The sequence below is a fragment of the Rhizobium sp. BK456 genome, assembly GCF_014194045.1.
GTDB classification, from domain to species: domain Bacteria; phylum Pseudomonadota; class Alphaproteobacteria; order Rhizobiales; family Rhizobiaceae; genus Rhizobium; species Rhizobium redzepovicii.
In genome coordinates this window covers 1-458,018 of the sequence record NZ_JACIAO010000002.1, presented here as the reverse complement: position 1 = coordinate 458,018, position 458,018 = coordinate 1, and the positions used below count along the sequence as shown (strand labels likewise).

The 458,018-nt window shown below is 60.9% G+C and carries 431 protein-coding genes, 2 tRNA genes and 8 pseudogenes (1 of these 441 running past the window's edge); 221 read left to right on the top strand and 220 right to left on the bottom strand.

The genetic code is table 11. From position 1 onward, the window contains the following. Positions 1-880 carry the 3' portion of a glycosyltransferase family 4 protein gene (locus tag FHX03_RS08485; protein WP_097626784.1) on the top strand. It extends 176 nt beyond the left edge of the window, so only the last 880 of its 1,056 coding nucleotides appear in the window; the start codon falls outside the window, past its left edge; its stop codon occupies positions 878-880. Between the two features lie 64 nt (positions 881-944). Here FHX03_RS08485 and FHX03_RS08480 read toward each other — a convergent pair whose 3' ends face one another. Continuing rightward, positions 945-2,279 carry a dicarboxylate/amino acid:cation symporter gene (locus FHX03_RS08480; RefSeq protein ID WP_097626782.1) on the bottom strand — a complete coding sequence of 445 codons (1,335 nt, stop codon included), beginning with the start codon at positions 2,277-2,279 and terminating at the stop codon, positions 945-947. Between the two features lie 224 nt (positions 2,280-2,503). Between FHX03_RS08480 and FHX03_RS08475 the strand changes: the two genes are divergently transcribed. Together FHX03_RS08475 and FHX03_RS08470 are read left to right on the top strand one after the other, a co-directional pair. Then, positions 2,504-4,375 (top strand): ATP-binding protein, encoded by a 1,872-nt coding sequence (locus tag FHX03_RS08475; RefSeq protein ID WP_097626780.1) that lies wholly within the window; start codon positions 2,504-2,506, stop codon positions 4,373-4,375. Positions 4,376-4,379: 4 nt separating this feature from the next. Beyond that, the gene (locus FHX03_RS08470; RefSeq protein WP_097626778.1) at positions 4,380-5,729 is read left to right on the top strand and encodes a sigma-54-dependent transcriptional regulator; all 1,350 of its coding nucleotides are present in this window, start codon (positions 4,380-4,382) and stop codon (positions 5,727-5,729) included. 6 nt (positions 5,730-5,735) lie between these two features. On the opposite strand, the gene FHX03_RS08465 is transcribed toward FHX03_RS08470, so the two are convergent. Next, positions 5,736-6,203 carry an Lrp/AsnC family transcriptional regulator gene (locus FHX03_RS08465; RefSeq protein WP_003593144.1) on the bottom strand — a complete coding sequence of 156 codons (468 nt, stop codon included), beginning with the start codon at positions 6,201-6,203 and terminating at the stop codon, positions 5,736-5,738. A 231-nt stretch (positions 6,204-6,434) separates the two neighbouring features. Between FHX03_RS08465 and trxB the strand changes: the two genes are divergently transcribed. The 6 genes from trxB to FHX03_RS08435 all read left to right on the top strand — a co-directional run bounded on the left by trxB (position 6,435) and on the right by FHX03_RS08435 (position 12,479). Further along, positions 6,435-7,409 (top strand): thioredoxin-disulfide reductase, encoded by a 975-nt coding sequence (gene trxB, locus FHX03_RS08460; protein WP_183777607.1) that lies wholly within the window; start codon positions 6,435-6,437, stop codon positions 7,407-7,409. Between the two features lie 22 nt (positions 7,410-7,431). Continuing rightward, positions 7,432-8,328, top strand: a complete 897-nt coding sequence (locus tag FHX03_RS08455) for a LysR family transcriptional regulator VtlR (protein WP_003593139.1) — start codon at positions 7,432-7,434, stop codon at positions 8,326-8,328. 662 nt (positions 8,329-8,990) lie between these two features. Further along, entirely contained in the window at positions 8,991-9,284 is a 294-nt protein-coding gene (locus tag FHX03_RS08450) for an ArsR/SmtB family transcription factor (protein ID WP_097626774.1), read from the top strand. Position 9,285: 1 nt separating this feature from the next. Continuing rightward, complete coding sequence (locus tag FHX03_RS08445; protein ID WP_183853280.1) at positions 9,286-10,452, top strand: MFS transporter; 1,167 nt, start codon at positions 9,286-9,288, stop codon at positions 10,450-10,452. 25 nt (positions 10,453-10,477) lie between these two features. Further along, positions 10,478-11,602 carry an alkene reductase gene (locus FHX03_RS08440; protein ID WP_097626770.1) on the top strand — a complete coding sequence of 375 codons (1,125 nt, stop codon included), beginning with the start codon at positions 10,478-10,480 and terminating at the stop codon, positions 11,600-11,602. Positions 11,603-11,678: 76 nt separating this feature from the next. Continuing rightward, on the top strand, positions 11,679-12,479 hold the full coding sequence (locus FHX03_RS08435; RefSeq protein ID WP_097626768.1) for an aminoglycoside phosphotransferase family protein: 801 nt from the start codon (positions 11,679-11,681) through the stop codon (positions 12,477-12,479). Here the strand turns inward: FHX03_RS08435 and FHX03_RS08430 are convergent. Continuing rightward, positions 12,476-13,498: an NAD-dependent epimerase/dehydratase family protein gene (locus FHX03_RS08430; protein ID WP_183777606.1), complete on the bottom strand. Its 1,023-nt coding sequence runs from the start codon at positions 13,496-13,498 to the stop codon at positions 12,476-12,478. The two genes, FHX03_RS08435 and FHX03_RS08430, sit on opposite strands and share 4 nt — an antisense overlap. Before the next feature lie 94 nt (positions 13,499-13,592). On the opposite strand from FHX03_RS08430, the gene FHX03_RS08425 reads away from it, so the two are divergent. After that, a complete protein-coding gene (locus FHX03_RS08425) occupies positions 13,593-14,492 on the top strand; it encodes a LysR family transcriptional regulator (protein WP_183777605.1) in 900 nt (299 codons plus the stop codon). Between the two features lie 107 nt (positions 14,493-14,599). Next, positions 14,600-15,115: a GrpB family protein gene (locus FHX03_RS08420; protein WP_183777604.1), complete on the top strand. Its 516-nt coding sequence runs from the start codon at positions 14,600-14,602 to the stop codon at positions 15,113-15,115. Positions 15,116-15,117: 2 nt separating this feature from the next. Here the strand turns inward: FHX03_RS08420 and FHX03_RS08415 are convergent, their stop codons facing one another. Further along, positions 15,118-15,399 (bottom strand): DUF2188 domain-containing protein, encoded by a 282-nt coding sequence (locus FHX03_RS08415; protein ID WP_097626760.1) that lies wholly within the window; start codon positions 15,397-15,399, stop codon positions 15,118-15,120. A gap of 231 nt (positions 15,400-15,630) precedes the next feature. Here FHX03_RS08415 and FHX03_RS08410 point away from each other — a divergent pair, with 231 nt between their 5' ends. Next, positions 15,631-16,728 carry a calcium:proton antiporter gene (locus FHX03_RS08410; protein ID WP_183777603.1) on the top strand — a complete coding sequence of 366 codons (1,098 nt, stop codon included), beginning with the start codon at positions 15,631-15,633 and terminating at the stop codon, positions 16,726-16,728. Between the two features lie 53 nt (positions 16,729-16,781). On the opposite strand, the gene FHX03_RS08405 is transcribed toward FHX03_RS08410, so the two are convergent. From FHX03_RS08405 to FHX03_RS08385, 5 genes are all read right to left on the bottom strand, one after another. Continuing rightward, a complete protein-coding gene (locus tag FHX03_RS08405) occupies positions 16,782-17,651 on the bottom strand; it encodes a 3-deoxy-manno-octulosonate cytidylyltransferase (RefSeq protein ID WP_183853278.1) in 870 nt (289 codons plus the stop codon). Positions 17,652-17,686: 35 nt separating this feature from the next. After that, on the bottom strand, positions 17,687-18,592 hold the full coding sequence (locus tag FHX03_RS08400) for a glycosyltransferase family 8 protein (RefSeq protein WP_183853275.1): 906 nt from the start codon (positions 18,590-18,592) through the stop codon (positions 17,687-17,689). 182 nt (positions 18,593-18,774) lie between these two features. Continuing rightward, the gene (locus tag FHX03_RS08395) at positions 18,775-19,161 is read right to left on the bottom strand and encodes a type II toxin-antitoxin system VapC family toxin (RefSeq protein WP_183853273.1); all 387 of its coding nucleotides are present in this window, start codon (positions 19,159-19,161) and stop codon (positions 18,775-18,777) included. Positions 19,162-19,163: 2 nt separating this feature from the next. Then, positions 19,164-19,424 (bottom strand): type II toxin-antitoxin system Phd/YefM family antitoxin, encoded by a 261-nt coding sequence (locus FHX03_RS08390; RefSeq protein ID WP_183853271.1) that lies wholly within the window; start codon positions 19,422-19,424, stop codon positions 19,164-19,166. Between the two features lie 96 nt (positions 19,425-19,520). Continuing rightward, entirely contained in the window at positions 19,521-20,723 is a 1,203-nt protein-coding gene (locus FHX03_RS08385) for a pyridoxal phosphate-dependent aminotransferase (protein ID WP_183853269.1), read from the bottom strand. A 326-nt stretch (positions 20,724-21,049) separates the two neighbouring features. Here FHX03_RS08385 and FHX03_RS08380 point away from each other — a divergent pair, with 326 nt between their 5' ends. Genes FHX03_RS08380 through FHX03_RS08365 form a run of 4 tightly spaced genes read left to right on the top strand, consistent with a single transcriptional unit; the run spans position 21,050 to position 25,641 of the window. Next, positions 21,050-21,280, top strand: coding sequence for a hypothetical protein (locus FHX03_RS08380; protein WP_183853267.1), 231 nt, complete (start codon positions 21,050-21,052; stop codon positions 21,278-21,280). Between the two features lie 10 nt (positions 21,281-21,290). Next, positions 21,291-23,675, top strand: coding sequence for a marine proteobacterial sortase target protein (locus tag FHX03_RS08375; RefSeq protein WP_183853265.1), 2,385 nt, complete (start codon positions 21,291-21,293; stop codon positions 23,673-23,675). After that, on the top strand, positions 23,665-24,438 hold the full coding sequence (locus tag FHX03_RS08370) for a class GN sortase (protein WP_183853263.1): 774 nt from the start codon (positions 23,665-23,667) through the stop codon (positions 24,436-24,438). The genes FHX03_RS08375 and FHX03_RS08370 overlap by 11 nt, the downstream gene beginning before the upstream one ends. 60 nt (positions 24,439-24,498) lie before the next feature. Further along, positions 24,499-25,641, top strand: coding sequence for a PQQ-dependent sugar dehydrogenase (locus FHX03_RS08365; protein ID WP_183853262.1), 1,143 nt, complete (start codon positions 24,499-24,501; stop codon positions 25,639-25,641). A gap of 4 nt (positions 25,642-25,645) precedes the next feature. Here FHX03_RS08365 and FHX03_RS08360 read toward each other — a convergent pair whose 3' ends face one another. Continuing rightward, positions 25,646-26,119 (bottom strand): DUF3052 domain-containing protein, encoded by a 474-nt coding sequence (locus tag FHX03_RS08360; RefSeq protein WP_097626742.1) that lies wholly within the window; start codon positions 26,117-26,119, stop codon positions 25,646-25,648. A gap of 92 nt (positions 26,120-26,211) precedes the next feature. Here FHX03_RS08360 and FHX03_RS08355 point away from each other — a divergent pair, with 92 nt between their 5' ends. The 3 genes from FHX03_RS08355 to FHX03_RS08345 all read left to right on the top strand — a co-directional run bounded on the left by FHX03_RS08355 (position 26,212) and on the right by FHX03_RS08345 (position 28,415). After that, the gene (locus FHX03_RS08355; protein ID WP_097626740.1) at positions 26,212-27,102 is read left to right on the top strand and encodes a DMT family transporter; all 891 of its coding nucleotides are present in this window, start codon (positions 26,212-26,214) and stop codon (positions 27,100-27,102) included. 487 nt (positions 27,103-27,589) lie between these two features. Then, positions 27,590-27,805: a cold-shock protein gene (locus FHX03_RS08350; RefSeq protein ID WP_003561293.1), complete on the top strand. Its 216-nt coding sequence runs from the start codon at positions 27,590-27,592 to the stop codon at positions 27,803-27,805. Positions 27,806-27,953: 148 nt separating this feature from the next. Further along, positions 27,954-28,415, top strand: coding sequence for a BA14K family protein (locus FHX03_RS08345; RefSeq protein ID WP_183853260.1), 462 nt, complete (start codon positions 27,954-27,956; stop codon positions 28,413-28,415). A 74-nt stretch (positions 28,416-28,489) separates the two neighbouring features. Here the strand turns inward: FHX03_RS08345 and FHX03_RS08340 are convergent, their stop codons facing one another. After that, positions 28,490-29,335, bottom strand: coding sequence for an oxidoreductase (locus FHX03_RS08340; RefSeq protein WP_183853258.1), 846 nt, complete (start codon positions 29,333-29,335; stop codon positions 28,490-28,492). A gap of 36 nt (positions 29,336-29,371) precedes the next feature. Here FHX03_RS08340 and FHX03_RS08335 point away from each other — a divergent pair, with 36 nt between their 5' ends. Then, a complete protein-coding gene (locus FHX03_RS08335) occupies positions 29,372-29,830 on the top strand; it encodes a winged helix-turn-helix transcriptional regulator (protein ID WP_183853256.1) in 459 nt (152 codons plus the stop codon). Here the strand turns inward: FHX03_RS08335 and FHX03_RS08330 are convergent. From FHX03_RS08330 to FHX03_RS08320, 3 genes are all read right to left on the bottom strand, one after another. Continuing rightward, the gene (locus FHX03_RS08330) at positions 29,827-31,203 is read right to left on the bottom strand and encodes an ATP-binding protein (RefSeq protein ID WP_097626734.1); all 1,377 of its coding nucleotides are present in this window, start codon (positions 31,201-31,203) and stop codon (positions 29,827-29,829) included. The genes FHX03_RS08335 and FHX03_RS08330 overlap by 4 nt on opposite strands. A 132-nt stretch (positions 31,204-31,335) precedes the next feature. Continuing rightward, entirely contained in the window at positions 31,336-32,037 is a 702-nt protein-coding gene (locus FHX03_RS08325; protein WP_003581129.1) for a response regulator, read from the bottom strand. Beyond that, complete coding sequence (locus FHX03_RS08320) at positions 32,038-32,529, bottom strand: MarR family winged helix-turn-helix transcriptional regulator (protein ID WP_097626732.1); 492 nt, start codon at positions 32,527-32,529, stop codon at positions 32,038-32,040. A gap of 307 nt (positions 32,530-32,836) precedes the next feature. Here FHX03_RS08320 and FHX03_RS35055 point away from each other — a divergent pair. After that, positions 32,837-32,949, top strand: a pseudogene (locus FHX03_RS35055) (branched-chain amino acid aminotransferase); the annotation flags it as partial. A gap of 133 nt (positions 32,950-33,082) precedes the next feature. Here FHX03_RS35055 and FHX03_RS08310 read toward each other — a convergent pair. From FHX03_RS08310 to FHX03_RS08300, 3 genes are all read right to left on the bottom strand, one after another. After that, on the bottom strand, positions 33,083-33,352 hold the full coding sequence (locus FHX03_RS08310) for a hypothetical protein (protein WP_183853254.1): 270 nt from the start codon (positions 33,350-33,352) through the stop codon (positions 33,083-33,085). Between the two features lie 190 nt (positions 33,353-33,542). After that, positions 33,543-34,160 carry a DUF1236 domain-containing protein gene (locus tag FHX03_RS08305; protein WP_012558489.1) on the bottom strand — a complete coding sequence of 206 codons (618 nt, stop codon included), beginning with the start codon at positions 34,158-34,160 and terminating at the stop codon, positions 33,543-33,545. Further along, positions 34,157-34,375, bottom strand: coding sequence for a hypothetical protein (locus FHX03_RS08300; RefSeq protein WP_131711514.1), 219 nt, complete (start codon positions 34,373-34,375; stop codon positions 34,157-34,159). The genes FHX03_RS08305 and FHX03_RS08300 overlap by 4 nt, the downstream gene beginning before the upstream one ends. A 72-nt stretch (positions 34,376-34,447) precedes the next feature. On the opposite strand from FHX03_RS08300, the gene FHX03_RS08295 reads away from it, so the two are divergent. Next, positions 34,448-35,101, top strand: coding sequence for an MBL fold metallo-hydrolase (locus FHX03_RS08295; protein ID WP_183853252.1), 654 nt, complete (start codon positions 34,448-34,450; stop codon positions 35,099-35,101). A 15-nt stretch (positions 35,102-35,116) separates the two neighbouring features. Here the strand turns inward: FHX03_RS08295 and FHX03_RS08290 are convergent, their stop codons facing one another. The 4 genes from FHX03_RS08290 to FHX03_RS08275 form a co-directional block, all read right to left on the bottom strand. Then, a complete protein-coding gene (locus tag FHX03_RS08290; RefSeq protein WP_097626724.1) occupies positions 35,117-35,458 on the bottom strand; it encodes a tRNA-binding protein in 342 nt (113 codons plus the stop codon). A gap of 119 nt (positions 35,459-35,577) precedes the next feature. Then, positions 35,578-36,405 (bottom strand): pyrroline-5-carboxylate reductase, encoded by an 828-nt coding sequence (gene proC / locus FHX03_RS08285; RefSeq protein ID WP_097626722.1) that lies wholly within the window; start codon positions 36,403-36,405, stop codon positions 35,578-35,580. 1 nt (position 36,406) lies between these two features. After that, positions 36,407-36,907: a YbjN domain-containing protein gene (locus FHX03_RS08280; RefSeq protein WP_003541709.1), complete on the bottom strand. Its 501-nt coding sequence runs from the start codon at positions 36,905-36,907 to the stop codon at positions 36,407-36,409. Between the two features lie 492 nt (positions 36,908-37,399). Beyond that, positions 37,400-37,660: an accessory factor UbiK family protein gene (locus tag FHX03_RS08275; RefSeq protein ID WP_097626720.1), complete on the bottom strand. Its 261-nt coding sequence runs from the start codon at positions 37,658-37,660 to the stop codon at positions 37,400-37,402. 202 nt (positions 37,661-37,862) lie between these two features. Between FHX03_RS08275 and lgt the strand changes: the two genes are divergently transcribed. The 6 genes from lgt (at position 37,863) to FHX03_RS08245 (ending at position 43,844) form a co-directional block, all read left to right on the top strand. Beyond that, positions 37,863-38,711 (top strand): prolipoprotein diacylglyceryl transferase, encoded by an 849-nt coding sequence (gene lgt, locus FHX03_RS08270; protein WP_183853250.1) that lies wholly within the window; start codon positions 37,863-37,865, stop codon positions 38,709-38,711. A gap of 19 nt (positions 38,712-38,730) precedes the next feature. After that, positions 38,731-39,831: a class I SAM-dependent methyltransferase gene (locus FHX03_RS08265; protein ID WP_183853248.1), complete on the top strand. Its 1,101-nt coding sequence runs from the start codon at positions 38,731-38,733 to the stop codon at positions 39,829-39,831. A 111-nt stretch (positions 39,832-39,942) separates the two neighbouring features. Further along, on the top strand, positions 39,943-40,737 hold the full coding sequence (pgeF, locus tag FHX03_RS08260) for a peptidoglycan editing factor PgeF (RefSeq protein ID WP_097626714.1): 795 nt from the start codon (positions 39,943-39,945) through the stop codon (positions 40,735-40,737). Positions 40,738-40,742: 5 nt separating this feature from the next. Next, positions 40,743-41,894: a M24 family metallopeptidase gene (locus tag FHX03_RS08255; RefSeq protein ID WP_097626712.1), complete on the top strand. Its 1,152-nt coding sequence runs from the start codon at positions 40,743-40,745 to the stop codon at positions 41,892-41,894. 90 nt (positions 41,895-41,984) lie between these two features. Further along, positions 41,985-42,806, top strand: a complete 822-nt coding sequence (locus tag FHX03_RS08250) for a hypothetical protein (RefSeq protein ID WP_097626710.1) — start codon at positions 41,985-41,987, stop codon at positions 42,804-42,806. Positions 42,807-42,911: 105 nt separating this feature from the next. Then, a complete protein-coding gene (locus FHX03_RS08245; RefSeq protein ID WP_049736196.1) occupies positions 42,912-43,844 on the top strand; it encodes a ribose-phosphate pyrophosphokinase in 933 nt (310 codons plus the stop codon). Positions 43,845-44,035: 191 nt separating this feature from the next. Here the strand turns inward: FHX03_RS08245 and FHX03_RS08240 are convergent, their stop codons facing one another. Then, positions 44,036-45,574 (bottom strand): hypothetical protein, encoded by a 1,539-nt coding sequence (locus FHX03_RS08240; protein ID WP_183853246.1) that lies wholly within the window; start codon positions 45,572-45,574, stop codon positions 44,036-44,038. 343 nt (positions 45,575-45,917) lie between these two features. On the opposite strand from FHX03_RS08240, the gene FHX03_RS08235 reads away from it, so the two are divergent. From FHX03_RS08235 to FHX03_RS08215, 5 genes are all read left to right on the top strand, one after another. Further along, the gene (locus tag FHX03_RS08235; RefSeq protein ID WP_097626706.1) at positions 45,918-46,526 is read left to right on the top strand and encodes a 50S ribosomal protein L25/general stress protein Ctc; all 609 of its coding nucleotides are present in this window, start codon (positions 45,918-45,920) and stop codon (positions 46,524-46,526) included. Between the two features lie 191 nt (positions 46,527-46,717). Beyond that, a complete protein-coding gene (locus FHX03_RS08230) occupies positions 46,718-49,069 on the top strand; it encodes an EAL domain-containing protein (RefSeq protein ID WP_097626704.1) in 2,352 nt (783 codons plus the stop codon). Positions 49,070-49,085: 16 nt separating this feature from the next. Then, on the top strand, positions 49,086-49,799 hold the full coding sequence (locus tag FHX03_RS08225; protein WP_097626827.1) for a substrate-binding periplasmic protein: 714 nt from the start codon (positions 49,086-49,088) through the stop codon (positions 49,797-49,799). Positions 49,800-49,888: 89 nt separating this feature from the next. Then, on the top strand, positions 49,889-50,620 hold the full coding sequence (pth, locus tag FHX03_RS08220; RefSeq protein WP_097626701.1) for an aminoacyl-tRNA hydrolase: 732 nt from the start codon (positions 49,889-49,891) through the stop codon (positions 50,618-50,620). After that, complete coding sequence (locus FHX03_RS08215; RefSeq protein WP_097626699.1) at positions 50,617-51,108, top strand: GNAT family N-acetyltransferase; 492 nt, start codon at positions 50,617-50,619, stop codon at positions 51,106-51,108. The genes pth and FHX03_RS08215 overlap by 4 nt, the downstream gene beginning before the upstream one ends. On the opposite strand, the gene clpS is transcribed toward FHX03_RS08215, so the two are convergent. Beyond that, positions 51,086-51,397 (bottom strand): ATP-dependent Clp protease adapter ClpS, encoded by a 312-nt coding sequence (clpS, locus tag FHX03_RS08210; protein ID WP_003593075.1) that lies wholly within the window; start codon positions 51,395-51,397, stop codon positions 51,086-51,088. The genes FHX03_RS08215 and clpS overlap by 23 nt on opposite strands. A 330-nt stretch (positions 51,398-51,727) precedes the next feature. On the opposite strand from clpS, the gene ychF reads away from it, so the two are divergent. Next, the gene (ychF, locus tag FHX03_RS08205; protein WP_097626697.1) at positions 51,728-52,831 is read left to right on the top strand and encodes a redox-regulated ATPase YchF; all 1,104 of its coding nucleotides are present in this window, start codon (positions 51,728-51,730) and stop codon (positions 52,829-52,831) included. A gap of 19 nt (positions 52,832-52,850) precedes the next feature. Here ychF and FHX03_RS08200 read toward each other — a convergent pair. Beyond that, a pseudogene (locus FHX03_RS08200) lies at positions 52,851-53,924 on the bottom strand (hypothetical protein). A gap of 80 nt (positions 53,925-54,004) precedes the next feature. Here FHX03_RS08200 and FHX03_RS08195 point away from each other — a divergent pair. Then, positions 54,005-54,469, top strand: a complete 465-nt coding sequence (locus FHX03_RS08195) for a MaoC family dehydratase (RefSeq protein WP_097626693.1) — start codon at positions 54,005-54,007, stop codon at positions 54,467-54,469. Continuing rightward, positions 54,466-54,933: a MaoC family dehydratase gene (locus tag FHX03_RS08190; RefSeq protein WP_097626691.1), complete on the top strand. Its 468-nt coding sequence runs from the start codon at positions 54,466-54,468 to the stop codon at positions 54,931-54,933. Before FHX03_RS08195 ends, FHX03_RS08190 begins: the two co-directional genes overlap by 4 nt. Positions 54,934-54,954: 21 nt before the next feature. Here FHX03_RS08190 and FHX03_RS08185 read toward each other — a convergent pair whose 3' ends face one another. The 4 genes from FHX03_RS08185 to petA form a co-directional block, all read right to left on the bottom strand. Continuing rightward, positions 54,955-55,500: an adenine phosphoribosyltransferase gene (locus FHX03_RS08185; RefSeq protein WP_049736186.1), complete on the bottom strand. Its 546-nt coding sequence runs from the start codon at positions 55,498-55,500 to the stop codon at positions 54,955-54,957. A gap of 112 nt (positions 55,501-55,612) precedes the next feature. After that, positions 55,613-56,497, bottom strand: a complete 885-nt coding sequence (locus FHX03_RS08180) for a cytochrome c1 (protein WP_003593065.1) — start codon at positions 56,495-56,497, stop codon at positions 55,613-55,615. Between the two features lie 25 nt (positions 56,498-56,522). Beyond that, the gene (locus tag FHX03_RS08175; RefSeq protein ID WP_183853244.1) at positions 56,523-57,803 is read right to left on the bottom strand and encodes a cytochrome b; all 1,281 of its coding nucleotides are present in this window, start codon (positions 57,801-57,803) and stop codon (positions 56,523-56,525) included. 14 nt (positions 57,804-57,817) lie between these two features. Further along, a complete protein-coding gene (petA, locus tag FHX03_RS08170; RefSeq protein ID WP_082935677.1) occupies positions 57,818-58,396 on the bottom strand; it encodes a ubiquinol-cytochrome c reductase iron-sulfur subunit in 579 nt (192 codons plus the stop codon). Positions 58,397-58,681: 285 nt separating this feature from the next. On the opposite strand from petA, the gene FHX03_RS08165 reads away from it, so the two are divergent. Next, the gene (locus FHX03_RS08165; RefSeq protein WP_183853242.1) at positions 58,682-59,614 is read left to right on the top strand and encodes an endonuclease/exonuclease/phosphatase family protein; all 933 of its coding nucleotides are present in this window, start codon (positions 58,682-58,684) and stop codon (positions 59,612-59,614) included. Here the strand turns inward: FHX03_RS08165 and FHX03_RS08160 are convergent. Then, positions 59,570-61,483, bottom strand: coding sequence for an ABC transporter ATP-binding protein (locus FHX03_RS08160; RefSeq protein ID WP_183853241.1), 1,914 nt, complete (start codon positions 61,481-61,483; stop codon positions 59,570-59,572). The two genes, FHX03_RS08165 and FHX03_RS08160, sit on opposite strands and share 45 nt — an antisense overlap. Positions 61,484-61,645: 162 nt before the next feature. On the opposite strand from FHX03_RS08160, the gene FHX03_RS08155 reads away from it, so the two are divergent. Continuing rightward, entirely contained in the window at positions 61,646-61,876 is a 231-nt protein-coding gene (locus FHX03_RS08155) for a CopG family transcriptional regulator (protein WP_183853239.1), read from the top strand. Between the two features lie 105 nt (positions 61,877-61,981). On the opposite strand, the gene FHX03_RS08150 is transcribed toward FHX03_RS08155, so the two are convergent. After that, complete coding sequence (locus FHX03_RS08150) at positions 61,982-63,838, bottom strand: ABC transporter ATP-binding protein (protein WP_097626679.1); 1,857 nt, start codon at positions 63,836-63,838, stop codon at positions 61,982-61,984. A gap of 383 nt (positions 63,839-64,221) precedes the next feature. Here FHX03_RS08150 and FHX03_RS08145 point away from each other — a divergent pair, with 383 nt between their 5' ends. Further along, entirely contained in the window at positions 64,222-64,683 is a 462-nt protein-coding gene (locus FHX03_RS08145) for a tRNA (cytidine(34)-2'-O)-methyltransferase (protein ID WP_183853237.1), read from the top strand. Between the two features lie 192 nt (positions 64,684-64,875). After that, positions 64,876-66,522: a Na/Pi cotransporter family protein gene (locus tag FHX03_RS08140; protein WP_131711510.1), complete on the top strand. Its 1,647-nt coding sequence runs from the start codon at positions 64,876-64,878 to the stop codon at positions 66,520-66,522. A gap of 3 nt (positions 66,523-66,525) precedes the next feature. Here FHX03_RS08140 and FHX03_RS08135 read toward each other — a convergent pair whose 3' ends face one another. Continuing rightward, positions 66,526-66,786, bottom strand: coding sequence for a hypothetical protein (locus tag FHX03_RS08135; RefSeq protein ID WP_003565536.1), 261 nt, complete (start codon positions 66,784-66,786; stop codon positions 66,526-66,528). A gap of 178 nt (positions 66,787-66,964) precedes the next feature. On the opposite strand from FHX03_RS08135, the gene hemF reads away from it, so the two are divergent. The 3 genes from hemF to FHX03_RS08120 all read left to right on the top strand — a co-directional run bounded on the left by hemF (position 66,965) and on the right by FHX03_RS08120 (position 68,550). Then, entirely contained in the window at positions 66,965-67,876 is a 912-nt protein-coding gene (gene hemF / locus FHX03_RS08130; RefSeq protein WP_097626673.1) for an oxygen-dependent coproporphyrinogen oxidase, read from the top strand. A gap of 103 nt (positions 67,877-67,979) precedes the next feature. After that, positions 67,980-68,249 carry a hypothetical protein gene (locus FHX03_RS08125; protein ID WP_064840017.1) on the top strand — a complete coding sequence of 90 codons (270 nt, stop codon included), beginning with the start codon at positions 67,980-67,982 and terminating at the stop codon, positions 68,247-68,249. A 115-nt stretch (positions 68,250-68,364) separates the two neighbouring features. Continuing rightward, positions 68,365-68,550 (top strand): DUF1059 domain-containing protein, encoded by a 186-nt coding sequence (locus FHX03_RS08120; RefSeq protein ID WP_003593041.1) that lies wholly within the window; start codon positions 68,365-68,367, stop codon positions 68,548-68,550. Here the strand turns inward: FHX03_RS08120 and FHX03_RS08115 are convergent, their stop codons facing one another. From FHX03_RS08115 to FHX03_RS08105, 3 genes are read right to left on the bottom strand one after another with little or no spacing between them, the layout of a single operon-like run. Then, complete coding sequence (locus tag FHX03_RS08115; RefSeq protein ID WP_183853235.1) at positions 68,551-69,816, bottom strand: CCA tRNA nucleotidyltransferase; 1,266 nt, start codon at positions 69,814-69,816, stop codon at positions 68,551-68,553. It abuts the gene before it with no gap. Then, positions 69,813-70,463, bottom strand: a complete 651-nt coding sequence (locus FHX03_RS08110) for a CoA pyrophosphatase (protein ID WP_097626670.1) — start codon at positions 70,461-70,463, stop codon at positions 69,813-69,815. Before FHX03_RS08110 ends, FHX03_RS08115 begins: the two co-directional genes overlap by 4 nt. Further along, the gene (locus FHX03_RS08105) at positions 70,460-71,083 is read right to left on the bottom strand and encodes a DUF1285 domain-containing protein (protein ID WP_183853233.1); all 624 of its coding nucleotides are present in this window, start codon (positions 71,081-71,083) and stop codon (positions 70,460-70,462) included. The genes FHX03_RS08110 and FHX03_RS08105 overlap by 4 nt, the downstream gene beginning before the upstream one ends. Positions 71,084-71,241: 158 nt before the next feature. On the opposite strand from FHX03_RS08105, the gene FHX03_RS08100 reads away from it, so the two are divergent. The 5 genes from FHX03_RS08100 to FHX03_RS08080 are packed head-to-tail and all read left to right on the top strand — an operon-like array spanning position 71,242 to position 78,488. Next, on the top strand, positions 71,242-72,252 hold the full coding sequence (locus tag FHX03_RS08100) for an AAA family ATPase (RefSeq protein WP_003593035.1): 1,011 nt from the start codon (positions 71,242-71,244) through the stop codon (positions 72,250-72,252). Between the two features lie 13 nt (positions 72,253-72,265). After that, positions 72,266-73,186 carry a DUF58 domain-containing protein gene (locus FHX03_RS08095; protein WP_183853231.1) on the top strand — a complete coding sequence of 307 codons (921 nt, stop codon included), beginning with the start codon at positions 72,266-72,268 and terminating at the stop codon, positions 73,184-73,186. Then, positions 73,183-75,996, top strand: a complete 2,814-nt coding sequence (locus FHX03_RS08090) for a DUF4159 domain-containing protein (RefSeq protein WP_183853229.1) — start codon at positions 73,183-73,185, stop codon at positions 75,994-75,996. The genes FHX03_RS08095 and FHX03_RS08090 overlap by 4 nt, the downstream gene beginning before the upstream one ends. Before the next feature lies 1 nt (position 75,997). Further along, on the top strand, positions 75,998-78,067 hold the full coding sequence (locus FHX03_RS08085) for a hypothetical protein (protein ID WP_183853227.1): 2,070 nt from the start codon (positions 75,998-76,000) through the stop codon (positions 78,065-78,067). Between the two features lie 4 nt (positions 78,068-78,071). Continuing rightward, positions 78,072-78,488, top strand: a complete 417-nt coding sequence (locus tag FHX03_RS08080; protein WP_097626660.1) for a GNAT family N-acetyltransferase — start codon at positions 78,072-78,074, stop codon at positions 78,486-78,488. Position 78,489: 1 nt separating this feature from the next. Here FHX03_RS08080 and FHX03_RS08075 read toward each other — a convergent pair whose 3' ends face one another. Then, a complete protein-coding gene (locus FHX03_RS08075; RefSeq protein ID WP_097626825.1) occupies positions 78,490-79,053 on the bottom strand; it encodes a GNAT family N-acetyltransferase in 564 nt (187 codons plus the stop codon). Between the two features lie 227 nt (positions 79,054-79,280). Here FHX03_RS08075 and FHX03_RS08070 point away from each other — a divergent pair, with 227 nt between their 5' ends. Beyond that, positions 79,281-80,267 carry a glutathione S-transferase family protein gene (locus tag FHX03_RS08070; RefSeq protein WP_097626658.1) on the top strand — a complete coding sequence of 329 codons (987 nt, stop codon included), beginning with the start codon at positions 79,281-79,283 and terminating at the stop codon, positions 80,265-80,267. Between the two features lie 14 nt (positions 80,268-80,281). Here FHX03_RS08070 and FHX03_RS08065 read toward each other — a convergent pair whose 3' ends face one another. Then, complete coding sequence (locus tag FHX03_RS08065; protein ID WP_097626656.1) at positions 80,282-80,761, bottom strand: NUDIX domain-containing protein; 480 nt, start codon at positions 80,759-80,761, stop codon at positions 80,282-80,284. A 70-nt stretch (positions 80,762-80,831) separates the two neighbouring features. Here FHX03_RS08065 and FHX03_RS08060 point away from each other — a divergent pair, with 70 nt between their 5' ends. The 4 genes from FHX03_RS08060 to FHX03_RS08045 all read left to right on the top strand — a co-directional run bounded on the left by FHX03_RS08060 (position 80,832) and on the right by FHX03_RS08045 (position 83,993). Next, positions 80,832-81,740, top strand: coding sequence for a metallophosphoesterase family protein (locus FHX03_RS08060; protein ID WP_054182557.1), 909 nt, complete (start codon positions 80,832-80,834; stop codon positions 81,738-81,740). Positions 81,741-81,898: 158 nt separating this feature from the next. Next, complete coding sequence (locus FHX03_RS08055) at positions 81,899-82,459, top strand: tetratricopeptide repeat protein (protein ID WP_183853225.1); 561 nt, start codon at positions 81,899-81,901, stop codon at positions 82,457-82,459. 180 nt (positions 82,460-82,639) lie between these two features. After that, the gene (locus FHX03_RS08050) at positions 82,640-83,149 is read left to right on the top strand and encodes an RNA polymerase sigma factor (protein WP_097626652.1); all 510 of its coding nucleotides are present in this window, start codon (positions 82,640-82,642) and stop codon (positions 83,147-83,149) included. A 1-nt stretch (position 83,150) separates the two neighbouring features. After that, entirely contained in the window at positions 83,151-83,993 is an 843-nt protein-coding gene (locus FHX03_RS08045; RefSeq protein ID WP_183853223.1) for an anti-sigma factor family protein, read from the top strand. Positions 83,994-84,327: 334 nt separating this feature from the next. Here the strand turns inward: FHX03_RS08045 and leuA are convergent, their stop codons facing one another. The 3 genes from leuA to FHX03_RS08030 form a co-directional block, all read right to left on the bottom strand. Beyond that, positions 84,328-86,061, bottom strand: a complete 1,734-nt coding sequence (gene leuA, locus FHX03_RS08040) for a 2-isopropylmalate synthase (protein WP_183853221.1) — start codon at positions 86,059-86,061, stop codon at positions 84,328-84,330. A gap of 362 nt (positions 86,062-86,423) precedes the next feature. Next, a complete protein-coding gene (locus tag FHX03_RS08035; protein WP_183853219.1) occupies positions 86,424-87,653 on the bottom strand; it encodes a benzoate/H(+) symporter BenE family transporter in 1,230 nt (409 codons plus the stop codon). Between the two features lie 134 nt (positions 87,654-87,787). Continuing rightward, positions 87,788-88,372 carry an ATP-dependent Clp protease proteolytic subunit gene (locus FHX03_RS08030; protein WP_097626644.1) on the bottom strand — a complete coding sequence of 195 codons (585 nt, stop codon included), beginning with the start codon at positions 88,370-88,372 and terminating at the stop codon, positions 87,788-87,790. 278 nt (positions 88,373-88,650) lie between these two features. Here FHX03_RS08030 and FHX03_RS08025 point away from each other — a divergent pair, with 278 nt between their 5' ends. After that, entirely contained in the window at positions 88,651-89,427 is a 777-nt protein-coding gene (locus tag FHX03_RS08025) for a DUF2076 domain-containing protein (protein WP_183777591.1), read from the top strand. Positions 89,428-89,562: 135 nt separating this feature from the next. Here the strand turns inward: FHX03_RS08025 and queF are convergent, their stop codons facing one another. From queF to FHX03_RS07990, 7 genes are all read right to left on the bottom strand, one after another. Further along, complete coding sequence (gene queF / locus FHX03_RS08020) at positions 89,563-90,027, bottom strand: preQ(1) synthase (RefSeq protein ID WP_003581211.1); 465 nt, start codon at positions 90,025-90,027, stop codon at positions 89,563-89,565. Next, entirely contained in the window at positions 90,027-90,941 is a 915-nt protein-coding gene (gene emfA, locus FHX03_RS08015; protein ID WP_097626642.1) for a CDF family cation efflux transporter EmfA, read from the bottom strand. Before emfA ends, queF begins: the two co-directional genes overlap by 1 nt. 190 nt (positions 90,942-91,131) lie before the next feature. Further along, complete coding sequence (locus tag FHX03_RS08010; RefSeq protein WP_183853217.1) at positions 91,132-91,803, bottom strand: DUF2161 domain-containing phosphodiesterase; 672 nt, start codon at positions 91,801-91,803, stop codon at positions 91,132-91,134. A gap of 15 nt (positions 91,804-91,818) precedes the next feature. Continuing rightward, the gene (locus tag FHX03_RS08005) at positions 91,819-92,058 is read right to left on the bottom strand and encodes a hypothetical protein (RefSeq protein WP_003561395.1); all 240 of its coding nucleotides are present in this window, start codon (positions 92,056-92,058) and stop codon (positions 91,819-91,821) included. A gap of 112 nt (positions 92,059-92,170) precedes the next feature. Beyond that, a complete protein-coding gene (locus FHX03_RS08000) occupies positions 92,171-94,360 on the bottom strand; it encodes an anthranilate synthase (RefSeq protein ID WP_097626638.1) in 2,190 nt (729 codons plus the stop codon). Between the two features lie 267 nt (positions 94,361-94,627). After that, the gene (locus FHX03_RS07995) at positions 94,628-96,877 is read right to left on the bottom strand and encodes a TonB-dependent hemoglobin/transferrin/lactoferrin family receptor (RefSeq protein ID WP_183853215.1); all 2,250 of its coding nucleotides are present in this window, start codon (positions 96,875-96,877) and stop codon (positions 94,628-94,630) included. Positions 96,878-96,887: 10 nt separating this feature from the next. Then, positions 96,888-97,106: a hypothetical protein gene (locus FHX03_RS07990; RefSeq protein ID WP_183853213.1), complete on the bottom strand. Its 219-nt coding sequence runs from the start codon at positions 97,104-97,106 to the stop codon at positions 96,888-96,890. A gap of 25 nt (positions 97,107-97,131) precedes the next feature. Between FHX03_RS07990 and FHX03_RS07985 the strand changes: the two genes are divergently transcribed. Then, a complete protein-coding gene (locus FHX03_RS07985) occupies positions 97,132-98,109 on the top strand; it encodes an extensin family protein (protein ID WP_183777657.1) in 978 nt (325 codons plus the stop codon). Here the strand turns inward: FHX03_RS07985 and FHX03_RS07980 are convergent, their stop codons facing one another. Both FHX03_RS07980 and FHX03_RS07975 read right to left on the bottom strand, forming a co-directional pair. Next, positions 98,110-98,271: a hypothetical protein gene (locus FHX03_RS07980; RefSeq protein WP_183777585.1), complete on the bottom strand. Its 162-nt coding sequence runs from the start codon at positions 98,269-98,271 to the stop codon at positions 98,110-98,112. It lies immediately after the preceding gene. Between the two features lie 129 nt (positions 98,272-98,400). Beyond that, positions 98,401-100,080 carry a formate--tetrahydrofolate ligase gene (locus tag FHX03_RS07975; protein ID WP_097626635.1) on the bottom strand — a complete coding sequence of 560 codons (1,680 nt, stop codon included), beginning with the start codon at positions 100,078-100,080 and terminating at the stop codon, positions 98,401-98,403. 158 nt (positions 100,081-100,238) lie between these two features. Here FHX03_RS07975 and FHX03_RS07970 point away from each other — a divergent pair, with 158 nt between their 5' ends. Beyond that, entirely contained in the window at positions 100,239-100,769 is a 531-nt protein-coding gene (locus tag FHX03_RS07970; protein ID WP_183777584.1) for a TIGR00645 family protein, read from the top strand. 94 nt (positions 100,770-100,863) lie between these two features. Here the strand turns inward: FHX03_RS07970 and FHX03_RS07965 are convergent, their stop codons facing one another. Continuing rightward, entirely contained in the window at positions 100,864-102,546 is a 1,683-nt protein-coding gene (locus FHX03_RS07965) for a hypothetical protein (protein ID WP_183853211.1), read from the bottom strand. A 327-nt stretch (positions 102,547-102,873) separates the two neighbouring features. On the opposite strand from FHX03_RS07965, the gene FHX03_RS07960 reads away from it, so the two are divergent. Next, the gene (locus tag FHX03_RS07960; protein ID WP_097626630.1) at positions 102,874-103,599 is read left to right on the top strand and encodes a helix-turn-helix transcriptional regulator; all 726 of its coding nucleotides are present in this window, start codon (positions 102,874-102,876) and stop codon (positions 103,597-103,599) included. 61 nt (positions 103,600-103,660) lie between these two features. Beyond that, positions 103,661-104,122, top strand: a complete 462-nt coding sequence (locus FHX03_RS07955) for a PAS domain-containing protein (protein ID WP_183853209.1) — start codon at positions 103,661-103,663, stop codon at positions 104,120-104,122. 11 nt (positions 104,123-104,133) lie between these two features. Here FHX03_RS07955 and FHX03_RS07950 read toward each other — a convergent pair whose 3' ends face one another. From FHX03_RS07950 to FHX03_RS07940, 3 genes are all read right to left on the bottom strand, one after another. Beyond that, on the bottom strand, positions 104,134-105,264 hold the full coding sequence (locus FHX03_RS07950) for a DUF2333 family protein (protein WP_183853207.1): 1,131 nt from the start codon (positions 105,262-105,264) through the stop codon (positions 104,134-104,136). A 234-nt stretch (positions 105,265-105,498) separates the two neighbouring features. Then, positions 105,499-106,572 carry a hypothetical protein gene (locus FHX03_RS07945; RefSeq protein WP_183853205.1) on the bottom strand — a complete coding sequence of 358 codons (1,074 nt, stop codon included), beginning with the start codon at positions 106,570-106,572 and terminating at the stop codon, positions 105,499-105,501. Positions 106,573-106,709: 137 nt separating this feature from the next. Next, positions 106,710-107,312: a thymidine kinase gene (locus FHX03_RS07940; protein ID WP_183853203.1), complete on the bottom strand. Its 603-nt coding sequence runs from the start codon at positions 107,310-107,312 to the stop codon at positions 106,710-106,712. A 235-nt stretch (positions 107,313-107,547) separates the two neighbouring features. Here FHX03_RS07940 and FHX03_RS07935 point away from each other — a divergent pair, with 235 nt between their 5' ends. The 6 genes from FHX03_RS07935 to FHX03_RS07910 all read left to right on the top strand — a co-directional run bounded on the left by FHX03_RS07935 (position 107,548) and on the right by FHX03_RS07910 (position 113,317). After that, positions 107,548-108,504, top strand: a complete 957-nt coding sequence (locus FHX03_RS07935; protein ID WP_097626620.1) for a choline ABC transporter substrate-binding protein — start codon at positions 107,548-107,550, stop codon at positions 108,502-108,504. A gap of 74 nt (positions 108,505-108,578) precedes the next feature. Beyond that, positions 108,579-109,424, top strand: coding sequence for a choline ABC transporter permease subunit (gene choW, locus FHX03_RS07930; protein ID WP_003592987.1), 846 nt, complete (start codon positions 108,579-108,581; stop codon positions 109,422-109,424). Then, on the top strand, positions 109,421-110,473 hold the full coding sequence (gene choV / locus FHX03_RS07925; RefSeq protein ID WP_097626618.1) for a choline ABC transporter ATP-binding protein: 1,053 nt from the start codon (positions 109,421-109,423) through the stop codon (positions 110,471-110,473). The genes choW and choV overlap by 4 nt, the downstream gene beginning before the upstream one ends. 31 nt (positions 110,474-110,504) lie before the next feature. Beyond that, complete coding sequence (locus tag FHX03_RS07920; protein WP_183853201.1) at positions 110,505-111,254, top strand: HugZ family protein; 750 nt, start codon at positions 110,505-110,507, stop codon at positions 111,252-111,254. Positions 111,255-111,370: 116 nt separating this feature from the next. Further along, positions 111,371-111,688, top strand: coding sequence for an ArsR/SmtB family transcription factor (locus tag FHX03_RS07915; RefSeq protein ID WP_183853200.1), 318 nt, complete (start codon positions 111,371-111,373; stop codon positions 111,686-111,688). A gap of 303 nt (positions 111,689-111,991) precedes the next feature. Beyond that, positions 111,992-113,317 (top strand): aspartate aminotransferase family protein, encoded by a 1,326-nt coding sequence (locus tag FHX03_RS07910; RefSeq protein ID WP_097626819.1) that lies wholly within the window; start codon positions 111,992-111,994, stop codon positions 113,315-113,317. A 77-nt stretch (positions 113,318-113,394) separates the two neighbouring features. Here FHX03_RS07910 and FHX03_RS07905 read toward each other — a convergent pair whose 3' ends face one another. Next, entirely contained in the window at positions 113,395-114,309 is a 915-nt protein-coding gene (locus FHX03_RS07905; protein WP_097626614.1) for an HD-GYP domain-containing protein, read from the bottom strand. Between the two features lie 463 nt (positions 114,310-114,772). On the opposite strand from FHX03_RS07905, the gene FHX03_RS07900 reads away from it, so the two are divergent. The 3 genes from FHX03_RS07900 to FHX03_RS07890 all read left to right on the top strand — a co-directional run bounded on the left by FHX03_RS07900 (position 114,773) and on the right by FHX03_RS07890 (position 117,953). Continuing rightward, the gene (locus FHX03_RS07900; RefSeq protein WP_183853198.1) at positions 114,773-115,876 is read left to right on the top strand and encodes a branched-chain amino acid ABC transporter substrate-binding protein; all 1,104 of its coding nucleotides are present in this window, start codon (positions 114,773-114,775) and stop codon (positions 115,874-115,876) included. A 120-nt stretch (positions 115,877-115,996) separates the two neighbouring features. Then, positions 115,997-117,694, top strand: a complete 1,698-nt coding sequence (gene ade, locus FHX03_RS07895; RefSeq protein WP_183853196.1) for an adenine deaminase — start codon at positions 115,997-115,999, stop codon at positions 117,692-117,694. Positions 117,695-117,752: 58 nt separating this feature from the next. Next, positions 117,753-117,953, top strand: a complete 201-nt coding sequence (locus FHX03_RS07890) for a hypothetical protein (protein ID WP_183853194.1) — start codon at positions 117,753-117,755, stop codon at positions 117,951-117,953. Positions 117,954-118,205: 252 nt separating this feature from the next. Here the strand turns inward: FHX03_RS07890 and FHX03_RS07885 are convergent, their stop codons facing one another. Further along, complete coding sequence (locus FHX03_RS07885; RefSeq protein WP_183853193.1) at positions 118,206-119,852, bottom strand: alpha-glucosidase family protein; 1,647 nt, start codon at positions 119,850-119,852, stop codon at positions 118,206-118,208. A 285-nt stretch (positions 119,853-120,137) separates the two neighbouring features. Between FHX03_RS07885 and FHX03_RS07880 the strand changes: the two genes are divergently transcribed. The 7 genes from FHX03_RS07880 to FHX03_RS07850 all read left to right on the top strand — a co-directional run bounded on the left by FHX03_RS07880 (position 120,138) and on the right by FHX03_RS07850 (position 127,132). Continuing rightward, positions 120,138-121,718, top strand: a complete 1,581-nt coding sequence (locus FHX03_RS07880; RefSeq protein ID WP_183853191.1) for a peptide ABC transporter substrate-binding protein — start codon at positions 120,138-120,140, stop codon at positions 121,716-121,718. Between the two features lie 48 nt (positions 121,719-121,766). Further along, the gene (locus FHX03_RS07875; RefSeq protein ID WP_071087984.1) at positions 121,767-122,690 is read left to right on the top strand and encodes an ABC transporter permease subunit; all 924 of its coding nucleotides are present in this window, start codon (positions 121,767-121,769) and stop codon (positions 122,688-122,690) included. Further along, positions 122,687-123,604, top strand: a complete 918-nt coding sequence (locus FHX03_RS07870; protein WP_097626606.1) for an ABC transporter permease — start codon at positions 122,687-122,689, stop codon at positions 123,602-123,604. The genes FHX03_RS07875 and FHX03_RS07870 overlap by 4 nt, the downstream gene beginning before the upstream one ends. A 2-nt stretch (positions 123,605-123,606) precedes the next feature. After that, positions 123,607-124,614 (top strand): ABC transporter ATP-binding protein, encoded by a 1,008-nt coding sequence (locus FHX03_RS07865; protein WP_097626604.1) that lies wholly within the window; start codon positions 123,607-123,609, stop codon positions 124,612-124,614. Further along, positions 124,607-125,617: an ABC transporter ATP-binding protein gene (locus tag FHX03_RS07860; protein WP_097626602.1), complete on the top strand. Its 1,011-nt coding sequence runs from the start codon at positions 124,607-124,609 to the stop codon at positions 125,615-125,617. The genes FHX03_RS07865 and FHX03_RS07860 overlap by 8 nt, the downstream gene beginning before the upstream one ends. A 111-nt stretch (positions 125,618-125,728) precedes the next feature. Beyond that, positions 125,729-126,070 carry a hypothetical protein gene (locus FHX03_RS07855; protein ID WP_097626600.1) on the top strand — a complete coding sequence of 114 codons (342 nt, stop codon included), beginning with the start codon at positions 125,729-125,731 and terminating at the stop codon, positions 126,068-126,070. A gap of 141 nt (positions 126,071-126,211) precedes the next feature. Further along, entirely contained in the window at positions 126,212-127,132 is a 921-nt protein-coding gene (locus FHX03_RS07850; RefSeq protein WP_097626598.1) for a sugar kinase, read from the top strand. An 84-nt stretch (positions 127,133-127,216) separates the two neighbouring features. On the opposite strand, the gene gstI is transcribed toward FHX03_RS07850, so the two are convergent. Beyond that, entirely contained in the window at positions 127,217-127,408 is a 192-nt protein-coding gene (gstI, locus tag FHX03_RS07845; protein ID WP_097626596.1) for a glutamine synthetase translation inhibitor GstI, read from the bottom strand. A gap of 429 nt (positions 127,409-127,837) precedes the next feature. Between gstI and FHX03_RS07840 the strand changes: the two genes are divergently transcribed. Together FHX03_RS07840 and FHX03_RS07835 are read left to right on the top strand one after the other, a co-directional pair. Then, positions 127,838-128,878 (top strand): glutamine synthetase beta-grasp domain-containing protein, encoded by a 1,041-nt coding sequence (locus FHX03_RS07840; RefSeq protein ID WP_088936412.1) that lies wholly within the window; start codon positions 127,838-127,840, stop codon positions 128,876-128,878. 239 nt (positions 128,879-129,117) lie between these two features. Then, positions 129,118-130,299 (top strand): glycosyltransferase family 4 protein, encoded by a 1,182-nt coding sequence (locus FHX03_RS07835; RefSeq protein ID WP_183853189.1) that lies wholly within the window; start codon positions 129,118-129,120, stop codon positions 130,297-130,299. A gap of 5 nt (positions 130,300-130,304) precedes the next feature. Here the strand turns inward: FHX03_RS07835 and FHX03_RS07830 are convergent. The 4 genes and pseudogenes from FHX03_RS07830 to FHX03_RS07815 all read right to left on the bottom strand — a co-directional run. Further along, positions 130,305-130,436, bottom strand: a pseudogene (locus FHX03_RS07830) (lipase); the annotation flags it as partial. 290 nt (positions 130,437-130,726) lie between these two features. Next, positions 130,727-132,148 (bottom strand): ribosome biogenesis GTPase Der, encoded by a 1,422-nt coding sequence (der, locus tag FHX03_RS07825; protein ID WP_097626592.1) that lies wholly within the window; start codon positions 132,146-132,148, stop codon positions 130,727-130,729. A 16-nt stretch (positions 132,149-132,164) separates the two neighbouring features. Further along, on the bottom strand, positions 132,165-132,848 hold the full coding sequence (locus FHX03_RS07820) for a tetratricopeptide repeat protein (RefSeq protein WP_097626590.1): 684 nt from the start codon (positions 132,846-132,848) through the stop codon (positions 132,165-132,167). Between the two features lie 102 nt (positions 132,849-132,950). Then, on the bottom strand, positions 132,951-133,535 hold the full coding sequence (locus FHX03_RS07815) for an NnrU family protein (RefSeq protein ID WP_097626588.1): 585 nt from the start codon (positions 133,533-133,535) through the stop codon (positions 132,951-132,953). 122 nt (positions 133,536-133,657) lie between these two features. On the opposite strand from FHX03_RS07815, the gene FHX03_RS07810 reads away from it, so the two are divergent. Then, positions 133,658-134,647 carry a polysaccharide deacetylase gene (locus tag FHX03_RS07810; protein ID WP_183853187.1) on the top strand — a complete coding sequence of 330 codons (990 nt, stop codon included), beginning with the start codon at positions 133,658-133,660 and terminating at the stop codon, positions 134,645-134,647. Between the two features lie 221 nt (positions 134,648-134,868). Here FHX03_RS07810 and sbmA read toward each other — a convergent pair whose 3' ends face one another. Next, on the bottom strand, positions 134,869-136,134 hold the full coding sequence (gene sbmA / locus FHX03_RS07805) for a peptide antibiotic transporter SbmA (RefSeq protein WP_183777578.1): 1,266 nt from the start codon (positions 136,132-136,134) through the stop codon (positions 134,869-134,871). Positions 136,135-136,259: 125 nt separating this feature from the next. Continuing rightward, positions 136,260-137,444: a YbfB/YjiJ family MFS transporter gene (locus tag FHX03_RS07800; RefSeq protein ID WP_183853185.1), complete on the bottom strand. Its 1,185-nt coding sequence runs from the start codon at positions 137,442-137,444 to the stop codon at positions 136,260-136,262. A gap of 166 nt (positions 137,445-137,610) precedes the next feature. Here FHX03_RS07800 and FHX03_RS07795 point away from each other — a divergent pair, with 166 nt between their 5' ends. Next, entirely contained in the window at positions 137,611-138,186 is a 576-nt protein-coding gene (locus tag FHX03_RS07795; RefSeq protein WP_183853183.1) for a PadR family transcriptional regulator, read from the top strand. A 472-nt stretch (positions 138,187-138,658) separates the two neighbouring features. Here FHX03_RS07795 and map read toward each other — a convergent pair whose 3' ends face one another. The 7 genes from map to glpK form a co-directional block, all read right to left on the bottom strand. Next, positions 138,659-139,417: a type I methionyl aminopeptidase gene (gene map / locus FHX03_RS07790; protein ID WP_012558559.1), complete on the bottom strand. Its 759-nt coding sequence runs from the start codon at positions 139,415-139,417 to the stop codon at positions 138,659-138,661. Positions 139,418-139,461: 44 nt separating this feature from the next. Then, complete coding sequence (locus FHX03_RS07785) at positions 139,462-140,523, bottom strand: LLM class flavin-dependent oxidoreductase (protein WP_183777576.1); 1,062 nt, start codon at positions 140,521-140,523, stop codon at positions 139,462-139,464. 294 nt (positions 140,524-140,817) lie between these two features. Further along, positions 140,818-141,108 (bottom strand): GIY-YIG nuclease family protein, encoded by a 291-nt coding sequence (locus FHX03_RS07780; RefSeq protein ID WP_183853439.1) that lies wholly within the window; start codon positions 141,106-141,108, stop codon positions 140,818-140,820. 137 nt (positions 141,109-141,245) lie between these two features. Then, positions 141,246-141,719, bottom strand: a complete 474-nt coding sequence (locus tag FHX03_RS07775; protein WP_183853182.1) for an SRPBCC family protein — start codon at positions 141,717-141,719, stop codon at positions 141,246-141,248. 97 nt (positions 141,720-141,816) lie between these two features. Continuing rightward, positions 141,817-143,076 carry an RNA polymerase sigma factor gene (locus FHX03_RS07770; RefSeq protein WP_183853180.1) on the bottom strand — a complete coding sequence of 420 codons (1,260 nt, stop codon included), beginning with the start codon at positions 143,074-143,076 and terminating at the stop codon, positions 141,817-141,819. Further along, positions 143,073-143,447 (bottom strand): YciI family protein, encoded by a 375-nt coding sequence (locus tag FHX03_RS07765; protein ID WP_064840153.1) that lies wholly within the window; start codon positions 143,445-143,447, stop codon positions 143,073-143,075. Before FHX03_RS07765 ends, FHX03_RS07770 begins: the two co-directional genes overlap by 4 nt. 162 nt (positions 143,448-143,609) lie before the next feature. After that, the gene (glpK, locus tag FHX03_RS07760) at positions 143,610-145,103 is read right to left on the bottom strand and encodes a glycerol kinase GlpK (protein ID WP_183853178.1); all 1,494 of its coding nucleotides are present in this window, start codon (positions 145,101-145,103) and stop codon (positions 143,610-143,612) included. Between the two features lie 157 nt (positions 145,104-145,260). Between glpK and FHX03_RS07755 the strand changes: the two genes are divergently transcribed. From FHX03_RS07755 to xdhC, 4 genes are all read left to right on the top strand, one after another. Next, complete coding sequence (locus FHX03_RS07755) at positions 145,261-146,037, top strand: 3-hydroxybutyrate dehydrogenase (protein WP_097626569.1); 777 nt, start codon at positions 145,261-145,263, stop codon at positions 146,035-146,037. 28 nt (positions 146,038-146,065) lie between these two features. Further along, complete coding sequence (xdhA, locus tag FHX03_RS07750; protein ID WP_183853175.1) at positions 146,066-147,532, top strand: xanthine dehydrogenase small subunit; 1,467 nt, start codon at positions 146,066-146,068, stop codon at positions 147,530-147,532. Positions 147,533-147,737: 205 nt separating this feature from the next. Then, on the top strand, positions 147,738-150,077 hold the full coding sequence (xdhB, locus tag FHX03_RS07745) for a xanthine dehydrogenase molybdopterin binding subunit (protein WP_183853173.1): 2,340 nt from the start codon (positions 147,738-147,740) through the stop codon (positions 150,075-150,077). Positions 150,078-150,359: 282 nt separating this feature from the next. Then, positions 150,360-151,175, top strand: a complete 816-nt coding sequence (gene xdhC, locus FHX03_RS07740) for a xanthine dehydrogenase accessory protein XdhC (protein WP_183853171.1) — start codon at positions 150,360-150,362, stop codon at positions 151,173-151,175. Here the strand turns inward: xdhC and FHX03_RS07735 are convergent. Then, entirely contained in the window at positions 151,151-151,354 is a 204-nt protein-coding gene (locus tag FHX03_RS07735) for a hypothetical protein (RefSeq protein WP_097626561.1), read from the bottom strand. The genes xdhC and FHX03_RS07735 overlap by 25 nt on opposite strands. A gap of 101 nt (positions 151,355-151,455) precedes the next feature. Between FHX03_RS07735 and gcvA the strand changes: the two genes are divergently transcribed. After that, the gene (gene gcvA / locus FHX03_RS07730; protein ID WP_097626558.1) at positions 151,456-152,352 is read left to right on the top strand and encodes a transcriptional regulator GcvA; all 897 of its coding nucleotides are present in this window, start codon (positions 151,456-151,458) and stop codon (positions 152,350-152,352) included. A 124-nt stretch (positions 152,353-152,476) separates the two neighbouring features. Here the strand turns inward: gcvA and FHX03_RS07725 are convergent, their stop codons facing one another. Both FHX03_RS07725 and FHX03_RS07720 read right to left on the bottom strand, forming a co-directional pair. Then, positions 152,477-152,809, bottom strand: a complete 333-nt coding sequence (locus FHX03_RS07725; protein ID WP_097626556.1) for a hypothetical protein — start codon at positions 152,807-152,809, stop codon at positions 152,477-152,479. 162 nt (positions 152,810-152,971) lie between these two features. After that, entirely contained in the window at positions 152,972-153,658 is a 687-nt protein-coding gene (locus FHX03_RS07720) for a Type 1 glutamine amidotransferase-like domain-containing protein (protein WP_183853169.1), read from the bottom strand. Positions 153,659-153,784: 126 nt separating this feature from the next. Between FHX03_RS07720 and FHX03_RS07715 the strand changes: the two genes are divergently transcribed. From FHX03_RS07715 to FHX03_RS07705, 3 genes are all read left to right on the top strand, one after another. Continuing rightward, complete coding sequence (locus tag FHX03_RS07715; protein WP_097626552.1) at positions 153,785-155,023, top strand: urate hydroxylase PuuD; 1,239 nt, start codon at positions 153,785-153,787, stop codon at positions 155,021-155,023. Next, a complete protein-coding gene (guaD, locus tag FHX03_RS07710; protein WP_097626550.1) occupies positions 155,020-156,330 on the top strand; it encodes a guanine deaminase in 1,311 nt (436 codons plus the stop codon). The genes FHX03_RS07715 and guaD overlap by 4 nt, the downstream gene beginning before the upstream one ends. Before the next feature lie 87 nt (positions 156,331-156,417). Continuing rightward, positions 156,418-157,560 carry an alpha-hydroxy acid oxidase gene (locus FHX03_RS07705; protein ID WP_097626548.1) on the top strand — a complete coding sequence of 381 codons (1,143 nt, stop codon included), beginning with the start codon at positions 156,418-156,420 and terminating at the stop codon, positions 157,558-157,560. Between the two features lie 18 nt (positions 157,561-157,578). On the opposite strand, the gene FHX03_RS07700 is transcribed toward FHX03_RS07705, so the two are convergent. Genes FHX03_RS07700 through FHX03_RS07690 form a run of 3 tightly spaced genes read right to left on the bottom strand, consistent with a single transcriptional unit; the run spans position 157,579 to position 161,139 of the window. Beyond that, the gene (locus tag FHX03_RS07700) at positions 157,579-158,019 is read right to left on the bottom strand and encodes a hypothetical protein (RefSeq protein ID WP_097626546.1); all 441 of its coding nucleotides are present in this window, start codon (positions 158,017-158,019) and stop codon (positions 157,579-157,581) included. Beyond that, positions 158,016-159,344, bottom strand: a complete 1,329-nt coding sequence (locus FHX03_RS07695) for a phosphatase PAP2/dual specificity phosphatase family protein (RefSeq protein ID WP_183853166.1) — start codon at positions 159,342-159,344, stop codon at positions 158,016-158,018. The genes FHX03_RS07700 and FHX03_RS07695 overlap by 4 nt, the downstream gene beginning before the upstream one ends. 10 nt (positions 159,345-159,354) lie before the next feature. After that, on the bottom strand, positions 159,355-161,139 hold the full coding sequence (locus FHX03_RS07690) for a bifunctional alpha/beta hydrolase/class I SAM-dependent methyltransferase (protein ID WP_183853165.1): 1,785 nt from the start codon (positions 161,137-161,139) through the stop codon (positions 159,355-159,357). Positions 161,140-161,336: 197 nt separating this feature from the next. Between FHX03_RS07690 and FHX03_RS07685 the strand changes: the two genes are divergently transcribed. From FHX03_RS07685 to FHX03_RS07670, 4 genes are all read left to right on the top strand, one after another. Further along, a complete protein-coding gene (locus FHX03_RS07685) occupies positions 161,337-161,948 on the top strand; it encodes a CDP-alcohol phosphatidyltransferase family protein (protein ID WP_097626540.1) in 612 nt (203 codons plus the stop codon). Between the two features lie 191 nt (positions 161,949-162,139). After that, the gene (locus FHX03_RS07680) at positions 162,140-163,279 is read left to right on the top strand and encodes a PspA/IM30 family protein (protein ID WP_097626538.1); all 1,140 of its coding nucleotides are present in this window, start codon (positions 162,140-162,142) and stop codon (positions 163,277-163,279) included. A gap of 5 nt (positions 163,280-163,284) precedes the next feature. Further along, positions 163,285-163,932, top strand: a complete 648-nt coding sequence (locus FHX03_RS07675; RefSeq protein WP_097626536.1) for an OB-fold-containig protein — start codon at positions 163,285-163,287, stop codon at positions 163,930-163,932. Beyond that, complete coding sequence (locus FHX03_RS07670; protein WP_183853163.1) at positions 163,929-165,716, top strand: flotillin family protein; 1,788 nt, start codon at positions 163,929-163,931, stop codon at positions 165,714-165,716. The genes FHX03_RS07675 and FHX03_RS07670 overlap by 4 nt, the downstream gene beginning before the upstream one ends. 22 nt (positions 165,717-165,738) lie before the next feature. Here FHX03_RS07670 and FHX03_RS07665 read toward each other — a convergent pair whose 3' ends face one another. The 8 genes from FHX03_RS07665 to FHX03_RS07630 all read right to left on the bottom strand — a co-directional run bounded on the left by FHX03_RS07665 (position 165,739) and on the right by FHX03_RS07630 (position 171,236). Continuing rightward, entirely contained in the window at positions 165,739-166,479 is a 741-nt protein-coding gene (locus FHX03_RS07665; protein ID WP_097626533.1) for a metallophosphoesterase family protein, read from the bottom strand. Positions 166,480-166,481: 2 nt separating this feature from the next. Further along, a complete protein-coding gene (gene uraH, locus FHX03_RS07660) occupies positions 166,482-166,838 on the bottom strand; it encodes a hydroxyisourate hydrolase (protein ID WP_097626531.1) in 357 nt (118 codons plus the stop codon). Continuing rightward, entirely contained in the window at positions 166,835-167,335 is a 501-nt protein-coding gene (locus FHX03_RS07655) for an ureidoglycolate lyase (protein WP_097626529.1), read from the bottom strand. The genes uraH and FHX03_RS07655 overlap by 4 nt, the downstream gene beginning before the upstream one ends. A 4-nt stretch (positions 167,336-167,339) precedes the next feature. Beyond that, positions 167,340-167,702 (bottom strand): DUF86 domain-containing protein, encoded by a 363-nt coding sequence (locus FHX03_RS07650; protein ID WP_003592892.1) that lies wholly within the window; start codon positions 167,700-167,702, stop codon positions 167,340-167,342. Next, complete coding sequence (gene uraD, locus FHX03_RS07645) at positions 167,699-168,199, bottom strand: 2-oxo-4-hydroxy-4-carboxy-5-ureidoimidazoline decarboxylase (protein ID WP_097626528.1); 501 nt, start codon at positions 168,197-168,199, stop codon at positions 167,699-167,701. The genes FHX03_RS07650 and uraD overlap by 4 nt, the downstream gene beginning before the upstream one ends. Then, the gene (puuE, locus tag FHX03_RS07640) at positions 168,199-169,122 is read right to left on the bottom strand and encodes an allantoinase PuuE (protein WP_088938353.1); all 924 of its coding nucleotides are present in this window, start codon (positions 169,120-169,122) and stop codon (positions 168,199-168,201) included. Before puuE ends, uraD begins: the two co-directional genes overlap by 1 nt. Positions 169,123-169,235: 113 nt before the next feature. After that, complete coding sequence (locus FHX03_RS07635; RefSeq protein ID WP_183853161.1) at positions 169,236-169,943, bottom strand: DUF1045 domain-containing protein; 708 nt, start codon at positions 169,941-169,943, stop codon at positions 169,236-169,238. A gap of 114 nt (positions 169,944-170,057) precedes the next feature. Next, positions 170,058-171,236, bottom strand: a complete 1,179-nt coding sequence (locus tag FHX03_RS07630; RefSeq protein ID WP_183853160.1) for an NAD(P)/FAD-dependent oxidoreductase — start codon at positions 171,234-171,236, stop codon at positions 170,058-170,060. Here FHX03_RS07630 and mnmD point away from each other — a divergent pair. Continuing rightward, a complete protein-coding gene (gene mnmD / locus FHX03_RS07625) occupies positions 171,235-171,963 on the top strand; it encodes a tRNA (5-methylaminomethyl-2-thiouridine)(34)-methyltransferase MnmD (protein WP_097626520.1) in 729 nt (242 codons plus the stop codon). The genes FHX03_RS07630 and mnmD overlap by 2 nt on opposite strands. A gap of 5 nt (positions 171,964-171,968) precedes the next feature. Here the strand turns inward: mnmD and FHX03_RS07620 are convergent, their stop codons facing one another. Further along, the gene (locus FHX03_RS07620; protein WP_183853158.1) at positions 171,969-175,352 is read right to left on the bottom strand and encodes a response regulator; all 3,384 of its coding nucleotides are present in this window, start codon (positions 175,350-175,352) and stop codon (positions 171,969-171,971) included. A gap of 309 nt (positions 175,353-175,661) precedes the next feature. Between FHX03_RS07620 and FHX03_RS07615 the strand changes: the two genes are divergently transcribed. Further along, positions 175,662-175,961 (top strand): hypothetical protein, encoded by a 300-nt coding sequence (locus FHX03_RS07615; RefSeq protein ID WP_183853156.1) that lies wholly within the window; start codon positions 175,662-175,664, stop codon positions 175,959-175,961. Positions 175,962-176,025: 64 nt separating this feature from the next. On the opposite strand, the gene FHX03_RS07610 is transcribed toward FHX03_RS07615, so the two are convergent. After that, positions 176,026-177,411: an MFS transporter gene (locus tag FHX03_RS07610; protein WP_183853154.1), complete on the bottom strand. Its 1,386-nt coding sequence runs from the start codon at positions 177,409-177,411 to the stop codon at positions 176,026-176,028. Positions 177,412-177,613: 202 nt separating this feature from the next. After that, positions 177,614-178,561 (bottom strand): dihydrodipicolinate synthase family protein, encoded by a 948-nt coding sequence (locus tag FHX03_RS07605; RefSeq protein ID WP_165503944.1) that lies wholly within the window; start codon positions 178,559-178,561, stop codon positions 177,614-177,616. Between the two features lie 162 nt (positions 178,562-178,723). Between FHX03_RS07605 and FHX03_RS07600 the strand changes: the two genes are divergently transcribed. From FHX03_RS07600 to FHX03_RS07580, 5 genes are all read left to right on the top strand, one after another. Next, positions 178,724-179,752 carry a LacI family DNA-binding transcriptional regulator gene (locus FHX03_RS07600; protein WP_097626510.1) on the top strand — a complete coding sequence of 343 codons (1,029 nt, stop codon included), beginning with the start codon at positions 178,724-178,726 and terminating at the stop codon, positions 179,750-179,752. Between the two features lie 20 nt (positions 179,753-179,772). Next, on the top strand, positions 179,773-180,876 hold the full coding sequence (locus FHX03_RS07595; protein ID WP_183853152.1) for a DNA alkylation repair protein: 1,104 nt from the start codon (positions 179,773-179,775) through the stop codon (positions 180,874-180,876). Between the two features lie 257 nt (positions 180,877-181,133). Further along, positions 181,134-182,822 carry a DEAD/DEAH box helicase gene (locus FHX03_RS07590; RefSeq protein ID WP_097626508.1) on the top strand — a complete coding sequence of 563 codons (1,689 nt, stop codon included), beginning with the start codon at positions 181,134-181,136 and terminating at the stop codon, positions 182,820-182,822. 202 nt (positions 182,823-183,024) lie between these two features. Then, a complete protein-coding gene (locus FHX03_RS07585) occupies positions 183,025-184,014 on the top strand; it encodes an AraC family transcriptional regulator (protein ID WP_165503945.1) in 990 nt (329 codons plus the stop codon). A 58-nt stretch (positions 184,015-184,072) separates the two neighbouring features. Then, on the top strand, positions 184,073-185,281 hold the full coding sequence (locus FHX03_RS07580; protein ID WP_097626506.1) for an MFS transporter: 1,209 nt from the start codon (positions 184,073-184,075) through the stop codon (positions 185,279-185,281). Between the two features lie 346 nt (positions 185,282-185,627). Here FHX03_RS07580 and FHX03_RS07575 read toward each other — a convergent pair whose 3' ends face one another. Beyond that, entirely contained in the window at positions 185,628-186,527 is a 900-nt protein-coding gene (locus FHX03_RS07575) for a DMT family transporter (RefSeq protein ID WP_131711389.1), read from the bottom strand. Between the two features lie 559 nt (positions 186,528-187,086). Between FHX03_RS07575 and FHX03_RS07570 the strand changes: the two genes are divergently transcribed. The 4 genes from FHX03_RS07570 (at position 187,087) to FHX03_RS07555 (ending at position 192,024) form a co-directional block, all read left to right on the top strand. After that, positions 187,087-188,496 carry a circularly permuted type 2 ATP-grasp protein gene (locus FHX03_RS07570; RefSeq protein ID WP_097626502.1) on the top strand — a complete coding sequence of 470 codons (1,410 nt, stop codon included), beginning with the start codon at positions 187,087-187,089 and terminating at the stop codon, positions 188,494-188,496. Continuing rightward, the gene (locus FHX03_RS07565; RefSeq protein WP_097626500.1) at positions 188,496-189,437 is read left to right on the top strand and encodes an alpha-E domain-containing protein; all 942 of its coding nucleotides are present in this window, start codon (positions 188,496-188,498) and stop codon (positions 189,435-189,437) included. Before FHX03_RS07570 ends, FHX03_RS07565 begins: the two co-directional genes overlap by 1 nt. A gap of 12 nt (positions 189,438-189,449) precedes the next feature. Further along, positions 189,450-190,274 carry a transglutaminase domain-containing protein gene (locus tag FHX03_RS07560; protein ID WP_097626498.1) on the top strand — a complete coding sequence of 275 codons (825 nt, stop codon included), beginning with the start codon at positions 189,450-189,452 and terminating at the stop codon, positions 190,272-190,274. Positions 190,275-190,761: 487 nt separating this feature from the next. Then, positions 190,762-192,024, top strand: coding sequence for an MgtC/SapB family protein (locus FHX03_RS07555; RefSeq protein ID WP_183853150.1), 1,263 nt, complete (start codon positions 190,762-190,764; stop codon positions 192,022-192,024). A 124-nt stretch (positions 192,025-192,148) separates the two neighbouring features. Here FHX03_RS07555 and FHX03_RS07550 read toward each other — a convergent pair whose 3' ends face one another. Beyond that, positions 192,149-192,898 carry an SDR family NAD(P)-dependent oxidoreductase gene (locus FHX03_RS07550; RefSeq protein ID WP_097626494.1) on the bottom strand — a complete coding sequence of 250 codons (750 nt, stop codon included), beginning with the start codon at positions 192,896-192,898 and terminating at the stop codon, positions 192,149-192,151. A 96-nt stretch (positions 192,899-192,994) separates the two neighbouring features. Between FHX03_RS07550 and FHX03_RS07545 the strand changes: the two genes are divergently transcribed. After that, complete coding sequence (locus FHX03_RS07545) at positions 192,995-193,612, top strand: TetR/AcrR family transcriptional regulator (RefSeq protein WP_183853149.1); 618 nt, start codon at positions 192,995-192,997, stop codon at positions 193,610-193,612. Positions 193,613-193,631: 19 nt separating this feature from the next. Here FHX03_RS07545 and FHX03_RS07540 read toward each other — a convergent pair whose 3' ends face one another. Then, on the bottom strand, positions 193,632-194,501 hold the full coding sequence (locus FHX03_RS07540) for a helix-turn-helix domain-containing protein (RefSeq protein ID WP_097626490.1): 870 nt from the start codon (positions 194,499-194,501) through the stop codon (positions 193,632-193,634). Between the two features lie 167 nt (positions 194,502-194,668). Here FHX03_RS07540 and FHX03_RS07535 point away from each other — a divergent pair, with 167 nt between their 5' ends. Continuing rightward, positions 194,669-195,571: a DMT family transporter gene (locus FHX03_RS07535; RefSeq protein WP_183853147.1), complete on the top strand. Its 903-nt coding sequence runs from the start codon at positions 194,669-194,671 to the stop codon at positions 195,569-195,571. Between the two features lie 156 nt (positions 195,572-195,727). Next, positions 195,728-195,952: pseudogene (locus FHX03_RS34325) on the top strand (HD-GYP domain-containing protein); the annotation flags it as partial. Positions 195,953-196,034: 82 nt separating this feature from the next. Here FHX03_RS34325 and araD read toward each other — a convergent pair. From araD to chvE, 6 genes are all read right to left on the bottom strand, one after another. Continuing rightward, on the bottom strand, positions 196,035-197,774 hold the full coding sequence (araD, locus tag FHX03_RS07530) for an L-arabinonate dehydratase (RefSeq protein ID WP_097626486.1): 1,740 nt from the start codon (positions 197,772-197,774) through the stop codon (positions 196,035-196,037). Between the two features lie 62 nt (positions 197,775-197,836). Then, complete coding sequence (locus tag FHX03_RS07525; protein WP_183853145.1) at positions 197,837-199,270, bottom strand: aldehyde dehydrogenase family protein; 1,434 nt, start codon at positions 199,268-199,270, stop codon at positions 197,837-197,839. Positions 199,271-199,305: 35 nt separating this feature from the next. Further along, positions 199,306-200,301 (bottom strand): AraD1 family protein, encoded by a 996-nt coding sequence (gene araD1 / locus FHX03_RS07520; RefSeq protein ID WP_183853144.1) that lies wholly within the window; start codon positions 200,299-200,301, stop codon positions 199,306-199,308. A 115-nt stretch (positions 200,302-200,416) separates the two neighbouring features. Then, entirely contained in the window at positions 200,417-201,628 is a 1,212-nt protein-coding gene (mmsB, locus tag FHX03_RS07515; protein WP_097626481.1) for a multiple monosaccharide ABC transporter permease, read from the bottom strand. Then, positions 201,625-203,163: a multiple monosaccharide ABC transporter ATP-binding protein gene (gene mmsA / locus FHX03_RS07510; protein WP_064840274.1), complete on the bottom strand. Its 1,539-nt coding sequence runs from the start codon at positions 203,161-203,163 to the stop codon at positions 201,625-201,627. Before mmsA ends, mmsB begins: the two co-directional genes overlap by 4 nt. 99 nt (positions 203,164-203,262) lie before the next feature. Then, positions 203,263-204,327, bottom strand: coding sequence for a multiple monosaccharide ABC transporter substrate-binding protein (gene chvE / locus FHX03_RS07505; RefSeq protein WP_003565744.1), 1,065 nt, complete (start codon positions 204,325-204,327; stop codon positions 203,263-203,265). Between the two features lie 271 nt (positions 204,328-204,598). On the opposite strand from chvE, the gene FHX03_RS07500 reads away from it, so the two are divergent. Further along, on the top strand, positions 204,599-205,606 hold the full coding sequence (locus tag FHX03_RS07500) for a LysR family transcriptional regulator (protein WP_131711390.1): 1,008 nt from the start codon (positions 204,599-204,601) through the stop codon (positions 205,604-205,606). 155 nt (positions 205,607-205,761) lie between these two features. After that, positions 205,762-206,232 carry a hypothetical protein gene (locus FHX03_RS07495; protein ID WP_183853142.1) on the top strand — a complete coding sequence of 157 codons (471 nt, stop codon included), beginning with the start codon at positions 205,762-205,764 and terminating at the stop codon, positions 206,230-206,232. Between the two features lie 6 nt (positions 206,233-206,238). Here the strand turns inward: FHX03_RS07495 and FHX03_RS07490 are convergent, their stop codons facing one another. Both FHX03_RS07490 and FHX03_RS35050 read right to left on the bottom strand, forming a co-directional pair. Further along, positions 206,239-206,529, bottom strand: a complete 291-nt coding sequence (locus FHX03_RS07490; RefSeq protein ID WP_183777556.1) for a hypothetical protein — start codon at positions 206,527-206,529, stop codon at positions 206,239-206,241. Continuing rightward, positions 206,520-206,585, bottom strand: coding sequence for a hypothetical protein (locus FHX03_RS35050; RefSeq protein WP_375166088.1), 66 nt, complete (start codon positions 206,583-206,585; stop codon positions 206,520-206,522). Before FHX03_RS35050 ends, FHX03_RS07490 begins: the two co-directional genes overlap by 10 nt. A gap of 141 nt (positions 206,586-206,726) precedes the next feature. On the opposite strand from FHX03_RS35050, the gene iolG reads away from it, so the two are divergent. Together iolG and aac(6') are read left to right on the top strand one after the other, a co-directional pair. Further along, positions 206,727-207,719, top strand: coding sequence for an inositol 2-dehydrogenase (gene iolG / locus FHX03_RS07480; protein ID WP_097626475.1), 993 nt, complete (start codon positions 206,727-206,729; stop codon positions 207,717-207,719). Between the two features lie 901 nt (positions 207,720-208,620). Next, positions 208,621-209,073, top strand: coding sequence for an aminoglycoside 6'-N-acetyltransferase (gene aac(6'), locus FHX03_RS07475; RefSeq protein WP_097626473.1), 453 nt, complete (start codon positions 208,621-208,623; stop codon positions 209,071-209,073). A gap of 15 nt (positions 209,074-209,088) precedes the next feature. Here the strand turns inward: aac(6') and FHX03_RS07470 are convergent, their stop codons facing one another. Continuing rightward, positions 209,089-210,312, bottom strand: coding sequence for an ROK family protein (locus FHX03_RS07470; RefSeq protein ID WP_183853140.1), 1,224 nt, complete (start codon positions 210,310-210,312; stop codon positions 209,089-209,091). A gap of 291 nt (positions 210,313-210,603) precedes the next feature. Here FHX03_RS07470 and xylF point away from each other — a divergent pair, with 291 nt between their 5' ends. The 4 genes from xylF to FHX03_RS07450 all read left to right on the top strand — a co-directional run bounded on the left by xylF (position 210,604) and on the right by FHX03_RS07450 (position 214,291). Beyond that, a complete protein-coding gene (gene xylF / locus FHX03_RS07465; protein ID WP_097626468.1) occupies positions 210,604-211,644 on the top strand; it encodes a D-xylose ABC transporter substrate-binding protein in 1,041 nt (346 codons plus the stop codon). A gap of 255 nt (positions 211,645-211,899) precedes the next feature. Then, positions 211,900-213,213: a sugar ABC transporter permease gene (locus FHX03_RS07460; protein WP_183853138.1), complete on the top strand. Its 1,314-nt coding sequence runs from the start codon at positions 211,900-211,902 to the stop codon at positions 213,211-213,213. 14 nt (positions 213,214-213,227) lie between these two features. Beyond that, positions 213,228-214,010 carry an ATP-binding cassette domain-containing protein gene (locus FHX03_RS07455; protein WP_007630865.1) on the top strand — a complete coding sequence of 261 codons (783 nt, stop codon included), beginning with the start codon at positions 213,228-213,230 and terminating at the stop codon, positions 214,008-214,010. A gap of 204 nt (positions 214,011-214,214) precedes the next feature. Then, positions 214,215-214,291 (top strand) — tRNA-Arg (locus FHX03_RS07450). 595 nt (positions 214,292-214,886) lie between these two features. Here FHX03_RS07450 and FHX03_RS07445 read toward each other — a convergent pair. From FHX03_RS07445 to FHX03_RS07430, 4 genes are read right to left on the bottom strand one after another with little or no spacing between them, the layout of a single operon-like run. Then, positions 214,887-215,762, bottom strand: a complete 876-nt coding sequence (locus FHX03_RS07445; RefSeq protein ID WP_183853136.1) for an FAD:protein FMN transferase — start codon at positions 215,760-215,762, stop codon at positions 214,887-214,889. A 20-nt stretch (positions 215,763-215,782) separates the two neighbouring features. After that, positions 215,783-216,640: an aldo/keto reductase gene (locus FHX03_RS07440; protein WP_183853134.1), complete on the bottom strand. Its 858-nt coding sequence runs from the start codon at positions 216,638-216,640 to the stop codon at positions 215,783-215,785. Between the two features lie 43 nt (positions 216,641-216,683). Then, complete coding sequence (locus tag FHX03_RS07435) at positions 216,684-217,667, bottom strand: aldo/keto reductase (protein ID WP_183853132.1); 984 nt, start codon at positions 217,665-217,667, stop codon at positions 216,684-216,686. A 15-nt stretch (positions 217,668-217,682) separates the two neighbouring features. After that, positions 217,683-219,122: an MFS transporter gene (locus FHX03_RS07430; RefSeq protein ID WP_183853131.1), complete on the bottom strand. Its 1,440-nt coding sequence runs from the start codon at positions 219,120-219,122 to the stop codon at positions 217,683-217,685. A gap of 131 nt (positions 219,123-219,253) precedes the next feature. Between FHX03_RS07430 and FHX03_RS07425 the strand changes: the two genes are divergently transcribed. The 9 genes from FHX03_RS07425 to FHX03_RS07385 all read left to right on the top strand — a co-directional run bounded on the left by FHX03_RS07425 (position 219,254) and on the right by FHX03_RS07385 (position 226,649). Continuing rightward, positions 219,254-220,147, top strand: coding sequence for a LysR family transcriptional regulator (locus FHX03_RS07425; protein WP_183853129.1), 894 nt, complete (start codon positions 219,254-219,256; stop codon positions 220,145-220,147). A gap of 147 nt (positions 220,148-220,294) precedes the next feature. Further along, positions 220,295-221,335: an alpha/beta fold hydrolase gene (locus tag FHX03_RS07420; RefSeq protein WP_375166325.1), complete on the top strand. Its 1,041-nt coding sequence runs from the start codon at positions 220,295-220,297 to the stop codon at positions 221,333-221,335. Positions 221,336-221,445: 110 nt separating this feature from the next. Next, a complete protein-coding gene (locus tag FHX03_RS07415; protein ID WP_246699204.1) occupies positions 221,446-221,997 on the top strand; it encodes a GNAT family N-acetyltransferase in 552 nt (183 codons plus the stop codon). Positions 221,998-222,351: 354 nt separating this feature from the next. Continuing rightward, positions 222,352-223,362, top strand: coding sequence for an alpha/beta hydrolase (locus FHX03_RS07410; protein ID WP_246699212.1), 1,011 nt, complete (start codon positions 222,352-222,354; stop codon positions 223,360-223,362). Between the two features lie 10 nt (positions 223,363-223,372). Next, the gene (locus tag FHX03_RS07405) at positions 223,373-223,789 is read left to right on the top strand and encodes a carboxymuconolactone decarboxylase family protein (RefSeq protein ID WP_183853123.1); all 417 of its coding nucleotides are present in this window, start codon (positions 223,373-223,375) and stop codon (positions 223,787-223,789) included. Further along, entirely contained in the window at positions 223,786-224,286 is a 501-nt protein-coding gene (locus FHX03_RS07400) for a cupin domain-containing protein (RefSeq protein WP_183853121.1), read from the top strand. The genes FHX03_RS07405 and FHX03_RS07400 overlap by 4 nt, the downstream gene beginning before the upstream one ends. Beyond that, positions 224,283-224,756 carry a cytochrome P460 family protein gene (locus tag FHX03_RS07395; protein WP_183853119.1) on the top strand — a complete coding sequence of 158 codons (474 nt, stop codon included), beginning with the start codon at positions 224,283-224,285 and terminating at the stop codon, positions 224,754-224,756. Before FHX03_RS07400 ends, FHX03_RS07395 begins: the two co-directional genes overlap by 4 nt. A gap of 1 nt (position 224,757) precedes the next feature. After that, the gene (locus tag FHX03_RS07390) at positions 224,758-225,501 is read left to right on the top strand and encodes a DUF4405 domain-containing protein (protein ID WP_183853117.1); all 744 of its coding nucleotides are present in this window, start codon (positions 224,758-224,760) and stop codon (positions 225,499-225,501) included. Then, positions 225,498-226,649 (top strand): aldo/keto reductase, encoded by a 1,152-nt coding sequence (locus tag FHX03_RS07385; protein WP_183853115.1) that lies wholly within the window; start codon positions 225,498-225,500, stop codon positions 226,647-226,649. Before FHX03_RS07390 ends, FHX03_RS07385 begins: the two co-directional genes overlap by 4 nt. 587 nt (positions 226,650-227,236) lie before the next feature. Here the strand turns inward: FHX03_RS07385 and FHX03_RS07380 are convergent. The 4 genes and pseudogenes from FHX03_RS07380 to FHX03_RS35045 all read right to left on the bottom strand — a co-directional run. Next, positions 227,237-227,446, bottom strand: a pseudogene (locus tag FHX03_RS07380) (integrase core domain-containing protein); the annotation flags it as partial. Positions 227,447-227,738: 292 nt separating this feature from the next. Then, positions 227,739-227,873 (bottom strand): annotated as a pseudogene (locus FHX03_RS07375) (transposase domain-containing protein); the annotation flags it as partial. A 53-nt stretch (positions 227,874-227,926) separates the two neighbouring features. Beyond that, positions 227,927-228,376, bottom strand: a complete 450-nt coding sequence (locus FHX03_RS07370) for a hypothetical protein (protein ID WP_183853113.1) — start codon at positions 228,374-228,376, stop codon at positions 227,927-227,929. A 177-nt stretch (positions 228,377-228,553) separates the two neighbouring features. After that, positions 228,554-228,766: pseudogene (locus FHX03_RS35045) on the bottom strand (IS481 family transposase); the annotation flags it as partial. Between the two features lie 139 nt (positions 228,767-228,905). Here FHX03_RS35045 and FHX03_RS07360 point away from each other — a divergent pair. After that, on the top strand, positions 228,906-230,345 hold the full coding sequence (locus FHX03_RS07360; RefSeq protein WP_246699203.1) for a DUF882 domain-containing protein: 1,440 nt from the start codon (positions 228,906-228,908) through the stop codon (positions 230,343-230,345). A gap of 38 nt (positions 230,346-230,383) precedes the next feature. On the opposite strand, the gene FHX03_RS34320 is transcribed toward FHX03_RS07360, so the two are convergent. Next, positions 230,384-230,650 (bottom strand): DUF2314 domain-containing protein, encoded by a 267-nt coding sequence (locus tag FHX03_RS34320; protein ID WP_246699202.1) that lies wholly within the window; start codon positions 230,648-230,650, stop codon positions 230,384-230,386. Positions 230,651-230,661: 11 nt separating this feature from the next. Further along, on the bottom strand, positions 230,662-230,907 hold the full coding sequence (locus FHX03_RS34315; protein WP_246699201.1) for a DUF2314 domain-containing protein: 246 nt from the start codon (positions 230,905-230,907) through the stop codon (positions 230,662-230,664). 229 nt (positions 230,908-231,136) lie between these two features. Here FHX03_RS34315 and FHX03_RS07350 point away from each other — a divergent pair, with 229 nt between their 5' ends. Continuing rightward, positions 231,137-231,460, top strand: a complete 324-nt coding sequence (locus FHX03_RS07350; protein ID WP_183853109.1) for a hypothetical protein — start codon at positions 231,137-231,139, stop codon at positions 231,458-231,460. Between the two features lie 66 nt (positions 231,461-231,526). Here FHX03_RS07350 and FHX03_RS07345 read toward each other — a convergent pair whose 3' ends face one another. Next, entirely contained in the window at positions 231,527-232,525 is a 999-nt protein-coding gene (locus tag FHX03_RS07345; RefSeq protein WP_097626447.1) for an ABC transporter permease, read from the bottom strand. A gap of 69 nt (positions 232,526-232,594) precedes the next feature. Then, positions 232,595-233,485: an ATP-binding cassette domain-containing protein gene (locus FHX03_RS07340; RefSeq protein ID WP_097626445.1), complete on the bottom strand. Its 891-nt coding sequence runs from the start codon at positions 233,483-233,485 to the stop codon at positions 232,595-232,597. 103 nt (positions 233,486-233,588) lie between these two features. Here FHX03_RS07340 and FHX03_RS07335 point away from each other — a divergent pair, with 103 nt between their 5' ends. Both FHX03_RS07335 and FHX03_RS07330 read left to right on the top strand, forming a co-directional pair. Further along, positions 233,589-234,569 carry an NAD-dependent epimerase/dehydratase family protein gene (locus tag FHX03_RS07335; protein ID WP_183777544.1) on the top strand — a complete coding sequence of 327 codons (981 nt, stop codon included), beginning with the start codon at positions 233,589-233,591 and terminating at the stop codon, positions 234,567-234,569. A gap of 48 nt (positions 234,570-234,617) precedes the next feature. Continuing rightward, complete coding sequence (locus tag FHX03_RS07330) at positions 234,618-235,607, top strand: substrate-binding domain-containing protein (RefSeq protein WP_097626441.1); 990 nt, start codon at positions 234,618-234,620, stop codon at positions 235,605-235,607. Between the two features lie 59 nt (positions 235,608-235,666). Here the strand turns inward: FHX03_RS07330 and FHX03_RS07325 are convergent, their stop codons facing one another. Next, entirely contained in the window at positions 235,667-236,545 is an 879-nt protein-coding gene (locus tag FHX03_RS07325; RefSeq protein ID WP_097626439.1) for a LysR family transcriptional regulator, read from the bottom strand. Between the two features lie 131 nt (positions 236,546-236,676). Between FHX03_RS07325 and ampC the strand changes: the two genes are divergently transcribed. Together ampC and FHX03_RS07315 are read left to right on the top strand one after the other, a co-directional pair. Next, a complete protein-coding gene (ampC, locus tag FHX03_RS07320) occupies positions 236,677-237,831 on the top strand; it encodes a class C beta-lactamase (RefSeq protein WP_097626437.1) in 1,155 nt (384 codons plus the stop codon). Positions 237,832-238,147: 316 nt separating this feature from the next. Next, positions 238,148-239,104, top strand: a complete 957-nt coding sequence (locus tag FHX03_RS07315; protein WP_097626434.1) for an NAD-dependent epimerase/dehydratase family protein — start codon at positions 238,148-238,150, stop codon at positions 239,102-239,104. A 381-nt stretch (positions 239,105-239,485) separates the two neighbouring features. Here FHX03_RS07315 and FHX03_RS07310 read toward each other — a convergent pair whose 3' ends face one another. The 4 genes from FHX03_RS07310 to FHX03_RS07295 are packed head-to-tail and all read right to left on the bottom strand — an operon-like array spanning position 239,486 to position 244,182. Then, positions 239,486-240,853 carry a glycosyltransferase family 2 protein gene (locus tag FHX03_RS07310; protein WP_097626432.1) on the bottom strand — a complete coding sequence of 456 codons (1,368 nt, stop codon included), beginning with the start codon at positions 240,851-240,853 and terminating at the stop codon, positions 239,486-239,488. Next, a complete protein-coding gene (locus FHX03_RS07305) occupies positions 240,846-242,036 on the bottom strand; it encodes a glycosyltransferase family 2 protein (protein ID WP_097626430.1) in 1,191 nt (396 codons plus the stop codon). Before FHX03_RS07305 ends, FHX03_RS07310 begins: the two co-directional genes overlap by 8 nt. After that, entirely contained in the window at positions 242,036-243,337 is a 1,302-nt protein-coding gene (locus tag FHX03_RS07300) for an ABC transporter ATP-binding protein (RefSeq protein WP_097626428.1), read from the bottom strand. Before FHX03_RS07300 ends, FHX03_RS07305 begins: the two co-directional genes overlap by 1 nt. Beyond that, complete coding sequence (locus tag FHX03_RS07295; RefSeq protein ID WP_097626426.1) at positions 243,334-244,182, bottom strand: ABC transporter permease; 849 nt, start codon at positions 244,180-244,182, stop codon at positions 243,334-243,336. Before FHX03_RS07295 ends, FHX03_RS07300 begins: the two co-directional genes overlap by 4 nt. Before the next feature lie 115 nt (positions 244,183-244,297). Here FHX03_RS07295 and FHX03_RS07290 point away from each other — a divergent pair, with 115 nt between their 5' ends. Further along, positions 244,298-247,336: a trifunctional glycosyltransferase/class I SAM-dependent methyltransferase/polysaccharide deacetylase gene (locus tag FHX03_RS07290; protein ID WP_183853107.1), complete on the top strand. Its 3,039-nt coding sequence runs from the start codon at positions 244,298-244,300 to the stop codon at positions 247,334-247,336. Here FHX03_RS07290 and FHX03_RS07285 read toward each other — a convergent pair. Then, positions 247,325-248,374, bottom strand: a complete 1,050-nt coding sequence (locus FHX03_RS07285; RefSeq protein WP_183853105.1) for a glycosyltransferase family 2 protein — start codon at positions 248,372-248,374, stop codon at positions 247,325-247,327. The two genes, FHX03_RS07290 and FHX03_RS07285, sit on opposite strands and share 12 nt — an antisense overlap. 1,632 nt (positions 248,375-250,006) lie before the next feature. On the opposite strand from FHX03_RS07285, the gene FHX03_RS07280 reads away from it, so the two are divergent. Continuing rightward, complete coding sequence (locus FHX03_RS07280; RefSeq protein ID WP_012558648.1) at positions 250,007-250,213, top strand: hypothetical protein; 207 nt, start codon at positions 250,007-250,009, stop codon at positions 250,211-250,213. A 481-nt stretch (positions 250,214-250,694) separates the two neighbouring features. On the opposite strand, the gene FHX03_RS07275 is transcribed toward FHX03_RS07280, so the two are convergent. From FHX03_RS07275 to FHX03_RS07255, 5 genes are all read right to left on the bottom strand, one after another. After that, entirely contained in the window at positions 250,695-250,943 is a 249-nt protein-coding gene (locus FHX03_RS07275) for a hypothetical protein (RefSeq protein ID WP_003590747.1), read from the bottom strand. A 102-nt stretch (positions 250,944-251,045) separates the two neighbouring features. Then, positions 251,046-251,753, bottom strand: a complete 708-nt coding sequence (locus tag FHX03_RS07270) for a TfuA-like protein (RefSeq protein ID WP_097626420.1) — start codon at positions 251,751-251,753, stop codon at positions 251,046-251,048. Then, entirely contained in the window at positions 251,750-252,940 is a 1,191-nt protein-coding gene (locus FHX03_RS07265; protein ID WP_179867134.1) for a YcaO-like family protein, read from the bottom strand. The genes FHX03_RS07270 and FHX03_RS07265 overlap by 4 nt, the downstream gene beginning before the upstream one ends. Before the next feature lie 163 nt (positions 252,941-253,103). Next, positions 253,104-253,529, bottom strand: coding sequence for a helix-turn-helix domain-containing protein (locus tag FHX03_RS07260; protein WP_003590742.1), 426 nt, complete (start codon positions 253,527-253,529; stop codon positions 253,104-253,106). Positions 253,530-253,699: 170 nt separating this feature from the next. After that, the gene (locus tag FHX03_RS07255; RefSeq protein ID WP_097626416.1) at positions 253,700-254,332 is read right to left on the bottom strand and encodes a class I SAM-dependent methyltransferase; all 633 of its coding nucleotides are present in this window, start codon (positions 254,330-254,332) and stop codon (positions 253,700-253,702) included. 471 nt (positions 254,333-254,803) lie between these two features. On the opposite strand from FHX03_RS07255, the gene FHX03_RS07250 reads away from it, so the two are divergent. Beyond that, positions 254,804-255,691: a DUF6030 family protein gene (locus tag FHX03_RS07250; RefSeq protein WP_097626414.1), complete on the top strand. Its 888-nt coding sequence runs from the start codon at positions 254,804-254,806 to the stop codon at positions 255,689-255,691. A 27-nt stretch (positions 255,692-255,718) separates the two neighbouring features. Here the strand turns inward: FHX03_RS07250 and FHX03_RS07245 are convergent, their stop codons facing one another. Then, positions 255,719-256,054: a hypothetical protein gene (locus tag FHX03_RS07245; protein WP_245426845.1), complete on the bottom strand. Its 336-nt coding sequence runs from the start codon at positions 256,052-256,054 to the stop codon at positions 255,719-255,721. 243 nt (positions 256,055-256,297) lie between these two features. On the opposite strand from FHX03_RS07245, the gene FHX03_RS07240 reads away from it, so the two are divergent. The 12 genes from FHX03_RS07240 (at position 256,298) to FHX03_RS07185 (ending at position 267,567) form a co-directional block, all read left to right on the top strand. Continuing rightward, the gene (locus FHX03_RS07240; RefSeq protein ID WP_097626410.1) at positions 256,298-257,371 is read left to right on the top strand and encodes an endo-1,4-beta-xylanase; all 1,074 of its coding nucleotides are present in this window, start codon (positions 256,298-256,300) and stop codon (positions 257,369-257,371) included. Positions 257,372-257,402: 31 nt separating this feature from the next. After that, a complete protein-coding gene (locus FHX03_RS07235; protein WP_003590733.1) occupies positions 257,403-258,554 on the top strand; it encodes a glycosyltransferase in 1,152 nt (383 codons plus the stop codon). Continuing rightward, positions 258,554-259,060 carry an acyltransferase gene (locus tag FHX03_RS07230; RefSeq protein WP_003590730.1) on the top strand — a complete coding sequence of 169 codons (507 nt, stop codon included), beginning with the start codon at positions 258,554-258,556 and terminating at the stop codon, positions 259,058-259,060. Before FHX03_RS07235 ends, FHX03_RS07230 begins: the two co-directional genes overlap by 1 nt. Next, on the top strand, positions 259,057-259,959 hold the full coding sequence (gene pssM / locus FHX03_RS07225) for an exopolysaccharide glucosyl ketal-pyruvate-transferase (RefSeq protein ID WP_097626408.1): 903 nt from the start codon (positions 259,057-259,059) through the stop codon (positions 259,957-259,959). Before FHX03_RS07230 ends, pssM begins: the two co-directional genes overlap by 4 nt. Positions 259,960-260,109: 150 nt before the next feature. After that, positions 260,110-261,612: a lipopolysaccharide biosynthesis protein gene (locus tag FHX03_RS07220; protein WP_003590726.1), complete on the top strand. Its 1,503-nt coding sequence runs from the start codon at positions 260,110-260,112 to the stop codon at positions 261,610-261,612. 31 nt (positions 261,613-261,643) lie between these two features. After that, the gene (locus FHX03_RS07215) at positions 261,644-262,675 is read left to right on the top strand and encodes a polysaccharide pyruvyl transferase family protein (protein ID WP_097626406.1); all 1,032 of its coding nucleotides are present in this window, start codon (positions 261,644-261,646) and stop codon (positions 262,673-262,675) included. A 12-nt stretch (positions 262,676-262,687) separates the two neighbouring features. Next, positions 262,688-263,509: a galactosyl transferase gene (locus tag FHX03_RS07210; RefSeq protein WP_097626404.1), complete on the top strand. Its 822-nt coding sequence runs from the start codon at positions 262,688-262,690 to the stop codon at positions 263,507-263,509. Positions 263,510-263,592: 83 nt separating this feature from the next. Continuing rightward, the gene (locus FHX03_RS07205) at positions 263,593-264,537 is read left to right on the top strand and encodes a glycosyltransferase (protein ID WP_097626402.1); all 945 of its coding nucleotides are present in this window, start codon (positions 263,593-263,595) and stop codon (positions 264,535-264,537) included. A 24-nt stretch (positions 264,538-264,561) separates the two neighbouring features. Next, positions 264,562-265,446 carry a glycosyltransferase family 2 protein gene (locus FHX03_RS07200; protein ID WP_183777538.1) on the top strand — a complete coding sequence of 295 codons (885 nt, stop codon included), beginning with the start codon at positions 264,562-264,564 and terminating at the stop codon, positions 265,444-265,446. After that, positions 265,443-266,426: a glycosyltransferase family 2 protein gene (locus FHX03_RS07195; RefSeq protein ID WP_183853103.1), complete on the top strand. Its 984-nt coding sequence runs from the start codon at positions 265,443-265,445 to the stop codon at positions 266,424-266,426. Before FHX03_RS07200 ends, FHX03_RS07195 begins: the two co-directional genes overlap by 4 nt. 209 nt (positions 266,427-266,635) lie before the next feature. After that, positions 266,636-267,094, top strand: coding sequence for a glucuronosyltransferase (locus tag FHX03_RS07190; protein WP_097626396.1), 459 nt, complete (start codon positions 266,636-266,638; stop codon positions 267,092-267,094). Beyond that, positions 267,091-267,567 (top strand): glycosyltransferase, encoded by a 477-nt coding sequence (locus FHX03_RS07185; RefSeq protein WP_183853101.1) that lies wholly within the window; start codon positions 267,091-267,093, stop codon positions 267,565-267,567. The genes FHX03_RS07190 and FHX03_RS07185 overlap by 4 nt, the downstream gene beginning before the upstream one ends. A 93-nt stretch (positions 267,568-267,660) precedes the next feature. Here FHX03_RS07185 and FHX03_RS07180 read toward each other — a convergent pair whose 3' ends face one another. The 4 genes from FHX03_RS07180 to FHX03_RS07165 form a co-directional block, all read right to left on the bottom strand. Beyond that, on the bottom strand, positions 267,661-268,356 hold the full coding sequence (locus FHX03_RS07180; protein ID WP_183853099.1) for an SGNH/GDSL hydrolase family protein: 696 nt from the start codon (positions 268,354-268,356) through the stop codon (positions 267,661-267,663). 154 nt (positions 268,357-268,510) lie between these two features. After that, on the bottom strand, positions 268,511-269,818 hold the full coding sequence (locus tag FHX03_RS07175) for an HlyD family type I secretion periplasmic adaptor subunit (protein WP_097626390.1): 1,308 nt from the start codon (positions 269,816-269,818) through the stop codon (positions 268,511-268,513). 15 nt (positions 269,819-269,833) lie between these two features. Then, positions 269,834-271,603: a type I secretion system permease/ATPase gene (locus FHX03_RS07170; protein ID WP_097626388.1), complete on the bottom strand. Its 1,770-nt coding sequence runs from the start codon at positions 271,601-271,603 to the stop codon at positions 269,834-269,836. Positions 271,604-272,095: 492 nt separating this feature from the next. Beyond that, complete coding sequence (locus tag FHX03_RS07165; protein WP_131711328.1) at positions 272,096-273,715, bottom strand: right-handed parallel beta-helix repeat-containing protein; 1,620 nt, start codon at positions 273,713-273,715, stop codon at positions 272,096-272,098. A 686-nt stretch (positions 273,716-274,401) separates the two neighbouring features. Between FHX03_RS07165 and FHX03_RS07160 the strand changes: the two genes are divergently transcribed. Next, positions 274,402-275,112, top strand: a complete 711-nt coding sequence (locus FHX03_RS07160; RefSeq protein WP_097626384.1) for an Ig-like domain-containing protein — start codon at positions 274,402-274,404, stop codon at positions 275,110-275,112. 120 nt (positions 275,113-275,232) lie between these two features. Here the strand turns inward: FHX03_RS07160 and FHX03_RS07155 are convergent, their stop codons facing one another. The 5 genes from FHX03_RS07155 to FHX03_RS07135 form a co-directional block, all read right to left on the bottom strand. Continuing rightward, on the bottom strand, positions 275,233-275,937 hold the full coding sequence (locus tag FHX03_RS07155) for a hypothetical protein (protein ID WP_183777537.1): 705 nt from the start codon (positions 275,935-275,937) through the stop codon (positions 275,233-275,235). Beyond that, a complete protein-coding gene (locus FHX03_RS07150; protein ID WP_097626380.1) occupies positions 275,937-278,213 on the bottom strand; it encodes a polysaccharide biosynthesis tyrosine autokinase in 2,277 nt (758 codons plus the stop codon). Before FHX03_RS07150 ends, FHX03_RS07155 begins: the two co-directional genes overlap by 1 nt. 47 nt (positions 278,214-278,260) lie before the next feature. After that, positions 278,261-278,962, bottom strand: coding sequence for a sugar transporter (locus tag FHX03_RS07145; protein WP_097626378.1), 702 nt, complete (start codon positions 278,960-278,962; stop codon positions 278,261-278,263). An 82-nt stretch (positions 278,963-279,044) separates the two neighbouring features. Next, the gene (locus tag FHX03_RS07140; protein WP_097626376.1) at positions 279,045-280,256 is read right to left on the bottom strand and encodes a polysaccharide biosynthesis/export family protein; all 1,212 of its coding nucleotides are present in this window, start codon (positions 280,254-280,256) and stop codon (positions 279,045-279,047) included. A 286-nt stretch (positions 280,257-280,542) separates the two neighbouring features. Then, positions 280,543-281,967 (bottom strand): O-antigen ligase family protein, encoded by a 1,425-nt coding sequence (locus FHX03_RS07135; RefSeq protein WP_183853097.1) that lies wholly within the window; start codon positions 281,965-281,967, stop codon positions 280,543-280,545. A gap of 302 nt (positions 281,968-282,269) precedes the next feature. On the opposite strand from FHX03_RS07135, the gene FHX03_RS07130 reads away from it, so the two are divergent. Beyond that, entirely contained in the window at positions 282,270-282,869 is a 600-nt protein-coding gene (locus FHX03_RS07130) for a transglutaminase-like cysteine peptidase (protein ID WP_097626372.1), read from the top strand. A 268-nt stretch (positions 282,870-283,137) separates the two neighbouring features. Beyond that, complete coding sequence (locus FHX03_RS07125) at positions 283,138-284,463, top strand: UDP-glucose dehydrogenase family protein (protein ID WP_003590689.1); 1,326 nt, start codon at positions 283,138-283,140, stop codon at positions 284,461-284,463. Between the two features lie 96 nt (positions 284,464-284,559). On the opposite strand, the gene FHX03_RS07120 is transcribed toward FHX03_RS07125, so the two are convergent. Continuing rightward, entirely contained in the window at positions 284,560-285,354 is a 795-nt protein-coding gene (locus FHX03_RS07120) for a metallophosphoesterase (RefSeq protein WP_183853095.1), read from the bottom strand. A 647-nt stretch (positions 285,355-286,001) separates the two neighbouring features. On the opposite strand from FHX03_RS07120, the gene FHX03_RS07115 reads away from it, so the two are divergent. Then, the gene (locus tag FHX03_RS07115; protein ID WP_003590684.1) at positions 286,002-286,253 is read left to right on the top strand and encodes a KTSC domain-containing protein; all 252 of its coding nucleotides are present in this window, start codon (positions 286,002-286,004) and stop codon (positions 286,251-286,253) included. A gap of 80 nt (positions 286,254-286,333) precedes the next feature. On the opposite strand, the gene FHX03_RS07110 is transcribed toward FHX03_RS07115, so the two are convergent. The 3 genes from FHX03_RS07110 to ung form a co-directional block, all read right to left on the bottom strand. After that, positions 286,334-286,939 (bottom strand): alpha/beta hydrolase, encoded by a 606-nt coding sequence (locus FHX03_RS07110; RefSeq protein WP_183777533.1) that lies wholly within the window; start codon positions 286,937-286,939, stop codon positions 286,334-286,336. A gap of 11 nt (positions 286,940-286,950) precedes the next feature. After that, the gene (locus tag FHX03_RS07105) at positions 286,951-287,883 is read right to left on the bottom strand and encodes a VOC family protein (RefSeq protein WP_183777532.1); all 933 of its coding nucleotides are present in this window, start codon (positions 287,881-287,883) and stop codon (positions 286,951-286,953) included. A 130-nt stretch (positions 287,884-288,013) separates the two neighbouring features. Continuing rightward, positions 288,014-288,721 carry a uracil-DNA glycosylase gene (ung, locus tag FHX03_RS07100; protein ID WP_183853093.1) on the bottom strand — a complete coding sequence of 236 codons (708 nt, stop codon included), beginning with the start codon at positions 288,719-288,721 and terminating at the stop codon, positions 288,014-288,016. A gap of 234 nt (positions 288,722-288,955) precedes the next feature. On the opposite strand from ung, the gene FHX03_RS07095 reads away from it, so the two are divergent. The 3 genes from FHX03_RS07095 (at position 288,956) to FHX03_RS07085 (ending at position 292,279) form a co-directional block, all read left to right on the top strand. Next, complete coding sequence (locus FHX03_RS07095; RefSeq protein WP_183777530.1) at positions 288,956-290,380, top strand: phosphomannomutase; 1,425 nt, start codon at positions 288,956-288,958, stop codon at positions 290,378-290,380. Between the two features lie 37 nt (positions 290,381-290,417). Beyond that, complete coding sequence (locus tag FHX03_RS07090) at positions 290,418-291,845, top strand: mannose-1-phosphate guanylyltransferase/mannose-6-phosphate isomerase (RefSeq protein ID WP_183777529.1); 1,428 nt, start codon at positions 290,418-290,420, stop codon at positions 291,843-291,845. Positions 291,846-291,973: 128 nt separating this feature from the next. Beyond that, the gene (locus FHX03_RS07085; protein ID WP_003590675.1) at positions 291,974-292,279 is read left to right on the top strand and encodes a hypothetical protein; all 306 of its coding nucleotides are present in this window, start codon (positions 291,974-291,976) and stop codon (positions 292,277-292,279) included. A 14-nt stretch (positions 292,280-292,293) separates the two neighbouring features. Here FHX03_RS07085 and FHX03_RS07080 read toward each other — a convergent pair whose 3' ends face one another. Further along, on the bottom strand, positions 292,294-293,250 hold the full coding sequence (locus FHX03_RS07080; protein ID WP_183777528.1) for an endonuclease/exonuclease/phosphatase family protein: 957 nt from the start codon (positions 293,248-293,250) through the stop codon (positions 292,294-292,296). 280 nt (positions 293,251-293,530) lie between these two features. Here FHX03_RS07080 and FHX03_RS07075 point away from each other — a divergent pair, with 280 nt between their 5' ends. Continuing rightward, positions 293,531-294,547, top strand: coding sequence for an NAD-dependent epimerase/dehydratase family protein (locus FHX03_RS07075; protein ID WP_097626356.1), 1,017 nt, complete (start codon positions 293,531-293,533; stop codon positions 294,545-294,547). A 47-nt stretch (positions 294,548-294,594) separates the two neighbouring features. Here the strand turns inward: FHX03_RS07075 and FHX03_RS07070 are convergent, their stop codons facing one another. Both FHX03_RS07070 and FHX03_RS07065 read right to left on the bottom strand, forming a co-directional pair. Further along, on the bottom strand, positions 294,595-294,906 hold the full coding sequence (locus FHX03_RS07070; RefSeq protein WP_183777527.1) for a hypothetical protein: 312 nt from the start codon (positions 294,904-294,906) through the stop codon (positions 294,595-294,597). A 240-nt stretch (positions 294,907-295,146) separates the two neighbouring features. Next, the gene (locus FHX03_RS07065) at positions 295,147-295,299 is read right to left on the bottom strand and encodes a hypothetical protein (protein ID WP_003581757.1); all 153 of its coding nucleotides are present in this window, start codon (positions 295,297-295,299) and stop codon (positions 295,147-295,149) included. A gap of 301 nt (positions 295,300-295,600) precedes the next feature. Here FHX03_RS07065 and FHX03_RS07060 point away from each other — a divergent pair, with 301 nt between their 5' ends. The 6 genes from FHX03_RS07060 (at position 295,601) to FHX03_RS07035 (ending at position 301,835) form a co-directional block, all read left to right on the top strand. Then, a complete protein-coding gene (locus FHX03_RS07060) occupies positions 295,601-296,308 on the top strand; it encodes a CerR family C-terminal domain-containing protein (RefSeq protein ID WP_183777526.1) in 708 nt (235 codons plus the stop codon). Next, a complete protein-coding gene (gene hlyD / locus FHX03_RS07055) occupies positions 296,305-297,318 on the top strand; it encodes a secretion protein HlyD (protein ID WP_183853091.1) in 1,014 nt (337 codons plus the stop codon). The genes FHX03_RS07060 and hlyD overlap by 4 nt, the downstream gene beginning before the upstream one ends. After that, the gene (locus FHX03_RS07050; protein WP_183853089.1) at positions 297,315-299,072 is read left to right on the top strand and encodes an ATP-binding cassette domain-containing protein; all 1,758 of its coding nucleotides are present in this window, start codon (positions 297,315-297,317) and stop codon (positions 299,070-299,072) included. Before hlyD ends, FHX03_RS07050 begins: the two co-directional genes overlap by 4 nt. Then, positions 299,069-300,196 (top strand): ABC transporter permease, encoded by a 1,128-nt coding sequence (locus FHX03_RS07045; protein ID WP_097626346.1) that lies wholly within the window; start codon positions 299,069-299,071, stop codon positions 300,194-300,196. The genes FHX03_RS07050 and FHX03_RS07045 overlap by 4 nt, the downstream gene beginning before the upstream one ends. Before the next feature lies 1 nt (position 300,197). Beyond that, entirely contained in the window at positions 300,198-301,310 is a 1,113-nt protein-coding gene (locus FHX03_RS07040) for an ABC transporter permease (protein ID WP_183853087.1), read from the top strand. 129 nt (positions 301,311-301,439) lie between these two features. Further along, positions 301,440-301,835 carry a DUF1236 domain-containing protein gene (locus FHX03_RS07035; protein ID WP_183853085.1) on the top strand — a complete coding sequence of 132 codons (396 nt, stop codon included), beginning with the start codon at positions 301,440-301,442 and terminating at the stop codon, positions 301,833-301,835. 103 nt (positions 301,836-301,938) lie between these two features. Here FHX03_RS07035 and FHX03_RS07030 read toward each other — a convergent pair whose 3' ends face one another. From FHX03_RS07030 to FHX03_RS07010, 5 genes are all read right to left on the bottom strand, one after another. Then, positions 301,939-302,376: an EamA family transporter gene (locus FHX03_RS07030; protein ID WP_183853083.1), complete on the bottom strand. Its 438-nt coding sequence runs from the start codon at positions 302,374-302,376 to the stop codon at positions 301,939-301,941. Positions 302,377-302,416: 40 nt separating this feature from the next. Continuing rightward, positions 302,417-303,460 (bottom strand): Gfo/Idh/MocA family protein, encoded by a 1,044-nt coding sequence (locus FHX03_RS07025; protein WP_183853081.1) that lies wholly within the window; start codon positions 303,458-303,460, stop codon positions 302,417-302,419. 9 nt (positions 303,461-303,469) lie between these two features. Beyond that, positions 303,470-304,255 (bottom strand): ThuA domain-containing protein, encoded by a 786-nt coding sequence (locus FHX03_RS07020; protein ID WP_183853079.1) that lies wholly within the window; start codon positions 304,253-304,255, stop codon positions 303,470-303,472. A gap of 190 nt (positions 304,256-304,445) precedes the next feature. After that, on the bottom strand, positions 304,446-304,787 hold the full coding sequence (locus FHX03_RS07015) for a DMT family transporter (RefSeq protein WP_183853077.1): 342 nt from the start codon (positions 304,785-304,787) through the stop codon (positions 304,446-304,448). A 17-nt stretch (positions 304,788-304,804) separates the two neighbouring features. Beyond that, positions 304,805-305,368: a TetR/AcrR family transcriptional regulator gene (locus FHX03_RS07010; protein ID WP_097629079.1), complete on the bottom strand. Its 564-nt coding sequence runs from the start codon at positions 305,366-305,368 to the stop codon at positions 304,805-304,807. Between the two features lie 166 nt (positions 305,369-305,534). On the opposite strand from FHX03_RS07010, the gene FHX03_RS07005 reads away from it, so the two are divergent. Continuing rightward, the gene (locus tag FHX03_RS07005; RefSeq protein WP_183853075.1) at positions 305,535-305,924 is read left to right on the top strand and encodes a group II truncated hemoglobin; all 390 of its coding nucleotides are present in this window, start codon (positions 305,535-305,537) and stop codon (positions 305,922-305,924) included. 2 nt (positions 305,925-305,926) lie between these two features. Further along, a complete protein-coding gene (locus FHX03_RS07000) occupies positions 305,927-306,298 on the top strand; it encodes a DUF423 domain-containing protein (protein WP_183853073.1) in 372 nt (123 codons plus the stop codon). A 281-nt stretch (positions 306,299-306,579) separates the two neighbouring features. Here the strand turns inward: FHX03_RS07000 and FHX03_RS06995 are convergent, their stop codons facing one another. From FHX03_RS06995 to FHX03_RS06975, 5 genes are all read right to left on the bottom strand, one after another. Then, positions 306,580-306,894 (bottom strand): antibiotic biosynthesis monooxygenase family protein, encoded by a 315-nt coding sequence (locus tag FHX03_RS06995; RefSeq protein ID WP_183853071.1) that lies wholly within the window; start codon positions 306,892-306,894, stop codon positions 306,580-306,582. 9 nt (positions 306,895-306,903) lie between these two features. Next, a complete protein-coding gene (locus FHX03_RS06990; RefSeq protein ID WP_097629081.1) occupies positions 306,904-307,176 on the bottom strand; it encodes a hypothetical protein in 273 nt (90 codons plus the stop codon). Further along, a complete protein-coding gene (locus tag FHX03_RS06985; RefSeq protein ID WP_003590644.1) occupies positions 307,173-307,580 on the bottom strand; it encodes a DUF2325 domain-containing protein in 408 nt (135 codons plus the stop codon). The genes FHX03_RS06990 and FHX03_RS06985 overlap by 4 nt, the downstream gene beginning before the upstream one ends. A 108-nt stretch (positions 307,581-307,688) precedes the next feature. Continuing rightward, complete coding sequence (locus FHX03_RS06980) at positions 307,689-309,038, bottom strand: cell envelope integrity protein TolA (RefSeq protein ID WP_183853069.1); 1,350 nt, start codon at positions 309,036-309,038, stop codon at positions 307,689-307,691. Positions 309,039-309,095: 57 nt separating this feature from the next. Then, on the bottom strand, positions 309,096-309,521 hold the full coding sequence (locus tag FHX03_RS06975; protein ID WP_183853067.1) for a hypothetical protein: 426 nt from the start codon (positions 309,519-309,521) through the stop codon (positions 309,096-309,098). 177 nt (positions 309,522-309,698) lie between these two features. On the opposite strand from FHX03_RS06975, the gene hemP reads away from it, so the two are divergent. From hemP to FHX03_RS06940, 7 genes are all read left to right on the top strand, one after another. Continuing rightward, a complete protein-coding gene (gene hemP, locus FHX03_RS06970; protein WP_183853434.1) occupies positions 309,699-309,881 on the top strand; it encodes a hemin uptake protein HemP in 183 nt (60 codons plus the stop codon). A 19-nt stretch (positions 309,882-309,900) separates the two neighbouring features. Further along, positions 309,901-310,950 (top strand): hemin-degrading factor, encoded by a 1,050-nt coding sequence (locus tag FHX03_RS06965; RefSeq protein WP_183853065.1) that lies wholly within the window; start codon positions 309,901-309,903, stop codon positions 310,948-310,950. Between the two features lie 11 nt (positions 310,951-310,961). After that, positions 310,962-311,891 (top strand): hemin ABC transporter substrate-binding protein, encoded by a 930-nt coding sequence (locus FHX03_RS06960; protein WP_183853063.1) that lies wholly within the window; start codon positions 310,962-310,964, stop codon positions 311,889-311,891. Between the two features lie 2 nt (positions 311,892-311,893). Further along, on the top strand, positions 311,894-313,006 hold the full coding sequence (locus tag FHX03_RS06955) for a FecCD family ABC transporter permease (RefSeq protein ID WP_183853061.1): 1,113 nt from the start codon (positions 311,894-311,896) through the stop codon (positions 313,004-313,006). A 20-nt stretch (positions 313,007-313,026) separates the two neighbouring features. Continuing rightward, on the top strand, positions 313,027-313,821 hold the full coding sequence (locus FHX03_RS06950; protein WP_183853433.1) for a heme ABC transporter ATP-binding protein: 795 nt from the start codon (positions 313,027-313,029) through the stop codon (positions 313,819-313,821). Positions 313,822-313,969: 148 nt separating this feature from the next. Next, on the top strand, positions 313,970-314,314 hold the full coding sequence (locus FHX03_RS06945; protein WP_003590628.1) for a DUF883 family protein: 345 nt from the start codon (positions 313,970-313,972) through the stop codon (positions 314,312-314,314). Positions 314,315-314,323: 9 nt separating this feature from the next. Further along, on the top strand, positions 314,324-314,722 hold the full coding sequence (locus tag FHX03_RS06940) for a hypothetical protein (protein ID WP_097629088.1): 399 nt from the start codon (positions 314,324-314,326) through the stop codon (positions 314,720-314,722). A 606-nt stretch (positions 314,723-315,328) separates the two neighbouring features. Here FHX03_RS06940 and FHX03_RS06935 read toward each other — a convergent pair. Together FHX03_RS06935 and FHX03_RS06930 are read right to left on the bottom strand one after the other, a co-directional pair. After that, positions 315,329-315,886 carry an RNA polymerase sigma factor gene (locus tag FHX03_RS06935; protein ID WP_003565924.1) on the bottom strand — a complete coding sequence of 186 codons (558 nt, stop codon included), beginning with the start codon at positions 315,884-315,886 and terminating at the stop codon, positions 315,329-315,331. A gap of 10 nt (positions 315,887-315,896) precedes the next feature. Continuing rightward, entirely contained in the window at positions 315,897-316,103 is a 207-nt protein-coding gene (locus FHX03_RS06930) for a NepR family anti-sigma factor (protein WP_097629193.1), read from the bottom strand. A gap of 251 nt (positions 316,104-316,354) precedes the next feature. On the opposite strand from FHX03_RS06930, the gene FHX03_RS06925 reads away from it, so the two are divergent. The 5 genes from FHX03_RS06925 (at position 316,355) to FHX03_RS34895 (ending at position 321,867) form a co-directional block, all read left to right on the top strand. After that, positions 316,355-317,149 (top strand): response regulator, encoded by a 795-nt coding sequence (locus FHX03_RS06925; RefSeq protein WP_183853059.1) that lies wholly within the window; start codon positions 316,355-316,357, stop codon positions 317,147-317,149. Between the two features lie 191 nt (positions 317,150-317,340). Further along, positions 317,341-318,336: a sensor histidine kinase gene (locus FHX03_RS06920; protein ID WP_183853432.1), complete on the top strand. Its 996-nt coding sequence runs from the start codon at positions 317,341-317,343 to the stop codon at positions 318,334-318,336. A 520-nt stretch (positions 318,337-318,856) separates the two neighbouring features. Beyond that, positions 318,857-320,218: an NAD(P)-dependent oxidoreductase gene (locus FHX03_RS06915; protein ID WP_183853057.1), complete on the top strand. Its 1,362-nt coding sequence runs from the start codon at positions 318,857-318,859 to the stop codon at positions 320,216-320,218. 15 nt (positions 320,219-320,233) lie between these two features. After that, positions 320,234-321,547, top strand: a complete 1,314-nt coding sequence (preA, locus tag FHX03_RS06910; protein ID WP_097629090.1) for an NAD-dependent dihydropyrimidine dehydrogenase subunit PreA — start codon at positions 320,234-320,236, stop codon at positions 321,545-321,547. Between the two features lie 209 nt (positions 321,548-321,756). Next, positions 321,757-321,867, top strand: coding sequence for an SEC-C metal-binding domain-containing protein (locus FHX03_RS34895; protein WP_312865334.1), 111 nt, complete (start codon positions 321,757-321,759; stop codon positions 321,865-321,867). 127 nt (positions 321,868-321,994) lie between these two features. On the opposite strand, the gene ftrA is transcribed toward FHX03_RS34895, so the two are convergent. Further along, entirely contained in the window at positions 321,995-322,996 is a 1,002-nt protein-coding gene (gene ftrA, locus FHX03_RS06900; RefSeq protein ID WP_097629091.1) for a transcriptional regulator FtrA, read from the bottom strand. 71 nt (positions 322,997-323,067) lie between these two features. Between ftrA and FHX03_RS06895 the strand changes: the two genes are divergently transcribed. Next, on the top strand, positions 323,068-323,478 hold the full coding sequence (locus FHX03_RS06895; RefSeq protein ID WP_097629092.1) for a rhodanese-like domain-containing protein: 411 nt from the start codon (positions 323,068-323,070) through the stop codon (positions 323,476-323,478). A gap of 35 nt (positions 323,479-323,513) precedes the next feature. On the opposite strand, the gene FHX03_RS06890 is transcribed toward FHX03_RS06895, so the two are convergent. Continuing rightward, positions 323,514-324,536: a zinc-dependent alcohol dehydrogenase family protein gene (locus tag FHX03_RS06890; protein ID WP_183853055.1), complete on the bottom strand. Its 1,023-nt coding sequence runs from the start codon at positions 324,534-324,536 to the stop codon at positions 323,514-323,516. A gap of 103 nt (positions 324,537-324,639) precedes the next feature. Here FHX03_RS06890 and FHX03_RS06885 point away from each other — a divergent pair, with 103 nt between their 5' ends. The 3 genes from FHX03_RS06885 to FHX03_RS06875 all read left to right on the top strand — a co-directional run bounded on the left by FHX03_RS06885 (position 324,640) and on the right by FHX03_RS06875 (position 328,819). Next, a complete protein-coding gene (locus tag FHX03_RS06885) occupies positions 324,640-325,539 on the top strand; it encodes a LysR family transcriptional regulator (protein ID WP_097629094.1) in 900 nt (299 codons plus the stop codon). Between the two features lie 176 nt (positions 325,540-325,715). Continuing rightward, positions 325,716-326,252 carry a biliverdin-producing heme oxygenase gene (locus FHX03_RS06880; RefSeq protein WP_097629095.1) on the top strand — a complete coding sequence of 179 codons (537 nt, stop codon included), beginning with the start codon at positions 325,716-325,718 and terminating at the stop codon, positions 326,250-326,252. Further along, a complete protein-coding gene (locus FHX03_RS06875) occupies positions 326,249-328,819 on the top strand; it encodes an HWE histidine kinase domain-containing protein (RefSeq protein ID WP_183853053.1) in 2,571 nt (856 codons plus the stop codon). Before FHX03_RS06880 ends, FHX03_RS06875 begins: the two co-directional genes overlap by 4 nt. 3 nt (positions 328,820-328,822) lie before the next feature. Here the strand turns inward: FHX03_RS06875 and FHX03_RS06870 are convergent, their stop codons facing one another. Then, the gene (locus tag FHX03_RS06870) at positions 328,823-329,500 is read right to left on the bottom strand and encodes a TetR family transcriptional regulator C-terminal domain-containing protein (protein ID WP_003590606.1); all 678 of its coding nucleotides are present in this window, start codon (positions 329,498-329,500) and stop codon (positions 328,823-328,825) included. A gap of 274 nt (positions 329,501-329,774) precedes the next feature. Here FHX03_RS06870 and FHX03_RS06865 point away from each other — a divergent pair, with 274 nt between their 5' ends. The 3 genes from FHX03_RS06865 to hydA are packed head-to-tail and all read left to right on the top strand — an operon-like array spanning position 329,775 to position 333,070. After that, positions 329,775-331,028 carry a Zn-dependent hydrolase gene (locus FHX03_RS06865; protein ID WP_097629097.1) on the top strand — a complete coding sequence of 418 codons (1,254 nt, stop codon included), beginning with the start codon at positions 329,775-329,777 and terminating at the stop codon, positions 331,026-331,028. Continuing rightward, the gene (locus FHX03_RS06860) at positions 331,028-331,606 is read left to right on the top strand and encodes an endonuclease domain-containing protein (protein ID WP_183853052.1); all 579 of its coding nucleotides are present in this window, start codon (positions 331,028-331,030) and stop codon (positions 331,604-331,606) included. The genes FHX03_RS06865 and FHX03_RS06860 overlap by 1 nt, the downstream gene beginning before the upstream one ends. Positions 331,607-331,615: 9 nt before the next feature. Continuing rightward, entirely contained in the window at positions 331,616-333,070 is a 1,455-nt protein-coding gene (gene hydA / locus FHX03_RS06855; RefSeq protein ID WP_097629099.1) for a dihydropyrimidinase, read from the top strand. Between the two features lie 58 nt (positions 333,071-333,128). Here hydA and FHX03_RS06850 read toward each other — a convergent pair whose 3' ends face one another. Next, positions 333,129-333,542, bottom strand: a complete 414-nt coding sequence (locus FHX03_RS06850; RefSeq protein ID WP_012558715.1) for a cupin domain-containing protein — start codon at positions 333,540-333,542, stop codon at positions 333,129-333,131. Positions 333,543-333,636: 94 nt separating this feature from the next. Here FHX03_RS06850 and FHX03_RS06845 point away from each other — a divergent pair, with 94 nt between their 5' ends. The 6 genes from FHX03_RS06845 (at position 333,637) to FHX03_RS06820 (ending at position 342,652) form a co-directional block, all read left to right on the top strand. Next, positions 333,637-334,422: an ABC transporter ATP-binding protein gene (locus FHX03_RS06845; RefSeq protein ID WP_097629100.1), complete on the top strand. Its 786-nt coding sequence runs from the start codon at positions 333,637-333,639 to the stop codon at positions 334,420-334,422. Positions 334,423-334,653: 231 nt separating this feature from the next. Further along, entirely contained in the window at positions 334,654-335,583 is a 930-nt protein-coding gene (locus FHX03_RS06840; RefSeq protein WP_183853050.1) for an ABC transporter permease, read from the top strand. Then, positions 335,580-336,707, top strand: a complete 1,128-nt coding sequence (locus tag FHX03_RS06835; RefSeq protein WP_183853048.1) for an ABC transporter permease — start codon at positions 335,580-335,582, stop codon at positions 336,705-336,707. The genes FHX03_RS06840 and FHX03_RS06835 overlap by 4 nt, the downstream gene beginning before the upstream one ends. A gap of 59 nt (positions 336,708-336,766) precedes the next feature. Continuing rightward, the gene (locus FHX03_RS06830) at positions 336,767-337,738 is read left to right on the top strand and encodes an ABC transporter substrate-binding protein (RefSeq protein WP_097629104.1); all 972 of its coding nucleotides are present in this window, start codon (positions 336,767-336,769) and stop codon (positions 337,736-337,738) included. Positions 337,739-338,128: 390 nt separating this feature from the next. Beyond that, complete coding sequence (locus tag FHX03_RS06825) at positions 338,129-339,319, top strand: efflux RND transporter periplasmic adaptor subunit (RefSeq protein ID WP_097629105.1); 1,191 nt, start codon at positions 338,129-338,131, stop codon at positions 339,317-339,319. A 12-nt stretch (positions 339,320-339,331) separates the two neighbouring features. Continuing rightward, entirely contained in the window at positions 339,332-342,652 is a 3,321-nt protein-coding gene (locus FHX03_RS06820; RefSeq protein ID WP_183853045.1) for an efflux RND transporter permease subunit, read from the top strand. A 105-nt stretch (positions 342,653-342,757) separates the two neighbouring features. On the opposite strand, the gene ureG is transcribed toward FHX03_RS06820, so the two are convergent. The 19 genes from ureG to FHX03_RS06725 form a co-directional block, all read right to left on the bottom strand. Beyond that, a complete protein-coding gene (gene ureG, locus FHX03_RS06815; RefSeq protein ID WP_097629107.1) occupies positions 342,758-343,369 on the bottom strand; it encodes an urease accessory protein UreG in 612 nt (203 codons plus the stop codon). 88 nt (positions 343,370-343,457) lie between these two features. Continuing rightward, entirely contained in the window at positions 343,458-344,129 is a 672-nt protein-coding gene (locus tag FHX03_RS06810) for an urease accessory protein UreF (RefSeq protein WP_183853043.1), read from the bottom strand. 6 nt (positions 344,130-344,135) lie between these two features. Next, positions 344,136-344,717 (bottom strand): urease accessory protein UreE, encoded by a 582-nt coding sequence (locus FHX03_RS06805; protein ID WP_183777507.1) that lies wholly within the window; start codon positions 344,715-344,717, stop codon positions 344,136-344,138. 84 nt (positions 344,718-344,801) lie between these two features. Continuing rightward, complete coding sequence (locus FHX03_RS06800) at positions 344,802-345,665, bottom strand: GGDEF domain-containing protein (RefSeq protein ID WP_183777506.1); 864 nt, start codon at positions 345,663-345,665, stop codon at positions 344,802-344,804. Between the two features lie 330 nt (positions 345,666-345,995). Then, the gene (locus FHX03_RS06795; protein WP_183853041.1) at positions 345,996-346,667 is read right to left on the bottom strand and encodes a TIGR02117 family protein; all 672 of its coding nucleotides are present in this window, start codon (positions 346,665-346,667) and stop codon (positions 345,996-345,998) included. A 33-nt stretch (positions 346,668-346,700) separates the two neighbouring features. Beyond that, positions 346,701-348,413: an urease subunit alpha gene (ureC, locus tag FHX03_RS06790; protein ID WP_183777504.1), complete on the bottom strand. Its 1,713-nt coding sequence runs from the start codon at positions 348,411-348,413 to the stop codon at positions 346,701-346,703. A 3-nt stretch (positions 348,414-348,416) separates the two neighbouring features. Then, positions 348,417-349,055 (bottom strand): Urease operon accessory protein, encoded by a 639-nt coding sequence (locus FHX03_RS06785; RefSeq protein WP_183853039.1) that lies wholly within the window; start codon positions 349,053-349,055, stop codon positions 348,417-348,419. Between the two features lies 1 nt (position 349,056). Continuing rightward, the gene (locus tag FHX03_RS06780; protein WP_097629113.1) at positions 349,057-349,464 is read right to left on the bottom strand and encodes a lysozyme inhibitor LprI family protein; all 408 of its coding nucleotides are present in this window, start codon (positions 349,462-349,464) and stop codon (positions 349,057-349,059) included. A 12-nt stretch (positions 349,465-349,476) separates the two neighbouring features. After that, positions 349,477-349,782, bottom strand: coding sequence for an urease subunit beta (locus FHX03_RS06775; protein ID WP_097629114.1), 306 nt, complete (start codon positions 349,780-349,782; stop codon positions 349,477-349,479). A 9-nt stretch (positions 349,783-349,791) separates the two neighbouring features. Then, positions 349,792-350,043 carry a DUF1272 domain-containing protein gene (locus tag FHX03_RS06770; RefSeq protein WP_097629115.1) on the bottom strand — a complete coding sequence of 84 codons (252 nt, stop codon included), beginning with the start codon at positions 350,041-350,043 and terminating at the stop codon, positions 349,792-349,794. A 10-nt stretch (positions 350,044-350,053) separates the two neighbouring features. Next, a complete protein-coding gene (locus tag FHX03_RS06765) occupies positions 350,054-350,356 on the bottom strand; it encodes an urease subunit gamma (RefSeq protein WP_097621314.1) in 303 nt (100 codons plus the stop codon). Positions 350,357-350,376: 20 nt separating this feature from the next. Beyond that, a complete protein-coding gene (locus FHX03_RS06760; protein ID WP_097629116.1) occupies positions 350,377-351,198 on the bottom strand; it encodes an urease accessory protein UreD in 822 nt (273 codons plus the stop codon). A gap of 148 nt (positions 351,199-351,346) precedes the next feature. Next, positions 351,347-352,042 carry an urea ABC transporter ATP-binding subunit UrtE gene (urtE, locus tag FHX03_RS06755; RefSeq protein ID WP_097629196.1) on the bottom strand — a complete coding sequence of 232 codons (696 nt, stop codon included), beginning with the start codon at positions 352,040-352,042 and terminating at the stop codon, positions 351,347-351,349. An 18-nt stretch (positions 352,043-352,060) separates the two neighbouring features. After that, a complete protein-coding gene (locus tag FHX03_RS06750) occupies positions 352,061-352,579 on the bottom strand; it encodes a hypothetical protein (RefSeq protein ID WP_183853037.1) in 519 nt (172 codons plus the stop codon). A gap of 76 nt (positions 352,580-352,655) precedes the next feature. After that, complete coding sequence (gene urtD, locus FHX03_RS06745) at positions 352,656-353,411, bottom strand: urea ABC transporter ATP-binding protein UrtD (protein ID WP_183853035.1); 756 nt, start codon at positions 353,409-353,411, stop codon at positions 352,656-352,658. Positions 353,412-353,416: 5 nt separating this feature from the next. Then, positions 353,417-354,580, bottom strand: coding sequence for an urea ABC transporter permease subunit UrtC (urtC, locus tag FHX03_RS06740; protein WP_183853034.1), 1,164 nt, complete (start codon positions 354,578-354,580; stop codon positions 353,417-353,419). Next, the gene (gene urtB, locus FHX03_RS06735) at positions 354,577-356,229 is read right to left on the bottom strand and encodes an urea ABC transporter permease subunit UrtB (RefSeq protein WP_183853032.1); all 1,653 of its coding nucleotides are present in this window, start codon (positions 356,227-356,229) and stop codon (positions 354,577-354,579) included. The genes urtC and urtB overlap by 4 nt, the downstream gene beginning before the upstream one ends. A 114-nt stretch (positions 356,230-356,343) precedes the next feature. After that, the gene (urtA, locus tag FHX03_RS06730; protein ID WP_054182904.1) at positions 356,344-357,636 is read right to left on the bottom strand and encodes an urea ABC transporter substrate-binding protein; all 1,293 of its coding nucleotides are present in this window, start codon (positions 357,634-357,636) and stop codon (positions 356,344-356,346) included. 189 nt (positions 357,637-357,825) lie between these two features. After that, the gene (locus FHX03_RS06725; RefSeq protein WP_097629120.1) at positions 357,826-359,730 is read right to left on the bottom strand and encodes a phosphatase PAP2 family protein; all 1,905 of its coding nucleotides are present in this window, start codon (positions 359,728-359,730) and stop codon (positions 357,826-357,828) included. 177 nt (positions 359,731-359,907) lie between these two features. Between FHX03_RS06725 and FHX03_RS06720 the strand changes: the two genes are divergently transcribed. Beyond that, a complete protein-coding gene (locus FHX03_RS06720; RefSeq protein ID WP_183853030.1) occupies positions 359,908-363,294 on the top strand; it encodes an ATP-binding protein in 3,387 nt (1,128 codons plus the stop codon). Then, positions 363,287-364,204 carry a DNA-binding response regulator gene (locus FHX03_RS06715; RefSeq protein WP_097629122.1) on the top strand — a complete coding sequence of 306 codons (918 nt, stop codon included), beginning with the start codon at positions 363,287-363,289 and terminating at the stop codon, positions 364,202-364,204. The genes FHX03_RS06720 and FHX03_RS06715 overlap by 8 nt, the downstream gene beginning before the upstream one ends. Positions 364,205-364,322: 118 nt before the next feature. Here FHX03_RS06715 and FHX03_RS06710 read toward each other — a convergent pair whose 3' ends face one another. The 6 genes from FHX03_RS06710 to FHX03_RS06685 form a co-directional block, all read right to left on the bottom strand. After that, positions 364,323-365,444 (bottom strand): branched-chain amino acid ABC transporter substrate-binding protein, encoded by a 1,122-nt coding sequence (locus tag FHX03_RS06710; protein ID WP_183853028.1) that lies wholly within the window; start codon positions 365,442-365,444, stop codon positions 364,323-364,325. A 120-nt stretch (positions 365,445-365,564) separates the two neighbouring features. Then, the gene (locus tag FHX03_RS06705) at positions 365,565-365,918 is read right to left on the bottom strand and encodes a DUF6867 family protein (RefSeq protein ID WP_097629124.1); all 354 of its coding nucleotides are present in this window, start codon (positions 365,916-365,918) and stop codon (positions 365,565-365,567) included. 17 nt (positions 365,919-365,935) lie between these two features. Beyond that, positions 365,936-366,679: an ABC transporter ATP-binding protein gene (locus FHX03_RS06700; protein ID WP_179867178.1), complete on the bottom strand. Its 744-nt coding sequence runs from the start codon at positions 366,677-366,679 to the stop codon at positions 365,936-365,938. Further along, positions 366,679-367,554: an ABC transporter ATP-binding protein gene (locus FHX03_RS06695; RefSeq protein ID WP_003581862.1), complete on the bottom strand. Its 876-nt coding sequence runs from the start codon at positions 367,552-367,554 to the stop codon at positions 366,679-366,681. Before FHX03_RS06695 ends, FHX03_RS06700 begins: the two co-directional genes overlap by 1 nt. After that, positions 367,554-368,945 (bottom strand): high-affinity branched-chain amino acid ABC transporter permease LivM, encoded by a 1,392-nt coding sequence (livM, locus tag FHX03_RS06690; RefSeq protein WP_097629125.1) that lies wholly within the window; start codon positions 368,943-368,945, stop codon positions 367,554-367,556. The genes FHX03_RS06695 and livM overlap by 1 nt, the downstream gene beginning before the upstream one ends. A 4-nt stretch (positions 368,946-368,949) precedes the next feature. Continuing rightward, on the bottom strand, positions 368,950-369,852 hold the full coding sequence (locus FHX03_RS06685) for a branched-chain amino acid ABC transporter permease (protein WP_049731672.1): 903 nt from the start codon (positions 369,850-369,852) through the stop codon (positions 368,950-368,952). 537 nt (positions 369,853-370,389) lie between these two features. Between FHX03_RS06685 and cysQ the strand changes: the two genes are divergently transcribed. Both cysQ and FHX03_RS06675 read left to right on the top strand, forming a co-directional pair. Then, a complete protein-coding gene (gene cysQ / locus FHX03_RS06680) occupies positions 370,390-371,187 on the top strand; it encodes a 3'(2'),5'-bisphosphate nucleotidase CysQ (protein ID WP_097629127.1) in 798 nt (265 codons plus the stop codon). Positions 371,188-371,718: 531 nt separating this feature from the next. Next, a complete protein-coding gene (locus tag FHX03_RS06675) occupies positions 371,719-372,444 on the top strand; it encodes a sugar transferase (RefSeq protein WP_003590533.1) in 726 nt (241 codons plus the stop codon). 4 nt (positions 372,445-372,448) lie between these two features. Here FHX03_RS06675 and FHX03_RS35040 read toward each other — a convergent pair. After that, positions 372,449-373,091 (bottom strand): annotated as a pseudogene (locus tag FHX03_RS35040) (DNA-binding protein). A 412-nt stretch (positions 373,092-373,503) separates the two neighbouring features. On the opposite strand from FHX03_RS35040, the gene FHX03_RS06670 reads away from it, so the two are divergent. After that, positions 373,504-373,779: a DUF1153 domain-containing protein gene (locus FHX03_RS06670; protein WP_007533628.1), complete on the top strand. Its 276-nt coding sequence runs from the start codon at positions 373,504-373,506 to the stop codon at positions 373,777-373,779. Between the two features lie 20 nt (positions 373,780-373,799). Here the strand turns inward: FHX03_RS06670 and FHX03_RS06665 are convergent, their stop codons facing one another. Further along, positions 373,800-374,267: a paraquat-inducible protein A gene (locus tag FHX03_RS06665; RefSeq protein WP_183853026.1), complete on the bottom strand. Its 468-nt coding sequence runs from the start codon at positions 374,265-374,267 to the stop codon at positions 373,800-373,802. A 140-nt stretch (positions 374,268-374,407) separates the two neighbouring features. On the opposite strand from FHX03_RS06665, the gene FHX03_RS06660 reads away from it, so the two are divergent. After that, positions 374,408-374,686 (top strand): GNAT family N-acetyltransferase, encoded by a 279-nt coding sequence (locus FHX03_RS06660; RefSeq protein WP_183853024.1) that lies wholly within the window; start codon positions 374,408-374,410, stop codon positions 374,684-374,686. 150 nt (positions 374,687-374,836) lie between these two features. Here FHX03_RS06660 and FHX03_RS06655 read toward each other — a convergent pair whose 3' ends face one another. Beyond that, positions 374,837-375,187, bottom strand: coding sequence for a hypothetical protein (locus FHX03_RS06655; RefSeq protein WP_003566024.1), 351 nt, complete (start codon positions 375,185-375,187; stop codon positions 374,837-374,839). Between the two features lie 435 nt (positions 375,188-375,622). On the opposite strand from FHX03_RS06655, the gene ctrA reads away from it, so the two are divergent. Continuing rightward, positions 375,623-376,324 carry a response regulator transcription factor CtrA gene (gene ctrA / locus FHX03_RS06650; protein WP_003542362.1) on the top strand — a complete coding sequence of 234 codons (702 nt, stop codon included), beginning with the start codon at positions 375,623-375,625 and terminating at the stop codon, positions 376,322-376,324. Between the two features lie 208 nt (positions 376,325-376,532). Here the strand turns inward: ctrA and FHX03_RS06645 are convergent, their stop codons facing one another. Further along, positions 376,533-376,895: a response regulator gene (locus tag FHX03_RS06645; RefSeq protein ID WP_183853022.1), complete on the bottom strand. Its 363-nt coding sequence runs from the start codon at positions 376,893-376,895 to the stop codon at positions 376,533-376,535. 120 nt (positions 376,896-377,015) lie between these two features. Then, positions 377,016-377,666, bottom strand: coding sequence for a histidine phosphotransferase ChpT (gene chpT, locus FHX03_RS06640; protein ID WP_183853021.1), 651 nt, complete (start codon positions 377,664-377,666; stop codon positions 377,016-377,018). A 195-nt stretch (positions 377,667-377,861) separates the two neighbouring features. Here chpT and FHX03_RS06635 point away from each other — a divergent pair, with 195 nt between their 5' ends. Together FHX03_RS06635 and FHX03_RS06630 are read left to right on the top strand one after the other, a co-directional pair. Continuing rightward, the gene (locus FHX03_RS06635; protein WP_131711334.1) at positions 377,862-378,449 is read left to right on the top strand and encodes a DUF1134 domain-containing protein; all 588 of its coding nucleotides are present in this window, start codon (positions 377,862-377,864) and stop codon (positions 378,447-378,449) included. Positions 378,450-378,566: 117 nt separating this feature from the next. Beyond that, positions 378,567-379,727: a hypothetical protein gene (locus FHX03_RS06630; RefSeq protein WP_097629132.1), complete on the top strand. Its 1,161-nt coding sequence runs from the start codon at positions 378,567-378,569 to the stop codon at positions 379,725-379,727. Between the two features lie 104 nt (positions 379,728-379,831). On the opposite strand, the gene FHX03_RS06625 is transcribed toward FHX03_RS06630, so the two are convergent. After that, on the bottom strand, positions 379,832-380,656 hold the full coding sequence (locus tag FHX03_RS06625; RefSeq protein WP_097629133.1) for a TrmH family RNA methyltransferase: 825 nt from the start codon (positions 380,654-380,656) through the stop codon (positions 379,832-379,834). A gap of 7 nt (positions 380,657-380,663) precedes the next feature. After that, positions 380,664-381,050, bottom strand: a complete 387-nt coding sequence (locus FHX03_RS06620; RefSeq protein ID WP_097629134.1) for a hypothetical protein — start codon at positions 381,048-381,050, stop codon at positions 380,664-380,666. 43 nt (positions 381,051-381,093) lie between these two features. On the opposite strand from FHX03_RS06620, the gene FHX03_RS06615 reads away from it, so the two are divergent. Beyond that, positions 381,094-382,119, top strand: coding sequence for an RluA family pseudouridine synthase (locus FHX03_RS06615; RefSeq protein WP_097629135.1), 1,026 nt, complete (start codon positions 381,094-381,096; stop codon positions 382,117-382,119). A gap of 181 nt (positions 382,120-382,300) precedes the next feature. After that, the gene (rpoH, locus tag FHX03_RS06610; RefSeq protein WP_003566040.1) at positions 382,301-383,209 is read left to right on the top strand and encodes an RNA polymerase sigma factor RpoH; all 909 of its coding nucleotides are present in this window, start codon (positions 382,301-382,303) and stop codon (positions 383,207-383,209) included. Positions 383,210-383,324: 115 nt separating this feature from the next. On the opposite strand, the gene FHX03_RS06605 is transcribed toward rpoH, so the two are convergent. Beyond that, on the bottom strand, positions 383,325-385,850 hold the full coding sequence (locus FHX03_RS06605) for a hypothetical protein (protein WP_183853019.1): 2,526 nt from the start codon (positions 385,848-385,850) through the stop codon (positions 383,325-383,327). Between the two features lie 60 nt (positions 385,851-385,910). Next, the gene (locus tag FHX03_RS06600; protein WP_003590514.1) at positions 385,911-387,209 is read right to left on the bottom strand and encodes an adenylosuccinate synthase; all 1,299 of its coding nucleotides are present in this window, start codon (positions 387,207-387,209) and stop codon (positions 385,911-385,913) included. A gap of 191 nt (positions 387,210-387,400) precedes the next feature. Here FHX03_RS06600 and FHX03_RS06595 point away from each other — a divergent pair, with 191 nt between their 5' ends. Then, complete coding sequence (locus FHX03_RS06595) at positions 387,401-388,318, top strand: DMT family transporter (RefSeq protein ID WP_097629137.1); 918 nt, start codon at positions 387,401-387,403, stop codon at positions 388,316-388,318. A 349-nt stretch (positions 388,319-388,667) separates the two neighbouring features. On the opposite strand, the gene FHX03_RS06590 is transcribed toward FHX03_RS06595, so the two are convergent. The 7 genes from FHX03_RS06590 to FHX03_RS06560 all read right to left on the bottom strand — a co-directional run bounded on the left by FHX03_RS06590 (position 388,668) and on the right by FHX03_RS06560 (position 399,943). Further along, complete coding sequence (locus FHX03_RS06590; protein WP_097629138.1) at positions 388,668-389,516, bottom strand: GNAT family N-acetyltransferase; 849 nt, start codon at positions 389,514-389,516, stop codon at positions 388,668-388,670. A 265-nt stretch (positions 389,517-389,781) separates the two neighbouring features. Continuing rightward, positions 389,782-391,608, bottom strand: a complete 1,827-nt coding sequence (locus tag FHX03_RS06585; protein WP_183853018.1) for a putative bifunctional diguanylate cyclase/phosphodiesterase — start codon at positions 391,606-391,608, stop codon at positions 389,782-389,784. 131 nt (positions 391,609-391,739) lie between these two features. Continuing rightward, positions 391,740-393,524: an IlvD/Edd family dehydratase gene (locus FHX03_RS06580; protein ID WP_183853016.1), complete on the bottom strand. Its 1,785-nt coding sequence runs from the start codon at positions 393,522-393,524 to the stop codon at positions 391,740-391,742. Beyond that, complete coding sequence (locus tag FHX03_RS06575; RefSeq protein ID WP_097629141.1) at positions 393,521-394,432, bottom strand: NAD(P)-dependent oxidoreductase; 912 nt, start codon at positions 394,430-394,432, stop codon at positions 393,521-393,523. Before FHX03_RS06575 ends, FHX03_RS06580 begins: the two co-directional genes overlap by 4 nt. 143 nt (positions 394,433-394,575) lie before the next feature. Beyond that, entirely contained in the window at positions 394,576-397,776 is a 3,201-nt protein-coding gene (locus tag FHX03_RS06570; RefSeq protein ID WP_183777500.1) for an efflux RND transporter permease subunit, read from the bottom strand. A 114-nt stretch (positions 397,777-397,890) separates the two neighbouring features. Then, positions 397,891-399,081, bottom strand: coding sequence for an efflux RND transporter periplasmic adaptor subunit (locus tag FHX03_RS06565; protein WP_012558749.1), 1,191 nt, complete (start codon positions 399,079-399,081; stop codon positions 397,891-397,893). A 46-nt stretch (positions 399,082-399,127) separates the two neighbouring features. Then, positions 399,128-399,943: an alpha/beta hydrolase fold domain-containing protein gene (locus FHX03_RS06560; protein ID WP_097629143.1), complete on the bottom strand. Its 816-nt coding sequence runs from the start codon at positions 399,941-399,943 to the stop codon at positions 399,128-399,130. Positions 399,944-400,106: 163 nt separating this feature from the next. Between FHX03_RS06560 and FHX03_RS06555 the strand changes: the two genes are divergently transcribed. After that, complete coding sequence (locus FHX03_RS06555) at positions 400,107-401,018, top strand: LysR family transcriptional regulator (protein ID WP_097629144.1); 912 nt, start codon at positions 400,107-400,109, stop codon at positions 401,016-401,018. Positions 401,019-401,283: 265 nt separating this feature from the next. Here the strand turns inward: FHX03_RS06555 and FHX03_RS06550 are convergent, their stop codons facing one another. After that, entirely contained in the window at positions 401,284-402,186 is a 903-nt protein-coding gene (locus FHX03_RS06550) for an SDR family oxidoreductase (protein WP_097629145.1), read from the bottom strand. Positions 402,187-402,270: 84 nt separating this feature from the next. Next, positions 402,271-403,014 carry an SDR family oxidoreductase gene (locus tag FHX03_RS06545; RefSeq protein ID WP_018243332.1) on the bottom strand — a complete coding sequence of 248 codons (744 nt, stop codon included), beginning with the start codon at positions 403,012-403,014 and terminating at the stop codon, positions 402,271-402,273. Between the two features lie 119 nt (positions 403,015-403,133). On the opposite strand from FHX03_RS06545, the gene FHX03_RS06540 reads away from it, so the two are divergent. The 3 genes from FHX03_RS06540 to FHX03_RS06530 are packed head-to-tail and all read left to right on the top strand — an operon-like array spanning position 403,134 to position 405,067. Next, positions 403,134-404,042: a LysR family transcriptional regulator gene (locus tag FHX03_RS06540; RefSeq protein WP_097629146.1), complete on the top strand. Its 909-nt coding sequence runs from the start codon at positions 403,134-403,136 to the stop codon at positions 404,040-404,042. A gap of 39 nt (positions 404,043-404,081) precedes the next feature. Next, positions 404,082-404,396, top strand: a complete 315-nt coding sequence (locus FHX03_RS06535) for a hypothetical protein (RefSeq protein ID WP_097629147.1) — start codon at positions 404,082-404,084, stop codon at positions 404,394-404,396. A gap of 53 nt (positions 404,397-404,449) precedes the next feature. Then, complete coding sequence (locus FHX03_RS06530; RefSeq protein WP_097629148.1) at positions 404,450-405,067, top strand: DNA-3-methyladenine glycosylase; 618 nt, start codon at positions 404,450-404,452, stop codon at positions 405,065-405,067. Between the two features lie 60 nt (positions 405,068-405,127). Here the strand turns inward: FHX03_RS06530 and FHX03_RS06525 are convergent, their stop codons facing one another. Genes FHX03_RS06525 through FHX03_RS06515 form a run of 3 tightly spaced genes read right to left on the bottom strand, consistent with a single transcriptional unit; the run spans position 405,128 to position 408,342 of the window. Further along, positions 405,128-406,669, bottom strand: coding sequence for a DHA2 family efflux MFS transporter permease subunit (locus FHX03_RS06525; protein ID WP_183853014.1), 1,542 nt, complete (start codon positions 406,667-406,669; stop codon positions 405,128-405,130). Further along, on the bottom strand, positions 406,662-407,885 hold the full coding sequence (locus FHX03_RS06520) for an HlyD family secretion protein (RefSeq protein WP_097629150.1): 1,224 nt from the start codon (positions 407,883-407,885) through the stop codon (positions 406,662-406,664). Before FHX03_RS06520 ends, FHX03_RS06525 begins: the two co-directional genes overlap by 8 nt. Beyond that, a complete protein-coding gene (locus tag FHX03_RS06515) occupies positions 407,878-408,342 on the bottom strand; it encodes a MarR family winged helix-turn-helix transcriptional regulator (RefSeq protein WP_003590495.1) in 465 nt (154 codons plus the stop codon). The genes FHX03_RS06520 and FHX03_RS06515 overlap by 8 nt, the downstream gene beginning before the upstream one ends. 244 nt (positions 408,343-408,586) lie before the next feature. Here FHX03_RS06515 and FHX03_RS06510 point away from each other — a divergent pair, with 244 nt between their 5' ends. The 3 genes from FHX03_RS06510 (at position 408,587) to FHX03_RS06500 (ending at position 414,752) form a co-directional block, all read left to right on the top strand. After that, entirely contained in the window at positions 408,587-410,131 is a 1,545-nt protein-coding gene (locus FHX03_RS06510) for a cation:proton antiporter (protein WP_183853012.1), read from the top strand. A gap of 260 nt (positions 410,132-410,391) precedes the next feature. Beyond that, positions 410,392-411,570 (top strand): efflux RND transporter periplasmic adaptor subunit, encoded by a 1,179-nt coding sequence (locus FHX03_RS06505; protein WP_097629152.1) that lies wholly within the window; start codon positions 410,392-410,394, stop codon positions 411,568-411,570. Next, positions 411,567-414,752, top strand: coding sequence for an efflux RND transporter permease subunit (locus tag FHX03_RS06500; RefSeq protein WP_183853010.1), 3,186 nt, complete (start codon positions 411,567-411,569; stop codon positions 414,750-414,752). Before FHX03_RS06505 ends, FHX03_RS06500 begins: the two co-directional genes overlap by 4 nt. A 32-nt stretch (positions 414,753-414,784) precedes the next feature. Here the strand turns inward: FHX03_RS06500 and FHX03_RS06495 are convergent, their stop codons facing one another. Then, positions 414,785-415,561 carry a metallophosphoesterase family protein gene (locus tag FHX03_RS06495; RefSeq protein WP_183853008.1) on the bottom strand — a complete coding sequence of 259 codons (777 nt, stop codon included), beginning with the start codon at positions 415,559-415,561 and terminating at the stop codon, positions 414,785-414,787. Positions 415,562-415,822: 261 nt separating this feature from the next. Between FHX03_RS06495 and FHX03_RS06490 the strand changes: the two genes are divergently transcribed. After that, a complete protein-coding gene (locus FHX03_RS06490) occupies positions 415,823-416,950 on the top strand; it encodes an acyl-CoA dehydrogenase family protein (RefSeq protein ID WP_183853006.1) in 1,128 nt (375 codons plus the stop codon). Positions 416,951-417,018: 68 nt separating this feature from the next. Here FHX03_RS06490 and FHX03_RS06485 read toward each other — a convergent pair whose 3' ends face one another. Continuing rightward, the gene (locus FHX03_RS06485) at positions 417,019-417,483 is read right to left on the bottom strand and encodes an RrF2 family transcriptional regulator (protein ID WP_003590486.1); all 465 of its coding nucleotides are present in this window, start codon (positions 417,481-417,483) and stop codon (positions 417,019-417,021) included. A gap of 201 nt (positions 417,484-417,684) precedes the next feature. Further along, positions 417,685-418,473: an SDR family NAD(P)-dependent oxidoreductase gene (locus FHX03_RS06480; RefSeq protein ID WP_183853004.1), complete on the bottom strand. Its 789-nt coding sequence runs from the start codon at positions 418,471-418,473 to the stop codon at positions 417,685-417,687. 143 nt (positions 418,474-418,616) lie between these two features. Between FHX03_RS06480 and FHX03_RS06475 the strand changes: the two genes are divergently transcribed. Next, positions 418,617-419,387, top strand: a complete 771-nt coding sequence (locus tag FHX03_RS06475) for a TIM barrel protein (RefSeq protein WP_183853002.1) — start codon at positions 418,617-418,619, stop codon at positions 419,385-419,387. Here FHX03_RS06475 and FHX03_RS06470 read toward each other — a convergent pair. Continuing rightward, positions 419,384-419,920, bottom strand: coding sequence for a hypothetical protein (locus FHX03_RS06470; RefSeq protein ID WP_097629157.1), 537 nt, complete (start codon positions 419,918-419,920; stop codon positions 419,384-419,386). The two genes, FHX03_RS06475 and FHX03_RS06470, sit on opposite strands and share 4 nt — an antisense overlap. Positions 419,921-420,010: 90 nt before the next feature. Between FHX03_RS06470 and FHX03_RS06465 the strand changes: the two genes are divergently transcribed. Beyond that, complete coding sequence (locus tag FHX03_RS06465; protein ID WP_097629158.1) at positions 420,011-420,484, top strand: cupin domain-containing protein; 474 nt, start codon at positions 420,011-420,013, stop codon at positions 420,482-420,484. Between the two features lie 16 nt (positions 420,485-420,500). Here the strand turns inward: FHX03_RS06465 and FHX03_RS06460 are convergent, their stop codons facing one another. The 5 genes from FHX03_RS06460 to FHX03_RS06440 all read right to left on the bottom strand — a co-directional run bounded on the left by FHX03_RS06460 (position 420,501) and on the right by FHX03_RS06440 (position 426,486). Beyond that, a complete protein-coding gene (locus FHX03_RS06460) occupies positions 420,501-421,610 on the bottom strand; it encodes a sn-glycerol-3-phosphate import ATP-binding protein UgpC (RefSeq protein WP_183853001.1) in 1,110 nt (369 codons plus the stop codon). A gap of 12 nt (positions 421,611-421,622) precedes the next feature. After that, positions 421,623-422,537: an ABC transporter permease subunit gene (locus FHX03_RS06455; RefSeq protein ID WP_183852999.1), complete on the bottom strand. Its 915-nt coding sequence runs from the start codon at positions 422,535-422,537 to the stop codon at positions 421,623-421,625. A 10-nt stretch (positions 422,538-422,547) separates the two neighbouring features. Then, positions 422,548-423,432, bottom strand: a complete 885-nt coding sequence (locus FHX03_RS06450) for a carbohydrate ABC transporter permease (protein ID WP_012485023.1) — start codon at positions 423,430-423,432, stop codon at positions 422,548-422,550. Between the two features lie 128 nt (positions 423,433-423,560). Then, positions 423,561-424,916 carry an extracellular solute-binding protein gene (locus FHX03_RS06445; RefSeq protein ID WP_097629161.1) on the bottom strand — a complete coding sequence of 452 codons (1,356 nt, stop codon included), beginning with the start codon at positions 424,914-424,916 and terminating at the stop codon, positions 423,561-423,563. Between the two features lie 364 nt (positions 424,917-425,280). After that, positions 425,281-426,486 (bottom strand): ROK family transcriptional regulator, encoded by a 1,206-nt coding sequence (locus FHX03_RS06440; protein WP_097629162.1) that lies wholly within the window; start codon positions 426,484-426,486, stop codon positions 425,281-425,283. Positions 426,487-426,683: 197 nt separating this feature from the next. Here FHX03_RS06440 and FHX03_RS06435 point away from each other — a divergent pair, with 197 nt between their 5' ends. The 6 genes from FHX03_RS06435 (at position 426,684) to FHX03_RS06410 (ending at position 432,751) form a co-directional block, all read left to right on the top strand. Beyond that, entirely contained in the window at positions 426,684-427,922 is a 1,239-nt protein-coding gene (locus FHX03_RS06435) for an extracellular solute-binding protein (RefSeq protein ID WP_183852997.1), read from the top strand. A gap of 74 nt (positions 427,923-427,996) precedes the next feature. Further along, on the top strand, positions 427,997-428,881 hold the full coding sequence (locus FHX03_RS06430; protein ID WP_097629164.1) for a carbohydrate ABC transporter permease: 885 nt from the start codon (positions 427,997-427,999) through the stop codon (positions 428,879-428,881). Further along, positions 428,881-429,726 (top strand): carbohydrate ABC transporter permease, encoded by an 846-nt coding sequence (locus FHX03_RS06425; protein ID WP_097629165.1) that lies wholly within the window; start codon positions 428,881-428,883, stop codon positions 429,724-429,726. The genes FHX03_RS06430 and FHX03_RS06425 overlap by 1 nt, the downstream gene beginning before the upstream one ends. Next, positions 429,723-430,745, top strand: a complete 1,023-nt coding sequence (locus FHX03_RS06420; RefSeq protein ID WP_183852995.1) for an SIS domain-containing protein — start codon at positions 429,723-429,725, stop codon at positions 430,743-430,745. Before FHX03_RS06425 ends, FHX03_RS06420 begins: the two co-directional genes overlap by 4 nt. Continuing rightward, positions 430,746-431,675, top strand: coding sequence for a PfkB family carbohydrate kinase (locus tag FHX03_RS06415; RefSeq protein WP_183852993.1), 930 nt, complete (start codon positions 430,746-430,748; stop codon positions 431,673-431,675). It begins immediately after the preceding gene. Further along, positions 431,672-432,751: an ABC transporter ATP-binding protein gene (locus FHX03_RS06410; protein WP_183852990.1), complete on the top strand. Its 1,080-nt coding sequence runs from the start codon at positions 431,672-431,674 to the stop codon at positions 432,749-432,751. Before FHX03_RS06415 ends, FHX03_RS06410 begins: the two co-directional genes overlap by 4 nt. Before the next feature lie 27 nt (positions 432,752-432,778). Here FHX03_RS06410 and FHX03_RS06405 read toward each other — a convergent pair whose 3' ends face one another. From FHX03_RS06405 to FHX03_RS06385, 5 genes are all read right to left on the bottom strand, one after another. Next, positions 432,779-433,606 (bottom strand): glycoside hydrolase family 16 protein, encoded by an 828-nt coding sequence (locus FHX03_RS06405; RefSeq protein WP_183852989.1) that lies wholly within the window; start codon positions 433,604-433,606, stop codon positions 432,779-432,781. A gap of 53 nt (positions 433,607-433,659) precedes the next feature. After that, positions 433,660-435,141: a lipopolysaccharide biosynthesis protein gene (locus tag FHX03_RS06400; protein ID WP_183852987.1), complete on the bottom strand. Its 1,482-nt coding sequence runs from the start codon at positions 435,139-435,141 to the stop codon at positions 433,660-433,662. Positions 435,142-435,219: 78 nt separating this feature from the next. Next, positions 435,220-436,464 (bottom strand): glycosyltransferase family 4 protein, encoded by a 1,245-nt coding sequence (locus tag FHX03_RS06395; RefSeq protein ID WP_183852985.1) that lies wholly within the window; start codon positions 436,462-436,464, stop codon positions 435,220-435,222. Beyond that, positions 436,461-437,807: a glycosyltransferase family 4 protein gene (locus FHX03_RS06390; RefSeq protein ID WP_183852983.1), complete on the bottom strand. Its 1,347-nt coding sequence runs from the start codon at positions 437,805-437,807 to the stop codon at positions 436,461-436,463. The genes FHX03_RS06395 and FHX03_RS06390 overlap by 4 nt, the downstream gene beginning before the upstream one ends. After that, the gene (locus FHX03_RS06385; protein WP_097629173.1) at positions 437,807-438,544 is read right to left on the bottom strand and encodes a Crp/Fnr family transcriptional regulator; all 738 of its coding nucleotides are present in this window, start codon (positions 438,542-438,544) and stop codon (positions 437,807-437,809) included. The genes FHX03_RS06390 and FHX03_RS06385 overlap by 1 nt, the downstream gene beginning before the upstream one ends. 469 nt (positions 438,545-439,013) lie before the next feature. Between FHX03_RS06385 and FHX03_RS06380 the strand changes: the two genes are divergently transcribed. The 5 genes from FHX03_RS06380 to FHX03_RS06360 all read left to right on the top strand — a co-directional run bounded on the left by FHX03_RS06380 (position 439,014) and on the right by FHX03_RS06360 (position 445,537). Then, entirely contained in the window at positions 439,014-439,715 is a 702-nt protein-coding gene (locus tag FHX03_RS06380; RefSeq protein ID WP_183852981.1) for a sugar transferase, read from the top strand. Positions 439,716-439,831: 116 nt separating this feature from the next. Beyond that, on the top strand, positions 439,832-441,598 hold the full coding sequence (locus FHX03_RS06375; protein WP_097629175.1) for a GumC family protein: 1,767 nt from the start codon (positions 439,832-439,834) through the stop codon (positions 441,596-441,598). Next, the gene (locus FHX03_RS06370; RefSeq protein ID WP_183852979.1) at positions 441,595-442,557 is read left to right on the top strand and encodes a glycosyltransferase family 2 protein; all 963 of its coding nucleotides are present in this window, start codon (positions 441,595-441,597) and stop codon (positions 442,555-442,557) included. Before FHX03_RS06375 ends, FHX03_RS06370 begins: the two co-directional genes overlap by 4 nt. Positions 442,558-442,561: 4 nt before the next feature. Beyond that, positions 442,562-443,941, top strand: coding sequence for a polysaccharide biosynthesis/export family protein (locus FHX03_RS06365; protein ID WP_097629177.1), 1,380 nt, complete (start codon positions 442,562-442,564; stop codon positions 443,939-443,941). A 126-nt stretch (positions 443,942-444,067) separates the two neighbouring features. Then, on the top strand, positions 444,068-445,537 hold the full coding sequence (locus FHX03_RS06360; protein ID WP_097629178.1) for a hypothetical protein: 1,470 nt from the start codon (positions 444,068-444,070) through the stop codon (positions 445,535-445,537). 188 nt (positions 445,538-445,725) lie between these two features. On the opposite strand, the gene FHX03_RS06355 is transcribed toward FHX03_RS06360, so the two are convergent. Then, complete coding sequence (locus tag FHX03_RS06355; protein ID WP_183852977.1) at positions 445,726-446,022, bottom strand: hypothetical protein; 297 nt, start codon at positions 446,020-446,022, stop codon at positions 445,726-445,728. Then, complete coding sequence (locus tag FHX03_RS06350) at positions 446,016-446,261, bottom strand: hypothetical protein (RefSeq protein ID WP_165503929.1); 246 nt, start codon at positions 446,259-446,261, stop codon at positions 446,016-446,018. The genes FHX03_RS06355 and FHX03_RS06350 overlap by 7 nt, the downstream gene beginning before the upstream one ends. A 69-nt stretch (positions 446,262-446,330) precedes the next feature. On the opposite strand from FHX03_RS06350, the gene FHX03_RS06345 reads away from it, so the two are divergent. Together FHX03_RS06345 and FHX03_RS06340 are read left to right on the top strand one after the other, a co-directional pair. Then, the gene (locus FHX03_RS06345) at positions 446,331-447,242 is read left to right on the top strand and encodes a glycosyltransferase family 8 protein (protein ID WP_097629181.1); all 912 of its coding nucleotides are present in this window, start codon (positions 446,331-446,333) and stop codon (positions 447,240-447,242) included. Between the two features lie 129 nt (positions 447,243-447,371). Further along, positions 447,372-448,394, top strand: a complete 1,023-nt coding sequence (locus FHX03_RS06340; protein WP_097629182.1) for a glycosyltransferase family 2 protein — start codon at positions 447,372-447,374, stop codon at positions 448,392-448,394. A gap of 79 nt (positions 448,395-448,473) precedes the next feature. Here the strand turns inward: FHX03_RS06340 and FHX03_RS06335 are convergent, their stop codons facing one another. Continuing rightward, a complete protein-coding gene (locus FHX03_RS06335; protein WP_183852975.1) occupies positions 448,474-449,226 on the bottom strand; it encodes a Crp/Fnr family transcriptional regulator in 753 nt (250 codons plus the stop codon). A 454-nt stretch (positions 449,227-449,680) separates the two neighbouring features. Here FHX03_RS06335 and FHX03_RS06330 point away from each other — a divergent pair, with 454 nt between their 5' ends. Further along, entirely contained in the window at positions 449,681-450,331 is a 651-nt protein-coding gene (locus FHX03_RS06330) for a sugar transferase (RefSeq protein ID WP_097629184.1), read from the top strand. A 31-nt stretch (positions 450,332-450,362) separates the two neighbouring features. Here the strand turns inward: FHX03_RS06330 and FHX03_RS06325 are convergent, their stop codons facing one another. Together FHX03_RS06325 and FHX03_RS06320 are read right to left on the bottom strand one after the other, a co-directional pair. Continuing rightward, the gene (locus FHX03_RS06325) at positions 450,363-450,662 is read right to left on the bottom strand and encodes a hypothetical protein (RefSeq protein ID WP_097629185.1); all 300 of its coding nucleotides are present in this window, start codon (positions 450,660-450,662) and stop codon (positions 450,363-450,365) included. A gap of 372 nt (positions 450,663-451,034) precedes the next feature. Then, entirely contained in the window at positions 451,035-452,144 is a 1,110-nt protein-coding gene (locus tag FHX03_RS06320; RefSeq protein ID WP_183853431.1) for an acyltransferase family protein, read from the bottom strand. Between the two features lie 252 nt (positions 452,145-452,396). Between FHX03_RS06320 and FHX03_RS06315 the strand changes: the two genes are divergently transcribed. Further along, a complete protein-coding gene (locus FHX03_RS06315; RefSeq protein WP_183852973.1) occupies positions 452,397-454,715 on the top strand; it encodes a membrane-bound PQQ-dependent dehydrogenase, glucose/quinate/shikimate family in 2,319 nt (772 codons plus the stop codon). A gap of 57 nt (positions 454,716-454,772) precedes the next feature. Further along, positions 454,773-456,569 (top strand): adenylate/guanylate cyclase domain-containing protein, encoded by a 1,797-nt coding sequence (locus FHX03_RS06310; RefSeq protein WP_183852971.1) that lies wholly within the window; start codon positions 454,773-454,775, stop codon positions 456,567-456,569. A gap of 55 nt (positions 456,570-456,624) precedes the next feature. Here FHX03_RS06310 and FHX03_RS06305 read toward each other — a convergent pair whose 3' ends face one another. Together FHX03_RS06305 and FHX03_RS06300 are read right to left on the bottom strand one after the other, a co-directional pair. Continuing rightward, entirely contained in the window at positions 456,625-457,650 is a 1,026-nt protein-coding gene (locus FHX03_RS06305) for a DUF808 domain-containing protein (RefSeq protein WP_097629188.1), read from the bottom strand. A gap of 274 nt (positions 457,651-457,924) precedes the next feature. Then, positions 457,925-458,001: transfer RNA gene (locus tag FHX03_RS06300), tRNA-Met, on the bottom strand. Between the last annotated feature and the right edge of the window lie 17 nt (positions 458,002-458,018).

Here is a 458,018-nt window from a genome sequence, read left to right as displayed (position 1 = left end):
TGGCCTTTGGCGCCCGCCGCCGCGCCGGCGGCGGCGTGTCTGGCACGCCCGCCGCAACAATGAGATGGCCGTCGGCATCCTGCTTCGCCATCTCCTGCGCATGCCGCTGAAACTCATCTTCACCTCGGCCGCGCAGCGCCGCCATACCGCCTATACGAAATGGCTGATCCGCCGCATGGACGCGGTGATCGCGACCAGCGACCGCTCCGGCTCGTTCCTCGAGGTGCCGCACACGGTCATCCAACACGGCGTCGACCTTTCGCTGTTCCATCCGCCGGCAACGGCAGAAGACGGCATTGCCGCCACCGGTCTGCCGGGCCGTTATCTGGTCGGCTGTTTTGGCCGCGTGCGCCATCAGAAGGGCACCGATCTTTTCGTCCGTGCAATGATCGAACTCTTGCCACAGCACCCGGAATGGACGGCCGTCGTCTCCGGCCGGGTGACGGCGGAGCACATCGCCTTCGCAGACAAGCTCAAGGCGGATGTCGCCGCCGCGGGCCTTAGCGACCGAATCCTCTTCCTCGGCGAAGTGCCCGATATCAAGGTCTGGTATCGCCGCCTGACGCTTTATGTCGCCCCCTCCCGCAACGAGGGTTTCGGGCTGACCCCGCTCGAAGCCATGGCTTCGCGAACGGCGGTGGTGGCATCGGACGCCGGCGCCTATGCCGAGCTCATAGCCGAAGGTGAGACCGGATCGGTGGTGGCGGCCGGCGACAGTGAAGCGCTGACACGGGCGATCGCGCCTTATATCGCCGATCCCGGTCTGGCGGTCGCGCATGGCGAGAATGCACTGCGCCATGTCAGAGCGAATTTTGCGCTGGAGAAGGAAGCAAACGCGATCGGCGCCATTTACGACCGTCTTCTCGGCGGCAACCGCTGAAGCAGAAAGCGAAACGGCCCGTCGGATAACGGGCCGCTGCAAAGATTGCCAACAATCGTGCTGATTATTCCGCCGGCTGCAGTCCGGCGGCCGGAGCGCTTTCTTCTGTCTGGCCGCCCAGGGCCCTGGCGAGCTGCGCGGTATCCAGTTCGTTTTCCCAGCGTGCCACGACGATCGTCGCCACGGCATTGCCGACGAGGTTGGTCAGCGCCCGGCATTCCGACATGAAGCGGTCGATGCCGAGGATGAGCGCCATGCCGGCGACCGGCACGGAGGGCACGACGGAGAGCGTGGCGGCAAGCGTGATGAAGCCGGCACCGGTGATGCCTGCGGCACCCTTGGAGCTCAGCATCGCTACCAAGAGCAGCAGGATCTGGTCACCCCAGGAGAGGTTGATGCCGGTTGCCTGGGCGATGAACAGCGCCGCCAGCGTCATGTAGATGTTGGTGCCGTCGAGATTGAAGGAATAGCCGGTAGGGATGACGAGGCCGACGACCGAGCGCTTGCAGCCGGCCTTTTCCATCTTGTTCATCAGGCCCGGAAGTGCGGCCTCCGACGACGAGGTGCCGAGAACCAGCAGCAGCTCTTCCTTGATGTAGCGCAGCAGCGCCAGGATCGAGAAGCCATTATAGCGCGCAACGGCGCCGAGAACGACGAGAACGAAGAGCAGCGACGTGAGGTAGAAAGTGCCGATCAGCATGGCGAGATTGGCGATCGATCCGATGCCGTACTTGCCGATGGTGAAGGCCATGGCGCCGAAAGCGCCGATCGGGGCAGCTTTCATCAGGATGGCGACGAGCTTGAAGACCGGCGCCGTCAGAGCATTGAGGAAATTGACGACCTGCTCGCCCTTTTCGCCGACCATGGCAAGCGCGATGCCGAAGAGCACCGAGAAGAACAGCACCTGCAGAATGTCGCCATCGGCAAAGGCGCCGACGATCGTCGTCGGAATGATATTGGTCAGGAAGCCGACGATGCTCTGCTCATGCGCCTTCGAGGCGTAGGTGGCGACGGCGGTGGGATCCAGCGACGCCGGGTCGATATTCATGCCGGCGCCGGGCTGGACGACATTGGCGACGACCATGCCGATGACCAGCGCCAAGGTCGAGAAGGTCAGGAAGTACAGCATCGCCTTGCCGGCGACGCGGCCGACCTTCTTCAGGTCGCTCATACCGGCAATGCCGGTCGCCACCGTCAGGAAAATGACCGGCGCGATAATCATCTTGACGAGTTTGATAAAGGCATCGCCGAGCGGCTTCAGCTGCGCGCCGAGTTCGGGATAGAAATGGCCGAGAAGGATACCCGCGGCGATAGCGGCGAGAACCTGAACGTAAAGATGGGAATAAAAGGGCTTCTTGCCCTTGCTGTCTGCGACTGCATCAAATGGTGCTGCGATCATGATGTCCTCCTTAAGGCTCGTCCGGAACGAACTCCGGCCTCCCGAGCCGTTCGCTTCAATCCAACAGCTCAGCCGTTGTTGCCATCTCCTTCGCAATCACTGTGCCAGTTTTGACGTACCTGACTAGAGCGTTGATTTTATTTAATAAAAATTTCCACGACCGATGAAAGCCCATCAAGAAACGCGGAAATCCGCACAAATCCATTTGCAACTAGTGCAGAAAAATGCACAAATTCGCCATGTCCCTGTCCCTGTCATCGCTGTGGCCTTCCCTGCCCCTGCGGCACCGCATCCGCCGGATGTGGTGGGCTTATGCAGTGATCGCGCTTGTTGCCGCCGCCCTCGGTCTGTGGGCAAGCGGCGAGATCGGCCGGCGCCATGCCGAGGCGGCCCTCGAAGAACAGGCCCGCACCGATGCCAGGCTGAATGCGGCATTGCTGCGCACGGTTCTCGAAAAATACCGGGCGCTGCCTTTCGTGCTGTCGCAGGATACGGCACTCGCCGCAGCCCTTGCGGGAAACGATGCCGGCACCTTCGAGCGGCTCAGCCAGAAGCTGGAGACGCTGGCGGCGGGAACCAAGGCTGCGGTCATCTATGTCATCGACAAGGACGGCATGGCGGTTGCGGCTAGCAACTGGCGCGAACCGACGAGCTTCGTCGGCAACGACTATCGTTTTCGGGAATATTTTCAGGGTGCGGTCGCTGAAGGACAGGCCGAGCACTTCGCGCTCGGCACAGTCAGCAAGAAACCCGGCCTTTATATCTCCGAGCGGATATCAGGCAGCAGCGGGCTGCTCGGTGTCGTCGTGGTCAAGGTCGAGTTCGACGACGTCGAAGCGGATTGGAGCGCCACGGACGCCCCCTCCTATGTCATCGACGATCGCGGCATCGTCCTCATCACCAGCGTTCCCTCCTGGCGGTTCATGACGATCGGCCGGATCCCCGGGGACCGGCTGACGACGATCCGCGAAAGTCTGCAATTCGGCGATGCGCCGCTGCAGCCGCTGCCGCTCGATACTGTGCGAAGTCTCGGCGAGAACCTCGACATCGTCGAAGTCGTCATGCCGGGAAGCGCAGGAAAAACCAGCTTTCTCGATGTCGGGATGCCGGTTCCCGCGACCGCCTGGCATTTGCAGCATCTCGTGGCGCTGGGGCCGTCCGTCGATGCGGGCATTCGCGAGGCCCGTATGTTGGCGCTGCTCACGCTCTTGCCGCTGCTGGCGGGCGCCGCCTTCCTGTTGCGCCGCCGCCAGGCGGTCACCCTCAGGATTTTGAGCGAACAGCAGGCGCGGGAGGAATTGGAACGGCGCGTGGCCGAACGGACACAGGATCTCAGCCAGGCGCGGGATCGGCTGCAGGCCGAGATCGTCGGCCACAGGAGCACCGAGCAGAAGCTGCAGGCGGTGCAGCAGGATCTGGTGCAGGCCAACCGGCTGGCGATCCTGGGCCAAGTGGCGGCCGGCGTCGCCCATGAGATCAATCAGCCGGTGGCGACCATCCGTGCCTATGCCGACAACGCCCGCACCTTTCTCTACCGCGGCCAGACCGCGCCGGCCGGTGAAAATCTCGATAGCATCGCGGCGCTGACGGAACGTATCGGCTCGATCACCGAGGACCTGAAGAGTTTTGCCCGCAAAGGCCGCGGCAGCGCCGAACCAACCGGCTTGAAGGATGTCATCGAGGGGGCCGTGATGCTGTTGCGCAGCCGCTTTGCCGGCCGCATGGACACGCTCGACATCGACCTGCCGCCGCCCGACCTGCAGGTCATGGGCAACAGGATCCGCCTCGAACAGGTGCTGATCAACCTGCTTCAGAACGCGCTTGAAGCGGTGGCGCCGAAGGCCGACGAGGCGCGCGTCGAGGTCAGGACGTCAAGCGAAGGGGAGATGGTGACGCTGACGGTTGCCGACAACGGCCCCGGCATTTCGCCTGAGATCCGCAAGGGCCTGTTCACGCCGTTCAACACCTCGAAGGAAAGCGGCCTCGGCCTCGGGCTGGTCATCTCCAAGGATATCGTCGGCGATTACGGCGGCCGGATGGAAGTTGACAGCAACGGCGGCGGGACTCGGTTCGTCGTTCATCTGAGGAAGGCTTGAGATCATGGCCGCACCGATGCCCGTTGCGCTGATCGACGATGACAAGGACCTGCGCCGCGCCACCGCCCAGACGCTGGAACTCGCCGGATTTTCCGTCTCGGCCTATGAGGGAGCGAAGGCCGCGCTGGCCGAGCTGTCCGCGGATTTTGCCGGCCCGGTCGTCACCGATATCCGCATGCCTGAGATCGACGGATTGCAGTTGTTCGCCATGCTCAAGGGCATCGACGCCGACCTGCCGGTGATCCTGATGACCGGTCATGGCGATATTCCAATGGCCGTTCAGGCGATCCAGGACGGCGCCTATGATTTCATCGCCAAGCCGTTTGCGGCCGACCGCCTCGTCCAGAGCGTGCGTCGCGCCGGCGAGAAGCGGCGGCTCATCCTGGAGAACCGCATGCTGCGCAAGGCGGCCGAAGATGCGCAGGAGAATTCGCCGCTGATCGGCCAGACGCCCGTCATGGAAAATCTGCGGAAGATCCTTCGCCACATCGCCGATACCGATGTCGACGTGCTCGTTGCCGGCGAGACCGGCAGCGGCAAGGAAGTCGTCGCCCAAATCCTGCATCAGTGGAGCCACCGCCGGAAGGGCAATTTCGTGGCGCTGAACTGCGGCGCGCTCCCCGAAACCGTCATCGAAAGCGAGCTGTTCGGCCACGAGGCCGGCGCCTTTACCGGCGCCCAGAAACGCCGCACCGGCCGCATCGAACATGCAAGCGGCGGCACGCTTTTCCTCGACGAGATCGAGAGCATGCCGGTCGCCACCCAGGTCAAGATGCTGCGGGTGCTGGAGATGCGCGAAATCACTCCGCTCGGCACCAATGAAGTACGCTCGGTCGATCTGCGCGTCGTCGCAGCCGCCAAGATCGATCTCGGCGATCCCGATCTGCGCGGCGATTTTCGCGAGGACCTCTATTACAGGCTGAATGTGGTGACGATCTCCATTCCGCCGCTGAGGGAGCGCCGCGACGATATTCCGCTGCTGTTTTCTCATTTCGCCGCGCGCGCCGCCGAGCGCTTCCGCAGAGAGGTGCCGGAGCTGTCGCCCGAGATGCGCCGCCACTTTGCCTCGCACGCATGGCCGGGCAATGTCCGCGAGCTCTCGCATTATGCTGAGCGTGTGGTGCTGGGCGTCGAAGGCGGCGCAGCCGCACCGGTCCCTGCTCAGCCGACCGGCGGCGGCACCCTGCCCGAACGGCTGGAACGCTACGAGGCGGAGATTATCCGCGACGCGCTCACGGCCAATGACGGCGACGTACGCAGCACCATCGAGGCGCTCGGCATACCGAGAAAGACGTTTTACGACAAGCTCCAGCGCCACGGGATCAACCGCGGTGGCTATACTGCGCGCAAATAGACTGTTTCAGACTTCCACCAGTCCCAGCTTCTTCACCTGTCGGATCGTCAGCATGGTGCGCACGGTATCGACATGTTCGTTCGCCGTCAGCACCTCGATGACGAAATCCTGGAAGTGGGTGAGATTCTCCGCCACGCAATGCAGCAGGAAATCGCTGTCGCCGGAGACCATCCAGGCCTGGCGCACCAGCGGCCATTCGGCGGTGGCGGCGGCGAAGGACTTGAGATTGCCTTCCGACTGATGCTTGAGGCCGACCATGCAGAAAGCGACGAGGTCGAAGCCGAGCCTCGGGCTGTTCAACATTGCATGGTAGCCCTCGATGATGCCCGCTTCCTCGAGCTTGCGCACCCGGCGCAGGCATGGCGGTGCCGAGATGCCGACGCGATCGGCCAGCTCCACATTGGTCATGCGGCCGTCGGCCTGCAATTCCCGGAGGATCTTAATATCGATGACGTCGAGCTCGGCGCGACCCACATCATGGCCTTTCTTTAATTCTCCGCGGGGAGCTTCTATATAAAGCCGCGGAATACGCAAGAATGTTTCACGCCGATGACGGATTCTTGCACATCCGCCCGATTTGCCTTGTTGGTAACGCAAGGCTGCCCTTGAATAAAAGCATTGGACGTTCATAAATGGCGCAGGGACCGCGAAACGGCCGCAATCGCCACTTAGCCGCCGCCCTCCTGCCAGTCGAAAGGAAATGACATGCCCGCCCGCCACACCAAGGTGCTCATCATCGGTTCCGGACCCGCAGGCTATACTGCCGCGGTCTATGCCGCGCGCGCCATGCTGAAGCCGGTCTTGATCGCCGGTCTCGAACAGGGCGGCCAGCTGATGATCACCACCGATGTGGAGAATTATCCGGGCTTTGCCGATCCGATCCAAGGTCCCTGGCTGATGGAACAGATGCTGCAGCAGGCAAAACATGTCGGCGCCGAGATCGTCAACGATCTGGTCACCGAAGTCGACATGAACCAGCGCCCCTTCGTCGCCCGCACCGACAGCGGGCAGGTCTGGACCGCCGATACACTGATCATCGCCACCGGCGCCAAGGCCAAGTGGCTCGGCATCGAGAGCGAGCAGCATTTCCAGGGCTTCGGCGTTTCGGCCTGCGCCACCTGCGACGGATTCTTCTATCGCAACAAGGATGTGATTGTGGTCGGCGGCGGCAACAGCGCCGTCGAGGAAGCACTCTATCTCTCCAACATCGCCAAGTCGGTGACACTGGTCCACCGCCGCGACTTCTTCCGGGCCGAGAAGATCCTGCAGGAACGCTTGTTCTCCAAGGAGAACGTCAAGGTGCTGTGGAACACCGAAGTGGCCGAAATCACCGGCACGCCGGCCAAGCCGCCGATGCCGCAATCCGTCTCCGGCGCACGCCTGCGTGACGTCAAAACCGGCGCGATCACCGAGATGGCAGTCGACGGCGTCTTCGTCGCCATCGGCCATGCGCCGGCCACCGAGCTCTTCAAGGACAAATTGAAGCTGAAGGACAACGGCTATCTCTGGACGGCGCCGGACTCGACCGCGACCAGCCTGGAGGGGGTCTATGCCGCCGGCGACGTGACCGACGACACCTTCCGTCAGGCAATCACTGCCGCCGGTCTTGGATGCATGGCAGCGCTTGAAGCCGAGCGCTATCTGACGGGTCACATGCCCGTCGCCGTAGCCGCGGAGTAAGATCGGCATGAGGGGTGGGGGAATGCCATTGGATTGGGATAAGCTGCGTATTTTTCACGCAGCTGCCGAAGCGGGTTCGTTCACCCATGCGGCGGATAAACTCCATTTGTCCCAGTCCGCCATCAGCCGCCAGGTGAGCGCGCTGGAGCAGGATGTCGGCACCAAGCTGTTTCACCGCCATGCGCGCGGCCTGATCCTGACGGAACAAGGCGAGCTGCTTTATCGCACAGCCCATGACGTGCTGCTGAAGCTCGAAACCGTGAAGATGCAGCTGACGGAAACCAACGAAACCCCGTCCGGCAAGCTGCGCGTCACCACCACGGTCGGCCTCGGCCAAGGCTGGCTGACCGACAAGATCCAGGAATTCCTGCAGCTTTATCCCGATGTGCAGATCCAGCTGATCCTCGACAACGAGGAAGTGGATGTGAACATGCGCCATGCCGACTGCGCGATCCGCCTGCGTCAGCCGCAGCAATCCGACCTCATCCAGCGCAAGCTCTTCACCGTGCACATGCACGTCTATGCCGCTCCCTCCTACATCAACCGCCATGGCGAGCCGCAGAAGATCGAGGATCTCGACAATCACCGCATCATCACCTTCGGCGAGCCGGCGCCGAGCTACCTGCTCGATGTCAACTGGCTTGAGGTCGCCGGCCGCTCGTCGGACAACAAGCGCATCCCGCATCTGCAGATCAACAGCCAGACCTCGATCAAGCGCGCCGCCCTGCTCGGCATCGGCGTCGCCTGCCTGCCGGACTACATCGTCGGCCGCGATCCTGGCCTCATTCAGCTGGCGATCAATGCCGACGTTCCCTCCTTCGACACCTATTTCTGCTATCCCGATGAGATCAAGAACGCCGCCAAGCTGAAGGCTTTCCGCGACTTCATCGTCAGCAAGGCCAGAAACTGGAATTTCTAGAATATCATGGCGAAAAGTGAGAGTGGCATTCAGACGAGATCATGCTCACCTTCTTTGATTTAGATCCGGATGATTTTGGGCCGGATCGGCTTTGTAACATCGGATCTAAGCCAGATTTATGGAATGTTTTCCATACTATGCATTGAACGCATGACTGGCATGCACAAATAAGGGTTGCCGTTTGCCCATTAAACCACCATATCGCACATAGCTGATGCACATGGTGGCTTTTCCTCCCAGTTCCACCGCATTAGCTGTTCCCCTCTGGAGGTTTTTGACCTTCACACTTATAAGGGCCCTGGTTTTCCAGTGGCCCTCTTTTTTTGCCCTTGCCCGCCCAGGAAATGCTGCGTCGCAAAAAAATTGTGCGACGCATAGCAGGCATGCACAAAAAAGCATTGAAACCTGCCCAAGGAAGCACCATATTTCTCTCAGCTGATGCATCTTGTGGTTTCTCTCCCAGTACCACCGCATTAGCTGTTCCCCTCTGGAGGTTTTTGACCTTCACAATTACAAGGGCCCTGGTTTTCCGGTGGCCCTCTTTTTTTGCCCAAATTTTGCTCACTCAATAAAACGCACGGCCTCACGCCTCCGTGATTTGCATATCGACGCCTGACGATCAATGTATCGAACAAAGACGATTTATAGTTCGGCGAACGACGATGGACAAAGACGAGATTATCAAGGCACTCGCCCATCCCACCCGGATGGACATTCTGAGCTGGCTGAAAAATCCCGAGCAGCATTTCCCTTCGCAGGAGCATCCTTTCGAAATGGGTGTCTGTGCCAGCCAGTTCGAACGCTGCGGCCTGTCGCAGTCGACGGTCTCGGCCCATTTGGGAACGCTGCATCGCGCCGGCCTCGTCACCACCAAACGCGTGGGACAGTGGATCTTCTACAAGCGCAACGAAGAAACGATCGCTGCATTCCTCAAGCAGCTGACGCAGGACCTATAAAATGCCCCTCGCCCTTCTCGTCCTTGCCTTGAGCTCGTTTGCTATAGGCACCACCGAATTCGTCATCATGGGTCTTCTGCCCGAGGTCGCCACCGATCTCTCGGTGACGATCCCGCAGGCCGGGTGGCTGGTAACCGGTTATGCACTGGCGGTCGCAATCGGCGCCCCGGTGATGGCTATTGCGACGGCCAAGCTGAAGCGCCGCACCGCCCTGATCGCGCTGATGGCCTTCTTCATCGCCGGCAACCTGCTTTGCGCGCTGGCAAGCGACTACTGGGTGCTGATGATTGCCCGTGTCGTGACCGCGCTTCGCCATGGCGCCTTCTTCGGCATCGGTTCGGTCGTCGCCGCCAGCCTGGTCGCCGAAGACCGCAAGGCCCGCGCCGTCGCCCTGATGTTTACCGGCCTGACGCTCGCCAATGTTCTTGGCGTGCCGCTCGGCACCGCCATCGGCCAGGCTTATGGCTGGCGCGCCACGTTCGGTATCGTCACCGTCATCGGCGTCGTCACCATATCAGGCCTGATCGCCATCCTGCCCAGGGATAAGCAGCAAGAGAACGGCAGTATCCTGCGCGAGATCGCCGCACTCCGGAATGGTGGCCTGTGGCTGGCGCTGTCCACCACCGTCTTCTTCGCCGCCTCGATGTTCGCGCTCTTCACCTATATCGCGCCGCTGCTGCGTGACGTTACCGGCATTTCCCCGGAAGGCGTCACCTGGACACTGTTCCTGATCGGCCTCGGGCTGACCATCGGCAATCTCGTCGGCGGCAAACTGGCCGACTGGCGGCTTGGCGCGACGCTTGCCGGTGTCTTCGCCGCCATCGCCGTTACGTCGATCGCCTTCAGCTATACCAGCCGCTTCTTCATCCCGGCTGAAATCACGCTTTTCCTCTGGGCCTTGGCAAGCTTTGCCGCTGTGCCGGCGCTCCAGGTCGGCGTCGTCGGTTTCGGTAAGGACGCCCCGAACCTGGTTTCAACCATCAATATCGGCGCCTTCAACACCGGTAACGCGCTCGGCGCCTGGGTTGGCGGCCTGGTCATCGATGCCGGCTTCGATCTTACCCGCGTCCCGCTCGCCGCAGCCTTGATGGCCCTGATCGGCCTCGGCGCGACTGGACTCACCTATCTCTCCGCCAGGGGCCGAGCCGCCCTCGCCCCTGCCGAGTGATCCTCCCGCAAAAGAAAGGACCATCATGGCCAAGCTTTTCGAACCCACCAAGGTTGGCGACATTACAGTCAAGAACCGCATCGTCATGGCGCCGCTCACCCGCAACCGCTCGCCGGGCGCCATCCCCAACGACCTCAATGTCGAATATTACCGCCAGCGCGCCACGGCAGGCCTGATCATTACCGAAGCGACCGCGATCACCCATCAGGGCCAGGGCTACGCCGACGTGCCCGGCCTTTACAGCAAAGAGGCTCTCGACGGCTGGAAGCGCGTCACCGACGCCGTTCACGCGGCCGGCGGCAAGATCGTCGTCCAGATGTGGCATGTCGGCCGCATCTCGCACACTACGCTGCAGCCGAATGGCGGCAAACCGGTCTCCTCTACCGACCGGATCGCCAAGGCCAAGACCTACCTGGTCAATGGCGACGGCACCGGCAGCTTTGCCGACACCTCCGAGCCGCGCGCCCTCGATACCGCTGAAATCCCGGGTATCATCGAAGATTACCGCAAGGCCGCGCGTGCGGCGATCAATGCCGGCTTCGACGGCGTCGAGATCCATGGCGCCAACGGCTACCTGCTCGACCAGTTCATCCGCGACGGCGTCAACGACCGCACCGATCAATATGGCGGCTCGATCGAAAACCGCGCCCGTTTGACCTTCGACGTCGTCGATGCCGTCGTCAGTGAAATCGGCGCAGGCCGAACCGCGATCCGCATATCGCCGGTGACACCGTCGGGCGAAAGCTACGATTCCAATCCGCAGGCGACTTTCACCCGTGTCGTCGAGGGGCTGGCCAAATATGATCTGGCCTATATCCATGTGATCGAAGGCCAGACCGGCGGTGATCGCGACTACCGCCAGGGCGACAATCCTTCCTTCGATTACAAGGCGTTGCGCCAGGCTTATGAAACCGCCGGCGGCAAGGCCGACTGGATGGTCAATAACGGTTATGACCGCGATCTAGCGATCGATGCTGTCGAAAGCGGCCGCGTCGACCTCGTCGCCTTCGGCAAGCCCTTCATCGCCAATCCCGATCTCGTCGAACGCTTGGCGAAGAACCTGCCGCTCAACACGCCCGACCAGTCGACCTTCTATGGCGGCACCGCCAGGGGCTATGTCGACTATCCCGCTCTCGAAAAGGTCGCCTGAACCTTTGGAACACACATTGCGAATCCCGCCGAAAGGCGGGATTTTCATTTCCCACGGATCTTTGTAGGGTGTGCCTATGTTCGCTCCCCATCTTGATCGCTGGTCGCTGATATCAGACGGCGAGCCCATCATCACCCATTCAAGCCGTCTGCTGCCGGTCCTCTGGCAGGAGAAGCCTGCCATGCTGAAAGTGGCCGCCGATGTCGACGAACGATACGGCGCGCTGTTGATGCAATGGTGGGATGGCGACGGCGCAGCCCATGTCTACGCTCATGAGGGCGACGCGGTACTCCTGGAACGGGCGATGGGGGAACGCTCGCTGCTTGCCATGGCGATGAACGGCGAGGACGACGAGGCAAGCCGCATCCTCTGCCGAACGGCCGCAAGGCTGCATGCGCCGCGCGAAAAACCGCTTCCCGATCCCATCCCCCTCAGCCGCTGGTTCCGCGATCTCGAGCCGGCGGCAGGCAAACATGGCGGCACGCTGGCCGAATGCTCGGCGATTGCCAATGCGCTGCTTGCCGATCCGCGCGACCTCACCGTCCTCCACGGCGACATTCACCACGACAATATCCTCGATTTCGAGGCGCGCGGCTGGCTGGCGATCGATCCGAAGCGACTGCATGGCGAGCGCGGCTTCGATTTCGCCAACATCTTCGCCAACGAGGAACTGCCGACCATTACCGATCCGGCTCGCTTCCGCCGCCAGCTCGCCATCGTCTCGGCGGAGGCTCGGATCGAGCCGAAGCGGCTGCTGCAGTGGATCGCCGCCTATTCCGGCCTTTCCGCCGCCTGGTTCCTCGGCGATCCGAACATTGAGCAGGCCGAGACGGCGTTGAAGGTCGCCCGGATTGCGCTGGCAGAACTCGAGGCTTAACCCGCACTCTCGGACGAAGGTGCGATCAAGGCCGCCGCCATCTCACGATGCGGTTCAGGCAGGCAGCCGAGCGCCACGAGCGAAGCTCTGACGGCCTCGTCGATCGGCGTCTGCGGTTCCTTGCCGAGTTCGGCAGTGAGCTTGGTGTTGCTCATCCTCAGCGGCACCTTCCAGAGATACCGCATCTCCTTGATCTCCCGCAGCATCGGAGCGAACGGCGCGGCGAGCGGCACGATCCACCAGGGAAAACGGGCGATCCTGGCTTTGCCGCCTGCGACACGCTTGATCGCTTCGGCCATCTGCATACCGTCTGCATCCCAGAACCCCTCCATATGATAGACGGCAAAGGGGGGCAACCGATCGGCGCGCTCGATGAGCAGGGCCATGGTTTCCGCCATATCGGGCAGATAGGCCCACTGATGGCCGATGCCGCGCTGCCCCGGATTCTTGATCGTGCCGACGGGTTTACCCGGCGTGACCAGGCCCGATGAAAACCAGCTGTTTCCAGTCGTGCCCGGGCCGAAGAAATCCCCTGCCCTGACGATGATCGCTCCAACACCAGCTTCACATGCCGCTTCCAGCCGCTTCTCCATCTCGACGCGGATTGCCCCCTTCTTCGTCAGCGGATGCTGCGGGCTTTCCTCTGTCGGCGCCGGCAGGGCGTCCGGCCCGAAATTGTAGACGTTTCCAGGCAGTACAATGCGGGCGCCGACGGTGCGGGCAGCAGCGATGGTATTGTCCATCATCGGCAGCACCAGCGTTCCCCAATTGCGATAGCCGGGCGGATTGACGGCGTGGACAATCATGCTGACGCCTTCGGCCGCCCTCAGGACGTCACCAGCATTGATCGCATCGCCCTGCACCCATTCGAAAGCCGGCTCGCGCCTCGACACCTTGGCGGCGTCACGGTTAAGCGCCCGGATGCGCCAGCCGCGCGCAAGCAGCTTGCGGGCAACCGCGCTGCCGATACCGCCGGTGGCGCCGAGAACGAGGGCCGTCTTCTTCATTTCGCTGCTCATGACAATCATCTCCTTCGCTTGAATGGAGGGATTATGCCATCGGCCCCAAGTAAACAAAATTGACGAAATAAATGCAGCTGCTATACAAAAATATATGAACATAGAACCGAGCTGGGATTTCTACCGCACCTTCCTGACCGTGCTCCAGCAAGGGTCGCTTTCGGCCGCCGCCCGCGAGTTGGGGCTGACGCAGCCGACCATAGGCCGCCATATTGACGCATTGGAAACGGAAATCGGCGCCGAACTCTTCACCCGATCCCCGAACGGGCTGCTGCCGACCGACGCCGCATTGGCGCTGAAGCCCTATGCCGAGACGCTGGCGGCAACCACTGCCGCGCTTTTGCGCACAGCATCCGGTGAGCGCGAGCGCGTCGCCGGAACCGTCAGGGTCAGCGCCAGCGAGGTCATCGCCGTCGAAGTACTGCCTGGGATTCTCGGCCCGCTGCAGGACGCTTATCCCGAACTCCAGATCGAGCTGTCGGCTTCCGATGCGATTGAGGATCTGGTGAGCCGCGAGGCCGATATTGCCGTGCGCATGGCCGAGCCGCAGCAGGGTGCGCTCGTCGTGCGTCGCATCGGCGATATCCCGCTCGGTTTCCACGCCCATCGCCGCTACCTCGAACGACACGGCATTCCGCAAACCCTGGCCGACCTCGCAAACCACCGGCTCATCGGCTTCGACCGCCAGACGGCCTATGTCCGCCTGGTAACAAAACGCTATGAGGTGCCGGGCATCGACTTCTCCTACAGGACCGACAGCAATCTTGCCCAGCTTTCGGCGATCCGCGCCGGCGTCGGCATCGGTCTCTGCCAGATTGGGCTCGTACGTGACAATCCCGATCTGGTGCACCTCCTGCCCGATGCGTTCAAGATCCCGCTCGGCACCTGGGTGGCGATGCATGAGAGCCTGAAGACCTCGCCGCGCTGCCGCGCCACCTTCGACGCACTGGTCAAGGGGCTTCAGGATTATCACCGATATTCGACCGGCACATAACCTGGAAATCCGGAATCGATTTTTGGAGAGAATCATGCGCACATTTCAACGCAAGAGAGCACCCGAAATCTGCCTTGTCGGACGCGCGGCGCTGTAAGCGGAAGAAAATGATGAGCCACGATCCGGTTGAACTCGTGCCCTACGATCCGCAATGGCCGCAGGCGTTCCGGCGCATCCGTGACAGGTTGCTAGTCTTGCTGCCGCAGGCGCTCTCCATCGATCACATCGGCAGCACCTCCATATCGGGCATGACCGCCAAGCCGCTGATCGATATCGACATCGTTCTTCCCAGCCTCGGGCATATCGAGGCTGCCACCGATGTGCTTCTGGCCGAAGGTTACGAACCGCGCGGCAATCGTTATGACGACGAGGTCTGGGCGTTTTTATCGAAAGGTTTGGTGCCGCGGGAGCGGGTCTACCTTTGTCCAGCCGGCAATGGCACGCATCGAAACAGGCTAGCTTTCCGGGATCATCTCATTGCGCATCCCGAGGCTGCGGCCGAATATGCCGCGCTCAAACGCAGGCTGGCGGGCGAATTCAGGATGGATGGGGACGGCTATACCGCGCATAAGCGCGAATTCGTCGACGCAATCGTCGCGCGGGCATTGGCGGACGATCGCTGACTTCAAAAGCCTTGCGAGGCCCCGGCCCCGCGGTCCTTCCACTGACCGTCTACCACCTCGGTTTCCGGCCGGTCACCGCCTTCGGCATATTCCTCATGCCACTTGCCATTCTCGTCCTGCCAACTGATCTCGGCGGAATCGCCGCCGACCTGCTGTTCGGCCGCGACGATGCGCGCAGCTTCGAGCGCCTCGGCATGAGTCGGGAATGCCTCGGAATAAACGCCTCCGAGCCTGTAAGCCCAACCGCCGTCATGCGGCACGACTTCGTAGACCACCTTGATCATGCATCCGTCTCCTCATCTTCTTGTTGCGCATTCGCACGCTTCCGGACAGGATCCGGATCATCGCGGCCGCTTGACAAGAATTCGAGGACGCCGCGATCTGCTTTCCGGCCCCGATGACGTTCAGTATTCCATTAAACGCCGAAGACTGCAAATGGCCCCAGACTGCGGCTTTCTTGATATGCGAAATCAGTGACTTAGATAAAACGCGTGAATCGGGACAGGAGCTGAGACTTGGCGATTGCGTCACGCTTAAAAGAAGAGAAGTTTCTGGTCGCCGCAATTGCCGTTGCAGCGATCGCCTATCTCTTGGAACACGCGGTGATCGAGATGGGACGCGGCGTCGCGTTGATTGCCGCCGCCGCCCTAGTCGGCACCATCGTTCTCGCCTCGATCCGCGTTGCCCATCATGCCGAACTGCTCGCCATCAAGGTCGGCGACCCCTATGGCACGATGATCCTGACACTGTCGGCTGTTGCCGTGGAGGTCATCATCCTCGCCATCATGATGAGCGGAGAGAGTTCGCCGACACTGGTGCGCGACACGATCTATTCCGCCCTGATGCTCGATATCAACGGCATTCTGGGTCTCGCCGCCCTGCTCGGCGGCCTAAAGCACGGAGAACAGCCCTACAACGACAATTCGGGCAAGACCTACGGCGTGATGATCCTCACCGCCATGGGCATCTCGATGATAGTGCCGGAATTCGTGCCCCGCGACAAATGGCACTATTATTCCGCCTTCACCATCGTCGCGATGATTGCGCTCTACGGCCTCTTCCTGCGCATGCAGGTCGGCCAGCACAGCTATTTCTTCAGCTACAGCTACCCGCGCTCCGAACGGAAGAAAGGGGCTTCGGATGCGCACGGCGCTGACGAACCGGCCGCGATATCGATCGCCACCATTCTCGTCGGCGTCGTCATCATCGGCCTGCTGGCCGAGTTCATGTCGGCCTTGATGACCGAGGGTTTGCGCGACAGCGGCGCGCCGATCGCCGTCACCGCCGTCGTCGTCGCCGCGATTTCAGCGGCCCCCGAGATCCTGACCGCCTTGAGGGCGGCGCTCAGAAACCGCATGCAGGCGACGGTCAACATCGCCATGGGCGCCTCGCTTTCGACCGTGATCCTGACGGTGCCGGTCATGGAGGCGATCGCGCTCTATACCGGCCAGCCCTTCATCATGGCGATGACCCCGGTGCAGACGGTGATGGTGACGATCACGCTGATTGCCGCAGCGATCAACCTCAATGACGGCGAGACCAACGCCATCGAAGGCATGACGCACTTCATCCTCTTTGCCACCTTCGTCATGCTGACGGCACTGGGGCTTTGAGACAGCGGTCACGCGCTCGGCAGGTCACGCCCGTCGGCGAGGTCCTGTGTCGGTCAATCCTTAGATTTTTCCAGGAAGCGCTCTTTACGGGTTTTCGGTTTGAAGCGCCGGAAGAAGTTTTCGACGGCGCGGATGGATTTGGTGACGGACATCAGCCTGTCGATCTGGCTGTTCGCATTGTGGAGCCGCTCGGACAGGACTTCGGCCGCCGTCATCGCGATTTCGACCGGCGGCACCTGCGGAAAACGTTTGGCGAGCGCCGCATAGGGGCTGGCATCGACGCCGTCCATCATCGAGATCGTGCCCATCCTGGCAAAGAGACGCAGGAAGATTTGCTCGAACGTCCAATCGTGTACGTCGAAGACCTTCCACTTCTCGCTTCTCTTTGCCGAAAAGCCGGCAAGCAGGATCTTGCCCGGCAGCTGCAGATCGGCGAGCCAGAGCGCCATCGCAAAGCCGCTCGTCGCGATCTTGCCTGCCGGATAGAGATCTCCAATCATTTGCGTCAGATCGAGGTGGCGGGCGCGAGTGCCGTTGAAGCGGCTCTCCTCGCTGAAGTTCTCCTCGGGGGAAACGCGGATGTTGACCACACCCAGAAAATCATCGCCGGCAAAGAAGCGCAAGACATCCGCCACCTCGCGCCGGTGAACGATATTGGCGCCCATCACACCGCTGCGGGCGACCAGCACCGCATGTCCGGCGAAGGGTTCGTCGAGCACCTTGTAGACGTTGTTGAAGAAGACGTAGAGCGTCGTCTCCGGCAGCTCGCTTCGCAGCCGCTCCAAATCGACAGCCTCGCTGTTTGCCACCAGCACGATGTGGGAATAGCGCGACAGCAGCGCCTTCCACGCGTCCGGCGTCAGGAAATTGAAGCCGCTATCGGCGGCGGCTAGCCTCTGCGTATCACTGGGGATCGATTCCATATCGGCTCACATGCACTTTCCAAGGACGCGCCTTGCTAGCTGTTGCTGAAATAGGCGCGCATCCGTGCAAGCCGCGCCAGCCCGCCGATCTGCTTTCCCATATGCGAGACGAATCCGCCGATCCGGCCCGCAGCCGACGGCTGCCTGCAGAAGGACGCCCAGGGCGTGTTGCGGAGATCCTCGACATACTGCCTGGCCATCCGCCGATGCACCCAGGGAACGGTCGCCTGCCACGGTTTCTTGCGGCCGGTAAAGTGAAAGATGGCCGGCCGATCGACGAAAGGCAAAAGCCCCGTCTGCGTGTTCCAGCGCGGATCGAGCACCAGCCAGTCGCCGTCGAAACTGACGTTCAGCGCATCCTGGTCGTTGTTTTCGAACAGATGCGACCGCTCCTCGAAGATCTCCCGGGTTCTGGCGAAAAGCCCCTTCGCGCGGCAGGCCGACCAGTCAAACAGCAATACGCCGGCATTGAAATAGCGTCCGCCCTCGCCCATACCGATCTTGCGCTGCCGTGCGCCGGCTTTCTCTGGGAAGGCCATGACATAATCGTCGACCGCGGCAAGCGCCTTGCCTCGGAGATCCCTGGTAAAGAGTTCGTCGACGGGCGCCACCGCGAGCACGTCGGCATCAAGGTAAAGCAGGCGCTCGATATGATCGGGAATATGCAGATCCATGTAGAGCCGCGCCAGTGTCGCGCCCGACCAGCGGCCCCGGGCCTGCTTTGCCGTATCCGGGGTATTATAGGGCAGCACAGTGATCGCCATGTCGTGCAACTGCGCGAAATTACCGACCTCGGCGATCTCGTTCGGATTGAGGTCGATACCGAGAAGCAGGAACTCCACGCCAGGAGCGTCGAGATTGCGCTTGACCGAAAGCAGCGTGCAGCAGGCAGCCGGCAGCATGTTGACATCCGAACAGACGATCACCGCACTCTGCTGCAAAATCCCGGCCCCCCGAAGCGGCAACTTAAACTTGATGCCGGATATCTAGTGGGTTTGGCGGCCGCCCGCAACCGCAGATCACCGGCCGAACCGTCGCTCCTCGTCACGTTTTGAATCGGAATTCAACGACTTGCGAGGCAAAGCGGAATCAACGCCCTACGGCCTTGAATCGGGACATGAGCCTAAAGTCGCAGCGCCAGCGGATGATCGACGAGCAGGCGGTCGACTGTCGCAAGTTGCAGGCCCTCGACCTTGCATTGCGCCAGCAGCAATCGGTCGAAGGGATCGCGCGTGTCCGGCTCTGGGTCGGCGGCGTTGATGACGTGCTGAATTTCGATCCGCAATAATATCAGCCCTATTTCTTCAAGAGACCGCGCGATGTCTTCAAGCGGCATGCCAGTATCCAGCTTTCCCAGACGAGCCTTGATCGCCGTTTCCCAGAGACTTGCGACGCTGACGAAGCCCTCGGTCTTGCTATCACCAAGCAGCGCCGCGATCTCTGGGAACCGTTGTCCCACGTCCTTGCGCAGGATCGCGAGAACGATATGGGTATCGAGGAGAAGCCTCATCGCTACGGCAAAGGTTTCAGGAGAAAATCCTCCGGCAGCGGATCATCAAAATCATCCGCGATGAACGGTACAGGATTGATGATGCCCCGCGCACGAAGATAAGCCTGACCGGCTTCCAGGTCCAAGCCGCCGCGCTTCTGATGCGGTACAAGATCGAAGACCGGGCGGCCGTTGCGCGTCACGACGATGGTCTCGCCTTCCTCGACCTCGCGGGCAAGCTCGGTCAGGCGGTTCTTCGCGTCGCGGATCGAAACGGTCTTCATGCCACAAATGTAGCTACATGCAGCCACATCGTCAACGTCGCCACAAGCAAAAGGCCCGCCGTCGGCAGGCCTTCGATCGATACTATCGCAGTCCGCTTACTTGCAGGCGGCGCAAAAACGCTGGATGCGGCGGCAGGCTTCCTCGAGAAGATCTTCCGACGTCGCATAGGAGATGCGGAAATTAGGGCCGAGGCCGAAGGCCGAGCCATGAACGACGGCGACGCCTTCCGATTCCAGAAGCTCGGAAACGAAATCCTCATCCGTCTCGATGACCTTGCCGGAGGGTGCGGTTTTGCCGATCAAGCCCTTGCAGGAGGGATAGACGTAGAAGGCGCCTTCCGGCACCGGGCAAACGATGCCCTTGGCCTGGTTCAGCATGGAAACGACGAGATCGCGGCGGCCTTCGAAGATCTTCTTGTTCTCAGGAATGAAGTCCTGCGTGCCGTTCAGCGCTTCGACGGCGGCCCACTGGGCAATCGACGTCGCGCCTGAGGTCTGCTGGCCCTGGATCATGTCCATCGCCTTGATGAGCTGGATCGGGCCTGCGGCATAGCCGATACGCCAACCGGTCATCGCATAGGCCTTGGAAACGCCGTTCATCGTCAGTGTGCGGTCATAGAGCTTCGGCTCGACTTCGACGGGCGTAACGAACTTGAAGTCGCCATAGGTCAGGTGCTCGTACATATCGTCGGTCAGCACCCAGACATGCGGATGCTTCATCAGCACGTCTGTCAATGCCTTCAGCTCGGCATTCGTATAGGCCGCACCCGTCGGGTTGGACGGCGAGTTGAAGATGAACCACTTGGTTTTCGGCGTGATCGCCTTTTCCAAATCGGCGGCCTGGAGCTTGAAATTATGCTCCTGGGTCGCGGAAACGAAAACCGGCGTGCCGCCGCACAGCGCCACCATCTCAGGGTAGGAAACCCAGTAGGGTGCGGGGACGACGACTTCATCGCCGGGGTTCAGCGTCGCCATGAAGGCGTTGAACAGGATCTGCTTGCCGCCGGTGCCGACGATTGTCTGCTCCCAGGAATACTCCAGGCCGTTCTCGCGCTTGAACTTGGCGGCGATCGCCTTGCGCAGTTCGGGAATGCCGGAAACCGGCGTGTACTTGGTCTCGCCGCGGTTGATCGCCTCGATGGCGGCCGTCTTGATATTCTCCGGCGTATCGAAATCCGGCTCGCCTGCGCCGAGGCCAATGACGTCACGTCCTTTTGCTTTCAGCTCACGCGCTTTCTGGGAAACGGCGATGGTGGCTGAAGGCTTCACACGGGAAAGAGCATCGGCAAGGAAGGCCATGATATCGGTCCTAATGGTTGATACGGGCAGAAAGCCGCGACCGGAGTTCTGCGGTTAGCTCTATGTCCAATGTATGACGGCATTTCAAGCGTAAAGGCGTGATGGGGGCAATGATTCTTATTGATCCTTTTGCCGCACCGACCCCCCAGTTTGCCGGCGCTTCGGACAGCAGTCGAAGTGCGCGGCGCAACTCTTGCACTGAGATCTGAGACCATTGTGGTTCTCCGTTTCCTCGAAGTCATTCGCGGGCATGTCGAGAAGATCAGGATTATCGCCGGCAACTGGCGCGACCTGACCTTCGTCATTATGCCGATCAGCGAGGGTTGTTGTCACAAAGACAGCGGCGGACGGTCGGCGACATCTCCACAGCGTCCGGCACCTTCGCGGTTGCGATGATCGCGTTTTTCCTCACCTATGTCTTTTTGAAATCAGAGAGATCGCAGGATTTCATCGCCGCCACGAATAAGCCGCAACAAATGCCGGGCCGCGCCGTAATTCGGTCGCGAGCGCGCCGAGATCGAAGCCGCATCATTGACTTATCCAAAATTGGTTATTGAGGGTATGCCAATGTTTCTGGAAGACGAATATGCCATAGGGCGCATACGTGCGCGCCGGATTTCCATTTCATTTCTTGTCGCCGCCACCGCCTTTGTCGCCTGTGTCACGGCAATGCTGGGGCTTGTCTCCGCCGCTCGCGCCGAGACGCAGCAGGCGCCCAGCCAGCTTGCAGCACTGGTGCGGCCGAACGACGTCAACAGCGGTTCGCTGCTGTTTCCTTCGAAGGAGCCGGGCTTCTACGTCGAAGCGCCGCGGCTGAAGAGCGACGTCGCGATCGATGTCTCCGGCCCGATCGCGAGGGTGAAGGTGACGCAGCGTTTCCAGAACCCGAGCAAGGGCTGGGTCGAGGGCACCTACGTCTTCCCACTGCCGGACAATTCCGCCGTCGATGCGCTGAAGATGCAGATCGGCGAACGCTTCATCGAAGGCCAGATCAAGCCGCGCCAGGAAGCCCGCGAGATCTACGAGCAGGCCAAGGCGGAGGGCAAGAAGACGGCGCTGCTCGAACAGCAGCGGCCGAACATCTTCACCAACCAGGTCGCCAATATCGGGCCCGGGGAAGAGATCGTCGTGCAGATCGAATATCAGCAAACCGTCCACCAGTCGGGCGGCGAGTTCTCGCTGCGCTTCCCGATGGTCGTCGCCCCGCGCTACAATCCTGCGCCGATCGTCCAGACCGTCGAGTTCAACAACGGCGCCGGTTTCGCCACGCCGCGCGACCCGGTGGGAAACCGGGATAAGATCGAAGCCCCGGTGCTTGATCCGCGCGACAATGCCAAGATCAACCCGGTTTCGCTGACCGTCGACCTCAAGGCCGGTTTTCGGCTCGGCGAGGTCAAATCCTCCTTCCACGAGGTCGATATCCACCAGGACGGCGACCAGACGAGAACGATCAGCCTGAAGGGGGACGCCGTCCCCGCCGACAAGGATTTCGAACTGACCTGGCAGGCCGCGCCCGGCAAACTGCCGAGCGCCGGACTCTTCCGCGAAGTGATTGATGGTAAGACCTATCTGCTCGCCTTCGTCACCCCGCCGACGGCGCCGGATGCGGCAGCGCCGCCAGCCAAACGTGAAGTGGTCTTCGTCATCGACAATTCCGGCTCCATGTCCGGGCCGTCGATCGAGCAGGCAAGGCAGAGCCTGGCGCTTGCCATTTCCAGGCTGAACCCCGACGACCGCTTCAACGTCGTCCGTTTCGACGACACGATGACCGACTATTTCAAGGGCCTGGTCGCCGCCACCCCGGATAACCGCGAAAAGGCGATCGCCTACGTCAGGGGCCTGACCGCCGACGGCGGCACCGAAATGCTGCCCGCACTCGAGGATGCGCTGCGCAATCAGGGACCGGTTGCAACCGGAGCGCTGCGGCAGGTCGTGTTCCTGACCGATGGTGCGATTGGCAACGAACAGCAGCTCTTCCAGGAAATCACCGCAAGCCGCGGCGATGCCCGCGTCTTCACCGTCGGGATCGGCTCGGCCCCGAACACCTATTTCATGTCCAAGGCCGCCGAAATCGGCCGTGGCACCTTCACTCAGATCGGCTCGACCGATCAGGTGGCAAGCCGCATGGGCGAGCTTTTCGCCAAGCTGCAGAACCCCGCCATGATCGATATCGCCGCAAATTTCGAAGGCATCGCGGCCGAGGATATCACGCCGAACCCGATGCCGGACCTTTATAGCAGCGAGCCTGTCGTTCTCACAGCGGAACTGCCGGGGGATAAGCCCGCCGGCAAGCTTGAAATCATCGGCAAGACGGGCGACCAGCCCTGGCGCGTCCAAATGGATATCGCCAATGCCGCCGACGGCAACGGCGTCTCCAAGCTCTGGGCGCGGCGTAAGATCGATGATTTCGAAGCCCGCGCCTATGAGCGTCAGAATCCGGCCGCGCTCGACAAGGATATCGAGACGGTGGCGCTCGCCCACCATCTCGTCTCCCGCCTCACCAGCCTGGTCGCCGTCGACGTCACGCCGTCGCGACCGGCAAGCGAACCGCTCGGCTCAGCAAAGCTGCCGCTGAACCTGCCTGAGGGTTGGGATTTCGATAAGGTCTTCGGCGAAAACGTTGTTCCTTCCGGTGGCGGAGAACGTCATGGCGCAGCCACCCCTGCAGCAAACGCCGGACCGCAACAGGCCGTGGTCGAAACACCGGATCTCGCCGCATCGCCTGAGCTCGCCAACATGATGGCCGCGGCCCCGACCGCTAAGGCCGCCACCCTGATCGCGCAGAAGAGCTCGACCGTGAACCTGCCGCAGACGGCGACGCGCGCCGACGAGCAGATCATCCGCGGGCTTACCATGCTGCTCCTGGCGCTGACGGCGGCAAGCGGGCTGGCCGTCTGGCGCCGGCGCATCAAGCGGTTGATCGCGGTGGGAGCCAAGCCAAATGGTCTCTAGGCTAGCAGCAAGCCGGAACGAGGAAGCGGCCGAATTCGAGCCGCTTCCGACCTATCTGGAACTCGCCATGGCGGCCGCCACGGCCCACGACAGGCCCAAGGTGCGCCAGAGGAAAGGCTTCTTCCTCTGGCGTCTTTCCCCGATCGAAAAAGCGATCGCCGTCGGTATCGCCGGCCTTGCCCTTTACGGCTTGGCGCTGATCGGCGACGGTTTCCTGCTGAAGGCGAAGGCGGAGCTTTCCCAGGTTCTGCTGAAACGCGCCTTCGCTGCCGAACTCAGGGGCGAAGCGACGAAACCCTGGCCTTGGGCTGATTTCACTACGGAAGCCAAGGTGCGCGCACCGCGCCTCGGCAAGGAGGCGATCGTGCTTTCCGGCGCTTCCGGCGAAGCTCTCGCCTTTGGTCCTGCCTGGCTCGCCAACACGCCGCAGCCAGGCGATGAAGGCACCGCGGTTATCGCCGCCCATCGCGACACGCATTTTCGCTGGCTGCAATATATAAAGCCCGGCGACACCATCGAGGTCACCCGTCGTGACGGCAAGGTCCTGACCTTCAAGGCCGGCGAAGGCCGTATCGCCGCCTGGGATGCCAGCGGCATCGATCCCGCCTCCAACGGCCGCCATCTGGTGCTGACCACCTGCTGGCCCTTCGATGCGACCGAACGCGGGCCGTTGCGCTATATCCTCGAAGCCGAACTGGTCGATGGGCAAGTGACAGGTTCCGTTCAACCGGTAAACACAAAGCCGTTATATCGGATCGAATGAGGGTTGAAGCTCTCCCCTGCCCGCTCCACGTTCCAGCGTGACAGACGACGGGGAAGCAAGATGACCAGAATATCCGCCTTTCAAATCGCCGCAGCGCTGCTTCTGATCGGCGCCTTATCAGCCGGTGCGGCCGACACCGTCAACACGCAGGATCTGGCGGTCCGTGTCGACAAGCTTGCCGACGGCCTCGAACATCCCTGGGCGGTCGAGGTGTTGCCCGACGGCGCCTACCTCGTCACCGAGCGGCCGGGTCGGATGCGCATCGTCCGCGACGGCAAAGTCTCCGGCCCGATCGGCGGTGTGCCCAAGGTCAGCGCCCGCGGCCAGGGCGGCCTGATGGATGTGGCGCTGGCTCCGGACTTTGCGACGTCCAGAAAGCTCTATTTCACCGCTGCCATCGCCAATAAACAGGGCTCAGGCACCGAGGCCTTCACCGCCACGCTTTCCGCCGACGAGAAGGCACTCGATGCGGTGACGCCTGTTTTCACCATGCAGCGCTTCACCACGGGCAATATCCAGTACGGCTCGCGCATCGCCATTGCCCGTGACGGTTCGCTGTTCATCAGCGTCGGCGACCGCGGCGACCGCGACCGCTCGCAGGACTGGCGGGACGATGCCGGCTCGATCATCCACATCAATGCCGATGGCAGCATCCCGGCCGACAATCCGTTCAAGGACGGCGGCAAAGCGCTGCCGGAAATCTGGTCGAAAGGCCACCGCAACCCGCAGGGTATCACCTTCGATAGCAAGGACGGCAAGCTTTATACCGTCGAACACGGCGCCCGCGGCGGCGACGAGATCAATGAGCCCGAGGCGGGCAAGAATTACGGCTGGCCGATCATCACCTACGGCCGCGACTATTCCGGCGCCGAGATCGGAGAAGGTACAGCGAAGAAGGGACTGGAACAGCCGCTGCATTACTGGGATCCGTCGATCGCGCCCGGTGCGCTCGCTGTCTATCGCGGCGCCATGTTTCCGGAATGGGACGGCAATTTCATCGTCGCGGCGCTGAAGTTCCAGCTGCTATCGCGCATGCAGCGCGACGAAAGCGGCGCCTTCGTCGCCGAGGAGCGGCTGTTCGAGGGCGAATACGGCCGCATTCGCGATGTCATCGTCGCGCCCGACGGCGCGCTGCTGATGGTGACGGACGAGGATAACGGCGCGCTGCTCAGAGTTTCGCGCGCTGAGGCCAACAACGGCTGAAAGATCACAAGGTCCCGCGAAGTTCCTTGCGGATAACGAATTTCAGCCCGGACCAGATTTCGTCGACGGCGCAGACCTTGACGTCGACAAGACCGGTCGGAAGGAGGATCTTCCGGAGCACGTCCTCGGTGACATCGGTCGGCACCCGCGAACTCTTTTTTGGCCAGGAGATCCAGAGCATGCCATCCGGTTTGAGAACGCCGAAGAGCCTAACCGCGACAGCCTCCAGCGCTGCCCGTTCGGTCACAAACAGATGCACGTAGTCGAAAGCCCGCCGAGGCGTCTCCGGCAGCGCAAGGGCGACCGAGGCAAAACCATCGAAGCCATGGATATCGCCAATCGTTTCGGGAACGCCGAGAAGAGCAGCCGCCTGCCCGCGCCCAAGGCCGAGCTTGCTGGCGAGCGGCCTGCCTGAATAGCCAGCCGTCCCGGACGTTGCAGCCGTATCGCCGGCCGGCCGGCTTTCTTCCTGTCCCATCCTGTCATCTCCGCCGATAGAAGTCTTTGCCCTTGCCTGGAGGAAATGCAACTGCTAACCGCTCCGGCCTACCCTTCCCCATAGAGGACGACATGACGCGCGCTCAGGCGAACCTCCTGCTATTGTTCGCAGCCGCCATCTGGGGCGGCGGCTTCGTTGCCCAGTCGACGGCGATGAAGGCGATCGGCCCCTTCTGGTTCATCGCTCTGCGTTTTACCGTCGCCACATTGGCCGTGCTGCCCTTCGTCGTTTTCGAAGCGCGCAAAGCCAAGGCGAAGACAAGCGCCCGCCATGCGAAACTCTATATCCTCACCGGCCTTGCCCTTTTCAGCGGCGCAGCCACACAGCAGGTCGGGCTGCAGACGACCACGGTGACGAATTCCAGCTTCATCACCGGTCTCTATGTGGTCTTCGTGCCGCTGATCGCCGTGTTCTTCCTGCGCCGTGCCCCGCATTGGATCATCTGGCCGGGCGCGCTGATGGCCGTCGCCGGCATCTATCTCCTCTCCGGCGGTCATCTCTCGGCCCTCACCTCAGGCGATCTCCTGACAGTCGCCTGCGCCGTCTTCTGGGCAATCCAGATCACCCTTGCCGGCACGACCGTTTCTGCGACCGGAAGGCCGCTTGCACTCTCGGCCACGCAATTCGCCGTCACCGCGGTCTGCGCGCTCGCCATTGCCGCAGCCTTTGAACCGATCACGCTGTCGGCAATATGGGCCGCAGGACCTCAGATTCTCTATGTCGGCATTTTCTCCTCGGGCCTGGCCTTCGTGCTGCAGGTGATCGCCCAGCGTTACACGACGCCCTCGCAGGCCGCGATCTTCCTCTCCTCCGAAGCGCTTTTCGGCTCGTCGCTTGCGGCCCTTGTGCTCGGCGAGACGATGCCGGCGACGGGTTATGCAGGTTGCGCGCTCCTGTTTATCGCTATGCTTGTGGTCGAACTCGTGCCCGGATTTGCCCGGCGACGCTTGCCAGCCGTCTGAACACGCGTCCAAATATGGGCGATTGGCGAATCCGAAAAAAAATTAACGAGAGCGGCAAGACGCGTTCACGTTGCATTTTTGGGAAAATCTGCTCGAAACTTATATTGCAGACGATGTAAAACGTTAATCATTCCCTATCGGCGAAGGAAATTTTGCGTTTTTGCGCAAATTGGATATCCGGGCAGGTGTGCCTCGAACGACACGGCAAAAAACTTTTACTTGCCAAAATTCGTTTAACGCAGCACTCTCAGCGCGTTCGGGCATTTTGCGAGCATGGGAAGTCCTAAAGTATTTGCGCGCCGGGAACGCCAATTATCCCGGTCAGCCGGTTCCGATTATGGCGGGCGAAAGTCCTGTCTGGAGCAGGCCGAGGTAGAGGGGACCTTTTTCTCACATTTCAAGAATTGCCTGCCAACGCCTCCCGCAAGGAGGCAATGCTATGATGCTGCCCGTGTGGATGGCGGGCGGAGAGAAAAGGACCTGACGCATGGCAGAGACTGGCACTGTAAAATTCTTCAATACCGACAAAGGCTTCGGCTTCATCAAGCCGGACCGGGGCGGCGCCGATATCTTCGTTCACATTTCTGCCGTTCAAGCCTCCGGGCTGGCCGGCCTGACGGAAAATCAGAAGGTAAGCTTCGACACGGAGCCGGATCGCCGCGGCAAGGGCCCAAAGGCCGTCAATCTGCAGATTGCGGGCTGAACCCTTAACAAGGCTGTCGAATTTCGAGTTGAAGCCCGGCAGCAATGCCGGGTTTTGTCGTTCAGCCTTCGTTCAGCTACTGATCTCTACTACCATCATCATCGAGAGAGGAACCGGCGTTCGGTTCCCGGGATTGGGATTTATGCTTATGAACAGGCTCGCCAAAACTCTTCTGCTGACGGCAACGGCTGCTGCGCTTACCCTTTCTGTTATCGGCGAGGCATCGGCCGGCGACCGCCATTGGCGGCATCATGGCAATAACGACGCGCTCGTCGGAGGCGCAGTCGGCCTTGCCACCGGCCTGATCGTCGGCTCGGCCATCGCCAATGCCAATAACGGCCCTGTTTACGACGAGCCTCGCTACATCGACCCGCCCTACGAACCCGGATATTACGAACCGGCTCCGGTCTATCGCGCCCCGCGCCGCGTATATATCGAGCAGCCGCAATATGTCGAACAGCCGCGCTATTATGCGCCGGTCCGCACGGCAGTGGAGCCCTGGTCGCCGCAATGGGAGCGTTACTGCTCTTATCGCTACCGCTCCTTCGATCCGCGTAGCGGCACCTATATCGGCAATGACGGCCGCAGCCATTTCTGCACCGCCGGCTGATCTCTCTTCATCGCTGATGCCGAGCGCCGCTTTTTCGCGGCGCTTTCTTTTTGCCCATCCGTCAGCCGATTTTCTTAAAGGGTCTCGGCATCGGGCTCAAAATCGGTCGAGACGCTGACGGCGCGCCATTCCCGATCAGCCTCAATACGCGCGGCATCGGCTTTTTCGACATTGCTGACCGCATCGCTGCCGAGCAGCAGCCGGAACGGGGGCTGGTCGAGACCGGCGATATGGATAATGACCGCAGCCGCCTTGGCGGGATCGCCGGGCTGGCGGCCATTATACTCACGCTGGAAGCGCACGGTAGCGCCGACCGTCTCCTGATAGTCCTGCCGCCCTTCGGCAAGCACCGTCGAGGCGCCGGCGAAATCGGTTCTGAAGCCGCCGGGCTCGATCACTGTCACCTTGATGCCGAATGGCGCAACCTCTTTCGACAGCACCTCAGAAAAGCCCTCGACAGCAAATTTCGCCGCCGAATAGGCGCCGCGCCCGGCAGGGCCGATACGGCCGCCGACCGATGAGAACTGGATGATGTGCCCCGCCCCCTGCCCGCGCATTAAGGCGATGACCGCCTTGGTCATGATGATCGTGCCGAACAGGTTGGCCTCGACCTGTGCCCGGAAATCGGCGAGACTGGTATCTTCGATCGAGGAGACATTGCCGTAGCCGGCATTGTTGACGAGCACATCGATACGCCCGAACCTCTTCACGCCAGCCTCGACCGCCACTGCTGCCGCCGTCTCGTCGGTCACATCGAGCGCTATCGTCAACACCTGGCCGCCATACCGCTCGGAGAGATCGGCAAGGCGGGCGGGATCGCGCGCCGTCGCCACCAGATTGTCGCCGGAGGCCAAAACCGCCTCCGCCAGCGCCCGGCCGAGACCGCGCGAACTTCCTGTGATCAACCAGACCCTGGACATCGGAAACCTTTCCCTTCTTTGGTTCCCGGCTGATGTATGGTCTGTTGTATCCAATCGAAAGAAGGTACCCAGACGATCTATACACACCTTGAGGTAACTGACATGACCAGTGACATGTTCGACTTCTGCTGCTCCATGACGGACGAACAGGATGCGCGCGCCCGCGAACTGATCGAGCGGGCGGCGGCGAAATGGCCGCTGCGCATCCTGCACGTGCTCGCCGATGCCGGTGCACCCTTGCGCTTCTCGCGCCTCATGGAAAGGGTCGAGGGCATCAGCCAGAAAGTGCTGACGCAGACGCTACGCACCCTCGAAAGAGACGGTCTCATCATCCGCACCCTCTATCCGCAAGTGCCGCCGCGCGTCGAATATGAGTTGACGCCGCTCGGACGCGACCTCCTCACGCAGGTTGCCGCCCTCTGGCGTTGGATCGTCGAACGTTTGGGCGATTTCGATGCGCGCAAGGCCGTGAAGCTGACCGTGACAGGCGTTTAGGCCGGGATGCGGATCGTTGCCCTCAGTCCGCCGAGCGGGCTGTCGCCAAGGGTGACGTTGCCGCCGTGACTGCGGGCGATGTCGCGGGCGATCGCAAGGCCGAGGCCGGTGCCCGAGGCATCGAGATTGCGCGCCGCGTCCAGCCGGAAGAACGGCTTGAACACGTCCTCGCGATTCTTTTCCGGAATGCCCGGCCCGTCGTCGTCGAAGATGACGGTCAACCATTTGGCACTGTGCTTGGCCTCAATGTCGAGCCTGCCCGCGTAACGCCGCGCATTCGATGCAAGGTTGGTGACGAGACGCATGAAGGCGTTCGGCCTGACCGATATGTCGTCATCGCCTTCGATCGTATAGCTGAATGTCTTGCCGTGCAGGGCGAAATCGGATTCCAGCTTTGCGAAGACCTCGCTGAGTCTTAACTCGCCGACATCTTCTTCGACCTCGCCGCGTGCGAAAGCCGTATAGGCCTCCAGCATGGCCTGCATATCGTCGACGTCGTCGTTCAGCCCATGCAGATCGGGATTGTCGCCGGCGAGCGCCAGTTGCAGTTTGAAGCGGGTCAGGATGGTGCGCAGATCATGGCTGACGCCCGACAGCATCGCAGTGCGCTGCTCGATCTGCCGCTCGATTCGCTCGCGCATCAGGATAAAGGCAAGGCCGGCGCGCCGGACCTCGTCGGCCCCGCGCGGATAGAAATTGTCGGGTTTCTGCCCCTTGCCGAAGCTTTCGGCCGCGCGCGCCAAGGTCAGGATCGGACGGATTTGTCCGCGCAGGAAGAGGATCGAGATGCCGATCAACACCAGCGAGGTGCCGACCATCCAGACGATGAAGATATGGGTGTTCGAGGCATAGGTCTGGCTGCGCTTGGTCAGCACCCTGAGGATCTTGTTGTCAAGCTTGATGCGGATCTCGACGAGGTTCGAGTTGCCGACCGTGTCGATCCAGAAAGGCCGGTGGATCTCGTCGGTGATCTCGTCGCTGAGGATGCCATCGAGGATCGAGAAGAAGGGCTTGACGCGCGGCGGCGGCAGATCACCGTCCGGCTCGATCGAGATCTGCAGGCTGAGCTGATCGCGGGCGATGCGGACGATCTCGCTATAGTCCGAATTCTGCGGGTAGGTCTCGATGATCTCTATGATCGCGGCAATGTCGCGGGTGACGGCAAGCGACAGCCGCTCCGTCACCATCTGCCAGTGGCGCTCCATGAAGACGGCCGCGACAACGGATTGCAGTAGCACCATCGGAATGATGATAATCAGCAGCGAGCGCGCGTAAAGCCCGGTCGGCAGCCGCCGGCGCAGCCAGCGGACAACCGAGCGCCAGCCTGGCGCAGAATTGCGGTCTTCCCGCCGCAAGCTGTCGATCGTCACCATCAGCGCCGGTCCTGGCCTCTATCCTTAGACCTAAAGCGCGTCGCGACTTTCAGATTCGCTCCTTGCGCTTTAGGTCTTTGTTTTCAGCATGTCGTTGCCGCAAAACCGCTGCACAGTTTTGCGCGACATGCATTAGTCGATGCTCAGCCTGTATCCGATGCCGCGCACGGTCTGCAGCCAGACGGGATTGGCCGGATCATCCTCGATCTTACGCCGCAGCCGGTTGATCTGCACGTCGATCGTCCGTTCGCCCACCTCGGTGTCGTTGCCGATCAGCTCATGGCGGGGGATCGTATCGCCGGCACGCCGCGCAAAGAGCAGCATGATCTCCTGCTCGCGGTCGGTCAGCCGGATCACCTCGCTGGCCTTCTTCAGCTCCTTGCGGGTCAGCGAGAATGTGTAGGGGCCGAACATCACTTGTTCGATCTTCGGTCCCTCCCCGCCGGCATTGCGACGCAGGATATTGTTGATGCGCAGCACCAGTTCCCGCGGATCGAAGGGCTTGGAAAGATAGTCGTCGGCGCCTGCCTCGAGGCCTTCGATGCGGTTGCCGGACTCTGCCAACGCCGTCAGCATGATGATCGGCACATTCTTGATGGCGCGAAGCCCGCGGGTGACGTCGATGCCGGATTCGCCCGGCATCATCACATCCATGATGATCAGGTCGAAATCGAGACCCGCGAGCTTGCGCTGCGCCTCGGCGCCGTCGGCGGCGACGGTCACGCGGAAGCCGTTCTCGGCGAGATAGCGATTGAGCAGCGCGCGGATGCGCGAGTCGTCGTCGACCACCAGCAGATGCGCCGCATCGTCGGAAATACCTGTCTTGACCGCCATTCAATCCGCCTTCTGTCTGTCCCGCATGCCTCTAAGGAAAGCTTTTACGCCCTCCCGCACCTCCGCAGAAGCCCCTTCGAATGCCCGCTCAATGCGGCGCGATTGCGGCTCGGCAAGAGCAAGCGCCAGCTCTCGTCCCGATTTCGTTGGATAAAGCTTGCGCTGCCGCCGGTCCTCAGGCCCCGCCACCTGGCGAATATAGCCTGAATCGATCAGCTGTTTCAGCACCCTTGCAAGGCTCTGCTTGGTGATCTTCAGCGTATCGAGAAGATCGGCCACCGTCATGCCGGGGTTACGGTTGACGAAATGCACGACGCGGTGATGCGCCCGCCCGAAGCCGCTTGTTTCGAGGATGGCGTCAGGATCGGAAACGAAGTCGCGATAGGCGAAGAAGAACAGCTCGATGATCTCGAAATCGATGATGTCGGTATCTTCCATCGGCGTGGCCAGCGGCTCTGACTTGCCTACTTTCGGGCCGGTCTGTCGTGACACGCGGCATTTCCTTTCTCTTCCCGCCCCCGCGGGAAATTTCGCCAAAATATGCCAGCTTTATTGACATAAATTGCGTCACTGTGAGTTTTCCGACCTCTACGGGAGACTCGCACGGACTTTTTTCCTCAGCATTTCCATGAAAACCAAGACCCGCCCGGCACTCCGACGCAATACGCGATTTCCCCTTGCGTCTGTGGATAAAACGTAATGGGGACAACAATCAACAGGCTTGGCGCTTGAAGCGCCGGCTTTAAGGGCGAGCGCGCTGGCCGGATGTTCAAGCTCACCTATATAACCAAACGGTTTCGCCAAGCGCTGCGGCATCGAGGTCATCGAGCGCGCAACCCCGCGGAAGAATTCCCCGGCTTCAGCGAATGCTTCCTCACCGGCTCGGCTGCTGAGGTGACGACGATTTCCGAAAGGCCGATGAACGGCTACCAGCCGCAGTCGCGGCCGGGTAAAATGCGTCATGCGGTCGACACAGTGATTCAAAGCGTTACGGCGCCGCACGGCTGAAAAGACGCGCGGCGCTAGGCTGAACGCCCGCGGGCATTTACCGATGTTCCCGTGCCATGACCAGACCGGCGAGCGTCGAGAGAATGCCGCCGCCGATCAGGCCGCCGATGCCGGCAGCGATCAGGCCGGTCATAGCCGCTTCCCCACCGACCATGCCGAGCAGCATGCCGCCGGCGACACCGCCGATCGCGCCTGCGATCGTTCGAGCGACGACATTGATCGCATGCTGCTTCAAGGCGGCGCTCGCGGCATTGCCGCCAATGGCACCGGCAATCAATTGTATGACGAGCGGAAGTAGCGCTTCCATGACTTTCCTCCTCTGGCGATCTCCCCGATCGCCGCTTTATATGCCGAACCTTCAGCATATTAGCATTTTATCATATTACGAAGGAAAGCGTTAAGAAAAAATCAACCCATGCGGGAGGCAAGGGAAGAAGTTGACAGACGTGAAACGAGGCGGCCAGTTCGACCGCCTCGTTGTATTTTTCCCGGTTCGATTATTGATAAACGTAGACGATCCGGCGTGTACCGGGATCAACCAGAACCGGTCGGTCGTTGATCCTGGTATAGCGGTACTCGTAATCCGGGATCGACTGGAAGGTAACATCGGCGGGCACCTCTGCACCGACGACGACATCGCCGCCGAGCTGCACCGTCTGGCCGGGATTGGTGTCGATATAGGTGCGGACCGTCTCCGGCGGCGTGATGGTCTCGACAGCCCCGACCGGGCCGAGCAACTCGTCGCCCGGGGCCGGCTGCGGGTCAACGGGAACGACGCTGGCGGTCGACTCGTAGGTTACGACAGGAACGCCGATCTCGTCGCGGTGCTGTTCGACGATGACCTGGCTGCCGCCGCGGTCGACCTGCAGATAGTCGGCGTAGACCCAGCCGCGCATCCCGTTGACGTCGACGCGGCACCAGCGGCTGCCTTCGATGCAGCCGTCGAGCACCGCGGTCGAGCCGCGGGTGGCAAGACCGACCGCCGGATATTGCGGGCCGGGGCCGGCACGGACATTGAGATCGTTGACGGTCGTCGCCATCATCTCCGCCTGCGCCAGACCGCCGCTCGCCAGGAGCACGGCTCCGGCCAATAGAATGTTTCTCTTCAAGGTCATCTGAGCGTCTCCTTGGTTTCGATGGGCTGACAACGCGCGGCGTTCCACGATGTTCCCATCGACTGCCTAGCATCAAAGACCGCTTGCAGAATGCACTTCATAAGCAATTGAAAAAATTCAATAAAACAAGGTTTTTCGGCATCTGACGACACCATCGGAAGGCATAAATTCTTGTTGCAGCCCGTCTTCTTGCCGTGAGGCAAGGCAGCAAACACGGAAAATTCCGGCTGTCCTTGACGCGGTTTCGGACTATACCCTGAGCATCCCAGACACCAAGCGAGGCACTTATGGGCATGCTCCAGGCCGGCATCATTCCGGTGACACCCTTCCAGCAGAACTGCACGATCTTCTTCGATCCCGAGACCAAGGAAGGCGTCGTCGTCGATCCGGGCGGCGACGTGCCGCTGATCCTTCAGGCGATCGCGCAAAACGGCTTGATCATCAAGGAGATCTGGCTGACGCACGGCCATCTCGACCATGCCGGCGGTGCCAGCGAGCTAAAGGAAGCCCTGGGCATCGAGGTGGTTGGCCCGCATCAGGACGACCTGCCGCTGCTGCAACGGATCGAGACCCAGGCCGAAAAATACGGCATATCGGGATTGCGCAACGTCCTACCCGACCGCTGGCTGAAGGATGGCGACAAGATCTCTTTCGGCGATCACGAATTCGAGGTCTATCATGCGCCCGGTCATGCGCCGGGCCACGTCATCTATTTCAACCGTGCGCAGAATTTCGCCCATCTCGGCGACGTGCTCTTCAACGGCTCGATCGGCCGCACCGACTTGCCGGGCGGCAATCATCAGCAGCTTCTCGACTCGATCCGCGACAAGGTGCTGCCGCTTGGCGACGACGTCGGCTTCATCTGCGGCCACGGCTCCGGCAGCCGCATCGGCGATGAGCGGCGCAGCAATCCATTTTTGCAGGAAATCAGAACCGGCTGAGCGTTCGGCGCGGGCTCACATCATCTTCCGGCCATTCGGCACGGGCTGCTCGACATCAGCAAGCACGATCGCGCCGTTCTCGTCCTCGAATCCAAGCGTCAGCACTTCCGAGCGGAACGGCCCGATCTGGCGCGGCGGGAAGTTGACGACACCGAGCACCTGCCGGCCAATCAGGCTTTCCGGCGTGTAATGCACGGTAATCTGGGCCGAGGATTTCTTCGTGCCGATCTCGGGACCGAAATCGATGACCAGCTTGATCGCCGGCTTGCGCGCTTCCGGAAACGGACTGGCTTCGATAATCGTGCCGACGCGAATGTCGACGCGCTCGAAATCGGCGTAGGCAATTTCCTCGGACATATCGTCTCCGCTAGCGCATTAATCCTTTGCGAAAATCGCGATCGGTTTTCGCAAAGGATTAATGCGCAAATTCATAATGTCAGAGCGTCCTTAGCGCGTCTTTATAGACGCGCGGCGCTCTAGCCGGCCAGTTCTTCGGCCCGCTTGCGCGCCGCTGCCAGTGCTGCGTCGAACAGAGGCTGCATGCCGTTTTCGGCCATCAGCACGGCGAGCGCAGCCGCCGTCGTGCCGCCAGGAGAGGTCACATTCTGCCGCAGCCGCGAAGCGTCGTCGGGGGACTGGTGCAAAAGTTCACCAGCCCCCGCGACTGTTTCCCGCGCAAGACGCATGGCGAGGTCCGCCTGCAGGCCGAGTTTACGGCCTGCCTCCGCCATGCATTCGACGAGATAGAACACATAGGCAGGACCGCTGCCCGAAAGCGCCGTCACGGCATCGATATCGGCCTCTGCAGGCACCCATTCCACAGGACCCGAGACGCTGAGAAGAGAATGGACACGTTCGCGCTGCTGATGACTGACCCCTGAATTGGCAAAGGCGCCGGTGACGCCGCGCCCGACCATGGCCGGCGTGTTCGGCATGGCCCGCACCATGGCGGCTTTGCCCAGATGTTTCTCGAGGAAAGCGAGCGTCTTGCCGGCGGCCACAGAGACGACGACCGTTTCCGGCCCGACGGCGCTCTTCACCGCCGGCAGCACCGTCTCCATCACCTGCGGCTTGACCGCGAGAAACAGCACGCTTGCCTTCAAATCCGCCGGAGCCGCGGTAACATGGGTCGCGCCGGCCTCGCTGATCGTCGCCAGCATCGCCGGCGACGGGCCAGGATCGACGACAAGAACGGCCGAGCCCGGCACGCCGCTTTTCAGCCAGCCGGAGAGCATCGCCCCGCCCATGTTGCCGGCACCGATCAGGACGACGGGATTTGTCGAGGAGAAAGCGTTCGCGGGCATCTTATGCCTCGCCGACTGTTTCGAACAATACGGCTTCCATCGCCTTCGTCGCTTCCATGCCGGACCAGACGACGAACTGGAATGCCTGGAAATAGGCTTCGCAGGTATCGAGCGCGCTGGAAAGCAGCACTTCCACCTGGCGGTTGGTGGGCTCCGCGCCGCCGGCGAGCAGCAGCGACTGGCGAAAGATGACGACATCTTCCTGGCGCCAAAGGTCGAAATGCCCCATCAGCACCTGCCCGTTGATCGCCGAAAGCAGCTTGACCACCTCGTTGACCCTGATGTCGGGAACTTTGATATCGAAGGCGCAGCCAAGGTGCAGCGCCTCGAATTCCTCCATCCAGGAGAAGGAGACGTGATAGTCCGTCCAGCGACCCTCGACCGTCATCGCGATCTCGTCCTCGCCGGAGCGTTCGAACGACCAGTCGTTGTTGGAGGCAACGTACTCGATCATATCGACCGGGTTCGACTGACGCTCGACTTCCAATTCCATCAGGTTCATGCAGCACCTTCTTGACCGGAACGAATGCGACCTAACTTTGTGTACGCACACAAGAAAGACACACGCAAATACCGGAACCACCACTCGGATGATCGTTGAACCGCTGCCAGACTTAACGCAGATAACCTGCCCGGAGCTTACCAAGTCGCTTCGAATCATCATTTAAAATCAGTGTATAATGCGCCTTGCCCCCTGCCAGCCCCCTGAGGGGAAAATAGGCCGGACCACTGTGGAAAGGCTCTTCGAAATTCAATTCAGAAGGGAGAATAAGCGACTCTGCGAATTGGCTTTTTTGGCAGTGTCCACAGGTGGAAAAACTCACCTGATTTTTTTGTGACGGATGCGGCGTGTGGCATGAAGGCAACGCCGCGTCTGCGTCATATCGGGACTTTCAGCCATGTCGCGCAAAAGTGTTCAGCGGCTTTTGCGCGACATGCGGGAAAACGAAGACCTGCAGCGCAAGGGGCGAATCTAAAAAGACCGCGGCTCGCTTTAGTGCCCTTCGCCGGCAAGCCTCGCCTCGAGCGCCGCGATGCGGGCGGCAAGCGCCTCGTTCTCGTCGCGCGCCTTGATCGCCATCTCGCGCACGGCCTCAAACTCCTCGCGCTTGACGATATCCATGCTGTTCAGCCAACGCTCGGCCTGGGCGTTGAAGGCGGTCTCGATCTCCTTGCGGACGCCCTGGGCAGCACCTGCCGCATCGGTCATCAGCTTGGCGAATTCGTCCATGATGCGGTTCGTTCCGGTCGCCATGGCGTTTTTCTCCCTTCGCATGAGGTGAATTTCAGCCCTTTGGGCCCCAAGGATTGAGGTAGGGCTTCGCCACCCGCGATGCAAGCGCTTTGCATCGGATCGGCTTGCCGTACCCGGCCGGGAAAGAGCCATCACGAACAATGGACTTGACCGTCCGGGATCGCAGCGGCATGTTCCGCGCGACCAAACAGGTGGGAAAACCTTGCCGACAGCAGCCAATCTCCTTGCTATCATGCCTTTTCCGGACATCGATCCGATCGCCTTTTCGATCGGCCCGCTGGCGATTCATTGGTACGGTCTCGCTTATGTCGCCGGCATCCTGCTCGGCTGGGCCTATGCGCGCCGCCTCGCCGCCAATGACAGTCTCTGGCCCGGCAACGTCTCGCCGATGTCTAAGACGCAGCTCGACGATTTCATCGTCTGGGCGGCCCTCGGCGTCGTCCTCGGCGGCCGTCTCGGCTATATTTTCTTCTATGATCTCCCCGCCGTCCTTCGCAGTCCCATCCGTGCGCTCGAGATCTGGAACGGCGGCATGTCCTTCCATGGCGGCCTGACGGGTACGACGATCGCCATGATCGTCTTTGCCCGCCGCAACGGCATCCCGATCTGGAGCCTGTTCGACATCGTCGCCACCGTCGTTCCCTTCGGCCTCTTCTTCGGCCGCATCGCCAATTTCATCAACGGCGAGCTCTGGGGCCGGCTGACCGACGTGCCCTGGGCGGTGGTCTTCCCGACCGGCGGCCCGTTCGCCCGCCACCCGAGCCAGCTTTACGAAGCCGGCCTCGAAGGCATCGTTCTTCTGCTGGTGCTGGCCGCCTTGGTGTATGGCATGCGCGCTCTGAAAAGCCCCGGCTTCATCACCGGCGTCTTCGTCTGCGGTTATGCCCTGTCGCGCATCTTCGTCGAATTCTTCCGCGAGCCTGACGCCCAGCTCGGTTACCTCCTCGGCACAAACTGGCTGACCATGGGCATGGTGCTCTCCTCCCCAATGATCCTGCTCGGCATCTGGGCAATGCTCAGGGCCCGCCGCCAGGCTGCGCTGCAGCTCTGAAAACGGCAGGACGCGCGATATGACCACCGCTCTAGGCGAAAAGATCAAGGCGATCATCCAGGCCAACGGCCCGATCAGCGTCACCGATTATTTCTCGCTCTGCCTGGCCGATCCTGAACACGGCTACTACCGCACCCGCGAGCCCTTCGGCCGTGCGGGCGATTTCGTGACCGCGCCCGAGGTCAGCCAGATTTTCGGCGAAATGATCGGCGTCTTCATCGTTCATGCCTGGCAGCGCCACGGCACGCCGGCGGGCGTCCGTCTCGTCGAGATCGGACCCGGCCGCGGCACGATGATGGCCGATATGCTGCGCGTCATCTCGCGCATCGCCCCGCGGCTGCTGGATGCTATGACCGTGCATCTCGTCGAAACCAGCGAGCGCCTGCGCGACGTCCAGAGCCAGACGCTCGAAGCTTACGATGATAAGATTGCCTGGCACGACGGCTTCGACGAAGTCCCGCCGGGCTTCACGCTGATCGCCGCCAACGAATTGTTCGACGCCATCCCGATCCGCCAGTTCGTCCGCATGCCGACGGGTTTCCGCGAGCGCATGATCGGAATTGATGCCGATGGCGAGCTGACCTTCTCCGCCGGCGTCGCCGGCCTCGATCCGGCGCTTCTGCCCGAACCGGTGCAGAACCTGCCGCTCGGCACGCTCTTCGAGATCTCGCCTGCCCGCCAGGCTGTCATGATTGCGATCTGCGAGCGGCTGCGCGCTTTCGGCGGCACGGCGCTCGCGATCGATTATGGCCATCTCGTCACCGGCTTCGGCGATACGTTGCAGGCCGTGCGCATGCATGAATTCGATCCGCCGCTCGCCCATCCCGGTGAAGCCGATCTGACGAGCCATGTCGACTTCCAGCAGCTCGCCGAAACTGCACTTGCGGCCGGCGTCCATCTGAACGGCGCCCTGCATCAGGGTGATTTTCTGACCGGTCTCGGCATCCTCGAACGTGCCGCCGCCCTCGGCCACGACCGCGAGCCTCAAACCCAGCAGGTTATCCAGGCGGCGGTCGACCGGCTCGCCGGCGCCGGTGAAGGCCGGATGGGCGAACTCTTCAAGGTGATGGCGGTCTCTCATCCCGCGGTCGACCTCATGCCCTTTCGCCCGGTGGATTGACAGGGCGCACGCGGCTGGTTCAACATCCGCGCGAACAAGAACTTGAAGCGCGCCGCCTGTGCGATGCGCTTGGGATAATAACAAACCCCTTAAAAAACCCCGGAATCACAGATGCAGGAAGCGGCCTCTCCCGCACCGATCGAAAGCGCGCTGCTGAATGAAGCGGCAGGCGGCACTATCCGCCACGGTTATTTCACCCGCGCCGGCGGCGTGTCCGAAGGGCTGTATCGCGGCCTCAATGTCGGCCTTGGCTCCAACGACGAACGCGACAAGGTCCTGGAAAACCGTCGCCGCGTCGCCGCGTGGTTCGACCTGCCGGTCGAGCGGCTGGCGACTGTGCATCAGGTCCATTCCCCTGACGTCGTGACCATCGATGCCGATTACGACGGCGCCCGCCCCGAGGCGGATGCGATGGTAACGCGCACCCCCGGCATTGTGCTTGGCGTGCTTGCCGCCGATTGCGGCCCGATCCTGTTCGCCGACCCGGACAATCGCGTCGTCGGCGCCGCCCATGCCGGCTGGAAAGGCGCGCTGACGGGTGTGCTCGAAAATACCATCGCCGCCATGGAAGCGCTGGGGGCGGATCGCACACGCATTATCGCCTGCCTCGGCCCCTCGATCAGCCAGGCAAGCTATGAGGTCGGTCCTGAATTCGTCGAGCGTTTCGTCGCCGGGAACCCGGAAGATGCGCGTTTTTTCGTGCCTTCCGCAACCTCCGGCCACGCCATGTTCGACCTGCCGGCGCTGACTGTCGACCGGCTGACGAAAGCCGGAGTGCGGGCCGAAAGCCTCGGCCTCTGCACCTATCCGGACAGCGAGCGCTTCTTTTCCTACCGCAGGACGACGCATCGCAAGGAGCCGGACTACGGCCGGCAGATTTCCGCGATATCAATCAGGGAGACGTGAGCAGAATGGCACTGCACTTCGAAAAGGCCGAATTCGCAAGCCGGCTTGCGCGCCTCACCGAGAAGATGAAGGAAGAAAAGCTCGACGCCCTGCTGCTCTTCGCCCAGGAAAGCATGTACTGGCTGACCGGCTACGACACCTTTGGCTACTGCTTCTTCCAGACGCTGGTCGTCAAGAGCGACGGCACCATGGCGCTGCTGACCCGCTCGGCCGATCTTCGCCAGGCCAGGCATACCTCGATCCTCGACGACATCCATATCTGGGTCGACCGGGTCAACGCCGATCCGACGCTTGACCTGAAGAACCTGCTGGTCGAGATGGATCTGCTCGGTGCCCGCATCGGCGTCGAATATGACACGCACGGCATGACCGGCCGTATCGCCCGCCTGCTCGACGCACAGCTGACCACCTTCGGCCAGATCACCGACGCGTCCTATCTCGTCAGTCGCCTGCGCCTTGTCAAAAGCCCGACCGAGGTTGCCTATGTCGAGCGCGCCGCCGTTCTCGCCGACGATGCACTCGACGCCGCGATCCGGCTGACGAAGCCCGGTGCCGACGAGGCCGATATCCTCGCCGCCATGCAGGGCGCGATCTTTTCCGGCGGCGGCGATTATCCCGCCAACGAGTTCATCATCGGCTCCGGCGCCGATGCCCTGCTTTGCCGCTACAAGGCCGGCCGCCGCAAACTCGACGCCAGCGACCAGCTGACGCTCGAATGGGCCGGCGCTTACGCGCATTACCATGCCGCCATGATGCGCACGATCGTCATCGGCGAGCCGATGCAACGCCACCGCGAGCTCTACAATGCCTGCCGCGAAACCATCGAGGCGATCGAGACGGTGCTGAAGCCGGGCAACAGCTTCGGCGACGTCTTCGACATGCATGCCAGGATCATGGACGAGCGCGGCCTCGCCCGCCACCGGCTGAATGCCTGCGGTTATTCGCTCGGCGCCCGCTTCTCGCCCTCCTGGATGGAGCATCAGATGTTCCATGTCGGCAATCCGCAGCCGATCGAGCCGAACATGTCGCTCTTCGTGCACATGATCATCGCCGATTCCGACACGGGCACGGCGATGACGCTCGGCCAGACCTATCTGACGACGGCGGATGCGCCGCGCGCGCTATCCCGCCATCCGCTCGATTTCATCGGTCTTTGACCGATGAGAATCCGGAATTGACAGACGCCCGCCGCCGCCCGCATAAATTCGGGCGGGGCTGATGCGATTGTGGGAAGGACGGATCAAGGGATGACGCGAGCTGCGATTGTGCCCACGCTCCTGGTCTTCACGGCCCTGCTGACCGCCTGCAACACAACCGATGCACTGACACCGCAGGTCGATATCGGCGATTCCTCCGCGCGCGCGTCGTCGAGCCCGGTGACACAGAACGAGGCCGAGCGTCTGGCTGGTTCTCGCCAGCGGGCCTTCGCCCAAAGCTCCCAGCCGGGCGGCTACCATCCAGCTTACGATCAGTCGCAGCAGGCCTACAGGCCCGGCACCGGCGCGCCGCCGACGACAATGCAGCAGCAGGCAGACGCCCTGTCGAGGAGCAGTTCCTCGCCGGCCGCCTCCGCCCCGATCGAGGAACAATCGCTGCCACCGCCGGCTTCCAGCGGTGAGCTTCCCGCACAACCGGCTCAGCCGCCCGCCGTACAACAGCCGCAACGGACCGCCGCCCTCAACACCGGCGCCTCCTCTGTGCGCGGCAACACCGTGCGCTTCTTGCCGATCATCGGCGCGCCGGTTCAGGCGGTGACCCCGCTGTCGCGTCAGCTTGGCGCCGAGGCGCGCGCGCACGGGCTTTCCATCAAGAGCTCGACCGATGCGAGCAGCGATTACATCCTCAAAGGCTACCTCTCAGCCTTCAGCGACGACGGCAAGGTCACCGTGGTCTATGTCTGGGACATTCTCGACAGCGCCGGCGGCCGCCTGCACCGCATCCAGGGGCAGGAAAGCGTGCCGACGGCGGCGGCCGATCCCTGGGCTGGCGTTCCTGCCTCGGTGATGCAGCAGATCGGCTCGAAAACCATCGCGGAATTCTCCTCCTGGCGGCAGACGCGGGGTGGTTAGTCACAAACTTTTCGCAAATATGAAAGCCTGTGGCGCCTTTGCCCTTGCATTCACGGGGAAGCTGGCTAAAAAGCGCGGCTATCAGCGCATAACGGGCGGACCAAAATGAAGGTTTTCGCAGGCAATTCGAACCGGCAACTCGCCGAAGCGATCTGCACCTATCTCAACGTTCCCTTGGGGAGAGCCAGTGTTCGAAGGTTTGCCGATCAGGAAATCTTCGTGGAAATCCAGGAAAATGTGCGCGGCGAGGACGTTTTCCTCGTGCAGCCCACCGCCTTCCCTGCCAACGACCACCTGATGGAACTGTTGATCATGATCGACGCGATGCGTCGTTCTTCAGCCCGCCGCATCACCGCGGTGCTTCCCTATTTCGGCTATGCGCGCCAGGATCGGCGCGCCTCAGGCCGCACACCGATCTCCGCGAAGCTGGTCGCGAACCTCATCACCGAAGCCGGCGCCGACCGGGTGATGACGCTCGATCTCCATGCCGGGCAGATCCAGGGCTTCTTCGATATACCCACGGACAATCTCTTCGCCCTGCCTGTGCTGACGCGCGACATCAAGAGCCATTACGACCTCAGCAACGTTGTGGTCGTTTCGCCCGATGTCGGCGGCGTGGTTCGCGCCCGCGCGCTTGCCAAGCGGCTGGACTGTCTTCTGGCCATCGTTGACAAGCGTCGCGATCGGCCGGGTGAATCCGAAGTCATGAACATCATCGGCGATATCGCCGGCAAGGACTGCCTGCTGATCGACGACATCGTCGATTCCGGCGGCACGCTCTGCAACGCGGCCGACGCGATGCTCGCCAAGGGCGCAGCCAGCGTCACCGCCTATATCACCCATGGCGTCCTTTCCGGCGGCGCGGTCACCCGCGTCACCTCCTCGAAGCTGCGCGAACTCGTCATCACGGATTCGATCCAGCCGACGACGGCCGTGCTCTCGGCGCACAATATCCGCATCGTGACGACGGCGCCGCTGATCGGCGAAGCCATCAGCCGAACGGCCCAGGAAGAGTCCGTCTCCAGCCTCTTCGATTGAAAAGAGCCGGCATTCGACCGGCTCTTTCAATTTCTACATCGGATGGACCTGGCTATTACCGGGCATGCTCGCTGAACAGTATGAATTACCCAGAATAAACCGCCCCGATCATTCGGCGAAGCTTGTCACATAAGGCGTAAAAAGCCGGCACAAGGCCGGCTTCATTAGTTTGTTATCATGACAGACAACGCTCAAGGCTGCTGCGGCGACGCAGGTGCCGCATCCTGGCCCTGATCCTGCTCCTGGTCCTGCTCCAGCCCCTGATCCTGATCCGGAGCGTCCGGCCCCTTGACCACCTGTCCGTTAACGGCAACCGCGCCGTCGCGGCTGACGCTGATATCCCAGCGCGAGCGGCCGTCCGCATCGGTCTTGGCGAAGCCCTTCACCATCATGATGCCGAAGGAAACCTGGTTGAGGTCGGGATCCGTCTTGGCAAGTTCCTGAACCGCGGCAATCGTCTTGTCGAGATCGCGGGCAAGGATGGTCGCCTCCATCGAATAGTCCTTCTCGGTGTCGACCCGTCCCTCGATCTTGCCGGTCATGTCGATGTCGTAGACATTCGACTTGGCGCTGATCATCGGAAATTCGACCGTGACCCGGCCGTCGCGGAAGAGCTTCTTGCCCATCTCCTCGCCGCTCGCCTCCGGCGCATTTTCCTTGAAATCCATCGCCATCAAGGCATCGCCAAAGCTGGCAAAGTCCAGATTCGGCACGGCAAGCTGCAGATCGAAGCTGGTCGGCATGAATGTCGAATAGCTTGGCGGCATCAGCGGACTGTCGAGGCTGATGTCATGCGCATTCATGCCGAAGCCGAAACGCATCGCGTCGCTCGGCCCGTCCATGGCCACGTTATAGCCGAACTGCTTGACGCCGCCATTGCCCATCTGAGTGCTGACGGTCAGATTGTTGACGCCAATCGTCTCGCTGAAGGAGGCGAGAAGCGGAAAGGCGTCCTTGAGTATCCCCTTCACCTTGGCGCTGTTTTCGGGGGTCAGTTCCTTCTCGTCGGCATGATCGAGAATGAATAAGACCATCTCGCGAATCTGCTTGGCCGGCAGAGCGTTTATCTTGGCTTCGACATCGATCGAGTCGGCGCGGATTTCGACGGGCGGCATTTGCGCGCCGGAGACCTGCTCGACGAAAGTCGATGCCGAGCCGCTGCCTACGATATCGATACGCCCGTTGCCGCCGGCACTGTCGGTCGAACTCAGCTTCTGATCCATGCTGGCGATGCTGGCGCTGACTTCTTCGGTCTCGGACTTGCTGGTGAGCTTGATGTCCTTGGCCGTGGCGGTGCTGGAGCGCAGATAGCTGATCGCCGGATCGAAGACTCCGGCATAGACAAGCGAAGCGATGGAGTAGGAGAAATCCGTCGGCTTTTCGTCGGGTCCTTTGAAATGGCCGGAGACATCGAACTTATTGTCGCCTTCGATGTTCCAGAGGCCGCTGTCGAGCGGTGTGGCAAAGGTCGAGAACGGCGTCAAACCGTTGATAGTGAATTTCGAAGGGTCAGCTTTGGAAAGCAGCTTTGCCAGATCGTAGATGATTTCGTAGCGCGTGCCCGCCGGATTGACGGTGATTAGGCCGCTCTTTGCCAGATCCTCGGGAAGCAGCTTCGTCAGGTTGCCCTTGAGCGCATCGGCGCCGTTCTGGTTGATCTCGACACCCTGGGCGGTGGTGACAAGGCAAAGTGCCAGCAAGCTCGTTGCCGTGACAAGTTTAAGACGCATAGTCCGATTTCTCCTCAGCCGCTTTTTTGATTGCGGCATCCAAAGAGGGGAAGCGCGCCGATGTCAACCTCAGCTATAGCGGGACTGCTGATTTCGCCGCTTTGCGGGGCTGCGGAATTCGCAGCAGGCGCAAACATCGCCTTCCCGAACGCGGCATTCGGCTTGCCGCAAACATGCCTGATCCGCAACTTGCGTTTCCGAGCGACTTATAATATAGGCCACCGGTCCGTGTAGACACCCTTGGAGGCAACGCGGATGAGGATGGGGAAACCCGCCTCCGGTTCGACGGAACAAGGCTTTTGCCCGCCGACGAACTCTCCAAATAACCTCGAAAGGAATAGCCATGAGCCAGGAAACTTACGAGCTCAAGGCCGAGGCGCGCGAACGGGTTGGTAAGGGGTCCGCCCGTGAACTTCGCCGCAACGGTTTGATTCCCGCTGTCATCTATGGTGACAAGCAGGCCCCCATTGCCATCGCTCTCAACACCAATGAGGTGACGAAGCGCATTCATGCCGGTGGTTTCATGACCACCGTGGCGACGATCGAAGTCGACGGCAAGAAGTACAAGGTTCTGCCGAAAGACTACCAGCTCGATCCGGTCCGTGACTTCACGATGCATGTCGATTTTCTGCGCGTCTCCGGCAACACCCAGGTGACCGTTGAAATCCCGGTTCACTTCATCAACGAAGAGAAGTCCCAGGGCCTCAAGGTCGGCGGCGTTCTGAACATCGTTCGCCATGAAGTCGAAGTTCACTGCCCGGCCGATGCGATCCCGGAATTCTTCAACGTTGACCTCAGCGGTAAGAAGATCGGCGACAGCATCCATATTTCGGAAGTCACTCTTCCGAAGGGCGTCACCACCGTGATCGACCGCGACTTCACGATCGCGACCATCATCGCTCCGGCTGCCGGCATCGACGAGAGCGCCGCGGAAGGCGAAGCCGAAGCCTGATAGCTTCGACAACTTGCAAAGCATACGGCCCGCTTTCCCGTGAACTGGGAAGGCGGGCTTTTCATTGCCCGGCAAGCCCCTGTTTCAGCAACATTTAACGTATTCATGAAAGCATGCTTCGTCAGCTGCAAAGAAGCCCGCCTTAGCGCGCGACAGCAGATAAGGGTCGGCCTGGGGGAGTAGACGGAACCATGAACAATTCCGTTGAGAACAGATTTTTTGGAATTGTTTGCGGAGCGCTGCTCGTCTTTGTCGCTCCCCTCTTTGTTCTCTTCCTTTTTCTTTCCTCGGAACGGGCCGACAAGGAAATCCGCGATCACATTTCCGTTCTCCTTGTCGCCAATGCCCAGGCGCTGGCAAAGCCGCTCTGGGATCTTGATGAGGAGAGCGTCACCCAGATCAGCGCGACGGTCGTCTCCCAGGGCGCCATCGTCAAGGTCGAGGTGCGTGACCAGTCGGGTCAGCTCGACATCAGCCAGTCCACCATTCCGCGCTCCTTCGACGGCAAGCTCGTCCAGGTATCGCGCGCCATTATCTACAACACTGTCGACGGCCCGAAGAATCTCGGCAGCATCAGCGTCTACTATCCCGCGCTCGGCTTGTTTTCCGGCCTGAAGCAGGAAGAGGTCGTCTTCATCTCGATCTTCATCTTCGCCGTGCTGACCGTTTTCGGCACCGCGCTGATCGGCAACCGGTTCTTCGTCATCCAGCCGCTGATGCGGTTGACGGCAGCGATCGAGGCCACCCGGCAGCTCGGCTCCCGCCACCATGTCGACTGGCAGTCGAACGACGAGATGGGACGGCTTGCCCGCAGCTTCAACGAGATGCAGACCAAGCTCGAAAGCGAGGAGAAGGAGCTGAAATTCGCCCATCGCCGCGCCACCGACATCTATAATCTGACGCCTGCCATGCTCTTCTCGCTCGACGAGGAAGACCGCATCACCGCCGTCAGCGATTACTGGCTGCTTGCCACGGGTTATAACCGCGCCGCCGTCATCGGCCGCAACTTCGCCGATCTCGTGACATCGACGACCCGCGACAAGTTCGTCAAGCGCCGCCAGGCCGAAAGCGGCATCGCCGTCACCGTCAAGTTCGTCTGCCTGGACGGCCGCACCATGGACGTCCTCATCATGGAGTCGGAGGCGGAAGCCGGCGCTCACGACCGCCTCTCGCTGTCGGTCATGACCGATGTGACCGAACTTAAGGCCTCCGAGGACCGCAACCACCGCCAGGCGATTACCGATCATTTGACCGGGCTGCTCAACCGCCAGGGCTTCGAAGCCGTGCTCGACAGCAAGATCGCCGCTGCCGACGCCGCCGGCCAGGAACTCGCCTGCCTCTTCGTCGATCTCGATCGCTTCAAGTGGATCAATGACAATATGGGTCATGCCGCCGGCGACATGGCGCTGATCGAACTCGTCGAGCGCCTGAAGACCTATCTCGCTCCCTCCGATGAGGCGGCCCGTCTCGGCGGCGACGAATTTGCCATCCTGCTGCCGGCGAAGGACGCCGAAAAACGCGCCAGGATAATGTGCGAGCAGATCGCCTCGATCTTCGAAACGCCGTTTACGCCCGACATGCATCTGAGTGCTTCCGTCGGCATCGCCATTTATCCGCATCATGCCGCAACCGCCGCCGAACTGCTGCAGAAATCCGACCTGGCAATGTATGCCAAGAAACGCGACGGCAAGAACGGCGCCCAGCTTTTCGACAACGCCATGCTCGACCGTGCCCGCAGCCGCGCCGAGATCGAGGCCAATATTGAATCCGGCCTCGTCGACAACTGGTTCGAGGCCTTCCTGCAGCCGATCGTCAATCTGAACGGCCGTGGCATTGCCGGTTTCGAAGCGCTAATGCGCCTCAACCATCCGCAGAAAGGCCTGATGCCGCCGGCCGAGATCATCAGCGTCGCCGAAGAGACGGCAAAAATCGTCCGCGTCGGCAATGTCATCATGGAAAAGGCGATCTGCAATCTCGCCAAAATCTCCCGCATATCAGGCATGCAGGATACCTATCTCGCTATCAACTTCTCGCCCCTGCAGTTCGAGCCGGCGCTGCCGGCCCGGCTTGCAGCCATCGTCGGTCGCCATGGCATCCGGCCGGAGCGCATCGTCGTCGAGATCACCGAAGCCGTGCTGATGCACGACAACCCGCAGATCCGCATGATCGTCACCGAGCTTCGCCACTTCGGCTGCCGTATCGCGCTCGACGATTTCGGCACCGGCTATTCGTCGTTGAGCTACCTCAACCGCTTCCCTGTCGACATCATCAAGATCGACCAGTCCTTCACCCGCGCGATCAACGATGGCGACGACGACGTGCGCCAGAAGAGCCGCATGCTGATCGAAGGCATTACCACGCTCTCTCACAAGATGAACTGCACCGTCATCGCCGAGGGTATCGAGACCGAAGAGGAATGCCGCACGCTCCATCAGATGGGTCTCGATTATGGCCAGGGCTACCTCTTCCATCGTCCGCAACACGCAGCCGTACTCATCGAAGAACTGATGGCCTCGGAATCGGCCGTCGCCCGCGCCTCATAACGAAGGAGACGAGATGATGAAAAAGCTCCTGCTTCTCGCATGCCTGGCGATGCCCTGCGCCGCGCATGCACAAACGGTGACCTTCACCACCGAGGATTATGCCCCCTTCAACTATCGCGACGGCAAGGAGATCAAAGGCGCGACCGTCGAGCAGGTCGAAAAGGTAATGGCCGCGATCGGCGTCGACTACACCATCGAGATCATGCCCTGGGCGCGCGCCTTCGGCCTCGCCCGCACCGCACCGATGACCTGCGTCTTCGCGACCGCTCACAACAGCGCCCGCGACCCCCTGTTCAAATGGGTGGAGCCGCTGCTCATCGACCGCAACATCCTGATTACCCGCAAAGGCTCGGGCGTCATCGCCAGCAATCTGGACGAGGCGAAGAAATATACGATCGGCACGCAGCGCGAGGATTATACCGAGACGATCTTGAAGGAAAAGGGCTTCACCAAGCTGGATGTCGCCAGCGATTTCAACGCGACGCTGCGCAAGCTGCTCGGCGGGCGCATCGACATGATGCCGATTTCCGAACTTTATTTCGAAAAGCTCAAGGCCGACCAGCCGGTGGAAATGGTGACCGTGCTCTCCGCCCAGCCGATGAGCATTGCCTGCGAGAAGAGTTTTCCGGACGATCTGCGCGCCAGGATGCAGGCAGCCCTTAACAAGCTGATCGCCGATGGCGACCAGAAGCAGATCTTCCAGAAATACGGCATGAACCTCTCGGAGTAACGCTGCCGGCGGGCTTGCCCTTTCCGCTTGACTTTGGTCTCGTTTCCGGGTGGTGAACGTGGGCAAAAGTTAAGCGAGGACGACAGGCCATGCTGATCATCGCGGGTCTCGGCAATCCCGGCGGCAAATACGCCGGCAACCGCCACAATATCGGCTTCATGGCCGTCGACGCCATTCATCGGCGTCACAGCTTCTCGCCCTGGTCGAGGAAATTCAGGGCCGAGATCGCCGAGGGCGAACTCGGCGGCGAGAAGGTTCTGCTGATCAAGCCGCAAACTTTCATGAACCTCTCCGGCGAGGCCGTCGGCGAAGCGATGCGCTTCTACAAGCTCCAGCCCGCCGATCTTGTCGCGATCTATGACGAACTCGACCTTCCCGCGGGCAAGGCACGGCTGAAAACCGGCGGCGGCCATGGCGGCCACAACGGCATCAAGTCGCTGGATGCTCATTGCGGCAAGGAGTACCGGCGGCTGCGCCTCGGCATCGGCCACCCCGGCATCAAGGAAATGGTGCAGAACCACGTGCTCGGCGATTTCGCCAAGGCCGACAAGGCTTGGCTGGAGCCGCTTCTCGATACGCTCGCCGACAATGCCGACATGCTGGTGCGAAACGAGGATTCGCAGCTGATGAACAAGATCGCGCTGGCACTCGGCGGCAAGGCCGAGGAGGAGAAGCAGCGCAAGGACAACAAGACTACCGAAAAGAAGCCGGTCGACCAGTCGCATATACACCAGGCGCGCAATCACAATCAGCCGAAGGTGCTGGCCACCGGCCCGATGGCCGATATTCTGAAGAAGATGTTCGGCAACAAGGGGGAATGAGGCCGGTGCCGGATCAGAATTTCGCCATCCGTCCGGCCGCCGCCAGCGACCTTCCCGGGCTGACCACCCTCTACCAGCATTTGAACCCGGCCGATCCGGTTCTCGACAAGGCCATGGCCGAAGAGCTGTTCTCCACCATCCTCGCGCAGCCCGGCATGATCGTATTCATTGGCTTTGCCGGCGATATCGCCGCCGCAACCGCCACCTTGATCGTCGTGCCGAACCTTACGCGCAACGGCGCCTCCTATGCGTTGGTTGAAAACGTCGTCACCCACGCCGATCACCGCCAGCGCGGTTATGCCGGCGCCGTCATCGGTCATGCAGTGACCGAGGCCTGGAAGGCCGGCTGTTACAAGGTAATGCTGCTGACCGGCTCGAAGAACCCGGCAACGCTGCGCTTCTACGAAAATTGCGGTTTCGTGCGGGATAAGACCGGTTTACAGATCCGCCGGCCTGAAGCAGAGCTTATTCCTCCGGCTCCGTCGTAAACATTAGCGGAAAGCCCATCTCCTTGGCGAGATCGATGCCCTCCTTGGCCTTGGTCTCGGCAATGTCCCTGGCGCAGACCACGACCACGCAGGAGCCGAGCTTGTGGGCGGTCATCATCACCCGATAGCCGGTCTCCTCGCTCATGCGGAAGACGGCCTTCAGGATCACGATGACGAACTCACGCGGGGTATAGTCGTCATTGACGAGGATGACCTTGTAGAGCTTCGGCTTGTCCAGCTTCGGCTTCACCTTGGTCTTCGGTTTCAGGGCAACGTCATTGTCACTCATCGGAAAATCCACCCGTCGATGACATGGTCAAGAATCTTCAAAACAACTAATCATTGTCGATGACGAATTTTCGACGGTCCCCGGTCGCTGCTTCCACCAATCAGGAGGAAAGGCCCGCTGGCTTGAGACCCTACCGTTATTGCGGCCAGGCAAGAGCAACCTTGCATCTGACGAAATCCGCAATGCATCGAAACCGAAATCGCCCTCCAAAATAGGGCGCCACTGTTCCGTGAGCAAGTGAGCAACGCTAAAAGCTCGCGAAGACTTGACCACATTGCTCCTTTATCCCATAGGCACCAGCAAGAAATTCAAGAACAGCAGGTTTTAGCCATGGGCTTCAAATGCGGCATCGTCGGACTGCCGAACGTCGGCAAATCGACCCTCTTCAACGCGCTCACCAAGACGGCGGCCGCACAGGCGGCGAACTATCCCTTCTGCACCATCGAGCCGAACACCGGCGAAGTCGCCGTGCCCGATCCGCGCATGCGCAAGCTCGCCGACATCGCCAAGTCGAAAGAACTGATCCCGACCCGCATCTCCTTCGTCGACATCGCCGGCCTCGTGCGCGGCGCCTCGAAGGGTGAAGGTCTCGGCAATCAGTTCCTTGCCAATATCCGTGAAGTCGACGCCATCGTGCATGTGCTGCGTTGCTTCGAAGACAGCGACATCACCCATGTCGAGGGTCGTATCAATCCCGTCGCCGATGCCGAGACCATCGAGACCGAGCTGATGCTCGCCGACCTCGAAAGCCTCGAGCGCCGCACCGAGCAGACGCGCAAGCGCGCCACCAGCAAGGACAAGGAATCGATGGCGATGCTGCCGATCATGGAAGCGTCGCTGAAATTGCTCAACGAAGGCAAGCCGGTGCGCACGCTGCTGTCGACGCTGGATGCCGAGGAAATCGCCATCCTCAAGGGCCTCAATCTCCTGACCTCGCATCCGGTCCTCTACGTCTGCAACGTCGCCGAGGCCGAGGCCTCCACAGGCAATGAATTCACCGAGGCCGTCGCCGCCATGGCTCGGGAACAAGGTGCCGAAACCGTCGTCATCTCGGCGGCGATCGAGGCTGAAGTCGCTCAGCTTCCCGAAGATGAGGCCAAGGAATTCCTCTCCGCGCTCGACCTTGACGAAGCGGGCCTCGACCGGCTGATCCGTGCCGGCTACAAGCTGCTCCACCTCATCACCTATTTCACCGTCGGCCCGAAGGAAACACGCGCATGGACGATCGAGCGCGGCACCAAGGCGCCGCAGGCCGCCGGTGTCATCCATTCGGATTTCGAGCGCGGCTTCATCCGCGCCAACACCATCGCCTATGACGATTACATCAAATACAACGGCGAAGTCGGCGCCAAGGATGCCGGCAAGGCGCGTGACGAAGGCAAGGAATACGTCGTCCAGGACGGCGACGTCATCCACTTCCGCTTCAACACTTAAATAAAAGAGCGCTGCCGCCTTAACCCGGCGGCAGCCTGTTTGCGATGGCCGGCGGTAGTGCGCGCAACACCAGCCGGCGAAGCGGCATCCAGCCGGTGCCGATGATCAAGACGATCGCGCCGACGACAATCAGCGTCGTGAAGATGTAGGTGTTGACCGTGGCGCTTCCCTACCGGAAGACGCTGAAGATCGCAACGCCGAGCGACAGCAGTCCCGAAGTGACAAAGGCCCGCCGGTCGATGACCAAGCCGATCAGCATCAGCACCGCCACCGTCGCGACGACCACCGGCGTCCGGGCCGACATGTTCGCCAGGTCGAAGATACGGCCGCCTTCTCCGAAAGACATGAGGGAAACAGTGCTATAGAGCAGCGCCGGCGCCGCGCCGAGATGCAGCCAGAACGCAATATCCGAACGCGTAGTCCGGCGCAGCCGGTCGCCGAAATCGAAATAGAGCGCCGTGGCGAAGAGGCCGAGCGAGCAAAGAAGAGAGATCGCCGCCAGCAGGGCAACATGATCGACGAAAAATTCCGGATTGCCGCTTATCCATTGTACGAGACGCAACAACAGGGTGAGTGCCAAGGCAAGCGCCGACATAATGGCAAGCGCCAGCGACAAGGGCACGCGATAGCGGGCATAGTAGACGCCGAGAAGGATCGGAAAGCCGGCAACGAATTGCGTCAGCCCCGCGCCGATTTCGGAGGTCCACGGCGTGAAAACGCGGGACATCAGCAAGAATGTCCAGCAGAATAGGGCGATCGTCAGGCCGACGGCCGGCAAAGCGAGCCGCTGGCGGCGCACCAGGATTTCCGAAAGCACCAGGATCGCGGGCGGCACGGCATAAAGCGGCGCAAGGCCCCAGAGGCCGACGAGCGCCACGACGACGCCGATGGTGATCAGCACGTCGTGAAACCCGCGCACGAAGCGCGGTGTCTCCGTATCAGACCAAGCCTGCTCTTCGGCTGCCTGTGCAGGCTGTGGCTCAATGACAGCCACGCCACGCTCGGTCAGAAACGGCAGAAGCCGCCCGCCCGCCTCCGGCGAAATCAGCCCCTGGCGCGCTGCCTCGTCGAGTATCGACCTCAGATCAGTCATGCCGGTTTATCTCCCCGGAATCATTGAGCCCACGCGGATGCTATTGTAAGCATTGTGCGCTTGATATGGCGGAGGAGCGAATGTCGGCAGAAAAGCTAGCCTTCGAGGATTTCGAACCCGGTCGCCGCTTTCCCCTCGGCCCGAAACCGGTGAGCGCCGAGGAAATCGTCGAATTCGCGCGGGAATTCGACCCGCAGCCGATGCATCTCGACGAGGCTGCTGGCCGCGCCAGCATTCTCGGCGGCCTCGCCGCCTCCGGCTGGCATACGTCCGCGATGCTGATGCGGATGATGGCCGACAGCTACATCCTACATGCGCTTTGCGAGGGTGCGCCGGGCATCGACCTGATGGAATGGCGAAAGCCGGTGCTGTCAGGCGATACGCTGCAGGGTCAATCGACCGTGCTCGAAGCCCGGCCGATGCGCTCGCGCCCCGGCATGGGCATCGTCAAGTTCCGCCACGAGGTGGAAAACCAGCGCGGCGAACTCGTCTGCCTCTCGGAAAATTCGGTCATGATCCGCATGCGCCCGGAGATTGCAACATGAGAATGTCCGAACTTTACCCCATCGGTGAAAAGGCCGAGATCGGCAGCTACACCTTCACCGAGGAAAACATCATCAGTTTCGCCGAGCGCTACGATCCGCAGCGTTTCCACGTCGACAAGGCAGCAGCCAAGGATACCATGTTCGGCGGCCTTTGCGCGTCGGGCTGGCACACCACCGCCGGCTGGATGCGAACCTTCCTCGCCTTCTGGAAAAGCCAGAGCGTCGCGCTTACGCAAAGGGGCCTGAAGGCGCCGAATCTCGGCCCTTCGCCGGGCTTCCAGAAACTGCAATGGCTGCGGCCGATCTTTCCGGGCGACGTCGTGACCTATTCCGTCGCCCTCCTCTCCAGCCGGCCGCTCGCATCCCGGCCGGGCTGGCACCTCAACACCATTCTCTGCGAGGGCGTCAATCAGAACGGCGAAGCCGTCATGCGCTTCGAAAGCGGCGTCTTGGAATTCGACTGACGCCGCAAGAGCAATGCCGGGTCAGTGGCCGGAGAATTCGACCAGCGTGTGCACGACGACGCCGAGCTCTTCCAGCTTCTTGCGGCCGCCAAGGTCCGGCAGATCGATAACGAAGCAGGCGCCGACCACCTCGGCGCCGATCTGCCGCAACAGCTTGGTAGCACCCACCGCAGTACCGCCGGTGGCGATCAGGTCATCGACGAGGATCACCTTCTCACCAGGCTGCACCGCATCGCGATGCATCTCCATTTCGTCGACGCCATATTCCAGGCTGTAGGCGATGCGCACTGTATCGTGCGGCAACTTGCCCTTTTTGCGGATCGGTACGAAGCCGGAGGAAAGCTGGTGCGCCACCGCGCCGCCGAGGATGAAGCCGCGCGCCTCCATGCCGGCAATCTTGTCGATCTTCGTGCCGGCATAGGGCTGCACGAGTTCATCGACCGCTCGGCGGAAAGCGCGGGGATTGCCGAGCAGCGTGGTGATGTCGCGAAAGATGATGCCCGGCTTGGGATAGTCGGGAATGGAGCGGATGCTTGCAGCAAGCTCCGAAGTCATATTCTTGTCCATGGAAAGTCCATATCTGCGAGCGCTTTAAATCGGCCGCACCCTATCAATTGCCAGGGGCGGAACCAACAAAAAAGGCGGCCGAGGCCGCCTTTTGAATGTTGATCGGGATCGATCAGTGTTCCTTGTTGGCATAGACCGAGCGCTTCGTCAGGTAGATCAGCACAGTGAAGATCGCCAGGAAGACCATGACCATGAAACCGGTGCGCTTGCGCTCCTCGAGATGCGGCTCGGCAGCCCACATCAGGAAGGAAGAGACGTCCTTGGAATACTGGTCGACGGTCTGCGGCGCGCCGTCGTCATAGGTCACCTGGCCGTCCGAGAGCGGCTTCGGCATGGCGAGGACGGCGGCAGCATGGAAATACGGGTTGTAGTGTCCGCCCTGAGGCACCTGGAAACCGGCCGGCGGCTCTTCGTAGCCGGTCAGCAGCGCGTGGATGTAATCCGGGCCGTTCTCCTGATACTGCGTGAAGATGTCGAAGACGAATTGCGGGAAGCCGCGCTCGACTTCGCGGGCCTTGGCGATCAGCGAAAAGTCAGGCGGAGCCGCGCCGTTGTTGGAAGCGGCAGCCGCCTCCGCATTGGCGAAAGGCGCCGGGAAGTGGTCGGAAGGGACCGCCTTGCGGGTAAACATCTCGCCGGCCGCGTTCGGCCCGTCCTGGACTTCGTAGTTCGCGGCGAAAGCCTTCACCTGCGCCTCGTTATAGCCGAGCTCGTCGAGCATGCGGAAAGGCACGAGGTTCATCGAATGGCAGGCGGAACAGACTTCGGTGTAAACCTTGAGGCCGCGCTGAAGCTGAGCCTTGTCGTAATGGCCGAACGGACCGGCAAAAGTCCATTCCTCCTCCTTCGGCTCCTTCAGCGGATAGTGCGGCGTCGCACCTTCCTCGTGATGGGCAGGTGCTGCTCCATTGGCGGGCGTCGCTTCCTGGGCCAAGGCTGCGCTGCCGAGAACGGCAGCGACTGCGAGCGAAAGAATGCTTGCAACAAGCGTTTTCATATTTCTGTTTCCTTCCGCCGCTCGCTTACGCATTGGCCGCTGCACTGGCAGCAACTGTCTTGTTGCGCTTTTCGAGCACCGCTTCGGTGATCGAGTTCGGGATGCGGCGCGGTGTTTCCACCAGGCCGAGAACTGGCATCGCGACCAGGAAGAAAGCAAAGTAGAGAAGCGTGCAGATCTGTGAAATCGTCGTGAACAGGCCTTCCGCCGGCTGCGAGCCGAGCCAGCCGAGGATGATCGCGTTGATCACGAACAGCCAGTAGAACAGCTTGTACCAGGGACGGTAGACGGCCGAGCGGACCTTCGAGGTATCGAGCCAGGGCAGGAAGAACAGCACGATGATCGCGCCGAACATCACGAGCACGCCGCCGAGCTTGGAGTCGATCGGGCCGACGTTGAAGGTGATCGAGCGCAGCATCGCGTAGAACGGCAGGAAATACCATTCCGGAACGATGTGGGCCGGCGTCTTCAACGGGTCTGCCGGGATATAGTTGTCGGCATGGCCGAGGAAGTTCGGCAGGTAAAAGACGAAATAGGCATAGACCAGCAGGAAGACGGAGACGCCGAGCGCATCTTTCATCGTCGCATAAGGCGTGAAGCGCACCGTGTCCGTCTTCGTCTTGACCTCGATGCCGGTCGGGTTCGTCTGGCCGGTGACGTGCAGCGCCCAGATGTGCAGGACGACGACGCCAGCGATCATGAAGGGCAGCAGGTAGTGCAGCGAGAAGAAGCGGTTCAGCGTCGGCTGATCGACGGCGAAGCCGCCAAGCAGGAACTGCTGGATCCATTCGCCGACCAATGGGAAGGCCGAGAAGAAGCCGGTGATGACGGTCGCGCCCCAGAAGGACATCTGGCCCCAGGGCAGAACATAGCCCATGAAGCCGGTCGCCATCATCAGGAGGTAGATGACGACGCCGAGAATCCAGAGGATTTCGCGCGGCGCTTTATAAGAACCGTAATAGAGGCCGCGGGCAATGTGCAGGTAAACGGCGACGAAGAAGAAGGAAGCGCCGTTGGCATGCATATAGCGCAGCAGCCAGCCGTGGTTGACGTCACGCATGATCTTTTCAACAGAGTTGAAAGCAAGCGACGTGTCGGCGGCATAATGCATGGCGAGCGTAACGCCTGTCAGGATCTGTACGATCAGCATGACGGCGAGCATGGCACCGAAGGTATAGGCATAGTTCAGGTTTCTGGGAACCGGATATGCAATGAAGCTGTCATAGACCATGCGCGGCAAAGGCAGGCGCGCATCGACCCATTTCTCAAGGCCGGTTGATGGCTCGTAGCTGGAATGGCCACTCATTAATCAGTCTCCCCTCAACCGATCTTGATCTTGGTATCGGATATAAATGAAAAGGTCGGAATCGCCAGATTCTGCGGCGCAGGCCCCTTACGGATGCGGCCGGCCGTATCGTAGACCGAGCCATGGCAGGGACAGAACCAACCATTATATTCGCCGGCCTGGCCGAGCGGAACGCAGCCGAGATGGGTGCAGGTGCCGATCATGACGATCCAGTTTTCTTTGTCCTTCCCGCCTGAACGGTCAACACCCGTTGCCTGGGCCTCGGGCGGCAGGTTGGCATTGCGGGCGACCGGATCCTTGAGATCCGCCAGCGGAACATCGGCGGCGGCCTTCACTTCTTCAGGCGTACGGTTACGAATGAAGATCGGCTTGCCGCGCCACTTGACCGTCAATGACATGCCGGGCTCGAGGCTCGCGACATCGACTTCGATGGAGGCCAGTGCCAGCGTCGACGCATCCGGTCGCATCTGGTCGACGAACGGCCAGGCAACCGCGACGGCGCCGACAGCGCCCGCCATACCAGTGGTGAGATAAAGGAAATCACGGCGAGTAGGCTCTGTCGAAGCCTCGCTTGTCGTTACGTGTTCGCTCACGGCCTAACCATCCTCTGCGCAAATATTGCGGAATTCCGCCCTGCCCCCTCTGCCGGCGAATCGATCTGGACACAATTCGGCCATAGATTCCCCGGCAATCCGGCGCGTTCTAAGCTTGATCGCAAATTATGTCCAGCCTTGGCAAGGGGACGAGGGCACAATGTCGCGGGAATTTCCGATGAATTTTTTAAGGCAAACACGAGCTTGCCCTCATGTTGCATTGCAACAAAAAAGCCACCGTGATAGGCGCAGTCGCAGCCAAGCCAGCGAGCCGGACCGGAGCGGATGAGAGACACGATTTTTTGCGTATTCAGCGTTCTCACCACCCTCGTCCTCGCTATCGTCTCGCTGCGGTATGTCACCGATTTTTATCTGCTCTCCTTCTTTTACAGCTTCCAGGTCCACTTGGCCGTTGCCGCGGCAGCCGCCTCCGTTGCGGCCCTTCTCGTCAAACGGCACTGGTATGCGCTGCTGACGCTCGGCGTATCCGTCGTCCTTGCCGTCCATGGCGTCGCGATGATGCGCGAGTTCGTCGAGCCGGCTGTCGATCAAAACCGTCCGGCCCTCTTCAAGCTGATGTCCTTCAATATCGAGAATGATAATTTCGCCAATGGCGCCGATATCGCCGACATGGCGATCACCTCAGGCGCCGACGTCGTCAGCATCCTGGAGGCCGAGCCGCTGCTGCCGGAACTGCCTCGGCTCTTGAAGACTTATCCCTATTATATCGGCTGCGGAGTCAGCATGCAGGAATGCGACACGCTGGTGCTGTCGAAGCGCCCGCTCATCGAACCCCGCATCCGCAATCTCGGACTGCTCTGGCGCAACCGGCTGACGATCTCGACGATCGATTTCGACGGTCAGAAGGTCAATTTCCTCGCCGCGCACCTGACCAAGCCCTATTACGACGAATTCCACGGCCTGGAAATCGAAGATCTCGCGGAAGTTATTCCGTCCCTGCCGGGGCCGCTCGTCCTTGCCGGCGATTTCAACACGTCGATTCTGGCGCCCGACGTGCAGTATCTGATGCGCAGCCAAGGGCTGGGCACGGTCTCGCTGGAGCCGGCGACATGGCCGATCGCGGCAGGCGCCTTCGGCATTCCGATTGATCACGTTTTCAGCCGGGCGCCTCTGCGGCTGAAGTCGGTCCGCCGCATCGAGAACAGCTTCGGTTCAAATCATTTTGGCCTCATGGCGGAATTCGCCGTCGACCCTTGAGACCGCATCGCCGTCCGCCGCGAGGAACCCGCCAGACTGGCGCGCCCAGAGCTCGGCATAGAGCCCGCCGCGGCGAAGCAGCTGATCATGGCTGCCCTCCTCGATGATGCGGCCGAGATCGACGACGATCAACCGGTCGAGTGCTGCAATCGTCGATAGCCGATGGGCGATCGCAAGCACGGTCTTGCCCTCCATGATCCGGTGGAGATTGGACTGGATCGCTTCCTCCACTTCCGAATCGAGCGCCGACGTCGCTTCGTCGAGGACGAGGATCGGCGCGTCCTTCAGCATGACGCGGGCAATGGCGATGCGCTGCCGCTGGCCACCTGACAGTTTGACACCGCGTTCGCCGACATGCGCATCGAAGCCTCTGCGCCCCTGCTGATCCTGCAGACGCTCGATGAAGTCGATGGCTTCGGCGCGTATGGCTGCTTCGACCAACCGCTCCTCACCGGCATCTGGCCGTCCGAACAGGATATTGTCGCGCACCGAACGATGCAGCAGCGAGGTGTCCTGGCTGACGACGCCGATCTGCATTCTGAGCGATTCCTGCGTCACGGCTGCAATATCCTGGCCGTCGATGAGAATGCGCCCGTCCTGAATGTCGTAGAGGCGCAGCAGCAGGTTCATCAGTGTGGACTTGCCCGCGCCCGAACGACCGACGATCCCGACCTTTTCGCCGGGATGGATTGTCAGGGAGAAATTCTCGACGACCGGCAGGTGACCCTTGCCGTAGCGGAAGGAAACATTGTCGAAACGGATGCCGGGCTGCCGGATCACCAGGCTCTTCGCATCCGGCCGATCGACGAGCGCCAGCGGTTGAGAGATCAGCTCGGCGGCGTTCTGGATGGTGCCGAGATTGCGCATGATGCCATTGAACTGCGTCATCAGCCGCCCGAGCAGAAAATTCAGCCTGAGCACCAGCGCCAGCGAGAAGGCCACGGCTCCGGAGCTCACCATGCCGCGCAGCCAGAGATCGACGCTCAGCCCCGCCATCGTCACGATCATCAGGCCGGAGAGCAGCGCCATCGAGGCCCTGACCCCGGTGATGAACCGCGTGAAGCGCAGCACCGTATCCTGATAGATATCGAAGCCCTGCCGCATATAGCGGTCGCTTTCCTCGTCGCGGGCAAACAGCTTCAGCGTCTGCATGTTGCTGTAGGAATCGACCATCCGCCCGTTCAGCATCGATCCGGCCTCCGCCGTTTCGCGGGAATGCTGGCGGATCCTCGGAACGAAATGGCGGGCAAGCAGGCTGAAGGCGCCAAGCCAGAACAACACGACGGCGGCAAGGGAAAAGTCCAGCCGGGCGACGAGCACGAGCGTCGTCACGGCATAAATGCCGACGAACCAGACGCTTTCCATCAGCGAAGTGACGAGATCTCCGGTCGCCTGCCCGGCCGACCAGACCTTGGTAACGATGCGCCCGGAGAAATCGCTCTGGAAGAACGATAAAGACTGCCTGGAGACATGGAGATAGGATTGCCAACGTGCTAGATTATAGAAGCCCGGCGTGATCACCTGCTGATCCACGAGCGCGATCAGGAAGGCGACGACGAAACGCACGAGCCCGATGAGAGCGAGCATGCCGAACAGCTCGCCGCCATGGGCCGCCAGAAGACCGCTCCAGCCGGCGCCGGGCGTGATACTGCCGAGGATATCGACCAGCCGGCCGACGAACCAGAAAAGTGCCGCCTCGATTGCCGCCGATGTGCCGCCGAGAACGAGCATGGCGACGAAGGGCATCTTCGCCTGGCCGATATAGAACCGGATGAATCCGAGCGTCGAGCCCGGCGGCTGAAGGTTGGCGCGCGGACGGAACGGATCGATCCAGGTTTCGAACAGGCGAAGGATGGGGCGCAGGAACATGGAAGCGATATAGGCGGATTGGGAGGAGCGGCAAAGGGAATGAAAAGCGGACTCAACCTTATATTTTGGTAATAATCGATAACATCGGCGGCATCGCCATTGATTACCCCCGAACCGGTCACAATCTGACGATACGATCGCGCTTCACCGGAGAGAAGGCCCATGGAAACGAAAATGCTCGATGCGCATATTCCGCTTCCGCTCGCGGAAAGGCTCGACGCCCTCGCGCTCGACCTGGCATTGCCGCGCGACGTAATTGTTACCGAGGCCGTTACCGCCTGGCTCGACCAGGAAGAGCGCCGCCGCATCGCCACGCTGCGCACACTCGCCGCCGCCAACACCATCATCCTCGTCGAACATGACCGCGTGATCGACTGGGCCGACAGTCTGTGAATAGATAGCGCGGCCGCCAGCAGTCCGCAGCACCGCTGGCAGCCACACTGTAAAGCCAGGATAGGAATTACCGGCCCTCCCCGCCTCCGCCGGGAGGGCCCTTTATCATTCCGCCGCCACTTCCGCTTCCTCGGCGTGATCGGAGAGGAAGCCGCCGGACTGGCGGTTCCAGAGGTCGGCGTAGATGCCGCCGCTCTCGATCAGTTCGCTGTGTGAGCCGGCCTCGATGATCCGGCCCTTGTCGAGCACGATCAGCCGGTCCATCTCCGTCAGTGTCGACAGCCGGTGGGCAATCGCGATCACCGTCTTGCCCTCCATCAGGGCGAAGAGGTTTTCCTGGATAGCCGCTTCGACTTCGGAATCGAGCGCCGAGGTTGCCTCGTCGAGCACCAGGATCGGCGCGTCCTTCAGGAAGACGCGGGCGATCGCGATGCGCTGCCGCTGACCGCCGGAGAGCTTGACGCCGCGTTCGCCGACCTGCGCATCAAGCCCTTGGCGGCCCTGCATGTCGACGAGCCCTTCGACGAACTCCCAGGCATTGGCACGCTTGGCAGCCTCGATGATCTCGGCATCCGAGGCGTCGGGTCGGCCATAGGCGATGTTGTCGCGAATTGAGCGATGCAGCAGCGAAGTATCCTGCGTCACCACGCCGATCAGCGAGCGCAGGCTTTCCTGCGAGACGCCGGCGATATCCTGCCCGTCGATGGTGATGCGGCCGCCCTCCAAGTCGTAGAAGCGCAGCAGCAGGTTCATCAGCGTCGTCTTGCCGGCGCCGGAGCGCCCGACGAGACCCACCTTCTCGCCTGCCTTGATATCGAGCGACAGGTTGTCGATCACACCCTTGCTCTTGCCATAGTGGAAGCGGATGCGGTCGTAGTGGATCGCGCCCTTCTTTGCCGTCATGGGAGGCGCGTCCGGCTTGTCGACGATGTCGTGCTGTTTGCTCATCATCTCCATGCCGTCATAGACTGTGCCGATATTCTCGAACAGCGCCGAGACTTCCCACATGATCCATTGCGACATGCCGTTGACGCGCATGGCAAGACCGATGGCGATGGCGATGGCGCCGACCGAGATCGCCCCGTTCAACCAGAACCAGATCGACATGCCCGAGACGACGAACAGCGCAACGCAGTTGTTCAGGTAGACGCTGATATGGAAGAGCGTCACCTTGCGCATCTGCTTGTGCACGGTCTGCAGGAACTCGTCCATGCCTTCCTTGGCATAGACCTCCTCGCGGCCGGCATGTGAAAACAGCTTGACGGTGGCGATATTCGTATAGCTGTCGACCACGCGCCCCGTCATCATCGAGCGGGCATCCGCCTGCGCCGCAGCGATCTTGCGAAGCCGGGGCACGAAATAGGAGACGATGCCGATATAGACGGAGAGCCAGACGAGGATCGGGATCATCAGCCGCCAATCGGCAGCCGCGATGACGATGATCATCGTCAGGAAGTACGTCACGACATAGACGAAGACGTCAAGAATCTTCATCACCGTCTCACGCACGGCGAGCGAGGTCTGCATCACCTTGGTCGCCACACGCCCGGCAAACTCGTTGGCGAAGAAGGTCATGCTGTGGCGCAGCAGGAAGCGATGCATCTGCCAGCGGGCGCTCATCGGATAATTGCCGAGCAGCATCTGGTGCATGATGAGGGAATCGAGGCCCGCCGTCAGAGGCAGGCCGATCAGCACCAGCGCCGCCATCCAGAAAAGCTTGTGGCCTTCCGTCTGCAGGAAGGTGGCGCGGTCGGCATTCGTCAGCCAGTCGACGATATCGCCGAGGAACTGGAAGAGCGCCACTTCGCCGACGGCGATCAGCGCCGTCAGCACGGCCATCAGGCAGAGCCAGGGCGCTGCCGGCTTGCTGTAGTGCCAGCAAAAGGCAAAAAGACCCTTTGGCGGAGCGACGGGCTCCTCGCTCGGAAAGGGATTGAGTCGCTGTTCGAACCAGCCAAACATGAAATTGCTCCGAAACGTCAGCGTTTCGGCTCCCGGCTTCGCGCCATCCCGGCGTTACGCAAGCACATATGGGAACCGAACGTTCAAGGGGCGAGGCTGAAGCAGCCGCACAATGGATCAAAAAGGGGGATTCAAGAAGAAAAGCGCTCTAGCGGCGCCATGTCGCCCTAATCGGCATCACGGCGGGAAAGCGCATATCGAGCAAAATATTCATGACGGCCCTCCCTGCTGGCGATTAAAGATGTGCATGGATAACGCGAAAATGGCGAAATTTCCAGCCCTATAATGGCGTAAATTGAACGTTTCTCGGCCAAAACGCGCAGTTGCGGCGAAATGGCAGTTGCTTTAGGTCTTGCCCGTTCTAGCGAAATAAGCAGCGTGTGATGACCGACCTCAGATTGGCACTCTACCAGCCGGATATAGCAGGCAATACCGGCACGATCCTGCGTCTTGCCGCCTGCCTCGGCTTTGCGGTCGATCTGATCGAGCCCGCCGGCTTCGACGTTTCCGATCGCAACCTGAAACGATCCGGCATGGATTATATCGCCGCCGCCGCGCTGACCCGCCATGTCGACTGGGACCGCTTCGAGGCGTGGCGCGCCACGACCGGCCGCCGCCTGATCCTCGCCTCGACCAAGGCGGCCGATCGCTACACCGATCTGGTCTTCCGTTCGGACGACATCCTGCTTTTCGGGCGCGAAAGCGCCGGGGTGCCGGATCATGTGCACGATAGAGCCAATGCCCGCATCCTGATCCCGATGGTCGGCGGACAGCGCTCCATCAACGTCGCCGTCTCGGCTGCCATGATCGTCGGCGAAGCGATGCGCCAGACGGTCTGGGCATAACTGTATCGGTTCGACGCCACGACTATCAGCTCCCGAATATGTCGCAAAACGACGTTGCCAATCCGCCAAAGCGGCGTATATTTATTAGCCGGGCAATCAAAAAGATCGCATTGCTCCTACGATTCCAAGCGGTTGGAACAGCCCAAATCTCGTTAGCTTCGCCTCTTTGGAAGGAAGAATAAAAACAAGAAAATGGATTCCACAATTATCATGATCAACCTGTTCGGTGCCGTGGCATTGCTGCTGTTCGGACTTGCGCAGGTGAAGGACGGTGTGTCCAGGGCCTTCGGCGCACGGCTGAGAACGGGGTTGGCGACCGGCACGCGTGGCGGTTTCCGTTCCTTCCTGTCCGGTCTCGTCGCGACTATTGCACTGCAGAGCTCCACGGCGACGGCGCTGATGACCGCGTCCTTCGTCGAGCGCGATCTGATCAGGCCGCGCATGGCGCAGATCGTCCTGCTCGGCGCCAATGTCGGCACTGCGATCACCGCCTGGATCGTCGCCACCGGCATCGAATGGCTCTCGCCCCTCCTGATCCTGGCCGGCATCGTGCTTTACCGCGGCCGCTCCAGCACCCGCCAGGGCGGCGGCGCAGCGCTGATCGGCATCGGGCTGATGCTGCTGTCGCTGCATCTGCTCGGCCTCGCGACGGAACCGATGCGCGCCTCCCCCGCTCTCGCCGCCTTTATCGGCCTGCTGGACGGCGCGCTGCCCGTAGCGCTGCTCTTCTCGGCGGCCCTTGCCTTTCTCTCCTCATCGAGCCTGGCAGTGGTGGTGCTTATCCTGTCGCTCGCCTCAGCGGGCCTCGTCTCGGCTGAACTCGTCATCGTGCTCGTGCTCGGCGCCAACCTCGGCGGTGCGATCCCGCCCGTTATCGCGACATTGTCCGGCCCGGTTTCGGCGCGGCGCGTCACCCTCGGCAATCTCGCAGTGCGCGCGTTCGGATGCTTCATCGCCCTACCGCTGGCGGGTTATGGCGCCGAACTCATCCAGATGCTGCCCTTTGGTCCGGCCAAGCTTCCGGTCGACGCGCATCTCGCCTTCAACCTTCTGCTCGCAGCACTCGCCTGGCCTTTTTCCCGGCCGCTGGCCACCCTGATGGCTCGGCTGGTGCCGGATCAGCCGGAGCCTGACAACGCCCCGAAATATCTCGATGCGCAGGAGCTTTCGACACCCGTCATCGCGCTCACCAGCGCGACCCGCGAAGTGCTCGGCGTCGGCGACCTCATCGAGCGCATGCTGGTCAGGGTCTCAGAAGCCTTCGAACAGAACGATTCCGGCAAACTTGCTGAAATCCCCGCGCTCGAGGAGCGCGTCGACCGGCTGCAGCAGGCGGTGAAGATCTATCTCTCGAAGCTCGGCCGCGAAGGTCTCAGCGACGAAAACGCCCGCCGCTCAATCGTCGTAATCGACTACGCGATCAATCTCGAACATATGGGCGACATTATCGAGAAAGGCTTGCGGGAAGAGGTGGCGAAGAAGATCTCGCTCGGCCTGAAATTTTCCGACGACGGCCATCAGGAACTGCGCAAGCTGTTCGATCTGACGATCGACAATCTGCGCGTCGCCCAGACGATCTTCGTCACTCGCGATTTCAATCTGGCGCGGCAGATGATGGAGGTAAAGGTCGAAGTGCGCCGGATGGAGAAGCAGTCGGCCGAGCGCCATCTCGAACGCTTGCGCGACGGCCGCGCCGACAGCCTGCAGACGAGCTCGCTGCATCTCGACATGCTGCGCGACCTGAAGCGCATCAATGCCCACATCGTCTCGGTGGCGCATCCGATCATGGATGAGAGCGGCCTCTTGATCGAAAGTCGCGTGCGGCCGGCGGCTGAGTGACGATCAATCGGCCGAAGGCAGGCGGCGCATGGTGAATTCGATCTGGTCGCCGTCGAGCTGACGCCAGCTTTCCACCTCGGTCCAGTAGGCGGCTTTCGGATATTCGTCGAACCATTCGCGCGCCTTGGCGCGTGCATCGAGAAGGCCGAGGCAATATGTCTCACGCACGAAATGGTCTTTCCGCCGGGAGGACGTTTCCGCCCGATGTCTCGCTATCCTGCGCTTCAGGCCGTCGAAGGACGGAGGCCCTGGAACTTTTTTCATCAAACCTACCTCTTCGGAAAAGGTAGTATCGAAATTCGGGATTTGCGAGTCGAATCTTGGAAGCGCGTGGGCGTGCCGCCTTGGCTTGGCGAGACGCGGGGCCACCTGCTAAACGGGGCGGGTAATCGAGAATGAGCGAGTCGCTTCCTATGCAGATGCCGACCGCCGGAGGCGCGACATGGAAAGACCGGAACTGCCGATCGGCTTGCCTGAGGATATCGAAGAGAAGAAGGCCGCCGCCCGCAACTGGTTCGAAGGACTGCGCGATACGATCTGCGCCTCCTTTGAAGCCCTCGAAGACGAGCTGGAAGGCCCGCTCTCCGATCAGGAGCCCGGCCGCTTCACCGCCAAGGACTGGTCGCGCGAAAACGGCGCCGGCGGCGGTGGCCGCATGTCGATGATGGAAGGCCGGGTCTTCGAGAAGGTCGGCGTCCACACCTCCACCGTTCACGGCGAATTCTCCCCGGACTTCCGGGCGCAGATACCCGGCGCCAAGGACGATCCGCGTTTCTGGGCCTCGGGCATTTCGCTCATCGCCCATCCCGTCAATCCCAACGTTCCGGCCGTGCATATGAACACCCGTATGGTGGTCACCACCAGCCGCTGGTTCGGCGGTGGCGCCGACCTGACGCCGGTTCTGTCGCGCCGCCGCACCCAGGAGGACGAGGACAGCCAGCTCTTCCACAAGGCGATGGAGATCGCATGCCGCAATCATGCCGTCGCCGATTACGATGCCTACAAAGCCTGGTGCGACGAATATTTTTTCCTGAAGCATCGCAACGAGGCCCGCGGCATTGGCGGCATTTTCTATGACTGGCTGTATTCGAGCGAGGATGCCGGCGGCTGGGACGCCGATTTCGCCTTCACCCGCGATGTCGGCCGGGCGTTCGCCATGGTCTATCCGAAAATCGTCCGGTCCAACTTCAATAAGCTGTGGACAGAGGCCGATCGCGACGAACAATTGATCCGCCGGGGCCGCTACGTCGAATTCAATCTGCTGTATGATCGCGGTACGATCTTCGGCCTGAAGACCGGCGGCAACGTTGAATCCATTCTCTCGTCCTTGCCCCCCGTCGTCCGCTGGCCATGAGACTGTGATATCTCGTCGATAAATTCGAGTTGATTGACCTTCAAGAAAATTAAGCGCGTCCTAACTTTATATGTATGTGCGTAACAATCGGAGGAGGATTGTCATGACGATACAAAGTGGTTCGCCTGCGTCCACGGATGTCCAGGAAACATCCCGCACAATCGACACATCCGAGTTTCTGACACGCATCGCCGAGAAACTGCGGGCCAAGAGCGGCTCGGATCTGCCGCTGTCCTGCTTCATCGAGCAGGTCAAGCTGCAACTGGCCGGCGGAAAGTCCCCGGAACAGCTGCAGAACGAAGCAGCGGCCGCCAATAGCAACATGCCCGGCCAGCTTTCGGATACCTACAAAGCCTGGGCGATGCCCGACTGACACGGCCTCTACTGGCCGGCATATCGATGCCGGCCGGAACCTTCCCTCCCCCCGCACATTCATAAATCGCGTGAGAAGCGCGATCGTCTTTGTGTTTTAAACAGAGGAGAAGACCATGCGACTTTTCGAATGCGGCACTCTCGTCCCGGGCTGCGCCTGGCATACACGGGCGGATAGCGACGCCGAGGTGGTCCGCCGCGCCGTCGAGCACCTGAAAAATGCTCACGGCGAAACCACGATCCGCGAGAACATGGTGGATAATATCAAGTCTCGCATCCGAGACGAGGTCAACGCAGCCTGATTATTGCACTCGTTCCTGCAGCCGGGCGAGCAGCGCCGCCCGGTCGGAAACGAAATTTTCTTCCACCCACTGGTTTTCCAGGCCGGCAAGCAGCTCACCGACGCGCGGGCCGGACGGAATTCCCGCAGACATCACGTCGCCGCCGTTCAGCGGAAATTGCGGCTTCTTCCAGTTCGCGGCCTGATCCAGGAGCTTGGTGAGCCGGGCCGACCGCGCCATTTCGTCGAAATCCCCTTCAGCCTTGCCCCGCGCAACGCCGAGCGCCAGCTTCAGCCGCGTCGTGATGCCGTCGGCACCGTTGCGGTAGAGCAACCGTTCGAAGGCGGCCGACGACATGTCGTCATTGACAGGAGCTGCCATTGCCCAGGCCTTGAGGAAAGCCGCTTCCGCGTTCGCAAGCTTGAGCCGGGCTGCCAGTGCCTCCAGCCGCGCCGCATCGGGCGGCACGATCGCCGCAAGCCGCAGCAGCGGATCCGGCGTCCAGCCGAGCGCCTTTTCAGTGGCGACCAGCGAAGGGATCGCATCGATCCCCCATTTTTCCGATTCCGGCAGGATTTCCGTCAGCACTGCCACCTGCCGCATCCAGAGCAGCGCCCGGCCGGGATCGGCAGCACCGAGCAGCTTGCGCAGCTCCGACCAGACCCGCTCCGCCGACAGCGTCTTCAGCTTCGAACGCGCCGCCGAACACGCCTTCAGTCCCTCGGCATCCGGGCGTCCGGAGCCGTAATAGGCAAAGAAGCGGAAGAAGCGCAGGATGCGCAGATGATCTTCCGCAATACGCTTTGCCGCGTCACCGATGAAGCGGATGTTACGTCTCTCGATATCGGCAAGCCCGCCGACCAGATCCACCACCTCGCCTTTGGCATCGGCATAAAGCGCATTGATGGTCAGATCCCGCCGCTCGGCATCGGCCTTCCAATCGGTGCTGAAAGCAACCTTGGCATGGCGGCCGTCGGTCTCGACGTCAGTGCGAAGCGTCGTTACTTCGAAAGGCTTGCCATCGATGACGAGCGTCACTGTGCCGTGCTGCAGGCCCGTCGGCACCGCCTTGATGCCGGCCGCGCCCGCCCGCTCCATCACCGCCTCCGGCCTGAGTGTGGTGGCGATGTCGATATCGCTGACCGGCAGGTCCATCAGGCTGTTGCGCACCGAGCCGCCGACCACCCGCGCTTCTCCGCCCTCGGCCCCATCATTGGCATTGAGGAGTTCCAGGATGCGGCCGAGCGCCGGGTCGCGGAACCATGCTTGGTCGGCAACACCGGTCATGCATAAAGTCTTTCGTAAAGCGTGCGGACGATGCCGGCGGTGATGCCCCAGATCATTCTGGTTTCATAGGGCATCCGGTAGAAATGCCGGTCGACGCCGTCGACGACACGCCTGTCGCGGGCATGGTTGGCAGGGTCCATCAGGAAAGAAAGCGGCACCTCGAACACGTCGGCCACCTCGGCCGGGTTCAGCGTCAGTGCGAAGCCCGGCGAGACGACGCCGAGGACCGGTGTGATGCGAAAGCCGGTCGAGGCAAGATAATTCGGCAGCCGCCCGACGGTCTCGACGAAGGAACCGGAAAGACCGATCTCCTCTTCCGTCTCGCGGATTGCCGCCATCTCAGGTGAGATATCGGCCGGATCGATCGAACCGCCGGGAAAAGCGATCTGCCCGGAATGTTTGCGCAGCGTCGCCGTTCGCTTGGTAAAGATCACGTGCGCCTCGTCACCGGCATCGACGACGGGCACGAGCACGGCCGCGTCGCGCAGCTTGAAGGTCTCAACCTCGGCGACGATATCCGGATTGAGGACATGATCACCGTGATCGCGCCAGGCATGGTCGACCGGCCCGCCATTCTGGTTGAGCGCGCGGCGGCGGAATTCGGCTGCGGAAAACAGGGGGTAACGGTGGGTGATCGCATCATTCATCGGCAAAGAGCATCCAGTTCGTCGGCCGGCATGACAGGAAAAACCTCGCCAGCGGAGCGGATCGCAAACATCGCCCGTCCCTGCACGTCGAGAATCTCGCCAAGCGCGACCAGTTCATACATTACCGCACGCGACACCAGCGCCTCCAGCCGCCCGCGTACATGCAGATAGGGTTTAAGTTCGGCGTTGCCGTCCGCAATGGCAAAGCGCAGCCGATGCTGTCCTCCCGCCTCCACGACATCGCCGACATTGGTTCGCAATGTCAGCACCTGTTTACCCTCCCGCTCCGTCACACTCATCTCCACGGCAATGAAGGGAGCGTCGGCGACCCTGATCCCGACCTTTTCCACAGGAGTTACAAGATAGGTCTTCTCATCTTCGTCCTTGCGCAAAACCGTCGAAAACAGCCGCACCAGCGCCGGCCGGCCGATCGGCGTGCCCATGTAGAACCAAGTGCCGTCGGCTCTGATCTCCATATCGATATCGCCGCAGAAAGGCGGATTCCACCGCTCAACCGGCGGTAAGCCGCGTTTTTTTCCGCCGCTTTCGTCAGAGGCGCGCGAAATCATGGCGGCAAGTCCTGCCGCATCCGCCTGTCCGCTGATTTCCTCGGCTGCCATTCTTCCGTCCCGGTTTGTCCTTAACGAAGTGATGTCACGAGATAGTCATTCGCAACGAACTTGTCAGCCCGTCACATCTCCATAACTCTATCGGGTATGAGGCACATGTATAAGTCCGCCGATTCGCTGCCGAATGATTTCAGCCGTTGGAGATGCCTATGGGTATGATGAAGACCGAAGCCAGCCTCGATGAAAAGGCAATCGTCGCCGCCGCCGAAAAGGCGCTCTCCGATATCGCCGCCATCCGCGGAGAGGTCTCGAAGGTGATCTTCGGTCAGGAAAGCGTCGTCGAGAACACCATTCTCGCCGTGCTCTCCGGTGGTCATGCCCTGCTCGTCGGCGTTCCCGGCCTTGCCAAGACCAGACTAGTGACGACACTCGGCGAAGTCCTCGGCCTCGCCGCCAACCGCATCCAGTTCACGCCCGACCTGATGCCCTCGGATATTCTCGGGTCCGAGGTGATGGATCAGGACGACAGTGGACGCCGGTCTTTCCGCTTCGTCAAGGGTCCTGTCTTCGCTCAGCTACTGATGGCCGACGAGATCAACCGCGCCTCGCCGCGGACCCAGTCGGCGCTTCTGCAAGCCATGCAGGAATATCACATCACGATCGCCGGCCAGCGTTATGACCTGCCGGCGCCCTTCCATGTGCTCGCCACCCAGAACCCGCTCGAGCAGGAAGGCACCTATCCCCTGCCCGAAGCCCAGCTCGACCGTTTTCTGCTGCAGGTCGACGTCAACTATCCCGAGCTCGCCGCCGAACGCCAAATCCTGCTCGAGACGACGGGTCTGGGGGAAACCCGGCCGGCAGCCGTCATCGACGCGCAGCGGCTGATCGAGATCCAGACGCTGGTGCGTCAGATGCCGGTGAGCGACACGGTCGTCGACGCCATCCTGGCGCTGGTGCGGTCCGCCCGCCCCGGCCAGGGCAATGCATCGACCGACAAGAACGTCGCCTGGGGTCCGGGTCCTCGCGCCGGCCAGGCGATGATGCTTTGCGCCCGTGCCCGGGCGCTCTATGAAGGCCGCCTGGCGCCCTCGCTCGACGATATTTTTGCGCTGGCCGAACCCATTCTCCAGCACCGTATGGCGCTGACATTCGCCGCCCGCGCCGAAGGCATGTCGGTGCGCGACGTCATCGCCGGACTGGTCAAGCAGGCAAAGGGATAAGGAAGCCGGACGCGTGGCATCTATCGGACAGATCGTCAATCCGACGTCAGGCAGCGATGCCCTTTCCCGCGCCAGGCAGCGGGCCGCCCTGGTGCCGGACTGCCTGGTGGAAGCCAAGCGCATCGCCAATACGGTGATCGCCGGCTGGCATGGCCGCCGCAAGCGCGGCATCGGCGAAAATTTCTGGCAGTTCCGTCCCTATGCCGAGGGCGAAAGCCTGTCGCGCATCGATTGGCGCCGCTCCGCCCGCGACGATCATACCTATGTGCGCGAGCGCGAATGGGAAGCGGCCCACACGATCTGGCTCTGGTGCGACATGTCGCCCTCGATGATGTACAAGTCGAGCTATGGCAGCGTCTCCAAGGAAAGTCGCGCGCTGGTCGTCATGCTGGCGCTGGCCGAGATACTCGCCCGCTCCGGCGAGCGTATCGGCTGCCCCGGCGTCATGGATCCCGCCTCCACCCGCAATGCCGCCGAGCGTCTTGCGGCCGCGCTCATGCACACGCCGCTGACCGGCGGTCTGCCTGAAACGGCAATGATTCGCGGCTGGAGCGACCTCGTCCTCATCGGCGATTTCCTCGATGATGCACCGGCGATCATGGAACGCCTCGGCCCGCTTGCCCGCCGCGGCCTGCGCGGCCACGTGGTCGAGATATCGGATCCCGCCGAGGAAATATTCCCCTATAGCGGCCGCACCGAATTCACCGATCCGGAGAGCGGCGCCAAGCTCATCTCCGGCCGCGCCGAACACATCCGCGAAGCCTATCGCAATGCCTACCTCGCCCGCAGGGACAGCCTCGGCCAGTCGCTGCGCCATCTCGGCTGGACCTTTGCGACGCACCGCACCGATCATCTTGCCTCGGAGGCGCTGGTCGCGGTGCACATGTACCTTTCCGGCATGCCGGCCAAGGCAACGCATGGAGGGCAGCTGTGAACGCCCTTCCTTTCGCTTTCGCCTTTCCCGCCATTCTGGGCGCACTCGTCGCCTTGCCGGTCATCTGGTGGCTGCTGCGGCTGACGCCGCCGCGGCCGAAGACCGAGGTCTTCCCGCCGCTGAAAATCCTCGCCTCCGTTTTGAAGCGCGAGGAGACGCCGGCGCAGAGCCCGTGGTGGCTGACGCTGCTGCGCATGCTGCTCGCCGCCACCGTCATTCTTGCGATCGCCGATCCGGTCTTCAATCCGCGCACCAGTTCGCTCGCCTCAGGCGGCCCGCTCGTCCTCTTCGTCGACAACAGCTGGGCGGCGGCCCCAGACTGGGAGCGCCGCATCCAGACGGCCGACGCGTTGATAGACGACGCCGAATCCGCCGGCACGCCGGTGTCGATCGCCTTCACCGCCGATCCGACCAACAACGCCGTTCCAGGCACCGCCGCGGCCGCCCGCGACAAGCTGCGCGCCGCCGAGCCGCGACCGCTGGTGCCGGACCGCGAGCGCGCCTTCCAGGCGCTGCGCGCGGCGTTGAACGGCGTCAAACCCGGGACCCTCGCCTTCCTGACCGACGGCGCCGCTGTCAAGGCCAACGACGCGACGGTGCAAAGGCTCGCGGAACTCCAGCCCGCCGATCTCCGCCTGATCGAGGGCGATGCCGAACGGACGGTCGCGATCACCGCGGCCAACAATGCGGCCGATGCCATGACCGTCAAGGTCACACGGCTTAACAGTTCGCGCGCCGCATCCGTGGCGCTGAATGCGGTCGATACCCAGGGGCGCTCGATTGCCAACGGCAGGGTGGATTTCCGCCCCGGCCAGAGCGTGGCGACAAGTTCGATCACGGCCCCCTTCGAAATGCGCAACGATTTCGCCCGCGTCAGCGTCGACAACGGCGCAACGGCCGGCGCCGTTCACCTGCTCGACGATGCATTCAAGCGCCGCCGTGTTGTCTTGCTGTCTGGTGAAGGCGGGGATGAGTTCCAGCCGCTGCTCTCGCCGCTCTATTATATCCAGCGGGCGCTGCAGCCCTATGCGGATCTGATCCAGCCCAGCGATTCCGACCTTTCGGTCGCCATACCGAAACTTCTCGCCAGCAATCCCTCCATCATCATCATGGCCGATATCGGCCGTCTGCCTGAAGAAACCTACGAACCGCTGACGCGCTGGATATCGAATGGTGGCATGCTGCTGCGTTTTGCCGGTCCGCGCATGGCCGCAGCCCCTGCCGACGATCCGCTGATCCCCGTCATCCTGCGCCAGGGAGAGCGGGCGCTGGGCGGCACATTGTCCTGGAGCGAGCCGCAGTCGCTCGCCGAATTTCCGAGTTTCGGGCCTTTCGCCGGCATAGCGCGTCCCGCCGATGTCGTCGTCAAGCGGCAGGTGCTTGCCGAACCGACGCCCGATCTTGCCGAACGCACCTGGGCGAGCCTGGCTGACGGCACGCCGCTGGTGACGATGAAGCAGCTCGCATCTGGACAGATCGTCCTGTTTCATGTGACCGCGGAAGCGACCTGGTCCGATCTGCCGATCTCGGGCACTTTCGTCGACATGCTGCGCCACCTCCTGCAAATATCGCGCTCGGGCGGCGTCACGTCGGAGGCGCGCGGCAATGCGCGTGTCTCCGAAACCCTGCCGCCATTCCGGATGCTGACGGCCAAGGGCACGCTCGTCTCCGAGACGGGCGCGGCGCGACCCCTCATTCCACAGGCCGGAGCCGAACCGACGGCGAATTTCGACAACCCGCCCGGGCTCTACGGTTCGGAAGACGGTTTCACCTCCCTGAACGTATTGCCTGAGGACGCCGAACTGACGCCGCTCGGCACAATCGGGACCAATGCCGTGCGCGAAGGCCTGATTGGCGGCGAGAGCTGGTCGGCAAAGCCCGTGCTTTTTCTCGCAGCCTTTCTGCTGCTGCTGGCCGACAGTCTGGTCGTCCTTTTCATGAACGGCGCGTTCTCACGATTGCGCCCGGCTGCCCGCACAGCGGCGATGATCGCCATTGCGGTCAGTGTCGGCTTCCTTGTGCAACCCGGCATGCTTCATGCCGATGACTCGCAGCCCGGCGACGACCTCATTCTCCAGAGGCTCGACAATACGCATCTCGCCTATGTCGTCACCGGCGAACGGGATGTGGACGAGATATCCGAGCGCGGACTCGAGGGCCTTACCCAGTTCCTGACGTTCCGCACGACGCTGGAGCCGGCGCCGCCCGTCGGCATCGACCCCACCAAAGATGAACTCGCCTTCTATCCGATCATCTACTGGCCGGTTTCGGCAACGGCGCCGATGCCGCCGTCGGCGGCGATCAGCCGCATCGACGCCTATATGCGCAATGGCGGCACCGTGCTTTTCGATACGCGCGATCAGATTAGCGCCCTGGACAATGGCGGCAATATCAGCGCCAACGGCCAGAGGCTGCAGGCAATCCTCGCCAATCTCGACATTCCGCCGCTGGAACCGGTGCCATCGGACCACGTGCTGACGAAATCCTTCTATCTCCTGTCGAGCTTTCCCGGCCGTTACACCGGCAGCCCGCTTTGGATCGAGGCTCGGCAGGGTGGCCGCGAAGCGACCGAAAAATCGGCTGCGACGGCCGACGGCGTTTCGCCGATCCTGATCACCGGCAATGATTTCGCCGGCGCCTGGGCAGTCGACGATAACGGCGTGCCGATGCTGCCGACCGTGCCGTCCGATGAAGCGCAGCGCGAATATGCCTACCGTGCCGGTGTCAACATCATGATGTATATGCTGACCGGCAACTACAAGACCGACCAGGTCCATGTTCCCGACCTTCTCGAACGGTTAGGACAGTGAGATGACCTTCGACTTTTCGCCTTTCCTGCCCTGGCCGGTTCTGGCCGCACTGGCCGCCGTCAGCGTCATCATCGCCGCCTTCGCGATCTGGCGCGGCATTCGCGGCGCCTGGATCAGAACGCTGGCGGCGCTCGCCATGCTGACCGCCCTTGCCAATCCGGTGCTGCTGCAGGAGGATAGGGATCAGCTGTCGACGATCGTCCCGGTTCTCGTCGACCGAAGCCAGAGCCAGCAGACGCCCGATCGCGTTAAGATGACCGACGATGCGCTGGCGGCGTTGAAGGGGCAGCTCGCCCGCTTCCCCCAGATCGAGCCCCGCTTCGTCGATGTCGAAGGCGACGTCAATTCCGATGTGCCGTCGACGCGCCTGTTCGACGCGCTGTCGGCCAACATCGCCGATGTTCCGCCTGCCCGCATCGGCGGCGCCATCATGCTGACCGATGGTGAAGTTCACGATGTTCCGGCCGCCAATCAGGCGCTCGGTTTCGATGCGCCGATCCATGGCCTCATCACCGGCAAAGCCAACGAATTCGATCGCCGCATCGAAGTCATCAAGGGGCCGCGCTTCGGCATCGTCAATGAGGAGCAGCAGGTCGTTCTGCGCGTCTTCGACGACGGCCCGAGCCCCGGCAGCACGGCCAATGTCACGGTAAAGCTGAACGGTGACGAGATCGCCACCCTTCAGGCGACGCCCGGTCAGGATACGCCCTTCTCCTTCAAGGTGCCGGCCGGCGGCAGCAACGTGCTCGAATTTTCCGTTGCCGCACTTCCGGGCGAGGTCACCACTGCCAACAATCGCGCCGTTCACGTCATCGACGGCATCCGCCAGAATCTCCGCGTCCTTCTCGTCTCCGGCGAGCCGCATGCCGGCGAACGCGCCTGGCGCAACCTGCTGAAATCCGATGCCTCGGTCGATCTTGTCCATTTCACCATCCTGCGGCCGCCGGAAAAGCAGGACGGCACACCGATCAACGAGCTGTCGCTGATCGCCTTCCCGACGCGCGAACTCTTCGTCGACAAGATCAAGGATTTCGACCTGATCATCTTCGACCGCTACCAGCACCGCGGCGTGCTGCCGCTGCTTTATTACGATTACATCGCCCAATATGTCGACAATGGCGGCGCGCTGCTGATCGCCGCCGGTCCCGAGCATGCCGGCCCCGACTCCATCGCACTGACGCCGCTTTCCTCGGTCCTGCCGGCAACGCCCACCGGAGAGATGATCGAAAAGGCCTTCTACCCGCGCCTCTCCGAGGAAGGCCGCAAGCATCCCGTCACCCGCGGCCTGGACGGTTCGGGCGAGGATCCGCCGCATTGGGGCCGCTGGTTCCGCAGCGTCGATGTCGATCGGCCGCAGGGCGAGACGATCATGCTCGGTGCAGACAACCACCCGCTGCTGGTGCTGAACCGCGCCGGCCAGGGCCGGGTCGCCATGCTGCTTTCCGATCAGGGCTGGCTCTGGGCGCGCGGCTTCGAAGGCGGCGGACCGAACGTTTCGCTCTATCGCCGTATCGCCCATTGGCTGATGAAGGAGCCGGCGCTGGAGGAAGAAGCGCTGACGGCGCGCGCCGCCGGCCGAACGCTTGAAGTCACGCGCCAGACGATCGGCGACAATCCGGGCAACGCCACCGTGCGTTACCCCTCGGGCAAGACCGAAACCCTGCCGCTCACCCAGGCCGAACCGGGGCTCTACAAGGCCGAGAAGCGGATGGATGAAATCGGCCTCTTCGAAATCCGCAACGGCAAGCTGTCGACGCTTGTCCATATCGGCGCCGTCGACGCACCGGAATTCAAGGCGATGATCTCGACGACCGATGTGCTGAAGCCGGTCACCGAGAGAAGCAAGGGTCTCGTCACCCGCGTCGCCAACGAAAACGGCAGGATCAGCGTGCCGCCGATCCTGCCGGTACGCGGCCAGGTCCGCGTCGCCGACAATGATCGCATGATGATTCGCATGACCAGCGAGACGGTCTTGAAGGGCATCAACACGCTGCCGCTCTTTGCCGGTTTTGCCGGCGTCGGCATCCTGCTGTTGGCCTTCGGAACCATGTGGTGGCGCGAGGGGCGGTAATCTGATGTCGGAATTCGAGCTGACCGCCTCACCCTCGCCGGAGGAACTGGCGGCGATCACCGATGCGCTCTCCGCCTTCAACGCGAGTGATGTCGGCCCCTCCGATCGCCGGCCGCTTGCCGTTCTCATCCGCGATACCGACGGCAAGCTGACCGGCGGCCTGTCGGGCTTTACCGCCTGGGGCTGGCTCTTCACCCAGATGCTCTATATTCCCGACACGTTGCGCGGCACCGGTCTCGCCGGCAAGCTCCTCGCAAAAGCCGAAGAAGAAGCGAAAGCACGGGGATGCCGCGGCGCCTGGATCGACACCTTCAGCCCGCAGGCTCTCAGCGCTTATCTGCGCCAGGGCTATGAAGTTTTCGGCGAGCTTGAGGATTTCCCGGAAGGCCGCACGCGCAGCTTCCTCCGCAAACGTCTGTAAATCATCCGTGCCAGGCGATGATGCCCTTCAGCCGCTCGTGTGCATCCTCGGCGATCGGCACGACGAGCACGCGGCCGGGATCGACGGGGCCTGGAAAGGAAAGCGCGTTGTAGGCAACCTTCTGGAAGCCGAGCGGGCCGTAATAGGGCGGATCGCCGACGAGGATCACGGCTTCCGAGCCCTTGCGTCTGGCCGCCTCCACCGCGATCCGCACCAGTTCGCGGCCGATGCCCTGATTCTTGTGCGAGGGACGGACGGCGAGCGGGCCGAGAAGATGGCCCTTCACCGTGCCGGCCAGCACCGGCGTCATGCGCACGGAAGCGATCGTCTCGCCATTATCGGTGCAGATGAAGGAGAGCGACAGATCGTGCGGCCCCTGCTCGCGAATGCGCGCTGCCGCCCGCGTGAAGCGGCCCGGCCCAAAAGCTTCTTCGTTGATATGTTCGATGGCGGCGTCATGAGACGCGTCTTCGGTGAGGTAGACGAGATCGTGCTTGTACATGATGGCAGAAACCGGATGGACAGATTGATGGGTCTCGAACACGCCTTGGGCGTTCGGGAGCATCAGCGTCGTCGCGGGTTTCTGGCAATGAACATCAGGCAGGAATCCTAAAACCGTGAAAGGCCGATAGCAGGAAAAATTTCCGCCGTCCAACGCAAAATGCACACGACAGCACTGGAAATTATGCAGCGCCAAAACAACGTGACACACTGTTCAACCTTTACCGCCTGCAAAGCCCCGCTATCTCAGCTAACTTCGATCTCGACACGCAACCAAAGGAAATGAAGATCATGGGAATGCTGGTGGACGGCGTCTGGCATGATGTCTGGTACGACACGAAGGAGAGCAAGGGCCAGTTCAAGCGGCAGCCCTCGCAGTTCCGCAACTGGGTGACATCGGACGGTGAGGCCGGCCCTTCCGGCAGCGGCGGCTTCAAGGCCGAGGCCGGGCGTTATCATCTCTATGTCTCGCTTGCCTGCCCATGGGCGCACCGCACGCTGATCTTCCGCAAGCTGAAGAAGCTGGAGGAACTGATCTCAGTCTCGGTCGTCGACCCGCTGATGCTCGACAATGGCTGGGAATTCAAAGTCGGCGACGGCGCCACCGGCGACCAGCTCTTCGGTTCAGCCACGCTCTGGCAGATCTATGTCAAGGCCGATCCGCATTATTCCGGCCGCGTCACCGTTCCCGTTCTGTGGGACAAAAAGACCGGCACGATCGTCAGCAACGAATCCGCCGAGATCATCCGCATGTTCAACAGCGCCTTCGACGGGCTGACCGGCTCGAAGACCGATTTTTATCCCGAGGATCTCCGCGCCGAAATCGACACGCTGAACGCCACCGTCTACGACACCGTCAACAACGGCGTCTACAAGGCGGGCTTTGCCACCACGCAGGAAGCCTATGAGGAAAATGTCGGCAAGCTGTTCGAAACGCTCGACATGCTCGACGAACGTCTTGGCAAAGGCCGCTATCTCCTAGGCAACCGTCAGACCGAAGCCGACTGGCGCCTGTTCACGACGCTGGTGCGCTTCGACCCGGTCTATGTCGGCCATTTCAAATGCAACATCCGCCGGATCGCCGACTACCGCAACCTGCCCGGCTACTTAAGAGATCTCTATCAGACGCCAGGCATTGCCGAGACGGTGAACCTGACGCATATCAAGCAGCACTATTACCGCAGCCACAAGACCATCAATCCGACCGGCATCATTCCCGTCGGCCCGGCGCTCGATCTCGACAGCCCGCATGGACGTGCGAAGCTTGCCGCGGCTTAAAAAATGTGGAGCCCTCACCAGCGGTGGTCGGGCTCCTGCTCGCCTCGAAGCTCGGCAAGGCGGCGATGCGTCGCCTTGGTCGTACCCTCAGGCAGGCTGTCGAGCCGGAAGAAGCCGCTGTCGGAGATCTCCCAGTCAGGCGGGCGCGGCGCCGTCTGCTCGACATTCGCCCGGTAGAACACGACATGGTCGCGGCGAGTATTCGTGGTGTTGAAATAGACCTGGACCAGTTGCGGTTTGCCGATGATCCTGAGGTTGCCCTCTTCGCGCAATTCCTTGGCCAGCGCTTCTTCGACCGTCTCGTTGCGTTCCAGCCCGCCGCCCGGCATGTGCCAGCCGCCGATATAGCTGTGGCGCACCAGAAAAATCCGCCCCTCCGCATCGAAGCAGGCGGCCCTGACGCCCATCGTCATGCCGCGGGCGAAGGAGAAATAGACATGCAGAAGGCGCAGGGCCGTTCTGATATGAAGAGGCCGCTTTTCTTTATCCACCATCGTTCCGTTTCAGCCCTTCATCGCGCCGGATGTGTTTGATTTGTCAATAAGCTGGTCTATGTCTCGTAGCATGTTCAAGCTCGCGCATATTTCCGACGTCCACCTCGGGCCGTTACCCCGTCTTTCCATCCAGGAGCTGTTTTCAAAACGCATAACGGGCTTTGTGAACTGGCATCGAAATCGACGCAAGCACCTTTTCGGCAGCACGCTGGATCTGTTGCTCGACGACATCCGCGCCCACGAGGCGGATCATCTGGCAGTCACCGGCGACCTCGTCAATCTCGCGAGCGGTATCGAGATCCGCGCCGCCGCCGCCTGGCTGCGCGCGCTTGGCGATCCGGCCGACACCTCGGTGGTTCCCGGTAATCACGACGCCTATGTGCCCGGGGCCTACGAGAAGTCGATGCGCGCCTGGTACGAGTATGTCCGCGGCGATCTCTCCCCGCCGCAATGGCAGGAAGACCGCCATATTTTTCCCTATCTGCGCATCCGCGACAAAGTCGCGATCGTCGGCTGCTCGACGGCGGTCGCCACCCCTCCCTTTGCCGCCTCCGGCTTTTTCGGTGCGCGCCAGGCCCGCGATACCGTCAACATGCTGCGAGCGGCCGGCGAAGCCGGTCTCTTCCGGGTCGTGATGATCCATCATCCGCCGATCCGCGGCGCCACGACCTTCTACAAGCGGATGATCGGCATCCGCCGCTTCGCCGCGGTGATTTCGACCGGCGGCGCCGAACTTGTGTTGCATGGACACACGCACCTGAACACGCTGCACTGGCTGCGCGGCCAGGTGCAGCCGGTGCCCGTCGTCGGCATCGCCTCCGCCTCGCAAGGACCGGGCAGCATCAAGCCACCCGCCGCCTACAACCTCTTCTCCATCGACGGATCTCCCGGCGCCTGGGAACTCAGCGGCGAACGCTTCAGCGTCAACCGGTCCGGCGATGCCGTGATGGCGGAAAGCGCAGATATTTTCGCGCGTTAGCGCCGGCTCCGGACTCTTTTCCTCCAACACTTGAACCGATATCAGAGGAGGCCCGGCCATCGCCGCAGCAATTGCCATGGCGGCCGCTTACCCTCTTGGTATTTTTAGCGGTAAGCGTACAATCCGGCCAACGCATCGCCTCAGAACGGAGCCCGCCAATGACTTCTTCCTTCCGTCACCTGTCCAGACTTTCGCTCGCCGCCGGCTTTGCCTTCGGCATCGCCACAGCTGCTTTCGCGGTGGGCGACAACAACGATGACACCAATCCGCCGCCGAAGACCCAGACGACCAAGACCTGCACCGGCGGCAAGGTCTGGGACAAAGCCAAGAAGGAATGCGTCAACCCGAAGAAGAGCAGCTTCAACGACGACGATCTCTATAAGTTCGGCCGCGAATTTGCCTATGCCGGCCAGTATGACAATGCCATTGCCGTGCTCAATCTCGCCCGCAACCAGAACGACCCGCGCATCCTGAACTATCTTGGCTACGCCAATCGCAAGGCTGGCCGCATGGAACTCGGCATGTCCTACTACCGCAAGGCGCTGCAGGCGGATGAGAACTACATCCTTGCCCGCTCCTACATGGGCATGGCGCTGGTGGAACAGGGAGACATCCAGGGCGCCCGTGTCCAGCTCGTCGAAATCCGCGATCGCGGCGGCGAAGGGACATGGGCCTATCGCGCTCTGCTGCAAAGCTTGAACGGCTACAAGACATATTGACGCAAGTTTTGTGGGCCACAATACGAAAATCCCTTGAGAAAAGGGGATGAAGACAGCCGGATGCTTGCGAAGTGCAGGAGACTTGCTTCATAAAGCACATGCGGCGTCGATAAGGCCGGCTTCGCGGCCGAGGCGAACCCATCGTCCGCGAAACCATTGTGAATGCTTCTTGGATAGACAATGCGTCAACCCGCAACGACCATCGATCTCCGGCGTGATCTCGTCGGCCTTCTGCCCCGCCTTCGCCGCTTCGCGATCACGCTCGCGGGTGAGGCCGCCGTGGCCGACGAACTCGTCCAGGCCGTCTGTCAGCGCGCCATCGCAAAGGGCCATCAATGGAGTGGTGAAGGCCGCCTGGAAAGCTGGATCTACACGCTCGCTCGCCAGCAATGGACCGACGATAGCCGCAAGCGCAAGCCGAAGGCTTCCGTCCGCGGCAACGTCACGGATATTCGCGACGCCGCGCGCGAGCGCTCGGCTGCAGTCGATCCCGACGCCATTCATCGCATGATCGCCGATATGCCGGACGGCCTTTGCAGCATGTTCCTGCTCGTCGACGTCGAAGGCCACAGCTACCAGCAGGCGGCCGACATCATGGGCACGCCAGTGGCAAATGTCGTCTCACAGCTCGCGACGGCAAGGCTGCATTTTGCCGGACTTTCCGGCACCCACCCGATCCACAGGTACTGAATTGCTCGATCTTAGGAAATTGCCGCTCGAAGCCCAGCTTACCGCCCTTCTCGATGGCGAGGTCTCGCCCGAACAGCGCCACGAACTGGAGCAGCGCCTGGCAACCGACGAGAATGCGCGACGGCTGCACGAGAAACTGCGCCACGGCGCCGATTTCGGCCGCCGCCGTCTCGACGACATCCTGAAGGAGCCTGTGCCTCTCGCCCTCGTCCGCTCGATCAAGAGCACGCAGCCGCCGAAGACACCGATCGCGCAGCGCGCCACGCGCCCGCCGGTGAAACTGGCGCCGAGCGGCCCGCAGGCGCTGGCCGCCGCGCTTATTCTCTTCGCCGTCGGTTGCGGTATCGGCTATTTCGTCGGCACTAGCCCGGATGCCGACGAAATCGCCACCACGAACTCCGCGACGGCGCCGGCCAATACCAGCGACTGGCTGGGCGACGTCACCGCCTATCAGCGCCTGCTGATCCGCCAGCCTCGCCATCTCGTCGAAGTGCCCGCCTCGCAGGCCGAGGAAATCTCCAGCTGGCTGACGACCGCGATCGGCGTGCCCTTCCGCGTGCCTGATCTCAGCGCCGAAGCCTGGACCTTCCAGGGCGCGCGCGTCATCCTCGGCGACAGCCGCCCTGTCGGCCAGCTCGTCTATTCCAACGCCGACGGCGACGTCATCTCCATCTGCTTCCGCAAGGACGCGCAGCCACCGGAGACCGACGACTTCAAAGAAACCATCAAGGACGAGATCGGTCTGGTGACATGGCACAATGCCGGCACCTCCTACGTGCTTGCCGGCCCCTCCGCCGAGGCGGCCCTCGGCCAGCTCGCCATGAAGATCGCTACGGCGATATGATGCCGGCTGTCGTCCGTGGCGAATAATTACCGCCTGCGGAGCTGAGGTGGCACCATGGCAAATCAGCATCCCCTCATCCGCCTGCCGGCACCTTCTCCCCAAGGGAGAAGAGACATGCGGCAACCTCTCGCTCTTAAGACGTCTGCAGTGGGAAGGCAGGGCAGAAAGCTTGCTGCTCCCTCTTCTCCCCTCGGGGAGAAGGTGCCCGTAGGGCGGATGAGGGGGCCGCATGGCACGCCTTTCATTGGCTAGCGCTCACCGAAGACTCAACGAAGCCAATCTCCTCATCAGACCGCGCCGCACCGAAGCGATCGCGGCCTGATTCCGTCGAAGATCAACCCTTGCCGGCCTTCACATCGAGCACGCGGTTGGCCGCCGAGACGATCGCTTCCAGCGATGCCGCGACGATGTTGGTATTGATGCCGGCGCCGAAGAGTTTGCCGCCGGGATAGGAGGTCTCGACGTAGGAGATCGCCGCCGCGTTCGAGCCGTGCTGCAGAGAATGCTCGGAATAATCCTCTACCGACATCTCGGTGCCGAGATAATGCGACAGTGCATTGATGAAGCCGTCGATCGGACCGTTGCCGCGCCCTTCGATGCGCTTGATCTCGCCATTGTCGGTGATCTCGGCCGCCACGATCCGCTGGCCCTTGTGCTCGGTATCGGGATAGGTGTGGTGGTCGACGAATTTGAGGCGTCCATCGGGCTGCGTCACGTAGCGCTCGATGAAACGGTCGTAGATCCGCTTTGAAGGAAGCTCCTTGCCCTCGACGTCGGTAATGCGCTGGATATCCTCGCGGAACTCCACCTGCAGGTTGCGCGGCAGGTTCAGCCCGTAATCCTGCTGCAGAATATAGGCGATGCCGCCCTTGCCGGACTGCGAGTTGATGCGGATGATCGCCTCGTAGGAACGGCCGACGTCACGCGGATCGATCGGCAGGTACGGCACTTCCCAGACGGGGTGGTTGGCGACCTGCGCCGCCTTCATACCCTTGTTGATCGCATCCTGATGCGAGCCCGAGAAGGCCGTATAGACCAGCTCGCCGACGTAAGGATGACGCTCGCCGATCGCCATCTGATTGGAATATTCGAACACTTCCTTGATACGCTCAATGTTCGAGCAGTCGATCTCGGGATCGACCCCTTGCGTGAACATGTTCAACGCCATCGTCACCATGTCGACATTGCCGGTGCGCTCACCATTGCCGAAGAGCGTGCCTTCGACACGGTCGGCGCCTGCCAGCAATGCCAGTTCGGCAGCGGCGATGCCGGTGCCGCGGTCGTTATGCGGGTGCAGCGAGATGATCAGATTCTCGCGATTGTCGAGATTGCGGCACATCCACTCGATCTGGTCGGCATAGACGTTCGGCGTCGCCATCTCGACGGTGGACGGCAGGTTGATGATCAGCTTGTTATCGGGCGTCGGCTTGACCACCTCGATGACGCCATTGCAGATTTCCAGCGCCACTTCGAGTTCTGTGCCGGTAAAGCTCTCGGGCGAATATTCGAAACGGTAGCCGCCGCCTGCCTTGACGGCCATGTCGGTAATCATCTTGGCAGCATCGACGGCGATCTGCTTGATGCCCTGCACATCCTTGGCGAAGACGACGCGGCGCTGCAGCTCGCTGGTCGAGTTGTAAAAATGTACGATTGGCCGGTTTGCGCCTTCCAGTGCTTCGAAGGTGCGGGTGATGAGTTCCGGCCGGCATTGGACCAGCACCTGCAGGGAGACGTCGGCGGGCACGTTGCCTTCTTCCACGCACCAGCGGGCGAAATCGAAATCGGTCTGCGAAGCGGAGGGGAAACCGATCTCGATTTCCTTGAAGCCCATCTCCAGCAGCAGTTGGAACATCCGGGCCTTGCGGTCGTGGCCCATCGGGTCGACCAGCGCCTGGTTGCCGTCGCGCAGGTCGACCGAGCACCAGACCGGCGCCTTGGTGATGGTCTTCGTCGGCCAGGTGCGGTCGGGAATGTTTACCTGCGGATAGGCCCGGTATTTCACCGCAGCGTCCGGCATGCCTTTTGCGGAGGCCGTTTTCCCCTCGGAGAATTGCGTCTTTGCATTCATCGTATCGTCTCCTCGTCCCGGCATTTGCCCGCTCTTAGCCGATCATGTCAGGCTTGGCGATAAACAAATGCGGACCTTTGTCGGTCGTTAGGTCAATTTTGAAAATGAATCGCGAGGAGCAATCGCCGGGCGGGCTTTCGGCCGCCGGGCGCTCCTCAAAGGACCCGGCAACCGCGCGTAAGGCCGAGGAGAAGAAGCGAGGTCAAGGCGCGCGTATTGTCACGCAGGGCGATGCGGCCGCGTGCAATCGTGTCTGAAATTCTGGCGCCAGTGGTCTTCATGGCCGCGCTTATAACCTTGGGCCGGGAAACTGGCAAGCCCTTGCTCGGGCTTTTGGCCGCCGAAGGCGCAGCGCCATTCCGCTACCGCGGCTGGCGTCGGTCTTTCCAAACGCTCACCAGCCGCGACAGCGCCAGCATCAGCCCGCCGGCGATCAGGCCCCAGAAAGCGCCGGAAATGCCGCCGAAGGAAACGCCTGAGGCGGTGACGAGGAAGGTGATCGCCGCCGCCTCGCGCGACTCCGGCGCCTGGAAGGCCGACATCGCCGAGGAGGAGAAAGCCCCGACCAGCGCCAGCCCGGCCACCGCCTCGATCAGGATCGGAGGCGCAAGCGCGACGAAAGCCGTCACCGCGCCGGCAAGCAGCCCGAGGATGACATACCCGACGCCGGCGGTCAGCGACGCCCAATAGCGCCGCTTCGGATCCGCGTGGGCATCCTGTCCGGCGCACATTGCCGCGGTGATCGCCGCCAGATTGACGGCGTGGCCGCCGAACGGCGCCGACAGCAGCGAGAAAAAGCCGGTGACGGCAAAGAGCGGACCGGGCTTCGGATCGTAGTGGTTGACCTTCAAGACGGCGATACCCGGAATGTTCTGCGAGGCCATGGTGACGATGAACAGCGGCAGCGCGAACGAAACAAGGCCGGCGAGACTGAACACCGGCCGGACGATTTCAGCCGCCGGCACCAGCGATTGTTCGAGCGAACTGAGAGAGCCGTCCGGAATATCGACGCCGAAGGTGAGCACCAGCACGAAGGCCGCGAGTGCCGCCGGCACCGCCCAGAGCCGTTTGAAGGCGCCGACGACGATCCAGGCGACGACGATCGGCAGGCCGAGGACGGGATTGAAGCTGATCGCCTTCACCGGCGCGAAGCAGAGGCCGATCAGCACGCCGGAGAGCATCGCATTGGCAAGCGGCGCCGGAATGGCGGCGACCGCCCGGCCGAGCGGCTTGAACAGCCCGGCGACGACGATCAGCGCGCCGCATATCAGGAATGCGCCGACCGCCGCATTGAAGCCACCCTCGATCGCCCCGGTGCTTGCGAGCAGTGCGGCACCCGGCGTCGACCACGCGATGCTGATCGGCAATCGGGTCACCCCACTGAGCACGATCGCACAGATGCCCATGGAGATAGACAACGCCATCAGCCCCGAAGCCGCCTGCGCATCCGTGGCGCCGACCGCCTCGAGCCCGTGCAGCACGACGGCAAAGGAGCTGGCGGAGCCGACGAAGGCGGTCAGCAGCCCCATGAACAAGGCCTGGACGGAAAAATCTTTGAGCATGGCGGAACTCGAACTGCGGGAATGACGCATGGAGCATGACGGTTGCCGCCCGCGCAAGTCCGAATTCAGCTCCTTCCGTTCAGCACCTGTGTCTTCCGGCAGAAACAAAACGCCCTCGCCTGCTGCTGCAGGCGAGGGCGTTCAATAACACTACATGAGAAAACTCAGATATCGGCCTGCGACGTCACGATCCGCGAGACGAGACCATAGTCCTTCGCCTCTTCGGCCGACAGCCAGTAATCGCGATCGGTATCCTTGGCGATCTTTTCGAGCGGCTGGCCGGTGGCTGCCGCCATGATCTTGTTCAGGCGCTCGTTCATCTTGATGATCTCCCGTGCCTGGATCTCGATGTCGGATGCCATGCCGCGCGTGCCGCCCGAGGGTTGGTGCAGCAGGAAGCGGGTGTTCGGCAGGCACAGGCGCTGCTCCTTCGGAGCGGCGACATATATCAGCGCGCCGGCGGAGGCGACCCACCCCGTGCCGATCATCCAGACCTTCGGCTTGATGAACTTGATCATGTCATGAATGGAATCGCCGGATTCGACGTGACCGCCGGGCGAATTCACATAGATGCGGATGTCTTCGTCGCTGGCCGCGGCAAGCGCCACAAGCTGCGAGCAGACCTTCTGCGCCAATTCCTGATTGATCGGTCCGTAGATGAAGATCGAACGCGACTTGAAAAGATTCGCCTCCGTTTCCTTGCCGAGCGGCAGTTCCTTCGTCTTGTCGTCCTGGTCTTCGTCGTTCATTCGAACCTCTTGGAGATGAATTCGGCTTCCCCGCACATAGTGCGACTCAATGCCTAAAACAATGTGGGAAAAACACAAGGCACCGAAGCGATGGAGATATCCTTAAGAAGCCGCGGGCCGTTCTGCAAGCCTTACTGAAATGTAACGGTGAAAGGCTTTGAAAAGCCTGAATCGGTTCCTACCTCAACCTCACGCAGCGATAGCTGCACCGAAAAACCATGGAGCGCTTTACGCGTCCGGTCGGATACGAGAGCGCTTCGGACCAACAGGAGGCAGACATGTCACCCGAAGAACGCCAATTGCTGACCGCCCTCTTCGACCGTGTGCGCACAGCAGCGGCCCAGCCGCGCGACCGCGACGCCGAGGCCCTGATCGACCAGGCAACGCGCGAACAGCCCTCCGCCACCTATTATCTCGCCCAGGCCGTCATCGTTCAGGAAAAGGGACTGGAAGCGGCCGCCAATCATATCAAGGAACTCGAAGAGCATGTCCGCCAGCTGGAAGCCGGCGCGAGTGAGCACCGCCAGGCCGAACAGGGCGGCGGCTTCCTGAGCTCGATCTTCGGCAACACCCAGACGCAGCAGCCGGCACCCGTCCCTTCCAATCACGGTCCCTGGGGTCAGCAGTCCCGCGCCTACGACGATTCCCGCGGCTACGACCGCGATGGTCGCCAGCCGCAGCAGCAACAACCAACCGGCCCCTGGAGCCAGCAGGCCTATGCGCCGTCCGCCGGCGGCAGCTTCCTGCGCGGCGCGCTCGGCACGGCAGCCGGCGTTGCCGGCGGCATGCTGCTTGCCAATTCGCTGAGCGGCATCTTCGGCAATCACATGTCCTCGCTCGGCTGGGGCTCGCCCTTCGGCGCCAACCCTTTCGGCAATGCCAGCGCGCCTACCGAGGAAACCGTCATCAACAATTATTATGGCAATGACGACACTGGCCAGGCGTCCGACAATGCGGCCGATAATAACGACAACGACAATGTGCAGCAGGCCGATTATGACGACGGCGACGATTACAGCGATGACTCGTCTAGTGACGACGTTACGGATGTTTGAGGTTCAACCGACAAGGATGGGTGGCAATTGGTATTCGATTGCCGCACCGTATCCCGGCCCTTCGCTTGGGCTCAGGGCGTTCGCCGCTGCAATCGATTCACTGGATCGATTGCTCGGGCTGCGCCCGACCGCGGCTCACCCACGTCCGCGATAGGTGGCGACGCCCTGCTCCGGCAGCCACACACCTTCCGGCGGCTTGCCGGTCTGCCAGAAGACGTCGATCGGAATGCCGCCGCGCGGATACCAGTAGGCGCCGATCCTCAGCCACTTGGGATCAAGCAGCTCGACGATGCGCTTGGCGATGTAGATCGAGCAATCCTCGTGGAAAGCGCCGTGATTGCGGAAGGAATGCAGGAAGAGCTTCAGCGACTTCGATTCCACCAGCCATTCGCCCGGAATGTAATCGATGACGATATGGGCGAAATCCGGCTGTCCGGTCATCGGGCAGAGCGAAGTGAATTCCGGCGCGGTGAAGCGCACGACGTAATCGGTGCCGGCATGGTTGGACGGCACTTTTTCAAGCACTGCCTGCTCCGGCGATTGTGCGGTTTCGGTTTGCTGGCCCAGCATCGAAAGGCTGGAAACATCGGTATTCGGCATCATGCCTCCTTGACGACTTTGACGCGGATTCCATGGGCCTTTTCGCCCTCCGGCTCCACGTGAATGGCTATTTTGGCGCCCTCGTGCACCGCACTGATGGCATCCTCAAGGCGGTCGCATATATCATGCGCCTGCCGCACCGACATAGTGCCGGGAACCACCATGTGAAAATCGATGAAGGTGACGGCGCCGGCCCGCCTGGTCTTCAGGTCGTGTACGCCGATCGAGCCTGACGCATGGGTGGCGATCGCCTGCTTGATCGCCTCCTCCTCGCGCGGCTCAACGGCCTGGTCCATCAGCCCTCCGATCGATTGCGAGATCACCTTCCAGCCCTGGTAGATGATGTTGACGGCAACCAGAATGGCAAGCACCGGATCGAAGATCGCATAACCGGTCGCCAGCGCCAGCAGCAGGCCGGCGAGCACGCCGACGGAGGTCACCACATCCGACAAGATATGCTGCCCGTCCGCGGCAAGTGCGGCCGAGCGATGTTTGCGCCCGGTCCGGATCAGCAGCCGCGCCCAGACCGCATTGATGACACCGGCCGCGAAATTGATCGCAAGCCCGAGCACCGGCGCATCGAGCATGCGGGGCTCGGCGAGGTAGCCGATCGCCTCGTTGACGATCAGGAGTGCGGCGACCACGATCAGTACGCCCTCGGTGACCGCCGACAGATATTCCGCCTTGTGATGGCCGAAGGGATGGTCGTGATCGGCCGGCTTCTGCGCATAGCGAATGACGAAAAAGGCGATGAAGGCGGCAACGACGTTGACCGTCGATTCGAGCCCGTCCGACAGCAGCGCCACCGATCCGGTGACCCACCAAGCCACCATCTTCAGGCCCATGACGCCGAGCGACAGCGGAATGCCCCACATCGCCAGCGTCCTAACCGTAAGATCGCCGTTGTCACTCATATCGTCCTCCTGCGGTTGCGAATGAATTGCAGGGTCCAAGCCATTGAAACGCAAAACCGCCCACGCGAATGTCGCGCAGGCGGCCCAGTTGAGGGTGATATGGGCGATGATGATGGATTTGTCAAAGGAGAATGCCACTCCGTTCACAGGCGTTGCCGCCCCTCGCCGGAAAGCTGCCTTGCGGCGCGACTCAGCCGATCGGGTAGGAAAGGTCAGCCTGCGGCCAGCGCAGGAGAGCGGCCTGCCCTGGCGGCGTCAGCGCGTAGACGCCCTTTTCCTGGCGCTCGAACCATCCATAGACGTTGTCGCGCAGGATCGGACCGGCCTTTGACGTCAGCGCCTTCATATCTCGAGGCCTTACGATTCCCCGATCGAGTGCCGAAGCGCAAAGCAGCGCCTGCTGACGGTAGGCGGTCATGATCGGCGCCCGCGAGCCGCCGCCAACGGCAGGATCGCCGCGGCGGCGCTGATGCTCCTTGACGAGGCGCGTGCGCCGCTTCGGATTGGTGCGCGGCATCGGCGAGACGGAACTGACGATGACGCTGACCTCACCGCCGTCGGAGACGCCGAGCATGCCGATGCCGAGCCGTCGACAGAGGTCGCGGTAACGTTTATCGGCCTCCCGCCCACGCCCCTTGGCCGAAACGCGGGCCGCGATCCAGACTTCATCGCTGATGGCGGCGCGGTCGACTGCCTGGAGAAGCAGTTCGAGGTTGAAGGAAAGTTTCAGTTCGCAGACCACCACGACCGGCGGCTCGCCCTCGCTCAAGCCGACGAGATCGCATCCGGCGACCTCGCCCTTCACGACATAACCGGCCGCTTCGAGGAAAGTTTTGACCGGCAGGTAGAGCGACGTTTCCACAGCGAAAACGGCGACTCAGGCGGCGTTGAGATCAGCAATCTCGCCATATCGGGCGAGCAGTCGCGGTGAGGACATGTCGCCGGTTTCTTCGTCGACGATCACGGCATAGGCCGCCACGCCGACGAACCGCTCAGCCATCGCCGAGGCGATCTTTTCAGCGCTGACGGAGTTCGACGCCTGGCGCATTTCGCCGGGCACAAGATTGCCGCGGTTCTTGCGGTAAGGGAGCACGATGAACTTTTCAGCATTGGCCACGGCGATAATTCCCGGTTAATCGTTCCTGAAATGTTCTGATTTGCACGATAAAGTCAACCGCTGAATGGCCGCCCGCCCTTCCCGTGACAAGGAAGGGCGGGGCGGATAGCCATCAAGCAGCCTTCGTCTTCGCCTTGCGGGCCAGATGCGCCACGACATTTTCGATCATCCGCATACCGGCATCGCCGCCGAGCGTCATGATCGATTCCGGATGGAACTGCACTGCGGCGATCGGCTCCTTCTCATGTTCGATGCCCATGATCGTACCGTCTTCGCTTTCCGCCGTGATGATGAACTCGCGCGGCAGCGTCGAAGGATCGGCGAAGATCGAGTGATAACGGCCGACCGTCACTTCCTTCGACAGGCCGGAGAAGACGATGCCCGGCTCCAGCACGCGGATGCGCGACGGCTTGCCGTGCATCGGCAGGGCCAGATGGCGCAGTTCCCCGCCATAGGCTTCGGCGAGCGCCTGCAGGCCGAGGCAGACGCCGAAGATCGGCAGGTTGCGCGCCCGCGCCTTCTTGATCGTCGCCTTGCAGTCGAAATCCTTGGGCGTTCCGGGTCCCGGCGACAGCACGACGAGGTCAGGATTCAGCCGGTCGAAGATCTCGTCCGGCACCGGCGTGCGCACGGTCGAAACCGTCGCCCCGGTCTGGCGGAAATAATTGGCGAGCGTGTGAACGAAGCTGTCCTCATGATCGATCAACAGGATGCTGACACCCTTGCCGACGCTTGCGACGTCGCGCTGGATCTTGCCGGAATTGCCCGTTTTGGCATCGCGGATGGCGGAAAGCATGGCGGAGGCCTTCAATTCTGTTTCGGCTTCTTCTTCCTCTGGAATGGAATCGTTGAGCAGCGTCGCGCCGGCGCGCACCTCGGCGATGCCGTCCTTGATGCGCACGGTGCGTAGCGTCAAACCGGTATTCATATCGCCGTTGAAGCCGACCATGCCGATCGCCCCACCATACCATGCGCGCGGGCTCTTTTCATGGCTCTCGATGAAGCGCATCGCCCAGAGCTTCGGCGCGCCAGTGACGGTGACGGCCCAGGCGTGGCTGAGGAAACCGTCGAAGGCATCCATATCGTCGCGCAGCCGCCCTTCGATGTGGTCGACCGTATGGATCAGGCGCGAATACATCTCGATCTGCCGGCGGCCAATCACCTTGACCGAGCCGGGTTCGCAGACGCGGCTCTTGTCGTTGCGATCGACGTCGGAGCACATGGTCAGCTCGGATTCGTCCTTCTTGGAATTCAAAAGCTTCAGGATCTGCTCGCTGTCGGCGATCGGATCGTCGCCGCGTTTGATCGTGCCCGAAATCGGGCAGGTCTCGATGCGGCGGCCGGACACGCGCACGAACATTTCGGGCGATGCGCCGACCAGATATTCCTGGCTGCCGAGATTGATGAAGAAGGAATAGGGCGACGGGTTGATCGCCTTCAGCCGCCTGGAAATGTCGGAAGGCTTGCTGTCGCAGCGCTCCATGAATTTCTGCCCCGGCACGACTTCGAAGAGGTCGCCCTTGCGGAAACTTTCCTTCGCCTTGGTGACGAGCTCGGCATATTCGCCCGGCCGGTGATCGCTCTTCGGCGGAATGGCATCCGTGTGCTTGAAAGGCTCCGGCGCAATATCCTGCGCCTTGCCCTCGGTCGTCACGCCGCCCTTTTCGAAATCGTAACGGTCGATCCAGGCCTTGGCGGCGTAATTGTCGACGACGAGGATCTCGTCGGGCAGGTAAAGCACCATGTCGCGCTGGTCGGAGGGCCGCGTCAACTTCAGATCGATTGCGTCGAACTGGAAGGCGATGTCGTAGCCGAAGGCGCCGTAGAGCCCGAGGCTCGCATCCGCGTGCGAATAGAAGAGGTCGGTAACGGCGCGCAGCACGGTGAAGACCGTCGGCATCTTCGAGCGCTCTTCCTCGGTGAACACCCGGTCCGGCGTCTTGACGGAAAGGTCGAGGCGCCGGGCGGAGGAAGCGCCGAGCACGAGGTCGGAGACCGTCTTCAGCCGCTCGGTCACGAAGCCGAGAAGCACCTCGCCGCGCTCGTTATAGGCCTCGATCCAGACATCGCGCCCGAAGGAGGAGATGCCGAGCGGCGGATCGACGACGGCGGTATCCCAGCGCGTATAACGGCCCGGATATTCGTAGTTCGACGAGAACACCGCACCGCGGCGCTCATCGAGCTTGTCGATATAGGAAGAGACCGCGTCGCCGTAGGGGATCGCACGCCGCTGCCGCGTGACCGATATCCCGCCCTTGGTCTCGTAGATTTCCGCACCATCATCCCGCAGGATCGTTACCATTGTTCCACTCCGTTATCGGGGCCCGGACGACAGGCGGCGATAAATAAAAAAGCCGCCTCGAAGTTTCGGGCGGCTCACTCGTCGTCGTCTTTGGACACGATTGGTCGAGGCCGCCTTAGCGAGCCCACCACCAAACAGCAATGTTCAAGGACTTGATCATGGAAAAATTGTTAGCCTGAGATCAGCCGCCGCGCAAGAGGCGATTGCGCGAATGAAAGAGGCGGCCCGAAAGCCGCCCTCTCCCCAGCCTCGAAGGCGTATCGACAATCAGAAGGTCTTGGTGAGCGAGACCTTGAAGGTACGGCCAGGCTCGGAATACCAATCGCGCGGCTGCGATGCCGTCGAGACAAGATTGACGTCCCGCACGGCGAGCGCATTGAAATATTCCTGGTCGAAGATGTTGTAGACGCCGGCTTGAACGCGCAGGTCCGGCACCTGTTCCGGCGTCCACCAGCCGGTCAGGTCGACGATTGCATAGCCGGGCGCATCGAAGGTCGTATCGGCGGTCGAGCCGACAGTCTTGAGATGATCGGTGAGCATGCCCGCCGCAAGCGTCGAGGAAAGGTCGAAGCCGAAAGTCTCGTTGCTCCAGCCACCGCCGACGATCGCCTTGAAGGGCGCCACCGAGCGCAGGCGCTGGGCGGTTTCCTCGTTCCTGCCGTAAGCATAGGCAAGTGCGGCGTGCAGGTTGATGCCGTTATTGAACGTCTTGTCGGCGCTCGCTTCGACACCCGAGATCGTCACACTGCTGATGTTGGTATAGTTGAACTCGGTGATACCGGTGGAGGCGTTGACGCTCGTCACCGTTTCAATGAAGTTGTGGTACCGGTTGTGGAAGAGCGCCAGACGACCGTTGAAATCGCCTGTGTCGAAATTGGCGCCCATTTCGACACCGTAGCCGGTCTCGGGCTTCAGGTCGGGATTGCCGAGCTGGGCATAATTGCCGCCCGCATTGTAGAAGCGGCTATAGAGTTCGTCGACAGTCGGGGCGCGGAAGGCCGACGACAACTGGGTGTAGAGTTGCACATCGGGTGTCAGCTCGTAGGTGGCAAGCACCTTCGGCGAAGCATGCTGATCGCTGCGATCGGACAGCGCACCGAATTTTGCAAGCGCGGGGTTGCTGGCGAAACCGCCACCCGTCGACGGATCATAGCTGAACCAGTCGAAACGAATGCCCGGCGTCAGCGCAAAATTCGTATCGCCGAACTCGATTTTGTCCTCGATCGACAGGCCCATCGTCTTGCTGTCAACATCCGGCACTTCCGACTGGTTGTTGAGCGAGGGGCACGTGGTCGGCGTCGGGCAAAGCGCGGAGCTGTACTGGCTCCAGGCCGACGTCGTCGCGTCGAGCGTTGCCTTTACCGAATGGCGGACGTTCGAATATTCGAAATCTTTGGTGACCGTGCCGTGGAAGCCCCAGGTCTTATTTTCGATCTCGTTGTTGCGGCCGTAGGCGACATTGGCCGCTGTGCGTCCCTTGCTGCCCGACTCCTTTTTCAGATCCTGCCAGTAAAGGACGGCCCGTGCGCTGGTGAAGAATGCATCCGAGGACTGTGCTTCATAGTCATAGTCGAGCGATACACGATCGCGGTCGCGCAGTTCGCGGCCGTCATAGTTGTCGATCATGTAGGTGCGTCCGGTTCCCTGCAGATCTCTCAGGTCTGTCTGGAGATCCCGGCGGAACCGTTCCGCCGTCAGGCCGATGCGATGACCGCCTTCCAGGTCCTGGCGGAGCTTGAAGAGCAGGTTGTGCTGGTCGAAATCGGCGGGATCGGCCTCGGTGCGATACCGGCCATAGACGTCGGTGTTGCCCATGTTCGCCCGCTCATGGCCCTTGCGGTAGCCGCCCTGAAACAGGATTGACGTGCCGCCGATCTTCTTCGCCGCGGCCGCCGAGCCGGAAAGGCTGCTATCTTCGCTGTCATAGGTAGACTTGACGATCGCACCCCAGTCACGGCCTTCCGGAATGATATCCTCCGGCTCCAGCGTGTTGACGACGATCGCACCACCGAGCATGCCCGAGCCGCCCTTGCTGGAATCCGCGCCGCGCACGATATCGAGCGACGACAGAGAGTTGAAATCGAACGTGTCACCGCCGCCGTTGGCGTTGGCCGGCGCAAATGCACCCTGGCGTGCGCTGTTCGAGAGATAGGGGATTGGAATGCCATCCACCACGGTCAGGATGCGTGCGCCGGAGAGGCCGCGCAGATTGACGCCGGCATCGCCGCGGGAGAAGTTCACGCCGGGATCGACCCTGCGTCCGAGGTCTTCGAGATTGGTGACCTGTTTCTCGTCGAGTTGCTTGTCGGTGATCTCCGTTGCAAGCGGCGTGTCGGCGACGCTGCCCGGCGCCACGCGTTTGCCTTTGACGACGATCTTCTGCAGGACGGTGCTGTCATCCGTCGTCGCTTGCGGCGTGGTTGCCGCGGCGCTTTGCGCGAAAGACTGCGAAACTGGAAGAACATATGCGGCTGCCGTGCAGACCAATAGCACCGAGCGCCAATACCGGACGATCATAACCTACCCTCTAAATGATGATTACCGGGCTGGCTGGTCGTGGCGCGTCGAACGCTCGAGGGGCTGGCTGGGCTTTTGCGGATGAAGGCGATGCAGAATTCCGCCCTCTTTTTGCCGCATAAAAAACATGACAAGTTCTGTCAACATAAACCGGCAAAATATGTTGAATAAATTGATCAAGTTTTAACGATGTTTCCTGACGTTGCGCAATTGCAACGAAAATCGCCATAATGCGTTACCCCTACGCAATCGACATGACGGAAACGGATGCGTTGAGAAAACTTTCGATACTGGCGATCCTTCTCGCCGCAGCCACCTTTCTTGCCGGTGCCCGCCTGCCCCCGCACGGTCCCCTACCCCAGCCTCGACCGGATGCTGCCGGTTCGACCAGCCCTTCTCCACTCCCTGATAAGGCTGAACCGCCGGCACCGAATGATGTGCCGGCACCTCAGCCAAAACCTGATGTGAAGGAACCGGAGACCCCTGCACCAGACCAGCCGGCGGCGCCGTCCACCGAACCGAAAAAACCCGAATCGGCAAAACCCGAACCGGCGGAACCAATGCAGGGCCCGCCGCTCCCGCCGGGCCAAGGCCCGCAAACGCCGGAGGAAGACAACAAGCCGCCCGCCGAGCAGACGCTCGAAGAGCAGCATCTGACGATCGAACCGGAAAGCGATGCCGAGCACGCCGAATGCACCGCTGCGCTTAAGGCCTTGGGCGTCGTCTTCAAGGATGTCCCACGCATCGACGACGGCAACGGCTGCGGTATCGACAAGCCGATCATCGTTTCCGAAGCCCTGCCCGGCATCACGCTGAAGCCGGAGGCGACGGTCCGCTGCCCGGCCGCACTCGCCCTTGCCCGCTGGATGAAAGAGAATGTTATTCCGGCAGCCTCTGCCGCTCTGCCGGAGCAGGGCCGCCTCACGACAGTCAACCAGGCAACCTCCTATATGTGCCGCCTGCGCAACAGCGCCGGCACCGGCAAGATCTCCGAACATGCCCGTGGCAATGCCATCGACATTGCCAGCTTCCATTTCGAGAAAGGCGAAGACGTCGCCGTCCGCTCCCGCCGCGAGGACGCGACGCTGACCGGCGCCTTCCAACGCACCGTCAGCGCCGCCGGCTGCCTCTATTTCACCACCGTCCTCGATCCCGAAAGCGACGCCGCCCACGAAACCCATTTCCACCTCGACGTGATCGAAAGAAAAGGCGGCTATCGCTACTGCCACTGATCATTCAATGGCCGCGATCCTCGCTTGAATCGTGCAGCGAAAATAACCAAATGGAAGCTGCGACTTGGGGAATGGGGTCAGCGGCCAATGAAAATCATAGCGAGTATCATTTCGGTTCTCCTGATCGTCGCCGTCGGCTTCATTTTTACGGGTCGATTGCATTGGCTTCCTGCTATAGGAATGCTGTTCCTCGGCGCGCTGCAAAGCCTTTTCATCTGGCTGTTCATCGACCCAGACTTTGAAAAGCGTCGCGAGCGGTGTCTGCTCGAGCGCTGGAAAGCCATCCCTGGATCAGAACAACCCCTCGATATAACCCTGCTCATTCAGGAAAATCCGTTCCGCCGACGGTGACTTCGGCAGCCCGGGCATGGTCATGATCTCGCCGGTAATGGCGACGACGAAGCCAGCTCCCGCTGAAAGCCGCACCTCGCGCACGGTAACGATGTGGCCTTCCGGCGCGCCGCGCAGGCTCGGATCGGTGGAGAAGGAATATTGCGTCTTGGCCATGCAGACCGGCAGCTTGCCGTAACCCTGCTCCTCCCATATCTGCAACTGGTCGCGCACCGCCTTGTCGGCCGTCACCTCGCCGGCATGGTAGATCTTCGACGCGACGATCTCGATTTTCTCGAACAGCGAAACATCGTCGCCATAGAGCGGCTGGAATTTCGCCTGGCCGGATTCGGCGAGCTCCACCACCTTGTGCGCCAGTTCCTCGATGCCGGCCGAACCCAGCGCCCAGTGGCGGCAAAGGATCGCCTCGGCGCCGAGCCTCGAAACAAATTCCTTCACTGCCGCGATTTCGGCGTCGGTATCGGAGATGAAATGGTTGATCGCCACGACCACCGGCACACCGAACCGGCGGACATTGGCGACGTGGCGGCCAAGATTGGCGCAGCCCTTTTTCAGCGCCGCGACATCCTCGGTGCCGAGCTCCTCCTTCTTCACCCCGCCATTCATCTTCAGCGCCCTCACGGTTGCGACGATGACCGCCGCATCCGGCTTCAACCCGGCCTTACGGCATTTGATGTCGAAAAATTTCTCGGCGCCGAGATCGGCCCCGAAGCCCGCTTCCGTCACCACATAGTCGCCGAGCTTCAGCGCCGTCTTCGTCGCCGTCACCGAATTGCAGCCATGGGCTATGTTGGCAAACGGCCCGCCATGCACGAAGGCCGGATTGTTCTCCAGCGTCTGCACGAGGTTCGGCTGCATCGCATCCTTCAGCAGCACCGCCATGGCGCCATCTGCCTTGAGATCGCGCGCATGCACCGGCGTCCTGTCGAAGCGGTAGCCGATGATGATGTCGCCGAGACGCCGTTCCAGATCCTTGAGGTCGGTGGCGAGGCAGAGGATGGCCATCACCTCGGAGGCGACGGTGATGTCGAACCCGCCCTGGCGCGGGAAGCCGTTGGCGACACCGCCGAGCGAGGAGACCATGCTCCTGAGCGCTCGGTCGTTCATATCCATCACCCGCCGCCAGGTGATGCGGCGGATGTCGATATTTTCCTCGTTGCCCCAGTAGATGTGATTATCGACCATCGCCGCCAGCAGATTGTGCGCCGAGGTGATCGCGTGGAAATCGCCGGTAAAATGCAGGTTGATGTCTTCCATCGGCACGACCTGGGCATAACCGCCGCCGGCCGCGCCGCCCTTGACACCAAAGCAGGGGCCGAGCGAAGCCTCGCGGATGCAGACGATGGCCTTCTTGCCGATCCGGTTCAGCCCGTCGCCGAGACCCACGGTCGTCGTCGTCTTGCCCTCGCCCGCCGGCGTCGGATTGATCGCGGTGACGAGGATCAGCTTGCCGTCCTTCTTGTCCGCTTGCCCGGCGATGAATTCGGCGCTGACCTTTGCCTTGTCGTGACCGTAGGGGACGAGCTGCCCGACCGGAATGCCGAGCTTCGCGCCGATTTCGAAGATCGGCTTCTTGGCCGCAGCGCGCGCGATTTCGATATCGGATTTGATTGATGGCATGGATGTTCCCCGTCCCGGCCTACCGCGGGGCGCGGAGGCGTTTTCCCTCTCATCGGGATAGCGAAATATCGGCGAGGTGTGAATAGCACTGCGCCTTGCGGCGGCCACGCCGGATGTTTATGTGGCGGTCAACGATCGCGGTTTTATAGGGTGAAGACATGAAGGCACTGGAACTGATCATCGAGCGCATCATCCTGTCGAGCCGCTGGATACTCGTCGCCTTCTATATCGGCCTGGTTGGGGCACTCGCCGTCTATGCCGTTTCCTTCGGCTACAAGCTGCTGAAGATCGCTTCCGGCGTCTTCGCCCTCGACGAGGCGGAGATGATCCTTGCCATGCTCAGCCTGATCGATGCGGCTCTCGTCGCGAGCCTGATCGTCATGGTGATGATTTCGGGCTATGAAAATTTCGTCAGCCGCTTCGATGAAGCGAGCGAAGCCGACAACGAAGTCTCCTTTCTCGGCAAGCTTGATTCAGGCAGCCTGAAGATCAAGGTCGCCTCCTCGATCGTCGCCATCTCCTCCATCCACCTGCTGCAGGTCTTCCTCAACGCCGACAAATACGCCGACGGCAAGATCATGTGGCTGACGCTCATGCACCTCGCCTTCGTCGCCTCCGCCGTCATGCTCGGCTTCCTGGAGAAGCTGATGAGCGTGACGTCGAAGAATGATTTGAAGGATAAGGAGTAGCCGGCGGAAGAAAAACAATTTCAGACCGGCAACAAGCAGTCGCCCACGGGCAACAGCGATGGGCCATCAGGAAATGTTCTTCCGCAGTCCGATATCAATTTGCCAACGCTGTGGCAGGAACGATCCCGGCCTTCTGATTTCCGAGGCATCGGAGACTTTCCTTCGCGTCTGGCCCACAGAAATGCAGGCCGGGCTCTTCACCGTAAGGAATGATACCATTGATGATGCCGAGATCGAATGCCTGCGAACGCAGTATCTTGTCTCGCTCGATCGACGTCGCGAACATCATCGTCTCATATGTCTGGGGACCGACGCCCATCTCTTCGAAATAGGCGAAGAATTTCGTATATTCAGCTGTCGTGGGCCGGACGAGGCCGATATCGGAATATCCGACAAGCCGCGGCATTCCGCTCATCAGGACAAGAGTACAGCTCGAAAGGCAGTATGCACCGCCGGCAGAGACCTCGCCTCCAGTCGGTCCGCTTTTGACCATGCTCGCCTTGCAACGCGGGTCCAGCGTCGGGCAGTGGGGCAACCGCGTTCTGCCAATCGAAGTCTCTAGACCAGCAGCCCGGATTGCACGCCCCATCGCAAAAGCCGCGTCCATGTCTCCGCCATAGGATTGCAGGACGACCGGCAGCTTTCGTTCACCAAGCGTTTTCAAGATCGCCTGCAGCCGAGCCGGTGTCTCCGGCGTAATCTCTCCTTCGGCAGAAATCCATTGGGTGCACTCGTCCTGGCAATTGCCGTTGTACATCAGCAGAAAATCCATCGGCCGGTTTTCCGGTGGAGTCTCGCTTGTGACCGCGGCCACATCCTGCGCCGGCGCCTTGGATACAGGCGTCGCAGCCACCACGGGCGCTTGGGCGACCGGGTGGCCGTGACAGACTGCCTCGGCCGCTGCATCCCTCGCGCAGAGCGGCATGCCGGGCCACTCATTGTAGGAGAGCATATCGGTGATGAGACCCGTCCGAAGTGCCTCCGCGGGCAGTACGATGTTGATATTCTCAGGCGTGGCGCTCATCATCAGGCCGATCACATCCTGGCTGACGCCCATTTCCTTCAAATAGGCTGTCAACGCAGCACCGGCCTTCTTGCCGAGCTTGGTGGAACTGCTCTGCCCTGCTGATTTGCGTCCAACCTCCTTGCGGGAGATTTCCTTCTTCTTGCCGTTCACGATCTTGTATTCGATGCGGTAGGAGACACGCACCTTGTTATAAACTGTCGTGATCTGGTGAACGCCGATCAAAGCCCATTGCGACGCGACACGCGACGTACCGCCGGCCAATACAAGCGGACAGGCGGAAAAACAATATGCACCTTCCGAATAGGCGTAGCCAAGCGCGGTCCCATCCTTTGTGATAGCGGCATCGCAACGCAGATCGTCGGCCGGGCAATCCTTCAGCCGTGCGCCACCGACCGCCGTCTCAAGACCGGCTTTGCGGATCATCCGGCCCATCGCATAAGCGGCCTCGACATCACCGCCCTCGGACCGGAACACGATCGGCAGTTTCCGGCCGCCGACCTTCTTCAGCATTTTTCGGAGTTGGGCCGGTGTATCAGAAGTTATGCGACCCTCTGCCGACACCCATCCCGGGCAGTCTTCCGTGCAGAGGGGATGGTGCACGAGGATGAAGCGCATTGGCGGCTGCCCTGCCTGCTTCTTCTCTCCGGCAGCCTGCGAGGTTGCAGCTCCGATCGGCAGAGTCAAAAATATTAAAACAAGTAGTATCGGGGAAAGCAGGGACTGCACGAAAAAAGAAATCGCAGAGCGCACGATTAAATTGCCTCAATTATACATGGCAAGATGCTTAGCAATTGCCTTGATCGCCAGCAAGCCGGATTTCAGCACCTGTTGCCGCCGCCTCCCCCAAGTGATTCTCTCAGTGCATCACTGCGCAAGACCCATGGCTATGCGGCGTGAAGGAGATCGAAGATACCGTAACGGTATATCTGCAAGTCAAAACTCAACTAAAGCGCGATCGCCCCTCAATAATTTTACACAATTCGAGTAAATCAGCTTGCGCTAAGTCAATTGGGACTAGCATCCCGCCGGCTTTCTGTGTTTGATAGCGTTAACATTGGGTCAGCCGGGGGCGTACAGATGTCTTATATGACTACCTCTGAAAGACAATCATCGCTTTCGGCAGAGCTTGCCACTGCACGGACGCGCAGCCTGTTTGCGCAAGCGCTCGGCAGGGTCTCCGCCGCCTTCGGACTGTCGCATGCGACCCTGATGCACGCGCCCTCCCCGGAAGACCTCCTACTGAAACCCCTGCTGATCGAGAGCTCGCTTCCGGCCGCCTATATCAAGGAGTTCGACCGCGCCCACATGATGCGCGGTTGTCCTTTCGGCTTACGGCTGAGGGAATCCGCCGTCCCCCCGGCATGGCATCTGAACGACGCCGCCAATGGTCAAGCCTTCCCCGCCGAACTGCGCGCACTGATGCTGCGCCATGCCATACCGGCGGGCGTTGCCATGCCGACCATTGCTGCCAATGGCCAGCGCCTGGTCTTCTGGTTCTGTGGCGAGCGCGCCGCACTCGGCCAGAGCGAGGTCAACGAGCTGGCAATGATCATTCTGCATGCGCTCGATGCATATAATGCAGTCAAGCGGAATGAGGAATGCGCGCATAACGCGCTGTCGACCAGAGAACTGGAAGTTGTGCGCTGGACTGCCCAGGGCAAGACCTCGATCGAAATCGGCCAGATCCTGGCGCTCTCGGATCATACGGTGAACGCCTACATGACCAACGCGATCAAAAAACTCGATTGCGTCAACCGCACCCAGTTGGTCGCTAAGGCAATTCGATTGAAGCTGATCAACTGAGGTATCGGAAGAGAGTCTGGATGTCGTCCCGTGATCTGGGGACCCGTGATCTGGGGGAAACGTGTCTCTTCGCTTCGAACAGCCCGTCAGCGACAAGACTGAGCAATCCCGCGCCCACATCGGCATCACTGATGCGGAAATCGTCCAGATGCTTGCTGCCTATCGCCTTTTCGGCTTCTGGCGCATCGACATCGAGGCGGGACATTTCTTTGCAAGCGAGGACGTGCACGCGATTTTCGACCTCCCCTACAGCGACGGCCCCGTCAATCTGGCCGAGCTGATGTCGCGCATCCATGAGGACGACCGCAGCCTGATCGCCCAGACCTTCGAAGAAGCGAGCCTTCACGGCGTCGGGTTCCATTTCGTATACCGCGTCTGCAATCGGCTTGGCGGCCACAAGCTGGTGCGCAGCGTCGGCCGCTTCCGGGACGGTCAAAGCGGCGGCGGCATCGTCGGCGTCACCTATGAGTTCGTCGAGAGGCTGCGCGTCGTCGGCTTCGAGGACGATACGAGACCGCGCTGACCCCCGAAAATTTAGCGGTCGAGCACCGAGCGGATCTCGACGAGGTTCGAGCGCACCCTCAGAATATAGAAACCCATGGTGGCGAGATGGCTCGGCATGATCCAGCCGTCTTCGCGCCCGTTCGAGATGATCGCCGGCTGAATGCGCAGCGCTGCCTGGAACTGCCGCATCGTGCTGCCCCACACCGCTCCGAGATTGCGCTCCTGCACCACCTGCGAGAAATCCGCCTGCGCGGCGGCAAGGATGGCGTAGTAGGCGTAGAGCTGGCCATAGGCAAACCAGAACCGGTCGTCGGCGCGCGTATCGAACCAACCGCGGTTGTGATTTTCCGAACGTTCGGCGAGCATGTCGGACGTACCGCCGAGATCGTTGGCGATGCGGTCGATGAACTGCATGAGGTTGTCGGCGCGGCCGTCGAAAATGACGCTGCAGGCGGAAAGATCGGTGTTGAACTTGCGCAGGCTGCCGATCGCCGAGCGGTAGTAAGAGGGCGTCGGCGTCTTCGGCCCGAAGGGATTGAGCCCGAAATACCAGCTGTATTCGTCGAACTGCAAGTTACCGCGGGCGCTCTGCAGATCGTTGTTGATGCCCGACGTGCCGCGCACCCGCCCCAGCGTATCGACAAGCTCCGCCGACGTCCGGCGGACCGCCTGATTGATGCCGCGCTGGAACGACGCCTTATTATCAAGGAAAGGCGTGTGATCCCAGTCGATGCCGAAAAAGCCCATTTTATAGAGCAGCATCGAGGAGATCCATGCGTTCTGATTGACGTTGAAGTCGGTCAGGTCGGCCGTGACGTCAACGATGGCGGAACGCTGGCAGGTCTTGGCGGCTGAGCTGTTGCTTCCCTCCGCGACCGGCACGTCCTGTCCTGCGGCAACCTTGCGCTCGGAAAGCCGGTATTGGTCGACGAAGGCGGTGTTGAAATTCGACCAGACCTGCGTCTGCCAGAAGAAATAGCCGTAGAGCACGACGAAGAGCGCCACGAGCGCGATGACCGGCAGCCGGATCATCCAGCTCCGGCGCTGATACCAGCCATGCGCGGCAAGAAAGGGCCAGAAGGCCCAGGCGGAAAACAGGCGGGCCCGGCGACCGATCGTCTGGCCGATCAGCCTGAAAAAACCGGCTATCCGATCAAGCATCGTCGTCTCCTGTCAGGCGAGGCAAACGCCACAGCGCCGCGCGTCTTTTCAGACGCGCTAAGGACGCTGTAACACTTTCAATTACTGCAGAATTCCTTAAATCGATTCCGATTTAAGGAATTCTGCAGCGGGACATTGCCATCCCCACATATGCGCTCGACGGGCCGAGCACAACACGAGCCCTCGATTTTTCGGATGAATGCATCGCGACAGCGGCGCGAACGGCCTCGCGGGTCAGGAACGCAGGAAAGGCAGGCTGAAACGGAAGGACCTGCGTGCCGTGTCGATCAGAGGCGCTCCCGATGTCTCCGGCAGCGGTTCGGCATAGGCGGGAAACCTGCCGGCGAATTCCAGATCGGCGCGGCTCTTGCGCCGCTCCAGATCCTGGGCGACCAGCATGCCCTTCTCGAACAGCCCGATCGGCGCGGCGATATCGGGAAAGAGTTCCGGCTTGATCCGCATCTTCATGCCCGGCCTGTCGGTATCGACCTGCGCCTGGTAGATGATCAACAGCTCCTCGACGTCGATCATCAATTTGCGCAGCAGCACGTTGCAGGCGGCGATCCGGCCGTTCAGCGAATCCACAAAGCTCTGGAACAGACCGATGAACCGCTCGCGCCGCTGGCTGTCGTCGCGCATCTCGTGCTCTCCGGCGGAAATCTGCTCGGCCTCCGCCTTCAGCGCCCGCCGCTCCGCCTCCATCTGCTCCCAATGCGCCCTGTTGCCGTAGACGCCGATACGGCCCTGCGTCGTCAGCGCCTTGGCGTTGAGCTCCTTCATCTTGAGACGGGCGATATCGATGGAATCGACCAGCCGGCGCCGTTGCTCGACGATGTCGACGAGACCGCGTTCGGCGACCCTATGCCGCCCTATGATCGCAGCGCGCTGGCCGGCGATCAGCCTAGCGAGCGCATCCGATTTCGTCAGAAGCTCGAGCAGTCGTTCGATGACCGGAGCCTCGCGCACGCGTTCGGTGTACATGCGCCACATCCGCTGGCGCGACGTCCAGCCGGCCATCTTCTCGCGCAGCGTCAGCCCCCGAAAGCTGTCGAGATCGGCGGAAACCTCGGCCGTCAGCCGGTCGAGGGAAAAGACCAGCTCGGCCTGCAGCGCGTCGAGTGCTTCAGCATCGGCGATATGCGCCTGGAACCGAGCGTTCTGCTCGAGGAAAACCTCGTCGGCCGACCGTGCTTCATCGCCGCTATACGCGCTGATCGCGCCCACACAATAGGCTCCGTCGACCGCAACCCTCTCGGCAAGGCTGCCGGCAGCTTCGTATTGGCTTTGGAATGTCGGAGGTTTGCGCACAGGCGTCTCCAGGGAATCTCATATCGCCCAAGCTAGAGCATGATGCCGAAAAGTGTGAAGCGGTTTTCCGCCCGGAATTGCGTAAAATGGAAAGCAGGTCGCTTGCGGCACCAAAGAAACAGGCGGCAGCCGCGTCTTCAGACCGGCTCGGCAATCCAGGCCCCGTTCATCGCTTCATCCCAATGCCTGCGGCAGAGCGAGACATATTTCTCATTGCCGCCGACATCGATCTGCGCGCCTTCGTGCAGCACTTTCCCCTCCGCGTCGAGCCGCACCACCATCGTCGCCTTGCGCCCGCAATGGCAGATCGTCCGCACCTCACGCATTTCGTCGGCGATCGCCAATAGTTCCTGCGAGGCCGGAAACAATTTGCCCTGGAAATCGGTTCGGAGCCCATAGACCATCACAGGAATGCCGAGCCTGTCGACGACGCGGGCAAGCTGCCAGACATGGACGGGCGTCATGAAATGCGCCTCGTCGACGAAAACACAGGCAATCGGCGCCCCCTCTCCGCTCAGCGTCGCGATCAGCCGGAACAGGTCCTCATGCGCCTCGAAGGGGATGGCGCTTGCCTCCAGCCCGATCCGCGAGCCGATGACGCCCCGGCCGGTGCGCTCGTCGAAGGCGGCGATCAGCTGCACCGTGCGCATGCCGCGCTCCTGGTAATTATAGGAGGCCTGCAGCAGCATCGTCGACTTGCCGGCGTTCATCGTCGAGTAGTTGAAATAGAGTTTTGCCATCCGATCTCTCCTTGATCGGTTTATTGAAGCTCATAATGGCAAAGAAAAGCCCCCTGGCGGCGATAATCACAGGAATCCCAGCCCGAAAATCGCCGAGCCGCCTGAAAACCAGGTGCCGCGAAAAATCCGCCGACGTCGCAATCGCATGGGTCGATACGACGCAAACGCACTGAGGTCGCTTGTCAAACTCGGCTATTGGTGGTTGGCTTGGGAACTTAAAGACTGGGAGTCTAAAATGAAAACAACAAGCACGTTCAAACTGGTTACTGCAACTGCCGTCGCCGCCCTCTCCGTTGCGACCGCCGCCTTCGCCGCCGATCCTGACAGCTGCTCCACGGTCCACTTCTCGGATGTCGGCTGGACGGATATTACCGCCACCACCGCCACCGCAGCCGTCGTCCTGAAGAGCATCGGCTATCAGACCGACGTCAAGGTTCTCTCGGTGCCGGTCACCTACACCTCGCTGAAGAACAAGGACATCGACATCTTCCTCGGCAACTGGATGCCGACGCAGGAAAAGGACGTCCGCCCTTATCTCGATGACAAGTCAGTCGAATCCTTCGGCCCCAACCTCGTCGGCGCCAAGTACACACTCGCCACCAACGCCAAGGGCGCCGAACTCGGCATCAAGGACTTCAAGGACATCGCCGCCCACAAGGACGATCTCGACGGCAAGATCTATGGCATCGAGCCCGGCAATGACGGCAACCGTCTGGTCATGGACCTGATCGAAAAGAACACCTTCGGCATGAAGGAGATGGAAGTCGTCGAATCCTCGGAACAGGGCATGCTCGCTCAGGTCGCCCGTGCAGAGAAAGCAGGCAAGCCCGTCGTCTTCCTCGGATGGGAGCCCCATCCGATGAACACCAACTTCAAGCTGACCTACCTCACCGGCGGTGACGACGTCTTCGGTCCCGACTTCGGCGGTGCCAAGGTCTATACCAATGTCCGCGCCGGTTATCTCGATGAATGCCCGAATGTCGGCACGATGCTGAAGAACCTGAAGTTCTCCCTCGACATGGAGAACCAGATCATGGGCAAGATCCTCGATGACGGCAAGGAGCCGGAAGCTGCCGCTTCCGAATGGCTGAAGGCGAACCCTTCTGCGCTCGAGCCCTGGCTCGCAGGGGTCAAGACCCGCGACGGCAAGGGCGACGCGCTGGCGGCCGCCAAGACCGGTCTCGGCCTTTGATGTTATGAACGGGGCGGCGAGCCGCCCCGTTACATTTTGTCCATTGTTGATTTTTTCTGGATAGGCGCGCGCTCTTGAATTGGATCACCGACTTTAAGATTCCCATCGGCCCCTGGGCAAAATCCTTTGTGGACTGGCTCACCTCGAACGGCGCATGGTTCTTCGACCAACTCGCCTCCGTGCTGTCGCACGTTATCGACGGGCTGCTTTTCGTGTTGCAGAAGCCTCACCCGCTGATCGTCATCGCCGTCATCGCCGCCATCGCCTTCTGGCTGCGCCGATCGATTGCGGTGACCCTCTTCACCTGTCTTGGTCTGTTGCTGATCATGAACCAGGGCTACTGGAAGGAAACGACGGAGACGCTCGCTCTTGTGCTGGCCTCCACTTTCGTCAGCATGGTGATCGGCATTCCGCTCGGGATTGCAGCCGCCCGCCGCGCCTGGATATATGCCGCCATGCGCCCAGCGCTCGATCTCATGCAGACCATTCCGACATTCGTCTATCTCATTCCGGCGCTCATCCTGTTCGGCCTCGGCATGGTGCCGGGGCTAATCGCCACCGTCATCTTCGCAATCCCCGCCCCTATCCGGCTGACGCGCCTCGGCATCATCTCGACGCCGCCTTCGCTTGTGGAAGCCGCCGTCGCCTTCGGCGCGCGGCCGATGCAGGTGCTGCGCAAGGTAGAACTTCCCTTCGCCGCGCCGCAGATCATGGCGGGCCTCACCCAAACCATCATGCTGTCCTTGTCGATGGTGGTCATCGCCGCCCTCGTCGGCGCCGATGGTCTCGGCGTGCCTGTCGTGCGGGCGCTGAACACCGTCAATGTTGCGAAAGGCTTCGAAGCCGGTCTCTGCATTGTCATCCTGGCCATTATTCTCGACCGCATGTTCCGCGCGGCAGGTGAAGGAGACGGAGCATGACCGCGGTAAACTTCAAGGATGTCAGCATCATCTTCGGCGACCGGCCGGAAACAGCGCTTGCCATGGCCGATCAGGGCAAGACACGTGACGAAATCGGCGCTGCTACCGGCCTCGTGCTCGGCGTCGCCAATGCCTCGCTGACGATCGAGGAAGGCGAGATTCTGGTGCTGATGGGCCTTTCCGGCTCGGGCAAGTCGACGCTGCTGCGCGCCGTCAACGGGCTCGCCCCGGTGGTGCGCGGCGATGTCGCGGTCTCCACGGCCACCGGCTCCGTCAATCCCTACAAATGCAATGCCAAGGCCCTGCGGGAGCTGCGCACCCACACCGTCTCCATGGTGTTCCAGCAATTCGCTCTTCTGCCCTGGCGCACGGTCGCCGAGAATGTCGGCTTCGGCCTCGAACTCGCCGGCATGCCGGAGGCCGAACGCAAACAGCGCGTCGGCGAGCAGCTCGAACTTGTCAACCTGGCGAAATGGGCCGACCGCAAGGTCAACGAGCTCTCGGGCGGCATGCAGCAGCGCGTTGGACTGGCCCGTGCCTTTGCCACCGGCGCCCCGATCCTGCTGATGGACGAACCGTTCTCGGCGCTCGATCCGTTGATCCGCACCCGCCTGCAGGACGAACTTCTGGAGTTCCAGCGGCGGCTGAAGAAGACCATCCTGTTCGTCAGCCATGATCTCGACGAGGCCTTCCGCATCGGCAACCGCATCGCCATCATGGAGGGCGGCCGCATCATCCAGTGCGGAACGCCGCACGACATCGTCAAGAACCCCGCCGACCAGTATGTCGCCGATTTCGTGCAGCATCTCAATCCGATCAGCATGCTGACGGCGGCCGACGTGATGCAGTCCGGACTCGGTCAGACAGCCGCCGGCATGAGTGTCAGCGCCACGGCCCGCGCCGAGACCCCGCTCGTCGATATCCTCGATGCCCTTGCCCGCCAGCCGGGCAGCATCGGCATCGTCGAGAACGGCACGATCGTCGGTACCATCTCGGCCCAGGATATCGTCGCCGGCCTTACCCGCCATCGCCGCAAGCAGGACGCTTGATGTTTTCAATCCGCTTTGCCACAAAGCGGATATGAAAGATCAGCCCTCGCCCATACGCGAAACCGACGACGATGCCCGCAAACTCGCCCGCGTGCTTCTGCGCTCCGCGCGGCACGCGGCGATTGCCGTTCTCGACCCCGAGACCGGCTTTCCCTTCGCCAGCCGCGTGCTCGTCGCGACCGATATTGACGGCACCCCCGTCATTCTCGTTTCGAAACTCTCGGCCCATACCAAAGCGCTCGGCCATGACGCGCGCGCCTCGCTCCTGACCGGCGAGGCCGGCAAGGGCGATCCGCTTGCCCACCCTCGCCTGACGACCCAATGCCTGGCGGAACCCGTCGAGCGCGACAACGCCTTCCACGAGCGTCTGCGCACGCGTTTTCTCGCTCGCCACGCCAAGGCAAAGCTTTATATCGACTTTCCCGATTTCCTCTTCTTCCGCCTCAAGCCGGAGCAGGCCAGCCTCAATGGCGGCTTCGGCCGCGCCTACCAGCTCAATGGGAACGACCTCATCATCCAGTCGGCTGCCAATGAGGAGATTGCCGCCGGCGCGGCAGAAACAGTGCGAGATTTAGTAGAACGGCACCCCGATGTGGCCGAGGCCCTTGCTGCCAGGCTGAAAGCGCCGGAATCGGCTTCCTGGCGCATTTGTGGTATCGATCCCTCAGGTTTCGATATGATTTCCGGCGATTTTCTGCTGCGGTATGAATTCGAAACCCTCGCTCGGGATGCCGATCACATTTGTTCAAACATGTCTAAAATAGCATACTCGATACCTTAAATTTAGGTATATACAATCTTCGACCCCAATTGCTAGTTTTTGGGCGTCGGTCAAAATCCGACTGACGGCCAGTGCCAACAAGCATGATGTACGTTTCGCATTAGGAAGATAACAATATGGAAACCACAGATTTGGCCGATCACACCAATGTGGCGGCAGCTCTATTGTCGGCTATGGCAAATCCCAAGAGATTGCTGATCCTGTGCAGCCTGGTGAAGGGCGAAGTGGCCGTCGGCGTGCTTGCAACGCAGGTCGGCCTCAGCCAGTCGGCACTCTCCCAGCACCTGTCGAAGCTGCGCGCACAGAAGCTGGTGAAGACCCGGCGTGACGCACAGACCATTTATTATTCCAGCACCTCCGAGCCGGTCATGAAGATCCTGGCAACGCTCGAAGACATCTACCTGGTGGCAAACAGGAATAGATCCGCCGCTTGATGATAGCGCTGACATGAATGTCGGCCGATGCCATGCCGCAAGGGGATGTTCCCGGAGGCGCGGCAACGATATTTCAGCACCTGAACCTTATGGCACGACCGGTAAATCTTGCGATTTGCCGGTCGTGCCCTTTTTTTCTGCACCTGCCGGTCCCGGGATATGCTCAAACTCAAGGCTTCCTGTCCCGAGTGGCTCTCGGGCGTTTTACCGTTGACGCTTCAAGAAGCCCTGATAATTTGACCGGGCAGTCAAAATATGGGCGTGAAGCCCCGGGAACGGGCCGTCAGCGGCCAGGAGAACAGCATGTCCAATCGCCTCAACGCACCGAACGATCTTCGCGCCTTCTGGATGCCGTTCACGGCCAATCGCCAATTCAAGAAGGAGCCGCGTATGTTCGTCGGCGCCAAGGACATGTATTATACGACCCATGACGGCCGCCAGGTGCTGGACGGCACGGCCGGCCTCTGGTGTGTCAATGCCGGCCACTGCCGCCCGAAGATCACCGAGGCGATCCGCGAGCAGGCCGGCGAGCTCGATTACGCCCCCGCCTTTCAGCTCGGCCACCCCAAGGCCTTCGAGCTGGCGAACCGGCTGGTTGACATTGCGCCGGAAGGCCTGAACCACGTTCTCTACACCAATTCCGGATCCGAATCCGTCGAGACGGCGCTCAAGGTGGCGCTCGCCTATCACCGCGTGAAGGGCAATGGTTCACGCTTCCGCCTGATCGGCCGCGAGCGCGGCTATCATGGCGTCAATTTCGGCGGCATCTCCGTCGGCGGCATCGTCACCAACCGCAAAATGTTCGGCACGCTGCTGACCGGCGTCGATCACATGCCGCACACCCATCAGCCCGGCAAGAACAACTTCACCCGCGGCGAACCCGAGCATGGCGGCGACATTGCCACCGAACTGGAGCGCATCGTCGCCCTGCATGACGCCTCGACGGTCGCGGCCGTCATTGTCGAGCCGGTGGCCGGCTCCACCGGCGTTCTGATTCCGCCGAAGGGCTATCTGCAGAAGCTGCGCGAGATCTGCACCAAGCACGGCATCCTGCTGATCTTCGACGAGGTCATCACCGGTTTCGGCCGCCTCGGCGCCCCCTTCGCCGCGCAATATTACGACGTCAAGCCCGACATGATCACCGCCGCCAAGGGCCTGACCAATGGCGTCATTCCGATGGGCGCCGTCTTCGTCACCTCCGAGATCCATGATGCCTTCATGAACGGCCCGGAGCACATGATCGAGTTCTTCCACGGCTACACCTATTCCGGCAATCCGATTGCTTCCGCCGCCGCCCTCGCCACGCTCGATACCTACAAGGAAGAAGGGCTGCTGACGCGTGCCGCCGAGCTTTCCGGCTATTGGGCCGACGCGTTGCATTCACTCAAGGACTGCCCCAACGTCATCGACATCAGGAACACCGGCCTGATCGGCGCGATCGAGCTCGATCCGATCGCCGGCGAGCCGACCAAGCGCGCCTTCACCGCTTTCCTGAAAGCCTATGAAAGCGGCCTGCTGATCCGCACCACCGGCGATATCATCGCGCTCTCCCCGCCGCTGATCATCGAGAAACACCATATCGACGAACTCTTCGGCAAGCTGCGGACGATCCTGCAGAACAACATCTGAAGACGCGTTCATAAGCGCTTCGGGCCCGCGGCGGACAAAATCCCCGCGGGTCTTTTCGTTTCGGCGCAGAAAAAACCTCAGGTCACGGAGGCGACGGAAAGGCAGAGGGCGAATTTCTTCAGGAGCCGGCGATCGAAGTGCCCTTCATTGCCGAACATCCACTTCAGTGCCTCGCTCGCGTTCCACGCCGCCTTGTATGACCGCACCGAGGTGATGGCGTCATAGACATCGCAGATCGTGGCAATTCGCGCATGGAGGCTCAACTCTCTGCCGGACAGCCGATGCGGGTAGCCCTTGCCGTCGATGCGCTCATGATGATTGAGGCAGACATCGAGAACGATCTCCGACATGCCCTCCTGCCGCGACAGGAAAGCGTGTCCCTTCTCCGGATGGCCGCGGATCAGGGTGATCTCGTCCTTTTCCAGAGGCCCGGCCTTGTTGAGCACCTCAAGCGGAATTTCAAGCTTGCCGACATCATGCAGCAACCCCGCGGTGCCGAGCAGTTGGACCGTCTGCTCGTCGAGTCCGAGATGGCGGCTGAACAGGATCATCAGCGCGCTCACCGAAATGGAATGGAGGAAGGTCACTTCGTCTTTCGATTTCAAACGCGTGACGTTCAGGAAAACCGAGGGGTTTTCCTCCATCGACTTGGAGACCGAAGAAATCACCGGCGCCACATGCGCGACACTGATCGCATCGCCATTCCGCAGCCTGGCGAAAGCCTCGTCCAGCACCTGCACGGATTTCTGGACGGTCTCGCGCGCGGCTTGGATATCGATCTCGATGTCACGTCCCGGCAGGCCGTTGGTATCGAGCCCCTTGCTGGTGTTGATGACGACGCTGGCAGTGCCGCATTTGCGAATTTTCGCGGCATCAACCTCGCGCCGCAGCGAAAACCTGCGCTTGGACAAAAGCGGATCCTGCCACAGGCCCTCGACGGCCTCCACAAACATTCCGATACGCACCTGGCTGGCGTCGATACGCTTGAGCATCCAGTCTCTGTTTCCCGATGTGTCTATCTAATTATCTGTCTGGGTCTCTTTTTCAATACTGCGGTATTTCGGGTATCGGGGGATACTACTGCCATCAGCCAAACTAACGGTTAATGGGAAAGATAAAGACAACCCTACGAGGTGGTTTCGCTTAGGCGGAGGCGCTTCCCTTTGCAGCTTTGCCGATGAGAAATCACCGAAAAGCAGAGAAAGTAACCGCCTTCGAACGAGTTTCCGGCCGCATCGATCGCATTTCGCTTCCCATTTGTTATAAACTTGCGCAATCCCGTCAAAATTCCTAGAAATCTCGTCATGAGCCTTCCCGAGTCAAATATGGCCGGCAGCTCACTGATCGCGCCCGTGTCGATCGTCCTTGGCACCGCCCAAAGGGCCGTGGAATGATCGGAAAAACCGGCGCGGCACCTCATCGCGGGTCGAAGGACCCCACCCAAGGAGACAGACAATGACCCTCAAGACATTGACGGCGACACTCGTCGCGTCGCTTGCCTTCGCGCCGCTTGCCCATGCCGATATCACCATCGGCCTGATTGCGCCGCTGACGGGCCCCGTCGCCGCCTATGGCGACCAGGTGAAGAACGGCGCTCAGACCGCCATCGACGAGATCAACAAGAAAGGCGGCATTCTCGGCGAGAAGGTCGTCCTCGAGCTGGCCGACGATGCCGGCGAACCGAAGCAGGGCGTTTCCGCCGCCAACAAGGTCGTTGGCGACGGCATTCGCTTCGTCGTCGGCCCGGTGACCTCGGGTGTTGCGATCCCCGTTTCGGACGTTTTGGCTGAAAATGGCGTCCTGATGATCACCCCGACCGCGACCGCCCCCGACCTCACCAAGCGCGGCCTCACCAATGTGCTGCGCACCTGCGGCCGCGACGACCAGCAGGCCGAAGTCGCCGCCAAATACGTGCTGAAGAATTTCAAGGACAAGCGGATCGCCATCGTCAACGACAAGGGCGCGTATGGCAAAGGGCTTGCCGACGCCTTCAAGGCGACGCTGAACGCCGGTGGGATGACCGAAGTTGTCAATGACGCGATCACTCCCGGTGACAAGGATTTCAGCGCGCTCACCACCCGCGTCAAATCGGAAAAGGTCGACCTGGTCTATTTCGGCGGCTATCACCCGGAAGGCGGCCTGCTCGCCCGCCAGCTGCATGACCTCGCCGCCAACGCGACGATCATCGGCGGCGATGGCCTCTCCAACACCGAGTTCTGGGCGATCGGCACGGATGCGGCGGCAGGCACGCTGTTCACCAATGCCTCCGACGCCACCAAGAACCCGGATTCCAAAGCTGCCGCCGATGCGCTCGCTGCCAAGAACATCCCGGCCGAGGCCTTCACGCTCAACGCCTATGCCGCCGTCGAAGTGCTGAAAGCCGGCATCGAGAAGGCCGGCAGCGCCGAGGATGCCGAAGCCGTCGCGGCCGCGCTGAAAGACGGCAAGGAAATCCAGACCGCTATCGGCAAGGTCACCTACGGCGAAACCGGCGACCTCACCTCGCAGAGCTTCTCGCTCTACAAATGGGAAGGCGGCAAGATCGTCGCCGCTGAATAAACTATCGCTGATCGCCATCGACCGGGCGCCCCCTGTGGCGCCCGGTTTCGTTTGTGGCACTCGCTTGTGGCGGCAGATCGGCTATAAAGTTTAGGAATCGGTTGCAATGTGAGCAAGGCCATGACCAGCAAACTCGAACGCCTCATCGACCAAGGGGTCGGCCGCGTGCCGGCCGATATCGTGCTGAAGGGCGGCCGTTTCTTCGACCTCGTCACCGGCGAACTCGTCCGCTCCGATATCGCCATGGGAGCCGATCGCATCGTCGGCACCTCAGGCAATTATCAGGGCGAAACTGAGATCGACATATCGGGAAAAACAGTCGTTCCCGGCTTCATCGACACGCATCTGCACATCGAATCCTCGCTCGTCACGCCGCACGAATTCGACCGCTGCGTTCTGCCCTATGGCGTCACCACCGCGATCTGCGATCCGCACGAAATCGCCAATGTGCTCGGCGCCGCCGGCATCGAATTCTTTCTCCAGTCCGCGCTCGAGACGATCATGGACATCCGCGTCCAGCTCTCCTCCTGCGTGCCGGCAACACATCTTGAAACCTCTGGCGCCGATCTGCCGATCGAGCGCCTCCTGCCCTTCCGCCATCACCCGAAGGTCATCGGCCTTGCCGAATTCATGAATTTCCCCGGCGTGATCCACAAGGATCCCGTCTGCATGGCTAAGCTCGACGCCTTCCAAGGCGGCCATATCGACGGTCATGCACCGCTTCTGTGCGGCAACGACCTCAACGGTTATCTCGCAACCGGCATCGGCACCGAGCATGAATGTACGACCGCCACCGAGGCGCTGGAAAAGATCCGCAAGGGCATGCATATCCTCGTGCGCGAGGGGTCCGTGTCGAAGGATCTCGCTGCACTGATCCCCATCATCACCGAGCGGCTATCGCCTTATCTCGCGCTCTGCACCGACGACCGCAATCCGCTCGATATCGCCGAACAGGGCCATCTCGATCACATGATCCGCACGGCGATCGCTAACGGCGTCGAGCCGCTGGCGATCTATCGCGCCGCCTCGATCTCGGCCGCCCGTGCCTTCGGCCTCCGAGACCGCGGCCTGGTGGCGCCGGGCTGGCGCGCCGATCTCGTGGTTCTCGACAGTCTGGAAAACTGCCGTGCCGACATGGTCTTCTCCGCTGGCCGCCGCGTCACCGACGCGCTCTTTTCCACGCGCAAGCCGGTCGCTCCGATCGGCCTCGACAGCGTCAAGGCCAGACCGGTCAACGCGGCCCATTTCGGCGTGCCGGCCAGGGAGGGCGAGACATCGGTCATCGGCGTCATGCCGGGCAAGATCATCACCGAGCATCGCCGTTACCGGCTGCCCGTCAAAGGCAACGAAACGGCGGTCGATCTTGCCAACGACATCATCAAGGTCGCCGTCATCGAGCGCCACGGCAAGAACGGCAATCACGCCAACGGCTTTGTCCAGGGCTTCGGCCTGAAGAAGGGCGCGATCGCCTCCACCGTCGGCCATGACAGCCACAATATCTGCGTCGTCGGCGTCGACGAGGACGACATGGCGCGCGCCGTAAACCGCCTCACCGAAATCAAGGGCGGCTTCGTCGTCGTGGAGGGCGGCAAGGTCACGGGCGAAATCGCCCTGCCCATCGCCGGCCTGATGAGCCTTGAGCCTTACGAGACAGTCCGGGACACCCTGCACCATCTGCGCAAGGCCGCCTTCGCGCTCGGCGCCACGCTGGAAGAACCCTTCCTCCAGCTCGCCTTCCTGCCGCTGCCGGTCATCCCACACCTGAAAATATCCGACCGCGGCATGGTCGATGTGGACAAGTTCGCGCTGATCGGGTGATGGAATCCATAGCAAATTCCGCGCCAGCACCTATTTTGCGATATCGCTGGAGCAAATCATGACCAAGCTGGAACAGATTGAAAAATCCGTGACCGAACTCGACAAGCAGGAGTTCCAGGCCTTTTCAGCGTGGTTTGAAGCCCTTAAGGCCGAACGCTGGGATCGACGGATGGAAGCGGACGCCGCGAGCGGCAAGCTCGATCGTTTCGCGGAGAAGGCCTTGGCAGATTCTCGCGCCGAAAAAACAAGGCCGCTCTGAAACACCATGCAACTCCCTCCTTCTGAGTGGCCTATGACGGCTTGCGTAAGCAGATCCGGAAGCTGCCGACGAAAATTTCGATCGGCGCAAACAAGATCCCAGACATCCATCCCTGCATTTCAAGCGCGTCGGCCGCTTTTGGTTGGCACGCGTTGGCGCGTCCTGGAGAGCTTTAGCCGTCCGCGATAGCGACGACCTCATCTGGTTTTGGATCCGCTCCCATGGGGATTACGACAAACTGCTGATTGATCCTCAAAGCCGCGCACAGAACCCGTCCAGCGCCGCAAGCTTCACCAGCCCCGAAACCGACACCGCCTCGAACCCGGGCATCTCGAGCGGTTCGCCCAACACCATGCCTTCAGGCAGACGGAATTCCGCCGGTTTGCGCGTCAGGTTGAAAACGAAGAGTAGTTTTTCGCCGTCCTTTTGCCGGATAAAGACGAGCAGATCCTGATTGGTGCCGATGAAGGTCATTTCGCCGTCGATCAGTGCCGGATGGCTCTTCCGGAATGCGAGCGTCTTGCGATAGTGATGCAGCACCGAGCTGTCGCTCCCCTCCTGTGTATCCACGGAAAGTGCCGCCTGCTCGTAAGGCACCGGCAGCCAGCTCTTCTCGGCGGAGGTAAAGCCCGCATGCGCCTTGCCCGCCTCCCAGGGCATCGGCGTGCGGCATCCGTCGCGGCCTTTGAAGGCCGGCCAGAAGCGGATGCCGTAGGGGTCACGCAGATCTTCGAAGGCAAGCTCCGCCTCCGGCAGGCCGAGCTCCTCGCCTTGATAGAGGCAGATTGAACCGCGCAGCGCCGAAAGCACCGAGATTGCCAGTTTGGCGATGACGGGTCGCTCTTCCTCCGTCACCGCAAAACGGCTGACATGGCGCATGACGTCGTGATTTGAGAAAGCCCAGCAGACCCAGCCGTCTGTCACGGATTTTTGGAAAGCTTCGACGCAGCCGCGAATATGCTCGGCGGTAAAATCCGGTCCCAGCAGGTCGAAGGTGTAGCACATGTGCAGCTTGTCGCCGCCGCTCGTATAGGCCGCCACCGTCTTCAGCGAACGCGCGCCGTCGCCAACCTCGCCGACGGTGGTACGATCCTCATATTGGTCGAGCAGCACTCGGAAGCGTTTGAGGAAATCGACGTTTTCCGGCTGCGTCTTGTCATAGAGATGGTTCTGCATGCCATAGGGATTGCTGTCGGGCGCATCGAGGCCTGCATCATCCTCATCGGGCTCGTGCGGCGGATTGCTTTTGAGCTGCTTGTCGCAGAAATAATAGTTGACGGTATCCAACCGGAAGCCGTCGACGCCGCGGTCGAGCCAGAACTTCACCGTCTCCAGCACCGCATTCTGCACTTCCCTGCTATGGAAATTGAGGTCCGGCTGCGAGGTCAGGAAATTGTGCTGGTAATATTGCCGGCGCACGCCGTCCCACTCCCAGCCCGGCCCGCCGAAGATCGACAGCCAATTGTTCGGCGCGGTGCCATCCGGCTTCGGATCGGCCCAGACATACCAGTCCGCCTTCGCATTGGTCCGGCTCGTCCGGCTCTCGACGAACCAGGGATGCCGGTCCGATGTGTGCGAGATCACCTGGTCGATGACGACCTTGATGCCGAGCCTGTGCGCCTCCGCCATCATCTCGTCGAAATCGGCGAGCGTCCCGAAGATCGGGTCGACGTCGCAATAATCGGAAACATCATAGCCCATGTCGGCCATCGGCGACCTGAAGAAGGGCGAAAGCCAGATCGCGTCGACACCGAGACTGGCGATATGCGGCAGCCGGCGGGTGATCCCCTTGAGGTCGCCGAGCCCGTCGCTGTTGGTGTCCTGAAACGAGCGCGGATAGACCTGATAGATTACCGCGCCGCGCCACCAGTCCGCATTCCTGCCTGCCTGCAATGCCATCGGCTACATCTCCTGCCTCGTTAGCGCCCGCCACACTAAAGCGGACGAAACAAAAGACAACATGTGAGACCGTCATGGAGGTGCTGGAGATGTCGCAATGTGTCGTCGCGATCCAACAAAGGGGAGACGTATATAGGCTTGTCCACAACCCGTTTCCAGCCTCCGGATTTGGGGTTGCAACGCGATTCCTTTGCGATAAGGTGCGCACTGACCTGCACGTAAGAGGTCAAAATCTCGGGAACAGATGTCTAATAAAGGCGCAAAGCCTAGAAAGGTGGACCCACCATGAACCAGTTCACGAAAAAATTTCTCGCCTCCGCAATGTTTGGCACATTGCTGGCGTTTTCAGCGCATGCGGCCACGCTGAATATTCACAATGGCGGCGACCCGCAATCGCTCGATCCGCAGAAGCTGTCCGGCGACTGGGAGAATCGTATCGCCGGCGACATTTTCGAAGGCTTGGTCACGGAAGACGCCAAGGACAATCCGGTCCCCGGCCAGGCCGAAAGCTGGACGATTTCGCCTGACGGCAAAGTCTACACCTTCAAGCTTCGCGACGGCATCAAGTGGTCCGATGGCCAGCCGGTAACGGCAGGAGACTTCGTCTTCGCCTTCCAGCGCCTCGTCGACCCGAAGAACGCCGCCGATTATGCCTATCTGCAGTTCACCATCAAGAATGCCGAAAAGATCAACAAGGGTGAGATCACTGACCTCAACCAGCTCGGCGTCAAGGCGATCGACGACAAGACGCTGGAAATCACCCTCGAAAACCCGACGCCCTATTTCCTCAACGCTCTGATGCACTACACCGCCTATCCGCTGCCGAAGCACGTCGTCGAGGCGAAGGGCCAGGATTGGGTCAAGATCGGCAATATCGTCACCAACGGACCTTACAAGCCGGTCGAATGGGTTCCGGGCTCGCATGTCACCACGGTCAAGAACGACCAGTGGTACGGCACCAAGGACCTGAAGATTGACGGCGCCAAGTTCTTCGTGCTCGAGGATCAGGAAGCCGCACTGAAACGTTACCGCGCCGGCGAATTCGATATCCTGACCGATTTCCCCACCGACCAATACGAGTGGATGAAGAAGAACCTTCCGGGCCAGGCGCATGTCGCTCCCTTCTCCGGCCTCTATTACTATGTCATCAATTCGACCAAGCCGCCCTTCGCCGACAAGCGCGTTCGCCAGGCTCTCTCCATGGCGATTAACCGCGAAGTCATCGGCCCGCAGATTCTCGGCACCGGCGAACTGCCGGCCTATTCCTGGGTCCCGCCGGGCACGGCAAATTACGGCGAACCGGCCTACGTCTCCTGGAAGGATCTTCCCTATAGGGACAAGGTCGAAGAAGCCAAGAAGCTGCTGAAGGAAGCCGGTTTCGGTCCGGATCATCCGCTGACCGCCGAGCTCAAGTACAACACCAACGACAACCACAAGCGCATCGCCGTGGCGATCGCCTCGATGTGGAAGCCGCTCGGCGTTAATGTCGAACTCGTCAACGCCGAGACTAAAGTCCATTATGACCAGTTGCAGCGCGGCGAAGTGCAGATCGGCCGCGCCGGCTGGCTGGCCGACTACAACGACCCAGACAACTTCCTGAACCTCCTGGTCACAGGCGTTCAGATGAATTACGGCCGCTGGTCCAATCCTGATTACGACAAGATGATCAAGGACGGCAACGCCGAGACCGATCTCGCCAAGCGCGCCGCAATCTTCAAGAAAGCCGAACAGCTGGCGCTGGACGATTCCGCCGCCCTTCCGATCTACTATTATGTTTCGAAGAACGTCGTCTCACCGAAGATCGAAGGTTTCGTCGATAACATTCAGGACATCCACCGCACCCGCTGGCTGTCGATGAAAGAGTAAGGGAAAACGGTCCTTGCCGCGCTCTGCGGCAAGGACCGGCCCACGACCATGATCAAATACGCCCTCCGTCGCCTGCTATCGACGATCCCGGTTCTGTGGATCGCCGTCACAGCCTGTTTTTTCGTTTTGCGCCTTGCCCCCGGCGGCCCCTTCGATGGCGAAAGGCCATTGCCGCCGGTGATCCTGAAAAATCTCGCGGTTCATTACAATCTCGATAAGCCGCTGATTCAGCAGTACCTGATCTATGTCGGTGACCTGCTGCGGGGCGATCTCGGCCCCTCCTTCGCCAGCGAGGATTTTTCCGTGGCCCAGCAGATCATGATCGGTCTGCCCTATACCTTCACCATCGGTACCGCCGCCTTCCTGATCGCCATCATCGTCGGCATCGCCGTCGGCTGCCTTGGGGCGCTCTACCAGAATAAGACGCCGGACTATATTCTCGGCGCCCTTATCCTGGTCGGTGTCGTGCTGCCGAACTTCCTGATCGCGCCCATCCTGCAATTGATCTTCGGCATCCACCTCGCCTGGTTTCCGGTCGGCGGTTGGGGTGACGGCTCAATCAAATACTTGATCCTGCCGATTGTCGTTCTGGCCCTGCCGCATGCAGGCCGCATCTCGCGCATCACCCGCGGTTCGATGATCGAAGTGATGAACCAGAACTTCATCCGCACGGCCAAGGCCAAGGGCATCGGCCCGCGGCTGACGGTGATGCGCCATGCGCTGAAGCCCGCGCTCATGCCTGTCGTTTCCTATCTCGGTCCGGCGGCAAGCTACCTTCTCACCGGCTCGCTGGTTGTCGAGAGCATCTTCGGATTGCCCGGCATCGGCCGCTATTTCGTCAACGCAGCGCTGAACCGCGACTACGGCATGGTTCTCGGTACGGTCATCTTCTACATGGTGTTGATCGTGTTTCTGAACCTTCTAGTCGACATCGCCTATGCCTGGCTGGACCCGAAAGTGAGAAACCGATGATCCTCAACCCCGCAAAACGCGAATTGCTTGCTGAGGAGCTTCTGGAGGCGGAAGGCCTCGCACCTGAAGGCCGCTCGCTCACCAGGGATGCGCTCCGCCGCCTCGGGCGTAACAAGGCGGCCGTTCTGTCAATCGCCGTCCTGGCGCTGTTGGTCCTCGCCGCCTTCCTCGGCCCCTGGTTCATTCCCTTCAATTACGAGGATCCGGACTGGGCCGCCTTCCGCATCCCGCCGTCGATCGAGACCGGCCATTATTTCGGCACCGACCCGAACGGGCGCGACCTGCTTGCCCGCGTGCTCTACGGCACTCGCGTTTCGCTGGCCGTAGCGCTGACGGCAACCGTCGTCTCGGTCGTCATCGGCGTGCTCTACGGCGCCATATCCGGCTATATCGGCGGCAGACTCGACGCGATCATGATGCGCTTCGTCGATATCATGTATGCGCTTCCCTATATCCTCTTCGTCATCCTGCTGATGGTGATCTTCGGCCGCAACGTCTATCTGCTCTTTGCCGCCATCGGCGCGCTGGAGTGGCTGACCATGGCCCGCATCGTGCGCGGCCAGACACTGTCGATCAAGCATCGAGAATTCATCGAGGCGGCCCGTGCCTCCGGCCAGCGGCCATTCAAGATCATCGTCAAGCACATCATTCCGAACCTCGTCGGACCGGTAGTCATTTTCGCGGCGCTGACCGTGCCTGAAATCATCGCCACCGAAAGCTTCCTGTCCTATCTCGGCTTCGGCGTGCAGGAACCGCTGACCTCGCTCGGCACCCTGATCGCCGAGGGCACCGACGCCATGGAAAGCATGCCCTGGCTGCTGATCTTTCCGGCAAGCTTCCTCGTGGCCCTGCTGCTCAGTCTGCTCTTCATCGGCGACGGCCTGCGCGACGCGTTCGACCCGAAGGATCGCTAAGAATGCCCTACGAAACACAAAAAGACATCCTCCTCGAACTCAAGAATTATTCGATCACCTTCAAAACGCCGGATGGAGAGGTGAAGGCGGTCTCGAACATGAACCTCACCGTCCGGCCCGGCGAACGCGTTGCCATTGTCGGCGAATCCGGTTCGGGTAAGAGCCAGACCTTCCTGGGCATCATGGGCCTTCTCGCCAAGAACGGGAGAACGACTGGACAGGCGCTGCTCGAAGGCAGGGATGTACTGTCGTTGAAACCGCGCGAGCTCGACCAGATCCGCGGCAAGGACATGGCGATGGTCTTCCAAGACCCGATGACCGCCTTGAATCCCTCGCTCAAGATTTCACGGCAGCTGACCGAACAGCTTGAGGTTCACCGCGGCCTGACGGCTCGCGCCGCATCGGACGCTGCCCTCGACATGCTGAAACGCGTCGGCATCCCCGACCCGACGCGGCGCTTTCACCTCTATCCGCATGAACTCTCAGGCGGCATGCGCCAGCGCATCGTCATTGCCATGGCGCTGCTCACCAAACCGAAGCTGCTCATCGCCGACGAGCCGACGACGGCGCTCGACGTCACCATCCAGGCGCAGATCCTCGATCTCTTCAACGACCTGACGGCGGAGATGAACACGGCCCTGATCATGATCACCCACGATCTCGGCGTCGTCGCCGGCCTCGCCGACCGCGTCGCCGTCATGTATGCCGGCCGCATCGTCGAGGAGGCGCCCGTCGACGAGCTCTTCGACAATCCCGCCCATCCCTATACGGCGGCGCTGCACGCCTCGATCCCACGCCCGGATCAGGATGTCGACGAGCTCGTCGTCATCCCCGGGCGCCCGCCGAACCTGCAGCACCTGCCGAAAGGCTGCAATTTCTCGCCGCGCTGTTCGCAGGTCCAGGACGATTGCATCGACCGTCCGCCGCCGCTCGAAACCCTGGCACCGCGCCACTGCGCCGCCTGCTACCACCCGTTCCCGCGTCGTGAGGAGTTGCTGAACCATGGCTGACCGATCGCTGCTAAGGGTCGAGAACCTGACGACCCAGTTCGAATTGCCGGCAAAGGGCTTGTTCAAGCCGCCGATTTTCCTCACCGCCGTCAACAATGTCAGCTTCGATCTCGCCGAAGGCCGCACCCTCGGCGTCGTCGGTGAATCCGGCTGCGGCAAGTCGACGCTCGGCCGCTCCATCCTACGGCTGTTGAAATCGCAAAAGGGCCGCATCCTATGGCAGGGCCGCAATCTTCTCGACCTCTCGGAGGAGGAAATGCGCGCCGCCCGCCGCGACATGCAGATCATATTCCAGGATCCGATCGCCTCGCTCGACCCGCGCATGACCGTTGGAGACATCATCGCCGAACCGCTCACCGTTTTCGAGCCGAAGCTTTCCAAGGCCGAGCGCACCGAACGTGTCCGCGAGATCATGACCGCCGTCGGGCTGGTGCCGGAGATGATCAACCGCTATCCCCACGAATTCTCCGGCGGCCAGGCGCAACGCATCGGCATTGCCCGCGCCGTCGTCACCAAACCGAAGCTGATCATCTGCGACGAGCCGGTTTCGGCCCTCGACGTCTCGATCCAGGGCCAGGTGATTACGCTTCTGCGTAAACTGCGCAAGGAGTTCGGCCTGACGCTGATCTTCATCAGCCACGACCTTTCCGTCGTCCGCCTGATCTCCGACGATGTGCTGGTGCTCTATCTCGGCCGAGTGGTAGAGGCAGGCGACTGCGCCACCGTCTTCGACCATCCCGCCCATCCCTATACGCAGGCGCTCTTTTCCGCAGCACCGATCCCGGATCCGAAGCTTGCGCGCCTGCGCACCCGCATCCGCCTGCAGGGCGATCCGCCCTCGCCGCTCAACCCACCGAAAGGCTGTGTCTTCTCGCCGCGCTGCTGGAAGGCGACCGATATCTGTCGCACCGAAATGCCGCCGACCGAGGAGGTCCGTCCCGGCCAGAAGGCAGCCTGCTATCATATGGACAGGCCAATGAGCGGCGACGCAATCTCAGGATGAAGCGCTTGGAAAAGCGGACTTATTTTGGGTTCTAAAGTCCCCGATAAGAAAGATTTATCTGAGCACGTGCTAACTGTTTCCCGCCCAATCATGGGTTAGGGGAACGCATATATGAAATCGAGACTATCGGGATTGATCGCAGTTGCATCTGCGATCATCGCTGCCTCCGCCATTTCGGCACAGGCCGAAGATCTGAAGTTCAAGCTCACTAACGGCACCGACTCCGTCCTGACGCGCTTCTACAGCTCGCCGACCGGCGTCGCCGACTGGGAGGAAGACGTCTTCGGCGAAGACGTTCTCGATCCGGGCGAAAGCATCGATATCACCATCGCCGATGGCCGCACCGTCTGCAAATACGATATGCGCTTCGAGTTCGAGGAAGGCTCAAACCTCGCGACCACCGAAGATACGCAGGATCTTTGCCAGATGGGCAGCTACACCATCCACGAATAAGCAGCCCCCGCCGCCGCCCGCCTTCGCCATGTTCGCGAAGGCGGGCTTTTACCTCCTGCGATATCGGCATCCATATATCAACGCTTGTCACTCCGCCTGGCTCCGCGTATCAGCGATAAAGAGCAGTGCCGGGAGGACAAGGTGAGCAGACGGTTTCTATCGATCGGTGAATGCATGGTGGAACTCTCGCAGGCAGGCGACGGCCTGCTGCGCAAAGGTTTCGCCGGCGATACTTTCAACACCGCCTGGTATGCCCGCGCCTGCCTTGGCCCCGACTGGTCGGTCGATTATTTTACGGCGCTTGGCGACGACGCCATGTCGGATGAAATGGTGGCCTTCATCGACAAGGCGGGCATCGGCACAAGCCTCATCCGCCGCATCAGGGGTAAAACGCCCGGCCTTTACATGATCAATCTGAAGAACGGCGAACGCTCCTTCAGCTACTGGCGCGACAGTTCGGCCGCCCGCAGCCTGGCCGCCGATCCCGACAGCCTGCGCGAGGCGGTGGAGAGCGCTGACCTCGTCTATTTCTCCGGCATCACCCTTGCCATCCTGCCGCAGGAGGACGCGGCAACGCTGCTCGCCGAAATCCGCCGCGCCAAGGCCGCCGGCAAGCTTGTGGTGTTCGACCCGAACATCCGGCCCCGCCTGTGGTCGAGCTATGACATCATGCACGCGACGATCAGCGAGGGCGCACGCTCCTCCGTCCTCATCATGCCGAGCTTCGACGACGAAGCCGCCCATTTCGGTGACGATTCCATTGAAGCGACGGTCCACCGCTATCGCGCGCTGGGCGCTGTCCATATCGTCGTCAAGAATGGCGCGGACGGGGTCAGGCTGAATTTCGCCGGCGAGGAGAGCTTCGTTCCGGCCGAGAAGGTCGAGCAAGTGGTCGATACCACCAGTGCCGGCGACAGCTTCAACGGCGCCTTCCTTGCGCACTATCTGGAAACAGCGGATGCGACCGCCGCCGCCCGCTTCGCCGCAGGCGTCGCAGCCCGTGTCGTCAGCGAACACGGCGCATTGGTGGCAAAGGAAAAACTCGGATTGGATGGCGGCTAAGCCCGCGCATAGAAATTCGGTACGAATGCCATGTACGAGGCGCTCCCCCGCCTCCTCGGCTGACCCGTTAAAATGGGTAGGACCTCAGGACTTCGTCGGCCGATCGGTCTCGCGAACCGCCTCGTCATGGTACCAGCAACTGTCAAGCGCCGCGTCGCAAATATCGGCGGCCTCGCGCTCCATCAGCTTGGCGCGTTCGAACCGGCTGGCGGCCCGCGGCGGCTTGACAGGAAACTGATAGATCGTTGCGGATTCACGATGGAAACCGGTGGGCATGAGATCGCCTCCATTCAGTTCGGCGCATCGACATTTAACGCCAGGACCATAACACGATGCACATAGTTTATGCAAATTGCACAAATTATATGCATATCCATATTATGATTGATCGATATGCTGTCTCCAGCGAAAGCGCCCGCCTATTTGTTCAACACTTCATCACGCCAGGCTAACGCCGAAATTTTCATCCGGTTCCAAGCGGAAAACTCAGTTTCCTGCTGATGATACGGCCTTCAGCCGTCAAAACGGGGTGGTTTTTGCAAAAGCAAAATTCATCCCGACCGGCTGACCTGCGATTTTTCTTGTCCCGGCGGCCGAACTGGCACGCTACGTGCTTTTGAAGGTGCATCCCCTGGCGGTTGGGTGCGCTTGCGCGCCGAGATCGTCTCCGGATTTGCTCACCTTCGTAGCATTGAGAGAGTCACGATGACAAAATATAAGCTCGAGTATATTTGGCTCGATGGGTACACTCCGGTACCGAACCTGCGTGGCAAGACGCAGATCAAGGAATTCGACGTATTCCCGACGCTGGAACAGCTTCCGCTCTGGGGCTTCGACGGTTCGTCGACCATGCAGGCCGAAGGCCGCAGCTCCGATTGCGTGCTGAAGCCGGTCGCCATCTATCCCGACCCGGCTCGCACCAACGGCGCGCTCGTCATGTGCGAAGTCATGATGCCTGATGGCGTCACGCCGCACCCGAGCAACGCTCGCGCGACCATTCTCGACGATGAAGATGCATGGTTCGGCTTCGAACAGGAATACTTCTTCTACCAGAACGGCCGTCCGCTCGGCTTCCCCGAGCAGGGCTACCCGGCTCCGCAGGGCCCCTACTACACCGGCGTCGGCTATTCGAACGTCGGCGACGTCGCCCGCGAAATCGTCGAAGAACATCTCGACCTCTGCCTGGCTGCCGGCATCAACCACGAAGGCATCAATGCCGAAGTGGCCAAGGGCCAGTGGGAATTCCAGATTTTCGGCAAGGGCTCCAAGAAGGCCGCCGACCAGATCTGGATGGCACGCTACCTGCTGCAGCGCCTGACCGAAAAATACGGCATCGACATCGAGTATCACTGCAAGCCGCTCGGCGACACCGACTGGAACGGTTCGGGCATGCATTGCAACTTCTCGACCAAGTACATGCGCGAAGTCGGCGGCAAGGCCTATTTCGAAGCACTGATGGCGCAGTTCGAAAAGAACCTGATGGACCACATCGACGTTTACGGTCCTGACAACGACAAGCGCCTGACCGGCAAGCACGAAACGGCTCCGTGGAACAAGTTCTCCTACGGCGTTGCCGACCGTGGCGCCTCGATCCGCGTCCCGCATTCCTTCGTCAAGAACGACTACAAGGGCTATCTGGAAGATCGCCGCCCGAACTCGCAGGGCTGCCCCTACCAGATCGCTTCCCAGGTTCTGAAGACGATTTCGGAAGTTCCGACTGCAAGCTCGGCTTCCGCTGCCGCTTAACCTCCCAAACGGCGCCGGTCCACGACCGGCGCCGTCCTTCTTTCCGCATGAAAACCGCGATCGGCCGCTGACATATTCGCGAGGATCGAGCCGCTGAAAGGCCTGCAAGCGCGGGCATGCGGCTGTAATATTTCCATCATGGTCATGCCTCAAAATAGGCAAGCGGGAATCGCCGTTCCGGAACCCCGCTTTGGGGTTGAGCGTTGGCATATCGATGCAACGCGGATGGAAATCGTGACATGCTGCAACGTCCGGCAAACACTCATCACAGCGAGAGCTGGGCCAATGCCACAGCCGCCGGCAACCTGCCCGAACGGTTGGTGATCATCACCGATGCCTGGCATCCGCAAGTCAACGGCGTTGTGCGCTCGATCGAGAACACCAATCGCGAGCTGGCCAAGATGGGCGTGGCTGTTTCCATGGTGACGCCGGAGCGCTTCAACAGCATCCCGTGCCCGACTTATCCCGAGATCCGCCTGTCGATCGCCAATTACCGCCGCATCGCCCGTGAGATCGAAAAACACAATCCCTCCTACGTGCATATCGCCACGGAAGGGCCGCTGGGGCTGACTGCCCGCCGCTGGTGCCTGCGCAAGGGCATGCCCTTCTCCACCAGCTACCACACGCGCTTTCCCGAATATGTTTCCGCCCGCCTGCCGATTCCGCAAAGCTGGCTTTATGCCTTCGTGCGCTGGTTCCATAATGGCGGCGCCGGCTGCATGGTCGCCACCCCGAGTCTTGCTCGCGAGCTTTCGTCACGCGGCATCAAGAACCTGATGCCCTGGACCCGGGGTATCGACGCCACGCAATTCCATCCCATGCCGCTTGAGGAACAGCCATTCGGCCTTCCGCGCCCGATCTTCATGACAGTCGGGCGCGTGGCGCTGGAGAAGAACCTACCGGCCTTTCTCGATCTCGACCTGCCCGGTTCGAAGGTAGTGGTCGGCGACGGCCCGGCACGAGCCGAACTGGAGCAGCGCTATCCCGATGTGCACTTTACCGGTGTGAAGTTCGGCGAGGATCTGGCCAAAGCCTATGCCCAGGCCGATGTCTTCGTCTTTCCCTCGCTCACCGACACGTTCGGCAACACGATCCTTGAAGCGCTGGCATCGGGTGTCCCGGTCGCCGCCTATCCGGTCACCGGCCCGCTCGATATCATCGGCGAAGACAGCGAGGTCGGCGCGCTCGACCAGAACCTGCAAGCCGCCTGCCTTGCCGCCCTCTCCGCCTCGCGCATCAAGGCGCGCGAGCTTGCCATGCAATATTCCTGGGAAGCGGCGACGCTGCAGTTCATCAACAATATCCGCGCCGCCAACGGCGTCATTACGCCGAAATGGAAAAAGGCCTGGCAGTTTGCCAAATCGCTGCCTAGAACCAGAAAGCCTGGCGAAACCGCCGGGCCTCTCCCCTCCGCAGACTGATCTCCCCTGCTCGTGCCGTTCCCGACGGCAATCGCGCTGCGCGCAGCAGATATTTCGGCGATGGCGTTCAAAGGCACAAAATCGTGGATCGTGCCGTTGTAGCGCATCGACGTGACGCGAACGCCGGCGAGCGACCACGACGCGGCGGATCTCACCCCGCTACAGGCCGATATCGTGGCGCTGCGCGAAGCGCAGGATAAGAGCGCGGCTTAGGTTCAGGACGACCGACATAGGGTGCGCATGAGGCGCCCCCTCTGCCTTGACGGGCATTTCCTCACAAGTGGGGAGATCGGCTGGGGTACCCGCTTGCTCCAACATCGATTGTTCGGGGAGATACTATCCGCCGGCGATCTCCACCCTTGTGGGGGAGATGCCCGGCAGGGCAGAGGGGGGTGCCCCTGGCCCCGGCAACGCCCCCAAAATAACCCTATGTCCGTCTCTTCTTGCCTTCGAACGGATTCTCAGCTGAACGGAAATGAATACGGATCGGCACGCTCGGCATGTCGAAATCGGCGCGCAAGCCGTTGATCAGATAGCGCGTATAGGATTCCGGCAGTGCGTCCGAACGGGTGCAGGAGATCATGAAGGCCGGCGGGCGGGCCTTGACCTGCGTCATGTATTTCAGCTTGATCCGGCGGCCGGACACGGCCGGTGGCGGATGCTGGATCTGCTGCGTTTCCAGCCAGCGATTAAGCTTCGCCGTCGAAATGCGCTTGTTCCAGACCCTGTCCGTGTCGATGATCGACTGCATCAGCTTGTCGAGCCCCCAGCCGGTTTGGCCGGAGATCGGCACGGCGCGGATGCCGCGCGCCTGCGGCAGCAGCCGGTCGGTCTTTTCGCGGAGATCCGCAAGCACTGCCTGCCGGTCTTCGATCATGTCCCACTTGTTGAAGGCGAGCACGGCCGCGCGGCCTTCGCGCAGCACGAGATCGACGATCTGCAGATCCTGCTTCTCGAAAGGGATCGTCGCGTCGAAGACGATGACGACGGTTTCGGCAAAACGGATGGCGCGCAGCGCGTCGGCGACGGAAAGCTTCTCCAGCTTCTCGGTCACCCGCGCCTTGCGGCGCATGCCTGCGGTATCGAACATTTTGATGGTGCGGCCGCGCCAATCCCATTCGACTGAAATGGAATCGCGGGTGATGCCTGCCTCCGGCCCGGTCAAAAGCCGGTCCTCGCCGAGGAAACGGTTGATCAGCGTCGACTTTCCGGCATTCGGCCGGCCGACGATCGCCACCCGGAGCGGCTTGGTGTCGTCATAGACGGGCTCTTCGTCCTCGTCGTCGCCTTCACCCGCGGCCTCGGAAATATCGACGTTGGTGACGGCGACATCCTCCTTGGCATAGGCGCGATCCTTGCCGATCGCCTCGACGATCGCGTCCCGCAGATCGAGCATGCCCTCGCCGTGTTCGGCCGAAATCGGTGTCGGCTCGCCGAGCCCGAGCGTATAAGCGTCATAGAAGCCGCTGTCGGAGCCGCGCGCTTCGGATTTATTGGCGACCAGCACCACCGGCTTGCCGCGCCGGCGCAGCATTTCGGCAAGCGCGGTGTCGACGGGCGTCAGTCCGTTCTTGGCATCGACGACGAAAAGCGAAAGATCGGCCTCGTCGATTGCCGCTTCCGTCTGGGCGCGCATCCGGCCCTGCAGGCTTTCTTCGTCGGCCTCTTCCAGACCGGCCGTGTCGATAATGGTAAAGGTCAGGCCCATCAGCCGCGCATCGCCCGGCCGGCGGTCGCGGGTCACGCCTGGCGTGTCGTCGACAAGCGCCAGCTTCTTTCCCACCAGGCGGTTGAAAAGCGTCGACTTGCCGACATTCGGACGACCGACGATCGCGACCGTGAAACTCATTCTTTTTCCTTAAAACTCAGCCCTGCGCGGCGGGCGCCTTGCCGGATGCGGTAATGAGATCAAGCATCATATGAGCGCGATTGGTAACATTGCGCGGGCTGTCGGTATCGTCGACGATTGACTGGAACCATTGCCGCGCCTGCGCCATGTTGCCGGCCTTATAAGAAGCAAGGCCGAGCGCTTCGCGTGCCGAATGACGGAAGGCGTTGCCCGGCACGGCCATTTCCTCGATCGCGGCCGAAACCTGTTCGTAGGAGCCGTTTTCGATCAGCAGCCAGCCGGCCCGCATTTTTGCGGCATCGCGCACGGCGGCCGGAACGCCATTATCCTTGCCGATCTCGTTGAAGGCGGCGATCGCCGTGGCAGCGTCGCCCTTCTGCGCCTGAACGGTCGCCGCCCGCATGCGCGCCAGCACCGGATAGGCGCCATGGCCTTCCTTTTCCAGCTTATCGAGCGCGGCCAGCGCTTCGTCGTTCTTGTTCTCGTCGGCAAGCTTCATCGCCGCCAGGAACTGGTCGCCGGCACCGGAGGAGCGGGTATCGTCCCAATATTCATAGAGAACCTTGCCGGCGGTGCCGACGACGATCAGGATGGCGACGACGATGATATAGCGGCCAAAGCGGCGCCAGACACCCTTCATCTGGTCGGACCGCAATTCCTCATTGACTTCACGGATGAAGCTGTCGTCGTTGAATGCCATTCTCGTCTCCGGCCGCGGAAATACCCAATACTATGCAAGATGCATATTGCCGGGCCTTCTACCCCATTTTGCCGCAGTTGTAAGGGGGATATGAAAGATTCGTTACATCACAAGCGGCGAAACGCCGATCAGCCATTCGTGCAGCTTCCAGATGATCAGCGCCCAGACGACGATGCCGATGACGATCGCATAGAGATCGTATTTGGCTGACACGAACGGCCGGAGCACGATCTCGCCCGCCCGCTGCCGCCGTTTCAGCGAAATGCGCAGGATGACGCCCCAGGCGAGAAAGGCTGCAAACAGCAGCACCGACGACGTCTCGCCATTGGCGAGCAGATGCGCCAGCGCCCAGATCTTCACCGACAGCACCATCGGATGTTTGGTCTTGGTCGCAATGTGCCCCGCCGGCAGCAGCGAGGCGACCAGACAGATCATCGCGATCAGCATCAAGGTAATGGTGATATGCGCCATCCAGACCGGCGGATTGTAAAGCACGCCGGTCACCTGCCGGGCCTGGCCGAATCCGTAGATCAACAGGATCAGCGTGGCGAGACTCGCGACGGAATAAGCCGCTCGCCAGCCCTTCTCGCCAAGGCTTGCGATCATCGAGGCGCGGAAGCCGGGGGCGACCACCCGCAAAAGATGCACCCCGAGGAAAAGTATGATGCCGACGATAAGCAATGCCATGGCGGATCCCTTCCGTGCCGTTTGTCATGGCTTAGCGGCTAGCGGGAAAAAATACCAGTTGAGACCGCAGCTTCGCCGCAATTCTATCGGAGGGAAACCGCGAACAAATTGTCGCGGTGCCCATGTCTCGTCCTCTCCTCTCCGCCTGTCTGGCTGCCTCCTTCATTCTGCCTGTCACGGCAGAGGCGGCCGACCGGCCGAAACAGCTGGTCATCATCTCTTTCGACGGCGCCCACGACAATGCGCTCTGGCTGAAAAGCCGCGAGATGGCGGCAAAGAACGGCGCCCATTTCACCTATTTCCTCTCCTGCACCTTCCTGATGAACGAGGCGGCGAAGAAGGCCTACCAGGCGCCGCACCAGAGACGCGGAAAGTCCAATGTCGGCTTCGCCCAGAGCGACGACGAAATCCGCGAACGCCTCGGCAATATCTGGCATGCCCATCTCGAAGGTCACGACATATCGAGCCACGCCTGCGGCCATTTCGATGGCCGCGAATGGAGCGAGGCCGACTGGTCGGCCGAATACGCCACCTTCCACACAACCCTGAAGAATGCCTGGAAAGGCGTCGGTCTGGACGAGCCGGCCGGCTGGCGGGATCTGGTCGATCATGGCATCAAGGGTTTCCGCGCCCCCTACCTCTCCGCGACCGCGGGCGACGACATGATCGCCGCCGAAAAGAAGGCGGGCTTCAGCTATGACGCGAGCCTCGTCACCAAAGGCCCGGCTATGCCTGTCGAGGAGGACGGCATTATCCGCTTCGGCCTGCCGCTGATCCCTGAAGGCCCAAGCGAAAAACCGATCATCGGCATGGACTACAATCTCTTCGTGCGCCACTCCAAGGGCGAGGAAGACAGCGCGGATTCGAAAGAATTCGAGGACCGCGCCTATGCCGCCTTCTCCCAAGCCTTCGACCGCCAGTACAACGGCAACCGCATCCCGCTCCAGCTTGGCTTCCACTTCGTCGAGATGAACGGCGGCGCCTACTGGCGCGCCCTCGACCGGCTGGTCGGCGACGTCTGCCACCGAGAGGACGTCGCCTGTGTCAGCTATTCCGAAGCGATCCCGATGATCGAGGCGCGGGGGAGATTGCAGCAGACGTCGGGGCTGTGACAGTACTTTTCGAGACTGAGACGAGGTGCCGTGCGGCCCCGTCATCCGCTTGCCGGCACCTTCTCCGCGCTCGGCGCGCTAGGGAAAAGGGATAAGCCGCAGAATTTCGACTCCCTCTTCTCCCCTCGGGGAGAAGGCGCCCGTAGGGCGGATGACGGGGCGACACGGCAGGTGAGGTATTTCCCGTTGCCGCCTGCCTCCCCATCGGACAATCTCACCCATCAGCCATCCGCGTGTACGGCGCCGGCTTCACGCTCCAGATAGCGCTGATCGATCTCCGGCAACGGCTCATCATCGATTGCCGCCTCGAAGGCCTTCAGGCGTTTGTGGATGGAAAGTAGCTCGATAATCGTCGTCCAGGCGTTGACGAGATACTGGAATGAGTTGCTGACCTGACCGAAGGCGGTCGAAATCTGCTGGAAGATGCCATAGGTGATGGCGCCGGCCACGATCGTCGGCACCAGCATGAAGATGACGAAGAGCGCGTCCGCCTGACTGTAGAAATTGCGGGCGACGTTAAAATACATGTAGTGAAAATACATCCGGTAATAGTTGCGACGAACATTGTCGAAGAGTTCGCGCACCGTCAGTGGCTGGGCCCTTTCCGCATGGTCTTCGCCGTAGACGAGTTCCTTGCGATAGGCCGCTTCAACGCGCTGATTGCGGAAGTTCAGACCCGGCAGCTTGATGCCGACAACCGCCAGCAGCACGGTGCCGAAAGCCGACCAAAAGAGCGCTAGCCAGAAGAGCGAATTCGCCACCGGTCCGATGACCGGCAGCGCGGTCACGTAATGCGAGAGCGCCAGCAGGATCGGGAGGAAGACGACAAGCGTCATCACCGAGTTGATGAGGCTGATGCCGAGCACTTCGAGCGTGCTTGCAAAACGCATCGTATCTTCCTGAACGCGCTGTGAGGCGCCCTCGATATGGCGCAGCTTTTCCCACTTCGACATGTAGAAATTGTTCATCGCCGTGCGCCAGCGGAAGATGTAGTGGCTGGTGAAGAAGTCGGTCATGATCGACACGAACATGCTGAGAAATGCGATCTGACAGAAGACCCACATCAGGTCGTAGAAATTATCGACGCTAATGCCCGGCTGCTTCGACAATGCGTTCTGCAAAAGATCGCCGAACGGCCGGCGCCAGTTGTTGATCACGACGGTAATCTGGACGCCGAAATAGGTCACGAAGATGATGAGTGCCGAACCCCAGATCGACCACAGCTTCCAGGGATGGTGCAGCGCCTTCAGATGCCATGCGCCGCAGAAGATCACCGCCGAAAGAAAGAAATAGCTATAGAACCAGAGGTTTTCGGGCAGCAGGAAGAACGAAAGATCGATCGGCTGCTGGTCTTCCGGAACAGGTCCATAACCGAGCGATACACCGAGATGAGCGGCGAACAGATACCAGCCGGCGATGCAAATCAGGGTCCAAATGACGAGCGAAGTAAAAAACGCCTTCGGCTGGGGAAAAAAGGAATGAAACACGGGGAGCTTTGCTTTCCTGAACTGTGAGTCTCGGGAGTGTCGTCGAACACTGATTGTGCCGGAAACTAAGGCAGTTCGAAGGAAGCAGCAATGGGTTTAGCCGATTGTTACGCAGATGTAACGGGTTAAGCGATTTTCTTGATCACCGGCATCACCAGTCCCGCGCAGGCAACGAGTGCCGCCGCAGCAATCACCGTCGGAACGGTGAAACTGCCCGAGCGTTCGGCGATCCAGCCGGCAACGACAGGCCCGACGATCTGGCCGACACCGAAGGCGGCCGTCATCATCGCCAGGATCCGCCGCGGGCTTTCGGGGGAAAGCTTGCGGCCGATCTGCAGCCCGTAAGCGGTGATCGCCAGGAAGGTCGCCCCGAACAGCGCCCCGCCGATCAGCGGTGCGGCAGAGTGCGGCAGCATGACGGTTGCGAGTACGCCGGCCGCTTCAACCAGAACTGATGCGACATAGACGCCCCCGAGCCCGAGCGGCCTGACCAGCGGCTTCCAGGCAAACAGCGCCACCGCCGACGTCAGGCCGGCGATGAACCAGCAGAGAAATTCGACAAAGGCACCCGTGGCGGACAGACGGGCGATGGTGACGAGGAAGGTCGCGGTGATCACATAGCCGAAGCCGAACAGGCCGTAGGACAGCGTGATCAGCACCATCGGCCGGCTCCAGACGAGGGCCGGCTCTTTGCCCGCGCGCCCCGATTGCGCCGGCGCCGACGGCAAGAGCAGGAAGACTATGACGAGGCTTGCCGCGCAGTAGAGCGCGCCGCCGATCCAGTCGGCGCGCCAGCTGTCCGGGCGGCCGTGAAAGCCGAGGCCGATGAGAAACACCATGATCGAGGACAGCGCGATCCCCGCTCCCGGCCCGCCGAAATGCGCTGCCTGCACATGGTCGTTGCCGGCGGAAGCCCCGTGGCTGAGCACGATCGATGAGGTGAAGACCATCGCAAAGGCGCTGGCGAGGCCGGCCAGGAACCGGATGACGGCAAAGACTGCGACGGAATTTGTGGCGGCCATGGCGGCGAGCAGGATTGCGGTCGCAAGCAGTGCCGAGAGCGCCACCAGCCGTTCGCGCCCCGCCGCCCAGCCATAGGCGGCAAGCACGGCGCCGACGAGATAACCGACGAAATTCGCCGAAGCGATAAAACCGGCATCCGCCGCCGAAAGCGGCACGCCACTCATCATGCCGGGCAGGATCGGCGTGTAGGAGAAACGCCCGAAGCCCATGGCCGCCGCCATCGCAACGGCGCCGGCAGCGGCAGTGGAAACAAGGTTCGGCGGGGAATGACGGATGCGCTCAAGCATGCAGCGCTTATCGCGCCGCAGCACCTGCGCGACAATCAAGTAATTCTGATCGGTCGATCAATTTCCGGAAACATGAAAAATTCCTCGCCTCCCTTGAAAGCAATTATCTTACGATATATGTTTTAAGACATAGCCAACGATACATCCAACGATGAAAGGAAAAGTCATGAGAGGTTTTAAAGGCGGCATGTTCGGCGACGCTTTCCGCATGGGCCGCAAATTTGCGGCCGGCGATCTGCAGCTCGTCATTCTGGCGCTGCTCGCTGAGCAACCCCGCCACGGCTATGAATTGATAAAGTTGCTGGAGGAACGCTCCGGCGGCTTCTACGTGCCGAGCCCCGGCGTTATCTACCCGGCGCTCACCTATCTCGAGGAAACCGGTCTTGCCGAGGTGGAGAACGAGGGCACCAAGAAACTCTACAGCATCACCGACGCCGGCCGCCGCCGCGTCGAGGAAAACCGCGACATGATCCTGCACACACTCGCCAAGCTGGAACGCATCGGTGAGAAGATGGCCTATGTGAAGCGCGTCTTCGAAACCGACCGCCACGGCGCCGACGAGGGTGACGACGGCGATTTCATGCAGGACGGCGGCGATATCCGCGCCGCTCGCATGCTGCTGCGCTCGGCACTGCGCATGCGTTATCCCTGGTCAAAGCCCGAGGCCGCCCGCATTGCCGACATACTGGAACGTGCGGCGACGGAAATCCTGCAGGGCGGCAGGCCGCAAACGCGGGGGTGAAGACGGGTGATGCCAAGGTACAAGGATGAGGCGCTCGAGGATACCGCACTGGTGCCCAAGAGGGCCTCATCCTGAAGCGCCCCGCAGGAGCCTCGAAGGACGGGACGGGTGCACCGATGCCGGATGAATGCAAGAAGCGACGTTGTGGCGTACTTCGAGGCTCCGCCCTACGGGCTGCGCACCTCAGCATGAGGAACGTTGGTGGATGCCGCGCTTGTAGTAGCGGGCGTTGCAGGATGCCGTGCCGACACTCAAGCCCCCTGAGATGCCGCCGCCTACACTCAAGAGAGCCTCATCCCGAGGTGCCCCGCAGGGGCCTCGAAGGACGGGGCGGGCGCACTGATGCCGGATGAATGCAAGAAGCGAAGTTGCAGTATGATCATTCGAGGCTCCGCCCCACGGGCTGCGCACCTCGGCGTAAGGAGCGTCGGAGGATGCCGCACGTAAGGGAGCTCCGCCTCTGCGCGTTTCCCTACGCCCGCCCGTCCGGCAAAGTCAGAATCACCGGCCCGTTGCGCGTTGCCACAACCGTATGTTCATATTGAACGGTCGGCGCCTTCGGATCGGCATAAAGCGTCCATGCATCGTCGCCGCCTTCCGCCCAGGTCGCGCCGAGCGACAGGAAAGGCTCGACGGTAAAGACGAGCCCATCCGTCATGACGCGTTTTTCCGAAGGGTCCGGCCAGGTCGAGAGTTCGGCCGGCTCCTCGTGAAGCGAGCGGCCGACACCATGGCTCGCCAGATTGGCGACCAGCGTATAGCGGTTCTTCTGCGCGAAGGCGCCGACGGCGGTGCCGATCTTTGCCAACGGCTCGCCCGATTTCACCTGATTGAGCCCGACCCAGAGCGCACGCTTGCCATCACGGCAGAGCTTGTCGATCTTCGGCTTAACCGGCGGCATCGCGAAGGAAGCGCCGGTATCGGCAAAGAAGCCGTCCTTCTCAGCCGAGACGTCGATGTTGACGAGGTCGCCGGCGCGGATGACGCGCGGCCCGGGAATGCCGTGGGCGATTTCCTCATTGACGCTGATGCATGTCGCACCCGGAAACTGGTAGCAGAACTCCGGCGCCGAGCGCGCGCCCGAATCCTCGAGCACCTTACGGCCGATCCGGTCGAGCTCCAGCGTCGTCATGCCGGGCTCCATCGCCGCCGCCATCACCTGGATGGCGTTGGCGCAGATCCGGCCGATCTCCTTGAGCTTTGTCAGTTCGTCGTCGTTTGCGATAACCATTCGTCTGTTCCGGCTTTGCGCAGGGGCGACCGCAGCCGCCTTGGTTAGGCGGTGGCTTTCGCCCCTTCGCCGCTTTCAGTCAATGCCTTTCTGACGATCGGCGCGACTTTCGTCCCGTAGAGCTCGATGCCGCGCATGATCTCGGCATGCGGCATCAGGCCGATCGCCATCTGCAGCAGGAAGCGGTCGTTCTTGAAGAGTGCGTGATGGGCGATAATCTTTTCGGCGACCACCTCGGGATCCCCAACGAAGAGCGCACCGTTCGGTCCGCGCGACATGTCGAACTGTGCCCGGCTCGTCGGCCCCCAGCCGCGCTCGCGGCCGATGCGGTTCATAACTTCGGCCTGCGGCCCGTAAAACTGCTCCGCTGCCGCCGTCGTCGTATCGGCGATGAACCCGTGGACATTGATGCTGGTCTTCAGCTTGGCCTGATCCTGCCCGGCTCGGCGCGCGGCCTCCCGGTAGAGATCGAAGAGTGGCGCGAAACGGCGCGGCTCGCCACCGATGATCGCCAGCGCCACCGGCAGACCGAGCGCACCCGCCCGCGCCACCGACTGCGGCGTGCCGCCAACGGCGATCCACAGCGGCAGCGGATCCTGCAACGGCCTGGGATAGACGCCGCGCCCCCGGATCGACGCGCGGAGCTCGCCGCTCCAGTCGACCGTCTCGCCGTCACGCAGCGCCAAAAGCAGATCGAGCTTCTCTTCGAAAAGCTGGTCGTAATCCTCGAGATTGTAGCCGAACAGCGGGAAGGACTCGATGAAGGAGCCGCGCCCCGCCATGATCTCGGCCCGGCCGTTCGAAATCAAATCCAGCGTCGAAAACTGCTGGAAGACGCGCACCGGATCATCGGAGGAAAGCACAGTGACGGCGCTGGTCAGCCGGATGTTTTTCGTCTTGACGGCCGCCGCCGCCAGCGCGACGGCAGGCGCCGACGCCGCATAATCCGGCCGATGATGTTCGCCGAGCCCGAAGACATCGAGCCCAACTTGATCGGCAAGCTCGATCTCCTCGATCAGATGCTTCAGCCGTTCAGCCCCTTCCGCACCCTTGCTGCGGGAGGGATTGGGATTGACATCCGCAAACGTATAAAGACCCAGTTCCATCGTCGGCATCCTGTTGAATTCCGCCCGGAGATAAGGATCGCCGAGACCGAGCGCAAATACAAACTCTGGAACGGAATGTTCGAGAATTTCGATAGTGGCGTGATGTTTTCTGCAGCGTGGTAAGAGTCTTTGCGCCGTAGACACGGCGCTGCTGGACTGTGACGAGCACAGGAATGAGGGAGCAAGGGGTGCACGCCGTGCTCCCATATCGCCTATCATACAAAGCGCAACTCCCTCATTCCTGTGCCCGTCACAGGAATCCAGCAGTCGCGCGTCCGCGCGACGAGAGACTCGTCACAGACCGAGAAGATGAAACGAAATATCCTCCCACGCAGGATTATCCCGCTCGATCAGATTAAGCTTCCACTGCCGCGGCCATTTCTTGATCGTCTTCTCCCGTGTGATCGCTGTCGTCAGCAGATCATGCTCCTCAAGCCACACCAGCGTCTTGACGCCATATTTCGATGTGAAGCCCGGCGTCAGCTCATTCTGATGCTCGTATAACCGCCCGGCTAGGTCCCGCGTCACGCCGGTATAGAGCATGCCGTTGCGTCCAGATGCGAGGATGTAGACGTATCCTTTTATCTCCGCAGATTGGCACAGGACACATCCGACGTCGACAGAGACACGGCCACGCTCAGCCCCCAATTCGACTCTCAATTCAACGACTTGAAGGCGCCGGCGGAATCATCTTTCGAGCCACCTCAACTCGCACTGAAGCGTCAGGACGGCGCCTTCGCCAGCAATTCCGCCAGCTGATCTGCGGCCTTGCCCCATCCTTCATGGAAGCCCATCTTCTCGTGCGTTTCCTTGTCCTCCGCGCGCCAGTGCAACGCCTTGGCGGTATATTTCGTGCGGCCATTGCCGAGGTCTTCGAGCAGGATGACGCCGGTGAAGAAAGGTTTTTCGGCAGGCACCCAGGCGCTGGTATAGGCATCGGTGAAGACGATCTTCTCGTTCTCGATGATCTCGAGATAGACGCCGCGGTTCGGGTACCGATTGCCCTCGGGATCCTGCATGACGATCACGCTGGAACCGCCGGGGCGAACGTCGAGCGTTGCTTCCGCAACACCCCAGGGGCGTGGAACGAACCACTGCTTCATGAGATCGGGATCGGTCCACGCCTTGTAGATTTTCTCGCGCGGGGCGTCGAATTCGCGAACGAGGACGAGTTCATGTTGGGTGATGGCGGTCATTTCAACATCTCTCCATTTGAATAAACCTGTTTCTGTCAGGTTGTTACAAGGACGTGCCGAAGTTCGCCGTTCCGACAAAGCGCCGATTTTTTCTTGATTATTTCGCGACCGGCTGCGTCGCCTCTTCCTGCATCTTGTCGATCTGCCGGCGGATATGGGCGGCCTCCGCCGCCGAATGGGCAAGCGCGATGGCGCGGTCGAAGGCTTCGCGCGCCTGGCCGGTCAAGCCAAGCTGCTTCAGCAGCCCGCCCCGCAGGCCGTGATAGTAGAAATAGCCGCCGAGCTTTTCGCCCAGCGGATCGATCAGATCGAGCGCCTGCTGCGGCCCGTGCAGTTTGGAAACAACGACCGCGCGATTGAGTGTCACCACAGGAGAAGGCTGCACACGTTCCAGCGCGCGGTAGAGCAGATCGATTTCCATCCAGTCGGTGTCTTCGGCGCGTTTTGCCCGGGAATGGATGGCGGCGATCGCCGCTTGCAGCTGATAGGGGCCTGGCCGGCGGTGTCGCAGCGCTTTGTCGAGCAGCGCCAGGGCCTCGTTGATGAAAGGCTGGTTCCAGAGCGAGCGGTCCTGATCTTCGAGCAGCACGATTTCATCTTCCGCGCTGAAGCGCGCCGGCCGGCGCGAGATCTGCAGAAGCATCAGCGCCAGCAGCCCCATCAGCTCCGGTTCGGACGGAAAGAGATGCAGCATCAACCGTGCCAGCCGGATCGCCTCGTCGCTGAAGGCGGCCGCTTCATGCCTGGGATCGGCCTGGCTGTAGCCCTCGTTGAAGACGAGATAGATCATCGTGCTGACGATCGTAAGACGCTCGGCCCTTTCCTCAGGGCTCGGCGTTTCGAACGGCACGCCGGCCTTGGCGACGCGTGCCTTGGCGCGGGTGATGCGTTGCTCCATGGCGCTTTCCGACACCAGGAAGGCGCGGGCGATCTGCGTCACCGAAAGACCGGAAACGATGCGCAGCGCCAGCGCGATCTGCTGGGTCGCCGGCAGATCGGGATGGCAGCAGATGAAGAGAAGCCGCAGGATATCGTCGCGATAGTGGGAATCGTCCAGCCGCTCGGCAATATCGCTTTCGGCATCCTCGGTATCGGAGATCGTATCCTCGTCCGGCAGGGCCTGGAGCTTTGACCGCTTGCGCACCGCGTCGATCCCGCTGTTTCGGCCGACGAAGATCAGCCAGGCTGTGGGATCGCGTGGCGGCCCTTTTTCCGGCCATGTCCGGATCGCCCTCAGGCATGCCTCCTGAAAAGCCTCTTCCGCGGTATCAAGATTGCGGAAATAGCGCAGCAGCGCACCGAGCGCCTTCGGGCGGGCCGAGGCAAGGGCAAGGTCGATCCAGGCAATGTCTGTCATGATGAAGCATCTCCCGGCCTGAAGACGTAGAACGGCCGAATTTCGTAAGAGGTGGAACCCGGATTGACGGAGGAAAGCTGTTTCGAGAAGGCGACCGCCTCGTCGAGCGTTTCGAAGTCGACCACGTAGAAGCCGAGAAGCGCCTCTTTCGTTTCCGCAAAAGGCCCGTCGATGACCAAAGGCTCGTCCTTGCCCTTGCGCACGGTGGTCGCAGCCGTCGTCGGCATCAGCCGGCCGACGGGGCCGAGCTTGCCGGATGCGGCAAGCGGCTCCTGCACGGCATAGAGCTTCTCCATGACGGCGGCCTCTTCCTCCTTCGTCCAGGCGAAGACGGTTTCCTCATGGGCGTAACAAAGGATTGCATAAAGCATTGCTCACTCCTCTTTCCGAATGACGAAGGAGTAGCCGCTTAGCCGACAGGCCGCATCAAAAAATTCTGGATAGGATTCGTGATCTTCCGGAGCACGGCAACGCTCCGGCGGAAGAAATAGCCGGATGCTGCGTGGAGACACCCTAGGCCTACATCGCGTTCCTCACCCCTCGCTCAGCGTCCGCCTGACCGCGCTCTTCCAGCCCTTGAGCTTTGCCGCCCGCACCTTCTCATCCATGTCGGGCTCGAACCGCCGGTCCCGCTTCCATGTCGCTGAAAAACCGTCCCTGTCCGGCCAGACCCCTGCCCGGCTGCCAGCAAGCCAGGCAGCACCCAGCGCCGTCGTCTCCAGGATCACCGGGCGGTCGACCGGGGCGTCGAGCAGATCGGCCAGGCGCTGCATCGTCCAGTCGGAGGCGACCATGCCGCCATCGACGCGCAGCACCGTGTCGTCGCCACCGTTCTTCCAGTCCTTCTGCATGGCGTCGAGCAGATCGCGGGTCTGGTAGCAGACAGCTTCGAGTGCCGCCCTGGACAGTTCCGCCGGGCCGCTGTTGCGTGTCAGCCCGAAGATCGCGCCGCGCGCCTTGGCATCCCAATGCGGTGCGCCAAGCCCGGTGAAGGCGGGCACGAGATAGACCTCCTGCGTCGGATCGGCCTTTTCGGCAAGCGCATTGGTCTCGGCGGCGCTGCCGATGATCCCGAGCCCGTCCCGCAGCCATTGCACCGCCGCGCCAGCGATGAAGATCGACCCCTCAAGCGCATAGGTCGTCTCGCCGTTCAGGCGATAGGCGATGGTGGTCAGCAGCCGGTTTTTCGAACGGACCATATCGGCTCCGGTGTTGAGCAAAGCGAAACAGCCGGTGCCGTAGGTCGATTTCAGCATGCCCGGTGCAAAACAGGCCTGACCGATGGTCGCCGCCTGCTGGTCGCCGGCAACCCCGAGAATCGGGATCGCGGCGCCGAAGATATCAGGATCGACCGTGCCGAAATCGGCGGCGCAATCCTTCACCTCAGGCAGCATGGCGGCCGGCACGCGCAAAATATCGAGCAGATCCTCATCCCAGGCGTTTTCGGCGATATTGTACATCAGCGTGCGCGAGGCGTTGGTGGCGTCGGTGACGAAGCTCTTGCCGCCGGTCAGCCGCCAGATCAGGAAGGTATCGATCGTACCGAAGCAGAGATCGCCCCTGGCGGCGCGCGCCCGGGCGCCCTTGACGTTGGCGAGCATCCAGGAAAGCTTGGTGCCGGAAAAATACGGGTCGAGGATCAGGCCGGTCTTCTTGGTGAACAACCGCTCCAGATCCTGCCGTTTCAGATTGTCGCAATAGCTTGACGTGCGCCGGTCCTGCCAGACGATGGCGTTCTGGATCGGCCGGCCGGTCTCGCGTTCCCAGACGACCACCGTCTCGCGCTGGTTGGTGATGCCGAGCGCGGCAATATCCTTGGCTGTGATCCCGGCGTCGCGCAGCGCCATGTTGACGGTGGAGACGACCGAGTCCCAGATTTCCTCGGGATCGTGCTCGACCCAGCCGGATCGCGGATAGATCTGAGTGAATTCCTTCTGGCCCTTGCCGGCGACATGCATTTCGCCGTCGAAGACGATCGCCCGCGTCGATGTCGTTCCCTGATCGATCGCCAGAACATATCCACTCATGCAATTCCCTCCTCTAGCATGTCGATTATCGTGACAAATCAATAAGACACGGATGCGGGTGAGAAAAGCGAATAAAGCGGAATTGCCAGCCTGCCGGCTTTGGGCATAACCTCGCCACTAACGTTGCAACGCAGCATCGGCCTGTCAGGAGAAAAATATGAGCAGATCAGTCGTCGTCACCGGTTCCACCAGCGGCATCGGCCTTGCGATCGCCACCGCCTTTGCCGAAACCGGCGACAACGTCGTCATCAACGGTTTCGGAAATGCCGATGAAATCAAGGCGATCGTCGCACGGCTTGAATCAGTATCCAAGGCCCGGGCGATCTACCATCCGGCCGATATGACCAAGCCCGCCGAGATCGCCGACCTGATCGAAACGGCGGCAAAGACCTTCGGCACCGTCGATGTCCTGGTCAACAATGCCGGCATCCAGCATGTCGAAAAGATCGAGGACTTCCCGATCGAGAAATGGGATCAGATCATCGCCATCAATCTGTCGAGCTCCTTTCACACGATGCGCGCCGCCATCCCGCTGATGAAGGCGAAGAAGCACGGCCGCATCATCAACATCGCCTCGGCGCACGGGCTCGTCGCCTCTCCCTTCAAATGCGCCTATGTCGCAGCAAAACATGGTATATTAGGTCTGACGAAGACGGCCGCCCTGGAGCTTGCCGAATTCGGCGTGACGGTCAACGCCATCTGCCCCGGCTATGTGCTGACGCCGCTGGTCGAGAAGCAGATACCCGATACCGCCAAGGCCCGCGGCATGACCGAGGAACAGGTGAAGAGCGAGGTCATCCTCAAGGCGCAGCCAACGCGTGAATTCGTCAAGGCCGAGGAGATCGGCGCGCTGTCGCTTTACCTTGCCAGCGACGCCGCCCGGCAGGTGACGGGAACGCATATCTCGATTGACGGTGGCTGGACTGCGGCTTAACCATTTGGAAAAAACAACCGGGAATATCATGAACGACAGCATCCGCTTCATCCTGAATGGCGAGGACATCGCGCTCGCCGATGTCGGCCCGACCGAGACGTTGCTCGATTTCCTGCGGTTGAAGCGACGCCTGACGGGCACCAAGGAAGGATGCGCGGAAGGCGATTGCGGCGCCTGCACCGTGCTCGTCGGCCGGCTCGCCGACGGCAAGCTCACCTATGAATCCGTCAATGCCTGCATCCGTTTCATCGGCTCGCTGCATGCGACCCATGTGGTGACGGTCGAGCACTTGGCCGGCCGGGACGGCGCATTGCATCCGGTGCAGCAGGCATTGGTCGATTGTCATGGCTCGCAGTGCGGCTTCTGCACCCCGGGCTTCGTCATGTCGCTCTATGGCCTATGGCTGACGAAGGAAAATCCCGGCCGCCGCGAGATCGAAAAGGCGCTGCAAGGCAATCTCTGTCGCTGCACCGGCTACGAGCCGATCGTCAAGGCCGCCGAGCAGGTGAGCCTGATGCGGCCGAGCGCGCTCTTCGACCCGCTGGAGCGGACACGTTCGGAAATCGTCGCTCGGCTCTGGGCAATACAGACAAGCAGCACGATCAGAATTGCCAAGGACGAAGACCGGCTAATCATTCCGGTTTCGCTTCAAGCGCTGACCGAAGTCCTCTCGCAGGAGCCCGACGCGATCGTCGTCGCCGGTTCGACCGATGTCGGTCTCTGGGTGACGAAGCAGATGCGGCGGCTGAGCCCCGTCGTCTTCATCAATCACTTGAGCGAACTGCAGTCGGTCACCGAAAGCGAGCACGGCGTCACCATCGGCGCCGGGGTCAGCTATAGCGGCGCCTTCGCCGCAATCTCGAAAAAGATCCCGGCGCTTGGGCGGTTGATCGATCGCATCGGCGGCGAGCAGGTGCGCAACATGGGCACGATCGGCGGCAATATCGCCAACGGCTCGCCGATCGGCGACAGCCCTCCGCCGCTGATCGCGCTGGGCGCAACGCTGACGCTGCGCTCCCTGGAAGGCCAGCGCAAAATGCCGCTCGAAGATTTTTTCATTGCCTACGGCAAGCAGGATCGGAAGCCCGGCGAATTCGTCGAGAGCGTCTTCGTGCCCTATCCCAAGACAACCAGCCGCTTTGCCGCCTACAAGATCACCAAGCGCCGCGACGAGGATATCACCGCCGTGCTCGGCGCCTTCCTGCTGACGCTCGATGAAGCGGAAGTGGTCACGGACATCCGCATCGCCTTCGGCGGCATGGCCGCAACGCCGAAACGCGCCCGCACGGTCGAAGCCGAACTGATGGGCAAACCATGGACGGAAGCGACGATCGAAGCCGCCCGCCCCGCGTTTGACGCCGACTACCAGCCGCTGGCCGACTGGCGCGCCACGGCGGAATACCGGCAGCTGACGGCAAAGAACCTGCTGACGCGGTTTTATCTGGAGACCGTTGGAGCGCCGGCGGAACTGAAGCGGTTCGAGGAGGTGGCGTGATGGTTTGTTTCACCAATCGGCCTTCTGCCGCCACCATTTTGCCCCTCACCCTAACCCCCTCTCCGCTTGCGGGGAGAGGGGGCGTGCCCTGCGCGATGGTTGAGAGAGGGAAATACGGTGCGGCATATCCTTTCTCCCCGTCAGAACGGGGAGAAGGTGGCGGCAGCCGGATGAGGGGCAGCACCGGCTGCGGAGGGCTCATCTAATGGACAAGTCCACCTTCGAAAACCCCAAGGTCGTCATATCGGGCCCCATGCACGGCTCGCTGCGGCATGATTCAGCGCATAAACATGTCACCGGAAGTGCCGATTATATCGACGATATTCCCGAACCCGCCGGCCTGCTGCACGGCGCACTCGGCCTTTCCGATCGGGCGCATGCCGAAATCATCAGCATCGATCTTTCCGCTGTCGCCGCCTATCCCGGCGTCGTCTGGGTTTTCACCGGCAAGGACGTGCCCGGCGTCAACGACACCAGTTCTAACGGCAGCCATGACGAGCCGCTGCTTGCTGAAACCTTAGTTCAGTTCCACGGCCAGCCGATCTTTGCCGTCATCGCCGAGACACGCGACGCGGCGCGACGCGCCGCCCGGCTGGCGAAGATCGACTATCGCGAACTGCCGCACTGGCACGATATCGACGGCGCGCTCGCCAATGGGGGCCCGCTGGTCATCACCCCGATGACGCTCCAGCGCGGCGAGCCGGAAACGGAAATGCCGAATGCTCCAATGCGTCTGAAAGGGCAGATGCGCATCGGCGGACAGGAGCATTTCTACCTCGAAGGCCATATCGCCGTGGCGATCCCCGGCGAGGACGACGAGGTCACCGTCTGGTCCTCGACCCAGCATCCGAGCGAGATCCAGCACATTGTCGGCCACGTGCTCGATATCCCGTCGAACGCGGTCACCGTCAACGTGCGCCGCATGGGCGGCGGCTTCGGCGGCAAGGAGACGCAGGGCAACCAGTTCGCAGCCCTTGCGGCGATCGCCGCCAAGAAGCTCGGCCGCGCCATCAAATTCCGCCCCGACCGCGACGAGGATATGAGCGCCACCGGCAAGCGCCATGATTTCCTGGTCGACTACGAAATAGGCTTCGATGCCGAAGGCCGCATCCACGCGGTTAATGCGACCTACGCGGCGCGCTGCGGCTTCTCCTCCGATCTCTCGGGGCCGGTGACCGACCGCGCCCTGTTCCACGCCGACTCCAGCTATTTCTACCCGCATGTACATCTGCAGTCGAAACCGTTGAAGACGCACACCGTCTCCAACACCGCCTTCCGCGGCTTCGGCGGACCCCAGGGCATGCTCGGCGCTGAACGCTTCATCGAGGAAATCGCTTACGCCCTCGGCAAGGACCCGCTCGATATCCGCAAGCTGAATTTCTACGGCCAGCCGGGCTCCGGGCGCACGCTGACGCCCTACCACCAGGAGGTCGAGGACAATATCATCGCCCGCATCGTCGAGGAGTTGGAGGAAACTGCCGAATACCGCGCGCGGCGCAATGCCGTCATCGGTTTCAACCGCGATAGCCGCTATATCAGAAAAGGCATCTCCCTGACGCCGGTCAAATTCGGCATCTCCTTCACCATGACCGCCTTCAACCAGGCGGGCGCCCTCGTCCACATCTATCAGGACGGGTCGATCCATCTGAACCATGGCGGCACCGAAATGGGCCAGGGCCTTTATACCAAGGTGGCGCAGGTGCTGGCCGACAGTTTTCAGGTCGATATCGATCGGGTGAAGATCACCGCGACGACAACGGCCAAGGTGCCGAACACCTCGGCCACCGCCGCCTCCTCCGGCTCGGACCTGAACGGCATGGCAGCTTATGACGCCGCCCGCCAGATCAAGGAACGACTGGTGGCCTTTGCCGCCGAAAAATGGGATGTGGCGCCCTCCGACGTCGTCTTCCTGCCGAACCGTGTGCGCGTCGGCGAAATCGAGATCCCCTTCCCTGATTTCATCAAGCAGGCCTATTTCGCCCGCGTCCAGCTGTCCGCCACCGGCTTCTACAAAACGCCGAAGATCCACTGGGACCGCAAGGCCGGCCGCGGCACGCCCTTCTATTATTTCGCCTATGGCGCCGCCTGCACCGAGGTTTCGATCGATACGCTGACCGGCGAGTACCTGATCGACCGCACCGACATCCTCCACGATGTCGGCCGCTCGCTGAACCCGGCAATCGACCTCGGCCAGGTCGAGGGCGCTTTCGTCCAGGGCATGGGATGGCTGACAACGGAAGAACTCTGGTGGGATGACAAGGGACGGCTGCGCACCCATGCGCCCTCAACATACAAGATCCCGCTCGCCTCCGACCGCCCGAAGATCTTCAACGTCCGCCTTGCCGAATGGTCGGAGAGCGCAGAGGCCACCATCGGCCGCTCCAAGGCCGTCGGAGAGCCGCCCTTCATGCTGGCGATCTCGGTGCTGGAAGCGTTATCGATGGCAGTTGCCAGCGTGGCGGACTACAAGGTCTGCCCAGGGCTCGACGCGCCGGCGACGCCGGAGCGGGTGCTGATGGCGGTGGAGCGGATGAAGCGGGTTTAGGATGAGAAGGCGTTCGGCTGGTTTATTGCGTCAGCGGGACCGGCGGCGCGGGTGGCACCCCCCTCTGTCCTGCCGGACATCTCCCCCACAAGGGGGGAGATCGACAAGACCGCAGCCCTTCGCCCATATTGCCTTGGCATCGGATTATCAAAATCCGCTTTTACGCTGTCGTTTCGGTGTCTTGGGAGGCCAGCGCCTGATGCGGATCTCCCCCCTTGTGGGGGAGATGTCCGGCAGGACAGAGGGGGGTAACACAGCCGCTTACCTATCGGCCATCTTTCCATGACCGACCTCCCCACCTTCCTCACCGCCAACCCCGACAGCATCCTCGTCGACATCACCGGGGCGCAAGGCTCCACCCCGCGCGAGGCCGGCGCCTACATGCTCGTCTCGCCGACCGCGCTGTGGGGCACGATCGGCGGCGGGCAATTTGAATTCATGGCGATCGCGAATGCACGGGAGATGCTCGCAGGAACCGGCGGAACCGCCGCGATGGACATCCCGCTCGGCCCCGAAATCGGCCAGTGCTGCGGCGGGCGCACACAGTTGCGGTTTCGCCGGCTGACGCAGGCGGTAAAAGACGAACTCGAAGCCAGGATTGCCGGCGAGATCGAGCGCCTGCCCGAGGTCTATCTTTTCGGTGCCGGCCATGTCGGCCGGGCGCTTGCCGCAGCCCTTGCGCCGCTGCCGCTGTCGGTCACGATCGTCGAAACGCGACAGGAAGAATTGACCAATCTGCCGGCTGAGACGAAAACCCGGCTCGTGCCGATGCCGGAGGCGCTGGTGAAGGATATTCGCGGCGGCGGCGCTGTCGTCATCCTGACGCACGACCACGCGCTGGATTTCCTCATCGCCCGCGAGGCGCTTGATAGGAGTGACCTTGCCTATACCGGCATGATCGGCTCGGCGACCAAGCGCGCCACCTTCGCAAGCTGGCTTTCCCGCGAAGGCGGCGGAGAGCGTGGCTGGATGGAGCGGCTGACGCTGCCGATCGGCGGCTCGGCGGTCAGGGACAAGCGCCCCGAAGTGATCGCCGCCATGAGCGCCGCCGAAATCCTGACGGCGCTTTCAGCCTACCGCATGCGGTCGTCTTCGTAGTAAGGGTCCCGCCCGTCGAGAAAGCCGAGGTCGCGCTTGACGCGGTCCGGCATGGCGGAAAAGTCGAGCCGAGGCAGACGGCAGAAACGGTCGGCGCTGCCCGCCAGCCAGCCGGCAAAACGCCGGAAAGCACCGATGCTCTGTTGCGGCCGGTTCTCTTCGATCGTGGAGCAATCCATGACATCACCTCGATAGATTGATGGTATGAGTTGCAGTTTGCCGCCGAAAATGCTGCAATTCCAATCGAACGACCGTCTGCCTGCATCAAGAGAACTTATCCATGAAACTGTCGAAGCAATTCCCGCTGAATGCGCTGCGCGTCTTCGAAGCCGCTGCCCGGCTCGGCAGTTTCACCAAGGCGGGCGACGAACTCGGCATGACGCAGACGGCCGTCAGCTACCAGATCAAGCTGCTGGAGGAGAATGTCGGCGAGCCGCTCTTCTTGCGCCGTCCCCGCCAAATCGCGCTGACGGAAACCGGCGAACGGCTGGCGCCGAAGGTGACCGAAGCCTTTGCCATGCTGCACGATGCAATGGCGACGGCGCGCGACAGTGTGGAAGGCACGCTCGCCATCAGCTCGACCCATACGTTCGCCTCGAAATGGCTGGCGCCGCGCCTCGGTTCCTTCCACTTGAAGCATCCGGCGATCGCGGTGCGCTTTCAGGCGAGTTCCGACATCATCGATTTTACCCGTGAACAGATCGATGTCGGGATCCGCTGGGGCGACGGCAACTGGCCGGGTCTGACCCTGCACCGGCTGATGGGGCTGGAGTTCACCCCGATGCTCAGCCCGAAGCTGGCGGAATCAGCCGGCGGCATCAAGGCGCCGCGCGATCTCCTGAAGTTCGATCTCTTCGACGCCGGCGACATCTGGTGGAAACAATGGTTCGAGGCAGCCGGCGTTACCGACACGGACCTCGATCGCCGCCCGCGCAACCAGCTCGGCTCCCAGGCGGTGGAAGCCGACGCGGCAATCGCCGGCCATGGCGTTGCCATCCTCCATCCGGCCTTCTACGCGGCCGAGATCGCCCTCGGCCGGCTGTATCAACCTTTCGAGCTGACCCGCAGCGACGGCAAGGCCTATTGGCTCGTCTATCCGGAAAACCGCCGCAACGTGCCGAAGATCAAAGCCTTCCGCAACTGGATCCTCGACGAGATGAAGGCAGCCGGGAACTAATGCATGTCGCCGGGAAGTGTGTAGCGGTTCCGGGATAACGACATGCATCAAAACAAAAAGCTAAAGCGCGTAGCATGAATCAAGTTTGCTGCGACGCGCTTTGGAGCCAGGCATCGCCGTGGCCTCAGTATCCCATCTCCGGCGCATAGAAGCAGCGCGGCGTGTCCTCGTTCGGGAATAAACAGAGATGATAGTCGTTGTCGCCGGATTGCATCGCCTTCGTCATCGGCAGCAGGAAGACGTGGGCATGCGTGACCAGCCGGTGGTCGCCCGGCAGCAGCGTGACACGATATCCGCCCGGCGTCACCGCCACGCTCTTCGAAGGGATCATCTGGCAGTCGCCATTATGACTGTCGCCGTTGCAACAATAGGGGTCATAACTCCACCCCGACGGTGCGTCGTGAGCCATCGCCAGCGACGCATACGCAATCATCACACACGTCAGAATGCTGCGCATGGGCATCTTCTCCGTTGATGAATGCGCCGCCGACGATCTAACTTTTCTTATTTATTCCGGCGGCCTTAAACATAACTGCAATCGAGTCGTCATCGTTCAAGATCCACTATATTAGCAGATCGAGTATAAGACGGAGATAATGCACAGCATTCTCGGCAGCTTTTAGGCACGGGACAGCAGATCGGCGATGCGGCCGCGATCGGCAGCTTCGACAAAGCCGCCAGCGATCATCAGCGGAGCGCCGAAGATTTCGACGAGCCCATCGCCGAGAATAAGACCCTCACCGTCCCGGCACGCGAGAATGGGATTTGCCGTGGTCTCGCTGTAGCGCAGCAGCGCGGGGAGATAGCCGGGATCGTCGTTCAGATGCGGAAAGAACTCGAAGGGCATGAGATCAAGAGCCGCGCCATCCCGTACCGCCTCCGGCGAACCGCCCTCAAAGAGCGCATCGGCGGCGATCGTCGGCGTCATCAAAATCGCCCCGGCGCTGGTGCCGACGAGAATGCCGTCGTCAAGCGCCCATGCGCGCAGTTTTTCCAGCATGCCGCTTTGGCGCAGCCGTCTCAGAAAATCGCCGGTGTGGCCGCCTGTGAGATGGATGGCGTTGCAGGCAAACAGCCGGCCGATCTCCTCGCCGCCGGCAAGCGCGTCGAGATCGACGAAGAGATCGAGAGAAAGGCCATATCGGGCATAATACTGCCGCTTCTCGTCGAAGAACGCCCGCTGCGGCTCCGGGGCCGAGGCGATATAGCCGATGCGGTTACCACGCGACAGAATGAGCGCCGCGAGCCGCCGGTCCATCGGCGCGTTTTCGGCGATGAGCTGATCGCTGTAGAGCGCGGTGATCATTCCATGGCTCCTTCGGCCTCGCCACCGTTGCGGAAACCGGTGCACATGTGCGGTCTTTCAATCTCCTCTTCCCTCCCCGCCAAAATTTCCGCAATGTTACGAGTCGGAGGAAGATAGGGGAACTCGATGTATGAATATGCCATAGCATGGGAATGGCTCGCCTTCGCGGCGCGCTGGTTCCATGTCGTCACCGCGATCGCCTGGATCGGATCGTCCTTCTATTTCATCGCGCTCGATCTCGGACTGGTGAAACGCCCACATCTGCCGCCCGGCGCCTATGGCGAGGAATGGCAGGTCCATGGCGGCGGCTTCTATCATATCCAGAAATATCTGGTGGCACCCGCGCAAATGCCGGAGCACCTGACCTGGTTCAAATATGAGAGCTATTTCACCTGGATATCCGGCTTCCTGATGCTGTGCATCGTCTATTATGGCGGCGCCGACCTCTTTCTCATCGATCGCCATGTGCTCGATATCAGCCCGCCGGTCGCCATCGCGATCTCGCTGGCATCCCTGGCTTTCGGCTGGATCGTCTACGACTTGCTCTGCAAGTCGCCGCTCGGTCGCAACACCTGGGGACTGATGGCAGTCCTCTACGTCGTGCTGGTCTTCATGGCCTGGGGCTATACGCAGCTTTTCAGCGGCCGCGCCGCCTTCCTGCATCTCGGCGCCTTCACCGCGACGATCATGTCGGCCAACGTCTTCATGATCATCATCCCCAACCAGAAGATCGTCGTCGCCGATCTCATCGCCGGCCGAACGCCCGATCCGAAATACGGACAGATCGCCAAGCAGCGTTCGCTGCACAACAACTACCTGACCCTGCCCGTCATCTTTTTCATGCTGTCGAACCACTATCCGCTGGCTTTCGGAACACAGTTCAATTGGGTGATCGCGGCGCTTGTCTTCCTGATGGGCGTCACCATCCGCCACTGGTTCAACACCACCCATGCCAGGAAAGGCCGGCCGACCTGGACCTGGATCGTCACCCTCGTCCTTTTCATCCTGATCATGTGGCTTTCGACGGTGCCGAAGCTGCTGACCGGCGATAAGGATACGGCGGCGGTGGCGCCCGCCTTCCAGCAATTCGCCGGCGATCCGCATTTTCCCGCCGTCAAGCAACTGGTCGCGACGCGCTGTTCGATGTGCCACGCCGCCGAGCCCGTCTATGAGGGCATCGTGCGGCCGCCGAAAGAGGTGATGCTCGAAAACGACGCGGAAATTGCCGCCCATGCCCGCGAGATCTATATACAAGCGGGCCGCACCCATGCCATGCCGCCCGGCAACGTGACCGATATCACGCCGGACGAACGCAAGCTGCTGGTCGCCTGGTTCGAAAGCGCAGTCGAAGGCAAGAAACAATGACGACGACACTCCTGCGCGGCCGCCTGCTTTCTTTTCATCGCGCGCCGCTGAGTCTGACCGACAGCCAGAGCTATCTCTACGAGGAGGATGGCGGTCTGCTGATCGAAGACGGGCTGATCGCGGCGGCCGGCGCCTATGCCGACGTGAAGGCAAAGGCAGCCGCTGATGTGATCGAGATCGACCATCGCCCGCATCTGATCCTGCCCGGCTTCATCGACATGCATTTGCATTTTCCGCAGATGCAGGTGATCGCCTCCTATGCCGCCAACCTGCTCGAATGGCTGAACAGCTATACCTTTCCTGAGGAATGCCGTTTCGTCGAAAGCGCACACGCGCAAAGGATCGCCACGCATTTCTACGACGAACTGATCCGCCACGGCACGACCACGGCGGTCGCCTATTGCTCCGTGCACAAGACCTCGGCCGACGCCTTTTTCGCCGAGGCGATGAAGCGCAACATGCGCATGGTCGGCGGCAAGGTGATGATGGACCGCAACGCCCCGCAAGGCCTGCTCGACACGCCGGAGATGGGCTATGACGAGACCCGTCAGGTGATAGCCGACTGGCACGGCAAGGGCCGCAACCACGTCGCCATCACCCCGCGCTTCGCCATCACCTCGACCCCGGCGCAGATGGAAGCGACGGCAGCGCTCGCCCGCGAATTTCCCGATCTGCACATCCAGACGCATCTTTCGGAAAATCACGACGAGATCAAATTCACCTGCGAGCTCTATCCCGACGCGATCGACTATACCGACATCTACGCCCGTTACGGCCTGCTCGGACCGAAAAGCCTGTTCGGCCACGCCATTCACCTGTCCGAGCGTGAAGCCGATGTCATGAGCGAGACGGGCTCGGTCGCCGTCCACTGCCCGACCTCGAACCTCTTCCTCGGCTCCGGCCTGTTTCCGCTGAAGGCGCTGGCGCGGCGCGAAAAGCCGGTGCGCATCGGGGTGGCGACCGATATTGGCGGCGGCTCCAGCTATTCGATGCTGAAAACCATGGACGAGGCCTACAAGATCCAGCAATTGCTCGGCGAACGGCTGAACCCGCTGGAAAGCTACTACCTGATGACGCGCGGCAATGCCGAGGCGCTGTCACTGGCAGGTCGGATCGGCACGCTGGACCCCGGCACCGAAGCCGACCTCATCGTCCTCGACGCGGCCGCGACCCCGGCCATGGCGCTGAAACTGGAGGCGGTAAAGACCTTGCCCGAAGAACTCTTCCTCTTGCAGACGATGGGCGACGACCGGGCGGTCGCCGAAACCTATGTGGCGGGTGTGGCTATGAAAGCGGGGCTTGGATGACACCTCGCTTTATCGATCCCCGATGCCCAACTGCAGCCTGAAAGGGCCAATTTCCTGTAGCCGCATTCAGATGTGAAGGTTCAATTCATGGCCACGCCGCTCACCATCGCCGATCTGAAACAGCGCGCACGGCGCCGCGTGCCGAAGATGTTTTTCGATTATGCGGATTCGGGCGCCTGGACGGAATCTACATATCAGGCGAACGAGAGTGATTTCAGCCGGATCAAGCTGCGCCAGCGGGTAATGGTCGACATGGCCAACCGCTCGCTGGAAACGACGATGATCGGCCAGAGAGTGTCGATGCCGGTGGCCCTGGCGCCGACCGGCCTGACCGGCATGCAGCACGCCGATGGCGAGATGCTGGCGGCGCGCGCCGCCGAGGAGTTCGGCGTCCCCTTCACGCTGTCGACGATGAGCATCTGCTCGATCGAGGATGTCGCTTCGGTGACGACGCGTCCCTTCTGGTTCCAGCTCTATGTGATGCGGGACAAGGATTTCGTCCTCGGGCTGATCAACCGCGCCAAGGCCGCCAGATGTTCGGCGCTGGTGCTGACAGCGGACCTGCAGATCCTCGGCCAGCGCCACAAGGACCTGCGCAACGGCCTGTCGGCGCCGCCAAGATTTACCCCGAAACACATCTGGCAGATGGCGACCCGGCCCTTCTGGTGCCTGGATATGCTTAAGACCAAGCGCCGCACCTTCGGCAACATTATCGGCCACGCGAAAAATGTCACCAACATCACCTCGCTTGCCGCATGGACACACGAGCAGTTCGACCCGCGGCTTTCCTGGGCCGATGTCGCCTGGATCAAGGAGCAATGGGGCGGCCCGCTGATCATCAAGGGCGTGCTCGATCCGGAGGATGCGAAGGCCGCCGCCGATACCGGCGCCGACGCGATCGTCGTCTCCAATCATGGCGGCCGCCAACTGGACGGCGCCCCTTCCTCGATCAGCATGCTGCCTGCGATCGTCGACGCCGTCGGCGACCGCATCGAAGTCCATCTCGACGGCGGCATCCGCTCCGGACAGGACGTCTTGAAGGCCGTCGCGCTCGGCGCCAAAGGCACCTATATCGGCCGCCCCTTCCTTTATGGCCTCGGCGCCATGGGCAAGGAGGGCGTCACACTGGCGCTCGGCATTCTCCGCAAGGAGATGGACATCACCATGGCCCTCTGCGGCAAGCGCGACATCAAGGATGTGAACTCGTCGATCATCGCTGTGCGGCCGTGACCCTGCTTGAGAAGCCGCTCAGCAGAGCGGCGGCCCATCGGTCGCGTCGAGCAGAAGGATCGCGAAAATCACGAGATAGATGGAGAGCGCGAGACGCTGCTGCCAGACGATGCGGCGCGATCCGGCAATCCGCTTCTCGAGGCCACGCGGCGTCCCGTCAGGCTTGCGAAGCTGCATGCGGGACAACAGGTCGTCGATCGCGGCAAGACCGGCCGTCTCGGTCTCGTAGCTCGACGCGAGGCGAAACAACAGCGCATCGAAAAGCAGATGGATCGCCAGCGCAAGAATAATCCCGCAGAAAACGAGCATCAGAAGCCAGCCGAGCATTGGAGCGAAACCTCGATAGTCCGCGGTGATCGGGCCGACAATCAGTGGCAACAACACTGTGAGCCCGCAGACGACTGCATTGCGGCCGAGGTTTCGCGCAGCCGCAGAGGCCACGGTATTCCACTGCGTCATTGCAAACCCTCCGCCACGGCATGGAGACTTTCCACAGGCAGATAAACACGCCACCCCGCCCGTTCGATCAGCCGCAGCGCTTCGGCTGGATTGTCGCAACGTCGGCTGATAAGCAGCCAGCGCACGATGACGCCGGCGCTCCGCTGGAAACCTAAAGCACAGCAGACGAGGACCGGTCCCTGGTGGCGCGCAACCTCGATAAGGTTCGCCGCAGCCCGGGTCTGGATCTTGTCGAGGCCGGTCAGATCAAGGGTTGGAAAGCTGGACCAGCCCGCGAGCGTCCCGCTCGGGCGCTGAAGTTCGCCGGTAATGTCGATCACCGTGGCAAAACGATTGGCCTCGTGGCGACGCGGAAAACGACCAAGATGGACACCATCAGCGATCGCCACGGATGCCGGCATTTTTCGGGTCCAGAGCCAAACGTTGATGACAGCGCCGAGCCGGTAGGGCGCCAGCAGCCAGCGGCTGGCAAGCGTGGTCCGGCCATCGGCGCGTTTCTGGAATATCTGCGGGCCGGCGCCGAAATATCCGACTGCGACGATCGCCAGCGCCATGGCCGGCCAGAGCAACAGAAGTGCTGCGGCCGATAGAGGCGTGCAGAGCACTGCAAGACCGAGGAATGCGACGGCGCCGCACAGGTAGTAGACGCCAAGGCGGCGCGACTTCGGATCGCCGCTCATCGCAAACTTCGCGAGAGGCGAACCGGCGTCGCGCGGAAAAAGCCAGGCGGCGAACAGACCGAGCAGCATGCCGGTCGGTATGTCCATGACGTGATGCTGCCACGTCGTCAGCACGGAGGCTCCGATCAGGAAGCACCAGAAGTGCCAAAAAAGCCGTGCCTTCCGCGGCAGCCGGCCGCGCAGATGGTCCCAGATCACCATCAGAAGCGCGATATGCAGGGACGGCGCCTGGTTGAACGGCTTATCGAATCCACCGAGGACGGTGAACATGAAACCGGGCAGGCCGCTCGTTGCCGGCCGCACGAAGAGCGCTTCGAGCGGAAACGCGACAAAGCAGGCGACGGCTAGCAGCTGGATCGTCAAATAACGCCTCGCGAGCACATCCACATCGCGCGGCGTCGTGTTGATGAACAGGCAGAGTGCGTAGAACAGATTGATCGACCAATAGGGAATGATCGTCCACGCTAGGAACGGAATGGCGCTTTCCCATGCGAAGGCGATGTTCGGCACATGGGCGCGTTGCGACGCCACCCAATTGGCGCCGCCATAGGTCAGATAGAAGAACGGCGCCAGGAGGACGAGCCAGAGCCCTGCCCGCCTCAGGACCGGCGCTGCCTCAGAAAGAGTTGAACGTGCCTGCCCCAACGGCTTGCCCTCACGCTCTCTCCGCCAGCGAGACGGTGAAAATACCCCACTGGTCGATGCGCTGTTCGAGCTTGCGGAAACCGGCTGCGGCGACCAGTTGGTCCATTTCTTCCTGCGTCCGCCGTCGCATCACCCATGCCTGGCCGCCGCGGTGGGAGGTCAGAGCACGGGCGATCATCGCCAGTTGCGGATGCCATGGCTGGTTGGTGTAGACGAGCAGTCCGCCGGGCCGCATCGCGCGGGCAATCCCATCGAGCGAAGCGGCGATCATCGCATTGTCGGAAAACAACTCATACAGGCCGGAGACGATCGCGAGATCCGGAGCCGGCATGATTGCAGCCAGCCCATCGCCGTCAAAGGCATCCTGCTGGCGGAAGCTCACGAAATCACCCAGTCCCCGCGCGGCGATGCTGTTGCGGCCGGCATCGACGTTTATGGGGGAATAATCCTGCAATCGCGCACTATCGGGACGCACGGCAGCCGCCTCGATCGCATCAAGGACATAACGGCCGTGGCCGGCCGCTATGTCGAGCATATGGGTGCTGCGGCCGGCTGCTTTCAGGCGCTGCAGCGCGCGGTCGATCAGCTCCTGCAAATGCAGCTTTCGCTGCCTGATGCCGCGCCAGCCGATCGCCTCGAGGAACACCTTGTCGATCAAACGCCCGCCGGGACCGAGCCCGCGCGGCTTGTTCTCGTAGACGTAATCGAGCGTCGAGCCGGAATCAAAACCGGTCTTGACCCCCGTCCTGATGCCTTCTGAGACCAGGGCGCCAAGCCTGATGTTGAGGCGGCTGAGCGCCCAGTAGATGCCGCGTGGGGATGCGGCGTCGAGAGGGCTCGCGAGCCGGTCGGCCTCATCCTTCGTATAGCCCTGGATATGGGCGGTGCTGAGATCGGCAGGCGCCCGGGGCTCGGCGAAACGCGCATCGACAAAACGGCGGATCTCGGCGAGCGCCATCGTACGGTCTTTTTCGCCAAGTGTGTCATGGTAGAAGCCGGCAAGCACATGCCGCTCCTTGATGCGGCTGCCGAGGTTTTCATAGAACCGGTGCTGCGGCGCGTGTCGCACCACCCAGTCGCTGCCGGATATCAGCAGTTGGGTCGGAACGGTGATGGCGCGGGCGTCGCCGACGACGCGGGCTGCCGCCTCGTAGAGCTGCAAAAGAATGTTGGAGGCAATTGGCCTAGATATCAGCGGGTCGGATTCGTACGAGGCGATGCGCTCGGGGTCATGCGTCAGGAACCTCGCCTTGACATAGGAATTGACGAAGAATGTGCCCTTAAGCTTTTCCCAGAGCGCAATGCCTTCCCTGGCAAAAGGCACATAGAGCTTGACGCTGAAGGCCGGCGAGGCCAACACCAGCGCACGGATCGGCGGCGCATAGTCGTGCACCCAGGCGGTGGCGAGAACGGCGCCGACGCTCTGCGCAATGACGGCGATGTCTTCGACGGCAGTACCGCTTGTCTCGCTGACATGGCGGACGAAGCAATCGAGGTCATGCGCCGAGGCGGCAAAGGATGGCGAATAGCCGCGCTCCCCCGGTGAACGCCCGTGGCCGCGCGCGTCCCAGGCGTAGAAGGCAAAATCATCGAGGCCGAGCTCGGTGGCGAGATGGGCGACGCGGCCGCTATGCTCGTGGCCGCGATGGAGAAGGATGATTGCGCCCTTCGGTGCAGCGCCGGTCGCAGGCCACATCCGATAAAAGAGCCGTGTGCCATCATGCGAGACAAATTCGGATTCTTGCATTGCTCTGGCCGTCGATGACGAATGCCCACTATCGGCAGTTTGCAGCACGGTCTTCTCCAATTCTGATCGATGGATGAGTTGCAACCATTAGCGGAACAGTGATTTGCATTCATTGCAAAAGTCTAGTCGCAAATGTAAGTCCTAAGCGAGAACCGCTATGAAGTATGGACTTCCCCACAAGTACGATCTGCACCGCCGGAGCCGGACTAGATTTATCCGATGCCACGAAATTCCATTGAGGTCGCATGTCTGTTTATCAATTGAAGTCCCGGTTTCAGAATATTCTTCGCCCTCTGGTGCGCTCCCTTGCGGCGCGAGGCGTCACCGCCAATCAGGTGACGTCAATCGCCGCCGCCGTCTCGGTTGCACTCGGCCTTTTTCTGAGCGTTGCTCCGCTTCCGCATTGGTTCCTGCTGGTGCCTGTCTGGTTTCTCCTGCGCATGGGCCTCAACGCCATTGACGGCATGCTTGCGCGCGAACATGGGCAGAAGAGCATTTTGGGCGCCTATCTGAACGAGATCGGCGATGTCGTGTCGGATGTCGCCCTGTATTTGCCGTTTGCGCTCATCGATCCAAACGGCTTGGTGCTGGCGATGGCCGTCATCTTCCTTTCGGCGCTGACGGAATTTACCGGCGTTCTGGGTCAGACCGTCGGCGCAAGCCGGCGTTACGACGGGCCACTGGGCAAGAGCGACCGCGCGGTACTTTTCAGCGCGCTCGGCATCTTCGTCGCGGCAGGTGGAACGTTTGCAGCATGGACTTCGTGGCTTTGGGCCGTGGTGGCTCTCCTGCTCATATGGACCATCATCAATCGTATCAGCGCCGGCATTCGCGAGGCGCGCACGGCCGCTCGATAGGGAGCGGAGCCGATCTGATGCCGGTTCTTCCATCTGCAATGTAATTCGGAATGTCTCAAACGCTGCTTCTTGCAACTTGCTTACAGCGCGTATCGTTCGACGCCTCCCGCCTTCTAACGATACGTTAAGCAAAGGTTGTATTTTTTGCGCCTCCCCTTGAAAGCACAAAAGCGGTGCTTTATGTTTTATCCATGGCACCCACGAGCAAGACACCGCATCCTTCGCTATTGCGCTACATGCTGGCGCCTGACGATCAGGCCCGGCAGGCGCTTGATGACACCATTGCCGCCTATCGCAAGATGACCGGCATCCTGACCGAACTCATCGACGACAAGGCCGGCGCCAATCTCGTGGTCCTGCATGATCTTGCTTACGAGACGGTCCGCGAGCAGACGGGCCTGCCGGCGCGGCTGGTGACGCTCGGCCTGCGCGATTTCGCCGCCAATCGGGGCGCCATCCCCGATCCGCTGCAGCTGCCGCTCGACGACAAGCTTTTCGCCATCAAGGGGCCATCGGATCTCACGATCGCTACGGTGCACGGACGTGTTGCCGTGGCTTTCGATGTCGCGGGTTATTCCAAGGGATGGGAGAGTATTTTTCCCGCATACCTTGTAGCGGACCACGATCGCTACGAGATTAACATCGGCGTCACGCCGAATTCCGCTCGGATGGAGGAAAACATGACGAATGAAGGCATTCTTTCACGCATGGGTCGCCTGATCGCGGGCATCGCCAATGCAGCGATCGACAAAGCGGAAGGCGTCAACAAGATCGCCGTCATCGAACAGGCGATCCGCGAAATCGATGCGGCGGCCGAGGAAGCCCGCACCGACCTCGGCAAGGCGCGCGCTGAGGAATACCGCATCCAGAGCCGCAAGGACGAAATCGTTGAAGACATGGACGCGCTCGACGCAAAGATCCGCCTTGCCGTCTCCTCCGGACGGGATGATCTCGCAAAGGCCGGCGTCGCCCGTCAGATCGATCTCGAATCCCAGATCGCCGCGCTCGACAAGGCACTGGCCGACGCCCGGGAGCAGCTGGACGAAGGCCAGAAAGCCCTCCAGGCCGTTCTCGCCACCCGCCGCGAGGCCGACGCCCGCCTTGCCGATTTCAAGCGCAGCATCGCCAAGCATCCCGAAGAGGCCGCAGCCGGCCACAACAGACCGACGCCCGGCGCAGGTGCCGCCCGCGCCGCCGCGGCGGTCTCGCGGCTGACCGGCGTGCCATCAGCCGAGCATACCAATAGTTCCGAGTTGGACGAACTCGACCGGTTGCATCGCGAACGCGCGATCGAGGCACGCCTCGCACGCTTCAAGACGGATAGCCGGTAACGCCGATGGCACTTTTCTTCGCGCCCGAATGTGCTCCCTTTGCCATTGCCGCCGCCGTGCTCGCGGGCCTGACGGCGATCGAGATGCTGGCGACCGTCATGGGTTTTTCGATCACGGAACTTCTCGGAAAGCCGGATTTCCATGGCCATGACGGCATTGCTGGCTATCTCTCCTGGCTCAATCTCGGCGGCGTTCCCCTGCTCATTCTGCTGATGCTGACACTCGGCTTCTTCGCCATTTCAGGCTTTGCCGTCCAGGCCGTCGCCAACACCTTCTGGGCGCCGCTACCCTCCGTCATCGCCGTCATTCCGGCCCTTTTGATCACCTTCCCCATGGTCAGGGCATCGAGCAGAACCGTGGCGCGGATCGTGCCGCACGACGAGACCTATGCGGTCGATCTCGACACCTTCGTCGGCCGGACCGCCGAAGTGTCCCTCGGCCCGCTCGATCAGGGACTGCCGGGACGCGTCCGCGTCAAGGACCAGCATGGCAACTGGCATGTGCTGAGAGCCAGGGCCGCCAAGGATCAGCAGCCTCTCGGCATCGGCACGCAGGTTCTCCTCGTCGATCGCAACGCAGATGTATTTATCGCCATTCCCGCCCTGGTGGACCCCACCGGCTCGGACAATCAATCTTTCAGGGAGCAGTCATGATGTATGACATTATTCTACCGGCCGCTATCGCGATCGTTCTGATCTTCGGCATCGGTTTTGTCCTCGCCTCTCTCTACACCCGCTCCAGCCGCGACGAAGCCTATGTGCGCACCGGTCTTGGCGGCCAGAAGGTTGTGCTCGACGGCGGTTCGGTCGTTCTGCCGATCTTTCACTCGATCGCCCGCGTCAACCTGAAGACGCTGCGGCTCGAGGTTCGCCGCGGCGAGGGCGATGCACTGATCACCAAGGACCGCATGCGCGTCGATATCGGCGCCGAATTCTATGTGCGCGTCAAACCCGACGCCTCCTCGATCGCGCTGGCCGCTCAGACGCTCGGCAGCCGCACCAACGATGCCGAGGCGCTTCGTATCCTGATCGAAGCAAAATTCGTCGACGGCCTTCGCTCGGTGGCCGCGACAATGAATCTCGACGCGCTGCAGGAACAGCGCATGGACTTCGTCAAGGCCGTGCAGGAAGCCGTCGGCGCCGATCTCCAGTCGAACGGCCTCGAGCTCGAATCCGTGTCGCTGACACGCCTCGACCAGACCGACATCAAGCACTTCAACGCCAACAACTTCTTCGATGCGCAAGGTCTTGCGGCATTGACCCGCATCACCGAGGGTCGCAAGAAGGAGCGAAACGAAATCGTTCGCGATACCGAAGTCGCCATCGCCCAGAAAGATTTGGAGGCCCGCCAGCAGTCGCTGACCATCGAGCGGACCAAGCGGGAAGCCGAACTCAGCCAGGAACGCGACATCGCCAACAAATCCGCGGCGACGCGCGCCGAAACCGCCCAGCAGGAGCAGGCGGCAAAACGCGCCGAGGAAGAAGCCCGCATCGCCTCCGAACAGGCGGTCGCCGAACGCGAGGCAGCCGCCAAACAGGCCCGCGAAAGCGCCAACATCGATTCGGCCCGCGCCGTGCAGCAGCGCGACACCGAAGCCAAGCGTGACCTGCAGATCGTCGCGCAGGAAAGCGCGATCGCCGTTGCCAACAAAAGCCGTGAAGAATCCGAGGCGAAGGCGGCTGCGGAAGCGGCCCGGGCGCTGGCGATTGCGGCAGAGGAAAAAGTCGGCACCGCCAAGGCGATCGAGATCGCCGAACGCGAAAGGCAGATTGCCGTGATCGATGCGCGCAAGAAAGCCGAGACGGAAGCAACCGCAGTCACCGTCGGCGCCGAGGCTGAAAAACAGGCCGCAAGCGACCAAGCCGAAGCCATCAAGACGCTGGCGACCGCCGAAGCGGATGCGGCGATCATCAAGGCCAAGGGTATTCTCGAAACCGGCAAGGCCGCGGCCGAGAGCGAAGCCCTGCTCAACGACGCGCGTAACAAACTGAGCGCTGCCATCATCGAGTTCGAGATCACCCGCGAACGTATCCGCATCATTCCCGAGGCGCTTGCCGAGGCGGTCAAGCCGATCGAAAAGATCTCCGATATCCGGATCTTCGACACCGGCGGCATGCTTGGCCGCGGAAACGGCGCGACCGGCGGAAACGGCATCGGGCTTGGCGAAGGACTGGCCGGCCAGCTTCTGTCCTATCAGGCCAACAAACCGATCCTCGACAGGTTGATGAAGGAAGCCGGCTTCGACGGCGACGATGCTATCTCGTCGCTCCTTGGAAATCTCAATGGCGCAACACCAGCCGCAGCACCGGCAAAGCCGGCAATACCGCCCACGGCTCCGGCAAGGCCGGCAACATCGGCTGCTGCTCCGGCAACGCCGGCAACACCGGCCGCGGCCCCGGCAAAGACGATCGCCCCTTCGTCGCCGAAGAAGGACTGATCGCAGCGCAGGCGGGTCTTGGCTATCTCACCCAGCCCGCCGCCAAGGCACTCGCCCAGTCGGCACGGCCCCTTTCGCCGGCCAGTGCCGACATCGCCACATGGTCGTAGGCAACGGTTCGAAACTGCCATATCCATCCGGCCGCCGTCTTTTCCAGAATAGCGTAGCTCGCCAGCGGGTGGCCGGCCTCGACCTTGTGGTAGTAAGGCAGCACATCGTCATAGGCGGGGCAGCCGACGCTGCCAGGATTGACGATCAGGCGGCCGTCGGAGAGCCGGACGGCGCGGGGAAGATGGCTGTGGCCGCAGAGGATCAGCGGCAGGTCGATACCCTCAGCCAGCGCCTCGATCGCCTCGATCGGCTTCAGGAAGACCAATCCTTCGGGCGAGACCGATTCCAGCCAATAGAGATTGTCGTTCTTTGGGGTCGCATGGCAGAGATAGGCCTCGCCGCGATAGACCGTGTCGAACGGCAGGCCGCGGATCCAGTCGAGATGGGCCGGCGTCAGCTGCCGATAGGCTGAGGCATCCGAAACATGCATCGTCGCCGGATCCTGCTCGATCAGGTAGCGGTCATGATTGCCGCAGACCGAGGTCAGGCCAAGCGGCATCAGCAACTCCGCCGTCCGGCCGGCATCGAGCGGACCGCTGAAGAAATCGCCGAGGTTGACGATCTCCTCGATACCTTCAGCGCGAATATCCGAAAGCACGGCTTCAAGCGCCAGATGGTTGCCGTGAATGTCGGCGATCGCGGCGAATTTCATAATTAACTGCCTCGATAGGTGGAATAGCCGTAGGGCGAGATCAGCAGCGGCACATGGTAGTGCGCCGTGATATCGGCGATGCCGAAACGGATCGGTACAAGATCGAGGAAAGCCGGATGCGGCAGCGGCGTGCCGCTCCCCCTCAGATAATCACCGGCGTGGAAGACCAGTTCATAGGTGCCGGCCCGGAAATTTTCGCCGGCAAGGATGGGGCCGCCGTCGACCCGGCCATCGGCATTGGTCTCGACCGTCTTCAGATGCCTGCGGATTTCGCCATCGAGCTGGAAAAGATCGATCCTGAGCCGCTCGGCTGGCTTGCCCAAGGCGGTATCGAGAACATGCGTGGTCAGTCCGGTCATGGGGCTGGCTCTCTGATGACGAAGGGGGTTTCGAAGAAGAATTCCTCCAGATTGTTGCCTGGCCCCTCGCGATCGACGACCAGGAAATCGGAGACTTGGCCAAGCGCCATCAGCGGATGATGCCAGACATTGCGGCGGTAGTTCACACCCTGGTCCCCCCGCGCGTAAAACACCTGCGGCCTGCCCGGGCGTCCGCTCTCGTCCTCGGCGACGACGACCAGAAAAGGACGGCCGGAAACCGGCGAGAAACTCTGGCTGCCGAAAGGATGACGCTCCATCATATCGACATCATAGGGGAAACTGCGCGGCTGGCCGCGAAACAGATTGATGATGACGCGCGCGCCCTCGCCCGCCGCCTCCGCCACAGCCAGCGCGTGAAACCGTTCGGTCGTGCCACCATTGATGAGCCGCATCGAGGCCGGATCGGCTTCGATGACTTCGCCGAAGGCAGCGAAGGCAGCGCTGGTGAGCGGGCAAATGTCGAGAAATTCGGGCATGGCCTCACTCACCTTGGGCATGCCAGTTGCGGACGGCATCGATCTCGCGAAGAAGCTCCGGCAGCGTCCGATAGGTCGCCTCCCAGATGTCCGAAGGATCGAGATCGAAGACATCGTCGAGGATGCGATTGCCCGTGCCGCAGATCTTTGTCCACGGCAGGCCGGGATGCTCGGTGGCAAATTCCGGATGCGTCACCAGCAGACGGGATGCCGCGGCACCGATGGTGAAGTGGCAGAAGGCAACGGCCTTGAAAGTGAGCTGATCCTCGGCGAAAGCCGCCTCATCCATTCCGCCGATGAAGGACAGCGCTTCGGATGCCGCCTTTTGCATGTCATTGAGATAGTCGATGGCACGCCTCTCCTTCATTCCGCCTCCGGCAGCATCGAGGTCAGACGCAGCAGCGCGATCTTTTCGACCTGCGCAGTCGCGGTCGCAAATTCTTCGTCCCGGCCGTTGCCGATCCGTGTTTCAAAAGCTTCCAGAATATCCTCCTTGCCGAGTCCTTTGACGGCGATGATGAAGGGAAAGCCATATTTTTCGACATAGGCCGAATTGAGTTCGGTGAAGCGGGCGTGTTCGGCAGGGCTCAGGCGGTCGAGACCGGCGCCGGACTGCTCCTTGCGGCTGTCTTCGGTAAGTTCGCCGGATATGGCAAGACGCCCGGCAAGATCGGGGTGGGCGCGGAGCACGCCGAGACGTTCCTCCGGGCTTGCGGCGCGGAAGACGGCCGCAAGCGCCGCATGCACGCCTGATGCCGTCAGCGGCTCGGTCAGGCCGCCGGCGTCATAGGCACGCTCGGCGATGAAAGGCGAATGTTCGAAGACGCCGCCGAAGCGGAAAACGAAATCCTCGCGCGACAGCATCAGATCGCGTCCGGCTGATGATGCTTGTGCCAATGCTCGGCGATCTCGATGCGGCGCGGAATCCAGACCTTGTCGTGCTTCAGCACATATTCGATGAAGCGCTTCAGCGCCGCCGCCCGGCCGGGGCGCCCGACGAGACGGCAATGCAGGCCGACCGACATCATCTTCGGGCTGCCCGCCTTGCCTTCCTCATAAAGCGTATCGAAGGCATCCTTGAGATAGGTGAAGAACTGATCGCCGGTGTTGAAGCCCTGCGGCGTCGCGAAACGCATGTCGTTGGTTTCGAGTGTGTAGGGAATGATCAGGAAAGGTTTCCCGTCGACGCCCTTCACCCAGAAAGGCAGGTCGTCGGCATAGGAATCGGAGGAATAGAGGAAGCCGCCCTCCTCCTGCACCAGCCGCAGCGTATTGTCGGAGGGCTTGCCCTGATACATGCCGTAGGGCCGCTCGCCGGTGAGTTCGGTGTGCAGGCGCACGGCTTCGAGGATATGCTTGCGCTCCAAGTCTTCCGGAAAATCCTTATATTCCAGCCAGCGGTAACCGTGGCTGGCGATCTCCCAGCCGGCTTCCTTCATCGCCGCGACGGCCTCGGGGTTGCGCGCCATCGCCAGCGTCACGCCGTAGACGGTCGCTTGCACCTTGAGATCGGTGAACATCCGCCAGAGCCGCCAGAAACCGGCGCGCGAACCATATTCGTAGATCGATTCCATGTTGAGATTGCGCTGCCCAGGCCAGGCCGCCGCGCCGACGATCTCCGACAGCAGGTTTTCGGACGCCGGATCGCCGTCGAGGATCGAGCTTTCGCCGCCCTCCTCGTAATTGATGACGAACTGCACGGCGACGTGTGCCTCTTCAGGCCATTTCGGATCGGGCGTCTGACGCCCGTAGCCGACGAGATTGCGCGGATAAGTCTCGGATACCATCAAATCACCTTCTGAAAAGACGAAGAACGGTAGCATCCGCAGCCGGAATGTCGAGACGGAAACTGCGCAGCGGATTTTTATCCTTTCTGCGCAATATGTTAGCTTATCTCTTGTCAGGCGATCTTGCGCGCGCTGACCTTGCCCATCGGGTGCAGAGAATGAACGCGGAAAGGACCGCCGGTGCCCTCTTCGATCATCAGCGCCACGTTCGAAACCAGGACCGGTTCGCTGAGCACAGGCTCGAAAATCATCCGCAGCGCTGGCTCGATGCGCGGCATGTCGATCGCGTTGACCGGGCCTGTCACCGGCATATGGAAGCGGAATTCCTCCATCACGTAAGGATTGCCCCAGCGATGCAGGTTTGAGAACTGCGCGGCCGACAAGCCATCCGGATCGCTGCGTTCGATGTCGGCCTCGCTCAGCGGCGCGCGGAAACGGTCGAATTCCTGCACGATCGCCGAAGCGAGATATTGAATCCGCTCGCAGGGAACACTCGGCAGCAGGCTGTAGAAATTGCCGAGCCGGGCGACTTCGAGGCGCGGAATCTGGAAGGGAAGGACAGTCCCGGAAAAACGCATGAGGTCGCGCAGGAGTTGCGATTCGGACAGTTCCGGGCACAGGTGGAACGGTGCTTTCAAAAGGCCATGAAAACCATAGCGCCGCGGCACGGCCGTATGGAAGGCAATCTCATGAATGCCGAAGCCGCGCACCGCCGGAGGCTCCAGCATCTCACCTGAAAACACGTTTCGGCCAAGCCAATGGGCGGCCATAAGCGATAGCGGGTCGCTCGCCGGGGGCGTGAAGCAAATGGCATAGCGCATGCGATTTCCTCCATCAGGAAAAGGAGCGCCAGTGATCTCAGGCGCTGTCGATGCGCAAGCAGATAGGTGATTTGCATGACAGAATAACGAAACGAAGCGGCGCCGAATTCACGTTTAACGTGAAGCCGCAGCGATATGGCTTGAAATATCGAAGCTTTCCGGAAGCGAAAATCCGCAGTCTCTATCGCCTGCGATACATATCGCCGCTTCCGCCAGCCGGTGGGCCAGGCCGAAGCTGACCTTGAAACCGCCGGTCAGCGCGATGAGGCGCGAGTGCTCGGGATGGCGGCCGATCATCGGATCGCGGTCGACCGCCTTCGGACGAAGCCCGGCCCAGCGTTCGACGACGGCAGCGTCGTGGAGTGCCGGCACAATCTCCCGCGCCGCGCCGATCAGCGCGTCGAGTTGGCCATCGGTCGAAGTGGGATCGTCGAAACGATTCTCGCTGGTACTGCCGATCGCCGCATAACCGCCCTCATGCGCCACGACATAGAGCCCGTCGAGAAAGATCGTCGGCAGCGCCGGGTCGAGATCGGCTTTCAGCAGCGCCGCCTGTCCCTTGACCGGCTGGCCGAGCGGCTGTTTCAGCCCCGGCGTCAGGCCCTGCAGCAACGGAAAGGATTGATGGCCAGCGGCCAGGATGCAGTGACGGAAAGCGATAGTTTCGCCGCCTATCTCAGCCACGCCGCGATCCGGATCAAGGCCGGCAACCGTTGCATGCTCCAGAATGCGTACATGTTTGGCCCGCCGCAGCAAGGTGACAAGTGCCGCGATCAGCGAGCGGGGCGCAACGCGGGCGGCGAGCGTGTCGTGCACGAAGCCGCTTTCGCCGGCAGAGGCCTCGATCCAGCCGCCGACTGGCGGGCCGTCGAGCACATGCCAGTGGAAACGGCGCGCGCCGGACTGCCAATGGCGCTCGGCATCCTCGCAATGGCGGCGCGCGATTTTTTCGAGATGCGGCTTCGGCAGCGGGATCAGCCGTCCCGAACGGCGATAGCCCGCCGAAAGCCCCGTCATCGCTTCGAGCGTCGCGATCTCGGCCTCGAGCGAGACCAGCGCATCGAATTGGAACTGCTTCTTCTCAGACCACCGATCCGGCATATGCGGCATCAGCGCGCCGAGCAGGCCGCCGCTTGCGCCCCCGCCCAACCTGCCGGCGTCGGCGACGATCGTATCGATGCCGCGGCGTGCGGCATGAACGGCTGCCCAGAGACCCATGATGCCGCCGCCGACGATCAGCAATTCGCAGGATGATTGACCTGAGACCGGCCGAGGATTATCGGCTTTTTCCATGACAGACGTGAACCCCGATCAGATTGGCGCGGGCGCGCCGCAGCCGCTCGAATGGCGCGACGGCGATATGCCTTATTCCACCGCCTTTGGCGATCATTTTTATTGCCAGACGGACGGTCGGCTGGAATGCGGCCATGTCTTCCTCGCCGGCAACGGGCTGCCGGAGCGCTGGAACGGGCGACGGACGTTCGTGATCGGCGAACTCGGCTTCGGCACCGGCCTGAACTTCGCCGAGACCTGGCGGCAATGGACGCAGCATCGCGCAGCCGGCCAGCATCTGCATTTCATCTCCTTCGAACTCCACCCGATGCGCGGCGAGGAGATCGGCCGGGCGCTGTCGCACTGGCCGGAGATCGATGCCGAACGCCAGGCGCTGACGGCGTCCTGGCCGGAAACGCCTGCCGATACGGTCTCGCTCGACCTCGACGAGCAGACGAGGCTCAGCGTCGTCTGCGGCGCAGCACTCGAAGGCGTCGCGGCCGCAAAGCCCGGCTTCGACGCCTGGTATCTCGACGGCTTCGCCCCGTCGCGCAACGGCGACATGTGGTCGGAGGAACTGATGCGGCTGGTCTGTGAGAAAGCGGCACCCGGCGGCACCTTCGCCACCTATGCGGCCGCCGGTTTCGTGCGCCGAAATCTCATCGCCGCAGGTTTTTCCGTCGAGCGCCGCCAAGGCTTCGCCGGCAAACGCGAAATGCTTTGTGGCATCAAGGCATCCGGCAAGTAAGCAGATCAGTAGCTGGTACGCCCCGGCTGCTCCTCGTCCTTGCCGAGCCATTGCCGGATCTTCTCTTCCAGCAGTTCGGGGCTGATCGGCTTCGACATATAGTCGTCCATGCCGGCATCGAGGCAGAGCTCGCGATCGCTTTCGAGTGCATGGGCAGTGACGCCGATGATCGGCACCCGGTGGCCCTGCCCCTTTTCCCTTTCGCGGATCGTCTGGGTCGCCTGATGGCCGTTCATAACCGGCATCGACACGTCCATCATGATAATCCGCGGCGTATGCCGCTCCCAGGCGGCGACCGCCTCCTCGCCATTGTCGACGACCAGGAAGGAGAGGCCGGTTCCCTGCAGAATCTGCGTGAAGACGATCTGGTTGACTTCGTTGTCCTCGGCGACGAGCACATCGACGAATTCGGCGGCCCGCTGCGGCGGTGCCGGTGCAGGCGGCGGGACAGGCGCGGCCGCCTGCGCCTGCAGCCGGGCGATCTCGGCCTCTGAAGCCTGCTTGACGCGGCTGGCGCGCACCACTTCGACGACGGTGTTGCGCAGCACGTTGGCGCGCGCCGGCTTCATCAGATGCGCGTGGCCGTTCAGCGCCGCGAATTCCTTTTCCGTGCCTGAAATATCCATCGATGTGAGGAAGATGATCGGCAGCTCGACGAAGCGGCGATCGGCGCGCAGCCGGCGCGCAACATCGGCGCCGTTCATATCGGGCATGTGATAGTCGAGCACAACGGCATCGACGGTGATGCCGAGATCGGCAGCCGCCTCCAGGATCGCCAGACCGGTGCCGCCGCCTTCGGCCGCCACGCCGTCGAAGCCCCAAAGCGACAGCTGCTCGGTCAGGATCCGCCGGTTGACGTCATTGTCGTCGACAACAAGGATGCGCGCACCCTGCACGTTGATCGGCAGCGGTTTCGGCTCGAGCCGGGCGGCCGCCACCGCAAACGGCAGGTTGACGGTGAAGACCGAGCCCTTGCCCCATTCGCTCTCGACATTGAGATAACCGCCGAAGAGATCGACGAGGCCGGCGGTGATCGCAAGCCCGAGACCCGTTCCCTCATGCCGCCGGGTCGAGGAAGCGTCAACCTGCGAGAATTTGTCGAAGACCGATTCGAGCTTTTCGGCCGGAATGCCGATACCCGTATCCTCGATGCGGATGCTCGCCATGATCTCGCCGCCCCCGGCCGCCTGGAACCCGACATCGACGAAGACATGGCCGCGCTCGGTGAATTTGACCGCGTTGCCGACGAGATTGGTGACGATCTGGCGGAAACGGCCGGCATCGCCGATCACGGCGGCGGGCAGATCGGGAGACGCCCGCACCAGCAGTTCGATGTTCTTCTCGGCGGCATGCGAGGAGAGGAGCGTGGCCACATCCTCCACCGCTTCGGTGATGTCGAAGGCGGCTCTGCGCAGTTTCATCTGCCCGGCGTCGATCTTCGAGAAGTCGAGGATGTCGTTGATGATCGTCAGCAGCGCATTGCCTGACTTGACGATGATGTCGACGAACGTCTTCTGGCGTGTATCGAGATTGGTCTTGGCCAGCAGCTCCGCCATCCCCAGCACGCCGTTCATCGGCGTGCGGATCTCGTGACTCATATTGGCGAGGAATTCGGATTTGGCGCGGTCGGCGGCTTCGGCGCGCGACAAGAGCTGGCGCAGTTCCTCCTCACGACTCTTCAGATCCGTGACATCGGTGAACAGCGCTACCCAATGCTGTCCCTCGCTGACCATCGCATCCATGTTCACCCAGCGCTCGCTGCCGACATGGAAAACGGTGGAGATCGGCTGCCTCGCGGCGATATTGGCGCGCCACTCCTGCAGGATCTCGTCCGCCGCATCGTGGAAATCGCCGCGCGCCGCGCAGAATTCGAACATGCCGAGCCAGCCTTGCCCGGCCTCGATGTAGGAAGCCGGAATCTGCAGGATATCGGCCATTGCCTCGTTGGACATTTTGATGATGCCGTCCTGGACGATGGCAAGCCCCTGCGACATCGCATGCGTGGCATCACGCATCATTTCGCCGACCCGCTCCAACGCAGCGCGCGTCTCGTGAATTTCCTTTTCCCGCTCGCGCACAGCCGAAATATCGGCGTAGGTTAGCAGGATCCGGTCGTTGGAGATGCGCCGGCTGTCGAAGATGACGGATTTTCCGCCCGCCCAACCGAGCTCGATCGGTTCCGGTTCATCGGTCTCGAACAGGTGCTTGCGGAAGGCGTAGATCTCTTCCGCCGTCTGCGTGCCGTCGTAGCGGCCGAGCTCGTTATTGCGGCGGATGACATCGACGAAATGACGGCCGTCGAAGGGATCGTCGAGCGGCAGCTCCCAGATGCTGTAAAATTCGTCGTTGGCGGAGAGAATCCGGTGGTCGTTATCGAGGATAAGCACGCCGATCGGCAGCGAGCGCAGGATGTTCTCGATATCCCGATGCAGCGCCTCCTCCTGCTTCTTCGCCTCGATCAGCGCCGTCTCCCGCTCCTTAAGCGGCGCGATATCGGAAAAGGAGCCGACGACATAGGTGCGCCCATCCGCCGTCACGACGCGGTTGACCCGCGAGATGAGCGGATGAATGCGGCCATCCCTACCCGGCATCTGGCTTTCGATCTCCTTCGACAGCCCATCTTCCAGCGCCAGCCGGTTTTCCTGGTAGATCGCCTCTCCACCCTCCGGCCCGAACATCTCGTGCTCGGTCATCCCCAACACCTGAGAGCGTTCATAGCCGCTGAAGCTCTCGTAATATTGATTGGCATAGACGAGGCGATGTTTGTCGTCGCGCACGAAAACCGCGACCGGCAGGTCCTCCATGATGGTGCGCAGCAGATCGCGTTCGTTGACGCTCTCGTGCCAGCCCGTATCGCCGGCAGCAGCCGGCTTTGCGCCGTTGCGGTAGGCGGCGTTGACGACCAGCGGGCGTCCGTCCTCGGCAAAGATGCCGATCGGATGGTCGAGCTTTTCCAGCGCCTCGCGCACACGGGCAAAATCCGCTGCAGCGCCGGGGTTGCCGGCAGCCCCTCTATCGTTCACCGCGCGCCGCGGCGCTTCGCGCCCTTCGAAAATGCCGAGCACATAGGCCCGCTCCGGCGACGGCGAAAAACTTTCGATCTGGACGCGCTCGTGGCCGAGACCCGCGGCATCGAAACAGATGGCGTTTTCCTCGGTGCCGAACACCAGCGCGCGGCGCTCCCTATCCTCGCGCTCCTCTTCCTCGGGACGGTCGAACAGCTCGCGGCTGCGCCTGCCGATGAAATCGGAAATTTCACGGCTGAGGAAATCGGCATAGGCCTCGTTGACGGCGACATAGCGCAGTTCGCTGTTCTTGACATAGGCCGGGGTGTCCAGATCGGCGATCCGGCGGCAAGCCAATTCCAGTATGTCCCCGGCTGATTTCAAGAAATTGTCGCTCCCGCAATGAATGAAATATCAACTACAAAGATTATAACGCCAAGGCTTTTAACAAGGTTTTAACCATAAATTTCAGCAGAGTGTTTTTACAAGTCGGCTCATCAAGCTAAGCCGCCGTACATGTGCACCCGGACTTGCAATCCTTACCGTCCGCACATTCCCTTTTCGCGCCGACTTTCGTTGAAATCATGACGAAAATTTAATGCGGGAGCCGCTTGCACGGCCATCGCGCCGCCGCGATCCGGGCGGAGTCTGAACACGGCTTTATGGAAGCCAGTCTAGATCAAGGAAAATAGCATGTCCGTTCTTCATAAGACCATGGCGACGGGCCTGATCGCGCTGACCCTTGCCGGCGCCTCACTCGCCACCGCCACCACCGCCGATGCCCGTCCACGCGATGCCTTCTGGGGCGGCCTTGCCGCCGGCGTCGTCGGCGGCGCCCTGTTGTCCGAGGCCGCCCGCCCGGCCTATCCCGCCTACCCCTATTACCGCCCCTACCCTGTCTATCGGACCTATTACCGGCCGTCCTATTGCCACCTCGAATGGCGCTACGACCGTTGGGGCGAAGCCTACCGCGTCAAAGTCTGCCCGGAGTAAATGAAAGCTCGTTCTGGCGGGTTCTCACCCGCCAGAACGAATTGCTGACATCGCATTTGCATCGTTACGGAGAAAGCTCCTCCAGCACGCGATCCTTGGTTTCGACCGCAAACAACACCGTGATGATCGCACCGACGATCAGAATGGCTGCGAAGCTCGCAAAGACATACTGGATGCCCATGGAAGACATCACCGTGCCGACGAGGATCGGACCGGCCGATGATCCAAAGCGAAGCCAGGCGCTGCCGGTTCCTGTTCCCAGTGCCCTGAGGCGCGTTGGGTAGATCTCTGCCGAGTATAGGTACAGGGAGAATGTAACGGTCTGGACAATCGCATAAGCGAGACCGGCAAGAACCAAAACCTGAATGGGAGACGTCGCGCCGAGCCATGCGAGAGCGAGCAGCGGCACGGGAGCGAGAAGCAGTGCACCGGTGTACCAGCGCTTGCGTCCCACTTTGTCGATGAGCAGCGCGCAGATGACGGCGGCAATCACGCCGCCGACCGACGTCAGGAAACCATAGAAGATGCTGGTTTGAAGCGGCAGATTGAAGACCTGTCGATACAGGGTCGGCAGCCAGGTGATCGTACCGTTGGCCACCGTATAGGCGGTAAACCACATTGCCCAGATGGAAAGCGTCCGCTTCAGGTAAATGCCCTGGAAGAGCTCGCGCCAGTCCGACTTGCGGCGGACCGGCGCCTGGATGAGCTTCGGCTCGGGCAGTTCCTTGCCGGCTGCGCGGGCACTCTCTTCCATGCGGGTGACGATAGCGTTTGCTTCGCCATAGCGGCCGTTGGCAGCCAGCCAACGCGGTGATTCCTTCAGGAACCAGCGCAGAGGAATCATGATGATTGCGGGAACGAGACCGACGATGAACATCGCCTTCCAGCCGTAAACCGGTACCATGAAGTAGCCGATCAGCCCGGCGCCGACGAGGCCCAGCAGGAACATGACCTCATAGAGGAGGAAGAACTTGCCGCGCCCCTTCGACCCGATCAACTCGTTGATATAGGCGCTGGCGACCGGAACCTCGCCGCCGGTGCCGATCCCCTGGACGAAACGAAAGGCCATCATCATGCCGGCCCCGGCAGCGAACAGGCATGCGACATCCATGCTGACAAAGAGCAGGATCGTGAACAGAAGAACTTTCAGCCGGCCGACCTTCTCGGCAAGCCAGCCAAACAGGATCGCACCGATCAACTGCCCCAGATAGCCCATCGACAGGATCATGCCTGTCTGTGAGGGTGTCAGGCCCCACTCGCGGACGAGGACGGGCATGGCATAAGCGATGGCGATGACCGTGTAGCCGTCGAAGAATGTTGCCGCGCCGACGATATTGCGCGCCCAGAATACCTCGCGGGTGATGGGAAGGCGCTCCAGACGAGCGCTGATTTCGGCCTGAGGATCAGCGGCATTCGCCGTCTCAGCCGGCATAGGCTGCATGACATTCATTGGTTCCTCCTTCTCGCCCCGTGGCCTACCACTCTCCCGGCCAGGGGCGCTCCTGCTTGATGGTTATTCTTGCGTGCCGGTTTGTCCTGATGATGCGCTGCGCTTTGAACGGCGAGCCACCTTTGGCCAAGGCTGTGCTCCCACGCTGCCTCCTGCCCATCGAAGCGACGCCCCTGCGCAATGCACAGGAGCGTCGAATGAATCACTCGGCGGCCAGGAGCTGGTCGACGCGGCCGATACCGGCGGCATCGAAGGCGGCAAAGATTTCCGCTTCGGCTTTTGCGCCAAGATTCTTCAGCGGTTCGCGGATTGTCGCATGCTCAAGGATGCCGCGATGGACGAGACCGAGTTTGAGCGCGACGGTCCCCTCCATATGGGAGCCGCGATGATAGACGGCTCGCGTCACCGGAAGAAGGCGTTCGAAAATCTTACGGGCTTCAGGGTAGTTCTGCGCCCTGCCTGATTTGATCAGCTCGATCAGCAGTTCCGGCGCGATATTGCCGTAACCGACGAGCAGGCCATCGACGTCGAACATGGTCGGCAACAGCCATTCGTCGTGGCAGCTCAGAACTTGCAGATCAGGATTGGCTCTCTTCAGTTCCGGAATCTCGACATACCAGCGCTTCATGTTGCGCACGCCATTCTTGGTGGCGACGACGCCTTCCTGGGTGGCGATCGCCAGCTGCGTGTCGAGATCATAGGATGCTTTGGTGGCATCGGGATATTGGAACAGGATGCACTGCAGGCCGGATTCCTGCCAGACCGCCTTGTAGCGATCCTGGGGCGCACCCTTCTGAAAGCCGAAGCGCAGCCAACCGTGGTTCGGATAGACGAGCGCGCCGGTGGCCCCAGCCGCCTTGCACTTCCTGGCTTCTTCGGCGGCGACCTTCGTGCCTTCACCGGTAATCCCGGCAATGATCGGAACGGCGCCGTCAACCGCTTCGACATAGGTGCGGACGAGCGCCAGCCGCTCGTCTTCCGTGAGGAAAGTACCCTCGCCGGCATGGCCGAGAATGACGAGGCTTTTGACCCCTTCCATCGAAACCAGCCATTTGGCGATTTTTGCGTTGGCTTTGTGATCGACTTCGCCGTCGCGGGTGAAAGCGGTTACGGGGGCCGGGCTCAGCCCGCGCATGTCCATGGGTTGCATCTTGATCTCCTCCTCTATGCGATCGCGTACATCAGCGACCGGCAATAGGATCGTTAACGGGAACGTTCCCAATATCGTTCTCGAAACTGCTGGAGTCAATGTCTTTTTTAGTGCATCTTCGGAAACGGGGGCGGATTGCCCGACTCTAGTGGAAAAGGCTCAATGAATTCAAAGGCAGACGAAATTCCCGGCCAGATCCGCGTCAACATTCACGACGTGGCTGCCGCAGCCGGCGTCTCCAAGTCGACCGTATCGCGCCTACTTGACGAACGGCTTCCACGCTCAGACAGCGAGACCGCGCGTCGGGTGCGCAGGGTGGCCGAAGAGCTTGGGTATGTCAGGGACGTTTCTGCAGCAAGCCTCAGGCGCGGCAACACCATGACGGTCGGGGTGATCGTGCCCAGGCTGACGGACACGGTCATGGCCATGCTTTACGAAGCCCTGGCCAAAGCCTGTAGTCGTACCGGCCGCTTCGCGATCGTCGCCACCACCGACGACAAGCCGAAGGCAGATCGGCTGGCCGCCGAGTCTCTTCTGAAACGCGGTGTCGATGGACTGATTCTTTCAACGGCCCGGGAGGACGACGACTTTCCGGACGAGTTGGCAAAACGCGGCGTCCCGTATGTCCTTGCTCTTCGAACCGATGGTCACAGCCTCTCTTCGGTTGGCGACGACAGGCTTGGCGGTTATCTCGCGGCCCGCCATCTGCTCGATCTAGGCCATCGCAGAATTGGGATCATCGCCGGCCCATCCTATGCTTCCAGCGCTCGGGGCCGAGTCGAAGGGTTCAAGCAGGCTCTGGAAGAAGCTGGATTGAATACAGATCCCTCCTACATCGTTCCCTCGACATTCGGCATCGAATCGGGCGCTCTCGCTGTCGAGACACTGATGACTCTCACTCCTCGCCCGACCGCTGTTTTCGCCGTCAACGACAATACCGCCATCGGAGCCTTGTCGGGACTGACGAAACTCGGCCTTTCCGTGCCCCAGGACATCTCGGTCGTCGGTTACAACGACATTCCGATCGTCTGCCACCTCCCCACGCCGCTCACGACGTTGCGGGTGCCGCTCGACCAAATTGCCTCAAACGCCCTCGATCTTCTTGCGGGTACTGACCGTCTCGCTGACGACCGTATTCGGATCTCGGCTCCAACACTCATTCCCAGGAAATCGACAGCGCCGATACGCTAGGGGTCGTGAGAGGTATAAACATGCCGGAACCACTCAAGAATCTGCTGCATCAGGCGCTGGTCGCCGACATGGCCGATCGCATCGCCGCTAATGCGCCCACCTTCGACACGAGCCGTTTCGTGGCGCTGGCGACCGATGGCCTCGGGGCGCTGGAGCTGATGGAGCGCTCGGCCCTGATCCGCGACGCGCTGTTTGCCACGCTTCCCGATGATTTTACCAAGGCCGCCGCCATCCTGAAGGCAAGCCTGCCTGTCTCAGGCAGGCCCGGGCTTTCCGGCTGGATGCTGCTGCCGGTCAACCAGTTCATCGCGGCCCGCGGCCCCGATCATTTCGATCTCGGCCTCGATCTGCTGAAGGCGCTGACGCCGCATTTCACCGCCGAATTCGGTATCCGCCAATTCATCCACCGCGACCAGCAGCGCGCGCTCGCCATCATCTCCCGCTGGGTCGGCGACCCTGATCGGCACGTGCGCCGGCTGGCGAGCGAGGGAACGCGGCCGCGCCTGCCTTGGGCCATGCGCCTGCCGCAACCTGTGAAAGACCCCGCGCCGATCCTGCCGATCCTGACCGCGCTGATCGACGATCCGGAAGATTATGTCCGCCGCTCCGTTGCCAACAGTCTGAACGACATCGCCAAGGATCACCCGGATCTGGTCGCAGCCTTCATCGCCAGCAGTATCGAGGGGGCGTCGCCCGAGCGGCGCCGAATGCTGAAACATGCTTCGCGCACGCTCCTGAAGAAGGGTCATGCGCAAGCGCTCGCCAATTTCGGCTTTGGGGCGGCTACGGCGCTGACATGCGAACTACGCCTCCTGAACGGCGAGGTCACGTTCGGCGAGGGGTTGGATTTCGAAATCTACGTCAACAATGCCGGCGAGACCGCGCAATCGCTGATGATCGACTACGCCATCCACCACGTGAAGGCCGACGGCTCGCTCTCGCCCAAGATCTTCAAATGCAAGACGATCATGCTCGCACCCGGGCAAAGCCACGCAATCGAGCGCCGCCACGCCCTGCGGCCGATCACCACCCGGCGCTATTACCCCGGCGAGCACCGCATCGCCATCCTCGTCAACGGCTGGGAAAGCGCATCTCAAAGCTTCTTGCTCGTGATGCCCGACTAAGTTCTACCGGAGGCTTTCTTGTGCACTGCACTTGACTTTCCGCGCGAACTAGCCCAAATGCAGCCCAGCTTTCACCCTTCCGGCCGCCGCGTGAGCGTGCCCCTGCTAAAAAATACGGACGCAGGAAGAAGGGACAAAAGCGCATTTCGATAGAGCGCCGCACTCCCATGAGCGGCCAGAAGCGCTGGAAAGCTTTTTCCAACTCACAAGTTCCCACTTCACGCGGGGTTCTTGACGCCAGAATGAAACCGGATCGCATGGTGCGCTCCGGCGATAGTCGTTGTGGCGCCCCGAAAGGTTATGCCTTGACTAATTTTGAATCGCTTGGTGTCTCCAAGCCGATCGTCGCCACCTTGTTCCAGCTCGGCATCGAAACGCCGACGCCGATCCAGGAACAGGCCATCCCCCTTCTCCTCCAGGGCCGAGACCTGATCGGCCTTGCCCAGACCGGCACCGGCAAGACCGCCGCCTTCGGCCTGCCGCTCATCGAAAAGCTGCTTGCCGACGAGCGCCGCCCCGACAACCGCACGACGCGGACGCTGATCCTGGCGCCGACCCGCGAACTGGTGAACCAGATCGCCGACAATCTGAAGAAGTTCATCCGCAAGTCGCACCTGCGCGTCAATGTCGTCGTCGGCGGCGTCTCGATCAACAAGCAGCAGCTGCAGCTCGAAAAGGGCACCGATGTCCTGGTCGCAACGCCGGGCCGCCTGCTCGATCTCGTCAATCGCCGCGCCATCACCCTGACCACGGTGCGTTATCTCGTGCTCGACGAAGCCGATCAGATGCTTGATCTCGGCTTCGTGCACGATCTGCGCAAAATCGCCAAGCTGGTGCCGAAAAAGCGCCAGACCATGCTGTTTTCGGCCACCATGCCGAAGACGATCGCCGATCTCGCCGGCGAATATCTCGTCGATCCGGTCAAGGTCGAAGTCACTCCGCCCGGCAAGGCTGCCGACAAGGTCGAGCAGTATGTCCATTTCGTCGCCGGCAAGAACGACAAGACGGAACTGCTGCGCAAGTCGCTGACCGAAAATCCCGATGGCCGCGCCATCGTCTTCCTGCGCACCAAGCACGGCGCCGAGAAGCTGATGAAGCATCTCGACAATATCGGCTATTCCGTCGCCTCGATCCACGGCAACAAGAGCCAGGGCCAGCGCGAGCGGGCGCTGAAAGCCTTCCGCGACGGCAGCATCAAGACGCTGATCGCCACCGACGTTGCCGCCCGCGGCATCGACATCCCGGCCGTCAGCCATGTCTATAACTACGACCTGCCCGAAGTGCCCGACGCCTATGTCCATCGCATCGGCCGCACGGCGCGCGCCGGCCGCGACGGCATCGCGATCGCCTTCTGCGCCCCCGACGAAGCCAAGCTGTTGCGCGATATCGAGCGCCTGATGGGCATCGACATCGCAGTCGCAAGCGGCGAAGCGCCGGCCAATATCGGCAGCGCCGGCCCCCGCCGCGGCAACGGCAATGGCAACAACCGCAATCGCGGTGGCGGCCAGGGTCGCGAAGGCCAGGGTCGCGGCGAAGGCCGTGGCGATCAGAACCGCTCGGAGCATCGCGGCAGCCGCCAGGAGCGCCGCCCGCGTCCCGAACGCACAAGCCGCAACGAGGATTTCCGCGGCCAGCGCCGCGGCGAAGCCACCCCCAATCTCGGCCCCGACAACGACCTGGTCTCGACCTCCGACTTCCGCCCCTCGGCAAAGCCGCAGCGTCCTGCCCATGGCGGTCCTAATAGCCATCATGCCAATGGCGAGCCGAGCGGTCATCACCGCGGCAACGGCCGCCACGCCCACGGCCGCCCGGCCCGCAAGCATGGCGAAGACCGCGGCCCGCAGCAGACCCAGGGCGGCGAACCGCGCCGCGAGGGCAATGGCGGCAACGGCCGGGGCGGCTCCGGCTCCCGCAATGGCGGTGGCCAACGTCGCGAACGCGCCTGAGCGCCGATTGATTTAAAGGAAAGGCCGAATATCTCCGGTCTTATACGTTGGGAGACCGGAGCATCTGACAGGTGCTCCGGCCTTTCTCTCTTTGTGGTGGCAACATCGCAACGGCAGTCCGGGGCCCAGCCGGTCCTTCGCCCGTACATCGAGACGGGCACATCCGCTTGAATGTCGGACGCTTGAGACCTAAATTGGCTAAATGCTTGACCATCCGTCCCGGCCGTTGTCGCCGTCAACTATCCCAATGGATGCCCTGAGCGAAGTCCTGCAAGACTTTCGCTTGAGCGGGGTCAACTATGGCCGCTGCGAGCTCAGGCATCCATGGAGCATCGCCTTTCCGCAACAACAGCTGCTTCGTTTCCACTTCGTCAGCCAAGGTCCGTGCTGGATCCATACCGAAGTCGAAGGATGGCAGGAGTTAAACGATGGCGATCTGGTTCTGCTGCCTCAAGGCATCGCACATCGGTTAGCCAGCGCGCCGGATGTTGAAGGAGATTCGCTTAAAAGCTGTCAGATAACAAGGGTGGGAAGCAATGTCTGCGATGTCGTGCGGGAGGGAATGGGGGCGAATAGCACCCTCTTCTGTGGTTCCATGGCTTTGGGCGCGCATGCGCTTCACCCCTTGATCGCTCTGATGCCGCCAATCATCAAGGGCTGCGATGTGGCCGGCAATGACCCGATCGTTGGCCCCCTTCTGGCCGCCATGTCGGCGGAAGCGACACAGCCCCAAATGGGAAGCGCGACCGTGCTATCGCGAATGGCGGACTTGCTCGCGGCGCGGCTTATCCGCTGCTGGGTCAATTGCAGCGGAGCTTCGACCACCGGCTGGCTCGCCGCCATCCGGGATCCTCATATCGGTCGTGTATTGGCGGCCATGCACCGGGACCCCGGCCATAACTGGACCCTCGAAAGCCTCGCTGGTGTGGCTGGCCAGTCGCGCTCGATCTTCGCCGAACGCTTCAGCGCTATCTTGGGTGAAGGCGCGGCACATTACCTCGTCCGTCTGCGTATGCAGCTTGCCCGCGATTTGTTGGGTCAAAGCGGCATGTCGATCGCGGAAGTTGCTTCCCGGCTGGGCTATGAGTCCGAGGCGTCTTTCGCGCGCGCCTTCAAACGCGTCACCAACGTTTCACCCGGGATTGTGCGCCGCACAAGTTCCGGACGAATGGATATAGATTTCGGATTTTAAGACACATATCATCCTGAAAACTTCGTCTATCAAATCTCCGAACATAGGAGATAGTTCAATGACGGACTCAACATCACAGTTCGACGGGATCGCAATTGGCCTGGAGACGGATGAACCATCCGCGTGGAACACGGCGACCTGGTTTGCCGTTGTTTCGATGGCAGCCACCAGCTTTGCGCTGGTGTCCGCTGAGTTCCTGCCGGCGGGCCTGTTGACGCCGATGGCGCGCGATCTCGGCATTTCCGAGGGAACGGCCGGACAAGTCGTCACCGCCACCGCTTCTGTCGGCGCCGTGGCGGCCTTATTGAGCAACGTCCTCATCGGCCGACTGAACCGCAAAACCGTGCTGGTCAGCCTCAGCGCGCTGGCGATCGGCTCCAATGTTCTGGCATCATTGGCGACTGATTTTTGGCTGTTGTTGGTGGGCCGGGCCGGGTTGGGCATCGCGCTGAGCGGCTTTTGGGCGCTTTCAGTAGCCGTCGTGGCGAGGCTGGTCGGCGCTAATGCGACAGGTCGGGGCATGGCTATCGTCACCCTCGGCGTTTCGCTCGCCACGATAGCTGCACCATCAATGGGTGCTTTGATCAGCGATTGGCTGGGATGGCGCAGCGCCATGGCGATGACAGCCGGGCTTGCCGCGCTTGCCATGCTGCTGCAACTGATCAGCTTGCCGACGCTTCCTGCAAGCACAAGCAACAGTATCGCTGATGTTTTCCGGCTGACACGACGGGGCGGCATTCAACTGGGAATGCTTGCCATCCTTTTGCTGATGACCGGGCATTTTGCCGGGTCGGTTTATGTGCGTCCTTTCCTCGAACAGGTAACGCTCCTTGATACCCGATCAATCGCCCTGGCACTGCTCGGATTTGGCATCGCCTCCGTGATCGGCAATGTTGCCGGTGGCCGAATGGCCGATGCCAGTATCCGGCTGGCACTCGCTGTCACCGCCGCGCTGATGACGGTTGCAGCGCTCGCTCTGGTGCTTTGGGGCGCCCATACCGGCATTGCGTTCGCCCTCGTCGCACTTTGGGGCTTTGCCTTCGGAATGGCGCCGGTCGTGCTGCCGACCAATCTTTCCCGCGCAGCCCCAGACGCTCTGGAGGCGGCGGGTAGCCTGATGGTCGTCTCTTTTCAGGTGGCCATCAGTATCGGCGCGGTTTTTGGCGGCTATATCGTCGACCACTACGGCGCCGTGGGACCATTGACTGTGACGGCGATCCTGGCTGCATCGACGATTGCCTTGGCGTTGCTGCAGCCCCGCAACTGATCATTGCTTTCAACCTGCGGATCACGCACAGTCGAACTGAAGATGCTCTGGATAACAGGTCACCGGCAATCGTCGGCGACCTCCAATGCGTTCCGTCCGGGGTTCGGTGACTAGAGCATGCTGCCGAAAAGTGCGAGCGGTTTTCGGGCGACATCATGCTCTAACTCTTTAATTTAGAACAGGATTCAGATTTAAGGCCGACCCGGCCTTAACTCATCCTGTTCTAGCGGCAAGAGTGGAATGTCGTCGGGAAAGAAAACTTTCTTAGCGGCACCGGTAGCCGTCGCCGATTGCGTCTACGAAGAGACGCTCCTCGTCCGGCGGCGGCCTTGGCGCGGCCGGCGGCCTATACGCTCGCGGGCACCTGCTGAACGACCCTGCGGTTTGTCATGTAGACACCCGTGACCACGATCGCCGTGCCCACAATCAACGGCAGGGTCAGTGGCTCCCCGAAGGCGATGAAGGCCTCGAGCGCGACGGCCGGCGGCATCAGATAGATCAGCGAAGCCGCACGCGAGACCTGCCCCCGGCGGATGAGATAGAGCAGCAGCCCGACACCGCCCATCGACAGGCCGAAGACCGACCAGGCGAGCGCGGCATAGGCCCGTGCGGCACCATCGAAATGCTGGTGCTCGAAGATCAGCGACAGCGGCAGGGTGAGGATCAGCGCCCCGACATATTGCAGCGTCGCGATGGTCCTGAGGTCGCCGGATTGCAGGTGTTTCTTCTGATAGAGCGTGCCGTAGGTGACCGATCCCATGGCGATGAGGTTGATCGCCAGCGGCAGGGCGGCATGCGTGAGATCTGATGTCGCCGGATCGACGAGCTTCGGCGAAATGGCGATGGCAATGCCGATGAAGCCGAAGGCAAGGCCGAGCTTCTGCTTCTGCTGCAACCGCTCGCCGACCAGAAAGGGAGCCGCCATCGCCGTCAACAACGGCTGCAGCGCCGCGATGATCCCCGATATGCCGGCCGGCACGCCATTGGCGATCGCCCACCACAGGCCAGCGAGATAAAAACCATGCAGGAAAAAGCCGGAATAGATGGCGCGCAGCCAGGTCGTCCGGCTTGTCGGCCATTGCGCCCGCATCACCACGCAGAGCGCCAGGAATGCCAAAGCCGACAGCCCGTAGCGTATCGAAAGAAAGGTGAAGGGCTCGGAATGCAGCGCCGCATATTTCGCCACCACCCAGCCTGTGGACCAGAGCAGAACGAAAAGAGCGGGGGCAAGGCGGTCGAGGGACATGAGGCTGCTCGGGAGAAAAGAGTTCGCCGTGCTGATAGCGGCACCGGGCGGTCACAGTCAAAGGCGAAGCGTTGATGCTTATTTGAAATTTCGCTGATGGTGGGACGACGGACATGCTGAAGATGATACTTTTGGTGGACGAGCCTATCGACATCTCGACGCCATGCCATGGCCAAGAAGGATCGCCGACACATCCCCCGCCCACCCTCATCCCTGTGCTCGTCACAGGGATCCAGCGCGCCCAAGTCCTTGGGCGCAGGAGACTCACTTCACCGTAGAAGTCATTCGCCGCGCCGACGCGCGTCGGCTAGATTCCTGTGACGAGCACAGGAATGAGGGAGCAAGTGGGAAGGCCGCGCTCCCACAAACTCGCCGAACGAAAAACCATCACCTGCCCAAATTTTGCGCAGCCTTCGCGGAGCAGCCATCCGCCACCTCGCTTCCACCGCCCGGATTCCCCTGTTTCCCGCAACGCAAAATCTTTTCCTCGAACTGCGCATGGTTCTTGCATTGCAATTTGCGTTGTATTCAAATGAACAAAAAAGGGGAGCACGCACCTTTGGCATTTGATGAAATGATTACCGGGGACGAAAGTCCTCGCCCGCCTTATGAAAAATATTTTGAGTGGTACAACAGCCAAGACCGGTCGCATCTGATTGCCAAATCCCGCGATGCGGAAAACATCTTCCGGAAGACCGGCATCACTTTCGCGGTCTACGGCCATGCCGATAGCTCCGAAAAGCTCATCCCCTTCGACATCATCCCGCGCATCATCTCCGCCCGCGAATGGCGCAAGCTCGCCCAGGGCATCGAGCAGCGGGTGATCGCGCTCAACGCCTTCTTGGACGATATCTACCACAAGCAGGAGATCATCCGCGCCGGCCGCGTCCCGCGCGAGCTGATCGAGAACAACGTCACCTTCATCCCTGAGATGATCGGCTTCCGCCCGCCGGGCGGCGTCTACACCCATATCGTCGGCACCGACATCGTGCGCACCGGCGAGGACCAGTTCTACGTGCTGGAGGATAATGCCCGCACGCCTTCCGGCGTCAGCTACATGCTGGAAAACCGGGAAACCATGATGCAAATGTTCCCGGAACTCTTCCATGAGAACAAGGTGCAGCGCGTCGAAGACTATCCCTATCTCTTGCGCCAGAGCCTTGCTTCGCTCGCCCCTCCCGGCTGCAGCGGCAAGCCGCGCGTCGCGGTGCTGACCCCCGGCATCTACAATTCGGCCTATTACGAGCATTCCTTCCTCGCCGACATGATGGGCGTCGAACTGGTCGAAGGCTCGGATCTGCGCGTCATCGACGGCAAGGTGAAGATGCGGACGACCCGCGGTTACGAGGCGATCGACGTGCTCTACCGCCGCGTCGACGACGATTTCCTCGATCCGCTGACCTTCCGGGCCGATTCCGCACTCGGCATTCCCGGCATCATGGATGTCTACCGCTCCGGCAACATCACCATCGCCAACGCGCCCGGCACCGGCATTTGCGACGACAAGGCGATCTATTCCTATATGCCGGAGATCGTCGAATTCTACACCGGCAGCAAGGCGCTGCTCGAAAACGTGCCGACCTGGCGCTGTTCGGAGACATCAAGCCTGAAATACGTGCTGGAGCATCTTGAGGAATTGGTCGTCAAGGAAGTGCACGGCTCCGGCGGCTACGGCATGCTTGTGGGACCGACGGCCTCGAAGAAGGAGCGCGCCGATTTTGCCGAGAAGCTGAAGGCCAAGCCGAACAATTATATCGCCCAGCCGACGCTGTCGCTCTCCACCGTGCCAATCCTCGTCAACAAGGGCATTGCGCCGCGCCATGTCGACCTGCGTCCCTATGTGCTCGTGTCGGACAAGGTTCAGATCATTCCGGGCGGGCTCACCCGCGTGGCGTTGAAGCAGGGCTCGCTGGTGGTCAATTCCAGCCAAGGCGGCGGCACCAAAGACACCTGGGTATTGGAGGACTGATGCTCGGAAGAACCGCAAACGGCCTCTACTGGATGTTCCGGTACATCGAGCGCGCCGAAAATATCGCCCGCCTTGTCGATGCCGGGCTGCGCATGTCGCTGACCCGCAGCAGTGCCGGCGACGACAACTGGGATGGCGTGCTGCAAAGTGCCGGCGTTCGCGAAGCCTATGACGAGGGCCACACGAAGCTGACCAATGCCGATGCGATCGACTATCTCCTGCGCGATCGCGCCAACCCGTCGAGCGTCATGTCCTGCATCGAGTCCGGCCGCAACAATGCCCGTATGGTGCGCACTGCGCTGACGCGAGAGACCTGGGAAGCGACCAACGAATGCTGGATCGACCTGAAGTCGCTGCTCGAAAAGCGCGTCAAGCCGGCCGAAATGCCTGAAGTCATCGACACCATCAAGCGCCGCGCCGGTCTCATCCGCGGCGCCTTCCATGGCTCGACGCTGCGCAATGAACTCTATAATTTCGCCCGCATCGGCACCTTCATCGAGCGGGCAGACAATACCAGCCGTATTCTCGACGTGAAATATTACGTGCTGCTGCCTTCGGTCTCGGCCGTCGGCTCCTCGCTCGACAACGTCCAGTGGGAATCGATCCTGCGCTCGGTCTCCGCCCACCGTGCCTATAGCTGGGCCTATGACGGCGAATACCGGGCGATGAACATCGCCGACTTCCTGACGCTGAACGTGCAGATGCCGCGTTCGCTCGCCTATTGCTACGAGAAGATCGTCAGCAATCTCGGCTATCTCGCCCAGGATTACGAGGCGCGGCTGCCTGCCCACGATACCGCCGATGCAATCCGCACCACGCTGCAGACGCGGGCGATTCGCGACATCATGGATCAGGGCCTGCACGAGTTCCTGGAGGATTTCGTCTCGCGCAACAACCAGCTCGGCGCGGAAATTTCCGACGGCTACCGGTTCTACGTTTAAGCGGATCAGAACATGAGACTGAAAATCAGCCACCTCACCGAATACCGCTACGACGAACCGGCGCAGTTCTCGCTGCAGCGCCTCAGGCTGACGCCGCCGACAACAGCCGCCCAGAAGGTGCTCGGCTGGTCGCTGAACGTCGAGGGCGCCAAGCCCGAGGTGGAATATGACGACCAGTACGGCAATCACGTCAACCTGGTCTCGCTGGAAGGCGCACAGCACCTGACGCGCATCTTCGCCGAAGGCGAGGTCGAAACGACTGATAATAACGGCGTCACCGGCCCGCATACCGGCTTCTGCCCGCTTTGGCTCTTCCTGCGCGAAACGCCGCTCACCAAGGGCGGCAAGCTGGTCAAGGAGCTGATCAAGGGGGTCGCTGGCGATAACGAACTTGCCCGCATGCATGCGCTGATGGCAGCAATCCATGAGACGGTCGACTATAAGCCCGGCACCAGCAACACCGCGACGACGGCCGAACAGGCGCTGGAAAGGAAGAGCGGCGTCTGCCAGGACCATGCCCACATCTTCATTGCCGCCGCCCGCGCCCTGCAGGTACCGGCCCGTTATGTCTCGGGCTATCTGATGATGGAGGAAAAGGTCGAGCAGGCGGCGACCCATGCCTGGGCCGAAGCCCATATTCCCGGCCTCGGTTGGGTCGGTTTCGATCCCGCCAACGAGATCTGCCCGGATACGCGTTATGTCCGCGTTGCCTCCGGCCTCTGCTACCGCGACGCCGCCCCGATTTCGGGCATGCGTATCGGCACGCCGGGTGAAACGCTGTCGGTGACCGTGAAGGTCGAGGATGGCGGCCAGATGCAAAGCCAGAGCCAGAGCTAAGCGGCATCGGCCGCTCGGAAGAGCGAGATCCAAATCTCGGCTCCCTTGCATGCGCGCACCGGATTTCGACGGTCTTCCAGGGCTGATATCTATGTGCTCAACTGCTGGCGACATCCGGCCTTTCCCCCTCGAAGGGCCATGGCTGGGCCTATCCATCGCGCGGCGGCGATCTCCTGCAGATGGATTGGCCTCGGCCGCGCCGTTTCACCAGCACGTCACGCCGCCAGACGATGCGGAATTCGGACAGCCTATCGAGGCCCGATATCCGCCGCCAACACCTGTCGGGTATCACGCATGGACATGGCTCAACGAGAAGCATCCCGGCTCGCATCAGGCGAACGCAGCCAACGTTGATCCGTCGCAATGACCGGGCCGCATGGCCGTGGTTGGATTTCAGAAACAAGCAGAGCGGAATACACCGTCGTCGTGGCATATTGGGCAGAAGCTCCCGCGAAGACGGCCTGGCTGACAATGTCTGGATCTTCGGATGATGACTTCATTGGTGATGACGGACGCATTCCAACGTCTCAGCCTGGCGCTTGCGATCGGCATCCTCGTCGGGATCGAGCGCGGATGGCGCGAACGCGAGGCTGCGCCGGGCAAGAGAGTGGCGGGCATCCGCACCTATGGCCTGTCGAGCTTCCTCGGCGGCTTTTGCGGTTTTCTGCAGCCGATCACAGGACCGATCCTGCCGACGGCCATCTTCGTGTTCTTCTGTATCACAGTGCTCGTCTTCAGCGGCATGCAGGCAGCACGGGAGAAAGATTACAGCGCGACCGGCACCATCGCCGCGATAACGGTCTTTGCGCTGGGCTTCGGTGCCGTCGTTGCGGATATGACGGCGACTGCGGCGAGTGCCGTCGCGATCACCGCGCTTCTGGCGGCGCGGGAGCCGCTGCATGGATTTCTCCGGAAACTGACCTGGCTCGAATTACGGGCCGCGCTGATTCTGCTGACGATGACGGTCGTCATTCTTCCGATTCTACCCGACGAGGCGGTCGATCCCTGGCAGACGATCAACCCTTTCGAGCTTTGGATGATGACCATCCTGATCGGTGCGGTTTCATTCGCCGGTTACGTCATGATCAGGCTCAGCGACGCCAAGGCCGGGATATTGCTGACCGGGGCCTGCGGCGGCATCGTCTCGTCGACGGCGCTGACGCTTTCCTTCGCCCGCCAGTCGACGCAGACGCCCGCCCTCTCGCCGCTGCTTTCGGCCGGAGCGATGCTGGCGGGAGCCGTATCCCTCAGCCGGGTGCTGTTGATCTGCGGCGTCATCGCGCCTGATATACTGAAGGAGCTTGCGGCATCGCTCGGCCCGGCTGCCGCGATCCTTGCCGTGGGCGGTTGCCTCGCCGGATTGTCGCGGCGCTCCGATGGCGGTTCCGATTTTTCGCCGCGAAATCCGCTGGAAGTGATGGTCGTCATCCGCTTCGCGCTTCTGCTTGCCGTCGTGACCATCGTGACGCGGGCAACTTTGGCAGTCTTTGGAACCCAGTCGCTCGTCGCGGTCGCTTTCATCACGGGGCTCGGCGATCTCGATGCCATTACCCTCTCCATCGCCAAGCTGTCGTCGCAGACCGTACCTGCGGACGCGGCCGCACATGCGATAGCGGTCGCCGCCTTTGCCAATCTTCTGGCGAAAACCGGTCTTGCGGCAACGACAGGAAGCACTGGTTATGCGGTTCGACTGGCGATCACGACCGGCATAGCGACACTTGCAGGCGCCGCCGGCTTATTTCTGGCGTGAACAGCCGTCGCGGGCGCGATATCCCTCAGCCCCGGCGCTTTTGCAAATCATGGACGAAAGCGTCGACGATATCGGCAGTGGAGCGGCATTTTTTTCGGCGGTGAATTGTCGCCGGTGTTGATGATCACACTGAGGCGCCGCCGTCGATGACGATATCCTGACCGACGATATAGGAGGCGGCTGTGGATGCGAGCCAAAGCGCTGCAGCGGCAACCTCGTCGGTCGTTGCCACCCGTTTGGAAGGATTGGTGGCGGCGACGCGAGCGTCACGCGCCGCTCGATCCTCACCGGGACGGATGGAAAGGGGTGTATCCACCGGCCCCGGGCAAAGACAGTTGATGCGGACGCCATGCGGAATGGCTTCCAGCGCCGCCGTGCGCGTCAAGCTGCTGACGGCAGCCTTTGAGGCGGCATAGGCGCCCATGGTGGGGCGCACGATCCGCGCGCCGATATTCGAGCCGATGTTGATGATCGCGCCGCCGCCCGTCGCCTTCATGACCCGGATTTCGTGCTTCATCGACAGCCAAAGCCCGGTCACGTTGACATCAAAGACATGGGCGAAGGCTTCAGCCGCCATTTCGTCGACCGCGCCGCTGAGCACGATACCGGCGGCGTTCACAGCAACATGCAACGGTCCTACCTGGTCGACCAAGGCGCCGACCGACCGCTCATAGGTCACATCGGCTGAAACGGCGAACGCTTCACCACTCCCCTCGCGGATGAGGCGCGCGGTCTCTTCCAGTTCCTCCTGCCGTCGCCCGGCCAACACCACCCTGGCCCCGGAATTGGCGAAGGCAATCGCGATGCTGCGCCCGATGCCGCTGCCGGCGCCGGTGATAAGGGCTGTCTTGCCGGAAAACTCTAAGCTGGCCATGGCTCACCTATTTATGTGTCAATCAGCACAGAAATATGCTATTGCACCGACCCTGTCTAGAGATTTATATGTCGCTCGACACAGAATGAGGCACCTATGGCTGAACGAGGGCGACCAAGGAATTTCGACCGCGCGCAGGCACTGGACCGGGCGCTGATGGCGTTCTGGCAGAACGGCTTTGCGGCGACATCGATGAACGATCTTGTCGAGGCAATGGGGATCAACTCGCCGAGCATCTACGCAGCATTCGGATCGAAGGAAGCGCTGTTCGCCGAGGCCGTGCAGCATTATCACACAGCTTATGCGGACGACCTGCCGGCAGCACTGAAAAGCGCGCCCGACGCCGCCGGCGGCATCGAAGCCATGTTGGAGGCGGCGGTGGAACTGTTCACCCGCGCGAATAGGCCGCATGGCTGCTTTGTCGTGAACTCCGTGGCGAGCAATGCGCCGAACGGGATCGAAATAGAGCAGACCCTGAAAGAGCTGCGGCAGGGACGGTCGAAGCAGATTGCCGAGCGCCTGACCGAAGATGTGCGCGGCGGCAGACTTCGGGATGATACACCCGTTCAGGAACTGTCGGACCTTTACGCTGCCATCCTTCAAGGCCTCGCTCAAGGCGCGCGCGATGGTCTTGCCAAGGAGCGCCTGCTGACAATCCCCCGCCATTCGAGGGCTCTCATTTCTCCGTGGGTGGCAGACAAGAACTCTCGCTAGCGGGAGCGGGCGCCCTGTCTCACGGCAGGCTTCGCCACTCCCCTGGCGGCACGCCGGTGGTCGCTTTAAAAGCTTTGGAAAAATGGCTTTGTGACCCGAAGCCGCAGGCGGAGGCAACGGTTGCAAGGCTGTTTTCGCGGTTGCGAAGGAGCCTTTCTGCTTGCTCGATCCGCCGCGCCGCCACGTAGCGATGCGGAGGCATGCCGAAGCTGACGCGAAACATCTTGGCAAAATGAAAGGTGCTCAAGCCGGCTTCCCGTGCCAGCCGATCAAGCGTCAGCGCCTGCTCGAGGTTGGCGTCGATGTAATCAGCAGTACGGCGACGCACCGAGGGTGAAAGCCCTCCGCGCACGGCCTCCTGCCGCGCCTGCCGATTGTGCGATTTCAAGATCCGATGAATGAGAAGCCTACAAACCGCATCGAGAGCGACACGGTCGCTCTTTTCCTGCCAGTTCAAAGGCAAAACCCCTCCCCGGACAATCATCGCCATCGCCGGATCATCACAAAACGTCAGATCCATCAGATCGATATGCCTCGGGTCGATGTCGAACGACGTCAGCGCTTCATAAGCGAGGAGCTCGGGATCGACGTAAAGATGAAACATCCTCAGTGGCCCGCCAATATGCCATTGGCTTTTGTGTTCGGCCGGCAAGAGGCAAAGCTTGCCCGGTGCTCCGCCCGATAGCCGCTTATCCTCGCGAATGACCCTTTCGCCGCCGTCAAGATAGATGCTCAGCGTGTGATGATCGGGGCGCTCGTAGAACGCTTCTCCTGCGCGGTTGGTCCACTCCGCAAGCGACAGTCCCCGGTCGACCGAGCCGGAGCGCTGCAGGCATGCGCCGGATCTTGAGAGCGCTTCTTTAACTGTCAGACGGTGTTGCTGTTCCATGATCCATCGGGGCCTCGTCTCACGAGTTTGAATGGGACGGCGCAGCCGATCAATAGGGCCAAAGGCAAAAAACCCAAGAATATACAATGCCTCCACGGTCTGCGGCATAGACCTGGCTGTTCGGCTCGATATCGATCCTCCCATTGTCGTTGACGGAGTGAAAGACCATGACCGGCCTCTGCTATGCTTTAACCGTGCTGATCTGGGGCACCACCTGGATCGCCATCAAGAACCAGCTTGGCGTCGTTCCGATTGAAGCGTCGATCGCCTACCGCTTCGCCCTCGCCGGCGTGATATTATTTGTAGGCCTGACGGTTGCGAAGAGGCTTCAGCCCATTCCCTTGCGTCATCATCCCTATGTGGTCCTGCAGTCGATCTGTCTCTTTTCCTGTAATTTTCTTTGTTTCTATATCGCCGAAACCTTGGTGCCGAGCGGCATTGTTTCGGTGATCTTTTCAGCTGCGACAATCTTCAATCTTGCCAATGGCATGGTCGCATTTGGCCAGAGGCCGTCGGCGCGCATTCTCCTGGGCGCGGCCTTCGGCGTTGCCGGCATTGTCTGCCTTTTCTGGAATGAAGCTGCCGCCGCCGCATTCGACCGCAACGTGGTGATCGGCGTGATGCTCGCCCTCCTCGGGACATGGTTCTTTTCGGTCGGCAACCTGGTGTCCGTACGCAACAGGAAGCACGGATTGTCGGTGACTTCGGTAAACGCATATGGAATGCTCTACGGTGCGGGTATCGTCTCGGCATTCGCCGCCATTCGGGGTGTTGAATTTACCTTCGATCCTTCAGCGTCCTATGTCGACTCTCTCCTTTATCTCGCAATTTTCGGCTCCGTAATCGGGTTTACCACCTATCTCACCGTCGTTAATCGGCTGGGAGCAGCCAAAGCCGCTTATATGACCGTCCTCTTTCCCATCGTTGCCCTGACGATTTCGGTGTTTTTCGAAGGTTATCAGCTCGGTCCATTGGCGGCTCTCGGGCTCTGCGCCGTACTGGTTGGAAACGTGCTGGTTTTTTCACCAGTGCCTCGACTGGCCGTTTTTACCCGGCGCTTTCGTCTCTGATGTCAGAGCGAATTTCCTTTGACCCGCCTCCCCGAAGCGTCTCGGCTGGCCGTGTCGTCGCGCGTCGGGTGCGGTTCACGTCGCAGGCAAAATGGTCGGTTCGGTTGGAAGCGCTGGAGGCCGGCGCCACGGATTTTTTGGCCAAGCCCTTCGACCCGCTGGACGGAAACCGGCTATCCCAAAGGCCTGTCCAGCGACGCAATCCACATCGACGCACGATCGTCGCGGTTGCCGACGTCTTCGAAGCGCTCTGCTCCGATCGGCCATGTAACAGGCCTGGCCGGTCGAGCAGGCTTACGCAAAAATAATTGCCTGCAGCGGATCGCACTTCGATCCGCCTGCATTGCCACTTTCCGGCGCATGGCAGTCTCGAGCGCCTGAGCGCGCCATTCCGCGCGAACGGCGGACAGAAAAGGCGGGGTTTTGCCCCGCCTCATCAACGATCAATTTCGGATGCACCCGGTTAGTGGCTGTCCTTGCCAACCGCGTTTCCGCGACATCCCTTGAGGAAGTCGAGGTCGGCGCCGGTATCGGCCCCTTCGACATGCTGCTGATGCAGGAAGGCATAACCTGATGTCGGCAGGTCGTGGTTCGGCTGCCATTCGGCCAGCCGGCGCGCCAGTTCCTCGTCGGAAATGTCGAGATGCAGACGACGGTTCGGCACATCGAGCTCGATCATGTCGCCATTCTTCACGACCGCAAGCGGCCCGCCGACCGCCGCTTCCGGCGAGGTGTGCAGCACGACGGTGCCGTAGGCGGTTCCGGACATGCGGGCGTCGGAAATGCGCACCATGTCGAGGATGCCCTTCTTCAGCACCTTCGGCGGCAGTCCCATGTTGCCGACTTCGGCCATCCCCGGATAACCCTTCGGCCCACAGTTCTTCATGACCATGATGCAGTTTTCGTCAATGTCGAGATTGTCGTCGTTGATCTTGGCCTTGTAATCGTCGATGTCCTCGAACACGACTGCCCTGCCCTTGTGCACCAGGAGATGCGGCGAGGCCGCCGACGGCTTCAGTACCGCGCCCTTCGGCGCCAGATTGCCGCGCAGCACGACGATGCCGCCCGAAGAGGTCAGCGCCTTTTCAGCGGGCAGGATGACATCCTCGTTCCAGTTGACGACGTCCTTGACCTCGTCCCAGACAGTTTCGCCGGAGACCGTCAGCGCATCCTTGTGCAGCAGGCCCGCTTCGCCGAGGCGCTTCAGCACCACCGGTAGACCGCCGGCATAGAAGAACTCTTCCATCAGGTACTTGCCCGACGGCATCAGGTTGACGATTGTGGGAACGTCGCGGCCGCAGCGGTCCCAGTCGTCGAGCGACAGATCGATGCCGACGCGGCCGGCAATCGCAAGCAGGTGGATGACGGCATTCGTCGATCCGCCGATCGCCGCATTGGTGCGGATGGCGTTTTCGAAAGCCTGTTTCGTCATGATCTCGGAGGGCTTCAGATCGTCCTTGACCATCTGCACGATGCGGCGGCCGGTCAGCTGCGCCATCACCTTACGGCGGGAATCGACGCCAGGGATCGCGGCATTGCCTGAGAGCGCCATGCCGAGCGCTTCGGCCATCGAGGCCATAGTCGAGGCGGTGCCCATCGTGTTGCAGGTGCCCGACGAACGGCTCATCGAGGCTTCCGCCTCGAGGAACTCGGCCTGCGTCATCTCGCCGGCCTTCACCATTTCGGAGAACTTCCACAGATGCGTACCGGAGCCGACGCGTTCGCCGCGGAAATAGCCGTTCAGCATCGGCCCGCCGGTGACGACAATCGACGGCAGGTCGCAGGAGGCGGCCCCCATCAGAAGCGACGGCGTGGTCTTGTCGCAGCCGACCAGCAAGACACAGCCATCCATCGGCTGGCCGCGGATCGCCTCTTCCACCGCCAGTGCGGCAAGGTTGCGGTACATCATTGCGGTGGGGCGGAAGGTGTTTTCGGATGCGGAAAATACCGGCACCTCGAGCGGGAAGCCGCCGGCCTCCCAGACGCCCGCCTTCACCTTCTCGGCGAGCTCTCTCAGATGACCGTTGCACGGGGTCATATCCGACCAGGTGTTGAGGATGCCGATTACCGGCCTTCCATCGAACAGGTCGTGGGGATATCCCTGGTTCTTAAGCCAGCCGCGGTGATAGATCACGTCGCGGCTCGTGCCGCCGTACCATTCCTGCGACCTCAGCCTGCGCGGCCATTCTGCTTTTTTCTTCATAGTCTCTGTCCTTCAGGATACCCCCTGATCGCCTCGTACGATCAGGGCTATCGCACTTCGTCTCAAGCCAGCGTGTAGGCGGTCTTGACGGTTGTGTAGAATTCGGCGGCGTACTTGCCCTGCTCGCGCGGGCCGTAGGACGAGCCCTTGCGGCCGCCGAAGGGGACGTGGAAATCGACGCCGGCGGTCGGCAGGTTGACCATGACCATGCCGGCTTCCGAATTGCGCTTGAAGTGCGTCGCATGTTTCAGGCTGGTCGTCGCGATGCCGGCCGAAAGCCCGAACGGCGTGTCGTTGGCGATGGCGAGCGCCTCGTCGTAATCCTTCGCCCGGATCACCGAAACCACAGGTCCGAAGATCTCTTCGCGCGAAATACGCATCTGGTTGGTCGCTTCGGTAAACAGCGTCGGCTGCAGGTAGAAGCCGGGCGTGTCGCGGGAAATCACCTCGCCGCCGAAGGCGAGCTTGGCGCCTTCGTTTTTGCCGATTTCGATATAGTCGGTATCGGTCTTCAACTGCCGCTCATCGACGACGGGGCCGATATGCGTGCCGGCTTTCAGCGCATTGTCGACGACGAGCGTCTTCAGCTTGTCGGTCAGCGCCGCGACGAACTTGTCGTGAATGCCTTCGGTGACGATCAGGCGCGACGATGCGGTGCAGCGTTGGCCGGTGGAGAAGAAGCCGGAATTGGCGGCGGCCTCGACGGCGACCGACAGATCGGCGTCGTCGAGCACGACCATCGGGTTTTTGCCGCCCATCTCCAGCTGGAACTTGCGGTTATGCTCGATCGAGGCGGCGGCGACGCGCCGGCCGGTGCCGGTGGAGCCGGTAAAGGTGATGCCGTGAACGTCGGGGCTTTCGAGCATCGCCTGTCCGACGACCGAGCCCTTGCCCATAACGAGGTTCAACACGCCCTTCGGCAGGCCGGCGCGGTTGAGGATGTCGACGATCGCCCAGGAACAGGCGGGCACCAGTTCGGCCGGCTTGAAGACGACGGTGTTGCCGTAGCAGAGCGCCGGCGCGATCTTCCAGGCCGGGATGGCGATCGGGAAGTTCCACGGCGTGATGATACCGATGACGCCGAGGCCCTCGCGGGTGATTTCGACGCCGATGTTCGGGCGTACCGACGGGATCACTTCGCCGGCCAGCCGCAGGGCCTCGCCTGCGAAAAATTCGAAGATCTGCGAAGCGCGGATGACCTCGCCGGTGGCCTCAGGCAGGGTCTTGCCTTCTTCGCGGGCAAGCAGCGCGCCGAGCTCGTCCTTGCGCGCCATGATCTCGTCGCCGGCCTTCTTCAGGATGACGTGGCGTTCCCAGATGCCGGAGCGCGACCAGGCCGGGAAAGCGGCCTTGGCGGCGGCGATGGCGTTCTTGGTGTCTTCGGCGCTGCCGTCGGCATAGAGGCCGACGACTTCGTTGGTATCGGACGGATTGATGTTCTTCGTCGCGTTGGTGCCGACCCATTCGCCGGCGATCAGGTTTTGATAAATGGTCATGGGCTGAATGAGCCTCCTTTACCGTTTATGAGAAATTAGAGCTGCCTGACGGCAATCTCTTCTTCGGCGGCCACCTTCAGCGGATTGCGCAGCGGCAGGCCGAATTCGGCGACTTCGATTTCGAAGACATCACCCTCTTCCGCCTTGATGCCGTCGGCGAAGGAGAGCGTCGCCGTGCCGAACATATGGACATGGACATCGCCCGGAACACGGAAGATGCCGTATTTGAAATGGTGATATTCGAGATTGGCGAAGGTGTGCGACATGTTCGCTTCGCCCGACAGGAAGGGCTTTTCGAAGATCACCTTGTCGCCGCGCTTGATGCGCGAGGTGCCGCGGATGTCGTCCGGGGCGGCGCCGATGCGGATTTCCGGACCATAGGCGGCGGGGCGCAGTTTCGAGTGGGCCAGATAGAGGTAGTTGATCCGCTCGGTGACGTGGTCCGAAAACTCGTTCGACAAAGCGAAGCCGATGCGGAACGGTGAGCCGTCGCTGGCGATCACGTAAATTCCAGCCATTTCAGGCTCTTCGCCACCATCGAGCGCGAAAGAGGGCGAGACGAGCGGGGCGCCCGGGGCGGCAGCGCCGTAGCCGTTGCCCTTGTAGAACCATTCGGGCTGCACACCCTTTTCGCCAGCCTTCGGCTTGCCGTTCTCGAGACCCATCTTGAACATCTTCATCGAGTCGGTCAGCGTTTCCTCGGCCGCCTCGCTGGTCTTCTTGTGCATGGAATCACGGGTGGCGGCGGAGCCGAGATGCGTGAGACCAGTGCCGGTCAGATGCAGGTGGGCAGCGTCCGGATGGGTGATCGGCGGCAGGAAGCGGCCTTCCGCATAGACCTTCTCAAGATCGACGGCATCACCGTAACCATGCGCCTCGATGACTGAAGCAAGCGACTTGCCGCCGTCGGCGGCTTCCATCGCCAGCGCATAGACGCTGCCGGCATTCTTCACCGATCTTGCAGCGCCGCCCTGCTCGCGCACGGCGACGACGATCTCTCCGTTGGCACCCTTGATCTGGGAAATAAGCACGACTTCGATCCTTCTCGTTCCGGCGAAGACCAGGAAAAGCTCCGCCTGTCCGGCTCCATCAGGAGCCGGAATTGATCACTCATATGACTGCGAATGCGGGGCTGCGCTTGAGCGCTCAGCCCTTGTTCTTGTTGTAGACGTCGAAGAACACGGCGGCGAGAAGCACCGCGCCCTTGACCATCTGCTGCGAGTCGGTGCCGAGGCCGTGGATCGACATGCCGTTGTTCATGATGCCCATGATCAAGGCGCCGATGACCGCACCGGTCACCTTGCCGACGCCGCCCTGGGCCGACGCGCCGCCGATGAAGCAGGCGGCAATGACGTCGAGTTCGAGGCCGAAGCCGCCCTTGGCCGTCGCCGAATTGAGGCGCAGCGCCACGATCAGGCCGGCGAGACCAGCCAGCAGGCCCATATTGGCGAAGGTCAGGAAGGTCAGCCGCTCGGTGTTGATACCGGAAAGCTTGGTCGCCTTCTCATTGCCGCCCATGGCGTAGATGCGGCGGCCGATCGTGGTGCGACGGGTAATAAAGGCGTAGGCCGCGACCAGGGCCAGCATGACGACCAGCACGTTCGGGAAGCCGCGATAGATCGACAGCTGGTAGCCGAGCGCCAGAATGGCGATGGTGACGAGGGCGTTCTGGGCGAGGAAGAAGCCCAAGGGCTCGACATCATTGCCATGCTTCTCGTTCGACAGCCGCTTGCGCCATGCGAGATAGAAGAGCGCGACGGCGCCGATCACGGTCAGAATGATCGAGGTCGAGTTGATGCCGCCCATATCGAACAGGTTCGGCAGGAAGCCGATGCTGATCAGCTGGAACTCCGGCGGGAAAGGACCGATGCTGGTGCCAGTCCCCGATGCGGTCATCACGAACAGCGTCAACCCGCGGAAGACCAGCATGCCGGCGAGCGTGACGATGAAGGACGGGATCTTGTGATAGGCGACGAAATAACCCTGGACGCCGCCGACGAGCGCACCCATGGCAAGGCATACGACACCCGCCAGGACATAGTTGGTGTGCCATTGCACGGTCATCACCCCGGCGATGGCGCCGATGAAACCGACGACGGAACCGACCGAAAGATCGATATGGCCGGCGACGATGACCAGCAGCATGCCGAGCGCCATGATGACGATGAACGAGTTCTGCAGGATGATGTTGGTCAGGTTGAGCGGCCTGAAGAGAACGCCGCCGGTCGAAATCTGAAAGAACACCATGATCGCGATCAGCGCGATGAACATGCCGTATTCCCGGATGTTGCCGCGAACGTAGTCTCCGATCGAGACGACGCGCCCTTGCTCAGCGATGGGTTGGTTGATCGGCGTCATTGTTTCTTCTCTCCTGAGCGCATGATGGCGCGCATGATGGTTTCCTGGCTCGCTTCTCCCTTCGGCAGTTCCGCAACGATACGCCCTTCATTCATGACGTAGATGCGGTCGCAGGTGCCCAGAAGTTCCGGCATTTCCGACGAGATCATCAGAACGGCTTTGCCGTCAGCCGCGAGCTGATTGATGATAGTATAGATTTCGTATTTTGCACCCACATCGATACCGCGCGTCGGCTCGTCGAGGATCAAAACATCGGGATTGGAGAACAGCCACTTCGACAGCACCACCTTCTGCTGGTTGCCGCCGGAAAGATTGACCGTTTCCTGGAAGATGCTGGAAGAGCGGATGCGCAGCTTCGAGCGATAGTCGGTAGCGACCCGGGATTCCTTGACGCTGTCGATGACCGATGCATTCGACACCGCCTTCAGATTGACCAGCGTCGTATTGTGCAGGATCGTGTCGTTGAGCACCAGGCCGAGCTGCTTGCGGTCTTCGGTGACATAAGCGAGACCGGAATCGATCGCCCGGCGCACGGTGCTGACATCGACCGGCTTGCCGTGCATCAGCACTTCGCCGGATACTTTGTGCCCGTAGGATTTGCCGAACAGGCTCATGGCGAATTCGGTGCGCCCCGCCCCCATCAGACCGGCGATACCGACGACCTCGCCCTTGCGGACGGTGACGTTGATATTGTGCAGGACCTGACGGTCGCGGTGATGCTGGTGATAGGCGTTCCAGTTCTTCACTTCGAGAATGGTTTCGCCGATCGGCACCGAACGCGGCGGGTAGCGGTCTTCGAGATCGCGGCCGACCATGTTGCGGATGATGATGTCTTCACTGATCTCGTCCGCGTGACAGTCGAGCGTCTTGACCGTCATGCCGTCGCGCAGCACGGTGATCTGGTCGGCGACCTTACGGATTTCGTTCAGCTTGTGGGAAATGATGATCGAGGTGATGCCCTGCTTGCGGAATTCCATCAGCAGCGTCAGCAGCGCGTCGGAATCGCTTTCGTTGAGCGAGGCGGTGGGCTCGTCGAGGATGAGCAGCTTGACGCTCTTCGACAGCGCCTTGGCGATTTCGACGAGCTGCTGCTTGCCGACGCCGATGTCGGTCACCAGCGTGTTCGGAGATTCCGACAGGCCGACCTTCTTGAGCAGCTGCTTGGTGCGATTGAACGTCTCGTCCCAGCTGATGACGCCGCTCTTGGCATTCTCGTTGCCGAGGAAGATGTTCTCGCCGATCGACAGCAACGGCACCAGCGCCAGTTCCTGGTGAATGATGACGATGCCGATTTCTTCGGAATCCTTCAGGACCTTGAAGTTGCGCGTCTCGCCTTCATAGACGATGTCGCCGTCATAACTTCCGGTGGGGTAGACGCCCGATAGGACTTTCATCAGGGTCGATTTGCCGGCCCCGTTTTCGCCGACCAATGCGTGAATTTCACCCTTGCGAACCTTGAGGTTCACGTTCTCCAGCGCCTTGACGCCCGGGAACGTCTTGGTGATGCTCCGCATTTCGAGGATGGTATTGTCCATAGTCAAAGTTCCAGCGCCGTGAGCCGCCAAGCGGCTTGGCGATCATAAAATCGAAGACCGGAACCCGCAAGCGCGGGTTCCGGCCTCCTGCTTAACGTCTTACTTCAGCTTGTCTTCAGAGTAGTAACCGCTGTCGACGAGGATCTGCTTGTAGTTGGTCTTGTCGACGGCAACCGGCTTCAGCAGGTAGGACGGAACGACCTTGACGCCGTTGTCGTAGGTCTTGGTGTCGTTGACCTCAGGCTCCTTGCCGGACATGACGGCATCGACCATGGCAACGGTGACCTTGGCGAGTTCGCGGGTGTCCTTGAAGATCGTCGAGTGCTGTTCGCCAGCGATGATCGACTTGACCGACGGGATTTCAGCGTCCTGGCCGGTGACGATCGGCAGCGGCTGAGCAGCCGTACCGTAACCAACGCCCTTCAGCGAGGAGATGATACCGATCGACAGACCGTCGTAAGGCGACAGAACGGCGTCGACCTTGGCGTCGGTGTAGTTAGCCGAGAGCAGGTTGTCCATGCGGGCCTGGGCCGTTGCCGGATCCCAACGCAGGGTGCCGACCTTGTCCATGCCGGTCTGGCCGGACTTCACGACGAGCTTGCCCGAGTCGATGTAGGGCTGCAGGACGGACATGGCGCCATCATAGAAGAAGAAGGCGTTGTTATCATCCGGCGAACCGCCGAAGAGTTCGATGTTGAACGGGCCCTTGCCATCCTTGAGACCGAGGCCGTCAACGATGGAGTTTGCCTGCAGAACGCCGACCTGGAAGTTGTCGAAGGTAGCGTAGTAATCGACATTGCCCGAATCGCGGATCAGACGGTCATAAGCGATGACCTTGATGCCGGCGTCATGAGCCTTCTGAAGAACGTCGGAAAGCGTCGTACCGTCGATCGAAGCGATAACCAGAACCTTGGCGCCCTTGGTGACCATGTTTTCGATCTGCGAAAGCTGGTTCGGAATATCGTCGTCGCCATACTGCAGGTCCGTGGCATAACCGGCAGCTTCGAGCTGCTTGACGATGTTGTTGCCGTCGTCGATCCAGCGGGCCGAAGCCTTGGTCGGCATGGCAATGCCGACGGTGCCCTTGTCGGCGGCCATTGCCGGTGCAACGAACGAAGCGACGCCGAAGGCAGCCGCAGCCATCAATGAGATAATGGACTTCATTTCTCTCTCCCTTGTTAATAGAGCAGCGGACGAAAAATCGCCCGCCCCGAAACTGTGGCAGGTTCCGTATTGGATAGTTACTTCAGATGGTGAGAAACGAAGTAGGTCTCCTCCACGATCTCACACGTGTTGAGTGCCAACCAGCACACGGCGGCAAACTGGTATGGATTCCTATAACTGTCAAATAGAATAACTGGTAAAGTGCATAACAATTTTGGTATATCGTTAAAAAGTATTACTTTTGATGGAGCGCAGCGAGGAGGCTGCAACCATGACGATTGTTTCAGAGCCCATTTCGATGGACCATGTCGATATCCACAGCGATAGTTTCGGCAATGACAGCCTTTTACGTGCAGGACTTAAGCTGAATCACCTGCGGATGATCGTCGCAATCGAAGATAGCGGACAGATTTCCGCAGCTGCGGAAGTCCTGAACATTTCACAGCCCGCGGCATCGCGCATGCTGTCCGAAATGGAATCAATTACCAAGACTCAGCTCTATGAACGCGTCGCTCGCGGCGTGGTGCTGACGACCTTCGGCGCAGCACTTGCCAGACGGGCGCGGAAGATCCTCCTGGAGCTGCGCGAGGCGAGCCGCGAGATCGGCGAACTGAAGAGCGGCAAGGGCGGCTCGGTCTTCATCGGCGCGGTGACGGCGCCGGCCATGAGCCTCGTCGTGCCGGCGATCAACAGGGTGCGCAAGGCCTATCCCGGCATCGAGATCAACATCCAGGTGGAGACCAGCAACGTGCTCGCCCGCGAACTGCTCGCCGCCCACCACGACTTCATCATCAGCCGCATTCCCGACGATCTCAACCCGCGCCTGTTCGAGGTGACGGAGATCGGCATCGAGCGCGCCTGCCTGATCGTGCGCAGCCGCCATCCGCTGCTGAAAAAGAAAAAGACCAGCAGCCTTTCCGACATCAGGGATTACGACTGGGTGTTCCAGCCGCCGGGCACGCTGCTGCGCCGGACGATCGAGGATATTTTCCTGTCGCGCGGCGTGGCGCTGCCGGAAAATATTGTTAACACCTCGTCGCTGCTTTTAACCTGCGCCATCGTCTGCGAAACCGATGCGATCGCTCCTGTCGCCACCGACGTCGCCCAGTTCCTCTCCAGCCAAAGCGCCAGGGCTTCCGACGTGCGCACGCTGCCGATCGATTTCGACATCAACGTCAAGCCTTACAGCCTGATCACCGCCAGGGAACGGGCGCTGCCGCCGAGCGCCAGGCTACTCTACGACATCATTCTGGAGGAAAGCCTGAAGCAGTCAGGCTGACGCGGCCCGCAAGCCCGGCGCCATCTTGCCCATCTTAAATGCGCGCCGGAGCAATTCCAGCAAAAGGCGCCAGCGGTTTTTGCGTCCGGGAATTGCGTAAAAAATTAGAGCACGTCGGGTGTTTCGAAGAACCGGAACACTCTTGAGGATTCGGGATGCTGTTCGGACAGTCGGTATTTCAATCAGTGCTCGAACGGCTGAAGGCCGAGGACGAGACGGCTGAAGAGGCCAAAGCGCCCGCCGCCCACCGTGTGGCAGGCCTCGGCACCGGCTTTGCTTTCGATGTCATGGAGGGCGTCTCGGTCGCCTCGCAGCGGATCGGCGAAGCCTATTTCGACAATCTGGATCTCGACGCCGCCGCCGGGTTTACCGAGAAACCGGCGGCTTTGCCGGAACCAGAGCCCGCAATGCCCGACCATCTCACCCGCACGGCGCCGCAAGAGGTTGCCGCCGAACTGGCGATCTCGGCCGCCGACACGCCGCTGACGCTCAGCGAGAAGCGCCGCGCCTTCGCCCGCGCCAATCATCCCGACGGTGTCGCGCTCCCCTTCCGCGAGAATGCGACGAAACGGATGATGCTGGCCAATCTGCTGATCGACGAGGCGCTGCGGCGATTGGGCCGCTGACTGGTTTCAGTCTGCCTGCCCGTCCCTGGTGGGCTTTTCCGCGGATATCTCCGCAAGCTCTTCCTCTCCCTCGTCATTGACGTCAGGCTCGGCCATCGCCTGGGTGACTTCAGGCTGCGGATTGAAGGTCCAGAACAGCATATAGAAGGAATAGGCGCCCGCCGCGGCCGAAAGCACCGCCCAGAAGGGATCGCCGCCGACAATCTCGAACGCCGCCCAGCCGAAGCAGACGGCAACGATGGCGACACGCACCCAAAGGCGCCGGTATGCCGGATGGTTCGGATCAATCAGTTGCATCTGTGCCCCGCGGTCGCATATGTCACCGTGCCCATGGCATGTGTCACACCGGCCATGGCATTTGTCGCGCTTGTCTTTAGTTTGAATCTTGCAAATGTGAAAGAGCGGCGGGCTTGACGCGACGCAGAGAAGATGGAATGAAAATTCCAGATTTTTGGCAATTCGGTTTATTTGTTCCGAATTCAAGGGAGGTTGCTATGACAGTGAGATTTGGTCTTCTCGGCGCCGGCCGCATCGGCAAGGTTCATGCGAAAGCCGTCAGCGGCGACGCCAATGCGACGCTGGTCGCGGTGGCCGACGCCTTTCCGCAGGCGGCCGACGCCATCGCCTCCGCCTATGGCTGCGAAGTGCGCACCATCGAGGCGATCGAGGCGTCCAAGGATATCGACGCCGTCGTCATCTGCACGCCGACCGATACCCATGCCGACCTGATCGAGCGCTTCGCCCGCGCCGGTAAGGCGATCTTCTGCGAAAAGCCTGTTGATCTCGACGTCGCCCGCGTCAAGGCCTGCATCAAGGTGGTGGAAGAGACCGGCGCCAAGCTGATGGTCGGCTTCAACCGTCGCTTCGACCCGCATTTCATGGCGGTGCGCAAGGTGATCGACGACGGCAAGATCGGCGATGTCGAAATGGTGACGATCACCTCGCGCGACCCCGGCGCCCCGCCGGTTGATTACATCAAGCGCTCGGGCGGCATCTTCCGCGACATGACGATCCACGATTTCGACATGGCCCGCTTCCTGCTCGGCGAAGAGCCGGTCTCGGTGCTGGCAACCGCCGCCGTCCTCGTCGACAAGGCGATCGGCGAAGCCGGCGATTATGACAGCGTCTCGGTGATCCTGCAGACCAAATCCGGCAAGCAGGCCGTCATCTCCAACTCCCGCCGCGCCACCTATGGCTACGACCAGCGCATCGAAGTGCATGGCGCCAAGGGCATGGCCGCGGCCGAAAACCAGCGCCCGGTCTCGATCGAAGTTGCAAACGGCGATGGCTACACCCGCCCGCCGCTGCATGATTTCTTCATGACCCGCTACACCGAAGCCTACGCCAACGAAATCGCCGCCTTCATCGCCGCCATCGAAAAGGGCACGAAGATTTCGCCTTCCGGCGCCGATGGCCTGGCGGCTCTGGTGCTTGCCGACGCGGCGGTGCAGTCGGTCAAGGAAGGCAAACTCGTCAAGATCGGCTGACAGCTGGCTTTTGAACGGATAGGTTTGAGATGGCCGGGTGTTTTGCCCGGCCGTTTTGCGTTTGTGCATAGCGCTATTCCCCACTGTTTTGCTCCGGAAGTTCCTCATCCTCCGTCATGCGCAGCCGAGCACCCACGCCACATCCGCCGGCAGTCGTAGGTGCGTTTGCGCCAAACGCGCACTCAGCGAAGCGGATGAGGCGTCACCGGGCGGGCGCTATAACAGGCATGGGAAAGGAACCCGCGCCATCCGAAATGTCGAGGGCCTGTTTGGCGGCAGCGTATCTCCAGCCTCTGTCATTCCAGGCCTTGAGCCTGGAATCCATGGCCGCAGCCGATCGAGCCGGCCAAAGGTTCAGAGCGTTTGAAGGACCCCTCCTCACAAGGGGGAGGGACTAAGATGCCGCACCGCTTGCGATGACCTTCACCGAAACAATTTGTAGTGCAGCGACAGCAAGCAAGACTTCGAATTCGGGCGCCGTCGGGCGCGACGGGTTAAGCCCCTCCCCCTTGTGAGGAGGGATTGGGCGGGGTCTTGGGCAGCCACATAGCACCGCGGACGCGACCTCTCCCGCCGTCATTCCTGTGCTCGTCACGGGAATCCAGCCACCGCGCGTCGGCGCGGTGAATGACTCTCATTCGACGAGAAAGTGTCTCCCGCGCCCAAAGACTTGGGCGCACTGGATTCCTGTGACGGGCACAGGAATGAGGATGCATGAGGAGATGCGACCTGCTCATTGTCGGTGGTGGATCCGGCTTAACTGACGGTGGGTGGCGCTATAACGGTGCCGAACCAGCTTGTGGCATGGGTGTTTGGGCGCTTTATCTTCCTGGAAATATCTTCGTGAAGCTGCGCACTTACCACTTTAATTGGGATTTTTTCGACAGGAGGGAATCGCGATATGGGAACGACGATTGAGGTCGGGACGATAAAAGATGTCGAGCCATGGGCGCAGCTTCGCGTCGCGCTATGGCCGCATCACTCGCTTGAAGATCATCGAGGTGAGTTGAGCCGGGCGTTTCTTTCAGAAAATGCAGAAGCAGTGGCGTTCATCGCTCGAAATGCTGCGAATGAAGCTGTCGGGTTTGCTGAGGCCACGTTGCGGCATGATTATGTGAATGGATGCAGCAGCTCGCCCGTTCTGTTCCTCGAAGGGATTTATGTCCGGCCCGTTGACAGGCGAAAGGGTATCGCAGGACTGCTTTGCAATGCCGTTGCCGATTGGGGGAAGTCGCTTGGGTGTGTTGAGTTTGGCTCTGACGCGCCGCTTGAGAATTCGGCCAGCCATGCGCTCCATGCCGCTTTGGGATTTGAGGAGACACAACGCGTCGTGTTCTTCCGAAAGCTGCTGTAGGCCGGGGCTGGGGCTTCAATACCCGCCCTGCCCTCCCGAGATCACGATATCCTGGTCTATCACCGAGAGTGCCCGGTTAAGATGGCCTTCGAAGACGAGGATCGGTTCGTCTGGCACCACGCGGATTTCCGGCATGCCTTCCATGCGGACGATATGGGACTGGCCGAGGCCTTCTTCGATGCCTTGGCGCAGCAGGTCGTAATAACGGGTGCCCGGGCCAGTGATGGCGATGGGCATGCGTTCGGTGAGGCTGAGCATGCGGGAAAGGCCGTTGCCAAGCGCCAGGCCCGCCTGGCGGAAGGCGATGGTGGAGGTGCGGTGGCCCTGGCGGGCTTTGGCGGCGATTTTGTCGAGTTCCGTGACGGGGACGAATTTGGCCGGGATGGTATCGAGCGGCACTTCGAAGGCGCTGCGCAGGATGGCGTAGAAGCCGGCATGGGCTTCGATGCAGCCGCGGGTGCCGCAGCGGCAGAGACCGCCACCCGCCATGTGCAGCATGTGACCGAAATTCGGGGCCGAGATCTCCTGGCTGGTCTGGCCGCCGCGCCTGACAATGCCGAGGCCGATGCTGTGGCCGAGCGAGAGCGCCGCGAGCGAGCGGAAATCGGCGCCCTTGACGACCTCCTCGCGGGCGCCGAGGGCGGCTGCGACCAGCAGCGTCTCGTTGTCGAGAATGACCTTGGCCTGCCAGTCCGGCCGCAGCACCGATTCGAAATCGATCTGATCGCTGCCGAAGATCGGCGACCATAGAAGCACCGGCTCGGTTGAGTTGACCAGGCCCTTGCTGCTGATCGAGATCAGCAGCACTTTCTCCTGGGAAATCCGGGAGCGCTCGAGAATGCGGGAGAGCCCGGCGCGCACTCCTTCAACGAAGCGGGCAGCCCCTGCGGGATCATGCGAGCGCTCCTCGCTGAAGCGGTCGATCAGCTTGCCGGCATAATCCACGAGCGAATATTGCACGGCATCGGACGAGATGATGACGACAATGAGATAGCCGCAATCGCGGCGCTGGCGCAGCAGCACGCGTGGCCGGCCGCGGCCGCTGGCGGCCTGCTGCTCCGATTTTTCGATGATATGGGCGCGTTCCAGATCGGCGGTGATCGCCGAGATGGTGGCCGAGGAAAGGCCGGTGAAATCGGATATTTCGGTATGGGCGAGCGCGCCGTGACGGCGCAGCACGGACAGCACGAGCACGCTGTTTCTCTGCCGGACCAGCTCCGTGCTCGACTTGGTCAGCATGAATGCCGCCCTCTCCCCTATGCCAAAATTCAATAGTTAGAGCATGATGCCGCCCGAAAACCGTTCACACTTTTCGGCATCATGCTTCTCTCCGCCCTCGCTTCCACTGCATCGCCAACCGCCGTTCCGCAAGGGAAAATAAGCTGACGGCCCAGTGTTGACAGCCGAAAAAATCTCTGACATCAAATTTCTCGACTGTCGAGAAAATAATCCGAATTTTCCTCGACAGCTTTTCGCGGTGGCCGGAGGAAGCATGGGCTGGGCCGGTCGCAACTCACTCGGGAGGATAGTATGAAGTCTATTTTGAAATTGATGGCAGGCGCGGCCATTCTCGTTTCCGTGCATACGGCTGCCATGGCTGCCGATCTCGTCGTCGGCGTTTCCTGGTCGAATTTCCAGGAAGAGCGCTGGAAGACCGATGAAGCCGCGATCAAGAAAGCTCTCGAAGCCAAGGGCGCCAAGTATATTTCCGCTGACGCGCAGTCTTCGGCCGCCAAGCAGCTGACCGACGTCGAATCGCTGATCTCGCAGGGCGCCAACGCGCTGATCATTCTCGCCCAGGATTCCGACGCCATCGGCCCGGCAATCGAAAAGGCCGCCGCCGAAGGCATCCCGGTCGTCGGCTACGACCGCCTGATCGAAAATCCGGCTGCCTTCTACATCACCTTCGACAACAAGGAAGTCGGCCGCCTGCAGGCCGAGGGCGTCTTCAAGGCCAAGCCGGAAGGCAATTACGTCTTCATCAAGGGCTCGTCCTCCGACCCGAATGCCGACTTCCTGTTCTCGGGCCAGCAGGAAGTGCTGAAGGCCGCGATCGACGCCGGCAAGATCAAGAATGTCGGCGAGGCCTATACGGACGGCTGGCTGCCGGAGAACGCCCAGCGCAACATGGAGCAGTTCCTGACCGCCAACAACAACAAGGTTGACGCCGTTGTTGCATCCAACGACGGCACGGCCGGCGGCGCGATCGCAGCGCTCGACGCCCAGGGCCTCGCCGGCTCCGTTCCGGTTTCCGGCCAGGACGGCGACAAAGCGGCGCTGAACCGCATCGCGCTCGGCACCCAGACGGTTTCCGTCTGGAAGGACAGCCGCGAACTCGGCAAGCGCGCTGCCGAAATCGCTCTCGACCTTGCCGGCGGCAAGGACATGAGCAAGGTCGACGGCGCCCAGGCTTTCAAGGGCGGCCCGAAGGGCGTGGAAATGCAGTCGGTTTTCCTGAAGCCGCTGGCAATCACCAAGGAAAACCTGAACGTCGTCATCGACGCCGGCTGGATCTCCAAGGCTGAAGCCTGCCAAGGCGTCAAGGCCGGCACGGTCGCCGCCTGCAAGTAAGCAAGCTTCGAACGTAATTGCCGGCGCCGCAGCGGAAAGACCGTTGCGGCGCCGGATGCGGATGAGACCTCCAAGGATGAGTTTCTCCGCCTCGCCGCACCATCGCGGACCTGCATTCCCTGCCGGAAGGGTGTCGCCACGCCACGGTTTCCGGAAGCATCGTGATGGTCAGTTGAAGAACAGACGAATGACGCCGCCCACAGTTTCGGGCACGCCGGCGCAGCCGTCCAAACATAATGGGGGAACGGCAAACCCATGGCCGAAATGGTAAAATCAACAGCATCAAGCGGGCCGCGAACGGCGGAAGCCAATCCGGTGACCCGCTTCTTCCGCGCGACCGAGATCGACACACGCCTGCTCGGCATGATCGGCGCGCTCATCATCATCTGGATCGGTTTCCACATCATCACCGGCGGCCTGTTTCTGACCCCGCGCAATCTCTGGAACCTCTCGGTTCAGACGACCGATATCGCGATCATGACGACGGGCATGGTGCTGATCATCGTCACCCGCAACATCGACCTTTCCGTCGGATCCGTGCTCGGCCTCTGCGGCATGATCATGGGCGTGACCCAGGCGAAAATCCTGCCTGAGTATATCGGCTTCGACAGCCCCTTCACCTGGGCGATCACGCTGCTGGTCGGTATTGCGGCGGGCTTCCTGATCGGTGCCTTCCAGGGCATGATCATTGCCTTCCTGAACGTTCCCTCCTTCATCGTCACCCTCGGCGGCCTGCTGGTCTGGCGCGGCGCGACCTGGCTCGTCACCAGCGGCCAGACGGTCGCCCCCATGGACCAGACCTTCCGCATCATGGGCGGCGGCGCTGAGGGCTCGATCGGCGCCACCTGGAGCTGGATCGTCGGCATCGTCGCCTGCCTGTTCGTCATCGCCAGCATTATCGGCTCGCGCCGGCAGCGCCGCCGCTTCGGCTTTCCGCGCCGGCCGATCTGGGCGGAATATTTCCTCGCCGTCCTCAGCTGCGTGCTGATCCTCGGCGCCGTCTCGATCGCCAACAGCTATTACTGGCCGATCAACATCGCCAAGAAATATGCCGAGACCAACAACATCCCCTGGCCCGAAACCGGCCTGGACATTCCCTACGGCATCGCCGTGCCGGTGCTGATCGCGATCGTCGTCGGCATCATCATGACCTTCATCGCCACCCGCCTGCGCTTCGGCCGCTACGTCTTCGCAATCGGCGGCAACCCCGAGGCAGCCGAACTCGCCGGCATCAAGACCCGCTGGGTGACGGTGCGCATCTTCGCGCTGATGGGCGTTCTTGCGGCCATTGCGGCGGCGATTTCCACCGCCCGCCTCAACGCCGCGACGAACTCGCAGGGCACGCTCGACGAGCTCTACACCATCGCCGCCGCCGTCATCGGCGGGACGTCGCTGGCGGGCGGCACCGGCACGATTGCCGGCGCCATGCTCGGCGCGCTGGTCATGCAATCGCTGCAATCGGGCATGGTTCTCGCCCATGTCGACACCCCGCTGCAGAGCGTCGTCGTCGGCACTGTCCTCGTCGTGGCGGTCTGGCTCGACACCGTCTATCGCGCCCGTGCCAAGTGAGAGGAGCCCTAGACATGGCTGATCAACGCACTCCCCTTGTGGAACTGAAAAACATCTCGATCTCCTTCGGCGGCATCCACGCCGTGGACAATGCCTCGGTCGATCTCTACCCCGGCGAAGTGGTCGCTCTTCTCGGCCACAACGGCGCCGGAAAATCGACGCTGATCAAGATCCTCTCCGGCGCCTATAAGCGCGACAGCGGCGATATCCTGATCAACGGCGAGCCGGCCGACATCCGCAACCCGCGCGATGCCAAGAAATACGGCATCGAGACGATCTACCAGACGCTTGCCGTTGCCGACAATGTCGACGCCGCCGCCAACCTCTATCTCGGCCGCGAGCTGAAGACTCGCTGGGGCACGCTCGACGACGTGGCGATGGAGGCTTCGGCGCGCGAGGTGATGGGGCGGCTCAACCCCAACTTCAAGCGCTTCAAGGAGCCGGTGAAGGCGCTTTCCGGCGGCCAGCGGCAATCGGTGGCAATCGCCCGCGCCATCCTCTTCAACGCCCGCATCCTGATCATGGACGAGCCGACGGCCGCCCTCGGCCCCCAGGAGACGGCGCAGGTGGGCGAGCTGATCAAGCAGCTGAAGAAGGAAGGCATCGGCATCTTCCTCATCAGCCACGACATCCACGACGTCTTTGACCTCGCCGACCGCGTCTCGGTGATGAAGAACGGCCAGCTCGTGGGCCACGCCCGCACCGAGGATGTGACCAAGGACGAAGTGCTTGGAATGATCATCCTCGGCAAGGTGCCGCCCAAGGCCATCCCCGGCCCCGGCGCCATGCAGATCTGAGCGCCGCTAAAGCGCCCTGCCCCAGACAACCCGCTCCGCCGCCCGCAAGGCCGGCGGAGTTTTTCGTTCGACCCCAAGGCTGACGAACAAAAACACCCCGTAAACCGCAAGCATCGGTATTTCTGAGAAATTCGCGATTGAAGCCGGCCGCAAGCTAGGCTAAGAACCACCCATCGGACAGGCGATTCAAACCGCCTCAGGCATGCACCCGTAGCTCAGCTGGATAGAGTGTTGGATTCCGATTCCAAAGGTCACAGGTTCGAATCCTGTCGGGTGCGCCAACTTTCTCGTTCTCGATCACCACATAAATGCGGACTAGATACCACTAAGCGCGGACTGTGAAGACATAAACGCGGATTGACGCTCGAGTTCCGAGTCAATCGAGATTTGATGGTTCCAATTGGACTGAGCGTTGTTGGGAGGCCTGAGCGTCCAAGAAGGCTGGCCTGTCGGTCAGCGCCACCGACGTAGTTTATTGTCTACCTGCGCGCTGCTTGTTCCCTAATCTGGCGTATGGCGTCGTTGAATCCTTTCGGCGTCCCGCTCGAACCCGCCAGCTTTCCGACCCTGACTTGATCGATACGTCTACCTACAACGGCCTTCGGCACGGCGTCCGCGAATGCACGTTGGAGTTCTAGGGAGCGACGCACGTAGGCGTGCGGTGTTACAGCGACTGCCGTGATGACTCCGTCATTCAGCGTCACTCGGACGGTGATGTGAGAGGGCTGCCCGCCGTATTCGCCCGTCGCCGTATACTCGCCGTCGGCGTACTGCGGGGGACGCGCGCCCTGAGCCTCGGCTTGTCCTGAAAGAACCACGGAGAGTGCCGCAGCCATAAGAATATTGCTTTTCTGGTTTCGCATGGTCGATCCCTTCTCATATGAACAGTTCGCCTTCGAAGTCTTCAGACACTTCTACACGCCCGTCCGCAAACATGCGGACGTACGAGAAGTCGAACGTGGTCTTCAGACGCGAGGCGGAACCGAAGAAAAGCGCTGTTGCAAGGCCGTCCGCAGTCGCCGTGTCGGCGGCGATGGCCCAGGTTGCGATGACATCCATGGTGGGACCCCCCGTTCGGCCGTCGAGGACATGATGGAAGTTGTCGCCCCATCGTCTCCGGTTGGCTGCCGAAGCGCAGAGAGATCTGTTCAGCAGGCTCGCGACGCCGATCACCATTGTCGGATCGAGAGGATGTTCCAGACCGACTTCAAGGGCGGTTCCACCAGCGTGGCGCATGTCTCCGCTGCCGTCGACAATGAAGTCTCGGAACCCTGCCTTCTCCAAGACATCAGCTACTAGATCAACGAGATATCCTTTTCCGACAGCGCCGAGGTCGATCGTGAGCGGCTTCCGCGTCGATAGCTCGCTTCCATTCCGGAGCACGTCGCGCCGCCAGCTTGCGCGCTGCAGTCCGCAGTCGATTGGGAGTGGCGACAGCGAATACTCGCGGTCATAGCCCAGCAGTTCGAGATCCCGGCCGATCAAAGGATCCACGGCCCCATCCGTAGCTACGTGAAGCCGGTCGTAGAGATCGAACATCCCCGCCGCTTCGGATGGGAAGACGAACGAGCCACCGTCGACGGCTTCAGAGACCCTCGCGATCATCGAGTCCTTGCGGAACCGGGAATAGGTGCGATCGAAGCTAACGACCAGCCCCAGAATTTCTTCCCGGATTCCGGCATCGAGTGGTGCAGGCGTGTCGACCTCCCAGGCCGTGCCTATGGCATCGAAACCGAAACGGGAGGTCGACATGCCGATACTCCGACCTCGGCTCAAAGCTTGCGGGTGCCGAGCCACTTAACTTTCTCCGGATCGCGATGATCGAAGAAGCTGCTGGTCTTCTGGTCGAGCGCGCTGATCGAGGCGACATCGTCCTGGTCGAGTTCGAAGTCGAAGACCGAGAAGTTCTCGGCCATGCGCTCCTTTCGGACGGACTTCGGGATCGCGACGATATTACGCTGGATCAACCACCGCAGCACGACCTGAGCGACACTCTTGCCATGTTTCTTACCGATCGACTGCAAGAGCTCGTTCGTGAACAGCCCGTTCTTCCCTTCCGCGAATGGACCCCAAGCTTCAGGCTGCACGCCGTATTCCTGGAGGATCTTCTGAGCGTCGTCTTGGTGATGGAATGGATGGATTTCGATCTGATTGACCGCGGGGACGACCTTGTTGTGGAGTGCGAAGTCCACCAGACGGTCGGGATAGAAGTTGCTGACGCCTATCGCGCGGATGCGGCCCGCCTCGTACAACTCCTCCATCGCGCGCCAAGCGCCGTAGACGTCGCCGTAGGGCTGGTGAATGAGCCAGAGGTCGAGATAGTCGAGTTGCAGCTTGTTCAGCGAACGCTCGAAAGCGGCCTTAGCCCCCTCGTACGTCGCATCCTCGATCCAGAGCTTGGTCGTAACGAACAGGTCCTTTCGATCGATGCCGTAATTACGGATCGCGCTGCCAACAGCTTCTTCATTGCCGTACGAGGTCGCCGTATCGAGCAGACGGTAGCCGACGTCGATCGCGTCGCGGACGCTGCGCTCGCATTCGGCGGGATCGGGAACCTGGAAGACGCCGAAGCCTAGGATCGGCATCTGGATCCCGTTGTTCAGCGTGACGGTGGGTACGGTGGTGGTCATTTTCGTATCCTTTGTATGGATGGGAGATCTGTGTGCGCTTGCCTTATTTCCCAACCCGCGCCTGAAGGTGCGCGGGGTATCTGTCTCCGACGATGTCGATCTTCGCGAGGGCATCGGCGATTTCAGAAGCGTCGCTGGCGGTGAGTTCGACCGAGGCGGCGCCGAGGTTTTCCTCCAGGCGGTGCAGCTTGGTGGTGCCGGGGATTGGCACGATCCAATCCTTCTGCGCCAACAGCCAAGCGAGCGCGATCTGAGCGGGCGTGACACCCTTGGCTTCGGCGATCTGGGTCAGAGCTGCCACGAGCGCCTTATTCGCCTTGAGGTTCTCCGCCTGGAAGCGCGGAACCACGCTGCGGAAGTCGCCGGGGCCGAAGGTAGCCGTTTCGTCGATCTTGCCCGTAAGGAAGCCCTTGCCGAGCGGGCTGAACGGCACGAAGCCAATGCCGAGTTCCTCAAGCGTCGGGATGATCGCCTTCTCGGGCTCGCGCCAGAACAGCGAGTACTCGCTCTGGAGGGCGGTCACCGGCTGCACGGCATGGGCTTTGCGGATCGTCTGCGCACCAGCTTCAGATAGACCGAAGTGCCTGACCTTGCCTTCCGCAATGAGATCCTTGACCGTTCCGGCGACGTCCTCGATCGGCACGTTCGGATCGACGCGGTGTTGGTAGAGAAGATCGATCACATCCGTTCGAAGCCGCTTCAGAGATGCCTCGACTGACTGACGGATGTAGGCGGGCTGGCTGTTCATGTGCTGGCCACCGTCGGGGCTTGGAAGTTCGAAGCCGAACTTGGTGGCAATCACCACCTTGCCCCGAACCGGCTGGAGAGCTTCCCCGACGACGTCCTCGTTGGTAAACGGGCCGTAGACCTGTGCCGTGTCGAAGAAGGTCACGCCGCGGTCGTGGGCCGCCCGGATGAGCGAAACAGCATCCTTCGTGTTGGTCGCCACTCCGTAGCCGTGGCTAAGGCCCATGCATCCGAGGCCGAGCGTCGAAACCTCGAGCGTTCCGATAGTTCGTTTCTTCATGATCATTCTCCTTGATCAGGCCGCGCATTCGGTCGGCGCGACTTCTTCCTGGGATTTAGACTGCCGCCGTGCAGCAGGGATGATGGTCAGAAGCGAGATCACCAATGTCGCGATCAGCATGACGGTTCCTGCGTCGAACGCATGGGAAACTCGATACGCTGTCAGGTCTGCTCCGTTGAGGCCATTTGATCCGATGGCGGCAATGGCTATGAGAACGCCGAGGCCAACCGAGCTGCCGATTTGGTGGGCAACGTTCACCGCGCCGGACGCTGCTCCCGCGTCCGCATGATCAACCCGTGCGACACCTGATGATGTCAGTGGACTAAGCGTCAGGCCCTGGCTGATGCCGATCAAAACCATGGGTAGCGCCACCGCTGTCCAGTAGTTGGAACCTACTCCCGCCCGGCTGAGCCAGGCCATGGCGACGATGCCGATCAGCATTCCCACGATAAGGACGGGGTTCCGGCCGAAGCGCCTGATGAGGCGTGGCACGATGACCGCGACCGGGACATGCAGCATCGTGGCGGGGACGAAGGCAAGGCCCGCCAGTGCTGGGCGCAGACCCGCAACCTGCTGCAGATACAGCGTCGTGAAGAAGAAGAAGCCGACCATGGCGCTGATGTAGAGCACGCGGGCACCATATGCGCCCGAGCGCTCGCTGTCAGAGAACAGGCGAAGTGGCAGGATCGGCTGCTTCGCACCGCGCTCGATCAACACGAATGCGCCGAGCATGATGACGGCGGCGATCAGCGTTGCGAGCGTTACGACGTCCCATCCTGCCTGTGCGGAGCGGATGAATCCGTAGACGAAGGCGGCCATACCCAGCGTCGAGGTTACTGCACCGAACAGGTCAAATGTTCCCGGACGCTTCTTTGTCTCGTGGATGTAGATGCGGGCCGCGGCAACCGTGGCGATGCCGATCGGGAGATTGATCAGGAACCCGACCCGCCAGGAGAGCCAGTCCGCAAGCAATCCGCCAACGACGAGACCGACTGTCGCGGACACGCCTGCTGCGGCGCTGTAAAGCGAGACGGCGCGCACACGTTCCTCGCCTTCGTCAAAGGTGGTCTGCAGCAGAGCGAGGGTCGTCGGTGCGAGGATTGCCGATCCCAGTCCTTGGATCGCACGCCACGACAGCATCCATGCAGACGATTGCGAGGCTCCGATGGCAACGGAGGCGACGGTGAAGATTGTCATGCCTACCACGAACATCCGACGGCGGCCAAGTATGTCCCCGGCGCGCGCGCCAAGGAGGAGGAAGCCACCAAAGGTCAGCGTGTAGGCGCTCTGCACCCAGGCGAGCCCGGCGTCCGTGAAGCCGAGTTCGTTATGGATCTTCGGCAGGCCCGTCAGGACCACCGAGATGTCGAGGACGATCATCACGTAGCTGATAAGAATGATCGCAAGGATCGCTGTCTTGTTCGGTGGAGAGGTGGATGTGTTTGCGTCAGACATTGCAGTCCCATTGACTTGCTTGCTCGACGGTCCTCCCCGGCAAGCTACGTTGCGATGACGGAAAGATAGCTCTTGCTGACCATATCGATTAGGGGCAGTAATCGGGATGAAGCTATAAGGAAGCCTAATGAATGCCGCAGGAGAACTTCAACGATCTGCTCGCCTTCGTGACGGTCGCCCGCGAGGAGAGTTTCACGCGGGCTGCGGTAAAGCTCGGGGTGTCGCAGTCGGCGCTTAGCCAGACCGTCCGGGGACTTGAAGAGCGGTTAGGCCTCCGCTTACTGACGCGGACGACGCGCCGCGTGTCGCCGACGGCGGCGGGCGAACGTCTTCTGAAAACCGCCGGGCCGCGCTTCGAGGAGATACAGGCGGAGCTTGCTGCCCTCACCGAGATGCGTGACAAGCCAGCAGGAACGGTCAGGATCACGGCCGGAGAGCATGCGGCGATCTCGGTCCTCGCGCCCTCACTCGACAAGTTCCTGCCCGACAATCCCGATGTGAATGTCGAGATCACCGTCGACTATGGCCTGACCGATATCGTCGCGGAGCGCTACGATGCGGGCGTCCGTCTCGGCGAGCAGCTTGCCAAGGACATGATCGCGATCAAGATCGGGCCAGAGATGCGCATGGCCGTCGTTGGCGCCCCTTCCTACTTCCGCCAGCACCCGTGGCCGGAAGTGCCTCAAGATCTCACCTCCCACAACTGCATCCAGATTCGCATGCCAACGCATGGCAACATCTTGCAATGGGAGTTCGAGAAGGACGGACGCGAACTAAACGTCCGTGTGGATGGGCAGATGGTCTTCAACAACATCGCTATGCGTTTGGACGCCGTCCGGCGCGGTCTCGGCCTCGCCTTTATGCCCGACGATCTGGTGGCCGAGGATCTCGCCAGGGGCACTTTGATCCGGGTCCTTGATGATTGGTGTGCGCCGTTTCCGGGATATCATCTTTACTATCCGAACCGCCGCCACGCGTCCCCGGCATTCCAGCTTGTTGTTAATGCCCTTCGCTACAGAGGGTGACAAGATGTATTGATAAGGAGGGCTAATACCCTCAATCGGAAATACATCCCTAATCATCTGAATGGTGCTCGGTTACTCTCCTGACAGCTCAACGTTCAAAGGCAGGTACCGACCATGTTCAGACCTCTATCCGCTCTCGCGCTCTCCATGTTGCTCCTATCCTCGGGCGTGGCAGGGGCTCAGATCGCTTCGAAGCAGGAGCCGCTGACAATTCAGGAGCAAGGAAGCTTCGCCGTCGGCGGCACGGTATCGAGCACGCCTGGAACCTTCGACAACAACGCTCCCACGGCGGCAGGGCAGACCCTGCATGGCGACCATGCCTACGTATTCTATCAGATTCCGCCGAATCCCAAGCCGCTGCCGATCGTGATGCTCCACGGAGCCTTCCAGTCCGCCCGAAGCTGGGAGACGACGCCCGACGGCCGCGAAGGCTTCCAGACCATCTTCCTTCGCCGCGGCTACCCGGTATATCTCGTCGATCAGCCGCGCCGCGGACGTGCGGGCAACAGCACCGTCGCCATGACGATCGAGCCGACGCCATACGACCAGCTTTTCTTCGACCAGTTCCGCATCGGCAAGTGGCCGGAGTATTTCTCGAACGTCCAGTTCTCCCGCGATCCCGCGGCACTCGACCAGTTCTTCCGCTCCGTCACGCCCAACACCGGGCCTTTCGACGCCAACGTGATCTCCGATGCCATGTCCGCGCTGTTCGACAAGACCGGTCCGGGGATCCTGTTCACCCATTCGCAGGCGGGCGGCCCCGGCTGGTTGACGGCGATCAAGAATCCGAAGGTCAAGGCCATCGTCGCGCTTGAGCCAGGAAGCGGCTTCATCTTTCCGGAGGGCGAGGTTCCGGCCGACATGCCGAGCGCCGCCGGAACCCTCAAGGGCGAAGCGGTGCCCGTCGCCGATTTCGAGAAGCTGACCAAGCTCCCAATCGTCATCTACTACGGCGACAATTTCCCGACCGAGCCTACGGCCGAACGCGGCCAGGACAACTGGCGTGTGCGGCTCGCGATGGCGAGGCTTTGGGTCGATTCGGTCAACAAGCACGGCGGCGACGCGACGCTCATTCACTTGCCTGACATTGGCATCAAGGGCGGCACCCACTTCCTGATGTCTGACCTCAACAATGTCTCGATCGCCGACCAGATCTCCAAGTTCCTGGCGGAAAAAAAGCTGGACTGATCGATCGAGAAGTCCCCGTGGCTGTCGCGACGAAAGACGCTCGTCGCGACAGCCCCAGCGTCACATTGGAAGGCGCACAAGATTTCGAACGATCCCCCGGGGAGCACGTTATGAAGGCTGGAAGACCATCGCCGAACCTCCGGTGCCTATCTCGCGGTATCAACATGTCCGGTCAGCACCTCGAATCGATCACCATAAGACCCGCAGCACGAGCGGATGCCACAGTCCTCGGATCCTATGGCGCCGCGCTCATGTCGCTTCACAACAATTGGGATCCAGCCAGGTTCATTCCCGCCGGGCCAACCACACCCGACAAATACGCTTCGTGGCTCGCGAGCCAGGTTGTCCGCGAGGATGTTGTCGTCCTCGTAGCGGAGGATCGGAATTCTATCATCGGGTACGTCTACGGCGCGCTTGAGGGGGCCGACTACATGGCCCTCCGAGGTCCCGCGGGGGTTCTTCACGACATCTTCGTCGATCCTCAGAGGCGGAGGGAAGGTGTCGGCAGACGCTTGCTGAAACAAGCCATCACGAGGCTTGCGGAAAAAGGGGCTCCGCGGATCGTCCTCTCGACCGCCTACAAGAACAAGGGCGCTCAAGCTCTATTCGACCGAATGGGTTTCCGAGCGACAATGGTTGAAATGACGAAGGATTTCCGGTGACCGAACCTTACGCCATTGGCATCCGACCAAGCATGGCCTCCCTCTAGCTAGATCACACGCAGCCGAGCCTGCGGTAACTCGCGGCCGCAGCGTCTCGATGATCCGTCGAGAGGTCGCCCGGTTTTTATTCCATCACAGCTTATCAAGTGATCGTGATTAATAAGGAGCTCTAATAGGCTCTAGCGGAACAAGCCGTCTAATCCCCCGTGCCGTGGCAGGCTATCTTCATCTCCGACAATTTCGAACACCGAACCTCAGGAGCCGGACATGACGGAGGTCATCGACAGCAGACGACGCGAGTTCCTGGGCGCGACCGCGCTGATCATTTCAGGTGCCATCATAGGAGGTCCAGCAATGACCACCATCCAAGCTGTGGCAGCCGACTTCCGGCAGAACCCGTTCACGCTGGTCTACGACGGGGCGATCACCAAGAACGAGCCTGGCAAGGTGAACATCCACCCTGTGACCTACAAGCTCAACAACCTCGACATCGTGGCGAACGTCTACACGCCTGCGGGGTACGATCCCAGCAGGAAATATCCGACGATCGTGCTCGCCCATCCCAACGGCGGCGTGAAGGAGCAGACGACTGGTCTCTATGCGCAACGACTTGCGGAGCGCGGCTTCATCACGATCACCGCCGACGCAGCCTACCAGGGAGGAAGCGGCGGCGCGCCGCGCAGCATCGACAAGCCCCAGTACCGCATCGAGGACATTCACGGGATGGCGGACTTCATTAGCGGCTTCCCCGGCGTGGACATTGCACGCCTCGGGCTCTTCGGGATCTGTGGCGGGGGCGGCTACTCTCTCGCTGCTGCCAAGACCGACAAGCGCTTCAAGGCAGTTGCGACGCTCAGCATGTTCAACTCCGGGCGCGTTCGTCGGAACGGCTTCCAGGATTCCCAAATGGACACGATCCAGAAACGGCTGCAGCAGGCCTCGGCGGCCCGCGCGCAGGAAGCTGCGGGTGGCGAAGTGCTCTATGCAGGCGACGCCAATCTGACCGACGCACAGATCGATGCGCTTCCGTTCGACCTCTATAGGGACGGTTACCGTTATTACTGGCACACCAATGCTCATCCCGGCTCCACCTTCAAGTACACGATGAGCAGCCTGATGGACTTGATGCGCTGGGACGCCACCGACGAGATCGGCCTCATCGACGTGCCCCTTCTGATGATCGCGGGCACGGCCGCCGACACCCTCTACATGACCGAAGACGCGTTCCCCAAGGCCACGGGCACGAAGGACAAGGAACTCTTCAAGATCGAGGGTGCCAGGCACATCGAGACCTACTGGGTTCCCGAGTACGTGGATGCGGCGCTGGGCAAGCTCGCACCGTTCTTCGACCGAACGCTGGTCTAAGGAGGAAGCGATGACGCGCCACCTGTTCCTGAACGCGTTTCTGACCGTCGGCATAGTTTTGGCGGCGCTCCCCGGCGTCGTCTGCGCCCAGCCTGTCAATGAACCGAAGGAAAGTCCAATGACCTCTCGTGCCCAGCAACTGATGGGGGACACGGCCCCGAGGCTAGCCGAACTGACCGATGACGTGCTCTACGAGGACATCTGGGAGCGGCCGGGTCTGTCTAAGAGGGACAGGAGCCTGGTGACCATTTCGGCCCTGATCGCGCTGAACCGTCCCGATCAGCTCAAATCGCATATTCGCATCGGCCTGCAGAATGGCCTCACCAAGGATGAGATCGTCGAGACGATCACGCACATGGCCTTCTACTCCGGATGGCCGAGCGCCGTTTCGTCGGTGGCTATTGCCAAGGAGGTCTTCGCCGAATGACCGAGAAGAAGATGACATTGGCTTCCGCGATGGCGGCGGCGGCGTTCGTGTCGGCGTCGTCCGCGTTGGCAAGCGAAGCGATCACCATCACGCATGCCGGATCGCAACCGGCGATCGTTGGAGCTCCGGATAAGTTCACCGGATCCGTTCGAGTCGAGGACAACTTCAAGGCAACGGCGCCCGCGACGGTGGGCGGCGCGACCGTCGTTTTCGAACCTGGCGCGCGCACCGCTTGGCACAGCCACCCTCTCGGCCAGACGCTCATCGTGACGAGCGGAGTGGGCGTCGTCCAGATGTGGGAAGGGCGGCAGCAGGAGATCCGGTCCGGCGAAACCGTTTGGATCCCGCCTGGCGTGAAGCACTGGCACGGCGCATCTCCGAGCAATGGAATGACGCACATCGCCTTCTCGGAATCCTTGGACGGGAAGTCTGTCGACTGGCTTGAGCTGGTTACCGACGCCCAATATTCCTCTCAAGCAGCGGAGGGTCAGCAATGACGCGTATTCCCTCACGTCTTACCGTCCTCGCAGCCGTGGCATGCGGCATCGTCATGATCGGCTGGCAGGTGGATGCAGAACCAACCAATGCCACGATGCCTGATATCAGCAAGCTCGTTCACTACACCACGGTGACGCGCGGCGAGGTCACCGAGCACATCATGACGACGCGCGAAGCTATCGAAGCCGTGAAGGCGCGCAAGCCTATCCCGAACGGCACCCATTTCGCGCTCGTCGACTACCGTGAAGGTGAAGTCTTTCGCTACTTCATCATGGAAAAGGGCACCGGATGGGGCGCTGACTATGACGAGAGCCGCCGCACAGGCGACTGGCAATTCCAATGGTTCAAACCGGACGGAACCATCAACGCCGCCGAGAACACCGCCCGCTGCCAGAGCTGCCACAGTTCTCGCGCCGACAGCGAGTTCCTCTACACCTTCAACGACATCCGGCGTTTCGAGTTCGAATGACATGACGTTGCGGATTCGCCTCATCCTTGACTTTGCGAGCCTTGCTCTTGTCGTCCTGTGCCTTGCCTACTGGTGGCTCGGCAACCTGTCGCACGAACTGTTCGGCACCGCGCTCTTCGCGCTTGTGATCGTCCATAACGTCATCAACAGGCGATGGTACTCGAATGCCGCGCGGAACCTGGGCGACGGCTCAAGGCTGCTGAACGCAGCCACCATAGCGTGCCTCGCCACGGTAATGACGGTCATGCTGGTCAGTAGCGTGCTGATCTCGCTGGATCTCTTTCCATTTTTGTCATTGGATGGAGCGTTCGCGGTCCGCGAGATCCATATGTTCGCGGCCTACTGGTTGCTTATGATCCTGGCCTTTCACCTCGGCACCCGATGGGCGGTGGTGATGAACGTGTTTCGCGGGGCCTTCGGCATTGAAGGGGCAAACTTCTTTCGGTCGGTTGCGCTTCGCCTCCTGACTTTCGCCGCCGCCGCATGGGGCGTCCACAGCACCATTGAGATGGGCTTCGGATCCAAGCTGATGCTGACCTACACGCTCGACATGTGGGACTTCAACGAGTCTGCCCTCAGGTTCTTCCTCAACTACGGCTCGATCGTCTGCCTGTACGCTGCGGTGACGCACTACGTCCTGTCGATGAGGAGATGGCGCAAGGGTGTCTGTGGCTCAGGGTCTGGCTTCGCATCACGTCCGCCAGCGCAGACGGCGTCTGACAATCAACGAAAGGGAATGAGATGAGAGAGAAATCGGGAATGCAAATCAATCGCCGCAATCTCCTGCTGGCAGCCGGCGGCCTCGCTGCAACGGCACAGTCAGGTGTCGCTCTGGCTCAAACCTCGGCACCGCCAGCCTCTCCCGGAACGACCTCGTCAGCTATAGGACGGCGCAAGCTCGGTTCACTCGAGGTTTCGAGTGTTGGACTCGGGGTCCAGAACATGAGCCGCACCTACCAGCAGACGATTCCGACGCGGGCAGAGATGCACAACATCATCCGTTCAGCGTTCGATCATGGCTTGACGTTCTACGACGCGGCTGAAGCCTATGGTCCGCTGGAGGTCGAGCGAATCCTTGGGGAAGGCGTCGAACCATTCCGAAACCAGATCGTCATCGCAACCAAGTTCGGTTGGAACATCGATCCCGAAACCGGCGAGCGCAAACCCGGATTAAACAGTCGACCTGATCACATCAGAATCGTGGTCGATGCAATGTTGAAGCGGCTTCGCACCGACCGCATTGACCTTCTATACCAGCACCGTGTCGATCCGCAGGTGCCGATCGAGGATGTCGCTGGAGCGATCAAGGACTTGATGGATCAAGGCAAGGTGCTGCACTGGGGTCTTTGCGAGATGGGCCTGAAAACGCTGCGGCGGGCGCATGAGGCGCTGCCGGTCACGGCCGTCCAGAGCGAATACTCGATGCTCTGGCGGGGGCCGGAAAAGACCGCGATCCCTGTCTGTGAAGAACTGGGCATCGGCTTCGTGCCATGGAGTCCTCTTGGCGTCGGCTTTCTGAACGGCGCGATTGACGCCAAGACGACCTTCGCGAAGGGTGATATCCGCGGCATCGAGGGACGCTTCGTGCCGGAAAACTTGCCGCACAACCTGGCGCTCGTCGAACTCCTCGAAACGTGGGCAGAACGAAAGCAAGCACGACTTGGGCAGATCGCCTTGGCATGGCTCCTTGCTCAGAAACCTTGGATCGTGCCTATACCGGGAACGACACAGATGGCCCACATGATCGAAAACGTTGGAGCCCCCGGTGTCTCTTTTACTGCAGCAGAACTAGCCGACCTGAACGCATCCCTCGCCGCTGTCGAAATCAAAGGTGCCAGACTTCCCGACGCTGTGCAGGCGTTTTCAGATGTTGAGGCCCCTGCGAAGTCATGACCTGAGGGGTTTCGGCTTTGCTGCTCCCTCGGCATCTGTTCCTGCCGAGGGGGCAGATAAACCTTCAATGTCAAGACGCCGGCGCCGCGCTTGGTTGTGAACGACTCTGGATGCCTCAGGAGACAGATGCGGGACAACGTTACGGGCTGATGAGGACCGCGTTTTACTGTTGATGGCGCTGACGAATGATCCTCGCGGTCGCGACTGTGTATTAGATCCTTCAACCAAACTCTCGAGCGAAACGGAACAAAATTGATGCCGCTTTGCGACGATAAAGTGCGTGGCCAGATGGCCCCGATGCAAGCTGGGGAAAGGAACTTCGATTTCTACGATACATCCGGGCATGCGCCCTTTGCAGGGTACCGGGAGCTTATGAATTCTTGGATACTCGAGTTTCCAGAGAATGAGCGTGTGGAACTGGTTAGCAGGATGAAGACCGGGGCGAACGTCCAGTACGAGCAGGCTCTGGCCGAAATCATAATCTACATCGCGCTCAATCGCTTGGGATATAAGATCCGACGAGAAGGCCGGACTTCCTCGCTCGCAACCAGGCGGGCGCCACCGTCGCCTATGTCGAAGTCACGTCATTTATTCAAGAATTCGTCTCGCAGCCGCCCATTGAAGCTTTCGATGACGGCATTCTGGATCGGCTTACCCGGTGCGATGTAGTGCCATTCCACCTTGGTCCGATCCGTCCATTGCAGGATCGCGTTACTGGTGAACTCGCTGCCATCGTCGCTGACAATCATCTTCGGCTTGCCTCGTCCCTCGATGATCCGGTCCAGCTCACGGACCTTGGTGTCACCTCGGCGCTGACATCGACGAATTATCGCGAGTGAGTCGGACTTCGGTCCGATGGTAGACAGCAATCTCTCTGCTAATTTCCGTTCCGCTGAGACAGCAAACTCAGCACGAAAACTCGTTTTCGGGAATCCCCCTTAACCTGGCACCGACGGTTTGCGGGCGGCTAACCTCCCAATTGATCATAGGGTATAGATAATCTGTCGGAGCATCTTGCGTGGGATGGTGTTGCCAGTTCCATCGCATCTTAAGCGGGCGGTCGTCAAAGTCGAAGTCTCTGATTTCCTTCCACGGCGATAGCTCATCGATACGGCTCTGCTTGTGACTATTGACGATGGCAGTGCGCTTGGCGGTCAGATAGCTTTGCGGATCGACGGCATTTGGTTTGCAGGTCTCGATGAGCGAAGCGATGGTCGCACTGTTCTCCTGCGAACGTAGAACGGTTGCGCGCGTAAGCAATACGTCTTTGAGCAAGATCAACCCTGGTTTGGTAACGGCTTACCCTCGTAGCGCACGCGAAAATTCCTCCTGTGAAAATCCTGCTCGAAGCAGACGAAGACGAGTTCCAGGTCATTGGCGCTGTCGCGCTTCCCAAGGAGACTGAGCGTGACAACGATAACGCCACTGTATCCGCGCGTCAGGCGGAAAGCCGCGTTGCGGATGTCAGTCCCTTCTGGATCCTTCCGATCTTCGCGTCGCTCATAGATGACCCAGAATCGGGCAGCATCCCAAGTCTGCCGTAGGATTTGGCTGACCTCTGCCTTAAACTCTTCGGCATGCATTGCCGGCCCCCAAGACAATGCCGTCTCGCCCGCATCGCTAACGACATTGAGGTAACCGTCATATCGGTAAGCGCCTGACAGTGACCGTTCGATCATCTCGAATGCCGTGTTTTCGCTGATTGTTGTTTTGAAGAGAATTGCCATGGAATCGCTGCGTGCCACTGCCGATATGTCGGTGAGACGGCAAGACTACTGGGTGTCGCCTGGGCGAGCAACGGTGACATAATTGTCGGGCATCCGAGTCCGCCGCATCGTTCCGGAAATCTGCCTTTCCATACCGGAGACATAGGTAATAGAACGTCCCCAAGACATGGGTGACAACCTTGTGCCGAACGGGCTCTCGATGGTTTGCAATGTCCTCCGCTCCAGATCGATATATCCGAGATCATCGCGCGTGAAGCTGACGAGCCAAACGCCGTCATCGACCTCCGCGACGTCGAGCCTCTGGCCGGCCATGACTGTGAAGATATTGATCTTCTTGCGGTACATGCAGATGCGGCCGCAATTGGTCACCAGTACGTCACGGTCGTGGAAGCGTATTTGTGCTTAGCTTCGATGAATGGGCGCATTGGCGCGATTTCGCCTCTGGTGGGGGCCCGCATCCTAAATTCGCCAAGCTCACGCGTCCGCTCGTTAGCAATTTGTTGACCATAAGCTGGCTTTATTGGGCCTGATGGATGCGGAGTTCCCGCCCGTCGTCGAGTGTTTGGTGTGGACGGGATTGTTCGTGTTGAAGTATCCAGTGCAAGGATTATCGGGCGGAGCCTTGGGCGGAATTGCCACACTCCTGTCGCGTGCGGAACGCTTCGCAGCGCGCACCATTCTGCCGGCGCTGTTTGCGCTGCCGGCGCTTGTCGGTTCTGCATCCTTTGCCTCCGCTGAGGATCGCGCCCTGAAGCTGTTCTTTACCCATACGGGCGAGAAGGCGACGATTACCTATAAGCGCGACGGAAAGTTCGATGCCAAGGGCCTTGCCCAGATCAATCGGTTTCTGCGCGACTGGCGAAGGAACGAGCCGACCCGGATGGATCCCCGGCTGCTCGACCTGGTCTGGGAGGTGTATAAGCGCAGCGGCGGCAAGGACTACATCCATATCGTCTCCGCCTATCGCTCGCCCGCGACCAACAACATGCTCCGCAACCGCTCGCGCAGTACCGGCGTCGCCAAGAAGAGCCAGCACATGCTGGGCAAGGCGATGGATTTTTATGTTCCCGGCGTGAAGCTTTCGACGCTGCGGGCGCTTGCCATGCAGATGCAGGTCGGCGGTGTCGGATATTATCCGACCTCGGGATCGCCCTTCGTGCATCTCGACGTCGGCAATGTCAGGGCCTGGCCCCGCATGTCGCGGCAGGAACTCGCACGCATATTCCCGAATGGGCAGACGATGCATCTGCCGGCGGATGGCCGGCCGCTGCCGGGATATAATCAGGCGGTTGCGAACCACAGAAAACGCGGCGGCCCCGCCTCGATCCAGATTGCCGGCACCGCGGGAGAAGACGAAGAGGTGGCGGTGTCGACCAGGTCGAGCGGCGACTCCCCAGACGGAAAGCTCGTGACGGCGCTTCTGCCAACGCCGGAAAGCCGAGCCTTGAATGCGCTCGCGCTGCAGACCGGCGCGGCCGAGCCGGATGGCAAACGGTCCGTTCCGGATCTTTCCTCCTTGCCGATTCCGATACCGGCGATGCGGCCGGCCGCCTTTGAGCACGGCGCCGATGTGGACAAACTGGAGACTGCGTCGATCGGCCCGATTGCCGCACTTCCGGAGAGACCGGCGTCGGCAGTGCCTGTTCACGCCCGTTTCCATCCCCGCATTGTTGCCCCGGAGGCCTCCAGGCACAGCGCTGATATGATCGCCTCGCTGCCGATGACCGCTTCCTGGGAAGAAGCAAATTTCCTCGGATCGACATCCCAAGCGGCGCTGATGCAATGGGCGCTGCATTCTCCCGGCGCGGCGATGGGATTGAGCGCGCCTCGTGTCTCCCCGCGCGCGGTTCATCATGAGGTGAATGTGGCGACGTCGGGCGAGGATGTCATCCCGGTCGCTGCCAGCGGCCCGGTTGCCGTCAGCGGCCCGTTCGATGCCGGCCGGTTTACATCGGCACCGGAGGGCTGACCGCGATCATCATGGGGAGCATGGGAGCGACCGTGCCGTCAGTCGCAGACGATGCCGTAGATTTCGCGATATTGCTCCAACTGTTCTTTCGGGCCGGATGACAGCAGCGGGCAAGCGGTGTAGTTTCCCTTCACTTTCCCATTCTCGGTATACATCCAGTCGAAGATATCCGACTTCTCGAACTCGACGCGATCATCAGGCTTGATGTTGTTGATGTATTCCGGCGTATCGCTGAGAAGAGCGGTGAAATGGTCACCTGATACCTTGATCTGATAGACCCACATGAATTCCACATTCGGTGCCATCTGGTCAGTGGTCAGCGCACACCCTTGGCCTTGTCCGTGAAACCGAGCTTGATGCTGTAATTTTCGGTTCCGGCCGGTGGATTGCGCAGTTTCTCGAGGAAGCCACCCAACTCGCTATTGGACTTCTCATGGGCTCTGGCCATAGCCGGATCGCCGGGCGCGATCAACTGAACGTTGTCGGTGGCCAGAGCGAGCTCGGTGGGAATGATCAGAACGAATAGGCCAAGCATTGAGATGACTGAAATGACGTTGCGCAAGATTCGATGGCCTTAAATTGTTGTGACTATACCGCGCAACATATCTATCTCTGGTTGATCTTCAAGGCCGGGTTGATGCACCAGCGCCGCTGTTGCTGTGCCACCGCGTTAGCACTGTGTTAGCGCGCGTGATTTACTTTCGTGACGCTAGGGGAAACCCGCTATCGGTTGCAACCGGGCAAGCAGAGCGGCGACGAGCCCCGAAACGTCGACGACTGACGGAGATTACATGAAACTGGTCCCAGGCAGCTTGATATTATCGTGTGCCCTACTTCTGTCCAGCGTGCCGGGATTCGCCGCCTCTGGCGGATGGCAGTCGGATGGCCAGGGCACGAGATACTGGCACGTCACTCCGCCGCCCGGGCAATGCAATATAAGCCAGGCAAAAAACCGGGCGCTTCGGGCCGGCATCTATCGCAGCGAGATCATACAGCAGGATGACAATGTCATCGTGCTCAGAGGTCTGGATCAATCGGGCGACCGGCGGGAGATCGGCTTCGCCAACATCAGGGGATGCCCCGAGTTGGATGGCTATGAGGATGGCCGCCCCTGAGGGCATGGCCGGAGTTTGTTCGACGAACGCTGCGACCGGATATGCTGCAGGCCGCCCAGCCCACCCCTACTCGCTCTGCCGCAAATTGCGGATCCGGTCGAACAGCACCGCCAGCACGATCGCCCCGCCGATGAACGTGCCCTGCCAGAAGGCGTTGATGCCGAGCAGGCCGAGGCTGTTGCGGATCACTTCGATCAGCGCTGCGCCGACCAGGGCGCCGAAGGCGGTACCGACGCCGCCGGCGAGGTTGGCGCCGCCGATGACGGCGGCGGCGATGACCTGGAGTTCCATGCCGGCGCCGATATTGGTGGTGACGGCGCCGAGCCAGCCGGTCTGGACGATGCCGGCAATGCCGGCCGAGAGCGCCGAGATCATGTAGACGGCAACCTTGATGGTGCGCACGGGAACGCCGGTCAGCGTGGCGGCATGTTCATTTCCGCCGATTGCGAAGACATAGCGGCCGAAGCGCGTCCAGCGCAGCACGAAGCCGGTGATGAGCGCCAAGATGACCATGTAGAGCACCGGGTTGGCGATGCCGAAAAACCAGGCGCCGCCGCCGAGCGCAAGCAGTTTGTCGTGGTCGGGGCCGAACTGGAAGACGACAGTGTTGTTGGAGGCGACCATCGCGAGGCTGCGCGCAATCGACAGCATGCCGAGCGTCACCACGAAGGGCGGGAAATTGAGATAGGCGATCAGCACCCCGTTGAAACCGCCGATCACCAGCGCCGTGACGATCGCGGCGGTGATGCCGACCTCGATGGAATAGCCGGCGTTCATGGTGACCGCCAGCACCATGCTGCAGAGGCAGAGCACCGATCCTACCGACAGGTCGATGCCGCCGGTGATGATGACAAGCGTCATTCCGAGCGCGATGATGGCGACGAAGGTGACGTTGCGGGTGATGTTGTAGAGGTTCTTCGACGTCGCGAAGGAATCGGTGGCGAAGGACAGGAAGAGGCAGGCGAGAAGCACGGCGATCAGCACCCAGAATGTTTGACCGCCGACAAACTCCGCAAGCCGGCTGCGCTGCTTCTGTGCAATCGTCTGGTCCAGTGTCACTGCCATTTCGACCTCTCACTCCAGATAGGGCATTTCCGTCAGCGGTGTTTCTTCCGCAGGACTAAGCACTGCCGCTCAGACCTGTTCGATGGCCCCTGTTATCAGTCCCGTGACTTCCTCGGGCGAACTCGCCGCGATCGCCTTGTCGGCGACCTTCCGGCCGCGGCGCATGACGATCACCCGGTCGGCGACGGTGAAAACATCGGGCATGCGATGACTGATCAGCACGACCGCGATGCCGCGGTCGCGCAGCTCGCGGATCAGGTTGAGGACTTCGGCCACCTGGCGGACCGAAATGGCCGCCGTCGGCTCGTCCATCAGCACGATCTTTGCCTCCGACAGCATGGTGCGCCCGATCGCCACCGCCTGCCGCTGGCCGCCCGACATCTGTTTGACGAGATCGCGCGGGCGGGTTTCCGATTTCAGTTCCTTGAAAATCTCGCCGGCGCGCCGGTACATCGTCTTGTAATCGAGGATGCGAAACGGGCCGATGCCGCGGCGCAGTTCCCGCCCGAGGAAGACGTTCGCCGCCGCCGTCAGATTGTTGCAGAGCGCCAGATCCTGGTGGACGATCTCGATGCCGTGCTGGCGCGCCTCGACCGGGCGGTGCATGACGATCTCCTTGCCCTCCAGCCGCATCGTGCCTTCGCTCGGCCGGAAGTTGCCGGCGATCATCTTGACCAGCGTGCTTTTGCCGGCGCCGTTATCGCCCATCAGGCCGACGACCTGGCCGGCTTCGAGTGTAAACGACACGTCGTTGACCGCCTGGATGGCGCCGAAATGTTTTGAGATATTGGTGAGTTCGAGAACCGCGACCAGCCGACTACCCTCCCCGGAACCTGCAGGCCTGCTTTCGCCGCCGGTTACCCGGTTGCCAGTCAGTCGCCTGCGATCTCGCTCGGCCGATCTCCTCCCGGAAAAGCGATTATGAGCATTAATGCAAAAGCGCCAGGAATCGTCAATCAAATGTCCGCTAAATCAGCCCCTCATCACAAAAATCTATTTTGTACGACAAATACAGATTGACGCCGGAAACGCGGGCATATTAGCTGTTACTGGGGAGAGAGGTATGCTGATCCTTGTCACCGGGGCTACGGGCAAGGTCGGGCGGCGCTTCATTACTGGGCTGCTTGACGAGCCGCGATTTTCCAAAGCACGCATTCGCGCGCTTTGTCATAATCGTGTGCTCGAGGAGACCGACCGCATCAGTGTGGTGAAGGGCTCGATCGCCGACAGCAATGTCGTGGCAGCGGCAATGGACGGCGTCACCCATGTCGTGCATCTCGCCACCTGCAAGGAAATCCCGGCCGACGTGATGGATATCACCGTCAAGGGCCTGTTCTGGCTGCTCGAGGCATTCCGCGCCAGCCCCACGGCCAAGCAGTTCATCCTGATCGGCGGCGATGCCGGCATCGGACATTTCTTTTATCGCCATGACGGGCCGGTGACCGAAAAGACGCCGCATCGCGCCTATCCCGGCTGCTACGCGCTCTCCAAGGTGCTGGAAGAAGTGATGCTCGAGCAGTTCGCCATCCAGTATGGCATCAACACCTGCTGCCTCAGGGCGCCCTGGATCATGGAGAAGGACGATTTCAAATACACCCTGTCCTTCGGCGACGATGTCTTCGGCGGGCCGGACTGGAAGACGCTGGTGCCGGCTGATGATGCCGAGCGTTACGCGCATGATGGCACGGTGCCGCTGCTGCGCGATGCCGACGGGCGGCCGCTGAAGCGCAATTTCGTGCATGTCGACGATCTCGTCGCGGCAATCCTTGCGGCAATCGACAATCCGCGCGCCAAGGGCGAGCTTTTCAACATCTCGATGGATCGGCCCGTCGATTATGGCGAGGTCGCCGCACACCTTGCCCGCACGCGCGGGCTCGGCTCGGTCGATATTGCAAGCCAGTTTCACTCGAACTGGATGGACAACAGCAAGGCCAGATATCTCTTGGACTGGAAGCCGGTCTACGATCTGGAAAAGCTGATCAATTCGGCTTGGGACCACCAGCGTTCGAAGGAGGAGCCTCGGGTCGTCTGGTATCCAGGTTGATGACGCGGCGGGTGCAGAAGCGCTCGTCTTTTTCAATGGGAGGAAGCTATGAGGAAGGCATTATTGCTTACAGCTGCAGTTATGGCGCTGACGGCCGGACAGGCCTTGGCCGCCAAGAAGCAGCTGGTCATCGTCGTCAAAGGCCTCGACAACCCGTTCTTCGAGGCGATCAACCAGGGTTGCCAGAAGTGGAACAAGGAAAACGCATCGGCCGAATATGAATGCTTCTACACCGGCCCGGCATCGACCTCCGATGAGGCCGGTGAGGCGCAGATCGTCCAGGATATGCTGGGGAAGGCCGATACCGCGGCAATCGCCATCTCGCCGTCGAACGCCAAGCTGATCGCCCAGACGCTGAAGACCGCCAATCCGAGCGTTCCAGTGATGACGCTCGATGCCGATCTTGCTGCCGACGACGCGGCGCTGCGCAAGACCTATCTCGGCACCGACAACTATCTGATGGGCGCCAAGATCGGCGAATACATCAAGAAGGCCAAGCCGAAGGGCGGCAAGATCTGCACCATCGAAGGCAATCCCGGCGCCGACAACATTCTGCGCCGCGCCCAGGGCATGCGCGATACGCTGAGCGGCCAGAAGGGGCTGGCGGCACTGAAAGGTGAAGGCGGCTGGACGGAGGTTGCCGGCTGCCCGGTCTTTACCAATGACGACGGCGCCAAAGGCGTGCAGGCGATGACCGACATCCTTGCCGCCAACACCGACCTTGATGCCTTCGGCATCATGGGCGGCTGGCCGCTGTTCGGCGCCCCGCAGCCCTACCGCGACCTGTTCAAGCCGATGGCCGACAAGATCGCCAAGAACGAGTTCGTCATCGGCGCCGCCGACACGATCGGCGACGAAGTGGCGATCGCCAAGGAAGGCCTGGTCACCGCGCTGGTCGGCCAGCGGCCGTTCGAAATGGGCTACAAGGCGCCAACCGTGATGATGGACCTGGTCGCCGGCAAGAAGGTCGACGATCCGGTGTTCACCGGGCTGGACGAATGCACCAAGGATACCGTCGACACCTGCATTCAGAAGTGACCTCGGCATTCCATCAATGATGCGGCTCGGAGCGCCCACGCACGTGGGCGCTCCGATGATCATACAGCGCTCACCTGCGCACCGATCCAGTCCGAAAATGCCCGCATCGCCGTCGTGACCGGCCGCGACTGCAGGCGCGTCAGCCAGTAGCTGCCGAGCGATATGGCGGTAGCGAAAGGCTGGACGATCGCGCCTGAGGAAAGATGCCTTGTGAACATCGATGGCGGCGCGAGCGCGACGCCGAGCCCCTGAAGGGCCGCCTCCATCATGCCGACAGAGGAATCGAAGACGATGCCGGCATTGACCTGCGCCGCCGGGGGAACGCCTGCCGCCTGAAACCAGCTGCTCCACTCATCCGTCCGGTAACTGCGCAGCAGCACCGCCCCGGCAAGATCTTCAGGCGATTGCAGATGTTCCGCCAGCTTGGGGATGCAGAGCGGCGAGAGCGGCGCTTCGAACAGGCGCTGCGCCTCCGTTCCATGCCATGAACCGCTGCCGAAGCGGATGGCGAAATCCAGCCCTTCGGCGGCCGGATCGACCCGGTTGTTGTTGGTGGACATGCGGAGATCGATAAAGGGATGCCGGCGCCGGAAATCCGCAAGCCGCGGCAACAGCCAACCGACAGCAAATGTCCCGACTACGCCGAGGAACAGCAATTCGCGCACCTGCCCGGCTTCGATCCTGTCCAGCGTCGTCGCCATCTGGTCGAACGAAGCCGTCACTGTCGGCAGCAGCGCTTCGCCCTCGGCGGTGATTTTCAAGCCGCGGGGAAGACGCTGGAACAGCGCCACCCCCAATCGCGTCTCCAAGCCTTTGACCTGCTGGCTGACCGCCGCCTGAGTGACGCAGAGCTCGATCGCCGCACGGGTGAAGCTCAGATGCCGTGCGGAGGCTTCAAAGGCGCGCAGGCCGTTCAAGGGGAGGAATTGCCGAACCATGTGAGCCCTAGATTTTCTTGTGGCTGCTGCGAGATATCATCATTTGTGATTGCAAAATAGCGCCGTTAAACGTCGTCCCCATGCGCTTTTGCGCTTGTTTTTGCTGCCATGTCGATTGGAGGATGACGGTTATGAAAAGCATCGGGATGAGAATTTTATCGGCCTTTTTGCTCTCGGCCGGCGCCGCCACAAGTGTTTTTGCCGCCGACGAGACCAAATTGAAGGCGATCACGGATGCGGCGATCAAGCCGATCATGGACAAATACGCCATCCCCGGCGTTGCCGTCGCCATCACCGCCGACGGTCAGGACCACATCTTCAACTATGGCGTCGAATCCAAGGACACCGGCAGGCCGGTGGCGTCGACCACGCTCTTCGAACTCGGATCGATCAGCAAGACCTTCACGGTGACGCTAGCATCCTACGCGCAAGCGAGCGGACAACTCTCGCTGTCGGACAAGGCCGGCAAATTTCTGCCTGGAATGAAGGGCAAGCCGTTCGGCGATATCGCCTTGATGCATCTCGCCACCCACACGGCGGGCGGATTTCCGCTACAGCTTCCCGATGAGATCAAAACCGAAAAACAGCTGCTCGGCTATTTCAAAGCCTGGCAGCCCTCCTATGCGGCTGGAACGCAGAGAAGTTATGCCAACCCCAGCATCGGCATGCTCGGCTATATCGTCGCGAAAGCCATGCATGGGGATTTTGCGGCTTTGATGCAGGACAAGCTGTTTGCCGGGCTCGGCTTGAAACGCACTTATATCGATGTGCCGAAAGCGTGGCAGGCCGATTATGCTCAAGGCTATAAGCGCAGCGGCGAGCCCGCTCGGATGACACCGGCCGTTCTCTCATCCGAGGCCTATGGCGTCAAATCCACTGCGGGCGACATGATCCGCTTCGTCGGCGCCAATATGGGCCTAGTCAAGCTCGACGAAAAACTGCAGCAGGCGATCACCAACACCCATATCGGATATTTCACAGCAGGGGCGATGACCCAGGATCTCATCTGGGAGCAATATGCCTATCCCGTCGCGGTGAACGACTTGCTGGAGGGCAATTCGCCCGCGATGCTGAAGACCATGCCGGTTTCGGAACTGCGACCGCCGATGCAACCGCGCGACGATGTGTGGATCAACAAGACCGGCTCGACGAACGGCTTCGGTGCTTATGTCGCCTTCATCCCCAGGGAGCGGCTCGGCATCGTCATCCTGGCCAACAAGAACTATCCCAACGAGGATCGCATCGCCGCAGCCTATCAAATATTAACAGCGCTCTCGGCAGACTGATCGGAAAACAGGCCGAGCGCCCCGCCTCAGACGCAACTGCAACAGTTGAAATCGTGCACCCGGCTACCGACGATGGAGCCAGACCTTAGCCTGATGCGCCAGCCAGGGCCCTCGTGATATAAAATGGGTTGCCATCGACGGGGCCCACCCTTCCGCAAGTTTCCGATGTCGAATCCGGCGACACTACTTTAAGTAACACGTGTAAATAATTAAGATTAATAAGCGAGTATTTTCTAGAACATTTCTAATCAATTGCCACGCCTTAAAGGTGATGCTAATAAACACTCACCTTCTTAACGTCACAAGGCGCGATGCAATGAAAAGCGTATTGATTTCTGGCGGGGCTGGATTTATTGGCTCGCATTTGTGCGACCGGCTTTTACTTAGAACAGATGTCGAAAAACTGGTTGTTGTTGACAATCTCTGGACCGGACTTTTCGACAATATCGCCCACATCAGGGATCCCCGCTTCCACTTCGTGAAGTCGGACGTCGAGACGTTGCGCAGCTCAGAAAAATTCGATGAAATCTACCATCTTGCCTCCCCGGCATCGCCGCCATGGTATATGAAGGAGCCGAAGCGGACGATTTCCGCCAATCTTCTCGGGGCATTCCGGCTGCTGGAGCTTTTGAAGAAAGGTGGACGTTTCGGCTTCACCTCGACCTCCGAAGTTTATGGTGACCCGCTGGTGTCGCCGCAGCCGGAATCCTATAAGGGCCAGGTGGACTGCACCGGACCGCGCTCGTCCTACGACGAGAGCAAGCGCTGCACGGAATCGCTGCTTTTCGAAATGCAGCGCACCGAGGGGCTCGACCTCAAGGTCGTCCGTCCTTTCAACATTTATGGTCCGCGCACACGGTCCGATGACGGCCGCGCCGTCTCCAACTTCATCACCCAGGCGCTGGCGGGCCGGCCGATCACGGTATTCGGCGACGGCAAGCAGTCGCGCAGCTGGGGTTATGTCGATGACGTCGTCGACGGTTTCGCCCGCTATTTCTGGATCAATGAAACCGACTACAAGGGACCTCTGAACGTCGGCAATGATCGCGAGATTTCGGTGCTCGAAGTCGCGCAATATGTGTCCAAACTGGTCGGCGGCGTGCCGATTGTCTTCGAGCCGTCACCGCCGCAGGACCCGACCAACAGGCGGCCGGACCTGACCAACGCCAATTACGTCATGCCCGAGTGGTCGTGCAAGATCAGCTACGAGCAGGGCGTGGCCATGACGCTTGACTGGTTCAGGGACCAAATGAAAGCGCACGCTGCAGAATAACGAGCATATGCTGGTGGATTTTGGCTCGACCTATGATCTCAATAGGTCGAGCTACGCTACTTTAACGCTCCTGGCGCGGCCCCATCCGGCGAGATTGGCGAGGCACATTCGCCAAAAACCCACCCTCTCGTTCCAACTGCACCGGCCGATCCGGCAAAGCCGTTCACAATATTCGGCACCGACCATGACACTCCGATGGCTCACGCATTCAGTGATCTCGCTGATGCGCATGTGCGGGCGCTTGAGCGGTTTGTTGATGGACTTGACTCGGCGGCCATAAACCTTGGGACCGGACGTGACGTATCCCTGCCCCGCGGCGGGCGCATCGGCAGGCCCGGTAGGGCGTCTGAACCTGGCGGTCGGCTGTAGCAGCGTCGGTCGCTACGATTTACTCGTATTGTCATAGAGTGCTGAACGCAGTTTCGCCTGCATCCACTGGAGGTGCTGTTCGATCATATGCACGTGGAAACTCGGGTTATTGAGAGTATTCAACGTAAAGTCGGACAAATGCGGGGTAACGTTGAACGGCTGACCCCGCCATTCGGCAAGCGCCACAGGAAGATATTTATGTATTGCCTGGCGGTTCAGCCACGGACGGAAATGCCGTGCGTCCCACGGTTCGGCGCCGATCCGATGACCCATGTCACAAACGTGTACCGTCCCAATCACGATGCGAGCAGCGAGGGGTCGGCGTTCCGCCAGCACAGCTTCGGCTGCCTCAATGCCTTGGTCCAGATTGATCTCGAGCACGTCGATTTCATCAGTGAAACCTGTCGGATCCGGCGGAAGCCGCCAATCCTCACCCAACACTTCAGCGGCGCCGCGAAGGTAATGATATCCATTGCACTGTCGCTCTACCTTTTCATAGAGCCTGCGGAGGCCCGCCTTTTCCAACATTTGGAGGACGCGGGGGCCAGCCTTGACGAGGGGGTCGAGGACAGAACCGGCGCGGGTAGCGATGGTCCTTTGCAGACGCCTCTTCCACCCTTTTCTTCCGGTAAACCGATGGATCGCGAGCAGCCGCTGTATGTCGGGGTGCTTACGAGCCATCAAGGCATCGGAGCGTCCCTCTTGATACCTGCGCACCATCTTTCCGGTGAGTGTCGTCGTTTGATGTTCGAGATGATAACCCAATGCCTCGGGAGCAAAACGAATTGGAACTCCTTTTTTGATCAGGCGCAGACCAAATTCGAAGTCCTCTCGTGCACGGGCGAATTGAGGATCGAGCCCGCCCATTGCGTGAAATAGTTCTGCATTCAGCGAAAGGTTTCCTGTCAGCACATCGGTAAAGGCGAACTGATGTCCAGGGCGGGACACGCGTTCGAAGTGCCTCGTCCACCACGCGCGCGCGCTGAGGCGGAAGCGATCCTTTGCAATGTGCGGAAGTGGCGGGTACGGCCCCATCACGACGCCCCCAGGGTGGCGCTGATGTTCAACGGCATGCGCCCGAACGAAGTTTTCCCCGGGCTCGATGTCGTCATCAAGGAAGATCAATAAACGGCCGCTCGCGACCTGCGCCCCCGCATTGCGGGCGAGTGCCGGACCGACGCCCGGCAACGACAGGGTCCGAAGCGGAACGCGGGTGCGAAGCGACGAGAGCATTGTCGACGTGTCGTCCTCACACCCGTCCGCCACAACCAGGACTTCGAACGCTGGGGTCCCATCTCGCTGAGCGTCGAGCCTGCTTAAAATCGATCTCAGCATAGCAGCACGATTATGCGTTGGTATGATAACGCTGATGTCAACCACGCTTATGCCCTGCCTCCCCTGCTCGCGCCCTCGCCCGCGCCCTCAGATATCGAACCGGGCCGCTCACAGCACCTCTGACCTGCGTTAAGGCGTCGTTGTAAGGCAGGCTGAATTGGTGTGTCCGTCGAGGTTGAAACAATCGCCGAAGAAGCCTGCTGTACGAACGAAACATACGAGGGATCGCACGCGGGTTTCCCTCGAACAGGAGGGCCTTCGTCAAGATGGCGAACGATGCAACCTCGTAGCCATACATCTGCTGCTGCAGTTCCTTGCTTGAGCGACGATGGCGGTGCCAGTTCAGAGCCTCGGGATCGTAGATGATCCGATATCCGGCTTCGAGCACACGCCGGAACATATCTGTGTCGCCACCAGCCAGACTGAGCGTTCCAGCGTCGAGAGCCTCGTCGAACCACCCCACCGCGTCAACGATCGTTCGGCGCAATGCCATGTTGACACCGGCACCCGCATGCCATCCGGTGAATGGGTCCAGGTTATAGGCATCATAAACCTGACGCCTGAAACCACGGCAAAAACCGCCAAAATGCTGAAAGGCGATCTGCGAGTCCGTTTCCAGCTCTGCCGCCATGGTAAGACCGGTTACGGCCAGCACGAGGGGGTCCTCGAAATTGCGAAGCAAGGTTCTAAGCCATAGCGGGTCCGGAACCGCGTCGTCGTCGATGAAGGCGACGACGTCTGCTTCTGTGTTGCGTAGGGCAGTATTGCGCGCGACGTCAAGACCAGGACGCGGTTCGCGCAGATATCTCACAGTGTCGAAGCGCCCGACTAAATCTCGCGTGGCCTCGTTCGATGGGGCATTGTCGACGACCAGAATATCGGCCTTATCGGGCATAGCCAAAAGCCCGGTGAGGCACCGCTCCAGATCCTCGGTACGATCGCGCGTGCAGATCACCACGGACGCTTTCGGCAGCTGACTTGGAGTCGGCGACGGATCAGGGAGGGCCAGCCGATGCCTCAGCCAAGCTTCGAAGACCGACGAACTGGCCGCAGACAGAATCCGGTCCTTAATTGGCATCTTGCCGCCATCGCTGTCGAAAGCGATCACAGCCTGGCCGCACGGACGACCGGCCACCCGGATCAGCACAAGTGCACCCTGATAGTCATCGGTCGGTTCAAAATCTGGCGGAAGGTCAAGAATGTCGATGTCTCGAACCGCAAGGCGCATCAGGAGTTCCGATCCAAGCTGTGCTGACCCAATAAGCCGTGGTCCGGCGAGGTCGCGGTGGGGCGCGACTGCACCTGCTGCCACTGTGTCGGAGGATTCAGCATACCCTTTCTTGGGCCGGGGCCGGTCACGGCGAGAGGATAGACTTCGGCGTGATAATCGTAAACTTGCTGCCAGTCCGCCGAAAAAAGGCCCACCGTAACGCGATAGTCGCCCGGCGCCAGGTCGACACGATTGAGCGTTGTTTCGATGCGCACCGTGTCCGTGTCTACGACAGGGGCGAATTCGGCCAACTTGCTGTCGGTCTCGAAGCAGCACGTATCGTCCGCCGCGTAGATGCCGATGACGATAACCGCGTTGCGATCTCTGGTAGCGCCAACATAGGTCAGTGAAATCGACAGCCGGTCGCCCACAACGATGGTACTTGTCGGCGTGCTTTGCTCGTTCAGCAACACGACGGCTGTGATCTGGAGTTCGCCATTGCCGAACCGGCTGACCTGCGGCACAAGTTCGACGGGCAGTTTCGTCACGGCGAACGGTTCGTGCTGGACACTCGCGACCTTCGCCTCGACAGCCGAGGTATAAAGCGGGAGCATTTCGTCGATTGGTCCGTAGCCCACGACGCGTCCGCCTCTCAGGAACAGCACGTGATCACAGATTTCCCTTACCTGCGAGACGTCGTGAGACACGAAGAAGATAGTGGCGCCGCCGTTCAGTATCTCCTTCACTCTTGCAATGCACTTCTGCTGGAAGGCTTGGTCGCCGACGGCGAGGGCCTCATCGATAAGCAAGATATCCGGGCGCACATGGACTGCCACGGCGAATGCCAGGCGCATGCGCATCCCGGTGCTATAACTGCGAACCGGGTTCTCAACGGCCGCCTCCAGTTCGGCGAAGGCTACGATCTCGTCAAACCGCTCAGCAACCTCGGTCCGCCGCATTCCCGCGATAACACCCAGCAGGAAGATGTTCTCGCGCCCCGTCAAATCGTCGGTCAGGCCCGCCCCGATGTCGAGCAAGGCACCAATTCGACCCCTCACCTTGATCTGCCCTTCGTCGGGACGACCAACGCCGCCGATCAGACGCAGCAAAGTCGACTTCCCGGCACCGTTTAGTCCGACCACGCCGACAGCTTGCCCAGGCGCGACCGCAAAGCTGATGTGGCGCAGGCCCCAAAAACTTTTCGACTGTACCACGGACCGTCCGGACAAAAGGTAACCCTTCAAGGTGGTGGAACGTGCACCCCCTTGCGGACGGTAGCGCTTGCCGACGTCATGGACGGTGATGGCGCCTTGTCTCATAGTTCATCCACAAGGCGTGCGCTGCCACGCTCGACCAGACAAATGCCGGCAATGAGCATCGGCAAAGAAACCAGCGCAGTCTTCCAATAGATATCAACGGGAGGCCAAGCGTGTTCGACGAAAATGGCGCGGTAACCCTCGAGAATCCAGGCCATCGGGTTCCAGGTGTGAATTAACGCCATCGGTTCACTGGCCTTAAGTGGGCTGTAGAACACGGGTGTCAGGTAAAAACCCAGCATCAAAATTACGCCTACCAAATGTTGAGTATCCCGGAAGTGGACATGCGCAACCGCAACAAGATAGGACAGGCCCATCATAAACAGCGCTTGCGCAAGGAAGACGAGTGGAAGTGCGACGACGCTCAAAGTCGGGGCCCCGGTCTCCATAAACGAGATGATGAAGAGGAGTGGCAGAGCGAGTAGAAGGTGCACTGCCTGTGTGATGACTGCGACAACAGGAAGTATCCCGATCGGAAAGCCCGGCCGGCGCACCAGTTCGCTGCTGCCGGTTATGGAGGTCGTCGCTGCGGGCACCGCAGTGCTGAGCCAACCCCAGGCCAACACGCCGGAAAAGACGAAAGTGGTGTAATGGGGAATATCTAGCGGCAGGACCTTGCGAAAGAGCAGCGAAAAAACCAGCAACTGGCTCAATGGCCGCATCAAGGACCAGCCGAGGCCAATTGCGGACCGTTGATATCTCATCTTCAGATCGCGTGTCAGAAGTTCCAACAGCAAATCGTTCCATTGCAGACAGATGTGGATCAAGGGCTTCCACTGATCACGACGCCAGTATTGGTCCCGTCGCTTCGCGCGATCAAGCGCATCATCCTTGAGATGTTCAGGCATTTAGGCTCACTCTTGCCACCGGTTAAATACACCTTGCCTCAAAGTAGTAAAGATCATCATACTCGCGAACTGACAGGGTACACTAGCGTGATCGTTATCGTAGGAAGCAACAATTATGCCGATGGTTTCCATCATTACACCGGCGCATGAAGCGGAAACAACGATTTCTTCGACTTTGGAAAGCCTGATAGCGCAAAGTCATGCCAACTGGGAATGCTTCATCATTGACGATGGCTCAACCGATCAGACCGCTGAGATCGCGGACCGTTTCGCGGCTGGGGATACGCGCTTCCATGTGCTGCGGCAGGAGCAGAGCGGCGTTTCAGCTGCTCGCAATGCGGGACTGGCACAAGCGAAAGGCGACTGGGTCGTCTTTCTCGACTCCGACGACGCGCTGGCACCCTTCCATCTCGAAACCATGCTGAACCACACACGAACTTTGCCGCAGGCCGACATTCTGCATTGCGGTTGGCGCCGTCTGAAAAATGGCGCTCCCTGGTGGCAGTCTCACCCCGCAGTAAAAATGGACAATCCGTTTGCCGAAGCAGCGCGCTATTGCCCTTTCGCGATCCACGCCGCCTTGCTTCGCCGGTCCCGGCTTGCAGAAATCGGCGGCTTCGATCCAGAGATGACGATGTGCGAGGACTGGGACCTGTGGCAGCGCCTCGCTCGAGCTGGCGCCGAATTTGCGCCGGTCGAAGGCCTGATGGCTGACGTTGGCGTAGAGGCCGGTTCGCTGTCGTCAAACAGGCTTAAGCATCTCGATTTTGGTCTTAAAGTGATCCGGCGCGGCCACCATTCCGATCCGCGCATAGCCTATCCGGTGCCGGCGCTCGCCCAGGGAATCACAAAAGCTGGGCTGGGAATGGCGTGCTGGTATCTTGCGATCTGGCTTGTCGGCGCCTCAATAGGTCAGGGCGACAATCCTGGCGAACTGCTTGAGCGGGTGGCAGAGCCTATCCCGCCTGACGCCGACGTTTACACGCTCTGCGCAATAATGATAGACGGGATTGTGGTCGGCGCCTTCCCCGACGAGCCGATTTGGCCCGGACTTTGGTCGAAGATCCAGGGCAAGCTTCCGGACCTAGAGGCTTGGCTCAATCGGCATGCTCCCCAAGAAGCTTTTGGCTCCCTGTTAATCCGTGCACTGGAGCGAAAGATCGCTGACCAGCTGCCAGCCAACCTGCCCGCCACGATCGGAACAACAAGAATACAGCCAATTGATTTGGATCGACCTATCGTCGACCTTATCTTGCCCGGCATTGAGCGGTTGCGCTGTTGCATCTGGCGAGGTTCGACGCTGCTCGGGCAACTGGAGTTTGTTGTCTTCGGAGCAATCGATGCGAATGCTATACGAAGCCGACTTCGGACGGTGTTCGGCCCGGAGGTCGACGATCTGACGCACCCGTTGTCAGAAGATGGCTTCGTCAATCTTGCTGATGAGGAGGACCGGCGCGCCCCCTCCGCCAGCATGGCAGCGCGAAGCAACAGCGGAGCAGCTCAAAAGACGCTGAAGCTCATGGCGAAAATATCATATTGGACCGGAGCTAAGGCCGTAACGGGTTGGTGGAACAGGAAGGAGCCGACGCCAACACCTGTCGACGCGATATCAGGCATGGCGCATGCCGGGCGCGCCGAATTCGATCGAATCGTTGAAGAGGAAATCCAGCGGGCGGTTGCAGCCTCAACGCAGATCTCCAGGGAGACGCCGTCGAAAAAAACCGGCCCAGTCGGCGATGAGGTGCCGAGATACGATACGGAGGCGTACTGGGAGGAGCTGTTTTCCCAGGTCGACCCTTGGGATTACCAAAACAACTATGAGACTGTGAAATATCTTCAAACACTCTCGGTGTTGGACGATCGACGCTTTTCAAACGGCCTCGAGCTGGCCTGCGCGGAAGGAACCTTTACACGGATGTTGGCCTCCCGCGTCGACAACCTGCTGGCGACCGACATTTCGGCGTCGGCAGTCGCTCGAGCGGCCTCGCTTCAGGACCATGATTCCGCGGTAGCCTATCGGCAGTTGGATCTTTTGAATGACGAGCTGGAAGGGCCTTACGATCTCATCGTCTGCAGTGAAGTTCTGTACTATTTCGAGAACAGAGAAAAACTCCGGCAGATAGTCGATAAGATTGCGGGCAGTCTTCGCACCGGTGGTTGGTTCGTTACTGCCCACGCCAACCTTCTGATTGATATGCCGCATGAGACAGGATTCGGGTGGCCGCATGAATTCGGTGCGGTCGGCATAGGCGAGATGTTTGACCAGCATCCGGATTTAACTCTCTCGGTCGAAGCCAAAAGTCCGCTCTATAGAATCCAAAGGTTCGAGAAGGTGGAACACGGGGGTTTCCTTGAGCCGACACGCGTGGAAGTAAACACAGCGCAGCCTTTGCCTCTTCAGGTCGCCAGCCAGGTACGCTGGAGAGCGGGACAAGTTGTGGAAGCCGCCGCCGACTGGAACGATGTCCCGATCCTGATGTATCATCAGGTTTCGGACGACGGTGCTGAACAGCTGGCACGATACCGCCAGTCTCCGGAGGCTTTCGAAACTCAACTGGCATTCCTGCGCGATGCCGGATGGCGCGGGATGACTTTGGACCGGCTGCTTGCTTGTTTCGACGAAGGTGCCAAACCGCCAGAAAAGACATTAGTCCTGACCTTCGACGACGCTACGCGCGATTTCATGACGCATGCCCTCCCACTGCTACATCGATACGGCTTCCCATCCTCACTCTTTGTCCCAACCGGGAGGGTCGGCGGCTCTGCAATATGGGATTCGGCCTATGGATCGCCGGCTCCACTGCTAACGTGGGAGGAACTTGCGGCAGTCGCAAACAGCGACGTGACGCTGGGTGCCCACGGTGTCCGGCACGTGCGCCTCTCTGCCCTGGCACCGGAGAGCCTGTTGCGAGAGCTTGCTGGCTCCAAAGCTATGCTTGAAAAACGCCTGGGTCGAGAAGTGCTGGCGGTCGCATATCCGTACGGCGACTTCGACCCCGCTATCCGGGACATAGCCGAACAATGCGGTTACCGGATTGGGTTAAGCTGCGTCGGTGGCACGGTGCGGGCGGATGCCGATAAACTCGCATTGAAAAGACAGGAGGTTTTTCGCGGGATCACCCAGTCAGAGTTCGCAAATCTGTTAGTTGGCTGAGACAAGAATGGGGTAGTCCACCGTCCAACCCGCATCGTACTTTGTTCCCAGAGCAAAGCGATGATTGGGATTTGGAGAGAAATTAGGTTCCTGCTTCAGCCATGATCGAGCCTTTTTTTTGAGGTTCGCCATTGCCTTTGCTCTCGCGTCGACCACAAGCATCTCGGCAGCAATGGGCTTGTCATATCGCGACATGGTAGCCACAAGTCCGATGAGCGCGCGGTATTGGCCTTGTTCAACCGCCCTCTGGGCGAGCCACCGGCCACAGCGGCTTAAGCCTGCCCGGATCGCAAGAACCTTTTCCGGGTGCCTCTTTAGCATTTCATCCGCGACCAAAATCCAGGACCGAAGCATTCGCGTCAAATTTGCTGACATGTTGTCGGGGGTTTGGCGATAACCGACAAGATAATCTGGAACCACTGCAAAATGCGAGAGTTCAGCGGCCAGGCAGTAGAAGAGATAATCTTCACATCCCTGCGCCTTGCGCTGTTGGAGCGAGGAGTCAAATCCTCCTGTCGCGTCGAGGACAGTCCGCCGTACGAGTGGCGAGCTTCCATTTCCAATGAAGTTTTGAGCAAGTACGCCGTCGAGCGCATCTCCCTCGACGGAAACTCCATTGCTCCGGTAAATAACGTAATTGTTGTGATCTATCATAGCGTACCAAGTGTAGACCAGTCCGACTTGTGGGCCTCCTGACTCCAATGCCGCCAACTGTCGCTCAATTTTATCGGGTGACCAGAGGTCATCAGCATCTAGGAATGCCACCAGGTCGGCGGAGGTAGAGCGCCAACCCGCATTTCTAGCAGCAGCGACCCCTGAATTTCTTTGCTTCAATACTCGCACGCGCGGATCGATTTTAGCGATTTCATGCGCAATAGCCAGGGTATCGTCCTTCGAACCGTCGTCCACCACGACGATATCGAGCGCGCGATGCGTTTGATTGCGAACGCTGCTGATTGTTTCAGCCAGAGTTCCTTCCGCGTTGTAGGCCGGGATTACAACAGCAACAGTTACTTCACTTCCTGCCGATTTCTTCAAGCTCTCAACTCCGAAGTCCACGCGATCGCAAAGAGGTTACACCAGGATGGACGTTTGAGTTTCCATAAATGGACTAATGGTTATACGACAACGATATTTCTAGCCAGCACCTGTTGGTAGTCGATAGATTGCCGCTACAAAAGCGACGCGGCCGCCAAAAAGACGGTTACCATCTACCTGTGAGGAAGCTGATCTGTATGCATCCCGCCTCGCCGAGACGCCGGCCGGGGCAACGGTACTCCGTTCCGCATCGCTCAGGCCTCGCATCTGCGGTGGATCAAACGGTATACTCAGTCGCGCGATCGGCGTTCTCGCCGGCTGAGGCCGCCCGAAATGCGATCCACAGACCTCTCGACATCATCAAGTTGATACAGGAGGTCGGTTGCGGATCCGGTGCTGCTGGCTTACCGCGTGCACAAAGGCAAAGTCGCCGGCTGCTCTTAGAAATGATGGATGGTTGAGAATGCTCGTCGGGGTGAGCTTTCCATTTGGCGACCCTTGAAGGATACTATGCTCGGAGAACACAATTAAAGTAATTGTATAATTACCCCAATAAAAATCTTAGACAAGATCGAATTTAGCTGCAATCATACCTACGCACTGTGCAAGCATTTCTACCGGAGGACCCGCCACCCACCCCGGCGGGTTCTCTGCTTTGCTTCCCGGACGCTTGCCGCAAATGCGATTGCTATTGCCTTTGTATCGGCATAGAAAATATTGCTTTGAATAATGGTATCGCCCGGCAGAGATCTGCCTGATGAGATGAACTCACATTCTTCTAACTGTAGACTGGAGGCCCGCCGCCAGCGCGGGCGATATCGGCAGCTATATTTCAAAGGCGATCCCGACGCCTACCTATGCATCGATGTAATTTTACCAACAACCGATGTCACACAGTCGATATCGACACATGTTAGCCACTAATAAACCGCAAGAACCGCAATACAATACATAGCGCGATTATATACGCATAAAATTTAAGCCATCTTTTAATTGATATTTAAATACAACCTCCATCTGAAACTTATTATTTAACCTTTTGATAAAAATTTTCTTGATCACTCCGATTAGCGGCCGCAGGTTATTCTGTCTCTAATTACTGCCGTCCTCGGGTTCCAGTGTTTATCAGGGGGCAAAAAGTCAGCTGAAGCCGCTTCCCACCTCGGGTTTCAGCCGCCCCGCAAACTTCGCGGCTACACCGGATGAGGATCATACTTGATGGCTCGGCAGTCACGGGCGTTGCCGGTGCCACCAATGACGGTCCCGTGACGGCAGTGGAGATATATGATGGCGCAACATGTCGCCAGATCAGATGGTTAGACCGCAAACACAGCGCAATTCCGCCGGCAGCAGTGGGTCTGTCCGTCTCAACCGCAGCGCATAGGTTCCGGCATGTCCGGCCGAGATACCGACGCCAAGCCGCGGCGTCAGCCTCGTTCGCGATCTTCCGACACGAAGCGACCGGCCTTCTTCGAGCCCGTCCCGTTGAACACGCCGAAGGCGTCTTATGGTGCGCCACACCTGTGTCGAAATGGTCGCACCTCGACAGGGAATTAACCCTTCATAAAGCATTTGCTTGCTCAACTTATAATTTGTGTCATGGTCACTGTAAGTAGTGAGGGAGCCGACCTGATGAGTGATATAGCATCGCATATTCCGGAATTTGGTTACGATGAACGCGTGATGATTTGCCGGAAGCAGATCGAGAAGGCGGTTTATCAGTTCATTGCAAATACGAAGGTCGAAGGGTGCGATCCGGCGGAAGTCGCAATGGCCATCGCAGACATTGCCGACGATTACATTTTACTCCTGGCCCAGAAGCGCAATTTGACCCACTGAGATCAGGGATCGGCCGTCGATCGGCCGATCGCGCAGAAGCCATGTGAACGCGAAGTCGCGCCGCTTCCCTTCCCGGAAGCAACGTCGAGGATACCGTAACTCTTCGCTTGTAGCCGAACAGCGGATCGTTTCAGACAGATCCTGAGCAACGCTTCGACCATCCGTAGCCCCAACAACCCGAACCTCTCCAAACAGCAGTTGAGATGGATTTGCCCAGGCGTGAGCTTGAGCTCTTTATCTCCCGCGAAGGGATCGAATGGTTCCCCGCGCGCCGCCTCCATAATCGTACAAACATAACCGCGAAAATCGATGTTGATTTTCGCGGTTATGCGCAAGTTTGAAGGCGTGACGCATCGCGCCGAGCGACGCGCGATATGTCCTTTGTCTAATGCATATCACCCGGAACGCTGGACACTTCCGGGCGACAGGCATTAGAGCGGTTCAACTGTTATGGAAGCGCAGAACCGCTCCAGTCGTTTGGCTAGTGACAGCTCACACTCACTTGCGGAACCGGCGAGCTCAATTCGGCCAGTTCCCTGGTGAAGCCTTCCCCCACCTCCTGCTTCACCGCCTCGAGCGCCAGATCGAGGCAATTCGTCGCGAATTGCAGCTTGACATCGTCAGCGACCTGTCGCGCGTAGGCTATCATCCGTGCCAGCGCGATGAGTTCGTTCAGACCATCTTCCGCCCCTTGGTCTGCATTTGCCTTGGCAATTGATGTCACGCCCATGAGCATTTCTCCAACGAATTGAAGTAATGATACGCGCGCAGAGGTGATTGAGCCCGTGAAAAAAGCGTGACACAACCATTGGTGAGAATTGCTGCTTTCGATTTACAATGCAGAACGCGTACTGAACGCGGTTGCATGCAGCTTCCAGGGCAGATCGGCGTTCGAGCGGATGTCACGAGCGTCCTGCACGGCTTTCAGCAATTCCAGGGCATCGATGCGTTTTTGATCGACAGAATTCGAAAGAAGCGTCGCCAGCAGCTGCGGACGGTCCGGCTCGGCTATACCGGCGCATTGCTCGACGATCGCCCGCCACGTCCTCTTCTTGAAAAAGATCGCGTTTGCCGCATCTTCGAGCCACTCGCGCAGGCCAGCTGCGAGCAGTCCGCTATCTGCCATCGCATCGAGCGTGGCGGTGACATTGACGAGCGGTATAGTCAGCGGCTTGCTGCCGAGCGCGCTCGGCGCGTGCATGAGTGCGACGGCGGCATCGTCCAGCAGCCGACCGGTGCGATAGTCTTCGAAAATGCGGCCGATCCCAATCATCCCGAACGGATGACATTCCGCAGCCCGCAAGGCGCCCATGCTTGCTGCCCCGAGAACGGCCACGCCAAGCGAGAGAGCATGGAGAATTTCCTTGTGCCAGACCGGTGCGGCATATTCGAAGCCGCCGTCGATCAGGCCGATGACGTTGGCGCCCTGTTCCACCTGAGCCAGGACATCGCCTTGCATGGCGGGCGGCAGGACGCGGACCGCCTCGCCGGCGAGCGATGCCGCATCGTGAAGACTGGGACCTGCGAAAATGATCTTCAAAACCCGATCGCCTTGGCCAGAGCCCTTGTTCCAAATCGCCGGGCGCGCTCCCCCTCCGGATTTTCGAGCTCGGGGATAACAATCTTGACGACGCTGAAGGGAAGCGTGTCGTCGCTGAGGCGGACTAGGATGACCGAAGCGATCCCTCGGTTGCGCAGAGCGTCAAGCACTTGTTGCAGCAGCTCCGGCAGATTCCGTGCCCGATAGCCTGCCGCGCCGTCATGGCGGAGGCCGGCAGGCGGTGCGGCAACCGCATCGAAGGCCCGTCGCATCAGCGACGGAAGGGATCTTAAGAAAGTGGCAGGAGAAATATCGTCCCTGGCGCCGCTGATATAGGTCAGCCGGGATTGCACGGCTTCCGTCACCGCCCGAATGGCCGCCCGCACGGGAGACGGGTGCGCCCCGGTGCCGCCGGTCACCTCGACGAGCCGAATGTCCCTGTCAGCGTGACCATGCCTGGAGCCTGGAATTAGCTCCCTAGGACCGAGCATCGCGGTGAAACAGGGGATCGCGATGTCGCTGGTGATATCGAACAGCCGGAGCGCCAATCCCGATGCTTCGATCTTGTCGACCAGCCCGTTAAGGGCACCATCCTCAAAGCCGCGGGGATCGACGCAGCCGGCATAGAGATTGGCTTCCCCACCCACCTGCCATAGCACCTGAGCGTCACGCTCGATGCGCTCCAGGACGCCATGAAAAATTGCCTCCTCGACACTGTTTCCCGAAGCCAGGCCATCCGACGACATCCAGTATCGCGCGTCCCGCGTCCGGTCGAGCAACACCGCTTCGAAGGGAATGTGGATTTCGTCGCCGCTGAGGATATTGATACCAGCAACCCATTCGGTTTCGTCATCCGGCCCGAGATCGGGTTTATGGACGGCGGTCAGGCAGCTCAACCTGTCGACTTGGTAGCCCATCGCCTGCAGGCGGGAACAGGAACCGTGGACGCGCTTGACGAAGGGTTCGCCGGCAACAGCCCGTTCGAGGGCCTCCATGACAGTGGATACCTTGGCGTCCAGATCGGTCAGGCCCTTTCCTTGAGCAATCACGATCGACCGCGAATTCGGGGCATAGGCGCACCAGACGGGAATTCCGATGTCATCCAAGCCGGTATGTCGCGCAACCCTGGTAATGCCGAACCTAGCCAAAAAGGGTTCGACGCGGGAAAGAGTCTCTCCCGGCGATATGATCCTGTCGGAATAGTGGGCCGGATGTAGGGCTGAATTCATAGCGCCCCGGCATAGATATGGGCCGTCATCAACAGCCCCATGACCGGACGGCTGAGCAGTCACCATTCGTCTCGATCAACCGCAGATCGCCGAATGTTTGCAGGCGATGCACCATCCGTCCTCAGCCGTTTACAACCGGATCCTGCAAATCACCGTCGATCTCCGACAAGCCGGCGACGGCCAGACTTTTGGCCAATGCCACCAGTTTTTGCCTGATATTCGGATCCTCGATAGCGATGAACGCCTTGTTGAGCGCCAGCCCCTCCTTCGAGGACAAAAACTTGTTCAATTCGCTCGTCTCGCCTTCGATCGGTCCGGAGCCACCGTTCTCGAAGAAAAAGCCGATAGGCACGCGAAGAATCTCGGATATGCGCTGAAGGCGGCTGGCGCCTATCCGGTTCGTTCCTTTTTCGTATTTCTGGATCTGCTGGAAGGTAATGCCCAGAAGTTCGGCCAGACCATGCTGGGTCATCCCGAGCGTCTTTCGCCGCACCCTGACGCGGTTGCCAACATAGACGTCGATCGAATTCGGGGATTTAGCCTTCATGTGAATAAGTCTCCCACTTTATCAGCATGCCAGCCGTATAATGGAGAGTTTAAGCAAAAATGCAACTAAAAGTAAATATTTCGTAACGATTTTTTTCAGCGCTGCTCACAGTATAAACAACCTGCGCTCGCGCACTGCTGTTCGAAATGACGGCCGCTTAGAAACCGCCCCTAAAGAGGCTTTTGAGCCACGGCGATCATCGACTTAGCCAAGACGGGAATTCTTCCGACATAACGAAAACGGACGTTATCGAAGCCGGCATCCAGCAGCAGCATGCTCAAGGTGTCTTTCGACCAGAACTTGATATGCCCATGATCCTTCAGCGGCATGAAGTGATCATCCATTTTCCCCATCGTGGCGAGTGCAAGGTTCTTCAGATAACCGTGATAGGGCGTCGACATCACGGCGACGCCGCCCGGCTTGACAAGATCGTACACCGTCGAGGCGAATGCCCTCGGATCGTAGACATGCTCGACAACCTCCAGGCTGATGACGGCGTTGAACGTGCCGTACTCCCGGGAAAGATCGTCATAGGCCGAGCCGACATTCAGCGGCAGTTCGGGATAGTTGATATTGGCCTTGGCAATACCATCGCTGGAAGGATCAACGCCAACGACATAATAACCCCTCTCCGCAAGAGCAGCGGCCGCGCCGCCCGTACCACATCCCAAATCAAAGACGTCGTTTTTCGCAGAACCGTCGAAATGGCTCTCCAGCGCGTCAAGCACGGCGGGCAAGATGTAGGAATGCGCGGTTGTCGGCTTGGCATGAACATAGGTAGTTGCGTCTAATTCGACGGACATGTCCCCCTCCGCAATTGCGCGGCAGACACTATCGAAGAATACGTCCAAAATTTGATGAGATCCACCAAACAGCAAGGATATAAAAAGATATAATCCGGAGTTTTATAATTAAAAAAAAAATCTATGCGCGAAATATTAAAAATTCGACGAACAAAATACACAAGAGAATACAGAATCTCGGAAAATACTTTAAATAATTCAATGGATTCATTGAATTCAAGACAACGATCAAAAGCAATATCTCGAAGTTACGAAAGCACCAGACCAGCGGCGACTGCTTTCATAGAGCGCACGAGCTGTTCCCGATTGGATGGTGCTGCGTCTTCACCGAATTTGCCGCGCCCATCCTGATGGCGAGGGCATAAAGGCGCCCAATTGCCGACACGAAGCCAAAGATATTTAACGGATAAATGTATACTGCTGGATTTAGACAGCCCGATCGAAATCCTTCTCGGACCGGAGAAGACAAGCTTGCCCGATAATTCGTCGTCCGCAAATGCGAAACAGCCATTGGGAAAACCGACGATTCCCGTGGTCTTCTGGTTGCTGCTGACGATCTCCCTGTCGCTGGTCATGGGAACGGTGCTTCTTTCCAACGACATGAAACACTTGAAGACGGTGGGCCATTATTTTGGCTTCGATCTCTTTCCCCCTGTCATTAGGCCGCCCTCCCCCAAAGCCTTTCCCCGCCCGACGCCGCCCGCCGCCTTTACGCTTCCGTTGCATCTTATCGACCCGCCGGTGGCGCAGACCGTGTCGACCTTTCTACGCACGTGGCGAATATCCGGGCCCGCAATGTGTGCAGCTCTGCGCGATGCCGGTATCGAAACCAGCGATTGGGCGGCGGCGAGCTTCAACGCCGATACGTTCGAATGCTTTTTCGAACATGGCGTCAAGCGGGAAAAGGATCAGCTTCCGAGTTCCATCTTCGTCATCGTTCGCGGCGACGCCGCCGGCGTGATCAGCAATATGCGGGTGAAAATCATCAATCCCGAGACGGAGCAAAACGGCCAGCTCGATCCCGCCATCCTGCGAATCTTCGAAACCATGTTGCGGCAACCGCAATGGCTGGATTTTCACGAGACGTTGAACGCAATCAAGAATCTGAAAGACATCAAGGAAGACGGTTTCGGAGCCAGCATCAACTTCGCCCGTGAGGTGCTCAATCCCGGGCGCTATAATTTCACGCTGTCGCTGGATGCGACCTCCGGGCCCCAGAAAAGAACAAGAAGCTATTTTTCCGACAGAACATGGCTTCCATCGCCCGAACCGACGGTCGAGCCCAACGTGCCACCGGCACAGCTATCCACCCCTGCCGATGCCGAGGCACCCGCAAGAAATGCGGACCATCCGCGTTAGGATCTCCGGAGATTATGCGTCGGTTTGTCACGCCATATAACTTGCATCGTCGTGATGCGTGGCCAGTCTCCTGTAAAGCTCTTTCAAACTTTCCGCGCTCGGCCGTTCGGTGCCGTCTCCGCCCGCCAGGCGCCAGAGACGCTCGACATTGAGGTCCTGCGTGACCTGGGCAAGCTCATCGCTCAGTGAGCGAATAGCTGCCGCCGATCGACGCAACCGCGAGGATGTTCTGATCAGTGCTGCAAACAGGATGAGAATGATGCCGACGACACCCAGGACAAGGGCTGTGAACTGCCGGCCGTCGAGAAGGAATAGGTCGTTTCGGACGGTCGCCATAAAAAAAGCGGCATTTTGAAATGCCATATGAAAACAGCTCATCGGATAGCTAAACCAATATTCCATCGCGGGCGCCCTCCAGAACGGTTTATATCTTGGAGCAAGCTGGAAAGTCTAGCAGATACCGACAATATCCCCTAGTTCGACAGTATATTTGAGGTTGCATTACTCTACTGAATTGAAACACAGACCCGCGATAGATCGTTGCCGGCGAGCCTGGCCCGTTAAATTCCGCCGCGGACATGAAAAAAGCCAACAGTGAGAGATAGAATGAATAGAAGACGTTTCCTCGCCTCGATTCCGCTTGCTCTGTTGTATGCCAATGCGGGCGACGTCCTCGCACAGGTGCCTCCGGCGAAAGGGTTGCGCGCCGTTGCCGACAGCAAGGCGTTCCGATTCGGATCGGCAATCGACCTGCAGGACATAAACGACCCAATCGCTTCCGGGATCTACACCGACAACGTCAATTCGATAACGCCCCGAAACGAGCTGAAATGGAATGCGACGGAAAAGAGACCGGGTGTATTCAGCTTCAAGAATGCCGACCTTATGGTTGCATTTGCACGCAAAAATAACATGAGGGTTTATGGCCATACGTTGATCTGGTATCGCGTCCCGGAGTGGGTGTCTGAGATCACCGACGCAAAGACGATTCAGGCGACGATGAACCGTCATATAAAACAGGTTGTCACTCGCTATAAGAACTCGATCGACGCTTGGGATGTGGTGAACGAGCCGTTGGAATATGATGCGCCGGATCTGCGAAATTGTGTTTTCCGACGCCTTCTTGGCGACGACTATATCCGTATGAGCTTCGACATGGCACATCAGGCCAATCCCGGCGCGACGCTTGTGCTCAACGAAACGCATCTGGAGAAAAAATCCGACGTGTTCGAACTGAAGCGCGCCCGCATCCTGAAAATCGTCGAGGACCTCGTCGCCCGGAAAACGCCGATCGGCGCGGTCGGGCTGCAGGCGCATTTCCGGCCCGGCCTCGACCGAATCGATCCGGAAGGAATGGGGCGCTTCTGCGCCGCGCTGAAGGACATGGGGGTCGGCGTTTTCATCACCGAACTCGATGCGTCCTGCCACTTCCTCAACCGCGACAAAGGCTTCACGCCGGCGTCATACGGCGGTATTTTCAGTGACGTGATCACCGTGGCGGCCGAGCGTGGCGACTTGAAAGGCGTGACGGTATGGGGCATGTCGGAAAAATACGCCGAGCCCGACGAGAAGGCGGCCGGTCCCGACGCGGCTTGCACCAAGCGCGTTAATCTTTACGACGAAAACAACACGCCGAGAAGTGCAGTTGATGGCATCCGACGGGCAATAGAGGCGATGTGATGCGCAAGACAACGGAGACATCGACAGATTCATGAGAAAAGCCGTTATTTACGTGGAAAAATTTTTGCCTGCCAGCCAGGCATTTGTTCTCAATCAGGCGGTGGCATTTCGTTCCTTCGAAGCTGAAATTCTTGCCGGGTCCCGAATTTCTTCCGCCCATACCAAAAAATCCACTGTTCCGGTTCATGACATCCGTCGGTCTCCCGTTGCGAGGGCTGGTGAACTGCTTCTGAAAATCCCCCAGATCGGCCTCCCCTTTCTCTTTCCCGCGATCGGCAATGCCGATGTTATCCACGCCCATTTCGGCAAGAACGGTTATGTCATCGGGCCCCTGGCGCGCGCCGCCGGCAAGCCGCTGGTCACGACATTCCACGGCTTCGACGCCACCTACGGCGGCGATCCGAAAAAGCCGGGCGGCTTCAACCAAGTGCGCTTCTTCGCCAAGGGACGCCGGGAGATGGCCGGCTGGAACAGCTGGAATATCGCCGTCTCCGATTTCATCCGCGACCGGCTGCTGGCGCTCGGCTTTCGCGCCGACCGGGTCTTCCGCCACCACATTGGCATCGATCTCGACCTCTTCAAAATGGAACCGCGTCCCCGAAAAAAAGGACTGGTGGTTTCCATTGCCCGTTTCGTCGACTATAAGGGCCACCGCTTCATGATCGACGCGCTGTCGCGCGTGGCGGCGACCGGCACCCCGGTCGAATTCGTCATGGTGGGTCAGGGACCGCTGAAAGAGGAAATCGAGGCGCTGGCGCGTCGTTCCTTGCCAAGCGTCACGATCCATGAAAATCTGTCGCAGACGGAGATAAGGGATCTGCTCGCCAGTGCGGAGCTCTATCTTCATGGCAGCGTGACCCTCGACAATGGTCACGCTGAAGCGTTCGGCCTCGCCAATCTAGAGGCGGAAGCCGTCGGAACTCCGGTCGTCGCATTTCGCTCGGGAGGCGTGGGCGAAGCGATCGAAGAGGGGAAAACTGGTTATCTCGTGGAGGAGCGGGATGTCGCAGGAATGGCCGAAGCCGTCGGAAGGCTGCTCAACGACCAGTCCCTGTGGACAGCCTTCAGCGCGCGGGCACCGCTTCTGGTGGCCGAGCGCTTCGACTTACGTCGTCAGACGGGGATGCTCGAGGACTATTACAGTTCCGTGCTAGATGAATTTTCCAGCCGGGGTCGGACTTGATGGTGCAGACAGGAAAGAAGCCGAAGTGGGGACTGAACGTATTTCGTCCGCTGCGGAACAGCATAGTGACGGCCAAGTGGCTCTATTATACGAAATTCTGGGGTATGGACATCGATCCGACGGCGAGCTTTTCCCTAAGCGTCCGGTTCGACAAGACCAATCCGAAAGGCCTTCATATCGGCGCGGAAACCTATGTCGCCTTTGAGGCAGCGATCCTGACGCATGACCTCACGCGCGGGCTCTACCTTCACACGCGAATCGGCAAACGCTGCTTCATCGGCGCCCGCAGCATCATTCTGCCCGGTGTTGAAATCGGCGACGAATGCGTTATCGGCTCCGGCTCGGTGGTGACCAGGAGCGTGCCGCCGCGTTCGCTCGTGGCGGGCAATCCGGCAAAGATCATCCGCAGCGACATCAAGATCATTTCGCGTTACGGCCGCATGGCACGCGAAGACGAAGCGGTCTCGCAGATCGTCACGCATTTGCCGACTGGAGAAGCACGATGAAGATGTTTGCCTATCGCGGGAAACACGAGAATTTTGGCGACGAGCTCAACCATTGGCTCTGGGAGCGGCTGCTGCCCGACTTCTTCGATGATGACGAAGGTCAGCTCTTTCTCGGCATCGGTTCGATCCTCTACGACAATTTCGATCCGAACATGCAGAAGATCGTCTTCGGCTCAGGTTATGGCGGTTACACCAACCCGCCGAAAGTCGACGGCAACTGGACCTTCTATTTCGTGCGTGGAAAGAAGACCGCCGAAGTCCTCGGCATCGATCCGAGCTACGCCATCGGCGATTCGGGCATCCTGACCCGCAGTTGCTGGGATGCAAAAAGCATCGAGAAGCGCTACCCGGTCTCCTTCATGCCGCACTACGAAAGCGCCATGTACGGCAGCTGGGACAAGGTCTGCGATCTCGCCGGTATTCACTATATCGATCCGCGCTGGTCGGTGGAAAAGGTTCTGACCGAAATCAGCGCATCACATAAGGTTGTGTCGGAAGCGATGCATGGCTGCATTATTTCGGATGCGCTGCGCGTTCCGTGGCGGGCGATCCGCCCGATCGCGCCGGGGAACAGAGCCAAGTGGTATGACTGGGCGAGTGCGCTCGATCTGGAGATCGATTTCGACCCGATCGGCCCGTCGAACCTCGTCGAGGTCGGAGCGTCGCTGGTGCGGAAAAATACCACCCTGTTGAAGAACATTACATTCCGTCACCGCCGCATTCGCCAACTGACCGGAAATTACGTCTTCGGATCGACGGTCAAGACGTTGCAGCGGGTGGCGGAGAAGCCGGGCCAGCTCAGCACAGACGAGTCGATCGTAAGAGCACACGATAGAATGCTGGTCGAACTGAACCGGCTGAAGCAAGATTTTTCCAAGAAAACGGCAAGCGCCCTCTAAGATCGCAACCGGTTTCGTGACGAGGCAATAAGGCATGATGCTTTTCGACTCCCTCAATACCCTCTGCGCCCGCAAGGGCCAGAAGCACCTTGAATGTGCATGTGGTCCGCTCAAATGGTCGATATCCTCGATCTCGGGAGCCGTTCGCCCATGAGCAGTGTGACCGACCGACTGATTCAAGGCAGCATGTGGCTGAGCCTGTCCCGCGCCATCGTCAACGGGCTTTCGGCACTCAGCACCTTTGTCCTCGCCTGGTATCTCGTACCGGCGGATTTTGGTCTCGTCGCCATTGCAACGACGATCCAGGTCATCTTGAGTTCGGTCACCGAGCTTTCGCTCAATCAGGCGCTCATCCGCCACGAGTCTCCGAGCGAAACGCACTTCAGCGCGGTTTGGACATTGAGCGTGACGAGAAGCGCCATATTGGCGCTGCTGTTTGCCGCCGCGTCCTATCCGATTGCCGAGTTTTACAACGAACCTCGTTTGACGAGTGTGATGCTTGCTCTGAGTTTCAGCCTGCTGCTGAGCGGTCTCGCCAATCCGCGCCGCGTCATGCTCCAGCGCGATCTGATCTTCTGGCAGGAATTCGTCCTCAACGTCTCGCAAAAGCTCGTCGGCTTCATCGTGACGGTGGCAATTGCTGCGATCTACCAGAGCTATTGGGCGCTCGTGATCGGCACGCTTGCCTATCAGGTGACCAATATCATCGTCTCCTACACCGTTTTGCCGTTCTGGCCGCGCATCACCTTCCGCCATGCCCGGGAGCTGTTTTCGTTCTCGGTGTGGCTGACGGCCGGACAGATCGTCAATACGCTGAACTGGCGGATCGAGTATCTGCTGATCGGCAAGATGCTCGGCGCCACGCAGCTTGGTCACTATACCGTCGGCAACACGCTTTCGACGCTGCCGACGCGCGAGGCGACAGCGCCGTTGAACCAGACGATTTATCCGGGCTTTTCCAAGGTCCGCAACGATCCGGTCCGGCTTATCGCAGCCTATCAGCGCGCGCAGGCGCTTCTGGCTGCGGTGGCGCTTCCGGCAGGTATTGGCATGGCGGTTGTGGCTGATCCGATGATGCGGTTGGCCTTGGGAGAGAAGTGGGCTCCCGCCATCTTCATCGTCCAGGCACTCGCATCGGTCTTCGCCCTGCAGACGCTCGGTTCGCTCGTCCAGCCGCTGGGCATGGCGAAGGGCCATACCAAGATGCTGTTCATCCGCGACACGCAGATGCTGGTGGTTCGCATTCCCATCATCATCGCCGGCCTGATGATGGCCGGGCTTCCGGGCGTCGTGTATGCGCGTGTGTTCACGGGTCTGATTTCCACCGTGGTCAACATGCTTCTCGTCAAGCGGCTGATCAATCTGCCGTTCTTCCAGCAGCTGGCGGCTAATTTCCGCGCGCTTGCGAGCGTCGCCCTGATGGCCGCAGGCGTCTGGGGATTGTCGCATATCCTGAACACCCCCACCGACAAGCCGGCGCTGGCCCTGCACCTCGCCATCCTCGTCGTCACTGGCGGTATTCTCTATATCGGTTCCAGCTTTGTCCTTTGGCTCGCAATGAAGAAGCCAAATGGCCCGGAAACCGAAGTTCAGCGTATCGTCGTCAAGTTTCTGTCAAAAGCCAAACGTATTGCCGTTCCCAAGTCGGCTTAAAGCTAAAACGAACATTAACAAGTGAGGCAGAATGACCAGCCTATCCAGATCTGAGCTGATCGCAAAACTCAATGGCATGATCCATGATTGCCTGAAGGACTATGTCTCGCGCGACGAGCCGCTCGCGATCCTAGACTTCCCCGACATCCGCAATTGCGGCGACTCGGCGATCTGGCTGGGTGAGATGGCCTATCTCAACGATCGTTTCGGCAAGCGCCCGGACTATGTTTCCAGACTATACGACTTCTCAGCGGAAGAGCTGAAACGCCGCGTTCCCACAGGCCCGATCTTCATTCACGGTGGCGGCAACTTCGGCGACATCTGGGTTGCCCATCAGGATTTCCGTGAAGCGATCATGGAACGTTTCCCCGATCGGCAGATCATCCAGTTCCCGCAGTCGATCCACTACAGTTCGGCTGAGCGCATCGAGCAGTCCAAACGCGCAATCGGGCGCCACAAGAATTTCGTGCTGCTCGTGCGCGACGAAGAATCGAAGGAATTTTCCGAGAAACATTTCGACTGCACGGTGCGCCTATGCCCCGATATGGCTTTCGCCATCGGCGCGCTTCCGGAACGGGCGACGCAAATTCCCGTGCTCGCCATGCTGCGGGAGGATGCGGAACGGGTTGGCGGCACCGATCGCAATATCCCTTCCGACATTCCTGTGGAAGACTGGATCACGGAATCAAAACGGAAGGTGAATATCGCCAAGAAGCTTGGAGTAGCTTCGGCCTATCTCGCATTGAAGCCAAGCGAAGTTGCCTTGCGCAGGCTGGACGCGGCCGCGCACAACCGCTTCGAACGCGGCATCAGCCAGATCTCGCGTGCCCGCGCAATCATCACCGACCGCCTGCACGTCCATATCTGCTCGGTGCTGCTCGGCCGTCCGCATGCCGTACTCGACAACAGCTACGGAAAGATCCGCCGTTTCATGAACGCGTTCTCCGGCGGAACGGATCTTTCCTACAAGGCAACTTCGCTCGAAGACGGGATCGAGTGGGCGCGTCACCAGGCAGCCAATCGGCGTATCGATAACAGAGAAGCTGTGAGCTTGCGGGCTTAAGGGGGTTATTCGATGCCACTTGTCACCTTCATTATCCCGGTCCGACATCAGGACAATGCCCGCGACTGGAGCAAGCTGAAGGCGAATCTCAGCCAGACCGTGGCCTCCATTTCCAACCAGACCAATGGAGATTGGCGCGGAATCATCGTGGCCAACGAAGGCGCCGATCTGCCTGATCTGCCGGAGAAATTTTCCGCCGTGCGCGTGACTTTTCCGCCGAACGACCTGCATGAACTCGGAAAGGGCAGCAAGGAGGACTTCCTTGACGCCTTCCGGGCAGACAAGGGCCGGCGCGTCCTGAGCGGCATGTTGACCGCCGCCGATAGCCGCTTTTTCATGATCGTCGATGATGATGATTTCGTCAGCTCCCGGATCGTGCAGCACGCATCCGAAAATCGGGACGCCAATGGGTGGACGATCGACCATGGTTATATCTGGGACGATGGCGGCAACTTCCTGTTCGGCCATGATGATTTCAGCCATCTCTGCGGCACCTCACTGATCATTCGAGCCGATCTTTACGAACTCCCCAGCCGCTTCGAGGATGCTTCGCTCGACTGGATCAAATCGATGCTGGGCAGCCATGTCCGCATTGCGAATATCCTGTCCCAGCGTGGAGCGCCGCTGACGAAACTTCCCTTTCGCGGGGCGGTCTATCGGGTTGCCCATGGCGGATCGCATAGCCAGGCACCGAGCCTGCTGCGGCAGTATTTCCTGAACCGCGGCGTGCTCACCAAGCCGCGGCGCTGGTTGCGCAATCTTCGCAAGCTGAGGGTACTCGGTGAAAGTCACAGGCGCGAGTTTTTCGGCAAAATACGGTCGAACCCCGCTTAGGCGCCGATCCCGTTCAAACATCGCACAGGCAGTCAAAATATGAGACTTTTCGCTTTCGACTTCACCAAGAGGGTTGGTCACTGATGTCGGATCTATTCGTCAGCGTAATCTTTTCCTCCTACAATGGCGCCAGCCGCCGGCTGCGCCATACTTTGGATTCCTTGGTGCGCCAGGAGCTTCCGCATGATCGATGGGAACTGATTGCTGTCGACAACAACAGCAATGACGACACGTTTGATCTTTTGACCTCGTATAGCGACAAGCTCCCCATCACGATCCTGCAGCAGCGCAAGCCGGGAAAGTCCGGGGCGCTGAATTTCGCTCTGGATCGAGTGAAGGGCGATCTCGTCGTCTTTACCGATGACGATGTTCGCGCCGAACCCAACTGGCTGAAAGCCATCGTCGACTGCGCTGCCGCCCACCCGGGTTATGGCGTCTTCGGCGGCAGAATCGTCCCCGATTGGGAAAGAGAACCAAAAGACCCTTTCATCGAGTGGATCCCGATGGGCTCCACCTTTGCGATCGTCGATGAAACGCAGAGCGGGCCGTGTGACCCGACAAAAGTCTGGGGTCCGAATACGATCATTCGGCGGGAACTGCTGGGATCCAGCGTGCGCTACCGCGAAGATATCGGTCCTCTTCCCGGAAAGTTATTTGCCATGGGTGAAGATGCGGAAATCATCATTCGCCTGGCGGCAAATGGCGCCAAATCCTATCGATGCGCCGAAGCCGTGGTTCATCACTGGATTCCTGCATCGAGCGTCACCGAAGATTGGGTGCAGAAACGCGGCGAGCGTCTTGGCTATGGCATGCCGGCGCTGTTTCCCGACGAGGTGCCTGGAGGAGTGAGGTTAAGCGGCGTTCCGCTTCCGACCTGGATCGAAAGCGCGCAATGGGCATTCCGGGCAGGCACGCTTTATCTCTTGCCGCAATCCAAGAAGCGTTTCTGGGCTATCTGGAAATATTACTACATGCGGGGGTATCGTGCGGGAATTCGCCGATATGCGCCTCAGACGCTGGCGCGGTGATCGATTGATCCAGGAGGCGGTAATTTGAAGCTCTCGGTGCTCATCAATAATTACAATTATGGTCGCTTTCTCGGCCCATGCATCGATAGCGTGCTGTCGCAGACCTACCCTGACTTCGAAGTGGTGGTGGTCGACGACGGATCGACGGATGATTCCCGCGAGATTCTTGCCTCCTACGGGGATCGGATTCTGGCTGTATTAAAGGAGAACGGCGGTCAGGCCTCGAGCTTCAATGCAGGTTTTGCTGCCGCAAGCGGCGATATCCTTTTTCTCCTCGACGCCGACGATACGTTTTTGCCCGGGAAACTTGCGCGGATCGCCGAGATCTACGATCGCAACGAGATCGACTGGTGTTTCGACCGGGTGACGACCGAGGAAGGCGACCAGCCTTCTGCAGAACTGCAAGTGACGCTCTTCGACAAGCGGGACACGCTTCGCAAGGGCGGCTTTCCCTCGCTTCCGGTGCCGACATCGGGCCTGAGCTTCCGCCGCAGCCTGCTCGCCCAGATATTGCCAATGACCGTCGCGGCAGACGTCGTCCTCAGCGACAATTATATCAAGTTTGCCGCAGCCTATCTCGGCCGCGGCGCCATCGTCGAAACACCGCTGACCTTCCAGCGCATTCATGCGTCGAACCGCTATACGGGCACAAGCCGGGCAAAAACGCTGCGCCCGCGGATCATGATCGCGACAGGCCTGGAACTGGCGCGCCGATATGATGGGCTGCAGGCACTCGGCAAGAGCCTGGTGGCCGGCGGCATTGCCGAGACGACATCGCTGCTGAAGCTCAGGAGCGAAGCGCGCAACACGGTGACCGGCGGTCCGTTCGGCGATGCTGCCGCAACCGAGGTGGCCCTGATGGCGGCGCGCAAGCGTTTGGCAAATATGCTGCGGAAAGGACAGGCATGAACCAGCAGGAAACCTTCCCGCATTCGTCCGTCGGCACCGATCAGGCAGGTGCTGCGCCGTTAAAGATCGCCGTCGGGGTGCTGACCTATCGGCGTCTGGACGGAATTGCCAAGCTGCTTGACGTCATGACGCGCCAGATCAGGCACCCGGCCCGCCCCTATCATCTCACCATGGTGATCGTCGACAATGATGCGGCCGGCAGCGCCAAGGCAACGGTGGAAGGCTTTGGACAGACAGGCGCCTACGACCTGATCTACGTCGTCGAGCAAAATCAGGGCATCCCTTTTGCGCGCAACCGCGCGCTGGATTCGGCACCGCCCGGCACCGACCTCTTCTGCTTTCTCGACGATGACGAATGGCCGGTCGACGGCTGGCTGGACGCCATGCTGGAGACCCGCGAGAAAAACCGCGCCGATTGCGTCTACGGCCCCGTCCAGCCGGTCTATCCCGAAAACCCGCCGGAATATTTCATCAAGGCGAGGGTATTCGAACGCAAGAAGAACACCGACGGCCAGCGCATCGGTTATGCGGCCTCGAACAACGTCATGTTCGACTATCCGCTGATCCGCTCATGGAATCTTCGTTTTGAGGAAAAGATGCGCTTCACCGGCGGCACGGATTATCTGTTCTTCAATCAGGCCATCCGCCGCGGCATGCAGATTTTCTGGGCTGACAAGGCCCTTGTCTATGACATCGTTCCCGCGAACCGGATGACCTGGAAATGGGTCTTGCAAAGACAGTACCGACTAGGCAACACCTTCGCCGTCAGCGAAGTTCTGCATGGCAACCTCAAGCGCCGGATCTATCGCGCCGCCTATGGCGCCACGAGGGTCGTGCTCGGACTGGTCATGCTGCCGGCGATCTTGATTTCACCTTACTGGGGCATGCGCGCCCTCACCCATGTTCTGCGCGGCGCCGGCATGGTTAATGGGATCCTCGGACATGCCTATCAGGAATACAAGCCCAATGCCGCCCACTGATATTATTTGCGGAAGCGCTCTTGGAGACGTCCTGGCTGTTACTATGTTTCAGCCAAAAGCATCATGCCTAATAACATCGATGAACTTGATGGCTTCAACCAGCCGGGCGAAGAATGGTACACTCCTGCTGAACCATCGTGACACAACCGCTGTTCGTGCAGAACGGTTTTTCTCTCTTACCGCCGGTCAATCATAGGAGATGCCTGTCTATGACTGAGAAAAGATTAAAGGTTCTCGCTGCCTCGTCAGGCGGCGGCCATTGGGAGCAGCTGATGGCCATGCGCGGCGCGTTCGAGGGCTGCGATATCGTCTTTGCAACGACCATTCCCGGATTGCTTGCCAAATATGATATTCGCGATGGACTGGTCCTTCCCGATTGCAACCGCGACTCGATTACCATGTCGATCCGGTGCTTTTTCAGCGCCTTCGCCATCGTTATCAAGCAGAGGCCCGATGTCGTCATTTCCACAGGTGCCGCGCCCGGGCTTTTTTGCCTGCTTGCCGGCAAATTGACGGGCAAGCGAACGATCTGGATCGACAGCGTCGCCAATGTCGAGAAGCTGTCGTTGTCGGGGAAATTGGCTGGCCGTATCGCGACGCTGTGGCTGACGCAATGGCAACATTTGTCGCGGCCTGATGGCCCCCACTACGCAGGAGCTGTGCTTTGATCCTTGTCACCGTCGGAACGCAGCTGCCGTTCGATCGCCTCGTCAAGGCTGTCGACACTTTCGCAAAGGAACTGTCCAGACCGGTTCTGGCGCAGATCGGCAAGGGCACCTACACGCCACAGAATATGAAATGGATCAAGAATATCGAGCCGGCGGACTTCGACCGGGTCTTTTTCGATGCAAGCGTCATCGTCTCTCATGCGGGAATCGGCACTGTGCTGACCGCGAAACGTTTTGGAAAACCGATCATTCTCGTGCCCCGGCAGGCATCCCTCGGCGAGCATCGCAACGATCACCAGCTTGCCACGGTAGGCCAGCTCGCGGGCCGGCCAGGCATCTATGTCGCGCATAGCGACGATGATCTGAAGAACTATCTTCTCGACGATCTGGACAGCCCCTCTCACGAGGATCCGTCCGAGCTTGGACGGGCTTCGCTGGTCAACTACCTTAAAGGCTATCTCGCGACAGTCTGAACCGGCAACGCGCTAAAGAGCGTCGCATCAAATTTCATTCATGCAACGAGCTTCGCCGCCTTGCGGACGGCGCTATCGGCAAGCAGGGAGCTTTCATTCTTTGCAATTGCCGCCGGCAATATGTTTGACAAGTTCCGGCACGATGATTTCGGCTGCAATGTCAGGCAGGGGATGGGCGCCATCAGGAATTGCCGCGGCCAGATCCCCCGGCGTCAGACGCTGCCAGTTCGGCCGGTGGTCGACAAACTCGAGACCGCGTTTTTCTGCTTCCGCCCGATGGGCCGAGATGTAGCTGCCAACAAACGGACGGATCAGTCCACGCAGTCCCGAAAATGGATTCATCGCCATGACGATGATCCGCGCTTGCGGCAGGCGCTGCCGAAGCTGGTCGAGGATGTCGCCGATATCCTGTCGGCTTTGCGCAAGCGACACGAACCGCTGCAATGCTGCGTCGTTAGCGTAAAGCTCGATCAGAACGACATCCGGCTGTTCGGCAACGACGCGATCAATCTGGGTCAGAGCCCAGAGCGACGTCTCCCCACTCTTTGCAACGCTCTCGATTTTCACCGGCCTCTGCAAGCAGGCTGCAAGCCTTGTCTTGAGAGCGGGCTGCCACCCTCCTCGGGCCGTCAACGATGTTCCGAAAGCTACTATTTTCAACGGCGAGGAATTTTCGGCATAACCGCTTTTCGGGGCCGAGAGCATCACCAGACACGCCAAAAGCAGAAGCCATCCATAGGTCGGTCGTCTCTCGATTGGCAGCATTCGCCAAAGCCGCAAACTTGTCATGGAGGAATCATATCTCAGCGGGACCGGTAGGTCACGCGTCAGAACTCCGGCTGGACGGGCAGCCATGCCCTTCTTCAACCAAGCTGCAGCCGCCTTGAGACAATGTCATGACGATGACCGCTCACGCCGCTTGTGACGCGGCACGGCCGCGCCATCACTCCTCACGAAATACATGCTGCATCTGATCGGTCAGCGGCTTCGTCAGATAGGAAATAACTGTTCTGTCGGCGATCTTGATGAAGACTTCGGCCGGCATGCCAGGATAGAGCTTTATCGACTTCAGCTTGGCGATGCTTGCAGCCTCCGGCTTGACGCGAAGGGGATAATAGCTGATGCCCGTCCGCTCATCCTTGACGACATCGGGCGCAATCGACGTGATCTCGCCGCGTACATCAGGCGTCGTGCGCTGATCAAAGGCGCTGAACCGCACGTCGACGGGCTGGCCGACGTGAAGCTGGTCGATATCGCGCGTAGCGACTCTCGCCTCAACGGTAAGATCTTCATTTTCGGGAACGACGAGCATCAGGGTCTCACCCGGATTGACGACGCCGTTGACCGTGTGAATGGAAAGCTCGTGGACACGCCCGCTGAGCGGCGCGACAATGTCGAGACGGCGGAGTTGATCGAGCGCGGTTCCGCGGCGCTCTTCATTTTCGGCGATCTTCGCCTCGACGTCGGTCAGTTCCTTGGCGATCTCCGAACGGCGATCCTCGTCCAGCTGGAGCGACTGGCGATCGATCTCGATTGCCTTGCCTTCGGCCTCGGCCTTTGCAGCGATTTCCTGGCCGCTATTGCCCTGAAGGTCGGCGCGGGCGCGCTTGAGTGCATTCAAACGCTGCAGCGTGACCAGCCCCTTCTTGTAGAGCGTATCGACGCCTTCGAGCTCTTGTTCGATCAGGCTGAGGGAATCATTGGTGGCGTTGATCTGAACGACCAACCCCTTGATCTGCTCGGCCAGCTGGTCTTTGCGCGACGCCAACTGGCTCTTCATTCCCACAAGCGCCGACCTGCGGCTGTCGAACAATTTCGTCTCGCCGTCGAGCAGATCCCGCGCCGCGGTGCTGGATGTCAGATCGCTGATGTTTTCCTCGACATCGAATGACTCGGCGTCGATCCGTTCGGCCTTCAGACGGGCACGGCGCGCATAAAGCTGAGCGAGTGTGCTTTCGACGATCGAAAGCTGTGCTTTTGTCGTCGTGCCATCGAGCTGTATCAGGATCTGTCCAGCCGTCACATGGTCATTTTCGGAGACCAGCAGTTTCGACACGATACCGCCGGTCAGGTGCTGGATCTTCTTGACGTCGCCGTTAACGACGACCACGCCTTCGCCGATGACGGCGCTCGACAGCTCCGTCGTCGCCGCCCAACCACCGATGCCGCAAACGAGAGCTATCGACAACACGCCGACAAGGGCGACATGGCGATTGAGGGAGCGCTTGGATTCACTGATGACTTTTCTCACAATCTTCCTTCCGGCCTATTCAGCCGCATTCATGCCGTCGACCACGACCTTGAGCTGAGCCACGCGATCGGCAATCGGCGTACGCGCCGCCGGTTCCGGCCGGCTGACCCGTGCCAGAACTTCCTCCTTCGGACCGAATGCGATCATTCGGCCGTCCTGCATCATCAGCACGAAATCGCAGACCGCCAGAACCCCGGACCGATGCGCGATAACGACGACGATGCCGCCGCGTGCGCGCACGCTCATGATCGCGGCGCTCAGCGCCCGCTCGCCTTCCTCATCGAGGTTGGAGTTCGGTTCATCGAGCACGACGAGGAAGGGCTCGCCGTAAAGCGCTCTTGCAAGCGCGATACGCTGTCTCTGGCCGGCCGAAAGTGCCGCACCCCCTTCACCGATTTCGGTTTCGTAACCGTTCGGCAGACGAAGGATGAGATCGTGAACACGCGCCGCCCGCGCCGCGGCGACCACTGCCTCCGGCGACATCTCCTTGGCGAAACGGCAGATATTCTGTGCGACGGTTCCTGAGAACAGTTCCACGTCCTGCGGGAGATAACCGATATGCCGGCCAAGTGCGTCGCCATCCCACTGGTCGAGTGCTGCGCCATCGAGGCGAATGGATCCCCTGACGGTCGGCCAGATGCCCATCATCGCCCGCGCCAGCGACGACTTGCCGGAGGCGCTGTAGCCGATAACCCCGAGGGCACTTCCTGCTCTCAGCCCGAAGCTGACATCGGAAATAACCAGGCGCTGGCCTGCCGGCGGCCCGCTTGCCAGCCCCTCGACTGTGACCTGCTTGGAAGGCGCTGCGAGCGCCAGCGGTGCCGGGATTTCCGGAATGGTTTTCAGCAGGTTCGCAAGCCGCGCCCAGCTTTGCTGGGCGGAAACGAAACCGCGCCAATTCCCGATCGCCGCCTCCACAGGCGCCAGAGCGCGCGATGTCAGAATAGAGCCCGCGATGATAATGCCTGAAGAGGCCTGCCCTTGAATGACCAGGATCGCGCCGGTCGCAAGTGTTCCCGATTGCAGAGCAATCCGGAAAATCTTCGACAGGGTCGCATATCCGTTGCCGACATCCGACGCCTGCCGGGTGATGAGCCGATATTCTTCGTTCTTGCGGTCCCAGATTTCAGCCATGGTGCCCGCCATGCCCATGGCGTGAATGACCTCGGAGTTGCGGATCGAGGTCTGCGCGAAGGCATTGCGCATATTGGCGGCGTCGGACTGCTGTTTTGAAAGCGTCCGCGTTCCCTGGTTGGTCAAGAACGTCAGGATGGCGAGAACCAGCGATCCACCGATCGCAATATATCCGATCGCCGGATGAAACAGAAAGCAGATCACGAGGTAGAAGGGAAGCCACGGCAGATCGAACATCGCCGTCGGGCCCATGCCGGACAGGAAGGTTCTTATCTGGTCGAAGTCGCGCAACGGCTGAAGCCCGTCCCCGCCGATTTTGACCTTCAGCGGCGCCTTGATGAGCGCCCGGAACACCCGTCCGTTCACCATCTCGTCGAGCGCACCGGCAACGCGCACGAGCATCCTGCTCCGGAGAACCTCGAACGCGCCCTGGAACGCATAAAGAGCCAATGCAAGTATCGCGAGGGCAGCCAGCGTCGGTATGCTTTTGCTCGGAATGACGCGGTCATACACCTCAAGCATGAAAAACGAGCTGGTAAGATAGAGAATATTGATAAGCGCGCTTGCTATGCCGATGAAGACAAGTCCCCCCTTGCACTTCCGCAAGGCTTTGGACGGCTCACTGGCATCGGTCGCTGAACTCTGAAACACGAATTAAATCCCTCTCTACCGCATCGCATACAGACAAATAAGCCTGCGTATATCGCAGCTACAGGCCTATCAAGGCCAGACAATGACATAGCTACTTCGAACGTTCGACACTGGTGCCGAAACCCGCTGACAAGTCCAAAGCTTATTACATGAACCCCACTGAAAAATTACCGAAAATCCCCATTTATAGCGAATGATTTCAGAGGCCCTAGCTTAACGCTACGCTAAATATATCGGCCTAAGCAAGGGAAAACCGCAAATCGCCCAATAACGGTTCAAAGAGATGAACATGACGCGCCCATAGACGCGAGATTTACTGGGTGATTAACTATAAATTCAGTCTATAGTTTGTTCTGATTATGACCCGCAGACATATTTTGCCATCTGCCATCTCGCGCTTTCGACAGCCTGGCAGCAAGCATCGGCATTGAAGCCGGGAAACGTCAACCGGGCGAACACGATCGATTGACGCTGTCTCAGCGTTGGCGGGCTTCAGACCAACAAGTGCGATGCTTGGCTGGAATGAAACGCATCGACATTGATGTAGATACCCAGCGCGTCCGTGTCGATGTGCGAAGCACCGTCGGAAATTTTGTACTGGAAGGATTCGCTGACGTTCCCGTGAAGGCCGACGAGTTTTGCCGCGTCCACGGTGTAGGTGTAATCGCCATCACTCTCAATATGGATGACACCGTATTTCCCCGTAACCGTCAGCCCATGTTTATCCACGGCATTGTCGCCAAAGCGACGCAGCAGCACACTGCCATTGGCAGCACTGTCGTTTTCAAGAAGGTTTCCATGATATGCGCTGCCGGTGTCGGCCGAAATCTTCAAGTTGTCGTGGACAGCGACAATTTTTGGGGCGGCGACCGACGGCGTGGTCGCGACCGGCGTTTCGGTCGCAGGCACTGGAGTGGTAGTCTGCGGCGCCGGCATTTCCGCAGGGTGTTCGACGACCGGTGCAACAGGCGGCTGCTCATGGCTCGTTGACGTATCGCTATTCGTGCCGCCGGCGCTGTCGAGTTCGGCCTGCGCTTGCTCGAATGTTTTGTTGTCGCCGACAAAGAACGTGTTTTGCGCAGCGATTGTGGCGGGCATCGTCAGCGTCGATACATCGCTGTCGATGATATTGTCATAGAAGGAGCCCGATGCTGGCCGGTCGACCTTAAGCGCCGAGGAGGACAGATCGTCAAAGACATTGTCATGAACATCGATATTCTCGCGAATATAGACGGGATTGCCGGCGGCGCTGACCAGAACCCCATACACCCCGTCATGGACATAATTCCCGCTAATATCGTAGTTCTTCGCATCGCCCTGATCGCCAAGGCCGATGCCGTAGGACCAGCTGTAGCCGCCATATCCCGAGATGTCGTTGTCGTGGATGGCGATGTTGGTGCCAGCCTGTGCGCTCAATCCGAAGCCGCCGCCAACGAGCGTATTGCCCTCGACCAAAGCATCTTGAGCTCGGACCAGTACCAAAACACCTTTGGCGCTGTTGGTTTGCGTTTGCTCCAGATGATTGTCCTTGACGAGAATATTGCTGCTGTCGTTGAGCTGAATGGCGTCTGCGGCACTTCCCTGGCTGTTGGTGACGGTGTTGTTGATCAGGGTGACGCCCTTGACCTTTTCCATCCAGATCCCGTCGGAATGGACACCGGTCAGCGTGCTGTTTTCGATGGTGATGTTCTGGCTGCTTTGGAAGCTGACGGATCCGGGCTTTCCGGCAAGGCCGGTATTGGTCACCTCGACATTCCGTACGACCCAGTTCGACACGTTTCCTGCATATATCGCGTTCGCTCCAGTGTCGGCGATCTTGATATTCTCGATAACGATATTCGAGGCCTTGGAACCATGGATGCCGTCATTGCTGCTGTGAATGACCGGGGCGTCGCCAAGACCGTAGCTGCCAATGGTGATCGGAGCCGCAACGCTGCCGGAGTATTTCAAATCGAATTGCTCATTGAACACGCTTCCGGCAGCGAGCAGGACACTGTCGCCGGGGTTCAGCCTCAGGGATTCGACAGCGGACAATGTCGCGAAAGCTGAGTTCTCCGTGGTTCCGCTGTTATGATCGGATCCTGTCGCTGAGTTCACGTAGTAGACGGTCATGCTTTGATCTCCCCAAGGTAATGGGAATCTTCTAAGCGTGGACCTCTCTCTGGCGGCTAAAATGAAACACTAAAATTCTTTCTATCTGCCGTTATTCTTCATCGTCAGACGCATTTTCTTCGTCGCCGATGTATTTCTATGGCGTTAAAGTTGCAACGCATGACAAGAATGTATTTTTACTAGAAAGCAATTCGATGGAAGCCCATTTTCCGTAACCGACGGATTGCCGTGATCATGTTGCTACAACCAGGCAGGTTGTTCCTCAGCCTACCCCAACTATGAGAATGACAGTGATGACCTTAATAGGATGTGAGAGAGGCTATCGAGAAAACATGACAAAATCACCAAAAGAGATTGCTAGCCCGATGTGATTATTTGACAATTTCATCTGCGGGGAAGTGACGTCCTGTATTCCTATTGATTGCTTCCGAATAAAACTTCTTACCTTGTGAAGAAATATGTTCAATTTTCCAATATGCCGCGTATTCACTTATTATTAATGCGCCGATCAGCCGGCGTTTCGCCCAATTACTCCGATTGTATGTGTGCCATTATTGCACACCGGGCACTCCAATGTTAATCTCAGGTTAATCTCAGCCTTGACTCTCTGTATTAATATATCCTTAATCGCACCCGTCGCTAAGGTTAAAATTGGCCAGCGAAGATCAATTCAAGGAGAGACAACAATGGCTATTCACGCAACCGACGATACTGCCACATTTCTAGAAACCGATGTCATCTCTGGAAATCTGCTCAGCAACGATTCATCCGACAACGGTCACCTATTCCTCCGCGCATTCGACCAGCAGAGCGTTGGCGCCAAGCAGGGCAACAGCCAGGTCACCGAGATCCAGGGCGATTACGGCACCTTCTTCGTCAAACCGGACGGCAGCTACACCTATGTCCTGAGCGATGCTGCCAAGGTCAACTTCACCAATGGTGAATTGCTCCAGGAAAAGGTCTCATACAAGATCTCCGACGGCAGCGGTCATACCGATGTCGGCCTGTTCACCCTGAACATTCAGGGCGTAACCCAGGTCAAGCCGATCGCTGTCGACGACCACTACAGCTTCACCGAAGGCAGCCCCATCGCCGGCAATGCTCTCGACAACGACATTCCCGGCGACAATGGACATCTCTTCCTCCGTCAGTTCGCCGGCACGAACGTCAACGGCAATCCGAGCGCAACGACCGACGTCGCCGGGACCTATGGCACGTTCCATGTCAAGGCGGACGGTTCATTCACCTACGATTTGGCAGCGGATATCGCTCCGGGCGATCACGTCACGGAAACCATCCAATATTACAAGATCTCCGACGGCGAAGGTCATACGGATGCCGGCGTTCTGACGCTCAATATCACGGGCACGGACTTTGTCTCGGGCGCCAGCGTCTAATCGTTCACCAGATAATCAGTAGACGACGCCCGCCGCGCGAGCGGCGGGCGTTATTGCCCTTAAAGCCCTGGTTGACGGCAGTTCTGACTCTGCAGCTGTTCTCCTTAGAACGGCCGACGATTACTTGCTGCAGCGCTGCCGGAATCGGGCTGTCGCTCCATCCCCAAGCCCTGCCCAGGTTCGATCGAAGATAGGGCGGAGTTGTGGGCTGATCTCTCTAATAGCGGCGTTGACCCTGCAACGATCGCCAAGTTTCAGCATCGTCACGAGATCGCTATTAAGCGCAGCCTTTGCCGTTGATAGCGTTGCATTCGTAAAATCGTTCCAGAAGTAAAACCGCGTCAGAATCATCGACTCGTCGTGGGGCGCCAGAGCGACGGACCGCTTCATCATTTCCGCAACCGAAAGCGGATCTTCAGCAATCACGGATTGGACGGCGGCGAGACGAAGCCAAAAATTGCTGTTCGTCGGCATGCACGAGAGCGCATGTTGCAGGTAGTGTCGGGCCCTCGATGCCGCGGCAGCCCAAGCGTCGTAATTGACGTTGACGTTCTGCCGATCGAGTTGCGCCAGGACAAGTGTCACACCGGCGGAGACAATGTCGGACCGACAATAATGTCTATCGACAATATCGATGGTCCGCGCCGCATATTTGGCTTCAACATCATCGGTGACAGTCTCGCCGTGCTCGAGCCTTTCAGCGACGATAGAGATACTGGCGGTTTTTATCGAAGCGTACAGCTCTCTACCGGCCAGCAACGCAAAGACTGCGGTGACGACAAGGAAAACAATCCGTGTGACCGAAACGAACGGGCCGCGAGGCATCAGCTTTCAGTGTAGTATCGCGAGTAACGCTTATAATAATACTCACTGGAGCCGAATGTCCTGTAAAGCTTCATCTGCGACGGATCGACCTTGGTCAATATAGCGCCGACGCATTTCGCATAGAGCTCCGGCTCCGACAGCAGCGTCGACTGCACGACCTTGCGCGATGTCTTTCCCCACTCGATAACGAAAACCACTGCATCGAGCTTCGAGTTGATAGCGCGCGCATCGACGACGGGCGCCAAAGGCGGCAGGTCGACGATAATGTAATCGAAGCTTTGACGCGCAATTTCAAGAAGCTGGTCCATGCCGCGTGACGCGAGCAGCTCCGACGAATGCGGGACACGATACCTTGCAACCGTCGGAAGAAATGCAAGCTTTGTCTTGGGATCAAGAAGGATTAGATCCTTGAGCGGACGGCCATCGACGATCGCCTCGAGCAAGCCGGCCTCGGCATGACGACCAATTGCTCGGGTCGCACCGGGATTGCGCATATCGCCGTCGATCAGCAGGCAGCGGGCACCTTGCATTGCCAGAAGCTTGGCAAAATTGATTGATGTCGTCGACTTCCCCTCGCCGGGCAAGCTCGACACCACACCAATGACCTTGCAGCGCTGATCGGCCGCACTGAGGTCGATCGCAATCTTGGCGCTTCGAAGCGTCTCGGCAAACGCCGAGAGCGGGTGCTCCTCGACGTAGGTCGTGGTCTTGCTACCCCTGGCGATGCTTCGCGGGTTGCTCGGATCGACGAGCGTAGGATCATCGATGTTATCGTCAACCAGCGGCATGACGCCAAGCGATTCAACATCGAGCACTTCCTTGACGTCATCACCGGTGCGGAAGAACCGATCGCGGAACTCTCGGAAAGCGCCTATGCCGCTTCCGACCGCACATCCGAGGAACATCGCAAAAGCGACGACAAGGGCTCTCTTCGGAGCACTCGGCTTCGTCGGAGTCTCTGCCATGGTGATGATGCGCGCAGCGGTAATTGGGAAGCTCTGCTGCTGAATGGCTTCCTGGTAGCGCGTCAGGAAACTCTGATAAAGATTCTTGTAGGTGTCGCGCGTGCGCTCGAGTTCGCGAACCTGCACCTGCGTTTCACCGGCCGTCGCGGCAACGCCAGTCGCCTTCGTGACACTGTCACGCAAAGAGTTTTCCCGTGACTGCGCGACCTGCAGCTCGCTTTGATAGCTCTCGGCGATGCGGTTCAACTCATCGAACATGAGTCTCTTATATTCTTCCATCTCCGCACGAAGCCGAACGGCCTGGACGTGATCGGGACCAAGTCGCGCCTCGATTTCGGTCTCGAGCTTGGACGCCTCGAGATATTTCTTGCGCAGGTCGTTGGAAATGGAGCTGTCGAGCACGTCGGTGACGATCGCGTCGGTTTGCTTGGCGTCGATGATCGATTTGACGCGCGCATACTTTGCCTCGGCCTTCGCCGTCTCGGCCTGGGCATTGATCAACTGCGTGTTGATCTCGGAAAGCTGCTGCTCGCTGATCAGGGTACCGGATCCGGCCTCGACAAGCCCATGCTCGCTGCGGAATTTCTGAACCGCAAGGTCGGCATCAAGCGCCTGCTGCCGCAGCTCTTCGATACGCTCCTGAAGCCATTCGCCGGCCCGGCGTGTCGCCTCGTATTTCGAATTGAGTTTGTCGACCAGGTAGACGTCGGCAATGGCCGCGGCGATCTGACGCGCCATATCGGGCGACTGCGAGGTATAACTGACATCGAGAACGTAGGATTTGCCGACACGTTCGACATCGATATTACCGGCTACAGTTTCCGCAGCGTACCGCCGCAGCATTTCCCGATCGGGCGCGACTGCTGCGGCGTCGGCAAACCATGATTTGAAATTCACCATCGACTTCAGCGTCGCGACTGAAAACAGCGAATTCCGCTGGGCGTTGAACACCGGATCGTCGACCAGTTTCAACTTATCGACCACGGCATAGGCGATCGTGTCGGACTTCAACAGCTCGACCTGGCTGAGTACGGTCCCTTCGTCATCGTCCATCTGGCCGAAAGCCGCCAGTTGGTTGATCACCTGGTTATCGCTGCGGTCGATCAGCACGCTTGTATCGGCGGTGTAGACCGGCACCGACGTCAGCACATACACAACGCCGAGAATGGCGAAGGCGAACGCGCATGCCGCAACCATCCGCCACTGTCGGCGGGCAATCGCGATGAGCTTGTCGAAATCGATGAAATCAGCGTCGTTTCCTGCATCGCGGGAGGGGTCGATACGCGGGGTAAGTTTATCTGGCGATAGCAATTTCGATCTCCAACAAATCAAGCGCTAAGATCTAAGGGCAATTCCAGCTATTGTATGACCGCGACGCTCGGACTCGTCGACTGGGTCGTGTCGGAGGAGGATTGGCCTCCCCCATTTGTGCTGACAATCGTAATAGTGCTCGAAGACGAGTCGTCGCCGGCATTCGAAACTTTCAGCGTACCCGCAGTCGTCGCGGCGCCGTCAAAAGGCGTGCCATCGTCAGCGCCGGGGCCAGTTTGGCCAACCTGCCCGTCATTGCCGATGCCAGATGCGGCAGCGGCGGAGCTTGCACCTGGACCGAGCGCCGCGGTCCCGCCTTCGGCAAGGACCTTTGCAAAGGCGGCGAGTAGCGGGGCAAGATTGGGATCGGCGCTCGCAGCCTCGGCGACCGCCTTTTCGATCGCCAGCTTGGATAGCGGGTCCGTCACCTGACAGCTGTTTGCAGCCCGACCAAGACCCGAGCCGATGGCCGCCATCTGTGCGGCATTGGCTGTCTTGGCCTGCTCGATTACCGGTAATAGAGCCTCGCCGCTACTGCCGACCAGCGCACGAACGAGTGACGATAGAACCAGCGGATCAGACATGTCGAGCAGAATGGCCGGATTAGCCGTAAACGCGTTGACATCGACGGTAGTGAGATTTGCGAGGCGCACGCAAGCGGCCGCCAAGGCGCTTGAATTCATGCCGGCAAACATCGCAACGGCAAGTCCACTATATGCAAGCTTACGATAAACACCAAACCTTGCCATATCGGTGGTTCCTTCATCAAATCCGCTATGGAAAATACCACGCGGCGTTGGTCATCTGCGAGCAACGCCGCCTATATTTCAATCAATTTCCGAGATCCTGGACCGCGTTGCGAGTATCGTTCGCATCGTCGGTCACGCCTGCCACAGTGGACGATACCGAGTTTACGATGTCAAGGAACTTGACCAGTTCAACCGAGTCCGAATTGGAAATATAGATAATATCCTTGTCTTCCATCTTGAATTGCTGAACGGCAAACAAGGTCGCCGGATCGCGCAGATTCGCACGGACAATCACTGGAACCGTCTCACCCGCAAATCTCGTCGTGTCGACGTTCATCGACTGAACCGTTTTCTTCGGGACCAAGCGATAGAGCAAGACCTGAGCCGGATCGGCGCGGTCGTCGCGCAAACCGCCCGCCTTGGCGATCGCTTCTCCGAGGGTCAGGTCGGATTCTTCGAAATCGAAGCGGCCGCTGACGCCTGCGGCGCCGAGCGTGAGATAGGTGCGGCGCTCATGATCGATCGAGACCGTATCATTCGGCGCGACATAGATATTCTCCGCCGGATTCTTCAACAGCGTATTGTAGGCGACGGTTGCCGTCTTGCCGCGACGCTGCAGCGTAACATTCGTTTCGATATTGTTGGTCGTCAAACCGCCGGCGGCGGAAATGACATCGAGAACACGCTCTCCGGCCGGGCTGATCGTGATGCGCTGAGGATTGTTGACGTCACCGAGCACCGCCACCTGACTGGAGCGGTTGGTCGTCGTCGTGATGACCACCTGAGGCTCGATCGCGCGGCTCGCCAGCCGGTCCTCGACATCCTGCTCCACGGTCTCCTTCAGGCGACCGGCGGCCGGAACGCGACCGGCATAGGGAATCGTAATCGTCCCATTTCTATCGATGGTCTGCTCTGGCAAGGAAATGTAATTGCCGGGTCGACTGCCGGCATCGGACGGAATGAAGAGACCGCCGGACTGAGCTTCGAAGATGGCAACCTGGACGACGTCGCCATAACCAAGCGGAATTTCAGGCGCCCCGCCGCGACCACCGCCAAATCCTTTGAAGGACGTCGGCTGGGCAGAGGTAAAATAGGGCAGAACGTTCTTGCTGAGATCGATCAGGGCGTAGTCGATGCCGACACGACGCTCCTTCGTTGTCACTTTCACTGCCGCATCTCGATCAACATCTTTGTGATCGGGACCGGATCTTGGCAACGATGTGCAGCTTGCCAATATAGTGGTTAGCGCTACAACAATGGCGACGCGTGTACTACCGATACGAGAACAACCCATAGAATAACCTGTGTTGACGCCCCTGAAGCTACTGCCCCGCAATCTGACAAAATACAAGACAAACCCCGATCAATAACACTGAAAGCCGATTAACATTCCCCTAACTGTGGCAGGCTGGCAACGCCGAGCCTCTGAGGAAGCGAATAACGACCCAGTTTAACTTTTCTGGCGCCGTAAGAACCCGAGGGCTAGACCCGCTATAAAATTTCTTGCGTTTCAGAGTCAACAGTTCGCACCTGCACAATCGCTATTTTTCAAAAACCTTCATAAACCATCTGTTTAAATTTTAGCGGCTGAGCGGCCGCTCATATGCCACATCCGCGTCTCCGTTGCTCCGCCCAAGGCTTATGGCGACGACCGCACTGAGGAAGGCGGAATAAAACACGGCAAAACCCGGTATTTGCAGCGAGAAATCGACGGCCGCATGAAGCGCGACCAGTACCGTTGCCGCCAGGCCAAGCAGCACAAAATGCCTGAGACGCCGCCTTTGGGCGAACCCCTGCCGAAACACCTTGGCAAGGACCGCGAAGGCAAGGATTGCCGTGACCGGGAACAATACCCCGAGGCCCAGGAATCCTTCGAGATAGAAATTATGCGCTCGGTCGAAGATCCCGAAAATTCCGCAGGCCGAGTCGCGGTAGGCAGGAAATACGGTCCGGAAGGTTCCGAGGCCGGTCCCGGTCAACCAATGATCCAAAATAGCACGCCATATGCCCGGCAGAATGCAGAACCGATCATCATCCTCGAGCCGACGCTCTTGCGCGCGCAAAATCGCCTGCCCTGCAAACACCGACAGCAGCACGACGATGAAAACGATCGCCGAGAGGAGTTTCAGCATCGAACGCCATTGCGGCGCCGGTTTCAGATAACGCCGCGAGCCGTTCCAATTCATGGCCAGCCATGGAAAATAAATGAGGGCGGCAATAAAGGTCGCGAATATGCCGGCGCGCGAGCGGCTCAGCATCAGTGCGGTGAAGCATGCGCAAAAGAGCAGCATGTAGATCCACGATTTTAACAGAAGCGTGTTTCGGCCCGGCTCGCCGGGCGGGTGGTTTGAACAGGAACGGGCGATGTCTCTGACCAGGGTCAGCATCAGCAGCGTTCCAAGCCCGAGGAAAGTCGCCGCGGTATTGCGGTTGACGAAGACCGCGGTCAGGCTGTCGAGGTAGGCCTGTTTCTCCACGACGATCAGGATGTTTGGGAACAGTGTAAACTGGATCAGGCCGAACACAGCGATGATGCCCGCTGAAAGCCCGAGGACGGTCAGCACTTTCCTTGCGCGCCGATCAGTATCGCATAAGAGAAGCCCCGTCAGGAAGGTGACGAAAGGCAGCGCCACCGAGAGGATCGAAGCCAGCGTGTCGGCCGGCGCGACCGAGATTGCCGCGTACTCGACACCTGCCAGGTCACGAGCAGGCCCCCAGGCCGGATTTGCCAGCCAGTTGGAAGGCAGTTCGATGGTCTGGATGAACGTCCAGCCTGTCACCACGACGAGCACCAACAAAGCGCTGCTGAAGACCCATCTGCTCTGTCTCGGCTCTCCGAACAGCAGTGCCGAAATGGCGCCAAGGGCAAACATGCCGATCGCGGCAAAGGCGAAGGGAAAGGGCGTAACGCTCCCGAACGGAATGAGCGTCAGTATAACGAGGCCGATAAAGGCGAGCAGAAGAGCTTCTCGCAAGACCTGCCGATTGATGAGGTTGGATAACATTCGATTTCCTCATCAGCGGGCAGCAATAACGGAATTGCAACCAACGCGCTTAATATGCACGTACTAACATAAGTTGCATATCAATGGCTTGCGTGTTAAAGTGCAACAGAATTTCACATCGTTTAAAATTGTCGCGAAAGACTTAAGCCAATCGAGACAAGGCCCGGCTATGCTCCGTCAAGCAGCAGGAACGGGACAGACGTTCTGCGGTCAATACTTGGCAGATCACTAAATCGCCATGCCATTGACTGGGACAAAATGCAAGCCTGATCTCAATCGGTTGCCCTGAGGGGATTTAACAGATGAAGAAAACATTCGTTACACTTCTGGCACTGGCCTTTACAGCAGGAAATGCCTGCTCGGCATTTGCCGCCGGTCCCGCAGGTTTTGCCCGCGGCCTTAATGGTAATTCTGCGGTCAATTATATCTCTGAAAAGGGCAAGATCATTCCGCCCTTCGCCCAGGTATTGTTCTGCGCCCAGAACCCGGCCGAATGCCGTGACAACAACGGTGTCTCGGTCATCGCGCTCACCGATGAGCAGATGCTACAGCTGAAAACCGTGAATGGCGCCGTCAATCGTACGATGATCGGCAGGAACGATTCCCGCAGCGAATTGAACGGCGACGTCTGGAAGGTGAACGTCCGCAGCGGCGACTGCGAAGATTTCGCCCTCACCAAGCGCAGCCGGCTGATTGCGATGGGCTGGTCGTCGCGCGCTTTGCGGATTGCGACCGCCTATACGCCCTCCGGCGAAGGGCATGCCGTCCTGGTGGTGAGGACTGATAAGGGCGACCTCGTGCTCGACAACAGGCAAAGCAGCATCAAGAACTGGCGGGACACCGATCTGCGCTGGGACAAGATTCAATCGGGAACAGACCCCTATGTCTGGTACCGGCTGTAATAGCGGACGCAGCAAAATAAACCGAACGCACCTCCTCGAGATCGAAGTCGAGCCGCTCTGATGGGCGGCTCGACTTGTCATATCGCCCACATAAACCTATGCTTTTTGCTATCGGCAGGGCCACCGACACAGAGCTGCGGCGCCCCAAGTTCGATTTCCGGTGTGGGTATCAAGCGATCTTCGATATTGTCTTTTCGCCCAGATTAAGTATGACGGACGCCATGCTGCGACGCAGCATGATGTCCTACTCTAATGATTTGAGGGAATTATGCGCATCACGATGATTGGATCAGGCTATGTCGGCCTCGTTTCAGGCGTTTGCTTTGCGGATTTCGGCCACGACGTCATCTGCGTAGACAAGGATCTGAGTAAGATCGAAGCCCTTCGCGAAGGCCGCATTCCGATCTACGAGCCGGGTCTGGAACAATTGGTCGCCGAAAATACCAGCACCGGCCGGTTGTCGTTTTCGACGGATGTCGGTGAAAGCGTCCGTAGCGCCGATGTCGTCTTCATCGCGGTCGGCACGCCATCCCGGCGCGGCGACGGCCACGCGGATCTTTCCTATGTCTACGCCGCTGCGCGCGAGATTGCCACTTACGTGGAAGGCTTCACCGTTATCGTCACCAAGTCGACGGTGCCGGTCGGCACCGGCGACGAAGTCGAGCGCATTATGCGCGAAACCAATCCTGCGGCGGATGTGGCCGTCGTTTCCAATCCGGAATTCTTGCGCGAAGGCGCGGCGATCGAAGATTTCAAACGTCCTGACCGTATCGTCGTCGGGCTGAATGACGACCGGGCGCGCGAAACCATGACCGAGGTCTATCGTCCGCTTTACCTCAACCAGGCGCCGCTGGTCTTCACTACCCGCCGCACCTCGGAACTGATCAAATATGCGGCCAATGCCTTCCTCGCGATGAAGATCACCTTCATCAACGAGATCGCCGATCTCTGCGAGCGGGTCGACGCAAACGTCCAGGACGTCTCGCGCGGCATCGGTCTCGACGGCCGTATCGGCGCCAAGTTCCTGCATGCCGGCCCCGGTTACGGCGGCTCGTGCTTCCCCAAGGATACGCTTGCCCTTGCCAAGACGGCGCAGGATTATGACGCGCCGATCCGTCTCATCGAGACGACGATCTCGATCAACGACAATCGCAAGCGGGCGATGGGACGCAAAGTCATCTCGGCCGTCGGCGGAGACATTCGCGGCAAGAAGATCGCGATTCTCGGCCTGACCTTCAAGCCGAACACCGACGACATGCGCGACAGCCCGGCGATTGCCGTCATCCAGACCCTGCAGGACGCCGGCGCCAAGGTGGTCGGCTACGATCCCGAGGGCATGGAGAACGCCCGCAAGGTGATCGAGAACATCGAATATGCGAGCGGTCCCTATGAAGCGGCCGCCGATGCGGATGCGCTTGTCATCGTCACCGAATGGAACCAGTTCCGCGCGCTCGATTTCAATCGCCTGAAGCAGTCGATGCGCGCCCCGGTCCTGGTCGACCTGCGCAATATCTACCGCAGCGACGAGGTCCGCAAATACGGCTTTACCTACACCGGCATCGGCACCAATCTCTATCAGGAATCAAACGCCTGACAGGTTCTGGTGAACCGGTAATCGTCCTGACGCCGCGGAGCAAATCCCGCGGCGTTTTGGTTTTTGGCGCACTGCGCCAAAAGGCCTGAACGCGCTTTAGTTGAGAAGCCCGACCCGCGTTCCTTTTATCGTCAGCACGGTCAGCCGGCCCGTCGCCGAGACCGCGGTGTCGATGCCGATCCGTTGCGGACCGAATGTCGGGGTTCGCGCCGGGGTATGCCCATGGATTACCAGGACGGGAAGCTGCGGCCCGCTATCCAGGAAGGGTTGGCGAATCCACATCAGGTCGCTGTCCTTCTGTTTCTTAAGGTCGATGCCCGGTTTGACGCCTGCATGGACAAAGACCACCCTTCCCATCCGCAGCATTATTGGTAGCGATTCCAGGAATTGGATATGCCGCTCGGGGATCATGTTGCGAATGACCCGGGCAATCATTTCGCTTCCGGCCGCCGACTGCAGCAAGTGCTCGATATCGATACCGTATGAGTGCAGTGTCTCGGTCCCTGCAAAACCGAGCCATTCAAGAATGTGCGCCGGTTTGCGATAGAGCTTCACCAGTTCCGCGTCGTGATTGCCGCAAAGCGCGAAACGCTGAAACCCCGGCGGCGGGCTCTTGCTCAGGAACTCCAGCACCGCGCTCGAATCAGGACCGCGGTCGACATAATCGCCGAGCATGACGATAAGTTTCGGCCCCGGAATGCGCGCTGCGTCCTCCTCGATGCGGCGATGCGCCTCGACGAGCTCCTTATAACATCCGTGTATATCGCTCATCGCATAGACCGCAGCGAACTCGCCCTCGGCAAACGTCAGCCGAGCGCGTCCTTTGCGGTTGCCGGCCAGTATCCGTATCTGTTGTCGCCACGGCCCGAGATAGTTAAACATGTAACCCATATATGAGGTCCGAGCCCTCGAGGGTGTCGGAAAAGCTCCAGTTCCTGCCCATCCTTGCATGGGTATCAGGCTCAGTGTTCAAAAAAAATTGGCCCGATCACGGCCTCAGCGAAATTGTAACCGGAACCCCGCGTGAAGAGGCTATCGGGCCGTCGCTCGTGAATCGACAGCACTTTTCCCGCGTCGTCGATCGCTGCCGGAACGGTCTCCTCCGCACCGAACACTGAGCCTCGCGTCGAATCACCCAATCCTCACTTGATCCCTTCCGGCTTTCATGCGGAACGGCTTTCGCAGGCACATCGTGCTGCCCCTGACGCAACGTCCCCGCGACAGCGAAATTATGATTGCGAGAAACGCAATTTGTATTCGGCCGTTTTAGAAGGACATCACGGTCAACATCGCGCTATATTTTGGTAGATGAGGGTTAATTGAGCGTTAAGCCGTATTATTCGTTCCAGCAGCGGCTGTGTCGGCCGCTAGTTCTCCAAACCACAGAACTTCCGGCGATCGGATTTCCACAGGCGACACCTCCGAAAAAGCTGCATAAATCAACTATAGCGAGAGCCTGTAGAAAAAAATGAACGCTTAAGCTTATCACGCTTGACGCTACTGCACCGGCGCATGATGATGGCGCATTGCGAGCGTGAATGACATTCTTTACCGGGATTCTCAGATCCAAAACTGCGGGGTGCAAAGTGGAAACTGCGGTTGATTCGAAACTTATCGAGGCGATCAGCTACGACGAAGACAGCCGGCATCTACGGGTCTATCTGACAAACGGTCAGAGGCGGGAATATGAAGGCGTCCCCAAGGGCGTTGTCGTCGGCTTGACGATGGCGGAATCCCCGGGAAATTTTTATATGACGGCAATCAGGGGCAAATATCCTCCCCGCCCCTAATGTGATCTTCATTTCAGCTAAAATGCGAGACCGGCATCACCGGTCCCGCAAATCAGCGTCACCGACCGCGGCACATTCCATCAGTAGCCGCTGAAGAAATCGCGAACTGCATTGATCTCGAGCGGCGCAATCTCATGGCCGCCGGGATGCCAGACCGTTCTGACATCAGCGCCGCGATCCTTCAGATGTTCCGACAGCGCCTCGGTCATCGGGGCGGGAGCGATCGGATCGCGCTGCCCGGCCGTGACCAGCACCTTTCTCCCCGCAAGAGTTGCCTGAGCTTCGGGCTGAAATGGAATGAGCGGGTGCATCAGAACTGCGGCGTCGAATATGCCTTTTTCGATCAGCACATTGGCGAGAATGTTTGCGCCATTCGAAAAACCCAGACCGAGAATTTGGGAAGCCTGGTGCTTCTCAGCCAATGCCTTGACATAGGCGGCCATCTTCTCCGTCGCCCGTGAGAGGTCGGCCATGTCGTAGACCCCCTCCCCGGTGCGCCGGAAGAACCGCGCCGCACCATGTTCGGAAACGTCGCCGCGTGGCGAGAGAACCGTCGCTTCGGGCAGCAGGCGCCGGCCGAAATCGAAGAACTGGTTCTCGTCGCCACCGGTGCCATGCAGCACCAGCAGGATGGGTCTATAAGGTGCACCGGCATGCAGCCGGCGCACATATCCAGTTTCGGTCATAGCGCCTCTCCTTACGCTTCGAGCGGCTGCAGGTGCTGCTCGAGCAACGCGCGAAGATGGGCGTGCTGCTGGGGCAGCTTCAGGGCTTCGCCGAGATGGGCCGTATCCTCGTCGCGGTTAAACCCCGGCTCATTGGTCGCGACCTCGAACAGCACGCCGCCCGGCGTGCGGAAATAGATCGCCCAGAAATAATCGCGGTCGATCACCGGGGTCACCTGATAGCCGGTGTCCATCAGCGCCTTACGCACTTCGAGCTGCTTCTCGCGGTTTTCGACGGCGAAGGCGACGTGGTGAACGGAGCCAGCACCGGGAAGCGCGCGGGCAATGTTCGGCATAGTCTCGAGATCGATGAGATGCGCGCCGTTGCCGTCAGGCTTGATCAGCCGCTTGACCCGATCCCGTTCCTCGGCGACCTCGTAGCCCATGAACCTCAGGAGTTCGGCGGTGGCGCCTTCATCCCTGAGCCGCATCGCCACGGAATGGAAGCCGCGGATGGCGTGGTCTTCGCTGATGCCGCCATGGGTCCAGGCCTGACGCGCATCGTCCTTGACCTCGACCAGCGCAAAGCCGTCACCGTCAGGACCCGAAAAGTTAAGGCGCTTCTCGCCGAAACTTTCCTCGGCCTTCAGCCCGCCAATATTCAACGCGCTGAAACGATCGCTCCAGAAGCCGAGCGAGCCTTGCGGAACGGAGAACACCGTCGTGCCGACCTCCCCGGTGCCGGGACGGCCCTGCGCCATCTTCGGGAACGGGAAATAGGTCATGACAGTGCCGGGCGCACCGGTCTCGTCGCCATAATAGAGGTGATAGACATCAGGCGCGTCGAAATTGACGGTCTTCTTGACGCGGCGCAGCCCAAGCGCATTGGTGAAGAACTGATTGTTGGTTCGGGCGTCCTCCGCCATCGACGTGACGTGGTGCAGACCCTTGATCTGATCGAGCATGTGAAACCCCTTTCTTGCCTGCAGTGCGCAGGCTTTGGATGAGGCTAAGATGCGCGCTGAACCTCCGGGGGAACAGACCCCCAGATCAAAACGCATTGTCTTCTTTTAGTGAACGAAGATGCGTTGACGTTCACACCTCGACATCTTGGGGATCGGCCGGCAACTGCCAGTTGATCGGGGACCGCCCGCGCGACTGCAGGAAATCATTCGCCTTCGAAAAATGCCCGCAGCCGAAAAATCCGTTATGGGCCGAAAGCGGCGAAGGATGCGGCGCCCTGAGCACGAGATGCCGTGTCGTATCGACAAAAGCCGCCTTGCGCTGGGCATAGGAGCCCCAGAGCATGAAGACGACGGCTTCGCACTCGTCGTTGACTTTGCGGATGACCGCGTCGGTGAAGCGCTCCCACCCCTTGCCCTGATGGGCGGCCGCCTGCCCTTCCTCGACAGTCAGCACGCTGTTCAGCAGCAGCACGCCCTGCCTTGCCCAATGTTCGAGAAAACCGTGACGCGCCGGCGCTATGCCAAGATCCGTCTGCATCTCCTTATAGATATTGACGAGGGAGGGCGGGATGCGCACGCCCGGCCGCACGCTGAAACACAGCCCATGGGCCTGCCCCAGCCCGTGATAGGGATCCTGCCCGAGAATGACGACCTTGACGCTGGAGATCGGCGTCAGGTCGAGGGCGCGGAAATATTCACTGCCCCGGGGGAAAATGCGCTTACCGCCCTGCTTCTGCGCGACAAGAAAGGATTTGAGCTGCTGCATATAGGGGCTTGAGAACTCCCCCGCCAAGGCGGCTTTCCAGCTCTCTTCGAGACTGACTGATGTATCGCTCATCCAGCAAACCCTTCGCATATGCCGAAACAACGGACACACGGTTCTAACAAAATCGATCTACGCTGCAATGCCTGTCGGCTCGGCAATGGGTCCAGGCAGATAGAATCGGCGAAAGAAGGTTGCGATGGCTGTCCGAGGCACGGCCGTCCGTGTTTAACTATATGACGGCTTTGGTATTTACGCCGGCTGGCAGCCTGAGTAGAACCTTATGATAAACCGGAGACATGTCTTCAAATGAAATTCGGCACGAGCGGCCTTCGCGGACTTTCAGTGGATCTCAAGGGACGCGCCTCTGCGCTTTATGCGACGGCGTTCGGCAGATATCTGCTGCAGACCGGCAAGGCGCAACTCGGCGACGCCATTCTGATCGGCCGCGATTTTCGCGATTCGAGCCCCGATATTTCGGGAAATTGTGCCGGCGCACTCACCGCACTCGGCTTCCGGGTATTGGACTGCGGCAATGTCCCGACACCCGCCCTTGCCCTCTATGGCCTCGAGAGCAACGCTGCATGCCTGATGGTGACGGGCTCGCATATTCCGGCAGACCGCAACGGCATCAAGTTCTATCGCCCGGACGGCGAGATCGACAAATCGGACGAGGCTCATATCACCGCATCGGCGGCCGAGATCGAGCGAACAGGTGAGACCGTTGCAGAGGCCCCGGCTGAAACCGAAGATCATGAGGCGATCTGCCGTCAGTTGTTTTTCCAACGCAACGCCGACCTGCTGCCGCAAGGCGCACTGTCCGGCTTGAAGATCGGCGTCTACCAACACAGCACCGTCGCGCGTGATATGCTGGTTGACGTTCTCGCCCATTATGGCGCCGAGATCATTGCTCTTGGACGTTCGGAGAGTTTCATTCCCGTCGACACCGAAGCCGTTTCCGACGAGACGATCACGCTAATGAAACGCTGGGCGTCCGAGCACAAATTCGATGCGATCGTCTCGACCGATGGCGACGGCGACCGTCCGCTGGTGGCAGACGAAACCGGCATGCCGCTGCGCGGCGACCTTCTCGGCCTTGTCGCAGCCAATTTTCTCGGCGCCGGCACGGTCGTGACGCCCGTGACCTCCAATTCCGGCATCGAGGCCGCTGGCTCTTTCGCTGTCAAGCGCACCCGCGTCGGTTCGCCTTTCGTCATCGCAGGCATGGAAGAGGCCGTAGCCGCCAGCAAAGATCATGTCATGGGCTTCGAAGCCAATGGCGGGCTGCTGACCGCAACCCCTTTCGATATCAACGGCAGATCCGTGCGCGCCTTGCCGACGCGCGACTGTTTTCTCCCGATGCTTGCAATCCTGTCGCTCGCCGCCCTTCGCAGGCAGCCGCTTTCGGCCGTTGCCGCCTCCTACCATCTGCCCTTTGCCGCCGCCGATCGCCTGGAGAATTTTCCGTTGGAGACGAGTGCTGCGCTGATGGAGCATCTGCGCGCCTCCGGTGAAAACCTTGCCGCTTTCCTGCAGCCGATCGGCGAGGTGGCGGCGAAATCCGACATAGACGGACTTCGCGTGACGCTGAAAGACGGTAGAATCATTCATTTTCGCCCCTCCGGCAATGCGCCCGAAATGCGCTGCTACGTCGAAGCCGGCAGTGAAACCGCAGCCCTGGATCTGCTGAAGGCTGGGCTCACCCGAATAATGCACTGGGCAAACGCCCGCTGAACATGCCACGAACAAGCTTTTTTCAAGGAACCCGCCTATGACGCAGAAAATCGTTCCCGTGATCATGGCCGGCGGCAAAGGCACGCGGCTCTGGCCGCTTTCCCGTGCCACCGCCCCGAAACAGTTCATCCAGTTCGTCGGCAATAAGACGTTGTTTCAGGAGACGCTCGAACGCGTTTCCAACCCGGAGCTCTATGAAGCCCCGATCATCGTCACCAATGAGGAATTTCGCTTCCTGGTCGCCGAGCAGGCCCGTACGCTGGGCATTCCGCTCGCCGCGGTGCTGCTTGAGCCGGTCGCCCGCAACACCGCCGCCGCGGTGGCCGCCGCCGCTACCCTTGCCGCCGAGCTTTTCGGCAAGAACACCATCATCCAGATGCTCGCCTCGGATCACGAGATCCTCGCCGACAAGAGCTATTTCGATTGCATCCGCATCGCCCGGAATGCTGCAGCCGACGGCAAGCTCGTTACCTTCGGCATCAGCCCCACCGAGCCGGCAACCGGCTACGGCTATATCGAAATCGGCGATGCGCTTGAAAATGGCGCCCACAAGGTCAGCCGTTTTGTGGAAAAACCGGCATTGGAAACGGCCGAGCAGATGCTTGCCGACGGCGGCTTCTATTGGAACTCCGGCATCTTCATGTTCCCGGTGGAGGAACTCATCGCCGAGCTGCAGGAATATGCGCCCGATGTGCTGAAAGCAGCGAGCAAAGCCGTTTCCAAGGCAAGCCGCGACCTCGACTTTACCCGTCTCGACGCCGACCATTTCGCCAAGAGCCCCGATATCTCAATCGACTACGCGATTATGGAAAAGACCTCCAAGGCCGCTGTCGTCCCCTCGCCGTTCAAATGGTCGGACATGGGAAGCTGGGATGCCGTTTGGAAATCTGGCGTGCGTGATGACAACGGCAATGTCGCTGCCGCAAACACCACCGTCGTCAACACGCGCAACTCGCTGGTCATGACCCACGGCGTGCATCTTGCAGTACAGGGCATGGAGGATGTCGCCGTCATCGCCAGCGAGGACGCCGTCTATGTCGGACCGCTCAAAGACAGCCAGAATGTCGGGCAATTGGTCAAGATGCTGGCCTCCTCTTCCGCCACGGCGAAATTCACCGAAACCCATCCGACATCCTATCGTCCCTGGGGCGGCTATACCTCGATCTTCAACGGCGATCGCTTCCAGGTGAAGCGTATCTTCGTGACGCCGGGCAAGAAGCTCTCGCTGCAAAAACACCACCATCGCTCCGAACACTGGGTCGTCGTCAAGGGAACCGCCGAGGTGACGGTCGGAGAAACCGTGCGGATGCTGCGCGAAAACGAGAGCGTCTATATTCCGCTCGGCGAAGTCCATCGTCTGGCCAACCCCGGCAAGATCCTCCTCGAACTGATCGAGGTGCAGACGGGCTCCTATCTCGGCGAGGACGACATCATCCGCATCGTCGATGAATTCGGAAGAACGTGACGTCGCCGCCGGACTGGCGGCCCCAAACAATGCCGCCTTTTCCGGCGCGACCGCCATCGCTGTTGAATTCTCTATCGGACTTCTCGTAGAATGGACGCACCGAGAGACATGACCGGAGATATCCCCTGATGCGCATCCTGCCCGCCCTCGCCGGATTTCTTTTAATCATGGCCCCGGCAATGGCGTTTGCCGAAGCCGGAAAGATGCGAACCGCAAGCGAAGCTGAAATCCGCGAGCACCTGCCGGGCACGTCGGAGCTGAAAGAAAGCAGCAACGGTTACGAATATCGCCAGGGCAACAGCAATGGCTACAAGATAACCAATGGCCAAGTGTGCGTCCGGTTTGCCAATAAGTCGACCGACTGCGTCAGTGTGAAGACCGACGGCGAGAAATTTCAGATGATCGACAAGAAAGGCGGCAGGACGAAGTTTTGACTTTGACCGGCAGCTTATTTTGCCGGTGAAGTTTCACCGTCCCTGTCGAGAACGAATTCTGCGATCAGACCGGAATGGTTCGAGCCAAGATTGTCATCGAGACGTTTCAGCGATGTCAGATGAAGCGGCGCGCGCGCAAATATGTGATCGATGGCGATCCCCAATGAGCCGGCAGCAATCGGCCATGTCGCCGGTTCGGGCACGATTGTCTTCAGTCCCTGTTTGCGCAGGAAAGCCTGGATGCTCGGGGCAATCGACGAAGAGTTGAAATCGCCTGACAGCACCACAGGGCCGTCGATCGAGCCGAGCGTTTTCGCGAGATCTTCCAATTCAGCCATCTGGAAATCGTCGAAATATGGTTTGCTCAGATGCGCCGATACCAGATTGACGGTTTCGCCGCCGAAGTCGACGCTCGATATAACCAGCCTGTTTTTCCGCAGACTGCCCATGCTAACGACCTGCTGGTTGAGGAATGGGCGTTTGGACAGCACCAGCGTATCGCACGTATCCTTCCCGGTGTCGCAACCGATATGATAGGGATAGGCCTTGAACAATTGCTGCAGATGGAAGGCCAGCGGCTTTGCTTCAAGCAAATTGACGACATCGGCATTCGACGCGATCACCATGTCGGTAATGGCAGTCGAGTTTTTCCAGTTGTCGATCGCGATGTTGAACGACATCAGACGAAAAAGCGGCGGCCTGTCCGTGCCTCTACCGTCCTCCAAAAACTCGCCCAGCATGATGACGCCGTGAGCGATGAGAAGAAGCGAGACGAACAGAAGGACGAAGCCGTAAATCTGTCGCCTGACAGCCAGAATCACAAGGCTGGCGGCAACAAAGAGGACACCGAGGTGAAGCTGAAAGCTGTAGAGAAAGGACAGCAGCCAGAAGTTCGTGACATAGCGCAAGGATACGATCGCGATTGCAACGGTCAGAAACGCGCAGAGAATCCAATAAATTATCTCTCTCATCGATCCTGACCTGCTTGCAGACGACCCGCCGGCCATAACATGCAGGCCGGGATGTTGCAACGCAGCATAACGGCCGATGGCCGCGGCCGGGCTTTGGACGATACCGGCGGCCCTGCGTTATCCTGCAGGGCAGCGGGCAAAATGCCGTCAACCGCAGCAAAGGCCGCCGCCGCCTTCTCTTTCAAAGATCTATCGACTCGGCGTCTTCTTATCTTGTAAGTGGGGTCACGCGATACGGAATCGGCTTTTGCCGTCGGCAGCGAGCCGAGAGAAGGTGGGAATGCGCTACTTCATTACCGGGACGGCCGGCTTCATCGGTTTTCATCTGGCCAGGCGCCTGCTGCAGGAAGGCCACGAGGTCACCGGCTTCGACGGCCTCACTCCCTATTACAACGTCAAGCTCAAGGAGATGCGCCATGCAGCACTCTCCCAGTTCCCGGCCTTCAAACCGGTCATCGCTATGCTCGAAGATCGCGAAGCGCTTGAGGCAGCGGTTGTCGCGGCCAAGCCGGACATCCTGATCCACCTCGCCGCCCAGGCCGGCGTGCGATACAGCCTGGAAAATCCCGAGGCCTATCTTCGATCGAACGTCGAAGGCTCGTGGAACATCATGGAAATCGCCCGGCGCGTCGAAATCCGTCACCTGATGCTGGCCTCGACGTCATCGATCTACGGCGCCAATGCGACCGTTCCCTTTCACGAGACCGATCGCGCCGACGAGCCACTGACCATCTATGCGGCGACGAAGAAATCGATGGAACTGATGGCGCACAGTTATGCCCATCTGCATAAAATCCCGACGACGGCCTTTCGCTTCTTCACCGTTTACGGGCCGTGGGGCCGTCCCGACATGGCGTTGTTCAAATTCACCAAGAACATGCTTGAGGGACAGCCGATCGAGATCTACGGCGAAGGCAATATGAGCCGTGACTTCACCTATATCGACGATCTCGTTGAGGGGATCGTCAGGCTGTCGGCAATCGCCCCTGGTGAGGATAACCGTCTGGACAACGTGGCTGTCGAAACGCTTTCGCGCCAGGCGCCCTTTCGGGTCGTCAATATTGGCGGCGGCCAGCCGGTCAGCCTGATGGATTTCGTCGAAACGGTGGAGAAGGCACTCGGCCGTCCGGCCATCCGCAAGATGCTGGCGATGCAGAAAGGCGACGTGCCGCGCACCTTCGCGGCCCCCGATCTGCTAGTTGCGCTGACGGGTTACAAGCCGGATACGACTTTGGATGTCGGCGTCAAGGCCTTCGTCGACTGGTATCTCGACGTCCGCGGCCAACTCGACGCCTAATTGGGTTACCTCAACGCCGACCCGAATTGTTCCCATAACCGGGAATATCAGGGGAGAAACGTCACCGCCGCAACCGCGTCGACCGCCTTCGAAAACACATAGTCGACGACAACGGTCAGCTTCTGCGAGTAGGTCTTGAGCTGATAACCCTCGCCTCCGATTTCAGCAGGGCTGCGCAGGACGAAAGGAACGCCCGGGCGCACGAAACCGGCGCGTGTCGTCAATGGAATTTCCGGCGAATGGCCAATGGCGGAGGTGTACATCAGGTCGCGGCCGAGGCTGGCGGGGCCGATGGCGAGCGCCGGCCCGGCAGCAGTGATGCTCAGAGTCAAAGCGATGGTGGCAAGAATTTTGTGCATGTCGAAGTCCCCGTTTGCGGATCGGCGGGCTTCGCTTTGCCCGTCTCCAAACGATCGACGCGTCTGTCCACGCTTCGGTCGCTTTCATGAGACCACTCTACACATCAGTATTTGCAGGGCTTTTAAGCGGATCAGTCAAATTTTATGAAATTCGGCTTTCTGTCCCGATAGGGCACACGGGAAACGCCCCGAGGTCGCCAAGGCAAGATCGGCGGAATAACGAGGGACGCTGACCGCAATCTAGAGAACGCGATCCAGCTTCTTGTTGATATGCAGGTTCGGCATCAATCCCGCACTTTGCGCGGCATGATAGGATTCGCGCGCCGCATCGAACGAGATCGACCACATGATGGCGCTCAGGAGCAGCGCAATAATATAAATTTGAATACGCATCTCATCGGCGATACGGAAAGAGCAAGGCAGTTTTGTGTCAAAAAATGACCGCGAAAATAGAAAAAATCGGCGGGCTTTTTCCCCGCGCGTTTGGCATCAGACATATTAGTATCGCGCGAATTTTGGCTACTGTTAGCAGCCAACCCCGAGGCTCGAGAGCCCTCGGAGGTCCCTCCGCCAGGGGCCTCTTTGCTTTTTTACCGACATTTACCGCAGGCGGCTGACATCCCCGATATATCGAGCTTGGCGAAAAGTATATCAATCGATTGACTTATTTCGCAATCGGCGTTATAAAAGTGTCATGAGTCAGGAACACGACACCCAAAACCCGCCAGCATCCGCCCGCGCCGAGGCCGCGCGCCAGAAGATGTTGGCCGCCGCTCTCGACGTCTTCGGCCGCTACGGTTTTGACGGCGCCTCGACACGGCAGCTGACCGAAGCCGCCGGCGTCAATCTGCAGGCGATCCCCTATTATTTCGGCAGCAAGGAAGGCCTCTATATCGCCACCGCCGAATATCTGATGGCCCGCATCGATACCCATGTCGGCGACATGAGAGCGCGCATCGGCACGCGCCTCATGGCGCTCGACGCCGCCGGCGAAAGGCTTGGCGAAACGCAAGCCCGTCTGTTCCTCACAGAAATTCTCCAGACGATGGTGACGCTTTTCGTCGGCAAGGAATCGGAATCCTGGGCGCGCTTCCTGATCCGCGAGCAGATGGAGCCGACCGAAGCCTTCGCACGGATCTATCAGGGCATCATGCGGCCGATGATCGAGATGGGCCGGCGGCTGATCGGCGCCATCCTGAGTGAAGATCCCGCCTCGGAACACGTGCGCCTGCGCACCTTCAACCTTATCGGCAGCATCCTTGTGTTTCGCGTCACTCACGCGGCCGTGCTTGCCCAGATGGAATGGGACGCAGTCGGTCCGAAACAGGTGGAAACCTTGCGCGGCCTCGCCGCCGAATTGGTCGATATGCTCGGTCCATCGACGAAGGGAGGCGCGGCATGAAACGCCTCGTCCCCGTCGCCCTCCTTCTCCTCGTTGCGGCAGGCGCCGCCGCCTGGTGGTACGGTCTGCCTGAAAAGCTCGGCTGGCTGCCTGAGGCCCGCCGCGAATTCGTCCTTTACGGCAATGTCGATATCCGCCAGGTCTCGCTCGGCTTCCGCGTCAGCGGCCGCCTCGCCGACCTCGGCGTCGACGAAGGCGATGTTGTCAAGAGCGGTACGGTGCTGGCGAAGCTCGATGCCGCACCCTATGAATTCGCCGTGCGTTCGGGCGAGGCCAACGCCGCGGCCCTTCGGGCGACTCTCGACAAGCTGAAGGCGGGTCCCCGCCCGACCGAGATCGCCCAGGCGCGCGCCGCCTATGACGAAAGCCTCGCCGATCTCGAAAATGCCAACCTCGCCTATGACCGAGCCCGCCAGCTTCGTCCGCAGGGCACGATTTCCGAAGCGACGCTCGACCAGGCGACCGCTGCAAAGGCAATGGCCGCCGCCCGCTCCGAGTCCGCCAACGAGGCGCTGAAACTGCTGCAGGAAGGTTCGCGCGTCGAGGATATCGCCGCCGCCGATGCACAGCTAAAGGCTGCGGAGGCAACGCTGGCCTCGGCCCGCACATCGCTTGCCGATACCGAACTGCGCGCACCGAACGACGGCGTCATCCTCTCGCGTGTGCGGGAGAATGGAGCCATCGTCTCGCCGGCCGATACCGTCTTCGTGCTCTCCCTGACCGAACCCGTCTGGGTGCGCAGCTATGTCGCCGAGCCCGATCTCGGCCGCATCCACCCTGGCATGAAGGTTTCCGTCGCTTCCGATACGGCGCCTGACAGGCCGTATGACGGCACGATCGGCTTCATCTCGCCGGTCGCCGAATTCACCCCGAAATCGGTGGAGACACCGGAACTCAGGACTGATCTCGTCTATCGCCTGAGGATCGTCATCGACAAACCAGGCCCGGATCTGCGCCAGGGCATGCCGGTCACGGTGCGTCTTCCGACACGTGCGGCAGACGGACGATGACCGCCGCCGAAACCGCCCCCCAGACAGAGCGGGACGACAAGCCGCTCGTCCGGATCGACGGCGTCGCCAAACGCTTCGGCGAAGCGCCCGCAGCCCTCGACGCCGTCTCCGGCATCATCGGTGGCGGTGCGATCACCGGCCTCGTCGGCCCTGACGGCGCCGGCAAGACGACGCTGATCCGTCTGATGACCGGGCTGATGCTGCCCGATGCGGGGACAGTGGAGGTTCTCGGCCTCGACACCAGGAAGAACGCCGCCGGCATCCAGGCGGCAATCGGCTACATGCCGCAGCGCTTCGGCCTCTATGAGGACCTCTCGGTGCAGGAAAATCTCGATCTCTATGCCGATCTGCGCGGCCTGCCGAAAAGCGAGCGCGCCGGCGCCTTCGACGAACTGCTCACCTTCACCGACCTCAAGCGCTTCACCGGCAGGCTCGCCGGCAAACTCTCCGGCGGCATGAAGCAGAAGCTCGGCCTTGCCTGCGCGCTTTTGAAGAAGCCACGCCTGCTGCTGCTCGACGAGCCGGGCGTCGGCGTCGATCCGATCTCGCGCCGCGACCTCTGGAAGATGGTCGAGAACCTGACGAAGGAAGGCATTGGTGTGCTGTGGTCAACCGCCTATCTCGACGAGGCGGAAGCCTGCGACCATGTCCTGCTGCTGAACCAGGGGAAGCTGCTCTTCTCGGGAAAACCCGCGGAGATGACCGAGCGCGTCAACGACCGGGTCTTCAGGGTGTCCGATGTCACCGGGCGCCGCCGGCAGGTGCTTGCCGAGCTCCTGCAGACCGATGGCGTCATCGACGGCGTGATCCAGGGCGAAGCGATCCGCTTGGTGGCCGCCAAGGACAAAAAGCCCGATATCGGCAAGGCGGGCGATGGCGCATCGCTTAGCCCCGCCCCGCCTCGTTTCGAGGATGCCTTCGTCGACATGCTGGGCGGCGGCCCCGGCGGCCGCTCCAGCCTTGCCGAGGCGCAGGAGCCGCTCACGGCTGAGGACGACCGGCCGGTGATCGAGGCCAAGAGCTTGACGAAACGCTTCGGCGATTTCACCGCCGCCGAGGATATCAGCTTCGATATCCGCCGCGGTGAGATCTTCGGCCTGCTCGGCCCGAACGGCGCCGGCAAATCCACCACCTTCAAAATGCTCTGCGGCCTGTTGAAGCCGACCGGCGGCGAAGGCCGCGTCGCCGGCTTCGACCTTCGCCGCGATGCCGGAAGAGCCCGCAACCAGCTCGGCTACATGGCGCAGAAATTCTCGCTTTACGGCGATCTCACCGTCATGCAGAATCTCGAATTCTTCGCTGGTGTCTATGGCCTGCGTGGGCAGCGCAAGCGCGAACGAATCGCGCTGATGGCCGGCATTTTCGATTTCGCCCGCCACGCCCGCGAGCCCGCCAAGGACCTGCCGCTTGGCCTGAAGCAGCGCCTGGCGCTTGCCTGCGCCGTCATGCACGAACCACGCGCCCTCTTCCTCGATGAACCGACATCGGGCGTCGATCCGATCACCCGCCGCGAATTCTGGACGCATATCAACGCACTGGTCGAAAAGGGCGTCACCGTGCTCGTCACCACGCATTTCATGGACGAGGCGGAATATTGCGACCGAATCTCGCTGATCTATCGCGGCCGCTCGATCGCGCTCGGCTCGCCGGATGAATTGAAGGCGCGCGTGGCAACGAGAGAGCAACCGGACCCGACGATGGAGGATGCCTTCATCGCCCTGGTGCAACAATCGGAAGCGGAGGATGCCGCATGAGCGCCTCTTCCGGTCGGCGTCGGCGTCTTTTTGCCCTCGTGCGCAAGGAGAGTTTCCAGGCGATCCGCGATCCGAGCAGCATCCTTATTGCCTTCGTGTTGCCGCTGATCCTGCTCTTTCTCTTCGGCTACGGCGTCTCGCTCGACACGACCCGCACCCGCATCGGCCTCGTGACCGAGGAACTGACGCCGCTGACACAGGACCTGTCGGCGAGCTTCCAGGCCTCGCGCTATTTCGATGTTGCAATGGGCCGCGACCGGCGACTGTTCGAGGAAGATCTCGTACTCGGCAAGGTGCGCGGCATCGTCGTCATCCCGGCCGATTTCACCACGCGTTACACTGCAGCCAACCGTCCCGCCATCCAGGTGATCGTTGATGGTTCCGACCCGAACACCGCCAATTTCGTCCAGAACTACGCCCAGGGCGCCGTCGCCAACTGGGAAGAGCAGCGGCAGGCCGACGTCGCCTCCCGTAGTCCCGCCATCGCGGTCGAGCAGCGCTTCTGGTTCAATCCGGAGCTCAAGAGCCGCAATTTTCTCGTACCCGGCTCGATCGCCATCGTCATGACGCTCGTCGGCACGCTGCTGACCTCGCTCGTCGTCGCCCGCGAATGGGAACGCGGCACCATGGAGGCGATGATGGCGACGCCGGTGACAGCGGTCGAACTGCTCACCGGCAAGATCCTGCCCTATTTCCTGCTCGGCCTCACCTCGATGACGCTCTGCGTGCTACTGGCGGTCTTTCTCTTCGGCGTGCCGTTCCGCGGCTCCGTCGCCGCCCTTTACGCGCTTTCGGCCGCCTTCCTGATCCCGGCGCTGGGGCAAGGCCTGTTGATCTCGACCGCAACGAAGAACCAGTTCCTCGCCTCGCAGCTGGCGCTGATATCAGCCTTCCTGCCGGCCTTCCTGCTCTCGGGCTTCCTGTTCGAGATCAATTCCATGCCGAGGATTATCCAGTGGATCACCTTCATCGTGCCGGCGCGTTACCTGATCCCCAGCCTACAGACAGTGTTTCTCGCCGGCGACATCTGGCCGATGTTCGCAAAGGCAATCGCCGTCATGCTGGCGATCGGAGCCGTCATGTTCGTGCTTGCGGCCCGCAGCACCCGGAAGAGGATCGGTTGAGATGGGATGGACAAGGCTCTACGCCCTCATCATCAAGGAGCTGCTCGCCGTGCTGCGCGACCCCAAGGGCCGCGCCATCCTGATCGGCCCACCGATCGTCCAGCTTCTCGTCTTCTCCTATGCCGCCACACTCGAAGTGCGCAATGTCGACGTGATGATCCTCAACCGCGACAGCGGTCACTGGGGCCAGGAGCTGATCGAGCGTATCGACGGCTCGCCGACCTTCCGCCGGATCGCGATGGCGGGAAGCCAGGTGGATATCAGGATGGCGATCGATAACCAGACGGCCATCGCGGCAATCGAGATCGGCCCGGACTTTTCGCGCAATATCGAGGCGGGAACGCCTGTTGATCTGCAGGTGGTGCTCGACGGTCGCCGTTCCAATGCCTCACAGATCGTCGCCGGCTACCTCTCGCAGATCGGCGGCGCCCTTGCCGCCGAAACACCGGCAGGCAGACGCGCCGGCGCCGGCATTGTCTCGTCGGTGCCGCGCAACTGGTTCAACCCGAACCTCACCTACCAATGGTTCATGGTGCCGAACCTGATCGCCAGCATCGCGCTCTTGATTGGCCTGATCGTCACGGCCTTGTCGATCGCCCGCGAGCGCGAGCTCGGCACATTCGACCAGTTGATGGTCTCGCCGCTGCGCCTGCACGAAATCCTGATCGGCAAGCTGATCCCGCCGATGATGATCGGCCTTTTCCACATCACCGTCTATATCCTGGCCGCCGTCTTCCTGTTCGAGGTGCCGCTCCGCGGTTCGCTATTCCTGCTTTACGGCAGCGCGGTTTTCTATCTCGGCTCGGTCGCCGGCCTCGGCCTCTTCATTTCGGCGCTGTCGATGACGCAGCAGCAGGCGATCCTCGGCGCTTTCCTGTTCATGGTCCCGGCCATGCTGCTCTCGGGTTTCGCGACGCCGATCGAGAACATGCCGGCATGGCTGCAGCCGGTGACGCTGATCAACCCGCTGCGTTATTTCCTGGTGATCGTCAAAGGCGTTTTCCTCAAGGATATCCCCCTGAGCGAGGTTGTGAACCAGACGATCCCGCTGGCGCTGATCGCCGGCGTCACACTCAGCGCTGCCGCCTGGCTCTTCCGCCGGCGCCTGGAATAATCCAATACCGCCGCATGCTTCGGTCGCCTCACAGAATGTGAACCGGCCTGCCAAAGCGTGATTCTCCTGCCGGAACCTCGGATTGGCGTGGTCGTTACCCAAACGCAACCCCAGCAAAGGAGAAGCAAAATGTACAAGATCCTACTTGTCTCCAGCGCCCTTGCGCTGTCGTCTTTTGCCACCAATGCGTTCGCTGATGGCGCCGTGACCGGTGCAGCCGGCGGCGCCATCACCGGCGCGATCGTCGGTGGCCCCGTGGGTGCTGCCATTGGCGGCGTGGCCGGCGGTGTCGCCGGTGCCGTTGTCGATCCGCCGCCGCGCGAGGTCGTCACCTATGTCCAGCAGCAGCCTGCCCCGACCGCCTCGGTGGTGGTCCAGGAGCCCATCGTCGTCGGCAAGCCGCTTCCGGCTGATATCGTCGTGACGCCGGTGCCCGACAATCCGAAATATGCCTACACCGTCATCAACGATCGCCATGTGATCGTCGAGCCGCGCACCCACCGTGTGGTTCAGGTGATAGAATAATCAAGCAACCGAAGCCGCCTGCTGCGGCTCGGCAACTTCCGGCCCCGCCTCGGCGGGGCCCTTTTTCGTGAGATTGCGGAAACGCATTATGCTTGTCGCCGGTTCATGCCCTGTAAGCGACGAGCACGGCGCCGCCGGCGATCATGATAACGCCGAGCCAGTTGGGAAGCGTCAGGCGTTCACCCAGGAAGAGCACCGCGAAGACGGCCACGAAGACGACGGATAGCTTGTCGATCGGGGCGACCCGCGCAGCATCCCCGAGCTTCAGAGCTCGGAAATAGCAAATCCAGGATGCGCCGGTGGCAAGGCCGGAGAGCACCAGGAAGAGCCAGCTCCTGCTCGACACCAAAGACGGTTCCTGCCAATTGCCAGTGATGGAGACCATCATTCCCGCCGCCAGCAGGATAACGATGGTGCGAATGAAGGTCGCGAAGTCGGAATTGACGTTCTCGACGCCGACCTTGGCGAAAATCGCCGTGAGCGCTGCAAAGCCCGCGGAAAGAAGCGCCCAAAGCGGCCAGCTTGTCAGAAGGCTTTTCATGCGGCTTGTCCTTGCGCGTTACACCTGATCGGAAAGCAGATCAGACCTTCAGCTCGCGCCGCTCGCGCTCGGTCACCATGGCGAGATCCAGCACCTTCTGCAGGTTGGCGGCGTGGCGAAAGTTCGGGTCGGGCTGGATACCGGTTGCCACGGCCTCGGCAAAACGCTCGTAGTTGGTCGCCACCGGTTCAACCTCGATCTGCGTCCAGGTAGCGGTTTCGACACCCTCCCCAAGGCAGCCATGCAGTTCCGAACCGCTGGGGCGGTGGATGACCTCAAGGCTGCCTTTTTCGCCGTAGATGCGCAACTTCAGCTCGTTCAGATGGCCCGTCGCCCAGCGGCTGGCGTGGATGACGCCGAGTGCACCATTGGCGAAATCGACCGACATGGTGAAGCTGTCATTGGCATCCAGCATATATTCGCCGATCTGTCCGCCCGGCGCCTTATTGAAGGTCTTCAATCGTGCAAAGACGTGGTCGATATCGGTCGCTGCGCCATAGGCGGCGAAATCGAGGATATGGATGCCGACATCGCCAAGCACGCCGTTCGAGCCGTGGCCGGTGGAAAGCCGCCACAGCCAGGTCGATTCCGTGCGCCAATCGCCCCAGGCACGCGACACGAGCCAGCTCTGCAGATAGGAGGCTTCCACATGCCTGATCGTACCGAGCTCGCCTGATAGCACCATCTCGCGGGCGCGCTGCAACGGCGCGACATTGCGGTAGGTCAGGTTCACCATGTTGATGACGCCGGCCTTTTCGGCCGCCTCCGTCATCTCCAGCGCCTTCGCATAGTTCTCCGCCAGCGGCTTTTCGCAGAACACATGTTTGCCGGCAGCAATCAGCGCCATGGTCGTCGGGTGGTGGATCCGGTCGGGCGTGACATTCGTCGCCGCATCGAATTCACCCCAGGCGATCGCCTCGTCCAGGGAAAGAAACCGTTTTTCGATATTGAACTTGTCGGCGAAGGCGGAAAGCCGTTCGGGATCGGTGTCGACGGCGCCGACCACCGTCACGCCGTCGATGAGAGAGAAGCGGGCAAGCTGGTTTTTCGCCATCACTCCGGTGCCAAGAACGAGTAGTCGCATGGATGCTCCTCAGCGGTAACCGGCTTCGCCGGCCTGATGCAGTTTCGGGCCGCGTTCGACGATCGGTTCCAGGGCCCTTTCTACCGGCACATTTGGGGCGTCGGTAATGCCAGTCAACGACCCTTGCGGGTTGTACGCCCATTTGACGCCGTTGATCAGCACCTTTTGAACAGTGGCGTCGTGATAGGTCGGATAGGTCTCGTGGCCGGGGCGGAAGTAGAAGATGTTGCCGGCGCCGCGCCGCCAGGTCAGGCCGGAGCGGAACACTTCGCCGCCCTGGAACCAGGAGATGAACACCGTTTCGAGCGGCTCCGGCACCGAGAACTGCTCGCCATACATCTCCTCGTTCTCGAGTTCGAAATGCTCGCCGATGCCGGCGGCGATCGGATGGCGCGGATTGATCGTCCACAGCCGCTCACGCTCGCCCGCCTCGCGCCATTTCAGCGCGCAGGGCGTGCCCATCAGCCGCTTGAAGATTTTCGAGAAATGGCCCGAATGCAGCACAAGCAGGCCCATGCCTTCCCAGACGCGCTTGGCGACGCGCTCGACGACGAGGTCGGAGACAGCGCCGTGATCCTTGTGGCCCCACCAGGTCAGCACGTCGGTTTCGGCAAGGCGGGCTTCGCTGAGGCCGTGTTCCGGCTCCTGCAGCGTCGCCGTCGTCGCGGAGATGGCGGGATCGGTGTTCAGCGCATTGGCGATCGTCGTGTGCATGCCCTCAGGGTAGATCCCCCGGACGATTGCATTGGTAGTCTCGTGGATATTCTCTCCCCAGACGACGGTGCGAATGGCCATGATGTGCTCCTGCGGAAACTGGAAGTATCGAGAGGTGGGAAGGCGGATTCAAAGCGCTTTGGAAAACAGCGCCGATTGCGCCTCGTCTCCTCCACGTCTCAGCAACACATAGACCTTTGTCAGGAATTTGACAAAGGGGAAAATTTATCGGCGGGATTCTGGCAATGCTGCACGCAATATCACAGCAATATCAATGGGAAACGGATTTGGAAAAGAGATTGACGACGACAACGCCTGAAATGATCAGTCCAAGCCCGACGATCGCCGGCAGATCAAGACGCTGCCTGAAGAAGACCAGGCCGACCGAGGAAATCAGCACGATTCCCAAAGCGCTCCAAATCGCATAGGCGATGCCGACGGGGATGCTTTTCAGCGTCAGCGACAGGCAATAGAAGGCGGCCGCATAACAGGCGACGACGAGCGCCGTCGGCCCGATTCGGGTAAACTGCTGCGACAGCTGCAGCGCGGTCGTGCCGATGACCTCGAGCACGATGGCAGCAAACAACAGCCCGTAGACGGCGGTTTGGCTCATGGCGAAATTCCTTCGGATTATTTCCCGGTCAGTTCGATAAGGCGATCGATGAGATCCCGTCTCAGAACGCCGTCGATATCATGGCTTTCCAGCGTATCCGCAAACCACAGCCCATCGGCGGCGAAACGCACGAGCTGTGCGTCGAGGGAAGAATCGGTGCCCACATATTCCTCCGCCCGCGCCTGCACCCATCGGCGCCAGCGAAGGCGTAGCCGGGGTTCGGCAAGAAGCGCGATCGTCACCTGCGTCCAACTCCTGGAATCCTCGGGACGATCCCTGAGACCGGATACGGCCCTCACATAGGCGCGGGTGAAGCGGCCCTGCGGCAGCGGATCGCCGCGCATCAGTTCCTCTATATCGGCGTCGAACTTTTCAAGCAGGCTCTCGAACAGGGCATCAAGCAGCGCATTCTTCGTCGGGAAGTGATGCAGCAGCCCGCCCTTGCTGACGCTGGAGGCGGCGGACACCGCATCGAGCGTGACGGCGGCCATGCCTTCGCTGGCAGCAAGGCGCGCCGCGACATCCAGCAACTGCTGGCGCACAAGGACGGGTTGCTTCTTGCGATGGTGAGCGTTCGACATGCGATTAAAAGATACCGTCCGGACGGTTTTGTCAAGGAGAATCGGTCGAAACCCCTGTGCTACAGGCATTATGTGCAAAATGCCGCGGCAGCTTGATGACAGTTGCGATCATATTACCCCCGGTGCATGAAAGAGATTGTGTGGGGAATGACATTTGGATGGTTTCGTGACGGAGAAGGTCACCACTCTATATGAAGCGATCGGCGGCGATCCCGTGGTGCGGGCGCTGACGCACCGTTTCTACGAACTGATGGACAAGCTGCCGGAGGCAGGCAACGTCCGCGCCGTGCACCCGCCGAGCCTTCACGGCAGCGAAGAGAAATTCTACGAATATATGAGCGGCTATCTCGGCGGCCCGCCGCTCTATACCGACAAGCGCGGCCATCCACGCCTGCGCAGTCGCCATTTCGTCGCCGAGATCGGCCCCGTCGAGCGCGACGAGTGGCTGCTCTGCTTCCGCCGCGCCCTCGACGAGACGATATCAAGCCAGGCGCTGCGCGACCTCATCTGGGCGCCGGTGGAGCGGCTCGCCTATCACATGCAGAACGAGGAATGACCATGAGCCTGAATGCGCGCCTGGAGCCAGTGCTCTATCTTTTTGCCGGCCTGTTCGGCGTCGCCGGCGTGGCTCTTGCTGCACTTGCCGCCCATGGCGGCGGCGAAGCCAACCTGGCGGCATCCGCCTCCGCCATGTGCCTCGCGCACGCTCCTGCGCTGCTGGCATTGGCTCTTGGCACCGCCAAGCTCAAAACCGCCTGGCTGGCCGGTTTGCTCATGATTGTCGGAGCGCTGCTCTTTGCCGGCGACCTCATGACCCTGCGTTTCACCGGCGCCGGTCTCTTCCCCTATGCCGCCCCGACCGGTGGCTGGGCGATGATGCTGGGCTGGCTGGCCGTTGCCGCCGGCGCGGTCTTGCGCGAACGGCGTTGAGGAAGTTGGGAAGCTTGACTTCCTGGTTCTGAGCATGGGCCACATCAGAGTAGCCATCCGCAAATTGGGCGGCTGTCGGGAAGCCCTACCTCTCCTCCCTCATTCCTGTGCTTGTCACAGGAATCCAGTGCGCCCAAGTCTTTGGGCGCGGAAGACCCTCTTCAGGTCCTATAGGTCATTCACGGCGCGGACGCGCCGTAGCTGGATTGCTGTGACAAGCACAGGAATGAGGGAGGGTGAGGAATGCCTCGCCTTCCCCCTGCAAAATCGCACGAACCCCGTTATATGCCCTCGACGACTTTGAAACCTTCGAAAACAGGCGGGCCCTTGTACATGGCCTTGCGGTCGCCGGCATTGCGGTGCGCCGCGCGAAAATTCTCGGACTTCGTCCAATTCTGGAAATCCGCTTCGCTCGTCCAGACCGTGTGCGAGGAATAGAGCGTATAGCCCTCCTCTTCGCTGGCCTTGCCGCGCAGCAGGCGGAATTCGACGAAACCGGGTACCTTGGCCAGGCTGGAATCGCGATTGCGCCAGACTGTCTCGAAATCACCTTCGTTCCCGGCTGTGACCTTGAAGCGGTTCATTGCGATATACATGCGATCTCCTTACGCCTTCCTCTTGCCGGCCCTTGCCGCATACGAGGGAAAGGCGACAACATTATCGCCGTGTGCCGCCGCCGGGCCAAGCGGCCTCGTCGCCGCTTCTCCGGGCATGCGCGCTTCCCAGGTCGGGAACAGCGCCACATTCTGGTAGATCTCCTGGCGTTCGGCATGCTGCCGGAAAAGTTCGTGGAGCTCGGGCACGAGGCCCTCGCCCGTCTGCGCGGCAAGCTTGTGCAGGCCGATCATGGTGAAGCCGTCGGGACGCTGGTCGCTCATCGGGAATTGTCTCGCTCGTTCATCGTCTGCAGCGCACGCTCAAGGCTGGACTTGCTGCCGTTGCGCAGCGGGATAAAGGCCTTGCCGAACTTTTTGCAGCCGGTCTTCACGCGCAGGCAGGCATCGTGGCTGATACAGTCGATCGGGCAGAAGACGCAGTCGACCGAAGGCAGCACGGTATCGATTCGGGACACCGCTTCGCGCAGGCCGCCGTCATGATGAAGGAGTTCGGCGCCAAAATTGCTGGCGATCTGGCGAAGGTGCGCCACCTGGCAATCACGCCCGCCGACATAGAGGAAACTGCGGCCATCCAGTTTGGAACGCCCGGCGGACGCCTGAGCAACGCCCTCGCCCGCGACGTCGCGGACCTCCCGGTTCGATCCCTTCTTGCCCTTGCGAGCCATATACCACCCGTTCACTCGTTGATCGTCACACGATTCCTGCGTGTGCGGGTGGACCTTATTAAACTTGATTTTTGGAGTAAAGTATAAAGTTGATTATTTTTATCATATTTATCGCGAGCTGACCTGAACCTCCTGGATAAAGCTCCAACTGGCCTTACCCCACTCAGGCGGCAACGGCGGAAACGGCGCGGCGCGGCGCACACCATCGAGAGCAGCCTTGTCCAAATCTGGAATACCCGAGCTGCCGGCGACGGAGACTGACGACAACCTGCCGGTTCCATCGATCGTCAATCTGAGACGCACCGAAATCGCCTCGCCCATCCTCTTGTATTCGTCAGGCACTCGAACTGCGCGGCGAATACGCTTCTGCACTTTGCCAGGATAATTGGCTACAGCGGCGCTTCCAACGCCATCACCTCTGCCTGATGTCGTTGACATGCCATTAAATGCAGGCGCGTCCTGACCAGTCGTTACGCCTCTATCCGAATCCCGCCGGTCCGTGCCGTTTTTTCCACCTGTAGGCTCCGCCTTTTTCCGAGACGGCTTTTTTTCATCCGGCTTCGGCTTTTCGACCTTCTTGGGTTTCGGCTCCGGCTTTTCTTCGGGTTCGGGAGAAACTTCGGCAGTCTCGACGGGCTTCACTTCCTCTGGCCGAACTTCAGTTGGCGGCACCGCAACCGCCGTCTGTTCTGGTGCCGCAGTCGGCAAGATATCGGGCACCGGCTGTTCCGGCACCACCGTTGCCATGGGCTGAGCGACGAAAGTGTCGGCGGGATTCTGAGAAACAAGAATCTCCGGCTCCGCAGCCACAGCTGACTCAGGCGAAACACGCGTTACTTCTTGAGCAGGCTGAATCGCTTCTGCAGACTCGATCTCAACTGGTTGTGCCTGCTCGGGCTGCATCTCTGTCGGCTGAAGTTCGTCAGTCTCAGTCGTCGATTGAACCGTCTCCGGCTTGACTTCCTCCGCGGCAATTTCATCTGGCTTCAATTCCAGCTCTGGATCACCTGCCGAAGTCTGATCGACATCGGAGTCGCCATACACGATGACGCTGACGGCCTCCCCGGCGTCTTCAATCACTTCGGTCGGTGGCTGCGGCATGACCAAGGCAAGAGCGACCACCAAACTTACATGGAAGATCAGGGAGCAGATGCAGGTCAGCGTCAGCCGCCGTCGCACCGGCTTCTTCTCGTCATCCTGCTTTTCCACCGCCGCATCCATCGGCGGCGCGGAGAGCGGAGCGACCGGTGCGGTTTCCGGATGGTCGGGAAAGGAGGATATCTGCGCAAAACGCGTGTAGTGGATCACCGTTTCGCCGGCTGGCTGCAGCTGCGCATTGCGCAGTTCGGAAAGCTCATGGCCAGGATGCATGCCGGGCATATTGTCGTTCAGGCTACTATCGGCGTCCGCCTCCCCGATGAGCACCTGTCTCGATCTGGACTTCGCTGAAATCGCCATTGTGTACGCCTTAGACAGCCTGAAATATGCCCGCCGGAGATCATCCCCGGCGTTATCTTAGCCCTCGAAGGGAACCGAAATCTGCGAGTGGGTGACGAGACCCTTCATGCATTCGCCCGCAGCCGGCCCGTCGCAGACCGGCGTGTCGTTGATCAGGATGCGGGTCACGCTCTCGCATTTGACATTCGGCATATCGAACTGGCGCACGCGCTTCTTGCCCTGCGGCAGATCGCGGAAATCGAGCACGGTGATGCGGTCGACGGCATTCTTGTCGTTGAAGAAGGCTAGCTCGAAGGAGACCTTGTTGATGGCGGCGGGCAAGTGATTCAGCGCCACGAAGGTCATCATGCAGCCCTTTTGCGAGGGCGCGAGCGCATTGAGTTCGACATCGAGGGAAGATGCCGGTGCCGCCTCCTGCGCCTGACATACGCTTGAAATCGCCATCGCCATGCCGGCTGCAACAGCCGCAAACCTACCTGTCATAAAACCTTCTCCGTCATCGGCCCGAGCCGCCCGCAGGCAGCTCCTATCAGCAATTTCGAAAACTTGACCGTAATAGTATCCTATTGCGTCTTTAAAAAACTATGAGTAAGAAAGTCAAGATAAATGTCATCACAACCGGGGCCCCAGATCCCCGGCCTCACGGAATTGCCAACCGAAATGATGGTTGAAAAGCCAGATAACTTTAAGCACGTGCCGCTGCCGAGCGAGCCCGCGGCGCAGCACCGGATCCTCGAAAGCGCAGATCTTTTCCGCGGCGCGAACGAGATCATGATCAGACACGAGGGCGTGACCTATCGCCTGAAGATCACCCGTCAGGGCAAGCTCATTCTCAATAAGTAAGGCCAATAGTAGGTAAGACATGACCGAACAGACAAGACCGGCGCCAGCCGAAATCCGGGCGTTTCGCGCCGAGAATCCGAAGATGCGCGAGCGCGATATCGCCGCCCAGCTGAAGATTTCCGAGGCGGCCCTCGTCGCCGCCGAAACCGGCATCAGCGTCACCCGCATCGATGGCAGTGCGCTGAAATTTCTCGAACGCGTCGCGAGCCTCGGCGAAGTGATGGCGCTGTCGCGCAACGAAAGTGCCGTGCACGAAAAGATCGGCGTCTTCGAAAACATCAAAAGCGGCATACAGGCCGCAATCGTTCTCGGCGAGAATATCGACCTGCGCATCTTCCCGAGCCGCTGGGAACATGGCTTCGCCGTATCGAAGAAGGATGGCGATCAGCTGCGCCTTAGCCTGCAATATTTCGACAAGGCGGGCAACGCCGTGCACAAGGTGCACCTGCGCCCCAATTCGAATGTCGAGGCCTATCACACGCTGGTCGCCGCGTTGAAGCTGGAAGACCAGTCGCAGGACTTCGTCGAGGCCGAGACCTCAGAGACCGTCGATGAAACCGCCGACGTCAGCCGCGACGAGCTGCGCGACAACTGGAGCAGGCTCACTGACACGCACGAGTTCTTCGGCATGTTGAAGCGCCTGAAGATCGGCCGCCAGGCGGCCGTGCGCAGCGTCGGCGACGACTATGCCTGGAAGCTCGATAACAGCGCGACCGCGGAGATGATGCATGGCTCGGTGAAATCCGGCCCGCCGATCATGTGCTTCGTCGCCAATGACGGCATCGTCCAGATCCATTCCGGCCCGATCTTCAACGTTCAGGCCATGGGCCCATGGATCAATATCATGGACCCGACCTTCCATCTGCATCTGCGCCAGGATCACATCGCCGAGACTTGGGCGGTGCGCAAGCCGACCAAGGACGGCCACGTCACCTCGCTTGAGGCTTACAATATGCAAGGCGAGATGATCATCCAGTTCTTCGGCAAACGGAAGGAAGGGTCCGACGAACGCGCCGAGTGGCGCGAGATCATGGAAAACCTGCCGCGGGCAGCAAGTGTCGCCGCATAAGGATTGCAACGATGACGATGCGTAACAATCTGCGCCGGATCCGCCCCTGGCAATTGGCCCTGACGGCGGCCGTCATGGCACTGCCGCTGATCCCGTCGGCACCGGCGCTCAAAGGCCTCGCCTTCGTCCGCCCCGCCCACGCCGAGGAAAAGAAGCTCAACACCTCGCGCCTGGTTTCCGTCGGCGGCGATATCACCGAGATCGTCTATGCGCTCGGCGAGGAAAGCCGGTTGATCGCCCGCGACACGACGAGCACCTATCCGGAGGCGGCGCTGAAGCTGCCCAACGTCGGTTACATGCGGGCGCTCTCGCCTGAAGGCATCCTTGCCATGAACCCGACGGCGATCATCGCCGTCGAGGGGTCAGGCCCGAAGGAGGCGCTGGCCGTCCTGAAAAATGCCAGCGTGCCCTTCGAGACCGTGCCGAGCCCTTTTACCCGCGATGGCATCATCGCCAAGATCGATCGCGTCGGCGCGCTGCTTAACGTGCCCGAAAAGGCGAAGACGCTGGAGGAAAAGGTAGCGGCTGATCTCGATGCGGCGATCACTGAGGCCGAAAAGCGCCCGGAGGCCGAACGCAAGCGCGTTCTCTTCATCCTCAGCGCCCAGAACGGCCGGATCATGGCATCGGGCACCGGCACGGCGGCCGATGGCATCGTCAAGCTCGCCGGCGCCATCAACGCCATCGGCGCATTCCCAGGTTACAAGCCGCTGACGGACGAAGCGATCATCGAAGCCAAGCCCGACATCATCCTGATGATCAACCGTGGCGATGGCGCCGGCACCACGAACGAGGACTTGCTGGCTCAGCCGGCGATCGCGTTGACGCCGGCTGGCGAGAAGAAGGCGATCATCCGCATGGACGGCATCTACCTGCTCGGCTTCGGCCCGCGCACCGCAGCCGCCGCGCGTGAGCTCAACGCGGCGATCTACGGGGGCTGATCATGGCCCTGCCGCAAGCCATGATGGAACAAAGGCGACCACTGCCGATGGCGGAGATCAGCGCAAACCGGCAAGCGGGCGACAGAACGAGGCTCGCCTCTTTGGTCATCGTGTTGCTCGTTATCGGCTCCGTCTTCTCGATGCTGTTTTCGGTAACGACGGGCGCCTCGGATGCCTCGATCCTCGACGTTGTCGGCAACATGGCCGGTTCCGAGGCAGCACTGAGCACACGTGACCGGATCATCATCTTCGACATCCGTCTGCCAAGAGCGATCCTCAGCTTCCTGATCGGCGCCTCGCTGGCCGTTTCCGGCACGGTGATGCAGGGGCTGTTCCGCAATCCGCTAGCCGATCCCGGTCTCGTCGGCGTCTCTTCAGGCGCAAGCCTCGGTGCGGTCACCATGATCGTGCTCGGCGGCAGCCTTGCAGCGCCGCTTCAGGCACTTCTCGGCGTCTATGCCCTGCCGGCGGCCGCCTTTGGCGGCGGTCTCTTCACGACGCTGCTGCTCTACAGGATCGCTACCCGTCACGGCCAGACCTCGGTGGCGACGATGCTGCTGGCCGGCATCGCGCTCGGCGCGCTCACGCTCGCCCTCACCGGCCTGCTGATCTACCTGGCCAACGACCAGCAGCTGCGCGACCTGACATTCTGGAGCATGGGATCGCTGGCCGGCGCCACATGGACGAAGATCGCCGCCGCCGTGCCGATCATCCTGTTGTCTTTCACCGCCCTGCCCTTCATGGCTCGCGGCCTCAATGCCATCACGCTCGGCGAGGCCGCCGCCTTTCATATGGGCGTGCCGGTGCAGCGGCTGAAGAATGTCGCTGTCGTCGGCGTCGCCGCAGCGACCGGTGCGTCCGTCGCCGCCAGCGGCGGCATCGGTTTCGTCGGCATCGTCGTGCCGCATATCCTGCGTATGGCGATCGGCCCGGACCATCGTTTCCTGCTGCCGGCCGCAGCTCTGCTCGGTGGCTCTCTGCTGATTTTCGCCGATGTCCTGGCGCGCACCTTGGTCGCCCCGGCCGAGCTGCCGATCGGCATCATCACCGCGGCAGTCGGCGGGCCGTTCTTCCTGTGGATTCTGCTGAAGCAGCGTTCGCGCCTTGCCCTGTGAGCGCTGTCGTGAGTGACGAGATGATCGAAGTGTCCGGCCTCTCCGTGCGCCTTTCCGGCAAGACCATCATCAGCGACGTCACTTTTACGGCCAAGGCCGGCGAGCTGACGGCGATCGCCGGGCCGAACGGGTCCGGCAAGACGACGACGATGAAAGCCATATCGGGCGAGCTTGCCTATGGTGGCTCGGTGCGCATCGGCGGCGACGAGGTGAAGGAGCTGAAACCCTGGCAGCTTGCCGCCATTCGCGGTGTGCTGCCGCAGGCAAGCACCATCTCCTTTCCCTTCACCGTGCGCGAGATCGTCCGCATGGGCCTCACATCGGGCATCAACCTCAATCCCGACAAGGCCGAGCAGACGGCAGCCGCCGCACTTGCATCAGTCGACCTGACCGGCTTCGAAGGCCGTTTCTATCAAGAACTATCCGGCGGCGAGCAGCAGCGCGTTCAGCTTGCCCGCGTGCTCTGCCAGATCGCCGCGCCTGTCGTCGACGGCAAACCTTGCTGGCTGCTGCTCGACGAGCCGGTCTCAAGTCTCGACATCAGCCACCAGCTGACGATCATGACGCTTGCCCGCAATTTCTGCGAACGCGGCGGCGGCGTCATCGCCGTCATGCATGATCTCAACCTGACAGCGCTCTTCGCCGACCGCATCGTGCTGATGAAATCCGGCCGCCTCGCCGTTGCCGGCGGCATCGGTGACGTGTTGAGGGACGAGACCATGCTCTCGGTATTCGGCTGCGCGCTACGAATCAACCAGGTGCCGGCCGACGGCACGCCCTTCATACTCGCCCACAGCGCCGTTTCCCAGCGCTGACCGCCCGCGCGGCGGAACTTTTGCCCGCCCGGGACGTTTTCGGCAGTGATTTGGGTCAATGCCGCGCGATATCTTTCATGCAACGGACGGTGGTGACCCCAGTGCGAAATAGGCGGGCTTGCGCGCGCCCCAGCCAATGGAGACAGCCATGAGCTATTCTATCTTCCAGTCCGGCCGCAGCCGCCGCAACGGCACCTTTCACAATCTGGAATCCGGCATCGAGGAGCAGGTCGAGGCGCTGCGCGACGAACTCGCGGAACTGACGCGCCTGGTCGGCAAGAATTCACGTCACCAGAGCGAGAAAATCCGCAGCCAGGCTGGCGCCGGTTATGAGGAACTGCTCAGCCGCAGCGAGGATCTCTTACGCGAATTGCAGCACGGCTATGAGCGCGGCACGACCGAAATGCGCGACACCGTGCGCAAACATCCGCTGGCAACCCTCGGTGCGGCAGCCGCTTTCGGCCTCGCCATCGCCTTCCTAGCCCGCCGCTGAGGAAGCGCAATGCTGTCGATCCTCAGTCTCGTGACGGGCGCAAGCGTGCACCGAACCGTTGCACGCGCCAAGCGCAATAGCATCATCGTCGCGCTCGCCGCGCTTTTTCTCCTCACCGCCTATGCGCTGGCTGTGACCGCCGGCGCCATCTGGCTCGCCGGCATCTACGGCGCGTTAGGCGCGGTTCTCTTTCTCGCCGCCTGCGCACTGCTGATCGCCATCATTGCGCTAGTGGTGATGGCGGTTATCAATACCCGGGAAAAGCGTCGCGCCCGCGAGCGCCGCGCCGCACTGGAATCGATGGCAGCAGTCGGCCTCGGCCTAATCCGCGCCCAGCCGCTCCTGACCGCCGGCGTACTGGCGGCCATCGTCGCGGCCAATCTGGTGGGGACGAAGCGGGAGGATTGATGGCTGGGACAAGGCGTCCACCCTGACCCCTTTTTCAAAACCAGGGAGAAGGCCACTCAATTGGTATGGGATGGATGCTTTAACGGTTGATCCCATCTCTCCAGCCTTCAGTTTCCTGCTGTCCGGAGCGGCGCGCGAAGTCCACTCATGCTTCGGCCGTTGAGCATCAAGCCGGAGGAGTCTGGGGCAGGCCAGAGCCGGATAGCTGCTCTACAGTCCGATTGCCAGCCCCTCGGGAGAGTTTTATCTCGAGTGGGTATTGGCGATGCCACGCCGTATGCGGTTTAACAGTTCGTGGAGAACTGCTCATGAACGCCGGTACTCCTCCTCGTGCGCCTGAAAAAATAGGCAAGGACGGTCAGCCCATCCTCCCTCATTCCTGTGCTCGTAACAGGGATCCAGCCACGGAGCGTCCGCGCCGTGAATGAATTGATCACCGAAAAAAGTCTTTCGCGCCCAAGGACTTGGGCGCGCTGGATTCCTGTGACCAGCACAGGAATTAGTTGGAGAGGGAGTGCCCTGATGGCGTCGGCCAAGCAGATGCTCGTTCTGCTCGGCAACCGACAACGCCGGAAAAGCCGGAGCCTAACAGGGCAACCGGCTTGCTCAAAACGCAAACGCCTTCGACGTCAGCGGTGCAGAGGTGGCATCCGGGCCGAAATCGGCTTCGCCTGAAATCTGCAGCAATTCCTGCAGCCGCTGGCGGGCGCGGTTGACGCGGCTCTTGATGGTGCCGACGGCGCAGCCGCAGATTTCGGCCGCTTCCTCGTAGGAAAAACCCGAGGCACCGACGAGGATGATCGCCTCGCGCTGATCCGGCGGTAGCTGGTCGAGCGCCTTCTTGAAGTCCTGCAGATCGAGGGCGCCGTATTGCGAGGGGTGCATCGCCATCGATTCCGTGAACAGCCCGTCGCTGTCTTGGATCTCGCGGCCGCTCTTGCGCATCTGGCTATAGAGTTCGTTACGCAGGATCGTGAAGAGCCAAGCCTTCATATTGGTGCCCATCTCGAAATGATCCTGCTTGGCCCAGGCCTTCATGATGGTGTCCTGGACGAGATCATCGGCACGATCATGCCGCCCGATCAGCGAAATGGCGAAGGCGCGGAGACTTGGGAGGGCCGCCAGCAGTTCCCGCTTGAAGCTGGGTTGCGCTTTATCTTCCATGCGCATGATCCTATTCGGCCATCTTGGCAGAAGCCATCATTTCGGCATGGTCAAGCTTTTCGAGAAGGTCGAGGAAACGATCGGGAATCGCCTCCTCCTGCGCGGAGGCATAGAGCGACCGTAGCCTGACGCCGATCTGATTGTTCGGGTCCAGGATATCGCTTGCCCGCAGCTCCAGCTTGCGCTGATCGGCTGCATCTTTCTTGCGTGTCGTCATCAATTCGTCTTCTCGCCGGTTGTCTGTTGGGGCGCGCACGGGGCTGATCGCGATTTCAACCATCCACCGAGCCTTCGCTTGTCGATGTCGCTGGCATATTTTGCTGGATGGGTCAAAACGCTACGCCCTTTCTTCGTCGGCTTGATAATGCGGCGCGACAAAAAAAGTTCCTGCCGTTCCGGAACTTTTTTATCAAGGCGGCGTTAATCGGTCATTGGAGCCAATGACCGGCCTGCATACGGGAGCCCTTAATGACACTTTCCACTCGAATTGCGCCGCACCTGCCTTATCTGCGCCGCTATTCCCGCGCCCTTACCGGCACTCAGACTTCGGGCGACGCTTATGTCGCCGCCGTTCTCGAAGCTATCATCGCCGATCTCACCATTTTCCCGGATACGGCGAATGACCGGGTGGCACTCTACAAACTGTTTACACAATTGTTTGGTTCCACCGCCGTCCAGATTCCAGAGCCGACTTCGCCCTATGCCTGGGAACAGCGCGCCACCCTGAACCTATCCAAGGTTTCGCCGGGCGCCAGACAGGCCTTCCTGCTTGCCTCCGTGGAGAATTTCCGCGTCGCCGAGATCGGCGAAATCCTGGAACTCGACGAACAGGACGTCATGCGTCTGCTCGACATGGCCTCGCAGGAGATTTCCCGTCAGGTCGCGACCGACATCATGATCATCGAGGACGAACCGCTGATCGCCATGGATATCGAGCAAATGGTCGAAAGCCTCGGCCATCGCGTCACCGGCATTGCCCGCACCCATGCCGAGGCAGTGGCGCTCTACAACATGACCAAACCGAGCATGGTGCTGGCCGACATCCAACTGGCCGACGGCAGCTCCGGCATCGACGCCGTCAACGACATTCTCAAGACCTCGAGCGTGCCGGTGATCTTCATTACCGCCTTCCCGGAAAGGCTTCTGACCGGCGAGCGCCCGGAACCGACTTTCCTTGTTACCAAGCCGTTCAACCCAGACATGGTCAAGGCGTTGATCAGCCAAGCTCTTTTCTTCAACGAATCGACCAGAGTGGCCGCCTGAGACGCAATTTTCCGGCCTTCGGAACCAAATCGCCAAAGCAGACGTTCCGGTGCTACCGGGACGCTCCGCTGCTTTAACGGTTTTTGCAGCGCTTTGTTCTAAAGTTGACGGGCGGCGTCTCTATGGGCGCTTCCTTCAGCAACGTTCAAGATGTCACAAGGAAAGGCGGCCGAGTGAGTACGACTGAACCATTGTCCGGCATGCCTTTTACCTTCGAGGGCAAAGCCGCAATGATGGAGCGCGCGCTCGGCAGCGCCGGGATTTCAATCCTCTGCCAGGATGCCCGGCTGGCAATCTTCTATGTCGAAAATCTGCCGCCGCATTTCGCTGCACTTTTCACGCCCGGCGACGGTGATGCTGCCCTGTTCGGCGACGCGCACGGCCGGTATCTGACGACGCTGAAATACAAGGTGCTGGAAACCGGTATGCCCAACAATGCCGAGGTCGAGATCGACGTCGACGGCGAAATGCGCACCTATGAGTTGAAGATCCAGCGCACCGGCAAACGCGGCACCCATGGACTTCTGTCGGTGATGGCGGAAGTCACCGAAAGCCGGCATCGTGAAAAAGTCCTGAAATCGCTGTTGCGCGAACTTTCGCACCGCTCCAAGAACCTTCTCGCCATCATCCAGGGCATCGCCACGCAGACGGCGCGCAACACGCTCTCCCTCGACAGCTTCCTGCTCAAATTCCGCGGACGGCTGCAATCGCTGTCCAACTCGCAGGATCTGATCACCGATTCAAGCTGGCGCGGTGCCTATCTCTTCGAACTGGCCGAAAAGCAATTCGCTCCCTACTGGCCGGAAACGGCCGGCTCCATGCCGATCTACGGCATCAATGCCCATCTGACTCCGAATGCCGCCGTGCATCTCGGGCTCGCCCTCCACGAACTCATCGTTAACTCCGCCTCCTATGGCGCGATATCCGGTGGCGCCGCCTCGATCACCTTGAATTGCCGCGACGCCATGATCGGCGACAGGAAGGCGATCGAAGTCACCTGGGCCGAGGTGCTGCAGAACCAGGCGGAAGTCCACGAATTCAGCGACAACAGCTTCGGCCGCACCGTGCTCGAGCGTGTCGTGCCCTCGTCGGTCAACGGCAAGGCGGAGCTCAATCTCGTTCCCGGCCGCATCGAATATCGTCTGACTATTCCGGAAACCGAATTCGAAATCTTCAAGCGCGTGTGAAAGCCTGACGCCTAAAGCGCGTCGCGTCAAATTTGATCATGCGACGCGCTTTAGCTCTTTGTTTTTACGCATCTCGTTGCCGCAAAACCGCTGCACACTTTTGCGCGACATGCTCCAGGAAACGGGACTGCCGAACGGAAAAACAGCCGGTGCGAGGGCGGCGCACCGGCTGTCTTCACTCACCGGGAGGGGACCGTGAGTACGTCCGGATAGTGGGTTGGGGGCGCGCATGTTGGGTCGATGCGATCACCATCCGGATATCGCAATAACGACGACCTCCGACATTGGTTCCCTCCACCGACAAAAATATTCGACTTTTTTGAATCTTTTTTCGGATGTGCTTCTGCCGCCGCCCGCGCAATCATTTTGCCGATAGGCACGTGCATAAATTAAGGCGATAAAACAGATACTTGCCTCGATGCGTCGAAGGCAAGTCCGTCAAAATTTTACCGTTTGATAAATTTTTAAACCTGAGTTACGCTTCCCTCACAGGCCGTTTACCAATAATGAGGGAACTTCAATGGAACGACTGGAAACTGGGATTCATGCCGGCCGGCTTTCGCCCGCCGAGTATGAGGCTAATTTTTCCGATCTTCATCCGCGCCTCGACAATCACGAGGCGCTGGTCGCCGCCGACCGCTGTTATTTCTGTTATGACGCGCCGTGCATGACGGCCTGTCCCACCTCGATCGACATTCCGCTGTTCATCCGCCAGATTTCGACCGGCAATCCGATCGGCTCGGCCAAGACGATCTTCGACCAGAACATCCTCGGCGGCATGTGCGCCCGCGTCTGTCCCACCGAAGAGCTGTGCGAACAGGCCTGTGTGCGCAACACGGCCGAAGAACGCCCTGTCGAGATCGGCCGCCTGCAGCGTTATGCGACCGATACCGCCATGCAGGCCGGCAGGCAGTTCTACGCCAGGGCCGAAGCATCAGGCAAGACGATCGCCGTCGTCGGCGCCGGACCGGCCGGCCTTGCCGCCGCCCATCGACTGGCCGTGAAAGGCCATTCCGTCGTCATCTATGATGCCAGGGAAAAATCCGGCGGCCTCAACGAATACGGCATCGCCACCTATAAGACGGTCGACGATTTCGCCCAGGCGGAAGTCGACTATGTGCTTTCGATCGGCGGCATCGAGGTTCGCCACGGCGCCCTTCTCGGCCGCGATTTTTCGCTTGCCGATCTGCAGGCGCAATATGACGCCGTCTTCCTCGGCATCGGCCTTGCCGGCGTTAATGCGCTGCGCATCGACGGCGAGAACCTCGCCGGCGTCGACGACGCCGTCGATTTCATCGCCGCACTGCGCCAAGCCGAAGACAAGAGCCAGATCGCCATCGGTCGCCGTGTCGTCGTCCTCGGCGGCGGCATGACGGCGATCGACGCTGCCGTCCAGGCCAAGCTGCTCGGCGCCGAGGAGGTGACGATCTGTTACCGCCGTGGCAAGGAGCACATGAACGCGTCGGAATATGAGCAGGATCTGGCAAGCTCCAAGGGTGTCATCATCCGCCACTGGCTGGCGCCGAAATCGATCCTTTCGCAGGACGGCAAGGTCGCCGCCATCGAGGTGGAATATACCAGGATCCTCGAAGGTCGCCTCATCGGCACCGGCGAAACCGGCGTGATCGCCGCCGACCAGATCTTCAAGGCGATCGGCCAGAGCTTTGATGCCTCCGCCCTCGGTTCGCTGCGCATGGAATCCGGCCGCATCGCCGTCGATGCCGAAGGCCACACCTCGCTCGACGGTGTCTGGGCCGGCGGCGACTGCGTCTTCGGCGGCGACGATCTCACGGTTTCCGCCGTCGCTCACGGCCGCGACGCGGCTGAATCCATCCATCGCACCCTCACCGCAGCAGCCGCTCCGGCTGTCGCGGTTGCCTGAAGGGGAGAATGAAAAATGGCTGATCTCCGCAATAATTTCGTCGGCATCAAGTCGCCTAACCCGTTCTGGCTGGCCTCCGCGCCGCCGACCGACAAGGCTTATAACGTCGAGCGCGCCTTCAAGGCCGGCTGGGGCGGTGTGGTCTGGAAGACGCTCGGCGAGGAAGGCCCGCCCGTCGTCAACGTCAACGGCCCGCGCTACGGCGCGATCTGGGGCGCCGACCGCCGCCTGCTGGGCCTCAACAATATCGAGCTCATCACCGACCGCGACCTCTACACCAATCTCAGGGAAATGAAACAGGTCAAGATGAACTGGCCTGATCGGGCGCTGATCGCCTCGATCATGGTGCCCTGCGAGGAACAGGCCTGGAAATCGATCCTGCCGCTCGTCGAAGAGACCGGCGCCGACGGCGTCGAACTCAATTTCGGCTGTCCGCACGGCATGTCGGAGCGCGGCATGGGCTCCGCCGTCGGCCAGGTGCCGGAATATATCGAGATGGTCGTGCGCTGGTGCAAGCAGTACACCCGCATGCCCATCATCACCAAGCTGACGCCGAATATCACCGATGTCCGCCGCCCCGCCCGCGCCGCCAAGGCCGGCGGCACCGATGCCGTCTCGCTGATCAACACGATCAATTCGATCGTCTCGGTCGATCTCGACAACTTCGCCCCAAACCCGACAGTAGGCGGCAAGGGCAGCCATGGCGGCTATTGCGGCCCGGCGGTCAAGCCGATCGCGCTGAACATGGTGGCCGAGATCGCCCGCGATCCCGAAACCTACGGCCTGCCGATCTCCGGCATCGGCGGCATCACCACCTGGCGGGACGCCGCCGAATTCCTCGTTCTCGGCGCCGGCAACGTCCAGGTCTGCACCGCGGCGATGACCTACGGTTTCAAGATCGTGCAGGAGATGATTTCCGGTCTTTCCGACTGGATGGACGAAAAAGGCCATCGCAGCCTCGACGATATCACCGGCCGCGCCGTACCTAACGTCACCGACTGGCAGTATCTGAACCTCAACTATATCGCCAAGGCGAAGATCGACCAGGACGCCTGCATCAAATGCGGCCGCTGCCACATCGCCTGCGAGGACACCTCCCACCAGGCGATCACCAACGTCGTCAACGGCCTGCGCCATTTCGAAGTGATCGAGGAGGAATGCGTCGGCTGCAATCTCTGCGTCAACGTCTGTCCGGTCGAGAACTGCATCACCATGGAGCCGCTTGCCGCCGGCACCCTCGACAAACGCACCGGCCGTACTGTCGACCCGAACTACGCCAACTGGACGACACACCCGAACAACCCGATGGCCCGCCAGGCGGCGGAGTGATCGGTTTGACACGCCGCGGAGAAAACCACTCCGCGGCGTTGCCCGGAGCCGGTAATAGAGTTAGGGGGTTCATGCTGCACGATCGCAGCGTGTAACCGCAGAGGAGGCAGCCATGGCTCGCAAACACCTCACCGACTTCAGCTTTTGAGGTCACGTCGAAACGACGTAAATCCTTCCCGTCCGAAGCCCGGGTCAAGACCGGCTCGCAGATCATTCATGGCGACGTTGAACTGATCGAAAAACTCGGCCGCAACGATCCCTGCCCCTGCGGTTCCAGGAGGCGGCTTCAAGAACTGCTGCCTACGATCCGGCCGCTTTGACGGCATCGAAAGGGATCACTATTTTTAGAGACCGCGATTGAACGTGGACGGCGCCCTCCATCGAAGGGCGCCGTCTATTGCCGCGTTCAGGTCGCGAAGTGAGACAGAAATGCAAGCGTGAGGTGGGTCAAAGACCGAACGACCGCCTGTAAGCGCTCGGGCTCGTCCCGAGCCGCTTGCGAAAATGATGCCGCATCGTCGCCAGCGTGCCGAAGCCGCTTGATATCGCGATGTCGTCGAGCGACACCGCAAGCTCTTTCTCGAGAAGGTCACGGGCATGGCGCAGCCGCTCCTTCAGCAGCCATTCGCCGACACTGAGACCCGTCGTCGCCTCGAACCGGCGCTGGAAGGTGCGCATGCTCATGCCCGCTCTTTTCGCAAGCAGGCTGATCGGCTGCTCCTTAGAAAGATTTCCACGCATCCATTCGATCAGCGGTCCCAAGCGAATGCCCTCACGCTCTTCAGGAACCGGCGCGCTGATGAACTGCGCCTGTCCGCCTTCGCGGTGCGGCGGCACGACAAGGCGGCGGGCGACGCTGTTTGCCGCCTCCGCGCCGAAATCGCCACGCACCACATGCAGGCAGAGATCAATGCCGGCAGCACTGCCCGCGGCCGTCAGCAGGCTGCCTTCATCGATGTAGAGAACGCCGGCATCGAGCGCAATATCGGGATAACGCGCGGCGATCGGAGCGACGTAGCGCCAATGCGTCGTCGCTTTGCGGTTGGCAAGCAGTCCGCATCCGGCCAGAACCGCAATGCCGGAGCAGAGCGACATGATGCGCGCGCCGCGCTGATGCGCTGCCCTCAGCGCTGCGGCGAGCGGCTCGGGCACCGGCGCATCTATCGCCCGCCAGCCTGGCACGACGATCAGATCCGCCTCATCAAGCACCTCCAGGCCATTGTTGACCCCGACCGTCAGCCCTCCTGCAGCGCGAAGCGGCCCGGGCTCGATGCCGCAGACAAGAAAACGATACCAGCCTTCGCCCATCTCCGGGCGCGGCAGGCCGAAGACCTCGTAGGCGATGCCGAATTCGAAGGTGCAGAGCCCGTCATAGGCAAGGGCTGCGACCAACGGTCCTGTCGTCTGCTGTGGTGAAAAGTTTGGCATGATCTTTACGCTGTCGGTCATGATGGCCAATTTCGCAAAGCTCTAGCATCGGCGATACCAGGCGGCAACTCCAACATGGAAAGGAAAGACCGATGCCAAGCCCCGTCGCCGAAATCCCTGCCGCCGAGCCTGATCTCGCAGCATCCCACTATGCCGCCAAGCTCGCCTTCGAAACCGATTGCTCGGATGTCCACGCCGCCTTTGCCGGCGCCAAAGTCGATTTCATTCTCCTCGACGTGCGCTCGCCGGCACTGTTTGCGCAGTCCCACCTGCCGGGAGCGGTCAACCTGCCGCACGGCAAGATGACCGCGCACCGCATGTCGGAATGGGCAAAGGACACCCTCTTCGTCGTCTATTGCGCCGGTCCCCATTGCAACGGCGCCGACAAGGCCGCTTTCCGCCTCGCCAGGTTGGGCCTCAAGGCCAAGCTGATGATCGGCGGCATGACCGGCTGGGCCGACGAGGGTTTCGCCTTCGAAAGCCAAGCCGTTGCCGCCGAATAGAAAAACGCTCCCCTCTGAGGGAAGGGAGCGCATTCTCAGAACTCGATGACGACCTTGCCGAACGGGCCGCGATAGAGATGATCGAGCGCCTGCGGCAATTCCTCGAAAGAATAGCGCCTGTCGATCGCGGGCTTCAGCCCGGTCTGATCGACAGCCCGCACCATATCCTCCAGCGCCCGGCGATGGCCGACGGTAATTCCCTGCACGACAGGCGCTTTGAGAAGCAATGGCGCCACGGGAGCCGACACTTCGAAACCTTCGAACACGCCGATCACCGAAATGCGGCCGTTGACCGCCACAGCCTTCAGCGCCTGGCCGAGATGCGGCCCGCCTACGATTTCGAGCACATGGTCGGCGCCATAATCGCCGGTCAGTTGATAGAGCTGCTCCACCCAGTTGCCCTCGTGCCGGTTGATCAGATGATCGGCGCCGAGGGCCGATGCACGTTCGAGCTTTTCGCCGCTGCCTGATGTGATGAAGACTTCGGCGCCATGCGCCTTGGCAATCTGCAGACCGAAGAGCGCTACACCGCCGGTTCCTTGGACCACCACCGTGTCGCCAGCCTTGAGCTTGCCGCATTCGACGAGCGCAAACCAAGCCGTCAGTCCAGCGCACGGCAATGTGCTTGCTTCGGCCGCATCGAGCGTTTTCGGTGCAAGCGAAAACCATTCCTCGGAAAGCACCGTGTGCTCGGAAAGTACACCAGGATAAAAGCCCCCGCGCGTCTGGTAAGGCGGGTTGCGGGCAGTACCAGGCCCGCGTCCGTCGATCCAATCCGGGGAAAAGGTGGAGATCACCCGATCGCCGGGTTTGAAGCGGGTGACCTCAGGCCCGACGGCATCGACCACGCCTGCCATGTCCGAGGCCGGCACGAAGGGGAATTGCAATGGCAGACCCATGCCGCTCTCAAGCACCAGCCTGTCGCGGAAATTGAGGGAGACGGCCTGCGTGCGCACCCGGATCATCGCGCCTGACACCTCGGGAATTCTACCCTCGCCGATCTTCAGATTGGCCAGCGGGCCGATGGCATCGGTCTGCCATTGTCTTGTCTTCTGCATTTTTATGCTCCTTCTCGATGGGCGGAGCAGCAGATATATCGTTGAATATTCCTCTCTAGTTGCGATATTAAATCGTCAGAATGGTGCCGTTTGGGAAACAAAGATGGAGCAGTTGAAGGGAATTTCGATTTTTGTCGAGACTGTCGAGGCTGGCGGTTTCTCTGCCGCCGCCGACCGGCTCCATCTCACCCGCTCGGCGGTCAGCAAGACGATTGCAAGGCTGGAAGAACGGCTCGGCGTCCGGCTCTTCAACCGCACGACCCGTGCCCAGAACCTGACTGACGAAGGCCGATTCTTCTACGAGCGCTGTCTGAGAGCGGTCGAGGAAATCCGCATCGGCGAGGCCCAGCTTGAATCGGGCAAGCGCGAAGTCCGCGGCCGTCTGCGCGTATCGATGCCGATGCTGTTTGGCCGCCATTGCGCCGCCCCGATCCTGGCCCGCCTGCTCGAAGACCATCCGGATCTCGAACTTGACCTCTCCTTCAGCGATCGCGTCGTCGATCTTCTGGAAGACGGTTTCGACCTCGCCGTTCGCAACGGCCCGCTGAAAGACAATCCCGACCTGATGGCGCGGGCGATCGCCCGACAGCCCATGACCGTCTGCGCTTCGCCCGCTTATCTGGAAAAATACGGGGTGCCGCAAACATTGGACGATATCGCCCATCACCAGGGCATCGTCTATCGCCGGGGTGATAACGACAAAGCTTGGACCTTTCCAGCTGTCGCGGGGCCTGCACGCGAAATTCTGCCGAAATCGCGACTGCGGCTCGACGATCTCGCCTCGATAGCCGACGCCGCTGTCGCAGGCCGAGGGCTTGCCTGGCTGACTTGCTGGCTGGTGCGCGACAGGGTCTTGTCGGGCGAACTTGTGCGGGTTCTGACCGATAGGCCGCCAAGCATCTTCGACGCCTATGCCGTCTGGCCGAGATCGCCCGTCATGCTGCCGAAGGTGCGCCTAGCCATCGATATGCTGGCGGCCGATCTACCGCGCCTGATGGGCTGACGTCCGGCTGCGCCTTTTCAACATTCGAAGGAGGCGAACAACGAGCTGCGAAGAAGAGGGGAAGCCCATGTTTTTCTATGGGTTTGTCTGGAAATACAGCGATGCTGCAATATATCGCCAATTTGCCATCCGGCATGAACGGCATCCTATGCCATATTCCTTAGAACACGGTCCGCATGTCACTTCGCAGCGTACTCCGCGCACAAACAGCAGATTGCCACGCCGAGGTAGACAGGCTTTTCGGCACGTTCGATCTCTCCCATAGACAGCAATACAGGACATTCCTTCGCGCCCATGCCCGGATCGTGCCGGCCACCGAAGATGCCCTTGAGGATGCGGGGATCATCGGCCTGCTGCCCGACTGGCCGGAACGACGGCGCACGCAGCTGCTGTTGGCCGATATCCGGAAACTCGGCGATCCGTTGCCCCCGCTCCTTCCGCCGCCGGCATTGCACGGCGAGGCAGCGCTCTGGGGCGCCCTCTACGTGCTCGAAGGCTCCAAGCTCGGGGGCGCCCTGCTTGCCAAATCCGTGCCCGACCACCTGCCCGGCAGCTACCTCACACCGCAAGGTCCGAAGGGCGCCACGAGGATCTTCATGGATCGTCTCGATGCCAGCGGCATAGACGATCCCGCGGCCGCCATTTCCGCTGCCCGCGATGTTTTCGGCCTCTTTTTCAAAGCCGGGCAACTCGAACTGGAATCCGTCCCATGAGCGGCACGTTTGAACCGGTCGACCTCACCAACTGCGACCGCGAGCCGATCCATCAGCTCGGCGCGGTTCAGCCCTTCGGCTTTCTGCTGGCGATATCCTCGGACTGGATTGTCACGCGCGCCTCGGCAAATCTGGCGGAGTTCCTCGGAATTACCCAGGCCGACGCGCTCGGTCGTCCTGTCACCTCGCTGATCACGCCAGAGTCGCTCCACACAATCCGCAACAAGCTGACCACGCTGCGCGGTTCCGACGTCGTCGAGCGCATTTTCGGGATCGCCCTGACATCCGCTCATGACAGGTTCGATCTTGCCGTGCACATGAGTGACAGCGGGGTCATCATCGAAGGCGAGCGCTGTCAGGAAGACAGGCACGACGCCCCCTCCCTTTCCATGCGCAGCATGATGTCCCGTCTCGACCACACGGAAACGATGGAGGCTTTCTTTCGCGACGGGGCAAGACAGGCGCGCGCCCTGACCGGCTTCGATCGGGTCATGGTCTATCGCTTCGACGACAGCGGCTCCGGCGAAGTCGTGGCCGAAGCCGCCCGGGCCGGCATCGGTTCGTTCCTCGGACTGCACTATCCGGCATCCGACATTCCGGTGCAGGCGCGGGCGCTCTATCTGCGCAACCTGTTCCGCATCATTGCCGATGTCGACGCCGCTCCGGTCCCGATCCTGCCGCAACTCAACGAGAACGGACAGCCGCTCGATCTCTCTATGTCGGTATTGCGTTCGGTCTCGCCGATCCACATCGAATATTTGAAAAACATGGGCGTCGGCGCCTCGCTCTCCATATCGATCGTCGTTGACGGTAGGCTCTGGGGCCTGTTTGCCTGCCATCATTACGGTCCGCGCCTGCCCTCGGCCCAAAGCCGCTCGACCGCCGAACTGTTCGGCCAGATGTTTGCGTCGCGACTTGAAAGCCGCGAACGGCGGCTGGCGCTTGACTATGAGACCAAGGCGCGCCGGATCGCCGACCGGCTTCTTACCTCCGTGGCCGACAATGCCAGCTTGCTCGACGATCCGGCCTGGCTGATCGAAGCGCTTGCCGACGCCATTCCTGCCGACGGCATCGGCGTCTGGATCAACGGCCGGCTGGCGCTTGCCGGCATCGGGCCGAATGAGAAAAGCTTCGCGGCCCTTGTCCGCCATCTCAACCGCAATGCCGCCGGCCGCATCTATTCCGTCGACAGGCTCGCCGAAACCTATCCAGATCTCGACCTCGACGAAGCGGTGGCAGGCATGCTCGCCATCCCGATCTCGCGCTCGCCGCGCGACTATGTCGTGCTTTTCCGCCAGGAGCTGGTGCGCACCGTCCGCTGGGGCGGCGACCCGCATAAGCCGGTGGAGTATGGTCCCAATGGCCCGCGCCTGACGCCGCGCAAGAGTTTCGAAGCCTGGTCGGAACTGGTGCGCGGCCGCTCCCTGCCTTTCACGGAGGCCGAGCGCCGGGTCGCCGAAACGATCCGCATCACGCTGATCGAAGTGGTGTTGCGCCTCACCGACGAGGCCAGCATGGCGCGCCAAGCCGCCAACGAGCGCCAGGAACTGCTGATCGCCGAACTGAACCATCGTGTCCGCAACATACTGAGCCTCATTACCGGCATCATTCGGCAATCGCAGGCGACGTCGGTCAGCGTTGGCGATTACATCCGCCAGATCGAGGGCCGCGTCCAGTCGCTCGCCCGCGCTCATGACCAGATCACCCGCGATCATTGGGCGCCGGCTTCGCTGCGGCAATTGCTGCTGGCCGAAACGGCCGCCTATCTCGGCAAGAACGCCCAACGTATTCAGTTGAGCGGAACGGACGTGCTGCTGGAACCGCAGGCCTTCTCCACTGCAGCCCTTGTTTTCCATGAACTGATGACCAACAGCGCCAAATATGGCAGCCTTTCCGGCACCGGCAGCGGCACCGTCCAACTCGGTTGGCACCGCGACGACGAAGGCAATCTGCACATTACCTGGCGGGAAACGAACGGTCCGCCGGTCGTCGAACCCAAACGCCACGGTTTCGGTTCGACGATCATCCGCCGCTCGATTCCCTATGACCTCGGCGGCAAGGCGGAAGTTCGCTACAACAGAAATGGGGTCGAAGCAGATTTCTCTATTCCGGCCCGATATGTTGTCACAGCGACGAGCGAACGGTCAGATCCGGCTGCGACCGGCGCGGCCGATCATAAGACGATTGCCGGCGATCATCGACCGCTCTCCGGCCTGAACGTCCTGCTGGTGGAAAACAACCTGATCATTGCCATGGATGGAGAGGACATCCTGCGCCGCCTCGGCGCCGACGTGGCAACGGCGCCCAGTGTCGCCGAGGCGATGGAGATCCTGGCCGGCCAGTCCTTTGACCTGGCGCTTCTCGACGTCAATCTCGGCGATGAGACGAGTTTCGGAATAGCCGACCGACTGGCAGCTGAAGGCGTGCCCTTCGCTTTTGCCACAGGCTATGGGGAAGGCATTGCCCAGGCAAACAGCCACTCGGACGCGCCCGTGCTGCAGAAGCCCTATACGATGGACGGTGTGACAGACACCCTCGCCCGTCTGCCGCTTCTGAAAAAGCAATAAACGTCAACTCTCGGAGCGATCCGGGCGCAGCCCGCCGATGAAGAGCTGTTCCAGAAACCGCGCAGCATCCTCGAAGCGCCCCTCTCCGGAATGCTCCTGTCCGAGCACGGCACGCACCTGGACGTCGAAATCCGCGTAATGCTGCGTCGTCGACCAGATGGAGAAGATCAGGTGGTAGGGATCACATTTGGCGATCTTGCCTGATTTCGTCCAGGCGCGGATGACCTCCGCCTTCTCGTCGACCAGTTCCTTCAGCGGCCCCTTCAGCTCGTCCTCGATATGCGGAGCGCCCTGCAGCACCTCATTGGCGAAGAGCCGGCTTTCACGCGGAAAATCGCGGGCCATCTCCAGCTTGCGTCTGATATAGCTGCGGATTTCCTCTTCCGGATTGCCTTCGGCGTCGAAGGCGCGCAGCGGCTCCAGCCAGGTGTAGAGCACGCGATCGATCAGCGCCCGGTGCATCGCTTCCTTGGTGCGAAAATAATAGAGCAGGTTGGGTTTCGACATGCCGGCCACTTCGGCGATCTGGTCGATGGTCGAGCCGCGAAAGCCGCTTGCCGAAAACACGTCGAGCGCCGCCTCCAGGATCTGCTCTTCCTTCTCCTCCTGAATTCGCGTCCGCCTCAGGGTTTTCGCTGCTCTCGGTATGGTCACAGGCTGTCGTTTCCCCTTGAAATTCAACTTCTTCGCTCAAGTTTTAGCAGGAGGAACCCCTGCCGCTTTCTTGAGCAACTGCCCGTATTTTTATCGGCAATTTTCGTGATTTTCGTCTTGAGCCCGGCGGTGGAAGTTGTAATGTTTACCAATCGGTCAAATTATCCGCCAGATGAAAAACAAAGGCAACTGGCGATTTTCCGGCGCTCGACAAAACCAATAAGAGGCGTTGGAATAGACCACGGGAACAGGCGGGCATGCCACTTCACATGGCTGCCGCAAACAGGTGAGGGCTTGAAGAATGGTGGCAGCACCAGGCGAGAACATGCGCGTCAATGGCGACCGTCTCTGGGACAGTCTCATGGACATGGCGAAGATCGGCCCCGGCATTGCCGGCGGCAACAATCGTCAGACGCTGACGGATTCGGATGCCGAGGGCCGAAGCCTTTTCAAGACATGGTGCGACGACGCGGGCCTCGCCATGGGCATCGACCAGATGGGCACGATGTTCGCTACCCGCCCCGGCACTGATCCCGATGCCCTGCCCGTCTATGTCGGTTCGCATCTCGACACCCAGCCGACCGGCGGCAAATATGACGGCGTGCTCGGCGTGCTGGCTGCCCTCGAAGTCGTGCGCACCATGAACGATCTCGGCATCAAGACCAAACATCCCATTGTCGTCACCAACTGGACGAACGAGGAAGGCGCGCGTTTTGCCCCTGCCATGCTGGCCTCAGGCGTCTTCGCAGGCGTGCACAGCCTGGACTTTGCCTATAATCGCAAGGATCCCGAGGGCAATCTCTTCGGCGACGAACTGAAACGCATCGGCTGGCTCGGTGACGAAGAGGTCGGTGCCCGCAAGATGCACGCCTATTTCGAATATCACATCGAGCAAGGCCCGATCCTTGAGGCCGAAGACAAGCAGATAGGCGTCGTCACTCACTGTCAGGGCCTGTGGTGGCTGGAATTCACGCTAACCGGCAAGGAAGCCCATACCGGCTCGACGCCGATGAACATGCGCGTCAATGCCGGTCTTGCCATGTCGCGCATCCTGGAAATGGTTCAAGGCGTGGCGATGGGCGAGCAGCCGGGCGCCGTCGGCGGTGTCGGCCAGATGTTCTTTTCGCCGAACTCCCGCAACGTGCTGCCCGGCAAGGTCGTCTTCACCGTCGACATCCGCTCGCCCGACAAGGCCAAGCTCGACCGCATGCGGGCAAAGATCGAGGCCGAAGCGCCTGGCATCTGCGATGCGCTGGGTGTCGGCTGTTCCGTCGAGGCGATCGGCCATTTCGCGCCTGTTACCTTCGACGAAAAGCTCGTCACCGCAGTTCGCTCCGCCGCCGAACGCCTCGGCTACACCCACATGAACCTCATCTCCGGCGCCGGCCACGACGCCTGCTGGGCCGCCAAGGTCGCGCCTGCGACCATGGTCATGTGCCCCTGCGTCGGCGGCCTCTCGCACAATGAAGCGGAAGAGATTTCCAAGGAATGGGCGACGGCGGGCGCCGACGTGCTGTTCCATGCGGTCGTGGAGACGGCGGAGATCGTGGTGTGATGTCTAACGTCGCGCCCGGAGCCCCCTCATCCGCCCTTCGGGCACCTTCTCCCCGAGGGGAGAAGGGGGAAGCCGCAACGTCAGCCGCTCCCCTCTCCCCAGCGGGGAGACGGTGGCCCGAAGGGTCGGATGAGGGGGCTCCGGGCGCGACTAGAATTATCAAACAGGATATCCGTAAACATCGCCCAGCGAATACCGGACAAGCCCGCCAGCTTCGCCGCAACGAAACCGAAGAGGAATACCACCTCTGGGGTGACTTACGCGCACGACGCCTGAACCGCTACAAATTCGCGCGACAAGTTCCGGTCGGCCCCTTCATCGTCGATTTCCTCTGTCGCGAAGAGCGGATGATTGTAGAAGTCGATGGCTTCCAGGATGCCGAGAGCGCGACCGATCAACGCCGAACGGAATGGCTCAATACCAATGGTTATTCCGTGCTGCGCTTCTGGAATCAGGAAATCTCGCGTGAGCGGCGCTGGGTCCTGGAAACAATCCTGGCAGCACTGCAGGGCCGACTCGAACTCAGCTCCGAATTGCCGAGCTTCTATTTCGCCAGCCGCTTCACAGATCAAGGATAGGGAACGATCATGACAACAGTCATCAAAAACGGCACCATCGTCACGGCCGACCTCACCTACAAGGCTGACGTCAAGATCGACGGTGGCAAGATCGTCGAGATCGGTCCGAACCTCTCGGGCGACGAGACGCTCGACGCCTCCGGCTGTTATGTCATGCCGGGTGGCATCGATCCGCACACCCATCTCGAAATGCCCTTCATGGGCACCTATTCCTCCGACGATTTCGAGAGCGGTACGCGCGCGGCGCTTTCCGGCGGCACGACCATGGTGGTCGATTTCGCCCTACCCGCTCCCGGCCAGTCGCTGCTGGAAGCGCTGACCATGTGGGACAACAAGTCGACGCGGGCCAATTGCGATTATTCCTTCCACATGGCGGTCACCTGGTGGAGCGAGCAGGTCTTCAAGGAGATGGAGACCATCGTCCGCGACAAGGGCATCAACACCTTCAAGCACTTCATGGCTTACAAGGGCGCGCTGATGGTCGACGACGACGAGATGTTCGCCTCGTTCCAGCGCTGCGCCGAACTCGGGGCGCTGCCGCTGGTGCATGCCGAAAACGGCGACGTCGTCGCCTCGATGTCGGCAAAGCTGCTTGCCGAGGGCAACAACGGCCCCGAAGCGCATGCCTATTCCCGCCCCGCCGAGGTGGAGGGCGAGGCCACCAACCGCGCCATCATGATCGCCGACATGGCCGGCTGCCCGGTCTATATCGTCCATACCTCCTGCGAGCAGGCGCATGAAGCGATCCGCCGGGCTCGCGCCAAGGGCATGCGTGTCTACGGCGAACCGCTGATCCAGCACCTGACGCTCGACGAGAGCGAATATTCCAATCCAGACTGGGACCACGCCGCCCGCCGCGTCATGTCGCCGCCCTTCCGCAACAAGCAGCACCAGGACTCACTCTGGGCCGGGCTTGCCTCCGGCTCGCTGCAGGTGGTCGCCACCGATCACTGCGCCTTCACCACGGCGCAGAAGCGTTTCGGCGTCGGTGATTTCACCAAGATCCCGAACGGCACTGGTGGCCTTGAAGACCGCATGCCGATGCTTTGGACCCGCGGCGTCAACACCGGCCGGCTGACGATGAACGAGTTCGTCGCCGTCACCTCGACCAACATCGCCAAGATCCTCAACATCTACCCGAAGAAAGGCGCGATCCTCGTCGGCGCCGATGCCGATATCGTCGTCTGGGATCCGAAGCGATCGAAGACCATCTCGTCTAAGAGCCAGCAGTCGGCGATCGACTACAACGTCTTCGAAGGCAAGGAAGTGACCGGCCTGCCGCGCTACACGCTGACGCGCGGCGTCGTCGCGATCGAGGAAAGCACCATCAAGACCCAGGAGGGCCATGGTGAATTCGTCCGGCGCGAACCGGTGACGGCCGTCAGCAAGGCACTCTCCACCTGGAAGGAGATCACCGCCCCCCGCAAGGTGACGCGCAGCGGCATTCCTGCGACCGGCGTGTGACGATGCTCCATGACCAAACCGCCATCAACCGGAGAACGGCGCCTTCATGTCGATGACCTCATGCCGGCACCAGCGCATCCAACTCCGGCAGCAGCACGACGCTTTCCTGCTCGTTCGGATCGGTGCGGGCGATGATCGCCGTGCACGGCGTGCTGCTGAGGTTTGCCGGCATATGCGGCACGCCGGCCGGGATGTAGAAGAGTTCGCCGGCATGGACGATAACGTGCTGCTCGAGCCGGTCTCCGTACCAGGTATGAGCCTCGCCGGAGAGCATGTAGATCGCCGTCTCATGCGCCTCGTGCAGATGCGCCTTGGCGCGCACGCCGGGCGGGATCGTCAGCAGGTGCATGCAGATGCCCTTGGCGCCCACCGTCTCGGCCGCGATCCCTTGGAAATAGCTGAGCCCCTGCTTGCCGTCATAGGCATGGTTGGGCCGAACGATGTGGCAGGTGGGTTTTGATGTCGCGTCCATTCTCTTCCTCCATAAAATGTGCCGCCGGCATGGCCTGCGGCGATGGTAACATGCAAACCGCCTCCCCGCGGCGAAAACAAGAACGGTCGCATTGATGCAAGCACCCTCCGTCGTATCCGCCAAGGATCTCTGTCTCACCTACCAGGCGAATGACGGCCCGGTGCGGGCTCTCAGCGATGTCAATCTCGATGTCCGCAAGGGCGATTTCGTCTCTTTCATCGGCCCCTCCGGCTGCGGCAAGACCACCTTCCTGCGTGTCATCGCCGATCTCGAAAAGAGCACTTCGGGCGAGATTTCGATCAACGGCATGACGCCGGAAGAAGCCCGCAAGGCCCGCGCCTACGGCTACGTCTTCCAGGCACCGGCGCTCTATCCCTGGCGCACCATCGAAAACAATATCGCCCTGCCGTTGGAGATCATGGGTTATTCCGGCGCCGACCGGACGAGGCGCATCGCTGAGGCGCTCGATCTTGTCAGCCTCACCGGCTTCGAGAAGAAATTTCCCTGGCAGCTTTCCGGCGGCATGCAGCAACGCGCCTCGATCGCCCGCGCGCTGGCCTTCGACGCCGACCTGCTGCTGATGGACGAGCCCTTCGGCGCGCTCGACGAGATCGTCCGCGACCATCTCAACGAAGAGCTCCTGAAACTCTGGGCCCGCACCAACAAGACCATCTGTTTCGTCACCCATTCCATCCCCGAGGCGGTCTACCTCTCGACCAAGATTGTGGTGATGTCGCCGCGCCCCGGCCGCGTGACCGACGTAATCGACTCGACGCTGCCGGCCGAGCGCCCGCTCGATATCCGTGACACCCCGGAATTCCTGGAGATCGCCCATCGTGTCCGCGAAGGGTTGAGGACGGGGCATAGCCATGAGGTTTAGGCGGTTGAGTTCGAGGCTTACCCTCCTCTGCCCTGCCGGGCATCTCCCCCACAAAGGGGGAGATCGGCAAGAGGATAGCACGTCGGTCCTCACTGATTCCACGCTGGATCAGGGGCCCTTCGTTGTTTGGGGAAGCCGTTTCCGCATATCGATCTCCCCCCTTGTGGGGGAGATGCCCGGCAGGGCAGAGGGGGGTGGCTACGCATTCGACCTCAAATGGGGGCAGTCGCTATGACACCCGACACCCTCAAAAACAAGATTGTCCCCGTCACCACCATCCTGCTTGCTCTTATCGCCATCTGGTATGTCGCAGCCGTTCTCATGAATGCGCCGTTCCAGCGCGATATGGACAGCCGCGCCGGCGCCACACCGACGACGCTCGAATTCATCGGCAAGACGCTGGCGCAGCCGAAGCCGATCTTGCCGGCGCCGCATCAGGTGGCGCAGAACGTTTATGAGAACACCGTCCTGCGCAGCCTTTCGAGCAATCGCAGCCTCGTCTATCACAGCTGGGTGACGCTCTCCTCCACCCTGCTCGGCTTCGGCTTCGGCATGCTGCTCGGCATTCTTCTTGCGGTGCTGATCGTGCATAACCGCGCCATGGACCGCTCGCTGATGCCCTGGCTGGTGGCGAGCCAAACCATCCCGATCCTCGCCATCGCGCCGATGATCGTCATCATCTCCTACAATGTGCTGACCGGTGACAATGCGCTTGCGCATCTGTTAAACCTCGATTCCGAGGCCTCCCGCCTCGTCTCCAAGGCGCTGATTTCCACCTACCTTTCCTTCTTTCCCGTCGCCGTCGGCATGGTGAAGGGCTTACGGTCACCTGAGATCATGCATCTCGACCTGATGCGCACCTATTATGCGAGCCCGATGCAGACCTTCTGGAAGTTGCGGGTTCCGGCCTCGATCCCCTTCCTCTTCACCTCGATGAAGGTCGCGATCGCCGCCAGCCTCGTTGGCGCCATCGTCGGCGAGCTGCCGACAGGTGCGGTTGCCGGCATCGGCTCGAAGTTGCTGGCCGGCTCTTATTACAGCCAGACCATCGATATCTGGGCGGCTCTCGTCGCCGGGTCGCTGCTGGCAGGCATCCTGGTTGCGATCGTCGGCCTTGCGGCGAAGATCGTCGACCGTGCCATGGGCGGGAGGCCGGCATGAGACATCTGACCTTCTCTTGGCAGGGCGTGACCGCCCTCCTCTTCTGCATGGCAGCGCTTGTCACCCTGCCGCTTTTGGCCGAAGGCGCGGCGCAGCCCTTCACCGACGGCACGGCAAGCCTTGTCTTCACCATCGTCATGGCGGCTGCCCTGCTGTCCTTTGCACCGCAGCCGCCGGCCTATCGCGCCACCGTGCTGTTCATCGGCGCGCATGGCGCCGCCTGGATGCTGCTTTCCGCTCTCTCCGGCAATGAGGGCATGGCAACGCGGGCTTATTTCCTGCTGCTGTTTTCCTGCTGGCTGCTTGCCTGGCGATGCGTCACCGAGCTGTCGAAACTGCAGCCCGTCACTGCTTTCGGCAAATCGGCGCTCCAGTTGCTGATCCCGGCGATCTTCGGCGCCTGGATCCTCATCCTCTGGGAAGCCGCGACGCGCGGCGCCGGCATTCCCTTCATCATCCTGCCGCCGCCGAGCGCCATCGGCGCCCGTATCATGGCCTCTCTGCCGATCCTCGGTGCTGATGTCAGGCAGACGATCTTCAAGGCGGTGCTGATCGGTTATATCGTCGGCTGCCTCAGCGGCTTTGCCGTCGCGGTGCTGGCCGACCGCATCACCTTCCTGCGCCGTGGCCTGCTGCCGATCGGCAACATGGTGTCGGCCCTGCCGATCATCGGCGTGGCCCCGGTCATGGTCATGTGGTTCGGCTTCGACTGGCCGTCGAAAGCCGCCGTCGTCATCATCATGACTTTCTTCCCGATGCTGGTGAATACCGTCGCCGGCCTTGCCGCCTCCGGCAGCATGGAGCGCGACCTGATGCGCACTTATGCCTCGAGCGACTGGCAGACGCTGCTCAAGCTCAAGCTTCCGGCCGCCATGCCCTTCATTTTCAACGCACTGAAGATCAACTCGACGCTGGCGCTGATTGGTGCCATCGTTGCCGAATTCTTCGGAACGCCGATCGTCGGCATGGGCTTTCGCATCTCCACAGAGATCGGCCGCATGAATGTCGACATGGTTTGGGCGGAAATCGTTATCGCGGCGCTGGCCGGATCGATCTTTTATGGCATCATCGCCCTGACCGAACGGGCGGTGACGTTCTGGCATCCGTCTATCCGTGGTGGCTAGGCGCGCCCGGGCTTCGCAAATGGGGTACGGGCATAACTTCAGAGGGTAAGGATAAGAAAATGAAAAAGTTGATGGTTGCAATGATGGCGAGCGCGATGACGCTTGCCGCTGCCCAGGCGATGGCCGCCGACAAGGTGGTGCTGCAGCTGAAATGGGTCACGCAGAGCCAGTTCGGCGGTTATTACGTTGCGAAGGACAAGGGCTTCTACAAGGAAGAAGGCCTCGACGTCGATATCAAGCCGGGCGGCCCCGATATCGCCCCTGAGCAGGTGATCGCCGGCGGCGGCGCCGATGTCATCGTCGATTGGATGGGCGGCGCCCTGGTTGCCCGCGAAAAGGGCGTTCCGCTCGTCAACATCGCCCAGCCCTACCAGAAATCGGGCCTGGAGATGATTTGCCGCAAGGATGGCCCGGTCAAGACCGAAGCCGACTTCAAGGGCCACACGCTCGGCGTCTGGTTCTTCGGTAACGAATATCCTTTCTTCGCCTGGATGAACAAGCTGGGTCTGTCGACGGAAGGCGGCGCGAACGGCGTCACCGTGCTGAAGCAGAGCTTCGACGTGCAGCCGCTCGTCCAGAAGCAGGCTGACTGCATCTCTGTGATGACCTACAATGAATACTGGCAGGCGATCGATGCCGGCTTCAAGCCGGAGGAACTGACGGTCTTCAACTATACCGAGATGGGCAACGACCTGTTGGAAGACGGCCTCTATGCGATGGAAGACAAGCTGAAGGACCCGGCCTTCAAGGAGAAGATGGTCAAGTTCGTCCGCGCCTCAATGAAGGGCTGGAAATATGCGACCGAAAATCCGGACGAAGCCGCCGAGATCGTCATGGACAATGGCGGTCAGGACGACAATCACCAGAAGCGGATGATGGGCGAAGTCGCCAAGCTGGTCGGTGACGGCTCAGGCAAGCTGGACGAAGCGCTCTATGCCCGCACCACAAAGGCGCTGCTCGACCAGAAGATCATCAACAAGGAGCCCTCCGGCGCCTGGACGCACGACATTACCGACGCCGCAGCCAAGTAATCGCGGCAAACAATGCGAAAACGAAACGCGCGGGAGATCTCCGCGCGTTTCTTTTATCCACCTGATAAAAAACACCTTGCAACTGTCGCATTTGTCGGGCGTCAAACGTCATAGGGGAACAGGATCAATCATCGTCATGTTCACATAACCCTCCGGTGATTGATTCAGGTTTCGATGGTAATTATTATCGGCTCATGGGGAATTGTTTTCTGCCGGGCTTGCATATCGAGCAAATCGATACCAATTAAAAGCCGATTTGCCGGCGAGGGACGAAGACGGCAATGATGTGCGGATACCCCTGAGAATGCAGGAAAGGCAGTGGCCTGGTCGCGAGCTGAGTGGCAGACGCGCGAGTTCGGCTAAGCTTGTTACAAGATTGGACGAAGACGCATGGCACGCAAGCCGATTGAAATTCTAGGCGCCGCTACCTTTTTTGCAGCAGCTCTCGCTGCATCCACGGCATTTTCGCAGGAAAAGCCGGTCGAAAAACCGCAGCAGAATCTGCCGGCGATCGTCGTCACCAAGGCTGTGAATCGCACGCTCGTCGACCGTGTCATCGGCACGGGAACGATCAAGCCCGTCGAGGAAGTTTATATTCAACCGCAGGTCGAAGGCCTGTCGATCCGTACGTTGAAAGCCGATGTCGGCGACAAGGTTGAGGCGGAAAGCACGTTGGCGACGCTCAACGACGACGCGCTGGTGCTGGAGAAGAGCCAGATGATGGCGACGAAAGCCAAGGGTGAGGCAAGCCTCGCCCAGCTGCGCGCCCAGCTCATCGAGGCGCAGGCCAATGCCGAACAAGCAAGGCAGCAGCAGGCCCGCGCCCAGGAAATGGTCAAGAAGGGTACGGTTTCCACCGCTCAGGTCGAGCAGGCCGATGCGACGGCCGCCGCCGCCAATGCCCGCGTCGTCTCCGCCGAACAGGCGATCGAGGTTGCCGAGGCCGATCTCAAGGTCTTCGACAGCCAGATCGCCGATGCGGATCTGAAGCTGGCGCGCACCGATGTGAAGACGCCGGTGGCCGGCACGGTCTCGGCGAAGAACGCCAAGGTCGGCGCCATTGCCGCCGGCAACGGCGACCCGCTGTTCACCCTCATCCGCGACGGCGATGTCGAGCTTGTCGCAGAGGTCGCCGAAAGCGACATCGTCAGGGTCGTGGCCGGCCAGAAGGCAGCGATTTCGCTTTCCGGCAGCCGCGAGAAGCTATCTGGCGCCGTGCGCCTGGTATCGCCGACCGTCGATCCCACCACCCGCCTCGGTCTCGTCCACATCTCGATCGACGACGACAGCAAGGCGCGCTCCGGCATGTATGGCAGCGCCGAGGTCATCGTTCGCGAGACGGAGGGCGTATCGCTTCCGCTGACCGCCGTGCTCACCGGCAACGAAGGCTCGTCGGCCCGCAAGGTCGAGGATGGCGTGGTGAAATTCGCCAAGGTCGAGACCGGCATCCAGGACGGTGCCTATGTCGAGATCGTCGATGGATTGAAGAGCGGCGACGAGGTCGTGGCCAAGGCGGGCGCTTACGTCCGTGACGGCGACCACATCACGCCGGTGCGTGAACAGCCCCCGGCTTCCAACTAAAGAGACCATCCGATGAATTTTTCAGCCTGGTCCATTCGAAACCCGATCGCGCCGCTGCTGGCCTTCTGCCTGTTGATATTCATCGGCATGCAGTCCTTCAATAAGCTGCCGATCACGCGCTTCCCGAACATCGACGTTCCGCTTGTTTCGATCAGCGTCACGCAGAGCGGCGCTTCGCCGGCCGAACTCGAAATGCAGGTGACGAAGGAGATCGAAGACGCAATCGCCTCCATCACCGGCATCGACGAAATCCAGTCGACGGTGACCGACGGCAGCTCGCAGACCAACGTCATGTTCCGCATGGAAGTGCCGACGGAACAGGCCGTGCAGGACGTCAAGGATGCGATCGACCGCATTCGCAGCGATCTGCCGGCGACCGCCGAGGCACCGATCGTCACCAAGGTCGATGTCGAGGGCCAGGCGATCCAGACCTTCGCAGTGTCCTCTCCCGACATGTCACTGGAAGAACTCTCCTGGTTCGTCGACGATACTGTCAAGCGTGCGTTGCAGGGTCAGGCCGGCATCGGCCGCGTCGACCGTTACGGCGGCGCCGAGCGCGAAGTGCGCATCGAACTCACCCCCGGCAAGCTCGATGCACACGGCATCACCGCCGCCAGCGTCAACCAACAGCTGCGCGGCACCAACGTCGATCTCGGCTCCGGCCGCGGCCAGGTGGCCGGCAGCGAACAGGCAATCCGCGTTCTCGGCGACGCCCGCAACGTCGCCGAACTTGCCGATACGACCATTGCGCTGCCGAACGGCCGTTTCGTCAAGCTGTCCGATCTCGGCGGCATCAAGGACACCTACGAGGAGCCGAAATCCTTCTCGCGCTTCAACGATACGCCTGTTGTCACCTTCGGCGTCTTCCGCTCGAAGGGCGCCAGCGAAGTCAGCGTCGCCGAAACCGTCGCGCAGAGCCTCGACAAGGTCCGCAGCGAAAACCCGAACGTGAAGATCGAACTGATCGACGATTCGGTTTATTTCACCTACGGCAACTACGAAGCCGCCATCCACACGCTGCTCGAAGGCGCGCTGCTTGCGGTCATCGTCGTTCTGCTGTTCCTCCGGAACTGGCGCGCGACGCTGATTTCGGCCATCGCCCTGCCGCTGTCGGCGATCCCGACCTTCTGGGTCATGGACATGATGGGCTTCTCGCTGAACCTCGTCAGCTTCCTCGCCCTGACGCTGGCGACAGGTATTCTGGTGGACGACGCGATCGTCGAAATCGAGAACATTGCCCGCCATATCAAGATGGGCAAGACGCCCTACCGGGCGGCGATCGAGGCGGCCGATGAAATCGGCCTTGCCGTCATCGCCACCACCTTCACCATCATCGCCGTCTTCGTGCCGGTTTCATTCATGCCGGGCATTCCCGGCCAATACTTCATCCAGTTCGGCCTGACCGTCGCCTTCTCCGTCTTCTTCTCGCTGATGGTCGCACGCCTCATCACCCCGATGATGGCCGCCTATCTGATGCGTGCAGAAGATGGCGTCGACGACCATCATGACAATGACAGCCTGCTGATGCGTGGATACACCCGACTCATCCGCGGCACGACGGGGCGCTGGTACACGCGTTATGCGACCTTGCTTGTCGCGTTTGGCTTCCTGATCGGCTCGGTTTTGCTGCTGATGCAGGTTCCGGGCAGCTTCCTGCCGCCCGAAGACGCTTCACGAATCGTTCTCTCCGTCGAATTACCGCCCAATGCAAGGCTTGACGACACCGAGAAGACGACGGATGCGATCTATGACAGGGTCAAGGATATCAACGGCGTCGAAAGCGTCTTCGTCCTCGGCGGCGCATCTCCGAAGGGCGACCTCGAACTGCGTCGTGCAACCATCACGCTGGCACTCCATAAGCTCGACCAATCGCTGATCAAGAAGATGGTCAACGACGGGCTCGGCCACATCCCCCTCATCGGCCCGATGCTGCCGAAAGTGGAAGTCCACGGCCGCGAGCGTCCGCAATGGAATATTGAAAAGGAAGTCTTCGCCAAGCTGCGCGACATTCCCGACGTTCATATCCTGAAGCTTAACGACCGCGGCGAACGCGACCTCTCCTTCAACTTCCTTTCCAAGAACGAGAAGGACCTGAACGACGCCGTCGGCATCCTGGAATCCAAGCTCCGCGCCGATCCGCTGCTTGCCAATGTCAGCGCCGACGGCGCCCTGCCTCGTCCGGAACTGCAGGTATATCCACGCAAGGACGAAGCCGCACGCCTCGGCATCACGCCGCAGCAGATTTCCGAGACGATCCGTGTCGCCACCATCGGCGATGTCGATGCCGCCCTTGCCAAGATCTCGCTCGACGATCGCCAGATCCCGATTCGGGTGCAGGCGGCAGTTGACATGCGCCGCGATCTCTCAGCCATCCGCGCATTGAAGATCCAGACCGCCAGCGGCGGCACCGTTCCGCTCGCGAGCGTCGCCAATATCGACTACTCCGAGGGCGTAAGCTCGATCAAGCGCAACAACCGTTACCGCGTCGTCTCAATCGGCTCCGATCTGCCGCAGGGTGTAGCCCTCGACACGGCTTCGGCCCGTTTCCGCGAGATCGTCAAATCAGCCAACATCCCGGCCTCCGTGCACCTTGCCGAAAGCGGCGACACCAAGGTGCAGACCGAGATGCAGCAGAGCTTCGTCAACGCCATGTTGATGGGTCTGTTGCTGGTGTTGACGGTGCTGATCCTGCTTTTCAAGGACGTGATCCAGCCCTTCACCATCCTGTTCTCGCTGCCGCTTGCCATCGGCGGCGTCGCGGCGGCTCTGATCATCACCAGCAATCCGCTGTCGATGCCCGTCATGATCGGCATTCTGATGTTGATGGGTGTCGTCACCAAGAACGCCATCCTGCTCGTCGATTTTGCGATCGAGATGCGCCATCAGGGCATGGCTCGTGTCGAGGCCATGGTCGAAGCCGGCCGCAAGCGCGCCCGGCCGATCATCATGACCTCGATCGCCATGTCGGCGGGCATGCTGCCTTCGGCGCTCGGTGTCGGCGAAGGCGGCTCGTTCCGCGCGCCGATGGCAATCGCGGTGATCGGCGGCATCATCGTCTCGACGGTGCTCTCGCTGGTCGTCGTGCCTTCCTTCTTCCTGATCATGGACGATCTGTCCCGCCTGCTCGGTTGGATGTTCGGACGCTTGGTCGGCCGGAAAGACGAGGAGGAGCTGCCGCTGTCGCGCGAGGATCTCACCCGTGTTACCCGCGAAAACCGCGAAGACATCGACTCGCTGGAGGAGCGGCTGACCGCGATCGAAAAGCCGGAAAGCAAGCGCAAGAGCGCCAACGACACCAACGTGCTCCGCTTGCCGCCTTTCGCAGCAGAATGAGCAAAACTCAGAACATGAACGGGCCGGGAGTGATCTCCCGGCCCGTTTCATTTTGCCGTTCGCGCCGCCATCCGCAGCGTCGGTCGACAGCGGCAGGTCTTCTCGTCAGAGCCCGCCCTGCTCCCTGATAAAACTGACGATCGAGCTAACGCCGTCACCGCGTTTCATGTCGGAGAAGACGAAGGGGCGGCTTGCGCGCATGCGCGTCGCATCCCGGTCCATTACCTCGAGATCGGCACCGACATAGGGCGCCAGATCCTTCTTATTGATGACGAGAAGGTCCGACCGGGTGATGCCGGGCCCGCCCTTGCGCGGGATTTCCTCGCCCTGGCAGACGGAGATGACATAGATGGTGATATCGGCAAGATCGGGCGAAAAGGTCGCCGCCAGATTGTCGCCGCCGGATTCGATGAAGACCACGTCGAGATCCGGGATCCGCTGGTTGAGGCCGGCGATCGCCTGAAGATTAATCGTCGCATCCTCGCGAATGGCGGTGTGCGGGCAGCCGCCGGTCTCGACGCCGACGATCCGGTCCGAAGGCAGTGCCTGCATGCGCACCAGCGCCTCGGCATCCTCGGTCGTGTAGATGTCGTTGGTAACAACGGCGACGGAATAGTCGTCGCGCATCGCCTTGCAGAGCTTTTCGGTCAGCGCCGTCTTGCCCGAACCGACCGGTCCGCCGATGCCGACCCGCAGAGGTCCGTTTCTTGATTTCATATGCCTTACTCCAATCGAACCCGATGATAGCGACGCCGAGGCCACACGCCACCGTCAAATGACGCAGATGCTCGGATAATTTACGCCATCACGAACGGAACAGCCGCGTCGCCTGCGTCTCATGCCGCAGGCCGGCAATATCGGCCTGCACCGTCGCCGAGCCGAGATCGTCGAGCGACGAGACCGCTGCCCGCCGCGCGACCTCGGTGATGCTCTCTTCAAGACCGGCGAGCACGGCAACACCGTCCTTCTGACCGGTGACGCCGAGGCGGATGCCTGAGGAAACCGCCTGCGAGGCATAGGCATGCAGGAAGACGGCGAGCGCCTTCTCAGCCCCGATGCCGTGCGCGCCGGTGACAGCCCCGACCGCGACGGGATAGGCCGCCTTGTCAGGCAGCCTTTCGAACACACCATCCGGCCAGGCGCGTGCCGCCGCCAGGAAGGCCTCGCCGAGCAGCATAGTTTCCTGATGGCGCTCGCGCGATCCGGCCAGCGCCTCCGCGAGCGCGGCGATCTCGGCAAGGCGCTCTGGCTCTTCCTGCCACCTGTGGCTTTCGGCCAAAAGTACCGCATCGTTCCAAACCAAGCCATGGCCGATCAGCGTGCCGATCCAGGCCGCCAGCGAGGCGGCATCGGTGACCAGCCCGTCGGCCACCGCCCGCTCCAGCCCGCCCGAATAGGCAAAGTTGCCGACCGGAAAGGCCGGCGAAAGCCATGCCGTCAGGCGCAACAATGCCTGCAGCTCACGATCTCCAGTCATCGAGCCTCAGTCGTGTTTATGGTCGTGATGATGCCCGTGATCGTGGTCATGGTCGTGATCACATCCCGGCCCATGCACATGCTCGTGGCCGTGATCATCTTTGTGCTCATGCCCGTGGTCATGAGCCGCATGACCGTGATCGTGCGAATGCGCGTCATGGGAATGATAGGCGCCGCGCGCCGGCTGGAAGGGTTCGTCGATGTCGAGGACGGTAGCGCCGAGCCCCTGCAGCATGCTGCGGATGACGTGGTCGCGCAGGATGACGATACGGTCTTCCTCGATCTGCGCCGCGAGATGGCGGTTGCCGAGATGCCAGGCAAGCTCGACCAGATGTGTGCGATCGCGGCCGCGAATTTCGAAGAGCTTCTCATCGGCCGCGAGAATCTCGATCAGTTCACCGTCGTCGCGCACCAGCAGGTCGCCATTGGCGAAAAGCACCGGGGCCTTGAGATCGAGCATGACCATCTCGCCATTTTCCAGATGCAGCAGCTTGCGGCGCAGATGGCGCAGATCGTGCGGCAGCTTGACCTGGGCGATCGGATGGGAGGACGGGGTTCCGGCGGGAAGATAGGAGGTAACGCGCTGCATGATATGTCCATTTTGCTGAGGCGACCATGCAAAATAGCCTTTCCCGATGCAAGCACCAATGGCCTTTGTGCCCGCTTCGGGCTTTTATATTCCGTAAGCCTGCATCACGTTGTCGCTCTCGGTTCCCCTGCCCTTGGCCTCGAGGCCACTATCGGCGAGCCCGTGCCAGGCATGATGCAGGCCTTCCCGCTCGTGTACGACGCGATTGCGCCCGAGCGCCTTGGCGAGATAGAGCGCGCGGTCTGCCGACGCATAGACCGCCTGCTTGTTGCGGCCGGCGGCGAGATCGGCAACACCGCCGGAAACGGTAATGCGGATATCGTGCCCTTCGGCCGCGATGGCGCCGCTTGCGATCCGGGCCCGGACACCTTCGATGCGTTCCATCCGCGCCTCCAGCGGCTTGCCGTAGATGATGATGCCGAACTCCTCCCCGCCCAATCTTGCGACGACGGACATTTCATCGAAGGCGGATATGAGTATGGCCGAGACCGCGGTGATGACGGCATCGCCGCAGCCATGGCCGAAGCGATCGTTGATCGCCTTGAAGCGGTCGACATCGAAAATAACAAGCGAGGCGTCGCCTTCGGTGTACTCGAGCGCCTCTGTGAAAGCGCGCCGGTTCAACAGTCCCGAAAGCGTGTCCGTTCGGCTGAGCTTTTCGAACTCCGCCCGCGACAGCGTCAGTTCGTGCAGGGCAAAACCGGCGGCCAGCGACAGCATGCCGGAAACCGTCCCGCCGACAAGCCAGGAAAAAATGACGCCGAAGCCGATCGCGTTCGAAAGCGTCACCGGCAGCAGCCCGAGAAAATCGAGCGGCGGGATCGTCACTGCCATGATGATGCCGGAGAGAAGGACTGTCAGAAAGCTCATCTTCAATGCAAAGACATAGACGTTCCCGCGATATTGGAAATTGCCGAAATCGGCCTGCAGCGACATCCAGTTTCTCATGAGAATCGACCTTCCTGCCCGGCGTTCCAAGGCATTGATAGGAGCCAAATTGCTGCGGGTGTCTTAATCGACTCGTTAAAATTAGAACGGTTTCGGACCTTTCGGTGGACAGATTTTTTCTAGCAGGAGATGCAGCCCTCCAATCCCTGAATCGGACAGGGCGACGAGACAGTTAGCCGTTTGATTTAAAACAGCTTTATCAACCAAGAAGATGGAGCTGTCCCAGAATGGCCTAACTGAGGAAAATACCGGCTTTTCCACCGATTTTTACAACCGAACGGAGAGTATGATACACAATTCACTTTAAGAGCGGATCGCCTGGCGATTGGCTCAATTGTAGACACCGAGAGACAATCGCAATGATTGTGGAAGCGGATTCCATAAGCCGGTCCTAAGTCCCGCCGAGCGGAGCGCGGCAGCCGTCCACGTGTTGCAGCCGAAGAGCGCGTTGAAATATCCGTTGGCCTCGAAGAACCGGTCGATCTCGCCGTAACCCGCATCCGGAATGCCCGCCACCACGCCCCCATTTCGAACGAAGCTGTCCGCGATGAAATTCCGCAGCCGCGCCATTTGATCGTCGCCGATATCGAACGCCGCAACGGCCGGCTGCGGCTCAGCGATGCGACCGGCAAGATCGACATGCAACACCGAACGGTCGATCGTCAGCGCCCGCAGCACCGGCAGCGGCTTCAGCTCCGACCAGCTCGGGGTTTCCAGGTAGAAGGCGCGGCCGCCCCAGCCGACGATGAGCCACTCCGCATCCGGATGGCCGAGCGGAAAACCGGTCTCGGCGAGAAAGGAAAAGGCAGCTCGCGTCTCCTCGTCGAGCGGAATGGCAATATCAGTATGGATCGGTCCGGACAGCAGCAGAATCCGATGTGTCGCCGCCGCAGACGACGCCTCGACGGTGGCAATCAGCGCCCGGGGAACGAAGGTCCCGCAGGCCGCCAGAAACACAAGCAGAAACACGGCTCGCAACAGCCAGCGGATGCCTGTTATCATCGGCGCCATCCGTCGCACAGAGGGCCGTGTGGCCTAAAACAGGAAATAGCGCTGCGCCATCGGCAACACCGTCGCCGGCTCACATGTGAGCAACTCGCCGTTCGCCCTGACCTCGTAGGTCTCCGGATCGACTTCGATTTCCGGCGTCAGGTCGTTGTGGATCATCGACGCCTTGGAGATGCCGCCGCGCGTATTCTTCACCGCGACAAGTTGCTTGGCGACGCCGAGCCGGCCCTTCAGGCCAGCATCGACTGAGGCCTGACTGACGAAAGTGACGGAGGAATTGGTGAGGCTCCGGCCGTAGGAGGCGAACATCGGCCGGTAATGCACCGGCTGCGGCGTCGGGATCGAGGCATTCGGATCGCCCATCGGTGCTGCCGCGATCGAGCCGCCGAGCAGCACCATGTCGGGCTTCACGCCGAAGAAGGCCGGATTCCACAGCACAAGGTCGGCGCGCTTGCCGACTTCGACAGAGCCGATCTCGTGGCTGAGCCCATGGGCAATCGCCGGGTTGATCGTATATTTGGCGATATAGCGGCGGACGCGGAAATTGTCGTTATTGCCCTTTTCCTCCTTCAGCCGGCCGCGCTGGCGCTTCATCTTGTCGGCAGTCTGCCAGGTGCGGATCGCCACCTCGCCGACGCGGCCCATGGCCTGGCTGTCGGACGAAATGATCGAAAAGGCGCCGATATCGTGCAATATGTCTTCGGCAGCGATCGTCTCCTTGCGGATGCGGCTTTCGGCGAAAGCGATATCCTCGGGGATCGACGGCGACAGGTGATGGCAGACCATCAGCATGTCGAGATGCTCGGCGATGGTGTTGACCGTATAGGGCCGCGTCGGATTGGTGGACGACGGGATGACGTTCGGCTGGCCGCAGATCTTGATGATGTCGGGCGCGTGCCCACCGCCCGCCCCTTCCGTGTGAAAGGCATGAATGGTGCGGCCCTTGATGGCGCCGATCGTATCCTCGACGAAGCCGCTTTCGTTCAGCGTATCGGTGTGGATCATCACCTGCACGTCATATTCGTCGGCGACCGACAGGCAGCAGTCGATGGCGCCTGGAGTCGTGCCCCAGTCCTCATGCAGCTTCAGCGAGGTGGCGCCGGCCAGCACCATCTCGGTCAGCGCCCCTGGCAGCGAGGCATTGCCCTTGCCGGCAAAGGCAAGGTTCATCGGGAAGGCGTCGGCCGCTTCGATCATCCGGGCGAGATGCCAGGGACCGGGCGTGCAGGTGGTGGCGAGCGTGCCGTGCGCCGGTCCCGTGCCACCGCCGAGCATGCAGGTCATGCCCGACATCAGCGCTTCCTCGATCTGCTGCGGCGCGATGAAGTGGATATGGCTGTCCATGCCGCCAGCGGTGACGATCTTGCCTTCGGCGGCGATCGCCTCCGTGCCCGGGCCGACGATGATATTGACGCCGGGCTGCATATCGGGATTGCCCGCCTTGCCGATGGCGACGATGCGCCCGTCCTTCAGCCCGATATCGGCCTTGTAGATTCCGGAGTGATCGACGATCACCGCATTGGTGATGACGGTATCGACCGCGCCGTCCGCTCGCGTCACCTGACTCTGGCCCATGCCGTCGCGGATCACCTTGCCGCCGCCGAACTTCACCTCTTCGCCATAGGTGGTGAAATCCTTTTCGATCTCGATGAAGAGTTCCGTATCGGCAAGGCGCACTTTGTCGCCGGTGGTCGGTCCGAACATGCCGGCATAGGCGGCGCGCGAGATCTTGTAGGGCATCCATCAGGCTCCGTAGGAGGAAGAGACAAGCGTTTTTCCGCCGAGCCGCTTGAGGCGGCCCAGGGCAATATAACTATCGACGAGCTGTCGTTCGGCCGCAAACGGGTGCCACTCCCAGCCGACGTGACCGAAGCCGGCCAACATCACCTCGGCTTCGGGAAATTTGCTCAGCACTTCGGCAATAACGATCATGCCGCTGCTCGGCACGACATAGGGTGCCGGCGCGAAAGCCGAGAGCGCCGCATCGACCACCTCGTGGATCGATTTGTCGATGATGACGTGCGTCTTGCCAGTCTCTGTGCAGAAGGCGCCGAATGCCTCCGTATAGTCGTCGCAGAAATCGTCGAGATCAGGATGCGAGACGGCAAGCGGCGCCCGCATCGCGGCGAATTTTTCCGGGTCGCGCACGCTCCAGACTTCGCGGGCCGAAACCACGCCGGGATGGGTGCGCCATTGTAGGGAACCGAGCATCGCCTTTGCGGGCCGGCCGGTATTGCACACCGCGACGGCGTCCGTCCTGCTACCGCCGGTCCCATAGGAACGGCAATCGTTAAAGCGGACGACGAAATCAGCGGCATCGATTACGCCTGCTTCCGCCTCCGCGACCTCGCCATTGCCGACGATTACGATTTTCCTGATCACCTTAGTTGCTCATCGTGTCTTCGAGCTCTTTCAGCTCTTTCGTGCGTTTGTCGGTGATGTTGGCGAGGCACCCGGCGACCAGCATCGGCTCCATCGTGCCGCCGCGGGCCTGGAAACCGAAGGCGTCGCACTCGGCGTCTCGATAATCGATCCAGGCGCGCTGCGCCTTGACCAGCGCCTGCTCCGCGCCCTTCATGTCGCCGTCGAGATCCTTGTCGACCGCCGCCAAGGCGGCGCGGGTCTTCTTGTATTGCACATTCAAAGCCTTGTCAGCGGTCTCGTGGCGCGCCGCCTCGCAAGAGGTCATATCGGATTGCGTCTGGGGATTCTGGCAATCGACATCCTGAGCGGAAACGCTACCAGCCATCAGCAGCATCGCCGCCCCGATGAGGCAGATGTTCAAACGCATGCATCCCTCCCGTTAGAGCTTGCCCATCACCAGCTGACGGAAGCCATAGACCTCGCGCTTGCCGGAAAGCGGGATCAGCGTCACCGAGCGCGTCTGTCCCGGCTCGAAGCGCACCGCCGTTCCCGCCGGAATATCCAGTCGCTTGCCATGCGCCGCCGCCCGATCGAAGGAGAGTCCGGCATTGGTCTCGGCGAAATGATAGTGGCTGCCGACCTGCACCGGCCGATCACCGGTGTTGGAAACCTCCATCGTCACCGTCGGTGCGCCGGCATTCAGTTCGATGTCGCCGCTTGCGGCAATGATCTCACCCGGTATCATCTTATCTCCTTAAGCAGCCCTGGGCGCGCAGCCCTCGGCCTTCAGCACACGCTTCGTCGACGCCGGATGTTTGGCGAGCCTATCAGCCGGCCGGATGGGTCTGGCGACGAGATTGCCGCCGCAGTTGGGGCAGACGCCCTTCAGCACGCGATCAACGCAATCGGCGCAGAAGGTGCATTCATAGGTGCAGATCCGTGCCTCCGCGCTCTCCGGCGGCAAATCCTTGTCGCAGCATTCGCAATTGGGCCTGAGCTCGAGCATATCGGTCTCCCTACCGGATCGGTTCGTGTACGGTAACGAGCTTGGTTCCGTCCGGAAAGGTCGCCTCCACCTGCACGTCATGGATCATCTCGGCAATCCCCTCCATTACCTGATCACGGCCGATCACATGAGCGCCGGTCTCCATCAGCTCAGCGACCGGACGACCGTCACGGGCGCCTTCGACGACGAAGTCGCTGATCAGCGCAATCGCTTCCGGGTAGTTCAGCTTGACGCCGCGCTCCAGCCGCCGCCGGGCCACCATCGCTGCCATCGATATCAGCAGCTTGTCTTTTTCTCTCGGAGTGAGGTTCATCTTCTACCTGCTTATTGAACTCATAGATTCCAGACTTTCGGCACGGGCGCACCATTGCGCAAGGCGGAAATGACCGGGATCAGGATTTTTCTCAGCGAAAAGCCGTCGGCTGCCGCAAGACGGACGACGAGCTTGCCGTCCCAGGCGCTCGCACCGCCCATCGCGCCTTCGACGAGCGGCCGCACCTTGCCGAGATAGGCTTCCGCAAGCGGCCCGGCATAAAGCAGCGTCGCAAAAGCCACCTGTCCGCCGAGCACCGCCTGACGCGCCGCCAGAGCGGCCACCCCTTCGGAAAGCCTCAGTTCTTCCGCATGGATCAGCCGACCCGAGCGGCGGATGCGCCAGCGGTCCCGGAAAAGCCCGGTCGTCACCGTCTCGCCCATCGCCTTGCGGCCGAGCAGTATGGCCTCGACGGCCAAAAATTCTGCGCTCTTGTCGAGATCGACATCCAGCCGGCGAAAAAGTGCGGAACGATCAAAGAGGATCGTTTCCTGCGGCAGCCAGTCGACGCGGGCCTGGGCTCCGACATTGATATTGGTCGTCACCTCGGCTGTGCCGGCCGATGCCTTGTAGATCTTCTCGCAGGCCTGAGTGGTGACGTCGATGCGCGTGTCCGCTCCGGCCTCAACGCTCCAATCCATCCGATCGCCGCCGGTCAGTCCACCAGCGGTGTTAATGATGACGGCTTCCATCGAGGCATCGAAGGTATCGGGCAGGCGGATCTTCGCCGCGCCCTCCTGATAGAGCTCACGCAGACGCGTGCGGCCGTCGAGCAGCTTTGCCGCCAGATGCCCGCGTCCTTCCGCTCTTTGCGGTCGCGTGCCTGCCGCCGCAATCATCATAACGTCCCTTTCGGTCGCGCCACCGGTTCGTTCGATTGCGCAGGTGACGGAAAGCAAGCAATTCCCATGCCGTCCTAGGATGCCCGCAACGGACCCGGCAAATTTGAAAGGCGCTGCGCCACCTGCCGAAAAATGCAGCAGTTGCCGATCAGACGGTCAGATGACGGCGGGCCTCCGGCGTATCCAGTGTTTCGGCGAGGCCTTGATGGACGATCTCGCCGCGGTCCATGATGTAGACGTAATCGGCAAGCTCCCGGCAGAAGTCGAGATATTGTTCGACGAGCAGGATCGCCATGCCGGTGGAATCGCGGAGATAACGGATCGCCCGGCCGATATCCTTGATGATCGACGGCTGAATGCCCTCGGTCGGCTCGTCGAGCACGAGAATCCGAGGCCGCGTCACCATAGCGCGGCCGATCGCCAGCTGCTGCTGCTGGCCGCCGGAAAGATCGCCGCCGCGGCGCGACAGCATCGACTTCAGCACCGGGAAGAGGCTGAAGATGTCATCGGGGATATTCCGGTCGCGACGGCCGAGCGGGGCGAAGCCGGTTTCGAGATTTTCCTTGACCGTCAGCAGCGGGAAAATCTCCCGCCCCTGCGGCACATAGCCGATGCCCTGCTTGGCGCGGGCAAAGGGCGGCAGGCCGTTCAGCCTGGTATCGTTGAAGGTGACGGTGCCGGCCGACAGCGGATGCTGGCCGGTCACGGCGCGCAGAAGCGAACTCTTACCGACGCCGTTGCGCCCCAGCACGCAGGTGATCTTGCCCATCTCCGCCTTGATGGAGATGCCGCGCAGTGCCTGCGCCGCGCCATAATGCAGATTCGCGTTGTCGACTGTCAGCATCCGTTCACCCATTCCCCATCAGTTCATCAGCGTCCGCCTCAGCATCTGCAGGGCGTACTCCTGTTCCTTCGTTTTCTCGCCGCCGGCAACGGCCACTTCCTCGGCAATGCCGATCAACTGCTGACGCTCTTGCATATCGAGCGCCTTCATCCAGAGATCCCGGAACCGGCGGATCGGGTCTTCGGGACTGGTGACGTTCTTGGACGCCCAATCGGCGAAAACCAGCACCTCCTCCATATCGCCCGGCCGAATGATGCCTTTCATGCGGCTGCGGACCACATCCTTCGCAGCGTCGAGATACATCGGCTTCTCCTTGGCGAGGCAGAAGAAGAAGGCCACTGCCGCAATCGCCGGATCGGCGATCGAGGCCAGCGGCGCTGCCTCCGCCTGCTTGCGCAACTTTTCACGCTTATAGGCGCCCCGCATCCGCTCGACGGAATCGATGATCTCGCTTCCCGCCTCACGCACCATCTTAAAACGCCAATACCAGATGACCGCGCCGCTGACCGCCGCGACCAGAATACCGAGAAAAGCCATGATGAAACCCCACAAAAAACCCCGCCCGTTTTAGAGCGTTTTCTTTTGTCAGGTTCAAGCCTCTAAGTTGCATGGATCACCGGCCCAAATAGTTCTCGATAACCTTCGGATCCGAGCTGACGAAATCGATCGATCCCTCAGCCAGCACCGAGCCTTCCGCAAGGCACGTCACCTTGACGCCGAGGTCGCGGATGAAGCCCATGTCGTGCTCGACGACGACCACCGAGCGGGTCCGGGCGATGTCCTTGAGCAGGATTGCTGTTTCCGCCGTTTCGGCATCTGTCATGCCAGCAACCGGTTCGTCGACCAGCAGCAGCTTCGGCTCCTGCGCCAACAGCATGCCGATCTCCAGCCATTGCTTCTGCCCATGCGAGAGGTTGGCGGCGAATTCGTCGCGCCGATGCGTCAGCCGCACCGTTTCGAGGATCTCTTCGATGCGTGCTTTGTCCTCGCCCGAAAGGCGATAGAACAGCGTCGAGAACACGCCGCGGCGGCGGTTCAGCGCCAGTTCCAGATTGTCCCATACTGTGTGGCTTTCGAAGACCGTCGGCTTCTGGAATTTGCGGCCGATGCCGAGCTCGGCAATATCCGCCTCGTCCTTTTTGGTGAGGTCGATTGTGCCGTTGAAAAACACCTCGCCCTCATCGGGCCTGGTCTTGCCGGTGATGATATCCATCATCGTCGTCTTGCCGGCCCCGTTCGGGCCGATGATGGCGCGCAGTTCACCGGGCTCGATGACGATCGACAGCGAATTCAGCGCCTTGAAGCCGTCGAAGGAAACCGAGACGCCGTTGAGGTAAAGCACGCTGTTGGGTTTGACGTCGGGGATCATGGCGCTCACTCCGCGGCCTGGATTTTCGGTTCGATGACGTCTTCCTGCGCCACCGGTGGGGCAGCCTTGGAGACGGCTTTCCGCCTGCCGAGATATTGAGCGATCGTGCCGACGACACCTTTCGGCAGAAACAGCGTGACGGCGACGAAAAGACCACCGAGCGCAAACAGCCAGAACTCCGGGAAGAGGCCGGTGAAGATCGTCTTGCCGCCGTTGACGAGGATCGCGCCGATGATCGGTCCGATCAGCGTCGCCCGCCCGCCGACCGCCGTCCAGATGACCACTTCGATCGAGTTGGCGGGGGCGAATTCGCCGGGATTGATGATGCCGACCTGTGGCACATAGAGCGCGCCGGCAATGCCCGCCATCATCGCCGAGACGACGAAAGTGAAGAGCTTGAAGTGTTCGACGCGGTAACCGAGGAAGCGCGTGCGGCTTTCGGCATCGCGCACCCCGACCAGCACCTTGCCGAACTTCGAGCGCACGATCGCTGAGGCAAGCAGCAGCGACAGCGCCAGCAAGACCGCGGTTGCCGCAAAGAGGGCTGCACGCGTGCCGTCAGCCTGGACGTTGAAGCCGATAATATCCTTGAAATCGGTCAGGCCGTTATTGCCGCCGAAGCCCATGTCGTTGCGGAAAAAAGCCAGCAGCAGCGCGTAGGTCATCGCCTGGGTGATGATCGAGAGATAGACGCCATTGACGCGTGAGCGGAAGGCGAACCAGCCGAAGACAAAGGCGAGCAGGCCGGGCACGACGAGCACCATCAGCGCCGCAAACCAGAAATGGTTGAAGCCGTACCAGAACCAGGGCAGATCCTTCCAATTCAGGAACACCATGAAATCGGGCAGGATGGGGTCGCCGTAGCTGCCGCGCGTGCCGATCTGGCGCATCAGATACATGCCCATCGCATAACCGCCAAGCGCAAAGAAGGCGCCGTGGCCGAGCGAGAGAATGCCGCAGAAGCCCCAGACGAGATCGAGCGCCAGCGCCAGCATCGCATAGGTCAGATACTTGCCGAACAGCGACATGATGTAGGTCGGCACATGCAGCGGATTGGTCGGCCCGGTCATCAGGTTGAGGACCGGCACGAGAGCGGCGACCAGAAGCAGCAGCGCGATGGCAATGACGATCTTGCGATCCAGTGACCGGAGAAGGAAGGCCGTTATCATGCTTCCACCGCCCTTCCTTTGAGTGCGAAGAGCCCGCGCGGACGCTTCTGGATGAAAAGAATGATGAGGACGAGCACCAGGATCTTGCCGAGCACGGCACCGGCGAAGGGCTCGAGGAACTTGTTGACGACGCCGAGCGAGAGCGCGCCGACGAGCGTGCCCCAGAGATTGCCGACACCGCCGAAGACGACGACCATGAAGCTGTCGATGATGTAGGATTGGCCGAGGTTCGGAGAGACGTTGTCGATCTGGCTGAGCGCCACGCCGGCGATACCGGCGATGCCCGAACCGAGAGCGAAGGTGAAGGCATCGACCCAGCCGGTGCGGATGCCCATCGAGGACGCCATGCGGCGGTTCTGCGTGACGGCGCGCATCTGCAGTCCGAAGGTTGACCGCTTGAGCAGCAGGAGCAGCGTCACGAAGACAACCATCGAAAAGACGATGATCCACAGTCGATTCCAGGTGATCGAGAGCCCGCCGAGATCGAAGACGCCGGACATCCAGGTTGGATTGCGGACCTCGCGGTTGGTCGGGCCGAAGATGCTGCGCACGGCCTGCTGCAGGATCAGCGACACGCCCCATGTGGCGAGCAGCGTTTCGAGCGGGCGGCCGTAGAGATAGCGGATGACGGCGCGCTCGATGACCAGGCCGACGAAGCCGGTAAAGACGAAGGCGGCGGGCACGGCAAAGGCAAGTGAATAATCCGCCACGCCCGGGAAGGCCGAGGTGATGTATTCCTGCACGACATAGGTCGTATAGGCCCCGATCATCACCATCTCGCCATGTGCCATGTTGATGACGCCCATGACGCCGAAGGTGATGGCAAGGCCGATCGCCGCAAGCAGCAGCACCGAGCCGAGCGACAAGCCGTACCAGACGTTCTGGGCGACATCCCACAACGCCAGGCTGCGATTGATGGTGCTGATATTGGCCTGGATCGCCGGCTTCAAATCGTCAGGCGCGGTTTCGAGCGTAGTCGTGAGGATGGTCAGCGCATCACGATTGCCGCGAGCCGCGATCGTATCGATCGCAGCCTTCTTGTCTTCGACGCTCGCATCGGTCTTCAGCAGCAGCACTGCGCGCGCCGCTTCCATCGTATTCTTGATCTCGGCGTCCTTTTCAGCCGCAAGCGCCGCGTTCAGCAGGTCGAGATTGGCGGGATCGGCATCTTTCAGCAGGCCCTGTGCCGCGGCGAGCCGCGCCGAGCGGTCCGGGCTCATCAGCGTCAGCTGGCTGGTGGCGGCGCCGATGACGCCGCGAAGCGCATTGTTGATCTTGACCTTGATCATCATGTCAGGGTCGACATCGGCAGCGGCTTCGCCGGTGATTGGATCGGAATAGGTCGGTTCGTCATCGGTGCCGCCCTGGAGGAGCACCGGGCCGCCGTCGGAATTGACGTAGAGAAGGCCCTCGCTCAACTGCTCCAGGATCTGACCGACATGCGGGTCCTTGGAGGCGACCAGCGTCTTGATGGCCGCTTCGCGCTCCGGAAAATCGCCGACGCCGAGCGCATCGATGAGCACGTGGATATCGTCCTCGGCGCGAACTTCGCTCGATGTTGGCAGGCCGGGAACCGCGAGGCCGATAAATGTCAGGCCCGAGAATGTCAGGCAGAGCGTGATGAGGAAAATCTTTATGGCGCGATACATCGGCTTTCTCGCCCTTGATAGTGTTGGCCTCGCGGCACAATCGCTGGGACGGAGCTTCCGCCCGGTGTTGAACCGGACGGAAGTCTTCAGGCAATCATCTGATCGGGGTCGTACTCAGGAACCCTTGCCGCCGCACTTGCCGGTGGCAACGTTGAAGTTGCCGCAGGACATCGGCTTGCGCCAATCGGAGATCAGGTCCTTGGAGTCGGGCAGGTAATCCGACCATTCGTCGCCAACAACGGCGGGGGTCTGCTGGACGATTTCGAACTGGCCGTTGGCCTGGATTTCACCGATCAGCACCGGCTTGGTGATGTGGTGGTTCGGCATGACGGTCGCATAACCACCCGAGAGGTTCGGAACGCTGACACCGATGATGGAGTCGAGAACCTTGTCGGTATCGGTCGTGCCGGCAGCCTGGACGGCCTTCACCCATGCGTTGAAGCCGATATAGGCAGCCTCCATCGGATCGTTCGTCACGCGCTTGTCGTTCTTGGTGTAAGCGTGCCAGTCCTTGATGAACTTCTTGTTGGCCGGGCTTTCCACAGACTCGAAATAGTTCCAGGCAGCGAGATGGCCGACGAGCGGCTTGGTGTCGAGACCGGCAAGCTCTTCTTCGCCGACGGAGAAGGCGACGACGGGAATGTCGGTTGCCTTGATACCCTTGTTGCCCAGTTCCTTGTAGAACGGAACGTTGGCGTCGCCGTTGATCGTCGAGACGACGGCGGTCTTCTTGCCGGCCGAACCGAATTCCTTGATCTTGGAAACTTCGGTCTGCCAGTCGGAAAAACCGAACGGCGTGTAGTTGGTCATGATGTCTTCTTTCGGAATACCCTTCGAAATCAGGTATGCCTCGAGAATCTTGTTGGTCGTGCGCGGATAAACGTAGTCGGTCCCTTCAAGAACGAAGCGCTTGACGCCTTCTTTTTCCATCAGGTAGTCGACGGCCGGAATGGCCTGCTGGTTCGGAGCAGCACCGGTGTAGAAGATGTTGCGCGAGGATTCTTCGCCCTCATACTGCACGGGGTAGAAGAGCAGCGAATTCAGCTCTTCGAAAACCGGCAGAACGGACTTGCGCGACGAGGACGTCCAGCAACCGAAGACAGCGGCAACCTTGTCCTTCTGGATCAGTTCGCGGGCTTTTTCGGCAAACAGCGGCCAGTCGGAAGCCGGATCGACAACAACCGCCTCGAGCTTCTTGCCAAGAAGGCCGCCCTTTTTGTTCTGCTCGTCGATGAGCATCAACATGGCGTCTTTCAGGGTGGTTTCGGAAATCGCCATGGTGCCGGAAAGCGAATGCAGCACGCCGACTTTAATCGTGTCGTCGGCGGCAAGTGCGCCCTGGAAGGCGGCCGATGCCGCCATGACGGCACCGAGCGCAGCGCCGGTGATCGTGGATCTGAGATTCATCTGGTTGAGCCCCTCTTCTTGTTCCGCAACAGGCCGGAAACGGAATTTAACTGTTGCCGAGGGGACTATCGGGTGCTGCATCACAAAAACACATACGCAAAATGACGTAGGTGCAGGGGGCAAACGAGCAGGCCGGAAAGCCAAGAGCATCCCCGCAGTTGGGAATGCCCTCTCGGTTCGCAAAGAAAATTATCCTTCGATCGTCAGTGTGACTGAGGTCGGACCGTAAGAGAGGCTCGCCTTATGGCCGGAGATGGTGAGCTTGCCGAAGGTGCCGGAAAGGGTGCCGGCCTTCAGGATCTCGATCTTCGTTCCGGTCGCCGGGACAAAACCATCGGCAAGCGTCACGTCGAGATCGCCGGCCAGCGCTGCTTTGCCCTCGATCGCCAGCGTGCCGGCGCCGTTTGCACCGAGCGCCAGTTTCGCCGTCGCATTGGCTGACTGCTGATAGTCCCCGCTTACGGCCAACGGCTTGTCGGCCGCCACGACGAGCGAACCGCCATCGACCATCAGTCCGCCGGAGCCGAAAGCCGAGGACGACCCGGCCACCAGCGCGCCCTCTTCGAGCACGGTGCCGCCGGCATAGCTGTTGGCGCCGGATAGTCCGAGAATGCCGCTGCCGCGCTTCACCAGCTTGCCCTTGCCGCCGATGTCGTTGCGCCAGCTATCGATCGCACTGAAGCCGCCCTTTGCAGCATCCATCGTCACGGTCACATCTTGATCGAAGGCGCCGTAACCGTCGGCGGCGGCAAACAGGTTGAGGCGGCCATAACCTTCCGCGTCGTCGAGGAGCGGATAGCCGGAGGCGATCTCCGTCGTCTTCAACACGTCGCGGCGCTGCTCGCCATCGAGATAGGGCAGACGCGTTTCGAGAAGCGCTTCGGCACCCTCCGGCACGCCGGGCGGCTGATCGGTCGGATGGATCGTCGGCAGGCCGTAGCTCAGGCGCTGCAGCACATAGGCGCGATTGGCGTCATGATCGGCAAAACGGTCTGCGGCGGTCGGCGCCGCATGCGCAGCAACTTCGAGCGCACCCGCGTCGGCAACGCCCGATTTGGCGATGAGCCAGGACTGTGTCTGGGCATAAGCATCGCTCTTCAACCCGGCATTGTCGGCCTTGTTCAGATTGTAGACGACCGTCGCGGTGCCAAGCATGCGGCCGCCCATCACGTCGAGAGGGGAATGCATGCCGGCAAGGATGCGATCCTCACCCAGCTCGCTGGCGCGCGTGATCATTTCCTGGAAGCGTTGCGGCGCGAGATAGGCCATGGCGAGCGCATCCCGCCAGGCTTCCGCCGTATGTCCGCTTGGGAAGCCGCCGTCCTCGACCGGCTTGCCGCTCTTGGCAGGCTCAAGCGTCGGGACGACCGAAACGTCCTGGCTCCAGCGGTAGGGACGGCCATATTTGAAGTAGCGCTTGGCGGGCTCCGTCGAGCCGTCACCGCTGGCGGCGTTGATGAAGTCGATTGCGAGGCCCATGTCCGGATTGGCATCGGTCTTGTTTTCGGTGTCCGGCTTGCTGCCGGCGCCGCGATTGTTGCCCTTGTCGTCATATTTGACGGTCGTCGCATCGGCGGCCACCGCGGTGATCGTGGTGGTCTGCTTGGAGCCGGCCTTCCAGGCGTCGGTCAGCGGACCAAGGCCATCGACGATGCTGGCATTCTTGCCCCGCCGGTCGTCGAGATAGGCGGCCACGGCCTGATCGGCCGTCCGCGCCTTGGTCACCTTGACGACATAGGCGATGTTCGCATCATGGACGAGTTTGTTGATGACCTGACCATCGGTCTTGCTGAGCGGAATGCCATCCCAATCCGTCTTGGCAACCGCCGGGCAATTGTCCTTGGCCGGCGCTTCGACGCCCGCATCAACGAAAGGCGTGCGCGGCGTCCAGACTTCGAGGAAACCGGAGAGAAGGTGAACGGCGGCATTGGTGTCCACCGTCGAGAAGCAGGCGTCACCGCGCTTGTTGGTGTTTCCGGTCTCGGCATAAGGCGCGTCTACCGCCGTGGCCTGCTCTGCGACGGCGAGCGACGGCACGATCGAAACGAGGCAGACGAGGGCGGTGCTCAGGCGGAAAAAGCTTGAAACAAACATAGGTGATACCTGAAATGGTTGAAGGAACGGCGGGAGAGTTAGAGGCTTGGTGTGACAGACCGGCTTCAAAAATATGGCGGTTCCGTGAATCTGCCAGTGCTCCGCCCTTGCCTTTCTCACCCATCCCGCCAAAACTGTTTCGAGACGATAGGCCAACCGGAATGCCGGAAGGAAGACATGGCAGCCCGCCAACGCATCATTCCGGTAAGACGCGAATATAATCGCTGGGTCGCCAACCAGACGCTGGAAGATTATGCGCTGCGCTTCACCGCAAAAAGCGCCCGTCATTTCTCCTCGCAGCGCATCGCCCAGACGGCGATCGGCGCGATCTCGTTCCTGGCGCTGGAAGCGATCGGCGGCGCCATCACCCTCTCCTACGGCACCACCAACGCCTTCTATGCCATCATCGTCGCTTCGATCGCCATGCTGGCGATCGGCCTGCCGATCAGCCGATACGCCATCCGCCATGGCGTCGACATCGATCTTCTGACGCGCGGCGCCGGCTTCGGCTACATCGGCTCGACCATCACCTCGCTGATCTATGCGAGCTTCACCTTCATGCTGTTTGCGATCGAGGCCTCGATTATGTCCGGGGCGCTGGAACTCACCCTCGGCATCCCACTCTGGATCGGCTACATCCTCAGCGCCGTCATGGTGATCCCGCTGGTGACGCACGGCGTGCGGCTGATCAGCAAGTTCCAGTTGATGACACAACCCTTCTGGATCGTGCTGAACATTCTGCCCTTCATCTTCATCGCCTTCATGGACTGGCAGAAATTCGATCTCTGGCGCGCCTTTGCCGGCATCCATCATGCCTCAGGGCCGCCCGGCACCGTCGCCGATTTCGATCTGGTGGAGTTCGGCGCCGCCTCCGCCGTCATCCTCGCCCTGATGTCACAGATCGGCGAACAGGCCGACTTCCTGCGCTTCCTGCCGCCGGAGCCGCGGCGCAAGTGGCGCCATCGCCTCGCTGTCTTTCTCGCCGGCCCCGGCTGGGTCGTCATCGGCGCGCCGAAGCTGCTTGCGGGATCGTTCCTGGTCGTGCTGACCCTGGCCTCGGGCGTGCCAGTCGATCGCGCCGCCGACCCGGCGCAGATGTATCTGACCGCTTTCGGCTACATGGTCCCCTGGCAGAATGCCGCGCTGTTGCTAATGGCCGCCTTCGTCGTCGTCTCGCAGCTGAAGATCAACGTGATGAATGCCTATGCCGGCTCGCTCGCCTGGTCGAACTTTTTCTCGCGGCTGACCCACAGCCATCCCGGCCGCGTCATCTGGCTGGTCTTCAACGTCGCGATTGCCCTGCTTTTGATGGAACTTGGCATCTACCGGCTGCTGGAGGAGACGCTCGGCATTTTCTCGATCATCGCCATGGCCTGGCTCTGCACGATCTCCGCCGATCTCTTCATCAACAAGCCGCTTGGCCTCGCGCCGCCCGGCATCGAGTTCAAACGCGCCCATCTCTACGACATCAACCCGGTCGGGCTCGGCGCCATGACGCTGTCGGCGACAGTATCGCTGATTGCCCATTTCGGCGCCTTCGGCGCGACGGCCGCCTCGCTCGCTCCCTATATCACCCTCGTTATCGCGCTCATCGCCTCTCCCGCGCTCGCCTGGGCGACGGAAGGCAGGTTCTACCTCGCCCGCAAGCCGCGCCACAGCTGGAAGAACCTGACGAGCATCACCTGCTCCGTCTGCGAGCATCCTTTCGAGCCGGAGGATATGGCCTGGTGCCCGGCCTATGCCGCGCCGATCTGTTCGCTCTGCTGCTCGCTCGACAGCCGCTGCCACGACATGTGCAAGCCTGCCGCCCGTCTCAACGCCCAGGTCGGCACCGTCGCCAAGGCGCTGCTGCCGGAAACCGTGCTTGGCAAGCTGACGACGCGCCTCGGCCGCTACGGCATCGCCGTCGTGCTGGCCTTGACCGCCATCGGCGCGATCCTGGCGATGATCGCTCATCAGGTCGCCGCCGCCTCGCCCGAGACGGCTGAGGTCGTCAACCGCACCATCCTGATCGTCTTCTTCGTCTTCTCGGTGATTTCAGGCGTCGTCTGCTGGTTCTATGTGCTCGCCCATGACAGCCGCGTCGTCGCCGAGGAGGAATCCTCGCGCCAAAACACGCTGCTGCTCAAGGAGATCGCCGCCCACAAGAAGACCGATACCGCCTTGCAGAGCGCCAAGGAGACAGCCGAGGCGGCCAACCGCGCCAAGAGCCGCTATGTCGTCGGGTTGAGCCACGAACTGCGCACGCCGTTGAACGCCGTGCTCGGCTATGCCCAGATCCTCGAGCGCGACGAAACCATCCCGGCGCCGCGCCAATCCTCGATCAAGGTCATCCGCCGCAGTGCCGAGCATCTCTCCGGCCTGATCGACGGGCTGCTCGATATTTCCAAGATCGAGGCGGGCCGGCTGCAGGTCTATTCCAACGAGATCAACATCCAGGATTTCCTCGACCAGATCGTCGACATGTTCCGCCCGCAGGCGCAGGCAAAAGGGCTTGCCTTCATCCACGACCGCGCGCCGGCCTTGCCGCAATTTGTCCGCACCGACGAAAAGCGGTTGCGCCAGATCCTCGTCAACCTGCTCTCCAATGCCATCAAATTTACCGACGAAGGCAGCGTCACCTTCGATGTCGCTTATCGCAACCAGGTTGCGACCTTCACCGTCACCGATACCGGCCGCGGCATCGCTGAAAAGGATCTGACGCGCATCTACGAACCCTTCCAGCGCGGCGAGGCCGAAAGCGTGCGGCCGATGCCCGGCCTCGGCCTCGGCCTAACCATCACCCGGCTTCTAACCAACACGCTCGGCGGCGAGATTGCGGTCTCGAGCATCAAGGACGAGGGCTCGACGTTCCGCGTCCGCCTCATGCTGTCGGCGGTCATGCGCGCCGTGGCCGCCGCGCCCCAGGAAAAGCGCATCGCCGGATATGATGGCCCGCGCCGCACGGTGGTTGTCGTCGACGATAACGAGGATCATCGCGAGATGATGCGCGAAATCCTGGCGCCTCTCGATTTCATCGTTCTGACGGCGGCGGGCGGCGCCGAATGCCTGACGCTGATCGAAGGCATCTTGCCTGATCTTTTCCTCGTCGATATCCTGATGCCCGGCATGAACGGCTGGCAGCTCGTCTCGCGTCTGCGCGAGGCCGGCCAGACGGCACCGATGCTGATGCTTTCGGCCAATATCGGTGATGCCGCCGTACTCAGCGACAGCGACGACAGCCACAATGATGCGATCGGCAAACCGGTCGACATCCGCCAGCTGCGCGACAAGCTGGCATTGCATCTTGGCCTGAAATGGGTCTATGCCGACGCAGCAGCAGCCGTTCCTGTGAAGACCGAAGCGCCGATGCTGAGCCCGGGTGCCGCCCATGTGCAGGAATTGCTGCGGCTCGGCGAAATCGGCTATATCAGAGGCATCGAGGCCAAGCTTTCGGATCTTGCCAAGGTGGAAGAAAATCAGCCATTCACCGAGAAACTCTACGCCTATGTCGCCGTCTTCGATCTCGCCGGCTTCATGACCTTCCTGCATGACTTCGACGAAAAGGTGGAACCCATTGGCTGAGCCGGCCCTGCCCCGCGACATCGTTCTGCTCGTCGACGACTCGCCCGAAGCGCTCGGCTTCCTGACCGACGCGCTCGAACAATCTGGCTTCTCCGTGCTAATCGCCACATCGGGCGCGGCGGCACTTGGCATCGTCGAGCGCATCACGCCCGATCTCATCCTGCTCGACGCCGTCATGCCCGCCATGGATGGCTTCGAGACCTGCCGCAGGCTGAAGGCGAATGCGGCGGTGGCGCAGGTGCCCGTCATTTTCATGACCGGCCTGACCGAGACCGAGCATGTCGTGCACGCGCTGGAATCCGGCGGCGTAGACTATCTTGCCAAGCCGATCAATATCGACGAGTTGCGCGCCCGCATCCGTGTGCATCTGCGCAATGCCCGCTCGGCGCAGAGCGCCCGGGTTGCACTCGACGCCGCCGGCCGCCATCTGCTGGCGGTCAAGGGCGATGGGGCAATCCATTGGTCGACGCCGCAGGCAACACGGCTGGTCAATGCCGCCATGGGCAGCGACGAGGGCATGGAAATCGTCGTCCGCCATATCGCCGGCTGGATGCGCGACCGCGCGGCCGCAGTGCGCGACGGCATCATCTCGATCGCCCATGCCGGCCAGGCGGCGCTGCAGCTTGCTTTTCTCGGCGCGATCGGCCCGGACGAATATCTTTTCCGCCTCACCGCCGCCAATCAGCGCAGCGACGACGAGATGCTGCGCCAGCGCTTCTCGCTCACCCAGCGCGAATCCGAAGTGCTGCTCTGGATCGCCAAGGGCAAGGCCAACCGCGACATCGGCGAAATATTGGGACTGTCGGCACGCACCGTCAACAAACACCTTGAACAGATCTACGTGAAACTCGGCGTCGAGAACCGGGCGTCAGCTGCGGTAAAAGCCACACACGTGCTGCACGAGATCTGAGCAAAGTCGGGCGGCACAGCGCCCTCGCCGCGGCAGCCCGAAATTGAAACCTCCGCAAAACAAAGAAGCCCGGTCGAAACCGGGCTTCAATCTCATGTCCCAAAAAGGGAAGGCAAGCTTACATGCCCTGCGGCACGTAGGTGTACTTGCCGTCTGCGCCCTTCTTCCATTCGTACATGATGTACCCAGGAATCTTCGGGTCACCCTTTTCGTCGAACGAAATGTCGCCGAGAACCGTCGTGAACGGACCCTTTTCCTTCATGGCCGTGGCAACGGCTTCAGGATCGACCGAACCGGCAGCCTTGGCGGCACCGGCGATCGCCTGCATCGCAGCGTAGGAATAGAGCGTGTAGGCTTCCGGGTTGAAACCGGCAGCCCTGAACTTTTCGACGAGTTCCTTGTTGGCCGGGTTCAGTGTCGGATCAGGACCGAAGGTGTTCAGCGTACCGGCAACGGCGTCGCCAGCGATCGAAGCCAGTTCGTTCGAAACGATACCGTCGCCCGAAACCAGCGTTGCCTTCAGGCCCTGATCGGCGGCCTGACGAATGATGAGACCGGCTTCGGTGTGCAGACCGCCCCAATAGATGATCGAGACGCCGGCTTCCTTCATCTTGGCGATGAGGGCCGAGAAGTCCTTATCGCCGACGTTGATGCCTTCATACATGACTTCCGTCACACCGGCGGCATTCATCGCCTTCTTGGTTTCATCGGCAAGACCCTGACCGTAAGGTGTCTTGTCGTGAACGACCGCGATCTTGGCGTCCTTGAAGTGATCGGCAAGATACTTGCCGGCGATGGCGCCCTGCTGGTCGTCACGGCCGCAGGTACGGAAAGTGTTCCAGAGACCGCGTTCCGTAAACTTAGGGTTCGTAGCGGCCGGGGTGATTTCGAGGATGCCGTTTTCGGCATAGACTTCCGAAGCCGGGATCGAAACGCCCGAGTTGAAGTGGCCGATGACGAACTTGACACCGTCGGCAACGAATTTATTGGCGACCGAAATGCCCTGCTTCGGGTCGGAGACGTCGTCGCCGAGCTCGAGCTTGATCTGCTCGCCATTGATGCCGCCAGCAGCGTTGATATCGGCGGCCGCCTGCTCGGCGCCCTTCTGGAGCTGAGCACCGAACGCAGCGTTCGGGCCGGTCAGCGGACCAGCGACAGCGATGAGAACGTCGGCCCATGCGTTGCCGCTGAAGGCGACCATCGCCGTCAGAGCCACCGCCGACAGAAGAGACTTCTTCATATTGTTACTCCCAATTTTTGGGCGGGTTCCGGTCCAAGGCCCAGCGCACTACCCACCATTGACTGCGCCAGGAAAGCTGTTCCACTCTGAAGGCAATTCATGCCTAGTTTCAACGGACTGTCAATGTTTGTCCTTCCACGAAAACGCGGAAGTTTTTTCGTACAGCCAGTAATAGTTGTTGACCATCTGATTGGTGCGGCGAAAGCGGAAGCCGGCGGTCGAGAAGACCAGCAGCGTCACGAAATCGATGCCGTAGAAGAGAGCGCTGAGCATCGGCCCATCGAACAGGGCGTGGTGCAGGAACTGCATCGCCCAGGCGAGCAGGAAAGTGTAGACGACAGTCAGCGGGTAGTTGTTCCAGCCTTCGGCAACCGCCTTGCCGGCGCGCCAGGCCGTCCAGAAGCCGATCAGCACGACGATCGCGCGGATGATCAAGCGGGCACCGGTATCGCTTTCGAAGAAAAGTCCCTGCATGTCAAACTCCCTTCGAGCTAGTGTCTTCCGCCTTCGAGATAGGCGGCACGGACTTCAGGATTGGCGAGCAGCTCCTTGCCGGAGCCGCTCATCGTCACCTTGCCGTTCACCATCACGTAAGCGCGGTGCGAAAGCCTCAGCGCAGCAAATGCGTTCTGCTCGACGAGGAAAACGGTGAGACCTTCCTGTTCATTAAGCTTGCGGATCGCCTCGAAGATGCCCTTGACGATCAGCGGCGCAAGACCAAGAGATGGTTCGTCGAGAAGCAGCAGCTTCGGGCGCGCCATCAGCGCGCGGCCGATCGACAGCATCTGCTGCTCGCCGCCCGAAAGCGTGCCGCCGCGCTGGGCGTGGCGTTCTTTCAGGCGCGGGAAGAGCGTGAAGATCTTCTCGACGTCCTCGGCGAAGTATTTGAGATTATCGAGGCCTGCGCCCATCTGAAGATTTTCCAGAACCGTCATCCGCGGGAAGATGCGGCGTCCCTCAGGCGACTGCGCGATGCGCAGGCGGGCGATTTCGTGGGTCGGCATGTGTGTGATGTCGCGACCCTCGAAGACGACCGAGCCGGTACGGGCCTGCGGGCTGCCGCAGATCGTCATCATCAGCGTCGACTTGCCGGCGCCGTTGGCACCGATCAGGCTGACGATCTCGCCCTTGTTGACGTGGACATCGATGCCGGCCAGCGCACGGATATTGCCATAATAGGTTTCGACGCCATTCACCTGAAGGAGCGGTTGACCCGTCATTACTTCATCGCCCATCAGTTTGCGCCTCCTTCGAGCTGCTCGACGGTTGCGATCACCTCTTCCACTTCTTCATCTTCGACACCGAGATAGGCCGCGATGACCTTCGGATCGTTCTTCACGTGATCCGGTGTGCCATCGGAAATCTTCTGGCCGTATTCGAGGACGACGACGTGGTCGGAGATTTCCATGACCACCGACATGTCATGCTCGATGAGCAAGATAGATGTTCCGGTTTCGGCACGGATGCTCTGCAGCAGCGCATTGAGGGTCGCCGATTCCCGCGGATTCAGGCCGGCGGCTGGTTCGTCCAGGCAAAGCAGCTCGGGGCCAGTGCACATGGCACGGGCAATCTCGAGACGCCGCTGGGCTCCGTAGGGCAGATCACCTGCCGGATCGTCGGCCCGGTCGATCAAATCGGCCTTCTCCAGCCAATGGCGCGCAAGCTCGATCGATGCGGCCGCCTCCCGCTTGTAGGGACCGATGCCAATGAGGCCGAGGATCGTATAACCCGACGCCTTCATCAGCTTGTTGTGCTGGGCGACGAGCAAGTTTTCGAGAACCGTCAGGCCGGAGAACAGGCGGATGTTCTGGAAGGTGCGCGCCACCTTGGCTTCTTTGGTGATGCGAAAGTCCGGCAGACGCTCCAGCAGATACTGCTTGCCGCTCTTCTGGTTAAGCGTGATCATCCCCATCGTCGGCTTGTAAAAGCCGGTGATGCAGTTGAAGACCGTGGTCTTGCCGGCACCGTTCGGGCCGATCAGCGCAGTGATATCGCCGCGCTTGGCTTCGAAGGAGAAGTCATTGATGGCCATCAGGCCGCCGAACTTCATCGACAGGTGTTCGACCTTGAGAAGCGTGTCGCTCGACATGGTGTTGGTGACGGGGCTCATCAACCATGGCCCTCCTTGATGAAGCTTCCGGAAATTGCCTTGCGCGCCTTGAGGAAGGCGGTCGGTTCACGCGAACCGACGAAACCGCGCGGCTTGAACAGCATAACCACGACCATGGCGAGGCCGAAGATCAGCATACGATACAATTCCGGCGTGAAGGTCGGCCCGAAAACTACTTTCAGGAAGTCCATTTCGCGCAGCAACTCGGTGCCGCCGACCATGACGATTGCGGCGATCGCAATCCCGGTCAGAGAACCCATGCCGCCGAGGACCACGATGGCGAGGATCACAGCCGATTCCAAGAAGACGAAAGATTCCGGCGAAACGAAACCCTGACGGGCAGCAAAGAAGGAGCCGGCGAAACCGGCAAACATCGCTCCCGTCGCAAAGGCCGTGAGCTTGGTCGTCACCGTATTGATGCCGAGCGAGCGGCAGGCGATCTCGTCTTCGCGCAGCGCTTCCCAGGCGCGCCCAATCGGCATGCGGCGCAGCTGGATGGTCACGTAGGCGGTCAGCATGCAGAGCGCCAGGATGAGGTAAAAAAGGAAGATCTTGTAGTAAGCCGAGGACATCGACAGGTGAAAGAGCTTGGCGAAGCCGCCGGCCGTCGCGTCGAAGGGAATGCCGAACAGCGTCACCTTGGGAATGCTCGAGATACCGAAAGTCCCCTTGGTGACATCCGTCCAGTTGATAAGCACGAGGCGGATGATTTCGCCGAATGCGAGCGTCACGATGGCGAGGTAGTCGCCGCGGAGACGCAGCACCGGAAAGCCGAGAATAACGCCCCAAAGTGCGGCGAAAATGCCGGAGAGCGGGAGGAGAACCCAGAAGGACAGGCCGAAATGGCTCGAAAGCAGCGCATAGGAATAGGCGCCGACCGCATAGAAAGCGACATAACCGAGATCGAGAAGACCGGCGAGGCCGACGACGATGTTCAGCCCCCAGGCAAGCATCACATAGATCAAGATCTGGATGCCGAAATTGTCGACATATGTCAGCGACCCCTGCGGACCTTTGATCGCTACCACCACCATGGGATAAAGCAGCAGCGCGATCAGCGCGATCTTCAGGAAATGACGGTGGAAGAAGCTCTTCTCGGTTGAGATGGCGAGTTCGCCCTGCCTCGCCTTTGCCAGCTTGCGGCTGTCGAGATGTGGCCGCAGGAAAACCACCGTGGCGAAGCGCCCGATCGCGGCGACAGCGACGAAGACCGCAAGCAGCCCCCAGCGCTGGACGATGATCAACTCATTATTGATGTTCTGGTCGGTCTTGAGGCCGACATAGAGAACGAACATGCCGAACGAAAGGACGGCGGCGAAAAGGGCTTCGGTAAGGCCTTTACGGACAAGTCCGGCATCGGGCTTGCCTGCAGAATTTTCAATGTTTGCCATGACGTTATACCTTCTCGACTTCCGGCCGTCCAAGAATGCCCGTCGGCTTGAAGATCAGCACGAAAGCGAGGATGGCGAAGGTCGCGACATCCTTGTACGCGATGGTGAAATAGGCCGACCACAGCGATTCGATCAGACCGATCATCAGCCCGCCGAGAACGGCACCCGGCAATGAGCCGATGCCGCCGAGAACGGCTGCGGTAAAAGCCTTCACACCCGGCGTGAAGCCGTCGGCGAACGAAGCGACGCCATAATACATCAGATACATCGTGCCGGCGACGGCAGCCAGCGCCGCACCCATGACGAAGGTGATGGAAATCGTCTGGTCGACATTGACGCCGAGCAGCGCCGCCATCTTGCGGTCCTGCTCCGTGGCGCGCTGGGCACGGCCGAGTGCGGTACGATTGACGATGTACCAAAAGACGGCGAGCAGCACGACCGTGATCACGATGATGACGATCTGCTTCAGCGACACCGAGATGTTGCCGAACTGATAGACCGAGCTGATCATCGGCGGGATCGGCTTGTTGCGCGGACCCTGCGTCACCTGGATGAAATTGGACAGTACGATCGACATGCCGATCGCCGTGATCAGCGGCGCCAGGCGGAAGGAACCGCGCAGCGGGCGGTATGCGATCCGCTCGATCGTCCAATTCCACAAACTCGTCATCAGCATCGCAACGACAAGCATCGCCAGCAGCAGAATTGCCACCGGGAGACCTGCAAAGATGGATGTGAGGACGAGAAAGACGATAAGAGCGGCGAAACCACCGAGCATGAAGATATCGCCATGGGCGAAATTGATCATGCCGATAATGCCGTAAACCATCGTATAGCCAATAGCCACAAGGCCATAGATGGATCCGAGCGTCAGCCCATTGAAGAGCTGCTGGACGAAATACTCCATATGTCGTTTTCCCCTGGATGCGAACCACACGGGCTGCATCTCTTTTTGGTTCTTCGGTTCCCCGTTTCAGAGAACCTCATAGGCCGAATGCATACCGGTTTCGGTGGAAATGTGAAGACAAAAAGGATTTACTCCGACAAATTCTTGTCCGAACAGGCCTAAATGGCGCATTTTGAACCAAAATCCACAGAAAATCGGCAAAGAAAGGCCTATTTTTGATCAGAAACCGCCACTGAGTTAACCATTCGGAGATTTGGTCGGCGATTTCCCTTGTCCGCTTGGCGCGTAAGCTATTCCATAGAATTGGAAGATGGCGCAAATTCACACCCGAACTCCCCCAATTTTGCGAATACCATTTCACATCAAGATACTCCTTCTTCGTCTGACAAGGCTAAAAACTTATGGTAGCTTCATGACACTGCGTTAGGGGATGCAGAGCGCGACGGGAAACACCATATCGAGGATCTGGTGACAGGGATGGTTTGCGGACGAGCGACAGTGGGGTGCTCGGCCCGCGCGGCGAACGGCAAAAGGACAATGCTGAGGACATTTGAAAGGGCGGCGCTCGAAGCCGGCAAGGCCATTATCACGGTCCTGCGCGAAGGCTTCCCGGTCGCCATGAAAGCGGATGCAAGTCCGGTCACGGTCGCCGACGAGGAGGCCGAACGCATCATCCTCGCTCATCTCGACAGAGATTATCCCGAAATACCGGTCGTGGCGGAAGAATCGGTCGCCGCCGGAAAAGTGCCCGACATCGCCGGCCGCGGCTTCTTCCTGGTCGATCCTCTCGACGGCACGCGCGAATTCGTCGACGGACGACAGGAATTCACCGTCAACATCGCTTATATAGAGAACGGCGTCCCGGTGGCCGGCATCGTCTACGCCCCGGCACTCGGGCTTGCCTTCTTGGGCGAACGCGGCCATGCCGAAAGGCTCGTAGTCACCGACGATTTCACCGTCGGCGCCCGCAGTGCAATTACCGTGCGCGAACAGCCGGAGGACAGGCTGGCGCTTGCCAGTCTCCGTCACAACAGTCCCGAGACCGGAAGCTTCCTCGCTCACCACGCCATCTCAAAATGCACCAATATCGGCTCCTCGCTGAAATTCTGCCTGCTGGCCGAAGGCAAGGCCGACGTCTATCCGCGCTTCACCCGCACGATGGAATGGGACACGGCGGCCGGCGATGCGGTATTGCGCGCTGCTGGCGGCTCCACGGTGACGCTCGACGGAGCGCCACTGACCTACGGCAAGACGGGCGCTGCAGCCGATTTCGACTTCGCCAATCCGAACTTCATCTCCTGGGGCGGCACGAAACGCGTCCTCGAACCGGTGTAACTACCCGCCGCATCGCCGAACTCGCCTCTATCCACGCGGCCGGGCCTCGGCGGCCAGCACTAAGAGTGATTCGCAAACGGCCGGTGATTCTCGATTTGAACCCCGTTTTTCCATTTTCCCGCGCCGGATCGTTACCCATCTCGCCTTGATTTTGTCATATTGTGACACAGTTTGGGAACGATCGAGCATCCCAGCCAGAAAAATTTGGTGTCGGAACTCGTTAACAATACCGCCGGACGATGGTCGGTCGCGTGCCGAAACAACACGTCGCACCACCCCCGGAAGCCCTCGCCAAAGGCCTAAAAACCTTGACGAAATTCCAATTATTAACGAAATATCATGAGGTTGCCTCAACTTAACGCAGATGCGAAAGATTTATTGCGATGCGATATTTCTCTGGACAGCATTACACAATTGTCGCATTTTTCCGTTTTAGTAGGGTTACCAAGACCTGAGTGCAGCCCTGGTGACAGGGTAAACCATTGATCGCCTATTGCCGCCGCACCCCTCGAAGACAACAGAGTACGATCCTTGAGCATCACGGAACTAAACAACAGCATTTCGACTGAGTCCTTCCGGCCGAGCCGCCGCCAGCAGCCGAGCCTGAAGATCCAGACTCCCGTTATCCATAGCGACGCGTCCCAGGCGTCGTGGGTGGATCTTGCCCTGAAGCGGGCGTTCGACATCGTTTCGTCGTTGAGCGCCCTCCTCGTCCTTGCGCCTTTCCTTCTGTTCGTCGCCTTGCTGATCAAGCTCGACAGCCCGGGACCCGTGCTCTTCAAGCAGACCCGCTGGGGCAAGAACTGCAAGACCATCAAGGTCTACAAGTTCCGCTCGATGCGCACGGATCTCTGCGATGTCTCGGGTGTTGCCCAGACGGTGAAAAACGACCCGCGCATCACCCGCGTCGGTGCCATCCTGCGCCGCACGAATGTCGATGAGCTGCCGCAGCTGCTGAACGTGCTGATGGGCCACATGTCCGTCGTCGGTCCACGCTGCCATGCGATCGGCATGCGCGCCGGCGGCATGCTCTACGAAGAGCTCGTCCCGGAATACCACCAGCGCCACGCCATGCGCCCCGGCATGACAGGTCTTGCCCAGATGCGCGGCCTGCGCGGCCCGACCGATCGTCCGGCTAAGGCACGTGCCCGCATTGTGAGCGATCTCTACTACGTCGGAAATTTTTCGATCGGGATGGATATTCGCATCATTGCCGGCACCGTCGTGTCGGAACTGACCCGCGGAAAAGGCTTCTAAGCTTTTAAGAAAGGGGCCGGCAGCGAGAGCCGCCGGCACCCGACCGCTCCGGTGACCGCCTCCTGCGGCTGACCGAATCGAGCTTGCGCATCGCGCACTTCAAATAACCCGACCCCATATGCGACGAGAATTCGAGAATGATCGCAATCTCGTCGCTGCTTTGCCGGCGACCAGCGCAGGCATACGATTTCGCGCCAGGCGCGCCATCGCCTGCGGCCATGCCGGCATGAAACATCCGTCCGAAAGCGAAGATGTATTGTTTCAGGTCAGCGCTGTGTGGGCGCGAAGGCGAAAATATTGTTCGAGGCGTACATCTGAAAACGGATTGAAGGTGCTTTTTTGGCGCCGCCGCCCGCCTCACTGAAAATCGGCCTCGATCGTCCGCCTTCTCGCGCTCACATCTGCCTCAAGACAAGAAAATCGCCGGCCCGGTGAAAAAACGATTAAGCTTTCCGGCCAGTCAGCTGGTTTCCGTGAAAGCCGTGCGACAGCCTCTTGGGAAAGCTGAGCCCAGATAAAAATCGAAGCCCGCAAATCTCGCGATCTTGCCAAACCGCTCCCTGCCGCCGTTTGGCGAGATCCCATCGCGACCTGACTGCGAAGACAAAAAACCCAGCATGCTCAGCGCAATCACCGCGCATGCTCATCCATTTTCATCCTCACGCCACGTAGGGGTCTGCTTCAGTCTGGCCTCGCCGTCGGTAGTAAGAGGCCCTGTGCCGGGGCATCGACAGAGACGGCTTTTGCTCTCGCATGCCAAGCACACCAAGCATCAAAAGCGCGCGCTGGACTGAACCAGCGGGAAGAACAGAGACGATGTCTCACGTTCATTCCTATGCCCCGCGCGACAAAACTTATCACGGAAAATCAGTCATATTTATTCGGCAAGCCCCCATTCACGCCGCCCCAAGTTGACGGAGCGGAAGATGGCCATCCCGTATCGGCCGGGGGGCCCAGGGCATCTAAATTTGTTATCAAAGTCTTACGATGAGCTTAGGCAATTTTTAAATGTGGCAGGCTAGAGTGACGTCCGTGGTCTTGCGTTGTGTAGAGAGTCCAATGACCGAAATGATACGTCCCCGAGTAAAATATGTCATCGGCCCCGATGGCAGCCCCCTGACGATCGCGGATCTTCCGCCGCCCAATACGCGGCGCTGGGTGATCCGTCGGAAGGCAGAGGTTGTCGCGGCTGTTCGCGGTGGCCTGTTGAGCTTGGAAGAGGCTTGCGAGCGTTATACGCTCACCGTCGAAGAGTTTCTCTCCTGGCAATCGTCGATCAACAGCCACGGTCTCGCCGGCCTGCGCACCACGCGCATCCAGCAATATCGCCACTGATCGTACGCCATCATCGGGATTTATTTCGGGCCGGACGCATTTCCCATCAGGGAATGAAGAAGGCCCGAAATCATTGACGAGGCTGCGTAGCACCAAAGGCCCGGCTGCGCGAAGGCATCCGCCAACCCCGTTGTCTTCGCCGCCGCAATGACGATCGCCACCAGCAGCACGTCCATCATTGACCACTTGGACAGATGCGGCACGACGCGACGATAAAACAGGCTGCCGGCCCCGCCGCCGGCACCTGCCGCTTCCGCGGAGATCCCGACCATCTTCAGTAGCGGAAGCACGATCGAGACCAATGCGACGATCGCCGCCAGCAGCCTATCCCCGCCCCGCCAGAGCGAGACGACGATTTCGATGAGCGACGGGGTCTGATCGAAGAAATACAGCGTCTCGAAACGGACCAGCGGCAGGATGAGGCCGAGCGCCAGGAGGAATGGCGCGGCCACGAGCAGGACGGGGCGGATCATCGAAAGCGCCCTCATAGGCCCGAACCTCGCGCCGACCCGACATTTTTCATGAACACGCCGTCTCCTCCAGCCATGGCCTTGCCGACTTGGCACGATCGCGTCGCCGTGTCACCGTCGCCGACGACAATATCCCCATCCCTCAGCGAGGAAAGACAATGGACATTCGAAACGAGGAAGGCGCATCCGGCGGCCGTTATGCGGCCGAGGTCGAGGGGCACGAGGCGGAGATGACCTATTCGCGCACCTCGGCGAAACTCGTCATCGTCGATCACACCGCCGTTCCCGATGCGCTACGCGGCAAGGGCGTCGGCCAGGCATTGGCGCTGCAGGCAGTGGAGGCGGCCCGGACCGGCGGCTGGAAGATCATCCCGCTCTGCCCATTCTTCAAGGCACAGGCGCAACGCCATCCGGAATGGCACGATGTCGTGAATTGATCTTTGCGGCTCAGACGGCTGCGATTTCCGGGTGGGTGATAGAGTGTAAAACGGCGAAACACCAAAAGCCATGTATGACGGACAGCGCGCCCGTCATACATGGCTTCTCAGTGGCTGTCCCAGGGCGCCGCAGCCGGCGCCCGCCGTTTTTTACGCCCTTGCGCGGGCGCTGGTGTCACGTTCTTCCAGCGCCGTCGCCCTTGCATATTCCGCCTGCATCTCTTCGAGCGCCATTTCCAGCGACTCTTCCTGCATCTTCAGTTCCTTGATCGAAACCTGCAGGTTGTCGGCCCGCTGACGCGCGGCCTTGGCGAAGGTCGGATACGCAAAGTGATTCGGATCTGAGATTCCGGACTTCTTTTCCTCGACGACGATCTGGCTCTCCAGATCCTTCGTCATCCGTTCGAATTCGGACATCATCATCTGCAACTGCTGCAATTGACGTCGTTTTTCGTTCACCTGAAACTCTTTCAGGCGAACGAGACTCTCTCGCGACTTCATACGCATTACTCCCGTGATGCGAGACCCCGGCTCAACTTGAAACCGCCCTGCGCGCCGCTTTGACACGGTTTGCTAAAAAATTTCCTGCGATATTAACAAATACCTACCGCTGGTAACCTTTCGTTTACGGGCATCGTTAATGATAGGCCCGATGATTTAAGGGTCGGTAAATGCCGCGGCATTAAGTTCGAACCTTTTCATTGGCGAGTCGGATGAATCACTTAGCGCATTTTCCTAATGTTGAAGATGAAGAGCGCCATTTGAGATTCCTATTGGAAAACAGAGAAATGGAAAAAATATTTAATAAATTCGATACTCCTTGCCAGAGTGAATTAGAATTTGTTAACCATTTCGTGGCAGCTTCCAAATCACGTAGCGTGTTCGGTATCGTGTAGGGGGCCAGACCACCTTTCGGCGGCGGTAAAGGGGATAATTATGCGGGTACTACTCATCGAGGATGATAGCGCGACGGCGCAGAGCATCGAGTTGATGCTGAAATCAGAAAGTTTTAATGTTTACACCACCGATCTCGGTGAAGAAGGCGTCGATCTGGGCAAGCTGTATGATTATGATATCATCCTGCTGGATCTGAACCTGCCCGACATGTCCGGATATGAAGTGCTTCGCACGCTGCGGCTGTCCAAGGTCAAGACACCGATCCTCATTCTGTCGGGCATGGCCGGTATCGAAGACAAGGTTCGCGGCCTCGGCTTCGGCGCTGACGACTACATGACCAAGCCGTTCCACAAGGACGAGCTCGTTGCCCGCATCCACGCCATCGTCCGCCGCTCCAAGGGCCATGCCCAGTCAGTCATCATGACCGGCGAACTGATCGTCAACCTCGACGCCAAGACTGTCGAAGTCGGTGGCCAGCGCGTCCACCTGACGGGCAAGGAATACCAGATGCTGGAGCTGCTTTCGCTCCGCAAGGGCACCACCCTCACCAAGGAAATGTTCCTCAACCACCTTTACGGCGGCATGGACGAGCCGGAACTGAAGATCATCGACGTCTTCATCTGCAAGCTCCGCAAGAAGCTCGCCAACGCTGCTGGCGGCGCCAACTACATCGAGACCGTCTGGGGCCGCGGCTACGTTCTGCGCGAGCCGGATGGTGCCGAATACGCCGAAACCGCCTGATATTTCCGATCCCCCTTATCGGATAACGAAATCCCGCCCTTCCGGCGGGATTTTTCGTTTCTGCCTGGCAACGAGAAGAGGCCTTAATAAAACAGATGTGAGGCTGGATAAGCGGTCGAACCTTCTCCGTTTCGATCAAGAAAACGGAGTGTGGGCGGCCGAACGTGCTTACGCGTTCGGCGAGGCTGCATGGAAAGGCGACCTGGCGTCAGGCAGCGATCGCGCGGTTTCCGAAAACGGCGGTCAGGATCTTGCGGTCGAACGGCTTCAGCAAGAAGTCGGTGGCGCCGGCCCGTTTGCCCGCCATCAGCTTCTTCAGATCCGCCTCCACGACGCAGTAATAGATCTTGACGTCTTTGCCGCCGTCCATGGCGCGGACGGCGGCGATGAGGTCGAGGGCGCCCTCCATGCCGGAATCGACGATCAGATATTCCGGCAGCTCCGTCTGGCAGCGCTGCAGCGCCTCGCCGGCGTTGGAGGCCTCGCTGACGAGAAAATCGAGTTCGGAGAGAATGCGCTTGCCGACTTTGCGGACGATATCCGAATTATCGGTGATCATGAACCTTTGCATGGGCGCTCCTTTGCCCCTCGCATTCGTCGCAGCAAGAGGCCTCTTACAACCCTGGAGGATAGGTCCATCAGGCTAACGAATCGTTACCGGACGGGCTAAGACACCCGTCCAATCTCGAAATCAGGCCGTCGCCGCGGCCACCGCCGTGAACACCAGTTCTTCGGCACTGGCGCTGTGATCAAGTGTCATTCCGCACTCCTGCGCCAGAAGCACAGTGTAATAGGGCTGGATCGAATGCGCGTCGATCGCTTCCTCGATCGTGCCGGTCGAGATCTCGACGAATTTCGGAGGCAGGCGCATCAGCTTGCCTTTGGCCGTGAGCTTGAACCTGGCATCGAACTCGGGATTCTCAAGCGTTACCTCGAGCACGCCGCCGCGCGGAATTGCCGAATAGGCAACGAGAAACAGGTTGAGCAGCAGCTTGACGCGATTCTTGGCGACGATGGCGCGTGGCCCGTTCCAGATGACCTCGGTTTTCTTCTCGGCGATGGCGAAATCCTTGGCCGCACGCTCGGCCTCGCCGGTATCGATCGAAGCGCCGACAGAACCCGAGGCACCAAAGGCGAGACGCGCGAATTTCAGACGGACGGAAGCGTTGAGCGCGCTGGTGCGGATCAGGTCCATCGCATCGGCGTCGGCACCCCCCTCATCCAGCAGCTCCAGCCCGTTATTGATCGCACCGACCGGTGAGATGACATCGTGGCAAACGCGGCTGCAAAGAAGCGCGGCCAGATCCGGGCCGGACAAGGTGAGATTGGGGTTCTTGGACATCATCGTCTCCTGAGGGGCGGCAAGTTCATCGCGCCCGGGAATATGCTTCATCAAAATTGCGCGAAGTTTGCGATCGTACTCGGTGCCATAATGACACCATATTTGGTAAACCGATTGTTAAGATCATCGGCGCAAAATGCACCAATCGCCGCGAGCGGTTGCCCGCTCCCAGCCAAACGACGAACGGATGACACCATGCGCCCTCGATTTCCGCACCGATTCATCGGCTTCTGCAGGTTGCTTTCGGCCCTCGTCTTTTCCTCGCTGATGGTCGTCGGGCCTGCCTCCGCCCAGGACAACGGCCAGTACACGATGCAGGAAATCGTCGATGCCGGCCACTCCTTCTTCGGCTCCGCCAGCGGCGGACTTGCCAAAGTCGTCGAGAGTGCCTTCCAGAAATACGGCCTGCCGAATGGCTACATCCTCGGACAGGAAGGCGGCGGCGCGTTCATCGCCGGCCTTACCTACGGCGAAGGCCAGCTGAACACCAAGAACGCCGGCGAACATAATCTCTACTGGCAGGGCCCCTCGCTCGGCCTCGATTACGGTGGCCAAGGCTCACGCGTGATGATGCTGGTCTACGACCTGCCCTCGGTAAACGGCATCTATGCCCGCTTCGGCGGCGTCAGCGGCTCGGCCTATGTTATCGCCGGCTTCGGCATGACCCTTCTCAAGAACAACGACGTGCTGGTCGTGCCGATCCGCACCGGCGTCGGCGCCCGCTTGGGTGTCAATGTCGGCTATCTCAAGATCACTCAGGCGCCGACCTGGAACCCCTTCTGAGACCGCAAAGCCGCCGGAAAGCGCCGCCGTTCGCATCGGCGGCCTTGCCCATATGCGTCATGCGTGCTTAATCATCGCGGCTGACCTCTTATCAACCTTCGAATCGATGGCCGCGCCGTGATCGAATACGCTCTCTTGTTCGGATTGGGCTTCCTGACCGCGGCCTTCCTCGTCTTTCTGGTCTCGCCCGCCGTTCACCGCCGTATCGTCTGGTATACAGAGAACCGCCTGAAGGCGACCATGCCGCTCAGCCCGCAGGAGGTTCGCGCCCAGAAGGATATGGTGCGCGCGCTCTATGCGGCCGAAAACGCCCGCACCACCCAGGACCTGCTGCGTGAGCGCGAGAAATCCCTGTCGCTCCAGCTTCGCCACGACGCGCTCGCCGTCGATGCCGGCAGGCTTGCCGCCGAGATCGGCGAATTGCAGGCCCAGATCGGCGAGATGCATGTCGAGGCCGCCGAGCAGCGCTCGCGTCTGCGCAAGGATGAGAATTATATCAGTCAGTTGAAGACCAATCTGCATATTGCCGAACAGTCCGCGGCCAACAAGGAGAGCGAACTGGCAACGATGCGGACGCGGCTGAGCAAGCTCGGTGAACAGACCGATGGGCTGAGGATCGATCTGGCCGCACGCGAAACCGAGGCGGAGAGCCTGAAATCCCGCGTCAACGCGCTACGCGACGAACGAGATACGTTGCGCCAGGACGTCAACCTGCTGCAGAAGCGCGCCAAGGATGCCGAACAGAAACTGACGCAACAGCAGCACATGGTGATCCGCCTGGAGGACAAGGCCGCGCGCGACAGCGCTTCCGCCGCCGAAAAGGAAGCCCTGGTCGCTCGCCGCCAGCAGGAGATCGCCAAGGTGAAGGAACAGTTGAAGGCCGCCAATGCCGAGATCCGCAAGGTCAATCGCGTGCTGCGCGACGCCGGCCTTGCCGGGATGGCCGCGGAGCTGCCGGCGGAATCGACGGCCGAAGACCCGGCAACATCCACGCCCGACACCGCCGTCGTCACGGCTGAGATCGGCGAAGATGTCCGCAAGCGCAGCGCCGCCCTTGCCGAACGCCTGCAGAATGCAAAGACGGTGACCGGACGCGATGGGGAGATCCGCGAGGAAATCGCCTCAATCGCCGCCAACATGGTGGCCCTGACCGCACTCAAGGAGGGGCCCTCCTCGCCGATCCGCACTCTTTTGCCGAATGCGGCGGAAAAGACCCCGAGTGATCGCGTCAGCCTTGCCGACAGGGCGGCCGCCATCATCGCCGATCCCCAGCGCTAACGCATACCGCCCGGAAGCGTGCCGCGGTTCCGGGATAACGACATGCATCAAAACAAAGGACCGAAGCGCCCCCGCACTTATGCGACGCGCTTTAGGATCACAATTCAGATCCGATCCATCGCCGACGCCATCGAAAACAGCGCAATGCCGGTTGCCGTCGCGGCGTTGAGACTGTCGAGATCCTCCGACTGCGGGATGCGGGCGCTCTGGAAGCGCGCCAGCAGCGCCTCCGGCAACCCCTCCCCCTCGGTGCCGATGACAAGCGCCATGCGTGCCGAGGCAGGAATAGCGCGGATATCGGTCTTGCCGTGCGGGGAAAGCGTCCAGATGGCAAAGCCGCGATCGGCAAGCGAGAGCAGCACATCCATCGCCTTGCCGCCGCGCCGGTGCGGAACGCTCAGCACCGAACCGACGGAGACACGCAGCGCCTTGCGGTAGAGCGGATCACAGCAGGTTTCGTCGAGCAGCACCGCATCCGCCCGGAAGGCGGCTGCATTGCGGAACATCGAACCGGCATTGTCATGATTGGAAATGCCGCAGCCGACGAGCACCAGCGCCCGTTCCGGCAGCGCCTCGAGAAGGGCCGCCTCTCCGCGATCTTCCCGCCGGCCGAGCGCCAGAACGCCGCGATGCAGATGGAATCCGACGACGCCGTCAAGCACATCGGCCTCGGCGACATAGACCGGCACATCGGCCGGCAGCCGCTCGAGGATGGGCATAACGCCGTCGACGCGGTTGCGCAGCAGCAGGATCTTCTCGGCGAAAAAGCCGCGGTCTTGCGCATGCGCCTCAGCGAGCATGCGCAGCACGACGGTGCCTTCGGCGATGAAGCGGTTTTCCCGGCCCGTCAGATCGCGCTCGCGAATATTGCGGAATTCGGCGATGCGCGGATCGTCGGCGCTGTCGATGGCGATCGGGACGGCGGCCATGCCGGCCTCAATTGCCCGCGACGCTGACGTCGGCGACGGTGCGGCCGGTCCTGAGGTCGAAGACCAGCGCCTTGCTCTTGCCCTCGGCCGTTTCGCCGTAAAACAGGATCTGCCCCGCCGAAAACGAGGTGGACTGTACCTTGAAGCCGAGCGGTAGGGAAACTGTCGCCGCAAGCGGCGCATCCGAAGGCACGCCGGCGGCGGAAACGGTCGCCGCCGTCTCCTTGGGTTCGCTGTGCATCGTCTTATAGACAACCGCGCCGAAGACCGCCATAAGGCTCACGAACATGATGGCGCCGGAAACGATCTGCAGGCGGACCATCTTGCGCCGGACACTTTCCATTGCCGGATCAAGGGGCTTCTCTTCCTGGTCGTCTGGCTCGATTGCTGTCATCTGTGCGTCCCGTTCTAAAAAAATACGTCGGAGAAGAAGCGTCTTGAGCGACCCCTTTAAACAAGCAGCCGGCAATAGAAAAGTCCTGACCGCCGATGAAACGGCCGAAGGCCGGCTCGACGCCTGGCTGACGGCACAGGTCGGCGAGGAATTTTCGCGCAGCCGCATCAAGACGCTGATCAAGGACGGCCAGGTTTCTCTGCGCGGCGAACCCGTCACCGATCCGCAGCGCAAGGTGCGCAACGGCGATAGTTTCGAGATCACCCTGCCCGAGCCGGAAGACCCGACGCCGCAGGGTGAGGATATCCCGCTCGATATTCTCCATGAGGATGAAGACCTCATCGTCATCTCCAAGCCTTCCGGTCTCGTCGTCCATCCCGGCTCCGGCAACTGGACGGGGACGCTGGTCAACGCGCTGATCCATCACTGCGGCGATACGCTCTCTGGCATTGGCGGCGTGCGCCGCCCGGGCATCGTCCACCGGCTCGACAAGGACACGACAGGGGTCATGGTGGTCGCCAAGAACGACATTGCCCATCGCCACCTCTCGCTCCAGTTTGCCGATCATGGCCGCACCATGCCGCTGGAGCGGGCCTATCAGGCGGTCGTCTGGGGCCGTCCTCGCTCACTGACGGGCACGGTCGATGCGCCGCTCGGCCGCGCTACCGGCGATCGCACACGCCGCGCGGTCAAGCGGCCCGACAGTCATGACGCCGACGAGGCGATCACGCATTATGAGGTGATCGAGCGCTTCCAGGAGAACCCGGACGCGACCGCGCTTGCTTCGCTGGTCGAGTGCCACCTCGAAACCGGCCGCACCCACCAGATCCGTGTGCATATGGCCCATATCGGCCATCCGCTGCTCGGCGACACGGTTTACGGCGCCGGCTTCAAGACCAAGGCCAACCGCCTGCCCGAAGAAATCCGCAAGGTCGTCAACAGTTTCAACCGCCAGGCGCTGCATGCTTTCATGCTGCAGTTCGAGCATCCCCGCACCGGCGAAATCATGCATTTCGAAGTGCCGCTGCCGGATGATATGGTGGAACTGGTCGAGGCATTGCGGGGATAGGGGCTCGTCTCCGCCCCCTCTCACAGCTGCGTGAGCGGCACCTTGAACCGCTGTTTTGCCACACTTATCTGTATATTGACTTAGTGCGGGCTCGCAGCAGAGCCGCACGTCCCGGTTTGCCATTTTTAACGCGAGGGCGCGTTTCCAACGGGAACCGGAATTCACTTTAGGAGGGTGCACTATGGCCCGAAATACCTTGCCGTCCATTACCGCCGGCGAAGCCGGTCTCAATCGTTACCTCGACGAAATCCGTAAGTTTCCGATGCTCGAGCCGCAGCAGGAATACATGCTCGCCAAGCGTTATGCCGAGCATGGCGATCGTGACGCCGCCCACAAGCTCGTCACCAGCCATCTTCGCCTTGTCGCAAAGATCGCGATGGGTTATCGCGGCTATGGGCTGCCGATCGGCGAAGTCGTTTCCGAGGGTAATGTCGGCCTGATGCAGGCCGTCAAGAAGTTCGATGCCGAGCGCGGCTTCCGCCTTGCCACCTACGCCATGTGGTGGATCAAGGCCTCGATCCAGGAATATATTCTGCGTTCGTGGTCGCTCGTGAAGATGGGCACGACCGCCAACCAGAAGCGCCTGTTCTTCAACCTGCGCCGGCTGAAAGGCCGCATCCAGGCGATCGATGACGGCGACCTGAAGCCGGAGCACGTCTCCGAAATCGCCACCAAGCTGAAGGTCTCGGAGGAGGAGGTCATTTCGATGAACCGCCGCCTGTCCGGCGACGCCTCGCTGAACGCGCCGATCAAGGCGGCCGAAGGCGACAGCGGCCAATGGCAGGATTGGCTGGTGGACGACCATGACAGCCAGGAAGACGTGCTGATCGAACAGGACGAACTCGACACCCGCCGGCGCATGCTGGCGAAAGCGATGAGCGTGCTGAACGAGCGCGAACGCCGTATCTTCGAGGCTCGCCGCCTCGCCGAGGATCCGGTGACGCTGGAAGACCTGTCGACAGAATTCGACATCAGCCGCGAACGCGTCCGTCAGATCGAAGTCCGCGCTTTCGAGAAGGTGCAGGACGCTGTCCGCAAGGAAGCCCAGGAACGCGCCAAGGCCGTCCGCGTCGTCGAAGCAACAGCATAAACCTGGCTTATGAGAAATTGAAAAGGCGGGTCCTTGCGGCCCGCCTTTCTGATTCTCTACTGTTCGCAACCTCGGCACCCCGTCAAAGGTCGAGAGTTCGAATTACGGCCAGTCGTCACTGGCTCGTCGACACGTCCCCGAGCGCGGTCCATTCCTTGATGGCGGTATTGAAGGCATCCGTTCCCGTATTGCCCTTTTCCATCGTCAGCAGCGCGCGGCGGCCGTTGCGGTAGGTGACGGGGATATCGATCCAACTGCGGGTCGACATCAGGTCGAGATTGGCCTTGCGCGCATCGGGATAGTCGTTGAGCGCGATCATGTGGAAATCGTCGGTGATTTTGGCCGGAACCGCGATCAGCGCGTCGCCGCGGTCCTGCTCGGTGCGCTTCATCGAAATGCGCTGAACGCTGTCGATGCTGCCGCCTTCGAAATTCGGCGGCAGCGAGAAGACGATCTCGACGAGATGGCTTGCCGGCAGCGACGGATCGGAATTGCGTTTGAAGGTGACGAGAGCAGAGAGATTGCGCTCCGGCACGGTGACGTTGCCCTGCACCGTCGCCTCCTGCCGGCCGCCTTGGCCTGCTTCGTGCTGCACGCTCCAGACCACCGATCCTTCGATCGCCGTCGGCGAGCTTTGGCCGATGCGCTCCTCATAGAGGAACATCTTTTGCGACGAGCCGACGAGAGCGGTTTGCTGCGGCGATGCTGTCGGGCCGTTCGGCGTCGGCGTTTCGGCCGGTGCGACATCGCCCTGCGCGGTCGCCGCCGGCGGCGTGTCCGCTGCCGCGACATTCTGTTCGGCGACCGATTTTCCTTCCGCGGTCGGCGTTCCCGGCACCGTCGCCGGTCCGCTGTCGACCTCGGTCCCATCGGTCAGCAGCCGCTGGGTGAATTTCGAATTGGCCGCGGCGCCGTCATTGTTCATTGACGCCACCTGCGGGTTCTGGTTCGGCGGAGCCGGCGCCGCTGGCGTATTCTGCGCTCCCGGTGTGGTCGGCTGGGCCGGCGTCGCTGCGTTCGGCTCGGCAGGCGTTGCGGAGCCGGCAGGCGGCGTCGCCGCCTCGTTCCTGGTCGCCTGCGACGGTGCCGAACTGACGAGCCCGTCGACCATCGCCACCAGCGCCTCTCTGTTCATCCAGCCGGCATAGGCGCCGCCGCCGATCAAGAGAAGCGCGAAGATGAGGGTGATGACGGTGCCGATGCCGAAGCGTCGACGCTTCGGCTCCATCCGGAAATTCTTGCCCTGCAGCTTGGAAGCGACCATCTGGTCGATATCCATCGCCGGATTGGTGTCATCGTCGTCGGCCGCGACAGAGCCGCGGCGGTCGTAGCCGCGTAGCGCCTTCGCCTCGCGCCAGTCCTCGCTCGGCGCGCCGCCTGCGGGGGCCGGCTTGCCGTTATGCACTTCCGCGAAGATATCGACATCGTCGAAATGCGAGGCGACCGGCGCCGCCTTTTTGTTGTTGTCTCCCTCGATCGGCGGCAGATCATCGAAGACTGCGGTCTCCCAGGAGAAACTTTCCTTGGCCGCCGGCATGACGGCCGCAGGTGCGACTTTTTCGAGGCTCGATATCACCTCCTCGAAGGCGCGCGCCGAGGTATCCGGGGTGGTCGGCGCCGTCTGCGAATACTGCCGGAGCTCCTCTTCCGTCCATTCGGTCTCCGCATCCTTCGGCGCCGGAGCCGGAGTCTCGGCGGCGGGCTCGGTCCAGACGGGATCGAAATGCGCTGCGGCATCAGCCTGCAGCGGCTCCTCGCGGCTATGCTCAACGAATTCCTCCGGACGATCGAACTCGGCGACGACCGGCTCCACCAGCCGATGGGCAGCATGGTCCAGGCCGCGCGCGACGCGTTGCGACGAGTCGATAGGCTCGTAGGCCTTCTCGGCAGCCGGCTCCTCGCTTTCCACCGTCGCCGGTTCGGCCGCGAGTTCTTCTGCCTCTGCGGGAGGCTGCTCGTCGGGATGATATTCGCCGGCTTCCTCGTGGCGATGGTGGGCAGGCGGTCCCCAGCGCTCATCATCTGCAGGCCAAGCCTCGGCAGCGATGTCGCGTCGCTCACCGGAATGCCATTCCTCGGCCGGCCCTTCCTCTTCATGCGAGGGATGCCAGTATGTTTCGGCAGGAGCCGGTGTCTCTGCCTGCGCGGGAGCAGTGGCCTCGGCCGCAACGGACGTGGGGAGGCTGGGTGCTTCTTCGGAGAGAGGCTCCTCGTCCGCGAACTCTTCCTGGGGCTCCCGCGGCGCGGCAGCTTCTACGTGATCCGGCTCGGCGGCGGCCTCAACCGCCTGCGGTTCCGCAGAGGCTTCGTCGACCGGCTCTTCGACGGTCGTCTCCGGTGCAGGCGCCGGTTCGCCTTCGTCGTGGACCGCTTGTTCTTCGGCGAATTCCGGCGCGACGGCGGCGGCAACCGGCTCATCGAGCGGCAGCGCCTCGGCGTGTTCGCCTTCCACTTCGCGGATGGCGGCCTCGAGCTTTTCGAGCTGGCGTTGCAGCATGGCTTCCGGCGGACGCGGCTTCATGTTCTCGAGCTGCCGCTGCACTGCGCCGCGGGCACGTTCGTAGACCTTCACCCGCATCTCTGGGGTATTTTCAGCCAGGCCGTCGACGGCCCGCCGAATAACTGCAATAAAATCCGCCATCAGTACTTTCTCAAGAAGTCCGGCACCCTACCGAACCATCCTCCATAGTGACCCGTGAGCTTAGTCCTCAAACGGATCGGTCACAAGTATCGTGTCATCCCGCTCCGGGCTGGTGGAAAGGAGCGCGACCGGCGCGCCGATCAGCTCTTCGACCTGGCGAACATATTTGATCGCCTGTGCCGGCAGGTCCGCCCAACTGCGGGCGCCGACGGTCGATTCCTTCCACCCTTCCAGCGTGATATAGACCGGTTCGACCCTAGCTTGCGCTCCCTGGCTTGCGGGAAGATGATCAATCTGTTCACCGTCGAGCATGTAACCGACGCAAATCTTCAATTCCTCAAGGCCGTCGAGCACGTCGAGCTTGGTGAGCGCGATGCCCGTGATGCCGTTGGTGGCAATCGACTGGCGCACGAGGGCGGCGTCGAACCAGCCACAGCGCCGCTTGCGCCCGGTTACCACGCCGAACTCATGGCCTTTTTCGCCAAGGAACTCACCGATGGCATCCTTCAGCTCCGTCGGGAACGGGCCTTCGCCGACGCGCGTCGTATAGGCTTTGGTGATGCCGAGGATATAGCCGAGCGAGCCCGGCCCCATGCCGGAACCGGCGGCGGCCTGGCCGGCCACGGTGTTCGATGAGGTCACGAAAGGATAGGTGCCGTGGTCGATGTCGAGCAGGCTGCCCTGCGCGCCTTCGAAGAGGATGCGGGAGCCCTTGCGGCGCTCTTTGTCGAGGAAGAGCCAGACGGTGTCACGGAACGGCAGCACCCGATCGGCGATCGAGGTCAGTTCGTCCATGATCGTCTGGTGGCTGACTTCGGCGACACCGAGGCCGCGGCGAAGCGCATTGTGGTGCGTGAGAATACGGTCGACCTTGCCGGCAAGGCTGTCGAGATCGGCAAGATCCATCACCCGGATGGCGCGGCGGCCGACCTTGTCTTCATAGGCAGGGCCGATGCCGCGGCGTGTCGTGCCGATCTTGGTGCCGCTGTTCGAGGCCGCATCCTCGCGCATCGCGTCCAGCTCGCGGTGCAGCGACAGAATGAGCGTCGCATTGTCGGCGATACGCAGATTGTCCGGCGTCACCGTCACGCCCTGGGCTTCCAGCCGGCCGATCTCGGCGATCAGCGCATGCGGATCGACGACCACGCCGTTGCCGATCACCGCCATTTTGCCCGGGCGCACGACGCCGGAGGGCAGCAGCGACAGCTTGTAGCTGGTGCCGTCGATGACGAGCGTATGGCCGGCATTATGTCCGCCCTGATAGCGCACAACGATATCCGCGCGCTCCGAAAGCCAGTCGACAATCTTGCCCTTGCCTTCGTCACCCCATTGCGAACCGACCACGACTACGTTCGTCATCCAACTCTTCCTGTTACCGGCGGAAAACCGCGCACCTGCTCAAACCCGCGCATCTATAAAGCTTTGTTTTTGGGAAAGCGACCCTGTTGTCACAGGTGATTGGGCTTTTTACGTGACAAATCAGCAGCCGGCAGGCTATTGCCCGTCACAAAACGCCGCTCGGCGGTCGCGGAAAGACGGGAAAAGCGCTCTTGCAAGCCACGGCCTACATCTGCCTCGTTATCGCCACCCTCTGCTGGGGCGGCAACTCCGTCGCCGGCAAGCTTGCAGTCGGCCATATCAGCCCGATGATGCTGACCTTTCTGCGCTGGTTCATCGCCGTGGCCCTGATCGCCTTGATTTCGGTGCCGCAGCTCAAAAGAGACTGGCCGGTGGCCCGGAAGAACCTGCCGCTGCTCTTCTTCTACGGCGTCATCGGCTACACGCTTTTCAACGCCATGCTTTATTCGGCCGTGCAATATACGACGGCGATCAATGTCGCCATCGAGCAGGCCGGCATCCCGATGCTGATCTTCCTGTTGAATTTCATGTTCTTCCGCACCGGCATCTCGCTGGCGCAATGTCTCGGCTTCGGCATGACGCTGATCGGCGTCGCACTGACCGCCGCTCACGGTGACCTAGCAACACTGCTGCAACTAAGCCTCAACCGCGGCGACGGGCTGATGCTGATCGCCATTGCCGCCTATTCGGTCTACACCATCTTCCTGCGCTGGAAGCCGCCCGTCGACTGGCGCACGCTGATGGCGTTCCCCGCGCTCGGCGCCATGCTGACCTCGGCGCCGCTGCTCCTTTGGGAAGCCGGGCGGGGTGCCGCGCTGTGGCCGGATCAGGCCGGCTGGGTCATCACGTTCTACACGGCGACCTTCCCGTCGCTGCTGGCGCAGATCCTCTATATCAAGGGTGTCGAGGCGATCGGCGCCAATCGCGCCGGCCTGTTCATCAATCTCGTGCCGGTATTCGGAACTTTGCTTTCCGTCGCCCTGATCGGCGAGGCGCTGCAGTCCTTCCACATTGTCGCGCTGGCACTGACCTTAGGCGGCATCGCGATCGCCGAAAAAGGCCGGCCGAAAGCTTCGGCTCCGACCGTTCCAGCCTCACCTGTGGATTAGAGCCTTTCCTGTAAGATTGAAGCATTCTGTTGGCGCAAACGGAGTCGGATGGTCGACCGGCCGGCGCGCGTCGTAGCCCAGCTCTACGGCCAAGCCGGCCGGTCGATCAGCCGCCCGTTTCAGCCAACCCTCCCGCAGATTTGCCAGGCAAATCTGCAAGACTTGGGAATCGCCGGACGCACTTATCGCTTCGCCACGGCGAAGCGGTGCGGCCCGTGGGCCGGGCATCTCTCCGCCAGGATCAGAGGCGATCGGCTCGAGCGTACCAACGGGCATGCCCTTCGCCAATCGCCTCTGCCCTGACGAAAACCGGCTCCGGCCGAATGCTTCAATCTAACCAGGAAAGGCTCTAACCAAGCTCCAGCGTCGTCACGCCGAAGACGTGCTTCAGCGGGGTGGCCGGCGCCGGGCCGCGATACATGCGCGTCGTCTCGAACACCGGTCGAAGGCCGAGGCCCTCGGCGAGTGCCACCGCCTCGTGGTTCTCCGTGGGGATATCGATGAAGAGAGCAGCCCCTTTCGCTTCGGGGATCAATTCGGCAAGCAGCGCTGCGGCGCTGTCGGCATCGTTGGCAAAGAGCGGCCCGATCTTGTAACCCTCGTAGCAGCGGCGGATCGTGCCGTAACCGCGGATCTTGCCGCTCTTGCGCACCACAGCCGAGCGGCGGCCCTTGCGAGCGGTGCACCAGGCGGCAAGGAAGGCATCCCGCGGCTGCGGAAAGATCGCCGAATCAAAACGCTGCAGGCCTTCGAGGCGCGAATCCATGACCGGGTGCGCGGCAAGCGCCGAGACAGGCAAGGTGGTGGCGACGCCGCCGTAGCGAATGGTGGAATAGGCGGGTTCGAAGCCGGCCTTGCGGTAGTTGTCCTGTTGTGCTGCGACGCCGTCGAGGCCGATCGTGCGGTCCCCCGCGCTTGATATGCCCGTCTCCCAGATCGCCTTGCCGTAACCCTTGCCCCGGAAATCGGGATGGACGATGTAGAGGCCCAGAAAGGCGAAACTCTCACCGTATTTGACGACCGAGATCGAGCCGACGGGGACTTCACCGACTGCGCCGACGAAAAATCCCGACGGATCGGCCTCAAGAAATGCAAGCGAATCGTCGAGGCCCGGGTTCCAGCCCTCCTGACGCGCCCATTCGAGCACGAGTTCCAGTTCGCCGGGCCGCATGGAACGAACGGCAAATTCCGAATTCATGCGACTTTCCCAGATTGAATGTCCCGCAAGTCCATCCCGGCAACCGCAAAGCAATTGTCAGGTCCCCAGTTCCCCGATTGCAGCTGCGAATGATGGAAAGTCGCGCTCATGATCTTGACCACGCGTATAATCATTTTTCGATGCAATGCAGAAAGCTTGGTTTCCGCATTAGCATGAAACAATGCCGATGCAAGCTCAAGAAAATTACTTGCGCCAATTATCTCTCCACGACCGCGAAAGCCTGCCGGCGGTCCCCACCGACGGATCACCGGGCCGTTCCGCCGATCGCCGCCTTCTGCTTTTCGATCCCGTTCGCCATAGGTGAGAAAAGACGAGCCGTCTCGGCCGCCGGTGCGGGATAACCAAACGCGTAACCCTGCAGGCCATCGCAGCCGAGCTTCGCCAGCACGACGGCATGCGCCTCGGTCTCGATGCCCTCGGCGATCACCTCGACGTCGAGCGCCTTGGCGATTTCCACGATCGAACCCACCACGCGCCGCTGCTCGGCGGAGCTGACGACTTCGGCGATGAGCTGCCGGTCGATCTTCAGCCGCTTTGGCCGCAGCTTGACGAGACCGATGAGCGAGGCATGGCCGGATCCGAAATCATCGATCTCGATGTCGATACCCATTTGTTTGATATCGCCGATATGATCCAGCAGTTTTTCGTCGCTGTCGTCGAGAAAAATCGTCTCGACCAGTTCGAAGACGATCACGTCGGGCGGAATGTCGAGTTTCCTCAGCTTGCCGAGCAACGTCGGATCGGCAAGGCGCGACGCCGAGATATTGACGGCGATGCGCGGAACCGCAAATCCCTGCAACAGCCAGAACAGCCGGTCTTCAAGAACGTTTTTCAGGATCGCCGCATCGATCTCCGCCGCAAGCCCATGCTCGTCGGCGATCTTTAGGAATATCCCCGGGGCGAGCACGCCCTTCTCCGGGTGTTTCCAGCGCGCCAGGGCCTCGAAGCCTATGACTTCCCGCGTCCGGGCATCGAGCTGCACCTGATAATAGGGAACGATCTCGCCGCGCTCCAACCCGAGCTTCAGCTCTTCGGCGAGGCGACGCTTGGCGCGCAGATCTTCCTGCAATTGCCGCGTGAAGAATTCGACGCGATTGCGCCCGAGCTTCTTGGCCTGGTAGAGCGCCAGATCGGATTCGGCAAGCAGGTTGCGCGCCCGCCGATCGCCGCTCCAGGAAACGCCGATCGAGGCGCCGGATTGCAGCATCTCCTGACCGAAGCGGATCTTCTTCCGCAGCCGGCGCTGAAGGTCGTCGGTAATCAGCTTCAATTCGGCGAGATCGCTGAAATTAACCAGCACAATGACGAATTCGTCGCCGCCGACGCGGGCGACCATGCCATTTGCGGGAATGGCGGCGGTGATGCGAAGGGCTGCGGCCCTCAGAACCGCGTCGCCTGCGGCATGACCGTGACTGTCGTTGATCTGCTTGAACTGGTCGAGGTCGAGATGCAGGACGCCAAGCGTCGTGATGCTCCTGTCGGCCGGCAGCTCGGCGAGCCGCTTGTCGAGAAGGCGCCGGTTCGGCAAACCGGTGAGATAGTCGTGATCGGCGACATGCTCAATGCGCGCATTGCTTTCCTCGAGCGCCAGCGCCCTCGCCTCGGCCACCATCTTCTGGCCGGCGAGTTCAGCGTTGAGCAGGACGTCGGCGGTGACATCCCATTCGGCGCCGATGAAGGAGGGCAGCCCCTCCGCATCCACGTAGAAATGTGCGCGTGACCGCAGATGGCGGATTTCGCCGCTCGGCAGCACGATCCGAAATTGCGAATTATAGGCGCCTCGGGTGGCGATCGCCTGGTCGAAGTCGTATTCGGCTTGCTCGCGGTCGTCGGGATGGATCGCATTCGACCATAACCATGCCGGCACTTCCCGGCATGTCTCGCCGGTCTCGTAGAGACGGTGCATCTGCGCATCCCACAAGATCTCGCTCGTTGCGATGCTGTGCTCCCAGACACCGATCCGGGATGCATCGAGAGCGAGTTCGAGCCGGCGCAGAAGATCCTGAAACTCTTGTTCGGATCGCGTGGGTCTATTTTCTGGCAACGCGGTCTCAGCCTTAGAAGCTTCCATAATCGCAATATGGTCTCAGGCCGGCATTAATGAAGCCTTGTTGCGATGATCGAACTAGTCACTAGGTGAACTGTCCGTTACGACTTTCCCTTTTTGGATCAAAGGACTTGTAGTCCGTAACACAGTCAAGATCAGTGGTTGTGCCGTGGCGGGTTTTTGGCAATCCCGCGGAATTCCGCCGCCCCTTCCAGAACCGCGCCGTCTGACAGTTGCGTGACCGAGCGCCGGTAGATCTGCTGCCACGGCGTCGCATCCGGGGGCACCGGCGGAATACCGTCGCCCTTGCGCCGTTCGATCTCGGTCTCGTCGACCACCATGTCGCAACGCCCATGGTTGAAGTCGATGCGGATGATATCGCCGCTGCGAAGCCAGGCAAGGCCGCCGCCGGCCGCACTCTCCGGCGAGGCGTTGAGGATTGAGGGGCTGTCGGCCGTGCCCGACTGGCGGCCGTCCCCGATCGTCGGCAGGCTGCTGATGCCGCGCTTCAGAAGATGGTCGGGCGGCTGCATGTTGACGACCTCTGCCGAACCCGGCCAGCCGAGCGGCCCGGCGCCGCGGATGACCAGAATGGTATTCTCGTCGATGTCGAGATCTGGATCGTTGATGCGCTTGTGATAATCTTCCGACCCGTCGAAGACGACCGCCTTGCCTTCGAAGACGCCCTCCCGCCCGGGCTCCTGAAGGTAGCGCCGGCGAAAATCCTCAGAGACCACGCTCATCTTCATGATGGCGAAATCGAAGAGATTGCCCTTGAGAACGAGGAAGCCGGCCCGCTCCTTCAGCGGCTCGCCAAATGGCCGGATAACCTCGCGGTCGCTGGCTTCCTTACCCTGCAAGTTCTCGGCCATCGTCCTGCCCGTCACCGTATCACAGTCGCCATCCAGTTTTCCGGCCTGCAGCAATTCCCACATGATCGCCGGCGTACCACCGGCGCGGTGATAACGTTCGCCGAGATAGGCGCCGGCCGGCTGGACGTTCGCCAGCAGCGGGATGTCGAAGCCGTGCACCTGCCAATCATCGGGATGAAGCTCGACGCCGGCATGCTTGGCCATCGCCGCCAGATGCGGCTGCGCATTGGTCGAACCGCCGATCGCCGAGTTGGTACGGATGGCATTGAGGAAGGCCGCGCGCGTCAAGATATCCGACGGCTTCAGATCCTCGAAGACGATCTCGACGGCGCGCCGCCCGGTGCGGTAGGCCATCTGCCCGCGCTCGCGGTAGGCAGCCGGAATGGCGCCGCATCCGGTCAGCGACAGGCCGAGCGCCTCGGCAAGGGCGTTCATCGTCGAAGCCGTGCCCATCGTGTTGCAGTGGCCGACGGAGGGGGCAGAATCGAGCGCCGCCTGCAGGAATTCCTCCCGGTCGATCTCACCTGCCGCATATTTCCGCCGCATCCGCCAGATCACCGTGCCGGAACCGGCCAGCTCTCCCTCGTGCCAGCCGTCGAGCATCGGCCCGCCGGAGAGCACGATCGCCGGAATATCGACCGTCGACGCCGCCATGATCGCGGACGGCGTGGTCTTGTCGCAGCCGGTCGTCAGCACGACGCCGTCGAGCGGATAGCCATAGAGGATTTCAACGAGGCCGAGATAGGCGAGATTGCGGTCAAGTGCCGCCGTCGGGCGCTTGCAGTTCTCGAAGATCGGATGTGTCGGAAATTCGATCGGAATGCCCCCGGCATCGCGAATGCCGTCACGGACGCGCTTGGCAAGTTCGACATGCACCCTGTTGCACGGCGTAAGATCGCTGCCGCTTTGGGCAATCCCGATGATCGGCTTGCCGGAGCGCAGCTCTTCCGGCGTGATCCCGTAATTCATGAAACGCTCCAGATAGAGCGCCGCCATGTCGATATGATCTGGATTGTCGAACCAATCCTGCGAACGCAGGCGCCGCTTCGGAGACTGGCTGTCGGTCACCTCTTGCCTCCGGGCAGAGCATTCTTCTCTTCGAGGTGCAGGAGCAGGCCGCTATGATCCTTTTCGCCATTGCCGTTTGCGACGAATTCGCCGAATTCGGCGTGTACCGCCGCAGTCAGGGGCAGCGTCAGCGACAGGGCATTGGCCGTCTCCATGGCGGCGTTCAGATCCTTCAGCTGGTTGCTGGACGAACCGCCTGGAGTAAACTGCCGATCGACCATGCGTTTCCCGTGGAGGTCAAGGATACGGCTCTCGGCAAAGCCGCCGCGAATGGCGTCGCGGAAGGCCGCCGGCGAGCCGCCGCCGGCGGCAATCAGCATCATCGCTTCGGCGACGGCGCCGATCGTCACCGCGACGATCTGCTGGTTGGCGAGCTTGGCAAGCTGGCCCGCCCCGCTTGGACCGACGCGGGTAACGCGCCCCATCGGCGCAAAGATATCTGCAAGTGCGTCGATCACACCTTTCTCGCCGCCCGCCATGATGGCGAGCGTACCGGCGTCGGCCCCGACGACGCCGCCGGAAACCGGCGCATCGACATGAGCGATGCCGCGCTCAGCAAGCCTGGCAGCATGGTCGCGGGCAAAATGCGGGGCGATCGAACTCATATCGATAACGGTGGCCGCTGAGGTCATCGCATCGGCCGCTCCGCGGTCGAACAGCACGTCCTTCACCGCTTCGGCATTGGTCAGCATGGTGATGACGACGTCGGCGCCCGAAACAGCATCCGCGGGTGTCTCTGCACAGATCGCGCCGTCTCCCGCCAGAGCCTCGGCTTTGCTGCGATCGCGATTCCAGACGGTGACGGCAAAACCCGCGCCCAGCAGCCGGCGAGCCATCGGCGCGCCCATCAGCCCGGTGCCGAGAAAGGCGATCCGCCTGCCGTCATGACCTCTGCTCGAACCTGTCATTCAGTCCTCCCAACTGTTGTTCGTCTTTGATAACCCCCTCACCCATCGTTGCAACCGTTTTGATGACGCATCGGCTCGAAAACGATACGGGCGAGAACCGAAGTTCCCGCCCGATTTACTCGACAAAGGAAGGTTGAATTCCGTTATTCCGCCGCGAGCCGGATGACCTCCGCCTCTTCGTCCTTGTGTTCGTCCGGCTTGTGTTGGACGAGCGGACGGTTGCCCGTCAGCCGGCGCAGCAGCACGTAGAAGACAGGCGTCATGAAGATGCCGAAGAAGGTCACGCCGATCATGCCCGAGAACACCGCGACACCCATGGCCGCGCGCATCTCCGCGCCGGCGCCTGTGGAGACGACGAGCGGCACAACACCCATGATGAAGGCGAGCGAGGTCATCAGGATCGGGCGAAGACGAAGGCGGCTGGCCTCGATCGCGGCCTCCCGCGGCGTCCTGCCCTCAAACTCCAGTTCGCGGGCGAATTCCACGATCAGGATCGCGTTCTTCGCCGATAGTCCGACAAGCACCACAAGACCGATCTGGGTGAAGATGTTGTTATCTCCACCGGTGAGCCAGACGCCTGTGAGCGCAGCCAGCACACCCATCGGCACGATCATGATGATCGCAAGCGGCAGCGTCAGACTTTCATACTGGGCGGCCAGCACCAGGAAGACGAGCAACAGTGCTAGCGGGAAGACGACGACGCTCGAATTACCGGCAAGGATCTGCTGATAGGTCAGATCCGTCCATTCGAAGTCGATGCCTGCCGGCAGGGTCTCGTGAAGGATCTTTTCGATCGCCGCCTGTGCCTGGCCGGACGAGAAGCCCGGCGCCGGACCGCCGTTGATATCGGCAGCGAGGAAGCCGTTGTAGCGGTTCGCACGCTCGGGACCGGTGCTCGGCTCTACCTTCAGCAGGGCCGAAAGCGGGATCATCTGACCCGATGCCGAACGGACTTTCAGCTGGCCGATATCTTCCGGCTGGGCGCGGAATTTCGCATCGGCCTGCACCCGGACGCTGTAGGTGCGGCCGAACGCGTTGAAGTCGTTCACATAGAGCGAACCGAGATAGATCTGCAGCGTCTGGAAGACGTCGGTGACGGAAACCCCGAGCTGCTCGGCCTTGGCGCGGTCGAGATCGGCATAGAGCTGCGGCACGTTGATCTGGAAGCTGGAGAACAGCCCGGCAAGCTCAGGCGTCTGATAGGCCTTGGCAAGCACCGCCTTGGTTGCCTCGTCCAGCGCCTGATTGCCCAAGCCGGCGCGGTCCTCGATCTGCAGCTTGAATCCGCCCGTCGTGCCGAGGCCGTTGACCGGCGGGGGCGGGAACATGGCGATGAAGGCATCCTGGATGGCTGCGAATTTCTGGTTCAGCGCCATGGCGATGGCCCCGCCCGAAAGATCCGGCGTCTTGCGCTCCTCGAAGTCCTTCAGCGTCACGAAGACGATGCCGGCATTCGACGAGTTGGTGAAGCCGTTAATCGACAGACCAGGGAAGGCGATCGCATTGGCAACGCCCGGCTGGGCGAGCGCAATATCGGTCATGCGCTTGATTACATCTTCCGTGCGGTCGAGGCTTGCGGCATCCGGCAGTTGGGCGAAGCCGATCAGGTACTGCTTGTCCTGAGACGGCACGAAGCCGCCGGGGACCGTGCTGAACAGACTGTAGGTCGCACCGACCAGCGCCAGATAGATCACCATGACAATGCTCTTACGCGACAGCAATCCGCCGACGCCCTTGCCGTAGGCATTCGAGCCGGCGCCGAAGACCCGGTTGAAGCCGCGGAAGAACCAGCCAAAGATGGCATCCATGAACCGCGTCAGCCAGTCTTTCGGCTGATGATGACCCTTCAGCAGAAGGGCTGCCAGCGCCGGCGACAGGGTGAGCGAGTTGAAGGCCGAGATGACGGTCGAGATCGCGATCGTCAGTGCGAACTGGCGATAGAACTGACCGGACAGGCCGGAGATGAAGGCGAGCGGCACGAAGACCGCGACGAGGACCAGCGCGATCGCGACGATCGGACCGGAGACTTCCTTCATCGCCTTGTAGGTGGCCGCCCGCGGCGACAGCCCCTGTTCGATATTGCGCTCGACGTTCTCGACCACGACGATCGCGTCGTCGACGACGATACCGATCGCCAGCACCAGCCCGAACAGGCTGAGCGCGTTGATCGAGAAGCCGAAGACGTACATCACCGCGAAGGTGCCGATGATCGATACCGGAACCGCGATCAGCGGAATGATCGAGGCGCGCCACGTCTGCAGGAACAGGATGACGACGAGAACAACGAGCGCGATGGCTTCGAGCAGCGTGTCGATGACCTTCTCGATCGAGGCACGCACGAATTTCGTCGTATCGTAGACGATCTCGTATTTGACGCCCTCGGGCATGGCGAGCTGCAGCTGATCCATAGTGGCGTGCACATTGTCGGCGATTTCGATCGCATTCGAACCGGGCGCCTGAAGCACGGCAACGGCGACGGCCGGCTTGCCGTCGAGCAGCGAGCGCAGCGTATAGTCTGCGGCGCCGAGCTCGATGCGGGCAACGTCGCGAAGGCGGGTGATCTCGCCACTGGCGCCCGTCTTGACGATGATATTGCCGAACTCCTCAGGCGTGCGCAGGCGGCCCTGGGCATTGACGTTGAGCTGCAGATCTACACCCGGCTGGCTCGGCGATGCGCCGATGATGCCGGCCGCGGCCTGGACGTTCTGGGAACTGATGGCGTTGCTGATGTCGCTGGCGGCGAGATCATGCTCAGCAGCCTTCTGGGGGTCGATCCAGACACGCATCGAATAGTCGCCGGCGCCAAAGACCTGCACCTGACCGACGCCGGCGATGCGGGCAAGCCGATCCTTGATATTCAGCGTCGCATAGTTGCGGAGATAGGTAATGTCGTGATTGTCGCCGTCGGAGACGAGGTTGACGACCATGATGAAGTTAGGCGAACTCTTGACCGTCGTGATCCCGAGCGAGCGGACTTCCGCCGGCAGCCGTGGTTCGGCCTGAGAAACGCGGTTCTGCACCAGCTGCTGCGCCTTGTCGGGGTCGGTGCCGAGCTTGAAGGTGACGGTCACGTTGAGCACGCCGTCCGACGTCGCCTGGCTGGACATGTAGAGCATGCCCTCGACACCGTTGATCTGCTCTTCGAGCGGTGTGGCCACCGTTTCGGCGATGACCGAGGGGTTGGCGCCGGGATAGGTGGCGCGCACAACGATCGACGGCGGCACGACCTCCGGATATTCGGAAATCGGCAGCGCCCTGAGGCCGATCAGGCCGGCAACCACGATGAGGACCGAAAGAACGCCGGCAAAGACCGGTCGGTCGACAAAGAATCTGGAGATGTTCATATCAAAGCCCTCTCCGGGGTGAACATGGATGCAACGTCCCTCTCCGGCGGTTGGAGCCGCCGGCGGGTCATTTATTTCGGGTATTGGCCCTCCCCCGCGAGGGAGAGCGAAGACTTATTGAGCGGTCGCGACCTTCTCTTCCATCTGCGGTATGACGACCGCGCCCGGACGAATGCGCTGCAGACCGTTGACGACGATCTTTTCGCCGGCGTTCAGGCCGCTTTCGACTACCCGCTGGCCGTCGGAAAGCGTGCCGAGCTGGACCTGCCGGTAGGCAACCTTGTTTTCGGCATCGACGACGAAGACGAATTTCTTGTCCTGGTCGGTGCCGACGGCGCGGTCGCTGATGACGATCTTGTTCTCGGCCTTCGGCTGGCCCATGCGCACCCGCACGAACTGGCCGGGGATGAGGCGACCGCCCGGATTGTCGAAGACGGCGCGTACGCCGATCGTGCCGCTTGCCGCATCGACCTCATTGTCGATCAGCTGCAGCTTGCCTTTGATCGGCGTCCCGCTGTCGGCCAGCGTGCCGACCTCGACCGGGATCTGCTCGACCGGCGGCAGGGCGCTATCGGTCTGCGGAAGCTCGGCAAGCGCGCGTGTCACCATTTCTTCGCTGGCGTTGAAGCTCGCATAGATCGGATCGACCGACACCAGCGTCGTCAGCGCCGGCGAGGCCGAGCCGGCGGCAACCAGGTTACCGGCGGTCACCTCGATCTTGCCAATGCGGCCGGAAACCGGTGCCCGCACCTCGGTATAATCGAGATCGAGCTGGGCCGACTGCAATGCGGCCTGCGCCGAACGCAGCCCCGCCTGCGCCTCGGCCAGCGTGCTGTGGCGCTGATCGAGATCGCTCTGGGAGATGGTGCGGTTGTCGGAAAGCCTGCGGCCGCGATCGAGCTCGGTCTGCGCCAGGCTGACCTTGGCCTCGGCCGAAGCGACCTGGCCCTCAGCCTGCGCCACGTTCGCCTGATAGGGAGCCGGGTCGATGGTGAAGAGCAGGTCACCCTGCTTGACCAGGGCTCCTTCCCGGAAGGCCACGGACAGGATGGCGCCGGCGACGCGGGAACGAACCTGGACACGGTCGACCGCTTCGAGACGGCCGGAGAAACTCTCCCAGGCCGTTACGTCGCGCGCCGCGACGACGGCAACCGTCACCGGCACGGCAGGCGGCTGCGCCGGAGCGGAAGCAGCCGTGGCGGTTGTGCTCATCGGCAATTCGAAAAACAATGCGGCGCCTGAAACGGACGCAACAAGGCCCATGCCGGCGCCCACCAGGGCCCAGCGCTTACTTCTGGACGTCATCAGTACTCTCCTTGCGGCCCAAAGCCGCTGAAATATCAGATCATCTTCAATGCAATTGCGGTTGGTCGCTTACGTCCTGAAGGAAGCTTCCGAAATGACGGCTGACGTGTTCCTGCCAGTCGGGCACTCCTTCGGATTTCCCACCATAAAGCGAGGGCCAGCCCGTCCCGGCGGGAAGGACATGCTGGCGCACACCGACGCCGGCCTTTTTCAGGCGGGCACCGTAACCAAGTGTTTCGTCGTGCAGAGGGTCGTCCTCGGCGGTAAAGATCAGTGCCGGCGCGACGCCTGAAAGACGCGAACAGAGGCAAGGCGCCGCATAAGGGTGGCAGCCACCACCGCTCAAGTAATGGCTCCAGCCCTCCGTCCAGCGCTGGCGCATGCCGATCGCCTCGGCCTTGCGGATCGAGGAGGTGCCCATGAAGGGATCGAGCAGCGGCGAAATCAGCACCTGGCCGTCGAGCGCATCCGGCATCTGGTCTCGCGCCTTCAGCGCCACGCCGGCGGCGACATTGCCGCCCGCCTCTTCGCCGGCGACGAAGAGCAGCGACTTACGGTCGCCGAGACCGGCGGCGCGCTTGTTGGCGAGATAGCTGAGAACGGAGAAGGAAACTTCCAGCGCCTTCGGGAAGAGATTGCCGGACAGACTGCTATAATCGACGGCAGCGACGATGGCGCCGGCCTTCGCGAGGCTAATTGCCACCGGCCGGTCGACATTCGTCTCGCTGTCGAGAAAAGCGCCGCCATGCAGGTAAAGCACGATGGGCGGACCCTTGCCGTAATCGGCGCCCTGGTAGATGCGTGCGGAAACGGGGCCGATGGCCACCTTATCCAGCATCATATCTTTCCATGCCACCGTCATGTTCCGGTCTCTTTTGCGTCGGCCACAAGCAGGCAACGCCTGCCGCTTGCATTTTGTACAAAAAAGATATTGTTATTCCATTCAGGGAATAAGAAGCGATATCGCGATTACACTGTTCCAGATCTCGAACAATGGTGCAACGCAAACTGCGGATTTCAAACCGATGGATCAGCTCTCGGCAATGCGCGTCTTCATCCGCGTGGTGGAGACGGGCAATTTCACCCGCGCCGCCGACATGCTCGCCATGCCCAAGGCGACGGTCACCAATCTCATCCAGGGCCTGGAGGCGCATCTGCGCACCAAGCTTTTGAATCGCACGACTCGCCGGGTGATGGTGACCACGGACGGCGCGCTTTATTACGAACGCGCCGCCCAGATCATTTCGGAATTGGAGGAACTCGACGGTAGCCTCTCCAATTCGCAAAGCCTGCCGAGCGGGCGGCTGCGCGTCGAAATGGCCGGTGCTTTCGCCGATTGGATCGTCGTTCCCGCACTCTGCGATTTTTATCAGCGCTATCCCGATATCCGCATCGACCTCGGCGTCGGCGACCGCACCGTCGATTATCTTGCGGAAAATGTCGACTGCGCGCTGCGGGCCGGCACGCCGACCGACCAGTCGCTGATCGCCCGACGTGTCTCCGAAGTCGAGATGATCACCTGTGCTTCGCCGACCTACATCCAGAAGTTCGGCATGCCCGAGCGGCCGGAGGATCTGGAGGCCGATCATTACTCGGTCAACTATTTCCGCGCCCAGAACAACCGAACACTGCCTTTCGAATTTCGTCGGCACAACGAGGTGATCGAGACCAGTCCGCGTTACATCGCCTCGGTCAACGACAGCCGTACCTATCTGACAGCTGCGCTGACGGGTCTCGGCATCGCGCAGGTGCCGATCTTCATGGCGCGTGAGCCAATGGCAAGGGGCGAACTCGTCCGCGTGCTGCCGGATTGGCGTCGCGATCCGCTACCGCTTTACGTCGTCTACCCCCCGAACCGCCATCTCAGCAACAAGGTTCGCGTCTTCGTCGACTGGCTGGTGAAGCTTCTGGTCGAGGCGAAATTGAACGACGTCTGAGCGTTAAGACAAATACGGCCCGGAAGGCAGGGGAAACCTTCGACGGGCCGCAATGTACAACTTTGAACATCAAGCCTGTCGCACCATAGCAAGGGCGCAGCAGGCTTTGGAGGTCGGAAGAGAGCGGCAGGGAATTCCACTCTCTCGCGATAAAACAGATATACGCACTCCCCGCACGATTGTAAGGAAAAATTCCGCAATCACGTTCACAGAATTGCGATAACGGGTTGGCTCCCATGTTCCCGCGCCAGCGGCGGGCGGGATTTCAATTCCTGGCAGCCGGCTTCAGCAGGTCCCCGAGGCCGATGCGGCGGAACAATTCCGCCCGGACACGGTCGGCGATGCCGTTGACGATCTCCGCGCCGTCCTCGGATGGATCGATATGGACGCGGAACGGCCTCGTACCGAACGGCTTGCCGACGACATCGACGATGGCGACGGCTACCGTGCCGGCATCGGCGTCAGCAGGTTCGAGTGCTGCCAGGCCCTGCAGCGCCTGTTCCGGCACACCCTTGTAGGGTCCTTCATTATATTCGGCGGCGCGGGCGGTATCATCCGGCGAACCGGAATGGGCGAAGTGGTTGGTGCCCCTGGTGAAGGCGCCGGGCACGATGATCGAGGTCTCGATGCCCCAGCGGGTAAGCTCGCTGGCATAGGAGACGGCAAGTGAATCCATCGCCGCTTTGGCGGCGAAATAGGGCGAGAGGTAGGGAGGCGTGCCGCCGCGGCTGCTCGACGACGATACCCAGACCAGCAGGCCTGTACCCTGCTTGCGCAGATAGGGGAGTGCCGCGCGGTTGACGCGCTGGGTGGAAAGCACGTTGATGTCGAAGAGTTCGGCGAACTGTTCCGGCGTGAAGGCTTCGGCCGGGCCGAAGGACATATGGCCGGCATTGTGGATGATGACATCGAGGCGGCCCTCATCGGCGATAATCCGGGCGATACCGGATACAACCGAGGCGTCGGAGGCGACATCGAGTTCGACCGAGCGCAGATCGACGTTATTGTCCCTGGCGAATTCAGCCGCGTCGGCGACGGCCGGAGCGTTGCGGCCTTCCGTTGCGCGCATGCCGGCATAGACGGTATGGCCGGCCTTGGCGAGGGCGCGAGCGGTAAGAGCGCCGAAACCGCTGGAAGCGCCGGTGATGATAATGACTTGCTTGCTCATGATCCTATTCCTTCTGGGATTGGGGTTTGGTTGAAGTGGAAGCTTGAGATTGGCGGCGGCATCGAGACAGCCGCCAGCCCTTCATCAGATCACGCCGCCATTGGCGCGCAGCGTCTGGCCGTTGATCCAGCCGCCATCCGGACCGGCAAGAAAGGCAACCGCAGCGGCGATGTCTTCAGGTGTGCCGAGGCGTTCCAGCGGGTTCATCTTCGCCATGCGGGCGATCAGTTCGTCCGACTTGCCGTTGAGGAAGAGGTCGGTGGCCACAGGGCCAGGTGCGATGGCGTTGACCGTGATGTTGCGGCCCCGCATCTCCTTGGCCATGATCGCCGTCAATGTTTCCACGGCAGCCTTAGTGGCAGCGTAAACGCCATAGGTTTCGAGCTTCAGGCCGACGACCGACGTCGAGAAGTTGACGACCCGGCCGCCGTCACGCAGCCGCTTGGCGGCTTCTCGCAGCGTATTGAAGGTGCCCTTCAGATTGACGCCGATCTGCCGATCGAAATTGGCGTCATCGGCCTCGGCAAGCGAAGAGAGCATCATGATGCCGGCATTGTTGATAAGCACATCGACGCCGCCGAAAGCGGCTTCCGCGGCATCGAACATGCGGCGGACGGCTTCGGCGTCGCTGACATCGGCTTTCGCCGTCAGCGCCTTGCCGCCGGCCTGCTCGATCTCCTGGACCAATTCCTCGGCCGGAGCGGCATTGCCGGAATAGTTGATGACGACGGTGAAACCGTCCTTGGCGAGGCGTCGGGCGACTGCCGCTCCAATGCCGCGGGAAGCACCGGTGACCAGTGCCACCTTGCCGTTTTCTTTGGAAGCCATTGTCCTTCTCCTTCATCATGCGCCGCAGCGCGTTTTCAATGAGGAGAAGATGCACCTGTTCATTCTACGGATAATCAGGCATTATCCGGCATCACTATCCGGGAATTACGAACAACTAGATGGACAGATTTGATGCCATGCGCGTGTTTTGCCGCGTCGTGGAACGCCGCAGCTTCACGCTTGCCGCCGAAGACACCGGCCTGCCGCGCTCGACCGTCACCGATGCGATAAAGCAGCTCGAAGCCCGCCTCGGCGTGCGTCTGCTCCAGCGCACGACACGCCATGTCAGCCCGACGCTCGACGGCGAAGCCTATTACCAGCGCTGCCTGTCGATCCTTGCCGATATCGAAGATGCCGAAGGCGCTTTCGCCGGCGCCAAGCCGAAGGGCCTGCTGCGCGTCGATGTGCACGGCACGCTCGCCCGGCATTTCGTGCTGCCGAGCCTGCCGTCTTTTCTAGAGACCTATCCCGAGATCGAATTCTACATGAGCGAGGGCGACCGGCTGGTCGATCTGGTGCGCGAAGGCATCGATTGCGTGCTGCGCGTCGGCACGCCGCAAGACAGCGACATGGTCGCCCGGCGCGTTGCCCTGCTCGATGAGGTGACACTCGCCTCTCCTGAATATATCGCCACCCATGGCCCGCCGCAGCACCCTGACCGGCTTGACGGCCATCGCATGGTTGGCTTCCGCTCCAGCAGCACCGGCAGTCTGTTGCCGCTCGAATTCATCGTCGACGGCACGGTGCGTGACATCTCCATTCCCGCCACCGTCGCGGTCAATGCCGCCGAAAGCTATATTTCAGCGGCGAGGATGGGCCTCGGCATGATCCAGATTCCGCGCTATCACGCCGAAAAGGACCTTGCCGCGGGCACGCTGGTCCGCGTGCTGCAGGATTTTCCGCTGACCCCCACGCCGGTTTCCCTGCTCTACCCCCGCAACCGCCAGCTTTCGCCGCGCGTGCGCGTCTTCATCGACTGGCTGGTAAAGGTCTTCGCTCGACAAAATTCCGAAAACGCGCTTCACTAAAATGCGCCTTGCTAATATGAGCGCCCGCGGAGAACGGCCATGGCACTCAACGATATCACCGTCTACCAGACGGAAGACGGCTTCGTCGTCGAATTCGGCGGCGAAGGCGAAGACAGCATTGCCGTGACGCTGCGCAGCACGCCTGAGCTGACGTCGGAAAACGCCGTCCTGCGTGCCAAGGCCCTGCTTGCCGCAGCGATCGAACCTGCCCATGGCGACGGCGCGCGCAGCAAGGACCCCGCTTTGCTCGAGGAAGAGCTGGAGGAGGGCCTGGAAGACTCCTTCCCAGCGAGCGACCCGGTCTCGGTCACATCATCCTCGATCCCGATGCGCGATCCGAGCGCCGGCCGCTGACCCCTGTCGCGCAAACAGATGAAACGGTTTTGGGATGACGATAGGCGCGTTGAATGTTATCTGCGTCTGATATGACCGATGGTGGAACGATATCAGGTGGGATCGGCACCGGCACGCTCACCGGCGAAAGCCTCAGGAAGTTTTTCGAGCGCGATGCGATCACCGTCTCTCGCGACCTGCTCGGCTGCCATCTGACCGTGGACGGCGTCGGCGGACGCATCACCGAGACCGAAGCTTATTTCCCCGATGACGAGGCTTCGCACAGCTTCCGCGGCCCGACCAAGCGCAACCTCGCCATGTACGGCAAGCCGGGCAACGTCTATATCTACCGCATCTACGGCATGTACTGGTGCCTGAATTTCGTCTGCCATCCGGGCTCGGCTGCACTCATCCGCGCCCTGGAGCCAGAAACGGGAATTCCTGTGATGATCGAGCGGCGCGGCACCGATATGCTGACGTCGCTCTGCAGTGGTCCCGGCAAGCTCTGCCAGGCACTCGGCATCGATATCGAGATCAATGACAGGCTGCTCGATCGCCCGCCCTATGCGATCACGCCGTCCGCACCGGTGCCGATCGTCTCGGGAAAACGCATCGGCATCACCAAAAATGCCGAAGCACTATGGCGCTTCGGCATTCAGGGATCGCGTTATCTCAGCAAGCCGTTCCGCTAGAGCATGATGCCGAAAAGCGTGACGCAGTTTTCCGTCCAGAAGTGCGGCAACGCCTGGAGTTCATTCCATCACGGCGCTGTGGTCGACGGCAGGTGCTGCCTTCGGTTTGCGTAGCAATAGCACCAGCGGGATGACTGCAAGCGACATCTGCATCAGCAGCTTGAAATCGTCCATATAGGCAATGATCGTCGCTTGCAGGGTGATGACCTCGTTGAGCGAGGCGCGGCCGGCCGCAGTCACCGGGCTGAGCCCCTGCGCAGCCACCGCATTGAAAGCGTGATTGAACGGCGTCACATAGGCCGCGATCGATTCATGATTGCTCTGCGTGTTCTCGACGATCAGCGCCGAGACGATCGAGATGCCGACCGCCGAGCCGATGTTTCGCGACAAGTTGTAGAGACCGGTGCCGTCGCCGCGCATATGGGGGGGCAGCGTGGAAAAAGCGATCGTAGTCAGCGGCACGAACAGAAAGCCGAGACCGGCGCCCTGGATGAAGCCGACCGAGACGATCGTCCATTGCGAGACGTCGGGTGTCCAGCCGGTCATGTCATACATCGCCCATGCGGTGAGCCCGAGGCCCAGCGCCAGCAAGGCGCGCGTATCGACCTTGCCGACCAGCCGCCCGACGATGAACATGCAGAGCATGGTGCCGAGCCCGCGCGGCCCCATGACGATGCCGGCGGTAATGACGGGATAGCCCATCAGCGTCTGCAGATAGGGCGTCATCAGCGCCAGCGAGGCGAGATAGGTAATACCGATCACGAAGATGAAGACCATGCTGATCGAAAAATTCTGGTCGAGGAACAGCTTCGGATTGACGAAGGATTTCTCCGCCGTCAGCGTATGCACCAGAAGCAGATAGAAGGCGGCGGCGCAGATGATCGCTTCCAGCATGATCTCACCGGAGGAGAACCAGTCGAGTTGCTCACCGCGGTCGAGGAAGAGCTGCAGCGAGGCGATGAACAGGCTCATCATCCCGAAACCGAACCAGTCCAGCTTGGCGAGCACATCCCTCTTCGTCTCCGAAACGAAGACGACGATACCGGCAAAGGCAAGCGCGCCGATAGGCACGTTGATGTAGAACACCCAGCGCCAGCTGATATTGTCGGTCAGCCAGCCACCGATGACGGGCCCGAGGACCGGTCCGACCATGACCGAGACGCCGAAGAGGGCCATGGCCGAGCCGCGCTCCTCGACCGTATAGATATCGAGGAGGATGCCCTGGGAAAGCGGCACCAGCGATGCGCCGAACAGCCCTTGCAGCAGGCGGAAGGCGACGATCTGATTGAGCGATTGCGCCAGGCCGCAGAGAACGGAGGCCGCCACGAAGCCGGCGATGGCAACGAGCAGCACGCGCTTGCGGCCGAACTTGGCGGCGAGGAAGCCCGACGGCGGCGTCATGATTGCCGCCGCGACGATATAGGAAGTCAGCACCCAGTTGATCTGGTCGGCAGAGGCCGACACGCTGCCCTGGATATAGGGCAGCGCGACGTTGGCGATCGTCGTGTCCAGCGCCTGCATGATGACGGCGAGAATGACGCAGGCCGTGATCGCACCGCGATTGGCAACCGGGCTCGCCGGAGAAGCAGAAGCGTTACTCATCATCCTTGCCCTGAGGCCGACCCAGAAGCTTGTTGACGAAGTCGGGCAGGCCGCGGGCATGGCCGGTCTCGACATCGACCACCGTGCTCATGCCGACGCGCAGCGGCGGCTTGCCTTCGCTGTCCTCGATGCTGACGCGCATCGGAATGCGCTGGACGACCTTCACCCAGTTGCCCGTAGTGTTTTGCGCCGGCAGCAGCGAGAAGCTGGAGCCGGAGGCCGGGCTGATGCTCTCGACCTTGCCCTTCCACATCACGCCCGGGTAGGTGTCGACATAGATTTCGGCCGTCTGGCCTGATTTGACATAGGTGAGCTCGGTTTCCTTCGGGCTGGCGGCGATCCAAAGGTGATCGGTGGCGACAAGCGAGAAGGCCTGCTGCGAAGCCTGCAGGTAGGAGCCGACCTGCAGCGCGTTGACATTGGTGACGATACCGTCGAACGGCGCCTTGACGACGCTGTGGTCGAGTTCGCGCTGGGCGTTGTCGACATTCGACTTGGCCTGCAAGTAGAGCGGGTTCTCCTCGATCGGCTGGTCGGCCGAGCCGCCGAGCTGGGCAAGCGTGGTTGCAGCTTCCGCCTTGGCGACGGCAACCTTCTGCTGCGCGGCTTCGAGATTGTGCTTGGCCTCGTCATAGGCCGACTGCGTCGCGCTGCCATTGTTGACGAGGTTCTGCTGCCGGTCGAACTGATCCTGGTAATAGGGCAGGTCGGCTTGCGCCTGCGTGATCTCGGCCAGCGACTGCTGATAGCTGGCCTTGAGGTTCATGATCTGGTTGCGCTGCACGCCGAGCTGCGCCTTGGCGCCATCGAGCGCGATCTTGAAGGAATCGGCCCTGAGGCTGAAGAGCACCTGCCCTGCCTTGACCGCCTCGTTCTCATGCACGTCGATCTTTTCGACGATGCCTGAGACATCGGTGGTGAGCCCGACCATATCGGCCTGGAGATAGGCGTTGTCGGTCGACATCACCTGGCCGCCATTGACGTAATAATAGCCGCCGACGACGAGCGCGACCGGCAGCAGGGCGAACAGGATCGGCCGCGTGAGACTGCGCCGGCGGCGGACCTTGTTGCCGCCAGGCGCAGCCACGGCAGCAGCCGGCGCTGAATTGGATGGAGGCGCTTCGGCTACCGTTTCCTGCTGTTTGGCTTGGTTTTCTTCGACAGGTGTCTTGGCATTGGCGTCGGCAACGACGCGGAGGGGGGATTGATCAGCCATCGTTCGTCTCATTCTCGTCGACCGGGCTCCGGCATGCCTGAACCAGGTTCGTCTTCATTACGGATAGGATGTGGAAAAGCTGCTCGCGCTGCTCGGCCGTAATGCTTTGCAACGCTTCTGCGCGGGTGGTGTCGCCAAGCTCGCGCATTTCGGCGAGCAGCGGGTGCGCCTCGTCGCGCATGTAGAGCAGCCAGATCCGCCGATCGGTCGGGTGCTGGCGGCGCTCGATCAGCCCACGTTCGGCGAGCTTGTCGAGGATGCGCACCAGCGTGATCGGCTCGACCTCGAGGATTTCGGCAAGGCCGCCTTGATGGATGCCTTCGTTATTCGAGAGATAGGCAAGCGTCTGCCATTGCGACCGGGTCAGCCCAAGGCACTTCGCACGTTGCTCGAACCGCTTGCGCAGCAGCCGTGCGACGTCGTGGAGAAGGAAGCCGAGGGTCGGAGTAGCGCTCATGAAGACCTGCGATCATTAATTTATAAGCATACTTATAATATCGGTAGATATATTGAGCATGCCGAGCGCGCAAGGGCACGGTCGCAGGATTTCGCAAGCGCAGCCAAAATGCCGCAGCTGCGACCGGAAGGCTCGCAATTCGCCACTCTTGTCCGTGCAAGACTTCCGTCCAGTGGCGGCAGCCCGGCTTCAGCCCTAGTTTCGGGCAGACATCGCCTCCGCCGGAGGTGCGCAGGAGGGTTCGATGGCGTTCTTCGAAAGCATGCTGACGCTGTTGCTGGTGGCGATCGTCTTCCTGCAATTCTCCAGGAAATTCCGCATCCCTTATCCAACCATGCTGGCGATCGCCGGCATCATCGTCGCCGCCGTCCCCTGGGCACCCGAGGTCGCGATCGATCCTCAACTGGCGCTGGCGCTGCTGATCGCGCCGGTGCTTTTCGACGCCGCCTATGACCTGCCGCCGCGAACGTTGCGACGCAACTGGCTGCCGCTCTTCTCGCTCGCCGCCATCGCCGTGGTCCTGACAACCGCTGCCGTTGCCACCGTCAGCGTGACCATGGCCGGCCTGCCGCTCGCCGCAGCCGTCGCACTCGGCGCTATCGTCGCACCACCGGATGCGGCGGCGGCGACCGCCATGCTCGACCGTTTCGACCTGCCGCGCCAGACCTATGTGATCCTGAAAGGCGAGAGCCTTCTCAACGATGCCGTGGCGCTCCTGATCTTCAGCGCTGCGGTGGCGGCCGCCGCAAGCCCCGCCTTCTTCACCGGCGCCCTGGCGGAGCTGGCGCTGGCGGTGCCGGGCGGCCTCATCCTCGGCTATCTCCTCGGCCGTCTCTACATGGTGGTCGGGTTGAAGCTCGCCGGCACGCTCGGCGGCACCCTGCTCGAATTCGTCGCCACCTTCGGCACCTGGATCATCGCCGAGCGGCTGCACCTTTCGGCGATTCTCGCCATCGTCGTCTATGCGATGGTGATCGCCCGCTACATGCCCGAGCGGCAGACCGCCCGCCACCGCATTCATTCCTATTCGGTCTGGGAAGCCGCGGTCTTCCTGCTCAACGTGCTCGCCTTCCTGCTGATGGGCCTGCAAGTCCGCCAGATCGTCCTCGACCTCGATCCCGGCCGGCTGAATTTCGCAATCACCCTGGCCGCCGCGGTCTTCGTCACGGTCATCGGCGTGCGCCTGGCCTGGGTGCTCCTTTATAACCGCGTGATCACCTTCCTCGCGGAGCGCGGCTACACCAGACAGGCCGTTCCCACCTTCGCCACCAGCCTGCTCGCCGGCTGGTGCGGCATGCGCGGCCTCGTGACGCTGGCGACCGCGCTCGCGCTGCCGATCGACTTCCCCGATCGCGACATCATCCTGCTCAGTGCGCTGGCCGTCGTTCTCGGCACCCTGATCGTCCAGGGCCTGACGCTCGGACCGCTGATCCGCTTCCTGAAATTCGAGCCGGACACCTCACTCGACCGCGACCTCACCAAGGCCCGGGTCGCGTTGATCGATGCGGCGCTGGCCCAACTTGCCGGCGGCGAGGATAAATCCACGCGCATCCTGCGTGACGTCTACACCTCCGAGCGCGAGATCACCGCCGACGGGAAACATCCACGCGAAGTCAGCAGCCTCGATAAGCAGCGCCGCAGCGTCATTGCCGCCAAACGCCGCAAACTGGCAGCGATGCGCCGCGCCGACGAGATCGACGACGATGTCTTCCACATGCTGGAACAGGAGCTCGACTGGGCCGAACTCGCCGTCCTGCCGCCCGGCCGCGACGAGATCGTCGAGAGCTGACGCCATCCATGAAGTTTTGATGGATTTCGCAACCCCGGCCAATTGGCATTTGCTATTTTTCGCCGCTGCCGTTTATATCCGGTTCCACAAGTTACGATTTTTCCGATGTGCATTGCGTGCCGGCCTTCCCTCCTATGGATTGAACGCCGGGGGAAATCGCGGGGGCCACGCCTTCGTTCAAAGCAGCAAAACATGAAATAACATCACCTTATCTTAGGTTCGGCGGCAGTCTATCGGCCGTCGCGATTGGAGGGACCGGTATGACTTACGTGCTTCGACGGATATTGATGCTCGGCTGCATCACCACGTTCATGCCCCTGGCCGCCATGGCACAGGGCGCACCATCCGCCCCTCCTCCCGTCACCGTTGCCAAGCCGGTCGTTCGCGATGTCGTCGACAGCGACGAGTTCATTGGCCGCTTCGAGCCGGTCGACGAAGTCTCCGTTCGCTCGCGTGTCGGTGGATACTTGCAGGAAATCCATTTCCAGGACGGCGCATTGGTCAAGCAGGGTGACCTGCTGTTCGTCATCGACCAGAGGCCGTTCGTCACCGCGCTTAGCCAGGCAAAGGCGACGCTCGAAGCGTCGCAATCCGCTCTGGTCTTTGCCGATGCGCAGTTTAAGCGCGCACAATCGCTCACCGCGAGCGGCAGCCAGGCGGCGCAGACGCTGGACGATCGCCGCCGTGAGTTCGATTCGGCCGAGGCCAATGTCCGCGGTGCGCAGGCCGCCGCCGATCGCGCTTCTCTCGACATGGAATATACCGAGATCAAAGCGCCGCTCAGCGGCCGCATCGACCGCCGGCTGATCTCGGCCGGCAACCTGGTGCAGACTGACCAGACCGTGCTGACCACCATCGTCTCGCTCGACCCGATCGATTTCTATTTCGACGTCGATGAGCGCCGCCTGCTGAATTTCGCCGACACGGCGCGCAAAATGGGTAAGGAACTTCAGCAGGGCGGCGGCGGATTGGATGTATCCGTCACCATCTCGGATCCTTCTGCCAAGCCATTCAAGGGGAAACTCGACTTCGCTGAGAACCGGGTCGACAATGAGAGCGGCACCATTCGTCTGCGCGCCCGCTTCCCCAACCCCGATCTCGTCCTTCAGCCCGGACTCTTCGGCCGCATTCAGGTCGAAGCCTCCAACACCTACCAGGCCATTCTCGTCCCGGACGAAGCAATCGGCTCGGACCAGAATGAACGCGTCGTCTATGTGGTTGACGCGCAAGGAAAGGTTTCGACCAAGCCCGTGAGGCCCGGCCCGCGGCTCTACGGCTATCGTGTGATCCGCGAGGGCCTCGACGGCACCGAGACGATCATCGTCAACGGCCTGATGCGCGCCCGCCCGGGATCGACGATCACGCCTCAGATGACCAAACTGCCGCAGGAGCGCCAGGACACCCCGCCTGAAGCCGCCAATGCGGAGAACGGACAATGAGATTTGCGCACTTCTTCGTCGACCGGCCGATCTTTGCGGCCGTCATCTCGATCCTCTTTCTCGTCGTCGGCGGCATCGCCTATACGCAATTGCCGGTCTCCCAATATCCGGAGATCGCGCCACCGACCATCGTCGTGCGCACCTCCTATCCCGGCGCCGATCCGCAGACGATCGCCGACACCGTTTCGACCCCGCTCGAACAGCAGATCAACGGCGTCGAAGACATGCTTTACATGTCGTCCTATTCCAGCGCCGACGGCGCCATGTCGCTGACGATCACCTTCAAGCTCGGCACCGATCTCGATAAGGTTCAGGTGCTTGTCCAGAACCGTGTTTCGATCGCGCTGCCTCGCCTTCCGGAAGAGGTGCAGCGGCTCGGCGTGACCACCGACAAGAGTTCGCCCGACCTAATGATGGTGGTGCACTTGCTGTCGCCGTCGCACCGCTATGACCAGCTTTACGTCTCGAACTACGCCCGCAACCGCATCCGCGACGTCCTCGTTCGCCTTGACGGCGTCGGCGACGTGCAGCTCTTCGGCGAGCGCCAGTATTCGATGCGCATCTGGCTCGATCCGGAAAAGCTCTCGGCCTACGGCATGACCTCGGACGACGTCGTCTCCGCCTTGCGGGACCAGAACGTCCAGGTCTCCGGCGGCAAGATCGGCGCGCCGCCTGTCACCGGCAAGAACGCCTTCGAATATACGGTGCGAACGGACGGACGCTTCTCCGACGTCCGCGAGTTCCGCTACGTCATCGTCAAATCGACGGGCGCCGGCCGGCTCGTGCAGTTGCAGGATGTCGCCCGTATCGAACTCGGCGCCCAGGACTACGTCACCAACAGCTACCTCAACAACGACCCGGCGGTCGCCCTTGGCATTTTCGCCCGGCCGGGAACCAATGCACTGGATACGGCCCATCAGGTCCAGACATTGATGAAGGATATCTCCCAGAATTTCCCCGAGGGGCTGGAATATCGCATCGTCTACGACACGACCGAATTCATCTCGGATTCGATCAGCGAGGTCTATAGAACCATCGCCGAGGCCGCCATCCTGGTGGCGATCGTCGTTCTCGTCTTTCTGCAATCCTGGCGAACCGCGATCATACCGATCGTCGCCATTCCGGTCTCGCTGATCGGCACCTTCGCCATCCTGCTGGCGTTCGGCTTCTCGCTCAACATGCTCACTCTGTTCGGGCTGGTACTGGCGATCGGTATCGTCGTCGACGATGCGATCGTGGTCGTGGAAAATGTCGAGCGCAATCTGGCGCGCGGCATGACACCGAAGCAAGCTTCCCATGTGACGATGGACGAAGTCGGAACCGCCGTCATCGCCATCTCGCTGGTGCTGATCGCGGTGTTCGTGCCGACAGCCTTCATTCCCGGCATATCGGGCCAGTTCTACAGGCAGTTCGCCGTGACGATCTCGGTCACCACCGCGATATCGGCGTTGAATTCGCTGACACTGTCGCCCGCCCTCGCCGGCATATTGCTGAAAACCCACGACCACGAAACCCGGCGCGCGAATATCGCCGCACGGTTTGGCAGAGGTCTCGCGGACGGTTTCAATCGCGGCTTCGACAGGATGAGTTCCGGCTATTCATGGATCGTCCGGCATCTGGTCCGTAGTTGGGTCGGATTGACAGCCGCGATGATTGCCTTCGTCTGCCTGCTCGGAGCAACCTGGTACATGGGCACGCGCGTTCCCGCGGGCTTCATCCCGACCATGGACCAGGGTTACGCGATCGTCGTCATACAGCTTCCAGACGGCGCCTCGCTGGCGCGTACCGACGCCGTCGTCAAACAGGTGGGTGATATCGCCCGGACCGTGCCGGGTGTCGGCAACGCCGTGCAATTTGCCGGCTTCAGCGGGGCAACGTTCACCAATGCCTCGAATTCGGGCGTCGTCTTCGTGCCGTTCAAATCCTTTGCCGAACGTGAGGAAGGCGGAGAAAACGCCAACAAGATCATCGGCGAGCTTTACGGCAAACTGCAAAGCATCCAGGAAGCCTTCATCATTGCCATCCCGCCGCCGTCCGTGCGTGGCGTCGGCAACTCCGGCGGCTTCAAGATGCAGATTTCCGATCTTGAAAACGCCGACATGACGCGCGTGCTCGGCCTCGCCCGCCAGATGATGGGTGCCGCGGCCACCACCGAGGGGCTGACCGGCGTCTTTACGACATTCTCCGATGCAAGCCCGCAATACTTCCTGGCGATCGACCGTGACAAGGCACGCTTTCTGAATGTGCCGATCCCCAATATCTTCAACGCGCTTTCCATCAATCTGGGCGTCGCTTACGTCAATGATTTCAATGCGTTCGGCCGCGTCTACCAGGTTCGCGCGCAGGCCGACCGGCAATATCGCATGGACAGGGAAGACATCCTCGCCCTGAAGGTTCGATCGGCGACCGGCGCGCTGGTTCCGCTTGGAACGTTAATGGATATCCAGGATGCCAGCGGCCCGGCACTTGTCCAACGCTACAACATGTACGTCTCGGTGCCGCTTCAGGGCAATCCGACGCCTGGCACATCGACGGGCGACGCCATCGCAAAGATGGAAGCGCTGGCAGCGAAGATCCTGCCGCAGGGGACAACCTTCGAATGGACGGAACTCGCCTATCAGGAGACCCATACCGGCAACACCGCCGTCTACATCTTCGCCCTCTCAGTCGTCTTCGTCTTCCTGGCGCTGGCGGCACAATATGAAAGCTGGGTTCTGCCGCTCGCGATCATTCTCATCGTGCCGCTTGCGGTGCTCGCGGCGCTGATCGGGGTCTCGCTGAGGGGAATGGACAACAACGTCCTGACCCAGATCGGCCTGATCGTGCTGATCGGTCTTGCGGCCAAGAACGCCATTCTGATTGTCGAGTTTGCCAGGCAGGCGGAAGACGAGGGCAAGTCGCCAGTGGAAGCGGCCATCGAGGCCAGCCATCTTCGCCTGCGCCCGATCCTGATGACGGCATTCGCCTTCATCTTCGGCGTTCTACCGCTTGCCATCGCGACCGGCCCCGGCGCGGAAATGCGCCAGTCGCTCGGCACCGCCGTCTTTTCGGGAATGCTTGGCGTGACGATCTTCGGCCTGTTCCTGACGCCGGTCTTCTACGTCGTGCTGCGCGGGTGGCGCCGCAAGCAGCCGGCGAAAAAAACGGTGGAGGCCGTCCCGGTTGAAAGCGAAACGGTCTGATCCGCTCCAGCGGGAGGCCGAGAAGGCGGAAGTCAGGTGGAAAACAGATGCACCTGACCCTGCCACAGGCGGGCGACGGTCAGCTTGCCGCTGCGGTAGGCGCGCGTATCGAGATTGAGCCGTCTCGGCCGTATGTCGGGCTCGTCGTTCGGCGTGTGACCGTGAACGACGAGCTTCGGCAGCGGCACCCGGCTTTCGAGAAACCGCTGTCGGATCATGACCAGATCCTCGTCCGTCTGCTCGTCAAGCGGCAGCTTCGGATTGATGCCGGCATGCACGAAAATCACATTTGGAGTCTCCAGCATCACAGGCATCGCCCGCATGAAATCGATATGCGTGCGCGGCAGCGACTGGCGCAGGAAGGAATCGAGCTTTGCGCCTGAAGGAAAGACCAGCGGCAGATGCTCCGGATCGAGGCCATAGGATTTCAGCGACTCCGCCGAACCCATCCGCATCCACTCGTCATAGGAAATCCAGCCGTCGATATAGTCGAGCATGGCGATTTCATGATTGCCGGCAAGGCAGATACGGTCGAAATCATCCGGCGGCGGCGCCATGAGATGGGTGATGACCTGGGCCGATGCCGGTCCGCGGTCGATATAGTCGCCAAGCATCACGATCAGTTTACGCCCCGGCAGCCGCGCGGCATCGCGCAGGATCGCCGCCTCGGCTTTCGCAAGCAGATCGAACCGCCCATGAATGTCGCCGATCGCATAGGTTGGGATCGCGGCAATATCCAGCGTCAGACGTGGTCTCGACTGGCGTGCCATTTTCGAAACCTCGCCGTTGCGAGCAAGAGTATCGCTCATCATGTTTCTCAATCAAGGAAGCCCCACTTGCCGGTAAGTAGAGGCGAAAACAAGGCAATCAAGCTGGTAAGAAAATTCAAAGCCTTGGAGTTTTGTAGAAAAACCGGCCTTATCATTCGAGGGCCGATCCCTCACTCCTGTATGCCTGCCATCGGCCCGACGATTGGAGCGATTTTCGGAAGGCACGAGGCGCCGAGTCAAACTGTTGCAGCGTTCTTCGCCATCCGAAAAGACGCAGAGCGCCGTAGGAAAGAGTGACCGATGGGAACGGTATCGCAGTTTCAGGATAGAAAAAGGCCTCCCGCGCATCGCATCGAAAGTGAAGAGGAGGCGATATCCACCGCCCGCGCCCTTGCTGCCGCATTCCGGCACCAGGCGAGCGAACGCGACATCAACCGCGTACTGCCCTTTGCCGAACTCGACGCGCTGTCGGCATCGGGACTGACGGCGATCACTGTTCCGCCCGACCATCAAGGGCTCGACGTATCGAACGCGCTGCTCGCGGAAATCGTCGCAATCATTGCCGAGGGCGATGCCTCGATCGGCGAGGCGCTGGAAAACCATTTCTGTGTGCTGGAAACGCTGCGCACCCAGGCGACCGAGGATCTGCAGGCATCGCTGTTTGCCCGCGTGTTGCTCGGGGACCGCTTTGCAGGCGCCACCTTTATCGAAGGAACCGAGCTTACGGCCGAAGGCCCAGGTTACCGCCTGAGCGGGCGAACGCGACAGGCGTCCGGTATTTTGTTCGCCGACTGGATCGCCGCTGTAGCCGCCGCTCCACCCAGCCGTCCAGTCACCCTTTACCTGGCAGGCGACGACGAAGGCTTGCAGGTGGTCGACGATTGGGATGGCTTCGGCCAGCGCACCAATGGATCGGCTACGGCCATCGTCGGCACGCTTTACGTCAGTGCCGATGCGATTGCGCCGCCCCCCTCCTCCGACGTTTCGACCGGTGTCTCGCTCAGCCTGCTGCTCAAGGCAAGTGTCAGCCTCGGCATCGCCCGGGCCGCCTGGAGCGACCTGATGACGGCAATTGGCGATCCCGGCACGACGGTCCTTCCCCGCATCGGCGAACGCGCCATCCGCATCGAAGCGACGGCGGCAGCCTTAGAACGGGCTGGCCGTAAACTCGACATTGCACAGGTCAATCCCGTCGAGGCCGCGATGGCGGACGCGCATTTCTCCGCCTCGGCGGCCGCGATCCTCGCCGGGGAAACGTCACTCGACACCGCAAACGCGCTGTTCGAACTGGCAGGGGAAACATCGGCCGGCATCGGGCTCAATCTCGACCGGCATTGGCGCAATGCCCGCATTTACGCTCTATCGCTCCCACGGGACAGGCTGGTGCGTGCTGCAGGCGAATATCGGTCGAAGCCCGGCGACGTCTAAAGCTCTTTGTCTTGATGCATGTCGTTATCCCGGAACCGCTACACACTTCCGAGCGACATGCATTCAATTCAGCTGGCGGCGGAGATCGGCAATTCTTCCTTGGGGCCGTCGATGCGGCCGCCGGCGGCGACGAATTGCTCGAGGCTCATATTGTCGAGAATGGCGGCGATCGCGTCACGAACATCGGTCATCGAGCGCCGCACCTGACAGGTTTCCGGATCGGCGCAGTCGTCGCAGGCCTCGTAAGCCGTACGGCTGGCACAGCGGATCGGCGCCAGTGGCCCGTCGAGCGTGCGGATGACATGGCCGATGCGGATTTCGGAGGCCGGCCGCGACAGGGAATACCCGCCGCCCGGCCCCTTCTTCGAGCGCAGAATGCCGACATTGCGCAGTTCGAGCAGGATCGTATCGAGAAACTTCTTCGGGATATTATTACGGGCGGCGATGTCATTGATGAAGGCGGTCTCGCCGGGCGCCAGCCGCGCCAGGTCGACCAGCGCCTTCAGCCCATATTTTCCCTTTTTCGTCAGCATCGTCATTGCCCTGTAGAAAACGCAGTATTCACCCCTGCCAATAGCAGGCAAATAGCGTCAAAAGCGTGAACATACAACAAAATAGCTATTATTTATAGCTTATATCGGCAACGTCACCGGCCGCCCGGCAGTCTTGGAACCGACCGAGCAATGCCGCTACCGCCAAGTTCAAAGTGTTACAGCGCTGCGCTGTCGTCTCGCTCAGATCGTCTTCAGCATACCGCCATCGACAAAATAGGTCGAGCCGACGCAATAACTCGCCCGCTCCGAACTCAGAAAGACGAAGACGTTTGCCAGTTCCTCCGGCGTGCCGAAGCGTTTCGAGGCGGCATGCTCGTTGGCGACGCTCTGCAGGTAGCCCTCCCAGTTGCCGCCGGTTTCGGCGGTCAACTGCTTGGCGGTCTTGATCCAGTCGGGGGTGAGGATCAGGCCGGCATTGACGCAGTTGACGCGGATATTGTCCGGGATGAGTTCGGTCGAAAGCGTCTTCGAAAACATCATCAGCGCCGACTTGCTGACATTGTAGATCGGCTCGTACCAGAGCGGCTGGACGGCGCAGATCGAGGCATTGTGCAGGATCACGCCGCCGCCGCGCCTCTTCATCTGAGGGGCGATGCCGCGCGCAAGCCGCACCGCGGCCATCACATGCAGGTCCCAATAGCTCTGCCACTTCTCATCGGGCGCCTCCATCACCGTCTCGTTCGATCCGGTGCCGGCATTGTTGATGAGGATATCGGCGCCGCCTCTTTCCGCCGCCGCCGCAATGATCGCCTCCGTTCCGTCGACCGTCGCCACATCGGCGGCAACAGCGACGGCGCTGACGCCGTACTTCTCGGCGATACGGGCGGCCTCCGCCTCGAGCCGTTCGCCGCCGCGGGCCGCCAGCACGAGATTGGACCCCTCAGCCGCCAGCCCCTCGGCGATCGCCAAGCCGATCCCGACAGACGCGCCTGTTATAACGGCGGTCTTTCCCTTCAGTCCCAGATCCATATTTTCCTCCGCGCAAGCGGCCGGCGGTTCCGGCCTGATGTGCCGAATGTTCCGCCAATGTAACCGCGCGTCAAGCACTGAGATGCCTCTTGCGGCGGGCACCGATCTGTCGCAGCCTGCATCCCCACATGCGAGGAGTTTTCATGCGACGTTATTCAGCCTGCATAGAGTGGCTGTTTGCCGAAGAAGGCGACAGCTTTCCCGATCGCGTCCGCCGCGCCCATGCCGGCGGCCTGACGGCCATCGAATTCTGGCGCTGGACCGACAAGGATCTGGACGCGATCGAGGCGGCGCTTGATGAAACCGGCCTTGCCGTCACCAGCCTCGTCGCCGAGCCGATGATCGCGCTGACCGACGCCGGCAACCGGCAGGCATGGCTGAAAGGCCTTACCGAATCCGTCGCGGCCGCAAAGCGTCTCGGCGCGCCGGTGCTGATTGCCCAGGCCGGCAACGATCTTCCGGGCGTGAGCCGCAAGGAGCAGCGCCGGGCGCTCACCGAAACGCTGAAGGCCGGCGCCGATATTCTTGCAGGCGGCGGTGTGCGCCTCGGCGTCGAGCCGCTCAACATCCGCATCGATCATGTCGGCTATTTCCTCGATTCGACCCGCGAAGGTCTCGACATCATCGATGACATCGCCCGCCGCGAGATCGGCATCGTCTACGACATCTACCATTCCGCGGTGATGGACGAACGCACCGAAGAGGTGCTGGACGGCCGTCTCGACCGTGTCTTCCACGTCCATGTCGCCGATCATCCCGGCCGCAACGAACCTGGCTCCGGCGGCATCGACTTAGCCCATCGCCTCGGCTGGATCTTCGCCAACGGCTATGACGGCGCCGTCGGCCTGGAATACCGGCCGACCAGAACCGGCGCCGACGCAGTCATGGCCGCGATCGCCTCGCTCGACGGTTAGGTCGGGTTGGCGCCTTCGGCAAAGGCTTCAAGCTCGGGGTCGAAATCGACCTCGACGACATTGTTAAAGACGGCAGTGGCCAGCATGATGCCGGCAAAGGCGACGAGATCGACCAGCACCTTGGTGTCGTAGCGCTGTTTCAGCTTCGCCCAGAGTTCGGTCGGAACCGCATTGGAATCGGCGACGATCGCCTTGCCGAAAGCGTCGAGCAAAGCTTCCTCCTCGGACAGTTTGAGCGCGTCGGGATTGAAAGCCTTGTTGATCAGCGCCCGGCGAAAGAAGGTGACGGCGATCTTCGATTTCGCCGCCTTCGAAATCGCATGCGAAAAGATCCAGATCGCCCGGTCGCTGATGATGGGGTCGAGCTCGGCCCGCAGCGTGAACCATTCGGCGTAGATGCGATGGGCGGCCGGCGAATGCAGCAGCGTCCGCTTCATATTGGTCATGCGTCCGCGCAGCCTGACTTCCTCGTCATGCGCCGCCCGAACCTCTTGTGAAGCGGTGTCGTAATCGATCTGCGGGAGGTGGCTCATTGGGTCCTCTTTCTGACGCACAAAGATAAATCCGCTTGGCCGCCGTGCCGCGCCCACTTAAGTTCCTCATATCGAAGGTGGAGGCAAGGCATGAGCGACGATCACGAGCATCACCACATCGACTGGCGGGAGCATGGCGTCAAGGTCATTCCCGGCAATTCGCTCGATCCGAACACCGCCCAGACGCCGGGGATGAACCGTGCGACGGCAATCAACAACGCCCGCGCCGGCGCCGAGAAGATCTGGGCCGGTACGGTGACGATCCACGCCAATGCCAAGACCGGCGCTCATCATCACGGCGATCTCGAAAGCATCATTTATGTGGTCAAGGGCAAGGCCCGCATGCGCTGGGGCGAGCACCTGGAATATACCGCCGAGGCCGGTCCCGGCGATTTCATCTATGTCCCGCCCTATGTGCCGCACCAGGAGATCAACGCCAGCCGCGACGAGACGCTGGAATGCGTGCTCGTCCGCTCAGGCCAGGAACCCATTGTCGTCAATCTCGATATCGAGCCGGTGGAAAAGCCTGAAGACGTGCCCTGGATCGACCCGATCCATCGCTGATGTATGCCGACATCCGTCAGGCGTGAACCGCATCCACACCGCTCAGGGCCGGCTTCTCGATGACCCGGCCGGTATCGGCGGCATAAAGATGGATCGCATTGTGGTCGATCGCGATGCCGATCGGATCGCCCGACTTCACGGTCACGGCCTCGGTCAGCGCCACAGCGAAGGGCAGCCCGTCGAAATCGGCGTGAACGACGCGGCTCGCGCCGAGCTCCTCGATGAAGTCGGCCGTTGCCACTAAGGCGCCGGGCGCATCCGGGGCCACCAGACGGGCAGCCTCGGCGCGCATGCCGAGCACGACGCGTTTGCCTTTCAGCGCTGCGGCGCGTTCGCGCGGCAGCGCGATCTTGCGGCTCTGGTCGTAGACGAAGACGCCTTCATCGTTGATCGTGCCTTCGAGCAGGTTCATCGCCGGCGTGCCGACGAAGCCGGCGACGAAGCGCGAGACCGGATGATGATAGACTTCCTCAGGCGTGCCGACCTGCTCCACCCTGCCGCCATTCATCACCACCAGCCGGTCGGCCAGTGTCATCGCCTCGGTCTGGTCATGCGTGACGAAGATCGAGGTGGCGCCGAGACGGCGGTGCAGGCGGCGGATTTCAGCGCGCATGGCGATGCGCAGCTTGGCGTCGAGGTTCGATAGCGGCTCGTCGAAGAGGAATACCTTCGGTTCGCGGATCATCGCTCGCCCCATGGCGACGCGCTGGCGCTGGCCGCCGGAAAGCGCGGCCGGCCGGCGGTCGAGGAAGGGCTCGAGGCTGAGCGCCTTGGCAACCTCGGCGACGCGGCGGCTGCGCTCGGCCTTCGCCACACCGGCCACCTTTAAGGCATAACCGATATTCTCGGCGACGGTCATATGCGGATAGAGCGCATAGTTCTGGAACACCATTGCGCAGCCGCGCTCGCGCGGCTCCAACTGGTTGACGACCCGGCCGTCGATGGCGATTTCACCGCCGCTGATTTCCTCGAGGCCGGCGATCATGCGCAGCAGCGTGGACTTGCCGCAGCCGGACGGGCCGAGGATGACGATGAATTCGCCGGACTGGATCTCCAGGTCGACGCCGTGAACGACGGGAGTCTTGCCGTAGCTCTTCTTCACATCACGGATTGAGATCGGTGCCACAGGACTGCTCCTTCATTTCTCGGTAGAGATAAGGCCGCGCACGAACCAACGCTGCATCAGGATGACGAGCACCAGCGGAGGCGACATGATGATAAGTGTACCTGCCATGGCGACGTTCCAGTCGGGCAGGCCGAATTCGGATGGGATAAGGGTCTTGAGCTGCGTGACCGCGATGCCGAAACTCGGATCGGTAGTAATCAACAACGGCCAGAGATACTGGTTCCAGGCCCAGACGAACATGATGGTGAACAGTGCGATCATGTTTGGTCGCGACAGCGGCAGCAGAATGTCCCAGAAAAACCGGACCGGACCCGATCCGTCCATCTTCGAGGCCTCGGCAAGCTCGTCCGGAACGGTCAGATAGAATTGGCGGTAAAGGAAGGTGCCGGTCGCGGTTGCGACGAGCGGCGCCACCAAGCCGGTATAGGAATTCAGCAGACCCCATTCGAGCTTGATCTGGATGCCGGACACCCAGGCGACCAGCGCGGTAATTCCGGTGATATCGAGAATTGTCTGGAAAGGCTGCAGCGCGTTGGCCGCGATCGAATAGGTCGGCACGATGCGGACTTCCAGCGGCAGCATCAGGGTGATGAAGATGATCCAGAAGATCAGATGCCGACCGCGGAAACGGAAGTAGACGATCGAGAAGGCGGCCATCGCGGAAAGGATAACCTTGCCGGCACCAACCGCAGTCGCGAAGATGATGCTGTGAATCAGCTTGTTGCCGAGATCGGCGCGGATCCAGGCGGCCTGAGCATTTTCCCAGAAATGCGAGCTCGGGGTCAGCGGCAGCGGCACTCGGTTGACCGTCTCCAGATCGAGCGTCGATGCGATAATGACGATGACGAAAGGCAGAAGCGCGATCACCATGCCGAGTGCCAGAAGCGTATAGCAGATGAAGTTGAATATCGGCGTGCGTTCGATCATGTCCGCGACCTCACTTGTAGTGCACGCGCCGCTCAATGAAGCGGAACTGGAAGATGGTGAGCAGGACGACGAGCGCCATCAGGATGATCGACTGGGCGGCGGCGCCCGAATAATCGAGCCCCCTGAACCCGTCGAAATAGATCTTGTAGACCATGAGTTCGGTCGCACGTGCCGGCCCGCCCTGCGTCATGACGTCGACGATGCCGAAGGAATCCTGGAAACTTTCGGTGATGTTGATGACGAGCAGGAAGAACAATGTCGGTGTCAGCAGCGGCAGCTGGAGATCCCACATCCGGCGCAGCGGGCCGGACCCGTCCATGGCCGCAGCCTCGATCAGCGAGCGCGGAATGCCCTGAAGCGCCGAAAGGAAGAAGATGAAATTATAGCCGATATATTTCCACGAAAAGGCGATGATGACGGCGATCATCGCGTCCTTGCCGTCGAGTGCCGGGTTCCAGAGACCGGGCCAGACATGATTGATGACCGACAGGAGGCCGGCCTCCGGCGCCAGGATGAAGCGGAAGGCGAGACCGAGAGCGGGAGCGGCAATCGCATAAGGCCAGATGAAGACCGACCGGTAGATCTTGTGGCCGCGCAGCTCGCGATCCGTCAAAAGCGCCAGGATGAGCGCCATCCCCATGGCGATCGCCGTCGAGCTGAAGCCGAAGATCATGCTGCGGGTGATCGACTCCCAATAGATGGGGTCGCTGAGCAACTGCTTGAAATTGTCGAAACCGACCCAGGCGTTGCCGCCGCCCCATGGCTGCTCGAGCGTGAACGCCCAATAGAGCGCTTGCGCACTCGGCCAATAGAAGAAGACGAAGATCAGTAGCAGCATCGGAAAGGCGAAGAGCAGTCCGATCGTCGTCGAGGAGAAAGTGACGCGCTTTTCCATGAGTGGTCGTTTTCGCCATGATTTCGTTTAAAGCGGGCAGCAGCTTTGCATCCGCGACCGATGAAGAGAACTTGCGAAGACGCACCCGGCGCGCGCAAGGCGGGCCGGGTGCGTCTGATATCAGCCGATCAGGGGAGCTGAACGTTCTTATAGGTCTGCTGGAAGCGGCGCAGCAGCTGGTTGCCGCGTTCGGCAGCGCCGTCGAGCGAAGCCTGGACGTCGGCATTGTTGACGAAGATCGCCTGCAGGCCGTTGGCGATTTCGGTGCGGACCTGCAACAGGCCGCCGAGACGGATGCCGTGCGGCGCCGTGTCGTCGGCAGGCGATGCCGTCAGGCTCTGAATCGCCAGCTCACGGCCGGCATAAGGAGCCTTGTCGTAGAAGCCCTGCTTCTTGAGATATTCGAAGCCGGAGTTACGAACCGGGATATAGCCGGTGACCGTCGACCAGGTCAGGGCTTCTTCCGGCTTTGCGATGAAGTTGAAGAAGGCAGCGGCAGCCTTGTATTCGGCGTCGGTGTGACCCTTCAGAACCCAGAGCGACGCGCCGCCGACATAGGAGCTGTGGCGGGTTGCAGTGCCGTAGGTCGGGAGCATGGCAACGCCCCAGTTCATGCCCTGCTTGGCGGTGCGGCCGATATTGCCATGGTCGCCGACCGAGGTCAGGATGACCTGGCAATCGCCGGCGGCGAAGGCTTCGACGAAGGTCTGGCCGACGGCCTTGTTCTTGATGAAAGCCAGCTTGTTGTCATACCAGGACTTGAGGTCCTTGATGTAGCTCACGAGCAGCGGGTTCTTGTTGTAGGTCAGTTCGGCGTCGAGGCCTTCAAAGCCGTTCTTCTTCGTCGCGATCGCTTCGCCGTTAACGGCTTCGAACTGCTCGACATATTGCCAGACTTCGTTGTTGGAGATGTCGAAGGCGAGCGGGCAAGCATAGCCAGCATCCTTCAGAGCCTTGAAATCTTCGCCGGCTTCCTGCCAGGTGGCCGGAGCATGGTCCTTGCCGATCTTGGCGAAGGCATCCTTGTTCCAGTAGAGCAATGCGGTCGAGGAGTTGAAGGGGAAGGAGTACATCTCGCCCTTGGACGTCGCGTAATAGTTAGCAATGCCGGAGAAGTAATCTTTCCAGTCGACGGTGTAGCCCATGTCCGTCATCAGCTGGTTGGCCGGGTAGTAGGCGCCGGAAAGCATGATGTCGAGCGTGCCGGCGTCGGAGACCTGAGCGATGGTCGGCTGCTTGCCGGCGCGGAAGGCGGCAATGGTGTTCTGCAGCGACGCGTCGTAGCTGCCCTGGCTGGTGCAGGCGACTTCGTAATCGGCCTGCGACTGGTTGAAGCGATCGCACTGTTCCTGGACACGCTTTGCGATGTCACCGGAATTGCCGAACCAGAAGTCAATCTTGGTCTTATCGGCGGCGGCAGCGGGACCGGCAAGAAACGCTGTAGCGAGAAGGGCGCCAACGGCGCCGAGAAGCTTGGCTTGCATGAGAACCTCGAACGTAAAAAAGGACGCGCACTTTCGGCGCACGCCCTATTAGCTGGTTCAAATTGCCGCGGCCAATGAATATTACATGACATGAAACGATCATAATCGTTCCGTCACAAAACCTTCATGCGGATGTTATTTGCCACGGCCGAGGCTATATTTAGAGAAGCCTCGCCAGCCTCCCCAGCGCACTGCCGAACATTTATATTTGTATTCGAATATTTATGAATTTCAAGGGTTTTCAATATTTGCCTATATTGCGACGCAGCATCATTATTCGAAGCTACCGCCGCACGAAAACTTGCAAAATCGCCTATCTCGCCGCCATTGCACTGCTGTGCAACGCCTGGTTTTAGCCCCAGATTTAAAGGAAATCCTTCAAAATTGCAGCGAACCGGGGATCGAATGCACGGCTGATCGGTCCGGCGGCCGCACCGATCGCCACCGACCAGGGATCGGCCATGCCGGGCTGCAGGCGCGGGAGCATGCGGCCAGGTCGTTCGGCGATCGAGGGCAGCAGCGGGCCGATGGCGGCGATCAACCTTTTCACCAGCGCTTCCGGGGCACTGCCGCACAGGATCACAGTCTGCGGATCGAAGACCGTTTCGATGAGATGGATGCTCCAGCGCAGGTCCACTGCCGCCGCCTCGATCCAGGTCTTAATGTTTGGATCGCCCCTTGAGGCAAGGTCGTTGATGCGTGCATGGAGATGGGGATCGGCAGGATCGGCCGAGAGATGCTGATAGAGCGAGGCGAGCGAAGCGCGATGTTCGAGCGGCGTCGATTTGCCGTCGGCAAACAGCAGCGCCATGCCGATCTCGCCGGCATTGCCGTTGGCGCCACGGTAGAGCTCGCCGTTCAGAATGAGGCCGGCGCCGATGCCGTAGCCGACGAAGAGGCAGACCGCATGGTCGACACCATGGGCGGCTCCCACCATGCGCTCGGCGGTCGCCGCAGCAGCAGCATCGTTCTGCAGGCCAACGTCGAGCCCGGTGCCGGCGGCCAGCCTTTCCAGCAGCGGGAACTTTTGCCAGGCCTCCATCATCCACGGATCGTCGCCGCTACCGGCGACCCCGAAGGGCCCGGGCATAGCGACACCGAGACCGACCATTCGCTTTTCCGACTGCTGGACGATCCCGGCAAGCTTGGAGCGCACATCGGCGACCAGATCGAGGATGACCTTTGCTCCCGTCGAGGGACCTCCGGGCGGAAGGCCGGCTTCTGCGCGCATCAGAACACTGCCGATGAGATCGACGGCGACCGCTCGCGTCACATGCCGATCGATCTGCAGGCCGATCGCGAAGGCGCCTTCGGGCACGAGCCCGTAGGGCGTCGAGGGCTGCCCCCTGCCCTTGCGCACCGGCTCCTGCGAACGGACGAGACCATCGCGCTCGAGTTCCTCGATGATATTCGACACCGTCTGCTTGGTCAGCCATGTCGCCCGCGCCAGATCGGCGCGTGAAAGTTCACCATTGATCCTCAAGGCATCGATCATCACGCGCCGGTTATGCGCGCTGGTGCCTTCGTGGTTGGTGCCGCTCTTGGCCCGGATCGGCCGGCTGTCATTCATGTGCAATTGCCTCTTGACTCCAGTAGAATGTTGAAGAAGTAATAAGTCAAGACAATTGACTTAATAAGGGACCGGAGAGTTCCAGGGAACGCAGGACGCCGACACGGGCTCCGACGACGCTCCGAGACGACTTCTCGAACACCGATGGCGGAGGGCCGCCCTTGGCAATGCGTAAATGTCACAAACTGGAGGCTGCAATGCTGAAATCCTTTACCAAGACGCTTCTGGGTGCGGCCTTGATCGGCGCATCTCTTGCGCCGCATGCTTTCGCCGAAACGACGCTGAACGCGCTTTTCATGGCGCAGGCCGCTTACAGCGAGGCCGATGTGCGCGCCATGACCGACGCCTTCGCCAAGGCGAACCCCGATATCAAGGTCAATCTCGAATTCGTTCCCTATGAGGGCCTGCACGACAAGACGGTGCTGGCGCAGGGTTCCGGCGGCGGTTACGACGTCGTGCTCTTCGATGTTATCTGGCCGGCCGAATACGCCACCAACAAGGTGCTGGTCGATGTCTCCTCCCGCATCACCGACGAGATGAAGAAGGGCGTGCTGCCTGGCGCCTGGACCACCGTGCAGTATGACGGCAAATATTACGGCATGCCGTGGATCCTCGATACCAAATACCTGTTCTACAACAAGGAAATCCTCGAAAAGGCCGGCATCAAGGCGCCGCCGAAGACCTGGGACGAGCTGACCGAGCAGGCAAAGGCGATCAAGGACAAGGGCTTGCTCGCCACGCCGATCGCCTGGAGCTGGTCGCAGGCCGAAGCCGCGATCTGCGACTACACCACGCTCGTCAGCGCCTATGGCGGCGATTTCCTCAAGGACGGCAAGCCGGCCTTCCAGAGCGGCGGCGGCCTCGATGCGCTGAAATACATGGTCTCCAGCTATTCCTCCGGCCTGACCAACCCGAACTCCAAGGAATTCCTGGAAGAGGATGTCCGCAAGGTCTTCGAAAACGGTGATGCCGCCTTCGCTTTGAATTGGACCTACATGTATAACATGGCCAACGACCCGAAGGACAGCAAGGTCGCGGGCAAGGTCGGCGTCGTGCCGGCGCCGGGTGTTGCCGGTAAAAGCCAGGCGTCTGCCGTCAACGGCTCGATGGGCCTCGGCATCACTTCCGCCAGCCAGCATCCCGACGAGGCCTGGAAATACATCACCTTCATGACGTCGCAGGCGACGCAGAATGCCTATGCCAAGCTGAGCCTGCCGATCTGGGCATCCTCCTATGAGGACCCGGCGGTCACCAAGGGCCAGGAAGAGCTGATCTCCGCCGCCAAGATCGGCCTTGCGGCCATGTATCCGCGTCCGACGACGCCGAAATATCAGGAGCTCTCGACCGCGCTGCAGCAGGCGATCCAGGAATCCCTGCTCGGCCAGTCCTCTCCGGAGGATGCGCTGAAATCGGCGGCCGACAATAGCGGCCTCTGATCAAACTCAGAAACCCGGGCGCCGCCTGCCGTCGCCCGGCCTCCAAAACTAAAGAATGAAGAAGGGTCGCCTCGATGTCGGGCACTTGGCTGACAACTCGCGCGTGGCTGTTGATGCTGCCGCTTCTCGTGGTCATGATATCCGTCATTGGCTGGCCTTTGATCGATACGGTCGGCCTCTCCTTCACCGATGCCAAGCTCGTCGGCACCGAGGGCAGCTTCGTCGGCATCGACAATTACGCCAAGATGATTTCCGGCTCGAATTTCCAGCGCACGCTGATCACCACCACATGGTTCGCGATCGTCTCGGTTGCCGCCGAAATGGTGATCGGCGTCCTTGCCGCCCTGCTGCTGAACCAGCAATTCCGCGGCCGTACTGCGCTTCGCGCCCTGATGATCCTCCCCTGGGCGCTGCCGACCGTCGTCAACGCCACGCTCTGGCGGCTGATCTACAATCCGGAGTACGGTGCGCTGAACGCCGCGCTGACGCAGCTCGGTCTTCTCGACGCCTATCGCTCCTGGCTTGGCGAACCCGGCACGGCGCTGGCCGCTCTCATCGTCGCCGACTGCTGGAAGAACTTCCCGCTGGTGGCGCTGATCGCACTGGCCGCGCTCCAGGCCGTGCCGCGCGACATCACCGCCGCCTCCCTCGTCGACGGCGCCGGCCCCTTCGCGCGCTTCCGCTTCGTTATCCTGCCCTATCTCGCCGGTCCGCTGATGGTGGCGCTGGTGCTGCGCACGATCGAAGCCTTCAAGGTATTCGACATCATCTGGGTGATGACCCGCGGCGGCCCTGCCAATAGCACCCGCACGCTGTCGATCCTTGTCTATCAGGAGGCCTTCTCCTTCCAGCGGGCGGGCTCGGGCGCCTCGCTGGCCCTGATCGTAACGCTGCTGGTGACCCTGCTGGCCGCCGGTTATGCCGCCCTGGTGCGCAAGACTGCCGGGAGTGCGGCCTGATGGAACGCCAAAATCCACTCTTTTCTGCCTTCATCTATGTCAGCGCGCTGCTGCTTGCCGCCGTCATCCTGGCGCCGATCCTTTGGCTGTTCATCATGAGCATCTCGCCGGCCGCCGATCTTGCGGCAAAGCCGCTGCGCTGGTGGCCGCAGGCGGCGGATTTCTCTCGCTACGCCGTGCTGCTTTCGACGCTCGAAAACAGCGCCGGCGCCGCGTTTACTTCGTCGTTGCGCAACAGCATCGAGGTGGCGGGCATGGCGACGATCGCCGCCATCGCCCTTGCCATTCCGGCCGGCTGGGCCGTGTCGCGCACGCCTTCTGTCGGATGGTCGCTGTCGATGGTGATCGCCACCTATATGCTGCCGCCGGTGGCGCTTGCCGTGCCGCTCTATATGGGTCTCTCTCATCTCGGCATGCTGAACAACGTCTTCGGCCTTGCCTTGGTCTATCTGACAATCCTAGCACCCTTCACCACCTGGCTGATGAAATCGGGCTTCGATTCCATCCCGCGCGAGATCGAATCCGCCGCGATGATCGACGGCGCCGGCCTGTTCCAGACGCTGAGGATTATCACGCTGCCGCTCGCCGCCCCTGTCGTCGCGACATCCAGCCTCTTTGCATTCCTGCTAGGCTGGGACGAATTCTTCTATGCGCTGCTCTTCACCTCCGACCAGCGCGCCAAGACGCTGACCGTCGCCATTGCCGATCTCGCCGGCGGCCGCGTTTCCGATTACGGACTGATCGCCACGGCAGGCGTGCTCGCCGCCCTGCCCCCGGTGCTGATCGGTCTCGTCATGCAACGCGCCCTGATTTCAGGGCTCACCAGCGGCGGCGTCAAGGGATGAAGATGACGACAGAACGAACCCGGCCGGCCGGACTTGCCGCAATTGACCGCGAGATGGCGCGTCAGCACGCCGATGCGCTCGCCTCCTATGATGCCACCGCACCGATGGCGGTAAGAGCCGCTACGTCGCTGAAGAAGACTGGCCGGCTGCTCTTGCTCGGCATGGGCGGCTCGCATGCCGTCAACCGCGCCGTCGAGCCGCTCTACCGCACCCTCGGCATCGATGCCGTCGCCCTGCCGCTCTCCGAACAGCTCGGCCAGCCGCTGCCGATCGCCGGCAAGACGGTCTTCGTCACCTCGCAATCGGGCGAAAGTGCCGAAGTCCTGCGCTGGTTCGAAGAGACCGGCGGCCCGCAGGAGACCTTCGGCCTGACGCTCGAAGCCACTTCCTTCCTTGCCAGCACCGCCCCGTCGCTGGTCGGCAGCGGCGGCACCGAACTTGCCTTTGCCGCGACCCGCAGCCTGACGGTGACCCTCGCCCTGCATCTGGCAATCCTTTCCGCCCTCGGCGAAGATCCCACGGCCGCACTTGCCGTCCTCAGGGCACCCAAAGACCATGACATCGCCGCGGCGCTGGCCGCGCTCGAAAACGTCGCGACCGTCGTCACCTCGGGCCGCCGCCTGCAGGGTGTTGCCGAGGCGCTGGCGCTTGGGTTGACCGAATTATCGCGCCGTCCCTGTTTCTCGCTCGAAGGCGGCCAACTGCGCCATGGGCCGATGGAGATGCTGGGGCCTGAGATCGGTCTGGTGCTGTTCCGCGGCCTGGACGAGACGGCCGGCTTGGTGACGGCTATGGCGGTCTCCGCGGTCGACACCGGCGCGCCGGTCATCCTGTTCGACGCATCCGGCCAAGCGCCGGTCGCCGGCGCGGTGACGATCCGCTTTACCCCTGCGACGGGCCTTGCGGCGATCTTCGCCATGCTGCCGGTCGCCCAGCGGCTGATGATCGCCTTTGCCGACGCCCGCGTGGATAATGCCGGAACGCCGGTCCGTTCCACCAAGATTACCCGGAGCGAATGAATGCGGCCGCTTGCAGTCATCGGCAACGTCAATGTCGACCTCATCCTCGGACCGGCGGCCCCCTGGCCGAAAGCCGGGACGGAAATCATCGTCGATCATGACGAGCTCAGGGTCGGCGGATCGGCCGGCAACAGCGCGCTCGCCTGGCAGGCGCTCGGCATCGAATTCGAGATCGCCGCCAATATCGGCAGCGACCAGTTCGGCCGCTGGCTCGCCGAAGCCTTCGGGCATCGTTCCGTGAACTGGCCGGTCCGTCCTGAGAAGACGACGCTCTCCGTCGGCATCACCCATCCGGATGGCGAGCGCACCTTCTTCACGACGACGGGCCACCTGCCGCGCTTCGCGCTTGCCGATGTCTTCGCCGTCATCGACGGCGCAAGACTCCGGGGCGGCTACGCGCTGCTCTGCGGCGCCTTCCTGACCGAAGATCTGACGAGAGAATACGACGCTCTCTTCGATTGGGCCGATAGCCATGACATCACCGTCGCGCTCGACACAGGCTGGCCGCTCGACGGTTGGAAGGAAGAGAACTGCACGGCGACACGCGCCTGGCTCTCCCGCAGCGGCATCGCATTGCTGAACGAGGTCGAGACGACAACGCTTGCCGGCATCGCCGATCCGATCGAGGCTGCCCACGAAATCAGGTCGCACATGCCGGAAGGTGCGATCGCCGTCGTCAAACGCGGCCCGGACGGCGCCGTCGCCATCGGGCCAGACGGCCTGCCGGCTTCGGTGCCTGCACCCGTCGTCAAGGTCGTCGATACGATCGGCGCCGGCGATGTCTTCAACGCCGCCTTCCTCGCCGCGCTCGCAAAGGACGAGCCTTTGATCTCCTGCCTGAAAGCGGGTACCGAGATCGCCTCGCGCGCCATTTCCACCCTGCCCCGTAGCTACGGTAATCCGTCATCCCTTCAGGAGCCCGTGTCATGAGCGCGCTCGACATCCAGAACATCCGTAAGACGTATGGCGAAGTCGAGACGCTGAAAGGCATCGACATTTCGCTGGAAAGCGGCGAATTCCTCGTGCTGCTCGGCTCGTCTGGCTGCGGCAAGTCCACGCTCCTGAACATCATTGCGGGCCTTGCCGAGGCAACGAGCGGCGACGTCAGGATCGGCGGGCGCTCGGTGCTCGGCGTGCATCCGAAGGACCGCGACATCGCCATGGTCTTTCAATCCTATGCGCTCTATCCCAATCTGACGGTGCACAGGAACATCGGCTTCGGCCTGGAAATGCGCAAGGTGCCGGCGCCCGAGCGCGACAGGGCGGTGCGCGACGCTGCAAAACTGCTGCAGATCGAAAACCTCCTCGAGCGCAAGCCGAGCCAGCTTTCCGGCGGCCAGCGCCAGCGCGTCGCGATCGGCCGCGCGCTGGTGCGCAAGCCGGAGGTCTTCCTCTTCGACGAGCCGCTCTCCAATCTCGACGCCAAGCTGCGCATGGAGATGCGCACCGAGATCAAGCGGCTGCACCAAATGCTGAAGACGACGGTAGTCTACGTCACCCATGACCAGATCGAGGCGATGACGCTGGCAAGCCGCATCGCCGTCATGCGCGACGGCCGCATCGAGCAGCTCGGCACGCCGGAAGAGATCTACAACCATCCGGCAACGCTCTATGTCGCCACCTTCGTCGGCGCGCCGCCGATGAACCTGCTGAAGGCAACGGTGCGTGACGGCCGTCTAGCGCTTTCAAGCTCCGATGCCACCCTGCCCCTACCCGCTTGCTTCCGCGATACCGTCGCCAATGGCCGCGATCTCGTCCTCGGCATCCGTCCCGAGGCGCTTCGCACCGACGGCAACGGCCTGTCTATCGAGGCAACCACCGAGGTTTCGGAACTGACCGGTCCGGAACTCGTCGTCACCGCGCTTACGGGAAATCAGCGGCTGATGGCTTGCCTGCCGCCGCGCACGCCGATCCGGGACAACGAAAAACTGACCCTCTTCTTCGACGAAGAGGCCATGCATCTCTTCGACCTGGAAACCGGTCTCAGCTGCCTCGGCGAGCAATAGGCCGACCAAGCACCCTGAGCTCCCCGTTCAGTTCGCCGCTTCGGCGGGCTTTCGCTTGTAAACATGGATATAATCGACCAGCAGAATGGAAGGGTTCGGCGTTTCATCGATCGGCCATCCCGAGCCGAGCGCCAGATTGACCAGCGGATAGAACGGCATGTGGAACTCCTTCGGGGTGTCGAAGCTCCAAAGGTATTGCCGATCCAGATAGAAGGTCGTCTTGTCGGCCTGGATATCGACGCCGTAGGTATGATACTCGCTGTTTAGAATTCCGTCCTCGACCGTTTTCCAATAGCCGCCGGTCGAGTTCTGGCCGCCTTGGCTCTGACGCCAGATATGAAAACCCATGCTGAATTCGTAAGGCGCGCGGCCGTAATATTCCAGTACGTCGATCTCGGCTGTATATTTCGACCGGTCGAGCCCGATGAGCCAGAAGGCCGGCCAGACACCCTTGCCCGGCGGCAGCCTCATCCGTGCTTCGAAATAGCCGAACTGCTGCGAGAAACCTTCGCCCTTCGGGTTCACCGACGACAGCAAGCCCGAACGCCAGGTGCCGTCGGCCTCCTTGCGCGCTTCGATCTTCAAAATTCCTTGATCGGTTGTAAACGGAAAGCCGGGAGCCGGATCGGTGAAACGGGCATCACCGAAATCGCCGTTCCAGGGCGTATGGGCGATCCAGCGGGAGCTCTTCTCTCCCCAGGCCGAAACGTCGAGGCTGTCGAAACTCTCGTCGAATGTCAGCTGGTATGCATCGATATTGAGCGGTTCCTGGGCCACGCTGGGCTGGCCGGGCAGCGCGCCTAGACCGAGAACGACGAGCAGACCGAACCACTTGGCAGATATCCCGTAACGCATTGTTACTCCCTTGAAAACGCTTGAACACAATCGGCGGGGGGCATTTGCCTCGATCATGAGGTGAGAACCTCGTTTCGTCGCGGCATCAGCCTTTGAACGACAATGGTCTCGATGCCGTCGGGCTTTCCGACCATCTGCCACAGCAGCAAGGCGACAGCCCAGAAAATGCCCGCTGCCACCCCGCCGCAAAGCGCGACACAGACGACAAGAGTGACGCCGACAGGCATGGCGACGAGCATTGGCCCCACCCAGAGCAGGAAGGCGATTATCGGCAGGCTCGCGGCCAGCGGCCGGAAAAAGGATTTCAATTGCGCGGCAAAACTCGCGCCGATCAGCCGCCGTGTGATGACGAGCGATGCGCCATAGGCGACGAGGACTGCCACGATCCGCGCGCCGAGTGCCCCCGACACCTGAAAATAGGCGATGCCCAAAATGGTGACCGGGACCCTGACGGCGAACTCGACAAACATCCTGAGAGCGACATAACGGGTATTGTTCATGACCATCGCCAATGGTGGCATCATGTTTGTGGGAAGACCAAGCAGGCTGACAAGGCACAGCCACTGCAGGATTGGCGCGGCCGATGCCCATTTCTCGCCGACGAGGATGCGCACGGTCGGCTCGGCGAGAAGGGCAAGCGCAATGAGAATGGGTGCCGCGACGAAGGTGATCGCATTCGTCGCCTTCAGATAGGCGGCGATCAGGTTGCGGCGGTCTTCCACCGTGGAGAAGGCCGCCATCAGCGGGCGCAGCAACGGTCCGACGAAGGTTTGATACGGAATACCGGCGATATTGTCGGCGACGCTGAAGGCGCCGAATGTCGACAGGCCGGTAAAACGCGGCAGAAGCAGCCGGTCCAGCTGCCAGTTGATCGAACTCAACACCTGCGACACGGTATTCCAGCTGATCATGTCCTGAAAATGCTTCCATTCGGAAAGGCTGAACGTCGGTCGCATCGGCGCAAGAACATAGGAGGTGATCATCGCCGCGGTCGGGCCGGCGACCGCTCCGATCGCCAGCCCCCAATAGCTGCCTGTTGCGACAGCTACCCCCACCCCGAACAGCAATGTCGATCCCTTGGCGATGAGATCGAGCGCGAACTCGCGTTTGAAATCGAACCGCTGCATGAAAAGAACCATGCGCGGGCTGACCACGCTGCGCATCGCAGGCGCAATCGAGAGAACGGCGACAAGGGCGAAAAGCCGAGGATCGTTGTAGACCAGCGCCATTGGCCAGGAGATGATCATCATCAGCAGGCTGATGGCCAGCCCTCTCAGCAGGCTGAGGGTGAAGGCCGTGGCGAACATCTCGTCCGAAGGCGACGATTGACGCATCAGCGCCTGGGTCAACGGCAGGTCCAGGATTGCCTCGACGATAACCAGGACCGACGTCGCGATGGCGACTAGGCCGAAATCCGCAGGACTCAGCAGCCTTGCCAGGACAAGGAGGCTGACGAAATCAAGCATCCGCGCGAGGAATTTTCCACTGATCGTCCAGATGCTCGCCGTCGCCGTCCTCTGAGATACGCTTGACATGATCGGTTTATCTATTTCTCGTCGAGGGGTTGAGACGGCGGTCGGGGCTGCAAGGCGGGCTGCTCCGTTCTTTTCCCCTCAACCCGCCCGTCTTCTGAAGACGCCGGCAGCTCCGTCTGCGTGGCTGGACAGTTGTTGCTCAATCAGACCGGACAGACGATCGCGGAATACGGCTGAGGAGAATTTCAGCGAATGCGCGCGGATTGCATGCGGATCGATGTCGTCCTCGACCTCTTCGAATGCTGCCATCGTTTCCAAAAGGGCTTCCGTCGTCTGCTCGGCAAAGCGAAAGCCGACCTGCGGGGCGGATACGGTTTCCCGGGCGCCGCCCGCATCGAAGGCCAAAACCGGCCGCCCTGATGCCATCGCTTCAACCGGCAGGATGCCGAAATCCTCCGTGCCCGGAAACAACAAGGCCCTGCATTGCGACAGGTGGTCGCGCAGCACGTTGAAAGGCTGATGGCCGAGAAACTGAACGGTCGGTCCGGCGATCGACTTCAGGTAAGGGAGTTGTTCGCCTTCACCGATCACCACCAGTTTCCGGCCGGCCTCGGTGCAGGCGCGCACGGCGATATCCGGCCGCTTGTAGGTGGTCAGCTGTCCCGCATAGAGGTAGAATTCGCCTTTTCCCTTGCCCACGGCAAAATCATCGGTCGCAACCGGCGGATGGATGACGACGGAGTCCCGGTCGTAGAACCGTCGGATGCGGCTTGCGACATATTCGGAGTTGGCGACGAACACATCGACGCGCGAGGACGTCGTCACGTCCCAGGCGCGCAGCATGGGCGCGGTAATCGACATCAGGGCACGTCCCACCCAGGGCAGGCCATGGCGATAGACATGGAACTGATCCCAGATATAGCGCATCGGCGAATGGCAGTAGCAGACATGGAGAGCGTCGGCGCGTGTGATGATGCCTTTGGCGGGGCCGGATTCGCTCGACAGCACTAGGTCGTAATCCTGCAGATCGAACTGCTCGAGCGCAAAGGGCATCAACGGCAGCATCTTGGTGTAGTGACGCTGCGCGCCGGGGATCTTCTGCAGGAAGGACGTGCGGATGTTGCGCGTCTTCAGAAAATCGCTGATGCGATCCCGGTTGCAGACGAGGGTGAAGATATCCGCTTGCGGAAACATCCGGCACAGCTCTTCCAGAACCTTCTCGCCGCCGCGCATCGAAACGAGCCAGTAATGCACGATGGCGACACGAAGTTGCCCGCTCTCTTTTGAGGTTCCCGCCTCGGTGACGCGTCTTTTCGCCATAACAGGCGCATCGGGGAGAAATGCCCTCGCGTCGGGGAGAGAGGTCGCTGCTTTAAGGGTCAACTGAGTACTCCTTGTATCGCCACACCGTCTGCCGGCTCGGAAACCGCGTTCGTCGAAATCAGGCTTTGGTATTCGGCAAGAAGCGCATCTCGCCATTCCTCGTGTGTCGAGGCGAGATCCGGCGACAGCTGCAAGGCCCGCTCGCTCATGGCGCGAACCTCTTGCGCGGACATTTGACTGAATCGCGTCAAAGTCTCGGCAAAGGCGCTTTCATCGGCCGTATCGCAGGCAAGCGCCATGCCGGCTCTTTCCATTTCTTCGGCGAGAAAGGCGCTACGCGACATGATGACCGGCAGACCGCTCCTCGCCGCTTCGATAGCGACGAGACCGAACGGCTCGGGATAACGCGAGGGCATCAACAGCGCACGCGCCTTGCGGATGATCGGGCCGATCTCCGCATGCGACTGCCAGCCGACCGCCCTGACGTGATCTCCCGACGCTGCGACCCGCGACATCAGCGGCCCGTCGCCGATCACGCAGAGCCTGACACCGGCTCGGCGCGTGGCGGCGACGGCGTCCTCAACGCCTTTTTCCTCGTCTAGCCGTCCGATGAACACGAACTCGTCGTTGGCTTCCGCTTCGATGCGATTGATGGAGAGTGGAGCGACGGGATTGCGGATCGTCGTCAGCCGTTCCGGCCGATAGCCGGTGTCGACGAGAAAGCTCGCCATCTTCTCATGCAGCAGGATGATCCGGCCGAATTCGGCCTGCCCCTTCAGGAGCCGGAGGATATTCGAGCCGCGGGCAACCCGCCACAATTTGTGCGAATAACTTCTCTTGTCGCAGGCCGTCGCAATACAGCCTCCGCCAAGCGGGCGTCGCAGGCAGATTTCCTGCGCCTGATAGTCGAAGAAGGCGCCGTTGGGGCAGGCCGTGAAGAAATCATGCGCGTGAACCACGCATCGTCCGGCGACCGGCGCCAGCGCCTTGAAAATCGCAGGAGACAGGATCTGGTGCCAGCCATGCACATGGTAGACGGTGTTGGCGGTATCGTTTTCGGCAATCCAGTTCGCCACCATGCGGACGGCGGCTCCATTGTGAATGCCGGTGACGAATGCCTTCGCACGCTCGGCGCTGAGCAGGTCGCGGCTCTTCAGCCCGACCATCGAGACGCCGAGTGCGGCAAGCTCCGCATTGGCCGCGTCATCCCCGCTAATATAGGTAACGGGGATGTCGAGCCCGCGAAAAAGCTTGGCTGACAGTACCGCCAGGCCTGTCGCGCCGCCTCTGGCCACCGAATAGTCGTCGATGACGACCACGCGATCGATCTTTGCCGTGCGGGGGCCGGGAAAGCGGCCAATGCTTGCAGTGGATCGGAGGCCCTCGGAAAGCGACGGGCGCATTACTTCACCAAAACCGCGCCGTTGGCACAGGCCTCAAGCGCCTTGCGGTTGAGAATGCGGATCTTGCCCTGCCCCCCGTCGATGATCTTGCCTTCCCGCAGGCGCCGAAGGCATTGATTGACCTTCTCGCGCGACGCCGGCAACGTCGCGGCCAGGTCATTTTGGGAGATGATCAGTTCGTCCCCGTTGTTTGCTGCGTCTTTTCCATAAACAGCCGAAAGCCGGAGCAGTGTGCTGGCCAGTCTCGACTGCAGGCTCGACGCCGCATTCGAAATGATCCGGAGTTCAAGCTCCGAAATACGCGCCAGCGCCCTAGAAAAGACCTTTTCGCGGAAGGAGGCATCGCTGGCGTACATGTCGCGCAACAGGCGACCTTCGAAGAAATGCAGCTCGCAGTTGGAGCCGGCTCGGTATTCGAGGCTCAGCGTCTGCCTGCGCAGAACCTCGAGCTCGCCGATCAGGCCTGATTTCGGAATGATCTCGACAATGAATTCCCTGCCGTCGGGCAGCATCGTGCTTGCGCTGACCACCCCGGAATGTACGCGCGCGAACATATCGATCAGGACGCCGGCCCCGGCAATGACCTCGCCGCGCCGGAAACGCCGGACGCTCGATCGGCAGGAAAGAAATTCATCGTCAAGCACGATGCGGCTGCCGAGATGAATGCCGCCGCTCGCCGATATCGTCGGCTTGCCGATGCCGGCCCTGCGGTCTGATGCGTGCGTCACCCCGTCCATGCGCATAACTCCAATACTCGAATAACGATAAGAATGCTGCACTGCATCATTTATATTGCCTTAATATCGAAGTCAAATAACATCGCCGAGAGTTTACGTAAATATTGAGATTACAATTAGTTGAAAACACAAAAATACATCATTTGTCTCGTTAATAGCCTCGATAAGATCAAATAAAGCCCATTTGACGGAAATTTTCGCTTATTAAAAAGTCTTGCTGATTAAAAATATCACTAATCCGAATGATGATATCATAAATATAGGTGTATCTACGCGCCTTAACCACGACTGGGTAGTTTATATCCTGATTTAGAATGAAAATAATTTGCCAGACGCCACGATCGGATCTCTCTTCTGCGGTTTCGTAGCATAAAGTATTTATTAAGGATTATGACTTTGGTAACAGACAACAAGAGTGCGGCGCAGCAAACTTTGAACGGTTCTTAATCGGAAAGTTTTGGAGACCCCAATGGCATGGGATGCACATAGTTTCGAGGCATGGTCGCGTGTCGGAAGGCCTGCGAAAGGCGGCGGCCTCCATGCGTCCCGACCTCGTGCAGCGGGTAGATCGGTCAAGCGCGCGCTCGACCTTCTGTTGGCGATCACCGCCCTGATCCTGCTTTCCCCACTTCTGCTGCTCGTCGCAATGATCGTGAAATTCTCCGACCGCGGCCCGGTCTTCTATTCCCATACGCGCATCGGCTTCGGCGGAGCGCCGTTCGGATGCCTCAAGTTTCGCACGATGAAGACCGATGCGAGCGCGCAGCTTGCCGAATTGCTGCAAAACAGCGCGGCTGCGCGCAGCGAATGGGAAGCGACGCGCAAGCTGAAGGATGATCCGAGGATCACCGCCGTCGGCGACATTCTGCGACGGTCGAGCCTCGACGAGCTCCCCCAGTTGTTCAATGTCCTGCGCGGCGAAATGAGCCTGGTCGGCCCGCGGCCGATCACCGCTGAAGAATTGCCGCGCTACGGCGAGCACATCTGGGCCTACATGGCCGTCCGTCCTGGACTGACCGGTCACTGGCAGACCAGCGGGCGCAACGATGTCAGCTATGAACACCGGGTTTCCCTCGACGTGCACTACCTCAATAACTGGTCGCTCGGCCGGGACTTGATCATCATCGCCAAGACCATCCCAGCTCTGTTTTCGCAGCGTGGCTCGTACTGAGCATTAGAGGGGAAAGCTGCCGATCATGTCCGTCGGAAGATACGCTACCCCTTCGTCCTCTCCAGGCTGCCAGTATCTCGTAACTCCGTAATCTCGCCATTTTGGATTTGGACGACATGACCTCAAGCACGATCTTCAGCGGTGTTTCCCCGATATCCCTGCCTGCCGCCGCAGCCGCTGGCGGGAACTCACCGCTGACCCTGCGGGACATGCTGTTTTTTCTCAGAATGCGCTGGCTATGGATCCTGGCCACGACCTTTGCCTTCCTTGTCATCGCCGGCAGCTACCTTCTCACCGCCGCGCCGACTTATGTTGCCAGCACGCAACTTGTGATCTTCCCTCAGGTGAACAGCTCCGAAGCTCAAAGAGCCTTCGCGGAAGACGCATTCATCGAAGGGCAGCTGGAGATTGCCAGATCAAGCGATGTCGTCGACGGAACGGTAAGAGCGCTCGATCTTGATAGCGATCCCGACTTTGTCGATTGGAAACCTTCGCTTCTGGACAAGTCGAAGGACTGGCTTCTGGGAGTTTCTGCTCAAGTGGATACGGGGCAGGAAGCGGCTGGCATCAGAGCGAGTGATACGCCATCCAGACCGCGGACGGAGCAGGAACAGCTGCACGACCTGGCAATTGCCACGCTGCAGAACATGATGGCCTTACGCCGGATCGGGAATTCCACGATCATCGAGATATCAGCCGCAGCGTCGACCCCTCAGAAGGCGGTCGCCATCGCCGATACGCTCGCAAGGCAATATATCCAGAAGAACATCGCAATGAAGGCCGATTCCTCCCGGCAATATAGCGACTGGCTGGAAAAATTCGTGAGGGAGCAGCAGCGCGGTCTCGCCGATGCCTCCAGCGCCCTGAACACATTCAACAGCAACCCGCGCGACCAGTTCAAGCTTGCGGAGCTGCAGAGCGCGACCGATGCCCGCCGCACGCTTTATGAAAGCACGCTGACCCAGCTTACCGAGGCCAAGCAGCGCATAACCTACCCCGTATCCGACGCCACGATCGTCTCGCGCGCCACGCTGCCTCTTTCGAAGGCGAGGCCGCGCAGCACGCTCATCCTCGCCTTTGCCGGGGCGGTCGGCCTCGGCGTCGGCTTGGCACTCGCCATGGTAAGGCACGCCGGCGACCGCCGGATCGTCCGTCCTCAGCAGATCGCGGATGTCGGCGGAGTGTCCATCGTTACCTTGCTGGCAAGATCGAAGCAGAACCGCAGTGGGCATCCAGCCGGCGTCCTCGCCGCCGACGCGGGCAGCATCGATACGGCCGCCTATCCCGTTATTCCCGGCATGGCGGAATTGAGCGCAACCGTCGTCGGCCTTCGGCGCAAACGCCGCGTCGTCATCGGAATCGTCGCCGTCGATCCCGGCAGCGGGACATCGACCATTGCATGCGAACTGGCAGTGCTATCGTCGATGTCAGGGGCGCACACACTGCTCATCGATGCGGCAGCGCAGAATTCCTCGCTCAGCAAATCGATCGCGCCTGATAGTTCCACAGGTCTCGTCAATGTGCTCGACAATGGCGAACTCATCCGGACGGCGGCGTTGCCCCTCACCCCGACCCTGAAATTCCTTCCGCTCGGCAAGGTGGAAGCCGTGACGCCGGCCGTTCGGCTAAGCTCCCGCCGTACGCAGTTGAGCTTCGCCGACCTGAAAAAGGAATTCGACGCCGTATTCGTCGATATTTCCGCCTTCTCGACTTCCCCCGATGCCAATGCGATCGCGCCGGAGCTGGATGGCGTCCTCGTCGTCACCTCGCATGGGCGCACCTCGATCGACGATACCCTGCGCGTCATCGAGACCATGCGCAATGTCGGCGCTGAGATCCTCGGCGCGGTCATCAACCATGCACCGAAAAGAATAGAGTCATGATCTCACCTTCGGCAGGAACAGCAAAACAGGGCCGTCCATTGCGAATTGCCTTGGGGATCGCCTCGGCGGGTCGCCCTTCGATATTGCGGGAGACGATCGATTATCTCACCGGCTTGCCGGATCAGGCGGAACGGCTCATCGTCTGCGTGCCCCTCATCGAGGACGCGGCCGGGCTTGCCGACCGCCGCGATTTGGACGTCATCGTCGGCAGCCGCGGCCTGACCGCCCAGCGCAACAGGATCATCCAGGCCGCTGCGGCTGATACAGACGTTCTGATCTTCCTCGATGACGACTTCATTCCCGCCGCGACTTTCCTGTCGCGCATGGCGGCCGTCTTTGCGGCAAAGCCGGAGGTGGCAATCGCCACCGGCGAGGTGCTGGCCGACGGCGTCCTCGACGGGGGCCTCAGCATGGCGAAGGCCTTGGAGGTTCTCCATACCGCAGGCGAAGGCGCCGAGCATGTGGCGGATGTCTACAACGCCTATGGATGCAACATGGCGGTTCGCCTTGCGCCCGTTGTCGAGCACGCCCTGACCTTCGACGAGCAGTTGCCGCTTTACGGCTGGCTCGAAGATGTCGATTTCAGCAGATCCATCGCCCGCCACGGCCGGTCCGTCTATGTCGAAGGCGCCCGCGGCGTGCATCTCGGCGTCAGATCCGGACGCCAGCCCGGCCGAAGGCTTGGCTATTCGCAAGTCGCCAATCCTGTCTACCTGATCCGCAAGGGCACGATGTCGAAAGGCCGTGCAATCGCGCAGATCGGCCGCAACATCCTGGCCAATATGTCAGGCATCCTATTGAAGGATCGGCTGATCGACCGGTGGGGACGTTTGAACGGCAATTTACTAGCGCTATCCGACCTTCTTGTCGGTCGCGCCTCTCCGTCCCGCATTCTCGAATTCGGCACTCCGTCGCCGCGCGAAATGCGTTCACCGTCGATCGCAACGAAGCGGAGATAGACCAATGCAGCCGAGATCCTTGTTCGATCGCCTCGTTTCCACGGCACTCACCCTGCTGGCATTCGCCTGCCTGACCGGCTGGAGCGTCGCCCACGCGCAGACATTCACTCTCGTGCCGGAAGACAAGGTCAGACTGCGTGTCGTCGAATGGCGGTCGTCGGATTCCCGCTATGCCAGCTGGGAGGCCCTCGATGGCGTCTATACCATCGACGATGCCGGCAATCTGTCGATCCCGATCGCTGGCCACCTGCAGGCGAATGGAAAGACGACCGAGCAGCTTGCCGATGCCATTGCCAGCGCGCTGGCCGAAAAATCCGCACTTCCGGGCAAGCCGTATATCGCCCTGGAGATTGCCGAGCATGCACCGATTTTCGTGACCGGAACCGTGCAGACCCCCGGCCGCTATCCGTTTGAACCCAACATGACGGTGATGAAGGCCGTCAGCATCGCCGGCGGCTTCCTCAGAGAACGCGAGGACAACACCTATTTCGAGCGCGACCGGATCCAGGCTGCCGGCGCCTACCGGACGGCCGTTATCAACCGGCGCGATCTCCTGATGCGACAGGCGCGGTTGCGCGCCGAGATCGCCGGCCAACAGAGTTTCGAGATCCCCGACGAACTGGTGGGAACGCCCGACGTCGACAAGTTGAAGGCACAGGAATTGAACCTGATGCGGTTGCGGCGCGTCGATATCGACAGCCGGATCGAAGCGGCGAATGACCTGACCCGCCTCTATGGCCAACAGGTCGAATCGCTCACGGCCAAGATCAGTTCGCAAAAACGGCAGATCGACCTCGCCCAGAAGGAACTGGACAATGTCAACAGCCTGGTGAGCAAAGGCCTCGTCAGCAATTCCCGCCAGGTCTCTGTCGACCGCTGGGTGGCGGATGCGCAGGGCACCTTGATCGATCTCGAAGTCGCCCTGACCACGGCTCGCCAAGGCCTCAGCGAAGCCGACCGTTCCAAGATCAACATCGTCAACAGGCAGAACAGCGAAAACCAGGACCTACTGAACCAGGTCAATCTCGCGATCGGCAGGGCGGCGATCGATATCCAGGTAGCCCAGCTCCTCGGCGAACAGGCCGGCTACGACGCTCAGCTCGCCCAGATCAACACGGACGCGCCGGGGCTCGGCCGGGCAAAAAAGAACTACAGGATCGTGCGTCGCAACGATGACGGAACCTCCCGCGACATCGTGGCGGACGAGCAAACCGCATTGCTACCGCATGACCTCGTCGAGGTCGGTCTGGACACGGCCCCTCAAGCGCCATCCTCATCGCCGCAGACAGCACCGCAGAAGCAGAGCTCGACGGTCCCGTCATCCGATGTGGCCCGAGACAATCGCTCCGCTCCCGGCTGGATATCCCGGACCGGATCGAATTAGGAGGCGATTGTGATCATCGACGACAGCCGGCGGGCTTTCGCCTCGCACATCCTGCCGAAAGCTGGATGCCACTTTTCGGCAAATGCCAGGCCTCGGCCGCTCATTCTTCTGCTTGGGATCTGAAGCATGTCGATAGAGCCGATCGGTTTCGTGGTTCTGCTGCTTGGCGTGCTCAGCATGCTGAACGGCGCGCGTTTTGCCGTCACCGCCCTTTGCCTTTCGACGCTGCTCGGTGCCGCAGCGGCTCTGCAGTTGCCGGCGCTCGGCGGCAGCAGCATCCAGCCGAGCCATCTTCTGGTGCTCTTTCTGGTCATGACGGTCTTGCTGCGCCCGGTTCAGATGCAAGCGACGCTCGCCAGCATCGCCTATCCCGGCCCCGGCTTCTGGTTTGCCTGCTACATCCTGTTCTCCGTGGTGTCGTCCTTCTTCCTGCCCCGTATTTTTGCCGGCGCGACCCTCGTTTACTCCTCCGCCAGAGACCCCTCGGGGATGATGTCGACGGTAGCGGCTCCACTGGCTCCGGGTTCATCCAATATCAGCCAGTCCGTCTATCTTCTCGGCGACCTCGCCTGCTTCGCCGTCGTCGCCGGACTTGCCCGGTTGGGATATGGCCGGTTCATCGCGCGGCAGCTGATCGTCGCATCGATAGCATGTTTTGCCTTCGCGCTGATCGACCTCGCAACGTTCCAGATCGGCCAGGCCCAGCTGCTCGATATCATCAGAAATGCGAATTATACGATGCACACGGCCGAGACCATCCACGGTTTCAAGCGCATCGTCGGCCCCTTTCCCGAAGCAAGTGCTTATGGCGCCGTTGCATTGGCCTATTTCGCCTTCACACTCATGCTATGGCTGGAGCGCGTCCAAAGCCGCATGGCGGGGTTGGCAACTCTTCTGATCGGACCGACCATCGTGCTCTGCACCTCGACAACCGCCTATGTCGCGGGCGTCTTTCTTGTCTGCATGTTCGTGTTGTTCTGCCTGAAACGACTGATCGGCGGTTCCGCCACGACCCCGCACGTGACTTTCCTTGCGATCACGCTGTTTTTCATACCCTGCGCCATCACCGCGCTCAGCCTTGTCCCCGATGCGTGGAATTCCATCGCCGGTCTCCTGACCACCACCGTATCGGACAAACTGCAATCGCAGTCCGGCGAAGAGCGCACCGCCTGGAACACCCTGGCATTGATTGCATTCGTCGATACCGCCACTTTCGGCGCAGGATTGGGCACGGTTCGAGCTTCCAGCTTCATCGCCGCGTTGCTGTCCAATGTCGGATTGACCGGCACCGCCCTGTTCGCCGTCTTCGTGTACAGCTTGGTGAGGGCAGCCGGCCGGCACAAATCCGGCGACCGGGAAACCCACGCGATCGGAACCTCCGCTGTGATGGCATCCATCGCACAGATCGGCTCCGCAGCGATATCGGGAAGCGGCACGGATCTCGGCTTGCTGTTCAGCACTTCGGCGGGGCTGGCCGCGGGCTGCCTTGCCGGAGCTTATGTGCCGCGGCATCGGGCGGCCTCATCGCCGGCGAACCGACGTCCCCTGGAGGCATCGGCATCTCCTTTGAGAGCGCCGATGTTTTCAACACCATGACGCCCGCTCGGGACTTTCGCGATGGCGCCGAATGGCGGCTTGGCGCAGCCGGACTCGGGCGAACACAGGTTCGCGGCTGCTCGGCCGCGCCACATCCTCCAGGGATTACCGGTGAAATCAGGCTGCCGGTCGCAAACGATCCCAGACCGCGATCCGGGGAAGGATATGCTGCAGCATCCGTCTCAATTTCAGCTCTGCTGACGCTCGCTGGCGGCAGAGACCCTGTTTGCGGAATTGCTCTGCCGCAGTCTGGCATTCCGTCGCAGGGCACCCGACAGGAAGACGCCCGTGAGATAGCCGATCTCCATCAGCACGAGGATCGCGATACCGGATCCGATCGCCGCTACCGCGGAGGACCCATCCACGAAGGCCACGCCGCCGAAGCCGATTGCCACAAGCAATGCGAAGATCGCGAAAGCCCAGGCGCGGATGCAAGCACCGGCAGCTATCGAAATCACGGCGGCGATGAACGCGGTGATCAGCATCCAAATACCTCTTCTCGCTGCAGCCCAACAAGCGCTCCGACCCCCATCGTCGTGCCAGGCAAGAAGATATCGAAACGCAGCGTCATCGCAGGCAGGGCATTCTTCATGGTGAATATCTCAACAATGAAACACACGAAAATCGCCGGCAGCCATACGCCGATCAGCCAACGACCGAGACTGCATCTCGGCAATATATACCGGACCGGGCTTTCATACGACAGGCCCTTTGGCTCAATCAACAACTGTTCCCTCGACTTGGAAGGCGACAGCGATTCATTCCTGTTGCGGACAATCGGAAAGGTGAAGACATGAACAATCAGTGCGTCGTCTACGTCACGGATGTCGAATATTCATTTCCGACTATTCTCTCGGCGCTGCAGGCTCGCAAATTCACAAGCCCCGCGACCGATGTCTGTGTCCTCATGTCGGAACATCTCGATAATTTCGACGAACTGAAAGCCCTGCTGGCAACGAGCGGGGTCGACTTGATCGATGCGACCGAAGCGCTGCAGGATTCGCTCGGCAAGCTCGATGGATCGCATTTCCAGGGACGTATCAGCGTCAGCACCATGGCCAAGCTGGTGCTTTGCGAGATCCTGCCTGCCAACTATACCCAGATCATCTACCTCGATGGGGACACACAGATCGTCAGCGATCTCGGCGGGCTCGAAAATGCGGTTGTGCCCGAGGGCAGGTTTTTCGCGGCGCGCGATTACACGGCGATCCACGACTTTCTCGACACCGGAAAGAACAGCCACTATTTCAACGCGGGTGTCCTGAAATTCCACCGTAACGGCTGGATCGGACAGGAGGCGCTTGAGCTTTTTGCTAGAAATCCCGAGGCCTGCGAGGGCAAACATGACCAGGGCGCATTAAATTATGTCTGCGGTTCATCGCTCATCCTCGTATCGAACCGCTGGAACTTTCCCAAACAGTTCCTTCACCTGGTCAACATGTCCGCCCTGTCGATCGTCCATTATATGGCGCATCCAAAGCCCTGGCATGGCACCTTCTTTCCCTGGACCGATCGGGAAAGCCAAGTCTATGTCGACCTGCGCAAAGCACATCCGATTTATGACTCGCTGTATCGCGGCATAAGCATCGATCGTAAGGCCCTGTATAAGTACCGGTCGATGCGGGCGCGCATCAAACACGCAATCGAGGCGAACGGCCCCAATCCGCGGGTCCAGAGCCTGCTGGTTGGCGATTACGCCGTGTGAGCATTGTGGTCCGCCTGGGGGTGAATAGCCGCGCACCTGATATCAGCATGGCGGTCGACCCTTGGATGGCAGGCGGACGCGCAACTATTCATTTCTTCATTGCAGGATGGATAATGGTCAGGACAGAATATGAGTTATAGGGCTTCCGCCGCCAGTATCTCGCATTACGCAAAAGCCCGCCTGCGCCGCTCGCTCAAGGCTCGGCAGGTTCGCTACGACCTGCTGCGCATCGGGCTCAAGCAGGCGCGTCACGTCGTCATCTGCGTCATCCGCGACGAGGGGCACCGGCTGGCATTTTTCCTGCAGTATTATCGCGATCTCGGCTTCGAGCACTTCATCTGTATCGACAACGGCTCGACAGATGGCACGGTCGAATTGCTGGCCGGCTTCGACGATGTGTCCCTTCTTTCTGCCCACGGATCCTACAAGGCGGCGAGATTCGGTAATGACTGGATCAACGAAGTCATCAACCGGCACTGCCAGGAGAAATGGGTTCTCTATGTCGATGCCGACGAGTTCCTGGTCTATCCGCATTGCGACACAAGGCCGATCGATCAACTGACCGCCTATATCGATTCCACCGGCGGCCATTCGCTGCGCTCGGTGATGATCGACATGTACAGCCCGCATCCCGTTCTAGAAAACATATGCGAACCCGGCCGCAATCCGCTTGAGGTCTGCAATCTCTTCGACCGGTCCGGCTATGTCGCGCATTTCGACGAACGCAACTGGACGATATGGATCAAGGGAGGTGTTCGTGGACGGGTCTATTTCCACGACCGGCTCTGGGACGGTCCCGCGCTCAACAAGATTCCTCTCGTCTATATCGAAGGTGAACGTCTTTTTCTCAAATCATCGCACCAGGTCTGGCCGCTCTCCCTGAATTTGGGCGACATGCGCGGAGCGCTCGGCGTCTCCGGCGCCCTTCTGCATTTCAAGTTCCTGTCGACCTTCGTTCACAAGGTTGCAGATGCCGCGCACCGGTCCCAGCACACGGAGGAATATGCCGTATATTCCTCGAGCAAGGACAAGGATGATTTCGTCTACGACGATACGGGCACCTACCGCAGCTGGAAGGATCTCTCCAATCACGGACTCATTCAGGGTGAAGGCTGGAAATACTGGAAGAATGCCTCCGAAAGCGACGTCTAACCACTATTATCGGGAAGCCGCTTCAGCCGAGGCGGGTTTTGTTGAGGCTTCACTGCCGCATTCTTTCGTCGAGGCGTCCTCAAGCGATGGACGCCACACCGTCGGCATAGACTTCCAGCGCCTTCCGATTGAGAATGCGGATTTTGCCCTGCGTCCCGTCGACCACTTTGCTTTCGCGCAAACGCCGCAGGCATTGATTGACCTTTTCGCGCGACGCCGGCAGCGTCGCTGCCAGATCATGTTGGGAAATGATCAGCTCATCGCCGCCATGTTGCGCATCCACTTTGTACACGGCAGAAAGGCGCAGCAGCGTCCGGGCCAATCTCTGCCTCAGGCTCGATCCGGCGTTGGAAATGATCCGCAGTTCGAGTTCGGAAACACGCGCCAGCGCCTTCGACAGGATCTTCAACTGAAATTGCGGATCGTTCGCACACAAGTCCCGCAGCAAACGACCATCGAAGTAGTGCAGTTCGCAGTCTGATGAGGCGCGATATTCCAGGCTGAGGGACTGCTTGCGCAACACCTCCAATTCGCCGATCAAGCCGCCTTTTGGAATCATCTCCACGATGAACTCCCGTCCATCGGCAAGCGGCGTGCTTGCGCTCACCATTCCGCGCTGGACGCGGACGAACATGTCGATGGCGTCCCCGGCGCCTGCAATCACGTCACCCCGTCGAAACTTTCGAACACTCGAACGGCAAAACGGGAACTCGTGATCCAGATCACCACGGCCGCCGTATATGACATCTGCAGGCCCTGAAGTAACCGCTTCGCCTACTCGCGCCGCGCCCGCGCCAGTCTTGTTATCTCTGATGCTAATCGCTCCGTCCATACGACGCAACTCCATGCAGACTAATTTAGCTATTGCTATTCGGCGATATTCGTAATTCATTAAATTGTAAAGTTAAATGATAATATTATAAAATAGTCATCCGGATTTATACACAAATAGTGACTGATACTCACATTAATATATAACAAATTCAAAATGAATTCTAACTCATCGCTTGATCTTAAACCACGACTTGACTTTTATACGCTTCATGACGATCAGCAAACTGAAGATCAGATCTACAAAATAGAAGAATAATATCGTCTCCACTAACTAATATTAATAACATTTTGTTTATGGATCCTCAAACGCAAAACAGTAGCTTAAAATTTCAAAAGAAAATCTTTGGGAAATAAAGAATTTATTCACCATTATGACCTCGGTCACAGACATCAAACCTGTATTGAAGCAAGCTTCGGATGGTATTTCTGGGATTCGCCCAACGGAGACGCGGATGGCGGGAAAAAATCAGGGCATCAACCCGGCTGACCCTTGGCGGCGTAGCACCGGGGCGCGCAAGGAAGGGCGTCCATTCAATTCGTCAAAATCCCATACGATCAGCAGAATTCTGAAGCGCGCGTTAGACCTTGTCATTGCGGCATCTCTTTTATTTCTTCTGTCGCCGCTACTTCTGTCGGTAGCAGTCATTATAATGCTCAGCGATCGGGGCGCCGCTTTCACATCCCATCGGCTTATCGGCTATAAGGGAAAAGAGTTCGGTTGCCTCAAGTTTCGGACGACACGATCCGACGCAACGGCCAGCCTGCATGCGACGATCGTCGGCGACATCCTGACGCGATCGAGCCTCGACAAGCTTCCGCAACTGATCAACGTGCTACTTGGGCAGATGAGCCTCGTCGGGCCTCGCGCCATTGCCAAAGAAGAACTGCCCCGTTACGGCGAACACACCTATGCCTACGTCGCAGTCCGTCCTGGCCTGACCGGTCATTGGCAGATCAGCGAACACGTCAGTTATCAGAATAGAGTTTTCCTCGACGTCGAGTATCTGCGCAATTGGACACTCGCGTTGGATTTCATGATCATGGCAAAGACTCTGGCGGCCCTGCTTTCCAGGCACGCTTTACTGCCCAAGACGGACCTGTAGGGTCATTCGATTTTCCCTCATGCTCATAGCATTATCCGTGGGGGCGCTTGCCGGTCATAGGAGCGCGCTCGGCAACAGAGTTCCGTTTCCGGCGCTTTTGCATATGCTCCCACAACGAGTAGGCGAATAGACCCGCCAAATAGCTTACTTCCATCAAGACGAGCGCTTGGAGGCAGTAGGCGATCGCATCCGAAAAGGAGGAGCCTTTCAGCAGGATCACGGCACCCAAGGCAACGACCAGCAGAAATGCAAAGATTGCAAAGGCCCAGGCGCGAATGGTCGCTCCAGCAGCGATGGAGATGGCAACCACGACAAGCGCGCTCTTCAGCATTAATCCGCTCCTCTCTTCACACCTCCTTTAAGCCGCCGGCTGCCTCAATGACATGGCAAAAGCTCAAAGTCGAAACGAAGTTCGATTAAAGTATTTTATCTATTATTGTTAAAATATTCCTAAGACACGCTCAGTAAGCCGACCGAACCAAGCGCAGAATATTCGACTATTCATCCGCCAGGACCGTTCTATCGTCCGGGACCAAGAGATCTTTCAGCACGCAGCAAGATTAATGCACGTCGTCAACAAGCGTGTAGCAAGCCTCCTCCTTACCAAGACAGGTGATGATCCTCCCCCGACAATCGCCACGGTTCAACGAAACAGGGCTCGCCGGTGATTGGCGAGCCCTGCTGATGTCCGGCATTGATAAGGCTATTTCGAGACTGCGGCGGCCAACTGCTGTTTTGCGCCGCGTTGGATGCTGAAGTTTTCAAGCCATGTGACCTGTTTCCTCAATTTCAACGCCGGCTTTTCGATGAATCTCCACGAGAAGGCGGCAAAGCAGGTCGCAACGATGCTGCAGACAATGCCATTCAACCACCAGTTATGCGCCCAGGGTCCGAGCGCTACGAACGCCTGTTGAATGGGATAGCCGTATAGGAAGACGCCATAGGAATAGTCGGCCCCACTGAGAATGCCAAGCTTGCGGGGCGAGGTCAGGCCGAGGAAGACCGTGACATATCCGATTGCCGGAATGGCAATGAAATCCCCAAAGGAAGTGAACCAGTAGGCCCATAATATGATTGCCACCGAAGCAAGGAAAATCCTCACATCCCAGAGAACCTTGTCCTTGTACAGATAGAAGGTCACCCCCACGAGAAACGCGCAGATGAGCAGATTGCCCGACGCTGTCGTGGGCATGGTTGCCCAATCGCTCGAGTGTTTCCAATACCTTGCGATACCGAAGCTGATGATCAAAGCCGGCGTTGCGATCAGGGCGATCACCCGCCGCCTGACCACGCCGAGCAGAAACAGGGCGGCGATCGCGGCGTAGCACTCCAGCTCGAAGGGCACCGTCCAGAGCTGCCCATTGACCATTGCGGCGTCGGGATTATTCAGGAATACACCGGGGAGATTGAAGTGGATGTGGCCTGTGACATTCAGCAGATAGGTAAAGAACTGAGGATCGGTGAAATAGTCACGCAGGTCATACTCTGTATAGATTGCTCCGAGTATAAAGGCCGCCAGCAATACCTCCACCGCAAGAGCAGGGTAGATCCGGATAAATCGGTTGCCGAGAAAGGAGATCAATGTTTTCGACCGTTCAAGACTGCCAGCCACCAGGAATCCGCTCAAGACGAAGAACATCGGCAGCACTGATTTGATGGCAGGACGGAAAGGTGACTCCCAGAGAAACAGGTCATCGCCGTATGTAACGCGGGCCGTATGTATCCAAAGTACTGAAAAGGCTAACAGTAATCGCATATAATCGAATCCTGTCGGTCGCCCTTTCGCTAGATCAAGCTTTTCGCCGAGAAACATCTGTGGCCCTTTCAGAAGTATTGACTCGATTTGGATTGGCAAGCTGTCGCCGCAGAGCAGCGGCGGCATGATTGCCGGGTCGGGACCGCGTGTCAGTGACCAGAGCTACATTAGGAAAAATTGAACGAGAGAGCGCCCCTCTCCCGAAGAAGAGGCAACTGACCACAACCCAATAGCCCTGCGCTTTCCGCGGCGCCATGCGACGGTTGGAGTGGACCAGGCGATCGGGCGGCGAATACAAATGAGGAAACCATGAAATTTCTGGCTGGCCTGTTTTTTATTGTTCTCGCCTTTATCGGATTGGGCCTGATAGGAGGCGGCACCTTGCTGCTCAGCCTCGGCGGCTCGCCCTATTACGCAATCGCCGGGCTTGCCTATCTGGCTGCCGCGCTTCTGCTGTGGCGCCGGCAAGTGTCAGGCGCCCTCATTGTCCTGCTTGTCGCCGTTCTCACCCTTCCCTGGGCACTATGGGAGTCGGGTTTCAATTTCTGGGCGCTCTTTGCGCGTTTGATGTCCCCCATCGCGCTGGCGGGCTTTGCACTTCTCTTTGCGCCGTCGCTGTCGCCAACTGCCAACCGGAAACTCTTTTATGGCGGCACTTTGCTTGCGGCCATCCTGTTCGCGGCGGGGTTCAGCCTTGCTTTAACGCCGCATGGGCTGATCCGCCCTTCCACCGATATCCCCGCCTATAAGACCGCCAAAGGCGACAACTCACCCTCCGACTGGACATCCTATGGCCGCAGCACGGCCGGGGATCGCTACTCCCCATTCGATCAGATCAACCGCGGCAATGTTGCCAAGCTCGATCTTGCCTGGACATACCGTACCGGGAAAAGCGATGGCGCCGATCAAAACACGCCGCTGCAGATCGGCGACACGATCTACACCTGCACGCCGACGGACGTGATCGCAGCGCTTGACGCAGATACGGGCAAGCCGCGCTGGACCTTCGATCCGAAGGCGACGGCGCCATACTGGCAACGCTGCCGCGGCCTCGGTTACTACAAGATGCCACCGGAGGCCCAATCGGCCGACGGCCTTTGCAATGAGCGTCTGGTGCAGACGACGATCGATGCCCGCCTGCTGGAGATCGACAGGAAGACCGGCGCACCCTGCAACGGCTTCGGAGACAATGGCACCGTGCAGCTTTCCCAAGGCATGGGTGAAGTCAAGTCAGGTTATTATTTCCAGACATCGGCGCCGCTGATTGCCCGCAATCTGATTGTCATCGGAGGTTGGGTCATCGACAATCAGGAGGTTGGCGAACCCTCGGGCGTCATCCGCGCCTTCAATGTCGTTACCGGCGAGCTCGAATGGGCATGGGACCTCGGCAATCCCGAGATCACCAAACTCCCGCCTGAGGGCCAGACCTATACAAGGGCCACGCCCAACATGTGGACGACGGCGGCTTTCGACGACAAGCTCGGCCTCATCTATGCACCGCTCGGCAATACCACCCCAGATTATTACGGCGTCAATCGACCGGCTTTCGCCGATCAATACAATGCCACGTTGGTGGCGCTCGATGTCACGACGGGACGGGAGAGATGGAAGTTCCAGACCGTGCATCACGATATCTGGGACTATGACTTGCCGGCCCAGCCGGTTCTGCTCGACCTGCCCGATGGCAATGGCACCACCGTGCCGGCTCTCCTGCAGACCACCAAACGCGGGCAGCTTTTCCTGCTCAACCGTCAGACCGGTGCACCCCTTGCTGAGGTTCAGGAGAGGCCGGTGCCGCAGGAAGGCGGCGCACCGGAAGAGAAATTGTCTCCGACGCAGCCCTATTCCGTAGGCATGCCGACAATCGGCGCCGAACGGGTGACGGAGCAGACGGCCTGGGGACTGACGATGTTCGATCAGTTGGCATGCCGCATCGCCTTTCGAAAGATGCGCTACGACGGCGATTTCACCCCGATCGGCCCGCAATATGCGATCCAGCAGCCGGGAAATCTTGGCGGCCTCAATTGGGGGAGCGTGTCGATCGACCTGCCCAACAACCGGGTCTTCCTGAACGATATCCGCGTGCCCAGCCTCTTCGCGCTCATTCCCCGCGGGGAGTATGTCGATTTTGCCCTGACCACAACCGCTCACGGCCCCTCCGCCCCGCAGCGCGGCACGCCTTACGGCATGGCCACCGAAATGTGGACCTCGAGGCTCCGCGTTCCCTGCACGCAGCCGCCCTTCGGCACCGTCACAGCCGTGGATCTGAATACCCGCAAGATCGCATGGCAGGTCCCGGCCGGGACCGCCGAACAGCTCGGGCCGTTTAAGATCAAAACCAATCTGCCGATGCCGATGGGCTTGCCGAGTTATGCCGGCACGTCGGCGACTGCCGGCGGTGTCGTCTTCTTTGCTGGCTTCCAGGACTATTACATCCGCGCTTACGACGCTGCGAACGGTGATGAGCTCTGGAAATATCCGCTGCCGGTCGGCTCGAGCGCCACGCCGATGACCTACGTCTCGCCGAAAACCGGCAAGCAATATGTGGTGATCTCGGTTGGCGGAGCGCCATATTCCAGGGACAACGGCGACTACGTGTTCGCCTTTTCTTTGAAAGACGAAGATTAGCGCCGCCGCCGGTCACACTGTGCTATTTTGGTCCGATGAGGAACTGAGGCTACGAGCGTGACGCGAAAATTGGCGGCGATCCTGGTCGCGGATGTGGTCGGCTACAGCCGTCTCGCCGGTGCGGACGAGGATCGCATCCTGGCGCGCCTGAGAACCCTGCGCAGCGATTTGGTCGATCCGACGATCGCCGTGCACAATGGCCGTATCGTCAAGCGCACCGGCGATGGAAGCCTTATCGAGTTTCGCAGCGTCGTCGACGCCGTGCGCTGCGCGATCGAGGTGCAGACAGCCATGGTCGAGCGCAATATCGGCGTGCCTCCCGAGCATCGCATCGAGTTCCGGGTTGGGATCCATCTGGGAGATGTTGTCGAGGAGAACGACGGCGACCTGATGGGCGACGGCGTCAACATCGCCGCGCGGTTGGAGGGAATTGCCCAGCCCGGCGCCATCTGCCTCTCCGAAGATGCCTACCGCCAGGTGAGAACGCGGCTTGAATGTGCCGTGACCGATCTTGGCAAAGTCCCTCTCAAGAATATCGCGGAGCCGATGCGGGTCTATCTGCTTCAGGTCGGAACCGTCTCGCAGCCGGCGTCGGCACGGCAACCGGGAGAGCAGCCGGCGCCGAAACGGCCTTCGGCTATCGCCGTTCCCGACAAGCCCTCCATAGCCGTACTGGCCTTCAACAATATGAGCGGCGACGCCGAACAGGAATATTTCTCCGACGGGATCAGCGAAGACATCATCACCGATCTCTCGAAGCTGTCCGAATTGCACGTGATCGCCCGCAACTCATCCTTCGTCTACAAGAATGTAACAACCTCGGTACCTGAGATGGCCAAGGCGCTCGGCGTCCGTTACGTTCTCGAAGGCAGCGTGCGCAAGGCCGGCAACCGCGTGCGTGTGACGGCCCAATTGATCGACGCCAGCAATGGCGGACATATCTGGGCCAGCCGCTACGATCGCGATCTCACCGACATTTTTGCGGTTCAGGATGAGCTGACCCAGGAGATCGTCACAGCGCTGAAGCTCAATCTCACGCATGGCGACCAGGACCGCTTGGCCCAGGGGCGCGCCGTCGATGTCGGCGCTTACGAGCTGTTGTTGCGTGGCCGTGAGCAGGCGTCAGCCCATAACCGAATCGGGAATAGAGCCGCCCGCAGCCTGGCGGCAGACGCTCTCGCCGTAGACCCGGACTATGCGGCGGCCCGAGCCCTCATTTCCTTCACGCATGTGCTCGACTACGTCAACGCCTGGAGCGACGATCCGGAGGGTTCGCTGCGGACCGGGCTGGATCTCGCGCAGCAGGCAGTTGATATGGCCGAGGAACAGCCCAATAGCCACTTCGCATTAGGCATGGCCTGCATGTGGAACCACGACCTGGACCGGGCGCGGGCAGAAGTCCTGCGCGGTCTGGCGCTGTCGCCCAACTCGGCTGAACTCCTGACACTGATGGCGCATATCCAGATCTTCTCCGGCGATCCCGCAGGCGCCTTGGAAACGCTCGATGCATCGATGCGGCTTGACCCGCACCATCCGGAACTTCTGTTCCAGTTTCTCGCCGATGCGCGCTTTTCTCTCGGTGAATATGAACAAGCCATCGCCGCGATCGCGCAGCGGCTCCAACAAAACGCGCAATCGGAAACGGCTTACGCCCTGCTGGCATCATGTTATGGCCATCTCGGCCGCGCGGAGGATGCCCGACAGGCGTGGGAGAAGGCGCTCCAGATCAACCCGGACTTCTCCATCGAACGCCGCCGCCGCGTCCTGCCATTCCGAGACCCCGAGGACTTTAACCGCCGCGTCGAAGGACTCCGCAAGGCGGGACTGCTGGTTCCGGATCTCCGTCAATGCTGACAGAAACTGCGGCTCAGTCCGATGTCGCGTCGCCGCCCGTCGATGCCCGCAGCATTCATTTTTTCCCGTCAGCCGCCAGCGCCTCTTTCCGCCGGCGACTCGGCAGGAGTGATTTGAGGCACCGCCACATCGGCGAAATGATGTAGCCTGCAACCGGAATCGTGATCAAGCCGGCGACAATACCGACGATGCCGGCACCTGCCGCCTCGACGGTCCAGCGCAGCACGGACGCCAGGACGGGAACGGCATGGACGGCCACCTCCCCGGCATCATGGATAAGATGCGCCAGGCCGGCCACGCCATAGGCTTCGAGGCCGTGAACGATGATGCCGCCGCCGACCCAGATCATCGCAGCCGTTCCGACAATGCCGAGCGCTTTCAGAAAATAAGGCATGCCTGTGACCAGCCCTCGTCCGATCACGCGCAGCAAAGGCCCCGTCGGATGCGCCGTCTGTGCACGAGCCATCATCAGCCCCAGATCATCGGCCTTCACGATCAGCGCCACGCCGCCATAGACCATGACCGTTATGCCCAATCCAACGACGGCAAGGATGAAGGCCTGCGCGAAGATGCTGCCTGCCGGAACCGCGGCTAGCGTAATCGCCATGATTTCCGCCGAGAGGATGAAATCGGTCTTGATCGCACCGGCGACCTTCTCGTCTTCGAGCGATTGCGCATCGAGGCTTGTCGCCTCGAGTGCCGATTCATGGGCGTGGGCTGCATGCGGCAGCACCAGTCCGTAGACTTTTTCCACGCCCTCATAGCAGAGAAAAAGTCCGCCGATCATAAGCAGCGGTGTTATCGCCTGCGGTGCGACGAGGCTCAGAATAAGCGCCGCCGGAAGCAAGATCAGAAGCTTGTTCTTCAGCGAACCCACCGCAATCTTGCCGATGATCGGCAATTCGCGTGCGGCCGAAAATCCGGTGACATAGCGAGGCGTGACCGCCGCATCGTCGATGACGACGCCTGCCGCCTTCGCGCCCGCCTTGGCTGCCTGGCCGGCAATATCGTCAAGCGAGGCCGCAGCCACCTTGGCCAATGCGGCGATATCATCAAGAAGGGCGATCAAGCCAACGCTCATTCAAGACTCCGTTGAGAAGACACTCAGCAAAAAACGGAAAACCCGTCATCATCTCGAAGCGACACGCGGCATCCACCGCCGGGAAGATGCCACGCACAGATCGTGACGGCAATGCCGTTATTCGGCCGGCAACGGGCTCAGCCCGCTCTCATCCAGCGGAGGACGTGCCTGAACTGACGGATGCCGCTGTTGCGCGCAGATTACCTTCGCGACATCCGTATCAACGCCAAAACCCGCCGAGAGGCGGGTTTTGGGGTGTTGTGCTAAGGGAATTTGGTTGCGGGGGCAGGATTTGAACCTGCGGCCTTCAGGTTATGAGCCTGACGAGCTACCGGGCTGCTCCACCCCGCGCCATGGCAAGTCTGATT

Bases quoted from the DNA above. Each gene is read 5' to 3' on its own strand.
- FHX03_RS08480 (WP_097626782.1), bottom strand. From the start codon at position 2,279: ATGATCGCAGCACCATTTGATGCAGTCGCAGACAGCAAGGGCAAGAAG.
- FHX03_RS08475 (WP_097626780.1), top strand. From the start codon at position 2,504: ATGCACAAATTCGCCATGTCCCTGTCCCTGTCATCGCTGTGGCCTTCC.
- FHX03_RS08470 (WP_097626778.1), top strand. From the start codon at position 4,380: ATGGCCGCACCGATGCCCGTTGCGCTGATCGACGATGACAAGGACCTG.
- trxB (WP_183777607.1), top strand. From the start codon at position 6,435: ATGCCCGCCCGCCACACCAAGGTGCTCATCATCGGTTCCGGACCCGCA.
- FHX03_RS08455 (WP_003593139.1), top strand. From the start codon at position 7,432: ATGCCATTGGATTGGGATAAGCTGCGTATTTTTCACGCAGCTGCCGAA.
- FHX03_RS08450 (WP_097626774.1), top strand. From the start codon at position 8,991: ATGGACAAAGACGAGATTATCAAGGCACTCGCCCATCCCACCCGGATG.
- FHX03_RS08445 (WP_183853280.1), top strand. From the start codon at position 9,286: ATGCCCCTCGCCCTTCTCGTCCTTGCCTTGAGCTCGTTTGCTATAGGC.
- FHX03_RS08440 (WP_097626770.1), top strand. From the start codon at position 10,478: ATGGCCAAGCTTTTCGAACCCACCAAGGTTGGCGACATTACAGTCAAG.
- FHX03_RS08435 (WP_097626768.1), top strand. From the start codon at position 11,679: ATGTTCGCTCCCCATCTTGATCGCTGGTCGCTGATATCAGACGGCGAG.
- FHX03_RS08430 (WP_183777606.1), bottom strand. From the start codon at position 13,498: ATGAGCAGCGAAATGAAGAAGACGGCCCTCGTTCTCGGCGCCACCGGC.
- FHX03_RS08425 (WP_183777605.1), top strand. From the start codon at position 13,593: ATGAACATAGAACCGAGCTGGGATTTCTACCGCACCTTCCTGACCGTG.
- FHX03_RS08420 (WP_183777604.1), top strand. From the start codon at position 14,600: ATGATGAGCCACGATCCGGTTGAACTCGTGCCCTACGATCCGCAATGG.
- FHX03_RS08415 (WP_097626760.1), bottom strand. From the start codon at position 15,399: ATGATCAAGGTGGTCTACGAAGTCGTGCCGCATGACGGCGGTTGGGCT.
- FHX03_RS08405 (WP_183853278.1), bottom strand. From the start codon at position 17,651: ATGGAATCGATCCCCAGTGATACGCAGAGGCTAGCCGCCGCCGATAGC.
- FHX03_RS08395 (WP_183853273.1), bottom strand. From the start codon at position 19,161: ATGAGGCTTCTCCTCGATACCCATATCGTTCTCGCGATCCTGCGCAAG.
- FHX03_RS08390 (WP_183853271.1), bottom strand. From the start codon at position 19,424: ATGAAGACCGTTTCGATCCGCGACGCGAAGAACCGCCTGACCGAGCTT.
- FHX03_RS08385 (WP_183853269.1), bottom strand. From the start codon at position 20,723: ATGGCCTTCCTTGCCGATGCTCTTTCCCGTGTGAAGCCTTCAGCCACC.
- FHX03_RS08375 (WP_183853265.1), top strand. From the start codon at position 21,291: ATGTTTCTGGAAGACGAATATGCCATAGGGCGCATACGTGCGCGCCGG.
- FHX03_RS08370 (WP_183853263.1), top strand. From the start codon at position 23,665: ATGGTCTCTAGGCTAGCAGCAAGCCGGAACGAGGAAGCGGCCGAATTC.
- FHX03_RS08365 (WP_183853262.1), top strand. From the start codon at position 24,499: ATGACCAGAATATCCGCCTTTCAAATCGCCGCAGCGCTGCTTCTGATC.
- FHX03_RS08360 (WP_097626742.1), bottom strand. From the start codon at position 26,119: ATGGGACAGGAAGAAAGCCGGCCGGCCGGCGATACGGCTGCAACGTCC.
- FHX03_RS08355 (WP_097626740.1), top strand. From the start codon at position 26,212: ATGACGCGCGCTCAGGCGAACCTCCTGCTATTGTTCGCAGCCGCCATC.
- FHX03_RS08350 (WP_003561293.1), top strand. From the start codon at position 27,590: ATGGCAGAGACTGGCACTGTAAAATTCTTCAATACCGACAAAGGCTTC.
- FHX03_RS08345 (WP_183853260.1), top strand. From the start codon at position 27,954: ATGAACAGGCTCGCCAAAACTCTTCTGCTGACGGCAACGGCTGCTGCG.
- FHX03_RS08340 (WP_183853258.1), bottom strand. From the start codon at position 29,335: ATGTCCAGGGTCTGGTTGATCACAGGAAGTTCGCGCGGTCTCGGCCGG.
- FHX03_RS08335 (WP_183853256.1), top strand. From the start codon at position 29,372: ATGGTCTGTTGTATCCAATCGAAAGAAGGTACCCAGACGATCTATACA.
- FHX03_RS08330 (WP_097626734.1), bottom strand. From the start codon at position 31,203: ATGGTGACGATCGACAGCTTGCGGCGGGAAGACCGCAATTCTGCGCCA.
- FHX03_RS08325 (WP_003581129.1), bottom strand. From the start codon at position 32,037: ATGGCGGTCAAGACAGGTATTTCCGACGATGCGGCGCATCTGCTGGTG.
- FHX03_RS08310 (WP_183853254.1), bottom strand. From the start codon at position 33,352: ATGGAAGCGCTACTTCCGCTCGTCATACAATTGATTGCCGGTGCCATT.
- FHX03_RS08305 (WP_012558489.1), bottom strand. From the start codon at position 34,160: ATGACCTTGAAGAGAAACATTCTATTGGCCGGAGCCGTGCTCCTGGCG.
- FHX03_RS08295 (WP_183853252.1), top strand. From the start codon at position 34,448: ATGGGCATGCTCCAGGCCGGCATCATTCCGGTGACACCCTTCCAGCAG.
- FHX03_RS08290 (WP_097626724.1), bottom strand. From the start codon at position 35,458: ATGTCCGAGGAAATTGCCTACGCCGATTTCGAGCGCGTCGACATTCGC.
- proC (WP_097626722.1), bottom strand. From the start codon at position 36,405: ATGCCCGCGAACGCTTTCTCCTCGACAAATCCCGTCGTCCTGATCGGT.
- FHX03_RS08280 (WP_003541709.1), bottom strand. From the start codon at position 36,907: ATGAACCTGATGGAATTGGAAGTCGAGCGTCAGTCGAACCCGGTCGAT.
- FHX03_RS08275 (WP_097626720.1), bottom strand. From the start codon at position 37,660: ATGGCGACCGGAACGAACCGCATCATGGACGAATTCGCCAAGCTGATG.
- FHX03_RS08265 (WP_183853248.1), top strand. From the start codon at position 38,731: ATGACCACCGCTCTAGGCGAAAAGATCAAGGCGATCATCCAGGCCAAC.
- pgeF (WP_097626714.1), top strand. From the start codon at position 39,943: ATGCAGGAAGCGGCCTCTCCCGCACCGATCGAAAGCGCGCTGCTGAAT.
- FHX03_RS08255 (WP_097626712.1), top strand. From the start codon at position 40,743: ATGGCACTGCACTTCGAAAAGGCCGAATTCGCAAGCCGGCTTGCGCGC.
- FHX03_RS08250 (WP_097626710.1), top strand. From the start codon at position 41,985: ATGACGCGAGCTGCGATTGTGCCCACGCTCCTGGTCTTCACGGCCCTG.
- FHX03_RS08245 (WP_049736196.1), top strand. From the start codon at position 42,912: ATGAAGGTTTTCGCAGGCAATTCGAACCGGCAACTCGCCGAAGCGATC.
- FHX03_RS08240 (WP_183853246.1), bottom strand. From the start codon at position 45,574: ATGCGTCTTAAACTTGTCACGGCAACGAGCTTGCTGGCACTTTGCCTT.
- FHX03_RS08235 (WP_097626706.1), top strand. From the start codon at position 45,918: ATGAGCCAGGAAACTTACGAGCTCAAGGCCGAGGCGCGCGAACGGGTT.
- FHX03_RS08230 (WP_097626704.1), top strand. From the start codon at position 46,718: ATGAACAATTCCGTTGAGAACAGATTTTTTGGAATTGTTTGCGGAGCG.
- FHX03_RS08225 (WP_097626827.1), top strand. From the start codon at position 49,086: ATGAAAAAGCTCCTGCTTCTCGCATGCCTGGCGATGCCCTGCGCCGCG.
- pth (WP_097626701.1), top strand. From the start codon at position 49,889: ATGCTGATCATCGCGGGTCTCGGCAATCCCGGCGGCAAATACGCCGGC.
- FHX03_RS08215 (WP_097626699.1), top strand. From the start codon at position 50,617: ATGAGGCCGGTGCCGGATCAGAATTTCGCCATCCGTCCGGCCGCCGCC.
- clpS (WP_003593075.1), bottom strand. From the start codon at position 51,397: ATGAGTGACAATGACGTTGCCCTGAAACCGAAGACCAAGGTGAAGCCG.
- ychF (WP_097626697.1), top strand. From the start codon at position 51,728: ATGGGCTTCAAATGCGGCATCGTCGGACTGCCGAACGTCGGCAAATCG.
- FHX03_RS08195 (WP_097626693.1), top strand. From the start codon at position 54,005: ATGTCGGCAGAAAAGCTAGCCTTCGAGGATTTCGAACCCGGTCGCCGC.
- FHX03_RS08190 (WP_097626691.1), top strand. From the start codon at position 54,466: ATGAGAATGTCCGAACTTTACCCCATCGGTGAAAAGGCCGAGATCGGC.
- FHX03_RS08185 (WP_049736186.1), bottom strand. From the start codon at position 55,500: ATGGACAAGAATATGACTTCGGAGCTTGCTGCAAGCATCCGCTCCATT.
- FHX03_RS08180 (WP_003593065.1), bottom strand. From the start codon at position 56,497: ATGAAAACGCTTGTTGCAAGCATTCTTTCGCTCGCAGTCGCTGCCGTT.
- FHX03_RS08175 (WP_183853244.1), bottom strand. From the start codon at position 57,803: ATGAGTGGCCATTCCAGCTACGAGCCATCAACCGGCCTTGAGAAATGG.
- FHX03_RS08165 (WP_183853242.1), top strand. From the start codon at position 58,682: ATGAGAGACACGATTTTTTGCGTATTCAGCGTTCTCACCACCCTCGTC.
- FHX03_RS08160 (WP_183853241.1), bottom strand. From the start codon at position 61,483: ATGTTCCTGCGCCCCATCCTTCGCCTGTTCGAAACCTGGATCGATCCG.
- FHX03_RS08155 (WP_183853239.1), top strand. From the start codon at position 61,646: ATGGAAACGAAAATGCTCGATGCGCATATTCCGCTTCCGCTCGCGGAA.
- FHX03_RS08150 (WP_097626679.1), bottom strand. From the start codon at position 63,838: ATGTTTGGCTGGTTCGAACAGCGACTCAATCCCTTTCCGAGCGAGGAG.
- FHX03_RS08145 (WP_183853237.1), top strand. From the start codon at position 64,222: ATGACCGACCTCAGATTGGCACTCTACCAGCCGGATATAGCAGGCAAT.
- FHX03_RS08140 (WP_131711510.1), top strand. From the start codon at position 64,876: ATGGATTCCACAATTATCATGATCAACCTGTTCGGTGCCGTGGCATTG.
- FHX03_RS08135 (WP_003565536.1), bottom strand. From the start codon at position 66,786: ATGAAAAAAGTTCCAGGGCCTCCGTCCTTCGACGGCCTGAAGCGCAGG.
- hemF (WP_097626673.1), top strand. From the start codon at position 66,965: ATGGAAAGACCGGAACTGCCGATCGGCTTGCCTGAGGATATCGAAGAG.
- FHX03_RS08125 (WP_064840017.1), top strand. From the start codon at position 67,980: ATGACGATACAAAGTGGTTCGCCTGCGTCCACGGATGTCCAGGAAACA.
- FHX03_RS08120 (WP_003593041.1), top strand. From the start codon at position 68,365: ATGCGACTTTTCGAATGCGGCACTCTCGTCCCGGGCTGCGCCTGGCAT.
- FHX03_RS08115 (WP_183853235.1), bottom strand. From the start codon at position 69,816: ATGACCGGTGTTGCCGACCAAGCATGGTTCCGCGACCCGGCGCTCGGC.
- FHX03_RS08110 (WP_097626670.1), bottom strand. From the start codon at position 70,463: ATGAATGATGCGATCACCCACCGTTACCCCCTGTTTTCCGCAGCCGAA.
- FHX03_RS08105 (WP_183853233.1), bottom strand. From the start codon at position 71,083: ATGGCAGCCGAGGAAATCAGCGGACAGGCGGATGCGGCAGGACTTGCC.
- FHX03_RS08100 (WP_003593035.1), top strand. From the start codon at position 71,242: ATGGGTATGATGAAGACCGAAGCCAGCCTCGATGAAAAGGCAATCGTC.
- FHX03_RS08085 (WP_183853227.1), top strand. From the start codon at position 75,998: ATGACCTTCGACTTTTCGCCTTTCCTGCCCTGGCCGGTTCTGGCCGCA.
- FHX03_RS08080 (WP_097626660.1), top strand. From the start codon at position 78,072: ATGTCGGAATTCGAGCTGACCGCCTCACCCTCGCCGGAGGAACTGGCG.
- FHX03_RS08075 (WP_097626825.1), bottom strand. From the start codon at position 79,053: ATGCTCCCGAACGCCCAAGGCGTGTTCGAGACCCATCAATCTGTCCAT.
- FHX03_RS08070 (WP_097626658.1), top strand. From the start codon at position 79,281: ATGGGAATGCTGGTGGACGGCGTCTGGCATGATGTCTGGTACGACACG.
- FHX03_RS08065 (WP_097626656.1), bottom strand. From the start codon at position 80,761: ATGGTGGATAAAGAAAAGCGGCCTCTTCATATCAGAACGGCCCTGCGC.
- FHX03_RS08060 (WP_054182557.1), top strand. From the start codon at position 80,832: ATGTTCAAGCTCGCGCATATTTCCGACGTCCACCTCGGGCCGTTACCC.
- FHX03_RS08055 (WP_183853225.1), top strand. From the start codon at position 81,899: ATGACTTCTTCCTTCCGTCACCTGTCCAGACTTTCGCTCGCCGCCGGC.
- FHX03_RS08050 (WP_097626652.1), top strand. From the start codon at position 82,640: ATGCGTCAACCCGCAACGACCATCGATCTCCGGCGTGATCTCGTCGGC.
- leuA (WP_183853221.1), bottom strand. From the start codon at position 86,061: ATGAATGCAAAGACGCAATTCTCCGAGGGGAAAACGGCCTCCGCAAAA.
- FHX03_RS08035 (WP_183853219.1), bottom strand. From the start codon at position 87,653: ATGCGTCATTCCCGCAGTTCGAGTTCCGCCATGCTCAAAGATTTTTCC.
- FHX03_RS08030 (WP_097626644.1), bottom strand. From the start codon at position 88,372: ATGAACGACGAAGACCAGGACGACAAGACGAAGGAACTGCCGCTCGGC.
- FHX03_RS08025 (WP_183777591.1), top strand. From the start codon at position 88,651: ATGTCACCCGAAGAACGCCAATTGCTGACCGCCCTCTTCGACCGTGTG.
- queF (WP_003581211.1), bottom strand. From the start codon at position 90,027: ATGCCGAATACCGATGTTTCCAGCCTTTCGATGCTGGGCCAGCAAACC.
- emfA (WP_097626642.1), bottom strand. From the start codon at position 90,941: ATGAGTGACAACGGCGATCTTACGGTTAGGACGCTGGCGATGTGGGGC.
- FHX03_RS08000 (WP_097626638.1), bottom strand. From the start codon at position 94,360: ATGGTAACGATCCTGCGGGATGATGGTGCGGAAATCTACGAGACCAAG.
- FHX03_RS07995 (WP_183853215.1), bottom strand. From the start codon at position 96,877: ATGATCGTCCGGTATTGGCGCTCGGTGCTATTGGTCTGCACGGCAGCC.
- FHX03_RS07990 (WP_183853213.1), bottom strand. From the start codon at position 97,106: ATGGCGATTTTCGTTGCAATTGCGCAACGTCAGGAAACATCGTTAAAA.
- FHX03_RS07985 (WP_183777657.1), top strand. From the start codon at position 97,132: ATGACGGAAACGGATGCGTTGAGAAAACTTTCGATACTGGCGATCCTT.
- FHX03_RS07980 (WP_183777585.1), bottom strand. From the start codon at position 98,271: ATGCAATCGACCCGTAAAAATGAAGCCGACGGCGACGATCAGGAGAAC.
- FHX03_RS07975 (WP_097626635.1), bottom strand. From the start codon at position 100,080: ATGCCATCAATCAAATCCGATATCGAAATCGCGCGCGCTGCGGCCAAG.
- FHX03_RS07970 (WP_183777584.1), top strand. From the start codon at position 100,239: ATGAAGGCACTGGAACTGATCATCGAGCGCATCATCCTGTCGAGCCGC.
- FHX03_RS07960 (WP_097626630.1), top strand. From the start codon at position 102,874: ATGTCTTATATGACTACCTCTGAAAGACAATCATCGCTTTCGGCAGAG.
- FHX03_RS07950 (WP_183853207.1), bottom strand. From the start codon at position 105,264: ATGCTTGATCGGATAGCCGGTTTTTTCAGGCTGATCGGCCAGACGATC.
- FHX03_RS07940 (WP_183853203.1), bottom strand. From the start codon at position 107,312: ATGGCAAAACTCTATTTCAACTACTCGACGATGAACGCCGGCAAGTCG.
- FHX03_RS07935 (WP_097626620.1), top strand. From the start codon at position 107,548: ATGAAAACAACAAGCACGTTCAAACTGGTTACTGCAACTGCCGTCGCC.
- choV (WP_097626618.1), top strand. From the start codon at position 109,421: ATGACCGCGGTAAACTTCAAGGATGTCAGCATCATCTTCGGCGACCGG.
- FHX03_RS07920 (WP_183853201.1), top strand. From the start codon at position 110,505: ATGAAAGATCAGCCCTCGCCCATACGCGAAACCGACGACGATGCCCGC.
- FHX03_RS07915 (WP_183853200.1), top strand. From the start codon at position 111,371: ATGGAAACCACAGATTTGGCCGATCACACCAATGTGGCGGCAGCTCTA.
- FHX03_RS07910 (WP_097626819.1), top strand. From the start codon at position 111,992: ATGTCCAATCGCCTCAACGCACCGAACGATCTTCGCGCCTTCTGGATG.
- FHX03_RS07905 (WP_097626614.1), bottom strand. From the start codon at position 114,309: ATGCTCAAGCGTATCGACGCCAGCCAGGTGCGTATCGGAATGTTTGTG.
- FHX03_RS07900 (WP_183853198.1), top strand. From the start codon at position 114,773: ATGACCCTCAAGACATTGACGGCGACACTCGTCGCGTCGCTTGCCTTC.
- ade (WP_183853196.1), top strand. From the start codon at position 115,997: ATGACCAGCAAACTCGAACGCCTCATCGACCAAGGGGTCGGCCGCGTG.
- FHX03_RS07890 (WP_183853194.1), top strand. From the start codon at position 117,753: ATGACCAAGCTGGAACAGATTGAAAAATCCGTGACCGAACTCGACAAG.
- FHX03_RS07885 (WP_183853193.1), bottom strand. From the start codon at position 119,852: ATGGCATTGCAGGCAGGCAGGAATGCGGACTGGTGGCGCGGCGCGGTA.
- FHX03_RS07880 (WP_183853191.1), top strand. From the start codon at position 120,138: ATGAACCAGTTCACGAAAAAATTTCTCGCCTCCGCAATGTTTGGCACA.
- FHX03_RS07875 (WP_071087984.1), top strand. From the start codon at position 121,767: ATGATCAAATACGCCCTCCGTCGCCTGCTATCGACGATCCCGGTTCTG.
- FHX03_RS07870 (WP_097626606.1), top strand. From the start codon at position 122,687: ATGATCCTCAACCCCGCAAAACGCGAATTGCTTGCTGAGGAGCTTCTG.
- FHX03_RS07865 (WP_097626604.1), top strand. From the start codon at position 123,607: ATGCCCTACGAAACACAAAAAGACATCCTCCTCGAACTCAAGAATTAT.
- FHX03_RS07860 (WP_097626602.1), top strand. From the start codon at position 124,607: ATGGCTGACCGATCGCTGCTAAGGGTCGAGAACCTGACGACCCAGTTC.
- FHX03_RS07855 (WP_097626600.1), top strand. From the start codon at position 125,729: ATGAAATCGAGACTATCGGGATTGATCGCAGTTGCATCTGCGATCATC.
- gstI (WP_097626596.1), bottom strand. From the start codon at position 127,408: ATGCCCACCGGTTTCCATCGTGAATCCGCAACGATCTATCAGTTTCCT.
- FHX03_RS07840 (WP_088936412.1), top strand. From the start codon at position 127,838: ATGACAAAATATAAGCTCGAGTATATTTGGCTCGATGGGTACACTCCG.
- FHX03_RS07835 (WP_183853189.1), top strand. From the start codon at position 129,118: ATGCTGCAACGTCCGGCAAACACTCATCACAGCGAGAGCTGGGCCAAT.
- der (WP_097626592.1), bottom strand. From the start codon at position 132,148: ATGAGTTTCACGGTCGCGATCGTCGGTCGTCCGAATGTCGGCAAGTCG.
- FHX03_RS07820 (WP_097626590.1), bottom strand. From the start codon at position 132,848: ATGGCATTCAACGACGACAGCTTCATCCGTGAAGTCAATGAGGAATTG.
- FHX03_RS07815 (WP_097626588.1), bottom strand. From the start codon at position 133,535: ATGGCATTGCTTATCGTCGGCATCATACTTTTCCTCGGGGTGCATCTT.
- FHX03_RS07810 (WP_183853187.1), top strand. From the start codon at position 133,658: ATGTCTCGTCCTCTCCTCTCCGCCTGTCTGGCTGCCTCCTTCATTCTG.
- FHX03_RS07800 (WP_183853185.1), bottom strand. From the start codon at position 137,444: ATGCTTGAGCGCATCCGTCATTCCCCGCCGAACCTTGTTTCCACTGCC.
- FHX03_RS07795 (WP_183853183.1), top strand. From the start codon at position 137,611: ATGAGAGGTTTTAAAGGCGGCATGTTCGGCGACGCTTTCCGCATGGGC.
- map (WP_012558559.1), bottom strand. From the start codon at position 139,417: ATGGTTATCGCAAACGACGACGAACTGACAAAGCTCAAGGAGATCGGC.
- FHX03_RS07785 (WP_183777576.1), bottom strand. From the start codon at position 140,523: ATGGAACTGGGTCTTTATACGTTTGCGGATGTCAATCCCAATCCCTCC.
- FHX03_RS07775 (WP_183853182.1), bottom strand. From the start codon at position 141,719: ATGACCGCCATCACCCAACATGAACTCGTCCTCGTTCGCGAATTCGAC.
- FHX03_RS07770 (WP_183853180.1), bottom strand. From the start codon at position 143,076: ATGACAGACATTGCCTGGATCGACCTTGCCCTTGCCTCGGCCCGCCCG.
- FHX03_RS07765 (WP_064840153.1), bottom strand. From the start codon at position 143,447: ATGCTTTATGCAATCCTTTGTTACGCCCATGAGGAAACCGTCTTCGCC.
- glpK (WP_183853178.1), bottom strand. From the start codon at position 145,103: ATGAGTGGATATGTTCTGGCGATCGATCAGGGAACGACATCGACGCGG.
- FHX03_RS07755 (WP_097626569.1), top strand. From the start codon at position 145,261: ATGAGCAGATCAGTCGTCGTCACCGGTTCCACCAGCGGCATCGGCCTT.
- xdhA (WP_183853175.1), top strand. From the start codon at position 146,066: ATGAACGACAGCATCCGCTTCATCCTGAATGGCGAGGACATCGCGCTC.
- xdhB (WP_183853173.1), top strand. From the start codon at position 147,738: ATGGACAAGTCCACCTTCGAAAACCCCAAGGTCGTCATATCGGGCCCC.
- xdhC (WP_183853171.1), top strand. From the start codon at position 150,360: ATGACCGACCTCCCCACCTTCCTCACCGCCAACCCCGACAGCATCCTC.
- FHX03_RS07735 (WP_097626561.1), bottom strand. From the start codon at position 151,354: ATGGATTGCTCCACGATCGAAGAGAACCGGCCGCAACAGAGCATCGGT.
- gcvA (WP_097626558.1), top strand. From the start codon at position 151,456: ATGAAACTGTCGAAGCAATTCCCGCTGAATGCGCTGCGCGTCTTCGAA.
- FHX03_RS07725 (WP_097626556.1), bottom strand. From the start codon at position 152,809: ATGCGCAGCATTCTGACGTGTGTGATGATTGCGTATGCGTCGCTGGCG.
- FHX03_RS07720 (WP_183853169.1), bottom strand. From the start codon at position 153,658: ATGATCACCGCGCTCTACAGCGATCAGCTCATCGCCGAAAACGCGCCG.
- FHX03_RS07715 (WP_097626552.1), top strand. From the start codon at position 153,785: ATGTATGAATATGCCATAGCATGGGAATGGCTCGCCTTCGCGGCGCGC.
- guaD (WP_097626550.1), top strand. From the start codon at position 155,020: ATGACGACGACACTCCTGCGCGGCCGCCTGCTTTCTTTTCATCGCGCG.
- FHX03_RS07705 (WP_097626548.1), top strand. From the start codon at position 156,418: ATGGCCACGCCGCTCACCATCGCCGATCTGAAACAGCGCGCACGGCGC.
- FHX03_RS07700 (WP_097626546.1), bottom strand. From the start codon at position 158,019: ATGACGCAGTGGAATACCGTGGCCTCTGCGGCTGCGCGAAACCTCGGC.
- FHX03_RS07685 (WP_097626540.1), top strand. From the start codon at position 161,337: ATGTCTGTTTATCAATTGAAGTCCCGGTTTCAGAATATTCTTCGCCCT.
- FHX03_RS07680 (WP_097626538.1), top strand. From the start codon at position 162,140: ATGGCACCCACGAGCAAGACACCGCATCCTTCGCTATTGCGCTACATG.
- FHX03_RS07675 (WP_097626536.1), top strand. From the start codon at position 163,285: ATGGCACTTTTCTTCGCGCCCGAATGTGCTCCCTTTGCCATTGCCGCC.
- FHX03_RS07670 (WP_183853163.1), top strand. From the start codon at position 163,929: ATGATGTATGACATTATTCTACCGGCCGCTATCGCGATCGTTCTGATC.
- FHX03_RS07665 (WP_097626533.1), bottom strand. From the start codon at position 166,479: ATGAAATTCGCCGCGATCGCCGACATTCACGGCAACCATCTGGCGCTT.
- uraH (WP_097626531.1), bottom strand. From the start codon at position 166,838: ATGACCGGACTGACCACGCATGTTCTCGATACCGCCTTGGGCAAGCCA.
- FHX03_RS07655 (WP_097626529.1), bottom strand. From the start codon at position 167,335: ATGCCCGAATTTCTCGACATTTGCCCGCTCACCAGCGCTGCCTTCGCT.
- FHX03_RS07650 (WP_003592892.1), bottom strand. From the start codon at position 167,702: ATGAAGGAGAGGCGTGCCATCGACTATCTCAATGACATGCAAAAGGCG.
- uraD (WP_097626528.1), bottom strand. From the start codon at position 168,199: ATGCTGTCGCGCGAGGATTTCGTTTTCCGCTTCGGCGGCGTCTTCGAA.
- puuE (WP_088938353.1), bottom strand. From the start codon at position 169,122: ATGGTATCCGAGACTTATCCGCGCAATCTCGTCGGCTACGGGCGTCAG.
- FHX03_RS07635 (WP_183853161.1), bottom strand. From the start codon at position 169,943: ATGCGCTATGCCATTTGCTTCACGCCCCCGGCGAGCGACCCGCTATCG.
- mnmD (WP_097626520.1), top strand. From the start codon at position 171,235: ATGACAGACGTGAACCCCGATCAGATTGGCGCGGGCGCGCCGCAGCCG.
- FHX03_RS07630 (WP_183853160.1), bottom strand. From the start codon at position 171,236: ATGGAAAAAGCCGATAATCCTCGGCCGGTCTCAGGTCAATCATCCTGC.
- FHX03_RS07615 (WP_183853156.1), top strand. From the start codon at position 175,662: ATGTCCGTTCTTCATAAGACCATGGCGACGGGCCTGATCGCGCTGACC.
- FHX03_RS07610 (WP_183853154.1), bottom strand. From the start codon at position 177,411: ATGAATGTCATGCAGCCTATGCCGGCTGAGACGGCGAATGCCGCTGAT.
- FHX03_RS07605 (WP_165503944.1), bottom strand. From the start codon at position 178,561: ATGCAACCCATGGACATGCGCGGGCTGAGCCCGGCCCCCGTAACCGCT.
- FHX03_RS07600 (WP_097626510.1), top strand. From the start codon at position 178,724: ATGAATTCAAAGGCAGACGAAATTCCCGGCCAGATCCGCGTCAACATT.
- FHX03_RS07595 (WP_183853152.1), top strand. From the start codon at position 179,773: ATGCCGGAACCACTCAAGAATCTGCTGCATCAGGCGCTGGTCGCCGAC.
- FHX03_RS07590 (WP_097626508.1), top strand. From the start codon at position 181,134: ATGGTGCGCTCCGGCGATAGTCGTTGTGGCGCCCCGAAAGGTTATGCC.
- FHX03_RS07585 (WP_165503945.1), top strand. From the start codon at position 183,025: ATGCTTGACCATCCGTCCCGGCCGTTGTCGCCGTCAACTATCCCAATG.
- FHX03_RS07580 (WP_097626506.1), top strand. From the start codon at position 184,073: ATGACGGACTCAACATCACAGTTCGACGGGATCGCAATTGGCCTGGAG.
- FHX03_RS07575 (WP_131711389.1), bottom strand. From the start codon at position 186,527: ATGTCCCTCGACCGCCTTGCCCCCGCTCTTTTCGTTCTGCTCTGGTCC.
- FHX03_RS07565 (WP_097626500.1), top strand. From the start codon at position 188,496: ATGCTCGGAAGAACCGCAAACGGCCTCTACTGGATGTTCCGGTACATC.
- FHX03_RS07560 (WP_097626498.1), top strand. From the start codon at position 189,450: ATGAGACTGAAAATCAGCCACCTCACCGAATACCGCTACGACGAACCG.
- FHX03_RS07555 (WP_183853150.1), top strand. From the start codon at position 190,762: ATGATGACTTCATTGGTGATGACGGACGCATTCCAACGTCTCAGCCTG.
- FHX03_RS07550 (WP_097626494.1), bottom strand. From the start codon at position 192,898: ATGGCCAGCTTAGAGTTTTCCGGCAAGACAGCCCTTATCACCGGCGCC.
- FHX03_RS07545 (WP_183853149.1), top strand. From the start codon at position 192,995: ATGGCTGAACGAGGGCGACCAAGGAATTTCGACCGCGCGCAGGCACTG.
- FHX03_RS07540 (WP_097626490.1), bottom strand. From the start codon at position 194,501: ATGGAACAGCAACACCGTCTGACAGTTAAAGAAGCGCTCTCAAGATCC.
- FHX03_RS07535 (WP_183853147.1), top strand. From the start codon at position 194,669: ATGACCGGCCTCTGCTATGCTTTAACCGTGCTGATCTGGGGCACCACC.
- araD (WP_097626486.1), bottom strand. From the start codon at position 197,774: ATGAAGAAAAAAGCAGAATGGCCGCGCAGGCTGAGGTCGCAGGAATGG.
- FHX03_RS07525 (WP_183853145.1), bottom strand. From the start codon at position 199,270: ATGACCATTTATCAAAACCTGATCGCCGGCGAATGGGTCGGCACCAAC.
- mmsB (WP_097626481.1), bottom strand. From the start codon at position 201,628: ATGACGCCGATCAACCAACCCATCGCTGAGCAAGGGCGCGTCGTCTCG.
- mmsA (WP_064840274.1), bottom strand. From the start codon at position 203,163: ATGGACAATACCATCCTCGAAATGCGGAGCATCACCAAGACGTTCCCG.
- chvE (WP_003565744.1), bottom strand. From the start codon at position 204,327: ATGAAGTCCATTATCTCATTGATGGCTGCGGCTGCCTTCGGCGTCGCT.
- FHX03_RS07500 (WP_131711390.1), top strand. From the start codon at position 204,599: ATGACGATTGTTTCAGAGCCCATTTCGATGGACCATGTCGATATCCAC.
- FHX03_RS07495 (WP_183853142.1), top strand. From the start codon at position 205,762: ATGCTGTTCGGACAGTCGGTATTTCAATCAGTGCTCGAACGGCTGAAG.
- FHX03_RS07490 (WP_183777556.1), bottom strand. From the start codon at position 206,529: ATGCAACTGATTGATCCGAACCATCCGGCATACCGGCGCCTTTGGGTG.
- iolG (WP_097626475.1), top strand. From the start codon at position 206,727: ATGACAGTGAGATTTGGTCTTCTCGGCGCCGGCCGCATCGGCAAGGTT.
- FHX03_RS07470 (WP_183853140.1), bottom strand. From the start codon at position 210,312: ATGCTGACCAAGTCGAGCACGGAGCTGGTCCGGCAGAGAAACAGCGTG.
- xylF (WP_097626468.1), top strand. From the start codon at position 210,604: ATGAAGTCTATTTTGAAATTGATGGCAGGCGCGGCCATTCTCGTTTCC.
- FHX03_RS07460 (WP_183853138.1), top strand. From the start codon at position 211,900: ATGGCCGAAATGGTAAAATCAACAGCATCAAGCGGGCCGCGAACGGCG.
- FHX03_RS07455 (WP_007630865.1), top strand. From the start codon at position 213,228: ATGGCTGATCAACGCACTCCCCTTGTGGAACTGAAAAACATCTCGATC.
- FHX03_RS07445 (WP_183853136.1), bottom strand. From the start codon at position 215,762: ATGTCGACCTCCCGTTTCGGTTTCGATGCCATAGGCACGGCCTGGGAG.
- FHX03_RS07440 (WP_183853134.1), bottom strand. From the start codon at position 216,640: ATGACCACCACCGTACCCACCGTCACGCTGAACAACGGGATCCAGATG.
- FHX03_RS07435 (WP_183853132.1), bottom strand. From the start codon at position 217,667: ATGAAGAAACGAACTATCGGAACGCTCGAGGTTTCGACGCTCGGCCTC.
- FHX03_RS07430 (WP_183853131.1), bottom strand. From the start codon at position 219,122: ATGTCTGACGCAAACACATCCACCTCTCCACCGAACAAGACAGCGATC.
- FHX03_RS07425 (WP_183853129.1), top strand. From the start codon at position 219,254: ATGCCGCAGGAGAACTTCAACGATCTGCTCGCCTTCGTGACGGTCGCC.
- FHX03_RS07420 (WP_375166325.1), top strand. From the start codon at position 220,295: ATGTTGCTCCTATCCTCGGGCGTGGCAGGGGCTCAGATCGCTTCGAAG.
- FHX03_RS07415 (WP_246699204.1), top strand. From the start codon at position 221,446: ATGAAGGCTGGAAGACCATCGCCGAACCTCCGGTGCCTATCTCGCGGT.
- FHX03_RS07410 (WP_246699212.1), top strand. From the start codon at position 222,352: ATGACCACCATCCAAGCTGTGGCAGCCGACTTCCGGCAGAACCCGTTC.
- FHX03_RS07405 (WP_183853123.1), top strand. From the start codon at position 223,373: ATGACGCGCCACCTGTTCCTGAACGCGTTTCTGACCGTCGGCATAGTT.
- FHX03_RS07400 (WP_183853121.1), top strand. From the start codon at position 223,786: ATGACCGAGAAGAAGATGACATTGGCTTCCGCGATGGCGGCGGCGGCG.
- FHX03_RS07395 (WP_183853119.1), top strand. From the start codon at position 224,283: ATGACGCGTATTCCCTCACGTCTTACCGTCCTCGCAGCCGTGGCATGC.
- FHX03_RS07390 (WP_183853117.1), top strand. From the start codon at position 224,758: ATGACGTTGCGGATTCGCCTCATCCTTGACTTTGCGAGCCTTGCTCTT.
- FHX03_RS07385 (WP_183853115.1), top strand. From the start codon at position 225,498: ATGAGAGAGAAATCGGGAATGCAAATCAATCGCCGCAATCTCCTGCTG.
- FHX03_RS07370 (WP_183853113.1), bottom strand. From the start codon at position 228,376: ATGGCAATTCTCTTCAAAACAACAATCAGCGAAAACACGGCATTCGAG.
- FHX03_RS07360 (WP_246699203.1), top strand. From the start codon at position 228,906: ATGGATGCGGAGTTCCCGCCCGTCGTCGAGTGTTTGGTGTGGACGGGA.
- FHX03_RS34320 (WP_246699202.1), bottom strand. From the start codon at position 230,650: ATGGCACCGAATGTGGAATTCATGTGGGTCTATCAGATCAAGGTATCA.
- FHX03_RS07350 (WP_183853109.1), top strand. From the start codon at position 231,137: ATGAAACTGGTCCCAGGCAGCTTGATATTATCGTGTGCCCTACTTCTG.
- FHX03_RS07345 (WP_097626447.1), bottom strand. From the start codon at position 232,525: ATGGCAGTGACACTGGACCAGACGATTGCACAGAAGCAGCGCAGCCGG.
- FHX03_RS07335 (WP_183777544.1), top strand. From the start codon at position 233,589: ATGCTGATCCTTGTCACCGGGGCTACGGGCAAGGTCGGGCGGCGCTTC.
- FHX03_RS07330 (WP_097626441.1), top strand. From the start codon at position 234,618: ATGAGGAAGGCATTATTGCTTACAGCTGCAGTTATGGCGCTGACGGCC.
- FHX03_RS07325 (WP_097626439.1), bottom strand. From the start codon at position 236,545: ATGGTTCGGCAATTCCTCCCCTTGAACGGCCTGCGCGCCTTTGAAGCC.
- ampC (WP_097626437.1), top strand. From the start codon at position 236,677: ATGAAAAGCATCGGGATGAGAATTTTATCGGCCTTTTTGCTCTCGGCC.
- FHX03_RS07315 (WP_097626434.1), top strand. From the start codon at position 238,148: ATGAAAAGCGTATTGATTTCTGGCGGGGCTGGATTTATTGGCTCGCAT.
- FHX03_RS07305 (WP_097626430.1), bottom strand. From the start codon at position 242,036: ATGCGCCTTGCGGTTCGAGACATCGACATTCTTGACCTTCCGCCAGAT.
- FHX03_RS07300 (WP_097626428.1), bottom strand. From the start codon at position 243,337: ATGAGACAAGGCGCCATCACCGTCCATGACGTCGGCAAGCGCTACCGT.
- FHX03_RS07295 (WP_097626426.1), bottom strand. From the start codon at position 244,182: ATGCCTGAACATCTCAAGGATGATGCGCTTGATCGCGCGAAGCGACGG.
- FHX03_RS07290 (WP_183853107.1), top strand. From the start codon at position 244,298: ATGCCGATGGTTTCCATCATTACACCGGCGCATGAAGCGGAAACAACG.
- FHX03_RS07280 (WP_012558648.1), top strand. From the start codon at position 250,007: ATGAGTGATATAGCATCGCATATTCCGGAATTTGGTTACGATGAACGC.
- FHX03_RS07275 (WP_003590747.1), bottom strand. From the start codon at position 250,943: ATGGGCGTGACATCAATTGCCAAGGCAAATGCAGACCAAGGGGCGGAA.
- FHX03_RS07260 (WP_003590742.1), bottom strand. From the start codon at position 253,529: ATGAAGGCTAAATCCCCGAATTCGATCGACGTCTATGTTGGCAACCGC.
- FHX03_RS07255 (WP_097626416.1), bottom strand. From the start codon at position 254,332: ATGTCCGTCGAATTAGACGCAACTACCTATGTTCATGCCAAGCCGACA.
- FHX03_RS07245 (WP_245426845.1), bottom strand. From the start codon at position 256,054: ATGGCATTTCAAAATGCCGCTTTTTTTATGGCGACCGTCCGAAACGAC.
- FHX03_RS07240 (WP_097626410.1), top strand. From the start codon at position 256,298: ATGAATAGAAGACGTTTCCTCGCCTCGATTCCGCTTGCTCTGTTGTAT.
- FHX03_RS07235 (WP_003590733.1), top strand. From the start codon at position 257,403: ATGAGAAAAGCCGTTATTTACGTGGAAAAATTTTTGCCTGCCAGCCAG.
- FHX03_RS07230 (WP_003590730.1), top strand. From the start codon at position 258,554: ATGGTGCAGACAGGAAAGAAGCCGAAGTGGGGACTGAACGTATTTCGT.
- pssM (WP_097626408.1), top strand. From the start codon at position 259,057: ATGAAGATGTTTGCCTATCGCGGGAAACACGAGAATTTTGGCGACGAG.
- FHX03_RS07220 (WP_003590726.1), top strand. From the start codon at position 260,110: ATGAGCAGTGTGACCGACCGACTGATTCAAGGCAGCATGTGGCTGAGC.
- FHX03_RS07215 (WP_097626406.1), top strand. From the start codon at position 261,644: ATGACCAGCCTATCCAGATCTGAGCTGATCGCAAAACTCAATGGCATG.
- FHX03_RS07210 (WP_097626404.1), top strand. From the start codon at position 262,688: ATGCCACTTGTCACCTTCATTATCCCGGTCCGACATCAGGACAATGCC.
- FHX03_RS07205 (WP_097626402.1), top strand. From the start codon at position 263,593: ATGTCGGATCTATTCGTCAGCGTAATCTTTTCCTCCTACAATGGCGCC.
- FHX03_RS07195 (WP_183853103.1), top strand. From the start codon at position 265,443: ATGAACCAGCAGGAAACCTTCCCGCATTCGTCCGTCGGCACCGATCAG.
- FHX03_RS07190 (WP_097626396.1), top strand. From the start codon at position 266,636: ATGACTGAGAAAAGATTAAAGGTTCTCGCTGCCTCGTCAGGCGGCGGC.
- FHX03_RS07180 (WP_183853099.1), bottom strand. From the start codon at position 268,356: ATGACAAGTTTGCGGCTTTGGCGAATGCTGCCAATCGAGAGACGACCG.
- FHX03_RS07165 (WP_131711328.1), bottom strand. From the start codon at position 273,715: ATGACCGTCTACTACGTGAACTCAGCGACAGGATCCGATCATAACAGC.
- FHX03_RS07160 (WP_097626384.1), top strand. From the start codon at position 274,402: ATGGCTATTCACGCAACCGACGATACTGCCACATTTCTAGAAACCGAT.
- FHX03_RS07155 (WP_183777537.1), bottom strand. From the start codon at position 275,937: ATGCCTCGCGGCCCGTTCGTTTCGGTCACACGGATTGTTTTCCTTGTC.
- FHX03_RS07145 (WP_097626378.1), bottom strand. From the start codon at position 278,962: ATGGCAAGGTTTGGTGTTTATCGTAAGCTTGCATATAGTGGACTTGCC.
- FHX03_RS07140 (WP_097626376.1), bottom strand. From the start codon at position 280,256: ATGGGTTGTTCTCGTATCGGTAGTACACGCGTCGCCATTGTTGTAGCG.
- FHX03_RS07135 (WP_183853097.1), bottom strand. From the start codon at position 281,967: ATGTTATCCAACCTCATCAATCGGCAGGTCTTGCGAGAAGCTCTTCTG.
- FHX03_RS07130 (WP_097626372.1), top strand. From the start codon at position 282,270: ATGAAGAAAACATTCGTTACACTTCTGGCACTGGCCTTTACAGCAGGA.
- FHX03_RS07125 (WP_003590689.1), top strand. From the start codon at position 283,138: ATGCGCATCACGATGATTGGATCAGGCTATGTCGGCCTCGTTTCAGGC.
- FHX03_RS07120 (WP_183853095.1), bottom strand. From the start codon at position 285,354: ATGGGTTACATGTTTAACTATCTCGGGCCGTGGCGACAACAGATACGG.
- FHX03_RS07115 (WP_003590684.1), top strand. From the start codon at position 286,002: ATGACATTCTTTACCGGGATTCTCAGATCCAAAACTGCGGGGTGCAAA.
- FHX03_RS07110 (WP_183777533.1), bottom strand. From the start codon at position 286,939: ATGACCGAAACTGGATATGTGCGCCGGCTGCATGCCGGTGCACCTTAT.
- FHX03_RS07105 (WP_183777532.1), bottom strand. From the start codon at position 287,883: ATGCTCGATCAGATCAAGGGTCTGCACCACGTCACGTCGATGGCGGAG.
- ung (WP_183853093.1), bottom strand. From the start codon at position 288,721: ATGAGCGATACATCAGTCAGTCTCGAAGAGAGCTGGAAAGCCGCCTTG.
- FHX03_RS07095 (WP_183777530.1), top strand. From the start codon at position 288,956: ATGAAATTCGGCACGAGCGGCCTTCGCGGACTTTCAGTGGATCTCAAG.
- FHX03_RS07090 (WP_183777529.1), top strand. From the start codon at position 290,418: ATGACGCAGAAAATCGTTCCCGTGATCATGGCCGGCGGCAAAGGCACG.
- FHX03_RS07085 (WP_003590675.1), top strand. From the start codon at position 291,974: ATGCGCATCCTGCCCGCCCTCGCCGGATTTCTTTTAATCATGGCCCCG.
- FHX03_RS07080 (WP_183777528.1), bottom strand. From the start codon at position 293,250: ATGAGAGAGATAATTTATTGGATTCTCTGCGCGTTTCTGACCGTTGCA.
- FHX03_RS07075 (WP_097626356.1), top strand. From the start codon at position 293,531: ATGCGCTACTTCATTACCGGGACGGCCGGCTTCATCGGTTTTCATCTG.
- FHX03_RS07070 (WP_183777527.1), bottom strand. From the start codon at position 294,906: ATGCACAAAATTCTTGCCACCATCGCTTTGACTCTGAGCATCACTGCT.
- FHX03_RS07065 (WP_003581757.1), bottom strand. From the start codon at position 295,299: ATGCGTATTCAAATTTATATTATTGCGCTGCTCCTGAGCGCCATCATG.
- FHX03_RS07060 (WP_183777526.1), top strand. From the start codon at position 295,601: ATGAGTCAGGAACACGACACCCAAAACCCGCCAGCATCCGCCCGCGCC.
- hlyD (WP_183853091.1), top strand. From the start codon at position 296,305: ATGAAACGCCTCGTCCCCGTCGCCCTCCTTCTCCTCGTTGCGGCAGGC.
- FHX03_RS07050 (WP_183853089.1), top strand. From the start codon at position 297,315: ATGACCGCCGCCGAAACCGCCCCCCAGACAGAGCGGGACGACAAGCCG.
- FHX03_RS07045 (WP_097626346.1), top strand. From the start codon at position 299,069: ATGAGCGCCTCTTCCGGTCGGCGTCGGCGTCTTTTTGCCCTCGTGCGC.
- FHX03_RS07040 (WP_183853087.1), top strand. From the start codon at position 300,198: ATGGGATGGACAAGGCTCTACGCCCTCATCATCAAGGAGCTGCTCGCC.
- FHX03_RS07035 (WP_183853085.1), top strand. From the start codon at position 301,440: ATGTACAAGATCCTACTTGTCTCCAGCGCCCTTGCGCTGTCGTCTTTT.
- FHX03_RS07030 (WP_183853083.1), bottom strand. From the start codon at position 302,376: ATGAAAAGCCTTCTGACAAGCTGGCCGCTTTGGGCGCTTCTTTCCGCG.
- FHX03_RS07025 (WP_183853081.1), bottom strand. From the start codon at position 303,460: ATGCGACTACTCGTTCTTGGCACCGGAGTGATGGCGAAAAACCAGCTT.
- FHX03_RS07020 (WP_183853079.1), bottom strand. From the start codon at position 304,255: ATGGCCATTCGCACCGTCGTCTGGGGAGAGAATATCCACGAGACTACC.
- FHX03_RS07015 (WP_183853077.1), bottom strand. From the start codon at position 304,787: ATGAGCCAAACCGCCGTCTACGGGCTGTTGTTTGCTGCCATCGTGCTC.
- FHX03_RS07010 (WP_097629079.1), bottom strand. From the start codon at position 305,368: ATGTCGAACGCTCACCATCGCAAGAAGCAACCCGTCCTTGTGCGCCAG.
- FHX03_RS07000 (WP_183853073.1), top strand. From the start codon at position 305,927: ATGAGCCTGAATGCGCGCCTGGAGCCAGTGCTCTATCTTTTTGCCGGC.
- FHX03_RS06995 (WP_183853071.1), bottom strand. From the start codon at position 306,894: ATGTATATCGCAATGAACCGCTTCAAGGTCACAGCCGGGAACGAAGGT.
- FHX03_RS06990 (WP_097629081.1), bottom strand. From the start codon at position 307,176: ATGAGCGACCAGCGTCCCGACGGCTTCACCATGATCGGCCTGCACAAG.
- FHX03_RS06985 (WP_003590644.1), bottom strand. From the start codon at position 307,580: ATGGCTCGCAAGGGCAAGAAGGGATCGAACCGGGAGGTCCGCGACGTC.
- FHX03_RS06980 (WP_183853069.1), bottom strand. From the start codon at position 309,038: ATGGCGATTTCAGCGAAGTCCAGATCGAGACAGGTGCTCATCGGGGAG.
- FHX03_RS06975 (WP_183853067.1), bottom strand. From the start codon at position 309,521: ATGACAGGTAGGTTTGCGGCTGTTGCAGCCGGCATGGCGATGGCGATT.
- hemP (WP_183853434.1), top strand. From the start codon at position 309,699: ATGATGGTTGAAAAGCCAGATAACTTTAAGCACGTGCCGCTGCCGAGC.
- FHX03_RS06965 (WP_183853065.1), top strand. From the start codon at position 309,901: ATGACCGAACAGACAAGACCGGCGCCAGCCGAAATCCGGGCGTTTCGC.
- FHX03_RS06960 (WP_183853063.1), top strand. From the start codon at position 310,962: ATGACGATGCGTAACAATCTGCGCCGGATCCGCCCCTGGCAATTGGCC.
- FHX03_RS06955 (WP_183853061.1), top strand. From the start codon at position 311,894: ATGGCCCTGCCGCAAGCCATGATGGAACAAAGGCGACCACTGCCGATG.
- FHX03_RS06950 (WP_183853433.1), top strand. From the start codon at position 313,027: ATGATCGAAGTGTCCGGCCTCTCCGTGCGCCTTTCCGGCAAGACCATC.
- FHX03_RS06945 (WP_003590628.1), top strand. From the start codon at position 313,970: ATGAGCTATTCTATCTTCCAGTCCGGCCGCAGCCGCCGCAACGGCACC.
- FHX03_RS06940 (WP_097629088.1), top strand. From the start codon at position 314,324: ATGCTGTCGATCCTCAGTCTCGTGACGGGCGCAAGCGTGCACCGAACC.
- FHX03_RS06935 (WP_003565924.1), bottom strand. From the start codon at position 315,886: ATGGAAGATAAAGCGCAACCCAGCTTCAAGCGGGAACTGCTGGCGGCC.
- FHX03_RS06930 (WP_097629193.1), bottom strand. From the start codon at position 316,103: ATGACGACACGCAAGAAAGATGCAGCCGATCAGCGCAAGCTGGAGCTG.
- FHX03_RS06925 (WP_183853059.1), top strand. From the start codon at position 316,355: ATGACACTTTCCACTCGAATTGCGCCGCACCTGCCTTATCTGCGCCGC.
- FHX03_RS06915 (WP_183853057.1), top strand. From the start codon at position 318,857: ATGGAACGACTGGAAACTGGGATTCATGCCGGCCGGCTTTCGCCCGCC.
- preA (WP_097629090.1), top strand. From the start codon at position 320,234: ATGGCTGATCTCCGCAATAATTTCGTCGGCATCAAGTCGCCTAACCCG.
- ftrA (WP_097629091.1), bottom strand. From the start codon at position 322,996: ATGACCGACAGCGTAAAGATCATGCCAAACTTTTCACCACAGCAGACG.
- FHX03_RS06895 (WP_097629092.1), top strand. From the start codon at position 323,068: ATGCCAAGCCCCGTCGCCGAAATCCCTGCCGCCGAGCCTGATCTCGCA.
- FHX03_RS06890 (WP_183853055.1), bottom strand. From the start codon at position 324,536: ATGCAGAAGACAAGACAATGGCAGACCGATGCCATCGGCCCGCTGGCC.
- FHX03_RS06885 (WP_097629094.1), top strand. From the start codon at position 324,640: ATGGAGCAGTTGAAGGGAATTTCGATTTTTGTCGAGACTGTCGAGGCT.
- FHX03_RS06880 (WP_097629095.1), top strand. From the start codon at position 325,716: ATGTCACTTCGCAGCGTACTCCGCGCACAAACAGCAGATTGCCACGCC.
- FHX03_RS06875 (WP_183853053.1), top strand. From the start codon at position 326,249: ATGAGCGGCACGTTTGAACCGGTCGACCTCACCAACTGCGACCGCGAG.
- FHX03_RS06865 (WP_097629097.1), top strand. From the start codon at position 329,775: ATGGTGGCAGCACCAGGCGAGAACATGCGCGTCAATGGCGACCGTCTC.
- FHX03_RS06860 (WP_183853052.1), top strand. From the start codon at position 331,028: ATGTCTAACGTCGCGCCCGGAGCCCCCTCATCCGCCCTTCGGGCACCT.
- hydA (WP_097629099.1), top strand. From the start codon at position 331,616: ATGACAACAGTCATCAAAAACGGCACCATCGTCACGGCCGACCTCACC.
- FHX03_RS06850 (WP_012558715.1), bottom strand. From the start codon at position 333,542: ATGGACGCGACATCAAAACCCACCTGCCACATCGTTCGGCCCAACCAT.
- FHX03_RS06845 (WP_097629100.1), top strand. From the start codon at position 333,637: ATGCAAGCACCCTCCGTCGTATCCGCCAAGGATCTCTGTCTCACCTAC.
- FHX03_RS06840 (WP_183853050.1), top strand. From the start codon at position 334,654: ATGACACCCGACACCCTCAAAAACAAGATTGTCCCCGTCACCACCATC.
- FHX03_RS06835 (WP_183853048.1), top strand. From the start codon at position 335,580: ATGAGACATCTGACCTTCTCTTGGCAGGGCGTGACCGCCCTCCTCTTC.
- FHX03_RS06830 (WP_097629104.1), top strand. From the start codon at position 336,767: ATGAAAAAGTTGATGGTTGCAATGATGGCGAGCGCGATGACGCTTGCC.
- FHX03_RS06825 (WP_097629105.1), top strand. From the start codon at position 338,129: ATGGCACGCAAGCCGATTGAAATTCTAGGCGCCGCTACCTTTTTTGCA.
- FHX03_RS06820 (WP_183853045.1), top strand. From the start codon at position 339,332: ATGAATTTTTCAGCCTGGTCCATTCGAAACCCGATCGCGCCGCTGCTG.
- ureG (WP_097629107.1), bottom strand. From the start codon at position 343,369: ATGAAATCAAGAAACGGACCTCTGCGGGTCGGCATCGGCGGACCGGTC.
- FHX03_RS06810 (WP_183853043.1), bottom strand. From the start codon at position 344,129: ATGACTGGAGATCGTGAGCTGCAGGCATTGTTGCGCCTGACGGCATGG.
- FHX03_RS06805 (WP_183777507.1), bottom strand. From the start codon at position 344,717: ATGCAGCGCGTTACCTCCTATCTTCCCGCCGGAACCCCGTCCTCCCAT.
- FHX03_RS06800 (WP_183777506.1), bottom strand. From the start codon at position 345,665: ATGAGAAACTGGATGTCGCTGCAGGCCGATTTCGGCAATTTCCAATAT.
- FHX03_RS06795 (WP_183853041.1), bottom strand. From the start codon at position 346,667: ATGATAACAGGCATCCGCTGGCTGTTGCGAGCCGTGTTTCTGCTTGTG.
- ureC (WP_183777504.1), bottom strand. From the start codon at position 348,413: ATGCCCTACAAGATCTCGCGCGCCGCCTATGCCGGCATGTTCGGACCG.
- FHX03_RS06780 (WP_097629113.1), bottom strand. From the start codon at position 349,464: ATGCGTTTGAACATCTGCCTCATCGGGGCGGCGATGCTGCTGATGGCT.
- FHX03_RS06775 (WP_097629114.1), bottom strand. From the start codon at position 349,782: ATGATACCGGGTGAGATCATTGCCGCAAGCGGCGACATCGAACTGAAT.
- FHX03_RS06770 (WP_097629115.1), bottom strand. From the start codon at position 350,043: ATGCTCGAGCTCAGGCCCAATTGCGAATGCTGCGACAAGGATTTGCCG.
- FHX03_RS06765 (WP_097621314.1), bottom strand. From the start codon at position 350,356: ATGAACCTCACTCCGAGAGAAAAAGACAAGCTGCTGATATCGATGGCA.
- FHX03_RS06760 (WP_097629116.1), bottom strand. From the start codon at position 351,198: ATGATGATTGCGGCGGCAGGCACGCGACCGCAAAGAGCGGAAGGACGC.
- urtE (WP_097629196.1), bottom strand. From the start codon at position 352,042: ATGCTGACAGTCGACAACGCGAATCTGCATTATGGCGCGGCGCAGGCA.
- FHX03_RS06750 (WP_183853037.1), bottom strand. From the start codon at position 352,579: ATGGCTTTTCTCGGTATTCTGGTCGCGGCGGTCAGCGGCGCGGTCATC.
- urtD (WP_183853035.1), bottom strand. From the start codon at position 353,411: ATGATCCCCGACGTCAAACCCAACAGCGTGCTTTACCTCAACGGCGTC.
- urtC (WP_183853034.1), bottom strand. From the start codon at position 354,580: ATGATAACGGCCTTCCTTCTCCGGTCACTGGATCGCAAGATCGTCATT.
- urtB (WP_183853032.1), bottom strand. From the start codon at position 356,229: ATGTATCGCGCCATAAAGATTTTCCTCATCACGCTCTGCCTGACATTC.
- urtA (WP_054182904.1), bottom strand. From the start codon at position 357,636: ATGAATCTCAGATCCACGATCACCGGCGCTGCGCTCGGTGCCGTCATG.
- FHX03_RS06725 (WP_097629120.1), bottom strand. From the start codon at position 359,730: ATGTTTGTTTCAAGCTTTTTCCGCCTGAGCACCGCCCTCGTCTGCCTC.
- FHX03_RS06720 (WP_183853030.1), top strand. From the start codon at position 359,908: ATGGCAGCCCGCCAACGCATCATTCCGGTAAGACGCGAATATAATCGC.
- FHX03_RS06710 (WP_183853028.1), bottom strand. From the start codon at position 365,444: ATGAAGAAGTCTCTTCTGTCGGCGGTGGCTCTGACGGCGATGGTCGCC.
- FHX03_RS06705 (WP_097629124.1), bottom strand. From the start codon at position 365,918: ATGCAGGGACTTTTCTTCGAAAGCGATACCGGTGCCCGCTTGATCATC.
- FHX03_RS06700 (WP_179867178.1), bottom strand. From the start codon at position 366,679: ATGGGCGATGAAGTAATGACGGGTCAACCGCTCCTTCAGGTGAATGGC.
- FHX03_RS06695 (WP_003581862.1), bottom strand. From the start codon at position 367,554: ATGAGCCCCGTCACCAACACCATGTCGAGCGACACGCTTCTCAAGGTC.
- livM (WP_097629125.1), bottom strand. From the start codon at position 368,945: ATGGCAAACATTGAAAATTCTGCAGGCAAGCCCGATGCCGGACTTGTC.
- FHX03_RS06685 (WP_049731672.1), bottom strand. From the start codon at position 369,852: ATGGAGTATTTCGTCCAGCAGCTCTTCAATGGGCTGACGCTCGGATCC.
- cysQ (WP_097629127.1), top strand. From the start codon at position 370,390: ATGCTGAGGACATTTGAAAGGGCGGCGCTCGAAGCCGGCAAGGCCATT.
- FHX03_RS06670 (WP_007533628.1), top strand. From the start codon at position 373,504: ATGACCGAAATGATACGTCCCCGAGTAAAATATGTCATCGGCCCCGAT.
- FHX03_RS06665 (WP_183853026.1), bottom strand. From the start codon at position 374,267: ATGAGGGCGCTTTCGATGATCCGCCCCGTCCTGCTCGTGGCCGCGCCA.
- FHX03_RS06660 (WP_183853024.1), top strand. From the start codon at position 374,408: ATGGACATTCGAAACGAGGAAGGCGCATCCGGCGGCCGTTATGCGGCC.
- FHX03_RS06655 (WP_003566024.1), bottom strand. From the start codon at position 375,187: ATGAAGTCGCGAGAGAGTCTCGTTCGCCTGAAAGAGTTTCAGGTGAAC.
- ctrA (WP_003542362.1), top strand. From the start codon at position 375,623: ATGCGGGTACTACTCATCGAGGATGATAGCGCGACGGCGCAGAGCATC.
- FHX03_RS06645 (WP_183853022.1), bottom strand. From the start codon at position 376,895: ATGCAAAGGTTCATGATCACCGATAATTCGGATATCGTCCGCAAAGTC.
- chpT (WP_183853021.1), bottom strand. From the start codon at position 377,666: ATGTCCAAGAACCCCAATCTCACCTTGTCCGGCCCGGATCTGGCCGCG.
- FHX03_RS06635 (WP_131711334.1), top strand. From the start codon at position 377,862: ATGCGCCCTCGATTTCCGCACCGATTCATCGGCTTCTGCAGGTTGCTT.
- FHX03_RS06625 (WP_097629133.1), bottom strand. From the start codon at position 380,656: ATGGCCGCCGTCCCGATCGCCATCGACAGCGCCGACGATCCGCGCATC.
- FHX03_RS06620 (WP_097629134.1), bottom strand. From the start codon at position 381,050: ATGACAGCAATCGAGCCAGACGACCAGGAAGAGAAGCCCCTTGATCCG.
- rpoH (WP_003566040.1), top strand. From the start codon at position 382,301: ATGGCCCGAAATACCTTGCCGTCCATTACCGCCGGCGAAGCCGGTCTC.
- FHX03_RS06605 (WP_183853019.1), bottom strand. From the start codon at position 385,850: ATGGCGGATTTTATTGCAGTTATTCGGCGGGCCGTCGACGGCCTGGCT.
- FHX03_RS06600 (WP_003590514.1), bottom strand. From the start codon at position 387,209: ATGACGAACGTAGTCGTGGTCGGTTCGCAATGGGGTGACGAAGGCAAG.
- FHX03_RS06590 (WP_097629138.1), bottom strand. From the start codon at position 389,516: ATGAATTCGGAATTTGCCGTTCGTTCCATGCGGCCCGGCGAACTGGAA.
- FHX03_RS06585 (WP_183853018.1), bottom strand. From the start codon at position 391,608: ATGGAAGCTTCTAAGGCTGAGACCGCGTTGCCAGAAAATAGACCCACG.
- FHX03_RS06575 (WP_097629141.1), bottom strand. From the start codon at position 394,432: ATGACAGGTTCGAGCAGAGGTCATGACGGCAGGCGGATCGCCTTTCTC.
- FHX03_RS06570 (WP_183777500.1), bottom strand. From the start codon at position 397,776: ATGAACATCTCCAGATTCTTTGTCGACCGACCGGTCTTTGCCGGCGTT.
- FHX03_RS06565 (WP_012558749.1), bottom strand. From the start codon at position 399,081: ATGACGTCCAGAAGTAAGCGCTGGGCCCTGGTGGGCGCCGGCATGGGC.
- FHX03_RS06560 (WP_097629143.1), bottom strand. From the start codon at position 399,943: ATGACGGTGGCATGGAAAGATATGATGCTGGATAAGGTGGCCATCGGC.
- FHX03_RS06555 (WP_097629144.1), top strand. From the start codon at position 400,107: ATGGATCAGCTCTCGGCAATGCGCGTCTTCATCCGCGTGGTGGAGACG.
- FHX03_RS06550 (WP_097629145.1), bottom strand. From the start codon at position 402,186: ATGAGCAAGCAAGTCATTATCATCACCGGCGCTTCCAGCGGTTTCGGC.
- FHX03_RS06545 (WP_018243332.1), bottom strand. From the start codon at position 403,014: ATGGCTTCCAAAGAAAACGGCAAGGTGGCACTGGTCACCGGTGCTTCC.
- FHX03_RS06540 (WP_097629146.1), top strand. From the start codon at position 403,134: ATGGACAGATTTGATGCCATGCGCGTGTTTTGCCGCGTCGTGGAACGC.
- FHX03_RS06535 (WP_097629147.1), top strand. From the start codon at position 404,082: ATGGCACTCAACGATATCACCGTCTACCAGACGGAAGACGGCTTCGTC.
- FHX03_RS06530 (WP_097629148.1), top strand. From the start codon at position 404,450: ATGTTATCTGCGTCTGATATGACCGATGGTGGAACGATATCAGGTGGG.
- FHX03_RS06525 (WP_183853014.1), bottom strand. From the start codon at position 406,669: ATGAGTAACGCTTCTGCTTCTCCGGCGAGCCCGGTTGCCAATCGCGGT.
- FHX03_RS06520 (WP_097629150.1), bottom strand. From the start codon at position 407,885: ATGGCTGATCAATCCCCCCTCCGCGTCGTTGCCGACGCCAATGCCAAG.
- FHX03_RS06515 (WP_003590495.1), bottom strand. From the start codon at position 408,342: ATGAGCGCTACTCCGACCCTCGGCTTCCTTCTCCACGACGTCGCACGG.
- FHX03_RS06510 (WP_183853012.1), top strand. From the start codon at position 408,587: ATGGCGTTCTTCGAAAGCATGCTGACGCTGTTGCTGGTGGCGATCGTC.
- FHX03_RS06505 (WP_097629152.1), top strand. From the start codon at position 410,392: ATGACTTACGTGCTTCGACGGATATTGATGCTCGGCTGCATCACCACG.
- FHX03_RS06500 (WP_183853010.1), top strand. From the start codon at position 411,567: ATGAGATTTGCGCACTTCTTCGTCGACCGGCCGATCTTTGCGGCCGTC.
- FHX03_RS06495 (WP_183853008.1), bottom strand. From the start codon at position 415,561: ATGAGCGATACTCTTGCTCGCAACGGCGAGGTTTCGAAAATGGCACGC.
- FHX03_RS06490 (WP_183853006.1), top strand. From the start codon at position 415,823: ATGGGAACGGTATCGCAGTTTCAGGATAGAAAAAGGCCTCCCGCGCAT.
- FHX03_RS06485 (WP_003590486.1), bottom strand. From the start codon at position 417,483: ATGCTGACGAAAAAGGGAAAATATGGGCTGAAGGCGCTGGTCGACCTG.
- FHX03_RS06480 (WP_183853004.1), bottom strand. From the start codon at position 418,473: ATGGATCTGGGACTGAAGGGAAAGACCGCCGTTATAACAGGCGCGTCT.
- FHX03_RS06475 (WP_183853002.1), top strand. From the start codon at position 418,617: ATGCGACGTTATTCAGCCTGCATAGAGTGGCTGTTTGCCGAAGAAGGC.
- FHX03_RS06470 (WP_097629157.1), bottom strand. From the start codon at position 419,920: ATGAGCCACCTCCCGCAGATCGATTACGACACCGCTTCACAAGAGGTT.
- FHX03_RS06465 (WP_097629158.1), top strand. From the start codon at position 420,011: ATGAGCGACGATCACGAGCATCACCACATCGACTGGCGGGAGCATGGC.
- FHX03_RS06455 (WP_183852999.1), bottom strand. From the start codon at position 422,537: ATGATCGAACGCACGCCGATATTCAACTTCATCTGCTATACGCTTCTG.
- FHX03_RS06450 (WP_012485023.1), bottom strand. From the start codon at position 423,432: ATGGAAAAGCGCGTCACTTTCTCCTCGACGACGATCGGACTGCTCTTC.
- FHX03_RS06445 (WP_097629161.1), bottom strand. From the start codon at position 424,916: ATGCAAGCCAAGCTTCTCGGCGCCGTTGGCGCCCTTCTCGCTACAGCG.
- FHX03_RS06440 (WP_097629162.1), bottom strand. From the start codon at position 426,486: ATGAATGACAGCCGGCCGATCCGGGCCAAGAGCGGCACCAACCACGAA.
- FHX03_RS06435 (WP_183852997.1), top strand. From the start codon at position 426,684: ATGCTGAAATCCTTTACCAAGACGCTTCTGGGTGCGGCCTTGATCGGC.
- FHX03_RS06430 (WP_097629164.1), top strand. From the start codon at position 427,997: ATGTCGGGCACTTGGCTGACAACTCGCGCGTGGCTGTTGATGCTGCCG.
- FHX03_RS06425 (WP_097629165.1), top strand. From the start codon at position 428,881: ATGGAACGCCAAAATCCACTCTTTTCTGCCTTCATCTATGTCAGCGCG.
- FHX03_RS06420 (WP_183852995.1), top strand. From the start codon at position 429,723: ATGAAGATGACGACAGAACGAACCCGGCCGGCCGGACTTGCCGCAATT.
- FHX03_RS06415 (WP_183852993.1), top strand. From the start codon at position 430,746: ATGCGGCCGCTTGCAGTCATCGGCAACGTCAATGTCGACCTCATCCTC.
- FHX03_RS06410 (WP_183852990.1), top strand. From the start codon at position 431,672: ATGAGCGCGCTCGACATCCAGAACATCCGTAAGACGTATGGCGAAGTC.
- FHX03_RS06405 (WP_183852989.1), bottom strand. From the start codon at position 433,606: ATGCGTTACGGGATATCTGCCAAGTGGTTCGGTCTGCTCGTCGTTCTC.
- FHX03_RS06400 (WP_183852987.1), bottom strand. From the start codon at position 435,141: ATGTCAAGCGTATCTCAGAGGACGGCGACGGCGAGCATCTGGACGATC.
- FHX03_RS06390 (WP_183852983.1), bottom strand. From the start codon at position 437,807: ATGCGCCCGTCGCTTTCCGAGGGCCTCCGATCCACTGCAAGCATTGGC.
- FHX03_RS06385 (WP_097629173.1), bottom strand. From the start codon at position 438,544: ATGGACGGGGTGACGCACGCATCAGACCGCAGGGCCGGCATCGGCAAG.
- FHX03_RS06380 (WP_183852981.1), top strand. From the start codon at position 439,014: ATGGCATGGGATGCACATAGTTTCGAGGCATGGTCGCGTGTCGGAAGG.
- FHX03_RS06375 (WP_097629175.1), top strand. From the start codon at position 439,832: ATGACCTCAAGCACGATCTTCAGCGGTGTTTCCCCGATATCCCTGCCT.
- FHX03_RS06370 (WP_183852979.1), top strand. From the start codon at position 441,595: ATGATCTCACCTTCGGCAGGAACAGCAAAACAGGGCCGTCCATTGCGA.
- FHX03_RS06365 (WP_097629177.1), top strand. From the start codon at position 442,562: ATGCAGCCGAGATCCTTGTTCGATCGCCTCGTTTCCACGGCACTCACC.
- FHX03_RS06360 (WP_097629178.1), top strand. From the start codon at position 444,068: ATGTCGATAGAGCCGATCGGTTTCGTGGTTCTGCTGCTTGGCGTGCTC.
- FHX03_RS06355 (WP_183852977.1), bottom strand. From the start codon at position 446,022: ATGCTGATCACCGCGTTCATCGCCGCCGTGATTTCGATAGCTGCCGGT.
- FHX03_RS06345 (WP_097629181.1), top strand. From the start codon at position 446,331: ATGAACAATCAGTGCGTCGTCTACGTCACGGATGTCGAATATTCATTT.
- FHX03_RS06340 (WP_097629182.1), top strand. From the start codon at position 447,372: ATGAGTTATAGGGCTTCCGCCGCCAGTATCTCGCATTACGCAAAAGCC.
- FHX03_RS06335 (WP_183852975.1), bottom strand. From the start codon at position 449,226: ATGGACGGAGCGATTAGCATCAGAGATAACAAGACTGGCGCGGGCGCG.
- FHX03_RS06330 (WP_097629184.1), top strand. From the start codon at position 449,681: ATGGCGGGAAAAAATCAGGGCATCAACCCGGCTGACCCTTGGCGGCGT.
- FHX03_RS06325 (WP_097629185.1), bottom strand. From the start codon at position 450,662: ATGCTGAAGAGCGCGCTTGTCGTGGTTGCCATCTCCATCGCTGCTGGA.
- FHX03_RS06320 (WP_183853431.1), bottom strand. From the start codon at position 452,144: ATGTTTCTCGGCGAAAAGCTTGATCTAGCGAAAGGGCGACCGACAGGA.
- FHX03_RS06315 (WP_183852973.1), top strand. From the start codon at position 452,397: ATGAAATTTCTGGCTGGCCTGTTTTTTATTGTTCTCGCCTTTATCGGA.
- FHX03_RS06305 (WP_097629188.1), bottom strand. From the start codon at position 457,650: ATGAGCGTTGGCTTGATCGCCCTTCTTGATGATATCGCCGCATTGGCC.